The sequence below is a fragment of the Alphaproteobacteria bacterium genome (assembly GCA_033344895.1).
In the GTDB taxonomy this organism is placed as follows: Bacteria; Pseudomonadota; Alphaproteobacteria; order UBA8366; family Aestuariispiraceae; genus Pacificispira.
This window is the reverse complement of the sequence record JAWPMN010000001.1, coordinates 2,296,642-2,758,014: the sequence shown is the minus strand read 5'-3', so window position 1 is coordinate 2,758,014 and position 461,373 is coordinate 2,296,642. Positions and strand designations below refer to the sequence as shown.

The following is a 461,373-nucleotide window of genomic DNA, read 5'->3' as shown; positions in this document are numbered from 1 at the left end:
CGAGCCCGTCGATTTCGACCGTCAGGCTTTCCGAACCGTCGATATCGGTCAGGGCGGCCTGAATATTCAGGGCAATCGGCACATCCTCGACACCGGTCAACGACGACACGCTCAGGCTCGGCGTATCCGCCACGCCGTCGACGGTCACCGTCAGACTGGAGGAAATCTCCGCTGAATCCTCGCCATCGGTCGCCGTTGCCGTCACGGTCAGGGAGAAATCGGCGTCCGAATTGGGCGACGGCTGGATCTTCAGCCCGGCCAGTTGCCCGGCCGTCAGAGTGATCTCATCCCCGGTAAAGGTTTCACCCGCCGCATTGGTCAGACTGGCGCCGTCCGGCAGACCGCTGATCGTCACCGTCAGGCTGTCGTCGCCCTGGGCGGAAGCGGAAATACTCAGCGGGATCGTGGCATCCTCATCGCCGACCGCGTTCAGGACGCTGAGAACCGGCGTCTCGGCCACATCGGACAGATTGATGCCCAGCGTTTCCGTCACACTGCTGGTATCGCCGTTCGCTTCCGTCGCGGTCGCCGTCACGGTCAGGCTCAACGCGCCGGCAAAACCGGCCACCGGCAGAAGCGTCAGGGCGCTGAGCGCCGCAGGCGGGATCGAGACCGGATCGCCGGAATAGGTGTTGGTGCCGTCCGACAGGACAAAGCCCTGCGGCAAACCGCCGATTTCGACAGTCAGCGTTTCCGACCCGTCCGTATCGGTCAGGGCGGCGGATATGTTCAACGCCAGCGGGACACCCTCGTCGCCTGCAACGTCGGAGAGGTCCAGTTCCGGCGTGTCGGCCACGCCCGTCACCTCCACCGAGAGACTGCCGGTCTTGACGGCGGAGGTTCCGTCCTCGCTGCTGGTCGCCGTGACCGTCAGATCGATGGTGCCGGAGAAATTGACCGGCGGCACAATCTGCAGACCGGACAGCAATGCCGGCGGCACATCAGCCGGATCGACATCATTGCCTTGCGCGTCGAGCAGCCGCGCGCCTTCCGGCAGGCCGGCGATGGCGACCGTCAGGTCCTCGGACCCGTCCGGATCGGTACTGAAGGCCTGGATGGACAGGCCGATCGCGTTGTCTTCGCTGCCGACACTGCCGGAGACGATCAGTTCCGGTTCGCTGGCAACGCCGGAAATCGAGACATTCAGGCTGCCGCTGGAGACCGCCGTGCTGTCGCCATCCGCGGTCGTGGCCGTGATACCCAGCGCGATCTCACCGGAGAAACCGTCCGGCAGCACCATCTTCAGGCCGTCGAGCGCATCACCCGAAATGGCGGTCGGATCAAGTACAGTACCGGCGGCATCGATGATCGACGCCCCTTCCGGCAGCCCAGTGATCGCGATCGTCAGGCTTTCCTCGGTATCGGACAGCACCGCACCGATGTTCAGCGATACCGCATTGCCTTCGATGTCGGCGACATCTTCCAGCTCCAGCTCAGCGCCATCGGCGACCGCCGCGACATCAACCGTGAAGGACTGCGACGTCGTCGCCGTGGTTTCGCCTTCGGCACTGGTCGCAACGACCGTCAGGTTCAGCGCGCCGTTGAAGTTCAGCGGCGGCGTCAGCGTCAGGCCCTGAAGCGACCCGACAGGAATATCACCCGGATCGAGCAGATTACCCTCGGCATCCATCAGGATCGCACCGACCGGCAGCCCCTCAATCGCGACCGACACCGTTTCGGAACCGTCGGCATCGCCCTGGGCGACCGAAATCGACAGGCTGATCGCGGTGTCTTCGTCACCGGCGCCATTGCCGACCTGCACGACAGGCGCGTCCGCCACGCCGGACACGGAGACAGACAGGGAACCGGTCGTAACGGCCTGACTCTCGCCGTCCTGGGTCGTCGCCGTAACGGTCAGGTCAATCGTGCCGGAGTAATCCAGCGGCGGCACCAGATGGATGCCACCGATCTGATCGGCGCCGATATTGGCCGGATCGATCTCAATGCCCGCGCCGTCGACCAGTTTCGCGCCTTCCGGCAGGCCGCTGATGGACAGGGTCAGGGTCTCGCCTTCATCCGTCGCTGCCGCGGAGATATCCAGAGCGATCGCACCGTCTTCCAGACCCGCAGCCGGGGATACTTCGAGCTCGGCCGCGTCGGCGACCGCCGACACATCCACCGTGAACGAGGTCGCCTCGGATGTGGCGGTCGTGCCGCCCTCCGCGCTGGTCGCAACAACGCCGAGCGACAGGGCGCCGGCGAAGTTCAGCGGCGGCAACAGCTTCAGGCCCGCCAGGCTGTCCGCCGGAATGTTCGAAGGATCCACCTCATTGCCGCCGGCATCGAACAGCTTCGCGCCTTCCGGCAGATTCTGGATCGCGACGGTCACGGTTTCCGACCCGTCGGCATCGCCCTGCGCCACGGAGATCGAAAGATTGATCAAACCGTCTTCGTCACCGGTGACGTCGCCGACCTGCACGATCGGTGCATCCGCCACGCCGTCGACGCTGACCGTCAGCGCGACCGGGTCGGACACTTTCGTGCTTTCACCATCCTGCGTCGTCGCTGTGACGCTCAGATCGATTTCGCCGGAGAAATCCAGCGGCGGGACCAGATGGATATCGCCGATCTGATCGGCACCGATATTGGCCGGGTCGATCTCGTTGCCTGCACCGTCGACCAGCTTCGCGCCTTCCGGCAGGCCGCCGATTGAAAGGGTCAGAATCTCGTCGCTGTCTGCCAGCGTGGCCGAGATATCCAGCGCAATCACGCCGTCTTCCAGCCCGGTCGCCGGCGAGACGTCCACAGTCGCACCATCGGCGATGCCGGAAACCTGAACGGTAAGATCCTGTGTCTCGCTTACCGCCGACGTGTTGCCTTCCGTGCTGGTCGCAATCACCTTCAGGGTGATCGCACCCGAGAAGTTGAGCGGCGGCTGCAGGGACAGGCCGTCCAGGGCCTCGACCGGAATGCTGGCCGGGTCCACCTCGTTACCGTCGGCATCGAACAGCTTCGCGCCTTCCGGCAGGTCCTGGATTGCGACGGTCACGGTCTCCGACCCGTCGGCATCGCCCTGGGTCACGGAAATCGACAGCGGGATCAGGCCGTCCTCCAGCCCCGCAGCCCCTTCGACAGTCACCTCCGCTACATCCGCGATGGCCTCGACCGTCGCCGTTCCCGTCAGCGGGGCAGACGTAACGGGGCCGTCATCGGTCAGCACAGCATTCGCCGTTACGGTCGCAGACAGCGCCACCGGTTCAGCCGAATCCGGCGCGAAATTCAGCACCATGTCTTCAAGTTGTGCGATGCTGAGCTCTTCTTCCGCGAGATCCAGCGTAATGTCGGCGCCGCCCGAATAGAGCTTGCCGCCCACGGTCAGGGTCGCCCCTTCCGGCACACCGGATATCACAACGGTCAACTCAAGCAGCGGCGAATCGATCGCGCCGTCCAGAGCCAGCGAGACCGGGGCGCTGCCGTCTTCCTGGCCGCTTCCGACTTCCAGGGACGGGTTAATGGTGATCTCCGCACCGGCCCCCTGGAACACGACATTCTCAACGCCGCTGATCTGCAAGCCAAGGGCCGGGAATGTGTGCTCACCGGTCGCTTCCTGGCCTTCCTGAAGACCGTCCATGAGGGCCTTCAGTTCGATCAGTTCGTTCGCATATTCGGTATTTGTCAGCTGGGACGCCGGGATGGTGAGGACAACCGTGTCCTCACCATCACCGCCTGCCACAACGTCATAAGTCCGCGCCAGAGCGGCTGCGCTGTCCTTGAAGTTGATTATCGCGTCTTCGATGGTCGGCGGGTTGGCCTCCACGGTGCCGCCTTCCAGCGTAACCTTCAGCGTATCGTCGCCGGCACCGCCGATCAGCAGGTCCTTGCCTTCCCCACCATCGAGCGTGTCGTTGCCTTCGCCGCCGCTGATGTCATCGTTCATGACATCGCCGATCAGCGTGTCATTTCCAGTGCCGCCGTCGATCTCGAAGCGTTTGCCGGCGCCCGAACCGTCGATGACGTCGTCGCCGGCACCGGCATTCAGCATGACGGTGCTGTCTGCAATATCCGTGTTTGAGATGTCACCGATCGTGACATGGTCACCGGCGCCGCCGAGGTCGAACTGCAACTCCTCGACGTCGTCCATTGTGATCTTGGTACCGGCCCCGCCGCTTTCGCTGATGATGACGTTGCCGCCGCTCTGCGAAACGCTCCATGTGGTGCCCGACGTGCCGGCGCTTATGTCGATGGCAAAAATGTCATGGGCGCTGCTGCCGCCCTGCACGCTCACATTGGTCGCGCTGCCGTATGAGAAGGTAACGGTGCCGCCCAAAGGACCAAAGGCATCCGCCCCATAAGTCAGTGACGGGAGTGGGCCGGTTATCTGATTGCCAAGCCCTGAATCGGTATTCGCATTGCTTTCGTCAAAGATCGGCAGGTCCGAGCCGACTTCGAACCCATCGTTGCCCAATTCACCCGACGTGAACTCCCCGCCTTCCAGAACGCCGTTCAGAAGGCGCAAAAAAAGCGCGCTTTGAGTGAAGCCCGCGATCGCGCCGCTGGGTCCTGCGGCGGTGTCCAGATCATCGAGCTCCTCAGCCAGCTTCTCCAACTCGTCTGCGCCGAGATCGCCCGTGTCCTGACCGTCTTCGCCCCCGCCATCATCGTCCTCCCGCAATTGCGGCTCGTTCGGATGATAGTCGATGGCGTCGCCATAGGTGGACGTCTGGGTATCCGGATCCATCACGAAGACGTCGCCGGGGGCGGCAAAGGCCGAGGTCACAACCGTCGACTGGCCGATGGAGTTCAGCAGCGCCTGACCGGCACCGTTCTCGACCACCACGGCACCTTCGAACAGCGTCACGGTCGCTTCGCCGAGTTCCTGGTCGACATTGACCGCATACTTCGTTCCGCGAATCCCGATCGTCGCGACCGGGGTGCGGACCTGGACGTTCTCAGGGTCGTCCTTGCCGATCTGACCGGAAGCGAAGACGAACGCGCCCTGCACGACGTCGAACAACTGGGAGCCGGAACCGGAATCCGCGTTGTAGACCATCTCGTCGATGGAGATGCGTGCCCCGCCACCCATGGACATGGTGCTGTCGTCGGTAAAAATGATCCCGACGGCACTGTCCGCGCCGGTCACCAGTACGTCGCCTTCATAGATGCTGTCGCCGGCTCCGAGCTCGACCTCGACGCCGCCACGAATGGCGATCACCTCACCCTTCATGTTGTCGACGACGCCCGCCGCTTCGCCCAGCGCGTCGGACGTACCGGATTGCGCGATCTGTGTATCCGGCACCATCGGGCCGGCAAGCTGCGCGACCAGGTCGCCGTTGATCACGGCGCCGCCTTCGGTCTGCAGTGAGGGCGGCACACCGCCACCGGAGAAATAGTCGACCACGACGACACTGTCGCCGCTGGGCAGCGTGATCTGGAGATCGGGACCAAGGCGCGAATATTCGCTGAGCAGCAGGTCATCGCCGCCGGGCACGACGGTCGGGCCGTCGGCATTCAGCTCGACATAGGTTTCGCCAGCCGCTTCAGACTGCGCCTTCAAGGCCTCTAGAATATTCATCGCACGATACCTGCTGGTAGTTCGTTACCGTGCCCCTCCGGCACGCTCGCCGACGCAGATGCGTCTCAACGTTGACCCAATTTTTATCATTCTGGGGCCAGCGAGGCGGTGACGATCGTCACACCGGTTAAAAAAAGTTACCGGCTGCCGCCAAAACCGCATTTCCGCATCGGCTTCAACTGTGCGTACGGGAGTAGTATCATGGTCAGGTGGCATTTTTGGCAAGCTGTCGCGCAAATTTAGCACCTGAATTTGCGAAAATACCGATGAAATTTTATGAAAATTCATTTATTAATGTTGGGACCTCTGTGAACAATGGGCCCGCCCTAAACGGATTTTCAGGCAAAATCCCGATGACCGAACCGCCCGAACAGGCGGATTCTAGCGGTACAGCCTGTCCCCGACCTTTTCACGGATATCGTCGTACATATGGGCGACGAATTCACCATACCCGTTATAAATCTGGGTCGGCACCACGTCTCCGCTGGTCAGAAGCTGTTCTTCGGCCTGGGACCAGCGCGGATGCGGCACATCCGGGTTCACATTGGCCCAGAAACCATATTCGCTGGCCTGCAGTTCTTCCCAGTAACTGACCGGTCGTTCGTCCGTGAAGGTGAAGCGGACTATGGATTTGATCGACTTGAAGCCGTATTTCCACGGCAGGGCGAGGCGCAGCGGTGCCCCATTCTGCTTCGGCACCGGCTTTCCGTACAGACCGGTAACCAGGAAGGTCAGGTCGTTGGTCGCTTCGGCCAGGGTGACCCCTTCGGTATAGGGCCAGGGATACCAGCTTGCAGACAGGTTCGGCATTGTCTCCTCATCCGCAAGGGTCTGCATCTTGACGTATTTCGCACCGCTCAGCGGTCGGGCGATTTCGACCAGCTGCGACATCGGGAAACCGGACCAGGGAACGGTCATCGCCCAGCGTTCGACGCAGCGGTGGCGATATACCCGCTCTTCCAGCTGCACCTTGCGCAGCAGGGTATCGATATCCAGTGTCATCGGCTGTTCGACCATGCCGTCTATGACAACGTCCCACGGACGAATCTTCAGCGCCTGGGCATCCTCATAGATCCGTTTGTGGCTGCCGAACTCATAGAAGTTATTGTAGGTCGTCGCATCGGCCTCGTCGGTCAGCGGACGCTCCGGGACGGTGTATTTCCCGTTCGTCGGCACAGGATACAGAGCCGCCGACGGATCGGATTCCGCCGCCCGAGCCATCCGGCCGCCGATCCCGGTAGCCAATGTCGTCCCCGCCAGGAACCCGGCCAGTGACAGGTTGCGCAGGATATCCCGACGGCTGCGATAGGCACCTTCGTCCATCGCCGCCGATTCCGGCAGTTCCCACCCCTTCTTCACCTTGATCAGCATGATCGGGTCGCTCCGTTCAGGTTCTTTCCAACGGAGATCAAGGTCGGGCGAAACCCGGCGGCGGTCAATCCGCGGTCACGCGCTCGTGACAAGGTATGAGGGCAGATGCACGAAGGGACCTGCCGGCATCCGGCAGGACCCTACTTTCCGTCCGGCGCGCGCCGGTTATGCCGCAAGCAGGCTGCGCAGCATCCACGCGGTTTTCTCGTGCACCTGCAGGCGCTGGGTCAGCAGATCGGCGGTCGGCTCGTCCTGCCCGGCCTCGGCCTGGGGGAAAACCGACCGGGCGGTGCGGGCCACCGTCTCGTGACCGCGCATCAACTGGCGGATCATCTCTTCGGCGGACGGGTCGCCCTCTTCTTCCTCGATCTGGGTCAGCTTCGCGAAGGCACCATAGGTACCGGGTGCCTTCTCGCCGAGAGTCCGGATGCGTTCAGCGATTTCGTCCACGGCCGCAGCCAGTTCGACATATTGCTCTTCGAACATGGCGTGCAGCGAATTGAACATCGGGCCGGTGACGTTCCAGTGGAAGTTATGGGTCTTCAGATACAGCGTGTAGCTGTCCGCAAGCACGCGGGACAGGCCCGCGGCAATTGCTTTTCGGTCGTCTTCCGGAATGCCGATATCGGGTTCCAATGCCATAATTCAGTCTCCTGTCGTTCGGATCATGCGCCGCATCATCGGCACAAGTGTTCGCTTCGACCTCCCATATGGGGGGCCGTTCCGAACCTTCAATTGCTAATTAGAATATTTCCAAAAAAGATTGGAAGCGATTATGCCCGACCGGATTCCATGGAAAGAAGTTTCGGGTCGAAGCCGAGAATCCCGACGGCGCGATCCCATTTGTCCTCCAGGGCGTCATCGAACAGCAGGTCCGCATCCGCGGGAACCGTCAGCCAGGCGTTCTCCTGGATTTCACCGTCCAGCTGGCCCGGTCCCCAACCGGCGTAACCCAGTGCCAGCAGACTGTCCCGCGGCCCCGTTCCGCCGGCAATGTCGCGCAGGATGTCGACCGTCGCCGTCAGCCCGATTCCATTGTCCATGACGACCGTGCCTTCGCGCATGTATTCGGTCGAATGCAGAACAAAGCCGCGACCGGATTCGACCGGGCCGCCGAAATGCACGCGGATTTCATCACCGCCGCGCGGTCTGCCGATGTTCAACTGTTCCAGCAGTTCATCGAATGTCAGGGAATCGACCAGACGGTTGACCACCAGTCCCATGGCGCCTTCCGCATTGTGGACGCAGAGATAGATCACCGTCCGTTGAAAACGCGGATCGGTCATGCTGGGCATGGCGATCAGAAACTGACCGGTCAGATATCCCGAATGATTCTGGCTCGATTCCGTCATGGCGGTCACTGTGCCTGTCTCTACCTGTACAGTCTAACAACAAGATGGATGCGTGTGCCAGCCGGCCGCATGTCGAGGCCATATTCGGGCGGCGCGGCGTCGATGCGTCGCACGATTATGTGAGTTTCTGCAACCGGTTGGAAGGCCTATATAGGATGCATTCCAGTGGAGGCCCAGCTTAGCGATGCGATTTTTCCCGCCGATCCCGACCCCCATCCTGCGCCTTGTACAGCTCACTCTCCTGCTGGTCATTCCGGCCGGCGGCGCCGGTGCCGCGTCGGGGGAATGGGTCGCGGCCGAACAAAGCGACCTGCGGCTTGTCTCCGCCGTGGCCGCGACCGGTGATCGCGCGGAACTGCCGCTTGGTCTGGAATTCCGAATGGACCCGGGCTGGAAGATCTACTGGCGCACGCCGGGCGACGCGGGTCTGCCACCGATTCCGGATTGGACCGCGTCCCGGAATGTCGCCGCGGTCGAGATGCTCTGGCCCGTCCCGAAACGGTTCGAAATCTTCGATATCGGCACGCTGGGCTATGAGGATTCGGTTCTGTTTCCGCTCTCGGTACGCCCCGAGAGCCCCGGCGAACCGGTGCAGCTGCGCGGCACGATCGACTTTCTGATCTGTGAGGAGATCTGCATTCCCGGCCGCGCCGAAGTCGCATTGGACCTTCCGGCCGGCCCGGCCGTTCCCGCGGACGAAGCCCATCTGATAGACCGGTCCCGGGCCATGGTACCGGTCCCGGACGGTCCCGGCACCGGGCTGAGCCTCCGGCAGGCAACCTATAGCCAGACCGGCGAAACGATTCGAGTAGCCCTTGCCGTCGCCGCGGAGTCCGGCTTTCAGGACGGGCTGGATGCCTTTGTCGAGGGGACGGGCGGCGCCTATTTCGACCGGCCGACGGTGGAGATTCGAAGCGAAACGGAAGCGGTTCTGAGCGTCGATGCCCCGGCCCACCTGGATCTGGCGGCGCTGACCGGCGACGGTTTGACCGTCACTCTGGTTAACGGCGATGCCGCGCTGGAGACCAGGATCACACCGCAACCGGAGACCGCGGATACCTCCCGCCTCTGGACGATCCTGGCGCTGGCATTGCTCGGCGGGCTGATCCTGAACCTGATGCCCTGCGTCCTGCCAGTCCTGTCCCTGAAGCTGATGTCCGTTCTGGGCAAGTCGGGCAAGAGTCAGGGCACGGTTCGTCTCGGCTTCCTGGCCGCCAGCGCAGGCATTTTCGTGTCGTTCATGGTGCTGGCCGGGCTGGCAATCGGCCTGAAATCGGCCGGGCTCAGCGTCGGCTGGGGCATCCAGTTCCAGCAGCCGGTCTTCCTGGCGCTGATGATCGCATTGCTGACCCTGTTCGCCTGCAACATGGCCGGGCTGTTCGAATTTAGGCTGCCGGGTGTGATTGGGGACCGGGCCGCCACCGCCGGAAACAGCCGCGAAGGGCTGTTGAGGGACTTTCTGACCGGTGCTTTCGCCACCCTTCTGGCAACCCCGTGCAGCGCGCCTTTCCTCGGCACCGCCGTCGGCTTCGCGTTGAGCGGCAGTGCCGGGGACATTCTGGCGATCTTCGCGGCGCTGGCAGTCGGATTGGCTCTGCCCTATCTGGCCATCGCCGCCTTCCCCGGCGTCGTCCGCTTCCTGCCCCGCCCCGGTCGATGGATGGGCTATCTGCGCGCCCTGCTTGTGCTGGCGCTGGTCGGGACCGCCTTCTGGCTCGCAACCGTCCTGGCGACCACAGTCGGTGTGGAGAATGCCGCGGCGGTATCGGCGCTGGCCGCCCTTGCCGCCGCCGTCCTGATTGCCCGCCGGGTCCAGGGATCCCGTATCGGTCGCTTTGCCTGGCCCCTGTCCGCCCTGCTGGCCCTGGCCGCGGTTGCAGCGCCGCTGACCTTCCAGGATTCGCGGCCCGCCCAGGTTGGCGCGACCGTGTCCGATTCCGCCGGGATCGTCTGGCGCCCCTTCGAAGAGGCGGCGATCCCGGACCTTGTACGCGCCGGCAAGACGGTCTTCGTCGATGTCACCGCCGATTGGTGCGTGACCTGCCAATGGAACAAGAAAACCGTGCTGGAGGCCGGCGAGATCGCAGAATGGCTGCGCAGCGATTCCGTCGTGGCCATGAAGGCGGACTGGACGCAGCCCGATGCAGCGATCGCCGATTATCTGGCGCGCCACGACCGCTATGGCATTCCGTTCAACATGGTCTACGGGCCCGCCATGCCACAAGGCACCGCGCTGCCCGAACTGCTGACCGAGACCGCAGTGCGGGAAGCCGCCCTGCGCGCCGATCCGGAAAGCGATGTCGCAGCCGCGGAATGACGACTATTTGCGCTGTCAGGGAATTGTCTCTGGACATCAAACGGGATTAGCCTAGGTCTGCACCACGGGTGAAGGGGGTGGCCCTCTCACCAATCAATGTAATTCCCACGGGATGGAGACAGGACATGAGCATCAAGGAAGGCGACAAGATTCCCCAGGTCGGTTTGAAACGGATGGGCGAGAACGGCCCGGAAGATGTCGACCCCAGCGATTACTTCGGTGGCAAGAAGGTCGTCTTGTTCTCCGTCCCCGGTGCCTTCACGCCGACCTGTTCGGCAAAGCATCTGCCCGGATTCGTCAATCAGGCCGACGCGCTTCGCGCCAAGGGCGTCGACAACATCGCCTGCCTGGCGGTCAATGACGCCTTCGTCATGGGGGCCTGGGGCAAGGATCAGCAGGCCGACGGCAAGGTCGACATGCTGGCCGACGGTTCCGCCGCTTTCACCAGCGCGCTGGGGCTGGAACTGGATCTGGTCGCCGCCGGTCTGGGCGTGCGCGGCCAGCGCTTCGCGATGATCGTCGATGACGGCACCGTGACCCATCTGGCCGTCGAAGAGCCCGGCGCATTCGAAGTCTCCTCCGCCGAGGCCATTCTATCGAAACTCTGATTCGGACCGATGGGCGGCGGGCTTTCCGGCATCTCGGCACGCCGCCCGTCGGACATTGATATTTCCCCCGTCAGGTTGAATAGTTCACGTATGTGCGCGGGGAGACTTCTGTGTTCACTTCCACAGGTTCGACAATTCTGACGCCGGAGTTGATCGCGGATCCGTCGCTGATTCCGATCGAAAGCAACGTGATTCGCGACGCCTTGAGGTATTGGAACGACCGTCGACCGTGCCCGGATTCACTGCCCGGACGCCAGCACATCGACCCGACGGACATTCCCCGCCTCCTGCAGTCCGTTTGGCTGCTGGACGTCGTTCGCGATGACCCCGACTATCCCAGGATGCGGTTCCGCTGTCGAATTTTCGGCGGCCATTTCCTCGATTCCTGGGGCCTCGGCATGAAGGGGCGCTTCCTGGATACGGTAACGCAATTCGCCGGGTCCGACGGTGAGGAGGACCTGATCGCGACTTGCGAATCCGGGGTGCCGCGCCATTACAACGGCGTTCCCTCCGTCGACCCCTTCACGATGGTCAAACAGGTCGAGGCCCTGATGCTGCCGCTTGCCAGCGACGGGAAGACGGTCGACATGATGCTGAACTTCAGCTTCTGCCAGCATTCGGAAAACGCGCCGCCCTCCCTGATCAACCACTAGCAACCAGCGCCCGCAACTCCTCCAGGGCGATGTTCAGCCGGTCCGGCTCGATCGGATTTTCCGGATAGGCGACATAGGTGGCCCTGCGAAAGACCGGGGCCTTGTCGACCTGGAAGATTTCGCCGCTGTCGATCTGCGGCCGTACGGCACTGGCCAGCAGATAGGCCGACGCCCCGCGCTCGATGACGAAATTCAGGGCCAGGGCCGGGTGATCGACCTGTAGTTTCGGCGTCAGGGCATCCGGGAAGGTCATCGCATGCTGCTGCCGGAAATCATCGCCCCAGTCGACGAAAATGTAATCCTCGACCCAGGATCCTTTATAGGTCCGGTCGCGCGCGCCGGAGACCATGATCAGGTCTTCTTCCATCAGCAGTTCGACCGTCAGGTTCGAACGCTGCTGCGGTACATAGAGCACCGCGAGATCCAGAAACCCGTCGCAGACATGCCGCGTCAGCGTCGGCGAAAAATCGACGGCTGCACGCACGCCGAGACGCGGCGCCCGCGCCTGAATTCGATCGATCCAGGCATAGCCGATGCGATCCCACAGCGTCGCGTGAATGCCGATCCCCAGGACCGAGGACAGTTCCTCAGGCAGGGCGATTTCGTGCCGCGCCTGCTCCCAGGCCCGCACAGCCGTCTGGGCATAGCGGTGAAAATGCTGTCCGGCCCCGGTCAGTTCCGCACCGGACCGGCGACGATGGAACAGCGTCCGATCCAATCGGTCCTCCAGCACCTTGATCCGCGCCGAAATCGTCGACTGGGTCACGTTCAAACGCTCCGACGCCAGTTGGAAACTGCCGGTCGCGGCGACTTCCAGAAAGGCCCGCATGTGATCGATGTTCATACCCCACCCGCACAATCGAAATTTTCGATCCATGAGACTTAAAAATATCGCTTCTCCAATTCAACAGATTTTCGGAGACTCCTTGGGTGGCAACGGGCGTTTCATCAAAAGAGGTGCGACCATGCAGGAGATCTTCCACGCGGACAGATATCCCATCGAGGCGCCGGGCACGGCTGCCTATGACGCGCTGGTCGCATCCTGCCGGGACGCGCTGGCCGAAGACGGATGCTGCACCCTGTCGCGCTTTCTGACCCCGGCGGCGATCGCCCGAATTGCCGCAGAGGCCGATAGGCTGGCACCCCAGGCTTTTCGGCGGCAGACCCACCACAACCCATATTTTTCGGAACCCCGCCCGGAACTCGGGCCGACTCATCCGATCAACCGGATCCAGGATCGCACGAACGGATTTGTCTGCGCGGACCTGATCGATCCCGGATCGGACCTCTGGCAACTCTACGACAGCCCGCATCTGACGGCGTTCCTGTCAGATGCGTTCGGGATCGACCCGCTCTACAAATACGCCGACCCTCTGGCCTGCATGCCGTTCAACACGATGCGGCCGGGCGATGCCTTTCCCTGGCATTTCGATACCAACGAATTCACCGTCACATTCATGATCCAGCCCCCGGACGCCGGCGGGATCTTCGAATATGTCCCGAACATTCGCGACCCGCGGAACGAACATTATGACGCCGTCGCCGCAGTCATGGCGGGCGATGGGTCGCGGGTCCGTCGGCTGGACCTGAAGGCCGGGGACATGCAGTTGTTCCTGGGGCGCTATACCCTGCACCGGGTGACCCGTGTCGGCGGCACACGCCCGCGCCATGTCGCCATCCCGTCCTGGGCGCGGCAGCCCGGCATGGTCGGGCATCCCCATCGCACCGAACAGATCTATGGCCGGGTCCTGCCGGTCCACCTCGAAAAGGGCCGCATGCGGGCTGATTCGCTGGTCGACTAGACCCGATACTGGTTCTGCCCCCTTTCTGATCCAATCTATCTAGCCTACATTCCGCGGGATCGACGGTCCGCGGTCGGCCGTATCCAGTTGCGCAAACCAGAGGAGCGCCCATGCCCGCCTCAAAGCCCTTCAATGACGTTCTGTCGATGATCGGCAACACGCCGATGATCCGTGTCAGCAATATCGACACCGGCCCCTGCGAGCTGTTCCTGAAGCTGGAAAGCCAGAACCCCGGAGGATCGATCAAGGACCGGATCGGTCTGTCGATGATTGAGGCCGCCGAACGCGAAGGCAAAATCAAACCGGGCGGGACGATCATCGAGGCCACCGCCGGCAATACCGGTCTCGGCCTCGCCCTCGTAGCCGCACAGAAGGGCTACCGCATGGTCCTGATCATTCCGGACAAGATGAGCCAGGACAAGATCTTCCATCTGAAAGCACTGGGGGCGGAGGTCATCATGACCCGCTCCGACGTCGGCAAGGGCCATCCCGAATACTATCAGGACATGGCGGAGCGGATTCACAACGAAACGCCGAATTCGATCTGGATCAACCAATTCGCCAACCCGGCCAACCCGCTGGCCCATGAAACCACCACCGGACCGGAAATCTGGGAACAGATGGACCACGATGTCGATGCCGTGGTCTGCGGAGTCGGTTCCGGCGGAACGATTTCAGGACTGGGGCGCTTCTTCCAGAAGGTGCAGCCGAATCTGCGCATGGTCCTGGCCGACCCGGACGGATCGGTTGTCGGCGACACGGTCAAGACCGGGGAAGTCCCGACAGAGGTGGGGTCCTGGCTGGTCGAAGGGATCGGCGAGGATTTCATCCCGCCGAATTGCGACATCTCCCTGATCTCCGATGCCGTCTATGTATCCGACAAGGAAGCCTTCGCCGCCGCGCGCAACCTCGTCGTCCAGGAAGGCATCCTCGGCGGCAGTTCGACCGGCACGCTGCTGGCCGGGGCCATCAAATGGTGCCAGGCGCAAACCGAAAAGAAACGCGTCGTCACCTTCGTCTGCGATACCGGAAACAAGTATCTGGCCAAGGTCTACAACGATGCCTGGATGCTGGATAACGGCCTGCTGGATGTCGAGGAGCACGGCGACCTGCGGAATCTCGTCACCCGTCGCGCGGACAAGGGTCAGGTCGTTACCGTCAAATCCAACGAGACCCTGGCCACGGCCTACGGCCGCATGCGGATGTTCGACGTGTCCCAACTGCCGGTCATGGACGAGAAGGGCCGCATCGCCGGCCTGATCGATGAAAGCGACCTGATGCTGGCGGTCTGCGAGAACGAGGAAGCCTTCGGCGACGCGTCGGGCGACCACATGGTGGCGAAGCTGGAGACGATTTCCCCCAAATCACCGATCGAGGCGCTGCTGCCCCTGTTCCGGGCGGAAAAGGTCGCCATCGTGAAGGATGAAGACACGTTCTACGGCCTGATCACGCGGGTCGATTTCATCAACTACATGCGCAAACGCGGGAAGTAACCCAATCATGACGATCAAGAAAAACCGCCAGGGCCTGTCCACGCGGGGCATTCATGCCGGCCAGAGCCCGGACCCGACGACCGGCGCCATCATGACGCCGATCTACGCCACGTCGACCTATGTCCAGGACAGTCCCGGCGTTCACAAGGGCTATGAATATTCCCGCAGCCAGAACCCGACGCGCATGGCCTTCGAAGCCTGCGTCGCGGATCTGGAAAACGGCGCACGCGGCTATGCTTTCGCCAGCGGTCTGGCAGCCATGGGCACGATCCTGGAACTGCTGGACAGCGGCGACCATGTGGTCGCGATGGACGATCTCTATGGCGGCAGCTACCGGATCATGGAGAATGTCCGCAAGCGCTCGGCCGGCCTGGATTTCAGCTTCGTCGACCTGACAGATCCGGCCAATCTGGAAGCCGCGATCCGTCCGGAAACCAAGATGGTCTGGGTCGAAAGCCCGACCAACCCCACCCTGCGCCTTGTCGATCTGGACGCCATTGCGCGGATCGCGAAGAAGCACGGGCTCCTGACCGTGTGCGACAACACTTTCGCGTCCCCCATCGTGCAGCAGCCGCTGGACCATGGTTTCGACATCGTCGTGCACTCGGCGACCAAGTATCTGAACGGACATTCGGACATTGTCGGCGGCGTAGCCGTCCTGCGCGAAGACGGCGAACTGGCGGACCGCATGGCCTATCTGCATAACGCGGTCGGCAGCATCCTGGGCCCGTTCGACAGCTTCCTGGCCCTGCGCGGCCTGAAGACCCTGGCGATCCGGATGCGCCAGCACTGCGCCGGGGCGATGCGGATCGCGGAATACCTGGAAAGCCACGACAAGGTCGAACGGGTCATCTATCCCGGCCTGGAAAGCCACCCGCAGCACGACCTGGCGAAGAACCAGATGGTCGGCGGGTTCGGCGGCATCGTCACCGCCATCCTGAAGGGCGGCCTGGACGAAAGTCGCCGCTTCCTGGAACACACCGAACTGTTCGCGCTGGCCGAATCCCTGGGCGGGGTGGAAAGCCTGATCGAACATCCGGCGATCATGACCCATGCCTCGATCCCGGCGGAGATCCGGGCGGAACTGGGCATATCGGATTCGCTGGTCCGCCTGTCCGTCGGAATCGAAGACATCGACGATCTGCTGGCAGACCTGGACACGGCTCTCGCGGCGATCTGACCCAGCGACATCGAAATTTCAAGATGCCATGCAATTCATGAGTCGCCATCGGGTCCGCGTGGCAAGGTCAGATTGTCCAAGGCGGTGGCCGAAAAATCCCGTACATGGATGATGCACTGGCACTGACGTCAGACAAAAAACAGTCGCCCCCTCTCCAGGGGGCGGCTGTTTCTCGTTAACTTGGCTTTTCTCAGATCAACCCGTCGCTCTCGACCAGGAAGGCGCCGGAGGATACGACGGCGAGGGTGCTTTCGGATGTCGCGATATCGCGCTGAAGCGTGGCGATTGTCCGGCCGCATTCCCGCGCATAGGGACAGGCATCCCGAATGCCGCAGGCACCGAGGCGGCGCGCAATGGTTTTTGCACTTTCCTCATCGGCGTCGCCGATCAGGCTGTATGCGCGGCTTACGGAATCCTTGCAGGCTGAAATCATTGGCCCTGCCCTTGTGAATGACGTGGGGGATGGTACGGCGCGGCCGGTTAATGCCCCCTTAACGCGACCGCAAATTTCTGCGAATTGATCGCATCGCCTTCGCACCCTCAGATTTACGATTTGTTTACCCGCTCGCCATTAAATAGTTGCTGGTGGAGGGTATCGGCATGGACATGCATCCGATCGAGGGTCCGACCATGGCAGAAGCCGGCGAGTTCGACTTTGTGGCACAGCGCCTGCTGCAGGAATGCGGCCCCGGCGCCATCGCCTATGCCCATGCCCGGTCGGCGGAATGCCTGTTTTACCAGGACCAGGCCGGCCACGATCATTGGGACCGGATCGAACGCCGCATCCGCGCCCTGCGCGTCGCAGATTAACCTAATACCGCCGCAGCCCAACTTGACCGGTCCGCCGCGCGCGGTATGGTGCGCCGGACCTGACACGACCGTGCAGGTTTCTAATGAAATTTGCCCGCCGGGCGCGTTTGGGAGTGAGCCGAAGACATGGCGTATGAAGACTTGCAGTCGGTTATCGACGCTGCTTTCGAGACCCGGGATCAGGTATCCCCCACGACCGGCGGTGAAGTCCGCGAAGCGGTCGAAACGGCCCTCAACCTGCTGGACAGCGGCAAGGCCCGCGTCGCCGAAAAGGGCGATGACGGCTGGACCGTCAATCAGTGGCTGAAGAAGGCCGTCCTGCTGAGCTTCCGCCTGAACGACATGACCACGATCGCCGGCGGTCCGGGCGGTAATGCGCCGTGGTGGGACAAGGTCCCGTCGAAATTCGAAGGCTGGGGTGAAGCGGAGTTCCGCGCTGCCGGCTTCCGCGCCGTGCCGAACTGCGTCGTCCGTCGTTCCGCCTATATCGCGCCGAACGTCGTGCTGATGCCCAGTTTCGTCAATCTGGGCGCGCATGTGGATTCCGGCACCATGGTCGATACCTGGGCCACCGTCGGATCCTGCGCGCAGATCGGCAAGAATGTGCATCTGTCCGGCGGTGCCGGCATCGGCGGCGTGCTGGAACCGCTGCAGGCCGGCCCGGTCATCATCGAAGACAACTGCTTCATCGGCGCGCGTTCCGAAGTGGTCGAAGGCGTGGTGGTCGAGGAAGGGTCCGTCCTGTCCATGGGGGTCTTCATCGGCGCTTCGACCAAGATCGTCGATCGCAACACCGGTGAGGTGTTCATGGGCCGCGTTCCGGCATTCTCGGTTGTCGTGCCCGGCGCCCTGCCCGGCAAGCCGCTGCCCGACGGCAGCCCCGGCCCGTCCCTGTCCTGCGCCGTCATCATCAAGCGCGTGGACGAACGGACCCGTTCCAAAACATCCATCAACGAATTGCTGCGCACCTGATGACCGAAATCGATCCGATCGCCCTCACCCAGGACCTGATCCGCTGTCCCAGCGTCACGCCGGCGGAAGCGGGGGCGCTCGATCTGCTGCAAGGCGTTCTGGAAGACCTCGGCTTCGTCTGCCGCCGCCTGCCGTTCCAGGAGGAAGGCACCGAACCGGTCGACAACCTTTATGCCCGTCTGGGTACGGAGGCGCCGAATCTGTGCTTTGCCGGTCACACCGATGTGGTGCCGGTCGGTCAGGCCGATAGCTGGACCGTCGATCCCTTCGCAGCGACGGTCCAGGACGGGATGCTGATCGGCCGCGGTGCATCCGACATGAAGGGCGCCATTGCCGCCTGGGTCTCCGCCGTGTCCCTGCGTCTGGCCCGGTCCGGCGGCGTTCCAGGCTCCATCAGCCTACTGATCACAGGGGACGAAGAAGGTCCCTCCGTCAACGGCACCAAGAAGATGCTGCCCGCGCTGGCGGAGTTGGGTGAGCGGATCGATCATTGCATCACCGGCGAGCCGACCAACCCGGCGGCGCTGGGCACCATGATGAAGATCGGACGCCGCGGCAGCCTGAACGGCTATATCACCGCGCGCGGCGTGCAGGGCCATACCGGCTATCCGCATCTGGCGGATAATGCCGCCCATCGCCTGACCCGCATGCTGGCCGCCCTGGTCGACTGGCAGATCGATGAGGGCTCCGACCATTTCGAGCCCTCGGTCCTGTCCGTGACCCAGATTGTGGTCGATAACGAAGCGACGAATGTCGTCCCGGCACTGGCCACGGCCCGGTTCAACATCCGCTACAACGACCTGCATACCGGCGCGGCGCTGGAAGAGACCCTGCGCGCCCGACTGAAGGAAGCGGCCGGAGACGGGGCCGATTTCGACCTGAAGGTTGTCGTTTCCGGCGAGAGCTTCCTGACGCCGCCCGGCCTGCTGTCGGACCTGCTGGTGGAGGCCTGCGAGACCGTGACCGGGAACCGTCCGGAGCTCAGCACGACCGGCGGAACATCGGATTCCCGCTTCATCAAGGATTACTGCCCCGTCGTCGACTTCGGACTGGTCGGCAAGACCATGCACCAGGTCGACGAACGCGTGGAGACGGCCGACATCACCGCCTTGCGTGATATCTACGCCACGGTCATCGACCGCTATTTCGAGAAGGCAGTGCCATGATTCCGGTCGGCCCCGCTGAAATGGCGGGCCGGCTCAAGGACGGGTTTCAGGTTTACTGCGCCCGCATGGACGCCCTGGACCGGTTCGGCGACAGCGCCACAGATTTCCTGAAAAGCTTCTGGTGCCTGCTTCTTCTGTATCCGCTGGTCTTTGCCGCGCTGTACCGGATCAATGCCGGATCCGACGGGTTTCCCACCCTGACCCTGTTCGCGGCGGAGACATCCAACTATCTGATCGCATTGACCTATTGGCCATTGGTCATGGCCTATGTCTCCGTCTTTCTGGCCCGGCCGGAGAACTGGGTCCGCTATGTCGTCGCGCTGAACTGGATCATGGTGACGCCCCTGGCCGTCCAGATCGCCCTGCTGCTGACGGTGGACCTGTCCGACGGCGGCAGCACCGGGGTCTGGCTGATCCTCATGCTGATCCAGATCTGGAGCCTTTTCATCGGCGGAATGGTGCTGAAACGCCTGTTCGAGACCAGCATCCCGGTGACGATCCTGCTCGTGCTTTGCGACCTGATCCTCAGCCGCTCCTTCGACTGGCTCAAGACACAGGCGATCCTGCAAAGCCTCTGAGCCGCCCCCGATAACGTTTTGGTGTAGCGTCGTGATTTGCGGCTGGCACCCTTGTGAAAATATATCGGTCATACGGGATTCAGCCCGACCCGATAACCCGCTTCACAGGGGAACCAGCGATGCGAAAGATCCTCCTCGCCACTGCCTTCAGTCTGCTGGCCGCCACGGCGGCGCAGGCCGGCGAACAGTATGTCGACAAGTCCGGCTTCGCCGTCGGCGGATACGATCCGGTTGCCTATTTCGATCTGGACCAGATGCCGGTCGGCCAGAAGCAGAAAGAGGCCGTCCCCGGCCGCGCCGACATCACCGCCGATTACAACGGCGCCACCTGGGCCTTTTCCAGCGAGGAGAACCGCGACAAGTTTCTGGCGGACCCGGCACGATACGCCCCGGCCTATGACGGGCATTGCGCCTATGGCATCGCCCAGGGCGGCAAGGTTCCGGGCAATCCGAACCTGTGGCGGATCGTCGACGGCAAACTGTATCTGAACATCACGCCCACCGTGGTCGGCTTCTGGGAACAGGATATCGACGGCAACCTGTCCAAGTCGGAAAGCAACTGGCAGTCGGCGGAATCCAAGCCGGCATCCGATAAGGGCTGGAAGGCAATCGCCGACAATGACGGGACCTATTCGGTTTCCGCCCCCATCCGGAACTGATTTGCGCTACCCTTGCGGCGGAGGGTGACCGCCGTTTTTCCAAACCGAAGGAGCAGCAACATGGCTGACAATCAAAAGACCCTTAACGCCGCCATGATCGCCGGTGCCGTTGCGCTGGCCCTTTCCGCGACCGCCGCCACCACGACGACGGCATCTGCCGCGGGCAAGGAGAAATGTTACGGTATCTCGCTGGCCGGTCAGAACGACTGCGCCGCCGGTCCGGGTACGACCTGCGCCGGAACTTCCAAGGTCGACTATCAGGGCAATGCCTGGAAACTGGTTCCGACCGGCGATTGCGAGAAATACGGCGTGGAAGAGAGTATGGCCGAATACGAACTGCCGGGTGACCGCAAAGGATCGCTGGAGCCGCTGGAACGCGACGTTCCGGAAGCGTAATTCCGTTGTCGCGGCGCGCGGCCCAACCAGTCTGCGCGCCGCGCCGGTTCCCGGTATCCGGAGCATTACCATCATGCCCGACGCATCGACGATACGACCGGGTCTTCCCGCCAGCGCCGGCGTCGGATTGAAGCCGGTCCATTATGACGTCATCCTCTCCGAGCGACCGGATGTCGGCTGGTTCGAAGTCCATGCCGAGAATTACATGGGCGACGGCGGACCGCCGCATCGCTACCTGGAAAAGATCCGATCCGACTATCCGCTTTCCCTTCACGGGGTCGGCCTTTCGCTGGGCGGGGCCGAACCGCCGGACGCGGACCACTTGCGGCGTCTGAGGCACCTTGCGGATAGGTACGAGCCCGGGCTGATCAGCGAACATCTGGCCTGGTCGCGCCATGACGGCGCCTTTCTGAACGACCTTCTGCCGATTTCCAATACCGGGGAAAATCTGAACCGCCTGTGCGACCACGTCGATCGCCTGCAATCCGTCCTGAACCGGTGGGTCGCGATCGAAAATCCGTCCACCTATGTCGCCTTCGCCGACCAGGAAATGGACGAAGTCGAATTCCTGTCCGCCCTGAGCGCGCGTACCGGATGTGCGCTGCTGCTGGACGTCAACAATGTGCATGTCTCAGCCGTCAACCACGGCTGGGACGCGAACGCCTATATTGCGGACTTCCCAATGGACAGGGTCGCCGAAATTCATCTGGCGGGTCATGCACAGGACTGCGACGATGCAGGGGCGGACCTGCTGATCGATGCCCATGACCGCGCCGTCTCCGATCCCGTATGGGCCCTGTACCGGGACGCGCTGCGCCGGTCGGGCCCCGTGCCGACACTGATCGAATGGGACAATGACGTCCCGGATTGGCCAACCCTGCATGCGGAGGCCCTACGCGCACAATCCATTCTGGACGGGGACGCCACCGCGGCCAAGGGGGCCCATGCCCATGCCGGATAGCTTTCACAGCGATTTCGCCGCGGCACTGTGCGACCCGGAAACGCCACCGCCGGAAGTGGTCCGGCGGTCGGGCCGGAAACGCTTCGATGTCTACCGGAACAATCGCGCCGTCGCCCTGATCGATGTCCTGGCCGACATCTTTCCGACCGTGCAGCGACTGGTTGGAGAGGACTTCTTCCGCGCCGCTGCCCGCGTCTATATCGACATTCACCCGCCACGGGGACCGATCCTGCTGACCTATGGCGACCGGTTCGGGGATTTTCTCGACGGGTTCGAGCCGGCGGCTTCCGTGCCTTATCTGGGCGACATCGCCCGGCTGGAATGGGCACGCAGACATGCCTATCACGCTGCGGACGCGATGCCGGTCGCCATCGACATTCTGGCCGAAATACCGGCCGACCGGCTCGACCGCACCTGTCTGGTCCTGTTGCCGTCGCTGCATCTGATCCGATCGCGCTTTCCGATCGGGTCGATCTGGGCGGGGGCGGACGATGTCGACATGAGGTTCGGCGAGGACATCGCGGTTCTCAGGCCGGACTTTCAGGTCGAAACGACCCGGCTATCGGGCGGCGCCTACCGGTTCATCGCATCGCTGAAGTCCGGCGATCCCCTGGGCACGGCCGCGCAGGCGGCACTCGGGGAAGACACGGAATTCGATCTCGCGGCTCATCTGCAGGGCCTTTTCGCCCTGCAGGCCGTCATCGGCTCCAGGGATCGACGCTAGGGGGAAACCATGTTCAAGAAATCGATCGAATGCGCGCGGGACATTCACGACCGGATCTTTGCCGCCATGCAGGCAAGGACCGAAGGATGGTTCCTGGAACTGGCGGCCCGTTTCGTCTTCGCGGCCGTGCTGCTGATCTACTATCTGAACTCCGCCTCGACAAAGGTCGGCGACGGCATCACCGGGTTCTTCAGCATCGGTGACAACGCCTATTTCCAGATTCTGCCCAGCGTCGTGGAGGCTTATGACTACGACGCGGCGCAGGTCCCCTTTTTCCCCTACGACCTGATCGTCTTTGCAGGCACCTATGCGGAGTTCATCCTCCCGATCCTTATCGTACTGGGATTACTGACGCGCCTTGCGGCACTCGGCATGATCGGCTTCGTCCTGGTGCAGAGTTTTGTCGACATCGCCTTCCACCACGCGGATGCCGCAACGGTGGGGGCGTGGTTCGACCGGTTCTCGGACGCCGCGATCCTGGATCAGCGCGCGCTGTGGGTCTTTCTGCTGATCGTGCTTGTCATCCGCGGCGGCGGCATGCTGTCCGTCGACCGTATCCTGCGGCTGAGATAGCGCCAGTCAGTCGTAGCGCACCCCAGTCAGATAGAGACCCTGCGGCGGTGCGGTGGGGCCCGCCGCCGCCCGGTCCCTTGCCGCCAGGATGCGCTCGACATCTCCTGCCGACCAGCGCCCGCGGCCGACACGCTCCAGCGTTCCCGCGAAATTGCGGATCTGGTGATGCAGGAAGCTCCGCGCCTCCGCCACGATATGGATTTCCTCACCGCGCCGGGACACATCCAGACGATCCAGGGTCTTTACCGGACTGTCGGCCTGACATTCCGACGCGCGAAAGCTGGTAAAATCGTGCTGTCCAACCAGAACCTGCGCGGCTTCATGCATGGCGGCCGCATCAAGGTCCTTCGGTACCGCCCAGACGCGCCCGTAATCCAGCACGGCGGGCGCACGGCGGTTCAGGATGCGATACAGATAGGACCGGCCCGTGGCGGAGAACCGCGCATGGAAATCCTCCGGAACCGGTTCCGCGTCCAGCACCGCGACCGGGTCGGGCTTGAGATGATGATTGATCGCATCCCGGACAGTCTTGGCATCCGTATCGCGCTGGATATCCAGATGGGCCACCTGGGCCAGGGCATGCACCCCCGTATCGGTGCGCCCCGCGCCCTGTACCAGGACGCGCTCGCCACAGAAGGCGAAGGCCGCGTCCTCCAGGGCCGCCTGAACGGAGGGACCGTTCGTCTGGCGTTGCCAGCCGACGAACGGTCCGCCGTCGTATTCGATCGTGATCTTCCAGCGCTGCATGCCCGGCATTTACCGGATCGGTTCCGCCAAGGAAAGCCGCGCCTTCGGAGGGCCCCGCCTACTCCGCCATCTTGTGGCCGGAATGATCCCCGTGTTTCGTCGCGCCCATGGCACCGACGCCGAGAATGGGCACCGCGACCTCGACCTTGCCGGCATGCTCGAAAACCAGCGTGAGCGGTAGCGTGTCGCCTTCCTTCAAAGGGGCGGCCAGCCCCATCATCATGACGTGGTTGCCGCCCGGTTCGAACGCCACGCTTTCGCCTGGCGCGAGCGAAACCCCACCTTCGATTTCGGTCATCTGCATCGCCCCGTCCTTCATGACATGGGTGTGCAGTTCGATGCGCGCGGCGGCGTCGCTTTCCACCGCAATCAGGCGGTCCGCCATCTCGCCGTGATTCTGCAGCGTGAAATAGGCCGCGCCGCTCTTGACCGCAGGGCTGGCACTGGCGCGCGCGAAGGGCGCATCCACCATGATGCCGCCATGCTTCATTTCGGCCGCAGCAGGCAGAACGGTGCCGGAAAACAGGGTTACGGCGGTAAGGGAACCGATGATCTGACGTCGGTTGAACATGTCTTTTGTCCTTCTTGAATACGTGTAGAGCGGGAATTCAAGCGGACGTGTTCGGTGGCCCCCTGACGAGATTCTGGGCCGACGGACGTGCCGGTATCGGCGGCGCCCCCGCGTGTGGCGAGGCCGCAGAAAGGACGGTGCCCGCACCTTTGGCAGACAGTCCACAGGGACAGACCGAGCCTCCCGGCACACAGCAGCCCCCGGGCAGGACGCAGCCATGCAGGCCGCTGACCGACGCTTCGCCCTTCTCGCGGCTTCCACCCAGGCAATCGAAGACAGCGGCAGGATCGAGCTGCGCGCCCGGCAGATCGGCCGCGATTGCCAGCCCGACCGGCAGCGTGAACTGCAGCAACAGGGCGAAAAGCGCGAGGTTCCGCGCCAATCCGCCGATGCCAGTCAATTGCCGAAACCGCTTCAAATGCGCCCCGCTTTCCGGAGGATATCAGACCTTCCCGATATCCTGCGGATCGAAGGGCGTCGTCTGATAGGTGTCGTTGATCCAGTTCGCAATGAACAGATGGGCGTGGCCGCGCCAAGTGTTCGGCGGATCGCGAGTCGGATCATCGTCCGGAAAATAGTATTTCGGGGGCGCGATGGACAAGCCCTGGTCGACATCCCGCTGGTACTCGTCCCGCAGGGTCCAGGCGTCGTATTCCAGATGGTTCAGCATGTAGATGTGCCGCTTCGCACTGTCCTGTGCGAGGCATAGTCCGGCCTCATCGGATTCGATCAGAACCTGCACCCCGTCGATTCCTGCAAGATCCTCCTTGCGAGTTTCGGTATGCCGCGACACAGGGATGGCCAGTTCGTCGGAAAAGCCCCGCAGCAGATTGGCGGTCCGGTCTGTCACCCGGTGCGGATAGACGCCGAACATCTTGCTGGGCAGTTCATGCTTCGGCACCCGATGGAAGTGGTGCAGCGCCGCCTGCGCGCCCCAACAGATATCCAGGGTCGAATGCACATTGGTCAGGGTCCAGTCGATGACCCGCTCCAGTTCCGACCAGTACCGGACCTCTTCGAACGGCAGGGTCTCCACCGGCGCACCCGTGATGATGAAGCCGTCGAACTTCTCGTCCGCGACCTCTTCCCAGGTACGGTAGAAGGTGGACATATGGTGCGCCGAAACATTGGACGGCACATAGCTGCCCGTCGTGACCAGTGTCAGATCGATCTGCAACGGCGTGGCACCGATCAGGCGCGCCAGTTGGGTTTCGGTCTTCTGCTTCTGCGGCATCAGGTTCAGCAACCCGATCCGCATCGGCCGGATATCCTGCCGGATCGCATCCGCTTCCGACATGACCATCATGCCCTCACGCTCCAGCTCGAAGCGGGCGGGCAGGTCATTCGGAATCTTGATCGGCATATCCTTGGTCTCGCTCTTGGAATCGGTGTGACAGCGGTGGTACGTCACCGCGGAGCAGGTGATTTAATACCCTGGCGGCACAATTTCCACAGAAAAATCGTAAAATAAATCATTCCACCTTCATGCCCTTGAGCTGCTGTCGAAACGGTTTTGTTTTGATTTCACGAAGGGGGCGCGCTACGTCCTATCGGCTCCAATGCGGGACCGGGAAAATGTCCAAACCGAACCTGAACGAACTGCGTCAGCAGATCGACACGATAGACGATCAGATTCACGATCTGATTCTGAAGCGCTGGGACGTGGTGCAGCACGTCGCCGAGGCCAAGGGCAAGAGCGTCAGCTTTCCGCTGCGCCCGACCCGTGAGGCCGGCATGCTTCGCCGTCTGGCGGAACGCCATTCGGGGCCCTTCCCCTTCTCCGCACTCGCGCGGATGTGGCACGAGATGATTGCCGCCTTCACCATGCTGCAGGCCGATTACTCCGTCGCGGTCTTCGCGAATTCGGAGGAACATACCCTTTGGGATCTGGCCCGCGATCAGTTCGGCAGCCAGGTCCCGATGACCGCCTATCCGACGGTCCGCGACGCCTTGGCCCAGGTTTTCGAGGACAAGCACCAGATCGCCGTCCTGCCGGCGCCGCGCGAAAGCGATGATGACCCCTGGTGGGTAAAGCTGTCCGGCGCCAATGCGCCCAAGGTCATCATGCGCCTGCCCTTCGCCGGGGTCGGCAGCGTCCGCGGGCAGATGCAGGATGCGCTGGCCGTGGCCCGCCTGAAACTGGAACCGACCGGCAGCGACCGGACCCTGATCCTTGTCGAAACCTCGGCGCCGCTGTCCCGCACGGGCCTAAACGCCATTCTTCAGCGCGCCAAGCTGCACCCGCTGTTCACCGCCTCCGCACCGCAGGAGGAAAGCTGGGTTCACCTGGTCGAACTGGGCGATTTCGTCGACAGCAAGGACGAACGTCTGGAACTGATCGAAGTCCGCGACGCGGTCGTTCGGGTTGAGGTCGTCGGCGGCTATGCCGAAGTCTTGGGTCCGGATCGACGGACAGGAGTGATCATCGAATGAGTGAGAGTCCGCTGAAGCTGCGTCCCGGCATCGCCGACGCACCGATTTACGTGCCCGGCGCCCATGGCAGCGATGACGATGCCGAGCCGCCGGTCGTCCTGTCAGCCAACGAGAACCCTTTGGGGCCCAGCCCGAAGGCCATTGAGGCCTATGGCCAGGCCCTCGCGCTCAACCGGTACCCGGACGGCGGCGCGGTCGCCCTGCGTGACGCGATCGGCGCGCGGTTCGGCCTGGACCCGGCGCGGATTGTCTGCGGTGCGGGATCCGACGAACTGATCACCCTGCTGATCCGTTGCTACGCCGGACAGGGAGACGAGGTCCTGCAGTCGCAACACGGCTTCCTGATGTACGGGATTTCCGCCCGAACCGTCGGTGCGACACCGGTTCTGGCGCCGGAGACCGACCTGCATACCGATGTCGACAGCCTGCTGGCCAGTGTCACGGAACGCACGAAAATCTGTTTCGTCGCGAATCCGAACAATCCGACCGGTACCTATATCGCAGGATCGGAACTGCGCCGTCTTCGGGAGGGCCTGCGCGACGACATTCTGCTGGCGGTCGATGCGGCCTATTCGGAATATGTCGACCTGCCGGACTATTCGGACGGCCGCGATCTGGTCGATGACTATGAAAACGTCGTGATGCTGCGGACCTTCTCCAAGATCTTCGGTCTGGCGGCATTGCGCCTCGGCTGGTGCTATGCGCCGGCTGCTGTGGTCGATGCCCTGAACCGCGTGCGCAGCCCGTTCAACGTCTCGGTTCCGGCCCAGGCCGCCGGGCTGGCGGCACTTGCTGACCGGGAGCATATCGATCTCAGCATCCAGACCAATGCGACACAGCTCAACCGACTGAGCGGTGCGCTGGCGCAGCTTGGCATCGCCATGCCGCCTTCGGTCGGCAACTTCGTCCTGGCGCGGTTCCGGGATGCCGAAACGGCACGCCGGGCCAATGCCTATCTGTCGGAGCACGGGGTCATCGTCCGTTCGGTGGCGGCATACGGTCTGGCCGACTGTCTGCGCATGACCGTCGGTACGGCGGCGGAGAACGACAAGCTGCTGTCGGCATTGACGGATTTCATGGCGCAGGACGCCTGAGACACCGCACCAGGCGGCGGCAATCCTATTGTGACGGAACGGGAACCGGTACCGGCCGGGGCCGCTGATCCGCGCCCAGCGTTTCTTCGCTGACGGTCGGCGGCGGCGGTGGCGGCGCGAAGTCGTCGGCGGGCGGTGACGGCGCGGCAGCCGGGGCGGGATTGTATCCCGGAATCAGCGGCTGAACCTCCCCGACGGCGACCGGGCCGAGATAGATGATGCCGTCCTGAGCCGAGACCGGGACGCGGATGCTGGCCGATTTGCTCTGCCCCAGGGACAGCAATCCCGTGCCCAGTTCAATATAGCGTCGGGTACGCTCGTCGATCAGACCGGCATCCTGGAAGCGCCGCGCGGTCTGCGGCACACCGACCGCATCCAGCGCGAAGGCCGCGATCGGCCGCATTTCGGAATCCAGCGCCAGCGTCCCTTCCCCACGCAGGTTGAGGTCCTCCCAGATCAGTGCGATTTCCCGCACTTCGATGGAACCGCCGCCGTCGCGCCATTCTCCCAGGCGCTTCAGGGCACTGCCCTTCTGTGCCGGTTCGGGCCCCAGCACATCGAAGTCGAGGACCGCCGCGGCGACACGATTGGGCAGTCCCGTCGGGAACAGCGCCGGTGCAGTCCCGTCGACCAGTTCCAGTCGCCCCGACAGCGCCGTTGCTTCATGGTCCGCCGCCCGTTTTTCCGGCCGCTGGCCGGTCAGGCCAAGTTCCTGGATGGACAGGCCGTCCGGCCCGACAACAGGGCCGGCGACGAGTTGCAGGATGTGGTCCTGGCCGTCGGCCGCATGCCGATAAAGTCCCTCGACCCCGCCGAGGACGATCGGATCCTGGCGCGTACCTGGAAGAGCGGCGGCAATGGCCCGAACCGGCGCCTTGGTATGGAATGTGTAGCGGTTGAAGTTCCAGGGCCGGAAGGAAACCGTCATGTCCTCCGCCGACACCGACCAGAACCGGCCCGGCGCGGAAATGCCGAAACGCTGAACGTTCAGGTCGACGCGAAAGGGAAATCCGTCCAGATCGATACGGGCGAAGCTGACATCGTAGCCGTTCTTGCGCTGTTCCGCGGCCCAATCCTGAACCGACGCAACGGCGAAATGACCCGCATAGAACCACCAGCCGGTCCAGAGGGCGGCGGCCAGTCCCGCAAAAGCGGTCGTCCAGATCGCAAGACGCTTTGAAGTCATGCCTGCGGGTGTACGCGCCGTCGCATGGCTTGGCAAGTTGGCGGCGGTTGTACAGGATATGCCGCATGTCCGATACACATCCGCACCCGGTACCGCCGCTGCCGGACTTTCCAAGACTGTCCGACGCGGAAATCGATGCCCAGGCAGACGCCTGGATCGACTCCCGCCCCGATCCATCCGCGATCTGGATCTTCGCGACCGGTTCCCTAATCTGGAATCCGGACTTTCCCTATGTCGAACGGCGACGGGCCGCGGTCGACGGCTGGCATCGCGCGCTCTGCCTCTATTCCATCAGCTATCGCGGCACCTGCGACCGGCCGGGCCTCGTCATGGGGCTGGCACCCGGCGGGCATTGCGAGGGCTGCGCCTTCCGCATCGATCCCGACCGCCGAAAGGAAGCCGCCCGCTCGCTGTGGCGTCGCGAAATGGGGCATGGCAGTTATCAGCTGATCCAGGTGCGCGGATCGACCGATCGGGGCGATATCGATTGCTACAGCTTCACCCCCTGCCCCGATCATCCGCAATGCGCCTTCGACCTGTCACCGGAGGTGATCGAGGAAACCGTCCGCCTCGCCGCAGGCGCGCGCGGACCGAATATCGACTATGTCCTGAACACGGTGGCCCATCTGGACGAGATGGGGATTCACGACCCGGATCTGCACGGTTTGGCAGAGCGCCTGACCCGAAGGAAGGAATCCGCATGACCGAAAGACCCAAGGCGATCCCCACTGTCCAGGTCGATGACGACGCAGTCCGCGTCACCGAATGGCATTTCCCGCCCGGCGCGGAAACCGGCCGCCATGTCCATGAAATGGACTATGTCGTGGTTCCGATGACGACGGGGGCTCTGACCATCGAACTGCCGGACGGCTCAGTGGTCACATCGGATCTGACCGCCGGGCGTTCCTATGCCCGGAAGGCCGGTGTCGACCACAATGTGGTGAACGCCAATGCGGCGCCCTTCACCTTCGTTGAAGTCGAAATCAAGCGTGCCTGACGCCACCGACGCCCGGCTGATGTTGAAGCTCGACCACCTGACCGTCATAGCCCCCACTCTGGCCGACGGCGTTGCCCATGTGCGGGACTGCCTGGGCATCGAGATCCCGTTCGGGACACGTCACCTTTATATGGGAACGCATAACCATCGCCTGCAGCTCGGCGGCAATGTCTATCTGGAGGTGGTCGCACGCGATCCGGCGGGCGTCGATCCCGGCCGCGCCCGCTGGTTCGGTGTCGACGACCCGGCGCAGGTCGGTGCGGATTGGCAGGATGGACGGCGCCTGCGGGGCTGGGTCGCCAGCACGCAGGACATTGACGCGGTCATCGCCACGCATCGCGCCATCTTCGGCGACGTCGTACCGCTGCCCTTTGACGCCCCCGAATTTGCCTTTGCCATACCCGCGGACGGGTCGCTGCCGCTTGACGGCGCGGTGCCTTCGCTGATCGATCACAAGAACGACCCGACCTCGATGGCCGAGATCCCGGATCTCGGCGCGCGCCTGATCTCATTCACACTGGAACATCCGACCCCAGGCGCCATTCAGGCGCTCTACCGGGAAATCGGCATCGAAGGTCTTCCGGATATCGTCCCCGGCCCTACGCTACGCTATCGGGCGCGGATCGAAACGCCGTCCGGTGTGCGGGATCTATTCTAGCCGCAGCGCGACCAGCCACAGCTGTCGCAGGTATCGCAGCCTTCCATCCGGACCAGTCCGGGATGTCCGCAGCGCGGGCAATGCCGGCCGCTGCGCCCGACGGCTGAGACCTTTACACCGTCATCGGTCCTGGCCGTCAGTCCTTCGTCCGACTGCGAATCCAGGAACCCGATCGCGACCATATGCTGTTCGATGACATCGCCGATCGCGGCCAGGATCGACGGGACATAACGGCCCTCCACCCAGTAGCCGCCGCGCGGGTCGAACACCGCCTTCAGTTCCTCGACGACGAAGGACACGTCCCCGCCGCGCCGGAAAACCGCGCTGATCATGCGGGTCAGGGCGACCGTCCACGAATAGTGTTCCATGTTCTTGGAATTGATGAAGACCTCGAACGGGCGCCGGCGGCCGGATGTGTCGATCACGTCGTTGATCGTGATGTAGGTCGCATGGTCGCTTTCGGGCCAGCGCAGCTTGTAGGTTCGGCCCTCCAAAGCACCAGGCCGGTCGAGCGGCTGGGCCATATAGACCACGCCATCCTCCTCCGGCAGGTCCGGCGTGCCCTCCGCCTCCGGCGCGTCGGAAACGCTCAGCACCGATCCGGTGACCGAATTCGGGCGGTAGGTGGTGCAACCCTTGCAATCCATCGCATAGGCGCGGGCATAGACATCCTTGAACGCCTGGAAGCCGGTATCCTCCGGCAGGTTGATCGTCTTCGAAATCGAACTGTCGACGCAACGCTGCGCCGCCGCCTGGATTGCCAGATGGTCCTCCGGCTCCAGCGCCTGGGCATCGATGAAATACGCCGGAACCTCACTCTCCTCCCCGAACTTTTCGCGGAAGAGGCGATAGGCATAATCGACGACCTCGTGGCTTTCGCGGATCCCGTCCGGCCCCAGCACCTTGCGCTGCGCCCGGAACGAGAAGACCGGCTCGATCCCCGACGATACATTCTCCGCCACCAGCGAGATGGTGCCGGTCGGCGCGATCGACGTCAGCAGCGCGTTCCGGATACCATAACGGCCGATGTCCTGGCGGATATCGTCCGGCAGCTGCCGGATCATCTCACCCTTCAGATAGGGTTCGGGTTCGAATTTCGGGAAGGCCCCCTTTTCCGCCGCCAGCATGATCGACGCCCGATAGGCGGCATCGCGCAGTTCCGTCAGCCAGTCTTCCGTCAGGCGTACCGAGTCCGCGCTGCCATAGCGCACCCGGCACATCAGGAAAGCGTCCGCCAGACCGGTGACCCCCAGCCCGATCCGCCGTTTGGCCTGCGCCTCCGCTCGCTGCTGTTCCAGCGGGAACCGGGACAGGTCGACGACATTGTCCATCATCCGCACGGCGGTCGCGGTCAGGTCGGCCAGGGCCTCGCGATCCAGATGCGCCGCCTCGGTAAACGGATCGCGGATCAGTCGCGCCAGATTGATCGATCCCAACAGGCACGCGCCATAGGGCGGCAGGGGCTGCTCGCCGCAGGGATTGGTCGCCTGGATCGTTTCACAGTAATGCAGGTTGTTCCGGGCATTGATGCGGTCGATGAAGATCACACCCGGTTCGGCATGGTCGTAGGTCGAGCGCATGATCCGGTCCCAGAGATCGCGTGCCCGTACAGTTCGATAGGTCTGACCATCGAACTCCAGGTTCCAGTCGGTATCAGCGTCCACGGCTTCCATGAAGGCGTCCGTGACCAGAACCGACATGTTGAAGTTCGTCAGGACGCCCGCCGTCTGTTTGGCTTCGATGAAGGCTTCGACGTCGGGATGGTCGCATCGGATGGTGCCCATCATGGCGCCGCGCCTGTAGCCCGCGCTCATGATCGTCCGGCACATCGCGTCCCAGACCTCCATGAAGGAGACCGGACCGGACGCGTCCGAACCGACACCGCGCACCAGCGCCCCGCGAGGCCGGATCGTGGAAAAGTCGTAGCCGATCCCGCCGCCCTGCTGCAGCGTGACCGCCGCCTCCCTCAGGGAATCGAAAATCCCGGTCATGTTGTCCGGGATCGTGCCCATGACGAAGCAATTGAACAGGGTGACATCGCGGTCGGTCCCGGCCCCGGCCAGGATTCGGCCCGCCGGCAGGAACTTGAACCCTTCCATCGCCTGATAGAAGCGGTCGGCCCAGAGCACGGTATCCCGTTCCGCCGAGGCGAGGCTTTCCGCGACCCGGCGCCAGGTATCCTCCACCGATTTGTCCACAGGGGTACCGTCCGCCTGCTTCAGCCGGTATTTCATGTCCCAGATACGGCGTGAAAAAGTGTCGATTTCCAAAAGCTTACCCCTTGAATACAGCGACCGCCCGCCTAGGCTACAACCCTGTCACAAAAGAATTTGGGGCCTAAGTATCAGATTTTCCACACTTTTTACTGTAGAGCACAAATCACCCCTGCGTCAAGGCGTGTTCCGTTTTTGTTTGATGACAATTCCGGTCACGCAAACGTCATCTTGTGCTGGCTAAGTGACTGTTTTGTTACGGCATCCTCAGACGGCGCTTCAGCGGCACCCCCTCCACAAGGTTATCCACAGGACGCCTTGTGAAGCACCGCAGCTTCCGTCTCGATAGCCTGCTCGAGCCGGGCCATGAAGGATTTTCGGTCCAAACCGGGCGGAATCGCGGGCAGGACGGATACCGTGATCGTGCCGGCCCGCTTGATCAGCCCGTTGCGCGCCCACAATCGTCCGGAATCCAGCGCGATCGGCACAACCGGGATCTGGAGGGCCCGGTACATAGCATAGACGCCGGGATGGTAGGGATGGTCGACACCGGGTGCGACCCGCGTCCCCTGCGGATAAATGACGATGGAGTGGCCATCGGCAACGACCGCTTCCGCCTGGGATACCATACCGCGCATCGCAGCGGCGCCCGCTTTCCTGTCCACCGCGATCTGGCGCATCTTTGGCAGATACCAACCGAAGAAGGGGATGCGCTGCAACTCCTTCTTCAGAACGAACACCGGATTCGGCAACAGCAGGTTGAAGAGCAGTGTTTCCCAGGCCGACTGGTGTTTCGATGCATATATGGCCGGCCCGTCCGGCCAGGCGGCGCCATCCCGCAGGACGACGCGATAGCGGATTCCCGCCACCCAGCGAACGATCGCTGCGGAATACATGACCCAGGCGCGAAAAAAGGGCCGCCCGATCCGCCCAGGCAGGATGGCCAGCGGCGTGTATAGAAACCCGATAACCAGCGTGCCGCCGTAGAACAGCACACCGAAAAGGAGCGAACGGATCAGGGTCATGCGGTTGCCTGCAGCTTGTCCAAAACCTGTCCGGCGGACTGACGCAGCCAGGACAGGATGTATTTGCTGAATTCTCCGGCAATGAGCAACGCCGTTCCGGGATAGCGGTACCAACTGTCGGTCTTGACGTGATCCGGCGATACCGGATGCGGCACGATGGTCACACCCGGCATCGCGGCGCGGAATTCCAGCATGCTGCGCGGCATGTGATAGCCCGCCGTTACCAGTCGGATCGACCCAATGCCCTCCTGGGCGACCCACACCGCCGTCTCCCGCGCATTGCCGACCGTGTCGATGGCATCGTGCCCCAAAACGATACAGCATTGCAGGCGGTCCGGCTGCCGTTTCTGGATGCGCAGCAGTTCCGCGACGTCCACGCCGCGATGCACCCCGGACACGAACAGCTTCCGCGCCGCCCCGGCTTCCAGCAGGGCGATGCCGGTCTCCATGCGCAGGGTCCCACCGGTCAGGACAATGATGGCATCGGTTTTCTCGGACAAAGGCGCGGTATCTTCCGGGATCATCCCCGCGAAGAGAACAAACCCAGCAACCCACGCCGTCGCCAGGGCTGCCAGACAGCCCAGAAGCCAGGGGCGCCGCCGCGGGGACTTACCAAAATTTCGCGCCATGCCGGTTCAGCCTCCCCCACCCGATCCGTCGCTGCCCGACATCATACCATGCGGGCCAGGGCCCGCAGCACGGTCCAGCGGGCGGCCAGAGCGGCAATCGTCGCGGTGGCCAGCGGCAGCATGCCGAGGATCGCCCAGTCCATCCCGTCGAGAACCGCCATACCCGGAAGATCCGTGCCGGCAGACGCCGCCCCGTGCCCCAGTGCGATGACCGTCAGCGCCGTTGCCAGGACCCCCACGACTCCGCCCTTCAACCCTGCCTTCAGCGCCTCGCGCTGGAACTGGCGGGCAATGTAATTGTCCTGGGCACCGAAAAGGTGCAGCAGTTCGATTGTGGAGCGATGGGCCAACAGCCCGCTGCGCGTTCCGAAGACAACCATGATCAGACCCGCCAGCGCCACGATCGACACCAGCACCGCCGCGACCAGTCGCAGGGCTCCGAGAAAGGAGACCAGCCGGGCCTGCCACTGACCGTGATCGTCGATCACCGCCGTCGGCGCGTGGGCCTGGATGCGTCGGCGCATATCCGCCAGATCGATGTTGCCGGCATTCCGTCCCTCCGCCAGTTCGACCGAAATCAGGGTCGGCAGGGGCAGGTCGCGGGGATCAACGGTCTTGCCCAGCCAGGGCTCCAGCAGCCGCCGCATCTCCTCACTGGCCAGCGCCTCAGCGGAGGCGACGCCCTGGGTCGACCGAATCGCCGCCAGAACCTCCTCCACCATCTGATCGCGCGACCCGACGGCCAGCGCCTCATCCGCCGGGGGGGGAATCTGGACCGTAAGCGCGCCGGACAATCCGGATTCCCAGCGATCCGCGAAGGCCGCCAGAACAAAGGCGCCCGCCATGGCGAGGCCGGCAATATAGACCATGACCGCCACAATCCAGGGCAACAGCCGCGAGGCCGGATCCTGCCCGAAGGGGATGTCCGATTTCCGCTTAGCCATCGTAGATCGGGTCCTCCCCGACGCGCGACAGTATCCCGTCATCCAGATGCAGGACCGGATGCTTGAAGCGTTCGATCAGGGCGTGGTTGTGGGTCGCAATAACAACGGTCGTGCCCTGACGATGCAGTTCCTGCAGCAGGAACAGCAGCCGGACGGCGTAGGCGTCGTCGACATTCCCCGTCGGCTCGTCCGCCAGCAACAATTGCGGCCGCGTGACCACGGCGCGGGCGATGGCGGCGCGTTGCTGCTGACCGCCGGACAGGGTCGCGGGCCGGGCATGCATCTGATCGCTGAGCCCGACCCAGGCCAGCAATTCGCCGACATGTTTCCGGATCATGCCTTCCGACGCGCCCTTCACCTTCAACGGTAGGGCAACATTCTCGAAGGTGGTCAGATGATTGAGCAGTCGGAAATCCTGGAAGACGACCCCGACCTTGCGGCGCAGCGCGGGCAGGTCGGCGCGCGGTATCGTCGACAGGTCGCGATCGAAGATGCTGATCAGCCCGCGGCTCGGCCGGTGGGCGAGATACATCAGGCGCATCAGCGAGGATTTTCCCGCACCGCTGGTCCCGGTCAGGAAATGGAACGATCCCTGCGGCAAGTCGAAGGAGACGTCGCGCAGGACTTCCGGCCCCGTCCCATAGCGCATGCCGACATTTTCGAACCGTATCACCTGGGAACAATCCGTCTGTACCGTGGATGCCTAGAATGCCCGGCCGAGCAGGGCCGGATCGGTCGGGACAATGGCACGGGCAAGCCTTGTTGGAAAGCGCTGGCAAAGTTGCGCGAATCGCGGAAATCTGCCAATAGACTAGGAGCTTACCAAAGTTCTCCTCCGTTGCGGCAATCCTTGGGCGACCGGCTTTATGATCCTTTCCTGTCCGAATTGCGAAACACGCTTCCGAGTCAAGGATGACGCCATCGGCCCGAACGGGCGCAAGGTGAAATGCCGCAATTGCGCCCATACCTGGAAGGCCATGCCGGACGGAAGCGTAGGTGATTCCGGCGCGCAGCCCGCACCGGCCCCGAAGCCCAAACCTCGTCCCGCCGCGCCGCCTGTCGACGACGATCCAGTACCGCCGCCCCCGCCGCCCGCCGCGCCGCGTGCTGCCGATCCGGAACCGGCACCGCCGCCGCCGGACCTGGATATGGGGGCGCCGCCTGAAGCCGCCGACCCGCCACCGATTCCGCCGGGTGAGGATTTCGTACTGCGTCAGCGCAAGCCGAAGGTGGAAAAGAAGTCCCCGGTCATGGCCTGGGTCATTCTGGTCATTCTGATAATCGCGACCGCCGCCGTCGGCTGGTTCTTCCAGCGCAGCATCGTGAGCGCCTTCCCGCCGGCGGCGAAGGTTTACGAATGGGTTGGTCTCGAAGTCAGTCTGATTGGGCACGGCCTGAAGATTCCCGATCCCGATCAGGTGACTATCGAACTGACGGATGACGGCCAGTCGCTGATCATCGACGGCAAGGTCCTGTCCGAGTCCGACGATCCGATGGACATCCCCCTGCTGCAGGGCATGCTGGTGGATACCGACGGGCAGATCATTCACCAGTGGACCTTCACGGCATCCAAACCCAACATCCTGCCCGGCGAATCCGTGCCCTACACGACCCGCGTCCTCAACCCGCCCCCGGGCGCGGTCAAGGCGGACATCACCTTCGTCGCTCCCGGAGACGCTGCCATGCAGGACGGCGATGCAATGCCCGAAAGCGGCCAGTCGCAGTAGCGAAACGCCGCAATGGCCAACCGACCTTTCGAAATCCGGCGCATCGACCATGTCGTCCTGCGGGTCCACGATCTGGACGCGTCGCTGGATTTCTATTGCAGCACGCTGGGCTGCCCGGTGGAGAAACGCCAGGACGAGATCGGCCTGGTCCAGCTTCGGGCGGGAGAAAGCCTGATCGACCTTGTGCCCCTGGATGGCAAGCTGGGGCGCGCCGGCGGGGCACCCCCAGGGCCGGAAGGGCGGAATGTCGACCATATCTGCCTGCGGATCGATTCGTTCGATGAAGCGGATCTGACGACCTATTTGACCGGGCGCGGCATTTCCGTCCCCTCAGAAGGGGCCGTATCGCGCTATGGCGCCGAGGGCGAAGGCCCCTCCCTCTATATCGAGGATCCGGACGGCAACACCGTCGAATTGAAGGGCCCGCCCGCCCGGTAAAGCTGAACGACGCCGGTGATGTTGTCGGTGCCGAACCCGCGCGACACCGCCTGGCGAAAGACGCCGCTGGCCGCACCGGCAACCGGCATCGGGGTGCCCAGTGCCGCCGCCGCCGCGACCACATAGCCGAAATCCTTGTCCACCAGATGCACCGGAAAGGCGGATGGGAACGTGTCGGACAGCATGGACTTCATCGCCATCGCAGATGCGGGCGAAGTGACCGGAAGCGCCGCAAGCGTTTCCACAGCCGCCTCTGGATCGAGGTCGGCCTGTCGCAGAACGCCATGGATTTCTGCCAGGATCGCGACCTGAACGCCGTAGAAGGCATTCACCATGAGCTTGAGAACCGTCCCTGCGCCCGCCGCGCCGCCGCGATGAAGGCCGGCCCCCATGGCCCGGAGTATCGGTTCGATCCGATCCAGCACCGTATCCGTCCCGCCGGACAGGAAGTGCAATTGCCCGGCCTCGGCCTGCGGCAGGGACCCGGCGACGGGGCTGTCCGAGAAGGCGACCCCGCACCGGGCGCAATCCGCGGCGAGGGCCCGGACCCAGCCCGGTGTCAGCGTTGAGCATTCCACGGCAACCGCGCCGTCGGCCATTGCGGACAAGGCACCGTCTTCGGCCGACAGCCAGACTGAACGCGAGGCCGGGTCGTCCCGCAGCATCGCAATCACGACTTCCGCGCCCCGTGCCGCGGCGGCGGGGGTGTCGGCCGGCGCTGCGCCTGCCGCGATCAGCGCATCGCAGGCCGCCGGCGTCCGGTTCCAGACCGTAACGTCATGCCCGGCCTTCAGCAGCCGCATGGCCATGCGGCGCCCCATCGCGCCCAGTCCCAGAAAAGCGATCCTGGTCATCTTCGTCTCCTTGGCTTCGAGTGATGCCACGGAGATAAAGCAGATAAAATTCGCATTAAACATTGCATCTATCATGATACTGATGTCATTTTTGCATCAATGGAGACTTCGACGCTTTCGCTCCTGCTGGATGTCGCGCGCCTGGGCAGTTTTGCTGCGGTCGCCCGAGAGCGCGATCTCGATCCATCCATGGTCTCCCGGACGGTGGCGGCCGCGGAGGCGGAACTGGGCGTGCGCCTGTTCGAAAGAACAACCCGACAGACGGCCATCACCGAGGCCGGCGGCCGGTTCCTGTCCAGGATCGAACCCTTGATGAGCGAGTTCGACCGGGCCCGGCAGGAAGCCCTCGAACTGCGGGCGCGCCCGACCGGCACGGTGCGCCTGACGGCCTCCATCGCCTTCACCCAGATCTGCCTCGTCCCGCTGCTGCCCGCCTTTCGGGCGGCCTATCCCGATCTGGCCGTCGACCTTATCGCCAGTGACGGCCGCCTGGACCTGGTGGAGAACGGCATCGACATCGCGATCCGGCTGGGCCCGTCGCCGGACATCGATGCGGTCGGGACCATGGTGGGCCCGACCCGGTATCGCGTCTGCGTCTCGCCCGGCTATCAGGACAATCCGGAGACCAGGCTGCGCGCGCCGTCCGACCTGGTGCAGCGCGACTGCCTGCGCCAGTCCCTGCCCGACTATCAGTCGCGCTGGTCCTTCCGCGACGGCAATGGGAATGAATTGACCGTGCCCATCGACGGCAGCCTGCGCGTATCAAACGCCATCGCCCTGCGGGACTGTGCCGAAATGGGGCTGGGCCCCGCGCTCCTGGTCGATTGGTTGACGGCCGAGGCACGACAGGTCGGGCGCCTCGTGGATCCCTTTCCCGACCACACCGTCTTCGCCAGCAGCGCGGAGACCGGGATTTGGCTGCTTTATCCCAGCCGCCGTTATCTGCCGCTGAAGACGCGGGTCACCGTCGATTTCCTCAAGGCACGGCTGTCCACCCTCACCACCTAGGCCCTACCGTCTAAGCCTCCCCGTCCGCCGGGAACAGGTGGCGGGTCCGGTTCGCGAAGGCGACCAACGACAGCATTACCGGAACCTCGACCAGAACCCCGACGACGGTCGCCAGCGCGGCGCCGGAATTCAGCCCGAACAGGCTGATCGCGACCGCGACCGCCAGTTCGAAGAAGTTCGACGTGCCGATCAGCGCGGCCGGTGCGGCGGTCGAGAACGGCACCTTCCAGAGATAGGCCCAGCCATAGGCGATGGCGAAGATACCGTAGCTCTGCAGCAACAACGGCACCGCGATCAGAAGGATGACGATGGGCAACGCCACGATCGTCTCCGCCTGGAAGCCGAAGAGCAGCACCACAGTGGCCAGCAGCCCCATCACCGAAAACGGCTTCATCCGCGCGGTGAAGTTCGCGATGCGCGAGGAATCCCCGGACCGGTCGAGCCGCCTGCGGGTCAGGTAGCCCGCCCCCAGCGGCACCAGAACATAGAGCACGACCGACAGCAGCAGCGTGTCCCAAGGCACGATCACATCGGTCACCCCCAGCAGCAGCGCCGCAATCGGGGCGAAAGCGAAGATCATGATCACATCGTTCACCGACACCTGGACCAGGGTGTAGTTCGCATCGCCGCGGACCAGTTGGCTCCACACGAAGACCATCGCCGTGCAGGGCGCGACGCCCAGCAGGATCACGCCGGCCAGATAGGATTTCGCATCTTCCGGATCGATCAGCCCGGCAAACAGATGCTCGAAGAACAGGACCCCCAGAAAGGCCATGGTGAAGGGCTTGATCAGCCAGTTCACCGCCAGGGTGATGCACAGGCCCCTGGGCCGCCGTCCGACATCGGCGATCGACGCGAAGTCGACATTGACCATCATCGGATAGATCATCACCCATATGAACACCGCGACGACCAGATTGACGCTGGCATATTCCAGATCGGCAAAGACCTGGAACACCCCGGGCGCCGCGAGGCCGAGGACGATCCCGGCGACGATGCAGATCGCCACCCAGACCGACAGGAAACGTTCGAAAAGCCCCATCGGGGAGGGAACGGTATCGCTGAGAGTCATGTCTGTCCTATGCTGTTGGTGTTGCCCTGCTCATCCCCGACGCTCCGGCACGGGACCATCGCCGGCTGATCCGGATGGGCCATGCGATCCGACGACATCCGCAAGCCCGGCGCAGATTTCCGGCCTGCCGCCGCAGCAATCTCGGGTCAGATACGACAGCAGCCCCCGCATCGCATCGAGATTGGCGCGGTAGACGATCCGCCGACCGTCGCGCGTGGAGGTGACCAGATCCGCATGCCCCAGATGGGTCAGATGAAAGGACAGCCCGGCCGGCGGGATCCCGACCGCCCGCGCCAGATCCCCGGCCGCCATCCCCTCGGGCTCCGCCGCCACCAGCAACCGAAACGCCGCCAGCCGATGCGGTTGCGCCAACGCGGAAAGGCGCATCACCGCCCGTTCGTCCTCAATGCATGCCATCTCACTTCAATATTTCAATAATTATAAAAATGAAAGCAGAATCGCGAGGCGCACGCGAACCGCCGCCCCGTCATCATCCGCCTTCCTCAGGCATCTGATTGGCGTAAAGAAGGAACGGCTAACGGAGGCACGACGACATCCGGTTTATGCCCCCGCGCGGAGGTTGACCGAGCCCTCTTGGGCTGCCTCGACGCTCCGTTCAGGTCGACACAACAAGGCGATCGAATTTCGATCTGCGGCCGAAGAACTGCTCCAGGTTCAGGGAGGCAAACCGCCCGATGCCAGGTACCTTTTCGAGAATTCGATCGCCGAAACCACCAAACAACGCCACCTAGCCACAGGTACAGGCAGCATGTAGGATCATATGCGAGGCGTATCAGTCGTATATTGATTCATCGCTTTAAACGGGGCGAAGAAATGGGCGATCATGTTGGCTCCGGGGTAAATGATTTCGTACGAAAACGCTTCCTCGTCCAACCTCTGCTTATCTGCGTGGTAATTTTCGCGATCGCACTTGGCTCCATTGCATATGTAACACTGTTCAGCGCCCGGAAACTGGACGAGTCGGCCCAGACAGTTTCCAAACATCTCCTGGCAACGGCCATGCAGGCCTTGTCACAGGACCTGGCCGGACGGACGCTCGACTTTGCGGGGCGAAAGGACCTGAATGAAAGGGTCCGCAAGGGCATCGATGCCGCCTGGGCGGACCGCGCCATCGGGAAGCGCTTGCGGGCCGAATACGGCCACTCTGGAACGTATGTTCTGGATTCAGATCGTCGCACGGTGTTCGTCTACAATGCGGACAACGACCTCCCCAAAGAGGCTCAATCCTTTCTGGGCGAGCATTCGGATTTGATCGTGGATCACATTCAATCCGCGTCCACGGATCGCCCGCAGGCTGTCACTTCATTCATCAGATTTGGGGAGCGCGTGTTTCTGATTTCCGCCGCGGCGATTGTACCGTCCGATTCAGCACCACAGGATCTTTCGGAAGCGGCTCGACCCATTCTGCTGTTCCATCGAGAGTTGGACCAGGCGATAGAGCGCGGGCTGGCCGGACTGTACGATTTGGGTGGGCTCAAATTCCAGATACAGGCGCCCGATCATGACGCGTTTCCGATTGCGGCACCGGATGGGTCCGCCGTCGCCTGGGCGACGTGGGAGCATCCCAGACCAGGCGATGCCCTGATACATCAACTGTTGCCCGCCGTGTTCATTGCAACGACCGTCATGCTCCTCGCGTCGGGAACGGTTTATACGATGTGGTTTCGGTCTGCGCTGGCAGCCAATACCGCAAAATCTGCATTTTTCGCAAAGATGACGCACGAGCTGCGAACCCCATTGAACGCGATCATGGGGTTTTCGGAGATCATGTCCAAGGAGATGCTGGGGCCGCTTTCCGTTCGATACCGCCAGTACGCATGTGACATTTTTGGCAGCGGCCAGCATCTGCGGCAGCTGATCGAGGATATTCTCGACGTATCAAAGATGGAAGCCGGCAGCATCGAATTGCGGGAGTCGGATGTGGACGTCGCGCATGTGCTGGACGAGGTTTCCCAGCTCTCACTGCCGGAGATGGGGGTACCGACAACCAACGCCGGCGGCTTGAACCTAAGGCTTCGCAAGGAGATCGAACCGGACCTGCCAAAATTGAGAGCGGACGGCTTTCGGCTGCGGCAGGTCTTGATAAACCTTCTGTCGAATGCGGCCAAGCACTCCGACGGAGGGGAAATCACGGTTCGCGTCTTTCTTGAAGACACCGGCGGCCTTCGAATCGACGTAGCGGACAAGGGGCGTGGAATCCCCGCCGAAGATCTGGAACGTGTCTTCACTCCCTTCTTTCAATCCGGGAACAATGACACGAAGACATCCCGCCCCGGCACCGGTCTTGGCCTCAGTATCGCCCGCGATCTGATGCGACTCCATGACGGGTCTCTGACGCTTGCCAGTGAATTGGGTGTCGGCACCACAGCAAGCATGCATTTCCCGAAAGAACGCACGATCTAGCAACATTGCCCGCTGGTTCAGCATCCAGGCATTTCAAAGGCTTGTGATGCAGGGCCGCCAGGCGCTCCAGAAGGCCGGGGAACCCAACGCCACCCCCCGACCGAAGCTTCATCAGAACGGTACCCCAGACGACCTGCGACCTCGGGAAACGCCCAAAATTTGGGGAGGCCGCTTCTGACCCTGACCCTGAGCGGACTCGCAGGCTTTTCGTGATGAACCGGCAAACTGCTATGAGGTGTGTGGAGTGAACTCGGCTGACACTCAGTACATCAATGGATTGCAGTCGTGGCCAACATGGAGCCCAATCAACCTACCTTTGCTCTGGAAATTCATGAAACTTGCTCGGGATTCTGCAGTTTACATCTGTTCCAGGTTCTTAGCGTCGAAAGGATAGGGGGTGGGCAAAGAGCGAACTGCAACTCCAATGGCCTTTCCGCCACAGAGATCCAGTCCAGAGTAGGCCAGTTCGATCAAGAGCTTACTATCCCTGACCCCCAAAATTCCTGAGATTGCTCCAACTTTCTGGATCGATCTCGCGGTTTCCATGGCGATTTCCACATGCATCTTTCTGGCCTCTCGAGGAAGTCCAACCAGGATCGCTTGAAAGCCGCTCGAGCGAAGTCTTGATATTCTGTGGGAGTTTGCGAGCATGTTGTCGGTGAGGGAAACCTCCACGGACAGGGAACTGACAAGACCTCTTAACGGTCCGAGAACCTCGGCAAGACGGGTCTCCGGAATGCCCTCCGGAATGTGCATGACCTTCAGCGAGACAAAGTCCCGCAGTTCGGATGGCATGGATGACAACAGGTCAATTACTTGCTCTCTGCCACGTCGAGCGGAAATCGTCTCAAAATGAACATTGGGGCAGATAACACTCGGACACTCGTTCGAAAGGTGTTCTACCGCGCCAAGCAAAGCGCGTTCCATACAGGCTGTATCGAGATCAGCGATCTCTCCGGGCTCGGGCGTCTCCCCCAGCACACCATAGTTCCATTGATTGCCACCCATAGTGCCCAGGTCCCTATTGGGGACGCAGCCGAATATCCCAACATAACGTCGCCGAATATCCCATATCGGGAAGTACATGAAGCGAATCGGATTCGTTTTAAGCAACTGAAATTTCTTGGACAATATGCCACGAAGACTGGGAAAACATTCGGGTTTCGGGCGTTTCGGCAAGGGGCCAGGCGAGTCCGTCTCTGATCCAGCAGTCCCATGAAACTCGTTTGCCTTCATCTGCAATGCAGCATTTTCCAATCCCGCCGCACTTCGCGCGGTTGGATGCATTGCTGAGACAATCTGTTCAGCCCCGATCGCACCATCATTTGTCTGTGAGCCCACCTTAGATATCTGAGCCTCCACGTGTACGCCATTTGTTCGATCTGAGGGGCGCAACACGGAGTTAACAGAGTCGACAATCTGGGCAGTGGTGATTCTGATGCGGTCGGAACTATCGTCGGCAAATACTACAAGAACAGAGTTGTCCGGACACCGATGGAACTGGTCCTCCTGGCCGCAGTATTGCCGCGCCGCGCTTACGACGAGCCCCATCGCATGGTCCCTCAACTTGTCCCAGCGGGCATCACCTGCACCAAGATTGTTTCCTTCGCCATCAAGACAAACGAAATGACAGAGGGAAGACGGATACCTGCCAATGGACTTGGCTACATTTTCACCAAAACCTTTCAACGAATCCGTCGAAATAGTGTTCGCTGGAGACGGCGTTTTTGAAGGTTCGTCTGTTCCGGAAGCGGCGGATTTTAGCAAGTTTACAATTCGGTCGGAGAAGAGGTCCGTGTCCTCAATTGGTTTTACTACGTATTCATCCGCACCAATCTTATAGGCGGCGCTTACATATTCAGTGGCGGACAAGCCTGTAAGCAATACAAATTTCATCCCTTCGAGCTCAGGATGGTTTTTCTTTACGTAGTGGAGAATTTCGTAGCCGTTCATTCCTGGCATACGAACGTCAGAGATGACTAGTCGGGGGGTTAAGGCTAGAATTTTTTCAAGGCCTTCCTGACCATCGCCGGCTGTGCAAACGTCAAGCCCCCTTTCGGAAATGCATTCATACAGCAGTTCCCGGATCATTGGCTCGTCATCGATAATCAATACGTCGACCCTTGTTTTCTTCATGGTCTGCTCCATCGACAAAACAGGGATCCGCTAAAGGCGTTGTCGTGACCGCCTGGGTTCATGCTTCGCTTTTCAACTGAATTCGATCGATCCTTAATGGCGCGCTGACAAAATAGCCTTGAGCCGTGTCGCATCCGACCGATTGTAGGAACTCAAACGCGCTGCGCTCCTCTACTCCTTCGGCGCAAACCTTAAGTCCCAGTTTATGAGACAGTTCGATAATCGTGAGGAGAATGGTTTCCGCCTCTTCCGACTTCCCGAACTCTGAAATGATGGATTGATCAATCTTCAGTTCTGAGAAAGGCATGCGGTGTAGTTGTATAAGTGAGGAATAGCCTTTTCCGAAGTCATCCATAGACAGATCGAATCCTTTCAGCCGTATGCGGCTTAGAACATCCATCGCCTTTGGCGGATCTGTCATTGCAGCAGTTTCTGTGATTTCAATAATGAATTGCTGCGTGCTCAGTCCGGCCGCCGAAACCCGGTCGGCAAATCGATCTGGCGCGGAAATGTCTACGAGAGCCGCAGCCGGCCAGTTCAAAGCGACTTTCACCTTATGACCTGCCTCGGCCCAATACCTGACCTGATGAACCGCCAACCTGTTGACCTCTTCGGTCAACGGAAGGATCAAGCCGGTTTCTTCGGCCATCGGGATGAATCTGTCAGCGCCTACCTTTCCCAATTTGGGGTGGCGCCAACGAACCAATGCCTCAAAAGAGCTGACGCTCCACTCAGATGACCCGAGGGTTAGGCGTAGAACAGGGGACGTCGAAGTAGCGTCTTCTTTGACGACCACCTTCGGCTGGTATTCCAGAAACAGATCGCCCGAAACGATCGCGCTCTCCAAGTCTCTCGGGGTCAACTCATCGGACTCGCCACCGAGCGATTCAAGGAATGCCTTTAGTACGGTTTCGTCGAACGGCTTTTCGAAAACACAGTCCATGAACAAGTCCTGACTCTCGCCAAACCGACGTGCGGTTTGCAGGACGCGTTTGTCATAGCCGCTCATTAAGGCAACCCTGGAGCGGCATTGGCGCTCAGACAGTAGCCGTAAGTATTCTATTCCGTCCTTATCGGGCATTATCAGGTCCAGAACTATCGCCTTAAATCTGTCTCCAGTGAAGGTATTCTCGAATGCTTCAAAGTTCGACGCTGTTTCTACGCCAATTCCAAATTCATCAGCAATGTCCGAAATCAGATCGCAAATCTTTGGGTCATCATCAACCACAAGTATTTGAGTTTCAGTCATGGCATCAGTCATTTTAAGCCTCCCGATGTCGTAAGACTTCAGCGAGTTTTTCTGCGAGCCCCTCAATCGAATAAGGCTTGGACAGCCAATACCCCTGCCGGCTCCCGCCTGTTTCACGGATAGCGCCTTCGGCATGTCCGGATGTGAACAAAACTTTCAAGTCGGGGAACCGAGCTCTGGCGTTCTCAGCGAGTTCCAGACCATTCATGCCACCAGGCATGACGATGTCTGTGAACAAGACGTCTATATTTGAGTTTTCTTCCAAGACCTTAAGCGCATGTGCGCCCGTTTCGGCCCACGCAACATTGAAACCCAGTCGCTCAAACATCTCTACCGCCGTAGCACGGACGGCCGCGTCGTCTTCTGCAATCAATACTTTCAGGTCCTGGAAGGAAATGTCCTCCCCCGTGGGGACCACCTCAGCTTTTTGTCCACTAGTTTCAATAGCTGGGAAGTACAGCTTTACAGACGTCCCTTGACCTTCTTCGGAAGCAATTGTCACGTTGCCGCCACTTTGACGTACAAAGCCAAAAACCATGCTGAGGCCCAGCCCTGTCCCCTTGCCAGTTGGTTTGGTAGTAAAGAATGGGTCGAATACTCGACTCCGGATGTCCTCCGGCATGCCGTGACCGGTATCGACAACGGAAATCTCCACATATGATCCAGGCTTGGAATCTTGCCAAAGCCTGGGGTCCGTTTCGATGAGTGTGATCGTTCTGATTATGATACTGAGCCTGCCCCCAGCCGGCATGGCGTCCTGAGCGTTTACGATGAGGTTGAGCAGCGCACTTTCGAATTGTGATAGGTCTGTGCGAATACGCGATTGCACGCTAGGGGTTTCAATATTCAGCGAGATGTTGGCATCCAATACGCGTTCAAACATCTCCATCATGCTGCTGACGGTCTTTTCTACCTCGAACTCAGTCGGCTCCAAGACTTGACGGCGCGAAAACGCCAGCAATCGCTTGGTCAGGTCGGCTCCCCGGTGTGCCGAGTAACGCGCGTTGGATGCCCATTTCAGGAGCTTGGGCTCGTCAAGCTGCTCAACGCGATTGACCAGGAGGTTGAGGTTTCCGAGCACGACAGTAAGAAGATTGTTGAAATCGTGCGCTATACCGCCGGTCAGTTGCCCCACGGCTTCCATCTTCTGTGCCTGGCGTACCAACTCTTCCATCCCTTTGCGCTCAGTAACGTCAATGAGGCTGGCACAGACGGCGACCCCATCATCCCAAGGGATTTTTGCTGCACGATTTTCAACGAATATCGTCTTCCCGTTTTTCATTTTGCAGCGGAGCTCGTAAGCCTCAGGGGCCTGGCCGCCTCGAAGCCTCAATTCATTATACGATCTCACTCGTGCAAGATCATCAGGGTGGAAAATGCTCTCGACGCTTTCCAGTTCCATCAACTCATCCGGAAAGTCATAGCCCAACATTTGGGCAAGGGCTGGGTTCACATAAAGCGCCTTGAAATTCCTATGAACTAGAATGCCTTGCGACGCATGCGTGATGAGGATCCGGAATCTCTCTGAGTTCTTCTTCAGTTCGGATAACAGCTCCTGCCATGCCGTCATATCTCTCGCGATTGCTACAAACAGTGGCTTATCGCTGTTCGCGACACTGGCGCTGTGAACTTCGACCGGAAACTCACTCCGGTCATTGCGGCGATGTCTACCTGTGATAACTCGCCTCGGTCGATCATCGGGGAAGAGAGCGCGCAAATCCTTGCTCGAATGCGCGCATTCGATGTCGAACAAGGTCATGGACAGCAGTTCGTTGCGGCTGTAACCGAGACTCCTCTCTGCGGCCTTGTTGGCCTCAATTATTCGGCCTTCCTGGTCATGCAGAAAGATGCTGTCATCGGCGTTATCCAGAATGGAGCGAAGCTTGGTTTCACTCTCCTGAACAAGCCTCTCAGCCTCTCGGCGCGCCGTGATATCGGAAACCGTTCCTCGGTATCGTAGCTTGCTCAGGTCGTCGTCCAGATGACATTTGGCATTCACTGCATATATTCGAGGTGCAGACGTCGCGTCTTCAAAGCTGAGCTCGATGCTGCTTTGCAGCGAGCGGAGGCCTGAAGTTTCATCGATTGGCTGGCGCGAGTACTCCTGCCACCAATCGGCCACAATGCGCGCGGGATCGACTCCTGTGGACGAGGCGGCACTACCATGGACGGCCAATACGCGGCCCTCTTCATCTGCCTCCCACATCCAATCTGAAGCGATCTCCGCAAAGTCTCGAAACTTCGCCTCACTAATGGCAAGTGAACGCTCATCCTTTTTTTTGGCCGTGATATCACTTCGGAGTACGACCGTGCATCCGTTGGACGCAGGCACTTGGAGAAACTCTTTCCAGCACCCGTCGGAATACTGCACGACATATCTGTTGGGTCTCTCACGCCAGAGTTCCATACGCCGCGCCGTTTGGCTTTCGACGTCACTGCCAAACTGTATGTAGAGCCCGGATTCCGCCATCCGCCGGGCCAGACATTCTGCGGTTACGCCTTTCTTGACCATGTTGCGCAGATGTTTGGGTCGGTCCGTCCTGTACAAACCATTGAACATCAACAGTCGATCAGCAGAATCGTAGAGAGCAAATCCGACGGGCAAGGCATTGATGGCATCCAAAAGAATCTGATGTGATTGCCGCGCTTGATTTTGAGCGTCCACCCGATCAGTCGTGTCGCGACCGCTTGCCTGAATTTCTATGAGCTGCCCCGCATCGTCGAAAATTCCCCGCGCCCGCCACTCGATCCATCGGAGCGCGCCGTCATGTCGGCGCATCTGAACTGTTAGGGTTCGTTCCGGGATTTCGGGCGTTAGGTTATAAAGGTCTTTACGAATTCTCTCGTGATATTCCTCCGAAACCAGGTTGAACGGTGTCAGGTTTAGAATCTCTTCTTTTGGAATATTGAGAAATCGCTCAAAAGCAGGATTGACGAAAAGTCGCGTCCCATCCGGTTTAACCCGTGTCAGCAGTTCAGTTTGGGTTTCGAGAACAGCACTGAGGTTTTTCTCATTCTCACGAACCCTGTCTTCATCTAGTTTGGATTTCAGAAAAATCCCCAACTGACGACAGACAATATCAAGAAGTTCGGACCGTTGACTCTTTGTATCGTTTTCAGCATTTCCGAAAAAAATCAGGCATGACAGAATAGTTCCATCAGAATTTCTAACAGGGGCGGCGATTATGCTTCTGAAACCACAGTCCTGTATTATGCTTCTAAGATTTCGGTTTATCGATTTTGTTTCTTTAGGATCTAGCACAATCAGCGAAGAACCAGTCTGCTGGAGGTTCTCAATCAGGGGATCGAACGCCCATTCTCCCCTGCAAGTCTTTTCCCGATAAGTCTCTGCTGCTGCGGAGTTCACAAAACGAGCAGCAACAGACCATCGAGTCGGGACCTCGGCTTTGAGACGCCAAGCCTCCGCATATTTGATTTCTGCAGCCTTGCAGATTGTCTCCAATACGGCTTCCGCTGCCTCATCAAAGGTGTGTAGCTCGACCAGTTTTCTCGTAACGTCCAGCAAGACGTCGCGCTGGCGCTCGACCATAACTCGCGCGGTGACGTCTCTCGTCGTCCCCACCAGTCCGACCGGACATCCTTCCTGGTCCCGCACAAGGGCTTTTGAATGGGAGAACCAATAATGGCGCCCTCCTGGACGGCTGACCTTCTCAATCCGATCACGAGTTGGAGCCCCGGATTCAAAAATTCTCCGCTCTTCCCGGTCATGGTGACGTGCGCGAGCAGGAGGCATCAGGTCGGTGTTAGATTTCGATACAACCTCTTCTTCGGAAGCAGCGTCAACAAAGCCCAGAACCGGTCGGTTTATTCTGGTGAAGCGCCCCTCCAGATCTTTGAAGTATATTGCATCTGGATGGTTGTTCATGAGGTCGCGCATAAATGCGCGCTCTCGGGCGAGATCCAGATTCAGGTCGTATTGTTGAACGGCGTTTCCAACCGCCAAGGAAACAGCGGCAGCATCCCAGGGCTTGGCGATATAGGAAAAGATCTTTCCGTCATTTATCGCACGAATGATCGCATCAAGGTCAGCATAGCCGGTGATTAGAATCCTTGTAGCGAGACTTAGTTCTCTGGCCATTGCCAGAAACTGGTCACCGCTCATGTCTGGCATGCGCTGATCGCTAATCACCACCGAAATTGAGGGGTTCTGTTTAAGGGTGTTGAGTGCTTCTGACGGGGATGTTTGTCCAATTACATTGTATTGGTCTTCTAGAAGGTCCGATAGAGCCGTCACGATTTCGGGCTCATCGTCGACGATTAGAATCGACTTCGATTCCTGGCGAGGCAGATCGTCATCGCCAACGTCATCTTGCGGAAGCGCGTCCATTCGGATTCCTTCCGGTTATCGGCAATGAGACGATGAAAGTGGTCCCACCTTCGTCCGGGCACTCACACTCTATCGACCCGTTATGATCTACGACGATGTTGTAGCTGATGGATAGGCCAAGCCCCATGCCGGCACCAACCGCCTTCGTCGTGAAGAATGGCTCGAATATTTTTTCACGTATGTCCCGTGGTATTCCTGGACCGCTATCCTGAACGCGAAGCGTCAGATGATGTTTACTGCGGCGAGTGGAAATCTGAAGAGTGCCGCTTCCGCCCATGGCTTCTATGGCATTTGACAGCAGGTTCAGGATGACCTGATTGATGGCGCCAGGTGAACACTGAATCCGGTTGTCGTGACAGAAATCGAGTTCAACATTGACCGATCGCTCAATGCGATGGCCCAGCATCATGAGCGAGGATTCGATCCCGCTCCGCAGGTCGAAATCTTTTGCTTTTCTATCGTCTCTGCTGGCGAAATTGCGTAGCTTTTCCACTAGGCTCTGGACCCGCTTAAGGCCTAGTTCTATGGCTTTCAGGCGGTCATTCAGTTTTTTGGTTCGCGGGCAATGCTTGTCCCCGCGCAAATCGGCCAGTTCGTCAGACAACTCCATTGCGAGTTTTCGGACTGTGCCCAAGTGACTGACCGAATAGCCCAGCGGGTTGTTGATTTCGTGGGCAACACCGGCGACCAGTCCTCCTAGCGAAGCCATTTTGGCACTTTGAACCAACTGCGCCTGCGTCTCTATGAGTTCCTTGTTCGCCCGTGCCAGGTCATCAGCCACCGCCGCTCTCTTTTCGGCCGCCAACGCTGCGGCTTGCGCCTCTGCGGCGGTGCGGTCACTTTCGACTCGTTCTCTGCGGATTCGAGCGTCACGCATTTCACGGCGAATGGCTGGCACCAGTCTCTGAAGACTTTCCTTCTGAAGGTAATCTCGTGCGCCAGATTCCATGAGCCTCACGGCCTGGTCTTCGGTAATGGAGCCAGAGATCACGATGCACGGCGTATTTGTATCGTTTTGATGGGTAAGCGTCAGCGCCGATTCGGCAGAAAACTGCGGTAGGTTGAAATCGCAAAGAACTAGGTCAAATTGTCCTGTGCCGAGCGCGTGTTCCATCTCCGTCGAGGTTTCCACGCGCACTACTTGCACATTGAAGTGCCGTTCAAGGGCCCGTTCGACGAGCATCGCGTCGTCTGAATTGTCCTCTACATGCAGGACCCTGAGGGAAGGCTTTCGAACAACGTTCATTCGGCCTCCGGCGGTGGTTCGTTCAAGATTATCCAGTAGAGTTGAAGCGTCGATACGGCCTCAACAAACTGATTGAACTCGACAGGTTTGCGAATGTAACTGTTGACCCCGAGATCGTAGCTCTGAAACAGGTCCGCGGACTCGTTGGATGAGGTCAGGACAACGACTGGTAAGTGCTTCGTTCTGTTGTCCTTGCGAATGCGACTGAGAACTTCCAACCCACCTATTTTGGGCAAGCTGAGATCGAGCAGCGTAACCACTGGACGTATTGGCTGCACATTGTCGTCTCGAAACAACAGATCGATCGCCTGCTGCCCATCCCGCGCAATTATCAGTTCGTTCTGTATTTTCGCTTTGGCGAACGCACGTTTTGTAAGCTCGATGTCGTCGGGATTATCCTCAACAAGCAAGATTGCGTTGCTTCTCATTGTCAGGTCCCCCACGGCATTTCGAAGTAGAAGGTCGCCCCTTCACCAGGCTGAGATTCTGCCCAAATCCTTCCATTGTGCCGATGAAGGGCACGTTGGACGATAGCCAAGCCAATTCCCGTCCCCTCAAACTCTTCTTGCGTGTGAAGACGCTGAAATGGCGCGAAGAGCTTTTCCTCATAGGCCATATTGAAGCCGGCCCCATTGTCTCTGACGAAAAACCGCACCAGTTCCGGTTGGCTGGACGGGACTCGACCGAACTCAATGCATGCTGAATGCGCTTGACGGGTAAACTTCCAGGCGTTGCCAAGCAGATTTTGCAGTACGGCGCCAATCAAACGGGCGTCTGCCAAGGCGATACAGCCGGGCTCGATCCGAACGTCGACGCTTCGGGTAGGGTCGCCGTCTCGAAGTTCTTGAACGACTTTCTGGGCAATGTCCGAAAGGTCGACTGGCTGCGATACCATCTCCTGTCGTGTCAGGCGGGACAGTGCGAGCAAATCATCGATCAACCGCCCCATTCGCTTAGCTGCGGCGCAAATGCGGTCGAGGTACTGAGCGCCGTCTTCGTCGAGGACCGATTTGTAGTCTTCCTTCAGAATGTCACTGAAGCCACTTATCGCCCGAAGCGGTGCCCGCAGATCATGCGACACTGAATAGCAGAACGCTTCCAGTTCCTTGTTCGCGGCGGACAACTCACTGTTGATCCTCTTGAGTTCATTTTCCTGTTGTTTCCGGAGAGTGATGTCTCTGAAGACCACAACCGCACCCTCTGTATTCCCATCATCGTCAAATATTGGGGTGCTGACGTATTCGACAGAAAATGGCGTCCCGTTCTTGTGCCAGAATACTTCATTCGCCACAGCGTGAACCGAACTGTCTGTCAGGGTGGCATAGATTGGGCATTCTGTTTGAGGATAGGCTGTTCCGTTAGCATGGCTGTGGTGAATCAGAGCGTGCTGCTTGTGCCGTGACATCTCCTCTCTGGTCCAACCGGTCAGTTGTTCGGCCGCCTTGTTTGCGAATGTCGTAACGCCGTTCAAATTCAGGCCATAAATTCCCTCTCCAGCGGAATCGAGAATAAGTTCAAACTGTCGCTTCAGTTTTCGAAGCTCCGATTCGGATCTCGTACGTGCCTCGACCTCTTCAGAGAGGGTCTTGTTCAGCCGAACGGCGTCAGCTTCCTGCAATTGCGCACGGCGTAGCAGAAAGACTGTGCCGCCTGCCAGAAGTGACATCAGAAGAACGAGGCTGAGGATGGTTTCGGGCAGAGCACTTCGAAGCATCGTCGGCTCCGTACCGTCGCTCCAGATCTGTATCCTCCAATCCGTATCAAGAAGCATGAAAGATGCAGAAGCGTTCTGAATAGAATCTGGGAAGGTGGCGTTAGGGACAACCGAATCGCCATCGTCCTTGTAGGTTAGAATGGAAAAATCAAATCCCTGCCTTTTGACAGGGGCGCCGATTAGATCAAGTATTTCGGAAAAATCGTAAACAAATATTATGACCCTTTTAACACCACCCGAGAAACTTGAAGAATATCGAGATATAATCAGATACGGTTTCGAGATATGTTCGAGATCCACCAACCTTGCCGTTGTCGAATACTCTTGCTTTCTCTCCAGTTCATTAACGATTGGATTTAGATGATCGTTGTTGAGGTCCGACAAAACCCGAAGTTCAACGCCGTCGCCCCGAAACATGGCGCGCGGACCTGTAGGGGATGTCACAAGCGCATAGGTAAGGTCGCCCTGATCCTCAAAGTAGTCATTGGCGTCGCGCTCGAAGGCAACGTCTGAGTAGCCGGAACGCTCATATCGAGTAACCAGTCGCTCGAATGCCTTTACATAGCGGTCTACGGCAAGGAACAGTCCCTTCTGCATTCCATCTGCCGCAATCTCCAACTCTAGCTGTACAGCTCTGTCTTCCTTGTCGGAAAGTGCGTGCCAGGCCCCGAACGCAATTGCCATCAAGGCTACAGTAGCCGCCAGTGATGACCATGCGGGGAAAACGCCGCTTGCCCGGTGCCTCCGTCCCTGCTCCCAAGCACAAGCAAGGTATCCGGCGGCGAGCAGAAGAAAGCAAATGGCTGTCTGAATTGCCATCGACGTCAGTTCGGCCCATTTGAATGACGCCTCGAGCGACCCTGCATAGCCGATAAGAACAAAGATGCAGTATCCAAGCATCACACTTGCGATCGGTGTGGCGAATAGGCTGCGTATACGCGCCCTGGCCGGGGCTAGGGATACGAGGATAAAGGCCGAAAACAGTAGGAACAGGCCGGCAGTGTTCGGGGCCATGCGACCGGGATGGGATGTTTCTGTCGTAACAAAGGGAGTGGTAAAAAGCGTATCGAGGCCCAGGTTCCAGCCGGTTAGGTATTGCAGTCCGGTCGCAGCAGCAAACATGCCGGTAAAGGCGGCAAGTACCGCGGCATGGAGGGGATTGTTGAATGATAGGAGGATCAGCGATACGGCACTCAAAACAAAGCAGAGGGCCGTATTGAACTGCATCGGCACGAGGTTCGGTGATAACTGGACCAAGTATGGTTGTCGCAGCAACCAGCCGAGCATTACGACCATTGCCATGGAGGCAACAACCAGGCTCAACAAAATGGAGAGTGAGCGTGCGTGCCCTGCCGAACGGAACTTGTCCAGAATGACATCCTGGATCGACCTCGCATCGTCAACTTGGTCATATGGCATCGTTTTCCGCGCTCCCTCTTGGTACGGAAGCTGCCGAATGCGCATTCTTGCAGAGGTCAACGATGCATTAGCTGGATAGGCAGAGGAAGATGGTATTGCTACCACCTCAATGGGTGAATCTCCCCATTGAGGTGGGGGAAGCAACCGGTTCCTCCCCCAACAACAGGGAAAGTTCCTTCAGGACCAACGACAAAGGAAACTCTGTCAGATCGCCCAGTTTTTCCCGTGCCGCTTGCTTGTGCTTCTCTATGGTCCTTGGGCTTAGCCCGATATTGACACCGATTTCTTTGTTGGACGCTCCCAACAAGGCCTGTGAAATCACTTGAACCTGCCGTTGGGACAGGGACGCGACTCTTGCTCGCAGTTGCCGGGCGATCCGGTCCGCGTGACACTTTTCGACCGAAATCTGTGTTAATCGCTGCACGGTGTCGATCATAAGTTGATGGTGCACAGGCTTCTCAAGAAACTCCGCCACCCCTTTCTTCAGGCACCTGACCGCGACTTGGACATCGCCGAAACCGGTCACAACGACTATGGGAAGCGGCGCGTACCGATCGATCAGCGACAGACCGGACACCTCCGGCAAGCGAATGTCCAGAATGACGCAGCCAGGGCGGTCCTTGTCGATCAACTCAAACGACTCCGACGGTTTCGAACATGACTCCACGGTCAGCCCTGCTGATTCCATCAGTTCCGACAAAGCCCGGCGATGTTCGTCGTCATCTTCTATAATGTATACTATCGGCGCCAACGCATCATCGGACATGCCTGTGCCCCTCAACATCTCGATACTTCATGTTTTCAAGGGAATGCGTACGGTTACGGTCGTCCCGCCATTGGCGCGATGCTTGAACTGCAACGAGCCTCCCCATCCATCGACGATCATTCTGGCAATTGGCAATCCCATTCCCAGAGTATGCGATTTTCCACTAACAAACGGTTTACAAAGATTCTCCAGGTTGCTGAGGTCTATTCCGTCACCATTGTCGGAGATCGCAATTGATGCAAAGGCGTCGTTGGAAAAGCTTTCAATAGTAACAAGTGCCTCAACTTCATTGCTGCGGCTGCGCGAAGCATCACAGGCGTTTCCGATGAGTGCGATCAAGAGTTGCTCTACCTCACGGCGATCCACATTCTCCAACGCCGCCTCAGATTCTACGTTCAGGATGAGCTTTATGTTATCAAGTTCCCCGCTGGACTCGAGATATTGAAGGCTATCGACGACTATGTCGTTTAGCTTCACAGGCTCCACTGCATGCTCTTTGTTTATGGATTGACTAACAAAACTGTGGGCTAAAGAAGCCGCGAATTGGACCTGCTTTATTGAGCGGTCCAGGTTGGAAATTATCTTGTTTCTATCAAATCCCTCTTTCTCCATCAGCATACGACAGTGCCCGATCAATGTTCCTATCACCGCCAATGGCTGACTTAGTTGATGCGCAAACCCCATGGCGACAACCCGGGACAACGAAAACTGATGAAGTCGAAGCCTTTCATTTATCCGAAGCTTCTCTTGGCGGCGACTATCTTTGATGACCTGATCGGCGAGTATCGTTGATGTGATGTCTCTCCCAATGAACTGATATTCATCCAGATCTTCTCTGTCACTTGGAACCTGTACTACCTTCCAACTCACATGTCGGATCTTGCCATCTCTACGGCGAAGCCTACCGTTTCGCGGCGTTTCCGGGGGATGGAAGCCACGTGCGAAGGGGGGCTTCAAAGAGGGTGGCCAATCCTGCTCAGGAAATACCTCCATTAGTTGTTTGCCGTTCAGATCATCGCAATCACACCCCAGAAATCCGGCCAATGAACGATTGGCGAAGGTTATTCGGCTGCTTGCCTTGTCAATTCTGAAGATGAGGTCGGGGTGCATGTCGACTGTTTGGCGGTACCGTTCTCGGCTCCGATGCAGTTCCTCTGTCGCGTCCTGCAATCGAAGCCGCGCACCAATACGAACTGCGATTTCTTGAACAAGTACCTTTTCCAAGGGAAGCAACTGCCTCCCTTCATCGTTGGACCGATATCCGACCGCTATCCAACCGACCTTTTGACCATTGGCGACTATCGTCTCAACCGTTTCGTTTTCGACCGCGCATTCGTCATTCATTTCGGTAGTAAAGGTTTTGCCGCGGAGATGAATATGGACGATGGCGGTGTCGGGATAGCTCAGCCCATCACGGAGAATATGAGGTATGTGTGCCAGGGCGGCTTCAAGGGATTGAGGTGTGACCCATAGTTCCTTCGTGGTCTCGAACAGGCAATTGAGTTCCCTTCGAGCCTCGAAGAGTTCCATCGCACTCTTTCGAAAATCGGTAGTTTTTCGGGGCTTTTCAATTGGGGGAGTCAACTGGCTATTCCTACAAGTTTCTGAAGCCGCTCTGGAAATTCAGCCCAATTGAATTTCCCTAGGCCGCCGCAGTTGTAGAAAGGATATGCTGTCAGGTCTCCAACATCGGCATGTTCCCTATTCTGACATGTCAATTTTCTGATATTATGAATGAATGATTGGCACGATGGTAGAGATCGTTCAACAGATCGGCCTATTGACATTGTTTGTGGTAGGCTTTGTTTATGCGCGCCACTTTGCCTCCCCTTTGTCCAACCAATATCTCCGGGACGCTTTAATCGGTTTGCTGTTTGGCGGTCTGATCGCGATTGCAATGGTCGATCCGATTGTCACTGTTGGGGGCGCCGTATTTGACCCGCGAGGCGGCCCGGCAATTTTGTCTGCTGTATTTGGTGGGCCGATCGCAGCAATCGTAGCGGCCTCTGTCGGCGCAAGTATCCGATACTTTGCGATTGGCGGGCCATTGGCACTCGGCGGCGCAGTGAGTTTCGGGCTCTATGCCGGATTTGGCATTTTGGCCTTGAAGCTGATCGAGCGGCACAATATCGAGCTTTCTCCCTTTCGCTTCCTGATCCTGGGATTCTTGGGATCTATTTTTGTTTTGCCGGCATTCTTTGTGAGCGTGGACCCTGAAACAGCGGTTTCGATCATGATATCCGCCGGCCCAATTTTCTTACTTAACAATCTTGTGAGCACGCTGATCGTCGGGGTGTTCATCCTTAAGGGTTCGAGTCTGCTGTCCTTCAGTCAACGCCTCGAAAGCGAAGTTCGGGAGAACACCAAGCTCGCACGTATTGCTCATGAGACCACAAATGCTGTGATCATTACGGATCGAGACGGCTATGCTGAATGGGCCAACAAAGGGTTTGAGCGGATTTCAGGATACAGCATTGGTGAGTTGATCGGTAAGAAGCCCGGTCAGTTGCTGCAGGGGCCGGAATCCAACCCATCGACCATCCGATACATGTCGGAGCAGTTGGAAAAGGGCGAGGGGTTCATTGTCGACATTGTCAACTATACGAAGGGCGGCACCCCTTATTGGATGCAGATCAACTGTCAGCCGTACAAGGATGTCGACGGTTCGGATAAGTTTCTGGCAATCCAGGTGGACATCTCGAAGACGAAGGAGATTTCCGAGGCTCTGGCCAAGAAACAGATCGAGTTGCAGCTCGTCTTGAACAATCTCCCCGGAGCATTGGTTTACACGGACAGCGATTTGAGGATCGTCCTGTGCACGGAAAGAATGAAGCAGACCTACAATGTTCCGGGCCGGCTTCTGGCGCCCGGTGCATACTATCCGGACTTTCTTCGGCACCTGGCCTCCCGAGGGGACTATGGAGAAGGTGATGTAGACGCCCTTGTGCAGGCGCGGATCGACTCGATTCGGAATCCTTCCGATCAGATGTTCATGGATCGCCTGCCGGATGGAAAAATTTATGGAGTTCGGCGCACCAAGGCGCCATCGGGCGGAACAATTACCGTGGTAACCGACGTTACCGAGCAGGTGCGTCTCAATGAGCGCCTGGAACAGGCCATTGAACACGCCGATTTGGCAAACCGCACAAAATCAGAGTTCCTGGCATCGATGAGCCACGAGATCAGAACGCCCATGACCGGCATTCTTGGTTTCTCAGACATGCTGATCGAAAGCGACTTGCCTCAGGCCGACAAAGAGAAAGTCATCAAGATTAAGCAGTTGGCTGATTCCCTGCTGGTGATCATCAATGATATCCTCGACATCTCAAAACTGGAGGCCGGGAAGCTTCTTGTTGAGGAGATTGCCTTTGATCCGGCGAAACTGGCCAATGAGGTCGTACACGTCTTTTACCAATCCTGCCCGCCGGAAAAGAGATCCACACTCAACATAAATGCAAAACTGGGAGAGAACTTCCCGCGGGCCGTAAGTGCGGATCCGACGAGGCTCCGTCAGATCTTGGTGAACCTGATGGGGAACGCCGTAAAATTCACGGAGTCCGGATCAGTGACCCTTCACTGTGAGGCTCAAACGGACCCAATGCTTCTTCGATTCAGTGTCATCGATACAGGCGTCGGCATTCGACCCGATGAAGAGGACAAGCTGTTCGAGGACTTTGTTCAGGCCGATGCCTCAACAAGCCGGAAATATCATGGCACCGGATTGGGCTTGGCCATCTGCAAGCGCCTGGTCGAGTTGATGGGCGGAGAGATCGGCGTTGAGAGCCAGTTTGGACGCGGAAGTACGTTCTGGTTTACTTTGCCCTACAAGCCGGTGTCCGAAGAACTTGCCTCCAGTGCAGAACAAGAAAGCGATCAGGACGGGGAAGGGCCGCCGCGGGCGCTATCCGTATTGGTCGCAGAGGACAATGAGATCAACCAGACAATCGTGAACGCAGTTCTGTCGGGGATGGGGCATCGATGTACGTTTGCGAGTAACGGGCTCGACGCGGTCAAGGCGGCAGGCGGTGAGTTGTACGACCTCATCCTCATGGACATTCGAATGCCAGAACTGGATGGGACCGGCGCTGCGAAACAGATCCGGGAGCTACCGGCACCCTATGGTTCCGTGCCAATCATTGCGCTGACGGCGGACGTGATGGCAGACAATGTCCAAAGCTATCTCGCGGCGGGCATGAACGATTGTATCGCCAAGCCCATCAACAAAGACCAACTGGCAAAGGCCATCGAAAACGTCCTTCATGCAGGGCCAGAAACAAACGCTTCGTTGGGAAGTCAGGTACAATGATATGCGGTGGGTTCATTCGGATCCCAAAGGCATTGGCATTTCCGGATGACATCAAAAAGGTTGAAGTCCTCGCCGTTGGAAACGCGCTCGTGATTTACCCAGAAGGCGCCACGTGGAGAACCTTCTTCGAAGGTGACCGGGCGACCTTGGACTTCATGGCCACGTGCGACCAACCAGAGCAACAGGTTCGCGAAGGGTTCTGAAGGCGCGTGCAGCCACATACCGGAACCTTAGAATGTCCGTTAATGGCTAACCACAAAAGGCGCGCGCGTCCCGACCCTGTTCGCGCTCCCGAAATGACGTCTTGCGTCCCGGCGAATGAACCGGGGCGGCACCTATTGCATCGAGACCCACATCATGAGGAACATTCAGAAGCTGGTCGACAGGCTGCGGGCGCAGGAATCCTGTTCGAACGACGATTAGGCCCCGGGATCCCGCGCGACCGCGGACCGGCAGCGGTCATCCCGTCTTTGCGGGCAGGGTGAAGGTGAAACTGGATCCTTGGCCGGGCGCGCTCTCGATGCGGATCGTGCCGCCATTGGCCTCGATCAGTTCCCGGCACAGTGGCAGTCCCAGGCCCGTACCCGCCTCGCCCCCGGTCCCGGTCGTGGTCGCATTCTTGTCCATATCGAAGATCCGGTCGCAGACGCCCTGCTCCATGCCGATCCCGTCATCGCGGATCGTGACGCGGACCTGATCGTCGATTTTCTCCGATCGTATCGCGATGCGCCCGCCGGGATGGCTGAACTTGATCGCATTGTGGATCAAATTCCGGACCACCGTTTCGACCATGCCGCGATCCGCGAAGGCCCGGTCCTGGTCGATGGCCGTCTCGACGGTGATCTGCTTGCCTTCCAATGAACCCTGAAGGAGTCCGACGACGCGATCCGTGATGTCCCGCAGGCTGATCGAGACGGGCTGAACCTTCTGCCCCTTCATCTGAAGATGCGCCCATTCGAGCAGGTTCTCCAGCAGCTCATGCAGCCGATTGGCAGAGCGGTGGACCTCCCGGGCGCAACTGACGAGCCCGGCCTTGTCGAAGGTGTCTGCGGCGTCCGACATAATCTTTGTGCCGCCCAGAATGGCGGCAAACGGGCTTCGCAGGTCATGGGCGATAATCGAGAACAGCCGGTTCTTGATGGCGATTTCCTGCTTCAACTGACTGTTCAACCGGGCCTCACTGTCGGCCAGTTCGGCAAGTTCCTCGGTACGCTCGAGCACAAGCCGCTTGAGCCGGATCCTGGAATAGAGCTGATTGAGGCTGATCCCGATCAGCAGCAGCAGGATGGAAGCGATGGCGACCAACTGCCATCGGTACAGTTCGAACACGCTAGGCGTTTCGAAAAGAACGCGGGATGACGGATCAAGGGCGTCCATGTCGATGTCCCACCGGCGCAATTCCCGCCAATCGAACATGTATTCGTAGCTGCTTTCGGGTTCACCACCCACTGCCTTACCCGCCAGAACGGCGGCGGCCCGGTCCGCGATGATCTGACCGACGACCTCTCCCGAGATCAGGTATCCCCCGACAATGCCGCTGCCGACCAGCGTGCTCCAATTGCTGAAGATCGGCGCGTTCGCCGTGTCGGACAGTTGTTGGGTCGCATCGAAGACATTCAGCCGCCGGCCCTCCCCGTCCTGAAAGATCAGCAGGTGATAGAGCGCGCTTTCCGGCGGCAAGGCGGCGATCCGATTGAGCAGCGCTTCGAACGGCAGATCGGCGAGATATTCGACCCTGTCCTCGGGCCAGTCCATCTCCCGAAGCGCGGCGCGCACCCCTTCGAGGCGATCCGATCCGCCGGGCGAGCGCGTATCGACCGTAACGAAGATTCGCTTGGCCCGGGTGAGGCGCAGCATTTCTTCGATCGACGCCCGATAGTCGGCCAGAATGGGAACGGCGGACTTGCGCGTATCCGCCGCCGCCACAGTGGCCCCGGGGGCCACGAGCAACCGTTGCGCCGAATCCAGCAGGTCGGGATGCGCCTCAAGGAACCGCACCGCCGGAAGGCTTTCCGCGACGATCAGGTCGGGCGGGGTTTTCCGTATCGCTGCTCCAGGAAACGGGCGAAGGCCCCAGCCTGTTCTCCGCCCCGATGCTGGTTCGCCCCCAGAAACTCGAACCGAAGACGCATCGGCGTATCGGTTTCCTCAAGTCGCGCGAAAAGCCCGGTTTCGACCTCCTTCGCCCATTTCAGATGCGGATCCCAGGAACTGATGAACAGGACGGTTGCCGGTTGAGAGGGCTGATCGGCCCATGCGGATTGATTGCCGAAAATGCCGCCAATCCAGACCAGGGAAGCCAATGCCGTTATCGCAAACTTTGTGAGCAGAGCCTCGCCTCCGGCAAACAGACTTGGTTAACGCGCACTTACTCTTATCTTGAGTTCTCTTAAAATTGCGTAAAAGCGACATGCTCCCATCCGGACCCGGCTGGGGCAGAGCGCGGGCATCATGCAAGCGGCCGAGGCCGCATCCGGTTACGAGAACATCGCGCCCGTATAGGTGCGCGCCTCGATCGGCGTTTCCGTCACGACATCCCGAAGCGTGCTCAGGAATTCTCGCTCCGTCCTGCTCGGGCGCACCTTGTCGTTCGTAATCAGGTATACGTCGATCGGCATGACATCCTCATAGGGCGGCAACCGCCACAACAGCCCGTCGCGGACATCACGATGCGCGATCTGAACCGGGAAGGCGCCGATGCCAAGGCCCGACAGGACCATGCGGCGAACCTCCTCCAGATTGTTGGATATCCCGACAGGGGGATAGCGGAATTCCAGTTCCTTCTGCAGCAGCGTGATTGACCGCAGAGCGTCGGACACCATCGCCGACTGATACGTCACCATGCCCTGCCCCTTGAGGTCGGACACCTTGAGGCCCTTTCGCCCGTAGAATTCGTGATCGGGGCCACAATAGAACCCGCAATACTCCTTGAAGATATGAAAATAGTCGAACCGCGGGTCCCGGCTTGAGATCGGTGCGATTCCGAAGTGAATGAGCTTGTTGGACAAGGCCTCCAGGATTTCGGGAGTGTTCATGACCGTCGACGACACGCTGCTTCTGGGATTGTTGGCGTGGAACCGTGTCAGCGCTTCATTCAGCAGTCCGCTTGTCATGAAGCTTGCGATGGTCAATCGGACCGTTCCGGCCAGTGTTGCATCCGAATCCTGCAACAACGCCAGGACACGATCCACGGCACCGCAGATCTCGGACGCTTCTCGATGCAGGACACGCCCGGCTTCGGTGAGGCGGAACAGCCTGGGACCACGCTCGACCAGCCGAATGCCAACCTGATCCTCGAGGGTCTTCAGTGCGGCACTGACGGCCGGCTGACCTCTGCCAAGAATGTTCGCCGCGGTCGATATGCTCTGCGCCTCAGCGACGACCACAAATGTATAGAGCAGATTCCAGTTCACGTTCTTGGCGCTGACCACAAGACCCCTCAAGCATTTCCATGATTACGCGGCAACCATCGGAACCTTTGATAAAAACATGGCCGGTGTACAGAGATTTCTGGATCGCGAACAAGACCGTTGGAACAAGATGGGCGGGCGCCGTGTGCTGCCGGTGAGACCAATTGGCAGCGCGTACCGCGCGGGGATCGCAGTCGGCACCCACCCAGTTGGGGAGAACCTAGATCAATGGATCAGTTCTCCGATCCAACCTCGATTGCTTCCGCGATCCATGCCTCGAATTCATCACGATGCTGCTCGATCCAGATATCGGCGTGACGACTGATATCCTCTTCGCTCTTTTCACCATTCTTCATGAGGCCGTTCTGCCAGACGCGGTCCGAGAGCTTCATCTTGATGCGCTCGAAGAAGGCGACGGCGGCGGGGTTCTCCTTCGCCCACTCCTCACTGGCCGCGATGTAATATGTCGTCGGCAGCCATCCGATATCGCACGGATTGGCACAGCCCGGCGCGTCGGTCAGCGCCTGATACTGTTCCCACTGATCCTTCGGCAAGGTGGGGTTCTTGAGCTCCAGCCAAACCAGGTCCTCGCCGGGCAGCAGATCCATGGTTACCGGGTTCGGGAACCAGGTGTAGATGAAGATGGCATCGCCGCCCTTGAACCGCCCGACGGCATCCGCGGACAGGGTCGTGTAATTGCCCTGTACGACCTTGATGCTGTCCTTCAGACCCAGTTCCGTCATGTGGTGGTCGACAACGGCCGACGACCCGGTCCAGTCCGGATTCGGCCCGATCATATCGGCCCTGCCATCGCCATCCTGATCGAACAGCCTGGCAATGTTCGGATCCAGCAGGTCTTCCAGGTAGCGAATGTTGTGCGCATCGGCGGTCTTCTTGTCGACCGCATACCCCTGAATGGTACCCGGGCTCATGAGCGGGCCGATCCGCCGCACGGTTCCTTCGGTCTTTTCGTAGAGACCGGCATGGTTCGGCAGAATGGTGTCGGCCATGTAGTGAAGTTCGCCATGCGACATCGACGTGAAGATTGCCGGAACGCCGAGGGTCTTCGGCGCATCGACCTCATAGCCCAGCCGCACCATCGCCTTGTCGAGGATCGCCTGACCGAACCAGAATGAATCCCAGTTCGGCCGCGCCGGGCTCGCTTCCTTCCCGGACCCGGGCAGGTCCTCGGCCTGCGCGCTGAACCCGATCCCGGCGATGAACGCTGCCCCGACCAGGGTAACAATTCGTGCATTCAACCCAAACAAAGTCATCGGTACGCCTCCTCTGTTAGATTTCACTTGTTGGTCTTCACTTCCGGGGAAGTGCTGAAGACAACTGAGAAAACCCGGCGCACCAATGACTGATCAGTGCCCCCCCCGTGCAGTTGCCTTGCATGTTCACCCAGGCCCTGGGTGATCCGGTCCAATGTGATGGCCAGCAGGATGATGCCGATGCCCCCGACGCCGGCGAGGCCGACATCAAGGCGACCGATCCCCTGTAGAACGGTAAGGCCCAGCCCCTCGGCGCCGATCATGGAGATGATCACGCTCATGACCATGGACATCAGAAGCGTCTGGTTCAGGCCCGCCATGATTGACGGCAGGGCCAGCGGCAGGCGGATGTGAAACAGCGACTGCCACTCCGTTGCGCCGAAGGCCTCCCCGGCCTCCCGCGTTTCGACGGGAATCTGCCGCATCCCGAGATTGGTCAGCCGAATGATTGGCGGAATGGAGAAGAAGATCGTGGCGATCACACCCGGCACGGTGCCGATCCCGAACAGCATCACCACAGGCACCAGGTACACGAAGGACGGCGTCGTCTGCATGATGTCGAGGATCGGCCGTAGCCCCAGCCAAAGCCTGTTGTGGCGCCCTACCAGAATCCCGATCGGAATGCCCGCAACGATGCAGAAGGTCACGGAGGTCATCAGGATCGACAGCGTTTCCATCGCCTGATCCCAGATGCCCATCAGGGCAATCGCCAGGAACGATGCCGCCGCGAAGACGCCTGTACGAAATCCTGCAGCGCGCCAGCCGATCACGAAAAAGGCGATCACCACAGCCCAGAACGGCAGGACCAGAAGGAAGTCCTGAATGTTGTCCAGGACGAAGGAAATTGGCCACCGGAACGCCTGGAAAACCGGACGCCATTCATCGACAAGCCACCCGACGAACAGGTTGATGACGTCGTCGACCGGCAGTTCATAGTCTTCGGGAAGTCTATCCATTTCCGTTCAATGCTCCTCAAACGGCACGCTGATGGGAATGGGCCGAAGTCGACAGCCGGCTCAACACGTCGCCCGCATCGAAGGTCCCGACGATCCGCCTTTTCGCATCGACGACAGCCACGGGCAGACCGTCGCCCATGACGGAATAGACATCGATCAACGGCATGGTTTCCGGAACCACCCGGACGCTGGCCCCGTTGCAGAAATCCCGCGCCCGGGCACCGCTGGAACGCGCCAAGGAGTCCAGATCGGCACGGCAGATATAGCCCTGCGGCGCGCCGATCTCGTCCGCCACGATCAGGCAGGATTTTCCAGCGGCGCGCATGGCGGCCAGGACGTCGTCCGGACTGGCATCGGGGTCAACGGCCGCCCCGCCGAAACGGGCCATTGTTCGCGCGGAAATCACACGCGCGGGGTCCAGTTCCTTTGCAAAGTCCCGGACATAGCCATCCGCCGGAGAGAGCACGATCTCTTCCGGCGAGGCGACCTGAACGCAACGGCCGTCGCGCATGATGGCGACCTTGTCGCTCAACTTCACGGCCTCATAGAAGTCGTGCGTGATGAAGATGATTGTCTTCTTGATCGCCTTTTGGATTCGGATCAGTTCGGCCTGAAGGTCGGTTCGGATCAGGGGATCCAGGGCGCTGAAAGGTTCGTCCATCAGCATGATGTCGGCATCGCTGGCCAGGGCCCTGGCCAATCCGACCCGCTGTTTCATGCCGCCGCTCAGGCTATCCGGAAAGCGGTCCGCCCAGGGCGTGAGACCGACCTGTTCGATTGCACTTTCCGCCCTGCGGCGGCGTTCGACCGCCGGTTCGTCACGGATCAGCAGACCGAATTCCACATTCTGACGGACCGATTTGTGCGGCAGAAGTGCGAAGTTCTGAAACACCATGGACAGCTTGTGACGCCGGATATCCCGCAGGCGCGCAGGCGAGGCACCACAGATATCCTCGCCGTCCAGCAGGACGGTACCGGATGTCGGCTCCACGAGACGGTTCAGACACCGGACCAGGGTGGATTTCCCCGACCCGGACAGGCCCATGATGGTGAAGATTTCGCCTTCATTCACGTCGAACGAGACGTCGGACACCGCCAGCATCTGGCCGGTACGCTCGAATATCTCCTTTGGATGCAGCCCCTCCCGGGCCATGCCGAAGACAATATCCGGCTTATCCCCAAACACCTTCGACAGGTTCGCGATCTTGAGTTTCGCCGACACTAGATTCCACCCTTCTTGTCTTTGCTGGATGGAATGAAACCAAGCGACCGTCGCGGTCCGCCGAGCATCGCCCCCCAGTCAGAGCCGACAGAAAGGCTTTCAGGCCCGTTTGTATCCCTCTCGCGCATGACTTCCCCCGCCATTCATTCATGCCTCGGCGCCGAGCCACAATTGGCCTGCCGGGACACTCATTGAACTGACGGAACCAAATACTCATCGATAAATCCAATCGATAGTTTTTATATTTGAATTGTTTTTGTTGATGATTGATGTGCGCCTAAATTCATCAAAAACAGTGATGATAAAATCAATACTATCAATTTGCATGATCCAAATGACCGACGTTTAGTGCCGTGACGGTCAGGTTCCCTGGCACGGAAAAACGACACAACTACTGCACGGAAATCTTCAGCAATGCCTCAAGAAATCGATTGTCCTTCCTGGGAAGCCGGAGACGGAGACCCGCTTGTCCTGGTGCATGGAATTGGCGCCTCCCACAATGCCTGGGACGGCGTGGTGAACAATCTTCAGGCGCGGTTTCGGTGCATCAGCTATGACCTTCGTGGCCACGGCACCGCGCCGGTGCCGTCGGTGCCCTTCACGCTGGACGATCTTGTCGACGATCTCGAGCGGCTTCGTGCGCGGCTCGACCTTCCAAGAATGCATATCGCCGGGCATTCGCTGGGCGGTATGATCGGTCCGGCCTATGCACGAAAATATCCCGAAAGGGTCGCGACCCTGTCGCTGCTGTCCACGGCCGCCGGCCGTACCTCGGAGGACAGCGCGAAAGTCATCGGCGTCGTCGAACGCATGGAACGCGACGGCATCGGCAATGTTCTCGAGACCCTTGTCGACCGCTGGTACACCGATGCCTTCGCCGAAGCGAACCCGAATGTCGTCCGCGCCCGGCTCGATCAGGTCATGTCGACGAATCCGGAGGTCTTCCTGAACGTTTTCCGCATTTACGCGGAGACCGAGATGGCGCCATGGCTCAAGGAAGTGAACACCCCTTCCCTGGTGCTCACGGGTGAGCTGGATGGCGGCTGCAACCCGCGCCTCAACACATTCATCGACAGTCAGCTTCCGAATTCGGAGCTCGTCATACTGAACGGCCTCAAGCACGCGATCCTGGCCGAGGCGCCGGGTCGCGTCGCGGCTGAAGTGGGCCGCTTCATCTCCGCCCAGACCCCGGATGTCTGATGAATTCACACCGACACGACAGCAATCCATGAAGGAAGACCGCGGATGACCAGCATGACCTCCACTCCACAAAGGACCGCCGAAATTGCAGGCGCAGGCCTGGCCGGCCTCGCCGCCGCAACCGCGCTGGCCAAGCGCGGCTGGAGGGTCCGTGTGCATGAAAAGGGCAAGGAACTTCGAGAAATCGGTGCAGGTATTTATCTCTGGCAGAATGCGCTGCATGCGCTGCGCGGCCTTGGGGTGTACGACAAAGTCGAGGAAAGCGGCGTACGCTCGACCGTTCCCCGGCTACTGCAGGACCACAAAGGTCGCGAGATCAACCTGCGGCGAAACGGTTACGGCGACCCTGAACTGATCGTCATTCTGCGGACCGAACTTCATCGCATCCTCGCCGAGGAAGCCGCAGCTTCCGGCGTCGATATCGTAACGAACTCCCGTGTGATGGGTGCCGACCCGGAAGGCCGGCTCGAATTTGAGAGCGGGATGGGTCCCAAGGTCGATCTGGTCGTGGGGGCGGACGGTGTCTTCTCCAAGGTCCGGGACTCCACGAAGCTGGCGCGGCGCATTGTCGGTCTGCGCGACGGCTGCGGCAGACATCTGATCCCGCGGAAGGATGGCGATGGCCTGAACTCCCGTCGCATTGAAATGTGGAATGGCGGGCGGCGCATCGGAATGGCACCGGCCAACAAGGACTATCACTACGTATTCCTGTGCTGCCCGGAGGAGGATGTCGCCGGCCGGATTCAACAACCGTTCAATCTGGAGGCCTGGGTCCAAAGCCACCCGATGTACGAGGAATACCTGCGCCGACTTCCGCGGCATCCCGAAGAGCACTGGCGGCCGTTCTTCAACGTGCATTGCTCACATTGGTCAAAGGGTCGCGTTTGCATCGTCGGGGACGCGGCCCATGGAATGGCCCCCAATCTCGGCCAGGGTGCCTGCGTCGCCATCGTCAATGCCACGGTACTGGCGAAAACGGTCTCCGAAACCAACGATATCCTGGACGGCCTGCAGCGCTGGGAGCGGGCGGAGCGCCCCTATATCGATCAGACGCAGCGCATGTCCTACCTTTACGGCTTTGTCGGAACCCGCTGGCCCAGCAAGCTGCTGGGACTTCGAAGCCGCATCCTGCCGATCATTTCGCGCACGGACACATTCCAGCGAAACCTGAGATGCGCGGTCGACCATCTGCCCTCGATCTAGGGTGACGTTCCAAGCACCGTCCTTTACCCAAAACTTGATGAGAGAATCGTACCATGCCGATTATTCGCGTCGAAATGTTCGAGGGTCGCAGCGAGGACAGCAAGGCCGCCCTCGTTGAAGCCCTGACCGAATCCTTTGTCAGCACATGCGGCGGATCCCCTGAATCCGTGCACATCGTCATCAATGACATATCGAAACAGAACTGGGGCGTCGCCGGCACGCTGATAAGTCGAAAAGCCAAATGACACCGGCAAGCAGAGAACGCGGGGTAGAGACGCCCGGCTGCGTCATGTCCTGTTTCGAGCAGGGAAACGGGCCGCCGATCGTGTTCGTGCACGGCAACGCCTCAACCCACGCGACATGGCAGCCGACCGTCGAAAGCCTCCGAACGCACTATCGCTGCATCACATATGATCTTCGGTGCCACGGGACATCGGAATGCACTTCGGGTTCATTCTCCATGGCCCGCCTCGTCGATGATCTGGAGAACGTTCGGAAACGCTTCGACCTGGAGCAGTTCCGCCTGGTCGGACACTCACTGGGCGCCATGATCGCCGCCAGCTACGCGCTTGAAAATGCCGATCGATTGAAAGGATTGTGCCTGCTGGCTATGCCCGCCGGACGGACACAGCGGGATCGCGCCGCCGGAAAGGCACTCATAGACGAGGTCAATTCGAAAGGGGTTCGCGGGGCAATGGGCGGTCTGGTCGCCCGCTGGTACACCGACGCATTTGTCGCGACCCACCCCGGCCTCCTCGAGAAGCGTCTCGATCAGTTCGCAGATATCGACCGCGCCGTCTTTCTCGAAGCCTACAAGCTCTACCTCGACACGGAACTCGGCCCCCGCCTTGGAGACATTGCGGTGCCGACCCTGGTCCTGACCGGTCAATATGCCTCAGGCTGCAACACGGACACGGCACGCTATCTGGGGCGACAAATTCCCGGATCGGAGGTCCATATCTTTCCGGAGATGAAGAACGGCATCCTTACCGAGATCCCAACCCGGGTCGCCGCAAAGATTCACGCCTTCTTTTCCGCCCGAACGTCGTAGCGGAGTTTACCCGTCACGCTGGGGGGGCACCGTTCATCTGGCCTGGAGCGGTTCTGTTTGCGTGATTGATATCCTCACGCATACGGCCAACGGGTGATGGCCGGCGATGGACCAGGTCAGTCTTCGGCGAAACCGAGAGCCATGCCGTCGTGTCCCGGATCCGCCCCGCCGGTCCACAGGCCGTCGGGTTCCCGCTTCAGGCCGTGAACCGCCGCAAACCCATAGCTCAAATGGCTGCGGATGATTTCATATCCACGTTCCTCGAGCGGGCGGGTCACATAGCCCGGAATCCGGTTGCTGATATCGATCGCGTTGCTGGTTGCGGAGAAGCGAGGCGCCGCGATGGCCTCGACGATGGGCATGTCGAATTCCAGCACGTTCAGTGTTGCCTGCAGCACGCCCATCGCGATCTGTGTGCCGCCCGGCGCGCCGATGACCAGACGGGGATCGCCGTCCTTGAATGCGATCGTCGGGCAGACCGAACTGAACCGGGACTTGCCGGGGGCAATTGATCCCGCCCGCCCGGGACGCGGATCGAAGACGCCCATGCAGCCATTGTACATGAAGCCCAGGCCTTCCGTGATCACGCCGGACGGCATGCCGAGCGAATGGGTCATGCTGACAATGCCGCCCTCCGGATCGACAACGGCGATATGCGTCGTGTCCTTGGATTCGTCGAACGCCTTTACGAGGCGCTCCACTGACGCGACCTCACCCGCGCGGATGGCCTCGGCCTGGTCCCGCGCATAGTCCGGATCGGTCAGCCGGGCGACCGGGACGTCGTAAAATGCAGGGTCGCCGACAAAGGCATCCTTGTCACTGGTCGCGCGCTTCATCGCTTCGGCGACGATGCGCAGATATTCGGACGAGTTGTGGCCGAGCGACTTGAGATCAAAATGCGCAAGCATCTGCAGCATCTCGATCAGCATGATGCCGCCCCCCGGCGGCTGGTTGCTGGCGATGTCGAAATCGCGGAACCGCCCCCATAGCGGCTCCGTCCTTGTGGTCCGATAGGTCTCCAGGTCCTCGCGGGAAAGCAGACCGCCATTCGCTTTCATATCGGCCGCGATCCGGTCCGCGATTTCACCGCGATAGAAAACATCCGCGCCTTCCGCCGCGATGGTGCGCAGTGTCCGGGCCATGTCGGGATTGTGCAGCCGGTTCCCTGGCCGCTTGAGGCTGCCATCGGCATTGAAATAGATGCGCCGTCCCGATTCCGTGAAAGCCAGCCGATCCGATGTCAGAACCCGACCCATGCCGTCATTCTGGGTCCAGAAGAAATACATGTGCGGCCGGATGACGACACCGCGTTCGGCATGGTCGATGGCGGGCTGAACAACATCGGCCCAATCCATGACGCCATGCTCCGTCTGCGCCTCGTAATAGGCTTTCAGACTGCCGGGAACGGTGATGGACTGATAGCCGACATCGTTGACCCGCCCCTTCAGAATGAAGCCGAACCCGTCGCGCGTCTCACCTTCGATCAGGTGTTCCCACATGTCCGGACGCGCGGCCGAGGGGGTCTTGCCGTGGAAATCGATAAGACCGTGAAACCCTTTCTTCGGCAGGAAGATCTGCATGCTGCCGAAGCCCGCGATGCCGCACATCTGCGGGTCGACGACGCCCTGGACCAGCGCGACGGCGATGGCCGCGTCGACGGCGTTTCCGCCGCGTCGCAGGATTTCGATACCGGTTTCGCTGGCCTCGGGCTGCGGGGTGCTGACGAAGGACTTGGCTTTCATCTGAACTGAACTCCGAATGGGGTCGTGTTAGCGACCGGCAAAGCCGAGCGCATCGCGCATGCGGTAGTACGAAATGGCGGTGGCGAGCGCCGGTCGCCGCAGACTGTGAAAGGGGATGGTCGGGGCGTCAACGACCGGGAAGCCGGCTTCCTGTCCCATGGCATGATCGGCGGCTGCCTTGCCCAGGGCCGTGGCCATGGCAACGCCCCGGCCATTGAACCCGACAATGGCCAGACAGGCCGGGCGCGGCGCGGCGAGTCGCGGCAACTCGTCGATGGTGATTCCGATGCGGCCGGCCCAGATATGCGACCAGGCCTGTCCTTCAACCGCCGGAAAAAGCCGCGTTATGGCGCGGATAAGGTCTTGGCGAATGCGATTGTCGATCTTGCCGCTCAACGGTCCCCGGCCGGTGATCGCCAATCGGCCGGCGGCATCCATCCGGATCGCATTTGCCAGCTTTCGCGTATCCGACATCGCGGAGACACCCGGCAGGATCGATCGGGCGATATTCGCCGTCAGGGGTTCCGATGCGATCTGCATCGCCTGCACGGTCATGAAGGCCCTGGACCAGCCGGGGATCAGGTTGTCGTGATATGCCCCGGTCGCCAGGATGACCTTGTCCGCCCGTACCGTTCCCTGATCGGTATCCACGCGCCAGCGTCCACCTTCACGCGTCAATGCACGAACCGGGCTGTCCTGATGCAGCAAGGCGCCGGCTGCCTTCGCGGCGCGCGCGAGACCGCGGCAGTAGGACAGCGGCTGGAGCCTTCCGGCGCGGCGATCGATCATGCCGCCGACATAGTTCGACGTTCCCAGCAGGGTTTCGACCTGTTCGCGGTCCAGCATTTCGACCGGCGCCCCCCGCCGCGCCCACTGGGCGGCCTGCTTTTCGATGGTCGGCAGGGCAACGAGGCTGTGGGCGGCCCGGACCCAGCCGCGACGGTCCGGTTCGCAATCGATGGCGTGCTTTTCGATCAGGTCGAAGACAAGATCAGCGGTTCCCGCCGCCGTTTGCGCGACGACGGCGCCCGCATCGCCATATCGCCTCTCAAGGTCGTCGGGCCCGTATTTCAGACCGGGTATGACCTGCCCGTTATTGCGTCCGGACGCCCCGGCACCGAATGTCTGCGCCTCAAGCAACAGACAATCGGTGCCCGACTCGGCCAGGTGCAGCGCAGCGGAAAGTCCGGCATAACCGCCTCCGATCACCACGACGGATGTTCGGGAACCTCCCTGATAGACCTCCGTCGTGACAGCCGGTTCTGCGGCCGTGTCCGACCAGACAATGCGCTCCATTCCGGCTACTCGGCCGCTTCGGGGATGGCATAGACCCGGGCCGCCTCACCCGGCGACAGAAGCCCTTCCGCGATATCCCGTTCGATGTCGCTGCGGGCGCGCTCGCGCGGGTCGCCATAGCCCCCGCCGCCGCCGCAGAAGACCTCGACGATGTCGCCCTTCTTGAGCGTCACGAGGTTTTTGGAACCGACGATGATTTCCTCACCGCCCCTCAGCACGCGGCAATAGCCCTTCGTACCGTCACCGCCGCCGAACAGGCCGGACGGCGCATATTTGTGATGATCCGAATAGATCGCGAATGTCGCCCCGTCCTTCAGGATCTCGTAGCTGCGTAGGAAACCCGCACCGCCGCGATGGCGTCCATGACCGAAGGAATCCGTCACCATGCTGTAGGCCTTGACCCGGAAGAAGTCGTATCCCGTGTCGAGGGATTCCACCGGCGTATTGGCACAGTTCGACAACTGATTGTCGATCGCATCGCAGCCGTCCTGGTCGATACCACCGCCGAAGCCGCCGCCATAGGGTTCGATGTGAACCGCGAACCCGGTATCGGCCTTGTGGGCCAGGCAGGCAATCGTCGTGCAGTCGAAGCCCATGGCCGTCACCTTTTCGGGCGCAGCCTTGGACATCGCGGGGTTTCAGAGACTCACGAACAAGCAATATGGGCCGGGCCATCGATCGGTGCGGCCCGGAACATCATCGCCATCTCGATCTTTGTCGGGGTCAGCGGCTTATGGAAACCGATATCCGCGCCGAACTTCGTGGCCAGTTCGGAATAGCTCAGAGATTCGTTCAGGACCTTCCCGCTGAGGACAATGACGGGGACATCGATCCTGGCGGACCTCATCCAGGATATCAGTTCGATACCATCCATCTTTGGCATCACGATATCGGTGATCACCAGACTGAAGCGGTCCTTCTCCAGCAGCCGCATCGCTTCATCGCCATTGGCGGCAAGGACGCAGTCTATTCCCATATTCTCAAGCACCATGGCGGCCTTGGAACGGATAATCTCATTGTCATCCACGAACAGGACCGGTTCGTACGCAAACTCGTTTCTGGAAATGTCGCTCATTTCGGACTTTACCCACTCTTCAGATTACCCTGCCACGTCGTTCACCTCCCCCCGGTGACATTAGGCTTCTTCCAAAAATCTTCCAGACGACTTAATAAATTCTTTCTGAATATGAAGTTTTTCGATGCTTCAGAAAGGACGCATCCGGGCGTCCCTCTCAGAACGACCGCGGGAGCCCCAGAACGTGCTCCGCAATGTAGCTGAGGATCAGGTTGGTCGAGATCGGGGCGACCTGGTAGAGGCGGGTTTCGCGGAATTTGCGCTCGACATCGTATTCACAGGCGAAGCCGAAGCCGCCGTGGAACTGGATGCAGGCATTGGCGGCCTCCCAGGACGCCTTGGCGGCCAGGTATTTCGCCATGTTCGCCTCCGCGCCGCAGGGCTGTCCGGCATCGTAGAGGCGGCAGGCCTGGAAGCGCATCAGATCGGCGGCGCGGACCTCGATATAGGCCTCGGCAATCGGAAACTGGACGCCCTGGTTCTGGCCGATCGGGCGGCCGAAGACCTGACGTTCCCCGACATAATCGCAGACCTTGTCGGTGAACCAGTAGCCGTCGCCGATGCATTCCGCGGCGATCAGCGTGCGTTCGGCATTCAGGCCGGTCAGGATGTATTTGAACCCCTGCCCTTCCTCGCCAATCAGGCTGTCTTCCGGCAGTTCCAGATTGTCGAAGAACAGCTCATTGGTCTCGTGGTTCACCATATTGGGGATCGGGCGCACATCCATGCCGCCCTTCATCGCCTCGGCAATGTCGACCAGGAAGATCGACAGGCCCTCGGATTTCTTCTTCACCTCGGCCAGCGGCGTCGTGCGGGCCAGCAGGATCATCAGGTCCGAATGCTGCACCCGGCTGATCCAGACCTTCTGGCCGTTGATGACCCAGCGGTCGCCCTTGCGCACCGCGTTGGTCTTGATCTTGGTCGTGTCCGTGCCCGTCGTCGGCTCCGTCACGCCCATGGACTGCAGGCGCAATTCGCCCGCCGCGATCTTCGGCAGATAGGCCCGGCGCTGCGCCTCCGACCCGTGCCGGACCAGCGTGTTCATATTATACATCTGGCCGTGGCAGGCCCCGGAATTGCCGCCCGCGCGGTTGATCTCCTCCATGATGACCGACGCCTCGGTCAGCCCCAGCCCCGACCCGCCATACTCTTCCGGAATCAGCGCCGCCATCCAACCGCCCTCGGTCAACGCCTGCACGAAGGCCTCCGGATAGCCCCGCTCCGCATCGATCTTGCGGTGATACTCCGCCGGAAACTCGGCACACAGCGCCCGCACGGCGTCGCGGATATCCTGATATTCGTCCTGATCGGGGGTCATGGGCGGGGAATCCTGTACTGTGTCTGAAGCCCCAACTAGAAACCCCGACAGGCAGGAATTTTCAAACCCGAACTGTCGAACAGTGGGAACTGCCGGATAAAGCGGGGCGCAAGGTCCAATTTCGTCCGGCGATGCGGACTGAGCGCTACTGCAACTCGATCTTGATCTGCCTACAACTGCGCATTTTCAGACAATCCGCTTCGCGGGCTCAGACTACCGATGATGACCCAAGGCGGACGTTTGCCAAACTCTGTTGGGCTTTCCGATGCTATGCTCCAGGCGGCTCAACAGGGCGCTCGAACGCGTCTTACACTAACAAGCAGGTTGGACCACTAATGTGGGGCAGGCCAGTGGATCCTCCTGAGGAGACGTTCCATGCGAAGATTGTGCTGGCAGACGGCGTGGCGGCTTATGTCGGCTCTGCCAATCTACTTCGTCGCTCGAAGGTGACAAACCTCGAGTGCGGCATGTTGATCGAAGGAGAAGCAGGTTCTGGTAGAGGCCATCGCCAGGATGGCTGCCGATGCCTAGGATAACGGCGTCGGCCGGTATTGCATTATTGCATTGTGTCGAACCGTTACCTGCTTGCAGAGAATGGGACTACTTTCGATACGCATATGGTAATTCAATTGCACCTTTTACCGTTTGAGGCCAGCAGAATAACTGCAAACTCGGCATCTAGAACGCATACGATACGGACTTCTGGAAATGTGGGAGCAGGATCTAGCAATCGCCAACCAATTTCGTAGACCGAGCCAGATGACGATGTACGACTGTAGCCGCTAGCAATCGAGTAAAAGTCCGGATTCAGTAGCTTAACCGCACCATCGAATGATCCTCCTATGACAATAAGCCCGCAACGCCCCCGTTCCCTTTGGATCAGTAACTTAAAACCGGTTCTGTTTGGGAAGTAATAAAACTCAGAGCGCCCCGTTAGATGCATGGTATTGGTGGCGGTTGACGTCGATTCTATTAGAATATCCTGTTTCTTTATTCTAACATCAATTTCCTTGTAAGGATCTTCCGAAAGACATATCGTTTTCCATTCATTTACAAAAGGTTCATACTTTCTTGTTTCGTTTTGCATATCTGATTTGTTTTTGGTTTCTGCCAAAGAAATGTAAGGTAAAAATATTATAAGTGCTATAATTGATGATATGCGAACTAATGTCTTATATAATTTTCTGTATATACAATTTGTTCGTTCTTTGGATGTGATGGTTCTTGTTAAGCCATGATATGTCCTTTTTTTGTAATTTGATGGTTTTCTCATTGTGATTGATTGCCTTAAAGTCCATTTTTACAGTGAGGATTGTTTTGCTTTGCTTGGCAGGTGAAATATAAATGATGGCGAAATCGAAAAAGATACTACTATAAGATACATCAAATTGCTATCCCTGACGTGAGACCGTAAAATTGATCCAGGTTTCGGCAGTGTCGGTTATTGGCTATCGGCCGCTAGACAATCAGTCGCGCCGTCAGGAGCATTGCGGTCCGCAGATCAGACATTGCGGTGGGGGCGCTAGTACGGAGAGCCTTGTTGCGATGCGAGCGGTACTAGCATTTCGGACCGCCCGCGGATTTGCTATGTTTGGTCTTGGGTTCGTTGAACCGAGGATTTGATGTCAAAGAACGCGAAAACACTGGTCGACGACGCGATGGCCACTCTGGAAGGCTTCGATATACCGGACGGCCTGGCCAAGAGCATTGCTACACATCAGGCAAATCTGGTGAATCTGGCGTCAGCGCTCCTAGACGGAGGGCAGAGCGAGGAAGACGTAAGGCACACGATCGATACCTTATTCAGTTCCTATAAGACGGAGCTAACCAACACCATCCTTGCCCTGAGGGATAGATGAATAGGCCTGACACCAAACTGGGGGATGAAGAGGCACGCGCACTGGCCCTCGAGAGGTATGATGTGCTCGATACGGGGCCGGAGCGTCCATTTGAAAACATCGTGTCTCTCGTCGAACAGACCCTGCGGGTTCCAATTTGTGCGGTTTCACTGGTTGATCGTCATCGCCAGTGGTTCAAGGCGCGACGAGGGCTTGATGTGTCGGAGACGCCACGTGACATCTCGTTCTGCACTCATGCCATTCGGCAGCCGGATGCATTTGTCGTGAATGACGCGACCGTTCATCCGACCTTTAGAGATAATCCGTTGGTGACAGGCGAGCCGCATATTCGAGCTTATCTGGGAATACCTCTGAAGACGCCCGAAGGTTATCAGGTCGGTAGTCTCTGTGCGATAGATACCCAGATTCGAGGTTGGGCGTCGCACGAAATCGCGATCCTGACAAACTTTGCCAAGATTGTCGTCGACGAGCTTGAACTACGCCAGATTGCCTCCAGCGACGGCCTGACTGGGGCGATGACCCGTCGAGCGTGGACGGAAGTTGCGGAGGCAGAAATCAAGCGAGCCACCCGATACGGTCGATCGCTCTGTCTGGCGATTCTGGATATCGATAACTTCAAGTCAGTAAACGATACATATGGCCACCCTGCCGGCGACATCGTCATTCAGCAACTAGCCGGGATGGGGATGGAACTCATGCGGCGATCAGATCGATTTGGTCGCCTGGGTGGAGAAGAGTTCGCGTTGGTAATTCCGGAGGCCGAGTTGGCTGAGGCGAAACTCTTTGCCGAACGTCTGCGAAAGGAATTTGCAGATAAGGAACTTGATATCGGAGAGAAGGGCACTATCCACTGCACCATAAGCATTGGTATCGCTGAATGGACGCCGTCGGAGAATTTGGAGGGGCTTATGGCCCGGGCCGATAAATGTCTCTATGCCGCTAAGCGGGGTGGGCGCAATCGCACCGTCGTGGCAGGTCCCTATGACACCGCCATCGGCAGTGAAAGCTAGACAGCGCACTTCTTGAGCCAAAATCGCTCTTGGGCTGACTTTATACCCGCCCAATCTAAGTTGGCGGTAGCTGGTGACCTGCGCCCTCAAACTTCATTCCGACTTCTGAAGAGTCCGTTAATGGCTACACTAGGCCTCTTCGGTGCTGCCCCATAAAGGTCCTCTGCTCCTCGAGATCGGACGGACCTATCCCTCCCCCGCAATTTCCCCCGATCGCCTGCGGGCGGTGGTTAGGGCGTCGGACCAGGGGGTGAAGGCGTCGGCGGCGTCTAGGATGTTGAGGCCGGCCTTGGTGATGCCGCCTTCGGTCATCAGATCGTCCAGCGGGGCGCGGGGGCGGCGGTTGGTTTGGGTGAGGATGGAGGCGGCGGCGGCCTGGGCCATGCGGGCGGTGAGCGCGCGGGCGGTTTCGGCGGGCAGGCCGTTGTCCTGTGCCCAGCCGGCGACCGTGTCGTAGAGCACATGCAGATGGCCGTAATAGGCGCCGAAGATGCTGGCGGTTTCGAACTGGTCGTCGCCGTCCACGGCATGGGCGGAGCCGAGCGCGGCGAAGACTTCCTCGGCCATTTCGTCGGGCGGGCAATAGGCGGTCGGGCTCTGGCGGATGCGGCTGGCGGCGATGGGCATGGAGCGCAGCGCCGTGGCGGGCGCGACCGCATCGCGGATCGCGGGCAGCGTGATCCCGGCCGCGATGGAGACCGCCCGCTGGCCTTCGCGCCAGGGCAGGCCCTTGGCGGTATCGACGATCTGTTCGGGCTTGGTCGCCAGGAAGACGAAATCGGACCGCGTCACCAGATCGGCATTGTCCCGGGCGATCTCATAGCCGTGCTTTTCCGCAAGACGGGCGGCGCGGGCGGCGCTGCGCGGAGACAGCAGAACGGTGAAGTCCGATCCCTCCCCGATGGCCCCTGCCAGCCCCTCCGCCAGACATTCGCCCAGATAGCCGACGCCGAGTATGCCGATTGTCGTCATTGTGCCGTCTTCTCCTTCGGTTCCTTCGCCTCGATCAGCGCCGCCAGAGGCGCGTAGAAATCCTCGACCGAGCGGCAGACGATCGCGCCCTCCGCCCCCAGTTCCGCGCCGACATCGACGGGCAGGCTGGTATTCGATGTATCCGGCACCTGGTTCAGCTTGCCGCCGATGAAGACCGGCACGTCCAGCCCGCGTGCCGCCAGCTCGGATTTCAGCGACTTCAGGAAGCTGAGCGCGACACCGTTATAGGTGCTGAGGAAGATCGCATCGGCCCCGCGCGCGACCTCCGCCAGGCGGTCGGGATCGGTGCTGACCTGCCCGTCCAGGGCGGTGACTCCAAGCTGCGCCAGCATGTCGTCCAGCAGGCGCTTACCGTATTCATGCACGTCGGTCGTCGCGGTGACGATGCGCAAATCCGACGCGGCGATGGCGCTGCGCTGTGCGGCGGGCAGCCGGGTCAGGGCCTGGGCCGCGCGTTCCGATATCTCGTCCAGGACCGGCGACGGCTCGACCGGGCGACGGCCGTTCGGCGCGCCTGCCTCTTCCCGGCCCGGCCCGTAGAGTTCCTCCAGCCGCTTGGCCCCGATGCGGCGCAGGGACAGGAACATCTCGAACGGGTCGGCGATGTTGATCCCGGCATCCGTAAGCCCGGACAGCACCGAGGCCTTGAACCGCCGCGCCCCGTCGACCAGCCGGTCGGCCAGCGCGTCCACCGCGTCCGTTCCGGTGAACTGTTCCACGCCTTCCGTCCGGCGAACGCTCTCGCCGCAGAAGATCTGGGCGGCGACGATCTCGTCGATATCGGGGATGCGGATCGCCTCCGTCACCGGGACCGGGTTCACGGCATGGCCGGACGGCATCAGGCGCTGGGCCTGGATATCGACACCCAGATAGGCGCCCAGCGCGGCATAGCTCGCCGCCTCGTTCTCGCCATAGGAGGTGGTGTTGCCATAGACCATGGTGCCGGGCGATTTCGAGACCCGCGCCAGCGCGCGCTGAAAGGCGAAACGGCCGAGCGGGCGCGAGAAGGTGTGGCCATAGCAATGGCTGACCCGCCCGCCGAGCAGCTCGTCGACGATATAGGCCTCCAGCAGCACGGCGCCCAGCGCCGAGGCGAGGTCGGTGAAGCGGGCCGCGAAACCGTCGTCCAGATTGGAATGGATCAGGACCGGGACCGGCTGTGCCGCGGCCAACGCGATGGCGGCGACGGTGGCGCGGGTCGTCGCGACATCGTCGCGCCAGCCCGGCAGTTCGAAGGTGAAATACTGGCCCAGATTGCCGATGGCCGTCGATCCGGCGCGCAGGGCCGCGGCGGTGTTCTCCAGCGCGGCCGGCATGCCGATGACGAAATCCCCGAAATGCGCGGCGACCGGGGCGGCATTGGCGAGGCGCGCGAAATCCTCCTCCCCCTGCAGGATCAGCCCGGTGCCCTTGGGCCGACCGTCGCGCTGCGCCCTTGGATAGCCCATGGACCAGTCCAGACAGATGCCGTAGCGGTCGGTGCGGTACCCGGCCTCGGCCACGCGGGCATGGATTTCGGCGACGGCCTCGACGCTGCGGTCCAGGCTGCGGAAGCCGATCTGGGCGTGCTGCATGATCCGCCCGGCCTCGGCCTCGCGCTGCTTGAAGGCGGTTTCGCTCTCGACACCCTGCGCGGTCAGGAAGGCGGAGGGGCCGACCGTCACGTCTTGCGCCAGGGCCCGCCCCTCGGCCAGCACCTCGGCCCCGGACGGCAAGTTCTCCTCCGGCAGGATCGCTGCGCGGCTCAGCGCGTCCGTCATGTGCTTAGTGACCAATGGTAAAATTGTTGTTCGCCCGGTCCTGGCCGCTGATCAGATAAAGCGGGCGGATGCCATAGCCCTGGGCCGGGTGTTTCTTGCCCGTCTCGGCCCCCAGCGCGTGGTCATAGAAGCAGGTCGCGGGCATCAGGCGGATGATGAAGGCCGGGCGCGGATGATCGGTGCGGTTCGGCTTCGACCCGTGGATCATGTAAACGTCGTGGAAGGACACCTGCCCCGCCCGGATGATCAGCGATTCCGCCGTCGCCTCGTCATAATGCTCGGTATCGCAGACGAGGTTGATTGTCTTGTCGTCCCCCTCGACCCAGGAATGGCTGTAGAGTTCATGCTTCTTGTGGGAGCCGGGGATGAAGCGCATCGGCCCGTTTTCCGGCGTCACATCCTCCAGCGGGATCCACACCGTCAGCGTCTCCAGCGGGCGGATCGGATAATATTCCCCGTCCTGGTGCCAGGGCGTTTCCTTTCCCTTTCGCGCCGGTTTGCCGAACAGGGTCGTGCCCCACAGGATGATGTCCTCGCCGATCAGTTCCCGCGCCGTCTCGACGATCTTCGGATGGGTCGCGAATTCCAGCCATTTTTCCGACCCCTTGATCCCCATGGAGCCGCCATTGGTCTGATGCGGGGCCAGGATGATGTCGGATTCCACATGGCTGTTCCGCGCCAGCAGGTCAGCGTATTCGCGCCGCATCTCCGCGATCAGCTCCGCCGGCAGTTCCCAGCGCGGGACGATCCAGCCCTTGTCGTGAAACTGCGCCTGTTCTGCTTCGGACAGATGTTTTTCAGCGGCGGCTTTGGTCTGCGCTGCGGTCATGGCCTGTCTCCCTGGCGGTGACATCGCGGGCCACCAAATTGTCGACAATTATGTCGGCAACGTTGACGGCAAGACGAAGGCCTGTCAAGGATGCCAGGGGAAGGCTTCTGACGGGCGGGCTGTCGAGGGACGACGGGAATGACGGGAACGAAAGACATGACCGGACGGGCGAATGCGGTCGAACTGGCCTATGAGCAGATCCGTGACCGGCTGATCACCTTTCGAACCAAGCCCGGCGAGCGGTTGAACGAAAGCGAACTGGCCGTCGATCTGGGCATGAGCCGGGCACCGATCCGCGAGGCGCTGAACCGCCTGATTGCGGACGGGCTCGTCCATTTCGAGGCGCGCCGCGGATTCTTCTGCCGCCGCCTCAGCATCCGCGAGACGACCGAGCTTTATGCCGTGCGCCGCGATCTGGAACTGGGCGCGCTGAAGGCGGCGCTTGCGGAAGCCCCGCAGGAGGAACTCGACGCGTTCGTCGCCGCATGGCGCAGAACCCTTTCCGGCGAGCGCCCTTCCAATCTGGACCGCCTCGTGGCACTGGATGAGGACTTTCACCTCGCCCTTGCCGGACTGGCGGACAACCCGATCCGGCAGGATTTCCTGCGCAACATCAACGCCCGCATCCGCTTCGTGCGCCGCCTCAACCTTGAGACCGACCAGCGCCGGGGCAGTACGCTCGACGAACACGCGCGGCTGCTCGATCACATCGCGGCAAGGGAAACCGACAGCGCCTTGTCGCTGATGGAAGGCCACCTGAACCGCTCCGCCGACGAGGTGCGGCTGCAGGTTCAGAATGCCATCGCGCGGATCTATGCGGAGGATGTGGCCTAAGGGTCCGCAATCGCTGCGGGCGGGGCCGCCGCTAAAGTCGTTTCTCGAAATCGAGTTGCCGCATGACCTGACCGAAGGCGCATGACGGTTCCTGCGCCTCGCACAGAAACCCCGCCGACTGATACAGGCGGCAGGCGGCGGTGTGACGGTCGAAGGTCGAAACCCGGATCGTCTCCATCATCTGCCCGCGCGCATGCTCGACGATGCGATCGAGCATGAGCCGGCCAAGCCCGGAACCGCGATAGGCCCGGTCGAGATAGAACAAGCGAAGTCGGCCGGAGGCCGGGGTTTCGGCGGTGAAGAAGACGCAGCCGACGGGCTGCCGCCCCTGGCGCGTCTCGACGATCAGAAACTTGCTGCCCCTTTCCCCCATCGCATCCTGAAGCCCGTCGAGGGCCGCGGTGACCGCCGCCGCAAAGGATGGATCGAACCCCTCGACCTGTGTGTAATGATGGATGTTCTGCGTCTCGACCCATTCGCGGTCCGCGACACGGAAATCCCTGAATTCTATGGCGGCGGGGTCGGGGTTCACGGTCTTCCTTTTCATGGCTTCTCGCCGGATGGCGGGGACGGGCCGCCCCCGGTCAGCGCCGGCCCGATGCCATTCGCCGGGCCTCCGGCAGTCGGCGCAGAGACATCATGGCAGCGATCCCCAGTATGGGGCCCGGCACCAGGATGAGAAATGCCCATTGCCACCCGCCCAGCCAGTCGGCGATGTGAGGCACGAGCCAGATGGTCAGAACCGTGATCGAGAACCCGACCCCCATCTGGAAGGCCAACATCGAACCGACGGTTTCGGGTTCCGACAATTCCGTGACGGCGGTGGAGAACTGGGCCGAATCCGCAACGATCGTCAGTCCCCAAAGCATCGCGATGCCGGTAAAGAGCCAGCCCGGACCGTCAAAGACGAACCCGATTGCCAGCGCGCAACCACCGGAGACCGCCATCATGATCGATGTCGTCAGGCAGCGTCCGATCCGGTCAGACAGGGCCCCCGCCAGAACGCATCCCGGCCCGCCGAGCGCGATGGCCATGAAGGCCAGGATGGACGCATTGCCTCCCAGAACCGACGCGCCGGCTTCGGTACTGGCAGCCGCGTAGGCCATGAACCAGCCCCACATGGCGTACAGTTCCCACATATGTCCGAAATAGCCGAAATTGGCGAGCATTGCCGGTCTGTTGGCGAAGATGCGGCCGACATGGCGAAGTCGGATGCGGGCACTTTGAAACGGATAGGGGCCGTCCGGCAGCGCCAGCAGCATCATCAGGGCGGCGATGAGGCTGGCCGCTGACGATGCCGCTATGACCAGTTGCCAGTCGAGGCCCTGTCCCAGCCCCCGAAGCAGATGCGGCGATGCGGATCCGACCGTCAGCGCCCCGACCATAGCCCCCAGGGCCAGCCCCCGTCCGGACCTGAACCAGGTTGCCACGAACTTCATGGCCGGCGGATAGACGCCCGCCAGGGCCGCCCCCGTCAGAAAGCGCAGGATCAGGGCGGACTCCAGCCCCTGCGCAATCAGCAAACCGGCATTCGATGCGGCACAAACAACCGCTGCCGCCGCCATGATTCGCTGCGGCCGGAACCGGTCCGCGAGCGCCAGAACCGAAGAGGTCAGCGCACCGCAGACGAAGCCGATCTGTACCGCATTGGTCAGCCAGCCCGACTCCGTCGCGTCGATGGCCCAGACCCGCACCAGATCCGCGGTAATCGCCGTTGTCGAAAACCAGGTGCTGAGACTCAGGATCACGGCGATGCCGGCCGTTGCCAGCACCCCCCACCGATTAGCCTCACCCCATGTCACTGCCATTGATACTGCCGTCCTGAGAGGAACGCCCGGGACCGACGATCACCGAGGCTTTGCGGCAAACCCCGCCCCGTTGACGTCGGGCGGATGTGCCGCTGCGATCGATCCGGCAAATGCACGGCCAATTCCTGTTCCAGTTCCGCAACGCATATGGAAACCTTGGATTGAGTGGGACTGAGCCGCTGGGCCGTTTTGGTAAAGGACCCCAGTTCAACGACCGTCAGGAATGTTTCAAGCTGCTGAAGATTCACGTTGCTCTGCCCGGCCCGTCTTCGGATAGGTGAAACTGATGCCCCCTGCCCTCCCTGCGATTTCTGGCGGCTTTCCGGCCGAAGTTCAAGCGCAGCCTTGCTGAAAGTCACTGCCATTCCGGTATGGACCGGGCCCTTGCCGTACCCTATCCTCATCAAACAAAATCAATAGGATGACGCCGGTTCATGATTTTGCGCAACCAGGTAGAATGGGCTTTGCATTGCTGCGCCATCCTGTCCGGACTTCCGGATGGGCGGTTCATTTCCACAAAGACACTGGCGGAGTTCCACGGCGTTCCGAAGGAGTATCTGTCGAAGGCATTGCAAAGCCTGTCGCAGGCCGGGCTGGTGGAAACCACATTGGGGCCGCGCGGCGGGTATCGCCTGGCACGGCCGGCCGCGGAAATCACCTTTCTGGACATTGTCGAAGCGGTTGAGGGGAAGGAACCGACCTTCCGCTGTTCCGAAATCCGCGGCAACAATCCCTGCCTGCCGAAGGGATACTGCAACAAGGACCATTGTGCCATCGCGCGGGTCATGTGGCAGGCGGACCTGGCCTGGCGCCAGTCGCTGAAAGGGACCAGCCTGTCGGACCTGGCCGAAACACTGAGCCAGGAACTGGAGCCGGAAATCTATAATGCAACGGCGGCGTGGCTGATGGCCCGTGCCGGCGGGCAGGAGTGAAAGCAATGCCGCGCCGTCCGAGATCCCGTGGGGTACGCCCGCAGGGGGAATGTTGCGGACGCAATGCCGGGATCGGACGACGCGGCTGCCCTTACTGATCCAGCGGGGTGGTCAGTCGGGTTTCGTCCGCATCGACCACGAAGACTGCCAGCAGTCGGGCCGGTTCGGTATCGCTGGCATTTTCGCTGATGCGGTGAATGTCGCCGGGGAGTTCCGTGAAGTTCTCGCCGGCGTGGTAGACGCGCACCGGACCGTCATTGACGGCGCTGCGCACCGCCCCTTCCAGTACGGTGGCATAGATGAAGGCGGAGGGCGCATGGCGATGCCCAGGCGATTTTCCGCCCGGTTCGTATTCCACCAGCACGCCACGCACCACTTTTCCCGGCACACCCGGCAGATCATGTTCATAGACTGGGATCACTCTGGCGGGCTTGTCCCCGGCCCCTGCCACCCCAGCGGCCAAGGTCAGGGACAGGAGAGCAGCGATCGGCAAGCCCGTCAGAAGCCCGCGCAACACCGACCTTTCCTTCTGCAGACCATCCGACATCAGCTCAGCCCGGCCTTGTCCAACCCAAGGAACTTGTCGGCGCTGCCGGGGACGCGGCGGAACGCAACCGACAGGCGATTCCAGGCATTGATGGTCATGATCGCGAAGGTCAGGTCGGACACTTCCTTGTCGGAGAAATGCGCCCGCACCCGATCATAGGCGGCGTCCGGGATGCCGTCGGCAGGCAGCCGTGTCACCACCTCGGTCCATGCCAGGGCCGCGCGTTCCCGCTCGCTGAACAGCGGCGACTCCCACCAGATCGCTACATGATACAGGCGCAGTTCCGACTCGCCGTCGATCTTGGCCTCCTTCACATGCATGTCGACGCAGAAGGCGCAGCCGTTGAGCTGCGAAGCGCGAATGTCGACCAGATGCCGCAGCTTCGGGTCCAGATCGGTGCTGCGGGAGGTGTCGCTCAGCTCCATCACCTTCTGAAACAGGTCGGGGGAATGTTGGATGTAATCCAGTCGTTCGGTCATGCTCTTCACCCTTTTACGGATATCATTTATCTATGAGGATATTTATTATCCGTATTAAAAAGTTTGTAAAGCCTTTCCGCAGGCGCATCAGCGGCGCGGCTCCGGCATGATGTCGCCTGCTGGCTGGCCTTAGCGGGCCATCGCCTGCGCGCGCACCGGGAACAGCCGGTCGTAGATCAGGGTGAAGACATAGGTATAGGCGACGACAAAGGCGGTCACGATGATGTCCATGGTCAGCGCCTGAAGGATCGTCAGATCCAGCCACCAGCAATAGATCGGCAGCGACGTGACAACGAGGCAGAATTCGAACCCGACCGCATGCAGAATGCGCCCGAAGGTCGACCGGTCGGAAGCAACCCGGCCACGCCGAGCGTCGACCCGGTCAAAGACCCAGTTGTAGATCACGCTGACGGCCAGCGCCTTCAGCGACAGCACGACGCCAAGCAGTCCGATACTGGCCAATCCCTTATCGAAAAAGGCCGCGCCGACGGGCACGAGGAACAAAAGCAGAGATCCTTCGAAAGCGATGGCATAGCGCAGGCGATCCTTGCCCGACCGCAGGGCGACTCTCTCCGACATGGCTGTATCCGACCTTAAAGATGCTGTACCGAAACCGGGGCCCTTTTAACCGATTTACCGGAAGTTTATAGTTAGAACCTATCTGTTTTTAAGATGGATGACCGATGCCCAATCTGACCAGTCTGGAAGCCTTCGTCCTGGCCGCCGAAACCGGCTCCTTCTCCGCCGCGGCAAGGCGGATGCGCAAGGCGCAATCCGCAGTTTCGACCGCCATTGCGAATCTCGAGATCGATGCCGGCGTGGACCTGTTCGACAGGGGCGGGCGCAATCCCGTTCTGACCGAACACGGTCGCGCCTTGCTGCCCTATGCCCGCAACGTTCTCTATGGCAATCAGGAGTTCATCGCCAAGGCCAATACATTGAGCGAAGGGGTCGAGGCCGAGTTGTGCCTCGCGGTGGAACAGAGCATCGGCATGACGCCGCTGATGCCGGTTCTGCGCGAATTCGCGGATCGATTTCCCCATGTCGCGCTGGACCTGCTGCGACCGGGACCGAACGATACCGCCTCTCTTCTGTCGGAGGGCCGCGCCGATATCGGCCTGATGATCGAGCAGGAAACCTATCCCATCGGCTTTCAGTTCCGCGGTGTCGGCCATTCGAAGCTCGTCCCGGTCTGTGCCCCGGACCACCCGCTGGCCCGCTTGCCCAAGGTGAGCCATGGCGACCTGCGCCGATATCGCCAGTTGATCGCACACAGCCGGTCACGAACTCGCCCGGCGCAGATCGGCGACCGCAAGAGCGCGGAAATCTGGCAGGCGGAAAGCCCGGCCCTGATCGCGGATCTGGTTATTGCCGGTTTTGGCTGGGCGGAACTGCCGAACTCCCTCGTCGCGGCCCATCTGGAGAACGGCACGCTGGTCTTGATGTCCTACGTCTTCCAGCAAAGCGATCTGCTGCAGGGCATCGACGTGGTATGGACCGAACGCCACGCCCTCGGCCCCGCGGGGCAATGGCTGCGCGACAGTCTGCTGGACATGCCGCAGACCGCCTGGCGCGACGGCTAGCGCAAGTATCGGGTGGGGGGTGGCGCATCGGCGCGCTATCTGAGAGCCCCTCTGCAATCCGAGCGGAATTCGACCATGCCCCAGCACAGCCCGGCTGCCTTCGACACCCATTCAGTAACGGACCGATTGGACCGCTACGACTGGTCCGCAATCCTGGGGGCGCTGAACCATACCGGGCACGCAGTTCTGCCGGGTCTGATCGCGCCTACCGACTGCAGGACGACAGCCGCCCTTTTCGAGGCGGACGACTTGTTCCGCAGCCATATCCACATGGCACGGCACGGATTTGGCCGCGGGGAATACAAGTATTTCTCCTATCCCCTGCCCGGTCTGATCGACGGGTTGCGCCGCGCGCTCTATCCGCGATTGGCGCCGCTGGCCAATGAATGGGCCGAACGTCTGCGCGTCGATACTCGATATCCGGCGGACCATGCGGCCTTCGTGGCGCAGTGCCGTGCATCCGGTCAGCACAGACCGACGCCGCTGCTGCTGCAATACGGGCCGGGTGACTTCAACTGTCTGCACCAGGATCTCTATGGCGACCTGTCTTTCCCGATTCAGGCCGCCTGCCTTCTGTCTGCTCCAGGTCGGGATTTCACCGGCGGGGAATTCGTGCTGACCGAACAGCGCCCAAGGATGCAGAGCCGGCCGCATGTCGCGACGCTCAGTCAGGGCGACGCCGTCCTGTTCGCCGTCAACAAACGTCCGGTACGCGGAACGCGCGGCGACTATGCGGTCACCATGCGCCACGGTGTCTCTCAGGTCACCAGCGGCCGTCGCCACACCCTGGGAATCATCTTTCACGACGCTCGGTAAGGGGCGGTGCCCTGCAGGATACGCAAAAACGGTTGTGCCGATCCGGGAAGCGGGGGAGTCTCTGATGCCCTTTCCGAAGGGTTGGGGATTGCGTGCGATCAGGAGGCAGGTTGTGACCATCCGCGATGCGATTCAGTGCTTCGCCATCACCAATTTCACGCCCTATGCGTCGGTGGAATACATGCAGGCGGACCTGTGCTGGGCCCTGCGCGACCGGGATGTGATCGTCTCCGAACATCTGCGCAGCGATTTCCCGAACCAGAAGCTGATGCAGTATCAGATGGCCGCGATCGGCAATTATCCCGGCCGGCGCTTCGTCATGGATGTCAACGCGGCCAATCATTATGAGGTCAACGGCGCATCGCTCTACGACGCGTGGACCCTGCCCCGCTTCACCTTTCTGACGGACTCGCCGTTCCGGAAGCTCGACAATCTGGCGCAGTTCCCGGCTCTGGGACTGATCGGGACGGTCGACGCGGATTTCGTACCGCTGATCGAAGAACTTGGCCTGCCCGGCAAGGGGTCGTTCTTCTTCCCCCATGCCGGCCCCCCGCCACGACGGGAACAGGCCCGCACGGCGGACCGGCCGATCGACGTGCTGGTGATCGGCAACGTCTCTTCCGACCTGACGACGGATGCCTGGCTGGAACAGGCTGCCGGCACGGATACCGGATTGCGCGCGATCCTGGACGCAGCCTATGAACGCTGCCGCAACGGCACGGAGGCCCTCTGGAAGGTGATCCGGGCGGAGCATGAGGCGGCCGACCGTGCACCGCCCGCCCTGCCCGAACTGACCCGCCTGGTGAACGCCCTCGAGACGCAGCTGATCGCCGCTCGACGGCGCGACATCCTCGCCGCGATCCACACGGTGAAGACCGAGTTTCATGGTGGGGGTGAGATTCACCGAAGCCAGACCGCCGGCCCCGCCGTGACCCTGAACGGCCCGATCCAGTATCTCCACGCCCTCAACCTGATGCAGCAGGCAAAAATCGTCATTGATGTCAGTCCCAGCTTCCGCAATGGCGCCCATGAGCGGGTCTTCTACGCCTTGAGCCGCGGGGCCCATGTCCTGACCGAGCCGTCCCGTTTTCTCACACGGGAGGTGGAGGAGGACCTTGGTGTCGGCTTCCTCCCCTTCGACAGCGCGAAAGTCGAGGACGCCATCCGGGAGGTTCTGGATCGCGGACCGCAGGAGCTGGACGCCGTCCGTGAACGCGCCCTAGACCACTACGCGCGGACCCATGTCTGGACCGATCGGGCGGACACGCTGCTGACGCACATGTCAAACCTGTTCTGGGACGGTCAGTCGGGGAACTGAGACCCCTCCGCAGTTCCGTCCAGGGGTCCATGATTTTGCTATTCAAGCGTCACAAATGAGCCTATAGGGCGGCGCACAACCGTAATTTGGCTGACTGTGAGCGCATTGAATGTCTCAAATGGAAACGGCGTCCCGGGTTCCGTCCGGCCCGGGTCGTGGGCGGCGGCCCCGTCATTGGGTCATCGTGAAGGATGCCTTTTCCAGAGAGGAATGCGAACGGCTTGCCGGGACTTTTCACACGCTGAATGCCGCGAAGGGCGGGTTGGTCGCCGGGCGGTTCGATACCGACGTCCGCCAATCGTCCCTGGTCTGGCTGCCCGAGGGAGTCGAATTCGACTGGGTGGCGCACCGGTTGGCACGCCTGACCGGAGATGTGAACCGCGATGCCTTCCGCTACGCGCTCGACGGATTCGAGGAACAGTTGCAGCTCGCGTCCTATGGGCCGGGACATTTCTACAATTGGCATATCGACCGGGGCCGCGGCGCGGTTGCCGGACGGCGCAAGCTGACCCTTTCGGTACAGCTGAGTGACCCGTCCGGTTACCTGGGCGGAGAGTTGGAACTCAATGCCGACGGTCATCCCTTCCAGGCCCCCCGGGATCAGGGTGCGCTGGTTGTCTTCGCATCCCATACCATCCACCGTGTCGCGCCGGTCATCTCCGGAAATCGCCTGTCCCTGGTCGCCTGGATTCACGGCCCGGATTTCGTGTGATCGGACATATGGATGTGCCCGACCAGCCGCGTCGGCTAGGTGTGTCGGCTTTGGATCATCCCTTTGTGACCAATTGACTGGTCGCTAACGCCCGGACGGGTTGCCGTCATCCGGCTGGCCTTGCCTTTCTTGCGGGCATAGACGGCGCGCAGAGCGTGGGTGCGCCATGCTTCCGGCACTGGAGCATCAGTCCCGTTTCGACGCCTCGTACACCGCGAGCTGATCGGCGAAGGCACGGCGGTAGGCAGGGCGGGCATGGGCGCGGTCGATATAGGCGGCGAGGGTCGGATAGAATTCGAGCAGCGGGGCGCCATCGAGACGGTAGAGGGCTTCGGCCATCATCAGGTCGCCGGCACTGAAATCGCCTTCGAGCCACTCCGCCGTGCCAAGCCTCGCGGACAGGGCGCCAAGCCGGGCCCGGATTCGGTCTTCCATCATCGCCACGCGCTGGGCATGCCAGGGCCGGTCGCGCTCCAACAGATGCGCGGCCTCCCATTCAACGATAGGCGGTTCGACGGTGTTGAGCGCGGCAAAGATCCACGTAACGGCGCGGGCGCGGGCCGCACGGCCTTCGGGCAGCAGGCCGGCATGGTGCTGAGCCAGATGCAGGACGATGGCACCGGACTCGAACAGAAGCGGTCCGCCCGGTTCCTCATAGGTTGGGATCTGCCCGAAGGGCTGCAGCGCCAGATGGGCTGCCTGTTTCATCTCCGCAAAGGAAACGAGGCGTACGCCATAGGGCTGCCCCACCTCCTCCAGCGCCCAGCGCACCCGCATGTCACGGGCCATGCCACGGCCTTCGTCGGGCGAGGCCCGGAAAGCGGTAATGACGGGCCGATCGCGCCCCCTCACTGCCTGACGCTCCCTCCGTCGCCCCCGTCCCGGAACAGAAGTTCCACATAGCGGCGCAAATGGTCGACGCTATCGGCGGCGATTTCGGGACCGCCCTTTGCCTTGGCGAGGATGAAGGCGCCCTGAAGAACCGCCTGGGTATGCAGCGCAAGAGATTCCGCGCTCCATGCCGGTTTCATTCCACGATCGCGGATCGCCGCCTCGATATCCGCCACCAGAGTCCCGGCATGCCCGCTGATACTGCTTTCACAGGCATCCCGGATATCCGGGCTGGTGCCGTAGGTTTCCTGAACCATCGTGCCGACCAGACAGGTAAACTCGGGCAACTCCCCCTGCAGCAGCATCTTCCGGAAGGCGATGTAGCCAAGGACACGATCGAGAGGGTCGGCATGATCGTGATACGGTGCGCCGGCGAAAAGCGCACTCGTCGTCTCCGCCCAGTAGTCGGCCGCGGCAACCCCCAGTTCGTCCTTGCTCTTGAAATGATGAAAGAACGCGCCCTTGGTAACGCCGGCGGCGGCGCACAACTCGTCCACCGTCGTGGCGGCATACCCCTTGGTCCGAATCAACGACAGTGCGGCATTGAGTAGTTTCGTTCTGGCTGTCGGTTTGGCGGGTCGTTTGGTGGCACGATCAGGCACGTTTCTCTCCTTCAACAACACTACATACCAACCGGTCGGTACATTTCAAGGGATGACGAAAAAGAATCTGCGCTATCGGGAACCCCTCCTCTCTGTCGCGCGTCATTTATCTGGGAGTGGCATGAACGGAGGAGCCTCGGATATGCGCAGAGCACGGATGACGATCCCTGTTGTGGCTGCACTGGCCCTGGCTGGTGCGCCCCCCAGCCTCGGCGGTGCGGCACAGGATGTAACGGGTTACGAGCCCGTCGGCCAGTATGGTGCCCCCCCTTCTGAAATCATGGTTCAGGAAACGAATTCCGATCCGCAGGCCGATGGCTATCAGGTCGCCGGCGGTCCGCCGCCCTGGGCGCCTGCACATGGCTATCGCCGCAAGCACAAGAACAAGCACGGCCATGGACAGACCTATGATTATGAATACTACGACGGTTACGGGCCACCGCTGAACCTCGACATGGGTCGGTGCAACCGCGATGTGATCGGGCAAATCCTTGGCGGGGCGGCGGGCGCCGCTGCGGGCTCTCAAATTGGGGATGGAAAGGGCCGGATCGCCGCAATCATCGGCGGCTCCATCGTCGGGATATAGATCGGCGGCGAGATCGGCCGCAGCATGGATCAAGCCGACGTTATGTGCACGGACCAGGTGCTGGAATATGCACCGGATGGTCGCACCGTCACCTGGAACGGCGAAGGCGGCCAATATGCCGTGACCCCGGCGGAAACCTACCAGACCAACAGCGGCATCTACTGCCGGGAGTATCAGGTGTCATCCACGGTCGGTCGCGAAGTCGTGGAGACGTATGGCACCGCCTGCCGTCAGCCGGACGGGTCCTGGCGCCTGATGAACTGACGTTGCGCCCTGCCCCTACCGCCCCAATTTCTTCGCCAGGTCGTCGAGACCGGCGGAGAGGATGCGGGTGTCGATGCCGCAGGCGACGAAGAGGTAGCCCCAGTCGAGATAGCGCTGCGCATCGTCGGCGCTGACGGCCAGGATGCCGGGCGCCTTGCCCGCCGCGCGGATCGTCTGGGCCGCCTGTTTGATGGCCGTCTGAACATCCGGATGGCCGGGATTGCCCAGATGGCCCAGGGAGGCGGACAGGTCGGACGGGCCGATGAAGACGCCGTCCACGCCGTCCGTCGACGCGATCTCGGAAAGCTGCGCCAGGGCCGCGCCGGTTTCCACCTGGACCAGGATGCAGATCTCGTCCTGGGCACGGTGCAGGTAATCCTTGATCTTGCCATAGCCGCTGGCCCGGGTCGCGCCCGCAACGCCGCGGATACCGTCCGGCGGATAGCGGCAGGCCCGGACGGCGGCGGCGGCTTCCTCCGGGTTTTCCACGAAGGGCAACAGGATCGTCTGGGCACCGATATCCAGGACGCGCTTGATCAGCACCTTGTCGTTCCAGGGCGGGCGCACGGCGGGCATGGCCGGACCGGCGGCCGACGCCTGCAACAGCGGCAGCAGATCGGCGATCTCCAGCGGCGCATGTTCGGCGTCGATCAGGGTCCAGTCGAAACCGGCATTGGCCAGCATCTCCGACACGACGGGGCTGCAAAAGCTGCTCCAGATGCCGAGCTGCGGCCGGCCTTCCTTCAGGGCGGCCTTGAACGTGTTTTTCTTCAATTCCATGGAGGCTTCTTCCCCTAAACGAATTGAACCGCGACGCCGCCCAACGGGCCGAAATCGGCATGCAGCGTGTCGCCCTTATCGGCCCAGACCGGGCGCGTGAAGGACCCGGACAGCATCATATGTCCCGGCTCAAGTGTCACGTCGAAGGGGGCCAGCTTGTTCGCCAGCCAGGCGATGGCCATGGCCGGATGGCCCAGCACACCGGCCGCCAGGCCGGTCTCCTCGATCTCCGAATTGCGGTAAAAAACGGCACCGACCCAGCGCAGGTCGACATCGTCCGGGCGCACCGGGCGGCCGCCCAGGACCAGACCCGCCGCCGCCGCATTGTCGGCCACCGTGTCGGTGATCTTGCGCGGGTTCTGGACGCGGGCATCGATGATCTCGATGGACGGCACGACATATTCCGTCGCCCGCATCACGTCGACCAGACCGACATTCGGGCCCTTCAGCGGCTCCTTCAGGATGAAGGTCAGTTCCGGTTCGACGCGCGGGACGCAGAAATCGGCATGGTTCACCTTCACGCCGTCATTCAACAGCATGTCGTCGAAGATATAGCCGTAATCCGGCTCGTCGATCTGGGACGAAGCCTGCATCGCCTTCGACGTCAGGCCAATCTTGTGCCCGATGATCCGGCGGCCCTCGGCGATGCGCTCATTGGCGATGGCAGAGGAAATGGCATAGGAATCCGCGATCTCGATCTGCGGGAAGGTGGTTGAGAGCTGGGTGCAGGGCTTCTTCGTGCGGTGCGCCTGACGCAGGTTTTCGATGGCCTGTTGGCGCTGTTCTTCGCTTAGCATGGTTTATTTCCCGATTTAGAGCTTGATGCAGACGTTGCGCAGTTCTGTGTAGAATTCGAGCGAATGGACCCCGCCTTCGCGCCCGATGCCGGAGCGTTTGGAGCCGCCGAAGGGTGTGCGCAGATCGCGCAGGAACCAGCAATTCACCCAGGTGATCCCGGCATCGACCTTCGCCGCCACCCGGTGCGCGCGGCCCAGATTGGTGGTCCAGATCGTCGCCGCCAGACCATAGGGGCTGGCATTGGCGAGCGCGATGGCCTCCTCCTCGTCATCGAAGGGCGTCAGATGGGTGCAGGGACCGAAGATCTCGTCGGTCACGACGGGATGATCCTGGGCCAGGCCGGTCCAGACCGTCGGCTGAACCCAGTACCCTCCCGGATAGCCGTCGACATCCGGCACGCCGCCACCGGCCAGGATCTCCGCACCGCCCTCACGCGCCTTGTCGTAATAGGACAGGACTTTCCGGCGGTGTTCGGCGCTGATCAGCGGGCCCATGGTCGTCGCCTTGTCGAAGGGATCGCCGAAGCGGTAGGCCCGCGCCTTCTCCGCCAGTTTCGCGGCCAGCTCATCGAAGATGCCGCGCTGGACATAGACCCGTTCGGTGCCCAGGCAGACCTGGCCGGTATTGGCGAAACAGGCGCGGCCCAGGCCTTCCAGGGTCGCCGCCATATCGGCGTCGTCGAAGACAATGCCCGGATTCTTGCCGCCCAGTTCGAGCGAGACCGGGCGTACGCCTTTCGACGCGGCGGCCATGATCGCCTCCCCCGTCGCAGTTTCGCCGGTGAAGGTGACGGCGTCGATATCCGGATGGCCGGTCAAGAATTCGCCGGTATCGCCGCCGCCGAAACCATGCACGACATTGTAGACGCCCTTCGGAATACCGACGGCATTCATCACCTCGCCCAGCAGGGTCGCGGTGGCGGGCGTTTCCTCCGACGGCTTGACCACAACGGTGTTGCCGCAGGCCAGCGCCGGGGCGACCTTCCAGGTCATCAGCAGCAGCGGCAGGTTCCAGGGACAGACCACGCCGATGACGCCGCGCGGCATCCGCAGGGCATAGTTCAGCGCCCCTGCCCCGTCCGGCGTCGCCATCTCGAAGGTCTCGGTCGGGATGGTTGCGATCTGGTCGGCGAAGACGTTGAAGTTCGCCGCGCCGCGCGGAATGTCGATATGGCTGGCGATGCCGGTCGGCTTGCCCGTGTCCTTGATCTCGGCCGCCAGGAATTCGTCGAACCGCGCATTGATCCCGTCCGCCAGCTTGCGCAGCAGGCCGATGCGTTCCGCCAGGGACAGCTGGCCCCAGGGGCCGTTCAGGGCGCGTTTGGCGGCGGTCACGGCGCGGTCGACATCGTCCTGACCGGCATGGCCGACCTTGGCGATCACCTCACCTGTCGTCGGAAACCGGTCCTCGAATGCCTCGCCGGAGCCGTCGACGAAGTCGCCATCGATGAAATTGCGGAACGTGTTCACGTTTGCTGTCCTCTCGTAACAAAAACTTTGGGGGGGCGTCAGGCCAGTTCGGGGTCGCCGGCGGTCAGATGGGCCCACATGCGTTCGAAGATCTGACCGGCCTTTGTGGCGCGCGCCTTGGCGGCTTCCGGACCGATGGTCGGCGCGGTTTCGGCCAGGCCGGTGCGCAGGGCGTCCAGTTCGATGCGGCAGGCGTCTTCCAGATACCAGGCCAGGACCACCGCCTCGATCAGGCTGTCCCCCGCCGTGACCGCGCCATTGCCGCGCATCAGAACGGCGGCGGAGTCGCCCATCGCATCGATGGCGCCGACGGCCTTTTCGTCATCGCGGATCAGCTGCGGGTCGTCCCACAATCCGGCGCCGGGGCTGAAATAGCAGCCGAAGCCGTTGCGCGCGGCTGGCACCCGGCCCAGGGCGGCCAGGGTCATCATGTTCGGCGACATGAACCGCACCACCCCGCCCGCGTCCGGACGGCGGCGATAGATATGCTGGTGCAGGCGCACCTCCCCCAACACGCCGTCGGGCAGCGGTCCGTTGACCGGCACGCGGGTACAGGCCTCGCCCGGTTCGGTCAGGCCCATCGGCTTGGGCGGACAGACCAGGAAGGTCTCCGCATCCAGCCGGGCCGAGCAATGGCCATAGGCATGAACCAGCCCGTGGCGGCCCAGCGCCCGCGCGGCGATGCGCACCTGCCGCGCCAGGGCGGCCTCGTCTTGTCTGTCCGTCATCTCTCTCAATCCTTGAAGGCGGCGATGTTGGGTTTGGCGCCCCATTGGCAAAAGCCGACGGGCTCGAACGGGAACTGGCGGTCGCGCCAGCCCGGCTCGTCATGGATTTCCCGCACGCCGGTGGAATATTCGAAGGTCAGGCCGTTCGGACCGCTGAAATACAGGAACTGCGCCGACGAGGTCGGATGCCGCCCCGGCCCGAAGGTGATCGTCACCCCGCGCTCCCGCAGCATGTTCCAGGAGCGTTGGATATCGTCGGTCGATGCGACCTGATGGTTGATGTGCTGAATGCCCGCCTGGTGGAAGGGGAACAGCGCGATCGTGTGGTGGATCGTGTTCAGGCGCATCAGCGGCGCATCGCCGATCCGGTCCGAAACGCGGGCGTTGCAGACCGTGGTCCAGAAGATTTCGTCCCGCGCCGGGTCGGTGCTGCACAGGCCGACATGGCTGAACCCGGTGATCCCGGCATCGCGCGATCCGTGATAGCGGCGGCCGGAATGGGCCGGGCGGACGACCAGTTCGATGCGGTTCCCGGTCGGATCGTTGAAGGCGATGAAGGCGCGCACCTTGCGGATTGCGCAGGCGTCGGCGCTGCCGTGTTCGACCTTGTGGCCCAATTTCTCCAGGGTCGCGGCGGCGGCCTCCAGCTCGGCGGCGCTCGCCAGATGGAATGCCGTGGCCTGATCCGCCAGGTCGCCCTCGAAATAGGACAGGGTGTAGTCCCGGTCGTCGGATTTGAACTGGATCTCGCCCTTGAACCGGTCGGCGACTTCCAGGCCCAGGATATCGACGGCGAAGCGTTCGGCCTCCGCCAGATCGGCGGTGCCCAGACGGCAATAGACGACGTCCTTTAGGTCGATCATCCCAGAAATTCCTTCTGTTCCGTCGGCGATCCCCAGGCGCAGAAACTGCCCGGCGCGGCCGGGAACTGGCGCGGCGCGCGGCCGGTCACCGCGTCGCCTTCCGCCATCTCCGCGCCATAGCCGAACAGCACGCCGCCCGGCCCGCGCGTCACGACGAAGACCGCATTGGAGGCCGGACGCCGCCCCGGTCCCTGGACGATGGGATATTGCCGCGCCTGCAGGTGATAGAAGTTCTGCATCACGTTGTTGATGCCCTCGACCGCGAAATCGACGGCGAAGATGCCGTCACGCTCCGACGGGTAGAGCACGATGTCGTGGTGCCGGTCGCCGAGCCGCAGATAGCAGGCGTCGCCGGCCCAATCGGACACGGTCAGGCCGACGGCCCCGGTCCAGAAATCTTCATTCGCCGCGATATCGGTGCAGGCCAGCGAGACCGCCTGCAGACCGGTGATCCCGGCATCGCGCGGCCCGTGATAACGCCAGCCGGATTCCAGCGGCCGCATCACGATCTCGACGGGAACACCGTTCGGCGCGGTACAGGTCAGCCCGGCCTTGATCCAGCGCGCGGCGCAATCGTCGTCCGACAGTTCCGTCACCGCGACACCCGCCGCCTGCAACCGCGCGCCGACCGCATCCAGCATGGTCCGGTCCGCGACGCTCAACGCCACGGCGCTGTCCGCCCTATCGGACAGGCACAGCGAATAGGCGCGGGAATCCGACCGGAACCAGGCGATGCCGTCCTGACGTCCCGAGGCCTGCAGGCCCAGGACATCCCCGGCGAAGCCTTCCGCCCTGGCCAGATCGTCCACCGCCAGGCGGATATAACGAAGATCGCGATAATGTACCGTCACTCTCTCATCCTTTCCGTCGGCGACGGCGGCCCGGTCCGTCGGGCCGCCGCGCCCGTCGGATTACAGGCCCGCCGCTTCCGCTTCGAGCTGCTTCAACATCGGCGCCTTTTCGCGCCAATCCGCATACCAATCGTCGACCGCATCGCCGAAGAAGGCACGGTCGATCTTAACGACCGGGACATCGGTCGTCTTGAGCTTGTCCAGATAATCGGCGTCGATCTGGGCATAGGAATGCACCAGCTCGTCCAGATGCGCCTTCACCACGCTGTCGAGGGTCTGGCGATCCTCTTCCGACAGGCTGGCCCAGCGGCGGGCGGAGGCGACGGCGATCATCGGGAACATCATGTGGTTGGATTCCATGATGGCGCCCGCATGCTCGTAATACTTGGTGTTCCAGGTGCCTTCGAAATCGATCTGCATGCCGTCGACCTGACCGTTGGCGAAGGCGTCATACAGCGCCGGCAGCGGCATCGGCGTCGGGGTAGCACCGACCGTGGTCCAGAAGTCGAGTTCCGGCTTGAACGGGATGGTGCGGACCTTCTTGCCCGCCAGATCGGCAACGCTGTCGACCGCGCCGCGCATCACGATCTGGCGCATGCCCGCCATGCCGTAGCCCAGGCCGACCACGCCGAACTTGGACACGCCGTCCAGCAGTTCCGTCGCCGTCTTGCCCTTCAGCAGCGCCCGCGCGCCCGCCACGTCCTGGACGATATAGGGGGCCAGGAAGATGCCGTAATTCGGATCGCGGTTGGCGAATTCGCCCAGGGTCAGGAAGGCGACGTCCAGCGCCCCGGTCTGAAGCTGTTGCAGCATCAGCGCCTCATTGCCCAGCTGACCGCTGGGGAAGATCAGCATGTCGATCCGCCCGTCGGTCTTTTCCTTGACCTCGGCCGCGACTTCATTGGCCGTGATCGTCCATTTATGCGACGGCGGGGTGATCATGCCGACGCGCAATTCCTCGGCCGCCGCGGTCTGGACGCCCGCGAAAGCGATGGTGGAAAGCAGGGCGCCGCGCGCCCAGGACTTCAATATGGACATAACATTTCCTCCCTATTGTGGTTTTGACTTCAACGGATACGCATCGGGGTCCGCCGCCGCGATGACGCGCGGGACCATCGCGTCGCGATGGGCGGCCAGATCTTCCGGCGGCTTCGATGCCGCCATGCCTTCGGTCAGGATCGCGCGGGTCGCGGAATCCAGGCGGGGATCGCCCAGCGACTCCCACCAGCGCTCCACCTCGTCCCCCAGATCGTCGAAAAATTTGGCGATCCCGCCCGGCCCGCCGGCCAGGTGAAAGATCTCCGTCGGGCCGACCACGGCCCAGCGCGGCCCCAGCCCCTTGGTGATCGCGGCCTCGATGTCACCGACCGACGCCACGCCTTCCGCCGCCAGATGCACCGCCTCGCGCCACAGCGCCGCCTGCAGCCGGTTGACCAGATGGCCGGGCAATTCCCGGTTCAGCCGCAGCACCCGCTTGCCCAGCGCCTGAAAAATCGCGGCGGCGCGGTCCAGCGCCCAGGGCGCCGTCGCCGCGCCGCCGACAAGTTCGACCACCGGCATGAGGTAGGGGGGATTGCAGGGGTGGCCGATAACCAGACGGTCGGGATGGCGCATGCCGGTCTGCATGTCGCTGACCGACAGGCCGGAGGAACTGGAGGCGATGACCGTATCCGCCGGAATGACGTCTTCCAGCGCGGCCAGGGCAGCGGTCTTCAACGCCATGCGTTCCGGCAGCGCCTCGACGACGAAATCGACGGAGATGTTCAGGTCGGCGAGACCGGGGATGATTTCGGGCGCGGAGTCCTGCGCAGACGGCAGGCCCAGCGCTTGCAGGACCGGGTGCGCCTTGTCCTGAATCGCGGCCAGCCGGCTGGCTGCCGCCGGGTCGGGATCGCAGACCAGGGTCCGCGCGCCCGCCGCCGCGAAGCACGCCGCCCAACCGGCGCCGATCGTGCCGCCGCCCAGGATCAGGATGGTCTTTCCGGACAAGGTCACGACAGCGCCTCCTTCAAGCCGGTGGTCAGCGACGGGAACAGGGCCAGCAGGACCAGAACCCCGGCCGAGGCGAAGAAGAAGGGCAGCAGCAGCCGGGCGATCCGCTCCGCCCGGACCCGCCCCATCAGGGCGGCGGTGAACAGGCCCGTCCCGACCGGCGGGGTCAGCAAGCCCAGGGTCAGGTTCAGGCAGATGATGACGCCGAACTGGAACGGGTCGATGCCGTAGACCCCGGTCGCGACCGGCAGCAGCACCGGCACGGTCAGGATGATCGCCGGGATCGGATCGGTGACCGTGCCCAGCAGCAGCAGGATCACGTTCAGCATCAACAGGAACAGGATCGGTGAGGTCGTGACCTGCTGCAGCCAGGCGGCGACCAGGGCGGGCAGATTCTCGAATGTGATGACCCAGCTGAAGACCTGCGCCGCCGCGATCAGGAACAGGACGACGGCGGAACTGCGCGCGGCGTTGACGCAGGCCGGGAAGATGTCCCGCCAGGTCATCTCGCGATAGACGAACAGGCCGATCAGGATCGCCGCCAACGTCGCGATTGCCGCGGCTTCGGTCGGCGTTGCCAACCCGCCCAGGATCGCACCGATGATGGTTGCCGGTATGGCCAGCGCCGGCAGCGCATCCAGGAAGGCGCGCGCCCGCTGCGCTACCGTGACTTTGCCCGTCGATGGGAAGCCGTAGATGCGGCCCAGCAGCGCGATGGCGGCCAGGAAACTGGCGAACAGGATCGCGCCGGGCACGATGCCGGAAATGAACAGATCGCCGATCGGCATCTGGGCAATGACGCCGAAGATGATGAACAGCATGGAGGGCGGCACGATGGGCGCCAGCAGCCCGCCCGCCGCCGTGATCGCCACGGAAAGGTCGCGCGGATAGCCCGCCTTCTCCATCTCCGGCACCGCGATCTTCGACATGATGGTGATCTGCGCGACGGCGGAGCCCAGGATCGACGCCATCATCATGTTGGCGAGCAGGTTCACATAGGCCAGCCCGCCCTTGACCGACCCAAGCAGCGACAGCGACAGCGCCATCAGGCGGCGGCCGATCCCGCCGGAATTCATGAACTCGCCCAGCAGGATGAACAGCGGCAGGGCCAGCAAGCCGTAATTCTCCAGCCCGCCGTAAAGCTGCTGGGCATAGGATTGCAGCAGGACCGTATTGCCGCTGACCACGATGAAGACCAGGGCCGTCGCCGCCAGAACCAGGGCGATGGGCAGACCGGCGGCCAGGAAGGCCAGAAACCACCCCGCAACTGCCATCAGGCCGCCCCCCGCAAGTGGGCGATACTGGCCGTCATGTTGGCCAGCGCATGAACCAGCGCCGTCAGGCAGAACAGCGGCAGCACGGACCAGAACCAGGCCTTGCGAATGCCGATGGTCGTGGTCGGCTCGTCATAGAGGAAGTTGAACGTCGCGGCGCTATAGGCCCCCAGGCTCTCCGCCCCCAGAACACCGACCGGGTCCCACCACAGCCATTGCAGCACGGCAAGGATCACGAAGAACAGGATCACCGCCAGATCGACCGCAATACCCAGCAGTGCACGGGGCCTGTCCCCCAGCACATCACCAAGTAACGTCACCGCGATATGCTCGCGCGCCCGGATGGCGATGGACGCGCCGACAAAGGCGCCGGCGATCATCACATAAACCGCCAGTTCGTCGATCCAGATCAAGGGGGTTCCCAAGGCGCGTGTAATGACATTCGTGATCAACAACAGGAAGATCGCGGCCACGGCCGAACCGGCCAGCACCTTCTCCACGGCCACGGTCAGATCGCTGAAACGTTGAAGTGGCCCGATCACCGGGACAGGGGACACCCCCATCGTCACCGCCGGCTCGCCCGGTCCAGATTGCCCGTTCGACACGCATTCCTCCTGTCCGGAGCCGTTGTCGATCGACCATCGGCCCTCCTTGATTGGCGGCATGAAAAATCGAAATTAAATATAGGTCAACAAAAATATCGATATTTTCGGAAAATCTCGATATCCTAACGACGTCCTGCTATGAAGAGCGGCAGAAGACGTCTGGGGGACGCGAGGTTATTGGGCCAAATGACGACCAATGTGATCGAGGCCGGTGCCGAATCGCCGGAGCGGACGAATTCCGAACGCGCCTATCGGCTGCTGCGGAACGACATCATTTCCGGGAATCTGGCCCCGGGACTGAAATTGAAGATCGAGATGCTGCGGCAGCGTTACGGGCTGGGTGCGGCACCGATCCGCGAGGCGCTGGCGCGGCTGTCAAGCGACCATCTGGTGCGGCTGGAAGGGCAGCGCGGCTGTGAAGTGGTCGCCATGTCCGCCGAGGATGCCCGCGATGTCGGTCAGGTCCGCAAGATGCTGGAAATCGAAGCCCTACGCGCCTCAATCATACAAGGCGACGAGACCTGGGAGACCAACGTCATCACCGCCTTCCACCGGCTGGAAAGCATCGAACGCCGCATCAATCAGGGGATAGACGACCTGCCGGAATGGGAACGCCGCAACAAGGCATTTCATGTCGCCCTGGTCTCGGCCTGCAACTCGCCCTGGCTGTTCCGATTGCGCCGCCAGGTGTTCGACCAGCACGAGCGCTACCGTCGTCTGTCCCGGGTACAGACCGTCCGGACCCGCGACATCAGCCAGGAACACCGGGACCTGTTCGAAGCCGCCATCGACCGCGATATCGACCGCGCCGCTTCGGTGATGGAAACCCATATCCAGGGCACGACCGACGCCGTCACTGCCGCCCTCGCGGCGCGGGAGAAAACGGCGGAGTAACCGCTATCCGTGCTCTTTCGGCGGCAGGTTCCTGCTTCCGCAGGAACACGCCGGAAAGGCCGCCGCCACAACAGCAGTGCTCCTGCGAAAGCAGGAGCCTCCTCAGACACTGCTCTGTGCCGGGTCTCGGAAGGTTCCTGTTTTCGCAGGAACACGGCGGAAAGGTCGCCGCCACAACAGCAGTGCTCCTGCGAAAGCAGGAGCCTTCTCAAACATCGCTCGGTGCCGGGTCTCGGAGGGTTCCTGCTTTCGCAGGAACACACCGGAAAGGTCGCCCCCACAACAGCAGTGCTCCTGCGGAAGCAGGAGCCTCCTCAGACACCGCTCGGTGCCTGGTTTCGGAAGGTTCCTGCCTTCGCAGGAACACACCGGAAAGGTCGCTACCCCAACAGCAGTGCTCCTGCGAAAGCAGGAGCCTCCTCAGACACCGCTCTGTGCCGGGTCTCGGAAGGTTCCTGCTTTCGCAGGAACACGGCGGAAAGGTCGCCGCCACAACAGCAGTGCTCCTGCGAAAGCAGGAGCCTTCTCAAACATCGCTCGGTGCCGGGTCTCGGAGGGTTCCTGCTTTCGCAGGAACACACCGGAAAGGTCGCCCCCACAACAGCAGTGCTCCTGCGGAAGCAGGAGCCTCCTCAGACACCGCTCGGTGCCTGGTTTCGGAAGGTTCCTGCCTTCGCAGGAACACACCGGAAAGGTCGCTACCCCAACAGCAGTGCTCCTGCGAAAGCAGGAGCCTCCTCAGACACCGCTCTGTGCCGGGTCCCGGAAGGTTCCTGCTTTCGCAGGAACACGCCGGAAAGGTCGCCGCCACAACAGCAGTGCTCCTGCGGAAGCAGGAACCTTCTCAGACATCACTCGGTGCCGGGTCGCGGAAGGTTCCTGCTTCCGCAGGAACACGGCGGTTATCCCTCAATAAAGGTGATTGCGGTAGCTTGCTTCCAGCCGTTCGTCGGCGCTTTTCGCGGTGTCCTCGTCGATGGGCCCGTCCTCGCTGGTCTGATTCAGAATGATCCGGGCGAGACTGGGCATGACCGATCGGTCGACCTTGGCATCCTCCTCCCACAGGCGGGAGCGTTTCAGCGCCTTGGCACAGTGCAGGAAGGCCTCCTCCACGGCGACGCGGATGGCGATTTCCGGCCGCTTGTTCTTGATCGTTGCGCGCTCCAGGATGTCCGGATCGCGGGTCAATGTCGCGCGGCCGTTGATCCGCAACGTATCCTCGAATCCCGGAATCATGAAGATCAGACCGACCGACGGATTGGCCAGGATGTTCGACATCGTGTCCAGCCGGTGATTGCCGGGCCGGTCCGGAATGGCAATCGTGTTGTCGTCCAGCACCTGCACGAAGCCGGCAGGGTCGCCGCGCGGTGAAACATCGGCGCGCCCGTCCCCACTCATCGTGCCGATACACAGAAAGGGCGACAGGGCGATGAACTCGCGGCAATACCTGTCCAGCCGCGTCAGCGATTTCTTCGCGGCGAGTCCGGATGGATGGCCGATCAGGTGCCTCAGTTCGGCTTCGGTCCGGATTTCGTAGTCGGTGGCAATGTCGTTCGGCATGGTCGGAGACCTCTTTCAGTGCGCGAATGAGGCCTCCATAGCACAGCGGTCAATGCAACGCATTCTCAACTGTGCCAATCCGTATCGGGAACAGGACAACCGCATCTGGACCGAAAACGACCCCCGACTTCAGAAGGTCACCGTCCTTTCTTCGACAATCCGCCCGAAGCCGCCGACCATCAATCCGGCAACGGCACCGTCGGCAATCTGCAGCCGGACGTTCAGCAGGCTTGGCGAGGAAGGCGTCATCAGCGTCCCCTGCTCGATATCCATCCAGGGTCCCTTCACCCCGAAGCGATCAAACAGCAGGCATCCCAGCGGTCCCGCGGCCATGCCCGTCGCCGATTCCTCCGCAATACCGTAGCGCGGGGCGAACATCCGTGTTGTCGCGGCCACGGTTCCGTCGCGCACCGGCGTGAAGACATAGAACCCGATCAAGTCCAGCCTGTCGCTGATCGCCTCGATTGCCGCCTGATCCGGTTCTATCGCGGCGAGGGTCGCCGCATCGGTCACGCCGACCAGCAGGAAGCGGTTCCCGGTATCGACCACCACCGGCGCCCCGCCTTCGACCAGGCTATCGGTCGACAGGCCGAGGGATGCCAGAACCGCTTCCTTGGTGACACCGTCCCAATCCTTGGGATCCGAATATTTCGGGGCAAGCCGCTCCATATAGGCCGCCCCGCCGATGATCTCGATTGCCCTTGGGCCGTCCACCGTTTCCTTGGAGGTTGCCCCCTCGATCACACGCCCCCGGGCGGCCAGTATCGAAAACGTCCCAATCGTCGCATGACCGCAATGGGCGATGCGTCGGGTCGGCGTGAAGAAGTCGAGCTTGAACGCCTCCGTCGCGGAGGTCGACACGAAGGCCGTCTCGGAAAGGCCGGCGGCGGCCGCAATCCGCTGCATAGCGGATTCATCCAAGCCATCGGCGTCCAGCACGACACCGGCCGGATTGCCGCCGGCACCGTCTTTTACGAAGGCGTTGACGATGTTCACGGTGACGCTGTTTTGCGCCGGCATGACGATGTTGGACATTGCGATTCCCCTAGGCCAAAGTTCCTCACCTTAATGACGGAAGATCGGCACCGCGCCAATGCGAGCCTCGTCATACCGATATGAACGGATTTCATGAAAGCGGACCATCACATTGCCGCCCGCGTCCTGCAGGCCATGCCCTTCCTGACCGCCCTGGCCCGCACCGGCAGTTTCACGGCCGCCGGCGCGGCCTTGGGGGTTGATCAATCGGCGGTATCGCATCGCATTCGGCAGTTGGAGACGCTGCTGGGAACGGCACTGTTCGATCGCGACGGACGGGTTGCCGTCCCGACCGCCGCCGGGCGCAGCCTTGTCGCCTTGAGCAACGGCACCCTGCGGGGCGTCGATGCGGCGTTGCGCGAACTGGCGGCAAGGGACGCACGGGAGGTTCTGACCGTATCCATGTCTGCGACACTGGCCAATCTTTGGGGCATGGCGGCATTGCCCGCCGTCACGCCGCACGGGATGGGACTGGAAATCATCGCCGACGAAAGACTGTCCGATCTGGGCCTGAACGCGTCGGATCTGGCAATCCGGTTCGGCATCGGTCCCTATGAGGGACTGGAGACGATCGAACTGTCATCCGTGACACTGACGCCGATGGCCGCGACACACGACTTCGAACTGGCGGATCCGGATGCGGTTCTGATCCAGGATCGAAGCTGCGATCAGGACGGCACGCAATCCGGCTGGGACCGGTACGAGGATGCCAGCGGTCTGTCCCTGAGCCAAAACCCCCGTATGTCCGTGACCCGTACCGATATGGCGATCCAGGCCGCCCTGGCCGGGCACGGTACCGCATTGGGCCGTCCCTTGCTGACCGACGCAGCCGTCGCCGCGGGCCGGTTGGTCGCGGTCGGGAAGCCGGTCGATTGCCCGTCCCGCTACTGGATTTGTTTCCGCAGGAACGACCCTCGCCGCGATCTGTTGCGCGACATGGCTGAGGCACTATGCGCCCTGCCTCGTCCCCTGCCCCGTCCCCTGCCCCGTCCCCTGCCCGCAGCTCGAATCTCATGACCGATAACAACGCCGCCCTGCATCTCCTTTGCGGCAAGATCGCATCCGGAAAATCGACCCTGGCGTCGCGCCTGGCCGTTGAAACCGGGGGCATTGTCGTGGCTGAAGACCCTTGGCTGTCCGCCCTTTACCCAGAAGAACTTCATGGGCTTGAAGACTATGTCCGGACTTCCCGCCGGCTGCGCACGGCCATGACGCCGCATCTGATTGCGTTGCTGCGGCAGGGTATGACTGTCATTCTGGATTTTGCGGCGAACACCCCGAAGCAGCGGGCCTGGATGGCCGGGCTGATCCGCGATTCCGGTGTGTCGCACCGGCTCCATCTGCTCGACATTCCCGACGATGTCTGCCGCGACCGCCTGCGGCAACGCAATGCCGAGGGCAGTCACGACTTTCAGGTATCCGACGCGATGTTCGACGAGATCACGCGTTACTTCACGCCGCCCACCCCGGACGAGGGGTTCGAGGTCATCCTGCATCGCGGCTGAGCCGAATTCCGCCGACAGACGCAGCGATCATTGCCAGTCGGCGCGCCCTTGGCCAGAGTCTACCGGACAACGAAAAGGTGAGTGGCATGACGGAAACCTTCGGACAAAGTCGCGACTTCATCGGATATGCCGATGATCCCCCTTTCGCCGACTGGCCGGGCGGCGCCCGCATCGCCGTCAACTTCTGCCTCAACTACGAGGAGGGCGGCGAACGCTCGATCATGGAAGGCGACAGCCAGTCCGAAACCCGGATTTCCGACGTTACAGTCTCGCCGAAGATCGGCGGACGTGAGTTGAATATCGAACATTCCTATGAATACGGCGCCCGGGTTGGCTATTGGCGCATCCTGCGCGCCTTCACCGATCGCGGTCTGAAAGGCACGGTGAATCTGGTCGGACGCGCGGCGGAACATAATCCGCTGGCGCTGAAGGCGATGATCGATGCCGGCTTCGACCTGCATCCGCACGGCTGGCGCTGGATCGACTACTCGACGCTGACAGTCGAGGAGGAACGCGCCTGCATCGCCAAGTCCATCGCCCAGATCGAAGCCCTGACCGGCGAAAAACCGCTGGGCTATTATGCGGGGCTGCCGTCAGTGAACACGATCCCACTGGTGATTGAGGCCGGCAGCTTCCTCTACACATCCGATGTCTACAATGACGATCTGCCCTATTGGTCGCCGGACCATCCAGGGCTGCTGATGGTACCCTACTCGCTGGACACCAACGATTCCCGTTTCGCCCGGGACGGCGGGGGCTATGTCGTTGGGGACGAGTTCGTGACCTATTTCCGCGACACATTCGACACGCTGTACCGGGAGGGCGCGGAACGACCCAAGATGCTGACCGTCGGGCTGCATGCGCGCCTGCTGGGCCGGCCGGGTCGGATCGGCGCCCTGCACCGGATCTTCGACTATGTCCTTTCCCACGAACATGTCTGGATTGCCCGGCGTGACGACATCGCCCGGCATTGGGCGTCCCGGCATCCAGATCCGCGTACGGCGGGACCCAAGACCTGAAGGCCTGCCGGCGAGACGAGGCCGAAGGGGACCACCGGATCGGTACAGCCTATCTGAAGCGCAGGTTCTTCCGCGAAAGATCGGCGACGGATCGGCAGCCCATCAGCCGCATGTCGCGGACGATTTCCGCCCGCATCAGTTCCAGCGCCCGTTCGACACCGGGCTGTCCGGCCGCCGCCAGCGGGAACAGGTAGAACCGGCCGCCCCCGACCGCCTTGGCGCCGAGGGATAGCGCCTTAAGGACATGCGTGCCGCGCTGCACGCCGCTGTCCATCAGAACGTCGATCTTGTCCCCGACCGCATCGACCACCTCGGCCAGTTGGTCGAACGGCGTGCGCGAACCGTCAAGCTGCCGTCCGCCGTGATTGGACAGGACGATGCCCGTACAGCCGACATCCACCGCCTTGCGCGCATCATCGACGCTCATCACACCCTTGAGGCAGAACTGACCGTCCCAGATCTTCACCATCTCTTCAACGTGCTTCCAGTTCATGCACGGGTCCAGCATTTCAGTGAAGTAACGCCCGATCGACAGGGCACCGCCGCTCATGTCCACATGATTATCCAATTGCGGCAGTTTGAAGCTTTCATGCGTGACATAGTTGATGCCCCACATCGGCTTCATCGCAAACTGCATCATCCCGCCAAGGGTGAGGCGGAAGGGGATGGAGAAACCCGTTCGCAGGTCGCGTTCCCGGTTGCCGCCGGTGATGCTGTCGACGGTCAGCATCATGATATCGACGCCGGCATCCTTGGCCTCTTCCAGCATCGCCCTGTTGAGGCCGCGATCCTTGTGAAAATAGAACTGATAGACTTGCGGATTCTTGTGCTTGCGAACTTCGCGCAGGCTGACCGTGCCCAGCGACGACACACCGAACATGGTGCCGAACTTCTCCGCCGCCGCCGCCACGGCCCGTTCCCCGTCATGGTGGAACAGTCGCTGCAGCGCCGTCGGGGAGCAATAGAACGGCAGGTCAAGCTTATGCCCCATCACGGTGACGGAGGTATCCACCTCCTCCACCCCGGCGAGCACATTGGGGACTAGGTCGCAGTCGTCGAAACAGCTGGAGTTCCGGCGATGGGTGACCTCGTCATCCGCGGCGCCGTCAATGTAATTGAAGATCGGCCCCGGCAGACGCCGTTTCGCAAGCCGGCGGAAGTCGTGAAAGTTATGGCAGTCCGTCAGACGCATCGCTTGGATCGTTCCAATATCCGGTTAGTAGCCTAGCCCATGCACCGCCGGTCGCCGGCGCTATCGGGCAACCCAGAAGATGCTGGGATCGATTGTCTAGAACAGGACAGGCGGGGGTCGCAACTGTCACGATGGCAGCAGGCGCGGCACCCGCCCTTGGCTAGCACTGTCCCGGAACACGCATTCGTTGAGATTTCCCAGCGAGCCAAAATCGGCTAGGGGGATCGCATGGCGATGTCCGGCATGCGCGGTGCGGAACGGACATCCGAACGCTGCCGATGCATCTCTGAAAGGATCGGGAATGACTATTGAAATGGAAGCGGTACGGCTCGAATCGGAACGCCTGATTCTGCGTCCGCATCGGATCGACGATTTTCCGGAAACAGCCGCATTGTGGGCAGATCCGAACGTAGTCGCCCATATTTCCGGTACGCCGTTGAGTGCGGAGCAGTCCTGGGCACGTTTTCTGCGCTATCGCGGCCACTGGTCCTATCTCGGTTTCGGATACTGGGTCGTGGAGTCCAGGGAAACGGGTGAGTTTCTGGGCGAAGTCGGCTTCGCTGACTATCGGCGGGATACGCAGCCCAACCTGGATGGAAAGCCGGAAGCAGGCTGGGTCTTCAGGACAAGTGCTCATGGCCGGGGATATGCAACGGAGGCAGTGTCTCGAATGCTGCTCTGGGCCGACCAGCACCTGACGTCCGCGACAACCGTTTGCATGTTCGATCCGGCACATGCGGCCTCTATACGGGTCGCGAGAAAGGTCGGTTACGGCAACGATGTGCTAGGTCGGTATGGCGACCGAAAGTCCCTTTTTCTGGAGCGGCAGCGAGACATCCAGGCCGCGAAATGACCGACGCCCCTGACGGCATGTCGCCACCTGTCTCGACGGAGCCTCCCGGGTCGTTGCTCTGAGAAGCGATTTCCGAGCCAGTGTTGACGTTGGTGTCCCCGTCCCACCGGCGTGGCCGAACTTGGCATAGCCGTTCACGGCCTCCCGAAGCGAAGGCATTCCATTCAATTACTGGTTGATAAAGTTAATCATCTGTTAATCTTTTGGCTGCTAACACTTTCGATCAGGGGCCGGCACGCCGTGCGGCTGTCCTGCCGGATGGAGGCCGGCGGACAGGAAAAGCACGGATGCGCGTGCCATGCGAGATCCAGGGAGGGGTTACGATGCGTCCGAAAAAGTCCGCGCTGCTGCCGGCATTGCTGCTGGCACAGATTGCCTTTTTGACACCGACCGGCTCGGCTGAAGACAAGGTGACTGACATCGGAACAACGGACAGGGTTGAGCGCCTTTTCTCGTTCCCGAACAATTGCGCGGTCATCTGTTACCTGCCCTGGTCGCTGGAGGACACAGTCGCGCATTATCTGCGCCAGAGCGTCCAGCGAGACGGCTATGCCGATGCCAGTGTCGACGTCCGTGAACGGGACGGACGCATCGAAGTTGCCTTCGACGGCCTTCCCGCGGATTACGGTCAGCGTATCCAGTCCTTCCTGGAGGCCGGCGACCTTGCCTTCGCGGGGGCACAGGATCTCAACGCGGCCGGGAAATGGAAGTTCAACTGGCTGTTCTTCCTGCCGCTCGGCATGGCGGTCGAAAATCACCGAAGCGTGGAGTTGCTGCATTTCCCGCCGGACTACTCCCTGACCCAGGCCCAGAACTACCTCCAGTCCGCGACGACGGACCGGTGGGCGGAACTGCTGACCGTCAACGGCATCGAGGCGGACGACACGCCCAAATATCAGACGATCGTGGATATCGCCCCGATCGCCGCACCGGCCAGCGCCGGCAAGGAGCTGGAGGGGACCTACAGCTATTTCGACCGCTATCACACCGCCATCCTGGAACTCTGGACCCGCAAGGATGCCGACACCGCCTATCCGATGGTCGCGTTCGGCGCACCGGTTCGGGCATGGATCAAGACCGCCTATGGCGCAGATATCGGCGTCCTGGGGCTCGCATCGGTGACCCTGCCTTCGGGCCTGGACGTCCCGGTCCTCGGCTCCAATCACCCGAGCGACATCTGGTACGCCTCCGATCCGAAGAACTACGACGGCAATGAGCAAAAGGCCGATGCCGCCGGAATCAAGGTCATGACGCAGGACCTGAAAGCGGCGTGCTGGCAGGCCAGGATGGGCGAGACACCGACCGCCGACGCGTCGACGACATTGAGCGGCTGCGAAAGCTACTGGGACGCGCATCCAACCGACATCTGTGAACGGTTCTATACGAAGATCCGCGAGTTGTCCCCGGATAAGGCGAGGGAGAAATGCGCACAGGTGTGACGGCAATGTTCACGCCATACCGGGGACTTGTCCACCGATTGGCGGCGCGTGTCGGCGCATCCCCCTGGATTCGCTCCGCTGACCGGAACGGCCTGTATCGTCCCGTCCCGCTTTCGGTGCTGCGGTGCCAGGACGTCACCGCACAGGGGATCACACTTCTGGCGATCTGGCTTCTGACCCTGGTCGTCAGCACCGCGCTGGGTATTGCGGCCATCGAATACGAATGGTCCGGAATTCCGATCGTGTTCGGCGGCGCCAGCCTCTATGTCACGGTATATCCCCCACTCGTTCTATCGACCCTCTGGGTCCTGTGGTTCGGATACTGGTGGGGCGCCATTCCTGCATATATCTCGACACTTGTGCTGGCGCTCTACTCCGGCATGCCGGTGGGCTGGGCCGTTATCTTCGGTTTTTCGGACACGCTGGGGCTCGCCATTCTGGCCCTCGCCTATCGTGGTCTGCCGGTCCGCTACGATCTGAAATCCCTCGAGTCCCTCGCCCTGTTCGTCATGCTGGCGTTTGCCGGGTCGATGTTCGGTTCAACCGGGTCCTTCATCTGGACCTACACCAACGATGTCGGTATTCGCGACGTCTACGCGATCTGGCAGGGATGGTGGCTCGGCGGATTTCTTCAGACAATCCTGATCAACGGACCGCTACTCTTCCTTCTGACCGCGCGGGTGCTGCGTTGGCGCCACCGTCATTTTCCGGCGGATTTCGACAACGAGAAAAGCAATCTGAGGATCGTCGCCGCCGCCGCCACACTGATCGGCGGCGTGTTCCTGTTTCTGGTAGTCTCCTACTTCCTCACCCGGGCCTTTGTCTCCGGGTCAGTCGACGTGTTCGAGCCCAACACCTGGCAGGCGGCAGCGGATATTGCGGCGGCATCGGTCGCCGTGGTCTACGCCGTCATGGCGGTCATACTTCTGTGTTTCGGGTATCTTGGATACCGGTTCTTCGTCGCCTGGTCCGAAGCCCTGTCCCGCGCAGCACGCAATGCCGAGATCGCCAATCTGGCCAAATCCCGCTTCCTGGCTCAGATGAGCCATGAGATTCGGACCCCGATGAACGCGATTCTGGGCTTTACCGACCTCGTTCTTACCGGGGATCTATCACCGAAACAGCGCGAGCAACTGGAATGCTCCCTGACCGCGGCGCAGGGGCTCCTGCGCATCCTGGATGACATTCTGGACTATTCCCGGATCGAGGCAGGACGGATCGAACTGGAGCACGAGCGCTTCGACCTCAACGACGTGGTCGACCGGGTCGAGACCATCATCGGCACCCGGGCGCGGCAGAAAGGCCTCGAGTATCAGGCGGCAATCGACCCGGCAGTCCCACTGCAGTTGATCGGGGACGAATGGCGGCTAGGCCAGGTTCTGAACAACCTTCTGGCAAACGCCGTCAAGTTCACCGATGCGGGTCGGGTCGGCTTGCGGATCGGTGTCCAGAAGCGCGACGGTCACTCGGTATCGCTTGTCTTCCAAGTATCGGATACCGGAATCGGCATCACGGAAGAACAGATGTCCAAGCTTTTCCGGTCCTTCAGTCAGGCCGATGAATCGATCGCCCGGAAGTTCGGCGGTTCGGGCCTCGGTCTGGCCATATCGAAACAGCTCGTCGAACTGATGGGCGGCCGGATTGAGGTCGAGTCGGTGCCGGGCACGGGCAGCGATTTTACCTGCACGATACCGTTCGGCAGCACCAAGACGGCATAGCGCCCGGCCCGCCCCGCGCCCCGTTACGCCTTCGCAGGGGGCAGTGACGGGCTGAACTGCATCAGACTGAGGATTTCGAACAGCATCTGCGCCCCGGCATGGGCCGTGTTTGCCGTGGCGTCATAGGACGGCGCGACTTCGACGACATCGCCGCCGACGAAGTTCAGTCCCTTCAGCCCGCGGATGATCGCCATGGCTTCGCGAGTGGTGAGGCCGCCGATCTCCGGCGTCCCCGTACCCGGCGCGAAGGCGGGGTCCAGCCCGTCTATGTCGAAGGTGAAATAGGCCGGCCCGTCGCCGATCACGTCGCGGGCCTTGGCAACGATGGCATCAACGCCCATTTCCGCGATATCTTTCGCCTCGATCACCGTCATCCCGGCCTCTTCCGAAAACTCCCAGATATAGCCCGCGGCTCCGCGAATGCCGATCTGGATACAGCGCTCCGGGTCCAGGACCCCGTCCATGACCGCATTCCGGAATGGGCCGCCATGATGGAACTTCTCCCCTTCATAGGCGCCGCCCGTATCGCAATGGGCATCGATATGCACCATGCCGACCGGTCGGTCCTTGCCGATGGCGCGCATCACGGCATGGGTTACGGAATGGTCACCGCCGACCCCCATGGGGATCACATTGGCGGCCACCATGCGGGCGACGAAGGTCTCGATATCCTCCAGACTCTTGTGCAGTTCGAAACGGCTGCGGAAAGGGACGTCGCCGATATCCGCCACCGCCATCTGATGCAGCGGCGCCGTGTGATGAAAATCGTTATAGGGGCCGACCCGCTCTATCGCGCGGATGGCGCGCGGGCCGAAGCGTGCACCGGTCCTGTTGGTCACCCCCAGATCCATCGGCATGCCGTAAAGCGCGACCTGAAGCCCGTCCAGCGCATCCTCGCCATTGCGGGCCTGGGCATCCAGCAGGGTCGGGAACCCGGCATAGGGGGCCGGGCGATTGCCGCCCTGGGAAAAGATGTATTCGGCGATTTCCTGATAGTCCGGATTGATCAGGTCGCCGCCGGTCATGCCGTCGAATTTCGCCCGCAGCGCAGCAAGTTTCTCTTCCGTCCAGGCCATGCCATTTCCCCTTGAGCAACAGCGTTGTTTCCCGCGCCCTATACAACACGGCGCGATTCCGTCTTCGCCGGTTCCGGCGAACATTGCGCGGCATACTGCTGAGTTAAATCGTCGATATCAATTCGGATATAAAAAAGGCCGGTCCCGAAGGTCCGGCCTTTCGAAATGGGGGCCGCCCGCCGGTCAGTCGTTGAACAGGCGGTTGAACGGATAGGAATAGTGAATGGTCGCCACTTCGGTACCCGGATTGTTGTCATCCAGACTGGCATTCGACAGATGATAGAAGCTCAGCCCCAGCCGTGACCGGTCGTCGAACCGGTAGGCGAACTCGATCGCGGAGCGGAATTCAATCGGATAGCCCAGATCCTTGCCGTCCCCGTCATGGTACAGGCCCGGCGCGAAGGACGGGGTCACGACGAATCGGCGCCCCAGGAACATGTCCAGTCGAACGCCCGCATAACCGTAGAAGGCGCTGTCCGTAGTCGCCATCACCCCGACAAACGGGTTGAAGACCCACCATTTGGAGCCGGAGATGTATTCCATATGGAATTCACCGGCACCCATATCGTCGTTCACGTCGTAATAGCCTGCGCCGAAACGGATGAAGGACGGATCCTTGCCGTCCTCTTCGGCAGCGGCCGGCAACGCCGAAGCCAGAACGACGGCCAATGCCGCCAGGATGGATTTCGTACCGCGCATACCGCCATACACCCCCAAACCGAACCAATCCGATGCCGCATTCTTGCGGACCGACCGGACGATGCCGTAAAAGCACCCTGATTTCACGCGAAAAATCCGTTTGGGCCGCCGTTCGGCGGTTCACTCTGTCGCGAAACGGCAACAGTGGCGGGTTTCCGGCCCTGCGGACTTGACGCTTCGGGGGTCGATCCTCTAAATAGCGCCGCTTTCCGGGCCGTGCGGGTGCGGAAAAGCCGCTTATAAGCAAGCAATAACGCGAAAGAATGCGCGGTTTTCAAGGATCGTGCGGAACTTTCGATAGACTGAAAGGAATGAACCATGTCTCGTCGCTGCGAGATTTCCGGCAAGGGTGTGATGACGGGTAACAACGTCTCGCACGCCATGAACCACTCCCGTCGGCGCTTCCTGCCGAACCTGCATGTTGTCCGCCTGCAGAGCGATATTCTGGGCGAACGCGTGAAGATGCGCCTGTCGACCCGAGCCATGCGCACGGTCGACAAGAAGGGCGGGATCGACGAATTCCTGCTGAACACGCCGGACCGCAAGCTGACGGACGAAGCGAAGAAGCTGAAGCGCCGCATCGAAAAGCGTCAGGCTGCGATCGCCGCGTAAATCGCGCGCCAGCAACACCCGATCAGGCCCGCCCTTCCCGGCGGGCCTTTTCATTTCACCGGTCCCATTCCTCGAGAACGCCCGGATCGGCCTCGCCGGCCCGCAGGCGTTGCCGGCAGGCCGATGCGGTTTCGGGGGCAAGCCGCCGCAGTGCCCAGACCGCCGCGCCGCGCACCGTTGCATCGGGGTCCTCCAGCAGTGCAGCCACTGATTCCGCCAGGGTCGGGTCGCCGCTGTTGCCACAAGCGATCAGAACGTTGCGCAGAAACCGGTCCCGGCCGATCCGCTTGACCGGGCTGGCGGTAAACAGCGTGCGAAACCCGGCATCGTCCAGAACCAGAAAATCGCGCAAGGTTGCATCTCTTACGCCCTCCCGCGGCAGAAACCACGGCTCTCCCGTCGGGACCGCGAACTTGTTCCATGGACAGACAGCCAGGCAATCATCGCAACCGTAGATCCGGTTGCCCATCGCCGCGCGATATTCGACCGGGATCGGCCCCTTGTGCTCAATCGTCAGGTAGCTGATGCAGCGCCTCGCATCGAGGGTATAGGGTGCGGGAAAGGCATCGGTCGGGCAGATGTCCAGACATCGGCGGCAGCCCCCGCAATGATCCCCCTCGACCGCGTCCGGGGATAGATCCAGCGTGGTATAGATCTCCCCCAGAAACAGCCAGGACCCGAAATCGCGCGATACCAGATTGCTGTGCTTGCCCTGCCAGCCGATCCCGGCCATCGCGGCCAGCGGCTTCTCCAGGACCGGCGCGGTGTCGACGAAGACCTTCACATCGCCGCCGAAATTTTCCACCATCCAGCGCGCAACCCGTTTCAGGCGCTTCTTGACCAGGTCGTGATAATCGCGATTCCGCGCATAGCAGGAGATGTTGGCCAGATCGGGCCGGTCGAGAAGATCCAGGGGATCGTCTTCAGGCCCGTAATTGGTGCCCAGAACGACGACGCTGCGCACATCCGGCCACAGGTCTCGCGGCGACCGACGACGATCCAGCTTGTCGGCCATCCAGGTCATCTCGCCGTGCTGGCCCAGGGATACGAATTCCTCCAGACGGCGCTGTTCGCGATCCCCCATCGCAGCCGGGGCGACGCCCGCGACGCAAAAGCCCTCCTCCAGAGCTTTCGCCAGAATCCGCGATTTCGGATCGTCCATCATCGTCCCGTCACAGGGGCGGGATGTCTCCGCCCGCGCGTTCTTCGTTGAAAGCGGCTTCGAAATCCGCGAACCGCCCATCCTGAATGGCTTGCCGCATGCCGGCCATCAATTGCTGATAATAGGCGATGTTGTGCCAGGACAGCAGCATCGGTCCCAGCATTTCTTGCGCCTTTGTCAGATGATGCAGATAGGCACGGCTATAGCTGCGGCAGCACGGACAGGGGCATTCCTCGTCCAGAGGCCGGGGGTCGGCGGCGTGGCGGGCATTCTTCAGATTGACCGTGCCGCGCCTTGTGAAGGCCTGTGCATTGCGGCCGGACCGCGTCGGCAGAACGCAGTCGAACATGTCGATCCCGCGCTTCACCGCACCGACCAGATCGTCGGGTTTTCCGACCCCCATCAGATAGCGGGGCCGATCCTGGGGCATGGCGGGCATGGTGAAATCCAGCGTGGAGAACATCAGTTCCTGCCCCTCGCCCACCGCCAGACCGCCGACCGCGTAGCCGTCGAAGCCGATATCCGTCAGGGCCGCGATGGATTGGTGACGCAGGTCCTCGTAGACGCTGCCCTGAACGATGCCGAACAGGCCATAGCCCGGACGGCGGGCGAATGCCTCACGCGACCGCGCCGCCCAGCGCATCGACAGTTCCATCGACGCCTTCGCCGTTTCGTGATCGGCGGGATAGGGCGTGCATTCGTCAAAGGCCATTGTGATGTCGGAATCCAGCAATCGCTGAATCTCCATCGAGCTTTCCGGCGACAGGGAGTAGTAGCTGCCGTCGACATGGCTGCGGAACCGTACACCCTCTTCGGTAATCTTGCGCAGCGCGGCCAGGGACATGACCTGATAACCACCGGAATCGGTCAGGATCGGCCCGGGCCAGTTCATGAACTTGTGCAGGCCGCCCAGTTCCGCGACGCGCTCTGCGCCGGGGCGCAGCATCAGGTGATAGGTATTGCCCAGAACGATCTCCGCCCCGGTCGCGGCGACCGATTCCGGCAGCATCGCCTTCACCGTGCCCGCCGTACCGACGGGCATGAAGGCCGGCGTTTCGATCGTGCCATGCGCCGTCCGCACCTGGCCGCGGCGGGCCATGCCGTCCGTGCCGATCAGGGTAAACCCGAAATCCGTCATTGGTCGTCTCCAGCGCGGTCCAGCAGGCTGCCGTCGCCATAGGAATAAAAGCGGTATCCGGTCCGGATGGCATGGGCGTAGGCCGCCTGCATCCGATCCAGGCCCGCAAAGGCGCTGACCAGCATGAAAAGGGTCGAGCGCGGGAGGTGAAAATTGGTCATCAGCCGATCCACGGCCCGGAACCGATAGCCCGGCGTGATGAATATATCCGTGTCGCCTTCGAATGGCCGGATCGTACCATCGGGCGCCGCGGCGCTTTCTAAGGTCCGCATCGGTGTCGTGCCGACCGCGACGATGCGTCCCCCGGCGCGACGATGTGCATTCAACCGATCAGCCGCGTCAGCCGACAGTTGCGCCCATTCGCTGTGCATCCTGTGGTCGGCGGTATCATCGACCTTGACCGGAAGAAAGGTCCCCGCCCCGACATGCAGGGTCAGACGCACCGTCCGCACCCCCTTCGCCTCCAGGGCGTCAAGCAAGGGTGGAGTGAAATGCAGGCTGGCGGTCGGCGCCGCCACGGCGCCTTCCCGTTCCGCGAAGACGGTCTGATAGGAATCACGGTCCCGTGCGTCCTGGTCCGGATCCCCGCCCTTCGCGCGCTTGATATAGGGCGGCAGCGGCATCCGGCCGTGACGCCAAAGCGCGTCGCGAAGGTCCCCACCGGACAGCGCGAAGCGGAACGTCACCCGCCCGTCCGGCAGTTTGTCGACGACTGTGGCCTCCAGCTCGCCGGCAAACACCACGACATTACCGATGCGCAGTTTCTTGCCCGGCCTGGCGAAGGCGTCCCAACTATCGCCGCTCTTCTGTTCGATCAGCGTCGCTTCGAAGCCGGCTTCGCCGCGTTTGCCGTCCAGGCGGGTCGGAATGACCTTTGTATCGTTGACGACCAGCAGGTCTCGCTCATCCAGCAGCGATGGCAGATCGGCAATCCGATGATCGCCGAACGGACCACCCGCCGGCACCCGCAGCAGGCGTGCCGATTCCCGCGGTTCCGCCGGACCCTGCGCGATGCAGTGGTCCGGTAGATCGAAATCAAAGAGATCGACGCGCATGCCGAATTCAGGCCGCCGCCTCGCCATTGCGCGGGGCTGTCGGAAACAGGGCCATCAGGACCCGGAAGACCGGCAGCAGCAGCGTCGCCATCGCCAGCTTGATCCAGAAATCCCCCAGGGCCCAGGTGACCCAGGGCAATCCAGTCCCGAAGAAGGCGATGCTGAAGAACAGCGCCGTGTCGATGGCCGACCCGACGAAGGACGACACGAAAGGCGCCTGCCACCAGGTCTGGCGGCGCAGCTTGTCGAAAACGAAGACGTCCAGAAGCTGCGCGATCAGGAAGGCGCTGCCCGATGCGGCGGCAATGCGCGGATCGGCCAGGATCAGCGACAGGACGACGCCGACCACGAAGCCGAACAGGACCACGGCACGGGCGGCGGCGGCGCCGAACAGGCGGTTGGTCGTGTCGGTCACCAGGAAGGCGATCGGATAGGTGACGGCGCCATAGGTGATCCATTGGGACAGATCGATGCCGCCGACCTGACCCTGTACCGGAATCTCAACGAGGAAATTGGACGCCAGAATGATAACGCCCATGGCGATAACGGCGGGCACGAGCCGGCCAAGGGAGATGGATCCCACCTGCATGGTTGGTTGCTCCTTTCGTACCGGGCGCGTTCGGGGTCTTATCGTCCATACTCAAGAACCGCCCCAGCGGGAAGGATAGTCCCGCCCCCGGCATCCGCGTAATGGCGGGGTGATACGGACAAACGGCATACCGGTCAAGAAAGAGCGGGGGCAGCGGCATCCAAACACCACCAAGGAATTTAAAAAAGTTCACATAATATACCATTAGATGTGCTAAAACTTCTCCCATAACGATTGTTCTGGGGGATTTTCCGGCATGATTAGCGGAATGAGGGTGTTGTGCGGCGCCTGTATTGCGACGGGGATGATCATAAGCAGCGCCGTGTCGGCCCTCGCGGACGGCCAGTGCAGCGCCAAGATGGATCGCCCCCTGCTTCCGACGGATGCCGCGCTCTGCGACTCGCTGGCGGATTCCCTGCGCGACCCCAGCGCCCTACCGCTGAACGAGTATGAAGCGGTGGTTGGGGAATTCTTCGGCAATTTCTGTCATCGCAACCCGGACAAGGGCTGGGTTCGAGACAAGTTCGTGCGGGACACCGGCCCCTATACCCAGCGCCTGCAGGACGCGAAATGGGTCGGCGAGTATCACGGCACCCACGCCCCGGTGGTGATCTGGTATTCAAAGGAGATGCACGAATGGCTGAAGGTAAACCGGCCGATCGACGCAGAGGGGGAGCCGATTGCACCAAAGGCCCGCACGGCAATTCCAGACGGCGCGATCATGGCGAAGGAAATGTATCCGGCGCCCGCATCACGCTGCGACGTTCCCGACACGAACTACCTGTTGCCGACCAGTGGCATCGCCTTCATGGTCCGGGACAATGACGCGTCCCATGACGGCTGGTTCTGGGGCTGGTACGGCTACGAAGGCTGGGCGCCGGACTGGCCGCCGGGCCCGGACAATGGCGCACCGCTACAGGGGTTCGGGCAGTACTGCATGAACTGCCACGCCTCGTCAGAGGAACACCTGACTTTCGCCAGTCTGAAGAATATCGAGAACGAACCGGGCCGGCCGCTGGTCTTCCTGAGCCAGAACTGGACCTTGGCCGATCCGCCGACGTCCCATCACCGTCTGGTCGTACTGCCGGACGACCCGGCGCCCCGGCTGGGACAACCGTTCTACGAGTACGATAGCGCCTTCCTGAATCAGTTCGGGAAAACCACGGCCACGGCACCGACCTGGAACAGTGTGGACCGCTTTCCGTCCGCGACTTACGACAATGTCTGGGTTCCGGCCGGTGAGGTGACGGCCCATAGCGAGTTCCTGACCTCCGATCAGTGCGCGGGATGTCACGATGCAGGCGGGACCGGCCTGCAATTCTCCATGACGGAACCGAAGAAGCATACCGACCAGCTGATCAACTATTCACCTTACGGTACCTGGCGGACCTCCCCGATGGGGCTGGCAGGGCGCGATCCGATCTTTTTTGCCCAACTGGCCAGCGAGACCCAGACCTTCCATCCGGATTCCGCCGGCATGATCGAGAATATCTGCCTAGGCTGCCACGGCATCATGGGCCAGCGCCAGTTTGCCATCGACAGCAGGAAGGCAACCGGCAACTGCGATGCGGATTTCACCCGATCCATGGTTTCGGCCATCCCCTACCCGCCCGATAACCCTTCCGCCGAGCATGCCAATTACGGCGCTCTGGCGCGGGACGGCATCTCCTGCACGTCCTGCCACCGCATGGTTCAAACCAGGGATCAGATCGAGGCTGCCCGCCATGCGGCAGAGAATGGCTGCGTCGAGAAGCGCCAGGACCTTTTGAATCCGAAGCATCTCGGTTTGAAGGGGTTTGCCCGGACATTCACGGGCAGTTTCTGGGTCGGCGCGCCGGATGCCCTGCGCGGCCCGTTTGAGAAGCCCAGGATCCAGCCGATGAAACATGCCATGGGGATCGACCCCGTGCATGATGATCAGTTCGCCTCGTCAGAATTGTGCGGCACCTGCCACACGGTGCATCTGCCGGTCATGCGGGACAACGAGCCGCTGGGCTATACCTACGAGCAGACGACCTATCCCGAATGGCTGTTCAGCGCGTACCGGACCGGCAGCACCCCGAACGGCAAACTGCCGCTGGGCCCCGGTGACCGGGCGCAATCCTGTCTCGACTGCCACATGGTCAGCGAGGTCGACGGCCAGCCCATCGTCAGTCAGATCGCCTCGATCCAGGAATTCTCCAACTTCCCCGAAGCAGAATACAATCTGCCGCCCGAGGAAATCGACATTCCTGCCCGGTCCGGCTTCGCCCGGCACACATTGGTCGGTCTCAACGTTTTCCTGATCAAGATGGCACAGCAATTCCCCGATGTGTTCGGCATTCCGACCCAGGACCCGATGCTGGTTTCAAAGGGGGAACCGTCTCTGATCAGGACGGAACAGGAGATGCTGGACAATGCGGACCATTACACGGCGACCGTCGCCGTCGAGAATGTCCGCCTCGGCAAGGACGCCCTGACCGCCACAGTCGCCATCGACAGCAAGGTCGGGCACAAATTCCCGTCCGGTGTCGGGTTCCGGCGGGCCTTTGTGACCTTCGAGATACTCGACGAACGCGGCGCCGTCCTTTGGGCCTCCGGGCGGACAAACGGGGCCGGTGTTATCGTGGACGCCGAAGGAATGCCGATTGACGGCGAACTATGGTGGCAGGACGATTGCTCCGCCCTGCGCCACCCCGGCAACCCGAAATTCCAGCAGCATTACCAGACCATCAGCCGGCAGGATCAGGCACAGATCTACCAGGAACTGGTCGTCTCTCCTGCGCCGGTCGACAACCCCATGTGCGGCGACAATCCCGCACCGGGCGGCAATCTGACCACCAGTTTCCTGTCGATCTGCGGCGAGGTGAAGGACAACCGAATCCTGCCGCATGGCTATCTGCCGCTTCAGGACCGCATCGAACTGGCCGAAGCGATTGGGGCGACAGAGGTGCTGGCGCATGAAGCGGCGGCCCATCATGTCGGTGACGACCCCGACTACAAAACCGGCGGCGGAGACCGGTTCGAAGTCCGGGTTGCACGCGAAACCCTGCCGGGTCGGCCGGCCCATGTCCGGGCGACGCTGAACTATCAGGCGACCCCGCCCTTCTACCTGCAGGATCGTTTCTGTACGGCATCAGGTCCGGATCGTGACCGCCTGTACTTCCTGGCAGGGCACCTGAACCTGGACGGCACGGCAGCGGAAGACTGGAAGTTCGAGCTGGTCGACAGTGGCAAGGTCGCCGTCCCGGCGGCGGATTGACGGCGCCTTGTGCTATCGGCGTTTGATCATCAGAGCCGCGGCGGGGAGAGCCAGAATGGCCAGATAGGCGATCTGCCACCAGGCGGCCCAGATCGAGAAATTGGCCAGGGAGCTGGTCCAGAATGCCCCCATTACGGCGATGGCGGCCCAACCGCCCCGCCGCCCCTGCAGAGCCAGCCGCCCGACGGCGATCATGCTCAGCACCACGGCGACAGCGAACAGCGTCAGACCGGGAAATCCGGTTTCAGACAGGATTTCCAGAAACCAGTTATGCGGATGGGCCGGGACATATTCCTGATTGAAATCCAGCACCTCTTCCTTCGCGCCGGGCACCTTGTCGATGGCGTTGATGCCGTGTCCCAGGATCGGCGCCTCCAGCGCCTTCCCCAGCACAAAGCCCCAGATTGCCTGGCGATGGACATCGACCGCCGGCAGGGGCGGATTTTCGCGCACGGCTTCGCTGATCGGTGCCTCCGGCAGGTTCGACAGGGCAGCAATCCCCCCGGCCAGCGACGTCACAAGAAAGACTGCGACAAGGACAGCGCGTCCCAATCGGCCCATTCGGCCGGCAACCAGCAGCAGGACGATTGCACCGAAGGCGCCGGCAAAGCCGCCGAGCGCCGCAAAGGAAGCCTGGCCCTTCAAACCCAGGATCAGCGCCATCCCGGTGACGACGGCCAGAACCGCCGCCGCGCGAATCCATACCTGCGGGCGCCGCCAAGCGATCCAGACGACAACAGGCATCGCAACCGCCAGCAGCGACTTGTAGGAATTGAACATGTCGTGCGGCGCAATCGGTGCATCCGACAGCGGCTTGAACAGGCGCAGTAGCGCTGTGTCCACCGTGAGGGCCACGACAGCCAGCATGCCCACACACGCCAATCCGAGGACAAAGCCCCCCTCGGCCGTTTCCTGCGCACCGCGCAGTTCGGCAAGCCCCTGAAGCACCGCGCAGAATGCCAGCGCGAAGAAAACAACCCGTGCGATGACCTCAAAGGACCCGGCCGGATCAATGGAAAAGACGGCGGACAATGACCACCAGGCGACGGTCGCCGCGACCAGCCCTGCCGCCCGCGTCCTCAAAGGCCGAAGGAACAGCTTGCGGGCGGATGGTCGGCGCAGCGCGACGAGGCTGAGCAGCACCGCGAGGCCGAAAGCAATGCCGAGAGCCGCATTGCCGAAGGCGGTCAATGGCGCGGACAGGCCCAGAAGCAAGCCGAAGATACGTGCCAGCAACGAACCCTGATCGGGTGGCCTGGTAGCGTTGTCGGGCAAGAGAAAATCTCCGGCAATCCGGTATCGACCCGACGGGTCGGCGCGGCATAAGGTTGGCGTTGGCGAAGACTTATCGAATTCCGTACAGCGCAGCAAGATGCGCACCGCAGGGGCGGCCCCCGCCCCGCAACGCGGAGACAGGGATGCGGAGACAAGGACACCGACCATGACCCGGCCCGTGAAGCGCTTGATCATCGCAACCATCGTCCTGGCAGCCCTTGCCGGAGCCGCCCTCTATGCGATCCGCGTCAACGACACCGGCAACATGCTCTACAAGCGCTACAAGGAAACCGACCCTTATGTTTTCGAGATGCTGCGACCCGAGCTTGCCATGCAGGATGCCGGCGAATTCCTGACGATCGAAAGCATGGCAGAACTGCGGTCCCGGCGCGCCGCATTGTCGCGTCTGGTCTATGGCGGCAATGGCATTCGGTGGGGCGCGACCTATCACCGTTTCGCGGTGCCGAGCATGCTTGCGGACCACGCCGCCACGCTCGACAATCTGGCCACGGCCCATCGATTTTATGTGGAACCGGGACCAGGGGTACTGTCGTTCCTGTACCTTCTGACCCCCGAACAGGCGCAGCCAGGCAAGGCCCTTGTCTATCATCATGGGTTCGCGGGCGACTTCATGCAGGCGCGGCCGTTCCTGGAAAGCATGCTTGCGCAAGGCTACACGATCGTCGCGCTCAATCAGCTGGGCTATGGAGAAAACTCCCGCGAGGTTCAGTGCCCAGGGGAAACCGACCCGGACTGCGAAATCAGTCTGCAGTTCGGTTTACGGGACCTGCAGAATGGCCTTGCATATCATGTCGAGCCGGTAAGGGCCGGAATCGATCTGCTGCAGGAACTGGGCTTCGACGGCGTCGACGCCGTCGGGTTTTCCGCCGGGGCCGCCACGGTCACCCTCAGCGCCGCCCTGGACACGCGCATCCGCCGTTCCGTCGCGGCAGCTGGAATCTTGCCTCTCTATCTGCGGGAAGGACAGGATGCGCCGATCGGCATTGCGGAGTATCCTCCGCTGTTGGACCTGGTCAGCATGATGGATCTGTTCATCCTGGGCGCTGCGGACGAAGGCCGGGCCCAGATGCATCTGTTCAACCGCTTCGACAGATGCTGCTTCCGGAACGTGAAGGGCCGCGCCTATGAACCGGCGCTCGTTCAGCGTCTCTCCGACCTGGGTGCCGGTGGGCGGTTCGAAGTCCGCATCGACGAAAGCCACGCCCGGCACAAGATTTCCGAGTGGGGGACAGAGGCGATCCAGATGTTTCTGGACTGACATCCGGAAAGCGACCGTTTCCAACTTCGGCCGGTCAGCCTAAAGTCGTCCTTCACAGTCATTCGGGAGCGGCATCAATGTATGTAGGGACGGCAAAGGCTAGTCTGGGCCAAACGGGCAACGCACTGATCGATCTGCGCAGCGATACGGTGACACGACCGTCCCCCGGGATGCTGGCAGCGATGGCAGCGGCCGAGGTCGGCGACGATGTCTTCGGCGACGACCCTACGGTCATCGCGCTGGAAGAAAAGTCCGCATATCTGTTCGGCAAGGAGGCCGCGCTCTTCCTGTCGACCGGAACCCAGAGCAATCTGTGTGCGATGCTGGCCCATTGCGGACGCGGTGAGGAGATTCTGGTCGGTCGCCCCTATCACGTCTTCAGCGCCGAGGCACATGGTGCCTCCGTACTGGGTGGCATCGCGCTCGACCCGCTGGACGTCGCGGCCGACAACAGCATCGATCCGCAATCCGTACGCGCTGCCGTAAAACCCGACGACCCGCATCTGCCGATTACGCGGCTGCTGAGCCTGGAGAATACCGTGACCGGCAAGGCCGTGCCGCTTGAGAAGCAGGAGGCCGCAGCCGATGCCGCACGGGAATTCGGCCTTGCCGTTCACCTGGACGCCGCCAGAGGCTTCAACGCCGCCGAGGCACTGGGGATCGACGCGCAAACTTTGGCGCGCTGCGCGGACAGTGTCTCGGTTTGCCTGTCCAAGGGGCTCGGCACGCCGGCCGGAACGGTTCTTTGCGGACCGAAGGATCTGATCGTAAGGGCCCGCCGATATCGCAAGATGTTGGGGGGCGGCATGCGGCAGGTCGGTATTCTGGCGGCGGCCGGCATCTTCGCACTGGATCATCACGCCCCGCGCATCGCCGAGGATCATGCCCGGGCAGCCCGACTGCGTCAGGGGCTTTCGGAACTGCCGGGCCTGTCGGTCGATCAGGCCCCGAACCAGACCAACATGGTTCTGGTCACCCTGACCGTGCCGAACCCGCAGGCCGTGCAGGAAGACCTGCGACAGGCGGGTATCGTGACCGGGCTTTCCGACGACTTCATGCGTCTGGTCGTTCATCGCGACATCGACGATGCCGGTATCGAACGCACCATTGACGCCTTTGCACAGGCGTTGGTCGCGTGACTGCAGCCCGAACCGGCGCCTGGCTCGCCGTCGCCGCCATTCTGGCCCTGACCCGGGCAGCACCTGCCATGGCGGACGTGGACGCGCTGTTCGGGGATCTGGCCGGGACGACGCTGTCCTACGACATCAGCGTCGACGACGACCCCTCCGGCCATGCGCAAGGGACAATCCTGCGGACCGAAGACGGCAATTGGGAAGTCCGCATGGAAACCAAGATCGAGGTCGAGGTGATCGGTGGCATATCGATCTATTCCCTGCACATGTCGGTCTCGGAAATCTACGGCGACGGTGTGCTCCTCGGCCTGGATGTCGATGCCCGGGAAAACGATCAGCACAACCGCATGACCGGACGGATGGAGGGTTCGCTCTTCCACTTCACCCATAATGGAAAGGTCGGGACCGGGGACAGGAATCTGGTGCCGTCGACCCAGCTCTGGCGCGAACGCATGCTGGAGCGCAAACGCGTCCTGCATGTCATCGACGGCGAGATGTTTGAGCGCCGCGTCTCCGCCATCGGCAGCGAGCGGATTTCGACCGACAAGGGTGTCCTGGACCTGAAAGGCTACACCGTCGAATCCCCGGACGAGCGGGCGACCCTCTGGTTCGATCCGGACGGCCTGCTCTACAAGGCGGAGTTGGAGCGCCTCGGCGTTACGCTAGTCATCCAGCGCCGCGCCTAGTCCTCACCCCTTGCGCGCCGCCATCTGGTCGACGAACCGCTGGAACAGGTAATGGCTGTCCTGCGGACCGGGAGAGGCCTCGGGGTGGTACTGGACCGAAAAGACCGGTCGGTCCTTGACCCGGATTCCCGCCAGAGAACCGTCGAACAGTGAGAAATGCGTCGCCTCGACATTGCCCGGCAAGCTGTCCTTGTCGACCACGAAGCCATGGTTCTGGCTGGTGATCTCCACCTTCTGGGTGGTCAGGTCCTTGATCGGATGGTTGGCGCCGTGATGGCCCAGATGCATCTTCTTGGTCTTCGCGCCCAGCGCAAGGGCCAGCATTTGGTGGCCGAGGCAGATGCCGAAGACCGGTATGTCGGCGTCCAGCACGCCGCGGATCATCGGCACGGCATACTTGCCGGTCGCCGCCGGATCACCGGGGCCGTTGGACAGGAAGACGCCGTCCGGCTTGTGCGCCAGGACCTCTTCCGCCGTCGCCGTCGCGGGCAGCACCGTCACCGCGCAGCCCAGGGTCGCCAGACAGCGCAGGATGTTGCGCTTGATGCCGAAATCGATGGCGACGACCTTGAACTTGGGTTCGCCCAGACGGCCATAGCCGCTATCCAGAACCCAGCGGGTTTCTTCCCATTGATAGGCTTGCGTGCAGGACACGTCCTTCGCCAGATCCATGCCCTCCAGGCCCGGCCAGTCGCGCGCCTGGGTCCACAGGGCCGGCAGATCGAAGATACCTTCGGCATTGTGGCTCAGAACCGCGTTCGGGGCACCGGCATCACGGATCCGGCGGCTCAGCCGGCGGGTGTCGACCCCGGTCAGCGCGGGCAGATCATGCGCCTTCAGCCAGCCGTCGAGATGGCTGACCGCCCGGAAGTTCGACGGCTCGGTAATGTCCGCGCGCAGGATCGCGCCGCAGGCGGCCGGCGTCGTCGTCTCGATGTCTTCCAGATTGGCGCCGACATTGCCGATATGCGGGAAGGTGAAGGTCACCATCTGCCCGGCATAGGACGGATCAGTCAGGATTTCCTGGTATCCGGTGATGGCCGTGTTGAAGCAGACCTCGCCGACGCGCGTGACCTCCGCCCCGGCCCCGCGTCCCCACAGAACCGTGCCATCCGCCAGCACAAGGGCGGCAGTGGCGCCGGCGGGCTGCGGCGCGAATTCGGGCGTGTCATTGGCGGAAAGCGTGGCGGTCTCAGCAGGCATCGGCGAAAGCGTCCCGTTCGTCAAAGGGTTAGGCGGTCTCCACCGGTGGGCGGCGCCTGGGCCCCGGAGACGAACTCGCCGGAGACCCGGGGATGAATACGCCCGGCGCCCCGAAAGGTCAAGCCATGCCGGTTTTTGCAAATCCCTTTATTATCAATGTCTTGGGAAATTTCCGAACGGTTGCCCCTATCCAACCCTTGGGGTATTGTCCCGCCCTTCCCGAAGCCGGCCCCCTTGGGTTATGATCCGGCGCGGCGGGACAAGGGAGACTGGAAAACATGCGCGACGAACTCAACAAGGCGCTCAAGGAAGGCATGCGCGCGAAGGATGACCGCGCCGTATCGACGCTTCGCCTCATCCTCGCGGCGCTGAAGGACCGCGACATCGCCGCCCGCAGCAAGGGCAACAATGACGGAATCTCCGACGACGAAGTACTTCAGATGCTGCAGAGCATGGTGAAGCAGCGCAAGGAGTCCATCGCCATGTACGAAAAGGGCGGCCGTCTGGAACTGGCGGAAGGCGAGCAGGCGGAAATCGATGTGATCCAGCGCTTCCTGCCCAAGCAGATGAGCGAGGCCGAAATCGAAGCCGAGGTCCGGAGCCTGATCGACGAAATGGGCGCCTCCAGCCTCAAGGAAATGGGCGCCGTCATGGGCGAGCTGCGCACCCGCTTCGCCGGCCGAATGGATTTCGGCAAGGCCTCCCCGATCGTCAAGCAGGCGCTGAGCTGACCCGTTCCACGGTCGGGAAATCAGGTCTCCGTCGCCGAACGCTTCGGCCCGTTACCTTCCTCGAGCACATACCGGATCAGGGCCAGCGCGTCCTCGCTGTCCCATTCGGCGGGGCCGGTCAGGCCGCCGACGAGATTTCCCCTCGCATCGATCAGATAGGTTGACGGCAACCCGCGCACGCCCAGCGACCGGCCGAGTTTCAGCTTCGGATCGTAGAAGATCTGCAAGTCTGGCAGATTCAGGCGCTCGCGTATGAAGGGCTCTGCGACATCTTTGCCCCCGCGGTCCTGGCTCACGGCCAGCAAGCGAAAGGGCTCGTCCTTCAAGGCCCGATCGAGGCGCGCCAGGCTGGGCATTTCCTTGATGCAGGGTGCGCACCAAGTCGCCCAGAAGTTGACCAGCAGCACCTCCCCCCGGAAGTCGGCGAAGTGGCGCACATTGTCCCGTCCGTCGAAAAAGGGCTGGTCCGGGGCCAGAGCCCGTTCCTTCAGCAGAACGAACCCTTGCATCTCTCCGTTCGTCGGCGGATAGTCCGCGCCCGCGAAGGCCGGATTTCCCGGCAGCGCGGCGGTGATTCCGGCACTGAGCAACCCGGTCGCGGCGAGGCCTGCGGCCACAGCGCGGCGGGTCGGCTGTGAGGAGCGGTCTGAGGGATCGGTCACGGGGTCACCTCTTTTCGATGAACGAACTTCTGGTTGGGGCGATACGCGATGTCCAAGAACGATATGTGGGGCGGCCGGTTCTCCGGCGGTCCGGCCGAAATCATGGAAAAGATCAATGCTTCCATCGGCTTCGACAAGGCCCTCTACAAGCAGGACATCCGCGGTTCTTTGGCGCATTCCGACATGTTGGCCGCCCAGGGCGTCATCAGTGCCGAAGACCGCGACGCAATCCACGCCGGGTTGAAAGAGATCGAACAGGAAATCGAGGCCGGGACCTTTGATTTCAAGACGGAATTAGAGGACATCCACATGAATGTGGAGTCACGTCTGCGCGAGAAGATCGGCGATCCCGGCGCGCGCCTGCATACCGGGCGCAGCCGGAACGACCAGGTCATCACCGATGTCCGGCTGTGGCTGCGCGACGCGCTGGACGGCATCGATGGGCTGATGGCCGACCTGCAGCGGGCCCTGCTGGACAAGGCGGAGAAATATGCCGCCACGCTGATGCCGGGCTATACCCATCTGCAGAGCGCACAGCCGGTGACCTTCGGCCACCATCTCATGGCCTATGTGGAAATGGTCGGCCGCGACCGGGGCCGGCTGGCGGATTGCCGCAAGCGGCTGAACGAATGCCCGCTGGGCGCCGCCGCCCTGGCCGGGACGTCCTTCCCCATCGACCGGCACCGCACCGCGGAGGCGCTGGGCTTTGACGGTCCGACCCGCAACTCGATGGACAGTGTCGGCAGCCGCGATTTCATTCTGGAGTTCCTGGCCGCCGGATCGATCCACGCCGTTCACCTGAGCCGGCTGGCGGAAGAGATCGTGATGTGGATGTCCGACCGGTTCGCCTTCATCAGCCTCAGCGACGCCTTCACGACGGGTTCCTCCATCATGCCGCAGAAGAAGAACCCGGACGCGGCGGAACTGGTTCGGGCCAAGCCGGGCCGGCTTCTGGGCGCCTTCATCAGCGTCTCGACCATGATGAAGGGCCTGCCCATGACCTTCTGCAAGGACATGCAGGAGGACAAGGAGCCGCTGTTCGACGCGGTGGAGTCGCTGACACTGGCCGTCGCGGCGACCGCCGGCATGGTCGACGACATGGCCGCCCGGCCGGACCGCATGCAGGATGGACTGAAACAGGGCTTCCCGACCGCAACGGATCTGGCCGACTGGCTGGTTCGGGTCCTGGGCCTGCCATTCCGCGACGCCCATCACGTGACCGGCGCGCTGGTTGCGAAGGCGGAGGCGCGCAATGTCGATCTGGCCGACCTGTCGCTGGACGAGATGCAAGCTGTGGAAAACCGCATCACCGACGATGTATACTCCGTGCTCACACCGGCCGCCTCCGTGGCGAGCCGCACCAGTTTCGGCGGCACCGCACCGGTTCGCGTGCGGGAGGCGGTTCAGGCGGCGCGGGCGCAGTATCTTTGACGCAAGGCAACGCCTTTGACGGAAAAAGACGGATAATGAAGGACGGATCGATGGCAACTGAACGGACAGGCATCACGCGACGCGCGGGGACCGCATTGCTGATCGCCGTGGCGCTGGCCCTGCCCCTTGCGGCCTGTGGCAAGAAATCGCCGCCAAAACCGCCGGCCGGAGACCAGGCACCCTATCCGCAGCAATACCCGGCGCCGGAATGACCGCCCGGTCGATCCGCTTCGCCGATCGGCCCAGAATGAAAGCAGCCAAAGAATGAACCATTTCGAATACCGCGACGGCGTTCTGCATGCCGAGAACGTGCCCCTGACCCGGATCGCGGACGAGGTCGGCACCCCGGCCTATGTCTATTCCCGCGCGACCCTGACGCGCCACTACACCGTCTTCGCCGACGCCTTCAAGAAGGCCGGTCTGGATGCCACGATCTGCTATGCCGTGAAGGCGAACAGCAATCTGGCGGTAATCGCCCTGCTGGGTCGGTTGGGTGCCGGGGCCGATGTCGTGTCGGAAGGCGAGCTGCGCCGAGCCCTGGCCGCCGGCATTCCGCCAGAGCGCATCGTCTTCTCCGGAGTCGGGAAGGCGGAAAGCGAACTGCGATTCGCGCTGGAAACCGGCATCCACGAAATCAATGTGGAATCCGAAAGCGAGCTGCATCTTCTGTCGAAGGTGGCGACCGATCTGGGGCGCACGGCGGAGATCGCGATCCGTATCAACCCGGATGTCGATGCCAAGACCCACGAGAAGATCTCCACCGGCAAAAAGGAGAACAAGTTCGGCATCGACATCGACAAGGCCGACGATATCTACGCGCTGGCGGCTTCCCTGCCGGGGATCGAGCCGGTGTCGGTGGCGGTACATATCGGCAGCCAGCTGACCGATCTTGAGCCCTATCGCCAGGCCTTCCGCCGTGTGGCCGATCTGGTCGAGCGGCTGCGTGCCGCCGGTCACGGCATTGTGAGAGTCGATCTGGGCGGCGGCCTGGGCATTCCCTACGATGCCGAAGAACCGCCCCTGCCCGACGCCTATGCCGAGATGGTGGCCTCCGAGATTGCGCGCCTGAACTGCCCGGTCATGCTGGAACCCGGACGGATGATCGTCGGCAATGCCGGTATCCTGCTGTCCCGTGCCCTTGTGGTGAAACCGGGCGAAACCAAGCATTTCCTTGTGCTGGATGCGGCCATGAACGACCTGATCCGCCCGGCGCTGTACAACGGCCATCACGGCATTCGCCCGGTGGCGGAGGCGGCACCGGATGCGACACTGGGCCCGGTCGATGTTGTCGGTCCGGTCTGCGAATCCGGCGACACATTCGCCAAGGACCGAATGCTGCCGCCGATCGCCGAGGGAGATCTGGTCGCCTTCGGCAGTGCCGGCGCCTATGGCGCGGTGATGGCATCGACCTATAATTCCAGATTGCTGGTGCCGGAAGTGCTGGTCGACGGCGACCGCTACGATGTGGTGCGCCCGCGCCAGACCTACGAGGCCCTGATCGGCATGGACTCCATTCCGGATTGGCTGCACACTGACCGGGACGGCGACACCGGCGAACCGAGAAGGATCGGAGCGACAGGATGACCCAGAAAACGGCTCGGGGGGGCCAGGATCGACAGACAGGCGGATGGCCTGTCGGACTCTCCCGCGCGGTTTTGATCTGGGAACAACTGGAAGCCGCGTTCTGGCAACCGGTCGCCTTCACCCTGGTCTTCCTGTTCATCGCCCTGACCGGCCTGCTGCCGGAACTGCCAATCTGGCTGCACATCGCGATACTGGCGGCGTCTGGCGCCTACCTGCTGTGGCTGATCTGGCGCGGCGTCCACAATTTTTCCTGGCCCGATCGCCTCTCCGCCCGTCGGCGGATCGAGATCGTGAACCGGTTGGATCATCGTCCGCTTGAAACCCTGTCGGACCACCCCAGCACCGACGACCCCGTCCAATTGGCGCTATGGCAGGAACACCGCCGCAGAATGGAGGCGCGGATACGTGGCCTCTCCGTCGGCGCCCCGGCCCCGCAACTGGCCCGCCGCGATCCGATGGCGCTTCGCATCGGCGCCCTGGTTCTGCTTGTGGTCGGTCTCGGGCTGGCCGGTCGCGACGCGCCGGTGCGTCTCGGCGAGGCACTGATTCCGGCCACGTCGACCCCGGTGGCCGGTCTTGCCATCGGCATCGATGCCTGGCTGGCCCCGCCGGACTATACCGGCCTGCCACCGCAATTCATCGCCCGCAGCGGCGACGATGCCGCCCGAAGGAACGACCCGGCGCTGAAGGGCCCGGATCATACCGCGCCCGTCGGTTCCCGGCTGGTGGTTCAGGTCACCGGCGACCTGCCGCAGGCGGTACTGATGACACCCGCCGGCCCGGTCCCCTTCTCCGCCTTCGCCGATGGCGGATTTGCCGTGGAGCACGAGTTGACGGAATCGGGCAACGTGACGGTGATTGCGGATGATCAGGAACTTGCCGGTTGGACCATCCACACCGTTCCGGACGAAGCACCGGTCGTAACCCTGCCCGAAGCCCCTGTCCCCAGCCTGCAACAGGCCCTGACGATCACGCATACCGTTTCCGACGATTACGGCATCGCCAGCCTTGTTGCGGTGATCGAGCGCGCTGACCGCCCGATCGGTTCGGCCCAGTCCAGCCCGGACGGGGATGAGGCAATGGCCATCGTGACGCCCCTGCCGGTCCCCGACATCGCCAAATACGGCAAACAGCGCCGCGTCTACCGCGACTACACCGCCCATCCGTGGGCCGGCGGCGAGGTGCGGCTGACCCTCGTCGCAACCGATGCCATCGGCCAGGAAGGCCGCTCGGAGCCGGTGACGCTGATCCTGCCGGCCCGCAAGTTCAATCATCCCGTGGCTCAGATCATCGTCGAGCTGCGCCGTGAGCTGGCCTGGGACCCGGGCCGTAGCCGCATGGCCGTCGCCGATGCCCTGGAGGCCCTGGCATGGGGCCATGAAAACTACGGTGACGACGTGACGGTCTTCCTGTCGTTGCGGGAGGCGTTTACCCGCCTGCGCCGTCCGAAGCGCGGCGACGAACACGGCCGGGCCGCCGTCGACGAGGTTGTCGATCTGTTGTGGAAGACCGCGCTCTATCTGGAGGATGGCGGCGTGTCCCTGGCACTCGCCCGGTTGCGCGCCGCGGAGCAGGCCCTGATGGAAGCCATGGCCGAAGGCGCGAGCGATGCCGAACTGGACCGCCTGATGGACGAGCTGCAGGCGGCCATGAACGATTACATGTCCGCCATGACGGAACAGTTGCGTCAGAGCATGCAGGATGGCGAGGAAGTCCCGCAGTTCAATCCGGGCGACAACATGGTCTCGACGGACGACATCAACGACATGATGGACCAGATCCGCGAGATGATGCGCAACGGCATGACCGAGAGCGCGACCCAGATGCTGGAGCAACTGCGCCGCATGATGGAAAACATGCAGGCCGGCATGCAGACCCAGATGTCGCCCGACAACAGGGAAGCGATGCAGCTGCTGGAAAACATGAAGGACATCATGGAGGGACAGCGCGAGTTGATGGAGCGCACCCACCGCCAGACCCAGCAGCGAGACGGACAGCAGGGCCAGAACCAGCGTGACGGCGCCCAGGACGGGCAGAGCCAGAACCAGGCCGACGGCAGCCAGGGCGACCAGAGTGGTCAGGGCGGGGCCGATGCGGTGCTGCAGGACGCGTTGCGGCGTCAGCTGGGCGAGATCATGCGGCAGTTCGGCGAGATGATGGGGGAAATTCCGGAACCCTTTGGCCGTGCAGACGAGGGCATGGCGGAATCGTCCGAACGGCTGGGCGCCGGCGATCCCGGCGAGGCGCTGGGGGCTCAGGGTCAGGCCATGGACGCGCTTCAGGAAGCCGCCGAGGCCGCCCGCGATGCCTTCATGGAACGTTTCGACCGTCAGATGGGGCTGGGTCAGCAGATGCCGGGTCAATCTGGGCAGCAGACAATGGACCCGTTCGGGCGCCAGGCCAGCGAGACCTTCCGCGGGCCGATGCAGGGCGAAGTCGATGTGCCGGACGAGGGCAGCCTCGAACGCTCCCGCCAGATCCGGGACGAGTTGCGCCGTCGAGCCGGACAGCGCAGCCGGTCGTCGGAGGAACTGGACTATATCGACCGGCTGCTGGATCAATTCCAGTAACACCACCGCCCAAGTCCATCGACAGAGTCCCCGAATCGCCGCGCAGTAACCCCGCCTGAAACCAGCGGGATCGCCTGCCATGAATGTGATTTTCTTCGCCATGGTCGCCATTGCCTTCGTGGTCGCGGCCTATCGTCATGTGACCTGGACCGCACCGATCGCGGCGGCGGGCGAAGAGCTGCCGAAATCACCGATGGAACATCTCGGCCTGTCGATGATCGACACCGCCGAAGCCTCGGTGACGCTGGCCATCGGCCTGATCGGTGTCATGGCCCTGTTCCTCGGCCTGATGAAGGTCGCGGAAAATGGCGGTCTGCTGCGGATCGTGGCCAAACTGCTGAGACCGCTTCTGGTGCGCCTGTTCCCCGACGTGCCGGCAGAGCATCCGGCCATGGGTGCGATGATCATGAACATCTCCGCCAACGCATTGGGGCTCGGCAACGCGGCCACGCCGTTCGGCATCCGGGCCATGCAGGAACTCGACAAGCTGAACCCGCACAAGGGCACGGCAACCAATTCCATGGCGCTGTTTCTGGCAATCAATACCTCATCCGTCACGCTGCTGCCGACCGGGGTTATCGCGATCCGTGCCGCCGCGGGGTCCTCGGATCCGGCTGGTATCGTGCCGACCACCCTGATCGCGACGATCTGTTCGACCGCGATCGCCATCCTCAGCGCGAAACTGCTGCAGCGTCACTTCCGGGCACCGCCGCCGGATGCGGACTTCAATCCCGATGCCGCCGCCGGCACGGAGACGGACGACGGCGAGGCCCTGCCGCAGGAATCCGGCGAGGCCTATCCGCTCTGGGTGTCCGCCATCGCGCTGGGATGTCTGATCGGCTTCATCCCGCTCACCGTCGCCTATGGGTCCAGCATCGCGCCATGGATCATCCCCGGCCTGATGGTCGGATTTCTGACTTTCGGCGTTGCCAAGGGCGTGCCGATCTATGAGAGCTTCGTCGAAGGCGCGCGCGACGGATTCAACGTCGCGGTGCGCATCATCCCCTATCTGGTCGCGATCCTGGTTGCGGTCGGGATGTTCCGGGCCTCCGGTGCGATGGATCTGCTGATTGCACCGATCGGACTGATCACCGGCCCCCTCGGCCTGCCGGCGGAGGCGCTGCCCATGGCCCTGATGCGGCCCCTCAGCGGCTCGGGGGCCTATGGTATCATGGCGTCCATCATCAGCGACCCGGCCATCGGCCCCGATTCCTATGTCGGCTATCTGGTCACCACACTGCAGGGCTCGACCGAAACGACCTTCTATGTCCTGGCGGTATATTTTGGTGCGGTCCAGATTCGCCGGGTGCGCCACGCGCTGTGTGCGGCCCTGCTGGCCGATGCGGCCGGGATTACGGCCGCGGTCGTCGCTTGCCTGTTCCTGTTCGGCCATCTGACGTAGGGTACAGGGTCACAAGTGCCGTTCCGACGGAAGCCGCCGTCGGGGGTTGCCGCGCCTAGACGTGCCCGCTACCTGTTATCGCGACACAGCCAATCCTTTCGGACGGAGGGTACGCCCTATGGGACTTCAGTATCTGCACACCATGGTCCGTGTGACCGATCTCGATGCCAGCCTGGACTTCTACTGCAACAAGCTGGGCCTGCAGGAACACAGCCGCTATGACAGTGAACAGGGCCGCTTCACCCTGGTCATGCTCTGCGCGCCGGCCGACAAGGAAAGTGCCGATGCCGAGAAGGCGCCGCTGCTGGAACTGACCTATAACTGGGATCCGGAAGAGTATACCGGCGGCCGAAATTTCGGCCATCTCGCCTTCCGCGTCGACAACATCTACGAGACCTGCCAGGACCTCATGGATCAGGGCGTCACGATCAACCGTCCGCCCCGCGACGGCCGCATGGCATTCATCCGCTCGCCGGATGACATTTCGATCGAACTGCTGCAGCGCGGCGACGCCCTGCCCCAGGCGGAACCCTGGGCGTCGATGGGAAATACCGGGACTTGGTAACCCGACCCGGACCGTGATATAGGCAGCGTCGCGTGTCCCCGTAGCTCAGCTGGATAGAGCACAGGATTCCTAATCCTGGGGCCGTGGGTTCGAATCCCGCCGGGGACACCATCTCTCAGTCGTCTGCTATGGAGACCATCGACCGTTCATGTTCGGTCGATCCGCGTTGTCGACGCAATCTTGATCAAATTGTTCCTGATAACCAATTCTTTACGGCATTCGTGCGACACTCCCATTCCTGAACTTCAATGGATGAGCGCGCTGAATGCCTCGCGATAGCATCGAACCCTGCGTCGCCCCCTACACGGTAGCGAACGGCCGTGACCCGGCACGATTTCATGCCGGACATCCCGAAGAGCTGAGACCGCTCTGGGGCAAGGAGGTAGGTCGCCTTTTCGACTATTGGTCAGACATTTGCCAGGGGAGCCGATTTCCATCGCGGATCGACATCGACCCTCTGGATATCGCCAAACTGCTTCCGTATGTCTTTCTAGGCGACATTGATCCAGCAGGCCCGGAATATACCTATCGCCTAGCCGGTGAAGAGATCGTTGCCGTCTTCAATCGCTATAACGGTCAAAAGGGACTGGCAGGCGTCAAGCTCGGCGATTCCCTGCCTCCAGACAAAGCCGAGATGATTCGCAACCGTTGGCGGCCTCTCGTTGAAAACAGAGCGGCCATCTACATGCGTGGGCTGGTCTACAGCACCCTCGACAGTTTTGCCCTGGGGGAACGATTGATCCTGCCGCTTTCCAATTCCGGCGACCTTGTTGACGGATTTCTCGGGCTGACGGCGTGTCATTGGCACAAAAAGGACTCACCCGCCCATAGAGACGATCTGGACATCTATTACATCGATCCAGCGACTTTCAGCCAGTAGGGCGCCCCGTTCCGCCGGCCCCATTCATTCCTTGTCACCGCGCCAGATGCTCGAACAGACGGGCCACCGCCTCTGCACCGGGGTCATTGTGACCAACCAGGTTTTCCGAGGCGATATAGCTGGCACGGCCGGCGCGGGCACGTTCGATCCCGGCGGTGGCATCAGCACCGGCCCGCGCGGCGACGGCCGCCGCCGGAATGCCGTCCCGCAGCGCATCCAGCGCAGGTGCCAGCGCGTCGATCATGGTCCGGTCGCCAGGACCGGCTCCACCGACCTCCTGCACCCGATCCAGAGCCGTTTTGAGCGACCCGATCGTGTCCTCGCCGCTGGCCGAGGCATCGCCGGCCGCCGCAAAGAAAATTGCCAGCAACACGCCGGAGGATCCCCCCATGGTCTGGCTCAATTCCAGGCCGATCGCCCGATACAGCTGGGTCACATCGGCCTGCGGAAGTCGGTCCAGCGCACCGATCAGGGCACGGGCCGCCGTGGCCAGGGTGCTGCCGGTATCACCATCGCCCGAATGCAGGTCCAACGCGTTCAGATCCTTCTCCGCTGCGATGAACAATTCGCAGCAGGTCTCGATCAGCGCCCGGTTGCCGGCATGCTTTGACGGCATTGGCGCGATCGGCGTCAGACCGTCCGGCAGCGGCAGGACGTCGACCCCACCGACCGCACGGCAGCCCGGCCAGGCCTCGCAGGCCACTGGGGCAATCAGCGCCGTTTCCTGATCTTTCCCGACAGGAAGCAGCGAAATCGAGAACCCGCGCATGTCGAGAGACGTCATCAGCGGCGCCGGTCCGATCACCCACCGGATCTGATTGGCGATCCTGGACTTCAGCAGTTCCTCGGTGAGGACCGACATTTCCAGCGGCGTGGCACTGCCGAGATTGTTGATCAGGGCCGCATGCGGGCCTGGGCCAATGGTCCCCGAAAGCCGGTCCACCACCATATCGATGGCCCCGGCCGCGCCGGAAAATTCAACCTGCTCCACCCCCGGCTCGCCGTGGATGCCGAGGCCGAGTTCGGCCTTGCCTTCGGGAATCCGGTTATCCGCCGCATTGCCCGGTATGGTGCAGGACTGGAGGGACATGCCGATCGAGGCAACCCCGCCGATCACGTCTTTCGCCGCGGCCGTCACTGTCTCCAGACTGGCGCCCTGATCGGCCAGCGCGCCACAGATCTTGTGCACGAAAAGGGTTCCGGCCACGCCGCGCGCCTGGGGCAGATCCGGCAGGGCGATGTCGTCATCGACGATCACCATGTTCACGTTCAGGCCGAATGCCCGCGCCCGCTCCGCCGCAAGGCCGAAATTGAGACGGTCGCCGGTGTAGTTCTTCACGATCAGCAGGCAACCGGCCTTCCCGGTCACGGCGAGAATGCCCGCCAGAACGGCGTCGACCGACGGTGACGCGAAGACGTCGCCGCAGACCGCCGCGGTCAGCATGCCCTGTCCCACGAACCCGGCATGGCTCGGCTCATGCCCGGACCCGCCGCCGGATACCAGCGCGACCTTGGAACGGTCCCAGTCATTGCGAACCACGACCTTGATATGGGGGTAGCCATCCAGCCGCGCGAGCCGCCCGCCGGCATGCCGAAGCAACCCGTCGATGGCCTCGGTAACCAGTGCCTCTTTTGAATTGATGAACTGACTCATGGCTTCTCTCCCTAACGGATCCGATTGCCCAGGCTGTCGAAGTAAAGGGCGTCACGAGGTTCCACGTGAACGGTGTCCCCCGGTTCCAGGTCGGTATGCGCCTCGGTAAGCGTCACGACTTCCTGCCCGTCGAGCTTGACGACGAGGCGCGTCTGATCGCCGAGATGTTCGATCCGCGCGACCTCTGCGGGTTTGCCCTCGCCCAGGCGGACATGCTCCGGCCGAAGCCCGATGGTCTTTGCGCCCGTCGGCGCGCCGCCGAACAGATCGGCCGGCAAGGCATTGATTCTGGGCAGACCGAGGCGCCCCGCGACATACAGGCTGACAGGGTCCTCGTATATCTCTCGCGGTGTGCCGACCTGAACCAGCCGCCCCTCGTCCAGCACGCCGACGCGCGTCGCCATGGTCATCGCCTCGATCTGGTCGTGGGTGACATAGAGCAGGGTCGCGCCCAGGGTCGCATGGATGCGCTTCAGCTCGATCCTGAGATCAGCCCGCAGTTTCGCGTCGAGCGAACTCAGCGGTTCGTCCATCAGATAGATCGACGGGTCGCGCACCAGGGCACGCCCGATGGAGACGCGCTGCATCTCCCCGCCGGACAAGGCCGTTGCCTTGTTGTCCAGCTTACCTTCGATATGCAGTACTTCCGCGACCGCGCGGATCTTTCGCTTAATCTCATCCTCGGGCGTCTTGAGGATCGGGGAGCGCAGCGGAAAGGCAAGGTTCTCGCGGACCGTCATATGCGGATAGAGCGAGTATTGCTGGAACACCATCGCCACATCGCGCTGAGCCGGGGTTTCGTCGATGACGGACCGGCCAGCAATCCGAATGGTGCCGGACTCGGGCCGTTCCAGTCCCGATATCAGGCGCAGAGTGGTCGTCTTCCCCGCCCCCGTCGGGCCCAGCAGCACGACGAATCCGCCATCTTCGATGGTCAGGTTCAAACCGTCGACCGCCCGTGTCGATCCGAAACTCTTGCTCACACCCTCCAGAACGACATCAGCCATGGGACAGCACCCCCGCGTTCAGGTCGGACCGGATCGCCCGGCCGGTCTGATTGTCGAACAGCGTCACGGTCGATCCGTCGAAATCCAGCCCGACAGTCTCACCGACCCGGGCCGGCTGATCGGACGGGATGCGGGCCTTCACCGAGCCGTTCTGCGTCTTCAGCGTGACGATCTGTGTGGTCCCGAGATATTCGCTGGCGAGCACTTCCCCGCGATATCCGGCGGCATCCGAGAAGCGGATGTTCTCCGGCCGGACGCCATAGACCAGATCGCCCGTGAAGGGTTCCCGCAAGGTGGGCATGCCGAAGGACTGGTGATGAAGGGTCACCGCGGTCGCCCCGGTCTCGACGCTGGCGTGGAACTTCAGGAAGTTCATCGGCGGCGAGCCGATGAAGTCCGCCACGAACATCGTAGCCGGCTTGTCATAGATATCCTGCGGCGTCCCGAACTGCTCAATGACGCCGTGATTCATGACCACGATCTTGTCGCCCATCTGCATCGCCTCCAACTGGTCATGGGTGACATAGACCGTCGTCGCGTTCATGCGGTCGTGCAGATTCTTCAGTTCCTCGGCCATGTGTTCGCGGAACTCCGCATCCAACGCCCCGAGCGGCTCATCCATCAGGAAGCATTTCGGGTTGCGCACGATGGCACGCCCCAGCGCGACGCGTTGCCGATCCCCGCCGGACAGACCGCCAACAGGCCTGTCCAGGATCTTCTCAATGCTCAGAATTCGCGCGACTTCCGCGACCTTGCGCCGGACCTCGTCGCGCCGCATTCCCTGACTGATCAGTGGATAGCTGATGTTCTTGCGCACATTCATATGCGGATAGAGCGCAAACATCTGAAAGACGAAGGCGATGTCCCGCTTGCTGGCCGGCATCTGGCCGACCTCTTCGCCGCCGATAAAGATTTCGCCCGATGTCGGCAGTTCCAGGCCAGCGATCATGCGCAGGGTCGTCGTCTTGCCGCAGCCGGACGGCCCCAGCAGCATGAAGAACTCGCCATCTTCCACCTTGAAGGAGGATGACTGCACGGCGGTAAAGTCTCCGAACTCCTTGCACAAGTTCCGGATTACGATTTCAGCCATGGCATGCCCGCATTTCTGGGATCAGAGAAGGTCATAGCGCACTAGTCCGGGAAGTGGCTGACGACGATGAACATCACGGTGCCCACCAGCGTGACGATGAAGGAATAGGTGAAGGCGATCAGCAGGAATGGCTGCATCAGCATCACCACCCCGGTCGCGATCAGGATCGATGCCAGCATCTCCCAGGGACCGCGGCGCAGGCGTGCCAGACCGTTCAGAAAATTCCTCATTTCCGGACCGCTCCGAAGGTGATGCCGCGCAGCAGGTGCTTGCGAAGCAGGATCGTGAACACCATCACCGGCAGCAGGAAGATCGAGGCACCGGCCGCCACGGCGGGCCAGTCCTGGCCGCCGACCCCGATGATGGTCGGGATGAAGGGTGGCGCCGTCTGCGCAGTCCCGGACGTCAGCAACACGGCGAAGGCATATTCGTTCCAGGCGAAAATCAGGCAGAAAATGGCCGTCGAGGCGATGCCCGTCGCCGCCTGCGGCAGCACGACCTTGTAGAAGGCCTGGAACCGGGTATAGCCGTCGATCAGGGCCGCTTCCTCGTATTCGCGCGGGATCTCGTCGATGAACCCTTTCAGCAGCCAGACCGACAGCGAAAGGTTGACCGCCGTATACAGCAGGATCATTCCGGCATGGGTGTCCGACAGACCAACCGACCGGAACATCAGGAAGATCGGAATCGCGACCGCAATCGGCGGCATCATCCGGGTCGACAGGATGAAGAACAACAGATCGTCCTTGATCGGTACCCGGAAGCGCGAAAACGCATAGGCTGCGAGGGTGCCGAGAAAGACCGACAGGAATGTCGATCCGAAACCGATGATCACGGAATTCAGAAACCGCTCACCGAAACGGGAAGGCCCGGCAATCACCATGCCCTTGGCATGGACGATTTCCTCATACCAGGTGTCCGGCGGGTTCTGCGCCAGGTAATCCTCGGTCTGGCGCGTCTGCGTCGTGAACAAGTTCACATAGCCTTCAAGGGTCGGTTCGAACGTCACTTTCGGCGGATAGGCGATGGCATCCGAAGACGATTTGAAGCCGGTGGCCAGAATCCAGAGCAACGGCAGGAGAGTCACCAGCGCATAGCCGACGACCAGGATCCCGGCGATCCATTTCTGCCGCGCGGAGGGTTCGGTGATCGAATAGCCGCTCATCGGTCCTTCACCTTGTTCAACGCCTTCACATAGATCGAGGCGAGCCCGAACACGGTGACGAAGAGAATGATCGCATAGGCGGAGGAATAACCGGTCCGCCACTTCTCAAACGCTTCCCGCTTCAGGTTGATGGAGGTCAGTTCCGTCGTGGAGCCGGGTCCGCCGCCGGTCAGTTGCACGACCAGATCGAACATCTTGAAATTCTCGATGCCGCGGAACAGGACCGCCAGCATCAGAAACGGCAGCACCATGGGCACGGTAATGGTCCAGAACTGGCGCCATTTCGACGCGCGGTCGCATTCCGCCGCCTCATAGATCGTGTCCGGAATCGAGCGCAGCCCGGCCAAACAGATCAACATGATGAACGGGGTCCACATCCAGGTATCGACAATCACGATCGCCCAGGGCGCCAGCGCGACCTCGCCGATCATGGTGAAGCTTGTCGGCTCGACCCCGGTGAGGAAGGAGACCGCATAGTTGAACAGGCCGATCTGCGGCTGATAGAGGAAGGTCCAGAAGTTCCCGACCACCGCGGGCGACAGCATCATCGGCAACACGATGATCGTGGTCCAGAGATCGTTGCCCTTGAATTTGCGGTTGATCAGCCAGGCCAGGGCGAAGCCGATCAGCACCTGTATGAAAATCGTCCAGAACAGGAAATGCGCCGTCGCCTGCATGGTCAGCCAGATATCGGCGTCGGTCAGGATGCGCTCGTAATTGCGCAGGCCGATCCATTTCACATCGGCGTTCGGCCGGTTGGCGCGATAGTTCGTGAAGCTGAGCCAGATCGTCCAGAGCAGCGGGAAGATGTTGATCGCCAGAAGCAGCAGGACGGTCGGCGTCACGAACATCCAGGCGATGGTCCGGTCGGAATAGCCCTTGATCTTTCGTGCCACCCTGGGCGGCGTCGCCTTTGCGACGCGATCAATCGCGCTTTCGGACATGACTGGTCGTTCCTCGAGGCGTTTCCCGGAGAATGCGCGGGGCCGGGAGCTTCCCGAAAGCCCCGCGCGTTCGCTTTCGGCCCGATCAGCAGTATCGGGCCGATTCGCGTCGGATCAGAGTTTGCCTTCGTCTTCGAAGACTTCGATCCAGTCCTCGACGAGGGCATCCAGGGCTTCCTTGGCGGTGCCCTCACCCGCGATCACGTATTTGTGGACTCGGTCCTGCATCGACAGCAGCAGCGAGGCATAGGCCGGCTCTGCCCAGAAATCCTTCACGATCGCCATGGAGTCGAGGAAGGTCTGCGCATAGGGCTGACTGGAGGCGAAGCCCGGGTCCTCGACCACCGCCCGCAGAGCGGAATAGCCGCCGAGCTCCCACCATCGCTTCTGAATTTCAGGCTGTGCGAACCACTTGATGTATTCCAGCGCCGCGTCCTGACTGTCGGAGTAGGACACGACCGAAATGCCCTGCCCGCCGAGCTGGGCAAAGTGCCCCGCCGGACCGGCCGGATTCGCGAAATAGCCCGACTTGTCACCGCCGACATTCGGATCCGCGTGGACGCCCGGCCAGATGAAGGCAAAGTTCATCTGCAGGGCGACCTGCCCCGACTTGTAGGCATCGATGTTCTCGGACATGTACCAGTCCGACGAACCCGGCGGCGTGCAGCAGTCATAGAGCGATTTGTAGAATTCCAGACCTTCGACCGCGCCGTCTGAATTGACGAAACCTTCCAGGTCGTAGGGCTTATCGGGGTTCTGATATTCGAACCCGTAATTGTAGAGGGCGTTCGTCACGCCCATGGTGATGCCTTCGGAACCGCGCTCGGTGTAGATCGCCGCGCCATAGACGGTCGTACCGTCGATTTCGCGCCCCTGGAAGAACTCGGCTATGTCCTTGAGTTCCGCCTGCGTGTTCGGCGCAGCCAGCGCCCGGCCGTACTTCTCCTTGAACTCCGCCTGCAGTTCCGGACGTTCGAACCAGTCCTTGCGATAGGTCCAGCCCACCACGTCGCCGAAGGCCGGAAGCGCCCAGTAGTTCGGCGTCCCCTTCGGCCATTCCGCATAGCCGGTCACGGTGGCGGGAATGAAGTCGTCCATCGTGATGCCCTGGGCATCGAAGAAGTCGTTGAGCTTGATGTAATGCCCGGCCTCGGCGCCGAGGCCGATCCACTGGCTGTCCCCGATCATCAGATCGCAAAGCTGACCGCCGGAATTCAGCTCGTTCAGCATGCGGTCGGCAAAATTCGGCCAGGGCACGAACTCGAAGCTCATGTTATGGCCGGTCTTGGTTTCAAAGTCCTTGGACAGTTCGATCAACGCATTTGCCGGATCCCATGCGGCCCAGCAGAGGGTCAGATCATCGGCATTGGCGGCCGGGGCGGTCGCCGCCGACAGCGCAGCGGCCGACACGGCGGCTGCAAACAACTTGGTTTTCATTGGGTCTCTCCTCGGTTTCCTCACCTGAACATCGCGCGTCCTGGTCGCGGCGGTCGCATTCTTGTGTGTGTCTAACCGCTGGGCATGAACCCTAAATGAGGTACGTACCTCATAGCAAGTGGAAAATTTCCCGCACGCCGGACTGCGCTCGGCGCGGCCAGTCGAAAACGGTTCGATCAGGGCAGGTTTTCGCGGGTTACGATGTCGATCCGGATGCGTTCCTGGGCCTCGAAGATCGCGACACTGTCGCATTTCGCGCGCAGCACCCTCAACGTGCTGCGGGCCAGATGCCCGACATTCTGGGCGATCACCGCATCCATTTCCCCGGCCAAAAGGGCATCCCGAGTTCTGGGGGTCAGTTCGTGCCCGACAACGACCAGATCCATCAGGCGGCCCGTTTCGCGCAACGCATCGAGTATGTATCGATTGCCGGTACCCATTGAATAGACCGCGACGAGATCGGAATGCGCGGCCACGATTCTATGCAGGATCGCGCGGGCGCGGGCCGGGTCATCATGGGTCTCAACGGAGGGCAGGACCTGCAGGCCGGCAAACTCCTCGCCGATTACGGAATCGAATCCCAGGCGCCGATCGATGCTGTCCCGGGCGATCATCGAGTTGGCGATGACAAGAACTTTTCCGCGGGGTTTCCGGACAAAACGCCCGATCAGAAGACCCGCCGTCCGCCCTGCCTGCTGACTGTTCACCCCGACAAAGAAATCCCGTTCGGAACTGGGTAGGTCGGCAATCAACGCCGACACCGCGATCCCATCCGCCTTCAACCGGGCAATCGCATCGCGCACTTGCGGTGTTTCCTGGGCCATGATTGCGACGCCATCCGGCCTGGACGCGCGCAGCCGGTGCAGCGCCTGCGCGATTGCGTGCGGATCCTCCGGCATGACCGACATGATCTTCAGGGACACGCGGTCGGCGAACTGCGCGCCCGACGCTTCGACAAGGGCTTCCCGGAGCGTTTCCACAAATTGACTGTCATTTTTCGGAAGCAGGACGACGAACCGGTATTCCCGCTGTCGTGCAAGGTTTGCGGCCGACGTATCCCGGACATAGCCGAGTTTCCGGATTGCCTCCTGCACCCGATTCACGGTCTTTTCGCGGACACCCGGCCGGCCGTTCAATACGCGGTCGACGGTCGCCAGGCTGACGCCGGCCTCGTTCGCGATATCGTGTACAGTCGGCCTTGCCATTGCGTCCTCCGTCCCGACGTTACTGTGCGTCGCTGAGGTACGTCAATCAACCGCAACGCCTCCGGCGGGGTCTACGGCGGCACCCTTCAGCCGGCGTCATCCACCTCCCAATCCGGCGCCCGGTAGGCCTCGACCATGAAGTCGATGAAGTTCCGAATCCGGGGAACCATGTGCCGATCGGGCAGGAACACCGCATGGATCGAACCGTCATCCATTGCCGTGATGTCCGACAGAATCTGGATCAGGTCGCCTCGAGCGATCGCCGGACGGGCGAGATGTTCCGCCATGCGCATGACGCCGACCCCGGCGACGCACATCTGGAACAGCGACATGCCCTGATTGCTGCGAAAGCGGCTTTCAGCACGAAACGTAACGGGTTCCCCGTCCACCACGAATTTCCAGCGGTTCAAGTGAACCCGACTGCCGTCCCAGGCAAGACAGGGCAGCCGTGCCAGGTCGTCGACACTGCTCGGCTTTCCGTGCCTGGCAAGAAGGTCCGGGGACGCGACCACAATCCGCCGCAACCCGCAGAGACGACGGTGCATCAGACTGGAATCCGGCAGCGCGCCCATCCGGATTGCAACGTCGATCCGATCGTCGATCAGGCTTTCATGATCGTCCGTCAGGCGCAGGTCGAGGGACAGATTCGGGTAACGATTCAGGAATTCCGGCATCAGAGGTGTAACGCGGTCCAAGCCGAAGGCGATGGGTGCGGACACGCGAAGGTGTCCCTCGACCTGGGTCTCGTCATGCTGCCAGTCGGCCTCGGCCTGCTCCACCAGATCGACGACGCGCCGTGCGGTTTCCAGGAAACGCTCCCCCTCCGCGGTCAGGCGGTGCCCGCGCGTCGTTCGGTGCAGCAGTTTCGCCCCCAGCCTCGTTTCCAGGCGCTGAATGGTCTGGCTGACAAAGGGCTGACTGACCCCCAGGCCATGGGCGGCAGAGGTGAACCCGCCAGTCTCGACGACGGTTCGGAAGACACGCATTTCCAACAGACGGTCGTCCTTCACGGCCTCACCTCCCCTTTCCCGACGCCACGTCTTCTAGCGCCACATCGCGGGCAATAAGTCTTATTGCCGATCCTGCATTGAACGGAATCACGGGCCCGACCACAATCCTTGGCGAACATCCGGCCCGAAACAGGCACGGAAGCGAAAGGACAAAGCCATGTTGGATCTCGGTAATCGTGTCTCGATCTATCAGCCGGAACAGGAAGGTTTGATCTTTCCCGAACTGCCGGAATTTTCCTCGGTGGCGGACGAGCGCCGCCATCGGAAGGAACGACTGGTGGCGGCCTGCCGTGCATTTGCGCAGCAGGGATTCGATTACGGATTTGCCGGGCATCTGACCGTGCGGGACCCGGAGCGGCCCGAACTCTACTGGACCAACCCGATGTGCGTTCATTTCGACAAGGTGAAGATGTCGAACCTGATCCTTGTCGATCACAAAGGGTATGTCGTCGAGGGCAAACACGCGGTCAATCGCGCCGGGTTCGTCCTGCACGCCAATGTGCACGAGGCGCATCCAGACATCATCGCCATGTGCCATGCGCACACCGTCTATGGTACGGCCTGGGCGTCGACGGGTCGGGCGATCGACCCCATTACACAGGATGCCTGTGCCTTCTTCGAAGACCACGTCGTGATCGGCGAGCAGGGCGGGCAGGTTGCCGTGGAAAACCATGCCGGATCCGACGTCGCAAAGGCCTTCAAGGGGGTGAAGGCCGCGCTGCATCAGAATCATGGCCTGCTGACCGCTAGCCGGCATTCGATCGAATCCGCCGCCTTCTGGTTCATTGCCCTGGAACGCTGTTGCCAGCAGCAGCTCGACATCGCCGCCTCCGGGATCACACCGATCCGCATTCCCGATGACCGCGCCCGGTACAGCCGCGAACATGTCGGCAGCGAGTATATCGGTTGGCTGCATTTTCAGACGATCTGGAACCAGCTGGTCGAGGATCAGCCTGACATGTTCGACTGACCCGGCAGCGTTCTCGGGGAAGTCGGATCGGCACGCTTCCCCGCCTGCCGGCCTTTGGCTTGCGTCCCTGAACGGCTACAACTAGGAAACGCCGTTTCAGGCATTCTCATGGAAAGGCCGTGCCGTGCAGGCGTTGTTTGACATCGTTCTCCCCGTTTTCGCGATCGTCGCGTCGGGATATCTGTGCGGTTATAAAAACCTGCTGGGACCGGAAAGCAGCGAAGCGCTGAACGCCTTCGTCTACTGGGTCGCACTGCCGGCACTGTTGTTCAATGCCATGGCGAATGTCGACCTCGCGCAGGTCTATAACCTACCCTTCATGGCAGGTTTCACCCTGGCCCTGGCGGTAACCTGGGCACTGACCGGGTTACTCGGCCGCCATGTCTTCCGGCTCAGTGCCGCGGAATCGGCCCTGCACGGACTGAACAGCGCCTATCCCAATTCGGGCTTCATGGGAATTCCGCTGGCCATCGCGGCCTTTGGCGACGAGGCCGCGTTGCCCGCAATCGTCGCGACCGTCATATCCGTCCTGTCGGTCGCCCTGGCCGTGATCCCGATCGAAATCGCCCGGCAACAGAAGTCGGATGTTCTTAAGATCGTCGGGCGCGTACTGGGGGCGCTGGTTCGAAACCCGATGATCATCGCCCCCTGCGCAGGTCTGCTCTGGGCCTGGAGCGGATGGGAACTGCCCATTTTTGTCGAGACCTATACCGGAATTCTCGGCGCGGCGGCGGGCCCCTGTGCCCTTTTCTCCATCGGATTGTTCCTCGTCGGTAAACCGCTGACCGAAGGCAGCATGGAGGTGGTCTCAATGACCCTGGCCAAGCTCGTCCTGCATCCGTTGCTGACAGCGGTTGCGGTTCTGTTGCTTTTTCCAACGGACCCGCTCTGGGCGATGGTCGCGATCCTGTCAGCGGCGCTGCCGATCGGCTCCGGCCCGTTCGTGCTGGCTCAGGCCCAGGGCATCTATGTTCGCCGAACCTCTACCGTCATGCTGGTCACGACGCTTCTTTCCGTGGTGACGATATCCGGATTTTTCCTGTTCATCCCCGGTCTGTCCTGAACCCGATGCGTGCACGCCAGCCCGCTATCTCTCGTTGGCACCCTTGCCTGCCAGAATGTGCGGTCGGAACCTGGCTATCCGGGCAATCCGCGTCTCGGGCTTCTTCGCGCCGGTCAGGTTGATGACATAGCTGCGTTGCCGCCCCGGCGTCAGGGCCTGAAACCCCTCCGCCAGTTCCGGGTCCGCATCCAGGGCATCGGCCAGTTCCTCCGGCAATTCGATTTCAACCGACTTCTTCTCCGGCGTGATGCCCGCCTCCGCATAGGACATGGCCTCGGCCAGATACGCGCGGAGAACAGGTTCCAGCGCCGCAACCCGTTCTGCGTCAACGAAGCGGACGACATCCGGATTCTGGGTGTTCGGCCCCTGCCGTTCCAGAATGCCATCGGGGTCTTTCAGCAGGGCTGACTTGAAGAAGGAGAGACGGAAACCGTCGCGCAAGGCCCCGATGAGTGCGATGTTGCGGCCCGCATGCATGTAGCAGGGATGGCCCCATTTCACCGTTTCGATCAGACCCATGTCGCGGCAAATGCGGCGCAGATGCGCCAGCCCGGACGACCATGTTCGCGTCACGCAGTCCGGCGTGGCAAACCGGTCGCACCGGCCGCATCCCTTGCTGAAATAGTCTTCGATCTCGGTAATCATGGGCACCGCATTCGAACAGGCTGCGCGCAATAACCGCGCCGATCAGGCACGATGAATCCAGGTGGCGCGATCGTGGATGCCGCTGCCTGCGCTGTAAAGTGCCATGCGCCCTCAAGCCCGTGACGGCAGGTACCGGTACAGGGCCATTCCGGCGATCAAAGCCGCGAAAAAGATCCAGACGGACGGTCCGCCGATGCCGAGCACCGCGACGGCCGGTCCAGGGCACAGGCCGACCAGCCCCCAACCGACACCGAACAACACCGACCCAGCGAGAAGCCGTCGATCGATCCCTGTGGCGGTCGGACGCTGAACGGTCTCCCTGGTCAGGGTGCGGTCCCCGCGTCTGCGGACAATCCACCAGGCCGGGCCCATCGGCAGCAGGGCCCCCGCCATGACGAAAGCGAGAGTCGGGTCCCAGTCGCCCAGGACATCGAGGAACCCAAGGACCCGCGCGGGGTTGATCATGTCGGACAGGGCTAGGCCCGCCCCGAACACCAATCCGGCAAGTCCGGCGATCATCGAATGACGGTTCATTGCACGGCTCCCGTCGTCAGTCGGACAAGGGATGTCGTCAGGGCGGCAACCGCCATGAAGACCGCCACCGCCGCCATCGACCGCGGTGATCCGCGCGATAGTCCACAGACTCCATGACCGCTTGTGCAGCCGCTGCCCAGACGCGTGCCATAGCCAACCAGAACGCCACCGATCAGCAGCACCGGAAGACTGTCCGTCACCGAAATCGCCAAGGGAAAACCGGCCTGTCGAAGCAACAGCGGGGCCAGGATCAAGCCCAGGGCAAACAGGACGGCCGGCCCGACCACGAGCCGGTCCCCGACCGTTCCCCATGGCGGCAGCAGGCGGCCGAGTATCCCGCTTACCCCGGCGATCCGTCCGTTCACGAGCAACATCAAGGCAGCGGCGCATCCGATCAGCAGACCGCCTGCAAACCCCATAATCCAAGCATCTTCGATCATGTAACACTCCAGACCATTCGATCGTGCATCCGGAGAAGTCTTTCACATTTCCCCGCATCGGGAAACGCGCGCAACCGGAAAGCCGGAGCCCGATCGGCTGATTAGTTTTTTGCTACGCAATATTTTGAAATTTGATATTTTCGCTAATCAACCGTTCTTCTTATGCTCAAGACCGTTCCCGAATGCAGGTTACAAGGAAGTGAGGGTAGCGGGATGTCTGTCGAGAAAGTGGAAGTGCTGGTGATCGGAGCCGGACAGGCCGGTGTCGCCATGAGCGAACATCTGGGGCGGAACGGTATTCCGCACCTTGTCCTTGAGCGGCACCGCATCGCGGAACGCTGGCGGTCCGAACGCTGGGACTCCCTGGTCGCCAACGGGCCAGCCTGGCACGACCGGTTTCCTGGCATGACCTACGACGATATCGACCCGGAGGCCTTCGCACCGAAGGAACGGGTGGCGCAGTACTTCGCCCAATATGCGGAGAAGATCGGCGCACCGATCCGCTGCGGCGTCAATGTGACAGCCGTCCGCCGCAATGAAGGCCGCGCGGGCTTCCGCGCAGAGACATCCGACGGCGTGATCGAGGCGAACCACATTGTCGCGGCGACCGGCCCGTTTCAGAAACCCATCATGCCCGCAATCGTTCCGGAGGATGCGGGCATCCACCAGATCCATTCCAGCGCGTATCGGAACCCCGAACAGTTGCCGGAAGGCGCTGTCCTGGTCGTCGGTGCCGGGTCGTCCGGCGGACAGATCGCTGACGAATTGCTGCGTGCGGGTCGCCGGACCTTCCTGTCGGTCGGGCCGCATGACCGACCGCCCCGGCGTTATCGCGGGCTCGACTACTGCTGGTGGCTGGGCGTGATGGGCAAATGGGACATCCAGACGCCCGCGCCGGGAACGGAGCATGTCACGATTTCGGTCAGCGGCGCGCATGGCGGCGAGACGGTTGACTTCAGACGGCTGGCGGCGCGCGGCATGACCCTGGTTGGACGGACGGAGGAATTTCGCGACGGTTCCCTGTACTTCCGCGGCGATCTGGCGGAGAACATCGCGCGTGGCGACGCCAATTACCTGTCCGTTCTGGACGAGGCCGACGCCTATGCGGAGCGCAACGGACTGGATCTGCCGGAGGAGCCCGAGGCGCGCCGGTTCCTGCCCGACCCGGACTGCGTGAAGAACCCGATCCCATCCCTGGACCTTGGGAAGGAAGGGATCACATCGATTATCTGGGCAACCGGCTTCGCCTATGATTTCGGCTGGCTGCAGGTCGATGCGTTCGACCCCACGGGCAAGCCGAGCCACCAACGCGGCGTTTCCACGGAACCCGGCGTGTATTTCGTCGGCCTGCCCTGGCTGTCCCGGCGTGGTTCATCCTTCATATGGGGTGTCTGGCACGACGCGCGGTTCATCGCCGATCACATCATGACGCAGGTCAGCTACGCGACCTATCACGACAGCGTCCAGGAGCATCTGTCAGCCCCCGCCCCGAAGGCGAAGGCCGGCTGACACGAAACCATCGAACAGGGAAGCACACGCAAATGGCGCATAAGAGAATCCGGAAGTTCAATACGAGGGACACCTATCCGGAGCAGAAACTGGACAACGACCTGTGCCAGTCCGTCGTGGCGCGCGGCACGATGGTCTTCGTCCGCGGCCAGATCGGGCAGGATCTCGAGACGTCGAAGTCGGTCGGGATCGGCGATCCCGGTGCACAGGCGCACAAGGCCATGCAGAACATCCGCATGTTGCTGGAAGAAAGTGGCGCGAAGATGGAGCATATCTGCCGGCTGGTCGTCTATCTGACCGACATTCGCTACCGCGAGGCGGTGTACCGCGCGATTGGCGAATATACAAAGGGGGTCTTCCCCGTTTCGACCGGGCTCGTCGTCCCCGCACTCGCCCGCCCCGAATGGCTGGTCGAGATCGAAGCAACCGCCGTCATCCCCGACCAGGAGGCCTGATCATGGCAGCGCTGACAGACACACAGAAACAATCCTTCCACGACAACGGGTACCTGGTCGTCGAGGACGCGGTCGATGCCGGCCTGCTGCAGCGATTGAGGCAGGATTTCGATGGATGGGTCGCGGACAGCGCCGGTCACGACGCCCCCTTTGGCGAAACCGTTGACGGCCGTCCGCGTTTTGACCTGCAGCCCCCCGCGGACGGGAAGCCGGCGGCCCTGCGCCGCGTCCAGGCCCCTACCGAGGTCTCGGACGCCTACTACGAGGCCATGGCGGACAGCCGGATGACGGACATGGTGGCCGATCTGATCGGGCCGAACATCAAGCTGCATCACACCAAGATCAACTCGAAGCAGCCGGGCGCGGCGACCATGGTGAAATGGCATCAGGATTTTGCCTTCACCCCGCATTCCAACGCCGACCTGATTACCGCGCTGCTGATGATCGACGACGTGGACGAAACCAACGGCCCCCTGGCCGTCGCCCCTGGCAGTCACAAGGGCCCGATTCACAGCATCTGGCAGGATGGGGTCTTCACCGGCGCCGTGGCCCCGGAAATCGAGGCGGACATGAAACGGCAATCGACCCTGTGCATGGGCAAGGCCGGGTCGGTCTGCCTGATGCATACGCGCCTTGCCCACGGGTCCGAACCGAACCTGTCCAGCCGGCCGCGAACGCTGTTCATCTGTGTCTATTCGGCGGGTGATGCGATGCCCTGCACACCGAACCCGGTCCCGACCCGGCATATGGGGCTTTTCGTGCGCGGCACCGATCCGCATCGCGTCCGGGGCGAAGCCTATGATGTGGCCGTTCCGGAATATCCCAAGACCTCCTTCTTCGCCCAGCAATCGGATCAGGAACGCCGCGCATGACCTTCTCCATCGTTGCCCGATGCACCGAAACGGGGATGTTCGGTGTCGCGGTCTCGTCGTCCTCCCCGGCTGTCGCGGCCCGCTGTGCTTATGCGCAAGCCGGGGTTGGCGCGGTTTCCAGTCAGAACGTGACGGACCCGCGTCTTGGAACGCGGGGATTGGAACTGCTGGCGCGGGGAGCAACCGCCGAAGAGACGATCGCGATATTGCAGCGTACCGGGGACCATATCGACTTCCGGCAGGTTCTGGCCGTCGACGACGCCGGTGGCAGTGCGATCCATTCCGGCGGGAATGTTCTGGGCATCTGGGGGGAAGCCAGAGCGGACAATGTCGCCTGCGGCGGAAACCTGCTGGCGAATCCCGATGTGCCCCAGGCGATGGTCCACGCCTTCCAGGCTGCTACCGGCGCGCTGGGCGATCGGCTGATTGCCGTCATGCGGGCCGCGCAGGAGGCCGGGGGCGAAGCCGGGCCGGTCCATTCCGCGGGAATGAAGCTGGTGCGCGACGTGCCCTGGCCCGTGGCGGATCTGCGGGTCGACTGGACCGAAGGCGACCCGATCGCCGAACTGACCGATCTGTGGCGGATCTATGCGCCGCAACTGGACGATTACGTCCGGCGCGCGCTGGATCCGAATGCGGCCCCCAGCTATGGTGTGCCGGGCGATGAATAGCCCGTCGCCCCCCTGATCGGACAGGCCGGCGATGGCGATCCGCTACACACTTCGGCAGCTGGAATACTTCGTCGCGGTCGGCGATGCCGGCAGCATCGCCGTGGCCGCCGGACGGCTCAACATTTCGGCGCCGTCGATCTCAACCGCCATTTCCCAGCTTGAGGATGCGCTCGGCATCACCCTGTTCGTTCGGCAGCACGCCCAGGGTCTGTCGCTGACGCCGGGTGGCCGCCGGCTCTACAAGGCGGCCCGGGAACTGCTGGAAGGCGCCGGCGCGCTGCACGCCATGGCGGGTGAGATCTCCGACGAGATCAGCGGGCCGATATCCGTCGGCTGCCTGCTGACAATCGCGCCATATTTCCTGCCGGAACTCCGCAAGGCGTTCGAGGATCGCTTTCCCGGCGCGGCCTTCCGTCACGAGGAAGCGCATCAGGCCGATCTGTTCCGGATGATCCGTGCGGCGGAAATCGACACCGCCATCACCTATGACATGGAAATCCCCAAGGATATCGCCTTCGAACCGCTTGCCGATTTGCGCCCCTACGCCCTGTTCCCGCCGGACCATCCTTTGGCCGGCCAGGCGACCGTTTCCCTGCGCGACCTGGCGGCGCATCCGCTGGTCCTGCTGGATCTTCCGATCAGCCGCGACTATTTCCAGTCGATGTTTCACGGTGTCGGATTGAAACCACGGATTGCCAATCGCTCCGCCAATCTGGCCATGGTTCGCACTATGGTGGCGAACGGATTCGGCTACGGGCTGCTCAACGTCCCCAGCGCCAACCCGAACGCCCCCGACGGGAAGCCGCTTGTCTTTCGGCCGATATCGGACGACCTGCAGCCTTTACGCGTCGGACTGCTGACCATGCGCACCGAAAAGAAGCCGCGAATTCTGAAGGAATTCGAGACACTGTGCCGGGGTCGGGTCCCGCCGCTGGCGCTAAGCCGACATCCGGTTCAGTAAGGTTTCCAGAAACCGGTCACAGGCCGCGATCTGGGACGCCTCGATGAATTCGTCAGGCTTGTGCCCCTGGGCCATGGATCCCGGACCACAAACCACCGTTGGAATCCCCAGTCGCGCATCGAACAGCCCGCCTTCAGTGCCGAAGGCGACCTTTGTCGTGGCATTGGCCCCTGTCAGGGATTTGACGAAGGACACGACCTCCACATCCGATGGGGTGTCCAGGCCGGGATACTGGTTCACGATCTCGACCGAAATCCCGCAGCCCTCCTCATGATGCCTGGTAATGGTCGCTGCGGCCGCCTCGATCCGGCTCAACAGGTCGGCAGGGTCATCCGCCTTCAGATGGCGAATTTCGAAGTCGATCACGCAGCGGTTGGGTACGATGTTCAGGGCGGTGCCCCCCTGAATGATGCCCGCATGCACCGTGGAATACGGCACGTCATAATCGTCGTCCCGGGCGCCGCCCTCAGCGAGTTCCAACTGAAGGGCGCGAAGGGCCTGTATGAAATCGGCCGCGAGGTGAATGGCGTTGACGCCTTGCGGTGCCAGCGCGGAATGCACCTCAAGGCCCTTGCAAATCGCCCGGGCCGCAATCTTGCCCTTGTGCCCGGTGGCAACGGACAGTTCGGTGGGCTCACCGACGATGCAAAACCCTGGACGGTCTGGTGCCGTCTCCAGGGTATCGAGCAGACGCCGGACGCCGATGCAGCCGATTTCTTCGTCATAGGACAGGGCGAGGTGCAGCGGTTTTGTTAGATTCCGATCCGCCGCCAGCATCATCGCCCGAAGGGCGCAGGCGACGAAGCCCTTCATGTCCGTCGTCCCGCGTCCATAGAGGCGCCCTTCCCGTTCGGTCAGACGGAACGGCTCCACGGACCAGTTCTGACCGTCGACCGGGACGACATCGGTATGGCCGGATAGCATGACCCCGCCGCCCCCCGCCGGGCCGGTGCTCGCGTAGAGATTGGCGTTGGTCCCGTCGGGGCTCTCGATGATGCGGCATTCGATCCCCGCGTCGGCCAGCAGGTCGGCCACATAGCGGATGAGATCGATATTCGGCGTCCGGCTGACCGTCTGAAAGGAAATCAGTCGGTCGAGAATATCACGGCTGTTCAACATGGTGCGGGGCCCCGTCATCGATCATTCCATACAGCCTAACGGTCTGATGGCACTGATCAAACCTGCAAATGAACGTTTGGGGATGCCGCGACACTCAGGTCCGGTTCATGGGTCCGTCGGCAGTGGAAAGATATGCCGCCAGAGTCTCACCTGCATCCGCGATGTGGCGGGTCAGGACGGCGACGGCCTCCTCTGCATCTCGGCGTCGGCACGCCTCCAGAAGCTGCCGGTGATCGTCATGCGATCGGTCGGCGTATTGCAGCGCCTTGATGGTAAAGCGCAAATACCGGTCGGCCACATCATTGAGGTTTTCGATATGGGCTAGCAGGCGCGGTCTGCCCGCTGCTTCATACAACAGGGTGTGAAACTGCTTGTTCAGGCGGCCGAACTCCTGAAGTCCGGCGCGCTCCATCTGATCCTGCATCGCTGCAGCGCGGTCGATCCGGGAATTCGACAGTTCCGGAATCGCCATACGCATGGCGTGGGTCTCCGCCAGGACCCGCATCTCATAGACCTCGACCAATTCTGCAAGGTCGAGCGGCGCGGCCACCGCACCCTTGTTCGGGATGATGGAGACCAGGCCCTCAGCCTCGAGCAGCCGCAGGGCCTCGCGGACGGGAATCCGACTGGTCGCGAAACGGCTGGCAATCTCGTCCTGCCGCAACGGCGCCCCCGGCTCAATTCGACCGGACAGAATTTCCTCACGGATTCTGGGCACGAGCTGGCGAACATTATCCCCGCCGCGCCGCGAGGCGGCAGTTGCCGTTTCGGTTTTCATCAATGCATGCGCCCTGGTGCGTACGGACAGTCAACTGGTTCATCCAGTTCCGCAATTTGCATACACCACTACGGCATCGCCGACCAGAAGCGTAGAAGGGGGCGACCTGCAATGGCCGCCCCGATTTCTGTCAGACCGACCATGCCGTACGGATTCGATCCCGGATTCCGGTCAGACGCGCGACACCTTCATTCGCAAACACAAAACGGAGGTAGCGACCGGCATTTTCCTCGTCCCCCCACCCGGTCATTGGCGCTGGTCAGCGCCGCGGCTGCACCGGGCATTCCGATGCCGACCTGACACACGACATTCGTCAGGCTGACCAATCCGATATCGTCCATGATCTTTCTGGGTGCGACGATCCAGCCGACACGCCATCCGATCATCCGGTATTCCTTGGAAACGCTGCCAACAGTTATCGTCCGCTCTCGAAGTTCCGGAAAGGAAGCCGGATGAAGTACCGGACGGCCGTCGAACAGTATCCGTTCCATTGCTGCGTCATGGACAATCCAGGCATCCGCCGTCTCGGCGGCGGCCGCAATCTCTTCCCATTCCGAACGCGTGTGAACGACCCCACTGGGCATCGAAGGACTCATCGTCAGGATGGCGCGCGTCTTCGCTGAAACGGCGTTTCGCAGCCGGTCGATATCAAGACGCCATCCCCCGTCCACGACCCTGATCGGAACAAATTTCGGCACCCCGTTCGCCAGCCTGATCCGGTTGATCAGACCGGCATAGGCAGGGTCGGTAATGATTACCTCGTCCTCCGGCTCCAGGATCGCCAACAGAACGTTCAGCACGCCGGCCAGCCCGCCGGCGGAAATGATGCATTCGGCCTCCGGATCATAAGGTCGACCGGCGGCCTGTGAGACCCTGTTTGCCGCCGCTTCACGCAGTGCGTGAATGCCGAGAAAGGGGAGATAGCTGTTCGCATCGTCCCGCGTGATGGCCGCAAGTGTGGCGCCGATGGCATCTTCCGGCGGCGGGATGTCGGTATCCAGGTTTTCCAGGCGCAGCATTTCCGCATTGCCGGCGGCATCCGCGGCATTCCCCATGCGGTCGACGCCGATACCGGGAATTCCGATCAATCGAGAAACGGTCATGGTCGCTCCTTATTTTATCCATTATTCATTTTTGTATACATTTTTATTTTTTGCAGTCAATGCCTCCCCCTTTCGGGCCAATCCGATCAGTCCGCGCAAATCTCCCGGACTTTGATGCTAAAACCCTACGGCATGGCGGCCGGACATTCCTGGCTGATCAAGATCGCCTGTGCGTTTCAGCCTTCTCCCGCCGAGTGCAGCGACTTGACGAGGTCGGGCATTCGGCGATTGCGCGTCAGGACATCCCGGATCGAGACGTTGTCCAGCGACCTGTAGAAGGCGTCCTGCGCCTCCGCCAGATAGGGCGCCAACCCACAGGCTGGGCTCAGGAAACACGTTCCCCCGTCGCTGCGCATGCATTCCACCAGCGCGGCGCCCGATTCCGATCGGCGCAGCACCTCCCCCAGCAGGATCCGCTCTGCGGAACACGAGAGCGAGATTCCGCCACTGCGCCCTCTGGAGGCACAGATATAGCCCTCAGACGCGAGCCATTGCGTGACCTTGGCGACGTGATTGAAGGAAACGCCGTGCAGGTCCGCGATTTCCCGTGCGGAGTAGCGCCGCTGCGGCTCAACGGCCAGCTGAATCAGGGTGCGCAAGGCAAGGTCGGAGAATTTGGTGATCTGCATGCCGCTCACATTGCGCCCATATATGGGAATTTGAAATGCGTAATTACCCATCAGAACCGGTCACAGTCGGAATTGGGCATCGAGGGCCCGAAACGACTTGCGGTTCCGTGACTCCTGTTGCGATATCGTCCCGCCTGCGATGAGCCCGCGTGAGGGCGAAACCTGATCTGGGGATGGGAGCGTACAGTTGAACGGTGCGGAAAGTCTTGTTCGGACCTTGCTCGCAAATGGCGTCGAGGTCTGCTTCGCGAATCCGGGAACATCGGAAATGCATTTCGTATCCGCATTGGATCGGATCGACGGAATGCGGTGCGTCCTGAACCTTTTTGAAGGAGGCGTGACCGGAGCCGCCGACGGTTATGCCCGAATGGCGGGAAAGCCCGCCGCGACCCTGCTGCATCTCGGCCCGGGACTGGCGAATGGTGCCGCCAACCTGCACAATGCCAAGCGCGCCCACACCCCCGTCGTCAATATCGTCGGTGAGCACGCCACCTACCACCGGGACAGTGACGCGCCACTGTGTTCGGACATCGAAGGGCTGGCACGCACGGTGTCCTCCTGGGTTCGGACAACGGAAACCGCAGACCGGCTTGGTACTGACTGCGCGGAGGCCATTGCGGCATCTTTCGGCCCGCCCGGCGGGGTCTCCACACTCATCCTCCCTGCCGATACCGCCTGGACGGAGACGGACGCCCCCATCCCGGTGGCTGCATTGGGACAGGCCGGCACGCCCGTTGACGATACAGCCATCGAAGCGGCCGCATCGGCCTTGCGCGACGGCGGTCCCACGCTTCTGCTGATCGGCGAAGGGGCGCTGACACCGGAAAACAGGATGATCGCCGCCGGAATCGCCTCGATCTGCGACGCGGACATCCTGGCCCCGACGTCCAACCGTCGCATTGATCGCGGGGCCGGTACCGTCCCGATTGAACGCATACCCTATCCGATCGATTTCGCCCTCAAGCGCCTGTCCGGTTATCGCACCGTGATTTTGATCGGCGCGGATGTGCCGGTCGCCTTCTTTGCCTATCCGGACAAGCCGTGCCAGTTGCTGCCGCCGGACTGCCGGACGGTCCGTCTGGCCGGGATGGACCAGAATTGCGGCGACGCATTGAGCCGGTTGGCGGACGCCATGGGCGCCCCGACGTCGGTTCCTCTGCCAACACCGGAAAAGCCGGCCCTGCCGACGGACGGGCCGATCACCCCGGAAGCCATCGGTGCCTGCATCGGGCACCTGATTCCGGAGGGGTGCATCGTCTGTGATGAATCGATCACGACCGGCCGCAACTTCTTTGCCTCGACCCATGGTTCGGCACCTCATTCCTGGCTGCAGATTACCGGCGGGGCCATCGGCATCGGCATCCCCATGGCAACCGGCGCCGCGATTGCGTGTCCGGACCGCAAAGTACTGGGCCTGCAGGCCGACGGCAGCGCCCTCTATACCGTTCAGTCGCTCTGGACCCAGGCGCGCGAACAGTTGGATGTTGTCACACTCATATTCTCAAACCGATCCTATGCGATCCTGAAAGGCGAACTGGCCAATGTCGGTGCCAATGGTGGCCCCAAGGCGATGAGCATGCTCAGCCTCGACAATCCGGCGATGGATTGGCTGCAGATTGCGCAGGGATTCGGCGTCGACGGGGTCCGGGTCACGACGGTCGCCGAACTGATCAAGGCCATTGAGCACGGATTCGCAACGCCTGGGCCGAGGCTGATCGAAGTCGAACTGCAGTGATGCAAACCGCCGTCTGGCATTGGTTTGCGGAGGTGTCGATACCATCGGTCGACAACAGAATATCAACCAATTGTAGACGAACTCACATTAGATTAACCTTAAGTTAACCTGTCCCGAACGATGATGCCCGCGATCAAATACAGCTTTATCGCGAGGGACGACAGATGGCTTTGAATTTTTTCAGCGGCCGGGAAACCAAGGCCCTGATTGACGCGCTCCAAAGATCGCAAGCAATCATCGAATTCGATCTGTCCGGAAAAATCCTGCACGCCAACGACCTTTTTCTCGGCGCGATGGGCTATTCCCTGGAGGAGGTAAGGGGGAAGCATCATTCGATGTTCGTCAGCCCCGACCACCGCGACAGCGCGGAATACAAGGAGTTCTGGGCGCACCTGCGCAGCGGGAAATTCCAATCCGCCGAGTTCAAGCGATTTGCAAAGGGCGGCAGAACGGTCTGGATTCAGGCCAGCTACAATCCGATTTTCGGACGCAACGGCAAACCCTACAAGGTCGTGAAATTCGCGACCGACATCACCGAACAGAAGCTCCGCAACATGGATTATCGCGGCCAGATCGAGGCGATCGGCAAATCCCAGGCGGTCATTGAATTCAAACCGGACGGCACGATCCTGACCGCGAACCCGAATTTTCTGGGTGCGATGGGATACACGCTGGAGGAGATCAAGGGACGCCATCATTCCATGTTCGTCGAACCGGAATACGCGAAAAGCGCCGAGTACAAGGAATTCTGGGAAGCGCTGGCCCGCGGAAAGTTCCAGGCGGCGGAGTACAAGCGCTTCGGCAAGGGCGGACGGGAAGTCTGGATTCAGGCAACCTACAACCCGATCACGGACGATACCGGCGCCGTACTCAAGGTCGTGAAATACGCAACCGACCGCTCCGATCAGGTCAAACGGCGCCTGCACCGCGCCGAAATCCAGAAGTCGATCGACGACAACCTGTCCACCATCGCCCGGCGCATCTCCAACGTGGCGGATCAGACGGCCAACGCCACCAATGCCTCCACCCAGACCTCCAGCAACGTGCAATCCGTCGCCGCCGGAGCGGAAGAACTGGCGTCTTCGATCAATGAAATCAGCGGCCAGCTCGCCAATGCCACGACCATCTCGGCCTCGGCGGTTCAGCGGGCGCAGCAAACCAACGGAATCGTCGAGGGCCTGATGTCCGAAGCAGAAAAGATCGGTGACGTCCTGTCGCTGATCACGGATATCGCGGAGCAGACCAATTTGCTGGCCCTGAACGCGACAATTGAGGCCGCCCGCGCCGGCGATGCCGGCAAGGGATTCGCGGTGGTCGCCGGCGAAGTCAAAAGCCTGGCGAGTCAGACCGCACGGGCAACCGATGAGATCGGGGCCCAGATCTCCCAGATTCAGGGATCAACCCAGAATGCCGTCCGTGCGATTCAGGACATCGCGAAGATCATTCAGGAAATCAGTGAGATTTCCTCCGGAATTGCCAGTGCCGTGCAGGAGCAGACGGCGGTAACCCAGGAGATGTCGTCGACGATGCAGATGGCATTCCAGGGTGTCGATTCGATCAGTTCCGGCATGAAGGATATCGCCGATGCCACGAAGACGATCGATACGGCCGTCAAGGATGTCCGGGAGGCATCGAACTCGATTGCCTAAGCCGGCCATCCCGGACATTTCGATCTGGATGCCCTCAACACCGCACCGCGCAGCAGGACCTGCCTGCCGCGTTTGATGAGACCGACGGGACCGCCTTCCCTTCGGCTGACGGCTGCCTCTGCGCATGTTGCAGATGCAGTGGAAAAATGTCGCGAAACAGACAGTCCGTAGTCGTGTTCCAAACCTCCCCCCCTCGCCCGAAGCGTTAGCGTAGCGCAAATAGTGAATGCAGGGTCAGGGAGTTCGGGAATGAAGTCATCCTATCGCGTGGTGGTCGTCGGCGGCGGGGTCGTTGGAGCATCCGTTCTGTACCATTTGGCGAAGTTCGGCTGGACCGATGTCGCACTTGTCGAACGATCGGTGCTGACGGCGGGGTCCTCTTGGCATGCGGCCGGCGGCATCCATGCGCTGAACGCAGATCCGAACATGGCAGCGCTTCAGGCGTATACGATCGACCTTCTTTCGGAGATCGAAAAGGAATCCGGACAGGATATCGGCCTGCATATGACCGGCGGAATCACCGTCGCGGCCGATCCGAACCGTTGGGAGTGGCTGCAATCCGCCTATCGCATCTTCCAGACCATCGGCATCGAAGACTGCTACCTGATGACGCCGGAGGAGGTGAAGGAAAAGTGCCCGATCATGGACATTACAGGCGTGATCGGCGGCCTGTGGGCGGACCGTGAGGGCTATATCGACACGACCGGCACCGTCCACGCCTATGCCAAGGCGGCCAAGCTGCGCGGCGCGGAAGTCATTGAACACAACAAGGTCGAGGAACTGATCCAGCGCCCGGACGGCAGTTGGGACGTCGTGACCGAGAAAGGCACCATTCACGCCGAACATGTCGTCAATGCCGGCGGCCTGTGGGCGAAACAGGTTGGGCGCATGGTCGGGCTGGACCTGCCTCTGTCGCCGCTGGAACACCACTATCTGGTCACGGATGACATTCCGGAAGTCGCGGCGCTGGATTTCGAAGTGCCGATGACGGTCGACCTTGAGGGCTTCACCTATCTGCGCCAGGACCAGAAGGGCGTGCTGCTGGGCATCTATGAGGTCCACCACAAGCACTGGAACATGGATGGAGCGCCCTGGGATTACGGGTTCGAACTGATCCAGGAGGACTTCGACCGGATCGAAAAAGAACTGGAGATGGGCTTCAACCGTTACCCCTGCCTGCAGGAGGTCGGTGTGAAGCGCTGGGTCAACGGCGCCTTCACCTTCTCGCCCGACGGCAACCCGCTGGTCGGACCGGTCCCCGGCATGCGCAATTACTGGCTGGCCTGCGGTGTGATGGCGGGCTTCCTACAGGGTGGCGGTGTCGGCAAGACTCTGGCCGAATGGATGATCCACGGCGACACCGAGGCCGACGCCTGGCCAATGGACATCGCCCGCTACGGCGCCTTTACCTCCAACCGGGAATACATCAAGCAGACCACCGGACAATTCTATTCCCGTCGATTTGTGATGACTTACCCGAACGAGCAGTTGCCGGCCGGTCGCCCGTTGAAGAAGGCACCGGCCTATGACGGCATGACCGCCGCCGGCTGCCAGTGGGGCAACAGCTGGGGCCTGGAAGTGCCATTGGTTTTCGGTCCGGAGGGTTTCAAGGAAGGGCCGACCCTGAAGCGATCCAATGCCTTCGACATCGTCGCCGAGGAATGCAAGGCGGTGCGCGAAAATGTCGGCTTGTTGGATATCACCGGTTTCTCCCGGTATGAAATCACCGGAGCGGGTGCAGAAGCCTGGCTGGACCGGATGATGGCAAGCCGCCTGCCGAAACCCGGACGCGCGCGACTGGCCCCGATGTTGTCGCCGGAAGGCAAGCTGAAGGGCGATCTGACCGTGTTCAACTGGGGCGACGGGTCCTGGTGGGTCATGGGATCCTATTATCTGCGTCAGTGGCACATGCGCTGGTTCAACGATCATCTGGAAGAGGGCGTCCAGGTCCGCGATATCTCCGACGCGACGTGCGGCTTCTCCCTGTCGGGCCCGAATTCTCGCAAAGTCCTGGAGAAACTGACCCACCAGGATGTCAGCAACGAGGCATTCCCGATTTTCGGCTGCCGTACCCTGGATGTCGGCCTGATCCGGGCCAAGGTCGCGCGCATGTCCGTGACCGGCGAGCTGGGGTACGAGATCAATTGCGGCGCGCTGGAACATATCGCCCTGCGCGAGATGCTTCTGGAAGCCGGGGCAGAGTTCGGAATCCGCGAATTCGGATTCTATGCGATGAATTCCCTGCGACTGGAAAAGAGCTTCGGCATCTGGAACGCGGAGTTCATGCAGGACCGGACGCCCGGCATGACAGGCATGGACCGCTGGATCGCCTGGGACAAGGGCGATTTCCACGGTAAGGACGCCGCCCGTCAGGAAAAGGACGGGAACACCGCCCCGCTGCGCCTCGTCACGCTGGAGGTCGAATCCGACGGCGCGGACGCGTCGGGCTACGAACCGGTCTGGAAGGACGGCCGGCGGGTCGGGTATGTCACGTCCGGCGGCTATGGCCATACCGTCGGCAAGAGCCTGGCAATGGCCCTGTTGGAACCGGACTATATGGAGCTGGGCACGGAGTTGTCTGTCCATATCGTCGGTGTTGAACGGAGCGCCCGCGTTATTCCGGCTTCGCCACACGATCCGGAAGGGGCATGCATGCGGAAGTAGCCGCCCGCATTCAACGCCGCTTGAGAATTCTGCGGCTTGAACCAGGGTATTGGAAACGCCACACTTAGGACTGAAAACGGTGTTCCGTCGGTTTCGGGACGAAACGCCCTTCGGCATTCAGAGGTGACATAGATGCGATTTGAGAGTCCGACGACGGTGCAGGACGCCGTCGCCCTGCTGGCCGGGGAATCCGGCCGGGCCCATGTACTCGCGGGGGGTACAGACCTGCTGGTGCGCCTGCGTTCCGGCCATATCGAGCCGGACCTGGTTGTCGATCTGAAACGGATCGAGGCCCTGCGGCAGATCGTTCCCGAAGACGGGGGCCTGCGCGTCGGCGCGGCTGTCCCGACCGCCGAGTTGAACGAACATGCCGATGCCGTCGCGGGCTGGCCCGGTGTGTGCGAAGCGTCGGGCCTGATTGGCTCGACGCAGGTTCAGGGCCGCTGCACCATGGCCGGGAACCTCTGCAATGCATCCCCCGCCGCCGACAGCGTGCCTGCCATGGTCGCCGCGGGGGCAACGGCACGGGTAACCGGCCCGAACGGAACCCGGGACATCCCGGTCGAAGATGTGGTTGCCGGCCCGGGCAAGACCAACCTGGCGAAGGGAGAGATCGTCGAATCGATCCTGCTGCCGGCCCGCCCGAAGGGGACCGGAGACGCCTATTTGCGTTTCATTCCACGCACGGAGATGGACATTGCCGTGGTCGGCGTCGGAATCTGCCTGACGGTCGACGGCGATGGTACCTGCACCGATGCCCGGGTCTCGCTGGGCGCCGTTTCGGCCAAGGTTCTGCTGGTCGATGATGCGGCCAAGGCACTGATCGGCACGAAGGTCGACGACGCCGCGCTCGACGCGCTGGCCGCGGCATGCTCCGCCGCCGCATCACCGATCGACGACAAGCGCGGAACCGTCGAATACCGCGTCGAAGTCGCCGGTACGCTCGCCAAACGCACTGCCAGGATCGCGCTGGAACGCGCGCTGGCCAACCGATAAGCGGGGATTTCCATGAGCCAGGTACATGTAACCACCGAGATCAACGGCGATACCGTCGAATATCTCTGCGACGCCGAGGAAACCCTCCTCGACGTCCTGCGCGACCGGCTGCAGATGACCGGGTCCAAGGAAGGCTGCGGCACCGGCGATTGCGGCGCCTGCACCGTGATGCTGGACGGCCGGCCGGTCTGTTCGTGTCTGGTGCTTGGCGCCGAGGCCGAAGGCCGCTCCGTCGCGACCATCGAAGGCATGTCGGACGGTGAAACGCTGCACCCGCTGCAGCGCCAGTTCCTGGACAATGCCGCCTTGCAATGCGGCATCTGCACGCCGGGTATCCTGGTTGCCGCGAAGGCGTTGCTGGAAAAGAACCCCAATCCGGATGAAACGGAAATCCGTTACTGGCTGGCCGGCAATCTCTGCCGCTGCACCGGCTATGACAAGATCATCCGCGCCGTGCAGGCCGCCGCCGCCGAAATGAGAGGAGAAAGCAATGCCGCTTGATCGCGACATCGCCCCGAACCCGTTCAAGGTTGTCGGCCACCGCCACAATCGCCCGGACGGCGTCGACAAGGTTACCGGCCGCGCGAAGTTCGGCGCGGACATGTCCGCACCGGGCATGCTGCACGCCAAGATTCTGCGCAGTCCGCACGCCCATGCCCGCATTCGCGCCATCGACACGTCGAAGGCGGCGGCCCTGCCGGGTGTAAAGGCCATCGTCACGCGCGATGACTTCCCGGACAACGAGGCCGTGCTGGCGGATTCCGAACTGACCAATATCCGCTACAACGTCATGGCGCGCGAAAAGGCGCTGTACGACGGGCATGCGGTCGCGGCGGTCGCGGCCATCAATCCGCGCATCGCACGCAAGGCGATTTCGCTGATCGAGGTCGACTACGAGGTCCTGCCCCATGTCGTCGATGTCGAACTGGCCATGGCCGACGACGCGCCGATCCTGCACGAGGACCTGCGTACCCAAGGCGTCGACGGCGTCGAGGACAAGCAGACCAACATCGCCGAGCGCCTGGAAATCGGCCATGGCGATGTCGAGGCAGGCTTCGCCGAGGCCGATATCGTCATCGAACGGCAATTCCGCACCGGCGCGGCCCACCAGGGTTACATCGAGCCGCATGCCTGCCTGGCGAATGTATCCGGTGACGGCTCCGGCGAAATCTGGTGCTGTACCCAGGGCCATTTCATGGTCCGCGACGTCTGCGCCCAGATTGCGGGCATGGACGTCTCCAAGCTGCGTGTCACAGCGTCGGAAATCGGCGGCGGGTTCGGCGGCAAGACAACCGTCTTCATCGAACCGGTCGCGCTGGTCCTGTCGCGCAAAGCCGGCAAGCCGGTCAAGATCGTGATGACCCGTGACGAGGTCTTCCGGGCCACCGGCCCGACGGCCTCCAGCGCCATCTGGGTCAAGATCGGTGCCAAGAAGGACGGCACGATCACCGCGGCGGAATCCGAACTGAAGTATCAGGGCGGCGCCTTTCCCGGCTCGCCGGTCTCGATGGGCGCCATGGCCGCTTTCGCGTGCTATCAGCCGAAATCGATCAAGGCCATCGGCTGGGACGTCGTCACCAACCGCCCAAAACAGGCCGCCTATCGTGCGCCCGGCGCGCCGATGGCCGCCTTCGCGGTGGAAAGCGTGATCGAGGAAATGGCCTACGCCCTGGGCATGGACCCGATCGAATTCCGCCTGAAGAATGCCGCGACCTCCGGCTCGCGGTCGTCCTATGGCCCGACCTACAGCGATATCGGTCTGGTCGAGACGCTGGAAGCAGCGAAAGCCCACCCGAACTACTCCGTAAAGCTGGGTCCCAATCAGGGACGCGGCGTGTCCTGCGGTTTCTGGTTCAATTTCGGTGGTCAGACAGCCGTGACGCTGAACCTGAACATCGACGGCACGGTCGCCCTGTCGGTCGGGACGCCGGATATCGGCGGCAGCCGCGCGTCCATGTGCGCCATGGCGGCGGAAGAACTGGGCATCCCCTACCACCACGTCCAGACCATCATCGCCGATACGGGCTCGCTGGGCTTCAACGACGTCACGGACGGCAGCCGCGTCACTTTCTCCAGCGGCCTCGCCACCATCGAAGCCGCACGCAACGCCAAGAAGGTGCTGTGCGAACGAGCGGCCAAGATGTGGGGCATTTCCGCCGACGCGGTGAAATGGGAGAACGGCTGCGCCGTGCCTGCCGGGCCGAATGCCGGTGAGTTCCCGCCGATGTCGATCAAGGAAATTGCCAAACAGGCCGGCGAAACCGGCGGTCCGATCGCCGGTCATTACGAGATCAGCGTCGACGGGGCCGGCCCCAGCTTCGCCACCCATGTCGTCGATGCGGAGGTCGACCGCGGGACCGGGCGGATCACCATTCTGCGCTATCTGATCGTGCAGGATGCCGGGAAGGCGGTCAGTCCGGCCTATGTCGAAGGACAGATGCAGGGCGGCGCCGTGCAGGGCATCGGCTGGGCGCTGAACGAGGAATACATCTACAACGACAAGGGCGTCATGGAGAATCCAGGCTTCCTGGATTATCGCGTTCCGGTCGCATCGGACCTGCCGATGATCGACACGCAGATCGTCGAAGTGCCCAATCCGGGCCACCCCTACGGGGTCCGGGGCGTCGGCGAGACCTCCATCGTGCCGCCGCTGGGTGCTATCGCGAATGCGGTCGCCGCTGCGGTCGGTGCGCGTCCGGAGGAACTGCCGATGTCGCCGCCGCGCCTCCTGAAACTGATGAAGGAGCAGGCCGCGCCGCTTGCCGCGGAGTGATATGGCGAAAGTAATCCTGTGGGGATCGCTGAGCCGTCTGGCCGAGGGGCGCAAGGAGTTCGATATCGACGCGCCCAATATCGACCGGATGCTGACCGCTCTGGGTGAGGCCGCCCCGAAGCTCAAACCGGTTCTGGACAAGGGGGTGACCGTTTCTGTCGACGGCACCCTCTACCGGCTTGACCGGTTCCAGAGGATCGAACCGGACAGTGAGGTCTATATCTTGCCGAAAATGGCCGGCGGCTGACCCGCCGGCCTTTTTCTTTCGACTTATGCGTTGCGGACTTCCTGCAGGAACGATTCGACCTGTCGCTTCAGCTCGTCGGCACGACCGTTCAGATCCGCGGCGACCTTGGTCAACTCACCGGCGGAATGGCCGGTTTCCGAGGCCGCACGGGTTACTTCGACGATATTGGCGGTCACATCCTGCGCCCCGGCCGCAGCCTGTTCCACATTGCGCGTGATCTCATCCGTCGTGGCGCTCTGTTCTTCCATGGCGGCGGCGATGGCAGCGGTGATCTGATTGATTTCGTCAATCGTCGTCGCGATGACCTCGATTTCGTCGACCGCAGCCCCGGTCTCATTCTGGATTTCCGCGACCTGCTGACTGATCTCGCCGGTGGCCTGGGCCGTCTGCGTGGCAAGGCTCTTCACCTCATTGGCCACGACGGCAAAACCCTTGCCGGCATCTCCGGCGCGCGCCGCCTCGATGGTCGCGTTGAGAGCCAGCAGATTGGTCTGCTCGGCAATATCGGAAATCAGTTTCACCACCTCGCCGATCTTCTGGGCTGCCTGGGACAGGCCCTTCATCTGGGCGTTGGTCCGTTGCGCCTGATCCACCGCGCGCGCGGCGATCTGCGACGACTGCGACACCTGGCGGCTGATCTCGGAGGCGGTCTGCGACATTTCGGTCGCGGCGGCCGCCACGCCCTGCACATTCGCCGTCGCCTGCTCCGCCGCGGCCGACACCGCTGTGGCCCGCTCACTCGTCTCGGTCGCAAGTCGTTCCATCGTCGTGGAGGTGGCCTCGGTCTGTGTCGCAGAGGAGGTAAACATATTCAGCAGTTGTGCAACGGCACTGTCGAAGCTCTGCGTGCGTTCTTCGATCTTCTGGCCGCGGGCCTCCCGACGGCGCGCCTCTTCCAGTTGCTGCGCGGTCAGATCATCTGCCTTTTTCATGTTCTCCTTGAAGACCTGGACGGCGGCGGCCATCGCTCCAATCTCGTCCTTGCGCTCGGTTCCCGGGATTTCCGCATTCCGTTCGCCACCGGCCAGTTCCGTCATCGCCGACGTGATGGCCCGGATGGGGCCGGCAATGCCGGTTCCGATGACCCACGCGGCGAGGCTGGCCAGGATGATGCTGACGACCGCGACGACGGCTGTGACAATGATCGCAAGTTCGATCGATTGCTCTCCATCCTCACCCAACATGTTCTGCGTATCCGAGATGTCCGCACTCATACGCGCCATGGCGTTGACGAGCTTCTCCCCCAGTACCAGCAGCTCCTCGTCAACAAGGCTGCGGCGGGCACTGACCGTTTCGTAAAGCTCTACGATCGTCGCGTTGTATTCGGTGTGGAGTTCGCCGACCTGCTCGGCAAGGGCGGTGCGGTTTTCGTCATAAACTTCGGAGACGAGACGGTCGCGATTTTCGACCATCTCTGCCGATTGATCCTGGGCCGTTTTGAAGGCCGCTTCGTTCGGGTTCAACTTGAAACCGCCGACCGCGAGACGCATCGAAAGGATGTTGCGCTGAACCTCGCCCCCAAGATAGGCAACATCGGCCAGGTATTCCTCGAAGGCCGTTCGGATCAGCTCGGCCATCTTGTCGCCCATATCCGTCCCGATCCTCTCCGCCCGATCGACGAGGCCCGCACGCTTTGCTTCCAAGGTCGTCAGTCGTTCAAAGGCGGTAAGATAGGCTTCCAGATCAGTCTTCGCCGCCTCCAGATCTGCGCGCTGTTCGTCGGATTGCGATAGCGACACCACCTCCTCCAAGCTGTTCAGAACCTGCTGCTTGGAGTCGGAAATGGTTTGCGCCAGCTCCGACGAGGGTTCGTTCAGATACTGATTCACCGCATTCTGCGCTTCCAGCATTTCGGACCGCACCTCTCCGATCCGCGAAGCCTGCAAGGACAGAACTTCAAATTTCCCGAAGATCGTGCCGGACGTTACAAGGCTGGTACCAGAGGTCAGGGCCAAGACAAGAAGCAAGGCAACCACAAGGGCGAAGCCGCCGTAGATCCGCCGAGAGATCCGGATATTCGAGAACGTCAACATTGATACCCCACCATGATGGACGAGTGATCGGCCGGGCCGACCTGCTGGATTTAAGAGAACACGAATGCGAGACAGGTCCGGAACGTGGACCTACTACAGGTTTAACGGGATTTCGTTAACTGACGACTAACGCAGTCGGAAAATTGACGCAAAATCTATTGAAATGCCAACATGTTCAGTATCCGAACACATGCGGTGATTGTTTTGGAACCGGTGATACCCAAGCCCCCAGCTGAATTTTTGTCAATCGTGGGTGGATTCAGACAGTTTGCGAATGGCGATCTGAAGCAGAGTGTGGAATTGACATGCTGCTGCACATGAAAGACACGATGCTCCCGACGGAGACGAACCTCCTGAGCATGGATTCCGTCTCGATACCCGGGTAGCGGCACCGTCCGGCAGCGCCAGTTACGGAGTGAGATAATGTCATCATCTGACGGCCTGTCATCCGCCGCGCCGGACGTGCTCTATCGCGACGGGCTGATCCTGATCGTCGACAAGCCGGCCGGTGTTCCGGTTCACGCCGGTCCCTCGGGCGGACCTTCGATGGAGGATCAGTTCGACGCGCTGCGGTTCGGCCTGCCAAGGCCGCCGGCCCTGGCGCACCGACTGGATCGCGACACGTCCGGTTGCCTGGTCCTGGGCCGGCATCCGAAGGCGTTGCGACGGGTCGGAAAACTGTTTTCCGACGGACGCGTGCGCAAGACCTACTGGGCCGTGGTCCGCGGAATGCCGGCGGAGAAGTCCGGACGCATTGACTTCCCCCTGCTCAAGACATCGACGAAGTCCGGCGGCTGGCGCATGGTGGTGGACAGGGAAGGCCAGGAAGCCGTGACGGATTTTCGGGTCGCGGGCCTGTCGGAAGATGGTCTGTGCTGGCTCGAACTGTCGCCCAGAACCGGACGCACACACCAGATTCGCGTCCATTGCGCCCAGTCCGGATTTCCGATCCTGGGCGACCCCTGGTACGGAACTGCCGAAGACCGGCGCGCAGATTCCGGCATACCGCTGCACCTGCACGCGCGATCGATCGAACTGCCCCTCTACCCCAAGAAGAGTGCAGTCTCTGCCACTGCGCCGATACCGGCCGCGATGCAGGCAGCGTTCGGCCGCTGCGGGTGGAGTGTGGTCCGTCAGTAACCGCGATCGGGATCGAAATAGCCCGCCGGCGTTTCACCCGATTCAAGCAGTTCCAGTGACCGTGCCAAGGACGCCACTCCGGTCTTAACGCGTGTTACGCTGGCGATATGCGGATAGACGGTGACCCTGGGGTGGGTCCAGAAGGGATGATCCTGAGGTAAGGGTTCCGTATCAAAGACATCCAAAACAGCCCGTGAAAGATGTCCCTCGTCCAAAACGGCAATTAGGTCGGCATCGACAATATGCTGTCCTCTACCCGTGTTGATCAGTCCCGCGCCTCGCGGCAACTTCCGAAGCATGTCGGCGTTCAACAGGCCGTTCGTTTCCGGCGTCAAGGGCAACAGATTTACCAGTATGTCACTGCATGACAGAAGCGTATCGAGCCCGTCTGTTCCGCTCAGACATTCAATGCCATCCAACGTTTTCTGGCGGCGCGACCATCCGATCACCTTGAACCCAACTCGCCGCAACATCTCGGCCGAGTTCCGCCCCATCTCGCCAAGCCCCAGCACGCCGACAGTCCGGTCACCGACCAACGGTTCCAGACCGAAAGCGCCGCGCGGCTCCCGCAGCCAGTCCTTCCGGCGCTGCGCCTCAGTGATTTCGTAATTGTTCAAATGCAGGTTCAGAACCTGGGACAGCACGAATTCGACCATCCCCCCGGTCAAACCTGGTTCAATCATGCGATAGATGGGGATGTGTTGCGGCCAGTCCGGGTCCGACGTTATGTGATCAACCCCGGCCCAAAGCGACAGGATGGCACGCAGATTCGGCAACGAGGCCAGCAGGCCGGCCGGTGGTTTTGCGGCGATCGCATAACGAATTTCCTCCGGCACTGCCATATCCGGCCAGATCTCCAGCGGCAACGGGAGGTTCGTCGCTCGTAATCCCTGCCCCCAAGATTCTGCAGAATCCGCCTGGCTGACCAGGAGTATCTTCATATCAACCTCTCTTGCTTACCCCAAGGCCAGAGCATTTTTGCCGCGGCCCGCAACTGTGCCGACTTGATGACGCGTTATCAGACAATAGACAAGACCGGGGCTGCCCCTCGCTCCCAGTTGCGGCTTGCCGGGGGAAGCGGCCTTCCGGTAAGTAAGGTCCAAACGCCGATCCGCCGACACTATTCTGGGGCTCAGCCCATATGCAGCCAACCCTCAGTCGTACCCGCAAGGCCCTGCCGTTTCTGGTTTCTATCGGATTGGCGATATTAATCCTGAGGCAAGTCGACATCCGGGAAATCGGCACCTCGCTGGGGCAGTTTCCTATTTGGTCGGCAACGGCGATCATTCTCTTGGTTCTCTGCAACATCCTGCTGGTGGCGACCCGTCTTTCACGCCTTTTGGCGCTGGTGGACAAGTCGCCAAAATTTGCAACAGCACTGCGCGCAACAGTCGCGGGACTTGTTTCAAGCCTGGTCGCTTTCAGTCTCGTTGGGACCATTTTGGGGCGGCGGGCAATACTCCGCCGCACCGGTGTCGGTGTCTCGACCGTCGCCCTGATTACCACCTATGAACGGATCATGCTTGCCGCGATCGGCGGGACACTGTTCCTTGCCGGAGCCCTGTATCTAATAGGGCCAGCAAGAATCTCTGACATCTTCGACGGAATCCCCATCGCTACCATTGCGGCCGCGGTTCTGCTGTCTTTCCTGACGGGACTAAGCCTATCGCGTTCGAAGCCGGAAATTGCATTGATGAAATCCGTCTTCAGCAAAGTCATCCTCGGAAAGATCGGGGAGGTCGGACTCATTGCACTTCTGGCCCAACTCGTATCGATCGTTGTTTTCGCATTGGCAGTTGTTTCGACAGAACCCAGCATTGATTTCATGTCGAGTTTCGCAGCCGCCACCATTGTGACTTTCGCCGCCAGTTTGCCTATCAGTGTAAACGGTTGGGGTGTCCGCGAAGTGACATCTGTATGGGTGTTGGGCTTACTGGGCGTATCGGCTGGGGACGCCGTCGCAATCTCTGTCGCAGTGGGATTACTGTCGACCGTTTCTGTTTTGATTTCCGGTTCGATACTACTGTTTCCGCAATCGGACCCTTCTCCTGCGGTACCAGCGGCGGACCGGTCGACGGGCGCTAATGTGCACGCGCAGATCGCTGATCGGCGACTGGCCCCTCTGCTGGGAATCAGCGCCGCCGTACTGCTGTACTTCCAGGTGAGAACCACATTGAGCGGTGCGGAGATCACGGTAAATCTCGCCGACCCGTTCGCCCTTCTTGCACTCACGGTGGCCGGGGTTTTCCTGTTTCTCGAACGCCGAAGCGCAATTCGCATGCCCTACAGTGTAGCGATGTGGCTAATCGCCCTGACTGCAATGATCTCGATCGGCTTCCTGATCGGCGCGGATCGGTTCGGCGTAACTCCTTGGGCATTGAATAACCGTCTGATCGGATGGCTGTTTATACTGGGTTATTTTCTGGCCGGATGCGCGCTCGCAAGCCTTTGGGGACGCCGGGGGCTACGACGCCTCAGTGACTTTGTAATAGCCACCGCCGTGGTCGTTACATTGGCAAATCTCGCGCACCAGATCGCATGGCGGATGTTTGATGCGCCGCTGTCCCTGGCAGCTGAGTTCGAGGGCTTCGCCGCCAACCGTAATGCCTATGCGTTTCAACTGCTCGCGGCGTTATGCTGTAGTTTTGCCTATTGGCGGCCCGGTTCGGCTATCCCGCTGCGTCGGTTCACCTGGCCCATATTGACGGGGGTTTTGCTGTTCGGATTGTGGCAATCCTCATCAAAGACCGGTATCGGCGTCGGCCTTATGATCATCGTCCTGTGCAGCTTTCTCCGCATCGTATCGCTGCGATTTCTGGCCCAGTCTCTGCTTGCCGCCGTTCTGCTTTATGCCATCGTCTGGGCGCTGCCCGGCTTGTTCCCGGCCGATGAAGTTCAAGCCGGTACCGCTGTGTCTCGCGGAATTGCGAGCTTCGATACGCGCGGTCAATTGGAACGTCTGTTCAGTGTCAGTAGCGCCTTCGACTTATGGAGGGAGGCACCGATTTTCGGTGCCGGGCTCGGCGCGTTTGTGCATCGGGCCGTGAGTTTCGATGGCGGCAGTCTGGTGATTCACGCAACGCCGGTCTGGATCCTCACCGAATTCGGTATCGTCGGATTCGCAATTGCCGCCGCTCTGCCGTGCTACGGCCTGTACCATGTCTGGAAGTACCGTCCCCGCTGGTCGGACAGCCGAAACGCACTGATACTCACGATCTGCTTTGCTTTTGTCCTGTTCAGTTTTGCCCACGACATTTCGTACCAAAGAATTTTCTGGCTGTTTCTCGGCGCGTCACTCGGATTGGCGCCGTCATGGCGTGGCGGGATCGCACGAGGCGCCTCGGAAACAATCCGGATTTTTCATGTCATCACGTCGCTGAACCGCGGAGGCGCGGAGACCATGCTTTGGGGATTGATGCGCGCGCGCCGACAAACCATACAGCCCACCGTCATTTCTCTGCTGCCAAACGGTTTGCTGAAGCGGGAGGTCGAAGAAACCGGTGCTTCCGTCCACGATCTTGGCTTCAGCAACGCACGCCCCAGCATTTCAGGCCTGTGGCGCTTGGCCCGGCTCATTCGTCGCGAGAAACCACATATCGTGCAGGGTTGGATGTACCATGGCGACCTGATCGCGTTAGCAGCTCTCTACTTGTCCGGCCGCCGCCATGCTACGGCTCTGATCTGGGGCATCAGATGTTCCGACATGGACCTGTCGCGCTACGGGTGGCGCCTCCGTGCCGTGATATCAGTCTGTCGTTGGCTTTCCTCCCTGCCGGATGTCGTGACCGCCAACTCCCACACCGGAAAGCGGGTTCACGCCGATCTAGGCTACAAGCCACGCCGCTTTGAGGTTTTGCACAATGGGATCGACATAGACCGTTTCAGTCCGCGCCCCGATCTTCGCGGATCACTTCGGGAAGAGTTTGGAATCCCCGCGAACGCCCGGGTGCTGATACAGGTTGCCCGAGTCGACCCGATGAAGAACTACGACGGACTGATTTCAGCCGTCGAGAATGTGCCTGGTGTGTGGTTGGTCGTCGTCGGGCGTGGTACAGAGGCGTTTGCCGGGCGCGAACGGGTCGTAGCACTGGGACAACGTTCTGATGTTCCCAGTATCCTTCAGATCGCGGATTCTGTCGTTTCGAGTTCGGCATACGGCGAAGGCTTTTCGAACGCGGTCGCGGAGGGTATGGCGACCGGACTGGTTCCGATCGCGACCGATGTCGGCGATTCCGCCTATATCGTACGGGATACGGGATGGTTGATCCCACCCTCCGACCCAAAGGCGCTCCAGACGGCGATCGCAGAGTTTCGCGACTTGGATGACGCTGCTCTGTCGGCTCGTCGTGCCTTAGCCCGATCTGTCATATGCGACCATTATTCCTTGTCCTCGGCGGAGGCCTCGTTCCACGAGCTGTATCGTGACCTCATGCAGAACCGATAGGGTTCAGAATAAGAAAGCCGCCATTGGGAAATGGCGGCTTTTGGACGTCTGAAATGTCGACCGGTGCAATGCTAAGCGGCGGCAGAACCCAATCGCCTATGGATTAGACCTCCAAGAACGCAAAGCCCCATCGCCGTCCACACGATTAGCACCGGGTCAGCCGGCAAAGCATACTTCGCCCCGATAACCGGCCCGGTCAGGACCAGGACATAGGCGACGTATCCTACAGAGATCGCGGTAAACCCGGGAAAGTGCCGGAAGCAGGCAAACAGCCCGACAGCGGCCAACATCGCTGTCGCGGCTGCAGCGACCATCGCCGGCAAAACCACGGCCGTGTAGCGGGCGGGCTGATTGGAGACAAACGAGATGGCCGTGCTGACCAAACCATTTCCCTGCGCGGCGGCATCGAAGGAATCCTGCTTCTGCGCCCGCGTCCATGGATGAAAGGCAAGGCTGGGTGCAAACAGATTCACGATACCGCTTCGAACCCAGATCTTTACCAGCCCGATGGTTGGCATTTGCGATAGGAGTTCAAATGCCAAATTCGTCCGCATACTGGATATCTCGAACGGGTTCGGCGGTGTCGACTGCTCCGCAATTCGACGATTGATCCGTTCATCGTAGTTGCTTGCCCAATCCGCGCGGGATCCACCGTTCAGCTCGGATGCGCTTTCCGCCGCAACCCAATAGAGGAAGTGCGGCCCCGACTGAGTGGTAAAGGCCACTCCACCGGCCCGATCCCAATGCCGGACGATTTGCGGTGCCAGGAAAACCGCGACCAGCATCAGCATCACCATAGCCACCCCAAACGCCCGTACTATTCGGTCCTTCCCATTTTCGTGGCGGACCACGATCCAGACCATCAAGGCGGCAATCAACGGGGCCAGAGGCAACAGACCGTGGCGTACGGCAAGGGATGCACCGAACGCCCCCCCGATCGCCAGGGCGCGAGCCCAGGTCGGTTTTTCGGCAAAGAGAATGAAAGAGAGCATTGCGACGGACATAAGAGCGACGGACAAGGTATCCGTAAGGATCAGACCGCTATGCAGAATCAAATTGGGCCAGATCGCCGCAAGGATACCTGCCGCCGTCCCAACACGGGGACCCAATCGAGCCGCCGCACAAGCCACACACAGTACGGTTACGCAATCCGCGGCGGCCTGAATACAGACCACCGCAATGGTAGGAACGCCGCCAGCCAGCCACCCCACGACCGACAGGAAGAGCACATAACCATACATCCGATCGGTCACTGGCGGGGCCAACCCGTCTGAACTGCCGGCGAGAAGCACTCCGGACTCGCGCATCCAGCGGGCGATGTCGAGGTAGAGCGAACTGTCCTCGATAAGGAATCCCGTTCCGCTGCTCCATAGGAAAAGGAGATGGGCCAAACGTGCGGTCAGCGCCAGCGCGACGAGAGCGACCAGAGTTTTCCGACTCAACATGATGTTTGCTGAACGGTGATGGCATTCCCGCGACGGGGCGGAAAAAGTGAGAAACAGGTCAGCAGAACAAAGGCGAATTCGGCCGGTACTCTGAAGCGGGAGATACCATAGAACGGCATTACCAGCGCGAAGAAGAGTATGACCGTCGCAATCAACAGGGCGATGTCCCAACGTCGGCGAAGCAATATCCTGGCCGCACCGATCAGCCCCAGAATCCGGGTCACCATGACGAAGCCCATGGCCGCACCCCACAATCCCAGCAACGACATATCTGCCTCGCTGACCGCTAGCAAAACAGATTCCGCATAACTGGATTCACCGCTGGCCTGCATCTGTGCAAAGGGAGAGGCGTCCGGCTGGCCAGCCAAGGCGAATAATCGGCCACCCCCCCCGGCGGAAAAGAACTGCAATGTCGCCAATGCTGTAGTCTTGAATATGACGCTTGGCGAATAGCTGAATATCTGCGCTATCGCAGCGTCCCTCAGATGCCTTTGCTGCTCCAATTCCGGCATGACGTACCATGACTCGCCGAATGCGGCGGCGACCGCGCGTTGGCGCGCCTGCATGCGGGCCTCGGCCTCGGCACCGCCCACCCCGGTCGCGACCATCTCCAGCTGGGTTCCGGATCCCCAAAGATAGTAAACCGTATTGGCGGCCCCGGTTACTCTGAAGCCCTCGCCGAGACTGGCTGTCCGGGCCATCCAGGGCGAAACAGACATAAAGCAGACCACCGCGAGGACAGCACTCGACAACAAGACCCGCCGCAAGGGTACTCGCGCCCCACCGAGCAGTGAGATCAGAGGCAGCCCAACGACCGCCAAGATCGCCAGGAACTGACCTTCCGGGCGGATCAAAACACAGGCGGCAAGCAGCAACCCGAGCCCCGCGGCACGTCGAAATCCCGGCTGCATGGCGGTATGATGCAGAGCGATGGTTGCCGCCAGTACAAATGCCGCAAAAATGGTTTCCGACTGTAGAAAAAACACGGTGCCGAGACTGTTCGGATTGAAAAGAAAAAGCGCAAAGGCAAGTGGTCCGATCATGGGCCGGTCGGGCGGCCCCAGCCGCTCGGCCCACCGTGCCAGCATCATGGCACTGCAGGCAAAAACAGCTGCCTGAATCAATACAAGAAGCTTTGGAAAGTTGTCGCCGGCCAGATAGATCGTGGCCGCGACAAGACCTGGATAAAGCGGCGGCCGTTCCGTCATGGGCCGATGCGGCGAATCCGGGTGGACGAAACCGCCAGCCTCCACCAGCCCTTGCGCCGGCAGCAGCCAGGTTGCCGCGTCAGCACCGTAATCGACCGTTATCGATCCGGGTACCGAAGTCAGGACGACAAGCACAATCAGCACATAGAGTGTGAATGCCGTTTGATAGGCCCTGCGAACGGTTAAGGCGTGCATGCTGCTAATCCGGCGAAGTTTCAGACCAGATAGTCGCTGGATTGGCGAATTCGCCCTTCGCCGATTTCTCGACGCCAGAACGCCACCGTCTTTTCCAGTCCGGCTTCCAGACCGACCGCCGGCCGCCAGCCTAGCGCACCTATTCGTTCGGCCTTGGCGATCAGCTCAAAGACTTCTGAATTTTTGGGCCGTTTGCGATCGACTTCCTCCTGCAGCGGCTTGTTGCATCCTGTAATGCCCCGCAGAATTTCGATGGTCTCCCCGATAGTTACCCCATGGCCGCTACCGGCATTGTAGACAGTGCCGTACTCCACCTTTTCCGAGGTGCCGACGGTATGGAAGGCATCGGCAATATCCCCCACGAAATTGAAATCCCGGACGGGACTAATATCACCGATACGAATCGTGTCGCAGCCCGGATCCAGCATTTGGCGAATGACGGTCGGAATGACCGCCCGCTCACTTTGCCGGGGGCCGAAGGTATTGAACGGGCGCAAAATGACCACCGGAAGGTTGAAACTGCGCCAATATGCTTCAGCCATATGGTCAGCGCCAATCTTGCTGGCGGAGTACGGCGACTGCCCCTGCATCGGATGCAATTCGTCGATCGGCGTGTACTGAGCCGTACCATAGGTTTCCGACGTCGATGTGTGTACCAGACGCTGGACGGAATGCATACGGCATGCCTCCAAGACATTCAGGGTACCCGTCACATTTACATCCACATAGGACTGCGGCGCGACGTAGCTGAAGGGAATGGCAATCAGGGCCGCAAGATGGAAAACCACCTCCTGCCCCGCCACAAGATCCCGAACGAAGTTGGGATCGCGGATATCGCCGGCACGAATCTCAATAGCTCTGCGAACGCCTTCGGCCAAACTGTCCAGCCACCCGGCCGACCCGAAGGAATTGTATGCGCTCAGGGCCGTTACACTGGCGCCGTCGCGCTGCAGCCTTTCGACAAGATGAGAGCCGATAAAGCCGTCCGCCCCGGTCACCAGGACCCTCTTATTCCGCAGTGTTTGCTGGGTCATCGTCCCTCTCGCCAATTCATCCGGGGGTGAAAGATACGCCGCGACGGCAAATGTAAATACCTGCTATCTCGACAATAGGGTTTCATAGCGGTGCACGACCTCATTCACATGAAAGGACGCCGGCAGAAGATTGGGACGTGGAGATTTCAGCCGCGGTAAAGTGGCTTCAACCTCCTGCATCGCCGCCAGGAAAGCCGCGCCGTCTTCCGCGACTTTAACCGCGTGTCTGGATGTCGCATCGGCCAGTTCCGCGATTCCGCCAGCTTCGCGATGCGCTATCACCGGCGTCCCAAGCGCCAGTGATTCCAAAGCCACATTCGGCATTCCTTCCCATCGAGATGGCAAGAGAACCGCATCGGCCCCGGCAATCCAGTCGGCGACACGGGTATCAAACCCCTTCAGGAGAATCCGCTCCCCAAACCCGGCACCATCAATTTGCGCACGCAACTGCTCGGCCTGAGGACCATCTCCAAAAATACAGAGACGGTCGGACGCAGGCATGTTGCGAAACCAATCGACAAGACGGTCAAACCCCTTCTGCTCGGTCAGCCGCCCAGCCGCAACAAATCGGCGCCCGTCCCCTGGCACCACCCGCGCCTCTACGCCTTTACGGATCATATCCACATCAACCGGGTTCGGCATCGCAACAAGCCTGTCTTGCGCCACCCCCCAGGCCGCGAGCGCATCGCGCATCGGCCTTGCGTTACAAAGGACGGCCGAGGCGCGCCTGTACAACAGCCGATAAAGCAGCCTGGTCAGCACATGCGACCCGATCTGCCGGGCGGTATGATCCGGCATGTTTGCTTCCCGGACAAAATAGAGAGGACCACCCGGTCCGACCGACAACACCGCGAAATTCAGGTATGCCATCGTCGATAGCACCGCATCCGGCGCCGCATCCCGAATGGCCCGCCGAAGCAACGGCAATGCCGATCTGACCCTGCCTGTCCCCAGGACCCGGACGTCGATATCGTCCGGAACCAACGGTTTCAGCGGTCCCGCATCGGAAAGCACAAGCAGGCCAGGTGAGAAGCGTTCACGGTCCAGGCGCCCCAGAACCGTCAGCAGGACCCGCTCCGCGCCGCCCCCCGCGAAACTCGGCAGGACGAACAGAATGCGCGACTTCCTTGCTGTCACTCCCCGTCCCCGTCCAGCAGCCGTTTGACGCCATCCGGGCCGATATTCGCGCAAGCATCAACGGCACACATCCTCGGCTCAAAAGCGCCGTGCAGCTGCCGGTATTCCGGAAACTCGGCAGAGATATAGTCGACGTCGATGCCCAGCGCATTAAGGGACGCTTCATCAATACTACGCTGCGTTCCAGCGCCTTTTCCGGTCACATAGACAGTCGCGTCCAGAGCCTGCAAGATCGGCTCGATGCTTTCCGCCCCTTCTTCTGAAAGCCCCAACTCAGAGGCTCTGAGAAACCGGACATCCGCCAAACCGATCCAGGACGCCAAGCTTTTGATCAAGGCGATATTGAGATCGGCTATTCGATCGAATTCATGCTCCAAAACCGGGAAAACCGCGTCTTTCAGAACGGATGCATAGGGAGCCTTGCCGTAGGATTGCATCAAGCTGCCGACATGCTTCTTGCGCCATCTCTGATCCGATACTTTGACCTCCGATATCGGAATCTGCTCCTTCCCGATCGGGACAGTCAGCCATTGTGTTCCCTGATGGGTGCGAATCGCATTGCGGGAGACGTAGCTTTTCCCCAAAGGCAGCCGTGCATTGTCGTAGAAGACGAACTCGTCACATCTCGCGATCTTCCGGAAATAGCCCAGCCACGGCAGGTAGTTGGGCTGATGGATGCCAATCCGCCTCATGCCGTATCTCCTGATTTCTCAAACTGCGCCAGCCGCTCGACGAGCCGCGCTACAAGAGCGGCCTGGGATTTATCCGACTTGCGGTGTGTTCGGGTAATTTCCGGTACCAGGCCGCGCCGCGAGAGCGCAAAACCCGTCGCCTTCTCGACCGCTTCGCCGATATGAATCAAGGTTCCCTCCGGATCGGAGCATAGATTTTCGTATCGTACGAAAATACATCGGTCGCCCGCTTGGGAGGCCAACTGCCGAAAATGTGCGTTCAGACCGGTTATCTGCCCAAGAATTTGCTCATCAACATCTTTATCGACCAATTCATAATAGTCTGGTGGCTGCATGCTCCACCAGGACTCGAGCGACAGCATTTCCTTCTGTCTCGCATCATAGACCGAAAGAGCCTGTTCAATCGGGTCGCGTTCAATACAGACAAAGACACAGAGCGGGTCGAGCGCCAGAAACTGGGGCATGAAATAGGACGGGTAGTACCCCTTGAACAGAAATCCGGCCCTGGAGAGCCTTTGCATTCCTGCTATCCAGCCTTGGATTTCACGCCAGTCAACGCCGCGCCTGGCGGGATCCTCGAATAGATCATCGACCCATTCCAAGGCCAGTTTTTCCATCCAGAAAAAGTGAAAGCCGTGAATGTCACGTCCGGCAGTCCGGCCAAAATCGGACGATGCGGCTTCAAGCCGGCTTTCGCCAAACACCGATTGAGACAAGGTCATTCCGGTTTGCGGCGCCTGCCAGAACCGGGCTGTCAAATTGTCCACAAAGCCGAGATCGAAATACCGGATGAGCGCCTGTGCCATCAGTGTCGTGCCGGAACGCGGGGCACCAGAGACAAACAGGACGGGCGCGTCCAGTGGGCTCGGCCTCGGCGCAGATTCCGCCAGGGCCGCATTCATCGACCGAAGCCGGTCGGCGGCCTCCCCGGTTGGAGGCGGCCGGTGCGAGATTCGATGCTTCACCTATCTCAACTCGTCATAGATTGATTCAATTGCTGCGGCGCTGGCTTCCGGCGCGAACATTCGTTCCGCTTTTCGCTGATTGGCGACCGCCATCGTCTGACGCAAATTCTCATCGTCGCGCAATCGGAGCAAGTGCCCGACTACGCGATTGGTATCAAACTCGGCGTCGATGAATCCGTTCACGCCGTTCTCCACAACGGTCTCAAAGGTTCCGAGCGTCACAATCGGCAACCCGAAGGTCATCGCCTCGATCAGATCTCTCCCCCAGGGGACGTTTTCACGTCCAAGCTTCATCAAAACATCGCAAGCCACCAGTGCGCGTTCGGGGGGATGAACGTGACCGGTGAATTCAATCACCGCGCCCAGTTCCTCCTCCTCGACCCGGGTCAGGATCTGTTCATAGTAGCCAGGCTCGGCATTCGGTTTCAGGCTTCGGTGCTGTGGTCCGCCACAAACCACCAGCAGGATGTCCGTGATACCCCGTTTCTTCAGCACCGCCGCAACATCCAGCTGTCGGTCGATTCCACGATTCGGCGTAATGTTGCTGAGAGTCAAAACTCGCAACTTCTGCCTGTCCGGATCGCCACGCAGATTCAGTGGCTCCACGGGGTCGGCTTCCGGCCGATAGGCGTTGAACACGGTGCGGCAATGCTTCCCTGCCTGTATGCCACATAGTTTTTCGAAATGCGCAGCAACGCCATCGGAAATGAAGACTACACGATCTGCCCGGCGCAGGATGAAACGGTATATCCGACGTGCGAACCACGTATCGACCAGGGTTGTCCGTATGTGACATACCCAGGGGCGTTTCAACTGGGCCGCCAGCCACCGGCAGGTCAGCGCCAGGTTCTCGTGGTTGGCATGCAACAGACCGGCCCTTCCCGCCAGCGCCTTACGCGCAGCCTTGAGCACCGCCGGATAATGACGCATTCGCCAAACGAAATGCGCGAACGCGATCGGATTCTTGCGCTCCCCGGGTCGGAATCTCGGGATTCCGGGCAAGGGTGTAACGGAGACACCGAGGGAGTCATACCAGGCGACCAGCGGATTCCCGGCCAACAAGAGTACATGCGGTTCCCAACGGGTCCGGTCCAGCGCAGCAATCAGGTAATAGAGTGAGCGCGACGCCCCGCCTTTTCCCGTACCGGCGTCCAGAAAAAGAATGACCGGTCTGTCCCCGATACCGGACATCTCTTCAACGGGATCCGACAGCACTCTTAACTGCGTCGGCAATGCGGTCGATTTCCGGCTCGGTCAGAAAGGGATGCATCGGCAGACTCAGCACCTGGCCGCTCAATGCCTCGCTCACCGGCAGACTACCCTCACCATCCCCAAAATGCCGGTACGCAGATTGCAGATGCATCGGCATTGGATAATACACCGCACACGGAACGCCGTCCGCTTTCAGCGCGGCCGCAACGGCATCCCGACGATCGGCGGGCAGCTTGATCGTGTATTGCGCCCAGGCGCTTTGGTGTCCACGGCGACGGGCTGGCGTTTCCACGAAGCCATTCAGCTTGGCATCATAGGCATCGGCGACACGGTTACGCACTTCGATCTCGGAAGCGAAATGTGGGAGCTTCGCGCGCAGAACTGCCGCCTGCAAGGTGTCGAGTCTCGCATTCAGACCGACGCGCACAATGTCATACTTCTCCCCCCCCTTGCCATGCGCCCGGATCGATTTCATGACATCAGCCAATTCATCATCGTTCGTCAGGACTGCGCCACCGTCACCGTAACACCCCAAAGGCTTGGCGGGAAAGAAGCTGGTCGCGGTGGCGCGCGACAGGGACCCGACCTTGCGGTTTCCCAGGGCTCCACCGAAAGACTGTGCTGCATCAGACCAAAGTGCGACATTGTATTTCGCAGCCAAGGCCTCCAGGGCCGTATAATCCGCCGGCAGGCCGAACAGATCCGTGGCAAGAATCCCGCACGGCCGAAGTTCTCCGCCGTCGATCACGGCCTGGATGCGCTTTTCCAGATCCACCAGGGCCATGTTGAAATCCGAGGGATCAACATCCACGAAGATTGGAGTCGCCCCGAGCAGCAGCGGAACCTCCGCGGTGGCGGTAAAGGTGAAACTGGGGACGAAAATGGCATCTCCGGTGCCAACACCCTCTGCCATCATGATCAGCATCAAGGCATCGGTGCCACTGGAGCAGCCTATCGCATGCTTGGCGCCACAGAACGACGCCAGTTCGTTCTCCAGAGACGCCACCTCTGGCCCCATGATGAACTTGCCATGTTCAAGGACAGTCGCGATCGCGGAGTCGATTTCCTGACGATAGGCTTCATATTGCGCCTTCAGATCGACGAAAGCGATGGGATTCGGTTGGCTCATCTCATTCTTTCCTTCACTCGGAAACCGGCTCAAGCAGGCCGTTGATCAATCGATAGGTCTCTGCGGTCCGGGGGCAGCGAAGGTCATCGCCCAAGCGGTCACCTGACCGGCTTACCCAACCGAGCTGGCGGGCCGGGTTCCCGACAACCAATGCATAATCAGGCACGTCATGGGTCACGACCGCGCCTGCTCCAATCATCGCATAGCGGCCGATTTTGACTCCGCAGACTATGGTCGCGTTGGCCCCAATCGTCGCCCCCCGGCATACAAGGGTCTTCGAGAATTCGTCCTTGCGTTCGACGAAAGCACGCGGGGTCAGAACATTTGTGAAAACGCAGGACGGGCCACAGAAAACCTCTTCCTCAAGCGTCACACCTTTGTACAACGCCACATTGTTCTGCACCTTGCAGCCATCGCCTATAACGACGTCCGGCCCGGCCATTACGTTCTGGCCCAGAATACAGCGGCTTCCGATCCGCACACCCGGCAACAAGTGGACAAAATGCCAAACCTTGCTGCCCTCACCGATCTCGACATCGGTGTCGACAACAGCGGTCTCATGGATGAATGGCTCACTCATTCCGCGGCCCGCTCCAATGGGGTGCCGGAGGTCATCGCACGCTGACACATATCCAAAACGGAAAGCACCCCGATCGCCTCTGTTGCATCCGTGCGGGGACGCGCCCGTGTCTCGCAACAGTCCAGGAAATGCCTCATTTCCTCAGCCAAGGGTTCGTCCGCGCGATAGGGGACCGGTACGGCTTCCGCTTTTTCCAGCATCGGCAGCACACCGTCCCAGGCCAGCCGGTGCGGATAGCGCAACACCTTCTGGTCCCCGGCCAAAGTGTCGTTGAAGACGATCATCCCGTCCTCCCCGACGACCACCAATCGGTGATCCTTGAACGGGTGCATCCAACTGACAAAGATATGTCCCTGCAGATGTTCCCCGAAATCAAAATGGCTAAGGCTCATATCCGCGACATTCGGGCTTAGCCATGCCTCGCCATTGCAAACAACGCGTTCGGGCAGCCGCCCCGTCAGGGCCAGCATCATGGAGATATCATGCGGTGCAAACGACCAGAGCGCGTTTTCCTCGCGCCGGATTTTTCCAAGCGAAGCACGGTTGGAATAGATATAGCGAAGGCGCCCGATATCGCCGCGCGCAACACTCTCCTGAACGGCAATGAAGGCAGGATGATACAGCAGCAGATGGCCGATCATCAGTACCCGTCCACCGGACTGGGCCAATTCATCAAGCCGATGGGCCTGATCCAGATCAAGACATAGCGGTTTTTCGACAAAGACATCCTTGCCGGCCGTCAGGGCAGCCTCGACGAGATCTCCATGGGTTGCAGCGGGCGTTGAGATCGCGACCGCCGTTAGCGAACGATCAGCCAACAGCTCTTGCGCAGAGGTATAGGCACGCGCGTCGGGGTAGGTACCGGCATGCATTTCCAACGCGCCGGTATCCGTGTCGGAGAACGCCGAAAGCGCACCCAGTGCGTCGAGATTCCGTAGCAGGTTCTTTCCCCAATACCCGGTCCCAAGGACGCCCACCGAGGCCGAATTGCTCATTTATCGATTCCTGACTGGTCAGAGATGGTTCCGGTATCCGGGTCATAGCCCGTGACAGTATCCGCGATCAAGTTGACAGACTGCGGCCCTTTGACGTCGACCAGTCTGCGCAACGCAGCTTCCCGGTCGCCGCCGTCATCGTGCGCCCACCAGATGGGGTGAGTAAGCAGCTGCAGCGCGGTTTTCCTGCCTACAGCTTCATGACTCAAGGGCGGTCCGAACCGCCACAGGCCACGTGAATCGCTGCAATACCCGATGTCCTTGAAAAAGCGGTCTTGATAGGCATGCGGCCGGCCTGCCAATGGCGCGTTGTGGGAAAGTAACGGCCGGGACGGACGATGAAAACTCACCACTGGGACGTATGTCTTCGTGACATCTTCAAGCCTGGCACATTCCTCTTCCACGGCTGCGTCAAGTGCATCGATCCGCGCCGGATATCGGGCAGCGTCAAAATGCAGCGCGACGACATGCCCGTCCTGCTGGAGCCTGTCGATGACCGTCCGGGTTTCATTGGATTCGATGCTATAGGCGGGCGAGGAGGTCAGCATGAAATAGAAGGCTCGAACACCGAGATCACGCTCGATCTCACTCATGGCCAGAGCGGGTTCTGGCCAGAAATCAATATCGTGCCGCAGGATCAAATCCTGATTCTGAGGAACCACATCGTCATAACCGCAAACGCGATAGCCACGTTGCAGCAGGGCCTCCAGCAACGCTCTGTAGCCCGCCCGCGTGAAATCCTGCGCCATCAGGCAGTTCCCCGAGAATCACCGAAACACAGACCAACCAGTTCTCGATAGAAGCCGCGCGCCGGTTCGGTAACCTGGCCAAGGTGCTGCAAAACACTCAAGGTGCCGCGATAGCGGCGGCAGACATTGATGGCGGAAGAGGCCTCTTCCAGTGCTTCCTGGCAACTCAGGTCCCGATATTTTCCATTGCTGAAATAGGCGAAATCCTGAATCGGCGTACTGACCAATCGCAGACCGAGGGCACGGCGCTGTCTCAGGCTGTAGGCGCGATGCGGTCGGCAACTGCCCGTCCGGAACCCCGTCGCCTGGGGAAAGGCCGGCGTGCAATCCATTTCCATCCCGGCAGCGTCCCAGATATCCGGCGTAATGGAAAAATCGTACTCCAGCCGATGCTGCCTTCCGCGTGTAAGTGGTCCGCCAACCAAATCTTCCAGCGCTGCTTTCTGACGCAACCACGCATCCTGATCCCGGCATGTCCGGTGACCTGGATGAAAGCCGATGATATGCCCACGCTTCCGGATCGCGTCGGCGGCCCGCTTCACCAAATCGGGCATGGTCACCCCGTAGGGCGTGTCTTGCGCCAACAGGGAAGGGCCGATGAAATAGAATTCGCTCTTTACGCCATGTGCCTCGGACAGACTCATCATCTCATTCAAACTGCTCCAGGGCAGTCCCGCAAAGTATCCGCGGTAAAGGCGCTTAAGCGCTCGCCCCGGTTCTGCGCGTTTCAACACGTCGCCCAAAGCATAGCGAATTGGCTCGTGGGCGTAGTTGTAGCCGCGCAGCTTGTCGACGTCATGAGTCAACATGACCTTGTATTCGCCAAGCGGAAGCCGGGCGGGATCGCCCGTAATCGCCCGGGCGAGATCCATTGCCGCCCGATCAGCCAACGGATCATCGTAACGCCCTATCCGTGCCGCAAGCGTCTGATCGAAGGGAAATCTGTCATAACTGTCGTGTTCTGCCGGGACCCGCTCCTCAATGCGCGACAACTGGTGGAAAATGAGACCGGGCGCGTCGTAATCGACCCTGCCTTCCCGGCCGGGCAGAAAGGTTCCCCCGTCCTCCAGTTTCCGCAATGCATCGACCTTCGGCCAGATGCCCTGTTCATCCGTAGAAACTCCCTGACTGAAGAGCGCCGCTGGAATGAAGAGGGTGCCGGCGGCGGACTGGTTGGGTCTTCCCCCGTACTGGACCTTGCGATCCGCCTCCGCTACCCGAACAAGCCCATAGGTTTCGTCCAGAAAGTCGAACACGAACTCGATCTCGGGAAGGAATTCGGAAAGGTCGGAATCGACAACCAAACTATAGGCGAAGGTCTCAGTCATGCCCGGCAATTCCATATTCCCGAACCCAGGCGTCGTGACTCAGCAACTGCCGCAGAAGCTTGGTATGTCCTGCGCGCCCCTCCAGATGCTCATCAATCAACCTGGCCAGCATGTCTGGCTCCAGAACGCCCATCGTCAGACTGTCCAGGCGGCCCCGGATTTCCAGAAACCGCCGCCTATATCCAGGTTCATGGGCGAACAATTCGCGCGTCGACTGCCATGACCCCGTGGAATGATAGGCGCTCGGCTTCTCAGGACGCCTTGCAAGGCCGACCTTGCGTGCGGCCGCCCTGGCCAGGACCGCCGCTGTTTCGGTCCAGAGCGGCAGATCCGCCCGAAATCCGGAATTCGCATTCGCTAGCTTCGCGATTTGCGGTGACAGGAGCTTAAGGGCCTTTCGAACCACCTCAGCTCCCACCCTTTCGGATGGGCTCATGCTCAAATAGACATCGAACACGTCACGGTCAAAAGCCGGCAGGTTCAGATGGCAGTACGCCCTCACAGACATCATGCCCGTAAACGCGTAGTGTTTCGACAAGGCATGCAGGATAAAGGCGTCCCAGGCATTCACAGGCTCATCAGACGCAAGATGTGGCTCCAGAACCGAAGACATTGCTTCGATTTGGCTGTCATACCATCGTCTCTTGGCCTGCGGACGAATGATCGCGTCCAGGGTCGTTTGCGGCGGCCCCTGGCGAAGATTGCGCAGTACATACTCAGCGTCCGGTCGCGCGGGCACCTCACGCAGCATTGGCAAACGTGTCTTGCTTCCGGCCACGGTGAGGAAACGCGCTGGCAGATAATAGCCGCGCAGCGTGTAATCCAGCCCATGCCCTGTCAGCGCAGTCGCGTGTTCCGCCCCGACGCGGGGCATGAACGCACCAATAGGAAGTGAGGCCGGATACAGGCCGTTATTGGTCCGCACCTCGTTTTCCAGAAAGTGAAGAGTTTCCCCGGGCTCCACCAAAGCGGGTCGGAACGGCGCATCGAAAACCTCGGCCGTGCGCCGCGCAATATCCAGTTCGGGGTTGTCGGCAAAACTGGCAGTCGTCCAGCAAGTCAGTCGCCCACGCGGCGCAGCAGCAAGCACGAGACGGCTATCTATCCCACCAGAGAGCAGAAGAGCGGGAGACGGGCCTTCGGTTTGTCGTGCCACGGCCGCCTTCAGCGCCTCCGCCAGACGTTCCGGCAACTCAGCCCGGTTCCCGTTACTGTTCCAGGCAAGACGCCAATATGCGTCCTCCTGGCGGTTCGTTCCGGACAATGTGGTAATCGTTGCGGCCGGAAGCGCTTCCAATCCGGCAATGTTTGTCGTTCGGCCCACCGTCCGCTGCATCGTGAACAGTTGGGCCAACCCATCCTTCGCAGTTCGGGCAGCCACCGCCCCGGATTTCACCAAGGCCAGGATCGACGTCGCGAAGACCCATCCCGTACCCCGGCGCGCGAGATGAATCGGATAACTTGCCAATCGGTCCGTGACGAGCACGAGATGACGACGTTCCGCATCGAAGATCGCGGCCGCGAAGGCGCCATTCGCCCGGGACAGCCGATCAAGACAACCCTTCTCATACAGCCGCGCGATCAGTGATGCGATGTCACTGTCAGGCGCATCGATCAACGAGTCGGGGTCATGAATCAGGCCGACCGCGGCCACCTGCAGGTCACCCGCCTCATATACTCCGCCATATCCGCCCGTCGAATGATAGTGTGCGCCCAGCCCGGCATGCGGCCCGGAAGCAAGGGACGTTCCGAGCCCACCCGGCATGGTGGCGCGAATTTCAGATAGCAGCGGCGCTTCCAGCCCCCCCGAATTGAACTCTCCGAAAAGACCGATCACGAGCGCGACCTTTCCGGAACCTGCTCAGCCGGTAGGGCCAGCACTCCCAGCTTTCGTCCGACATGGACATGGTATCCGGCGGCCTCCAGCCGCGGGCGGCACAAATCCGCAACACTATGACCGTCCCGGCGATACCACCCTGCAAGCCGGATCCGAGGACGGAACTCGGCGAGTGTATCCTTTGCTCCGTCCAGTGCCTCAACTTCGGCACCGTTGACGGTAAAGGAAAGCATGTCGACTTTCTCCAAGCCATGCTCCGACACAAGGCCGTCAATACTAGCGGTTTCTACCGGCTGCCTGTTACCGCCATCAAAAACGTCGTGGCGGAGTGTGTTCGCCTGTGCCTCACCTGTGGCGAGATCCAGCACTCGCCCGTGTTCGCACCAGATGGCCCGGTGCAGAACATCAACACGCTCGAGCCCGTTCTCTCGCGTATTGCGCTCCAGTAACGCGACGTTGCGCGCATCGGCCTCCAGTGCGATGAGCCGCCCCTCATGCAGCGACGGGCCGACGGCGGCCGCACCAATCCCTATAAAGGCGCCGCAATCGATGATGACGTCCGAGGCTGTCGAGCTGAAGGCCGTACGGTAGACATCCCGCAACACAGCATCTTCAATATCGTCCACGCCGTCCTTCTGCTGGCCGTGGAACCCTACCATCGCGGCGGCCTCCGCCGGGTCACCGGCAGCCAGTTTCGGGCCAAGATCAGGGCGCAAATGCGGAAACACATATCGTGTCACGATGTCGCGCGCGAGCCGGAAATGTTGTGGCGCCAGATTGTGAGGCAGATCGTTCCGAAGCAGACGGTAGAGTTCCATATCCTTGCCTGGCGTGGCGACGCCGTGAAGCATCAGACCCTGGGCATTTCTGGCAACGGGACCATTCTCGCCATCTTCAAACCGGAATGTGTCACATACCGACCGAAGTTCGCGAAGGAAGACCGTCGCACGTCGAACCCATCGTGCGCGATATCCCGGGATCATTAATTTCAGCGCCAACATAGTTCGCTTGTTACCTTTTTGGGATGGCGTCGGAAGTTGACGCCCTGGCAAAAGAGAGCGGCAGGCGATCGCGTATCGAATGCGGCACCTTTTCCATGAATCGCGCGAACGTTTCCAGGTCCTTCGAATCCGTCTCTGTCGGCCGGAATCCCCTTCCGACATTGGTGTTCTGTGCCGGCAGGAACGGGACCTGACCATGCGCCAGCCCTAAGCGGTCAAGCAGGGCGCCGACGGCCGTCGGGTCGGAAAGATCATCCGTCGCAATCGTCTCGGCAGGAGCCAAATCAAACTCCCGGATCAGCCGATCTCCACGTAGATATGTTTCACACCATGCGTGCAGATAGCGCTCGCCTTTGCTCAATTCCGCGGTGTCGAGACGCAACTCGTTGAAGGGACAATCCGGCGCCCCGTAGTCCAAGCTGATATCCTTGTTGCGGTTCAGATAGCTTCGCATGTTTGCGACGGGATCGCGTACAAGGCGGATCATTGAAACGGGCCAGTCGCCGCGCTTCTTCAGTTGCGCGAGAGTCGGATGGTGCAAACCGTGCAGAAAATGCTTGCTGATATCGATATAAATGCTGGCGCTCCGCCGATCCAACTGACGGTCGATCCACGCAAGCCGAGCGGCTGCGTATTTTTCCAGTTGTTCACCGTCCCCGGCATCGAAAGCGCGCAAGACGTCTCCGCGCCCCAGAAGCTCGTGCGTTTCGATGAAGCGACGCCGGAAGCGGCGCTCCCAGTTCGCCAGCCTGCCAGGCAGCCTGGTCCGGACGCTCGGTTCCTCGAAGGCGACAAACGCCCCAACGACAGATGCCTCAAACAGACGCGTCAGACTTTCTTGGCCACTTCGCCCCGGTGAAATCGTGAAGAGAAACCGGCGTGTCACGTGTCGTCTCGCAATCCGCCATGGATCATCTCGGCAGCCATGGGCTCACCGAAACCAATGTCCCGGGCCGCTTTCCGTCCCAGCACATCGTGCAGGCGCTTCGGAGGCAAGCCGTATCCCGGACGAATCGATCTGACATTGTCCCGGGTAAAGACCTCTCCGGCCGCAATGGGCCTGACCGCATACAGCGAACGCCGCAACTGCCGGTTTCCGGCTTCACTCGGTTTAAGACCGAATCCCGGACTTCCGATCGACTCCCAGGCGGACCGTGTTCCGCGCACCAGTTCCGCAAGCTCATGAGGCTCCAGAGAAAACGCGCTATCCACGCCGCCATCTGCGCGGTTCAGGGTGAAATGCTTTTCAATGATGCATGCCCCCAATGCAGTGGCGGCAATCGGTACGGTGGTTCCGTGACTATGATCCGACAACCCGATCGGCACGTCGAACCTTTGCATCAACTCACCAATCGTCGCCAGATGGCAGTCTTTCATCGGCGTCGGGTAGCCGCTGACGCAATGCAGCAATGCCACTCCCCCGCTCTCGGGGACCTGTGCCGATTGCACCGCCTCGGCGATTTCGCTGAGATCCGCCATACCCGTAGAAATGATGAGGGGTTTTCCCGTAGCGGCGGCCTTGGCGATCAGATCCGTGTCCACGGCTTCAAAGCTGGCGATCTTATAGGCAGGCGCTCCGAGCCCCTCCAAAAAGTCGACTGCCGTATGGTCGAACGGAGAGGAGAAAACTGCGATGCCGTGAGTCCGTGCACGCTCGAACAGGGCTTCGTGCCACTCCCAAGGCGTCGCAGCTTCCTGATACAGTTCATACAAGCGACGCCCGTCCCAAAGCCCGCCTTCCAGTGTGAAGCCCGGGCCGTCGTGGTCTATCGTAATCGTATCGGCGGTATAGGTCTGAAGCTTCACGGCATCGGCCCCGGCCTCGGCCGCAGCATCGACCAATGCCAGAGCGCGCGACAAATCCCCATTGTGATTTCCCGACAGTTCGGCGATCACGTAGGGAGGGTGCCCGAAGCCGATCGACCGGCCATCGATCTGAAACTCTTTCATCTCAGGCTCCTGTCTCCGCGTAACTTCCGCAGGTCAATAATTTGCTGTGCCAACCGGACTGTCCGGCGACCGGTTCGTACCCCGCAGCATGAAATAGTCGGCGGCTCGCCGTATTGGCATTGTCGACATAGGCAAGCAACTCCATTCCCGGCAGGTCATCCGATTGTGCAAACGTGCGGCAGGCCTCCCGCTCCCCGGCACAGAGCGCAGCCCCTCCTATCCCCTTGTTCACCGCGGCCTGGCTGATCAGTATGCTCACCTCGCATCGGCCCGGACCAAGGTAGTCGTAACGCACCATACCAACCGGTTTACCCTGGCATTCCACCACCAGCAGCAGCCGGTTCCTGTCGCCCATTACGGCATTGAACCACGCCTCGTGCTCCGTCCACCCGGGAGGTTCCGGATTGCGGGCATAGCGACGCGCGCCCGGTTCGTTCTGCCATTCAAACAACCGCTCGGCATCCCGACGGGAAGCCCGTCGGCACAATATCTGCGCACCGGACCGATCCCGAATGGGGCGCAGCATTGCATCCGCGAGCCGCGCCGCTCCCCAACCGTCACATAAACCACGCGCGGCACGGGACATGGCTTTCCAGGCGGTCGTATCCTCCAGCAACTGCGCCACCGCCGGGGCAAGGTCTGATTCAAAGTCATGAAGTCCGATTTCCAAGGCGGCGCCGGCAGCAATCAAGGCATCGATAGTCGGTCGCTGGTTGTCGGCGATCTCCACCACGATACTGGGAATTCCCATGCAGCACCGTTCAAGCGCGCTCACGCCGCCGGCACCGATAGCCAGAGAGACACCGGCCAGCAACCCGTTCATATCAGAGACATCACAGAGGACTCGAGCACCGATTTCGGCTGCGGCCGCCTCGACAGCGGGCCTGTGCGAAGCCCCTGACCCGACCAGCGCGATGACTTCACGATCCAGGAGAACATTCGGTCTCTTGGCCAACGCATTCAGAGCGCGCACCGTCATACCATCGGGATCGGCAGCGCCAAAAGCGATCAGAACCGAACCTGCGCTGCCTTGAACAACAGGTGCAGTCATGAAGGATTGTCGGAGCGGCGCAAACTCCGCCCCCAATAGAAGCCAAGAGTCCGGCGCAGCAGAGATGTACCGGTCGCGATCAGGTCCTGGCGCCGGATCGACAACAAAACCGGCAGCATGCGACCGGCACAGATCGTCAATCGATAAAACCGACGCGCCAATCTCCCCGAGGGCCTCTTCATAATCAGTCCCCCTTCTGTAGTGGTCGATCACGACCCAGTCGGGGACTTTCTCAAAGCCGGCGAGCATTCGTTCAATCTCGCCGCCACTATCCACGCAGTCGGCGGTTCCATCACCGGCTTCAACAAAACGAACCTCACCGTCAACAACGGATGCCAAGCCGCCGGTCGCATCATTGAGCGCAAAGGCAGTACGCGCGCCCAACGCCCGCACCGCCTGGGCCACCGCCAGGCAGCGGAACAAATGCCCGCCGCCGATCCGAGGCCCCGCAGCGGTACGAAATACCACGAGCGGCCGGTCTTCGACCATGACCGCCGTCACCGCACCTTGAAAACTGGCACTAGCGGCGGCACTGACAATTCTTCCACCAGCCTGTTTCTCGCCAACTTGTCCGCGATGATTGGCAGGACCTCCCGGTAAGCCTGGACAACCTGACGCAGGTCGGCCTCGGAGTGCGCGTAGGACATATTGTGGCTACCCAGGGTCAAGACGCCACGCTGGCACATTTCCGAAATCAGAACCGTCTTGATCGCCATAGCATCGGCCCCCGGTTGATCCTGAATCATCAGAATTCGCCAGGGGTCGAAACCTTTCAGCTTCATGACCGCCCCGAGACCGTTGGAAGAAATCACTTCCTCTACCGCAGCGCCTAACGCACCGCCGTTTCGGTTGATGGTTTCGATCACCGGTTCGCGCCGCATCTTGTCGACGACAGCGATGGCCGCCGCAAGAGACAAGGCCTCACCGCCGAAGGTTCCGGATACAAAGATATGTTCGAACTGCGCCATCAGGTCGGACCGTCCGACGACCGCGGAAAGAGGCAGCCCGTTCGCCATTCCCTTGCCGAAACATGCGAGATCCGGCGTAACGCCAAAAAGTTCCTGTGCACCGCCGAGCGAAAAGCGGAACCCCGTTATGACTTCGTCAAATACCAGATACGCGCCGTGACGGTGCAGTAGCTCCTTCAAGTCGGCCAGGTATCCCGGATCAGGTTCGGTGATGTTCGCAGGTTCCATTATCAGGCCGGCGATCTGATTCGGATACCGCATCAGGACAGCCTCGACGGCTTCCAGATCGTTGTAAGCCACAACACTTGTCAGGTCGCGAACAGCCTCCGGCACCCCCAGGGATCGTGCGGTGGCGCCGATGTACCAATCGTGCCAACCATGATAGCCGCAGCTGATGATTCGGTTTCGCCCGGTGGCTGCGCGCACTATCCGAACCGCGGCGCTGGTCGCATCGGAACCATTCTTTGTAAACCGCACCGATTCGGCCGCCGGGATGATATCAACCAGCCTCTCAGAGAGTTCTGCTTCCAGTTCGGTTGCCAGGGAGAAACTGACGCCAAGATCCATCTGGGCTCGTACCGCCGCATCGACTTCAGGATCGCAATAGCCGAGCGAGACACACAACAGCCCATTGACCATGTCGACATATTCATTGCCGTCAACATCCCATACCCGGCCGCCCTGGCCAGCGGTCAAAAACAGCGGCGCCGCTCCGACCGGGAACTGATATCGGCTCTTGCTGAAAGTCTGTGCTCCGGTAGGGATGGTCTTCTCGGCACGCTCCAGAAGCCCCATGGAGTTCTTGTAGATTCTCGGAGATCGGTTGGCGGGCGACTTCTGATCTGCGGTCAAGCTGATCCGATAGCCTTCGTTGCGCCCGTCCGCCGCTCGGGAATCACCCACTTGCGGCATGTCGCAATGCAGCAGTTCGGTCCAGCGCAGGGTCTCCGTAGCGCCTTTTCCCGAGAATGCCGAAGCAGCCCCGACCAACCGTTCCGCCCGCTCCAAATCTTCCTGAGTATCAACCGTCCACCGCAGGCGATGGACGCCTGGAATCGGGCATGGCAGATTGACGACCTTGAACCGGTGTCGATTGGCGCGAATGAAAGGGGTTACATGTTCGCGATCGCTGGTACGAATCGCCTCAGCGGCGGCCACGTCCAGCACGGCACTGGTCATGACTTCGCAGTCCAGCCCGTCAGGCCAGCTCGGCGGCGCAACATTGCTGGCATAGTCGGCCTTCGCAATGCGATGCAGCGCTAACGTTTCGGCGACAATCGCCGGATCGAGGAATGGACAATCCGCTGTCAGCCGGACAACCACATCCGCAGCGGCCTGTTTGGCAGCCCCTGAAAATCTGTCCAGGACATCTGTTTCCGAACCGCGGAAAATCTCGACTCCGGATTGGGCGCACCACTCGGCGACAGGATTGTCCTGGGCATTATCGGTGGTTGCCACGATCACCGCATCGATCCCGGAAACCGCCCGTGCCGCGTTCACCGTTCTTTCAAGCATCGGCACGCCGCCGATTGGCATCAGAATTTTCCCGGGCAGGCGGGAAGACCCCATGCGTGCCTGGATAATCGCAACCGTGCGCATATTGAAGTTTTCCAGATTTTAGATGAAGGATCCGGCCCGGGTCAGAAGGAATGCTCTCCAACCGAATGCCCGGTGACGTCATTCCGGCTAGCGACAATCGCGCTGGGATCCGGACGGTCCGTCGCCACCTGATACCAGACACAATCTCCCTCCTCCAACCGGGAGGAATCGAGTTCGGATTCCAGTTCTTCGGCTACGTCGAAGACGGCCGCGCCGCGATTGGCCAATTCAACCTGACGCTCGGCAATTTGACCGCGCGCGTCATAGAATTTCACCGATGCCGATGCCCCCGGTGCGGATGGTGTCATTCCGACGAGACCTAGCTGAGAAGTCATTCCGCCGCCGACCAGAACCTGTCCCCAGCTAAAGCCTTTCTTGCCGGCAGGAACGAAGACGTTGGGATTGGTCAGGGAAATGTTGATGGAACTTTCCAATCCGCCCGCACCATAGACAAGCTGGTGATTGACCCTTGTCGGCGTATTCCCTGAAGAAGGTCGTGCGGTGATCCCGAACCCGGATACAGTACCGGGATCGATGCCTGCCTGCGCGACGAAGTCAGTTACGGAAAACTCCAAATCGTTGCCTTTGGGCGTGGATATCTGGCCAAGGTTTCTCGCCCCCAGTTCCCTGCCATCCGGATCGAAAAGCGACACATTGAACGACAGGTCACCGGGCGACATGATCGGATAGAACCGCAAAATATTGTCGAACTTCGGAAGGAACGGATAGACACGACCGCTCGGCTCGCTGTTATCCCAATACTCCGGGAAATCCGCACAATCGTAGTAGCTGTGATTGGCGCTGAAGGCGCCGTCAGCGGTTTTCTGCCCGACCAGCATGCGTCCGTAGAACAGGAACTGCCGCGGCTGGTCCACTTTCAGTGTCCCCCCGCCCAGCGGTTTCGGTAGTTCAGGGAACAAATCGCTCAACATGATGATCTTCCGGCACAGTTTCGGACACCGGATCGAATGTTCCGCGTTGAGCACCCGGCCGTCCGGCAGGGTCAGTTCCGCACGCAGCACATCGTCGACCGGCTGAGGACCGGCGTGGAAAACAAGAAATGTCTCGGCGACGTCGTCGTACCGCACATCAATGGCCGCTTCGCGCTGGTGGACCTGGTTGATTTCATCGTCCTCGAAAACATCGTTCAGGACCCGATTATAGGCGTGAACACTATTCACGAACCCGTCTCCGCGATGATTGATCATGACCGCGGGAAACGGGATGAAGAGGTTATCGGCGGCGAAGAATTCGACCTGATAACTATCCACGACCTCATCGACCATTCCGGACAAGGGAATGGTGTATACCTTGGGTTCATTGATCGGAACGAGACGAGAAACGATGCGCGCACCTTCCGGATCGATGGCAGTGACACGGCAGGCGACGTTAGGATATCCCCGCTTCAGCAGAAAGTGATTCAGGAAGCTGATTTCAGCATCCGCACCATCGAACTCCGGCACCATCAAGGACGCCCTGTGCGTGCTATTCATCGCGCGGTCCGCATGGTAGGACCGGCGCGTCTTTTCGACATCCAGCATCCGTTTCATGGACTTGCCCTTTCCTTCAAGAACTCGTTCTTACCGATCGGTGCTAAACGCGCGACTTCCGAGAACGCTGGCCAGACCGCATCCGGATAGAAGCGATGTCCCCCTTCCGGTTCCAGAACAGCCAGCCTATCCGAAGCATTCAGCGCCGCCCAGGCGTCCGCGGCCGAGGCACAGACCCGACTCGCGCCATCACCCGGATAGATATGATCTTTCGTACCTGAAATCACCACTGTCGGGCGCGGGGCGCACAGCGCGACCACATCATCGGTTTCCATCCAATTCAGGAAACCCGGCACGACATTCTGGCCCGCCTGGTCCCCCCTGGCGCCGTAAGTTTCACGAGCATAGCCGATACATCCCGACAAGATTGCGCCGGCGATGCGTGTGTCCAGCGCCGAGGAATACAATGCTACACTGCCGCCTGCGGAATGCCCCATGATGTAGATCATTTCCGGATCGATGCCCAATTCAGGGGCGTTCTCGACCAGCCAATCCAGAGCAAGAGACACATCGGACGACCGCTCGCCGAGGAGAGACCGCCCGTTGAGCATCAGATGGAGCGCATGATCGATCGAATGGACTGGAGATCGACGAGGCAACGCGCGTTCCGCCCTGCGGCCGAAGCACCGCATCTCCAGCGCAACGGCGACGAATCCCTGACCGGCGGCCTGCCTCAGAAAATCCCCCCCTCGTTCAATCCGCATGGCGTCAACCGGCTCACGCGTCTCGCCCCAGGAGAGGTGAAATCCGCTATTCGTTCCCTGCAGGCAGATCATGGCGGGTCGAAGCCCAGCCCCGTCCCCCGGGTCTGCAATCATCAAAGGCGCCAACAGCCCGCATTCAGTTGCCAGCACAACCTCCCGCATGGCCGGTGACCCCGGTGTCTGGTAAGGAGCATCGTGAACAACGGCCAGGCGCGGACGCTCCCGACAGTAGCCGGTAATCTCGGCCAGCTTGTCCCGAGCCTGTGTCTGCCAGTCAGAGAGGCCCTGATCGCGATTTTTGGCGCGGGACAGCGCCAAAGGCGCATCGCGCATCAAAAAAGAAGCGCGGGCGCTTGGGTCGTAAGCGGCCTGCGCTGCCGCCGGACGGGGGGGCGGCGGCGTTTGAATTCCCGCAAGCCGCTTGAGCCGCCTCAGCAGCGCCGCGTATCGCATGCTCCACACCGGCGAAACCATCAATTAGTACCGTTCCTTGACCGCATAAGCCGTCGGAGTCGGAGTCTCCGTCAGGATCTTGAGCTTCGGCGGATGGTCCAGAGTGGCAAAGAATTCATCGGCGGCATCGGCCTCACCCCAATTCCGGACCGCATATTGATCGAACAGAACAATTCCACCGGGGACCAGCCGCTCCCATGCCAGTTCCAGTATGCGCTTCGTCGCCGGATAAACATCCAGGTCACAATGCAGCAATGAAATCCGGAACCCGGGCTTGTCCGCCATGTATTCCGGAAGGGTTTCGGTGATGTCGCCTTTCACGATCTCTACGCTTTGCTCCAGTCCCAGGCGGGACACGGCGTCTGTCAACTGATCGAAAGCGCTCGCTTCGTACAGATCGCGCATGTGGGCTTCGGCAGATTCTGTCTCATCAGCTCTGACTTTCGGAAAAACAGCCTCGAATGTGTCGAAGCTGACAACACGTCCAGCCCCGTGGGGGCGGAATATCTTCAGAAAATGGGCAAATTGCAGCGTACTGATGCCTTTGAATGTGCCGCAATCGACGATGTCGCCGGGCACATCCGCAATGCGTCGAACGATGTCAGCACGCGCAAGCAGTTTCTGATAGCGGTGTGTATCGCAAAGATAATGGAACTCGTTGAAAACGTCCCACATCCGGGTTTCGGCATTTGACGATTGTGTACCCATCTATCCTTCCGACCTTTCCCGAGGTTCAGCGTTAAGAGCCGTGTTGCGGCAGCCCAGCAATCCGCCGCGCGTCGAGCACGCCCTGTAAGATCTCAAGAGCCTCTTCGCCGCTGCATCGCGGCGGCCCGCCCGTTCGTATCGCGGACAGGAAATCCTGAAGCTCGGATTTGTAGTCGTCCGTGTGTTGGCCGCCGAACGCCTCTTCTCTTACCGGATTCCCGTGGGCATCCAGTTGCAGCAGGGTCCGGGCGGGAATATCAATTTCCAGACGGCCATTCGGCCCGAACAAGGTGGTCTTTCGCAGCGGCGGCCGTGTCGTGTAGCTCAGCAACACCATCGAAAGGCAGCCCTGCGTGTGGCGCAGCAACAGCCCCGCCTCCTCCTCTGACTCCATCTCGAGGACGCGCTGACCCGCCGAGGCCGCCCCCTGTACGCGAAATGGTCCGAGAAGATGCGCCAGAAGATCAACTTCATGAATCCAGTCGAACATGACGCCCCCGGACTTCGGGTCAGCAGCATAGTTGGTGCGGTAATCCTGGTTAGGCCGCCATTCCGGAAGATAGCTCGCCCCAATGCTGACCGCCGACAATACCGGCCCGAACTCTCCCGCATCCAGAATCGAACGCGCTGCCATGACGGCCGGATGGAATCTGAGGTTCTGCGCGACGGCGACGATCCGGTTGCTTTTTCGGGCCTGCTGCATCAGCGCACGCATTTCGTCTGTCCGATCCGCCAGCGGTTTCTCCACCAGAACATGGCAGCCAGCAGACAAACAAACCCGCAAATCATCCGCATGACGACTAGACGGGCTGGCAATCACAGCAGCATCGGCGACCGCCGCCGCATCGACGACATCCTTCACAAAACGAAGTTGCGGCAGGGTTGCTACCGCCTGATCCCGGCGAGATGGATCAGGTTCGACCCCAACGACCCGGGCGCCCAGCTCTTGCGCATTGGCCGCGTGACGCATTCCCATGGATCCAAGTCCGATCACCGCAACGGTTGGACCGGACCGGTCGGCTTCAGCCATTGGAAAGCTCTGCTTTTACCGTCTCCACGGCCAAGTCGAATGTCAGAATCTCAACCTGAGTGGACATATCCAAGGCAATCTCGAAACTTTCATCGATTGCGGTACAGATTTGCATATGCCGCAGGGAATCCCAGTTCTCACAATTGTCCGGCGACAAATCGTCGGTTACTGACTCGGTCTTGATTCCCAACACTTCGGAAAAAATCTCGACCAGAACTTGCCGGATCTCCGCTTCGCTCATCTTCTGCGCCATTTTAACGTCTCTTCCTTCAGGCGGCCTCGACCACCAGGTTCAACTCTACCGCCGCCGGGTATTCGGGAATGTTCCGGTCGATGGGGCGAACATAGATGCACCGGCCATCCCCTTCATCCCGTGCTGCCTCAAACTCGGCCTTCTCCAAAAATCGCCGCGCCGGCTGGTTCCTCGGCCCCTCGACAAAGGCGATCTCCAGCTTCGCAAGATTCCGCTCTCGGGCCTGCTCGGCGGCAAAGGCGAGCGCCGTCTCCTCCATGCCGCGCCCCAAAGCCCGGCAACTCATGATCAGGTTATCTATCCGCATGGCATCCGGACTAGAGGACAACTCCAGGATACCGATAATCCCATAGTCGCCGAACCTGTCCCGCAAAGAAATTGTGTACAGACCTTCCCGTCTGGCTTCGATCTCGCTCAAGGTCGGCCGCTCGAGCGTCATGTGAAACTGATTGGTCTTGTTGAAGAGCTGATGCGTGCGCTCCACCGTGGATGCCTGAACCGTTTTCAGATCGGCTTGAAGCGCCAGGGTTTTCAGAAAATCATCGATACTCGCCGCGTCTTCCTGCAATGCCCGTCTCTGGCCCTCGGCCCGATAGGTCTGCGTTCGCAACTTGTCTTCCGCCATGATCGATAGGGCATCGAAGCCGCGACAGTTCAGCAACTCCTCCACGAACCGCTCAGGCTCCTGCGGCATCATGACGACTTCAACCTGCGGCAAGGCGGTCCGAACACGCGCGCACTCCACCGGATTGTCGTCCAGGAATACAAAGCTATCGAGACCCAGCGAAAGTTCCTCCGCCATGGATCGGATGTTCTCGGCCTTGTCATTCCAGTCAACACGCCGCGCAACGAAATCCTCCCAGCGCAGCACCATTTCCGATCGTGTATCAAAAACCTCTCGGGCATCCGCTTCATTGTTCTTGCTGGCTATCGCAAGCAGAATCCCGCTCTCGGACAAATCCAGGATCGCGCGTTGCAGCAAGCGGTAGGCTTGCCCGGGCCATTCCGGCCCAATGGCAACGCCATCCGCCCCCGTTTCCCCGACAACCCCTCCCCACAATGTGTTGTCCAGATCGCATACGAGTACCTTCTTGCGGGGCCGGAAAAACCCGGACAGGCTGCGAGCAATGGTCTCTGCGTATCCGGGGGCATGTGCAGGCCGCACGGGCGTCATTGTCCGGTAAAGCCCAACAAGATCCCGGTCCGAAACCATCTCTTCAGGAGGGTCGACGCAATAGACCCCGGCCGTCGATTCCGCGACGGCCCGTAATGCATCGCAGAGTCTTGTGGCCGCAACCTCGGAGGGACCTCGGGCCAGCAAGCCGAACCCGAACCTTTCGGCATGCACCGCGGTCTTCGGCAGCACGAGCAACAAAGGTGCCCCGCATCGCTTCCGAAAGTTCGAAACCAATGCGGTCAGGTTCCGCTCAGCCGCATTCAGCGCTTCATCGCGATCTCGTGTGGCGTCCACGAATGCTTCCGGATGTAGCAGCAGAACATAGGCATCCGCCTCCGCACCCTCTTGCGGTGCGGAGAGAAGCGCCTGCTGCCATTGAGAGTATTCCTCGAACTGCGGCTCCATGCGCCAGCCCGATAGCAGCGCCTCCACCTTCAGATACGGTTCCAACGCCCGTACAGTAAAACTGGAAAGCAACCGGACGCGCCGCGCAGGAATTGATTCACTCTCCAGAACACGCAACGCCTTCAGATAGGTCATTAGCTTTGGAGAAGCGCGAAGTTCCGACCGAAACGCCGCCACATCGACAGGGCTCTCGCTCTTTTCGGATTGGTCCATGTCGGTACTCATAGCATCTTCTGCCCGCCATCCAGCAATATGTCTTCACCGTTCAGATAGGCCGCCCCGGGGCCCGCAATGAAAACGGCGAACGCAGCAACTTCGTCCACAGTCGCCAGGCGGCGCAGCGGTGACTTGGCCGCGGCCAGTTTCCTGGTGCGGTCCGGAACATGGTTGGTCAGGCGCGTCTCGAGAAAGTCCGGAGACAACACATTCGCCCGCAGGCCTTTCGGGCCAAGTTCGAGTGCGACGGAGCGAATATAAGAGGCCGCCGCGGATTTGGCTGCCGCATAGGCGGAAAGCCCGTCCGGCGGTGCCCCTCGTGCAGCGCTGGAACCAATGAAAGTCAGGCTGCCGCCACCGGCCTCTATCATATTTCCCGCGCAGGCATCGACAATCGCCTTTGTTCCATGAAGCTGGACGGCCAGATGCGCGTCGAAGGTGGCCGCGTCGGTTTCCAATATCCCTGACCGCGCAAGGGGTGCGCTGGCGCAATGAAACAGCGCCGAAGGCACCCCGAACGCCTTCCTTGCATCTTCACAGGCAGCCGCGACACTATCGCTGTCGGTCAGATCGCAGGTGAAGCTGGCCGCGCCTATGCCGCCCCCCGCCTCTTCCATTTCATTGACCAGGGATGTCAGATCACCGCCCCGGCGGCCAAACAACGCAACACTCCATCCCTCACCGGCCAGCCGTGACGCGACGGAACGTCCCAGCGCACTGGCGCCGCCGAACAGAAAAGCCACTGGTCCACCGTCAATTCTCAGCTGGGTGCTCGGGCGCCCTGAGCGCAACGGGGACGCATCGGTCGATGGCACCATTACAGTCGCCGCGCCCTGCATCACCGCGCCACGATCCTTCACGTCGGCACTAAGTTTCAGATCCACGGTCCGCGCCGACTGAGAAACGGATTCGACTTCGGCCCTGAGCCGCACCGTCTCCCCAACTTCAACAGGAGCCAGAAAACGTATCGATTGCGATAGCCAGAGTGCGCCGGGGCCAGGCAGATGCTGTCCGATCAGCGTAGAGATAAATGCTGCATAGGACATGCCGTGGGCAACACGTCCGCCCAGCCCTCGGGCGCGAGCGAAGGAATCATCGAAATGCATCGGATTGCGGTCGCCGCTGTAGGACGCAAACCGCTCCAGCAGGTCGGCGGTCACATCAATCACAAGCTCCGCACTTTGCCCTTTAACCGGCAGTTCGCTCATCGACCGTATCCCATCGTACCGATTCCGCTCCGTCAGTCCCGTTCGGGCGTTGGGATTTCCGGAACAGGCCGTCCGCGGCGCGCGGCCCATTCCTCCACTGAAATCGCCCAATAGGTGGCGGCCTGATATTTGCCGTCGCCCCAGTAAAGGTCAGGAATTTTCGCCACCATGGTGAACCCCAACCTCTTGAAGTTGAAGTTCGATGCAAGATGGTTCTCCGTCGTCGGTTCGACGACCTTTCGCACCTTGCGTTCGAAAAACACAAAGTCCAGGGCAGCCCGGCAAGCATCCAGTGCGTAAGCACCGCGCCAATATGCCTTCTCCCCGATCAGATAACCGATGCTTGAGAATCGGTGAACGGGATTGATACGGAGCGTGAAGGTGCCGATACGGTGCTGCGTTTCTCTGTCGTGGATCGCAAAAATGAAGCGGTCCTTATGGTCAAACCCCGCTACGAAACTGCGCAGTGATTCCAGGTCGTGGTGGTCGAACCGGGCCTGAATAAAATGCGTAACCTCGGGGTCCTGCATCCAGCGAAGGTAATCTTCGCCGACATCCTCAACACGATAGCGACGGAGGGTTACCAGTCCCGCTTCCAAAACTTCGGAATAGGAATTCGTCATCAACTTACCCTGAGTGTTTCGAAGATGCGCAGGGAACCGCCCGGTAGCGGCCGATCAGGCCCCGGTACGAATCGGCAGTCGCATCGTGCAACGAACAAATCATTCTCCCGTAGCGCCGGTGCCAAACGCCGACTGTGCCCCGGGAACGCGGGGCAGGTCACGCCTTGCGATAAACTCGTTGAACCTGCGACGGCGATGGTCGGCCGGGCCAAAGATGTAATGGGCTTCTACCGATGAGGCTGCACTCCGCCGGCGATGATATTCTGCCTGCAATTCCTTGTGATCCATTGTTAGCAGCGCCTTCATTTCGGCGATCCAATCCGGCTCCCTGCAATCGACGACAAAGGCCGCTTTCTCCAAAGCCGCCCGGAACGGATCGCTCAGGACGTACATGCCGGTTTCCAGATAAATCAGTGGCACACGTGCACTCCAGGCCCAGGACAGGATACTGCCGGGTCCGTCCACGATCAGCACGTCCACCGCTGCGCGCATGTTGCGGAAATCGGTAAACTGTTCGATCCGAAAGTTTGCCGGGAGGTCTTCCATATCCGAAAATGGATCCGGATCCGTATAGCGATAGGTGGGATAGAGCTTGAAAAGCACCCGTCCGTCGATCCCAGAAAGCACTTCGTGCACAACCGCCTTGCGCAAACGGTGATAGTGACTATCCCGCCAATAATGCGGCAAGAATTGAAAGTTGTTCGGATACAGACCTGTACACCAGCAGATCACACGACCGCGTGTGCCGAGTGCCATCCGCTGCAATGTACGCTGCAGCCATTTCACCTTGATCGATCGCACCAGTGACGGCACCCCGACAACGGCACTCCAAGGCCCCTCCCGCTCGGCCTCCGGAATATGCGCGGAGGCCAATTCCTTCTGGGCAGGCGTATAGAACAGAAATTCACGAACGCCGCTCTCGTTGTCCATCTTGGAGATCGCCTTGTGCAACGGGCTGAGCCCCGGCGCGATGCCATGCTCCAAGTTCACACAGGCGATGTTCCGCTGGCGGCAGATATGGCGAAGCAGCCGTTCCTCTGGGCTGTTGTTGGCGTTCACAATGGTAACATTGCGCCCCAGACGACCAACAGTACGGTCGACATCCGAGGTGATCTCACGCACGCGTGCAACACCATGCTTCAGAGCTTCCACCGTTCTTTCCGCGACAATGCCAACTGCGGCAAGAACAGGGTCCGTGACCGCCAGCCCCTGCTCGCGCCATCCATCCAGGAACGCTCGCTCCAACTCCGGTCGCAGAAACTGTAGGTCGGGGCAACCGGCCCCATTTGAATCCGAGCCGCGCGGCCGACGCCGAAAGTCTTTGAACACGATCCGCCTGCGGCATAGTTCGGCGAGAAACAACTCTTCGACCAACTCGTTGCTCTGATTCAGTATCAGAGTGTTTCTACCACCGACGGCAGGGCGCAGCCGGATCGTACGTCCCCCGTAGAGGCGCTTGAACAGCCGGAACGCAAGACTGGTCAGCGGCGCGTTCATCAAGGTTACACATCGGGTCCAGAAGCTGGGACGAAGAAAATCGCCCGTTTCCATAGCGCCGGACGGTCTCTGCGCCACAAATGGCTCAACCGGGATATCAAGCCGGGAGGCCAGGACGGCGAAAAGCGTGTCAAACCTATCCGGAACCACACGGAACCCCTGAACCGGTGTATCCGACACACTGCCGACCGCGACAATTTCAACGCCTTCGGCACGGGCCTGGTCCAGTAACGGTGCCAGAAGCATCGCCTTGTAAAGGTAGAAAGTCAGGGCACGCTGAAGGCCTAGAACAAGGGCCCAGAGCAACGGCGCATCCGCAATCTCCGTCAAACGGGCATCGAGCCGCTCTCGTGCAAACAATGTCGCGTCTACCGTGGCGTATCCAACCCGGTCCGCGTCCGATTGTTTGGTCGGTCCATCCAGCGCGGCGGCCCTGATCCCCTGCTTCGCACAACACTCCAGAACATACGGATTGGTTGTTACGAAAAGCAGTCTTCGTCCGTCGAATCTACGAAGTGTATGCTGGACGGCCTCCATCGACTCGATGATCGCGACGATGTCGACATTCTCGAACGAAAATGTCTCCTCCATTTCAGAGGGCCTTGGCCAACGCATCCACGACGCGATCCACGTCGCTTTCATTCATTCCTACGAACAGCGGTAGAGACAATGCCCTGCTGTAGTATCGATCCGCGCCGGGCAGGTCTTGCGGACCGTAACGGTCGGCCCAGAACGGTTGCCGATGCAGCGGAATATAGTGGACTTGGGTACCGATCCCGAACTGGCGCGACAGGTCGCGCATGACCGCCCCCCGGTCACGCTCAATCGAATCGAAATCAACCCGGGCCGCGCAAAGGTGCCATGCCGGCCGCCCCCAAGGCACCACCGCCGGCGCCTGCACCGGCTGATTCAGATTTTCCAATCTTTCCTGATATCGCGCAAACAGGGCCGCCCTATCCGAGACGAAGCCGGAGAGACGTCGCAATTGGCTCGTCCCCAACGCACAGAGTATATCCGGGGCCCTAAAGTTGAACCCAGGCTCCGTGAGTTCATAATACCATGGATTGGCCTCTCCGTTCCGCGCAAACCCCTGATTTTCCCGAACCCAGCGTTGCGGATTTCGTTCCATTCCGTGATTTCTGTGCAGACGCAGACGTTCGGCCATTTCCGCGTCCCGCGTCGTGACGGCACCGCCTTCGCCCATCGCAATCGTTTTCACGGGGTGGAAGGAAAAACAGGCCAGGTCCGACCAACGGGTATCGCCAATGCGGCTGTCGGCACCATTCGCCTCAGGATCGTCGAAGCATCTGGTCAGGCCGCCGAGCGCATGACAGGCGTCTTCGACAAGTGCCAAATTTTCGCGATCGCATATCGTTTTGAGGCCCGGCATATCCGCAGATTGCCCATTGAGTTGTACGACAAATGCCGCTGCCACCCGCTTGTCGGGAAAGCGCCTGCCGGCGGCAATGATCGCCGTTTCCAGGTCTTCCGGCCGCATCAAACCCGTCTCCGGATCGACATCGGAGAAAACAATTTCCGAGCCGGCCAGGAATGGCGCGGAAGACGTCGCCAGGAATGTGATTGCGGGAACGATGACTACGTCCCCGTCTCCTAGCCCCAGCGCCTTCGACGCCATATAGAGCGCCGCGGTTCCATTGCTGCAAACGACGGCGTGCTCCGTGGAACACACATCCGCCAGAGCTGCTTCAAATGCGTCGACAGCAGGGCCCGTGGTCAAGAAGTCCGACCGCAGAACCGCGGTAACCGCAGCGATATCGTCTTCGTCGATCTGTTGCCGACCATAGGGTATCATGAAGGGCGCCTTACTTCCCGGACTGGATTAATGCCTTGAGTGCCGCCGGCGAGAGCCATTCATCGTTGCTGTCGCTTGCGTATCGATATCCTTCCGGCAACCGTTCCAATCCCTGCAGGGAATCTTCCACAGATTTCGTAAAGGCGATTTCCGGCGCGATGAGATATCGGTCACCCAGATCATAGGCGACCCGAGACTCGTCTTCGGTCAGCATGAGTTCATGAAGCTTTTCGCCAGGTCGTATCCCCACCGTTCGCGTCGGCAGATCGGGGGCCAGGGCCTTTGCCATATCGGTGATCTTCATGCTCGGCAGCTTAGGGACGAAGATCTCACCGCCGAACATGCGGCCTATGCTGGACAGGACAAAGGCCACCCCCTGATCCAGAGTGATCCAGAACCGTGTCATGCGCTCGTCCGTAATGGGCAAATGATCGCTGCCACTCTCGATGAGCCGCTGAAAAAATGGAACTACACTGCCGCGTGAGCCCAGCACGTTCCCGTACCGCACGACGCTGAACCGAGTCGGTCTGGTACCGCTCAGGTTATTCGCTGCGATAAAAATCTTGTCGGCCGCCAGTTTGCTCGCGCCGTAAAGATTGATCGGGTTAACCGCTTTGTCCGTGGACAGCGCGAGCACCTTCTCCACCTCGCAGGTCAGCGCCGCGTTGACTACATTTTCGGCGCCATGCACGTTGGTTCGAATGCATTCCATGGGATTGTATTCGGCCGTCGGGACATGTTTCAGAGCGGCGGCATGAACCACCACATCGACATCCCGCATCGCCATTTCCAGGCGCTCTCGGTCACGCACATCGCCAATGAAGAACCGCAATTTTGTGTTGTGCGTACCGGTAAAGTCGAAACCGAACTCACTCGCCATCAGGTATTGCTTGTCCTCATCCCGGGAAAACACAATCACCCGGTCCGGATCATGATGATCCAAGACGTGACGCACGAATGCGCGGCCGAACGATCCGGTACCGCCGGTGATCAGAATTTTCTTTCCGGTCAGTTCTACTTCGGAGGAATCGAAATTGGTCAACGGTGTTTCTCCTGATACTTGCAGAAAGGCCCCTCCGCCCTGCAGTGACGGAAGGAAATACCTTGAAGGGTCATACCCTCATGGGGAAACGGGGATACTGGTCACCGGTGCCGTCGGCCACGACTGCTGCCTACAAGACATCGCTGGATTAGCCAACTGTTTTGACGGCGCAAATCCCGGTCCGACGTCATTTCGGCGCCGACATCATATCGTCCCGGGCCCGGCTAAGATCGCTTGGCCGTCCCACGTCACGCCAGTATTCATGGATTGGAAACAGTCCGACCTTCATGCCCAAGCTGCGTGCCTCGTTCAACAGTTCCGGCATGTCCATCGGAACATCTTTCGGTACCAGGGATCGAACATCAGCCGAAAGACAATAGATTCCCGCGGAAACGAAGTGACGAACAGTCGGCTTCTCTTCGATGCCGGTAAACAGACCTTCGGGGCTCTGACGAACTACCCCGTAGGGAATTTCATGCTCGTAGCGGGCCACCGCTATCGTCGCATCCAAGGCGTGTCGATCATGGTAATCCCGGAACGCCTTGAGATCGATATTGGTTACAACATCACCGTTCAGCATGGTCAGCGGCGCATCGCCAGCATCGGCGAGAAGACCAACGGCTCCCGCCGTTCCCAATTTCTTGGCCTCATTGACAATGTGAACATCGGCCGAATTGGACCGAGACTCGATAAAACCTTCGATTTTGTCCGAAAGATAGTATGTCGAGATGTAGATCGATTTATGTCCCGCCGCCTCGACCCTTTCGAGGATATGATCGAGAATTGGTCGTCCGTTCAGCTCCAACAACGGCTTCGGCGTATGCCGGGTCGCGTCGCCCATTCGGGATCCGAAGCCTCCGGCCATAACCAGACAAGGCCCTAGATTGGCAGTTGGCAGGGTTTCGACAAAAATACTCAGCAGGCGACCACTTGCGTCGACAACAGGAAGAAATTCGCGACGTGATGCGCCCGGCTGCGGGTGTTCGCCCTCTTTCAGCACGAAGGGAGTCGCGTTCATGCAACGGTCGATGGGATCTTCCAGAACGGCACCGGCCAGCATGCCCCTGCGAATGTCGCCATCGGTTACAGTGCCGATCAGCGCGCCATCCTCCGCGACAATGCATCCAATCTGTCGGGCAGCGGCGTTGAACCGCTCCAGCACCGATCGGATATCCGTGCCGGACCGGTAGGTGAAGGGGGCAATGTCGACGATCAGTTCCATGCGTAACGCATCTCTCTTCTTTAACCCTCAGTGTGGTCCGCAAGCTGCGCCGCGATACCGAAAAGGTCTTCATACCAGGCTCTGAGCGGCGGCATCAGGCTCATCATTCCTTGGATCGCCCCCGATTCCTTATCCAGTTCCTGCCGCACGCGGCGAAGCGCAAGTTCGGCTTCCTGGCGGGCGCGGGTCGCCGGCAGAGCCTGAAAATGCCGTTCAGCAATCGTCAGTCGTTTCGCCAACTGGTCACTGGAAACCGCCGCGGAGGCGCCCAGCGTGTTGTCGACATATTGGCGGTAACTGGCAACGGAGCCCCCGGCATAGGCCGCATGAGCCCCTTGATCCAGCAAAACCGTGAAAAGATACCAGTCCACGGCGACCACGGATTGCGGTATTTCGGGAATTCCCCCGGCAAACACCGAGGATCTAACCGCAGTGTTGGAAAGTCCGAAGACATTACGCTGAGCAATTGAATCCGAGCCTGAAATGCGTTGGAACGCCGGCGCACCACCGAAAAGCGATTGGTTCAGCCGCTCCCCCTTCCAGTTTATCAGGTCCAGATTTCCGTATGAGATGTCGGCGCCCCGAAGGCCACGACGATGCAAACTTGCCGCGGATTCCGAAACAACGTCATCACAGTCGCAGAAGACCAGGCAATCCGCCCCTGAAGACATGCCCGCCTCCAGCATCAGCCGCCGCAATGCGACGGGAGATGTCTGTGGCGGTGCATGGATCGTCAGCACTCTGGAATCCCGCACACCCTGCGGCAGAAAGGCTGAAACATCCGTGCCGTTCTCAACCGCAAATGCGAGTACGCAATCCGGTTCATTCCTCAGAAATTCGACAACGCCATCGGCAAACTGCCCGGCAACATGGGCCGGCTGCGAATAGACCGCGCTACACAAGGCGATTTTGGCCAAGCGATCGCGACCGCTCACTTGCCCTCGGCACTTTCCAGATCGGCCAGCGTCAACAGGCTGTCCTCTTCGATGTCCCGGACAGCGCGCATGCCAACCACCAGTTCGATGTATGGCGGGGTCAGTCCGGTGCCGGGCCGACGGAAATCAATGTCCTCCGCGGTCAGTATCGAGCCGCGGGCAATCGGGCGCGCGGAAACGATGGAACGGCGGTATTCCGCGCGGCGTTCCAGTTCACGAGCACCAACCGTACGGCGTTTCGAACCAAGCGCCTTCGCCAGACGGTCCCGCGCGACACAGATGTCGCGAATCTGCTCCGGCGTACTCGAAATCTTATGATCCCAGCCGAACATGTTCTGGTCCAGAGTGAAATGCTTCTCCAGGATCGCAGCGCGCTTCGCGATGGATGCAATGGAGATTTCAGTGCCCATCGTATGATCCGAAAAACCGACAGGATAGCCGAACGCCTCGCGCAGCATGTCCATATTATCGAGATTTACCTCCTCATCCTGGGGCGGATAGAGGGAGATGCAGTGCAGTATTGTGATGTCGTGATTGCCCGTTTCTTCAACCCAACGGACGGCACGGTCGATTTCCGCCAATTGTGCGAACCCGGTGGACAGAACAACCGGCAGTCCGGTTTCACCGGCAACATGCAGCAACTGGACGTTGTCGATATCCATCGACGCGATCTTCACGAAGGGCGCACCGAGGTCCACCAATTCCTGCACCTGACGCCGATTGAAGGGCGTTGATGCGAAATCAATCCCGACCTCCTGGCAATAGGCTGCGATCTCCTTCATTTCCTCAAAGGTAACGGCAAACTCCTCGACAATCCCTTTGAGATCAAAGTCGGTGCGGTTTCGATAGTCGTCACCCAGGAAATAGTTCTGCTCGTAAACGGATTTCGAGAAGATCGTTGAGTCCCAAGACTGGAATTTTGCCGCATTCGCGCCCGCCGCCTTTGCAGAATCGATCATCCGCTTCGCGAGTTCGATGTCGCCATTATGGTTCGCGCCTATTTCGGCGATGACATAGGTCGGGCCATTCTCTGAAAACATTAAAACTTGTCTCCTTGTTAAATCGGCTTCAGGACCAGGTCCGCCCGGCGGGAACCAGAGTTCCGTCGGGAACTACCGCCTGCGGCAATACGACGGCCCTTGCTCCGACCATGACATTGTCCCCGATCTGCGCACCGCCCAGCACTATGGCCCCGGGACCGATATGCGAACCGTCACCAATACGGCAGTCGTGTTCGACGATAGCCCCCGAATTGATGATCGACGCAGTGCCGATCCGGGAAAACGGCTGCACGATCGACCCGGCGAGCACATGGCTGCCTGCGCCAATCTCAGCGCTGTCCGACCGGATCGCGCTGGCATGAACTATCGTGCGGAGCACGAATCCCATCTCCATGACTTCGAGAACACCGGACAGACGGTCGCGCAATCCATCGGGCGTCACACCACCGCGTCCAATCACGGCATCCCCCATCTCCGGGCTGGCCTCCGTGTCTACTCGCGAGTGAGGAATGTCGTACAACCATTCAGCCGTGTTCGGATCGCAATAGAGCACGATCTTCTCACCAGATTTCTGCAAAATCTCGACGAGCATCTTGGCATGTCCGCCGGCACCGAACAGGACCACACTCATTCGGCGCTCTCCGGAAGCCGGTGTCCCTGCCATTCGTCCAGCGCTTTCAGAACCCGTGCCTGATCTTCCGCCTTCAGGTTACTCGAACAGGGTAAAGTCACGACGCAATCGGTCAGAGCCCGGGAAACGTCGACCGCCACGCTGTGGAATGCCCGGTAGGGGCCCTGTTCCGACAGACTGCACCAGAAAGGTCGTGCATCAATACCGGCCTGCGACAAGTGGGAGACGAGAGAGCGCATGGAAGGCTCATCCGCAACGACGACATTGACCAACCAGTAGGATGATTCCTCCGGTCGGCTGACAGGCATGAAGGCCATGTCGGAACGGCCGGCAACGGCCCGCTGATAATCCCGCGCTATCCGTCGCTTATCTGCCAGCAACGCGTCAAGGACCTCCAGTTGGGCGACCCCGACAGCCGCGTTCAGGTTCGTCATACGATAGTTGAAACCGACCGCGTCGTGCCGATAGTCCTGCCCGGTTCTCGCTTGCGTGGTGACATGCCGGAACCGGGCGGCCAACTCTTCGTCATCCGTCACCACAACGCCGCCGCCTCCGGCCGTAACGAGTTTGTTCCCGTTGAAGCTAAACACTGCGGCTTTCCCCAATGAACCGGCCGGCATGCCGTCTCGCGCCGCACCGATAGCACCCGCCGCATCTTCCAGAACGGGGACGTCATACCGTGCCGCGATCTCGTTCAACGGGCCCGGATCGGGAAGGTTGCCGACAACGTCAACCGCCACAATGGCCCTGATACGCTTGCCGTATTTGGCAAAGGCAGTCTCGATCGATTGCGGAGAGACAGTCCAGTCCGATCGCTGTATGTCGACGAAACAGGGCTGTGCGCCTGCATGAACGATGGCATTTGCCGTCGCGGCGAAGGTCCAGTCCGGAACGATGACGACATCTCCGGGCGCAACCCCCAAAGCAAGAAGGGCTACATGCAGCGCGGCGGAGCCGTTTACGCAAGCCACGGCAGCGCGACGGCCACAGAGTGCCGCCATACGATCTTCGAGTTCGGTCACGAACGGGCCGGCGGTCGAAACCCAATTGTCCGTTACGCACTTCGCCAGATACGCGGCTTCGTTCCCTCGGAGATCCGGAACGGACAGTGGAATACGTCGGTCAGTCATTTGAAACCATCTCTTCAATCCACGCCGTTATCCGGCTTCTGCTATTTTCCAATCCGCGGCGGAGAGACGTGCTCGCCTTCGCAAGCGGCGCCTCCAGAGCCCGAATCAACTCCTCTTCACTTCGGGCGCGCGGCGCGAATCCGAACCGGCTCAACGGCCACATATCTTGCCCCACGGCATTGGGCTGGATGCTGACACTACGCCGTCCCGAGAGGTAGGCATCAACCAGCGGGGCAGAAAAAATACCGAACACTTGTCCAATCTCAGTTTCGAGCTGCCTGCTGTGATATGGCCGGATACGGTTCGGATCGATATCGGCCAGATCCGTTTGTTCGGGGTGGGGGGCGTATAGCAGATCAGAGATCAGATCCGGCCGATCCCTGCGTACCTTCTCCAGCATCGCCCAACTGTCGGATTCGGTATATCCCAGTTCGGTGCCATAGTCCCGGTAGACTGGCGCTCCAATGAATACCGACGCTCGGCTATCAGTCGGATCGAGTTCAGAAATTGTCTCCCAGACTGGATGTCCGCATGTCGCACACAGTGATCTGGGGATACCTTCAGCTACGGCCTCTTTCACGCCCTGCTCATCGATGAGCAGAAGCCTGTCCGGCAATCTCAACCCTCCAGGAACATCCGCTCTGAAACGCCTTGCATAATTGGTCCAGGTATCGACGAACTGGCATACAGGAAGATGCTGTGATCGCGCTTCGGCGACGGCCCCGTGCTCCATTGGCCATCCGCCCGCCGAACACAACAACGCCGTGGCAGACAATCGGTCGATCCACTCCGCCGCTTCCCGCTGTTCCCCACGATTCAAAGCGGCATGCTTCAAACGTGCGCCCAGGGCCTCCACCGGCAATCGTGCGCTGGCAACGGCAGTTGCGACGACCGACCATTCGAAACCCGGCTCCGTTTCCGACCAGGCCCGAAGAACCGGAGCGAGGTAAGCAGCCGCGCCGGCCTCTGCCAGGACAACCAGCAACATGACAGATCAAGCGTGCTGACTGCGCGACACCAGATCATCACGGGCGGCCAGAACCTTTCGCGCCCCCGCCGCCCAACGCTTCATGTCCTCAACGGTCTGGGGCGGCTGCATGACCGCCGTGATCATCAGCTCCTTGTCCTGCAACCGCTCACATGTCGGACAAAGCCCCGGAGCATAGCTGAGGTTTTCGTTTCTCGGATTCGCTGTGAACGGAAAACCGGAAGGCCCCAGACAGATCTTCTTTTGATACATTGGTTCCAGATAGGTCGGACGCAGATAGCCGGCACGCACGAAAAGTCCTTCAGCCAGCATCGCCTCTGCAAACAGGTTTCTGGACATGCCTGCAGCGGCCTCATCGAACTTCATGGCATACATGTAGAAGACATGACGGTCGCCCGGTTCGACGGCCGGAGGAACGATCGCCGGGATGTCGGATAAGGCTTCGGTCAACGCTTCGGCCAATTCAATTCGCTCGGCGTTCAATCGAGGCAGCTTTTTGAATTGCTCAACAGCAACAGCGGCCTCCATCTCGGTCATCCTCAGGTTCAGCCCGGCTGTGTTAACAATATCCTCGATCCCCATTGCATCGACCACGGCCTCACCGTGATTTCTGAACAATGCTGCCTTCTGGTAGAGGGCAGAATCTTTCATGATCAGAACACCGCCTTCACCCGATTGCATGACCTTATGGCGGTTGAAGCTGAAGATCCCGATATCGCCGACCGTTCCCGTCTGCTGACCCTGGTGGATGGCGTCGGGAGCCTGACTGTTATCCTCAATCAGATAGAGTCCGTGCCGATCAGCGATCCGTCGCAGTTCGCTCAGACGCGCCGCATGGCCAAATATGTTTACCGCACAAATTGCCTTTGTCTGCGGGGTGATATTTGCCTCGACCGACGCCGGATCGATACCGAACGTGCGGTCCTCGATATCGGCGAACACCGGCACTGCGCCAGTCAAAAGAACCGTCGTGGAGGTTGCGCTCATCGTATAGGGGGATGTGATTACTTCGTCCCCTGGGCCCAAGCCGCAGGCCATCATCGCGCAATGCAGGGCCGATGTCGCCGAATTGACCGCAACCGCATGAGCGACGCCGAAGTAGTCCTTCATCATGTCTTGTAGCTCGCGCACCTTCGGCCCGCCCCAGAACGGTTCACCGGGGGAGGCGATGAAGCCGCTCAGTTCCTTCGACGCAATGACCTGCTGCACCGCGCGGGCTTCCTCCTCGCCAATCGCGCTGTTGAACTGAAACGGGCGGTCGGGGTTGATTTTAGGCCCCCCAAGCAGGGCGGGTATTGAAGCGTCACTCATAGCAACTCTCTTCGTTTCATAGAGGTTGTTGGATCAGTTCATCGAGCAGGCGCGCCGGATTGATCGACCGTCCGGCAGATTTCCGGGATAGTTCGACGGCGGCGATTATGGCTGTTGTCGCAAGCGCCTCGCGTCCGAAACAGGCCGGAAGATGAGGAATCGAACCGTCAAGCCAGTTGAAAAGCTGATCGTAGAGTTCGACAAATCCACCAACCGTTCCGGTGTCGACACGGCTCTGCATCAGGTGACGGTAACCGTTATAGTAGGCATTCTCGCAAATGCCCTCTCGCTGTATGGATGCCCCTCCAGCAATCAATCTCAGCCGGCCATTCGGCCCCAACAGGTCGATATCGAACAGATCATAGGGCAAGTCGTCCAAACCGCTCGCTTGAAACGTGAAGCCGTTTTCAAAGTTCAGGACGAAGGACCAGCTTGGATCCGCGGACGTTTCGTTGGCAGCTCCCGGCAACCACAGAACGGACGCAACGGGACCAAACCAGTGCAGCATCAAGTCAATGGCATGGCTCGCATAATGATAGAGGCCTCGCCCATAGTTTAGTTGACCGCAGAGCCATTGATCTGGTTCGGTGGGGCGTTCCCGGATCAGGCGCCGGTCAAACCGCCGGTTATAGTTCACAAGAACCGGGCAGTCGGCCCGTTCGGCCTCCTGCACGATTCGCACTGCCTCTTCCAAACTCCCGGCCAGCGGCTTTTCCACGATGATCGCAGCCGGTTTTCTATCAAGCGCGCGCTGCAAGACTTCGAAGCGACTGTGGACCGGCGTGCAAATCACTACGATTTCACTCTGGCCGGAACTGACCGGAACGTCTTCCAGTTTGCCATGGTATGCAGCGCCCAGTTCAGCGACCGACGACGCAACGCCGGCATTCGGATCCACAACCGCCCGGATTTGAACACGATCCTGACCAAGCGACTGAATTGCCGCGGCATGGCTCAGTGCGACCCCTTTCGCCAGCCCCCTGTTGCCAAGGGCGATCTTGCCGCCGCCGACCAACAGGACGTGCCACGGACTGTGGCAGCGTGTCACTCCGGCCGCCCTTCACTGTCCAGAAACGCCAGCACAGCCTCCATGCCAAAACATGGGTCGGAAGGGTACAGCGCATCAAAGACCCGGCGTGCGAAAGCAAGATCTTCCGGTGTATCGACACACCAATTGTGATGCGACAGATCGCTGTCATTCACAATCGGAAGCACTTTGAAGCGGTCCGGATGGTCGCGAATGTAGACTGCGAACAATTCCCGGTCTTCCGTGGATGTCAGCGTTGCATCCGCCCACTCGATCGCCCGGCGGCTCAGAACGTCGGCGGACAATCCCAACGGATAGGACCATTGAACCCGGTTCGACACAAAATCCGCGTCGCCACTTTCAACGGCAGTCACGATCATTTTCTCAAGGACTGCCGGATCGATGAAAGGGCAATCGCCTCCCGTTTTCAGAATGAAGTCTCCGCCGCGCCCCTTTATTGCGCCGGCAACACGACCCGCCAAATCGTCTTCATCCGGGTGACGGAAGGCCGGAACCCCCTGCTCCGCGCAATAGTCGACCAACGGGTCGTTCCTGGGATCTGTACTGGTCGCCAGGACGATCTCCGTCACATGAGGAACCGCACGCATCCGATCGATCATATGGCCGATCAACGGCTTCCCGGCCAAAGGCGCCAACGCCTTACCCGGAGTCCGGCTGGAGCCCATACGCGCCTGGATAACGCCAAGTACAGGATCAACCGCAGTCACGACTTGTCCTCGCCATTCGCCGCCCGCCCGGCGTCAAATTCGTTCCGTAGAATGGAATACATCACGCTGTCATAGTACCGACCATTGCGATAGACGAACCGGCGGCGTACCCCCTCCTTCACAAACCCCGCACGCTCATAGGAGCGCATGGCGCGGACATTCTCGGCATTCACACCAAGATGAACGCTTTCCAGGTTAAGCGTGTCAAATGCGTAGGAAAGGCTCAACTCGGTCGATCGGGTGCCATGTCCCTGATCCCAGACTGACGGCTCGCCGATCAGGATATTGAATTGGGCACGGCGGGCGATCCAACTGATCTGGTACAGCCCGCAAGTCCCGATCACATTACCGCTGTTCCGCTCACAGATGGCGAAGACGACGCAATCGTCACGGGCCGAGCAAAGCTGCCAGAAATCCGCCAGTTCCTTAGGACGGGTCGGCCGCGCGCCCATCTCCAGCAACTCAGTAACAGCAGGATTGTCCCACCAACCGGCCAACGCTTCCAGGTCCTGCTCCCTGAACCCGCGCAGCACCGTCGATCCGCTGGACAGATATGCCGTCTGTTCCGTCATCACGATGCGCTCGTCCGTTGATATTCGGAGAGTTCCGCCAAATTGTCGTCCTGGAGGGAAGCCTCGAGACTGTCCACAATCATCGCGACCTCACTTTCCTTCACCTCGCGGTTCCGGTTGAAAATGTCCGTACCGATCTGGGCGAAATCTAGCGCATGTTGTTCCAAACCGGCGTAGTAGCGCACACCAAACCGAATCCGATCTTCCTCACTTGGCCATTGCCCCTCATCATTCAGGAGACCCGAAAGCGCGGCAAATCCTTTCTCCGGCGGCAGATATTTCACATGGGGAAGGTGATCCAGGATGCCGCTCTGATGCAGATATACGACTTTCCGCCCCATCACCGCCGCCTCATGCGCGGCAGAACTGGTCACAGCAATAATCAGGTCCGAACGACGAATAATCGGATAACTATGCTCGGTTTCGCTTATGAGCCGGACATTCGGAAACGCCAAAATCCGATCATAGAACTCTTTGCCCCTGCGTCCGATCTGGGCCGGATGCTCCTTCACCAGCAGCAATGTGTCCGCCGGCAGATTCATCGCGATCCGTCCCACCGAATTCAGTTGATCGAAGTAATCCGGAACCAGCGCGTGGAGGGAGATCTCCGGTTCGACCTGCAACGGGAAGAAAACCGTGCGCTTGTCTTCTGGCAGGTCGGCGAGTCGAGTGCATGCGTCGCTGACCAGAAATCTGGCCTGCCTGCGGGCATTCATGATCATGCCGAGCTCGCCCATCATGTAGTAACCGATTTTGGCCTTTCGACTGCGCGACACGTGATATCGGATGTGCTTCCACACATTCCTTGCCATATGTATTGCCATTCGGTCCAGGCGGCGTTGGCTGCGCATACGGGAGACATAGAATTCGAAATCTCCCGTCGGACGAAGCGCCTGCTTGACCCGCTCGACCTCCTCATCGGCCGGCATCGGAAGGCTCGACAGAAGATCCCGCAGATAGGCCGCGTTGTGCTTCTCATCCTCCGCCCAGTAGTAGCGATAGCCGAAACGCGTATGAACCAGGTTGCGCATTTGCCCGCCCGCCAGTCGCGTCGCCGCCGTCAAGGGTCGGGTTGCCATCCCGGTCCCCCCCGTCAAACATACAAACAGAGCTGGCGGGTGCGTCTCTGCAAGTCGGCGGGCAAAATCCGCGAGCACGCCACCGACTCGCCAGATGAGCTCCGGCGTGGCTCTCGCCGTGCTTTTCGATTTCGCGATCTTGTCCGCACCAACCAGAAACGACCGCGCGAACTGGCGATCCGGCAGCAACATATCGCGGACAAACAAATATCCCGTATCGCGCTCAAACTTCTGAAGCGCGACCATCGACTCCTGCAAGGAAGGCAACTTTTCCGGTGCCTGGATGAGAGAATACCGATCCGGGAGTACCAGCACTTCAGCCGGGACATCGGCGGCAATCTGGGACCGGTAGTACCCCGCGTCCTTTTCGGTCGTGCAGAGCAGAACCGGTTTGATGCCGCGGCGTTTGTAGACCTCCCCCGCCAATGGCCCCCAAAGCCAGCGAAGCTCGGTCGCCGGAACGATCCAAAGGTGGCGGTCACCGGGCATTAAACGGTCTCCTCTCCGTACTCGGAATCAACAAAGCCTCTCGCGAAGAGGCGATATTTCTCGTCGTCTTCGGAACGTGGTGTCCCGCTCGAAAAATCCATCGGTTCAATCACATCCAGGGCCACGCGCGCAACGGTCTCGATCGTCGGAGATTCAGGGTGGCCGGCACGCTGCCACTCTTTGCCTCGCCGCTGCCAAACGCGTGGGTTCCGATGCCGGTCAATCCGGTTCCAGAACTCGCTTTCCGAAATTTCCAGCCAATCGAAAAGCGCCTGGCCGTCGGAAGCATCCGCATGTTCGTATCGCTGAACGAGGCGCTGGGCGCTGCCGCGGTCCAGGCGCTTCAAGCGCAGTTCCCGACAGGCATGATCCCTCGCTTTTCCGTACCCATGCTTAGCCATTTTGACTTGGTCATGCAGGCCGGCATAGTGAACGCAATGCACATCGTTGTAACGATCGAACGTGCGATCGAGATCGCCGGTTTCGTAACCGTGTCGCGCAATCATGTCTTCGTGCTGCGCCTTGCTGTCCCACCGGATGTAGTTGTTCAGATAGATGCCGCGTACGCCGATTGCTGCCAGATGACGGTCGTCCGGGTAAAACAGGGGCAGCAGATCGCGTTCCGGAAGACCGCGGGCCTCGTCGACCAAATCTTCCGCCTCCAGCCCCATCAGATCATGGTTCTTCCGATACCATCGGGACATTTCGACTTCATCCAGATGGCTGAACATGCCAACCTGGTCGACCCCCTGATGGGCCCCCCAGATAATCAATGGAGTCCGGTACTGAACAGCGCAGCGAACGGGCCAGACGGTCTCGCCGGCGAGGACCTGCCAGTGAAAACTTCCAAGTTTCTCGAGCGTCGAATGGGTCAGTGCCTTGGCGACAACCGGTGACAATGTGTACTGAACATAGTCACAGTCAAAAATGGTCCGCAAATACGCCAGATTGCGATGTCCTATCGCCGAATTGTAATGGCGATTGTAGGAAACAAGCAGAGGGTTCAAGCCGAGCCGGTTCACGACCACATCGACGATAAAGTAGGAATCCCGACCGCCACTCACCGGAACGATGCAATCGTACCTTTGCCCGGACCGGCTTCGATACAGTTCGACCAGCGCTTCCAACCTGCGAAAACGCGAAGACCAGTCCAACTCGTCCTTTTCCTCATGCACGCGGCAACCGCTGCAAACACCATCGGCATCAAACGTGAGTCCCAGCGGATGCGTGGACGGGTAAAGACAACGCGCGCAGTATTGGATCTCCGAAATCACTGAAGCCGCTCCCCGACCATACGGTCCAATGCCGCTTCTTCTGGCGGCATGGTTCTCCCCGCCCGCGCCACAGAGCGGCCCCGATAGTTGATACGCTCATTCACACGAATGCGTCCGACCTTCTCCTCGCACAGAGCCTTGGCTTGAGCGACGCTGTGTTCGCTGAAAGTCCAGAAATTGGCAGCCCCCACTGCGGCGACCCCAGGCACGGTCACAGCTTCCGCGATATCCTCCGGTTTTCCGGCACCACCAAGTACGATCAGCGGCGCTGTCAGAGGCGCCGCCACCTGCCGCACCAATTCAAGATCAAACCCCGATTTCGAACCATCACGGTCGACGCTGTTCAGAAGGATTTCGCCAGCGCCGGAATCGGCGAGTGTCCTTGCAAATTCCCCAACATCAACGCTGGGGACGGGCACCCATCGATTGAACAGCCGTGCCTCGCCTTGCGGGTCACGTTGAACATCTATGGAGGCAACGACACATTGGCGACCATACAAATCAGCGATACCCCGCACGAGCCGCGGCGAGTGGAAAGCCGCGGTGTTGATCGCGACCTTATCCGCCCCATTCGAAATGACGTTGTGGGCATCCTCCACAGTCCGAACGCCTCCGGCCGCGGTCAATGGTGTGGAAATTGCGGCGCTAACGCGGCCGATCAGTTCGATATCCGGACCCGTTCCCCGTGGGGTCGCGTCGATATCGAACAGGACGATTTCATCGACCTGCCAACGATCCAGGGTTTCGGCAATAATCGCGGGGTCGCCCAGAGGCAGATAACGGTGAAAGCCAATACTTTGCACCGCCCACCCGTCCTTGACGACGATACCGGCAATGATCCGCCTCTTAAGCAAGGGTCGTGATCCTAGGCAACCGCACGCTTGGTCCGCGCGGCGGTAAAAGAAACGAAGTTCCCGAACAGCGCCGCACCATCGCGCTGGCTGCGTTCGGGATGAAACTGTACGGCACGAATATTGTTCCGCGACAAGGCCGCGGCAAACCGTTCGGCACCGTAGACGACCTCAGCGACCGTATCGTCCCGGTTCGCTCCGACATAGGCGAAGGAATGGTCGAAGAAGAAGTGCGGGCGATCGGGAAGTCCCCGGAAAAGTCCGTCGAACCGGGCGACCGAAACATCGTTCCATCCGACATGGGGAACAGGACAGTCCTGACCGCCCTTCAGGCGTTCACAATGGCCGGGTAGCCATCCGAGACCATCGGTCCATTGCCCGCCTTCATCGGACCCTTCGCCGATCAACTGCATCCCAATACAGATACCAAGGAATGGTTTCTGGCGCTCCACGACATTGGAATGAAGCGGATCCATGAACCCGCCTGATTTCAGGCATTCCATAGCCGCCCTGAAGGCTCCCACCCCTGGCAAAACGATTCCGTCTACCTCATCCAAGCCTGCAGGATCACGCAGGATCGCAACATCCGCGCCACATCTGTGCAAGGCCAGTTCGACACTGCGAATATTCCCGATACTGATATCGATGATCGCAATCTTCATGACCGCTTCGCCCCCGCCGGGCCTGCTGCCGCGGAAGCAGACCTGCCTCGCTCTTCGATCAGCTCCGTAGTCGGTGGGTGGCGATGCTCCCAGCGCCCTTCATTGTTCAGCCGCCAGATTTCCTTGTTGCGGATTCGGTTCTCAACCTCGTCGAAAGTGGCCCTGTCAATTTCGAGGTATCGGCAGAACTGGTCGATCAGCTCATCATCCAGGATACCGTCGTACTTGAGCGCAAGTTCGACTGCTTCATCCCGGCTCATTCCACCGTAGCGCACATAGACACTGACCTGCTGAATGACCTTGCCGAATCCAAGTTTCACCGATTTCAAATACTGATTCAGATGAACGAAATCCTCGTCCACGGATTCATAGGGATTGAGCGAACCGGTATAGGCTGGATCCGCCATCTTCCCGGTCCGCGGATGGAATCGGCGCGACTTGGCGAATTCAGTATTCGCCACATCGTGAAAGTCGCGAAAAAAGTAACCGATATAGATCATGCGAAGTTTTAACTTCGCACACGTTTCCGCATCGGGAATATCGTACCAAAACAAGCGGTTTCTCGAGATACCTTTAGCAACCCAACTGTCGACCGAACCATCCCGGAGTGTGTCGTAGGACCGGAATCCGGCAGCATCGGCATCCTGCGTCCCCGCTTCCGCACCGAATGCCAGGGCTGGATTCTCTCCCAAAATCGCGAGAGGGATCTGCATGGTGGTCGCTGTCTTCACCACTGAGCAGAAAAGCGCCAACTCCGTCGGCCGCGTCCATTGCGCCTGCTCCAGAAAGGCGATCCGCATCATCTGTTTCCAGGTCCGCGGCCCAGGCGAGACATAGTGAAGATCGAAACCTTCACTGACCAGATTCGACAGGTTGCGCTGCCCCCGGTCCGACGCTTGCTCGGGCGGGTAGGAGCAACAGACCAGCAGCGGCTTCAGCCCAAGTTCGTCCCGGGCGATTATCGCCTGCCGTAAACTGTCCTTCCCACCACTTACCCCGATCAAGCAGTCGTATGGTCCCTCCGCCGCGGCCTTGGTTTCGGCAACAAGCCGATCCAACTGCCGGCGGCGTTCGTCCCAATCGATAGCGTCATGGGTCTCGGCATACCGGCAGGGTCGACAGACTCCTTCACTGTCGAGGACCTGTCCCGGTCGGAAAACCGGTTCCAGGCATCGCGCGCAGTAATGGCGTTCGGACATTGGTGAGGAACTCGAAGGTCGTTCAGGATTGATCTCTCTGTCTTACTTCAGAAGAAACTTCAGTCCCTTTTCGCGCAGGAAGCGTTCAATCGGACCTTTTGGCCGATAATGGAAATCCACCTTTTTCGAAACTTCCTGGTACTTGGCACGGTTCATCCGCGCATCGGGATCAACCCGCATGAACGCCAGATAGCTCTGGCTGGACAGCAAGTCCTCGGCCCCGACATCGGGACGGAAGCGTCGAATATCCTCCAGCGCTTCGCGGAACCGCGCATGATCGTCAATCGCGTATCCCAACGGCGTAATGCCTCGACGCTGCGCATACTTGTAGGGAGCGACTGCCATCCTATGGACGACCGGAACCAAATTCGCCTGCAAGGCCGCCTCGATGTAATCCTTCTGCGTCGGGCGGTCTGTATCATAGTACTCATACAGATTCCGGACTTCTGCTGCGTTGTCCGGGTACTGACGTTTGACGTAGTCCTCGCGTTCTTCGTCATCCAGACGCTGAATGGCATAAGGGAACAGCCCGTTGGCACGAACCGCCGCGTTTCCGCCCCACCAGTTGGCAACGTACATGTAAAAAATTCCGCCGACTTCCAGCATATCCGCGACCTTCTGGAAGAGTTCCTTGGAGCGGAACCACTCAACGCAGGAAAACGCGGTTATCAGGTCATACCGTTCCTCATGCTTATAGACGTCCGCTTCCCAGAACGCGTCCAGTTTCGGCTCTGCGACCAGTTTGTTGTTGTAAATGGTTTTGGGCAGCATGATCCCGCTGGCGCGGTAAACGGAAAGCCGCGGCGTCTGCACTTTCTGAACGATCGCGCGTTGCATCGGAGTGAGATCCTCCGGATCGCGATCGGACAAGCGCTCGACATACCCGTCGACATATTTCAGATGGCGCATCCGGCGATGCAGTTTTTGCAGCGTCTCGGGTTTGATCGCGCTAGCCCGGTCGACGATATCGATACCGTGTGCTTCCTCGACCACACCGATCCCTTTCAGAATGGCGGGCTGCACACCGAAACCGCAGCCGATATCCAGCATGCGCTTGAACTTGCGTTTGACCGGCAAGCCCCTAAGCAGTTCGGGGACCATGCAGGCATGCGCGTAACGGTGCGAATAGGACCAGAGCGAAATCTTGCTTTCCTTCAGCCGGACGGAGTCCTTGTTCTCTGAGGAAATCTTGTCGTAATCGCCCGCGACCAAAGTGCTGGCGCGATCGACATAGTCACTGATCGCCGCGGTATTGGTGAATTTGCCGCGGGTACGATCCATAAACTCCAGGTGGCCCGGATTGTAGTCTATCTCGCGTCCTTTGCTGGTAACGAAGGTCTCGCGCTCAGCAGCCCCTTCTGCAGCATCGGCGCTGGCCGGTTTCGATGGCGCTGCCTTGGTTGCGGATTTCGTCATGGTCTCAAGTCTCCAGTCAATGCGCGATAGGGTACGAACCGGTCTATGCCGGATGCACAGTTTTGGGTCAGAATACGATCTTCCGAACCGTACCGTCGGGATCGTCCATATAAAGTTCTGTCTTGGCGGCGGTTCGCTGCCAGTACTCATCCTGAACCGTAAGGTTCCGGTTCCGAACCTCCGGGTTCAGCTTTAGGAATTCCACGGTTTCGCTCAGCCCGAATGGCCCATCCGGACGTTCGAGTGCCTCAAAGATCGCCTGAAACACCTCAAGATCGACCGGGTAGTCCAGTGTCAATCGAGCATCCGGCAAGCTGTGCGCCGGGTCCGTTCGCTGGATGACCTCGTGTCGGCAAAGACCGGATTTGGTGAAGAAGTAGATGAAACCGGTGTCGTTGCGGCCCTGTCTGTAAGACCGGATCACCTTGTCCATTGCCCGACGTGTGAAGGCCTTCGTCGCCGTACCTAGCGGAAGGCCATCGACGGTTACAATGTCGACCTCCGAATCCTCCAGCAGGCGCGCCATGACAACGTCCATGTATTCTGTTGCTGAAAGAGGGTCGTCGCCATCAGCCTGAATGACCGCATCAAAATCGAAAGCCCGCATGGCACCGTCGAAACGGGCGATAATGTCATCCGTTTCCCCGCGATACACAGAGTATCCGGCTTCGGTGACAACCTTCTCAAGCGGGTCATCCGACGCGTCGGTCGTCGCACACACCACGACGTGTTCCGGCGACGAAATGAACCGGCAGGCCGCCACTCGTTCCAGAAGACGCAAAATGACCGGCTTACCGGCCAGGTCCATGAGCGCCTTGCCAGGCAACCGCTCGGACGTCAAACGCACAGGGATCAGGGCACCGATTTTCATTTCAGGGTTTCCTTAGCGCGAAGCTGCAAACGCCGCTTATTCGTCATCCGCTCTCGGGTCAACACCGGTCTGGCGTGACCAGGTGCTGCGATACCAACCTGGTTGCGCCGCGAGGTCTTCATGCTTGCCATGCGCCTCTACCCTGCCATTTCGAATAACGACGATCTGGTCGGCTCCCTCGATTGCGCGCAGTTGGTGTCCCACGATGATGATCGTTGTGTCCGTCTGCTCGCGAATCTTTTTCAACGCGTCGGCAATCCGCGCCGCGCTTTCGCCATCCACATTGCTCGTCGGTTCATCCAGGATGAGGATGGAGGAACGCCGGGCGAGCGCACGCGCCAGTTCGACACGTTGCCTCTGCCCTCCGCTCAATCCGGTCCCACTCTCGCCCAGATGGGTGGCATACCCTTTTGGCAACCGGTCGATGAACTCTGCCGCATTGGCAAGGTTTGCAGCTTCCTCAATCGACTTTTGGTCCAGTTCACCCATTCCATAGCCGATATGCTCCGCAATCGTACCGGAGAGCAGTGTGGGACTCTGGCTGACATAGGCGCATTGGGCGCGCAGATCATCAATCCGGATGTCCTCCAACGGCGTCCCGTTGACCGTGACGCGGCCAAGGGTGGGCACCCTGAGCCGGGGCAACAAATCGATCAGTGTCGATTTCCCGCTGCCGGACGGCCCAACAATCGCGGTCATCTGCTTGCCGGGGATTGACATGTTGATGCCATCCAGCGCCTGACGGTCGGCATCGGGATAGGAAAAGCTTACATCCTCAAAGCGGATTTCCTCGACAGGAAGTGGCAGGCTGCTTACGCCTGCGGACTGCTCTCGAGCAGACGCCAGTTCTTCCGCGACCGCGAGAATGTTCTCGGCAGAGGCGCGCACTCGCAAGTAGGCCTGCCATCCGCGCATGGATTGTTTCACCATGGGCGCCAATCGGGCCAGGATGACCAGAAACATGCCAACTGTCGGCAAGTCCGCGCCGTAGACCACGACCGCGGCGACCAGCAGCGGAATGCCGATCACCAACGCAAGCGGCTCAATTCCGATTTCGGTCACGGCAATCGCCTTGATGGATTGCACGTTCTTTTTTTCCTGGCGATTCAACAGCCGGGTCGCATTGTACACTTCGAAGTCTTCGGACTGGGTCAGCCGGATAAGGCGCCCTGCGCGACAGCGTTCGAGGAAGTGCTGAGCATAGTCCGCATTTGCCGTGACGATCTCGCGGCTGAGATCCCGGACACGGCGCAGCAGATTGCGCATGCCAAACCCCACCGCCCCCAGAACGGCGATCACCGCAAGGGCGGCCAATGGGGACAGCCAGAACAGCAGCAACACGTAGCCGACGGTAAAGGCGCAGGCGTTCAGAAATTCCAGAAGCGTACTGATGGATTGAGAGGCCTGAGTGGTCTCTGTCGTCATCGAGTTTGCAAACGGGCCTGAATACAGACGTTCCTGATAATCAAGCCTCGCCGCCAGAAAATCCAGGAAGAGCAAGCGCCGGATTCTCCGGGCCTGCATGAAACTGAGCGACGCCTGGTAGACAAGGCGCAGATAGGTCACCGCCTGCCGAAACAGCAGAAATCCAGCTGAAAGCGCCACAACGGCAGCAATACCCGGCTCAACTCCGAACCAGCCGAATGCCGTGTGCAACCCACCCCAGACACGGGATGTCGCCAACAGTGAATCCATTTCACCTTCATTCAACAGATACTCACCGATCGGGTACAACATCGTGAGACCGAGGGCGTCGAACAGGACACCCGCCAATCCCAGCCCCGCCACGGCGGCAACCTGAATTTTCTTTACCCCACAAAGCCGGGCAATTTTCACCACAGTGGATCGCGAGGCGGTGTTCTCATCGAGAACCGCTCTGCCGGCGCTCATGCCCAACTGCTTACTCATGGCATTACTCACTGATTCGAATCCCGTAGCGGCGCTTCAGAGTCCGGGCGAACCGCTCCCGCAGGTAAAGCGACAATGGTGTGTGTGTGGGGTCGGACCGAAAGATATCCAAATGTTCGTGATCCGAGATGTAAGGCACCGACAATCCATCATGCCGCACGTGATACGTCAGCACTCGATTTGTCGCGGTTATCTGAAGGCGCGTATCAAGCCTGGTTTCGCCTGGCCGCAATAGCTTCGTGAGGTCCAGCTTAACCGCGGACCGGGCCGCGACGCGCGTTCGTTTGAATTCCCGGCCGTCTGCCGTCTTGCCTGAAACGAGAAGCGCCCTTGTGTATGGATTAACAAGGGACAGGGATTCTAAACATCCGCGTTCCAGATCGATGCAGATAACCGGATATGATTCGACAAAAGCTTTGTTTTCCGCGACCGAGGCAATAACGGACGGCGCACCGAACTTGTAGCTGCCGTCGGCGCGGAATGACTGCCGTCCTTCCCGGAAATAGAGGCCGTAGAGTTCTGGCGGCGCCTTAGTGGAAAAGACGGCTTTTCCGTCCGGGTTCAAAATTTCCACCTCGATAAAACCCGGTTGCAGACCGTCGTCAGCATCGCTTTTGGCCGGAATCGAGAACTCCTCGACGCCGGCGGCGGCTGCCGGGTCACTGAAATCAATTTGCCGCACCTCTTCGAAGACAAGGCTGCCGTCTATGGTGGCCCTCACCTCGACCTGCACCCGGGCGCTGCGTTCCGCCAGGCGTTTAGCGATCAGCGCCCCTGGGACCGCGAGGGACATTTCGTATCCAACGGGCTTCGAGAAAACCAAAGGGATCAGATAATGGTAGGCCATTGGCTCAGGCCTCGGCCGGATGATCGATCGCGACACGATCGAGATTGGGCGATGCGGTCAACAGATGCGTCTTGCACCCCCCGTCCACTTTGGCTGTGACAGCCGCTATTTTTTTCACGCCTTGTGCGCGGGCCGCCGCTACCGCATCGAGTTCTATGAGCCGGGCGCCAAATGCCGGTATGCGGATCTGGCAGTCGTCGGCATTCAAGGGATAATCAATCTGAACCGTCAGCACACGGCTGTCCGCATTGGTGACGGCCAGAAAGGATCGCTCCCCATCCGGCTTCACCGCCAAACTGAAATGATAGGTGCCAATTCCGGCCGGCCCCTGGGAATGGACCGAACCGTTGCCCGAACGCCCCTCGATCAACAATTGCGGCCGGGTAGTGCCCCGGGTCGACGGGGACTTCCAGCGGCGGCTCGTCTCCACGGCGCCGCAGACCAACTCGCCTTCACTTGGCGCACGGCCCGCGCGGACTGCCGATTCCAGCAGGGTTTCGCTCAGCGGAACCGAAATCATACCGTTGGGCGGAATGGTGTGCTGCTCCCTCTTCAAAACGCGCCCATCCCCGTCACGAAGTACGATCGACGCTGTCATCGAGCTACAGGATTTTTCCGCATCGGTGAAAACCGGATCGTTGGCGATCCGCACCGATTGCTGCAGTCCGGCGCCTGCAACAACCGGCGAAAAGTCCCGAAGCATGACTGGGTGCATCGGCGCGATCCGGTCCAGCATCCGCAATCCGGACCGCAGGAAAGCACGAAGGCTCAGATCGAGGCGTTTCGAAGTTCTGCCCGCGCCCGTGCCGTCGCCTGATTTTGCCGCAACCCCGGACCGAACCAGTGTATCAAAGCGATCGACATAGATCGTCTCCAGATCCAGCCTGCACGCCGTGCATTTTGAACCCGCACCGCTTTTTGCCAGCAATCGCTCGAAATCCAGTTCCGGATTCTCTGTCATTACATTGACAAAGTCGGCGGTCGTCAGTTCCAGGCAGGTACAGACAATCCGGCCCACAGCTACCCCGTCGTCGGACATGGTGTCGCTCATCGCCCCGTTTCTCTTCCGTCAATCACTCAAACATGGGTGAAGCGGAACATCTTCTGGGTGGTCTGGGTCGGCAGCTTGAAGTCGGCCCAATCTTCCATTTCCTGCGATACGAGTCGTGCTTCTTCGGCCATTTTCCGGATTTGATCGCGGGTGAACCAATAGTCCTTGGCGTTCGTGGAGAAGGCTTCGTCAGAGATATCGAAGGTAACGAAGATCTGCCCCTTCGGCTTCAGGTGGCGCGCCAGGCTTTTGAGGCAAACATGACATTCGCTCAGCGGCATATGGGCAAACACGTCATGGGCAAGGATATAGTCATATCGGACATCACCGAGTTCCCGCGCCTCCGCGGTCGTAAGGACCACGGTACGATAGCCGGACCTGTCGAACCCTTTCTCCGCGAGGATACCAACCCCTTTTTCGATCCGGTTCTCCGAAATGTCGGCCGCCGTATATCGGCCTTCCTCCAGATATGGCAGCAGATGCAGACCGACCCTTAGAATGCCGCACCCATATTCCAGAACGTCGTGATCCGGCTTCAGGTCATGGTGCTTCAGGTAGTTTACCTGAATGACGGCATTGTCGAGATACTTCTGAGACAGCGGGCGGTTGGCCTTGCTGCTTTTTTCGGCCATGCGATTCATCCGGCGGCGATACCATTCGGTATATGTTTCGCCGCGAATCTTGGTGCTCCAAAAGAGATCCAAGCGTTCCAGGGGTCGGTAGAAGAAACGCGACTTGATGGATTTGGAATCGCCGCGAAGCCAATCCATGAATTTCGCCATAACGGAAGTATCTTTCGTCATTACCTTGTCCTCAATACGGAAGCGTTTCGAAACGCTTTATTACCGAAAATGCGCAATCGTTTTCCGCAGCGCCTCGACCTTGGGCTCCGCGTCTTCGATGCTGCCGTAATTGTTGACGAACTGCATGATTTTGGGCTGCACCGCCTCGGCGTTCGGACACAGTCCTTGCTCAGGAAAATCGATGCCATCGTATAGGGGTGGGCAGCGACGCTTCCAGGCACCGGACGTCATGATCGTTTCATGATACAGAAGTGCCCATGCCGCATAGATCCCGTCGCCGCCGAACTCCGTGTATTTGTGGCGGAACTCCTGCCACGATACATCGTCGCGCTCGTACCGGAACGCGACGGTCCAATAGCTGTTGTGATACCCGTCCGGCACCTTCTGCGGCACGAGATAGTCAGCTTCTGCCGCCACCTCCAGATACATTTGCGAGATGCGTTGGCGGATGTCCAGAAACCAATCCATACGCTCGGTTTGCGCCAGGCCAAGCGCCGCGGCGACTTCCGGCATCCGATAGTTATGGCCGTAGGCGTCATGACGTTTGTAGGTCGGATCTTGGAAAATATCCTTGTTGTTCCGGATGCGCCCATCCTTTGCCTTGAGCGCCGCATACCCCAGGCTGCCGAACTTTCTCATCCAACCTGCATAGGCTTCGTTGTTGGTCACGACAATACCGCCGTCACCTGTCGTAATGTGCTTCGAGTTCTCTGTTGAATAGGACGTGATGTCCGCGATCTCCGCGATCGGGCGTCCTTTGTACAAAGTACCGAACGCTTCGGCCGCATCGTTGATGACCGCAATGTTGTGCTTTCGGCCAAGCTCCATCAGCGGATCGAGATCGCAGCTCAGTCCATAGAGCGAGATCGGCATAATGGCCTTGGTGCGCGAGGTAATCCTGCGGGCAACGTCATCCGGATCGATGTTAAAAGTATCCGGGTCGATGTCAGCGAAGACCGGCACCGCATTCTGCGCCAGAATTACGTCCAGGTTCGAAATCACCGTAAGGGGCGCGGTAATAACCTCGTCACCATACCCCACGCCGACAGCGTCAAGCGCAGCATGCAGCGTGGACGTTCCGGAGTTGAATGTTACAGCGTATTTGGCGCCAACTTTTTCAGCGAAAGCGGATTCGAAGCGGTTGTTCATGCTGCCTGAGGTCCCGGATCCGAATCCCGAATCCAGCACTTCGCGCAGATAGCCAAACTCATGATCGCCGAAACGCCAGGTATTCTTCATCTCAAGTATTTCCTTGGGAAGGGGGGAAACCCAGGAACTCGTCCTGAAGGCACCCCATGTGAATGTGGTCGAGATAGTCGTCACCGAAACGGTCTTGCTGCCGGGCCACGCCTTCGATTTGAAAACCCAGCTTCTCGAACACCCGGATCATCGCCGGATTGTTTGCCATGGATCCGGCAGTAAGGCGACGCAACCCAACGACATCGAAAAGGTATGTACACAGAAGAGCCAGGGCCTCGCTGGCATATCCCCGGCCCCAGCAGGTCCGGTCACCGAGCATGATTCCAATGTCAGCGGTTCCAGCGAACAGGTCTATCGACGCGGCCTTGACCGTTCCGACGAACCGATTGCCCTCTGTCTCACACAGGGCAAAGAAGAGAGTATTGTCTGCCGCTATCGCAGTCCGGCAATAGTCGAGGATTTCATCATCGCTGACGGACCGTTCCAGATACCTTGGCAGATTAAGCGTCTTAACGACTTCCCTGTCGCGAAGCCAATGCAGATAACTGGGATTGGACGCATGAGACATCGTGAACGGTTCCAAAGAGACCTGGGTGCCGATCAGAGTCGGAGCGGCCGAATCACAACCTCTCATACGGCAAGCCACCCGCCATCGACCGGCAGACAGACCCCTGTCACGTAGGCCGCTGCATCCGAACACAGAAATACGGCGGGGCCGGCGATATCGGCAGCTTCACCGAGGCGTCCCAGCGCCGTACGAGCCGAGTAGCGGCGCTGGAAGGACTGCGGCTGTCCCGCAGCAATTCCGCCGGGCGCCAAAACGTTGACGCGAACGCCATCCCGGCCATAACGCGCTGCCAGATAACGGGTATGATTTATGATGCCGCTCTTGATCGCCGTGTAAGGGGCAGGAACCCCCATATAGGTTCCTTCATAAATCGAAAAATCCGGTGCGCGCAGGCCATAGATCGACGAAATGTTCAACACGGCCCCACCGCCGTGCATCGCAATCTTGCGGCATGCCGCTTCAGCGATCACACAGGACGCAGTCATTTGCAGCGTGACGTTGCGAATCCAGTTTTCCGGGGTTTCGTCGCCTGGGTCCCTGCCCCAGTCTTCTGTCCGCGGATATGCCGCATTCACCCAAACGGTAAAATCCGCACCCAACTGGTCCATTAACTCCGGAACCGCTTCCGGATTTCCGACATCATACGCGATAACGGGATAGCGACCACCTTTGTCAGCGTCGCGGTCAATGCCAATCACGGTTGCGCCGGCATTCGCAAAACCATCAGCAATGGCCCTGCCGATCTTGCCCAAGGCGCCGGTGACGACCGCCGTTCGTCCCGCCAATTGGAATGACGTCACGTGGAAATTCGCTTTCTGGTGTGGGTTTCGATCCTAGGCTGCGACAGCAAGTATGCGGATCGCGTATCGGCCTAGCTCAGGAATTTTCCAAGCTACCGCACCCGCAGTGAATCCACTGCCGGTGCTCCAGCCATGTAAGCTGCTGCAATTTTGGTGTCAACAGAATTTGATATTGGGAGTACGACAGCTACGCATTCGGCCGTCAGATAAATTTACACTAAATTAGTGTGGACACGACCGGCGCACTCCGTTATGCAGCCGCGTATTATGACTGTCCTGAACTGAACACGACGGAATCCTCAATCCATGTCCGATCGCCTGACCCACCTGCGCCGCCTCGAAGCGGAGAGCATCCATATTTTCCGGGAAGTCGCGGCCTCCTTCGAAAACCCGGTGATGATGTACTCCATCGGCAAGGATTCGTCGGTGATGCTGCACCTTGCGATGAAGGCGTTCTATCCGTCGAAACCACCCTTCCCGCTTTTGCATGTCGATACGACGTGGAAGTTCCGGGAGATGATCGAATTCCGCGACCGCCGGGCGGCTGAGCTCGGCGTTGAACTGCTGGTGCATACCAATCCGGATGGTCTGCGCGATGGTGTCGGACCGTTCAGCCACGGTTCCAGCCTGCACACTGACATCATGAAGACCCAGGCGCTCAAGCAGGCACTGGACGCGCATAAGTTCGACTGCGCCATCGGCGGCGCCCGGCGGGACGAGGAGAAATCCCGTGCCAAGGAAAGGGTCATGTCCTTCCGCAGCAAGGGCCATGTCTGGGATCCGAAGAACCAGCGTCCCGAGCTCTGGAATCTCTACAACACGCGCATCGCCAAGGGGGAAAGCGTACGTGCCTTCCCGTTGTCCAATTGGACTGAGCTGGACATCTGGCAATACATCATGGCCGAGGACATCCCCATCGTACCTCTCTACTTTGCCAAGCCGCGCCCGGTCGTGAAGCGCGACGGCCAGTTGATCATGGTCGACGACGACCGGATGCCGCTGAACGAAGGCGAGACGCCGGAGATGAAGACGGTGCGGTTCCGGACGCTGGGTTGTTACCCGCTGACCGCCGCCGTCGAATCCGAGGCGGCGACGCTTCAGGAAATTGTTGCTGAAACCCTGATTGCACGCACCTCCGAACGGCAGGGCCGCGTTATCGACCATGATCAGTCCGGGTCGATGGAAAAGAAAAAGCGCGAAGGATACTTCTGATGAGTGCCAATCCGGAAATCGCCGCTCCGCTGACCGTCGCGGAAATTGATACCTATCTGGCGGAGCAGGAAAACAAGGACCTGCTGCGCTTCATCACCTGCGGATCGGTCGATGACGGCAAGTCGACCCTGATCGGCCGGCTGCTGTACGATTCAAAACTGATCTTTGAAGATCAGTTGTCCGCATTGGAGGCCGATAGCAAACGCGACGGCACCGTCGCGGGCGGGATCGACTTTGCGCTGCTGGTCGACGGTCTGCAGGCGGAACGCGAGCAGGGCATCACCATCGATGTCGCCTACCGCTTCTTTGCCACGGACAAGCGGAAGTTCATCGTCGCCGACACGCCGGGCCACGAGCAGTATACCCGGAACATGGCAACAGGGGCGTCGACCGCCTCCCTGGCCGTAATTCTGATCGACGCCCGCAAAGGCGTGCTGACCCAGACCCGCCGCCATTCCTTCATCGTCTCGCTGCTGGGCATCCGCAACGTCGTTCTGGCCGTCAACAAGATGGATCTGGCCGATTACGACCAGTCGGTCTTCGACGAGATCGAGGCGGAGTACCGGGCGTTTGCCGCTCAGCTTGGACTGACGGACATCACCGCGATCCCGATGTCCGCGCTGGAGGGCGACAACGTTCTGTCCCGCAGCGACAAGACCGATTGGTACGATGGGCCGACGCTTCTGGAGGCCCTGGAATCCGCACCGCTGCCGCAGGACCGGGCGGACGGCCCGTTCCGGATGGCCGTGCAATGGGTCAACCGGCCCAATCTCGATTTCAGGGGCTTCAGCGGCGTGATCACCGGCGGACCGGTTCGCCAGGGCCAGAAAGTCGCCGCACTTCCCTCCGGCAAGACAAGCACAATTCAACGGATCGTCACCTTCGACGGCGACCTTCAGGAAGCCGGCCCCGGTCAGGCGGTAACACTGGTTCTGGAGGACGAGGTCGACATCAGCCGCGGCGACATCCTTGCCGATGCCGAGACCCCGGCGGAGGTTACCGATCAGTTCGCGGCGCATCTGGTCTGGATGTCCGATCAGCCGATGCTGCCGGAACGGCCCTATCTGATGAAGATCGGAACCCAGACGGTCGGCGCGGCGGTGACCGAACTGAAGCACAAGATCAACGTCAACTCGCTGGAACATACCGCGGCGAAGACGCTCGAGCTCAATGAGGTCGCCGTCTGCAACCTCGCCCTCGATCATGCGGTGGCCTACGACCCCTACGAGAAGAACCCTGAAACCGGATCCTTCATCCTGATTGATCGCTATACCAATGCGACGGTCGGGGCCGGCATGATTTCGTTCGGTTTGCGCCGCGCAACCAACCTGGTTTGGCAGGAACTGGATGTCGACAAGCAGGCGCGGGCGGAACTGAAGCGACAGAAACCGGCAGTGCTCTGGTTTACCGGCCTGTCGGGCGCCGGAAAATCCACCGTCGCCAACCTTGTTGAAAAGCGCCTGATCGCCAGTGGACGTCACACCTATATCCTCGATGGCGATAATGTTCGCCATGGGCTGAACAAGGATCTCGGCTTCACCGAGGCGGACCGGGTGGAAAACATCCGGCGCGTTGCGGAGACGGCAAAGCTCTTCGTCGACGCCGGTCTGCTGGTTCTGGTTTCCTTCATCTCCCCCTTCCGCAGCGAACGGCAATTGGCGCGCGACCTCGTGGAAGACGGAGAATTCGTCGAGGTCTTCGTCGATACGCCGCTGGAGGTCTGCGAAGACCGGGATCCGAAAGGGCTCTATGCCAAGGCCCGCGCCGGTCAGATCAAGAACTTTACCGGGATCGATTCACCGTATGAGGCACCGGAAAATCCGGAACTGCGGATCGATACGACAGAAGGCGATCCGGATGTTCTCGCGGAGAAGGTTTTCGCCTTCCTGAAGGAACGCGGTTTCGTCTGATCCTCTCATCGACGGGGCATATTGGTCATGGCCGAACGCCCCGTCCGCTCCTATATCTGCAAAGGTGATATTGCGACGGATCGGGAGAGGCAGATGGGACGTACAATCGTGTTGAAGGCATCCGACGGGCACCAGTTCGGCGCCTATCGCGCGGACCCGGAGATGCCGGCCCGCGGCGGCGTGGTGGTGATCCAGGAAATCTTTGGCGTGAACCGCCATATCCGTGCCGTTGCCGACCGTTTCGCCGCCCTGGGTTACGTCGCCATCGCCCCGCAGATTTTCGACCGCCACCAACCGGATGTCGAATTGAGCTATGAGGCCGAGGACGTCCAGAAAGGACGCGATATCCGGGTCGAGGTCGGATTCGATAATCCTGTCCTCGACATCGCGGCCGCGGTTTCCGCCCTGAAGGATGAAGGTCTCAAGGCGGCCACCGTCGGCTACTGCTATGGCGGCGCCCTGGCGTGGCTGGCGGCCGCGCGCATCCCTGCGCTCGACGCCTCTGTCGGATATTACGGGACCGCCGCCGCCTTCAAGGATGAAGCGCCGACCTGCCCGGTGATGCTGCATTATGGCGACCTGGACGGTATGATTCCGTCGACCGACGGCGCCATGCTGGAATCGATGTATCCTGGCGTGCAGTCCTTCGTCTATCCGGCCGATCACGGGTTCAACTGCGACCTCCGGAGCAGCTACCACGCCGAGAGCGCGGAACGGGCCCTTGCCCGGACGACCGCCTTCCTTGCGGAGCATGTCGGGTGACCCGGGAAGCGATCTATCTTCCCGACCGCGGCATCGACCATCTCGTTCTGGCGGTTTCCGACCTGGACCAGGCGGCGGAGCGGTATGAGGCCCTGGGCTTCCGGTTGACGCCGCGGGCCATGCATCCTTGGGGCACCTCGAACCGGCTGGTTCAGTTGCAGGGCAGCTTTCTGGAAGTCATCGAAGTCGCCGAACCGGGAAACCTGTTTCCGCATGGGGAGCGCAGCTTCAGTTTCGGGACCTATCTGAACGATTACCTGCAGGCCCGTGAAGGGTTGGCCATGCTGGTCTTCGAAAGCCGGGACGCCCGCGCGGATCGGGATCAGTTCGCCAGGCGCGGCCTGCCGGATCTGGAGCCGTTCGACTTTGAACGCCAGGCGGTGCTGCCGGATGGGAAATCCGTGCGTGTCGCCTTCTCGCTGGCCTTCGTACCGGCGCCCGAAGCGCCGGAGGCCGTCTTCTTCACCTGCCAGCAGCACGCGCCGGAATACTTCTGGAAACCGGAGTATCAAGTGCATCCAAACGGGGCGCGGTTCGTCGAGGAAGTGGTGATGATTGCCGAGGACCCGGCCGCCCTGCGCCCCCTGCTGGAGAAACTTCAGGCTCCGGAGGCCGTCAGCCAGAATGAGGAGGGGCTAACCTGCGAAACGACCCGCGGGCGAGTGCGTGTCCTGTCCCCGTCGGCCTACGCCGATTGGTATGGCGGCTCGGCCGATCCGAACGCGCCGAAAACGCCTCATTTCGCCGGCACCCGGATCGGGGTCGACGACCTGGATGCGCTCCGCCGACAGCTTGATTCCAGAGGTATTGAAACACTCTGGGCCCGTGCAGGCTTGATCGTTCCCTCTGTTTCAGTGCACGGTTGCTGCATCGCCTTTGCGCAAATTTAGAGGACGTCGGCCAATGCGGGCCGTTTCCTGGCGACATTCGATCCTTATGACGGTGGCTCGTCTTTCCTGTGCCGCCGCTCTGGTGATCACCGCAGCCTGTCGGACCGTGCCGGACCCCGTGGCGACCCTGGAACCCGGAAATGCCTATAGCGGCTATTTCATCTGGGATTCTGAGCGATCTCTCGGTAACGCCGCGCTGCAATGCATGCAGCTTGTGTTCAACTCAGCCGACGCGCTGCCCGACGGTCGGGTCAGACTGGAAGGCGTGACGCGATATGTCACCGGCGTGAACGACGATGTCGATTTCGTCGAAGCCGAGATGATCTTCGACCCCGCCGCCGGCACCTTCATCATGTGGGAACGCAACGCCACCAGCGACAGCTTCGTATCAGACGGAAAGTTCGAAGGCCGGTTCCACACCGACATGCTGTTCCTGAGCGGAGTCTGGGCAAGCGATGGGGACGGGGAATCGGGATCCCTGACCTTACGACGTGGCCGCGACGCCCCCTGCCTTCTGGACCGCCACGCGTGACGGTCGGATCACCTTCAGGGCTCAGAGATCAATCTGCTGGATGTCGGTGATCAGAACGTCCTGAACGATATCCTCGCCCAGTGTTCTCTGAATGGCACGCTTGATGACCCGCTGCACCGCCCCGGCGCGCGGGTCTTTTTTGGTCATCAGGTACTCGCTAAGAGCGTTGAAAACGACAGATTCGACTTTTGGTTTGTACGCAGAGATTCTGGGAATCTGCTGGTCGCTGGTATGTTCAATCTGATAGGCGACCAGAAGCGTCCGAAGGCCACAATTTTCCGTTTCGAACTGCACCTGGGCCGCGCCCATGTCGTAGTAGAGAACAGCGCCTTCCTCGGCGGCGGGGACGGGGTGATGCGGGATCAGAGCCGATGCCGTCACGACGACACCTAGAAGGAAAGCCACTACCGAGTTTTTCATGCCTGATCTCCTGAAATCAAACCGCCCGATTGGGCGGCGCAAATACCGGTTGGAGTCTACTGCCTGCGCCGGTTTCAGAAAAGGCACCCCGCGACGAAACGTGCAAATGGATGGATTCAATCAGTCCGATCAGTTGTTCCAAAAGCAACACAATCAGACACGCTTGAGGAGATTGTCCTTTAGACCTGCATTTCAGAGTACCGAAGGCGCTTGAAACATTCTTCCACGGCCTCGCAGCCCTAATCCGGGATTCATTCCTTGCAAACAGGAGTTTACAACGGGGAGGATTCACGGTTCCGCAACACATCGACTTATGGTATAAACCCGCGCCTTTGAACAGGGGGAAACGGCCGCGCAAGGGGGTCCATACGCGGCGTTCAAAGTCGATAAGCCATGACGAGCCCGTATCTACGTAAGCCCCGGCGAGAGCTGGACGATGCGCTGAAGGAACGCGGATTGAATCGCGGGTCTGTCGGCATGGCCGATGGCGTCGGCGGTCCCAACGCCTCGTCGAAAGGCCGCGGAATCAGCGAGTCCGGCTGGTTTGTTCTGGGCATTTCGGCCCTGTTGATTTGCGGCGCCCTGATCGCGGTGTTTGCGATGCCGGATCCGTATGTGACTTATCCGCTGGAGGCCGAACGCGTGAACGATATCGCACCCGCGGCCGGCCCTTCGGCGCCGACGGGCAATCGCTACAGGCAGGTCATTCCCTACCTGCCCGACCCCGGCATGCCATCCGTCCCCGGGACAGGTACGCTTCAACCTCAGGAATAGTCGCGGCGCATCGCGGCAGCCAGGGCCGCTTCACCGCGCTCATCGAGTTCACGGATCACCGTGTCGCGCACATCCTGCGTCTTGTTCTGGGACAGCTTCGCCTTGCCCAGCAATCGCTCTACCGGCATCCGAAACGCCACGATGCCGCGCATCATGCCCTCGATATAGCCAGGCTTGGTGGCGGATGGCGACCAGCCGTCATTCCCTTCATACTGTCGTGCGGTTTCCGCCAGAATCCATTGAACGGTTTCTGCATCCTCGACCCTTTCCGGTCGACCCTCCGCGACCGCGGCAACGTAGTTCCAGGTCGGAACGGAGGCCTCCGGGCTGGGATACCAGGTCGGCGAGACATAGCCATGGGGGCCCTGAAACAGGGCGCGGCTGGGATGCATCCCATCGAACAGTTTCGCATGCGGATTGGGCCGGGCGACATGCCCGTACAGGGTACCATCGGCATACAGCATCGGAATGGCGGTGATCATCGGAAAGGCATCCGGCCCGGCAGTACTGATCAGATAGCCGAAGCCGTAGTCATCGATGATGGAACGGATGTCCTCCGGATCGGACAGCCGGAACATTTCGGGAATGAACATTTGGTACTTCTCCATACGCGCGCGGCACGCAGGACGTATCGGGTTCCGGTCCGCCGCAACAGGGACATTTACAAATAATCGCCCATGCCACCAAAAAAGCCCCCGACACGATGTCGGGGGCTTTCTGGTTTCGGGATCTGCGCCCGGTCAGCCCTGGCGCGCGATCATCATCTTCTTGATCTCCGCAATCGCCTTGGCCGGGTTCAGGCCCTTCGGGCAGGTCTTGGAGCAGTTCATGATGGTGTGGCAGCGGTAGAGCCGGAACGGATCCTCCAGATTGTCCAGACGCTCGCCGGTCGCCTCGTCGCGGCTGTCGATCAGCCAGCGATAGGCCTGCAGCAGAACCGCCGGGCCCAAATATCGGTCGCTGTTCCACCAGTAGCTGGGGCAGGACGTGGCACAGGAGAAACACAGGATGCACTCATAAAGCCCATCCAGCTTCTTCCGGTCTTCCGGTGTCTGCAGGCGTTCCTTGTCCGGCGGCGGCGGTGTCTTGGATTTCAGCCACGGCTCGACCGACGCCAGCTGCGCGTAGGCATTGTTCAGGTCGGGCACCAGATCCTTGACTACCTTCATATGCGGCAGCGGATAGATGTTCACATCCTTGTCGACATCGTCGATGAACTTGGTGCAGGCCAGCGTGTTGGTGCCGTCGATATTCATCGCGCAGGAACCGCAGATGCCTTCCCGGCAGGACCGCCGGAAAGTCAGCGTCTGGTCGACTTCGTTCTTGATCTTGATCAGCGCATCCAGAACCATCGGCCCGCATTCGTCTAGGTCGACCTCATAGGTATCGACCACCGGATTGTCGCTGTCATCCGGGTTCCAGCGGTAGATGTTGAACTTCTTGATGCGTTTGCCGGCATCCGTCGACGGCCAGGTCTTGCCCTTGCCGATCTTCGAATTGGCGGGAAGTGCGAATTCAGCCATGTCTCAATATCCTTCCTGACCGCCGGGTCTCAGTACACACGCGCTTTCGGCGGAATGGCCTTCACGTCGTTCGACATCGGCTGCATCATGACCGGGCGATAGTCCAGCTTCACCGAGCCGTCCTCGTTGAGCCAGGCCAGTGTATGCTTCATCCATTCCTTGTCATTGCGATCCGGATAGTCCTCGCGGGCCTGGGCACCACGGCTTTCCTTGCGGTTTTCGGCGCCGACGATGGTGACCATTGCCTGGCCGATCAGGTTTTCGAACTCCAGTGTTTCCACCAGATCCGAATTCCAGACCATGCCGCGGTCGGAGACCTTGATGTCGTCCTTGGCGGCCCAGACTTTCTTCAGCTCCTCGACACCTTCCTGCAGGACCTCACCGGTGCGGAAGACCGCGCAGTTGTTCTGCATGATCCGCTGCATTTCGGCCCGCAGCTCGGCGGTCGTGGTCGACCCCTTGGCATGACGCAACGCGTCGAACCGCTCGATCGCCGCTTCGGCCGCATTGTCGTCCAGCGGACGGGTCTTTTCGTTCGGGTCCACCGTTTCAGCGCAACGGTTCGCGACCGCCCGCCCGAAGACCACCAGATCTAGCAACGAATTGGACCCAAGACGGTTGGCGCCATGCACCGACACGCAAGCCGCTTCGCCCGCGGCCATCAGCCCCGGCACCGGCGTGTTGGGATCGCCGTCCTTCAGGGTCAGCACTTCGCCGTGATAGTTGGTCTGGATGCCGCCCATATTGTAGTGGCAGGTCGGGATGACGGGGATCGGTTCCTTGGTCACGTCCACACCGGCGAAAATCTTCGCGGTCTCGGCGATACCCGGCAGTCGGTCGTGAATGACCTCCGGGGCCAGATGTTCGAGATGCAGGTGGATATGGTCGTTCTTCGGACCGACGCCGCGCCCCTCACGGATCTCCATGGTCATGGAGCGGGAAACGACATCCCGGCTGGCGAGATCCTTGGCCGATGGCGCGTATCGCTCCATGAAGCGCTCGCCTTCGGAATTGGTCAGATACCCGCCTTCGCCGCGAACCCCCTCGGTGATCAGGCAGCCGGCGCCATAGATGCCGGTCGGGTGGAACTGCACGAACTCGCTGTCCTGAAGCGGCAGGCCGGCACGCAGAACCATCCCGCCGCCATCGCCGGTGCAGGTATGGGCGGAAGTGGCGGAGAAATAGATGCGACCGTATCCGCCGGTCGCCAGCACCACCTGTTTGGCGGCGAAGCGATGCAACGTCCCGTCGTCCAGGTTCCAGGCCAGCACACCGCGGCAGGCACCGTCCTCATCCATCAGCAGATCGATGGCGAAATACTCGATAAAGAATTCGGCATCGTTCTTCAGCGACTGCTGGTACAGCGTGTGCAGGATGGCATGGCCGGTCCGGTCGGCGGCGGCGCAGGTACGCTGGGCCGGTGGTCCTTCACCGAATTTTGTCGTCATTCCGCCGAACGGGCGCTGATAGATCTTGCCGTCCTCGGTGCGGGAGAACGGCACGCCGTAATGTTCCAGTTCGATGATCGCGGGCACAGCTTCGCGGACCATGTACTCGATGGCATCCTGATCGCCCAGCCAGTCCGACCCTTTCACGGTGTCGTACATGTGCCAGCGCCAGTCATCCGGGCCCATATTGCCCAGCGAGGCGGAAATGCCGCCCTGCGCGGCAACGGTGTGCGACCGGGTCGGGAAGACTTTCGTGATACAAGCGGTCTTCAGCCCCTTTTCGGCGAGGCCGAACGTCGCGCGCAACCCGGCGCCGCCCGCCCCTACGACAACCACATCATAGGTGTGGTCGATGACTTTGTATGCGTCACTCATGACTAGGATCCCTTGTTCGGGTTTTCCCGCAAACAGCTCGTTATGCGGTAAAGGCGACTTTGAGTACGGCGAAGCCGGACGCGATGGCCAACGCGAACACGCCCAGCTTGATAGCCAGCATTACCGCGATCTTGGTGCCTTCCGCATGAACATAGTCCTCGACCACGACCTGCAAACCCAGATGCAGGTGGTGGAATGTCGCAATGATCAGCAGCAGCATCGCGATCGCATTGAACGGACTTGCCAGCCATGCGGAAGCGGTCGCGAAATCCGATCCGGCCAGCGACAGCGCGGCATAGACAAACCAGAGCGTCAGCGGCACCAGGGCCACCGCGGTCACCCGCTGGGCCCACCAGTGATGGGTTCCGTCCTTGGCGGAGCCGAGGCCCCGAACCTTGCCGAGAGGCGATTTCAGGCTCATGGCGGGTCTCCCTAAAGTGCGGCGTAGCCGACGACCCAGGACAGGATCGTCAGGATGGCAGCGGCGATCGGAACGGCATGGCCCGAACGGGCCGCGGTTTCCAGATCGAAACCATGGCCGGTGTCCCAGACCAGGTGACGGATGCCATTCGCCAGATGATAAAACAGAGCGAACGTCCATCCGAACAGCGCGAGTCGGCCAATGACACTGCCGATCACGGCCTGGACGGTTTCGAAGGCTTCCGGACCGCTCGACAGGGCCACCAGCCACCAGACGAGCAGCAGCGTCCCGACGCCAAGCGCCACGCCCGTGGCGCGGTGCAGAATCGAATACGCCATCGTCCATTGCCAACGATAGACCTGAAGATGCGGGGAAAGCGGTCTTTCCTGCGAGCTCATCACCCCTACTGCCTTTCCTCGCCGCGGACATTCGTGCGGCGCCCATTGTCTCGTTTTGCAGCGGTCCCCGTATGCCCGGGAAAGTTCCGGAGAAGTGCCCCCGCGATAAGGGCCTCCCGAAGCGAACCGCCGGATCTGCGGCACCGAATATAGTATGAGCGGCACCGACGGCTAGACTAAGCCGTCCGGCCCTTCTGTCAAAATTTTTCGCGGCGCAACATGAACCGGAGCGGCAATTCATCGCAGAAATGGTGGAAAAAGCCACCGTAGTTTCAAACGGTTGTCACGGCCTGTGGATAAGTCTGTGAACAAGTTGTTACCAAATTGTTCAAAAATAAAAATCTACTCAACAACTTTTTTGACGACATCATTACTTTTGACTGGACAGATCAGTACATCGAACGCACAGTTTTATCAACGCAGATGTTACGGCCATTTCGCGTTTTTCGGATCGAGCTTGCCGGTGTCTTTCAGATAACGGCGCTTTAGACGAAATGACGCGGGGTCGATGGGATCAGGTTCGCCAGGACCGGGTCCCGCGGCACGGCCCCCCCAGGTTTGCGGAAGCGCTTTCGGGTGCTGACGCCAGGTCTTGGCAGGGTCGAATGCAGGCCGGACGGGCTTGCGCCGGAACGGGCAACCGGGACGGTGCTTGCATCCGGAAGGCGCTGCGGAGGATGCGGCTGCGGCCCGCTCGCGAATCTTCGGGTTCCGGTGCGGGCGGCCCGGACCGGACCGGCGACCAGGTGCTTTGCCAGGGTGACCGGGACTATGGTTCGGACGGGTTGAAGCGGTTGGCAAGCCTGCCGATCGACACTGCGCCGACGCGAGGGGGTTTCGGCTCCCGGAGGCTCCGTTTGCCGCGATCCGCTTCGGCCGATCCGGCACCGCCCCGACGGGTGACGCCAGACGCCTTGTCAGGCCGGCGGATCGGAGCCTCGCTCGCGTCACCGGATCGCTGATCCGGGCTGCTTGCAGTCCGGGTCGCTGACCGAAAGCGGGACGGCCGTTCGGCACGCCCCTTTCGACCGGGTGCGATCCGACAAATCGGGCGCTCGGCCGTCATTGGCCGGGCGCCCGTTTTCTTTTTGATTCCAAAAGAAAAATCGACAGACGTTAACGGTTTATTATCCAATCCCTGTTTGATTGGCATCATGGCGTTTTCTCTACCCTTCCATACTTCCCTTTCCGTCGAGGCGTGCATGGCCAAGAACCTGTTCCGTCGATTGGTCCTGGTGTGCGGTTTGGTCGTCACAATGGCCCTCCTCCCGGTACCGTCGGGACCGGCAGCTGCGGACACGTTGTCCGAAATCCGCGACAGGGGGTTGCTGCGCTGTGGCGTCATCAACAGCGGGATCGGGCTGTCGGAACTGGACGGCAGCGGCCGCTGGCAGGGTTTCTTTCCGGAATTTTGCCGCTTTCTCGCCGCCTCCGTTCTGGGCAGCGCGGACGCCGTCGAATTTATCGAAGTGAACTACGTGGTGCGTTTTGATGCCTTGAATTCGCGCGAATTCGACGTGCTGATGGCAAACACCACCTGGACCCTGACCCGTGACACCGACCTCGCGCTCAGTTTCACGCACCCGCTTTTCTACGACGGGCAGGGGTTTCTCGCCCACGCCTCGATCGGCGCACGCAATCTCCGGGATCTCGCGAAACTGGACCATGCGACCGTCTGCGTCAGCGAAGGCACGACAACCATCGTCAATCTGCGTGATCTGGTCGAAAGACTTGGGTTACCCGTGGAGGTCGTTCCGTTTCAATCCATCGAAGGCGTCTACGATTCCTTCTTTTCCCGGGATTGCGATCTGATGACCCAGGATCGCGTAGCGCTGGTGTCCCAGCGGTTGAACCGCGCCGGAAATCCAGACGACTACATCCTGTTCCCCAATGTGATCTCAAAAGAACCACTGGGGCCGGCGGTCCGGCAGGATGACCAGAAATGGTTCGATATTGTCCAATGGAGCGTCTACGCGACGTTCGCCGCCGAAGAAATGGGGATCACATCCGCCACGGTCGATACTTTCCAATCATCCACGAACCCTGAGATCCGCAGACTTCTGGGATCCGATCCCGGCCTTGGCGAACGACTGGGCCTCTCGGACCGCTGGGCCTATGAAGGCCTGAAACAGGTCGGGTCCTATGCCGAGATATTCGACCGTACACTGGGTCGGGAATCCTCTATGATGCTGGATCGCGGGTTGAACGCCCTATGGCGGGACGGTGGACTTCTCTATGCTCCGCCGCTGCGGTGATCGAAGCGGCGGTCGGTGGGGCCGGCGCTCCATTAAGCTCGTAAGGAAGCGCTGAGCCGCACCATGCGTTGGTCCCTGATATCCGTCCGGCTGATCGCCGCCATCTCGCTGCTTGGCCTCGTAACCTGCGGGGCGCTGCTGGCTGCGCTGGACAGTTTCGACAAGATGCGCGTCGGCTATGACGAGATGTCGACGCAGACCGTTCCAGAGCTGATCTCCGCCTCGCGCATCGGGCAGACGGCACAGGCGATCGCATCGACGGCCCCGGCTCTGGCAGCGGTTGATTCCACCTTCCGGCAACAATCGGTGAACCACCGGATCAACGATCAACTGCGGTTACTCGACGGGTATCTCGACGAATTGCAGGGCTATGTGCACACTAGGCCACGGTTTGACGAACTCATTCAGCGCATCCGGCAGAGCCGCGATGCCCTGGAAGAAAACCTGGATGGGCTGGATCAGACCGTTGCCGAGCGGATTCTGATCGATGCACGAATGGAGGAAACCTACGCCACCGCGCGCGCAATCGTGCAGCGTCTTCGGACCACTCATGCGGCCCTTGAACTGCAAGCCTCCAGCGGCGATGCCGTCAGTGGCGCCCTACACCGTGCCTGGTACCAGCCCATGGATCGCGCGCTCACCGAAGTGCTGTCGGTTCCCACCCTAAGTGCCGATATCCTGGTTGAACAGGCGCATCAGCGGGCAAACGACGCACTGAACGAGGCCACCGATCCGGAAATCCTGTCGGACGCAGATCTGTCGCGAGACCTCATCACCCAGTTGCAATCCCTGCAAGGCGAGGCTCGCTGGCTGATCGAAGGAGAGCGCGGCATCTTCGGTCTGGTAAAGGCGCAACTGACCCTGCTGCGCCGGCAGGACGGGTTGCTGAACGCCAACAAATTCCTGGCCAATCGCTTTGTCGGCTCTGTGGCGGACCTCACTCTGTTGCTTCGCGAAGAAACTCTCGCCAATAGCCTCTCCTTTGCGGAAGCGGCCTATTCGAAATGGCTGCTGCTGGTGGGGGTCATGGTCCTCTGCGTCGCAGCGGTCATCGGCCTGTCGCTCTATGTACGGACCCGCATCATTCGGCGTCTCAGCACCCTGCGCGAGGCCCTGATCGCCCGGGTCAGCGGCCGCCCCGTTCCCATCCCGGTCGACGGGCATGACGAGATCGGCGATATCGGACAGGCAGCGGCCTTTTTTGCCGAAGCGGTCGCCGAACGCGAACGAAGCCTGCGCCGGGCCAAGGAGGAGGCGGAGCGTCTGGCCGAACAGGCCGAAGCCGCCAACCGCGCCAAATCCATTTTCCTGGCCAATATGAGCCATGAACTCCGAACGCCCCTGAATGCCATCATCGGGTTCTCGGAACTGATCGGTTCCGGGCATACCGATGCCGAGCGGAACCTGGAATATGCCGGCGACATCAACGACAGCGGGCGTCACCTGCTGGAACTGATCAATCAGTTGCTCGACTACTCCAAGATCGAGGCCGGGGAACGCAAGCTGGCCCTGAACCGTGTACCGGTGCTTCAGGAAGTGGAATCGCTGGAGAAATTAATCCACCTGCAACTGGAACGACGCGCCCTGACACTGGACATCGACATCGCCCCGGAGGTCGAAGTCATGGCCGACCGGACCGCTTTCCGGCAGGTTCTGCTGAACCTGATGACCAACTCCTGCAAGTTTGCCTTTGAACGGACGGCAATCCGTGTCGCGGCAGCCCTGGAAGGCGGGTTGGTTCGGATCGAGGTGGAGGACAAGGGGATCGGCATCAGCAAGGAACATCTGAGCAGAGTCCTGCAGCCGTTCCATCAGGAAACGGACAGCTATATCCGACCTGCCGGGGGCACGGGGCTGGGGCTGGCGATCGTCGAATCCCTGGTCCGGATGCACGGCGGTTCCGTCTCGCTGGATAGCGAGAAAGGCGTCGGAACTAGGGTAACCGTGCGCTTCCCCATTGCGACGGACGACAGCCGGGGCCAGCCGCAGGAAGTCATTCGCGCGGCGAACGCCTGACCTCCGCCTGAAGCGACAGCCAGATCCCCACCAGGATCGGAACCCCACCGACCAATGTTGCCGCGGGAACGGCCTCGCCCAGATAGACCAGCCCCAGCACGGTCCCGAAGATCGGCTCCCCCAACAGGCAGATCGATGCGAAGACGGGCGAAAGCCGGATCAGCGCAAAATTGTAGGATGTGTGTCCCAAAACCTGGCTGACCAGCCCGAGCGCCAGCATTGCCAGCCAGGCGTCCATCGGCAGACCGGTGATAACGATGCCGGTCGCCGCGCCCACGGCCGCCAGGGCCAAAGCCGCCGTCCCGTAGCAGATGCTGACATACTGGGCGGTCGGCAGGACCGGCCGAACCTGACGTCCGATCGCCAGGTAACCGGCCATTGCAATACCGCCGATCACCGCAAGCGCCAGCCCGACCGGATCCCCGGACGGCCGCGTCAGCCCGTCCAGTCCCAACAGGACCGTGCCGGCCAGGCATAGGACGACGCCGGTCAGCGTGCGCCGGTCGGGCCAGCCCTTCCCAGTCACGACATCGAACACCACCAGCCATACCGGCGACAGGCTCACCAGAACGGCGCTTTCGGCAATGGTCAGACGCTGAACGGATTCGATCCACGCACCGAAATGCAATGCCAGAAAAAGACCCGACACCAGGGAGAGAACCCGCGCGCGCCCGACATTCGACGCAACGGGGGAAATACCCCGGAAAGCAAAGGGCAGGAAAACCGCGGTGCCGATGGCAACCCGCATCGCCGCGATCAGCAAAGCCGGCGCGTCGCCCGCCCAGCGTATGAAAATCACGGCATGGCTGACAGCTATCAGACCAACCACCGCCATGACGATCGCCGTCCTGTGAGACGGGCCTTTCGCCCCGGCGCCCGATAACGGATTTCCTGCCACTGAACCGGTGCCTAACGCGTCGGCCGTGGCGTGTCCTCGCCGTAATCGTAGAACCCTCGGCCGGTCTTGACCCCAAGCCATCCGGCTTCGACATATTTCACGAGCAACGGACAGGGCCGATACTTGGCGTCCGCCAGATCGCCATGCAGCACCGAAAGGATCGCCAGACACGTATCCAGCCCGATGAAATCCGCCAGTTCCAGCGGCCCCAGGGGATGGCGGGTGCCGAGTTTCATCGCCGTGTCGATCGCGGTGACGGTACCCACGCCTTCATACAGCGTATAGATCGCCTCGTTGATCATCGGCAACAGGATGCGGTTCACGATGAAGCCTGGAAAATCCTCGGATACGGCGACAGTTTTCCCAAGACCTTCGGCATAGGCGCGAAACTTCTCGAAAGTCTCGTCGGTCGTTGCCAGTCCCCGGATCAGTTCGACCAGCGGCATGGCGGGTACCGGGTTCATGAAGTGGCAACCGCAGAACTTTTCGGGCCGGTCGGTGTTGGCGGCCAGCCGTGTGATCGAGATCGACGACGTATTGGTCGACAACAGCGCATCCGGCGGCATGTGCTCGATGGCCCGCTTCAGGATCTCGCGCTTGGTGCTTTCGTTCTCCGTCGCGCTTTCGATCACCATGTCGCAATCGGAAAGCAGCGCGTAATCGGTGCCGGTCCTGATCCGGGCAAGGGCGGGTTCGATCTCTGACGCCTCGATCATGCCCCGCCCCGCCTGCTTCTCCATGAAGGCACGAATCCGGGACAACGCATCCGCAAGGATGTCTTCCGAAATGTCGATCAGTCTTATTTCCGCACCGGCAAGCGCCGACGCGTGGGCGATGCCATGACCCATCTGGCCCGCCCCTATGACGCCGATGGTCTTGAACATCGCCGCCTCCTTTCCCGCATGACCCGGCCGGAACCTCCGTTTCGGGTCCCGGTCCATTCTATGTTGCGGTGCAACTTTGAGCCGGTCGGAATTGTAATGCAAGAGTCATGGGCGGATTAGATCGCGACGATTTGACCGCCGTCGATGTGTTACGGTTCCGGGGCTGCCGCCCCTTGGCGTCAGTTCTTCAGTTTCGGCGGGCGGCGCACCATCCCGGCCGGCACGTCCGATTGCGATTCCAGGAAGACCCGACGCCAGACGAAACCGTCGCCGTCCTTCACCATGATCCACGTCCGGCCGAACGCGGAATCGAGCATGACCGGTCCATTGTCGGTTTCCACGACGACATAGCGTCCCGGCACATCGCGGGCGGTGTCTTCATCGGATTGCGCGTTGGCGGCGCCGGCGATCATGCCCCCGATCGTCACTGCGGCGGAGAACAGAACGGCTTTCCCAAATTTCGACATGCTACCCCTCCTGGAAGTCGACTGCGCCTGCGGTGCCGGCGGCTGCGCCAATATAGGCCCGACCCGATCGCTATGGAAGGCCCGAGACCATCCCGACATGGGACCATCGGCAACCGATATCGGCGCAGTTCCTGCCCAATCAGCTATCGCGTCGCGCCAGGGCGAGGCCAACGCCTGTCACGATCAGCAGGGTACCGGTGATCCGCGCGCGAATCAGGGCGCGCTGGGCATCCTGCATGAACGGGCGTACCCGACCTGCCAGAACGGCATAGCCGCTATCGCAGACCAGCGCGATCCCCAGCATCGACGCCGTCATGATTGCCAGCTGCGGGCCAGCGGCCAGGGACGGATCCACGAATTGCGGAAAAAACGCCGCATAGAAGATGATGGTCTTCGGATTGGTGATGCCGGCCAGGAACCCATAGCCGAACAAGGCTGAAATGCCGCGCTTCCGATCCGCCTGTCCCTCGTCCAGAACCGTACCGCGCGACCGCCATTCCTTGATCCCCAGATAAATCAGATAGGCTGCACCGGCCAGGCGGACGATATCGAAAACATCCGACAGCAGGGCCAGTACCGTGGTCATGCCGATGGCGCCGGCGACCAGCAGGACCCCGGTTCCGACATTCGCGCCCAGCATGGTCGCCATGCCATAGGGGGTGCCGCGTTTGAGGCTCGTGGCAATCACCAGGGTGACCACGGGCCCAGGCATCAGGATCAACAGGACCGAGGCAAGGCAGAACGCCACATAGAGTTCGGTGTTCACCATGACCTAAATTACCTCCGTCTCTTCCAGCGGGCGGCCCGCCAAAATCCTCTCATACCCGAATGGCGAGAGATCCAGACTGCGATACTGACCGTAAATGATCCATTCCGCCAGCCCCCGGCCGACGGCCGGTGCCTGCTGCATGCCGTGCCCGCTGAATCCATTGGCGAAGATGAAGTTCGCGACTTCAGGGTGGGGTCCCAGAATTGCGTTGGCATCCAGAAGACACATGGCGTAGTGGCAACCCCAGGCCGAAACCTGCTTGATCGCCTCGAAAGCCGGCACGCGGTGCGCCAGCGTCGGCCAGAGATACTCCTCGAACTGGCTGTAGTCGACGTCGTAGTCGGTGTTCTCGGGGTCTTCCTCCCCGGGGCCGGGTGAACGACCGCACAGAAACCCTTTTCCCTCGGCACGGAAATACGTGCCGCTGCTGTCGATGACCAGCAGTCCCTGGGGGATCGTCTCCCGTGTTTCGCAGTAGAAGACGCAGCGCTTGCGCGGCGAAACCGGCAACCCGTCGATCCCGGCCATTTCCGCCGTCCAGCGTGCGCGCCCGCCGGACGCATTGACGAAGACGCCCGCGGACAGCCTTTGCCCGTCATTCAGGACAACCGCATCGATCCTGTCGCCGGTGCGGTCCATGGACACCACTTCCCGGTCGAGATAGGTGACACCGAGCGACGAAGCCTTGCGGCGAAACGCCCGCATCAGGGCATACCCATCGAACCAGCCTTCCTGCGACAGGCCCAGATGGGCCAGGGCAAGATCGTCCGCATTCATCCAGGGAAAGCGGGCACCAATCGCGTCGCTCCCCTCGATGCGGTCAATCTCTGCCCCGCCGTCCCGCTGAATCGTCAGGGTCCGGTCGAAGGATTCCCGGTGGGCTTCCTCCCCCAGGAATAGATATCCGCCATCGCGAAACTGAATGTCCGGCGCGTCGCCCTCCACGGCCAAATGGGTGCCGACGTCCTTCAGGAAGGCATAACCATAGCGCGATATGGCCACGTTTTCCGCGGTCGAGAACTGCTGTCGGATCGATGCGACAGACCGGGCGGAGGTGCTGAACTCGTAAGTCGGGTCCTTCTCGACAACCGTGACCCGACCGTCGAAGGCCGGATCACGGGCCAGGAAGTAGGCGATCGCGCTGCCGATGACGCCGCCGCCGATGACGACGACATCGGTCATTTCGCGCGCTCGCGCAGTTTGGTGATCGTTGTGGAGACCGAAATCGCTTCCGCAGAAGTCATCAGTTCGATCAGGGCCGGCCCCTTATGCGCCCGCGCCTTCGCGAAGGCATCCGGAAAGTCCTCCGACTTTTCGACGCGGATGCCCAGCGCCCCGTATGCCTCCGCCAGCTTGGCAAAATTGGGGTTGCTGAGGTCCGTTCCGGACACTCGGTTCGGGTATTCCCGCTCCTGATGCATGCGGATGGTTCCGTAGGTGCCGTTGTTCGAGACGATCACCGTCAGATCCAGGTCATGTCGCGCCGCCGTGGACAATTCCTGACCGTGCATCATGAAGCAGCCGTCGCCCGCGAAGCAGATGACTTCACGATCCGGTGCAGTCAGCTTGGCCGCGACAGCGGCGGGCATCCCGTATCCCATGGAGCCGGAAGTCGGTGCCAACTGCGTCCGGTAGGTACGGAACCGGTAATAGCGATGCACCCAGCCGGCGTAGTTCCCGGCGCCATTGGTGACAATTGCGTCCGGCGGCAGAGTGTCGGCGACATGCGCCAGAACATCTTCCATCCGGACGTCGCCCGGTGTCGGCAGGGGCGTCAGGCTGTCGCGATATCCCTTGTTCAACGCCGCGGTGCGTGTCGGATCCAGCCGGGCACCGGACAGTTCGACCTGATCCAGGGCCGCTGCAAAGGCCGATGTCGACGCGACAATCGCAAGGTCCGGACGATAGACACGCCCCAGTTCCGATCCGTCCGGGTGAACGTGAATCAGCGTCTGCTGCGGGTTGGGAATCGCCATCTGCGTATAGCCGCCGGAGGTCATTTCCCCCATCCGCGCGCCGACAACGATCAGCAGATCCGCCTCGCGGATCGCCTCGCCGAGGCTGGGAATGGGCCCGATGCCGCTATGTCCGGCGTAATGCGCATGATCGTTGTCGAAGTAATCCTGAGCCCGGAACGAGGTACAAACCGGAAGGCCGGTGCGGCTGCTGAACGCTTCCGCCGACTTGCGGGCGTCATCGCTCCAGCCCGGGCCTCCCAGGACCATCATCGGCCGTTCGGCCTGTGCCAGCATGTCGGCAAAGGCCGCCATGTCGTCGGCATTCGGCTTGGCATATCCGGGATTGGCGGGTTTGGCATCCGCGACTTCGGCCACTTCCGTGAGCATGTCTTCCGGCAGTGCCAGGACGACCGGTCCCGGTCGGCCCGACATCGCGACATGATAGGCGTGGCTGATGTACTCGGGGATGCGCTCAACGCTGTCGATCTGCGCCGCCCATTTGGCCAGCGGCGCGAACATCTGACGATAATCAACCTCCTGAAACGCCTCCCGATCGACCATGTCGCGGCCGACCTGGCCGATGAACAGGATCATCGGCGTCGAATCCTGGAAGGCGATATGGACCCCGGCCGAGGCATTGGTCGCGCCCGGCCCGCGGGTTACGAAGCAGATCCCGGGACGGCCGGTCAGTTTACCGTAGGCATCGGCCATCATCGCCGCGCCGCCTTCCTGCCGACAGACCACAGGCTGGATTTCCGGCACATCATACAGGCCGTCCAGCACTGCCAGATAGCTCTCTCCTGGCACGAGGAAGACCCGGTCGCAGCCCTGAATTTTCAATTGGTCGGCCAATATCCGGCCACCGTGCCGAGAGTCACCTCGCGCCGCGGAAGTCATTTCGCGTCATTCCTTCGATTGATGGTCATATGTGTTGGTTCGCGCAGACTAGTCACGCCCTGCGGGGCTTCGCAAGCGCTGTGACGGCCTGCCGGAAAATGCCTTGGAACAGCCTCCGCAATGGGGCTGGAAAAACATGCCCGATCGCCGCACAGTCCCCGCCACACGACACAGAACGACGAAACGGATGGTCTAAACGATGCAGATTGCATTCATCGGCACCGGCATCATGGGCGCGCCCATGGCACGGAACCTGGTCAGGAACGGCTTCACCGTCACCGCCTGGAACAGAAGTCGCAGCAAATCGGACGCCTTGAAGACCGATGGCGTTATCGTCGCCGAAACGGCCGCCGAGGCTGCGCGGAAGGCCGATCTGGTCATCGTGATGCTAAGCGACGGCCCGACCTGTGATCATGTGTTGAACGATCAGGGTGATCACGGCGCCCCGGTCCTCCCGGCGATGAGAGCCGGCAGTCGACTGGTCGTGATGTCGTCCATCCCGGTCGAAACGGCCCGCGATCAGGCGGAACGGGCGGCGGCACGCGGTATCGGCTATCTGGACGCCCCGGTTTCAGGCGGCGAGAAGGGCGCGATGGAAGCAACCCTCGCGATCATGGCCGGCGGCCGGGAAGAGGATTTCGAAGCTCTGCGGCCGGCCTTCGAGGCCATGGGCCGCCCGACGCTGGTGGGGGCTGCCGGCGCCGGACAACTGGCCAAGCTGGCAAACCAAATCATCGTCGGCAACACGCTTGCCACGGTGGCGGAGGCCCTGATCTTTGCCCAGCGTGGCGGCGCCGACCCAGCCGCAGTGCGTCAGGCGTTGCTGGGCGGGTTCGCGGATTCAACGATCCTGCAGCAACATGGATTGCGCATGTGCGAAGGGAACTGGGCGCCGGGCGGCTTCTCGAAGTATCAGTTGAAGGATCTGCGGACGGCAATGGCCTTCGCATCAACCCTGGGACTGGACCTGCCCGTATCCGGCGTCACGACCGGTCTTTATGAGGACACCGTCGCGAACGGGGACGGCGACAAGGACCAGAGTGCGGTTTTCCTGGAACTGATGCGCCGGAACGGTGCCTGACGTACCCACATCCGGAATTGGCGGATTGCACGGATTTCGCTAGAGTCTCTTCCTAGGGTGGTGGATCGCCTTCCCCGGGGGCAGAAATTGATGAGTAACGAGGAAGCGAAGCCGCAAGGACGGCGCCTGACCCGGACCGTTCATGCGCGGTTTCTGATCGCCTACGTACCCGCGGTCATTTTCGTGATCGTGCTGTTCGTTGCCCTGGTCGAGGTCCTGACCTATCGCAATGCCAGCGCCGCGTTGCGCGAGCGCGTCGAGCATATGGGCGCCAATCTGTCGATCATCCTGGCGGAACCCGTGGCTCAGAACGATCGGCGATTGGTTCAGTCCGTCATCGCCAATGCGGTCCACGACCGGGATGTCGCCTATATCGGTGTTTTCGACTCCCAGGGCGCCCCCATCGCCGAGGTATCACGGGACGAAATCAGGCCCGGCGAAAACCTGGTCTTCACAAAACCCCTGAACATCGGCGCCGGTGACGATGCGATTGCGGTCGGACGCCTGCGCGTTGCCCTGACCGATGAACGCCTGCTGGAGGCCATGGCAAACCGCCTCTATTTCGCAGGCACGTTGTCGACCTTGCTCCTTGTGGCCATCGTCATCGTCGGCTCCTTCGTCTATCGACGCGTTGTCGGGGATCCGTTGAGCCGCCTGATCGCGGTCATCAATCAGACCGATCAGGGTCGCGGCGTCACGCGCATCGCCCCCAGCCGCGACGATGAGGTCGGCGATGTATTCCGGGCCTTCAACAAGATGCGTGACCGGCAGCACCGCAACGAAATCGAACTGGAGGCCGCACGCGACAGCCTGGAGAAGCGGGTCCGGGACCGGACCTCCGAACTGAAGCTGGCCCATGACGAAGCACTGGCTGCGAACCGCGCGAAGAGTCAGTTTTTGGCCAATATGAGCCACGAATTCCGTACGCCGCTGAATTCGATCATCGGCTTTGCCGAACTTCTCGGCAGCGACACCGTTACGGATAAGGCGCTGCGGGAGGAATATGCCAGGGATATCCGCCAAAGCGGCGTTCACCTTCTCACCTTGATCAACGATCTGCTGGATCTGTCGAAGGCGGAAGCGGGCAAACTGGAACTGCAGGAATCCGTCATGGATGTCGGTGCCATGATCGACGCCTGCATCGGCATGGTTCGAAACGGCGCGCAGGAAAAAGGCCTGCAGATTACCGCACAGATCCCCGAATCCTCCCCGGCCCTGCGTGGCGACGAAAGGAAGGTTCGCCAGATGGTCCTGAACCTGCTGTCCAACGCGGTCAAGTTCACGCCCTCAGGCGGAACGGTCTCGATCACCTCGCGGCCGGCAGTGAACGGCGGTCTGGACATCACGGTTGCCGATACCGGGATCGGGATTGCCGCCAGGGACCAGGAACGCATCCTGAAACCCTTCGTCCAGGTCGACAGCGCCTATACGCGCAAGCACACGGGGACCGGCCTCGGCCTGCCGCTGGTCAGGATGCTGGCAGAACTGCATGGCGGCCGCCTGACGCTCAAGAGCGTCCAGAATCAGGGAACGACGGTGACGCTGAATTTCCCGGCTGACCGGACGCAATACGACAGCCGCATGGCCCGCGTGGCGGAATAGCGGCTGTCGCTGATTTGCCCCAGCAGGATGCGTTCTAGCCTTCCGCCGCCTCGATAGCCGCCTGAGCCGCCGCCAGCCGGGCGATGGGCACGCGGAACGGGCTGCACGAGACGTAATCCAGACCCAGACCTTCGCAGAAGGCGATGGACGCCGGATCACCGCCGTGCTCGCCGCAGATTCCCAGCTTGATGCCTTCCCGGGTCTTGCGGCCACGCACGGCTGCGATTCCGATCAGCTCCCCGACGCCGTCCCGGTCGAGGGTCTGGAACGGGTCATGCTCCAGAATGCCGCGACGTTCGTAATCGGTCAGGAAATTGGCGCTATCGTCGCGGCTGAGGCCGAAGGTCGTCTGTGTCAGGTCGTTCGTGCCGAAGGAGAAGAACTCGGCCGACTCCGCGATTTCCTCCGCCCGCAGGGCAGCGCGCGGCAGTTCGATCATGGTGCCGACCGTGTATTTCGGCGCCGTCCCCGTTTCCGCTTCGACCGCCTTCGCCGTCTGATCAATCACGGCGCGCAACAGGTCCAGTTCCTTTTTCACGGAAACCAGTGGCACCATGACTTCACACAGAACCGCCTCGCCGGTCTTCTTTTCGACCGCGACGGCCGCTTCGAAGATCGCCCGGGCCTGCATCTCGCAGATCTCCGGATAGCTGTTCAGCAGCCGGCAACCGCGATGGCCCAGCATCGGGTTGGATTCGTGCAGCTGCGCGGCCCGGCCCTGAATCTTGTCGACATCGACGCCCAGATCGGCGGCGATCTCCTCGAACTCCGCCTTCTCACGCGGCAGGAATTCGTGCAGCGGGGGATCCAGCAGACGGATCGTGACCGGAAGGCCCTTCATGATGTTGAAGATTTCTTCGAAGTCGCCTCGCTGCATCGGCAGGATTTTGGCCAGCGCGGCGCGGCGACCTTCCTCGTCCGAGGCCAGGATCATTTCTCGAACCGCCAGAATGCGGTCGCCGTCGAAGAACATGTGCTCCGTCCGGCACAGCCCGATACCCAGCGCGCCGAACTGACGGGCCGTTGCGACATCTTCCGGCGTTTCGGCATTGGCGCGGACCGTCATGCGGCGATGGGCGTCGGCCCATTCCATGATCCGCGCGAAATCACCGGACAGTTCCGGCTGAACCGTCGGCACGCGGCCCTTCATGATCTCACCGGTCGATCCGTCGATGGTGATCCAGTCGCCCTCATTCAGGGTGGTGCCGCGCACGGTGAAGGTCGCCGCCTTGTAGTCGATGCGGATATCCCCGGCCCCGGCAACACAAGCCCGACCCATGCCGCGCGCCACCACGGCAGCGTGGCTGGTCATCCCGCCGCGGGTGGTCAGGATGCCCTCCGCCGCATGCATGCCGTGGATATCTTCCGGCGAAGTTTCGATGCGGACCAGCATGACCCTTTCGCCGTTTTGAGCACGCTTCTCGGCCTCGTCAGCGGAAAAAACGATGATGCCCGATGCCGCGCCCGGCGATGCCGGAAGACCCTTCGAGATGACGTCGCGCTTGGCGTTCGGGTCCAGCCGCGGATGCAGGATCTGATCCAGCGATTGCGGTTCGACCCGCATCACGGCGGTCTTGCTGTCGATCAGGCCCTCATCGACCATCTCGCAGGCGATCCGGATAGCGGCCTGGCTGGTGCGCTTACCCGACCGGGTCTGCAGCATGTACAGCTTGTCCTTCTGGACGGTGAATTCGATGTCCTGCATGTCGCGGTAATGGTTTTCCAGCAGGGTGCGGACCTCGCACAATTGCTGGAAGACGACGGGCATGACCTCTTCCATGGCCGGCAGATCGGACCCTTGGGCCTGCTTGCCGGCGATAGTCAGGTGCTGGGGCGTGCGAATGCCGGCGACGACATCCTCACCCTGCGCATTGACCAGGTACTCGCCGTAGAAGGTGTTCTCGCCGGTTGACGGGTCGCGGGTGAAGGCGACACCGGTCGCGCAGTCATTTCCCATATTGCCGAAGACCATGGCCTGGACGTTGACCGCCGTGCCCCAGGCTTCGGGAATGTCATGCAGCTTGCGATAGGTGATCGCGCGCGGCGTCTGCCAGGAATTGAACACGGCACCGATCGCGCCCCACAACTGCTCCTGCGGGTCCTGCGGGAAGGGCTGGTCGAGCTCTTCGCGGACAATCTCCTTGTAGTGCTCGATCAGGGTTGCCAGGTGATCGGCCGTCAGGTCGGTGTCCAGCACCGCGCCGGTTTCGTCCTTCAGGTCTTCCAACTTCTCTTCGAACAGGAAATGTTCCACGCCCAGGACGACATTGCCGTACATCTGGATGAAGCGGCGGTAACTGTCGAGGGCGAAACGGCGGTCGCCGGACTGTTCGGCGAGGCCCTCCACGGTGATGTCGTTCAGGCCGAGATTGAGGACCGTGTCCATCATGCCGGGCATCGATACCCGCGCGCCGGATCGGACAGAAACAAGCAGCGGATTCTTTTCGTCACCGAACTTGGCACCGACGATCTTCTCAATGGCGGTAAGGCCGTTCGCGACCTGGGAATCCAGTTCGGTGGGGTACTGTTTGCCGTTGTCGTAATAATGGGTGCAGACTTCGGTCGAGATCGTGAAGCCGGGCGGCACGGGCAGCCCGATATTAGACATTTCCGCCAGGTTGGCGCCCTTGCCGCCAAGAAGATTGCGCATCTCGCGCGCACCCTCGGCCGTACCGTTACCGAATCCGTAGACCCATTTGGTCATCGTCTCTTCCAACCCTTATTGTCTGGTGGGGGACGATTGAGTACCGCCCCCTATCCCTCGATCTGACCGAAATCGGCCAGTTGCCCCATAACCGCGCGGATGCGTGCCAACAGCACCAGGCGGTTCTTCCTCAACGCCGGATCGTCGGCATTCACCGTGACCTGGTCGAAAAATGCGTCTACCGGCTGGCGCAGCCCCGCAAGGGCGGTCATCGCCGCGGCGAAGTTTTCTGTCTCGATGGCGGCGGCGGATTCAGCGGATGCCGTCTCCAGCGCGTCCGCCAGCGCCTTTTCCTCGTCCAGCGCGAACAGCGACGCATCGGGGCGCCCCTTGTACTCCATACCGTCCTTCTTTTCCTCGGCGCGCAGAATGTTTGCGGCACGGCGATAGGCGGTCAGCAGATTCGCGCCATCATCACTGTCCAGGAAGGTGCGCAGCGCATGCACACGCGCCACCAGGCGGACCAGATCATCCTCATCCCCCAGCGCGAAAAGCGCCTGAATGAGATCATGCGAAACGCCCTCATCCTTCAGATGAACACGCAGTCTGTCGGCAAAGAAGGACAGAAGGTCGGACGTGATCGTCGGCAGATCGCGCACATCGACGGAGACCTTGCCCTGCTCGCCATAAAGGCCGGCGGCCTCCGCCGCGACATGGGTCAGCGACATACGCACGCCGTTTTCCAGGACCAAACGAATGACGCCCAACGCGGCGCGGCGCAGGGCGAACGGGTCCTTCGATCCCGTCGGTTTCTCATCGATCAGCCAGAACCCGACCAGCGTATCGATCTTCTCCGCCAGTGCGACCGCGACCGAAACCGGGGCGGTTGGACAGGAATCGTTCGGCCCGGCGGGCGAATAATGCTGAGCAATCGCGTCGGCGACGGCCTGCGACTCGTTCTGATGCAGGGCGTAGTATCGGCCCATGATGCCCTGCAGTTCCGGGAACTCTCCGACCATCTCGGTGGTCAGATCCGCCTTGGCAAGGCGCGCGGCACGGCGGGCGTCGTTGCTGTCACAGTTGGGAACGTACTGGGACAGCACGTCGGCGGTATTCGCCAGCCGCTCTACCCGATCCGCAACAGTGCCCAGCTTGGCGTGGAAAACCACTTTCTCCAGCGCCGCCAGCCGGTCCTCCAGCTTCGTCGCGCGATCCTGATCCCAGAAGAATTTGGCATCGGCCAGACGCGCGCGCAGGACACGCTCGTTCCCGGCGCGGATATGCGCGCCGCCATCCTCCGCCGCCATATTGGCGATGACCGCAAAGCGCGGCGCCATGGTGCCGTCCGGCCGCTGCAGCGAGAAGTACTTCTGATGCGCTCGCATCGAGGTCGACAGAACCTCCGGCGGCACTTCCATGAACGCGTCGTCGATTTTTCCGATCAGCGCGACCGGCCACTCGACCAGATTGGTGACCTCATCCAGCAGCGCCGGGTCTTCCTTGACCGAAAGCCCTTCCCGATCAGCGGCGGCGCGCAGATCGTCCGCAATCTTCTGGCGGCGTTCTTCCGGGTCGAGGATGACATGGGCGTCACGCAGTTTCTGAGCATAGTCGCTGAAATTGACGACCGTGAACGGCTCCGGCGACAGGAAGCGATGGCCCGATGAAACCGCGGCATAATCCACGACGACCCCGCCCAGATCGAAGGCCCCCTTCAACGGCTCGCCGCCGAACACGGCCATGATGCGATGAAGCGGCCGCACCCAACGGAACTGCTGCGTCGCGAAACGCATGCTCTTCGCCCAGGGCAGCGCCCGAATCGCAGTGTCGACGATTTCCGGCAGGATGTCGGCGGTTGCGCCGCCCTTCTTCTCGATCACCGCAAACCAGACTGCGCCCTTCGGCGTGTCCCGCTGTTCGCATTGATCGAGGCTGTCCAGACCGGCGGAGCGCAGAAAGCCCTGCACCGCCTGGTCCGGCGCACCGACCTTCGGCCCCTTCTTCTCCTCACGCACATCCGGCTGACTGGTCGGCAGCCCGTCGACCACAAGGGCGAGACGGCGCGGCGTCCAGAAGCAGCGGGCACTGTCAAATTTCAGATTCGCCTTGGCCAGACCATCGGTTATCAGCCGCCTGAAATCCTCCGCCGCCTGACGCTGCATGCGCGCGGGAATTTCCTCGCTGAACAGTTCGAGAAGCAGCTCAGCCATTGCAGGCCTCGGACTGGCAATCCATCGGCAGCGCGTCGTTCGCCGCCCTGAACAGAGGCAGGGTGCGATATCCGGTCCCGGAACCGCCGCCGGTCAGCGGCAGCACCGTCTGATGGCGCGGCATACGCCGCTGAGCCGCCACGAACAGGGGCAGCTTGCGCCAGCCATTGCCGGAACCGCCACCACGCAGGCACAAGGTCAGTTGTTCGGTCATCACCCCAACTCCCCTTCGTTGCGCAGCCAGGCTTCGGCACATGCCTTTGCCAGCGCGCGAACGCGGCCGATATAGGCCTGACGCTCGGTGACCGAAATCACCCCGCGGGCATCAAGCAGGTTGAACAGATGGCTGGCCTTCAGACATTGATCATAGGCCGGCAGGGCAACGCCCCCCTCAATCAGGCGGGCACATTCGCCCTCGGCATCCTCGAAATGGCGCAGGATCATGTCCGTGTCGGCCAGTTCGAAATTGTGTTTGGAATACTCGACCTCGGCCTGATGATAGACATCGCGATAAGTCATCGTGTCGCTGAACCGGATGTCGTAGATGCTTTCCACGCCCTGGACATACATGGCCAGACGCTCCAGCCCGTAGGTCAGTTCGGTCGAGACCGGATTGCAGTCGAAGCCGCCCACCTGCTGGAAATAGGTGAACTGACTGACTTCCATTCCGTCGCACCAGACTTCCCAGCCCAGCCCCCAGGCGCCCAGGGTCGGGCTTTCCCAATCGTCCTCTACGAACCGGATGTCGTGCTCCATCGGGTCGATGCCGATCGCCTTCAGGGAACCGAGATAAAGTTCCTGGCTGTTCTCCGGCGACGGCTTCATCAGCACCTGATACTGATAATAGTGCTGCAGCCGGTTCGGATTCTCGCCGTAGCGGCCGTCCGTCGGGCGGCGCGACGGCTGAACATAGGCGGCCTTCCAAGGCTTCGACCCCAGGGACCGCAGCGTCGTTGCCCAGTGGAACGTGCCGGCGCCCACTTCCATGTCATAAGGCTGCAAAATCACACAACCCTGGTCGGACCAGTAGCGGTGCAGGGTCAGAATGATGTCCTGAAAGCTCGCGCCGGAGCGCTTCGATTGGGTCATCGTCCGGTGACATCTCTTGGCGGTCGGGGAGCGACCCCGATTTACGGTGCGGCGCACAATACTGATGCACCCCGCGTGAATCAACGCCGCCGAGCGGGTTTTTTTCAGTTCCGCGACACTATGCTCGCATCGCAATGATTTCTCGGCGGATCAGTAGACCCAGGGCGCCTCGTAGCACCCCTCCAACCGACCGATGTTTTCTGCCAGCCGTTTCAGTTGAAATACATAGGCATGGCGGCTGTCGGCACCGTCGGTAAACCGCAAGGAGGCGACATTGCCGAAGAACAAGTCGGCCGTGAGCTGGTTATAGATATTGTCCGTCCAGGCGATGTACTCGCGATTCACGGCGCGGGTCGCCTCATCAAAGACCGGAGGCGATTCGCCAAAGCGGCCATGGTACATTTCGGCGGTCCGGACGAAGAATACCGCGGACTTCCCGTTCTTCAGAACCGTGAAATAGTGGCGCTGGCTTTCATTGCCGTCGATCGAGACGTCGAAACCGATCGGCTTGGTCGGCTTATGGATTTCCTGCCCGTGCCCGAAGATGATCCGCGGGTTCGTATTGTCGCTGTCGCAGAGGAAGAACAGGAATGCCTTGCCGTTCTCGCTCGACAGCCGGACCCCGGTCAGATGGCTGCCGTCCTGGGGATCCTTGCCGTCGACCGGCACAACGACGGGCTGCTGCGACATCGCGGTCGACGCCGTAACGCCGAATGCGACCAGCAGGCAGATTAGCGGGATCGAAAGACGGAAGATCGACATGCCCTTCCTATAGCCGATTGCCGATGCGTGCGAAAGATTCGCCTTGCGCCGCAGCCAATCTGACCTCTTGCGGGGTTTACCGGCCCGCATGACCGGTTTATGTCTGCCCCGGACGCATTGCACCGACCCCCTGAAAGGAAACTTCATGCCGATCAGTCGCACCCGTACCTTCCGCAGCCTCGCTCTCGCCGTCGGACTGACGCTCAGCGCCTCGGCAGGCGCTTCGGCGGAACAGGATCCGGAGAACACGCTTCTCATCGACATGAAATTCGGTCGGATCGTGATCGAGATGCGTCCCGACCTCGCCCCGAACCATGTCGAGCGCATCAAGACGCTGGCACGCGAAGGATTCTATGACGGCGTGGTCTTCCACCGGGTGATCGACGGTTTCATGGCCCAGACCGGTGACCCGACCGGTACCGGCACGGGCGGGTCGACCTATCCTGACCTGAAACAGGAGTTCAACGACACGCCCTTCCTGCGCGGTACGGTCGGCATGGCGCGGACGCCGGATCCGGATTCGGCCAACAGCCAGTGGTTCATCTGCTTCGACGAAGCCTCCTTCCTCAACGGCGAATACACTGTCTGGGGCAAGGTCGTCGAAGGTATGGATGTCGTCGACCAGATCAAGAAGGGCGCGGGCCGCAGCGGCACCGTTTCCGACCCCGACGCCATGGTGAAGGTTCGGGTCGCCGCCGACGTGGCGGAGTAAGACACGCCACAGGATTGCGATGGGCGGCGCCGGATTTGCTTCGGCGCCGCCTTTTCTATACAGTCCAGGTAGTGCCGGTCAGCAGAATGCCGACCGACGACGCGTAGGAGAACCCGATGGCGGACATACTCGGCGCAATCGCGCTGAATCAGGCGCAGTTTCAACAGCAGATGTCCATCGCGCTGATGAAACAGAATCTCGACGCTCAGGATCAGGTCGTCCAACTGGTGGCGGAAGCCGCCGGCACCGGTGAACTTGCCTCTCCCGACCAGCCCCTGAACTCGAGCGGCCCCGGTCAGATCGTCAACACCCTCGTCTAGCTACCGAGCGACAGCCCCACAATTTCCGCATACTTTAAATCTAGTCGAACCGTCTCGTCTCGATTAGCGTCTTTCCATGAGACGGCTGCAGGACGATACGCCGCGCCGGTCAGAGACGAAGCATCACGCTGCTGTGGATGCGGCTGCGTCGAGTACGCCCGCTATACCGCAACCAGCATTGAGGGCGGAGGCCGGCGTCGGCGAACATTCGATTGGATCGTCTCCATGATCCGGCAGCGACTGATCATGGCACCGATGGATCTGACGGGAACGGTTTGCCATGCGAGGTGATGCGGTGACTGAATCATTTCAGTATGACGGATACCGGGCTGGCGCCGTGTCCCGGATCATCGGACTGCACATGGACTATTACTTGGATGTCTGGACCTTCGGAGCCCCGTTCGAATCCAATCTGGCGCGCGATCTGGGCAGCGATCTGATGGGCAGCATCACGATTGACGGGCTGGAGGGATATGGGGCCGGGGCGCATCTGCGTTGGTTCATCGTCAGCGACAAGGCACGAGGGACCGGGCTGGGCGGGCAGTTGATGGCCCGCGCGATGGATTTCGTCGATGCCCGCGACTACAGGCGAACCTATCTGACGACCTTCAAGGGGCTCGACGCGGCGCGCAGCCTTTACGAACGCCACGACTTCACCCTGACGCAGGAAGAAGCGGCCGACCCATGGTCCGGCACCGTCGGCCTGCAACGTTTCGATCGGGTCCGGATGTGAACCCGGCGCGGCAAGACATAACCCCGTCCTGCTTCGAGGTCCTGCCGCCGGCACACTGTCTTTCCGGCCTCGTGCGGGGCTATTGGTTCATCCGGGATCTGGACGGTCTCTATTTCGGCCGGCCGGTTCGAACGGCGCCACATCCCGGTGGCGCGCTCGCCATCAACATCGCAAAGCCCAACCTGATGGACGGTATTCTGCCCGTTCCACGCCTTTCCCTGGCGGGAATTCAGACAGCCAGCCGCGTCTGGCACCCGTCAGACGAAACCTATTTCGCAATGGCGATGCTGACCCTGCCCGGTCTCGCAACCCTGTTTCCGGGGGCCGGTGCCGCTGCGGCAAACGGGCTTATCGATCTCGCCGGAGATGTCGGCCAACGGGATGCGGACTCGCTGACCCGGGGAGCCGAAGCTGGGTGGCACCCGGCAGTCATCAAATCGATCCTGGACAGGTGGCTGGCGGACCGCCTGAGTGCGGTGCGCCACACGAATGCGGGCTATCGCGCCATTCGCGCCTATCCCCGCCTGAAGACACGATCCGTCGATGAGGCCGCTGGAGAAATCGGGATCAGCCGCCGGCAGTTGAACCGCTGGTTCCGGGAAAGTTTCGGACTCGGCCCGAAGGAGGTGCGGGATCTGGACCGCCTGTCATCAAGCCTCTCGGCCGCGCAAATGGGCGGAGATGCAGCCGAAGGCTATTACGACCAAAGCCATCGGATTCGCGACTGGCGTCGCCGGACCGGCATGACGCCAAGCCGCTACCGGAAGGAAGGCCCCTCAGAAATTGCCACCCGGTTCGCCGTGGAAGCCGGCCCTGGGGCGCCATTCTACCTCTGACGTCCCATCGGGATGTCCCATTCCGCCAATCCGTTCCGACTGCAGCACGCTATGCCTTCCCGACACGATGAATCCAACGGGAAGGAACCGAACCATGCCAAATGAAAATGCCGCACCAGCCGGCGACGGGCGAGGTCTGCTGGTCGACGCCATGCCGACCGATCGCCTGCCGCAACTGACGCCCGTCGCCTATTCCGAGGGCGGCGTGGAATTCGAAGGCTACGCCGCTGCGCCGTCCGCGGAAGGCCGTTTCCCCTGTGTCATCCTGGGTCATGACTGGAGCGGCCCGAACCAAAGCACACAGGCCATCGCACGCCGCCTGACGGCCTTCGGTTATGCCGTCTTTCTGATCGATACCTATGGCAAGGGTCTGCGCGGGGACGAACTGGGCGACAATACCGACCTGATGGGCCCGATGATGGCGAATCGGCCACTCCTGACACGCCGCGTGCGGGCCGGATACGAAACCGCTCGAAACCTGCCGGGTGTTGACGGCTCCAGAATGGCTGCCCTGGGGTTCTGCTTTGGCGGCACATGCGTCCTGGATCTTGCCCGGAACAATCCCGACGGGCTGAGCACGGTGATTAGCGTCCATGGCGGCCTCGTGGCACCGCAAGACACTCCGACCGCCCGGATCCGCTCCCGGGTACTGATCCTGCACGGATGGGAAGACCCTGTGGCGCCGCCCTCGGACGTGACTGCCCTGGGCCGGGAACTGACCCTAGCCGGCGCGCCATGGGAAATGCGTGCTTATGGTCATGCCATGCACGCCTTCACATTCGCCGCCGCCGCCATGCCAGAGAAGGGAATAGAGTTCCATCCCGACGCCGCCAGGCGCGCGGAAACGTCGATCCTGGAGGAGCTGGATTCAATGCTGGCGCAATAGTGGGCGGTAGGGCCCGACGCCCCGCAAGGCGACGGGCATCCCGGAGCGCGTCCGGAATGCCCGATTTGCCTGGCTTCAGCCCCGGCTGCCGCCTTCGTTGCTCGCCTTCTTGGGGCGACGCTGACGGAAGGGTTTGCCGTTGCGCGGGGCGCCCGGCTTGCCCTGGCCCTTCGGCCCGCCGAAGCGTTTCGGGCCCCGGTTGCGGGACGGCTTGCCGTGACCGGCGGGACCGCCCTTGCCGGTGAGGGCCGCCGCGGCAGCATCCTCGGCATGGTAGGCGTGATCCGCATCAACCGGAATGGTCAGGCGGGTCAGCTTCTGGATGGCCTTCAGGGTATCGACCTCGTCCGGCGCACAGAAGGACAGCGCGATCCCGCTGGCCCCGGCGCGGGCCGTCCGGCCGATCCGGTGAACATAGCTCTCCGCGTCGACCGGCAGATCGTAGTTGATCACATGGGTGATCCCCTCGACGTCGATGCCGCGCGCGGCCAGGTCTGTCGCCACCATGACGGTGACACGGCCCCGGGCGAAATCGTTCAGCGCCTGACGGCGCGCGCCCTGGGTCTTGTCGCCGTGGATCGCGGCAACGCCGAATCCGTCGGCCTTCAGCCCCTTGCAGACCTTGTCCGCACCGCGCTTGGTCCGCGTGAAGACGATGGCACGACCAACATCGTCACCGGTCAGGATTTCACGCAGCAGCGGCGCCTTGCGCAGGCGTTCCACGAACAGGACCTTCTGGTCGATACGCTCGACCGTGGTCGATTCCGGCGTGATCTCGACCTTGACCGGATCGTTCATCAGTTCCTCCGCCAGAACGGCGATGTCCTTCGGCATCGTGGCCGAGAACAGGACTGTTTGGCGGTCCGACGGCATGGTCTTGGCCAGACGCCGGACTTCCGGGGCGAAGCCCATGTCCAGCATCCGGTCGGCCTCGTCGAGGACGAGGAAGGAAACATCCTCCAGGCTGATCGCCCGGTCTTCCATCAGATCGCGCAGGCGACCCGGGGTGGCGACCAGAATGTCCACACCGCGCTGGCACTGGCGGGCCTGCGGGCCCTTGCCGACGCCCCCGAAAACGACCGCTGCGGACAGCCGCATCCGGCTGGCAAAGGCGGTGACGCTCTGATGGATCTGCGCCGCCAGTTCGCGGGTCGGGGACAGGATGAGGGCGCGCGTGGTACGCGGCGCCGGCTTGCCCTTCATTTCCGAAAGGTGCTGCAGGATCGGCAGCGCGAAAGCCGCGGTCTTGCCGGTCCCGGTCTGGGCGATGCCCAGAACGTCGCGGCCCTCCAGCGCGGGCGGTATGGCCTGCGCCTGGATCGGGGTCGCGACGGAGAAGCCCTGGTTCCGCAGCGCACCCAGCAGCGGGCCGACGAGGTTCAGGTCTTCGAAACGAACACTATCTTCTTGCATGTAAACAATATCCTATGCGCCCCGACACAATGTTCGGGACGTTCTTGTGCGCCCAAGGTGCGCGCAACGCCTATGGGAGAGGTTCAGGGCCGGTAGCGATGGTGGGGCGGTCGACATTCCGAGCGCCGCTTGCGCGTTCGCGACAGGTCCGGGCGATCGCGCGTGTCGCGCCGCCTCGTTCTTGTGCGCTGCACATAAGTGGTTGCGGAACCGAAGTCAACGAAATACGAACTGTCGGATCGTCCAGCCGGTTTGCTGGTCGCGTTGCGTCATTTTGGTAGCGAAAAAGCGGCGTTAACCGGTTGAACGGTCATCGAGGCCTGATATTGTACCCGCTCCAAAGCCGTATGAATGAATACGATAACCTCCACGGCATTGGGGGGAACCGAATGACCGGCGCGCGCGATCCGGACACGACAGCAAGAACAGGCACAGACCTGACAGGCGCAGGCTTGGCAGGCCCAGACCTGGGCGGTCCTATCCGCCCGCGCGTGACGCCCGATTTTACCAACCCGCTCTCAAGGGAATTTCGAACCCGATGAATATCCACGAATATCAAGCGAAGGAACTGCTTCGCCGGTTCGGGGTCGCCGTGCCCGATGGCAAGGTCGCCTATACGGTCGACGAAGCCGTCCAGGCCGCGAACGACATGGGCGGCCCGATCTGGGTCGTCAAATCGCAGATTCACGCGGGCGGCCGCGGCGCCGGGCGCTTCGCGGACGATCCGAACGGCAAGGGCGGCGTGCGCGTGTCCAAGTCGATCGACGAGGTCCGTGAAAACGCCAAGGGCATGCTGGGCCACACGCTGGTCACCAAGCAGACCGGCCCGTCCGGCAAGGAAGTCAAACGGCTGTACATCGAAGACGGCTGCGACATCGCGCGGGAACTCTACCTCTCGCTGCTGATCGACCGCGCCACCAGCCGGGTAACGATCATGGCGTCCTCCGAAGGCGGCATGGAGATCGAAGAAGTCGCGGAACGGAACCCGGATGCGATCATCAAGGTCTCGATCGACCCGGTGACCGGAATTTCCGGCTTCCACTGCCGTCGCATCGCCTTCTTCCTGGGCCTCGAAGGCAAGCAGGTAAAGAGCGCGACCAAGTTCCTGACCGCCATGTACAAGGCGTTCCTGGACTTGGACGCCAGCATGGTCGAGATCAATCCGCTGGTCGTGACCGGCAGCGGCGAAGTCATGGCACTGGATGCCAAGATGAACTTCGACGACAACGCGCTGTTCCGCCATCCGGATGTCGGCGACATGCGCGACGAGGATGAAGAAGACCCGGCCGAGCTGGAAGCCGCCAAGCACGAGCTGAACTATATCAAGCTCGACGGCACGATCGGCTGCATGGTCAACGGCGCCGGCCTGGCGATGGCCACGATGGACATCATCAAGCTGAAGGGCGGCGAACCGGCCAACTTCCTGGATGTCGGCGGTGGGGCAACACGCGAGCGTGTGACCAAGGCGTTCAAGATCATCCTCAGCGACCCGAATGTCGAAGGCATCCTGGTCAACATCTTCGGCGGCATCATGCGCTGCGACGTCATCGCCGAAGGCGTCGTCGCGGCGTCCCGCGAAGTGAACCTGCACGTGCCGCTGGTCGTCCGGCTGGAAGGCACGAATGTCGAGCAGGGCAAGAAAATCATGGCGGAATCGGGCCTGCCGATCATTTCCGCGGACAATCTGGAAGAAGCGGCGATCAAGGTCGTCGCCGCCGTGAAGGAGGCGAACTGATGGCCGTTCTCGTCGACAAGAACACCAAGGTCATCTGCCAGGGCTTCACCGGTGCCCAGGGGACCTTCCATTCCGAACAGGCCATCGCCTACGGCACCAAGATGGTCGGCGGTGTGACGCCGGGCAAGGGCGGTGCCACGCATCTCGACCTGCCGGTTTTCGACACGGTGGCCGAAGCGGTCGAAAAGACCGGCGCCAATGCCTCGGTGATCTATGTTCCGCCGCCTTTCGCGGCCGACGCGATCCTGGAGGCGATCGATGCCGAAGTCGAACTGGCGGTCTGCATCACCGAGGGGATTCCGGTTCTCGACATGGTGCGCGTGAAACGTGCGCTGGCCAATTCCTCGACCCGTCTGATCGGGCCGAACTGCCCCGGCATCATCACGCCGGACGAATGCAAGATCGGGATCATGCCGGGCCATATTCACAAGCGGGGCAAGATCGGCGTCGTTTCCCGTTCGGGAACGCTGACCTACGAGGCGGTCGCACAGACGACGGCGACGGGGCTGGGCCAGACGACCTGCATCGGGATCGGTGGCGACCCGGTGAACGGCACGAACTTCATCGACTGCATCGACGCCTTCCTGGGCGACCCGGAAACCGAAGGCATCATCATGATCGGCGAAATCGGCGGCACCGCGGAAGAGGAAGCGGCCGAATTCGTGAAGCAGTCTAAGGTGAAGAAGCCGATGGTCGGCTTCATCGCCGGCGTCACGGCGCCCCCGGGCAAACGCATGGGCCATGCGGGCGCGATCATTTCCGGCGGACAGGGCACGGCTGAATCCAAGCAGGAGGCGATGCGAAGCGCCGGGATTCTCGTGGCCGACAGTCCGTCGGCATTGGGCTCAACCATGGTCAAGGCCATGGGCGGCTGATACAGAACTGGGAGGCCGGTTTCCAAACGGGAGCCGGCCTCCCAGCCGTTCGGGCGGCATTTTAGGGAGCGGTCATATCATGACGTATATCGGCGAATCGTCCCAACTGTTCGGCGCCAACGAGACATACATCGCCGAACTCTACGCCAAATGGGCGATAGATCCGAACGCGGTCGACCCGGGATGGGCGGCCTATTTCGAAACCCTCGAGCCAGGTGAGGTCGTCCTGGAGGACGATCACAAGGGACCGAGCTGGACCAAGCGCACGACCCGTGTTGTCGGCGAAGGCAGTTCCGGCGGCGGGCAGAGTCTGTCCGATGCACTCAGCGATCCGGACATCTCGCAGGATTCCATTCAACAGCTGATCTCTGCCCTGCGCGGCGGCGGCGTCGCGGCCGGCAGCGACCAGATCCGTCAGGCGACGCTGGATTCGATCCGCGCCCTGATGCTGATCCGCGCCTATCGCATGCGCGGTCATCTGGCCGCCAATCTGGACCCGCTGGGCCTGGAGAAGCGGGAAGACCATCCGGAACTGGACCCGGCGACCTACGGGTTCGAAGAGCGGGACATGGATCGCCCGATCTTCATCAACTACTATCTGGGCCTGGAATCGGCGACGGTCCGCGAGATCGTCAAGATCTGCCGGCAGACCTATTGCGGCAGCATCGGCGTCGAATTCCTGCACATTCAGGACCCGGACGAGAAATCCTGGATTCAGGAACGGATCGAAAGCAGCCGGAACCGGAAGGACTTCACCGATCTGGGGCGCCAGACAATTCTGGAACGCCTGACCAGCGCGGACATGTTCGAGACCTATCTCGACACCAAGTATCGCGGCACAAAGCGCTTCGGCCTCGACGGCGGCGAGAGTCTGGTTCCGATGATGGAGCAGATCTTCAAACGCGGCGCGCAGCTGGGTCTGGAGGAAGTCGTTCTGGGCATGGCGCATCGCGGCCGTCTGAACGTCCTCGCCAACATAATGAAAAAGCCCTACATGCAGATCTTCGCGGAATTCGAAGGTCTGGCGGGCAAGCCGGATTCCATCCAGGGCTCCGGCGACGTGAAGTACCATCTGGGGACATCTGCGGACCGGGACTTCGAAGGCAAGACCATTCACCTGTCACTGGCCGCCAACCCGAGCCATCTGGAATGCGTCAACACGGTCGTCCTCGGTAAGGTGCGTGCCAAGCAGCATCAGCGTGCCGACAGCGACCGCAACCGGGTCATGGGGCTGCTGCTGCATGGCGATGCGGCCTTCATTGGTCAGGGCGTCGTGGCGGAGACCTTCCTGCTGAGCCAACTGGACGGCTACAAGACCGGCGGCACGATCCACATCGTGATCAACAACCAGATCGGCTTCACCACGGCCCCGTCCAAGTCGCGTTCCTCGCCCTATTGTTCCGACATGGCGAAGACCGTGGACGCCCCGGTGTTCCACGTGAACGGCGACGATCCGGAAGCCTGCGTGCATGTCGCGCGTCTGGCCATGGAATACCGTCAGAAGTTCAAGAAGGATGTGGTGATCGACATGTGGTGCTACCGGCGCCATGGTCACAACGAAGGCGACGAACCGATGTTCACGCAGCCTTCGATGTACACCAAGATCAAGAACCATCCGCGAACCCGCGAGATCTACGCCAAGCGCCTGCAGGAACTGGGCGTCATCGACGCGAAAGGCTGCGAAGCCCTGAAATCCGAGATCAAGCAGACCCTGGACGAAAGCTTCGAAGCCGCGAAATCGTTCAAGCCGAACAAGGCCGACTGGCTGGAAGGCAAGTGGTCCGGCCTGTCGATTGCCGAGGAAGGGGCCCGTCGCGGCCATACCTCGGTCGACATGGATCTGCTGCGTGAAGTCGGTCATGCCATCTCGCAGGCACCGCAGAACTTCAAGCTGAACCCCAAGATCGAACGCCAGCTCGATGCCAAGCGCAAGATGATCGAAACCGGCGAGGGGATCGACTGGGGCACAGCCGAGGCGCTGGCCTTCGGAACGCTGCTCTGCGAATCCACGACGATCCGTCTGAGCGGCGAGGATTGCGAGCGGGGCACCTTCTCGCAGCGGCATGCGGTCCTGGTCGATCAGGAAAACGAGAACCGGCACATTCCGCTGAACAACATCCGGATGGGGCAGGCGCCGTTCGAGGTGATCGACAGTCCGCTGAGCGAGTTCGGTCTGCTGGGCTTCGAATACGGCTATTCTTCGGCCGAACCGCACTCGCTGGTTCTATGGGAAGCCCAGTTCGGCGACTTCGCTAACGGCGCGCAGGTCATCATCGATCAGTTCATCGCATCGGGTGAAACCAAATGGCTGCGCATGTGCGGTCTGGTGATGCTGCTGCCGCACGGTTACGAGGGTCAGGGACCGGAACATTCGTCCGCCCGACTGGAGCGTTATCTGCAGCTTTCGGCGGAAGACAACTGGCAGGTCTGCAACATCACGCAGCCCGCCAACTACTTCCACGCCCTGCGCCGTCAGGTGCGTCGGAACTTCCGCAAGCCGCTGATCCAGATGACGCCGAAATCGCTGCTGCGTCACAAGGCCTGCGTTTCGAAACTGGAGGAGTTCGGTCCGGGAACGACCTTCCACCGGGTCCTCTGGGACAATGGCCAGTTGAACGGTTCGCTGGCGCCCGACGAGGACATCCGCCGCGTCATCCTGTGTTCCGGCAAGGTCTATTTCGACCTGGAGGCCGAACGCGATGCCAAGGGGCTGAAAGACGTCTACATCATGCGCGTCGAACAGCTCTACCCCTTCCCGTTCCATGCGGTGACCACGGAACTGGCGCGTTTCCCGAACGCGGAAGTGATCTGGTGCCAGGAAGAGCCTGAGAACAACGGTGCCTGGTTCTTCGTCGACCGTCGGATCGAACGCGTCCTGGAAGAACTGAACCACAAGCCGAACGGCCGTCCGCGTTATGTCGGCCGCGAAGCCGCGGCCTCGCCGGCCACCGGCAGTGCCAAACGCCACGCCATCGAACAGGCGGCGCTGGTGAATGAGGCACTGGACCTGCCGGAGCGCAGCCGCAAGGTCGCCGTTTCGAAGAAAACCGCTTCCAAGAAGGCAACCGCCAAGAAAGCCGCAGGCACGACAAAGGCAGCGGCCAAGAAGTCCGCCGCCAAGAAAGCGGCTTCGAAAAAGGCGGCAGCCAAGAAGAAGTGACTGAACGGATCTGATGACTGAACCGGGGCTTCGGCCCCGCCGGCCCCAGGGTCAACCCCTTGGACGAAACCCGGGGCCAGACATACGAGAGGATACTATGGCGACGGATGTAACGGTCCCCACGCTCGGTGAATCGGTCAGCGAAGCGAGTGTGATCCAATGGTTCAAACAGGTCGGCGACTCGATCGCCAAGGATGAGCCGCTGGTCGAACTGGAAACCGACAAGGTGACCATCGAAGTGCCCTCCCCCGTGGCGGGCGCCCTGACGGAAATCGTCGCGGCCGACGGCAGCGACGTCGAGGTCGGCGCGCTGCTCTGCCGAATTGAGGAGGGAGCCTCCGGCAACGCCTCCGCACCGGCGGCGGAAGTGAAGCCCGAACCCGCCAAGGAAGCGCCTGCCAAGCAGGAAGCCCCGGCGGAGAAGCCCGATTCCGGTCAGGCGGCCACGGCGACGAACGAGACCCTGTCTCCGGCGGTCGCAAAGATGGTCGCGGAGAACGATCTGGATGCGTCGAAGATCCCGGCCAGCGGCCCCAAGGGCAACCTGACGAAAGAGGACGTTCAGAACTACCTGAAGTCCGGCGGCAAGGCGGCAGCCCCGACCGCGAAACCGGCTGCCCCGGCGGCAGCCCCGGTCGGTGGCGCAAAGCCCGCCACCCCGACATACGAAGCCCTGCCCGAGCGCACGCCCGATCCGCGCGGTGAAGAACATGTCCGCATGTCGAAGCTGCGCAAGGTCATCGCGACCCGCCTGAAGGAAGCGCAGAACACGGCGGCGATGCTGACGACCTTCAACGAAATCGACATGGGCCCGATGATGAAGGTCCGTGCCGATTACAAGGAACGCTTCGAGAAGAAGCATTCCGTGAAGCTGGGCTTCATGTCCTTCTTCGTGAAGGCGGCGGTCGCGGCGCTTCAGGAATTGCCGGCCGTGAATGCGGAAATCTACGGCGATCAGGTCATCTACAAGAACTACTATGACATCGGCATTGCCGTCGGCACGCCGCAGGGTCTGGTGGTTCCGGTTCTGCGCGACGCTGACAAGAAGAGCTTTGCAGAGATCGAAGCGGCCATCGCCGATTTCGGCCGACGGGCCCGTGACGGCAAGCTGAGCATGGCCGAGATGCAGGGCGGAACCTTCACGATCACCAATGGCGGAGTGTTCGGGTCGCTGCTGTCGACGCCGATCATCAACCCGCCGCAGTCTGGCATCCTGGGCATGCACAAGATCCAGAAGCGCCCGATCGTGAACGCCAAGGGCGACATCGTCGTCGGCAACATGATGTATGTCGCGCATTCCTACGATCACCGGATCATCGACGGCCGCGAGGCGGTCACCTTCCTGGTCCGCATCAAGGAAATGCTGGAAGACCCGGCCCGCCTGCTGATCGACGTCTGATCCACGGCACGTCCATTCATCGGGAGGGGAGGCAACAACTTGCCTCCCCTCTTACTTTTTCGGCCGGCCTGTGCCGCCATGATCGCAACGATCCGGACAAATCGGGGGCGAATGGCACGGTGTGACACCGGCCGCGGTATGTGGTCCGCCTGTCCGGCGGCGCTGAAGGCGTGCAACACCTGACGCGTGGTTACAGGTGCTGATCCTGCACTGCAGCATGCCCATGGTTGAACCCATTGGCGCGCTGCGCCAAGCTTCGGGCGATCCGTTGTTCCATAAGACAGGTGCCTGCATTCCGTGACCGACGCCACAGCGCCGCCGCCCCTGCCCCGTCCCGCCCTGCGCGGCATGCTGGACTGTCTGAACGTCCCGGCGCTGGGCCTCGGCCTGACCATGGTCGGCTTCGGAGCCATGGCACAGGATGCCGGAATCGCGCTGCTGCCGGCGATGGGGGTCACCGCCTTTGTCTGGGGCATCGCCGGGCAGGTCGCGCTGATCGAGATTCACGCAGGCGGCGGCGGGCTTCTGGCACTCTTCGTGGCCGTTGCGCTGGCCAATCTGCGCATGCTGCCGATGTCGGTCACCGGCCTCTCCGCCGTGCTGGGTGGCAAGCGCGTCCCCTTCCCGGCACGCGTGCTCCTGATGCAGACCATGGCTATCTCCTGCTGGACGCAGATGATGACACGCAGCGATCACGTCCCGAATCCGCAGCGCCTGACCTACTATCTCGGCTTTGCTGCGACACTGATTGCCGCCGGCCTGACCGGAACGCTCGTCGGCCACCAGATGGGCCGTGTCGTGCCGGAATCGGTTCTGACAGTGACCATTTTCATGACACCGCTTTATCTGCTGCTGCTGATCAGCGGTGCCCGGCAATGGGTCAACCGGCTGTCCGTCGTGTTCGGCATTCTGGTCGGCGTCGGGTTCTACCCGATGATGGGCGACTGGTCGGTGATTGCTGCCGGCCTGCTGGGCGGCACCCTCGCCTTCCTGAGCGCACCGCGCCTGTTCCCGACGGATGGCGGGGATAACGGATGATGGGCGATACGGAAATCTGGATTGCCGTCGCCGTCGGCGGCCTGGGAACCTTCATGTGGCGCGTTCTCGGGGTCGCGGTGGAGACCCGCGTACGGCAGGACAGCCCGCTCTTCGTCTGGATCGGCTGCGTCGCCTACGCCATGGTCGCGGGCCTGATGGCCCGGGTTCTGCTGATGCCGGGCGGCGACATGGAGCCCGACAGGATGGTCTGGCGTCTCATCGCCTTTCTGGTCGGACTGGCGGCCTGGTACTGGCGCGGCAAATCGGTTCCGACCGGCCTGGCGGCGGGAGTCGCGACCTATGCCGTGTTGGTGGGGTCCGGTATCGCCTGAACCGGAATGTCGACCGGCATTGGATTGCGCCCGGCGATCCGATAGGCTTTTTCCATTCGGTACGATGGAGGACAGGTCATGCGCCGATACAATCCTTCCGGCATCGCTGCGCCGGCATCGAATTACAGCCAAGGGGTGGCCATCAGGGCGGAAAGTCGAAGGGTCGTCGTCTCCGGCCAGATCGGTGTGAAACCGGACGGCACACTGGAACAATCCAGCGAAGACCAGATGCGCCGCTGCTGGACAAATCTCTTTGCCGTGCTGGCCGAAGAAGGCCTGGGCAAGGAAGACCTGATCAAGGTCACGGTCTTTCTGACCCGCCCGCAGGACGTATCGCTGTATCGCCAGATACGCGACGAGATGTTGGAAGGCCACGCCCCGGCCTCGACGCTGCTGATCGTTGCCGGTCTGGCAATGCCCGAACTGACCGTCGAGATCGAGGGCGAAGCCGTAGGATGAGTGAACAGGACCTGCATTACCCGGACAGCTTCATCGAAGCCCTTCAGGCGATCTGGGGCGACGGCTTCCTGTCACCAGGCGGGCCTGCCGAAATCGCGACCATGATGGACGGCACACGTCTGGACGGGCTGGAGGTTCTGGATATCGGCTGTGGTGTAGGCGGTATCGATCTTATCCTGGTTGAGGAATACGGCGCCGCGCATGTCACGGCGATCGATGTGGAACCGCAACTGGTCGAGCATGCCGGTCATCGGGTCGCGGCGGCCGATCTGTCCGGGCGCATAGACGTTCAACTGGTCGAGCCGGGCCCCCTGCCTTTCGCCGCGAACAGGTTCGATGCGGTCTTCAGCAAGGACGCCATGTTGCATATCCCGGAGAAGCGGACGCTTTACGCCGATCTGCTGCGCGTTCTGAGGCCGGGCGGGAGGCTGATTGCCAGCGATTGGCTGCGCGGCGGCGCGGATGACGGCCCGTTGCCGGAGATCCTGAAGACCTGGGGGGATCAAAACGGTCTCGTTGCCGACTTCGCGACGCCGGCCATGACGGAACGGGCGCTCGCGGAAGCCGGGTTTCAGGATGTCCGCGTCCGCGACCGCAACGCGTGGTACGGCGAGGAGCTGAAGAAGGAGGAGTTGCAGGTCACCGGTCCCGGCTTCCAGCAGTTGGAAGCAACCATCGGCATGGACGCCGCGATCCAGCGCAGCAGAAGCTTTGAAATCCGCAAGCAGGCCGTGGCGGAGGGCGCGTTGCGCCCCTGCCATCTCTACGGCCGCAAACCGGACTGACAGTCTGTCCGTGGCTGGACTTAACGCGCCAGTCTGACCGGCGGAGCGGATACCAGTCCGTGCGGCGCGGCCACACGATCCAGGTCGCCCAGAACCGATTCCAGTCGTGCCACGATCCGCCGTTCGACCGCGTCGGCGACCAATGTCGCGGCACCCAGTTCGAAATCGCCGGATTCCGCCGCTTCCATCAGGGCCTGCCAGGGCTTCTTCGGCTCCGGCAGTACCTCCAGCTCGATTTCCGCGTCCTGCGGAATCTGCATCAGGTCCTTGAGTTCCGCGATCGCAGCCGGGAACCCGCCCAGGCGATCCACCAGGCCGGCCGCCAGCGCATCAGCGCCCGTGAATATCCGCCCCCGCGTCACCTGATCGAGCGTTTCCGCATCGAACCCGCGTCCCTGAGCCACCTTGGTCGTGAAATCGGCATAGACGAAGTCGATGGCCCGGGCGAAGCGTTCCCGTTCGGACCGGTCGAAGCCGCGTGTCATGCTCCACATGCCGGCATTCTCGCCCACGGAAATGCGATCCCACTGAACCCCGAGATTGTCCCAGAGGCGGCTGGCATCGAACTTGCCGGCATAGACGCCGACCGAGCCGGTGATCGTGGTCGGCTGGGCGACTATGCGATCCGCCGCGACGGATACGAAGTAACCGCCGCTGGCCGCCGTGCCGCCCATCGAAACCACGACAGGAATCCCGGCCTCCCGCAGCAGGCCGACCGTATGCCAAACCGCGTCCGACGGTCCGTAGGCACCGCCCGGGCTGTCGATGCGCAGCAGCACGGCGTCATGACTGCTGTCCTCAATGATCGAATGCATCGTCTCGATCAGGGCGTCGGAATCGAACCCCGGATCCGCGAACGGGCTGTCACTGTTGCCCACACCGATCGGACCGATCCCATACAGAACGGCGACCTTTGCAACGGGCTCGGTCACGCCGTCCGCGTCCTCCTCGCTCGCTGCCAGCAGATAGGGGGCATCGATCCAGTTTGCGTCCTCGCCGGCGACCGCATCGACCTCGGCCTCGAACTGCTCGCGATACAGCAGACCGTCGATCAGCCCGGCGGAAACCGCCTCATCCCCCAGCAAAGGTCCCTGGTCGATGAGCGTGCGAACCGTATCCGGCGCAAGCGCGCGATCTGACGCGATCGCCGCAACAGCCTGATCCAGGAGTCCCTTCGCAAGGGTCCCCAGAGACCGTCGCACCGGCAGGGGCATTCGCTCCTGGGTGAAGGGGTCGGCACCGCCCTTGAACTCATGGCGTTGTTCGAACTCTGCCGTCACGCCCAACTCGTTCAGCCCTTCGGCGAAATAGGGCACTTCCAGCGACACACCGGTCAGGCCGACGATACCGGACGGCGCCATCCATACCTTGTCGAAGGCCGCAGCCAGCATCACTTCCGGCGTGGCATCCCCGAAAGCCGCGAGATCGTCCGCATAGGCATAGGCGGGCTTTCCGGATTCCCGGAACGTCCGGACCGCATCCGCCAGTTCCTGGGCACGGGCGAATTCCATCGGCTCCGCCCCCAGTTGCACGACCAGGGCCTTGACCTGCGGCAGGGCCGCGGCGCGTTCCAACGCCGTCAGCGTATCCAGGACGGTTGCGGGCGGAACCGGCTTGAACAGCGGCGCCGTCGCATGACGTTCCTCCAGCGCCTCGTTCCAGTCGAGGCTGAGCACCGCCTTGTCCGGCAAGGGCGGCGGCTTGCCGCGCTGACTGGCGGTAAAGGCCACGATCGCGGCTACCGAAAGAAATGTCAGTCCGCCCAGCAGGGCGAAGGCCCAGAGAAAAATCTTGCCGATTGTCTTCATGGCCGGACTATGCCCCGACGGGTCTGGCCGGTCCACCGAAGTTTCCATGTCCATTCTGCGGCAAAATCAACCTGAAGGGGACGCGCATCGCAGAGGCGATCAATTGCCTCCCCATGCAAACGGTGCGATAAAGATCGCGCTATGAGTTTACAAAACAACAACTCTGCCCCGGACAAGGGCCGCGACGTTCGGATCGTGTTCGGCGAGCCGGAAGCTCAGCTGCGCCATGCAATTCGCGCGGCGCTGAACCGGCAGGGTTACGAAAACGTCTATGATTTCGACCGGGTGGCAATGCTGCGCGAGGCGATCATCAAGAACGATCCGGACCTTGTGGTCATGGATTCGGAGATGGACGAGAGCGAAGCCGACCGGCTCATCACCGACCTTCGCTACAACAAGCTGGGCCGGAACCCCTTTGTTCCGGTGATCGTCACGATCTGGGAGCCGACGCGCGAACAGGTTAAGCGTGTGGCATCGTCGGGAACCGATGACCTGCTGGTGAAGCCGCTCAGCCCGGCGCAGGTGTTCGAGCGCATCAAGGTATTGGTCAACAACCGCAAACCCTTTGTCGTGACCAGTGACTATATCGGCCCGGACCGCCGCAAGGACGTCGGGCGCGGATCGGAAATTCCGACCATCGAGGTCCCAAACACCCTACGCTCCAAGGTCCGGGGGGAGCCGGTCGACCGGACCGCAATCGAAAATGCGATCCGTGAGGCCCAAAGCGATATCAATGACCAGCGTCTGAAGCGGAATGCGTTCCAAATCGGCTTCCTGGTCAATCTTCTGATGCCCGAGTTGAAGAAGTTCGATGTCACCGACGAGCGGATCAAGACGGTCGATCGTCTGATAGCGGTTTCCAGAGATACCGGGAACCGGATGAAGGGCACGGACTATGAGCATGTCAGCAGCCTGTGCAACGCGATGATCCGCGTCGCCTCGTCGATAGCGGACAGCATCACGCATCCGGAAAAGAAGGACGTGGATTTGCTGAAGCCGATGTCCGAGGCGATTCTGGCCGCGTTCAATCCGGACCTGTCCGCGGTCGACATCGCCGGTCAGATTTCCTCTGCCGTATCGACCTACAAGCAGCGGACGGCGTCCTGAGGGGCAACTAGAGCGGCAGGCGCACCCGCGCCCGCAGGCCGCCATGCGGCGAATCCTCCAGAAAGATATCCCCCCCATGGGTCCGTGCCACGTCGCGGCTGATTGACAATCCCAGGCCGGTGCCTCCCGTCGCCGGATTCCGGGAACGATCCAGTCGGTAGAACGGCCGGAAGGCATCCTCGCGTTCGTCCTCCGGAATGCCGGGCCCGTTGTCGTCTACCAGCACCTCGATGGCCTGCCCGCGCCGTCCCGCATGAATCCAGACCTGGGTTCCATAGCGCGACGCATTGGCGATGAGATTGTCGATGCAGCGCTTCAGGGCGTTGGGCTTCAGCCAGGCAATGATCTTGCCCTCCACATGACAGTCCAGCGCGATACCGCCCGCCCGCCATTTCGCACCCAGGTCCGCCACGATCTGTCCCAGATCGCTTTCGATGGATTTTTCGCCCCCCTCTCCCCGTGCGAAGGTCAGGTAATCCTGAATCATCTTCTCCATTTCGGAGACATTGGCGGACAGTTCCTGCGTTTCCGGGGTCTCGCCAAGCATGGCGATCTGCAGCTTCATCCGGGTCAGCGGCGTACGCAGATCGTGGCTGACGCCCGACAGCATATCCGTACGCTGGCGAACCTGCCGGCGAATCCGCTCCGACATCAGGTTGAATGCGGCGGCGGCCTGGCGGATCTCCAGCGCCCCCTCCGGTTTGAAGTCCTCCTCCGGCTCACGTCCCTTGCCGAAGCTTTCGACCGCGCGGGCAAGCCGCCGGATCGGACGCACCTGATTGCGCATGAAGATCGACGCGACCGCAAACAGCACCAGCGATGTGCCGACCATCCAAAGGATGAAGATATAGGTGGTCGAACTGAACAGCCTGCTGCGCGGCACCACGATCGTCAGAACGGCATCCTTCAGCTGCACATGGATGATGACCTGTTCATCGCGGGATTCGCTGTCGATCACGAAGGGCCGCCGGACCCGCTCCTCCATGGCTGCAGCGAGCAGGGTATCCAGCAGCCCGGTCAGTTCGTATTGCTGATTGGGCAGGATTTCACCCGGATAAAGCGCGAGTTCGAGCTCCTGGTGCCTGCGCACCGCCCTGAAGATCTCATCCCGGTTTTCCGGGTCGCGGCGCAGTTGTTCGATGGCGTTGGCAATGTCACCGGTCACGCTGACCGACAGGCGCCAGGTTACCGTGTCCCAGTGTCTGTCATAGAATATCCAGGCCGACACGACCTGAAGCAGGATCAGCGGAATGACGATGATCATCAGCGCCCGGCCGAAAAGCCGCTTCGGCAGCACGCTTTTGATCGCCAGACGAACCGACCTTGCCGCCGATCCGATCGGTCCCCGGGTCCGCGGGTTGCTCATCCGTCCGGCCTCAGAACATAGCCGCGGCCGCGCACGGTCTGCAGATAGCGCGGGTTCTTGGGATCGGGTTCCACCTTCCGGCGCAGGCGCGTGACCTGTACATCGACCGCACGGTCCCCGCCGTCGATCTGAAGGATATGGGTCAGTTCTTCCCGGGCCATGATCCGGCCCGGTTCCGCCGCCAGAACCTTCATCAAGGCGGTTTCGTTCGTGGTCAGTCTGATCGGACTGTCGCCCTGCAGCAGAAGCTCACGCCCCAGATCGAATTGCAGCCGCCCCAATCGGACAACGGAAGCACGGGTCGGCTCTTCCGCCGAGGGAATGCGCCGCAAGATCGATTGGATGCGCAGAATGAGTTCACGGGGCTCGAAGGGTTTCGGCAGATAATCGTCGGCCCCCGCCTCCAGCCCCAGGATCCTGTCGCCGGTCTCGCCCATGGCGGTCAGCATCAAAATCGGCACGCCGCTATCACCGCGCACGGCCTTGGCCAGATCCAGACCGCTCTCTCCCGGCATCATGACGTCCAGGATCATCAAGTCGAAGGTAATCGCAGCCATCTTCCGGCGCGCATCGGCCGCATCTTCTGACAGGGTTATGCGAAACCCTTCCTTCGTCAGATAGTCCCGCAACAGGCTGCGGAGCCGGGCGTCGTCGTCAACGACGAGGATATGCGTCTCTTCGGTCATGGCTGCACTATAGGTGGTTCCCGAATGCGGGGAAATTGCGACGTAGTGCCAGCCGAGGCAATGCGGAACTTGGACGACGCTGCGGAATGGTGTACGCCCCTTGGCACCGAATGGTGTCCGACCCCTGTGAGAGACAACATGCACGATCAAGCCGCCGGGGGCACTGCCCCCGCTCAAGACCGGCCGGTCTGGATCATTCTGTCTGCCCTGGCAGGGGTGCTGCTTATCCTGCGGTACGGAATCCTGCTGGCAACGGACCTGTCACTACATGGCGACGAGGCACAGTATTGGACCTGGTCCCGTGATTTTGCGTTCGGTTACTATTCCAAGCCGCCGATGATCGCCTGGGTCATCGGCGCTGCGACGAGCGTCTGCGGCGATGCCGCGTGGTGCATTCGCGCGCCGGCGGCATTGCTGCATGTCGGCACCGCCTTCGTTCTGGCCGCGCTGGCCCGACGTCTTTTCGACCAACAGACGGCCTTGTGGACGGGGATCGTCTGGCTGACCCTGCCGGCGGTGTCCTATTCCTCGCTGATCATGTCGACCGATGCGATCCTGCTCCTGTTCTGGTCGGCTACGCTCTGGGCGTATCACCGGACCCTGACACGGCCGACTTGGGCCGGCGCCCTGGCCCTGGCTGCCGCCTTCGGCCTGGGCCTCAATGCAAAATACGCCATGGCCTATTTCCTGCTGTGTGCCGTCATCCATTTGGGGATTTCCGGTGAGGCGCGCAGCGCCTTGCGGGGCGCCTGGCGGCACCTGGCCTGCGGTTTCGGTCTCGGCACCGCAATGATCCTGCCCAATGTTGCCTGGAATGCCGCGAACGGCTGGGCCACGCTCGGCCATACGGCGGACAACGCCCATTGGCAGGGCATCGTGCTGCATCCGGACGAGATGCTCGAATTCCTCGGCGCCCAGTTCGGCGTGTTCGGTCCGATCCTGTTTGCCACATTCCTGCTGTGTCTTCCGGTCACCCGCGACATGGCGGCCCGGCTTTCCGGGCCGGTGCGCATGCTGCTGGCTTTTTCCCTGCCGGTACTCGCGGTGATCACCCTTCAGGCCGTGCTGTCGCGGGCCAATGCCAACTGGGCGGCGACGGCCTATCCAGCCGCGTCGATCCTGGTAACGGCCGTGCTGCTGAAGACCATGGCGCGGCGACGCATTCTGATGGCCTCCACCCTCCTGCATCTGATCGTCGCAGCGGGATTCTATGTCGTCGTGTTGGTCCCGGATCTTGCCCCGCGCGGTCTTGCAAAGAAACTGGGGGAACTGGAGGGCTGGTCGGAGACGGCCACATCGGTTCGCGCCCGCATGGCGGATCAGGGCACCGATGTCCTGTTGATGGACAATCGGCTGATGCTGGCCAGCATGGCCTATGCCCTGCGCGACAGTGACATCCGCATCCGCGCCTGGAACCACGACACAAAGATCGACCATCATTATGAGATGGCCTGGCTCTATGACCCGTTGAAGGACGGCAATCGTGTCCTTCTGGTCACGCCGCATGACGCGGCCCCCTATGAGGACGCATTCGCCACGACAATGGTTCTGGACCCGATAGTCAGACGAGACAGGCGCGGGCGCGAGACGCGGCTGATCCTGCGCATGCTGGAGGACCCGAAATGACGGTACGCCCATGGACGACGACCGGAATGCTGAAGGTCTGCGCAATCACCTTTGTCGCATTGACCATCGTATTTCTGCCCTTCCCCCAGATCGACCTTTGGGTCGCGGAAATCTTCTACAAGGGCGAAAACGATTTCTGGCTGCGAAAGACGGAGTTCAACGCCTTCCTCAACGCCTATGTCCGGCACGGTGTGGGATATGTCGCGGTCGGCGGACTGCTGCTGTTTCTCTTCCTCTGGCTGACACGTCCGCTCGACAGGTTGCAGAAACTGGCGAGATACGGGTTTCTGTTCGTTTGCATCTTCCTGTCGACCGGATTGGTCGTTCATGCCGTCCTGAAGGACAACTGGGGACGGGCCCGTCCGAAGCATGTCACCCAGTTTGACGGAGAGTATGTTTTCACGCCGCCGCTTCTGCCCGCCGATCAGTGCCGCCGGAATTGTTCCTTCGTCTCGGGCGATGCGTCGGTTGGCTATGTCACGCTGGCTTTGGCACTCTATGCGACACGCCGGCGCAAGTTCTGGATCTGCATGTCGGTCACGGCAGGGCTCGGCTTGGGTCTGATGCGGATGATGAACGGTTCGCACTTCTTCAGTGACGTCCTGTATTCCGGCGTCTTTACCTGCGGCGGCGTCCTGTTGCTCTACCGATGGATCGTGGAGAAGCATTGGCACAGGGACATGGCGCCCGTGCGTCGGACGCTGGGCCCCATCGTCGGACCGGTGTTGCGGCCCTTGGGCCGCGGCCTGAAGGCCTTATGGCTGAAGGCGTCCACGCCCGGAATGCGCATGGGCCTCGACCGGGCCGGCATCCGCCTGCGCCGTCTCTTCGAACCCGTCGTCTGACGCAACCGGATCACTCGCCATCCCTTCGCCGTCCGGATTGGGCACGTCGAGATCGGCGTGCCGGTTGCGGTGCACGAAATAGAGATTGCGCAGATAGATGAACAGTCCGGTGCACTGGCCCAGAATAATGACCGGGTCCTGACGCCAGATCGCATAGGACAACAGCACGGCTCCGCCACCGATGCTGAAGTACCAGAACGCAATGGGAATGACGCTATCGCGCTTCTGTTCGCTGACGATCCATTGAATGATGAACCGCATGGCGAACAGCGCCTGCCCCATGAAACCGATCGTCACCCAGACGATCTCTTCGGTCGGCATGGCCTGCAGCTTGGCCCCGAAACCGGCCAACCACTCCATCATTCCCTAACCCTCCGTCACTTCCGGCCGCTTCGAGCGTTTGAGCAGCCAGTAGACCCCGATCAGGTCCACGATCCCAGCCATCGCCCGTTCCAGCGTGCCGTATTTCGACTGTCCGCGCGGCCGCGCACGGTGATTAACGCGCTCATAGCGCACCGTAAAGCCCTCGCGCCCGACCAGCGCCGGCATGAAGCGGTGCATGTGATCGAAATAGGGAATGCGAGCGAAGACGTCCCGGGAAACCACCTTCAGTCCGCAGCCGACATCCCGCGCGGAATGGTTCAGCATGCCGCGGTTGCAGGCATTGGCAACGCGGCTGATGAAGCGGCGAAACCCGGTATCCTGTCGTTTTTCGCGTTCGCCCATGACCATGCCGATCCGCTCACCGGCGGAGGCCGCTTCGTCGAATATCTGGACCAGCCGCGGCAGATCCGCCGGATCGTTCTGGCCGTCACCGTCCAGCACGCAGATCAATCTGCCGCGCGCCTCCAGAACACCGCTGCGGATGGCGCGGCTTTGCCCGGACCGCGCGCTGTGGGTCAGCACCCGCAGATTGGGGTGCAGATGCTTGCATTTCTTCAGGACTTCGGCGGTATCGTCCCGACTGCCGTCATCAATGTAGATAATCTCCGTTTCCGTCGTGTCGGGAAACGCCTCCGCGATCTCAGCGATCAGCGGTGCGACGTTGTCTTCTTCGTCGCAGACGGGAACAACGACACTGATATCGGGAACGCGCATGGGGCCACCGGAACTGTCGAAATGCCTAGGGATGAAATGCAATCGGGGTCGGGCTTACCACGCCCGACCCCGATTGGCACGACAGAAAACCGGCAGATCAGGCGGCGCTGCCGCTGATCAGTGCTGCCTTGTCCGAACCACGACGTACTTCCTCGTCATAGGCCTTCATCAGCGATTCACAGACCCGCCCAGGATTGAAGTTGTAGTCGCCGATCGAGGAAATCGGGGTCACTTCGACGGCGGTCCCCGTCAGGAAGGCTTCGCTGGCATTGGCCATTTCTTCCGGTCGGATATGGCGTTCCACAACGTCCAGCCCCTGACGCCGGGCCAGATCGATCACCGTGCGGCGGGTAATGCCGTCCAGGAAGCAGTCGGGATCCGGCGTATGCAGCTTCCCGTCTTCCATCAGGAAGAAGATGTTGGCGCCGGTCGCCTCGGCCACGTTGCCGCGCCAGTCCAGCATCAGGGCATCATGGTAGCCTTCAGCCTCCGCCTTGTGCTTGGACAGGGTGCAGATCATGTACAGTCCCGCCGCCTTGCTGACCACGGGGGCGGTCCTGGGGTCCGGGCGCGCCCATTCGGAAATCTTCATTTTCAGACCGCGCATACGCGCCTCAGGGCTGAAATAGGCCGGCCATTCCCAGGCCGCTATCGCAAGATGAATCGTGTTCTTCTGCGCTGACACGCCCATCATTTCCGACCCGCGCCAGGCAATCGGACGGACATAGCCGTCATCGATATTGTTCGCCGCAACCAGTTCGTTACAGGCCCGGTCGATCTCCTCGACGGAGAACGGAACGGTGAAGCCCAGTACCTCGGCGGATTTGTGAAGCCGCTCGGTATGTTCCGTCAGCTTGAAAATCTGGCCGCCATATACGCGTTCGCCCTCGAATACGCCCGACGCATAGTGCAGACCGTGAGTCAGAACATGCAGTTTGGCATCTCGCCACGGCACCAACTGGCCATCCATCCAGATCGTTCCGTCGCGATCGTCGAAGGGCATCAACGACATATTTTCCACTCCGTTCTCGGGCTCGACCGCATCGTTTTCGGCACCGCCCCTAGGTTCCTCCGGCAAACCATTGGTTTGCAACGATTTATTGCGCATCACCGTCGTATCGACCATCCGATTACGCAATTTTATTACTCAAGCGCACCACCAAAAGATATGATCAATTACGCTTCAGTGTTGCAGCAGGTAACATCGTGAGGCATATATGTCAACATGACTGACATAAATTCCTCCAAGCCATTCTCTGGCGGTCCGAACCGGCCGCGTGCCCGTGCCGGCAAGAGCGGTGCCAACCCGCTGTTCCTGCGTGAGGAGGAACTGCGTCAGGCAATCGAGATGCTGTTCTTCGCCTATCGCGACTTTACCGGCGAACCGGACAAGATTCTGGCGGAACGCGGTCTGGGCCGGGCGCATCATCGCGTGATCTACTTTGTCGGCCGCTATCCCGGCATGACGGTATCGAACCTTCTGGATATCCTGAAGATCACCAAGCAGAGCCTGAGCCGGGTCCTGAGCCAGTTGGTTCAGGAAGGCTATATCAGTCAGGAACAGGGCACGGTGGACCGGCGTCAGCGTCTGCTGACGCTGACCGATCAGGGGCGGGAGCTGGAACGCGTTCTGACGGAAACCCAGAGAAAGCGGATCGCGCGGGCCTATCGCGCGGCAGGGCCGGAATCGGTCGAAGGGTTCCGCGCCGTGATGCTGGGTATCATGTCCAGCGACGACGACCGGGACCGGTTCGAGGATCGGCCGGAATAACTAGTCCCCGCAGGCCGCACTGTGGTCCCCGGCCAGCACCGCGAGACTGCTTTCGATTTCCATGCGTGTCACCGGGCAGGATTGCGGACTGGCGCTGAGCGCCGACCAGTCGGGGTCTGGACATTCGGCCAGGATCGCGTCCAGCAATGTCTCGCATTTCCGGAAGTGGGCGGCTGCACGCTGATAGGCGTCCCGGCCGTTCGTCAGGAACCGGCAGGCCGTGCTCTCGGGACCGGGTGCCTTACTCAGATGGCTCTGCGCCTCATGTGTCAGCCCCCGCGCGTCGGAGAGGTCGCTCAACCCATCCTGCATTGCGCGCTCCACGTCGGGAACCGCCCCGTTGCAATCATCCGCCTCGCTTCCGGCGACGGGTACCGAGGCCAGCAGTAGCGCCAAACTAACCGTTCGGATGAAAGAACCCGTGGATCTTGCGCGCAACCGCATTCGAAACCCCATCCACCTTTTCCAGATCCGCAACTGACGCCCTCGAAACCGCCTTGGCGGACCCGAAGTATAGCAGCAGCGCCTTCTTGCGTTTAGCACCGATCCCGGGAATCTCATCCAGCGGATTGCGCGCCTGATCCTTGGCGCGGCGCTTCCGATGCGACCCGATGGCAAATCGGTGCGCCTCGTCGCGCAGACGCTGGATGAAGTACAGCACCGGGTCGCGCGGCGGCAGCAGAACAGGCTGCTCGGCGCCCGGCAGGATGATCCTCTCGCGGCCCGCCTCACGCTCCGGTCCCTTCGCGACGGACATGATTGGCACTTCGTCCTGAAGGCCCAACTCGTCCAGCGCCTCCATGGCCGCGGTCAGTTGTCCTCGTCCGCCATCCAGGATCACAAGATCGGGCCATTGCCCTTCCGACCGGTCGGGGTCTTCCTTCATGGCGCGTGCAAACCGGCGATAGATCACCTCGCGGGTCATGGCGTAGTCGTCGCCGCCCGCGGGCGCATCCCCGATGGCCGGAACAGGCGCCTCGGCAAGCCCGACCGCTGCCGCATCGGCGGCCTCTTTTCCGATCGCATCGCCCCGGATATTGAACTTGCGATAGGCGGATTTCATGAAGCCTTCACCGCCCGCAACGATCATCGCGCCGACGGCCTGGCGGCCGGAGATATGGCTGTTGTCATAGACTTCAACCCGTTCCGGGGGCGCATCAAGTCCGGCCAGATCCGCAAGCCCGGTCAGCAGGCGGCGCTGGCTGGAGGTTTCGGCAAGCCGCCGTTCCAGCGCGTCGCGGGCGTTGTCGGCGGCATGATCGACGGCCTTTCGACGACCGCCGCGTTGGGGCACGGCGATGGTAACCTTGCGTCCGGCCTTGATGCCCAGCGCTTCCCCCAGAAGGTCCAGTTCGGCCGGCCTCTCGTTGACCAGGATGTCCTTGGGCGGCGGACGGTTCTCATAGAACTGCCCCAGAAACCCGGCCAGCACCTCCGGTGGCTCCAACTGCTTGTCATGGCTGGGAAAATAGGCGCGGTTTCCGTTGTTGCGCCCGCCACGATAGAAGAATACCTGGATACAGCTCTGTCCGCCGCGCTGCTCCAGTGCGACGACATCGGCATCGCCGATCCCTTCGATATTGATGTCCTGGCTGGACTGAACATGGGCCATGGCGCGAAGCCGGTCGCGCAAGGCGGCGGCGCGCTCAAAATCCAGGGCATCCGACGCCTCCTGCATGGCTTTCGCCAGGTCGTCCTTGACCTCCTGGGACCGGCCGGACAGGAAGGCCTTGGCCTGATCCACCGTCGCCGCGTAGTCCGGGCGGGAGATGTAGCCAACGCAGGGCGCGCTGCAGCGCTTGATCTGATACTGCAGGCAGGGGCGTGAGCGATTCCGGAACACGCCGTCGCTGCAATTGCGCAGCAGAAAGGCTCTCTGCAACACATTCAGGGTGCGATTGACCGCCCCCGCCGATGCAAAGGGCCCGAAAAAATCGCCCTTGCGATCCCGCGCACCGCGATGTTTGACGATCTGCGGATAGTCCTGATCGCCCCGGATCAGGATGTCGGGGAATGTCTTGTCGTCGCGAAGCAGGACGTTGTAACGCGGCATCAGCCGCTTGATCAGGTTGTTCTCCAGCAGCAGGGCCTCGACCTCGCTGGCACAGGTCACGAATTCCATGGACGCGGTTTCCGCCACCATGCGCTGCAACCGAATGGGCAATCGATCCGGACGGGAATAGGTCGCGACGCGTTTCTTGAGATTATGCGCCTTCCCGACATAGAGGGCCTCCCCTTCCCCGGAAATCATCCGGTAGACGCCGGCATCGTTCCCAAGGTGGTCGAGATAGCCGCGAATGACATCCGCACCGGTTTGCAGCCGGGTACGGCCGCCGGATTTGGTCTCATCGCCTTTTTCTGCCTCAATCACGCTTGCCCGGCCCTCTAATCCGAAAAGTTCTTTAGGAATCAGTGTCTCGTTGTTCTGACGCGCTGCAACATGTCAATCACGCAACCCTGACGCGCTGCCGAATTGGTATTCTGATGCGCAGCAGCTGCACAAAATTAGATAAAATGCGATGCAATCGCATTTGTCTGAGCTATCCACCGTCTCTGTGGATAACCTTGTTAGCAACATGTGGTCGGACAGGGCACCCCCGCGCAACGCTGGGGACTCAACCTGTTTGCCCATTTTTTAACCACAAATAACTAAACATTTGTTTTTGCTTCACTTTCAAAGTGTCAAGTATGAAAAAAACGTTAAAGGCAAAAAAACCTATTGCAACATATGGCACATCCTTTGCCCCCGTCCCCCCTGTGAACAACTCAACCACGCCGGTCCGGATTCTTGTCGATTTTATAGCAATTTACGCTCACCGGAATCGATTCCTCACAAACGGGATTTAACCCTTCGCTATGCACCGGATCGGACGAGCGGCGCCCTCATTCCGAGTCCCGCGCCCGGTGCCGGACCAACGACACGCCAATCGCCCCGGGCTCAGGATAGACGTCCGGCTTGCGCGAAAAGATCTCGACCCTCGATACGCGCGGATGGCCAAGATAGGCGTCCGCCAGATCGGAGATCAGCTTTTCCTGCGTTTCGATATGGCCTTCGGCAACCCTCTTCAGGATTTCAGCGCGGACGAAGTCGTAATCCACAACGCTCGACAGATCGTCCATCTCCCCCGCGAAAGCATAGTCCAGGTCCAGGTGAATGGTAAAAATCAGGCGTTGGGGTCCGGTCCGCTCGAAGTCATGAACGCCGATCCGCACGATGGCCTCGAAATCCTCCAGCCGGATCTGCCAAAAGTCATTCACCGCTCGCCCCCTTCGCTTTCCCGTTCCGGCCTCAGAAACATGACGTCCCGGTCCGATGCGACGTGCCGCTGCCCGCAATCGACCGACAGGCAGGCCCCCGTCACCCCGGTCGCACCACCGAGATAAAGCACCGCCCGGGCGATATCGTCCGGGACTGTTCCCCGCCCCAAAAGGGTTCGACCGTGAACCTCTTCGAACTGCGACGCGCTCTGTGGGCCGCTGACCAGGGTCAGGCCGGGCGCGACGGCATTGACGCGACAGGCCGGCCCGTATGACATCGCCATCAGATACTGCGCTTCCTGCAATCCGGCCTTGGAGATGGTGTAGGTGAAGTAATCCGGATTCCGGTTGAACAGTTTCTGATCCAGAATGGTCACGATATTCGGATCCTGCCAGTCCGGGCCGATGCGCGCGTGAAACGCCTTCGAGACAGCTAGGGGCGCGATCAGATTGGTGCGCAAGGTGTTTTCGAACTGCGCCGAGTCCCAGTCGCCGGGCCTGTCATAGTCGAAACAGGATGCGTTGTTTACGAGAATGCCGGGGCGGCCCAGTTCGAGCGCAGCTTCGATCAACTCATCGGCCGCCCCGCTCTGCGTCAGGTCGGCACCGTGGATCATCGCCGTCCCGCCAGCTTCTTCGATCCGCTGCTTCAGGTCGACTGCATCGGCTTCGGACGAATTGTAGTGAATGCACACCGCATGACGGTTGGCCGCCAGCACCTCACAGATACGGCGGCCGATCCGGCGTGCGCCACCGGTCACGATGGCCAGTCTTTCGCGATCGGCCATGGTCAGCGCCGCGACCGACGGCCGCGGCCGGACTTGCCGCCCCCCTTCTTCCGCCCTTTCGGCACGGCATCGGGCGTCTTGGTGATCAGGCTGGCCGCGATGGCCGGATCGATCGGAACGGAATCGGCGGGCATGTCGAGGTCATATGCCTCCAGTCGCTTGATTTCGTCGCGCATTTTTGCCGCCGTCTCGAACTCCAGGTCGGCGGCGGCGGCCTTCATGCGCTCTTCCAGATCCCGGATGTAGGTCTTCAGATCGACGCCGACCAGATGCGATTGTTCACCGTCGCCAGTTTCGACCGTCACCCGGTCGCGCTCGTAGACGGAGTTGAGGACGTCGGAAATCGATTTCTTCACGCTTTCCGGGGTAATCCCGTGCGCTGCATTGTAGGCCTGCTGCTTTTCGCGCCGGCGCTCGGTCTCCCGAATGGCGTAATCCAGGCTTTCCGTCATACGGTCGGCATAAAGCAGGACCCGACCTTCCACATTGCGCGCGGCCCGGCCGATGGTCTGGACCAGCGAGGTCTTGGAACGCAGATAGCCCTCCTTGTCGGCGTCCAGGATGGCGACCAGCGCACATTCCGGAATATCCAGCCCCTCGCGCAGCAGGTTGATGCCGATCAGGATGTCGAAAGCCCCCAGGCGCAGATCCCGAATGATCTCGATGCGCTCCAGCGTGTCGACATCGGAATGCAGGTAGCGGACTTTCAGCCCTGTTTCCGACATGTACTCGGTCAGGTCTTCCGCCATCCGCTTGGTCAGTGTGGTGACCAGGACGCGCTGCCCCTTCTCGACACAGCCGCGGCATTCATCCAGCAGATCGTCGACCTGATTGGCTGTCGGGCGGACGATACAGACAGGGTCGATCAGACCGGTCGGCCGTACGACCTGCTCCACGATCACACCGCCGGTCCGCTCCAGTTCCCAGTTTCCCGGCGTGGCGGAGACATAGATCGTCTGCGGCCGCATCGCGTCCCATTCCTCGAACTTGAGAGGTCGGTTGTCGACGCAGGAAGGCAGGCGGAACCCGAACTCGGCCAAGGTCGACTTGCGGGCGAAGTCACCCCGGAACATGCCCCCGATCTGCGGGACGGTCACATGGCTCTCATCCAGGACCAGAAGGGCATTGTCCGGCAGATACTCGAACAGGGTCGGCGGCGGTTCGCCCGGATTGCGCCCCGTCAGGTAGCGTGAATAGTTCTCGATCCCGTTACAGGCGCCGGTGGCCTCCATCATCTCGATGTCGAAGGTTGTCCGTTGCTCGATACGCTGAAGTTCCAAGAGCTTCCCGGCGGCTTCGAACTCCGAAAGACGCTGTTTCAATTCGATCTTGATGCGCTCGATCGCCTGCTTCAGCGTGGGACGCGGCGTAACATAGTGGCTACCGGCATAAACCCGCACAGCCTCCAATGTCGCCGTCTTCTCCCCGGTCAGCGGGTCGAACTCATGGATCGCATCGATCTCGTCCCCGAAGAAGGAAACACGCCAGGCGCGGTCCTCCAGGTGCGAGGGAAAGATTTCGATCGTGTCGCCACGGACCCGAAAACTGCCGCGCTGGAAATTCGTGTCGTTGCGCTTGTACTGCAGCGCCACCAGTTCGCGCATCAGGTCCCGAACATCCTTCGGCTTTCCCGCCTCGATGGAGATGACCATCTGGCTGTAGGTCTCTGGCGACCCGATACCGTAGATGCAGGATACGGATGCGACGATGATGACATCCTCGCGCTCGAACAGGGCGCGGGTCGCCGAATGGCGCATCCGGTCGATCTGTTCGTTGATCGAGCTTTCCTTCTCGATATAGGTGTCCGAACGCGGAACGTAGGCTTCCGGCTGGTAGTAGTCGTAGTATGAGACGAAATACTCCACCGCATTGTCCGGAAAGAAGGATTTCATCTCGCCATAGAGCTGAGCGGCCAGGGTCTTGTTCGGGGCCAGGACAAGGGTCGGCCGCTGCAATTCCTGAATGGCATGGGCGATGGTGAAGGTCTTGCCGGACCCCGTGACGCCCAGCAGGACCTGGTCCCGTTCACCCTCATTGACGCCCGCGACCAGGTCACGGATGGCCTGCGGCTGGTCGCCGGCCGGGGCGAAATCGGACTGGATGGCAAAGCGCCGCCCGCCCTCGGACAGCGGACGGTCGTATTTCGGCGCTTCACCGCGGATAAAGCCCTGCGGCTCAACCGGTTTCAGGTCTACGATATCGCTCATAACCGGTGACTATAGGGCGCCGCCCGACCGACGCAAGCGCTCACCCCCGGATCAACCAGACGATCACGACACCTGCTGCCACCGCGATCGCGCCGCCGCGACGCAACGTTTCCGGCGGCATCTCCATTGCGGCGGCCATCATCCGTTTCATACCGCCGGGAAACAGGGCGTAAATCAGCCCTTCAATCACCAGAACCAGCCCAAAAGCCGTGGTCAGTGCGGTCCAGAATTCTTCGCTCATTGTTCCCCATCCACAGCCGTTCACGCGCCCCGTTCGCCGAAAATCCGGGAGCCTGCGCGCCTCCGTCCGCTTGCTTTTGCGGTCCTGATATCGTACCTATCCTGCCAGGGGATTTGAGACAAACGCCGTGCGTCGCCGATCCCGTTTTTGACCGCGCAGAACGGGCACGAGACCCGGATCGCGCGTATCGCCCGGCATATGATTTGGGGGAAGACCGATTTCCCGTAAACCTTTGTTTGCGCGCCTTATTCTTGGCGCCCTTCTGGGCATTGTGGCTTCCGCCGGCTCCGCCGTCGCGGAAACTCGGACGAATCCGGAAACCGCAGCGATCGCACCGGGCCTGTCGAACCGGACAGCCGCAGACCCCTTGCCGGCGGTCCTGTCGGCGAAGGACGCATCCCTCTATGCCGAGATCTTCAGGATTCAGCGCGATGGCAACTGGCAGCGCGCCGATGCGCTGATCGCACAGCTGACCGACCGTAGCTTGATGGGGCATGTCCTCTTCCAGCGCTACATGCATCCGACAAAGTACCGCTCCACCTACGGGGAGCTGAAAGACTGGATGTCGGATTACGCCGACCATCCCGGTGCATCGCGCATCTACAAGCTGGCGCTGCGGCGACGCCCGGCAAACTACAAGTATCCGGCCAAGCCCCGCGCAACGGAACTGCCATCCATGGACGCGGTGGAAGCCGCTGTGACGGACATACTCGACGAAGCTGAAACCGGCGTCATTGTCAGCCGGCGCTTTGAAGGCAAGTCCCGATCCGAGCGGAACCGCATTCGCGGCATTCAGCGCAGCATTCGCAGCCTCGTCCAGCGCGGCAATGTGACGATCGCGCTGGAGAAACTGGATACCGCTGCAAACAAGCGTCTGTTCGACGCCGTCAGCTACGCGGAAAGCCTCGGTGTGATTGCCCGCGGCTACTACCGCTATCATCTGGACGACAAGGCGATGGCGGTCGCGGCGGAGGCGGAGGCCCTGGCCGGTGACGGCGCCGCGCTGGCACATTGGTGGGGCGGGCTGTCGGCCTTCCGCGCCGAAAACTGGGACCGGGCGGCAGCCCATTTCGACCAGTTGAGCGTCAGCGCCGAAGCCGACGAGTGGTTGAAGGCGGCAGGCGGGTTTTGGGCGTCGCGCGCCTATCTGATCGGCGGAAAACCGCACCGCGTCAGTGACGTCATGATGCGGGCCGCCGCCTATCCGCGCACCTTCTACGGGCTGTTGGCGGTCCAGGCCCTCGGTGAGCAGCTTCCGTTCAATTTCGATATGCCGGTCATGTCCGAAACGGAGGTCGAACTTCTGTATCGCATTCCGGCCGCGCACCGGGCCCTGGCGCTGATCGAATCCGGTCAGACGGATCTGGCCGACGCGGAACTGCGCCGCTTCGTGGACGAACTGCCGCCGTCCTTTGCCGGGACGCTATTGGCGTTTGCGGATCGGGCCGGGCTGGCCGATGTCGCCTTCCGGATCGGCCGCGACATGGCACGCAAGCAGAACACCCTGCTGGATGGTGCACTGTATCCGCTGCCGGGCTGGCAACCGTCGGATGGGTTCAAGGTCGACCGTGCGCTGGTCTATGCCATCGTGCGTCAGGAATCGCAGTTCCGAACCCGCGCCATCAGCCATGCCGGCGCGCGCGGCCTGATGCAGTTGATGCCGGCCACCGCCGGATACATGGCCGGCCAGCGCTTCCGTGGCGCCGGACGGGACACGTTGTTCGATCCGGGTCTGAACCTCTCCCTGGGCCAGAAATACGTCAGTCATGTCCTGGGACTGAAGGAAATCAACGGCAACCTTCTCTACGCATTGGCCGCCTACAATGCCGGACCGGGCAACCTGAATCGCTGGCGCAAACGCATCGACTACAGCGACGACCCGCTTCTGTTCATCGAAAGCCTGCCATCGCGCGAAACGCGAAACTATATCGAGCATGTTCTGTCCAACTACTGGATCTACCGGCTGCGACTGGGGCAGCATCCGATCAGCATGGATGCATTGATCGGCGGCGACTGGCCGGTCTATGTTCAGCAGGATGGTGAGACGAAACTCATTCCCGTCTCCGGAACCGGCAACCCGATCCGTCCGTAACGGCGGCAAGCAGTCACAATCCGAGGGAAATGCCCGAGGGGAAATGCAATGGCGATCGACGAGAGCCTGCCCTTCAAGCCTGTCCGCATTGCGGTCCTGACAGTGTCGGACAGCCGCACGCTGGAGACCGATCGGTCCGGCGACACGCTGGTCTCGCGTCTGGAGGGCGACGGACATGTCCTGGCCGCGCGTGAGATCGTGACCGACGACGCGCCGGCCATTGCGGAAATCCTGACACGCTGGATCGACGACCCGCAGGTCGATTGCGTCATCACGACCGGCGGGACAGGATTGACCGGCCGCGATGTGACGCCGGAAGCCTTTGCCCAGGTCTGCGAGAAGGACATCCCCGGTTTCGGTGAGTATTTTCGTTGGATTTCGGCGAAGAAGATCGGCACCTCGACGATCCAGAGCCGCGCCATGGCCGGCGTGGCACGTGGCACATACCTGTTCGCGCTGCCGGGATCGACCGGCGCCTGCAAGGACGGATGGGATGAAATCCTCCGGTCGCAGCTGGATTTCCGCCACCGCCCGTGCAATTTCGTCGAACTTATGCCGCGCCTCCGTGAGCACGAGGCTGGCTAGGCAACAGCCGGATCGTCAGGATCGAAACCGCGGCAAGCGGGAGCATCGCCCCGAAAACCCAATGCGCGGCATTCGCCGCCGTGGCCGGCCCTGGATCGACGCCGAAGCCGACCGCATTGGCGATCAGCCCGATGATCGCCGCGCCCAGGGCATATCCGAAAGTCTGAATCGACGACAGGGCGGAGGCGGTTCGGTCCTTGTCATCCTGCGGCACGAGGTCGACGCAGCGATGCAGGATATGTCCGAAACAGGCACCGAACCCCAATCCCTGCAGGAACAGGAACGGCATCAACAGCCAGATCGGGCCGGATGCAACGAACAGTGCCAGACCGGCGCAGCCAATTGCGACCGCCACAAAATTCCAACGGATCACCCGTTGCTGCGCCGTCCCGGCCACCCCGGAAAAGCACAGCGCACCAACAGTCCAGGCTACCGATTCCAGGGCAACCAGATAGCCGGCGGCAATCGGCCCGACGCCATGCAGGATCGACAGCAGAACCGGGCCATAGACAACAAAGGGCGTCGTCACCACGGCCAGCATGAAGACACCGGACAGGCCGCTCCAGGCCGGCGCGCGCACATCGCCGATCGCGCGCGGCAGCAATCGGTCATTGCCGGCGCGACCGTCGAGGCGCAGAAAAAGGATCATGCCCAGCAGCCCGAACAGGCAGAGGCCGGCCGACTGCATGGAAAACGCGTCCTTCAGCCCGGCAACGGCCACCGCCAGCACGGAACCGGACAGAACCGCCAGCCGCCGCCACGGAATCCGCGCGGTCTCATCCCCAGCTTCCGACGCCGCCGGAAGGGCGAGGCGCAGGGCCAGCGCCAGAACGAAACTCTGGGCGACGAAGGCCCAGAAACCGTAGCGCCAATCCAGGTATTCCGCGAAGAAACCGCCCAGCAGCGGGCCGACAAAGGCGGAGGCGCCCCAGACTGCGGAAATCGCCGCCATGACGCGGGGCGTATAATGTCTGGGAAACAGGCTGGATGCGCCGATCATCGTCAGGGCCACCAGCAATCCCCCGCCCGCACCCTGGATCGTGCGCCCGACCAGCATGCCGGTCATCACCGGCGTCACCGCGCTGATCGCGCATCCCAGGCCGAAGGCGAGCGCCGACCAGATCATCGCCTGACGCAGGCCGAAGCGGCGCGCAACCAGCGCGCCACAAGATGCCGCCGCAATCGATGCAAGCTCGTAGAGCATGTAGTTCCACGAGATGCGCTCCGCGCCGCCGATATCGAAGACGACGCTGGGCATCAGGGTTGCGACGACGGTGCTGTCGGCCGCGTGCAGCCACACGCCGAAGCTCATGACCGCAAACATGCCGGCATTCAGCCCGGTCAGGACCGCGCGCCAGGAAACGGCTTCCGTATGGCTCATCCTTCGGCCCGCACGAATTCGAGCGCCTGATGGGCCGTGCGCAGGGTATGCTTGCGCTTCAGCGGTCCGGCAAGGAAGCGGCGCAACGCTGCCGCCGCAATCGGATGCCAATCCCGGTCGGGCAATTCCGTCATTTCCTCATGCACCGCATAACTGAGCTTCAACAGATGACTGGCGACGATGTATTCGAACACGCCATGATCCTCAACGCTCGCCAGGGCCGATTCCACCGCGCCCGTCGGGTCGTTCACCCGCCACGGACCATCATCGAGATCCGGATCCGTGTACCCCGAATTGCGGCCCAGAAAACAACCGATCTGAAGCAGTCCCTGCGGCCAGAGATCAGGATGGGTCGAGCAAAGTTTCCGCACCGCATTCGCAAAGGTCACGGTATGGGTGAAATCCAGCCAGCCGACGCTTTGGGCGATCGTGCTGTCGGTCTTGTCCTGCCATCGGGTGTCGAAATGCAGCAACTGCCAGAACCCGGCCGCCAGTGCCGCTTCGAACAATTCCTCCGGCCGAGCTGAGCCGGCGAGCATCCGGTTGAGGATTTCGCGAACGGACCCTTTGCGCAGGTCCGCCGGATTCGGCACTTGCATCCCCTGACCGTCCCACGCCGACAGCGCCGAACCGTAAGACCGGAATTCCGGGATCAGATCTTCGCGCGTCGCATAGATCAGGGACCGGGTCAGCAACAGTCCGAGATTCAGGAGACTTTCCATGTCGCCCAACTGGGCGTTCAGCGCCCGCATCTTATAGGTATAGATCGCAGCATGACCGAAATCCGCGTAGTGCGCGAGGGCGGCCCGTGCGAATCCGCGCTCGAGATCCGGCCAGGCGAGGCCGGCGGCCACACCGCCGCGAAGGTGGGCGACGGCGGTGGCTTCGTCTTCGGCCTCCACCGCGGCAACGAATCCGTCTTCGTCCCAGGGTCGCCAGTCATTGGTATACCTGAAGCGCGGCTCACGGCGCGTGTCCCAGGAAAAATGACCGATACATTCCGTCAGCATGGCGAGGCTGCGAACCGCATCGTCACCAGCCCTGACCCTGAGAGAGAGCCAGTCGGATGTCGCCGGCAGGGCGTGGGTTGCCCCGAACTCGAACTTGTCCACCGTTTCGGCAATGGCGCGGCGCAACGCGTCCAACGGATCGCCACCGGCCCGCTGCAGACGGGCAATCTCCCGCGCGATCCGATCGTATTCGTGGCGATCGAGGGCATCTGCAAGGTTGTTGAGGGCCTCCGCCACCGCCTCGTCCCTTGGCGGATCGGACAGATCCAGTTCGATGCGTCCATTCGACACCCGGACCGGATAGCGCCGCAGTTTGTCACCGCCGACCATGGTCTCGCCGCTATCCAGGTCGAATTTCCAATTGTGCCAGTTACAGGTGAGTGTGCAGCCGTTCTCGCCACCCAGCGAACCTTCGGATAGCGGAAATCCCTCGTGAGGGCAGCGATTGTTGCAGGCCAGAAGCCGGTCGCCTGAGCGAAACACGACGATCTGCTTGCCTTCCACCTTGATTACCCGACGCCCCGTTTGATCGAGATCCGACAGCGGGCCGACATCCCGCCAATCCATCGCTTCCGCCATCGTCATGCCGCACCTCATTTATAAAGAAGTTTCTTTACAAACCTTCTAATGCCAGACCTTGATTAACGCAACAATTTTCTTTAGAAACTCAGTTATGGCCAAGAATGACGCAAAACCGAAAACACGGCGCGATATCATGAACCGCCTCAAGTCCGGCGGCTGCAGCGATGCGACGGCACTCGCCGAAGGTCTCGGCGTCACGCCCATGGCAATCCGCCAGCATCTCTATGACCTGCAGGCGGAGGGTCTGGTCGAATCCCGCACCGAACCCCGCCCCGTCGGTCGTCCGGCAAAACTATGGTACCTGACGGAAGCCGCCGACCGGTACTTTCCGGATGCCCATGCGGAACTCGCGGTTGGCCTGATTGACGCGATCCGGGCCAGCATGGGCGACGACGCGCTGGATGCCCTCGTCCGCGAACGGTCGCGCAGCCAGACCGAACTATACCGCAGCGCCATGGAAGATGCCCCCGATCTCCGAAGCAAGCTGGATGCGTTGGCGGAGATACGGTCCCGCGAAGGATACATGGCCGGCGTGGAAGAAGCCGACGACGGTCTGGTCTTTGTTGAAAACCATTGCCCGATCTGCGCGGCTGCGAAGGCCTGCACCGGGTTGTGCGCGATGGAACTGCAGGTTTTTTCGGAAGCGCTTGGACCCGACTATGCGGTCGAGCGGACGGACCACATCCTGGCCGGTGCGCGGCGCTGCGCCTATCACGTCCGGCCGCGCGAAACCGCCACGGCCTAACGGTCAGCCCGCGGTCGCCGCCAGGGCTTCCGCCACGCGCGACAGCACCGCGGGCCAATCCTCATCCGGCATGCGCCAGAAGATCTTGGTATTCGGATAGAACGGATGCCGGTCCGCACCCAGCGTCACCCAGTCGGGCTTCAGAAGCAGTGACCAGCAAGGCACGCCCAGCGCCCCGGCCATATCGCCGACCGAGGTTCCCATATTGATGACCAGGTCGCAGTTCGCGGTCAGTGCAGCAGCCGTTTCCAGATCGTCGCGCAGGTCAACGCCGTCCAGTTTCGCCACAGGCCGACCGGCCAATTCCGCATCGACATCACCGTATTGCAAGTTCACGAAGGTCACGCCGGGAACGGCCAGGATCGGCTCCCATTGCGCAATTTCGGTCAGCGCGCTTCGGGTCCGAACGCGGATCAGGCCGCTGCGCCATGCAATGCCGACCTTGACGCCACCGCCGAGAGCGGCGACGCGTTCTGCCATCTCTTCCGCCCGCGCCGGATCCGGCCGCAGGTAGCCCGCACGATCCGGAAACTGATCCAGCCTCTGACGAAACAGGTTCGGCAGGGATGCGCAGGGAATCACGGCATCCGCCTTCCGGGATGCAACGTCCTCGCGCGGTGCGGTTCGTACTTGAGGAATCGACCGGCGGACCAGCGATTCCAAGCGCCTGTCGCAACCGACCGTCACCTGCGCCTCCGGTCCGGCCGCGGCGATGACATCGTCCAGACAGGACAACATGCGAATTTCGTCACCCAGCCCCTGTTCCGGCACGATCAGCAGAGACTGCCCGGGTAGTGCTTCCCCTTGCCAACGGGCAGCCTTCGGAGCCTCCACCGGCACACTGGCACCGCAGTCGATGCGGCTCTCATACAGGGCCCAGCCTTTTCGCAGATCGCCCAGATTCAAACGGCAGAGACCATGCTGAAAGGCATGCCGCGGTTCCGACGGGTCCAGTTTCACCGCCTTCTTGTACGCGACCTCCGCCTCTTCCAGCCGGTCGGCCGCCATCAGAAGGTTGCCGTAATTGCCCCAGATATCCGCGAAGTCCGGGGCTTCACGCAGCGCGTCGTGATAGAGCCCCTCCGCCTCTTCGAAATGGCGTCCGGCGGCCAGCACCATGGCCAGGTTGGCCATCGCTCCGGCGCTTTCCGGCGCCAGGGACAGGGCCCGCCGCGCCGTCTCTTCCGCGCCTTCCAGGTCTTCCAATCGCATCTGCGCGGCGGCAAGGTTGGTCAGGGCGTCCGGATCGTCCGGTGCCTTTTCCAGCACATCCGCGTAACAGGCCGCCGCTTCCTCGGTCCGTCCGGCATCGGACAGCGCGACGCCGTAGTTAAGCAGCAGATCAGCATCCCCCGGCGCGACGTCCAGCCCGGCCTCGAAGGCCGCAATCGATGCCGTCAGATTGCCCATGCGATACAGGGTGACGCCCAGATTCTGATAGGCCTCGACATAATCGGGCTTGAGAACGACGGCGCGACCGAATGCTTCCGCCGCATCCTGCTGACGGCCCCGGTCGCGCAACAGGGCGCCCAGATTGTTCCAGATTTCGGGGGAGCGCGGCGTCAGGGTCAGGGCGCGGCGATAGGCCTTTTCCGCCCCTTCCGCATTGCCCGATGCCTCCAGCGCGAGGCCCAGCAGGGTCAGCACCTCGGCATTGTCGGGATCGACCTTCCGCGCCGTGGACAGAAGTTCCACGGCAGCGGCCGGATTGCCGATCTGATAAGCCAAGGCGCCGCGCAGACGCAGGGCGTCGCGGTGGGACGGATCGGCCTCCAGTACCTGACGGTAAAGACCGTCGGCCTCCATCAGTCGGCCGGCCTGATGCAGGGCCATGGCTTGGTCGAGCCGGGGGTCGCCCGGGCCGCCGCCCGAGCCGTTCTTCTTTTTGTCTGCGCGTCGCTGCTGTCGGTTCATGGCGCCGGATATAGGTTGGTTTCGGCGTCAGGTCAAAATCCGATCGCCGTCAGATATCCTCGTCCAGGTCCAGCGCCGCCGAATTGATGCAGTAGCGCAGGCCGGTCGGACGCGGTCCATCCGGGAAGACGTGGCCCAGATGGGCATCGCAGCGGGCGCAAACGACTTCGGTCCGACGCATGAACAGACTGTTGTCCGAACGCTCGTCCACGGCGTTCTCCTCAATCGGCTTGAAGAAGCTCGGCCAGCCCGAACCGCTGTCGTATTTGGTGTTCGAATGAAACAGCGGTTCACCGCAGCACTTGCACAGATAGCGCCCCTTGGTCTTGCTGTCGTGGTACTTGCCGGTAAAGGCGCGCTCCGTCCCCTTTTTCCGGGTGACATAGTATTCCTCTTCCGACAGGCGCTCTTGCCATTCGGCGTCGCTCAGTTTCACCTTGGCCTTGCGGGCGGTCGTGTCACTCATTGGGGCGTCCTTCATGCGCTTGTTTCAGCGCCCGCACCCGGGCGCGCAGGGCGTGCATCGGCCCATCCGAAATGCCGATCTCGTCCATCGCCGAGACCGTTCGTTCCAGATATTCCGAACACGGACCAAGCCGGCCCGTCGCCTGTGCGATCCGGCCAGCGGTCTCCTCTAGAGATAAGCGACCGGCATAGCGTTCACAATCACGGCGCATCACGAAGGCGATGGCGTGGAACCGCACGCCATCCTTATCGACCAGGGTGACCCATGTCGGGCGATAGGCGTCTGCCAGCATCTCGCGGGACCAGATCACGTCCAGCTCCTCGTCCGCTTCTTCCTCGGCGATGCGCAGTGCGACACCCTGAACCGATCCGCCCTGATCGAGACCGAGCACCAGTCCCGGACAATCGGGCGATCCGCGTCCGATGGGAGTCTGCAGACAGAAGGACCGGTGATAGCCGTGCAGACGCGCCGTGCGCTTTTCGACGTAGTTGAACGCCGGGTTCCACATCAGGGACCCATAGGCGAAAACCCAGATCCCCGCACCGTCGGGGCGCGCGGCCATGGTATCGATGCGCGACTGTCGGCGCTCCTCGTCGCCCAGCGGCTTCAGGAGGCCCGCCGCCTCGGCATCGCGTGCCATGGTCTGGTAGAAACCCTGCTTGATTCCCTCGCGATCGACCAAAATATCCTCTCGTCCCGGTGAAACATGTCCTGCCCACGGCGGATAACAATGATACCGGGCGCGGGAAAGACAAGCGCAGGCGTATCGACGGGCCGTCACAACATTCGTGAAGCCCCCGGCTGAAAGAGCTCTCAGTCAGCCGGAACGTCGACCAGGATTACCTCCGAATCGTCGATGGCGGTAATCGTGACGTCCTGCAACATCCGCAGAATGGCACCGTCTCGCGCGTCTACTGCACGACCGTCGACCTCGACCTTCCCACTCGCCGGCACGATATAGGCCTGTCGCGACAGACCCAGCGGATGAGTCACGGAAACACCCGCCTTCAACGACCCGGCAAAAAGGGTTGCGTCCTGATCGATCGGCACAGCGCCGGAAACGCCCGGCCGACCGGAGGCCATCGCGACAAGACCGCCATCCTGTTTGGGAAAACTGCGGGTTTCCCAATGCGGCTGCCGCCCGCGGCTGCGCGGAATGATCCAGATCTGGAAAATCCGGGTCGGTTTGTCTTCCAGATTGAACTCTTCATGGACGATCCCGCTGCCAGCGGACATCACCTGAATGTCCCCGGCCACGGTGCGGCCGCTGTTTCCCAGATTGTCGCGGTGACTGATCGCCCCCTCGCGCACATAGGTAATGATCTCCATGTCGCGATGCGAATGGGCGCTGAAGCCCGTCCCCGGCCGAATGGTATCGTCATTCCAGACACGAAGCGGCCCGACATTCATCCGATTGGGATCATAGTAGTGGCCGAAGCTGAAGTGGTGGCGGGCATCCAGCCAACCGAACTCCACGTGACCAAGACTGTCGAAAGGACGGATTTCAACGCTCATCTTCATTCTCCTGCGGCCGGCGCTCAGGCCGCCATCAGACCTTCCCGGCCATGGGGGCGCTCCAGGTCAAGTTCGGGGCCGACCGGGATCACGCCCGTCGGGTTTACCTTCTCGTGGCTGCCGTAGTAGTGCGCCTTGATGTGACGCATATTCACCGTCTCCTTGACCCCCGGCCACTGGTAGAGATCCCGAAGGTAGCCGGACAGGTTCGGATAGTCCGCGATCCGGCGGATATTACATTTGAAATGGCCGACATAGACCGGGTCGAACCGGATCAGAGTGGTGAACAGGCGCCAGTCGGCCTCGGTAATGCGGTCCCCGGTCAGGAAACGCTTCCGGGACAGAATATCCTCCAGCCAGTCGAGGCTTTCGAACAACGGATAGACTGCTTCCTCATATGCCTTCTGCGTCGTGGCGAAGCCTGACTTGTAAACGCCGTTGTTGACGGTGTGGTACACGCGCTCATTGATCGCATCGATCTCGTCGCGCAGAGGCTCGGGATAGTAATCCCCCGACTTGGCGCCGACGCCGTCGAAGGCGCTGTTCAACATACGGATAATGTCAGCAGATTCGTTTGAAACGATCGTGTTCCGCTTGGTGTCGTACAGCACGGGCACCGTAACCCGGCCGGTATAGTCGGGATCAACGGCGGTATAAATCTGATGCAGGAAGTCGACGCCGTGGATCGGATCGCCATCGACCTCCGGGTCCTCCGTATCGAACGTCCAGCCGTTTTCCTTCATGCGCCAGTGCACGACAGAGACCGGAATATGGTCTTCCAGACCCTTCAGTGCGCGGAAAATCAGGGCACGATGCGCCCAGGGACAGGCCAACGAGACGTAAAGACGATACCGGCCGCTCTCGGCCTCAAATCCGCCTTCACCGGTCGGCCCGGCGCTCCCGTCGGCAGTGATCCAGTTCCGAAACTGGGATTCGCCGCGAACGAACTTGCCGTCATTCTTCTTCGTGTCATACCAGCGGTCATGCCATTCGCCGTCGATCAGGAGACCCATAATCCAACTCCTCTTTGATATCTTGTCGCGTCTTCCCCTTCCAACGTAGTGGGCGCAATCGGCCCGACAATCTTCGCTAATAGAATTTGATTGTTTCGAAAACCGGCCTAATCTACCGACGTCCGGTTTCAGAAGGGTCGAACGATGCAGGATTTGAGTAGTATCGCGGTGTTCGCAGCGGTCGTCGAGGAGGGCAGCTTCACCGCCGCCGCCGAAAAGCTGGGGCAATCCAAATCGGCGGTCAGCAAACAGGTAACGCGCCTGGAACAGCGCCTCGGGGCACAGTTGCTGGCCAGGACGACCCGGCGTCTCAACCTGACAGAGGTCGGACAGGCCTATTACGAGCGGTGCCGTCGCATCATTTCGGAAGCGGAGGAGGCCGAGCTCGCCGTCACGAAGCTGCAGGACGTTCCGCGCGGACGCCTGCGCGTCTCGGCCCCGCTTAGCTTCGGGATCGCGCATCTGGCCGCCGCCCTGCCCGACTTCATGTGCGCGCACAGGGAACTGAGCGTCGATATCGATTTCAGCGACCGGAAGGTCGATCTCGTCGAGGAAGGATTCGACCTCGCGGTCCGGATCAGCGTGCTTCAGGATTCCAGTCTGATCGCCAAGCGGATCGCCGAGACCCGGATCGTGCTGGCCGCGACACCGGCCTACTGGGAGGAAATGGGCAGACCGACCCATCCGACCGACCTCGTAAACCATGACTGCCTAACCTACACCTACCTGAACGCACCCAACACCTGGCGCTTTCGGGATCCCGACAACCCGGGCGAGGAAATTTCCGTTCGGGTGAAGGGGCCGATGACGTCGAACAACGGCAACATTCTGATGCAGACGGCGGCTTCCGGCATTGGCATCGTCTTTACACCGACCTTCATCTGCGCGGATGCGATCCGCAGCGGGGTGCTGGTAACCGCGCTGGAAGAATACGAGCCGGAACCGATCGGGATCTATGCGATCTACCCGCCGAACAGGCATCTATCCGCCAAGGTCAGGGCCTTCATCGACTTCCTCACGGCACGCTTCTCCGGGCCAGAAACAATGTGGCCCTGATTGGCGGCAAGGCTTGACGGAACGGCGATAAACCCGATCTTGAGGTGAATGAACCCGCCGTTTTCCGGAGCCCCGAATGAAGACTGAACAGCCCCCCGTCATTCACCTGTCCGACTACACGCCGCCGCGCATCTCGGTCGAGTCCGCCGATCTGGCTTTCGATCTGGCGCCGTCCGGGACTCAGGTCGAATCCACCCTGCGGATCGTTCGGACGGATGGCGGCGCAGAGCCGGTCTTTCTGGAAGGCGAGGCCCTTCGGCTGCTGGAGATCGATCTAGACGGCGTGCCGCTGAAGCAGGAGGCCTACAAGACGGGGGAAACCGGACTGACGCTGCTGGAAGCACCCGCCGAATTCACCCTTCGGACGGTCGTGTCGATCAATCCGGCGGACAATACACGACTGGAAGGCCTGTATCAGTCGAACGGCATCTACTGCACGCAGTGCGAGGCGGAAGGGTTCCGGCGCATTACCTACTACCCCGACCGCCCGGATGTCATGAGCCGGTTCCGGGTGACCATCCGCGCCGACCGCGCGGCCTGCCCTGTCCTGTTGTCGAATGGCAACCTGATCGAGGAATCGGACCTGGATGACGGCCGCCACCTGACCGTCTGGGAGGACCCGTTCCCCAAGCCTGCCTATCTGTTTGCGCTGGTCGCAGGTCGGCTCGATGCGCTGGAAGACACGTTCGAAACCATGAGCGGACGCACGGTCGACCTCAAGATCTGGGTCGAGCCCGGTAACGCGCCGCGCTGCGCCTATGCCATGGATGCACTGAAACGGTCGATGAAGTGGGATGAGGACCGGTTCGGCCTGGAGTACGACCTGGACATATTCAACATAGTCGCCGTCAGCGATTTCAACATGGGCGCCATGGAGAACAAGTCGCTGAACGTCTTCAACGCCAAATACATCCTGGCGGATTCCCATACGGCGACGGATGCCGATTACGCCAATATCGAGGCGATTGTCGGCCATGAATACTTCCACAACTGGACGGGCAATCGCGTGACCTGCCGCGACTGGTTCCAGTTGAGCCTGAAGGAAGGCCTGACCGTTTTCCGCGATCAGGAATTTTCCGCGGACATGCGGTCCCGCGCCGTCAAACGTATCCAGGATGTGCGCACGCTGCGCGCGAGACAGTTCCCGGAGGACGCCGGTCCGCTGGCCCATCCGGTACGCCCGGAAAGCTATATCGAGATCAACAACTTCTACACCGCGACCGTCTACGAAAAGGGCGCGGAAGTCATCCGGATGATGCATGCCATGCTGGGTGAGGACGGTTTCCAGAAGGGCATGAAGCTCTATTTCGAACGCCACGACGGGCAGGCCGTGACCTGCGACGATTTCGCGGCGGCCATGGCGGATGCAAACGGCGTCGATCTGACCCATTTCAAGCTCTGGTATTCGCAATCCGGCACGCCGGAGGTCACCGCAAGCTGGACCCACGACGCCGACAGCCGGACCCTGACCCTGAAACTCGTCCAGACGACGAAGGCCACACCAGGTCAGGCGGAGAAGAAACCGCTGCAGATTCCGATCCGGGTCGGACTGATCGGCCCGGACGGGCGTGAAGTCGGAACGGAGACCGTCATCACCCTGTCGGAAGCGGCCCAGACAACCGTCTTCGAAAATGTCGATCCCGGAACCGTGCCGTCCCTGAATCGCGGATTCTCGGCACCGATTACGCTGAAGGCGGATTACACCCCGGCGGAACGGGTCCACCTGATGGGGCACGACAGCGATCCGTTCGCCCGCTGGGAGGCCGGTCAGCAATATGCGACGGCCCTACTCATTCAGATGGTCGCCGATTTGCGTGACGGGCAGGAAGCCCGGATCGACCGGGAGTTCATTGCCGCGCTGGGCCGTACACTGGCTGACGAGAATCTCGACCCGGCCTTCCGGGCCCTCGCCATCGCCCTGCCCAGCGAAGATTATGTCGCGGAACAGCTGCGCCCGGTCCCGGTCGATGAGATTCATGAGGCCCGCAAGACATTGCGCCGCGCCATCGGTGACATGCTGTGGGACGATCTGAATCGCATCCACACAGATATGGCACAGACCGGCGCCTTCGACCCCGGTGCCGATGCCGCCGGCCAAAGGTCGCTGCGCAACGCGGCGCTGTCCTATATCGTCGCGAGCGGCAGGCCCGAGGCGGTCGCGCTGGCCAAAGCACGATATGACGACGCCGACAACATGACCGATCGCATGGCGGCCCTGTCCGCCCTGTCGGACGCCCCCGGGGAAGCCCGAGAGGGCGCGTTGGCCGATTTCTACGAGCGGTTCCGAAACGACGAGCAGGTGATCGACAAGTGGCTGTCGGTACAGGCAATGAGCACACTGCCCGATACGCTGGATCGGGTTCGCGCCCTGATGGAGCATCCTGTCTTTTCGATCCGGAAGCCGAACAAGGTTCGTGCCCTGGTCGGTGCCTTCGCCATGGGCAACCCCATCCGTTTCCATGCCAAGGACGGCAGCGGGTACAAGTTCGTCATCGACTTCCTGCAGCAGCTCGACAAGGTCAATCCGCAGGTCGCGGCCAGGATGCTGGGGGTCTTTGGCCAGTGGCGGCGCCTGACCGCGGAACGCAGCCAGGCCATGAAGGCCGAGTTGCAGCGCTTCGCGGACACTGACGGCCTGAGCCGTGACTGCACGGAGATCGCTTCAAAATCCCTGTCCGGTTGACGCGGGGGACAGCCCCGCGCTTGAGTGATCGGGCGGAATCCGGCGAAAGTGCCCGCCATGTGCGCCGCCCCCACCCTTCATCTGGGACCGGTCCCCGCGCTTGTCGCGGGCGTGCATGACTGCGCCTGGCTGACCCCGGACGGAGAGTTGGAACGACTGTCGCACAAGGAGGCGGCGCGGCGGCTCGGGCGCGGCGGTCCGGTCTTTATGTTGCACGCCCCGGCCACAGCCGCACGGATCGGTGCCAGACCGCCGTCGCGCAGCTATGACCTGCTGGAACTCTTCGCCTTCGTCGCTCCGGCCCAGTTCTGTGTGCCAACACCGCGCGGCCTCGCCGAGGCCCTGCATCTGCCGCAACCTGGTGCCCTTGAGGATCAGGCGATCCTGCTGCCGAAGGCCGCCCAGCGTCTGCTGCGGCATCTGATCGCGACCGGCGAGCGCGACCCCGGCGCGAAACGCACGGCCCTGGCGATGGCGCGCGGTGGCTGGGTCTGGGCGCCTTCCGTCCTTGCCGCCCTGGGGACCGATCCGGAGGAGGCCGGTCTGCGGGCACCGGTTTCTGGCCTGGATGTCTGGAAGGATCTGCCGGAATGGCAGGAAGACGCGCCGCCGCCCCCGCCGGGTGACCTGGCGGTGGAGCCGTCGGAGGCCCGGGCCCGTCTTGCCGATCTTCTCGGTGAGGGTGCGGAAGCACGGCCCAGTCAATCGGACTATGCCTCTGCCGTCAGCGAGGTTTTCCGCCCGCGCCGGGACGAGGGCGCCCCCTCGGTCGTTCTGGCGGAGGCAGGCACCGGTGTCGGCAAGACCCTGGGCTACATTGCCCCGGCCAGCCTGTGGGCGGAGAAGAACGAAGGACCGGTCTGGCTGTCGACCTACACCCGCAACCTGCAGCACCAGATCGACACCGAGTTGAATCGCCTTTTCCCGGATCCTGCGGTGAAGGAACGGCGCGTCGTGGTCCGAAAAGGCCGGGAAAACTATCTCTGCCTGCTGAACCTGGAAGAAACGGCGCGCGCAGTCGCCGCCAGCCCCGGCGAAGCGGTGCCGCTGGGTCTGATGGCACGTTGGACCGCCGCGACCCGGGACGGCGACATGACCGGCGGCGACTTTCCGGCCTGGCTGGTCGACCTGACCGGCGGAAGGCGCCTTTCCAGTCTGACCGACCGCCGCGGCGAATGTGTCTATACCGCCTGCGCGCATTACAGCCGTTGCTTCATCGAACGCGGTGTCCGGCGCTCCCGACGGGCCGATCTGGTCGTTGCAAATCATGCCCTCGTCATGGTTCAGGCCGCGCGCGGCGCCTTGGACCTGGGTGGCCGGACCACGCGTCTTGTCTTTGATGAGGGGCACCATGTCTTTGACGCGGCCGACAGCGCCTTCTCCGCGCATCTGTCCGGCCAGGAGACGGCGGAACTGCGCCGCTGGCTGCGCGGTGCGGAAGGCACAGGCCGGGGGCGCGCAAGGGGTCTGAAGGCCCGCTGCGAAGACCTGCTAGGGGACGAAAGCAATCGCGAACATCTGGAACGTTTGCTGCGAGCGGCGGCCGGGCTGCCTGGGGAAGGCTGGCATACCAGATTGGCCGAAGGGCGCCCCTCCGGCCCGGTGGAGGCCTTCCTGGCTGAGGTTCGGCGGGCGGTCTACGCCCGATCCAGAGACTCCGACGGCCCCTTCGGTCTGGAAGTGGAGGTCAGCGATCCGGGTCCGGAAATTCTGGATTGCGCCCTGTCGGTACGCGACCTGTTTCGAGACATGGCATCATCCGCGAAAGGCCTGCTGGATGGCATGGGATCCCGCCTGTCCGATGAGGCGGAAGAACTGGAAAGCGCGGAAAAGACCCGAATCGAGCAGATCTGCCGATCGCTGCAGCATCGCGTCGTCGACTATGCCAAGGCGGCGGCAAGCATGGCGGACTCTCTCGGTCAGTCGACACCCGAACAGTTCGTGGAATGGTTCGATGTCGCGCGCACGGATGGACGCGACCTCGATGTCGGTATGCGCCGACACTGGATCGATCCCAGCTTCCCCTTCGCGGAAACCGTCCTGATCAACAGCCACGGCGCCTTGGTCACGTCCGCCACATTGACCGACGGGTCAGGCGATGCGGAGGCCGACTGGAAATCCGCGGAGAGGCGCAGCGGCACGGATTTCCTGCCGGCACCACCGGTCCGGGCGCGCGTGCCGTCCCCCTTCGACTATCCGGCCAATACCCGGGTCTTCATCGTCACGGACATCAACAAGAATGACGCCAGCCAGGTCGCTGCGGCCTATCGCGCCCTGTTCCGGGCCGCCGGCGGGGGTGGCCTTGGTCTTTTCACGGCAATTTCACGGTTGCGCGGCGTCTACAGCCGCATCGCGGAGGACCTGGAAGCGGACGGGATCGATCTGCTGGCACAGCATGTCGATGCCCTGAACCTGCCGACACTCATCGACATGTTCCGCGCCGATCCGCATAGCTGCCTGTTGGGAACCGACGCAATCCGGGATGGGGTCGATGTTCCGGGGGACAGTTTGAGACTGATCGTCTTCGATCGCGTGCCCTGGCCACGCCCCACCATCCTGCACAAGGCACGGCGCAAGCATTTCGGGGGCAAGGAGTATGACGACGCGCTGACCCGTCTGAAATTGAAGCAGGCTTTCGGACGCCTGATCCGACGGGGAGATGACCGCGGCGTCTTCGTCCTGCTGGACAGTCGCATGCCATCGCGGCTGCTCGGCGCGTTTCCCGAAGGCGTTGCGGTGGAAAGAATTGGCCTCAAGGAGACCGTCGAGAAAACCCAGGCGTTCCTTTCCAATCCGGGCGACGAGAACTGAGAAAGTCGCGCTATGGCCGTATTTCCACCCTCAGGCCGTCCGGTTTTGTCCATACTTCGCGTCTAGACCATCAATCCTGCCGTCCTTACATCGGAAAGGAAGAAGGATGCGAACCACACTCCTATGCGGCCTGGCTGCGACGGTGCTTGCCGGCTGCGCCATAAATCCCGACGGCGCGGATACCTTTACCCGCGACGGTGTGATCTCAGGCAGCGTTCTCAGCGTGCAGGATTGTCCCACCGACACCAATACCGCCGTCTGGGTAACAGCCAACGGGCGCGGCGAATGTGTCCGTTACTTCACCGCCGGCTTGTCCGAGGAGGATACGCCGGTCGCATTGGTCTATCTGCACGGCGACGTCATGTGGCAGAACTCGGCCGGTACCGCGACGGTCTATGACGGGTATGAAGCGCTTTCCACGCCGGACGAGTTGCAGGCCCTGGCGGAAAAGGCCGCAGCAGATACGGCCATGCCCTATATCCGTCTGTCCCGCCCGGGAACATTCGGGTCGTCCGGCGATCACCGACTGCGCCGGCAACCGGAGAACCTCGCGATTGTCGAAGCCGCGCTGGACGCGATCAAGGCAAGGCACGGGATCGACCGGTTCGCACTGGCCGGCCAATCCGGCGGCGGCCACCTCGTCGGAGCCCTGCTGTCGAAACGGAACGACATCGCCTGTGCCGCGATCAGTTCCGGTGTTCTTTCGGTGCGAAGCCGAAGTCACGTCCATGGTTGGTTCGGACGCGACTTTACCGGCTTCTGGACCTATGTGGACCCCGTCGCCATGACACCCGCGGTTCCCGACGATCCCGAACGCAGGATCTTCATCATCGGCGATCCGGAAGATCGCAACACCCCCTTCGCCACGCAGCAGGAGTATCACTATGCCCTGCGTGCAATGGGGCGGGAGTCGATCCTGATCCCCACACGGGGCGACGGACCGGACCATCACGGCCTCGCCCGGACAGGTGTCGCCGCCGCCGCGGATTGCGCCGCCGGAATGCCCACCGACGCGATAATCCGGAAATATGGGAAGACGTGACTGAGGTCGGTCTAGGGACCGACCAGATCCACATAGTGCTGAAGGGCGAAGGAGACGGTGGCAATCGATACGATGGTCGACACCAGGATTGCCGCCGTCGCCCGCTGCACATAGACGCCGTAACGTTGCGCCAGTACAAAGATCAGACCCCCGGTCGGCAACGCAGCCATGATGACCGCGACGGCTTCCTCCAGCGGGTCCAGCGGTATCAGATAGTGCGCGATCAGCCATGTCGCGACCGGATGGACGACCAGCTTGACGACGGTAATCCAGGTCACTTCTGCCGCACCGCGCCTCACGGACTGGCCGACGAGAAAGAGCCCCATTGCGAACAGGGCGCAAGGCCCTGCCGCCGCCCCCAGCAGATCCAGAAACTTGAGCGCCGGCCCCGGGATGCTGACCTGAATGGCTGAAAGGACCATCCCCACCGCGCAGGCCCAAAGCAACGGACTGCGAATCAATCCACGCACGGCATCCACCACGACCCGCGGCCCGGTTGCCCCGGTTCGGTCCACCTCCATCACCGCGCTCGCGATCCCCAGCACGATGAAGAGGTTCGCGAGGACCGCCGCGATCATCGCATTGGTCGCTGCGGCGCCGAATGCCGTCAGGACCAGTGGTATCCCCATATAGCCCGTATTGGCAAAGACGGCGGCCGCGCTGTGCAGCCCGACCTCGCCGATGCGTTTCGAAAACAGGATCCGTGCCAAGATCGCGACCGGCAGGGCAGTGACGATGTAGCCGCCGCCGATCACCGCCAGAAGGCGCCAGTCGAGAACCTCCGCAACCGGCGCCTGGGATGTGGACGACACGAACAGTGCCGGCAGCGCGATGAAATAGACGAAACCGTTCAACGCAGCGGTCGAATCCTGCCCAAGCAGCTTGAACCGCCCGGCCAGATAACCCGCGAGAATGATGCCGAATACGGGGATGGAAACGTCAATCAGTGCCTGCATGGCCGCACATTGTCCGCAACACGGGTCCAAGTCGAGCGAAAGCGAGACATGGCACTTATGCCTGGATGTCCTTCAGGAAGGCCGACGATTTGTCCTCGACGGTTTGCGTGATGTCCATGAGCTTCCGGTTCAATCCGGTCACCGAGGTCATCCTCGATGCAGCCTCCTGTGTCGCGTCCTTGACGTCATTCACCGACTGCCCAAGCTCGTCACTGCCGCGCGCCGCCTCCTGCGTGTTGCGGGCAATCTCCTGGGTCGCCGCCATCTGTTCGTCGACCGATGCGGCAACGCCCGTGAAGATCGTCGACAGTTCACCGTTCCGGCGGTCCACAGAATTCAACGCCTCGGCGACATCCGATATTGCGGCGACGATGGTCGTCACTTCGGTGCTGACTTCCTCCGTTGCGCGGGCCGTCTGGGTTGCCAGCGCCTTGACCTCATTGGCAACGACCGCAAACCCCTTCCCGGACTCTCCCGCCCGCGCGGCCTCGATTGTCGCGTTCAGGGCCAGAAGGTTTGTCTGCTCCGCGATATCGGCGATCAGGCCGATGACCTCTTCGATCCGCTTGGAGTTTTCGGACAGCGACCGCCCTTTTTCGGCAGTCTGACGGGTCGCGTCGCTGACATCGTCGGCGATCTCCGTCATCTCGGCGATGCGCCGACCGATCTCTGTCGCGCTGGCGGCCAATTCCTCCGATGCCGCGGCTACCGTGCGAATGTTCTGCGCCATCTGTTCGCTCGCGGCGGCGGCGGCCGCACTGCGATCCTCGGATCGCGAATTCAGGGTCATCGCATCTTCCACGGCCTGCTGCGCGTCGCGCATGGCCTCCTTCAGCGCCGCGATGGCTGAGTTGACGTCGGCGTCAAAAGTTGCCGCGAGTTCCCGCCGTCTGCTGAGGCGCTCCTCGCGCGCCCGCTGCTCCGACTGCTGCAATTCCGCGGACATACGCTGTGTTTCGGCTTCTGCCGACCGTGCCTCATCCAGCGACCGCGCGGCCGAGCGGAACGACATCTCGATCGTCCGGACCAGCCAGACAAGCGCTATGGTTTGAACCACGACGATTACGGCGTGCAGAACAACGCGCCCGAAATCCGCCCCCTGCGGAAAAACCGCCGCCGGAAAGGTGAAGTTGAGCAGCAGATGATGCAGCGCAACGACCGTCGCGTAGACAAGGACAGCGCGCCAATTGCAGAAAGCAGCAGACAGCGCCAGGGCCGCAAAGAAATACATGTGCATGTCGATCTGCCAGGGATGCCCGGCAAAGAGATACACAATCAGGCCGACAGTCAGGGCCATCGCGGCAGCCATCGTGATCTGGACACTTTCGCCGACTGGATTGCGCAGCCAGTCGAGAGTCACCACGAAGGCGATCAACGCCATGAGCCCCGTCGGAAGGAGGATCGGTGCATCGATCCAGAAGGCCGTTCCGGCCACAAGCGGGACATGGGCCCAGAGATACCATACAGCCACACGCGTCGCCGCGCGCCGAATGGATTCAAGCGAGAGTGATTGGACTTCAGTCATTGTGAAACTCCCAAGGTTCCCTGCAACCCGCCGAAACAGGCCCCTACCGCCCGGGCATCGGCAACAAATAATGCCCGTTCGGCCAGAACCGGCCCGATCTCCGGGGCATGCGCAAAATCGACGATCAGTACAGATGCCGAAACCCCATTACGCACAAGCCGGACATCCAGATCGACGATCCGGGCCAAAACCTCTTCCTGGCTAAGCCATGGGGAAAAAACGAGCGCCAGTTGTGTGGCATCGCGTGGCGGTGTGAAGGTCATTACGGCGAGGCTGGCCAGCCCGACCCCGGCCAGAACAAATCCGACGAGGTATTCCTTCACATCAGCACCATTTCTCTGTCTGCCGCATTCCGCGACAGAAGCAATGTCGTACCACGAACGTCATTGTCAAAGGGTTAACCGAAACTAATGTTCCCGTTCCCGATACGCGCTTGGGCTTGACGGCGCCGGGGGGGGTTGGAATAACCGCCGAAGCGAAAACCGAAAGATAGGAGCCGCGCGATATGCTGAACCGGCACGAAGCCCTGATCCATGGCATGGTCATGATGGCTGCCGCGGATGCGGTCATGACCAAGTCGGAAATGGACATGATCGGCCGCATCGTCACACATCTGCCGATCTTCCGGGATTTCGACGCGTCCAACCTGTCCAGCATCGCCGAAACCTGCCTCGCCAAGCTGGAAGACGAAAACGGGATCGACCTGATCATCGAGGAGATGAAGGACGGTTTGCCGGTCAAACTTCGCGAAACCGCCTATGCCCTGGCGGTTGAAGTGGCGGCAGCGGATCTGGAAGCCTCGGAAGAGGAACTCAACCTCTTGCAGATCATTCGGCAGAAGTTCGAGCTCGACCGCCTGATCTGCACCGGCATCGAACGGGGCGTTCGCGCTCGGTTCACGACGCTGTAAAGCCCCCAAACGGGCGGGTTTCCGGCCTCATTTCGAAAAAGTCGAATAAGCGTGACATTTTTGCAACGGGCTGGCGAACGAGCCAGTCCGTTATTCTCGTTTCGGAAAACCCAATAAAGTCAAGGCGCTACCCCCATACACAGCGAATCGCGCGGGTCAAACCGATCAGCCATGCATTTTGCGCATGTCGGGTGTGACGTTTTAGGCGCTAGGCGCAGCGGTTCAAGACGCCTATGTAAGGGGTGCTTCAGTTGCTGCATTGCAGCGACGCCGACCGATGTCCCTATCGGCTCGGCCCTACGTCTCCCAGACGTGAAGCCTCCCTGTTCAACTTGCCCCCAAGCTTTTGCTTGGGGGTAATTTTTTTGTCGGCTTCGAAGCGGGGAGTAGACAGGAGTTCGCCGGACTAATCCAGTCCGATAATCGAAAAATCCGCGTCCGGATAACGGGCGGCCAGATGGCGCAGTCGCGCGATCTGTTCGTCACCGAATTCGGCGCGGCCCCGCCCGATACGGCCGACATTGCGCCGGGTATCGCCATCCCCGACGGCCCCTTCCCATGCGGCGGCAATACCGGGTTTTCGGTCCGGCAGTCCGATATGGTCCAGAACCCGCTCCAGCGTGGTCTGAGGATCTCGCATCAGGCCTTCATAGGAAATCGTCAGTGTATCAATCGACGCCGCCTGCCAGGACGCGGTGAAGGACAGGTGCCAGGGCAGGGCCAGATCGACGATCGCATCCAGTTTCCTGGCATCGGTCCAGTCGGGATAGCCGGGCGGCGGCAGGAAGGTGGCCGTGGACAAAGCCTCATTCTGTGTGTGATCGCGAAGGGATACGGCGGCATCGAAAATGTCCCGCACCAGGACGACGGGACGAATTTCGAACCGCCTCAGCAGATCGACATTCAGTGGCGTCGCCAAGGTGTGATGGGTGGCAATCGACCGGAACCCCCAACTGTCGATCAATCGTGACTGCATGATGTTCTGTTCGTGCAGATGATGATCACAGAGCGGATGTGGAAAATGGCCGGTAAGCCGGATCAGTGCATTGTTCAGAAGCGTCGAGCCGGATTTCGGCAAGGCGGCGACAAAGATATATCCCCGCCGCGTGAAAATGCGCGGGATGATCCAACGCGACCAGCGGCTCATGGCCTGGTTCCAGGCCTTCAGGCTGCGATGATGACGTTGCCAGTCGGAATTGAGACGGTTGGACTTCGACATGAAACTTCCGCAGTGAGACGCGAGGCTAGGCTAACCGTCGGCAATACGCGACACGATCCGCCGATAGAGCACGATTCCGAACGCCGCTGCGATCAGGAAATAGGGGGCCGCATAATACCGGGTATCGAACCACGGGATGAACAGGAAGTGAAAGCTGACCATCATCAGACAGAGTAGAGCGACCTCCCCCTGAACACGAAGGGCGCTGTCACGCCAGGACAGCAATGCCGCTGCGCAGGCCATGGCAATCAGGAGCGGATACTTTGCACTCTTTCCCGCGACGACCCCGACCTGCCGGGCCAGGATTTCCAAATAGAGCGCCGGAGAAAGCGACCCGTCAAAATCCAGGAGATACGGGTTGTTCGCGACGAAGCTGTGATGGAAGGCGGCGGCATAGCTTGGTGTCTCCATGAGCCGCGAAATCACGAACCACAGACACAAGGCCGCAATGCCCCAAACCAGGGACTCGCGAAACCGCAGGCGACGTTCCGGCGCTGCGAGAAAGACCGCGAAGAACAGGAACATTCCGAAATAGACGATGGCATCCGCTCGAACGATCATTGCCGAAAGAAACAGCGCACATGCCAGACGGGTCCGGGCCATGGAAAACGCCAGAACCGCGCCGCCGACGGTCAGGGCGGTCAATCCGTCCGGATATTCGTACCGGGCCGTCTGCAGCAAGCCTGTCAGGGCGCACAATAGCCCCAGCGTCATACCCCAGCCAGGCGGAACCCACCTGCATATCCAGAGTGTCGCGATCAGCAGGAACAGCGCGGCCGGGATCGCCGCAGTCAGGCGGGTTGCCAGAAAGACATCGACGCCCGCAGCCGTCAGGGCAATGACCGGTGCCATGAAGCCGATCTTGTAACAGGAAGCGCTGAGCCGCTGCCGGTAGGCCTCCGGATCTGTCGCGATGATGGTGCGATAGGTGCTGATACCCGGCGGCGACGTCGTCATCTCCCTGAAAACGGGCTCGGGAAACCGCTGCTTCAGATAGTCGTAGGTCCGGCTATGGGTCTCGGACCAGCTACCGCCTTCCAGGGCGTGGAATGCGCAGCCGACATAGGTTGTCACATCCCAGCCGTATTTCGGCTTTATCAGGGCATAGGTGGCCAGTGCGACAGACAATGCCACTGCGAGGGCCACGGCCCATTTCGGCATTCCCGAAAATGCATGCCTGATCAAGAGGCCGTCCCCAAGATAGTGCCTAGCCCCAAGCTGTTTAGGAGCTTTGCACGGTCCGCGCAACCGGACACGGGACCCAAAGCTTGATGTGCGCGGGCTAAGCCTGTTTGCGCTGCGCCGTTTCCGGGGCGACTTCAAGAAGCTTCGGCAGATCCTCGGCCGGGCAGCCCCGATTGATCCAGTCAATCAGTTCACGCAGGTCGTCGCGCCCCCAGATCAACGCCAGGATCTGATCCTCGAGCCCCGGCAATTCCGCCTTGCCGATCGCGGCCAGCACCGCCACCAGCAAATCAAATCGATCGGCCGCCTGTCCCTCGTCCCCTTCGGCCAGTTCATAGGCCAGACGATTGGGAATACGCATCAACTCACCGGTCAGCACCACCCGCAACGACTGTGCGACTTCGATGCTGCGTTCCGCCCCGATCAGGGTGTGGTAAAGGGCGCTGAAATCCATGCGGCATCCCTGTCGATGATAGAAGGCCGACAGGATTGCACAGTCGAGGATGTATGAATCCGATTCCGCCTCGAGAGATTCCAATTCGGCGACAAACTGTTCGCGCGAAAGGTCCTGGTCCCAGGCTTCCTGTACCTTCTTGTGGATCCGCTGCACTTGAATTTCAGGCAGTTGGATCACCGATTCCAGGAAGGCGAAGTCGAGATCGTTGTAGAGGTGGTAGCGATTCCGGATCGAATGCGATTTGAGCCGTTCCAGGCAAAGATACTGGTACGGCCGGTCGTTTTTCCGAATGCCGGCCATCGTATCCATGAGGAACCGGACCGCGTTCGGGCGAATATTTTCCGCCACGCTTTCCAGAGCGACTTCGTCACCGGCGGCTTCGGCAAGGGGTTTGTAGAAATTGGCTTCCGCCAGTTGGGTGCGTCCGGCGGTCCGCAGGACATCGAGAAAGAGGTCGCGCAGCCCGTCTTCGAAGTCGGGGCTCATGAAGCAGGGCGGCTGCCAGAACCGGAAGGCCGCCGCGTAGGGCAGTGGGTCCTTGATGTAGTCCGTGGCGCGGAACACGCTCATGGAACCGGCTGCATGACGTGCGACGATGTCCGCCACGCGCGTTTCCTCCAGCTCGAACTGGTAGCGGTCCGATGCCTCCGATCCTGCTTCGAAGAGTGGGATGATGTCGCGGCCAACCGCAGCGGCCAGCGGCGCCGCCGCAGGATGGCGGGACGTCTTCAATTGCCGAAGCAGGGACAGAAGTTCTTCCAGGACTCCCCGCTTCTCGTCAGCTGAACAGTCCCCCAGTTGAGCGCGCAGGGCGGAAACGGTCGAATCTACGAATTTCGTTTGTTCCGGTGTCACAGTCATTTCTCATCGGTTTGATCCCGCTCGCCCCGATAACTGACTATCAGGGGGAGCGTTAACAAAATCATAAAATGAATGGGAAAGTTCCGTGACAACCGAGCCGAAACCAGCTCTCCCGGGCTTGTGTCAGTCCGTCGCCTGCTTCAGGAACTCGACAAGATCACGCCTGTCGCGCGGGTCAGTCAGGCGCTGCACGGGCATCTTGGTGCCGGGGAACATCTTGTCCGGCCCGATGTCGAACAACAGATCAACCGTTTCCTCCGTCCAGATCACATCGCTGCCATCCAGGGCATCGGAAAAGTCGTATCCCGGATGCGTCCCGGCCCGTCGGCCGAACAATCCGGCAAGGCTGGGCCCTGACCGTGGCGGGCCGCCATCTTCCAGGGCATGGCATATTGCGCATTTGCGGAACTGGAAGCTGCCGCGCTCCACCGGGTCCTGAGAGTCCGCCAAGGCGCGAGACACCCGCTCGACGGGGCGGAAACGGGTGGCCTCCCCAATGACAGACTGTCCATCGGCAGTACGCCAGGCGCGCACGACGGAATCGATGCCCGCCGCGTAGATGTGACGTCCGTCCGGTGCAAAATCCAGCGCCCAGACTGCTCGGTAATGCTCGATCTGCAGGGATATGCGCGGCGCAGTTTCCCCGTCCCAGATCAGCAGCGTTCCGCCGACCCCGCCGGACGCGATCGCACGACCGTCCCGGGATACGGCAACGGTCAGCACCGCGCCATCATGGGGTTCCACCAGTTCACGGGTCATCTCGCCTGTCTCGCGGTTCCAGACGCGAACCGTCTTGTCGGCGGAACCGGTAACCAGTGTCGCCCCATCCCCGGAAATCGCCAGGGCATTGATGGGGAATCCGACACGGGAGAAGCGGAAAGGCTCCCCTTCCTTCAGGGGCCAGATCCAGACATCGCCGTCATAGCCCGCCGAAATGACGTCCGCACCATCCGGGGAGAAAACCAGATCGTTGACGCTGTTGTCATGGCCCTCGAGCACCTGCAACGACCGGCCTGTTTCCGCGTCCCAAAGGCGCACCGTACGGTCCCAGGATGCCGTTGCCACCAGTTTCCCGTCCGGCGAAGCCGCGACGGCAACCACTTTCTTGGTGTGTCCGGAGAGGGTGAGCAATTCCCGACCCGTATCGCCGTTCCAGATACGGGCGGTTCCATCATCGCTGGCCGTCACGACACGCGGTCGCTCTGCGCCTGCCGCGGCCGGCAGGAAGGCGACGGCGTTCACCCCCGCCTCATGGCCATAGAACCGGGTCAACTGCTCACGGCTGTCCACCGACCACAAAATGGCCAGATCGTCGAATCCTGCCGTGGCGGCAAATTGCCCGTCCGGTGACAGGACCACATCGCGCACTGGCGCGCCGTGACCGATGAAGTCCGCCTGGGCCGATCCGATGCGGCCCAGGCACAGGCCAACAATCATGCAGGCAACCGCCAGAGCGACAGAGCGCGACACTTTGCCGGTCATGAAAACGCTCTCCCGCTCATGACTGCGGTACCGCCCCTCGTCGTTACTCGGCTGGCGCGTGCTGTCCGGATGACTGCTTGGACTGCATTTCTTCGACCCAGAGGGAATGGTGCTCCTTCGCCCAGTTCAGGTCGACCTGTCCGCTGCCCATGGCGTCGAATGCGCCTTCCATGCCCAGGGATCCGATATAGATATGCGCAAGGATCACCGCGATCATGAACATCGACACGACCGAATGCCAAAGCTGCGCCAGTTGCTGTTCCTGCATCGGTGTCAGGTCGGTGGGCAGCCCCAGCCCGAACACATTCAGCAGGGCAAAGGTGTCGGCGAACATGGTTGTCGTGAACGGATCCAGCAGCGCCCAACCGGAGAGGCTGAGCGAAAGACCGCCAAGGATCGTGATCCAGAAAACGATCTTCTGGCCGGCATTGAACTTTTTCGCCGGGGGATGGGTGCCCTTGGAGAACAGCCCCCCTGCCTGGGCGATCCATTTCAGATCATGCCGGTTCGGAATGTTGTGGACGACCCACATGACGAAGATCATGACCAGCCCGACCATGAAGGCGAAGGCGACCCAGTTATGGACCCATTTCCCCGCCAGTGAAATCGTCGCGAACGCGTCCTTTCCAATCACGGGAATCAGGATGTAGCGGCCGTACAGAATGTTCAGGCCGGTGATCGCCAGAATGATGAAGGAGCCTGCGGTCAACCAATGACCACACCGTTCGATCAGATTGAAACGCTCGATCGTCGTGCCCGCGGGTCCATGTTCGATCTTGATGCGACCGCGGAACAGGAAAAACGCGGCGAGCAGAAACAACATGCCGGCCACGGCCCAGACACCATAGGTCGACAGCGGACCGTTCCGCAGCGCCCGCCATGTGCTGCCTTCCGCCTGAATCAGGTTTCCTTCGCCGGCTCGAATGGCCCGCCAGAGTTCGGAGTCGCTGGAACTGCCGAGCGCATCGCCCGGAACCTGCCCCTGGGCCTGCGCCAAGGCTTCACCGGTACCGGGGAATGCCTGCGGCGCCAGGTAAAGCACAGCCGCCAGAACGGTCAACGCGACCAGATGAAATCTCATGCCTTTCATCCCAACCTCCATGATCCGGCGGCATGGCTGCCGCGGGCGCGCCTGCCCGGCGCTTTTGATGACTGTCCCCGATATGTCAGGGAGACTTCTGCTGACTGGCGCGGCCGCGCAGGGCATCGAGCGTGTCTTCGCTCAATGCCGAATCCTGCTGGCCCTGATAGACGCCCGGCTCGAAGAATTTGATGCGGTCCTGCTCTTCTTCCCGGCAACCCGCCGTAAAAAGTACAGCTGCCGTTCCAGCAATCAGAAGCAGGGAGCGATTGATGTGTCGGTACTGCATGGGTATCGATCGACCTTCGTTTTTCAGGGGCGGCGGACGGCCGCATGTCCTGGAAAAAGAGGCGCCGGAACCGGACCGGCCACCGACGCCTCCAGAGACGGCATCAACCGGCCATCATTGTGCCGCCCGGTACACAGCCCGGGACGGCACGCCGATGACGCGATCAGGTACCTTTCTGCTCGTAGGCCGTGCCCCAGCCCCAGGCGCCCGAGCCGAAGCCGCGAGACACCACGCGTTCGCGGTAGATGTCGGAGATGACATCCCCATCGCCCGCGAGAAGGGCCTTTGTGGAACACATTTCCGCGCAAAGCGGCAACTTGCCTTCGGCCAGACGGTTGCGACCGTATTTCTGGTACTCCGCCTGAGACATGTTGTCCTCGGGGCCGCCGGCGCAGAAGGTGCATTTGTCCATCTTGCCGCGGCTTCCGAAGTTGCCCGCCTGAGGATACTGAGGCGCACCGAACGGACATGCGTAGAAGCAGTATCCGCAGCCGATGCACAGATCCTTGGAGTGCAGCACCACACCTTCTTCGGTCTGGTAGAAGCAATCCACCGGGCAAACCGCCATGCACGGCGCATCCGAACAATGCATGCAGGCGACCGAGATGGACCGCTCGCCCGGCTTGCCGTCGTTGATGGTGACGACCCGCCGGCGATTGATCCCCCACGGGACCTCATGCTCGTTCTTGCACGCCGTGACGCAGGCGTTGCATTCGATGCAGCGTTCCGCGTCGCAGAGGAATTTCATACGTGCCATAGTTCAGTCCTCCCTCTTAAGCGCGTTCGATCCGGCACAGGGTACACTTGGTCTCCTGCATGTTGGTCACCGAGTCGTACCCATAGGTCTGGGCCGTGTTCGACGATTCACCCAACACATAGGGATCCGCCCCTGCCGGATATTTTTCGCGGAGGTCCTGACCCTGGTACCAGCCACCGAAATGGAACGGCATGAAGACCACGCTATTGCCGACACGTTCGGTCACCATCGCCATGACGTTGACCTTGGCGCCTTCGGGACTGTGCACCCAGACACGATCGCCATCCTTGATGCCCAGATTGTTGGCATCACGCGGATTGATTTCGACGAACATGTCCTGCTGCAGTTCCGCAAGCCACGGATTGGACCGCGTTTCGTCCCCGCCGCCCTCGTACTCGACCAACCGGCCGGAGGTGAGGATGATCGGGAAGTCCTTCGAGAAGTCCTGCTGCTGGATCGACGCATAGCGGGTCGGCAGACGGTACATCTTCCGATCCTCGTAGGTCGGATAGTCCGCCACCAGATCGCGGCGCGGCGTATACAGCGGCTCGCGGTGGGTCGGCACAGGGTCCGGGAAGTTCCAGACCACGCAGCGGGCCTTTGCGTTCCCGAAGGGCGCGCAGCCGTGCTGAATGGCAACGCGCTGGATGCCGCCCGACAGGTCGACCTTCCAGTTCGTCTTCGGACCGGCAACGGCATCGATCGCGGCTCTTTCCTCCGCGGTCAGATCACCGTCCCAGCCGAGATCCATCAGCATCTGCATGGTGAATTCCGGATACCCGTCCTGGATTTCCGATCCCACGGAATACGAGCCTTCGGCCAGCAGGTTGTCGCCGTCCCGTTCCACGCCGAAGCGCGCCCGGAAGGTCAGACCGCCTTCGGCCACCGGCTTGGACGGATCGTACAGGATCGGCGTCCCCGGATGGCCCATTTCCGGCGTCCCCCAGCACGGCCACGGCATACCGTAGTATTCGCCGTCGCAAGGACCGCCGATCGCCTGAAGCGTCGTCCGGTCGAAGGTATGCTGGTTTTCCATATGCTTGCGCATACGTTCCGGCGACTGACCGGTATAACCGATCGTCCACATACCGCGGTTAAACTCCCGCGTGATGTCTTCGATCAGCGGCTCGTCATTGTCCTGGATGGTGATGTTCTTGAACATCTCATCCGCCATGCCGAGCTTCTTGGCCAGCTTGTACATGATGGTGTGGTCCGGCAGTGATTCGAACAGCGGTTCGACCACCTTCTCACGCCATTGCAGCGACCGGTTGGACGCCGTCACCGAGCCGTAGGTTTCGAACTGCGTCGCCGCCGGCAGCAGATAGACGCCGTCCTTGCGGTCGTGCAGCACGGCCGAGACCGTCGGATACGGATCCACCACGACCAGCAGGTCGAGTTTTTCCATCGCCGTCTTCATTTCCGGCAGACGGGTCTGCGAGTTCGGGGCGTGGCCCCAGAACACCATGGCCCGCAGATTGTCCGGCTGGTCGACGTTTTCCTTGTCTTCCAGCACGCCGTCGATCCAGCGCGACACCGGGAAGCCAGCGGTTTCCATCAGATCCTTGGAAGCGAACCGTCCGACCATGTAGTCGTAGTCCACGTCCCAGACTCGGGACCAGTGCTTCCAGGCACCGGCCTTCACGCCGTAATAACCGGGCAGGGTGTGACAGAGCACGCCCAGATCGGTCGCTCCCTGCACGTTGTCATGGCCGCGGAAAATGTTCGTTCCGCCGCCAGCCTTGCCCATGTTCCCAAGCGCCAGCTGCAGGATGCAGTAGGCCCGGGTGTTGTTGTTGCCGTTTGTATGTTGGGTCCCGCCCATACACCAGATCACGGTGCCGGGACGGTTGTTGACCAGCGTCCGCGCAACACGCTTCAGCTGCGAGCCCGGCACGCCGGTAACACGTTCGGTCTCCTCGGGAGTCCAGCGGGCGACCTCGGTGCGGATCTGATCCATCCCCCAGACACGCTGGCGGATGAATTCCTTGTCTTCCCAGCCGTTCTCGAAGATGTGCCACAGGATACCCCAGACCAGGCCGACATCGGTGCCCGGGCGGAACCGGACATATTCGTCGGCATGCGCGGCCGTACGCGTGAAGCGCGGGTCGCACACGATCATCGGCGCATTGTTCATCTCCTTGGCCCGCAGCAGATGCAGCAGCGAGACCGGATGCGCTTCCGCCGGGTTGCCCCCGATCAGGAAGATGGCGCGCGAATTGTGGATATCGTTGTAGGAGTTCGTCATCGCGCCATAGCCCCAGGTGTTGGCAACACCCGCGACCGTGGTGGAGTGACAGATACGCGCCTGGTGGTCCCCGTTATTGGTCCCCCAGAAGGCGTAGAACTTCCGGAACAGATAGGACTGCTCGTTATTGTGCTTCGCGGAGCCCAGCCAATAGACCGAATCCGGTCCCGACTGCTCACGGATTTCGAGCATCTTGTCGCCGATTTCCTCGATCGCCTGATCCCAGGAAACCTGCGTCCATTTTCCGTCCACCAGCTTGGTCGGATATTTCAGCCGACGTTCGCCATGGGCGTGCTCGCGGACCGAAGCCCCTTTCGCACAATGGGCACCGAGATTGAACGGGCTGTCGAAGCCGGGCTCCTGCCCGGTCCAAACACCGTTTTCCACCTCGGCCATGACGGTGCAGCCGACGGAGCAATGCGTGCAGACCGATTTTACGGTCTGGACATTCTCGCCGGTGCCGGGCGCGTTCGCCGCTTCCGCACGCTTGGTCATCAGCCCCGCCGGAGCCGCGGCAGCCACCGCGATCCCGCCGGCCGTCAGGCCCGAGCGCTTCAGGAAGGTACGTCGATCCACCGCATTCCCGGACACGGCCGTGAAGGCCGCTGCCGAACGGGGGCCATTTGCAACCCCGCTGGTCTTTTTCCGGAGCATGTCTCTCCCTTTCCTTTTTTTGACCGGTCCCGTCCGAGCGCCTGTTGCGCCGGCCGTCCGGCCCCTCCTTTATCGATATCGAAAACGCTACCTGTTTCGCGTCCCCGGGACGCTGCGCATCCGACCCGTTAGCGACGGGCCCGCGCCGGCTCGATCAGAACCGGGCGAGGTCGTAATAGGTCTTCACATGCGCGGATTCCCGATAGTCGCCCGCCCCTTCGATGATCTCCTCCGCCTGTGCGGGGGCGACACCGATGGCGGCGGCTACCGCACCGGCTCCCACGGCGGCGCCCTTTCCGGCGGCCCCGAAGAACTGGCGACGGCTGACGCTATCGTCCTTATCGCTCATGCTGACATCCTCCCTTTCAAAAGGGTTGGTCCAAAAAGAACCCTCACACCGACTGCGGTCATGCCCGGGCAATCATCCCGAAGCTCTGTTCCTCGATCGTCATGAAGATCCGACCGATCCGACCGACATGTCGGTACGCATCGGCTGTCTTCGCCTTTTCAAGATCGGCGAAGAATTTCCCGGCCCAGGGTTTCAGATGGGCCGCAAAGAACTGGTCCTGATCGTAGATGTCGAAATCGCCCGTCGCGGTGCCTTCGATCAGATGGCACATGATGTCACAGAGCGATCCGATGTGATCTTCCGGCTCCTTGACCGAGGCCGGACGCGCGAATCCCAGGCGACGCATGTCGCCCCGCAATTCCGCCAGCGGCTTCTCGTTCAGGAAACCCGTCAGGTAGTACGAAGCGAAGGGCAGCAACTCACCGCGCCCGACGCCGATGAAGAGGTCCTGATACTCGCGCGACAGGCTGGCCGCTTCCGCCGTGCCCAACGCTTCGACAAGCGCGCCGGCTGCCGAGCCGAGGTCGGTTTCGGAACTCACGAAGGGAGACAGCGCCGTCTGTTCGGACGCTGAGAGCGGGCGCGCCAGCGCCCGGGTCAGAAAAGCATAAAGCGCCTGACGCGCCAGTTCCTCCGGCGTGCGATCAGGCTGACTTGAGGTCTCCAGGGCGAGATTGTCTCGCGTGCCTGTCACCGTGTCCCCTCCTATTCGTCGGAGCGCGTCTGAGACACACCCCGCATCGGGTTCGATCACCATGACGGCAATGCTATTTCAGATCGACCCGACGCTTTGTTATTGCGACTTATTCGCAACGTTCCAACTTTGAGCATAAAGCCACAATTTTGTTGCGAAAAATTGGCATTACCAATTTCATTATGTCCGATCACCGTCATCCTGTCTACGGTCGGTTTCACCCTCTGGATCTTCTACTTCCGCGATTTCCACAGAGGCGTCTTCACCTTCCTCGGCGGTTTCCTCGTCCGTCTCGGCAGACTGACCGCCATCGGGATCGCCGCCAGCCTCCTGAAGCTCTTCGACGGTTTCGGTTTCGGCGACTTCTTCCTCTTCCGGTTCGTCCCGTCGATAGCCCCGACCGACCTGATAGGCAGTCTGCATGTTTGCGACGACACGGGCGGCATCCGTGAAATCTTCGCCGTAATCCACCAGGCCATCCAGATTGGCGAGCACGGGATTGCTGCGCCAGAGCCGGCGGAGCGCCAGATTGCGCAACTGCCCGGGCACATCAGGGGCCATGAACTGCTTGAAATCCGAATCGGGGCCCAAGGTTTCAGGATCCGGCAATCCCAGTTCCTCGGCCTGCCGCCGCAACTCGCCCTCGGTCAGCTCGACGGGCTCCTGTGGCGCCCCTTCTTCGGGCGCCGCACCGGCGCGATCGTCGCGTGCGGGCGGTTTGGTTTTCACCGGCGCCTCGGCAGAGACATCCAGGGTCTGCAGCCCGTCGTCCCGCGCATCCTCCGCCTCGGCGACGGCAACGCCGGCTACCGGCTTCGACCGCCTGTTCTGGGCCTTGCGCCGCGACCAGCGGCTGAGGAAACGATCCTGTGACATGGGTTCAGTTCAGCTTGGACTTGTCATAGAAGCGCTGTTCGATCGGATGCAGAACCTTCCCGAAAGCAGGTTCCTCACGCCGGAAATCCTTGCGCTTGCGCTTCTTGAACGGCGCCTCCTGATGATGCCGATCCACAAAGGCCTGCACCCAGGCGATGAGGCCTTCCGTCATCGGCACCGGCTCCACGATATCTTCCCCGCAATCCAGGAAGTCCTGGGCCTCGAAGGGTGATGCCGTGGCCCGGACAGCGGAAATCTCGGGTGCCTCGGGGTCGTCATCTTCCGGATCCGGCGCGCGCAGAACGACATAGATCGACGGCACCTCATTCGCGAGGTTCACCAGATAGGCCTCGGTTTCCTTGCGGTGCAGTTCCAGCTCCAGAGTCGCGATTTGAAACCGTTCAACGCCGTCCGTCTGGTCCAGCAGTTTCCATTCGGTGATTTCCGATGCACCGGGCAACACGGCGACTGGCCGCCACGTATGACTGATCCAGCGACTGGTCGCGGGGCGCTTTTCCACCACGATCCCCAGAGGCATGCGAATCTCGCGGGCATCGAAGGCATCCGACTTCTGATTGGGCATCGACCGGGGTGCCTCCTTCCCTGTTTCGGCCGCTTTCGGAATTCCGTCCGAAAATCCGACCTTTGCAGTACAGTTTAGAATTGGTCTGACCAATCTTGCCACGCACCACCCCTTAGACAATACTGTGTATAATCTTGATTCATGGTGATTCCGGAAATAGAACATATCATCACATTGTTTTGCAGGGCACATGATGGACAATCACGATTCAGCGGTGATGCTGGCCGTCAGACTGGTTCTGGAAGGCGATTATCAGCTCTACGGAATCATCGGACTGTCGCTGCAGGTCAGCCTGATCGCGACACTGATCGCGACTTTTGTAGGCCTGCCGCTCGCGGCATGGCTGGCCATTGCCCGCTTTCCGGGACGCGGCGCGGTCGTGACCGTCCTGAACGCCTTGCTGGGACTGCCGCCGGTGGTGGTCGGCCTGTTCGTCTACCTGTCCCTGTCGCGGGCCGGTCCGCTGGGCGATCTCGGCCTTCTGTTCACGCCGGCCGCGATGGTGATCGCACAAACCATCCTGATCACCCCGATCGTTACCGCAATCGGACTCCGCAGCCTGGAAGATTTCGACGCCGAATATGCCGAACAGCTCCGTGCCCTGGGGCTTTCGCGGTGGGAACGGGCGCAGACTCTCCTGGTGGAAGCGCGTTTCAGTCTGGCCACCGCAATCCTCGCCGGATTCGGGCGGGCGGTCGCTGAAGTCGGTGCAGTGATGATCGTCGGCGGAAACATCGCCGGTGTGACGCGTGTCATGACAACCGCAATTGCCCTGGAAACCAGCAAGGGTGACCTCGCGCTCGCTCTCGCACTCGGCATCGTCCTGATCGCCATTGCAATTGCCGTGAATGCTGCCGCCTCCCTTGCGCGCGAATACGGCCGCCGTGCGGCCGGCGAAACCCGCGCCCCGGGAGAAACCTGATGCCGCGCGACGTGACGAGTTCGGGCGTCAGGGGCGCTGCGGCAGAAACCGATCTGGTTTCTATCCATGACGTCCGTGTCCGACGTGGCGGACGCAACATACTGGACATTCAGAGCTGGTCCCTGCCCCTCACCGGCGGTGTGACAGCCCTGATCGGCCCCAACGGAGCGGGCAAGACGACGCTGCTGAGGCTGCTGCACGATCTGGTCCGGCCGGATTCCGGACGTCTGGAATGGCCGGGGAACGGGGCGCCCCCGCGAGCGATCCTTCTGCAAAACCCGGTTCTGCTGCGCCGGACCGTGTCGGCCAATCTCGATTTTGTGCTCAAGCGCAAGGGACTGGACAAGGCCGAGCGCCAAAATCGCATCGACCACCTGCTCGACCGGGCGCGACTGTCCGACCGCCGCAATGCCGTGGCGCGCCACTTGTCCGGCGGTCAGCAACGGCGGCTGGCGCTTGCCCAGGCCCTGGCCCAGGCACCGCGCGTGCTGCTGCTGGATGAGCCGACCGCGGGGCTGGATCCTGCGGCCGCCGCATCGCTGGAGGCCATAATGGCGGAAATCGCCGGCGAAGGGATCGCCGTGATCCTTTCGTCGCACGAGATGGGACAGGTTCGCCGTCTGGCCGACCGCGTGCTGTTCCTGAATGCCGGTCGCGCGATCGAATCCGGTCCCCTGCCCACAATATTCGACGCACCGAAGACACCAGAACTCGAAGCCTTCCTGAGAGGAGACCTGATATGCTGAAGAAGTTCCTGCCCGGCTTGGTGCTGGCCACTGCACTGATGGTCGCCAGCCTGCAGACCGGCCACGCGGCCGACCGCTTCATCACCGTTGCGTCGACCACTTCAACGGCGAATTCCGGCCTGTTTGATCATTTGCTGCCGGCCTTTACCGAAAAGACAGGGATCGAAGTACGGGTCGTGGCCGTCGGCACCGGCCAGGCAATCAAGCTGGCGCGCAACGGCGATGCGGACGTCCTCTTCGTCCATCACAAACCGTCGGAGGAGAAATTCGTCGCCGAGGGATTCGGCGTGGAGCGTGTCGACGTCATGTACAACGACTTCGTCCTTGTCGGGCCGGATGACGATCCGGCCATGGTAAAAGATGCCGACGACATTCTGGCCGCGCTGCAAACAATTGCGCACCGTGGCGCGGCCTTCGCATCGCGCGGCGACGACAGTGGCACGCACAAGCGGGAGCGCGCGCTGTGGGCGGCCGCCGGCCTGGAAAGCCCGTCCGGTGACTGGTATCGCGAAACCGGGTCCGGCATGGGCGCCACGTTGAATATTGCGCATGGCATGGGTGCCTATGCGCTGACCGACCGGGCGACATGGCTGTCTTTCAAGAACAAGGACGGCTTCGATATCGTTCATGAAGGCGACAAGCGCCTGTTCAACCAGTACGGCGTCATCGCGGTCAGCGCCGACCGCTTTCCCCACGTTAAGATCGATGATGCGACAGCCTTCGTGACCTGGATCACATCGAAGGATGGGCAGGCCGCGATCGCCGCGTACAAGCTGGGCGGCACGCAGCTTTTCTTCCCCAATGCCCCGTCGCAAGGGAGCTGAAAAACAGCCCCAGATCGAGAATTCGCATTGCGGCAACGCACCGCCGGCCGAACGCGCCGGCGGGGCGTTCTCCTACCAGGGTATGGTTCGATTTGGTTGCATGAAATCTTTTCAGATGAAATCAGCCGATCCACACATATGTCATTTGGCAGTCGGATGCCTGCATCATCGGGCCCGCACCGCAGTCGTCCGGAATTTCCCCGGCTGCGGTGGAAAGCGAGACCGATCCCGTGTCCGGTCCCGTCCACAATGATGGAGAACACACATGAAACGCGTACTTCTTGCTGCCGCCGCGATTGCAATGATCCCCGCTGCCGGTGCGACCGCCGCATCCGTCGGCGCCGTCCAGACGCCCAACCCGGCCGCCCATGCGGACAGTGGCGTCATTCAGGTCGCGGAAGTGAAGAAGAACGGCAGTCTTGCCGATGAGAAAGCCGCCGTGAAGGAAACTTTCGAAGAATGGGCCGAGAAGGTCGGCGAGACCGCAGAAGGTGCCGGTAACGACGCTGGCGACGCCGCATCGAAGGCCTGGGCGAATGTGAAAAGCGCCTGGGGCGAAGTGAAGGACGCGTCCGAGGAAACCTGGGACGACGCCAAGGCGGGCTTTGACGATGCCATCGATCGTCTGGAAAAGGCTTTCGAGGAGTAAGTCCTACCCGTTCATGACGACCCGGCCGCAGGACGAGACATCATAACCTCCAAGTTTCTCGGCCTGCGACCGGAACGTCTGACTGCGGGAAACCGCCAACAGCGCCTGGAACGGCGGCTCGAAATAGTCCCGCCGATCTACGGCGATATCATAGCGCTCCGTCGCCAGCGGCACGAAAGCCAGATTGAACCGCTTCGCCGCCGCCGCAATTCCGAAGGCCGCATCGGCCTCCCCGTCCGCGACCGCCGTCGCCGCCTCCGTCTCGCTCTGGGCGACGGTTTCGTCCAGTTTGAGACGGCCCGACGCCAGGCCCGCCTGGGCGACAAGCCCTTCCAACAATACCCGGCTACCCGCCTCCGGCTGACGCGGACGCAGAACCGCCCCCTTCTGCGCCAGATCCGATAGCGATTTTATCCCTTTCGGATTTCCCGCGGGCAGGATCAGCCCCTGCTCGCGCCGTGCCCACTCGATCAGCACGACCTGCGATGCGGCGACGCCGCCCTGCCCACCGTCCGAGAACAGATGGGTATTGGCTTCCCCGCCGATTGGATGGGAGCCGCTAAGCCTCGGCACATGCAGTCCGCAGAAGAGCGCATCCCCATCCAGAAACCGGCGCAATCCATTCAGGCTTCCCTCGAAAAGCATGGCGATCCCGGCATCGGCTCGGCGCAGGGCCCATTCCAACAGGGGATCGTGGCTTCCTGCCGCGATCATCGGACGGGGCGTGCCGCGGTCTACGGAGATGCCAGAAGTGCCTGAGGCAACCCAGAGGTCGATCAGCGGTTTCGGAAACAGGAGTTTGCCGGTCACGCGGGTACAAGGAATCCGATCAGTCGCAACCAGGTCATAGACCTTGCGCTCCTTGATCCGAAGATAGTCGGCGACTTCGGCCGTTGTCATAAGATGCTGCTGCGACATCTGGAAAGGTCCGGACGGATACCCTAAACCTATTGGAACAAAGACTCTTGAACGCCATCCTACAACGCACGATCCAGTGTGAAAGCGGGAATCCGTGACCCAGTCAGACCTGACCCTGCCGCCCCTGCTGACCCCGATGGGGTTTTCCGCCGAAGCGGACCTGCCGAGCGAAACTCTCTACCGTGCCCGCCGGGGACGGCTCGATCCCGGAACGGTCTGCTATTCGGAGCGCCCGGACCAGTTGGACGCGATTCTGGTCCTGGCACCGGAAATGCCCCTCCAACAAGCCATCCAGGTCATCTATCCGATGAATCTTGCCGGAAACGATGCCCTGGGCGCCATCATGCCGCCCGGGGTCGGGGTTCACATGGCCTGGCCCGACCGGTTTCTGGTCAACGGCGCCCTGGCCGGAGGCGTCGCATTGTTCACGGAGCAGCAGGACCTGTCGGCCGTGCCGGACTGGATGCTGGCACGGATTCGCATCGACATCATGGGCGCCCCGCACGACCCCGACCCGGGCCGGCGGGTCGACCGGACATCGCTCTACGAAGAGGGCGCGGGCGAAGCCTCCGCACCGGCGTTGCTGCAGGCCTATTGCCGCCACTTCATGAGTTGGCTGGATCGATGGCAGCGTGGCGGCATGTCGGCCGTGGCGACGGCCTGGCTGGACCGCGCCGCGGGTCGGGAATCCGACCAAACCTTCCCGGCGGAAGATCGACCCGTTTCCGGCCGGGTCACCGGATTATCCGAATCGGGTGATCTGACACTCAAGGTTGGTGAAGACACCTGTTCATTGCCTCTGTCCGGGGTCCTGCACGGCCCCAGTTGGGAGTTGTAATCATGGCCGCACGTCCGGATTTCTGGATCTCGTCAGGATATGGCCTGACCCCCCCGAACGCATCGGGCCAACTGCCGGTTACCGACGACCTGCTGCGTGCCTATCTGGCACGGCCGGAACTGGCACCGGTTGCGGAATCCTGTTCCGCCGAACGGGACGTCCACGCCGCGCTGATCGACGATCCCCGGCAAACCGTCGACGACACCCGGCTTGCGTCATTCGAAGACAGCGACACGGCATACAATTACGGCATCTTCCTGCAGTTCCGGAATTTGCTGCTCGACGCCGGCACGCTGGAAGCCGCCTATTCGCGTCTGGTCCGCGGGGTCGACTTTCCCGTTCCGGGCCTGTTCATGGATCAACTTGTCCACGCCCTGATCCGCCACATTCTGGACGACAACCAAAACCCGTTGCAGGCCCGGGCGGCGGAGCTGCTGTTCCGAAGCCAGCGGGTCACGATCCAGGACGGTCAGATCATGATGGCCGACGAGGAAACGGTGGACCGCTTTGCGACGACCGGCGGCTTCGGCGATCTGGGCCGGCTGCTGAAGGAAAGCAACACCGCCATGCGGGAGGTCGACCTGGACGTGCTGACCGAGGAAAACGGACAGATGTACTGGGCCCGCTCCGACCGGTTCGACACGGTGCTGGACCTGACCTTCCCCCGCCCCGGACTCGATGCGTTTTGCCGCGTCCTGGAGAAATGGGTCGCCTATTTCCTGAGCCTGGAGACGCGCATCCATCCGGTTCAATCGATCCGGGACGAGCGATGGGTCTGGCATACCGGCCTGGATGCGGATTCCTCTGCGCTGTTGAACGATCTCTATCGCGGGGAGGAGCCGGAGGAGGATAGACTGGCGCGGCTGCTGTCGCTGTTCCGGATGGAGATCAAGAGCGAGGACGCCGTGATCGACCGCGTGCGCGGCCGACCGATCTATCTGGGACTGGCCATGGATTCTTCCGGGACCCTGCGCATGAAGCCGCAAAACCTGCTGGTCAATCTGCCGATCAGCGAAGCCGCCTAAACACGAGGAGATGCGAGATGAATGAAGACGCGATGAACATGTCGATCCGGAAGTTCCTGAAGAAGGTCGGCGTGACCTCCCAGCGCGAGATCGAAACCGCCATCCGCGACGCCGATACCGACGCTCTGCCGGGCACCCTGAACGCCAAGGTCGTGCTGACGGTCGATGGGGTCGATCTGGAAGTCGCGATCGACGGCACGATCGAACTGAAGTAGGCAAACGCCATGCTGGGCCGCGTGATTGCTCTTCTGGTGATGGTCGGGTCGGCTGGGATGCTGGCCTATTACCACCGCGCGGACCTGATGCCGGCCCCGGAAGTGCCGCTGGACCCCGCGGAAGCGGCCTTCAGTGCCTGCCTGAAGGACCGCGCCGAGGGCATCGAGACAATGCGCGGCGACGGCACAATCTCCGAGCAGCAGGCGGCACTGTTCCTGTCACGGGCGGAGGCCCTGTGCCGGGCGACGGCAGCGCCCGGACAGTAGCGGGAATCAGTCGAGGTCTTCTTCCCCGCGATCCCGGGCCGCCAGATAGTCATCGGTCGTGCGGGGCATGGGGCGCCCGCCGGCCGCCAGATGCGGCTCCTCAGTGAAGACCGCCTGGACGCGGCAATCCTCGCACATTTTCAGCCGATCCGCCCCGGTCCCCTGGAACATCCAGTGCTTGCCGCCCAGCGTCGCAATCATCTTGTCGATGGTCGATTTCGCCGCAAAGGGTTTACCGCACGAAATGCACTCGAAGGGCTCTTCTTCCTTGACGATTTCCCGCTCGTTCGCGCCCTCGCCGAACCGGTACCGCGGTTCCAGTGCGATGACCTTCTCCGGACAGGTGTTCTTGCAAAGTCCACACTGGATGCAGGCGCTTTCCTGGAAACCCAGTTGCGGCCTGTCCGGGTTGTCCGTCAGGGCGTTTGTCGGACAGGCCCCTACGCAGGAAAGGCAGAGCGTGCAATTCTCGGCATCGATCCGCAGCCGCCCGAAGGCGCTGCCCGGCGGCAGGGACACGTGATCCGCCGCATCCGGCGCATGCTTTCGCAGGTGTTCGGTCGCAAGGCGCATGTTCGTGCGCTTTTCCGGTTGCGGCAGGAAACTCGCGGCAGCCTTGACCCCGTGCTTCGGCTTGCGGGCATCCCACAGCGCGTCTTCCAACCCATCCGGATCATCCGTGACGAGTACATCGACAAGTCCGGAATCGTAGCCCAACCCGGTAAGGATCGCTTCCGCCAGCCCGGCCTGCTGCGCCAGCCCGTCCAGTTCCGCACGTCGTTTCTCACCGGCCAGCAGCACGATGCGTTCCGCACCATAGGCAAAGGCGGTCAGCAGAAACTCCGCATTCACAGCGGTCGTCTCGTTTACGGCAAAGGGGATCGCCCGGGCCGGAAGCCCCCTGCCGAACCGCGCGCTGGCATCGATCAGGCCGCCCCCATGCTCCGCTGCGTGCACGACCAGGACCGGCCGTTTCCCGCCGCTGGCCAGATAGGTCGAGAGAAGCGTACGCGTACGCTCGGCAAGAAACTGGTCCGAAGGATAGGTGTAGGACGCCGCCTGGGTCGGGCACACGCTGTTGCACGACCCGCAGCCCCCGCACAGATAGGGATCGATCGCAACGGATTCCCCGTCCGGCTGAATGGCCGATGCGGGACAGACGTCCAGACAGCGGGTACAGCCGGTGATCCGGCTACGGGAATGGGCGCATAGTTCGGACCGGAACGCGACATAGCGCGGTTTCTCGAACTCGCCGACCAGATCCGATGCCGCGAAGATGGCCTTCTGCACGGCTACCGGGTCTGCAGGATCGGCGCGCAGATACCCGTCGCGGCGCTCATGGGACGGAAACATCGGCGCGCGCCCGGACAGGTCCAGAATGACATCGCATTTCGCCGCGGCGCCATTGGCGGCCCGTCCGAAGGTCAGGGTGTCGCGCGACGCCGGATTCAGCGGCGCATAACTGTCGACGTTGATCTCGAAATCACCCAGATGTCCTTGCGCGGCCGCAACGCGTCCCGTCGCTGTCATCAGATCCATCATGCCGAGCGGCAGCAGATCTTCGGTATCGGTCAGCAGCAGCGAAACCGTCATCCGACCTTCGAGTTGCCGCGCGGCATCGAGAGCAACCTGTCCGGCACCGTATACGAGGCAGATTCCGGAGGACGGCATTTCAACGGTCTGGACGTCCGGCGCCTTCAGCGCGGCTTCCTTCAGAAGGGCGGCAATTTTCGGCGTGGCACGTTCGGCCTCCCGTGACCACCCGCCGGTTTCCCGGATGTTGACCAGTTTCGGAACGGTATCGAGTCCGGCGTCTTCGATCGCTTCGGCGAAAGCGGCGCCTTCCTGGGTGCAGGCGATCACGAGGTCACCGCCGGACCGCGCCGCGGTGGCGACCTTGCCGATCTGATCGCGGCAAAGGAGGCGACTGACAGCACAATTCTCCGCCCCACAGGCCTTGGCGATCTCCGCGCCGTCAAGCGGCATTGTCCCCGCGCAGTCGCAAACCAGTACCGTGCTGTCGCCCAGCTTCATTCCCTTCTCCCTATCCCAGCGCCTGGAAGGCAGGCCAACTGACAAAGCCGTGTACACCGGGGGTCATGCCGGGGGCTTTCTTATGCTTCTTCCCCTTGTTCAGGGACACCGCCTTATACTGGGACGCGTTCGGATGATCGAAGGCAATCTGGATCGCCTGCTGCTCGCTTTCGGCGCAAACGATCATGACCACGCTGGGATCGGCATCCGGATCCGGGTAACAGTCCAGCGGAAAGACCCGCATCTGGCCCGGTATCGGCGGGACCGCCATCGCCATCAGCCCCCGGTCACGCTCATGTGCCGGGCGACGCTCTTGGCGCCCCGACGGCGGTCGATAACGAAATCATGCCCTTTGGGCTTGCGGGTTATGGCTTCGAAAATCGCCTCATCCAGAAGCTGATCGCCTTCGGACGCGCGCACCGGCGCCCGCAAGTCCGCGGCATCGTCCTGCCCCAGGCACATATACAGCGTCCCGGTACAACTCAGGCGCACGCGATTGCAGCTTTCACAGAAATTGTGGGTCAGCGGCGTGATGAACCCGATCCGTCCACCGGTTTCCTTTACCGTTACGTAACGCGCCGGCCCCCCGGTCACATAGTCCGACTCTTCCAGCGTCCAGCGCGATGCGAGTTCCGCGCGAACCATGCTGAGCGGCCAATACTGATCAATACGCTGCTCGTTCCCGATATCGCCCATAGGCATGACTTCGATGAAGGTCAGATCGAACCCTTCGCCGCCGCACCAGGACACCATGTCGTGGATTTCGCTGTCGTTGACGCCCTTCAGGGCTACAGCATTGATCTTGACATGCAGGCCGGCGCGCTTGGCAGCCATAAGCCCGTCCATCACCTGATCGAACTTGCCCCAGCGGGTAATGGCCGTGAACTTGTCCGGGTCCAAGGTGTCGATGGAAACATTCACCCGCCGGACACCGCAGGCGTAAAGGTCATCCGCGAAGCGCGCCAGCTGGCTGCCGTTCGTGGTCAGGGTCAGTTCACTCAGAGCCCCTGATTCCAGATGACGGCCAAGCGACTTGAACAAGGACATGATATTGCGCCGTACCAGCGGCTCGCCGCCGGTGATCCGCAGTTTGCGCACACCATGGCGGACAAAGGCGGAGCTCACACGATCCAGTTCCTCCAGTGTCAGCAGATCCGATTTCGGGAGGAAGGTCATATCCTCCGACATGCAGTACACACAGCGGAAGTCGCAGCGATCCGTCACCGAAATCCTGAGATAATCAACCGTGCGCCCGAACGGATCGATCAGTTGCGCCATGAACGAACTATCCTTCCACCCCTTGTCGGCACCGTCTCTTGGTGGCCCTTGTTAGAATCAATCTAATGAGTGGCTCCCACCACATCAACTGGTATTACCAATCGACCTGACAAGAACTGTCGACAATGGGAGAGGACCCGGGCCCGTCGGTCAAGCAATGTCGACGACCGCCATCATGCCGCTCTCCTGATGCTCCAATATGTGGCAGTGGAACATCCACCGCCCGGGATTATCGGCGACGAAGGCGATTTCCGCCGTCATGTCCGGCCACAGCAGGACCGTGTCACGCCAGGGCCTGTTTTCCAGGGGCTTGCCGTTGATGCTCACCACCTGAAAGACGTGGCCATGAAGATGTATCGGGTGTGGGAACGCCGTCAGATTCGCCATTTCCAGAACCTGACTGCTGCCCAACGGCAGAGAGAGCAACGGTTCCGGCTCGGTCATGCTGGTCGGAACGGTACCGTTCATCGCCCAGAAGCGGCCAGCCTGGACAAGTTCCCGCATCGACAGGAACTTATCGCCCATATGAGCGCCCTGCATCCCGCCCATGGCGCCACCTTCGAAAACTATCTGATGCCGCTCCGCCTTCTCGACATCCGGTTCCGGCAGGTCATGCGGGCGGAGTGCGGTCGGCGCCGCCGGATTGTCGCGCCCCGATAGTCGGGCCTTCCCCCCGTATTCGAACGACATAAGATGAAAGCGTCGCTGTTCGCCATAGGCGGCATCTTCGATCCGAATCGTCGCGCCTGGGTCTTCCGACATGTCGACGATCAGGTCCGCGCGTTCGCCGGGCCCAAGCCAGACCCGCCCGTCCTTCGGGCGATAGGGCGGAACCGGATGGCCGTCCAGTGCCACGACCCAGGTATCGCCGACCGGGAACTCGGGGGCAAACAGCCGCGCATTCGCGACGTTCACCAGGCGCAACCGAATGCGTTCCCCTGCCCGGACAGGCTCCACCGTGTCCAGCGACCCGTTCACGGTCACGACATTGCCGATTCGGCCGGCATGGCTCTTATCATGTCCAGCACCGAATGCCGCGATGGCCGCGTTGGCATCCATCCGCCAGTCGTCCAGTACCCAGACGATCTCCCGATCGACCGCAATTGCCTCGTCCTCATCGACGATCAGCACACCGTGGAGCCCCCTGCCGATCTGTTCGGATCCCTGGAAATGTGGATGGTACCAGTATGTTCCGGGTTCCGTGAGCCGGAACCGATAATCGAAGCCTTCCCCGGGCCGGGTTGGCGGCTGGCTGATGAACGGAACACCATCCATGTCTACCGGTGGGCGCAATCCATGCCAGTGAACCGTGGTCGGCTGTTCCAACCCGTTTTCCAGCCGCACATCGAGATCGTCGCCGACCCGATATCTCAGCAGCGGGCCGGGGACTGTGCCGCCATAGGCCCAAATGTCGGTAGCCGGCACATCCGGCCCCGCGAAACGGACCGATGCGGGCCGGGCCGAAAGAAGATGCCTTGCGTCCGCCGACGCAGGCCGAACCGATGACGGCCCAAGAGTTGCCGCGAAGCAAGCCACGGCGCCCAGGCCCAGAAATTTTCGTCGTGTGAACATGTGACCTCAGATAGGGTTCACCCCCGGTCGGGCAATGTCATCATTGCGCGCGAAGCGACCGGGCATAAAGCTGAATCGTATCGGCTTCCGCCGCCGTCATTTCGACGGGTGCAGCCGAAGGCGGCAAGGCGGTCGGCGGTTCCACTCCTTCCAGACGAACGAAGGCCGGGTGCGGCGGCCGCGCGAAGAATGTCGCAAACCTTTCTTCCCAATCGTCAAGGTTGTTGACGAGGCCGCGAAAGGACGGCGCCGAGCCCAGGCCATTCATGGTCCGCCCGTCGCCAATCAAATGGCACCGCGCGCAATGCTTCTTGGCCAGAACCACGCCATTCTCAAGTTCCCCGGCGAGGCCGGTCGAAGATCCCGCAACACTTCCGAAAGCAGAGGCAAAAACGGCGAAAATGCCGATTGCTAAACACCGTCTACCCTGCGACGAAGACATGATACAACCTCCTGAAACGCGCAATCCATATTGTGGTACCGTAATGAGTGTAATACCAGCGTTGGACATTGCGATGCATAAGGATCGGTGCAACCATAACGCTGTCCAAACTCGATCGAAATGAGGCATGTCGTACCAGTTCCTATCTCGCAGCGGCCTTCTGGACGAAAATCTGGACATCCGCACCGGCACTGTCTGGCGCAAGACAGCCCTGCGCATGGCGCTACTTGCCCTCATGTGCATCGGGCTTCCCACTCTGCTGGAAATTTCCGCATATCGGGAAACGGTCGCCCAGGCACGGGTCGATGCACGCGAGGACCTGAACCGTCTGCGGGTCGAGATCGAAAGACAGGTCAACCGGGATGTCCAGTTGGTGCGCGGGCTGGTGAGTTATGTGCGTGTGAGGCCAGATCTGGGACAGATCGAGTTCGAGCGGCTCGCCTCGTATCTGATGTCGCAGGACAACAACATCATCCGTAATCTCGCTCTCGCAAAAGACCTCGTCATCTCGCATGTCCATCCGCTCGAAGGAAACGCCTCGGTCCTCGGCGTGGCGTATATCGACCTGAAAGACCAGTATCCGATGGTCAAGAAAACGGTCGATGAGAACCGGATTTTCATCGCCGGGCCGATCAACCTCATTCAGGGCGGAACCGGCATTATTGCGCGCTTTCCCGTCTACCGTTCCACGACAGAAACCATTGCCCCGGAATTGTGGGGCATTGCGTCTATGGTCATCGACTTCAATCTTCTCCTCCAGAAAGTCCGGTTTACCCATTTCTCACAGCGCTACGACCTCGCCCTGTATCATGTCGAATCCGGCGTCGTCTCGGATCAGCCGTTTCTGGGCGATGCGTCGACGCTGGGAAGCGATCCGGTCGCACTGGACATCGCCCTCGTCGGGACATCCTGGAGCATCAGCGCGACCCCGAAAGGGGGATGGCCAAAACATTCCAACCGATTCTGGCAGACCGTCATCGTTGCCATTATAGCGCTGGTGATCGGCTCCTATCTGATCATCGTCGGGATGCGCTTTGAAAATGCCCTGATCCGCCTGGCGGTCCAGCTTGAAACGGCAAAGCGCGAAGCCGATGCCGCACGCTCGATTGCCGAAAGCGCCAACCGTGCCAAGACTCAGTTCCTGGCCAATATGAGCCACGAATTGCGGACGCCGCTGAACGCCATCATCGGCTTCTCGCAGATCATGATCGGTGGGTTGCTGGGTCGCATCAACAACTCGAAATACGAGGAATACCTGAAGGACATCCTCGCATCCTCCCAGCACCTTCTGGACGTTATCGGCGATATTCTGGACATCACCCGTGTTGAAGCCGGTGAGATGGAACTGCACGAACAGGTTTTCTCGGTCAGGGCCCTTGTCGACGCATCGCTGCGCCTCACCCGGGCACGGGCGGATCAGAAGGGACAGACGATCGAGGTCGCGGTTCCGGAAGACCTGCCCCCGATTTCGGCGGACAACCGGATGCTTCGCCAGGCGCTGATGAACCTGCTGTCGAACTCGATCAAGTTCACCCCCGACGGCGGCCGGATCACCATCACCGCGGGGCTGACCGAGGCGGGCGAGCTGGAACTGTCCGTGCAGGACACGGGGAAGGGAATCGCGCCGGAAGATCTGGACCGCATTCTGGAACCCTTCGCCCAGGGACGGGCCTCTTCCGAAATTGCCTATGAAGGCACCGGTCTGGGGCTCAGTATCTCGAAGCGGATGCTGGATGCCCCCGGCGGTAACCTGCGGATCGAAAGCGAACTGGGCAAGTGGACGCGGGTCACCCTGACCATTCCGGCCGACCGTGTGAACCCGCCGGGATCCGACTGACCGGAATCAAGAGTCTGACATCAGGAGGCCGGCAGGCCGATGTCCTTCAGGCAGGACCTGAACTCTTCCATCGTGAAGGGTTTCGGCAACGCGGCATCGACCCCCAGCACGCCCGCAGCCTGCAAGGCGTCCTCCCGACTGCCCTGTGTGCTCCAGCCGCCCGACATCGCGATGATCTTCACCATCTCGGAACGGGACCGAATTTCGCGGATAATCTGAATGCCGCTCTTTCCGGGCATGAAGATATCCGTGATGACGGCGGCCAGATCGTCCAACGGTCCGATATCGAGGCCGACATCGAAGAAACGTGATTCCGCCATGAGCGCCGGTGTGTATCCCAGCCGCGTGCAGTAGCGCGCAACAAGGTCACGCACATCGGCATCGTCTTCGATGATCAGGATCCGCTTTCGCATTCCTCTAACCGCTCTTCGCTATACTCCGGTTCGGTTCCAGGTCGGCCCCTCGTCCAAAAGGGCGTTTGCATCTACCGCCGACATCGGACGGGCAAAATAGTAGCCTTGGGCATAGTCAACGCCCTGCTCTGCGATAGCCGCGAACTCGCTTTCCGTTTCGACACCCTCGGCAACCACGTCCATTCCGACATCGTGCGCCATCATTGTAATCGTGCCGACGATTTTTCGGTTGCGTGGGTTCCCTTCGATCCCGCTGACAAAACTGCGATCGATCTTGAGTGTATCGAAGGGGAAGGAGAGAAGAATCTTGAAGGAGGAATAGCCCGTTCCGAAATCATCGATGGCCAATTGAACGCCCGCTTCCTCCAGCGCTCTCAGAACGGCCATGCCGCGATCGCTTTCGGCCATCAGCGCACTTTCCGTGACTTCCAGCTTCACTTGCTCCGGCGCGATTCCGGCACTTTCGATGGATCTGATCACCGTGCCGGCATAGCCAGGCAGCGTCAGCTGTCGGCCGGATACGTTGATATTGACGACCCTCTTGCCGCCGAATTTCGGCCAACTCGACACGGCACGAAGTGAATCGTTGAGAACCCAATTCCCCATCTTGCCGATCTCGCCCATCTCTTCCGCTATGGGAATGAACGCGCCGGGGGAAATCATGCCGATTTCCGGATGCGACCATCGCAGCAGGGATTCGAATCCGACGATCTGCCCGTCCGACGCTGAGATGATCGGCTGAAAATAGGTCTGCAGCTCGTTGCGCTCTGTGACGCCGATCAGGTCAGCCTCAAGATACAATCTTTCAATGACCCGATCATGCATGCCGGTATCGAAGACCGTGTACCCGTTGCCGCCGGAGTTTATGACTTCCCGCATGGCCAGGCTGGCACGATTCAGAAGGGTATCTGCATCACAACGCCCGCCGGGACTGCGAAATGCCAGCCCGATGCTCGCGGTAATCCCAACGGTTCGGGTACCGATCGAAACGCGCTTCTCAGCCAACGTTGTAGACAAACGCCGTATCAGCGCCACCGCTTCCTCCGTGGCCGTATTCAGGTCGGTGCGCAGGACGAATGCAAACTCTCCGCGCGCCGGCACGCCGGACAGGCAATCGTCCGGGAAGAACTGATCCAGATCTTCCGCAATCTGGGCCAAGAAGCGGTCGGCAGCCGCGCTGCCATGCGCGCTGCCGACATTTGCGGTCTGATCGATCTTGACGCCGAAAGCGACAATACCAAACCGATCCCTGTTCGCGCTGACGAACAGCTGATTGACGTCGGCAATCAACCGGGGAAGGCGGCGCATTCCGGTGACGTTATCGAAATCCCGCAGCCGCGAGATTGTCCGGTCGAAGGATTTCTTCTTCTCCAGGGTCGCATTGACCCGTGCCTGGAAAATCGACTTGTCGAATGGCTTTTGCAGGAAGTCATCCGCGCCGAGTTCGATGCAACGACGGACGGCTTCCCGGTCCCCGAGGGCAGAGATCATGATCACGGGGATCGACTTCAATCGGCCGTCGTCGCGCATCGCTTCGATCACCGACACGCCATCGCATCCCGGCATCATGACATCCAGCAGCACCATGTCGAATGCGGATTCCGGCGCTCGCAACCGTTCCAGCGCCTCAAGACCGTTCGCCGCCGTCGATACCGCGTCGTATCCCATGCTGCCAAGCAGACGCTGGATCAGCGCGCGGTTCGCCTCCTCGTCATCTACGACAAGAATGTGCGGTGTCTGAACCTTGTCTTCCCCTCTGAGGGCATCGAGCGTCCCCGCGTTCATGACGCGTCCGGACCGAAGGGCTGGAAACGGTGCGCACGCCGAGTCCTTCCAGCAATGAAGCCGGAAGCCAATGCGCTTTCCTGACGGACAGGAAGTCTCATTCTTGCGACCCCGCAGATTTGTGGCCGAGCCATGCGGTTCGACCAATTGATACACAACGCGCCCGGCAAACAGAGCCGGGCCCGGGGCCCCTCCACATCGAACCTTACAGCCCGAAGACTGAACAAAAGGTTACCCGATCGGAAAATAACACTCGGCCCGGTTGGATTTGACACCTGGTCGCTGGGGCCGAGACACGTGGTTTTCACGATTTCTTAAGAGCAAGGGAATAGAACCAGCCACGCCGGGACAGGTCGGAATGGCTGATCAAAGCCGTCAAATCGTGCCGGATGATAAGGAATCGAAACGCGGTGTCGTTGAGCATACCCTTCATAGTGCTGTTCGCTGCCGGCCTGCTGGCTGCATCGATCTACACCTACCGGCAGTCGCAGAACCGTTCGGTGACGATCGAAGCCGTCGTCGTGGCCTCGCTCGCGATATTGTTGGCCGTACAGATCCTCCGCACCGCCGTGTCGGGCGAAGACCAGACCCCGGACATGGTCGTTATACCGGAGACGCTGAGATTCGTCGGGGCGGCACTTGCCCTGGCATCGATCGGGTATTTGATGTTCAGGAGTCAGGAGCGCGACCGCCTTGTGGAGGATCTGATCGCCACGCGTGCAGAACTGACCGATCGCCGAACCAAGAGTGAAATCTTCCGCCGGACGCTGCGCCGTTTCGTGTCCATCGCCGAAGAGAACCGGGAAGATTTCGACAGGAAGGTTCTGGAGGTTGCGGCGGACGCCCTGCAGGTCGACAGGGCCGGAATCTGGTTCGGCGGGCCGGACAGACTTCAGGTTGAATGCGTTGCCGCTTTCGTTCGGCACGGCGGAGATGACGGTGTCGGCATGACGCTGCGCGAAGACGACTATCCGTCCTATTTCGCCGGATTGAGAGGAGACCACGTTCTGGCAGTCTCCAACTGTTGGGAGGATCATCGCACCCAGGATTTCCGTTCGGACTATCTGCCGGCCACGGGCGTCACCGCGCTGTGCGACGTCGAACTGGACCTGCAGGACGGAAGCCGCGGTATCATTTGCTTCGAAACGGTGGGCGAGGAACGCGTTTGGGCGCCGGAGGAAATTAGTTTCATTCACTCCGTCGGCGACCTGCTGCTGCTGGTCTACGCCCGCCAGAAGATTGCCCGGGCCGATCGGGAACTCGATGAGCAGGATGCCAGGTTTCGCGACTTCTCCCGCGCCGCCTCCGACTTCTTCTGGGAATGCGATGCGGATCTCAAATACACATTCCTCTCGGACCGGGACGGACCGACCTCGACTGATGGCGGTGTGATCGGCGTGCACATCGCAGAAACGCCCGGTTTCGATGCAACCGATGAAGGCTGTCGTGTGCGGCTGGACCGGATGAAGGCCCGAGAGCCGTTCCGCGACCTTGCGGTCAGGGGCTGGAAGCACGACGGGTCCGAGACCATCGTTGCCGTCAGCGGCATACCGATCTTCGACAAGGACGGTCGCTTTCTGGGATATCGCGGCACCGGCCGGGACATCCTGGAGAAGTACCGCGAGGAGACGGTACAGCGCGCGATTCAGGCGACGGTGTCCGGTGGCATCGGTCAGGCCTTCCTGGCCGATGCGGTGGCGGCCCTGGTGGAACTGGGCAACCAGACAGCCTGGATCGGTCGTGTCAGCCGAAGCGACGGGTCCCGGGTCGAAATTCTGGCCGCGGCGAACGGCCAAGGGCCGATGGAGCCCTTCTCCTATCCGATCGACGGCGCGCCATGTGCGGAGGTCGTTCAAGGCCACATGGTGCTTCATGATTCCGGTGTCGCGGATCTGTATCCACGCGATGCCTATCTGCGCGAATGCGGGATAGAGAGTTATGGCGGTGTGCCGCTGCGCGATGGCAAGGGCCGGGTGGTCGGTCTGCTGGTCGTCATGATCGACAGACCGGTGCGGGATCCTGAACTCGTCCGTTCCCTGCTTTCCGTGTTTTCCGTCCGCGCCGCCGCCGAACTCAACCGCATGCGGGCCGAAGAGGAACGCGCAGAACTGCAGCATCAATTGCTGCACTCCCAACGCCTGGAAACCATGGGGGCGCTGGCTGGCGGAATCGCGCATGACTTCAATAACGTGCTGACGCCGATCCTCGGTTATTCGGAGATGCTGATGGAGGATTCTGCCCCGGGGTCCCAATCCCACGAGGATGCCGAGGCTATTTTCCGGGGCGCGCAACGGGCCAAGCGCATGGTGGAGCAGATCCTCGCCTTCTCCCGGCGCAGCGACACCGAACACGCCGTGCCCTTCAGCGTCGACCCCCTGATCCGGGGATCGGTAAAGTTCATGTCGTCATCGATCCCGGCCGGCATTCGGGTATCCATTGAAATCGAAGACAGCATTCCGATGCTGTTGGGCGATCCCGGCAAATTCGATCAGGTCCTGATGAACCTGATCACCAATGCCTATCACGCGATCGGTGACCAGGAAGGTCGGATCGACATCCGGGCATCCAGAACCCATGTGTCTGAAGATCTCGCCTTGATGAACCCGACTGTGGCACCGGGAGAGGTTGTTCGCGTCGACGTCACCGACACCGGCTGCGGCATTCCGAAAGATGTTCTGGGCAAGATATTCGAACCCTATTTCACCACCAAGGGATCCGGCCGCGGCACCGGGTTTGGGCTGTCCACCTGCCGGGGAATCGTCGACGCGATGCGCGGCACCATTCTGGTCGACAGCACGCCTGGAACGGGCAGCACGTTCTCGGTCCTTCTGCCAACCGAAGCGGTAACGCGCCCGACGACGGAACCGGGCCCGACGGATCCGATTCCCGCAAGTGACGCCCCCGGCATTCGCTACCGGATCGTCTTCGTCGACGACGAGGTCGAGAACAACGCCATGGCGATCCGGCTGCTCGAACGTGCGGGACACGAAGTGCAGAGCTTTGAAGACCCTGAGTCTGCCCTTGCCTTCCTGGAGGATGATCCGGCGCGGTTTGACGTGCTGGTTACGGATGACAGCATGCCGAAGCTTCAGGGGTGGGAGTTGGCCGCACGATATCGCGAACTGGTTCCAAACGGTCCGGTTGTCGTCGTGTCCGGCGGCAGTGCCGCTGCCATACGGGCCCGCTACTCCGGCATTGAGCGGGCCAGATTCGTTCAGAAGCCGTTCGTGATCGGCGATCTGCTCGACCAGATCGAAGAAGCCGTAAAAGGAACGCGACCAGGATAGGTCGCCCCCAAAACCTTCCTTACCGTTTTGGCGCACCGTCCAGACTGAGAACCGGATCGTAAAGCTCGGGGCGTCGGTCCCGGAACAGCCCCCAGGACGCACGACGGGCACGCACGGCATCCAGGTCAAAATCGCCGACAATCACACCGGCGCTCTGACCATCCGCCTCGGCAACCTTCGCTCCAGTTTCGTCGGCAATGAAGGAATGGCCGTAGAACCGCATTTCGGCGGCATCGTTCGCCTCTGCACCGATCCTGTTACTGGCCAGCAGCGGCGTCAGGTTGGCGCCGGCATGGCCCTGCATCACGCGCTGCCAATGATCTTTCGAGTTCAGGGTGGGGTCCTGCGGTTCGCTGCCGATGGCGGTCGGATAGAGCAGGATCTCCGCCCCCATCAGCGCCATGGATCTGGCGCATTCGGGGAACCATTGATCCCAGCAGATGCCGACTCCGATCCGGCCGACCGCGGTATCCCAGACCCGGAACCCTGTGTCCCCTGGATTGAAGTAGAATTTTTCCTGATATCCCGGTCCGTCGGGAATATGGCTCTTGCGGTAAATGCCCAGGATGCTGCCATTGTCATCCGCGATGGCGATGCTGTTGTAGTAGGCATTGTTCGCACGCTCAAAGAAGCTGATCGGCAGGACGACGCCCAGTTCCCGCGCCAGATCGGCGAAACGCGCCACGACGGGATGACTTTCCAGTGGTGCCGCCAACGCAAAGTAATCCTGCTTCTGGTCCGGGCAGAAATAGGGCGTGGCAAACAGCTCCTGCAGCAAAATCAGCTTGGCACCCTGCGCCGCTGCATCGCGGACGAGCGCTTCCGCCTTGTCCAGATTTCCGTCCAGGTTCCAGTCGCAGGCGAATTGGGTCGCGGCGACCTTCATCATCCGACCGCTCATCGGTCTTCGAACCCGGTCAGAACGTTGACAGCGTTGATGCCGATTTCGTCAACGGCATAACCGCCCTCCATGACGAAGAGCGTTGGTCGGTTCAGGCCCGCGATCCGCTTGCCGTAGCGCTTGTAGTCGTCACTCTCCAATTTGAAGAAGGAGATCGGATCGTCCTTGAACGTATCGACCCCCAGCGAGATGACGACCGCATCGGGACCATAGGCATCGATCCTTGCCAACGCGGTTTTCAGCGCCTCCTCCCAGGCGGCATATCCTGTTCCCGGCGGCAGCGGATAGTTAGCGGTAAAGCCTTCACCGCCTGCCTTGCCGGTTTCGTCGGCGTAGCCCAGAAAGTACGGGAAGGCATCTTCCGGCTGTCCATGAAGTGACAGGAACAAAACATCATCCCGGCCGTAGAAGATATCCTGCGTGCCGTTTCCATGGTGAAAATCGACGTCCAGAATGGCAACGCGGGATGCCCCCTGATCCAAAAAGGCCTGGGCTGCCACCGCCGCATTGTTGATGAAGCAATAGCCGCCGAACATGTCCGAGGTGGCATGATGCCCGGGCGGCCGGCAGAGGGCGAAGGCAGAATCCGCACCTTCGGCCATCACAGCCTGCGCGGTCAGGGCAACATTCGCGCTGGCCAGCGCCGCCTCCCAGGTACCGTCGCCGATCGCGGTTTCGGCGGCCAGGGCATAATAGCCGATCTTGCCGTCAATGAATTTCGGCGGCGTCTCCCGCATGCGGCGTGCGGGCCAGACATTGGCCATCGCCTCCCCCTTGAAGCCCGCAGCCTGCCAGTCGGTCCAGCAGGTCGCGAGAAAATCCAGAAAGCCTGCGTCGTGAATGCGGCGGATCGGATCCATCCCGAAGTCGCGCGGCTCGATAACCTCCCCCAGATTGATCGATTTGACGCGGCTCAGGATGCGGTCGACCCGGGCCGGACATTCGAAGGGAGGAACCAGCAGACCACCATGCAACTCCGTCTTCACGTTGCGCAACTGGTGCCTGTCTGTCTGAACCGTCAGCATTCGCCCAACTCCCCCTTCTCAATCGGTTTTCGGATGCATACCATGATGGGGTGGATCATCATGCGTAAATATCCCTTTGGGGATGGGTGGCGTCAGGGGAAAGGGTCGAAACCGGCGTGTATCGATCGGACGGACCTAAATTTGCGACGGGCGAAGAGGCACTGGCGGCCGCCATCACGGCGGTCGGCACGGCGTCGTTCGTGCCGTCCGCGCTGGACTATCTCCGCCTCAACGCCCCGTTTCGGGGCTGCTTCCTGACCGCGTTGCAGGGCGCGCGGCGACCCGTCCATGTGTTCGATAATGTTCGCGCCGAGCGCCGCTCCGAAGTCATCGAGCGCTATCTGGACGGGGCTTATCTGCTGGACCCATTCTACGTCGCCTATCGCAAATCCGCGCCCTGTGCCGTCCTTCAGTTGAAGGACGTCGCCCCGGACCGATTCCAGCAATCGACCTATTTCAAGGAGTATTACGGCACGATCCGCCTGCGGGACGAATTGGCGATCCTGATCGATCTGCCTACCGGACGACATCTATTCTATTCCATCGGTCGCCTCCGGGACGAAAACCGGTTCAGTTCGCGGGACGTCGCAAATCTGCGCCGGGTGCTGCCGGTCTTCGCCGCCCTGAACCGGCGGCACTTCGCAAACGAATCCTACGGCGCGCATCCCGCGGAGGACGGAATCGCGCCGGAGGAAATCGATGCCGCACTTGAGAAATTCGGAACCGAAAAACTGACCGAGCGCGAGCGCGAGATCGCGGGGCTAATTCTGCGCGGCCACTCGACAAAATCCATCGCACGAACGATTTCGATCAGTCCCGGCACGGTCAAGATCCACCGCAAGAACACCTATCGGAAACTGAACATTTCATCCCAGAGCGAATTATTCTCCCTGTTTCTCAACGCCTTGTCCGGGCGGGACGAGGTCTGATCCGTCATACCCCCCGGGGGATATTTACGCATGACCGGTTTCGGACTTACCCTTTTTCTGTGACAGGAACGGCTTGAACGCGCATCCGGATGAAGTCGCCGAGCACCGAAACGAATTCGGCAACCGGGCGCGTGCGGGGTCGGCAGAACAGGGAGACCGCATGCCGGACGAACCAAAAGCGACGGTTGGCGCAGGCAAATCCGCGTCCGATCGCACCATGATTTCCGTGGACCACGTCATCAAGAGCTTCGGGAGCGGCAACCATCTGGTCACCGCCCTGGACGACGTGTCGGTGAAAATCCGCGAGAACGAGTTCTTCACCCTTCTCGGCCCATCGGGCTGCGGCAAGACGACCTTGTTGCGGTTGATCGCCGGCTTCGAACTGCCGACCAGCGGACAGATCCTGCTGGACGGGGAGGAGATCGGTCACCTGCCCCCCTATAAGCGGCCGGTCAACACGGTGTTTCAGAACTACGCGCTGTTCCCGCATATGACCGTCGCCCAGAACATCGCCTTCGGTCTGGAGATGCAGGGCAAGCCGAAATCGGAAGTCGACGGCACGGTCGAAAAGATGCTGGCCATGGTCCGCATGGAGCATCTGGCAACCCGGCGCACCGATCAGCTGTCCGGCGGGCAGCAGCAGCGCGTCGCCCTGGCCCGGGCCCTGGCGCCACACCCCAAGGTCCTGCTGCTCGACGAGCCGTTGTCCGCCCTGGATCTGAAGCTGCGCAAGGAGATGCAGATCGAACTGAAGCGGCTGCAGTCGGAAACCGGCATCACCTTTGTCTTCGTGACCCATGACCAGGAAGAGGCGCTGACGATGTCGGACCGGATTGCGGTCATGGACACGGGCCATATCCTGCAGGTCGGTGACCCGAAGGAAATTTACGACCGGCCGGCACGTCGTTTCGTGGCGGATTTCATCGGCGACATCAACATCCTCGAAGCCGAAATGATCTCCGTCAGCGGGTCCGTCGGGGACGTGAAACTCGCCTCAGGCGCCACAGTGAAGGCCCATCTTTCCGCCGATTCCATGAAGCCGGGCCGGATCAGCATCGCCATTCGACCGGAGAATGTCAGCCTTTGCGGTGCCGATGACGGCAGCCGCACCGCGACCGGCACAATCGAGAACGCGGTCTATTTCGGATCGGGCACCAATACGCATATTGCCCTGGATGGCGGCGGCACGCTGGTCGCCCGCAGTTCGGGAGAGGCGGGCGCTCCGGGCGAGCGCGTCGGCGTGGTGCTGCCGGACCGACACCTTCAGGTCCTGATCGACTGATGACTGACGCCACCGACCCTAACGCCACAGACGGCCGGCTGGCGGAAGCCAAGCGGCTGCACGCGGCGCGCGAAACGCGCACCCGGCGCCTCCTTCTGTCCCCGGCCATTCTGACAATTGGTATCGTCGGACTGTTCCCGCTGACGATCACGATGATCTACTCCGTTCTGTCCCCCGGCACCTATGGCGGGGTTACCTGGGAACTGTCCGGTGAGGCCTATGTCCAGTTTCTCTTCGAACGGGATATCTTCGACGAGACGCTGACCTTCTCGTCCTCCTATCTGCAGATCTACGGTCGCTCCATCGGTCTTGCCTTCGTCACCACTATCGGCGCGCTGCTGATCGGATTTCCGACGGCCTACTTCATCGCCAGCAAGCCGCGCGAGCAGCGAAACCTGTGGCTGTTCCTGATCACCCTGCCGTTTTGGACCAACCTCCTGATCCGCACCTATGCCATGCTGCTGATCATCCGGGACGAGGGCATCATCAACCTGAGCCTGATGGGCATCGGCATCGTCGAGCAGCCGGTCAGCATCCTCTATACTGACACCGCGGTCTTCATGGGGCTGATCTATTCCTACCTGCCCTTCATGGTACTGCCGCTCTATGCGTCGCTGGAGAAGCTGGATTTCCGCCTCGTGGAGGCCGCCTACGATCTTTACGCCAACCGCCTGCAGGTCTTGCGCCGCGTCATCGTGCCGATGGCGAAGCCCGGCATCGTCGCGGGCTGCATCCTGGTCTTCATCCCCGGTCTCGGCGCCTACATCACGCCCGAACTGCTGGGCGGCGGTAAGCATCTGATGATCGGTAACCTGATCGCACTTCAGTTCGGCAGTTCGCGCAACTGGCCGTTCGGCTCGGCCGCGGCCCTGATCCTGATGGCGGTCGTGATGGTCGCCCTGCTGATCTACATCCGGAATGCCGGCAAGGAGGGCGCACGCCATGGCTGACACGACAGTCCAGTCGTCCCTGCCCGAAAGCGGCAGGAAGCGCCGCCCCATGGTGGACCTGAAGAAGCAGCCCGGTTTCAATCAGGTCGCCTGGGCCTGCATCTTCATTCTGTATGCGCCGATCCTTGTGCTGATCGTGTTCTCGTTCAACGACAACCGCTCCGTCGTGCTGTGGACCGAGTTCAGTTTCCGCTGGTATGTCGAAGCGTTCGGCAACGAAGGCATTCGCAAGGCAACAATCGTGTCCCTGGAAGTCGCCGCCGTCGCGACGGTCTTCTCCACGATCTTCGCAACAATGGCCGCCCTGGCGACAACGCGCACACAGCCGTTCAAGGGGCAGACACTGGCCTACGCCATCATCAACCAGCCCCTGATGATCCCCGAAATCGTGACGGCGGTGTCGACGCTCGCCTTCTTCTCCTTGATCAAGCAGCTGACCGGGGTGAATGGGATCGGCTATCTGATGCTGGCCCATACGGTGTTCTGCATCCCCTTTGCCTACATGCCCATTCGGGCACGACTGGAGGATATGAACCTGACGATGGAGCAGGCAGCGGCAGATCTGTATGCACCGCCGTTCCAGGTCTTTCGTCGGGTCACCCTGCCGCTGCTGATGCCCGGTATTGTCGCCGGCGCGATGCTGGCCTTCGTCGTGTCGCTGGACGACGTCATCATCACCCTGCTGGTGGCGGGACCCGGCGAAACGACGCTGCCAATTTACATCCTGGGCCAGATCCGTCGCGGCATCACGCCCGAGATCAACGCGGTTTCGACACTGCTTCTGGGGCTGTCGATCGCGTTCGTAACGTTGTTCTTCCTGCTGGGAAGACGGCGCAAGTAGCTACGGCATTCAAATCCGGGGGTCGGCCGTACCGTTGATAAGAACTCGGCCCCGAAAACAGAGGAGGTAATGTGATGAAGCGTATGTTGACGAGCCTGACCGCGGTTGCCGCCGTCGGTCTGGCATGGGCCGGCCCGGCCGCAGCCGAGGGCAAGCTGAACATCTACAACTGGGGCAACTATACGAACCCGGAACTGATTGAGAAGTTCTCCAAGGAGTACGACGTCGAGGTGACGCTCGACGGTTACGACTCGAACGAGACCATGCTCGCGAAGGTCAAGGAAGGCGGCACGGGCTACGATATCGTCGTGCCCGGCGACTACATGATCAAGATCATGATCGGTGAAGGCCTGCTGGCCGAAATCAAGCCGAACGAAATGGAGAACTTCAAACATATGGACCCGAAATGGGTCGATGTCTGGTGGGATCCGGGCCGGAACTATTCCGTGCCGTGGCAGTGGGGCACGACCTCCTTCACCGTCGATACCGAAGTCTATTCCGGGGACATCAATACCCTGGCGCTGCTGTTTGAGCCGCCGCCGGAGCTGCATGGCCGGATCAACATGCTTAATGACATGAACGACGTGATCAACGCCGGTCTGCGCTATCTGGGCTATCCGCGCTGCAACGGCGACAAGGAGCAGTTGAAGGAAGTGACCGAGCTGCTGCTGAACGCAAAGCAGTACTGGCGCACCATGGACTACAGCACGATCGAGAAGCTGACGTCGAAGGATGTCGATCTGTCGCAGAACTGGAACGGCGCCGCGATGCGTGCCCGTGCCCAGCGCCCGACCCTGCAGTACGCCTATCCGAAGGAAGGCTTCACCGGCTGGATGGACAATGTCGCCGTCCTGTCCGACGCGCCGAACATGGAAAACGCGAAGCTTTTCGTGAACTTCATCATGGCGCCGGAGAACGCCGCCCTGATCTCGAACTTCGCGCGCTACGCGAACGGCATCAAGGGCAGCGAGGCCTACATGGATCCGGAAATGCTGGACGCGCCGGAAATCAATATGCCGGCAGACGCACCGACGCCGGACTTCGTGAAGCCGTGCCCGCAGGAAACCGTGGACATGTACAACAAGATCTGGACCCGCCTGAAGCAGTAAGGCGAGACCTGACCGGAACTGGGGTGGGCTGACCGGCCCACCCCGACCGGACCTTGAGAACCCGGACGACAACAAGCCGGGCAAGACAAAAGAGACAATCCTAAAAGGGCGGATTTTCAGAGATGGCGATTACCAACCCCACGCTCCCCAGTCACCGGCCCAGAACGGCGCGTGAATTGGGGATCATGCGTGGCTTTCCGCCCCCTCCGGAAAAGCGCCCGACCATGGAAAACTGGGACCTGCCGCCGTTCAATCGCTGGTCCTTCCAGAACGTTCGCAGCCTGATCCCGACAGTCGATGTCATGCGCGGCAGCGGATCGGCATCCGATCTGCCAGCCGATCACCAGCCTCTCGGGCAGGTCCGTTACCAGGCCGCGGACGGGTCGACCAAGACCTTCGCCGACTGTCTGACCGAAACCTATACCGACGGCATCCTGATCTGCCACCGTGGGCGTGTCGTGCTGGAACAGTATTTCAACGACATGCAGGCCTCGACACCGCATCTGTCGCAATCCGTATCGAAATCCGTTACGGGGGCGGTGGCCGGCATCCTGCACGGTGAAGGCAAGCTGGATCTGGATGCGCCGCTGCGCGATCGGGTGCCGGAACTTGGCCGCTGCGGCTATGCCGATGCCACCCTGAACCAGGTATTGGACATGCAGTCCGGCGTTCGTTTCGTGGAAGACTACGGCGAGCCCTATTCCGACATGACGCGGATCGACATTGCCAGCGGCTGGCGGCCACCACGGCCGGGAGAGTCGGTTCCGACGATCCGCGATGTCATCCTGACCCTGCCGCAGGAGCGTCCCCATGGCGGCGATTTCAGTTATCGGTCGATCGAAACCGATGTACTGGCCTGGGTCATGGAACGCGAAGCGGGTGCATCGCTGGCCCAGTTGCTGAGTGATCGCATCTGGTCACGGCTGGGCATGGATCGGGACGCGTATTTCACGGTGGATTCCGCCGGCACCGCCCTGGCGGATGGCGGCTTCAACGCCACCCTGCGCGATTTCGCCCGCTTCGGACTGATGATGCTGAACGGCGGTCGGCATGGCGGAAGGCAGATCGTGCCCGAAAGCTGGGTCGATTCCTGCCGTACGGGCGACCCGACGCGGTTCAACGATCCCTATGACATTACCTCGCCCAACGGCGCATACCGCAGGATGTGGTGGATTCACGATGTCGAACGTGGCGACTACATGGCGCGCGGAGTCTTCGGCCAATTGATCTACATCGATCCGGAAGCGGACTTCCTGGCCGTCAAGCTGTCGACCTGGCCGGATTATCTGATCACCAATTTCACGGTCGACACGCTGAACGCGGTTTTTGCCGTGCGGGATGCCCTGACGAGCTGACAGGCGAGCTACTTCGCGAACGTGTCCTTGTAGCGGTCACGCAAGACGTTCTTCTGAACCTTGCCCATGGTATTGCGCGGCAGTTCGTCCACCACGAACAGCGCCTTGGGCTGCTTGAACCGCGCGATGCGGGACCGGATCGCCGCCGAGACGGCATCCGTGTCCAGGTCCCCGTCGGCGGCGACAAGGACGCCCACCACGCCTTCGCCGAAATCCGAATGCGGAACGCCGATCACGGCGGATTCCTTCACGCCTTCCTGCTCATCCAGCAGCAGTTCGATTTCCTTCGGATAGATGTTGTAGCCACCGGAGATGATCAGATCTTTCGAGCGGCCGACGATATGGACATAGCCATCGGCATCGATCTTTCCCAGATCCCCGGTCTTGAAGAAGCCGTCATCGCGGAAATCCTCCGCCGTCTTCTCGAGCATCTGCCAATAGCCGACAAAGACATTGGGACCCCGCACTTCGATCCCGCCGATCTCGCCATTCGCCACCGGGGCACCGGTATCCGGGTCGGCGATGCGCAGGTCGACGCCGGGCAGCGGGAACCCCACCGTCCCGGCACGGCGTTCCCCGTCATAGGGGTTCGACGTGTTCATGTTGGTTTCCGTCATGCCGTAACGTTCCAGGATGCGATGCCCGGTCCGGCTCTCGAACTCCACATGCGTTTCGGCCAGCAGCGGCGCACTGCCCGACACGAACAGACGCATATGACCGACGAGTTCCCGGGTCAGACGCGGATCGTCCAGCAGGCGTGTATAGAAGGTCGGAACCCCCATCATCGTCGTCGACCGGGGTAGGTTCGCGATCATCGCATCCGGGTCGAAGGCCGGCAGGAAGATCATGCGCGCCCCGGCCAACAGACAGACATTCGTCGCAACGAACAGCCCATGGGTGTGAAAGATTGGAAGGGCGTGCAGCAGCACGTCATCCTTGGTGAACCGCCAATAGTCGACCAGAGATTCTGCATTGGACAGCAGGTTCTCCTGGGTCAGCATCGCGCCCTTGGAGCGCCCCGTGGTACCCGACGTGTAGAGAAAGGCCGCCAGATCGGACGCATTGCGATCCCGGGTTTCGAACCGGTCCGGGGCCGATGACGCGGCCTCGGGAAGGGTACCCTGCCCCTGCCCGTCGAGTGTCAAAAGTCGGGCACCATGCCGGGCCGCGACATCGGTCAGGGCGCCGGCATTCGCCGGATCGCAGATCAGAATACCGGGTGTGGCATCGCCCACGAAATAGTCGATCTCGTCGGCGGTATAGGCGGTGTTCAGCGGTAGGAAGACAATTCCCGCCTTCACACAGGCCGCATAGACCGCGAGTGCCTCCGGCGACTTGGCGATCTGGACGGCAATGCGGTCGCCCGGCCCCACACCTGCTGCGGTGAAGACGTTGGCGAAACGGTCGGCGCAGGCCAGGAAATCCCGATACTGCCACGCACGGCCGTCCGCCAGTTCCAGAAAGACCCGATCACTGTCCTGATGCGGACCGAACAGGGCGTCGTAAAGCGGGTTCGCCATGATCTTGGTACTCCGTCAGACCGCCGGCCCCAGCACCGCTTCCGGCAATCCGGTGGCGAGCCAGGGGAAGATGCAAAGGATGACGATCGCCGCAACCATGCACAGAACATAAGGCAACGAGCCGAGCAGGATCGTCTTCAGTGGAATGTCCGGTGCAATACCGTTGATGACATAGAGGTTCAATCCGACCGGGGGAGAAATCAGCCCGATCTCCATGTTGATGGTCAGGATGACAGCGAACCAGTACGGATCGAAACCGGCCGACACCACGATCGGCAGCAGGATCGGCGCCGCCATCAGGATTACCGCCACCGGCGGCAGGAAAAATCCGGCGATCAGCAGGAAAATGTTGATGCACAGCATCAGGACCCAGGGATTGACGTCCAGCGTACCGATCCATTGCGCAATCGACTGGGTGATGAACAGGCTGGACAGCATGTAGGAGAAGACGCCGGCCGCCGCGATGATGAACAGGATCATCACGCTTTCGCGCGTCGAATCCCGCAAGACAGCCCACAATGCCTTCGCATTCCAAAGGCGATAGATCACAATCGCCACGCCCAGGCAGAGCAGCGCCCCGACCGCCGCCGTTTCCGACGGTGTCGCATAGCCGCCATACATGGCGATCAGCACGCCCAGGATGATTGCCAGGAAGGGCACCACCCGGGGCAGGATCTCAAGCTTCTGGCGCAGGGTGAAGCGGGTCGGCAGCAAGGTCTGGGAATCGCCGTTCCGCCACGTGTCGAACAGCGACCATGCCATGAACAGGCCCACTAGCAGCAGGCCGGGGAACACGCCGGCCAGGAACAGACGGCCGATCGATGTCTCCGTCGCAATGCCGTAGACGATCATCGTGACGGAGGGCGGAATCAGGATGCCCAGTGTCCCGCCGGCCGCGATGGAGCCGGACGCGACCCCGTCCGGATAACCACGCTTGCGCATTTCCGGAATGCCCATCTTGCCGATGGCGGCACAGGTCGCGGGGGACGATCCCGACATCGCCGCGAACAAAGCGCAGGCGCCCAGGTTGGAGATCACCAACCCGCCCGGCACCCGCGTCAGCCAGCGGTCCAGGGCCTCGTACAGATCCGCTCCCGCACGCGTGGAAGCGATGGACGCCCCCATGATGATGAACATGGGAATCGACAGCAGCGCGAAATTATCCAGCTTCCCGAACAGGATTTCCGGCATCAGTTCCAGCGACCGCGCGCCGTCGAAGATCAGGATGAAGGCGGCGGCGACGACCAGCAGTCCGTTGGCAACGGAAATACCGGAAAAGAGAACAGCGATCGTGGCGATGGCGACGATGGCGCCCAGCAGCAGCGGATCCATCAGTTGTGCTCCGAGATACCGTAATTGCGGTCAATCCCGACGATCACCGCATAGAGATCCGCCACCAGCTGCAACAGATACAGTCCGAAGCCGACGGGAATGGCGAGATAGGGAATCCACAGCCGCACGCCCCAGACGGTGTCGGACCGCCAGTTCCGGGACCAGGCCTCGTACCATTGATGGATGCCGTAATACAGAACCAGGGCAATAACGACGACAGCGGCGACAAGCGTCAGGACGATCAGGGCCTTGCGCGGTCCAGGTGGCAGCAGCATCGGCAGGAGATCGACGTTCACATGACCGCGCAGACGCTGGACATAGGGCAGTCCCAGCAGGGTCGCCGCGATCATCATGTAGACGACGGCTTCGGTCTGCCAGATCGTCGACTGGTTCAGGACACCGCGCACGAAGATCATCTCGCAGGTGACCGCCACCGACAACACGATCAGCAAGGCGGCAAACCAGCCGCAGATCGTTGAAATGGCACCGATGATCCGCAGGATCACGTTCCCGCCGGTCGGTGCCGTACCGCCATCGTCAAAAGAAAACATGCCGAAAGCCCCAGCCTGTTGAACCCCGGTTCAGGACGGAAGGCGGGGCGATGCCACTGCACCGCCCCGCCCCGGTCGGATCACTCCACGGCCAGAGCCATGTCGAGCAGTTCCTGTCCGTTCGGGACATTCTCGACAAAGTTCTTGTAGGAGGACTTCTTCGCGATCTCGCGCCAGGCATTGAATTCGTCCTGGGTCATGTTCGCGATCTCCACACCGGCATCCTGGAACACCTTGACCGATGCGGCATCCTGCTTCTTGGCTTCCTCCAGGTAAAAGGCTTCGGCCTTTGCCGCCGCGGCATCCAGGGCCGCCCGCTGTTCGTCGTTCAGCGCTTCATAAGCCGACTTGTTCATCAGAAGCGGCTGATACATGAACCACAACGCGACATCGCCCGCCGGGGTGTAGCACTTCACCTGCTCGTAGATTCGGTAGGACACGAAGGACGAGGACGAGGTATTCGCCGCCTGCAGCACACCGGTCTGCATGGCATTGTAGATTTCCGAAGACGCCATCGAGGCGATCGAGGCACCGGCCGCGGCCAGCATCTGTTCGAAGGCCTTGCCCGCGGCACGGGTCTGGAGCCCGGCCACGTCATCCGGCGAGGTAATGCATTTGTCCACGCCGACGAATCCGCCCGCCAGATAGCCGTGAACCAGAACCATGACATCGTCTTCAGCCATCAGGCCTTCGATCTTCTCCATGAACGGCGATTCATTGAGGCGCGCCGCATGGTCATGGTTCTTCACCAGACCCGGCATCAGGGTCAGGTTGAATTCCGGACGCTGACCGCCGGCATAGGACAGCGGGAAGACCGTCATGTCCAACTGGCCGCGTGACAGGGGCTTATACTGCTCGCGCGGCTTGAACAGCGATTTGGACGGGAAGATCTTGATCGACAGGTCGACACCGGCGGCCGCCACCTCATCGGCGACAATCTGCGCCACCTTGTGACGGACATCGGCGGTCGACCATTGGTGGGACAGGCGCAGCTCGACAGCGGACGCCGGACCGGCGAGGCCGGCGGCCAGGGCAACAGCCGCGACGGCGGCACTCAGCTTGAATTTCATTTCTACCTCCCAGTAGACGATTGTCGTTTTCGGACGGGGATTCCGTCGGTCCGGCTCTGCGTCCGGTCGCATCGAAGGTACCGTGCATGTGTTCAAAGTCAAACAGATTGTATACAAGAACTTCATTGTCGCATGCGGGGCCCGATGGTAAGGTTTGTCCATGAGCGGAAGAACGGCGGATACACTTCGGGAATCCCTGGAGCAGATGATCCTCTCCGGAGAGTTCGAGGACGGAGAACGCCTCGACGAGACCCGACTGTCCGCGCGGCTTGGCGTGTCCCGCACCCCACTTCGCGAAGCATTTCAGATGCTGTCCGCAACCGGACTGGTAGAATTGATCCCGCGCCGCGGCGCCTTCGTGCGACAGCCCGACGTCGTCCAGATGTTCGAGATGTTCGAGGTCATGGCCGAGTTGGAGGCAATGTGCGGTCGCCTGGCAGCAAGACTGTGCACCGAAGACGACCTGAGACGCCTGCACGCGGCGGCCGACGATTGCGACCGTGCCCTGGAATCAGGGGATGCGGATGTCTACTATCGGGCCAATGAGATCTTTCACAACGCGCTCTACCGGGCGAGCGGCAACAGCTTCCTCGCCGCGGAAGCCTCCCGCCTGCACAAGCGGCTGCAGCCGTTCCGGCGCATGCAGTTGCGTGTTCGCGGCCGCCTGAAGCAGTCGATGGACGAACACCGCGACATCCTGACGGCGATCAAGGCCGGTGATGAGGCCAAAGCAGCCCAGACCGTGCATTCGCATATCGCCATCCAGGGCAAGAAGTTCACCGACCTGATGGCCAGCTACAGCAAGGGCCCCGCCAAGCTGGCGAGCTAGCGCGGCAGGCCCGCCGGCGAGCGCCCGCCGGCCGGTTCGCCGCATCGCGCTGGGTGTCGGTCTCTCATACACAGCCATCCCGACGCCCCTTGCCGCCGCGTTCGATCGCGATTAGACCGAGTGTATGAGTTTCACGATCAGATCCGAACCGCTCCTCTCTCAGCTCGCCGGTGACCCGGCGGCCGAGGCTCTCTTCACCGATCTGGCCGAGCGGCAGGCCATTCTGCGCTTCGAATCCGCGCTCGCGGTGGCGCAATCGGAACTGGGCCTCATCCCCGATGCTGCAGCGGATCGGATTCGCGCGGTTTGCACCGGGTTCGAGGCGGACCCGAAGAACCTTGTCCACGCAATGGCGCGCGACGGCCTTGCCGTCCCTGGACTGATCAAGCAACTGCGTGCCGAAATCGGGGAGCCGCACGCCGAGTATCTGCATTTCGGCACAACCAGCCAGGACGCCATTGATACGGCGCTGACACTGCGTCTCGCGGATTTCTTGAAGCTGATCCGGGGACGGCTGGAAGAGGTTCAACAGGCCCTGAGCGAACTGTCGGCGAAGTTCGGCGACCGCACGCTGATGGGACGCACCCGAATGCAGGCCGCACTCCCCATTCGCGGTGACGATCGCATCGAGATCTGGGCAGCCCCCATTGCCGGCCGTCTCGACGCCCTGGATGCATTGACTCCCGGCCTTCTGCGACTGCAGCTCGCCGGTCCGGTCGGCACGGCGGAAGGGTTTGGGGATCACGCGGTCGAGCTGCGCGCAGCCCTCGCCGAGGCGCTTGGATTGGGGGATCCGGGCGGGTCCTGGCAAACCGACCGCACGGCCCTGGCGGATTTCGCCAACTGGCTGTCCGGCACCTGCGGAGTCCTGGGGAAGATCGGACAGGACATCGCCCTCATGGCGCAGGGCGGTCCGGAGGAAATCCGGCTGGCCGGCGGTGGCGGCTCCTCGGCCATGCCGCATAAGTCAAACCCGATTCGGGCCGAAGTCCTTGTCACGCTGGCCCGATACGCCGCGACCCTGCTGCCGGGAATGCATGACGCCCTGATTCATGAGCAGGAACGTTCCGGCAGTGCCTGGACCCTGGAATGGCTGATCCTCCCGGACATATGTGTCACGACCGCTGCGGCCACGCGGCATGCCCGGGAATTGCTGTCTTCGATTGAAGAATTCGGGCGAACGGACAAGTAAGGCGGACGGCCGTACTCAGTCCAGCGCGGCGTCGGCCAGTTCGACAATCCGCTTTGCATGGGACGGATAGATGGTGCAGGCCTGCCGTGCCAGCAGCTTACGCCCGGCATTCAGATCCATGAAATCCGGCGTGATATGCATCCGGATCCACATGCCGTCCGTCATGCTGTCGAAGGCATCGGCCACATCGATGGGCGACCAACCTTCGATGGCGAGCCCGGACGCTTCCTTGCAGAGCGAGACCAGCATGTCATAGCGCTCCTTGTCATAGGCCTCACACAGTTCCGCAAACCGCGGCCGGGCAGCGGCCTCTCCCCAGAACGAGTTCCAAAGCGACAGGTTACGCGCGGTGCAGATGCGCGGATCGAGATCAGCCAGGATCAGGGCCATCACCCGATCAATCGGATCGTCAGAAGCCTTGGCGACCGCCGACTTCCAGAGATTGGTGTATTCCTCGTAGTGATGGCGCAGCGTCGCCACCAGCAGGTTTTCCTTGCCCTTGAAGTAGAACACCGCGACGCCCTGGGACAGCCCGGCCGCCTTGGCAACAGTGGCCAGCGTTGTCGCGGACATCCCCAACTCGACGATCGACTCGATCGCGGCCTCGACCAGTTGCTGCCTGCGCCGCGCGGCATTTTCGGACTGCTCGCCTCTCGGGCGACCGATCGGTTTGCGCGTCGGGCTGTTCGCGTCCGCCATGTTCCGTCCCAATGTTCCGCACCTGCGCCTTCGCTATGCCGCAGTGGCCAAGGGTTCGCAAGCCGATCTTTAATTTAAATAACTGCTCAAAAAAATTATAGACGGAAGAGGCGCGCTGCACTAGCCTTGAAATCGACGGAAGGCAAAGTCGGCAAACAGGCGGGTTCATGGCTAATCGGTACGACGCAATCGTGGTCGGTGCGGGGCATAACGGTCTCACCACGGCCTGCTATCTGGCCAGGAGCGGACTGAAGGTCCTGGTCGTGGAGCGTAACGACTATGTCGGCGGCGCGGCGGTCAGCCGTGAACTGCATCCTGGCTGGACCTATTCCAATTGCTCCTATGTCTGCAGTCTGCTGCGGCCCGAAGTTCAGCGCGAACTGGATCTGCCACGCCACGGCCTGCAGGTGATCCCGTATGAGAGCGGCGCAACCTTCATGCGGAACGGCGACTATTTCGCCTATTATTCGGATCACGATGCGCTGCGCCGCGAAATTGCGCGCCATTCGAAGAAGGATGTCGACGCTTATGACCGGTACTCGCGCTTCGTGACGCGGCAATGCCGCTTCATCAAGCCGCTGCTGATGCGCACGCCGCCGGACCCGGTGAGGCTGAAACCGCGTGACATCCAGGAGATGCTGTACCTCGCCCGGCGCTTCCACGACCTCGGGCCGCGGGAGATGGCGGACACGCTGCGCTTCTGGACCATGTCGGTCGGCGAATTCCTGGACGATTTCTTCGAAAGCGACGTGATCAAGGCCCATATCGCGGGTTCCGGCATCATCGGAACCGGGTTGGGCGTCTATTCGCCGGGCACGGCCTACGTCCTGCTGCATCACTACATGGGTGAGGTCGACGGCAGTATCGGCGCCTGGGGCTTTACCCGCGGCGGCATGGGCGGGGTCAGCGCCGCACTGGCCAATGCCTTCCGCGAAGCAGGCGGCGAAATCCGCACCGGCAGCGCCATTGACCGCTTCCTGGTGAATGGCGGGCGCGTCACCGGCGTCGTGCTGGAAAACGGCGACGAGATCACCGCGCCGACCGTTGTGTCCAACATGGACGTCCGGCGCACATTCCTGAAGCATGTCGACGGCGGCGATCTGCCGGACGATTTCAAGAAGGCGGTGCGGCGATTCAAGATCCGCGGATCCTCCGGCAAGATCAATGTCGCCCTGGACGGCGCCCCCGACTTCATCGCCGCACCGAAGAACGCGGCCTTCCTGAAAGGCGATCTGCACGCATCGGACAGCCTGGACGAACTGGATCGCGCCTACGACGACTGGAAGGCCGGTCGATGGTCGCAGGAACCGTATTTCGACATGCTGATACCGACTTATATAGATCCGACAATGGCGCCGCCATGCAAGCATATGATGACACTGTTCGTCCAGTATGCGCCCTATGAACTGGCCGGCGGCGAAAGCTGGGACGGACCGAACCGGGAAGCCTTCGCCGATACGGTCATCGACAAGATCGAACGCCACGCGCCAGGCTTCCGCGATCTGATCGTGCACAAGGAAGTCCGCACCCCCTGGGACATCGAACGCGAGGTCGGCCTGACCGAGGGCAACATCTTCCAGGGAGAACTGACCTTCGACCAGTTGCTGTTCAACAGACCGGTGCCCGGCTATGCGGACTATCGCTCGCCGATCAAGGGGCTTTATGTCTGCGGGTCCTCCTCCCATCCGGGCGGCGGCGTCATGGCCGCACCGGGCGCCAACGCCGCCCGTGAAATCCTGGGCGATCTGGGCCGGCAATCCGGCAGCAAATCCGTGGAGAGGGCCGCCTGATGCAATACGACACCATTGTCATCGGTGCCGGCCATAACGGCCTTGCCGCCGCGATCCTTCTGGCGAAGCAGGGAAAGTCGGTTCTGGTTCTGGAAAAGAACGCTGTTCCCGGCGGGATGGCCGCCAATGGCGAGATCGCCGCGGGCGTGGCGGGGCCGCAACTGGCGCATCTCCTGGGCGGCCTCGGCAAATCCGAGATCGACGCCCTGGACCTGAAACGCCATGGCCTGAACTTCGCAGCCCGGTCCATCCCAACCGTCGTTCTGGACGAAGGCGGACGCCATATCCTGCTGGACGGGGACGACGCTAGCTTTGCCGACGGCGTTTCCCATCCGGATGCCGAAGCCTTCAGGGCGCTGCGCAAGCGCATGGCCCGGTTCGGAGACAAGCTCGCCACCCTGACACATCGGCCACCGCCTCGCCTGGACGGACTCGATCTGGGAGAAGCCGCCTCCCTGGCAAAACTGGCTTTCGGCATTCGCGGAATGGGTAAGGCCGACGCGCGTGAGTTCCTGCGCGTCCTTCTGTCCAACGCCTATGATGCGATTCTCGACGAAATCGATGACGGGCCACTGGCCGGCGCGCTGGGTATCGATGCCGTGATGGGCGGTCATATCGGACCGCGCTCTCCCGGCACCGTTCTGACAATGATGTACCGCCTGATCGGTGGTGGCGCGCGCCATGTGCCCCAGGGCGGCGTGGGCGGCGCCCTGCGCGCGTTCGAGAAATCGGCGCAGGCCGCGGGTGCGGAAATCCGCTGTGGCGCCGGTGTGCGGGCCATTTCGGTCGAAGACGATCGCGTCACCGGTGTGGTTCTGGAAGATGGCAGCGAAATCGCCGCAGGCAGCGTCCTGTCCAGCCTCGACCCGCGCAGCACGATGATGCTGGCCGGCCCGGCGCATTTCGATGCGGAGATGGTGCGCCGCATCCGGAAGATCCGGGCCAAGGGCTGCACCGCAAAGGTCAATCTCGTTCTTGACGCTGCCCCCAGATTCGCCGGGCTGACAGCCGGGCATATGGCCGGACGCCTGCTGGTGACGCCGTCGCTCGACCGAATGGAACTGGCCTTCAACCGCGCGAAATACGGCGAGTTGCCCGACGACCCGGTCCTGGAAGTAACCATTCCCACTCTGTCCGACCCGTCACTGGCGCGGGACGGAAAGCATATCGTTTCAGTCGTTGTGCAATACACCCCCTATGAATTGAAAGAGGGCTGGTCGGACAAGACCCGTGCCGCGTTGGCGGACATCGTCATAGACACCCTCGCGCGTTACGATTCCGGTTTGGGTGGCCATGTGGTCGGGACGCAGATCCTGACACCGATGGACATCGAGCGGATGACCGGCGCGCCGGGCGGTCATTGGCATCATGGCGAGATGATCGCAGACCAAATGCTGATGCTCCGACCTGCGCCCGGGATTGATCGCTACGCGCTGCCGGTCGGCGGCCTCTTTCTCTGCGGTGCGTCCTGCCATCCCGGCGGCGATGTCACCGCGCTGCCCGGCTGCAACGCGGCCAGAATTGTCCTGGCCGATGAGAAGCGGAGGGTTGCGGCATGACCGTCATCAAACCGACCCGAACCGAGGCTACCGCCGTCCCGCGCGGTTTGATCCCCTCGCCCTTTGATGCGCGCCTGAGACCGTTCAGCCTGCATGAAGACTGGATGCCCTGGGCGGGCTACATCTCGCCGCGCCGTTACGACACGGTGGAGGCAGAGTATTTCGCGATCCGCAACCAGGCGACGCTGTTCGATATCTCGCCGATGCACAAGTATCGGGTAACTGGGCCGGACGCGACCCGTGTCATCAATCGACTTGTCACCCGGAATGTCGAGAAGATGCGCGACATGCGCGTCGGCTATTCGTTGTGGTGCGACGAGGACGGGCATGTGATCGACGACGGCACCGTTTTCCGCTTCTCCCCGTCGGATTATCGACTGTGCTGCCAGGAGCCGCAATTCAGTTGGCTGCACGATATCGCCTGGGGGTTCGACGTCGACATCACGGATGAAAGCCATTCCGTGGCCGGGTTGTCCCTGCAGGGACCAACCAGCTACGCCGTTCTCGAGCGCGCCGGCTTTGAAGGCGTCGAGGTCCTGAAGCCGTTCGACATGATGCATGCCGATGGCGATACGATGATCTCCCGCACGGGCTTTACCGGGGATCTGGGCTACGAGATCTGGGTTCCCGCCGACAAGGCGGAGACACTGTTCGACAGGCTCTGGCCGGCGGGCGCGGATTATGGCTTGCGCCCGATCGGTTTCGACGCCCTGAACATGGCACGGATCGAAGCCGGCTTCATCGCGCCGGGCGTCGATTTCCAGTCCAGTCACCATGCATTGCGCCCCACAAGGGGCCGCACGCCGTTCGAACTGGGATTCGGCCGACTGGTCGCCTTCGACAAGGGGCACTTCAACGGAAGGCGGGCCTTGTTGGAAGCTCGGAAGCGCGGCCCGCGCTACGCCCTCGTCGGTCTGGATATCGAAGGCCACAAGCCCGCCGACGGCGCATTCGTCTATCACCGCAAGAAGAAGGAAGCGGGTCATGTCACATCCGCACTATGGTCGCCTACCTGCAAGCGGAACCTGGCAGTAGCGGAACTGAAGGTTCCCTATGGAACCGACATCCTCTCGGACCTCTGGGCCGAGATCTATCACCACAAGGAAGGCAAATGGGAACGGGTGATGGCCCGCGCGACGGTCGCGGAACGCCCCTTCTTCAAACATGCGAGGCGGGGGGCGACCCCGCCGGGAAGGTACTGATGCTTATCGAGGAAAAGTCCAATCCGGGACTGAGCAATTCCGCGGCGACCATCCGCGACTACGACAACAAGCACTACATGCATCCCTGGGAGGCGATGTGGGTCGAAGACGGTGCCGATCGCACGATCTCGGCACGCGCCGAGGGCATCTATGTCTACGACCAGAACGGCAAGCGGCTGATCGACGGGCCCGGCGGCATGTGGTGCACCCAGATCGGCTACGCCAACCGCGAAATGGCGGACGCCATCGCCGAACAGGTCATGCAACTAGCCTATCATTCCCCGTGGAACACGGCGAGCGAACCGTCGGCGATCCTTGCCAAGAAACTGGCAGATCTGGCGCCGGGTGACCTGAACACCGTGTTCTTCACCACCGGCGGCTCCACTGCGGTCGATACCGCGATCCGCTTCATGCATTTCTACAACAACCGACTGGGTCGCCCGAACAAGAAGATCGTGATCTCGCGGGAGAAGGCGTATCACGGGTCGACCTATCTGGCCGCGTCGGTTACCGGCAAGGAACGCAGCAAGAGCTGGTTCGATCTGGACCGCGAAAACGCCATTCTGCTGCCGAACGTCAACCCGTCGATCCGCCCCGAGGGCATGAGCATCGAAGACTGGTGCGACGCCAAGATCGCCGATCTGGAAAATGCAATCGCGGAAGCGGGGCCTGAAAATGTCGGCGCCTTTATCGCGGAGCCGATCCTGGCTTCCGGCGGGGTCATCATTCCGCCCCCGGGCTACCATCAGCGTTGTCACGAAATCTGCCGCGCCAACGACATCCTCTACATCTCGGATGAGGTCGTGACCGGCTTCGGCCGACTGGGACACTGGTTCGCGTCGGAGGATGTCTTCGGCATCGTGCCGGACATCATCACCTGCGCCAAGGGGCTGACCTCCGGCTATCTTCCGCTCGGCGCCTGCCTGATTTCCGACCGCGTCCTGGAGCCGATCACCGGCAAGGGACAGGAGGACATCATGTTCTCAAACGGCTATACTTATTCCGGTCATCCGGTGTCCTGCGCCGCGGCCCTCAAGAACATCGAGATCATGGAACGTGACGGTTTGCTGGAACATGTCCGGGAAGTCTCACCGTATTTCCTGAAACGGCTTCACGCCCTGCGGGACTCGCCGGTCGTGGGAGACACGCGCGGTGTCGGTCTGGTCGGCTGTGTCGAGGGGCGGATCGCGGCGGATGGCGACCGCCTGGCGCTGGACCATGAATTCGGCAATCGCGTCGACCGGAAATGCGAAGAGCTGGGCCTGATCGTGCGGCCGCTTATCAACATGTGCGTTTTCTCACCGCCGCTGATCATCACCAAGGACCAGATCGACGACATGTTCGACATTCTGGAGGAGGCCATTCGCGCGGTGGAATCCGATGCGAAGGGTGGATTTGCATAACACCGCCGCCAAGGCGGGGTCACCAAGGGACCAACTGAACTGGGAGAGTTAGATATGAAGATAGCGTCGATACGCGCGGCGATCCTCGCCGCGACTGCCATTGTCTTCACCGCGGGTGCGGCGTCGGCACAGGACGAGGACCTGATCGTATTCGACTGGTCGGGATATGGAGATCCGGAATTCCACAAGCCCTATACCGAAAAGTACGGCGCCAGCCCGACCTTCGCCTATTTCGGCGACGAGGAGGAAGCCTTCCAGAAGCTGCGTGCCGGCTTCAAGGCAGATCTGGCGCATCCCTGTTCGCAAAGCGTCGAACGGTGGAAGGATGCCGGGCTGATCGAGCCCATGGATCCGGCGAAAATCACCGCCTATGACACGCTGATCCCGGGTCTGCGCGACATGCAGGGCTTCAACGAGGACGGCAAGGTCTGGTTCGTGCCGATCGATTGGGGCAATACAGCACTGGTCTACCGAACCGATGAAATCGACGAGTCGGAGGTCGCGTCCCTGCAGGCATTCGCGGATCCGAAATTTCAGGGCAAGGTATCGATCGGCGACAATGTCGACGATGCATATGCGCTGGGCTTCCTGGCCGTCGGCGTGACGGACTGGACCAAGGCGACCGACGAACAGTTCCAGGCGGCGTCGGACTTCCTGCGCAAGGTTCACCAGAATGTCCGCTTCTACTGGCAGGACGGTGCGACACTGGCGCAGTCCATGTCCGCCGGCGAGGTCACGCTGGCCTGGGCCTGGAACGAGACCCCGGTGACGATGCAGGCCGAAGGTCATCCGGTCGCCATGAAGCGCGACACCAAGGAAGGCCTGTCAACCTGGGTCTGCGGCTTCTCCAAACTGACCAATGGCGAAGGCAGTGACGAAAAGGCCTATGACTACATCAACGCCTTCCTGGGTGAGGCCTCCGCCGACTACATGGTCAACGCCTGGGGCTACGGCCACTCCAACCAGGCTGGTCTGGACAAGATCGACCCGGCGGTGCTGGAAAGCATGGGATACAGCAATCTGGAAGCCTTCCGGTCGAAGACCCTGTGGCAGGCCCCCGTCCCGTATGAACTGCGCGAAAAGATGATCGCAGAGTTCGAACAGATCAAAGTCGGCTTCTGACTTTCGATCCGGGGCCATAATCGCGCGGCCGCTCCGTTCCTCGGAGCGGCCGTCCGCATTTGGAGGCACGCTATGAACACCGACGAGAACTACGACGACAGCCACATCGCCTTTCTGGAGGCCCTTTGGGGCGAGGGCTACCTGTCCCCGGGAGGACCGGAAGAAGTCGCACGCCTGCTGGACGGGTTGGACCTGACGGGGCGCACCGTCGTGGATATCGGCAGCGGCGCCGGCGGCATCACCATTGCTCTGGCGCGCGACTACGGGGCCGGGCGGGTGATCGGCCTGGATGTCGAGGCCTCCGTCTGTGCACATGCCCGACGCAAGGTCGCGCAGGCCGATCTATCGGATCGCGTCGAGATCCGCCAGATCGAGCCGGGGCCGCTGCCCCTCGAGGATGGGTCCGTCGACATGGTGTTCAGCAAGGACGCCATCGTCCACATCCCGGACAAGGAAAGCCTGGCGCGCGATGCCTATCGGGTTCTGAAGCCCGGCGGCCTGTTTGCGGCGTCGGACTGGCTGATTTCGCATGATGGAACGCCCTCCCCCGAAATGGCCGACTACATCGCCAAGGAAGATCTGGATTTCGGCATGGCGTCACCGGACCGCTATCAGAAGGCGCTGGAGGATGCCGGCTTCGTTGATGTCAGGCTGACAAACCGTAATCCGTGGTATCGCGATGTCGCACAGCAGGAGCTGGAGCGCCTGTCAGGTCCGGACCGTCCGCTCTTTGCGGAGGCGATCGGGGAGTCCGAACTCGACGGAATGATCGAAACCTGGCGGGCAATGCTCATCGTGCTGCGGTCGGGCGAACATTGCCCGCATCACTTCCGCGCCACCAAACCCGGCTGAAACAGGAACCTCAGGATAGTGGGACGAGACTTTCCGGCCCCCAGCCGATCCGGACCGGCTCCTGCGAGTTGAGGATACGCCGGCCGACGGTATTGCGCATCGACACGGTAATCGGCTCATCCCGGCCATCGACCGCGATGGAATAATAGGTCATGTCGCCGTAATAGGAGGCATCGACGATGCGACCCGGCATTTCGTGCTCGGCGCGGTCGCTTTCTTCGATCAGCAGCGTCAGGCGTTCCGGACGAACACCGACCGTGAAGTCCGAGGCAAAGTCCTGACCATGAGGGTTTGCGATCCGGACCCGCCCGAAGCAGGCTGTATCGACGGTGATGCTCTTGCCATTGCGTTCTGATATCCGCGCATCGACGAAGTTCATTCCGCCGATGAATTCCGCCACCGCCTTGCTCTTCGGGTGCTGATAGATCTGTTCCGGCGTGTCGCATTGGGCAATATCGCCGTTGAACATGACCGCGATCCGGTCCGACATGGTCAGCGCCTCTTCCTGATCGTGGGTGACCAGGATGAAGGTGATCCCAACCTGACGCTGAAGTTGTCTCAGTTCGACCTGCATATGCTCACGCAGCTTCTTGTCCAGCGCCGACAACGGCTCGTCGAGCAGCAGAACCTTCGGACGCATGATCAGTGCCCGTGCCAGGGCGACGCGCTGGCGCTGGCCGCCGGACAGTTCGTTGGATCGCCGCTCGCCCAGCGCGCCCATGCCGACCTGATCGAGCGCCTTCTGAACGCGGTCGGCCTGTTCCTTCTTGTCCAGTCGCTGACGCCGCAGCCCGTAGGCGACATTCTGGGCGACGGTCAGATGCGGAAAGACCGCATAGGATTGAAACACCATGTTGGTGGGACGTCGGTTGGCCGGAACGCCTGCCATCGGCTGACCGTCGATCAGGATGTCGCCATGGGTCGGGTCATCGAAACCGGCGATCATCCGCAGCAGGGTGGTCTTGCCGCAGCCTGACGGCCCCAGCAGGGAAAAGAACTCACCGCCGCGGATGTCGACGCTGATATTGTCCAGTGCCGTGAAAGCCCCGAACAGACGCGAGACGCCACGAACCTGAATGATCGGATGTGTGCTCATAGTACAGAATCCCCGGTACCGGTGCGGCGCTGGGCGCGCCGGCGGAAATATTCGGCCGCACAGAGCAGGATGAAGGATGCCAGCAGCATCAGACTTCCCAGGGCCAGGATGTTGGGCAGTTTCGCAATGAAGCGCAGTTGCCCCCAGATGAAGATCGGCAATGTCGGTTCCGTGCCGCTGAGGAAGAAGGCGACGATGAACTCATCCAGCGAGATGGTGAAGGTAATCAGCAGGCTGGACACGATGCCAGGCGCCACCACCGGAAGGGTGACCCTGAAGAAGGTCATCAGCGGCCCTTCCCCCAGGTCCATCGACGCCTCTTCGAGCGACTTGTCGAAGCCTTCGAAACTGGAGATCAGGATCGCCATGGAGAACGGCACGCACATCAGGATGTGACCCAGCGCCACGCTGACCAGTGACAGGCTGAAGCCAAGCTGCAGCAGAACGACCAGCATGGAAATCGCGACCAGGATTTCCGGGAGAACCAGCGGCAGCATCACGAAACTGGTGATCGATTTCTTGGCGAAGAACTCATAACGCGTTACTGCCCGCGCCCCGCAGATGCCAAGGATTGTCGAAATCACGCTGGTTGCGATGCCGACCTTCAGGCTGTTCATCAGTGCCTGATGCATCGCCGGCTCGTTGGCCAGATTCTCGTACCATTGCAGGGTGAACCCCTTCAGCGGAAAGGCGACGATGGCACTGTCGTTGAAGGAGAAGACCGGAAGGAACAGGACGGGCAGATAGAGAAAGATCATGAAGCCGACGGCATAGATCGTCAGGAACTTGATTTTCATCGCACCCGCCCCCCCAGGAACCGTGTAATCAGGATGAAGGCCACGGATACCGCCGTCACCAGCAGCATGGAGGTCATGGCCAGCGCCGCGCCCAGGGGCCAGTTGTTGGCCTTGCCGAACTGAACCTGGATCATGTTCGCGATCATCAGCCCATCGCTACCGCCGACAAGCTTTGGTGTCACGTAGTCGCCGATGGTCGGGATGAAGACGATCAGGGACGCCGCGATCACACCGGGAAGCGACAGCGGCAGCGTCACCCGAAGGAAGCGCATGACCGGACCGTCGCCCAGATCGTTCGCCGCTTCCAGCAGGCTGCGGTCGATCTTCTGCAGCGATACGAATATCGGCAGGATCGCGAAGGGCAGCCAGGCATGGGACAGGGTCAGTACGACCGCATTCGCATTGTGAAGAATGAATTCCAGCGGCTCGGCAATGATGCCCAATTCCATCAGGGAGGAATTGATGACGCCGTTATAGCCGAGGATCAGCTTCCAGGCGAAGATGCGCAGAAGATAGCTGGTCCAGAACGGGATCGTGATCAGAAAGATCCAGAGGGCCTGACGCTCCTTCACATGGAAGGAGATGTAGTAGGCCAGCGGATAGGCCAGAATGACCGTCGCGGCCGTGACGATGCCGGCGATGATCAGGGACCGCAGCATCAGGACCCGATAGATCGGCTTCGACCAGACCTCCTGATAATTCGCCAGGGTAAAGGTCGTGTCGAGATCCAGGTAGCTCTGTGTCCAGAAGCTGAAGGTAATGGTGACGGCAACCGGCACCGCCAGCAGCAGCAAGGCATAGAAGAAGGTCGGGCTCATCAGCGCGAAGCCCCGCACCCCTTCCTTTCTGACCAACTTGTTGAGCCATGACTGGCGCGCTGTGCGCGGCCTTCCTATGGACGGATCCGTCTCTTCCGCTGCCGTCGTCACCTATCCCCCACTCCCCAACTATTCCGCAACCGCGGCATCGCGACTGGAATACGCGGCGTTTGCCGCGGCAACCTGGTTCAACGGCGGAGCGTGGTCCTGATTCATGACCGGAATGCGCGCCCGCAGGGCGTCATGATAGCACCGCACGCCATATTCCATATCGGAAAGAATGATTCCGTCGAACGCACTGGATTCCATGGCCTCGCAGCTCCAGATGATCAGCTGCGTATCCTCGTCGACGGTATCCCTGTCGATCCGTTCGGCCAGATACCGGGCCAGGCGCAACTGACGGTCCTCATCGGCATAGCGATAGGACATGCCCCGCTGGATCGTCTTGCCGGCGGATACCGGATATTCGTGATAGAAGTTCACGCTTTCCGGGTAGAAGCTGATCACCGTGTTCGGGAACAGGCCGACATACAGCCATTTCCGCTTGCTTTCCTCCGGCAGGTTCGGCCGGTCCGGCAGGATCTTCTTGTAGTTCTTCACACTCCACAGCCGTCCGTCGGATTCCGTTAACGCACCGACCGACCGGTTCGTGCCGTCGACCAGGGCTTCATCGTAATAGTTCTTGCCGTAGAGGTCCTGGAGGGCCGGGTGAGCCATCGGCACGTGGTAGCCTTCATTGTCGACATCCCGCACCGCTTTCCAGTTCACGTCCATTTCGTGGGACCAGACACGGTCATAGGCGGGCACCATGGCGTCCGTCTGATAGGGCGCGACTTCCGCCTCATGCCGCTTCATCAGTTCGGATACCGGCGGCTGATCGCCTTCCTTGAACCGGATGAAAATGAACCCCATCCAGATGTCCAGCTCGATCGGCTTCAGACCGTGTTCCACCTTGTCCAGTTTGGGCAGGCTGTCCGGCACCGCCGGGTTGCGCAGCGTGCCGTCTGTTCCGTAGCTCCACCCATGGAAGGGGCAGGTGATCACGCGTTTGCAATGCCCCTGCTCCTCCGCAAGGACACGCGAGCCGCGATGTCGGCACAGATTGTGGAACGCCCGGATCCGTCCATCGTCCCCACGCATGACGACCGCGCGCTCGCCGACCATGTCGAAGCACATGTAATCGCCCGGATTGGGCACGTTGGAGACATGACAGACAATCTGCCAGTGACGGCGGAAAAGGACTTCCTTCTCGATCTCCGTCAATTCCTCATTGTGATAGGTCCAGGCAGGCAATCCCCTGCGATCCCAGTCGGAAGGCACCTGAACGTTCGTCGCGGCATTGGTCATAACGCACCACTAATTTTTTTTGAGCGTTCAATTAAATTAAATAAATCGGCGCGACTTGTCACCCTGAAAATTGCCGGCGGTCACTCGAAACATGGAGGCCGCGATCACGCCGAGGTCGGCTTCAGGGTCTGCAGATTGGATAGATCAGCGGTAATTCCGGGCTGGGGAGATCGCTCCAGATAGGTCGACAGTACCACATAGGTCCGGGTTCCCCGCACTTCCGGCAGATCGTAGAGTTTGGCCAGCAGACCTTCCAACGCGACACTGTCCGCGACCCGCACCTTCAGCATCATGCAGGTGTCGCCGGTAACCGAATGGATTTCCTCGATTTCCGGCAATACCGCGAGATCCATCAACCCAGCCGTCTTGCCCCAGCCGGTCGTATCGACATGCACAAAGGCCAGGAGGGCCTTCCCGACCGCAGGCCCGTCCACGATGGCGACGTTGCGTTTGATGATCCCGGCGGCGCGAAGACGCTTGACCCGTTCGTGAACGGCAGGCGCGGACAGACCGACGCGCTCCCCCAGTTCGGCATAACCGACATCCGTACTGACGCTCAGCTCGCCTAATATCTTTCGGTCGATCAGGTCGAGTCCGGCGCCTTTGCCACCGCGCGACCGAATTGCATTCGAATTTATTTCATTCGGCATTTTTTCATCTCCACAGAACATCATTCACCATCTAGAGACAGGCCAACACGAACTTTCGGAGTTGGTCAATGCCCTACTCGCTGCTGTCCTGCCTGCTGGCCGCCGTGGCGGTCATCGGGTCGAATTCCCTGGTTCTCAGTCCCATTTCGGGCAGCGTCGCGCTGTCCTTTTCCGGCAGCGACGCAGCGGACGTCATGATCGCGGCGGCATGCTACGGGTTGGGAACGGCGGCAAGCGCCCTGACTCTGGCCCCCCGGATTGACCGCATCGGCCCCGGCAGGGCACTGGTTCAGGCAATGACCGGGTTGGCTTTCGCACTGGCGGTCAGTGCCTGGGCGCCGACCCTGTGGCTGCTTTGTGCCGCGCAGGCCTTCGCCGGTATCGCCGCGGGGTTGGCACTGCCTGCGACCTACGCGCTGGCAACTCAGATCGCGCCGAAAGGCAGGGAAAGCGAAGCCATGGGGCTGGTGATCACCGGCTGGACCGTCAGCCTGGTACTGGGGGTCAGTCTGTCGGCACTGGTCGCGGAGATCGCCCATTGGCGCGGTGTTTTCATCGGGCTGGCGGTGCTGGCCGGCCTGATCGTCATCGTATTGCGGCTCGCCGTGTCCATGGCACCCCCGTCCGAACTGCCGCAGCAGAAATCTACCCCCCTGACCGCGCTGCGGGTTCCCGGCATGGCCCGGGCGCTGCTGGTTTGTGCCAGCTACATGGCCGCCTTCTACGCCTTGTATTCCTATATCGGCCCCCATGCGCAGATCGTGCTGAATCAGCCGGTTGCGGCGGTGGGACTGTTGTCTCTGGCCTATGGCGTCGGCTTTGGTGCGGCGGTACCACTGGACCGGATCATCGACCGGCGCGGCCCGGAACGGGTAGCGGTGTCGATCTTCTGCCTGCTGGCCGCAACCTATCTGGCCATGTCCCTGACCGTGTGGTCCATGCCGGTCCTGATTGGACTATGCGTCCTGTGGGGAGTTGCGAACCATCTCGGGCTGAATCTCATTCTGGGCCGTCTGGGTCATCTCGATCCGCGGCAGAACGGGTCCATCATGGGGCTCTACAGCGCGACCTGTTATCTCAGCCTCTTTCTCGGCACCCTGGCCTACCGGCCGCTCTTCGACGCGTTCGGGTTCACCGCCTGCGCCCTGGCCTCCGCGCTATGTGTCGGTCTCGCCATTCTCGACTCCGCCCGTGCCCGATCCGCCAACCTTCATACTGACAAGCTTGGGAACGGCCATCAGCAGCCGGAATGATCAGATGTCGGCAACCCGGCGCGGCAGCATTCTCTTGAACAGATCGAGATTCCGCTGCGCCTCCGTATCAGGCAGAGTGATTGCGTAGCGCACGGCCGCTGCCATCAGGACAAACAACAACCGGGCCGCGTCCGTCAGTTCATCCGGGCGCCGTCCCGGGTCGAGCCGGATCAGGCAGTCCGCCAGGAATCCGGCAAGCACCTTCACATCCTCCGTATCGAGATGCTGCAAGGCCCGATCCGCCTGTGTCGCCTGCCAAAGATCCTGCATGACCGGCTCGTCCTGAAACAGCCGATAATAGCCGTCGACGATTTCACATAAGGCCGGGTGCAGTTCCTCTTCTTCTCTGACCTCAGCAAGCCCGTCACGCACACAGGCATGCCCGACCTCATTGTAGCGGCATGCGAGTGTCCCGAAGATTGCCGTTTTGTCGGGGAAATACTGGTAAAGCGACCCGAAGGCGACGCCGGATCGCTCGACGACATCGCTCATCCTGAACGCATCGGGGCCGGCTTCCCGCAGGATATCAACAGACACATCCAAAATGCGCTCGAAACGGTCCTTGCTGCGTTTCTGGGACGGCAGTTTGCGCGCAAAGACCGGCATGTCGGGCAGTTCGCCCCGCCGCGCGGGCACATTTACATTCATCGGCGCCTCCAAACCATCATCACTTGACAGAAAAAATGCGAGACATTATCTCTTTTGTCAAATACGAGACATTATCGCTTTTTGACTGAAAGGAAATCCGATGACCGATGCACCTGTTCTCATCGTCGGCGGCAACGGCAAGACCGGGCGCCGTGTCGATACCCGGCTCAGGGCTCTTGGGATCGCCACACGCCCCGTTTCGCGCTCAACCACGCCCCCCTTCGACTGGACAAGGCCGACGACCTGGGCTGCAGCCCTGGAAGGGGTTCGCGCCGCCTATGTCAGCTTTCAGCCCGATCTTGCCGTGCCGGGAGGTGCGGAAGCGATCGAAGCGTTCAGCGCCCTCGCCCAGAAAAAAGGGGTGGAGCATCTCGTGCTGCTGTCCGGCCGGGGTGAGGACGGTGCTCAACGGGCCGAAGAGGCCCTGAAAGCCTCCGGGATCGACTGGACGATCGTTCGGGCAAGCTGGTTCAACCAGAATTTCAGCGAAAACTTCCTGCTGGAAGGCGTATTGACCGGCGAAATCGCCCTGCCCGCCGGCGACGTGAAGGAGCCCTTCGTCGATGCGGATGACATTGCGGACGTCGCAGTCGCCGTCCTGACGGAAACCGGTAATCGCCGCCGTGTCTATGAAGTGACCGGCCCGCGCGCCCTCACCTTTGCGGAGGCGGTGTCGGAGATCGCGGTCGCGACCGGTCGCCCGATCCGGTATACACAAGTGCCGGTCGATGCCTTTGTCGGCGGCCTGCGGCAGGCGGCACTTCCCGAAGATCTGGTCGCGCTGCTGGAAGACCTGTTCACGACCGTCCTGGACGGCCGCAACACGAAGGTTGCCCACGGCGTCGAGGACGCTCTTGCCCGGCCGCCGCGGGATTTCCGGGACTATGTCCGGAGGACCGTGGCACAGGGAATCTGGAGCCAGAGAACATGACCGATACCATCATCACGATCCTGCTTTGGGTCTGCGCCTTGGGAAGCGGACTGATGGCCGGAATCTATTTCGCCTTCTCGACCTTCCTGATGACCGCCTTTGCGCGGATCCCCCAGGCACACGGCATCTCGGCCATGCAATCGATCAACACGACCATTGTGAAGTCCCTGTTTCTGCCACTGTTCTTCGGCACCACGCTGATCGGCCTGTTTCTGGCGGGATGGGCGCTCTACCAGTGGGACCGGCCCGGCGCCACGCTGATGCTGGCCGGCGGCCTGATCTATGCATTGTGCATGTTTGCCAGCACGATCGTCTTCAACGTCCCGCTGAACAACGCCCTGGCCGCAATGGACGGCGCCAGCGCGGAGGCCACCGCGGTCTGGAACCGGTACCTGAAGGAGTGGGTGTTCTGGAACCATGTCCGGACCGTCGCATCCCTGGTCGCCTGCGGCCTGTTCATCGCCGCCATCGCCGCCTGACACGCGACGGGCAAAGATGCTCCGGCGGCATGAAGACTGAACCACCCGGGTTTGGGGGCCGGGCCCACGACGGGGCCCGACCCCGCCCGGTCACCTGCCTTCGTAGGCGGCCTCCAGCGCCGCCACGTCGAGCTTTACCATCTTCATCATCGCCTGCATGACGCGACCGACCTGTTCCCTGTCACCGGTCTTCAGCAGACGCGGCAGTGCCTCTGGGACGATCTGCCAACTCAACCCGAACCGGTCCTTCAACCAGCCGCACTGAGCCTCCTTGCCGCCGCCCTCCAGCAGGGCATGCCAGTAATGGTCAACCTCATCCTGGTCCTTGCAGGGAATCGACATCGAAATCGCCTCGCTGAAGGTGAAGGCTGGCCCTCCATTGATCGCCTGAAACCGTTGCCCGGCCACTTCGAATGTCATCGCCAGAACGGTACCTTCCTTACCGGGACCGTCAGGGCTATTGCGCGTGACGTCGACCACCTTGCCGTCGCGAAAGACGGAAATGTAGAAGTCGGCGGCTTCCTCCGCATTCGCATCGAACCAGAGGCAGGGTATGATTTTCGCTTCGTCAGTCATGACGCATCCTTTCCATGGTATGAAGAAGATCGGAATCAGGAGCCAGGGTATTCGTCGCGCAGCCGCCACCAGACATAAGGATCCGATTGCGGCGTACCGGGCGGTGACTCCTCCCAGTTTTCCTGGCGCCCGAACGGAGTTAGGTCGAGGAAGGCCCAGGTTGTTCCCAGCATTTCCACGCCGCGCCCCGTCGTGAAATAGGTTCGGTAGATGCAATCGCCGTCCCGCAGGAAGACGTTCAGACCGAAGCCCCCGGACACATCGAAATCGCCGTTGAATTCAGGGGCGCACGCATACCAGGGCAGCGTCCACGCCATCCTCTCCTGAAATGTCCGTATCTCGGCGAACGGTGCCGCGGAGACCAGCACAACGGTCGTGTCGCGCTGATTGATGTGATCGACGCGCCCCGCCGTATCGGCAAACATGCTGCAGCCGGCGCAGGGATCCGTGTCTCCAGGTTTGAGCATGTGATGGTAGACGATCAACTGACGGCGCCCCTCGAACAGGTCCGCCAGTGCACAGTCGCCCTGAGGCCCCTCGAAGCGGTAATCCCCATCCACCAGCAACCACGGTAAACGGCGCCGCTCCGCCGCCAAGGCATCCTGTGCCCGGGTCAGGGCCTTTTCCTTGGCGCGAAACGCCTTGCTGGCAGCCCGCCAGTCCTCCTTCGAGACGACATCGTGCATCATCATGGCATGCCTCCTCCTGAACGGCAGTGTCAGGCCTAGTTATCGGCGCATCCGGGAATGTCCGGCATGGCGTCCTGGGCGGCGGCCAGGATGTCGTCCTGCGTCAGCACCTTCTGGGGCGTGGCCAGGGACCATCGGTGACCAAACGGATCTTCCAGCAGACCGAACCGATCACCCCAAAACGCGTCTTCCATCGGCATGATCGGTGTCGCACCGGCCGCCACCGCGCGATCGAAGTCGGCATCGGCGTCTGCGACGATCAGGTGAACGGAAACCGGGCTTCCGCCCAGGGATTTCGGCCCGCGCATACCCCAGTCCAGATTTTCGTCCACCAGCATGATCGACGAGCCGTTGATGGTGATACAGGCATGCATCAGCTTCCCGTCCGGCCCGGGAATCCGCATCAATTCTTCGGCGCCGAAGGCCTGCTTGTAGAAATCTATCGCGTCAGCGGCGTCGGCGCAGATCAGGTGTGGGGACACGGCGTGGACGCCCAGATCGGCGGCCTGCTGTCGGGCATTGGTCATATCATTCCTCCAGATCAGGAAAATCGAGTTACAGATCGCGGGTCAGGGACGCCTGACCGGTCATGGGGTCAAAGGGAACGGATACATGTTCGTGCAGTACGCGCCAGGCGCCGTTTTCACGATGCAGGCAAACGGTGATCCGCATCCAGGTCATGCCCACCGGGTGGTCCTCCGGCTCCGGGACGAAGTGGTGCAGCCCGTAGACCACCGCCAGGTCGCCGTCGACATGAACGCTCAAATCCCGGTGCTCCGACCGGAACTGTTCCGGAAAATGGGGCAGAACATTCTTCCAGATCTGCCGGATGGCGTCTTTTCCGACGCTACGAAAGGGTGGGATCGCGTCGAACAGGACCGTGTCTGCCTGATAACGCGCGACCAGCGCATCGGCGTCCTTAGCCTCGACAGCACGCGACCATGCGGCAACTACGGACCGAACTTCCGCTTCATCGGCCTTGATCTGTTCCGCGGAAGCCTGTGTCATCTGATTTCCCCTCTGGTTCTTGGTTGCAATGGGCGCAGTCGAGGCGGTCGTCCTTATCGACCCGCCGGTCATTCAGCGCTCAGCCGAGCGACTTTGCGACGGCGACCAATTGTTCGAGGCAGGTGCCCCAGCCTTCCTGGAATCCCATCTCGCGGTGCTTCTGACAGGCGTCCGCGGTCGCATGCTTTGCGACTGCGGTGTAGCGGGTACCGCCCTCGACCGTTTCCATCGTGATGATCGCGGTAAAGAAACTCTCTGACGAGGGACGGTAGCCGGGCTGCAGCGCGTCGGTGAACACGATACGCGTGCCCTCCACCGCATCCAGAATGCAGCCTGTGCTGTCGAAGCTTTCGCCGTTCGGCCCCTGCATGACCGTGCGGAAGATGCCGCCGGGCCGCAGATCAATTTCGCATTCCGGAACCGACCAGGGCTTCGGGGCGAACCAGGTTTTCAGGAGATCCGGATCGGACCAGGCGCGCCACAAACTGTCGCGGGAAACATTCACAACGCGTGTGAGGACCAGATCACGATCCTGATCTATGGTTGTATCGATGCTCATATTCCGAACTTCCTTCCGATTTGCCCGTAGGCGGATTGAAACTGACCGTCGGTTACTGCGACGGCTTGGACTTGGAAAAGAAGGCGTTCACCATCGGCACGACCAGATCCATCCGTTCCATGACGCCCAGATGCGTCGTGCCGGGCAGGATCGCGAGTTCGTCAACCGAGGCCGCCATGAAATGTGGTGCAATCGGCCCCCCTCCCAGGAGGCGATAGATCCGAACGGAATGTTCCGGGCGAACGATGTCCGCATCCCCGGACAGGACGAGGGTCGGCGCCGCAATTGCCGCCATGTCCGCCTCCGGCCAGTCCTCGATGGTCGAATCCAGTTCGACCAGCTTTTCCACCAGGGCTTCAAACCCATCGGGATCGGGTGCCACTTCCTTGTACGCCTTTTCCCATGGCGTACCCGCAAAACTCTGCGCCGTCATGGTCTCAAAAATCTCCAGAAGTTCCGGATACAGACCGTCCTTGCGGAAACTGGCCGCCGCCGCCGTCATGCGCCGCACCCGATCGGGGTGTCGAATCGCCAATTGATAGGCCACGCCGCCGCCCATGGAATATCCGACGATATCGGCACGCTTCAGCCCCATGGTCTTCATAAAGGCGGCGATATCATCCGCCAGCGCCTGATAGGTGATCGGCCGGTCAATGTCGGCGGTACGGCCATGCCCCTGGAAATCCACCACGAAGACTTTGCGGCCCGTCGCCAGACCATCGACCAGGGGCCTCATCATGCCCGTCGTCATATAGGCGCCATGGAGGACGATTACCGGCTCACCCTTCGCTTCCATGTCACCGTGCACTTCATAATACATGTCGAGGTCACCCACCCGGGCATAGCCCGTCTCGACCGGTGCGGCGTGAAGCGGGCCCGGCTCGGCCAAAACCAAAAGAAGGGCCGCGACCGCCCCCAGCAGCAGGGCCAATCCATGCCGCGCCCATGCAAGATCGGCACGCCATGAGTCTTCGGGCGAACCGATGCGGGACAGTCGCGACGAAAGATCACCCCCCTTAAATGCACGCACCATGATCACAGATCTCCAAAATGGTGAAGCGACGAGCCCAACCGCGTTTCGTCAGCGCCGTATCCAACCGCGCGGGCCGAAGCCCAAGGTCGCTTTGGCAATCACAAAACCATACCAACCGGTTGGTATGGTGTTCTACCGACCAGTTGGTATGGCGTCAATACGCAATCACGAAATTTTTCCATGTCCCTGTAGAATCCTGACGATCCGATAGAGCGTCGACGTGGGGAAATCTTAGCGCGGCTGTTCCTTCTGCCGGCGGACGACATCCTCGTAAGCCGCATTGAGGCGCGCCAGGACTGAGTTTTCAGGCGCGATGCTTTCCGGGTCGCCCAGATGAATTGCCCGCAATTCCGCCATGAACGCATTCCAGAGGTCAGGCCCACCCTCTTCCAGCAACTGCGCCCGGATGGACAATTCTTCGGTGACCGCCAGATGCCGGCGCCCCCAACCGCCGATCACCGCCATCACCGGCACAAGTTGGATCGCCGGCTCCGACAGGCTGTAGATTGCCTTCTGCTTATGGCTGGGATCATCGGCTCGGGTGATCAGCCCCAGTTCCATCAGGCGTTTCAGACGGGCCGCCAGGATGTTGGACGCGATCCCCTCCAGCGAATGCTTCAGCAGTTCGCGGAAATGACGCCGATTTCCGAACATCATGTCGCGCAGAATGATCAGGCTCCACCGGTCCCCGATCACCTCCATCGTCAAATTGATCGGGCAACCGGACTTGTTATCCAACGTCATGAGACCCTCCAGAATCTGATTGCATATTAAAATCAGTCATGCGATATCGCAACCGGTTGCAATGTTGAATCAGTTTGGAGTGAAAACGATGTCTCTCCCGGCGGAAGGCGATCCCGAAGGTTTTGACGGTCTAACCGTGGCCCTGGGTGAACTGGTTCAATCCGGGACGGCTCCCGGGATGGTTTTCGGGTTTCTGCGCGGCACGGAGAGGCGCATCGGCGCGTTAGGCTCTCATGGGCCGGGTGTAGAAATGCCGATGGCCCGGGACACGATCTTTCGGATCGCCTCAATGACCAAGCCGGTTGCAGGACTGCTCGCGACAACCCTGGCTTTGGAAGGCCTGTTTGCGTTGAACGACCCAATCGACGGGCTGATCCCCGAAATGGCCGATCGGAGAGTTCTCAGGAGCCCGGATGCGGCTCTGGACGACACCATCCCCGCAGCGCGAGCGATCACGGTCGAAGATCTGCTGACCTGTCGCATGGGCATGGGCCACGTCATGCAGCCGGGCCGGTTTCCGTTGATGGAAAAACTATCCGACCTGTCCCTGACACCGGGCCCCTATCCGCCTTTGGAACCCACCGAAAGCTGGATCGCGAAGCTGGGGACACTGCCCCTCCTGGAACAACCGGGAACGGTCTGGCGCTATGACACGGGGCTCAGCGTGTTGGGCATCTTTCTGGAACGGGCGACCGGCCAAAGTCTGGAAACCCTGTTCCGGCAACGGGTGTTCGAACCGCTGGGCATGACCGATACCGGCTTTCATGTTCCTGCAGGAAAGTTGCACCGTCTGCCGCAAGAAACGCGTGAAGACGGATCGGTCGACGATCCGGCCGGTCCCGGTTCCCGTTTCGCCAAACCGCCGATATTTCATTCGACCGCGGCCGGGCTGGTTTCGACGGCCGACGACTTGCTTAACTTCGCCGGCATGATGCTGAACAAGGGCGAATGGCGGGGGCGCCGGATTGTCCCGGCCAGGGCCGTGGATCTTATGTCACGGGACAGGATCACCGAGGATCAGCGCCGCAAATCTCCCTTCGTGCCCGGTTTCTGGGACCGGAACGGTTGGGGCTACGGCGTCGGCATCTCCTATCCGAAGGACGAGACAGACCCGGCCGGAATCGGCTGGGCCGGCGGGACCGGAACCAACCTTTACTGGGACCCTGCGACCGGCTCGGCCGGCGTCATCCTGACCCAGCGCCTGTTCGGTTCGCCGACCCCGCCAGTGCATTTCGGCGCCTTCTGGCGGCATGCACGGCGCATGGCGCTCACGTAATTTCTTCCGCACCCGAAAGGATCTGAAAATGAACTACCTCTGCCTCTGCTACTATGACCACGACGCGTTCATGAACCTCTCGCCGACGGATATCCAGGCGATCATCGAACAGTGCAAGCCCCATGATGAGGCGCTGCGCGGCAGCGGACATCTGAAATTTGTCGGTTCTCTGGGCATGCCAGAGGAAACCCGCACCCTGCGCAGCTTGGATGGCGGGACGGTTCCCGATGACAAGCCTTATGTCGAGACCAAGGAGCCAATCGGCGCCTTCTTCATGATCGAAGCCGAAGATATGGACGCGGCCGAAAAAATCGCCGGCCTGCATCCCGGCGCGAAACTCAGCCATCTGTTCGGTGGGGGAATTGAAATCAGGCCCGTCGGCCTCTTCGATCTGCTTTGACCCGCCACGCGGGAGGTTCCGGGGACTCCGCCTCCCGCACAGGCACCGGGTCAGAACATCGCCAGCTTGGCGGCAAAGACCATCATGACCGTTCCGCAAATCCGGTCGATCGGACGGCGCAGGGCAAGATACCCCTTTTTCACTGCGGGCCGGGAAAACAGGAAGGCCGCCAGACCATAGACCAGCAACCCGTCCACCACGACGATCCCAAGCGCCGAAAGGCGCAGGTCCATAGGCGCGTCCGCCGGGATGAACAGAACGAAGATCGTTGCGAAATAGGTCAGCGATTTCGGGTTCAGAATACCGGTCGCGAAACCGCGCAGGATCGCCCTGCGCGACGCATGCGGATCGACCTCAACGGTGTCTTCAGCCACCGGGTCCGCAGGGCTGCGCCACAGGCGGATCCCGATATAGATCAGGAACAAGGCACCCGCGATCTGCATGCCGGTCTGCAGCGAGGGCATGATTTCGAACAGCGCCGTCAGACCCAGCAACGCGATACAGGCCCAGACCAGGCTGGCGGCAAGCAGCCCATAACCGGTCAGCAGGGCGCGTGCACGCCCCTGCCCCACGGCGGTCTGACTGACCAGAAGAATGTTGGGGCCGGGACTGGCGATCGACAGAATATCGATGGCGGCAAGCGATAGAAGCAGCATCCAGGTCGACATGGTTTCATCCTCCGGGATTGGGACGGGTCACGCCGTATGGCGGCCGAAAAGAGTGGCATTCTCGGAAGCGGACAGGGATTTCCGGTTCGGGGCATAGACGTCAGGCACCCCGTCATAGGCGCGGATCGTCGCCGGGCGTTCGGCCACCGCCTCAAACCAGCGCGACAGCTCCGGGAAATCCGCGAGTGTCTGCAGATGCCCCGCATGCGGCACGATCCAGGGATAGCAGGCGATATCGGCAATGGAGTAATCGCCGGCGATGAAATCGCGACCGGCAAGCCAACCGTCCAGCACCCCATAGAGCCGCGCCACTTCCCGGCGGTAGCGTTCCAGGGCGAAGGGCACTTGCTCCCCGGCATAGACGTTGAAGTATCCGACCTGACCGGCCATCGGCCCCAGACCGGCGCATTGCCAGAACAGCCATTGCAGCATGACGTTTCGGTCGCGCGGATGACGCGGCAGCAGCCTGCCGGTTTTTTCCGCCAGATACAGCAGCATTGCCCCGGATTCGAACATCGATACCGGTCCGCCGCCATCCTCCGGATCGTGATCGACAAGCGCGGGTATTTTGCTGTTCGGGGAGATCGAAAGAAATTCCGGTGTGAACTGCTCTCCCTCGCTGAGGCGAACAGGGACGATCCGGTGCGGCAGTCCGACCTCCTCCAGAAACATCTTCAGCTTCTGGCCGTTCGGCGTCGGGGCGTAATACAGGTCGATCATCTCAATCCTCCCGTTTGTGGGATGCGCCAGCAGGCGCGTTTCATTGCCCGGAAGAATGAGCCGATCTATGGTCCTTTATAAGAACCAGGATTGACTAATTTCATGGAACCAATTTTCGAATTTCCGATTGAACTGCCGCCGGCCGGATCACGCGATCTGGTCCGGTCACTGCATCAGCAACTGCGTGACGCCATCCTGGACGGACGGCTGAAGCCGGATCTGCGACTGCCGCCAACACGGGCCCTGGCGGAGGGGCTCGGCGTATCACGGAACACCGCCGTTGCCGTCTACGACATGTTATTGAGCGAAGGGTATGTGGAAGGCCGAGCCGGGTCCGGAACCTATGTCGCGGATGTCCGCCCGCGCCTGGAACGACCGAAGGCACCGGACCGGAAGCCGGAGGACGATACCCGTCTGGCGCCTTTCTGGCGCGGAAAGCCACCGCCCGAGTATTCGCCGAACGCCCGCCCTCCCGCCTTCGATTTTCTAAGCGGCTATCCCGACACGACGGAATTTCCCTTCGATATCTGGAACCGCCTGTCCGGACGGGCAGCCCGCGCCCTGGCGCGTCAACCGGCCGATGCCGGCAACCCGGCGGGCGAGCCCGGATTGCGCGACGCCATCGCCAATCACGTTTCCTTTGCCCGGGCCGTTGCCTGTTCCAGCGACGATATCGTCGTGACGGCCGGCGCACGCCAGGCCTTTGACCTGTTGGCGCGCGTTCTGGTAACGCCCGGACAGACCGAAGTCGCCTTGGAAGATCCAGGCTATGCGCCGACCCGCAACGCCTTCGCCGCGGCGGGTGCGCGGATCGCGCCGATCCCGGTCGACGAGGACGGCCTGATCGTTGAGCGCATTCCCCCCAGCGTCCGGGTCGTCTGTGTGACCCCGTCGCACCAGTTTCCGATGGGCGTGACGTTGAGCGCGAAGCGGCGCGCCGCCCTGTTGGATTTTGCCGAGACGTTCGGCGCGTCGATCATCGAAGACGATTACGACAGCGAGTACCGGTTGAGCGGCCGGCCGCTGGATGCCTTGCAGACATTGGACCGGAACGGCCGCGTCTTCTATGTCGGGACATTCTCGAAAAGCATGTTTCCGGCGCTGCGCATGGGCTTCGTCGCGGTGCCCGACTGGGCCAAACCGGCCGTGACCGGCGCGCGGCACCTCACCGACTGGCATGCCCCTTCGCTGACGCAGCAGGCATTGACCGATTTCATCACCGAAGGCCATTTGGCCCGGCATGTCCGCAAGATGCGCCGGGAATACGCCGCCCGCCACGAAACCCTGACGGCAGCCCTTTCGCATTTTCACGGCGGCCGATTGCAGGTCCTGGAGGCCCATGCGGGCGTCCATCTGTCCGCCGTTACCGACAGTGGACAGGAGGCCGAGGCTCTATCCCGCCGGGCGGCGGAACGGTCGATCAGACTCGATACGCTGGGCACCTATTCCCGGCGCGCCGACGCCCCAACGGGACTGGTCTTCGGCTATGGATTGATCCGGCGCGAGCGGATCGAGGAAGCCGTCGCCGGCCTGGTCTAAAGCCTTCCGGCGCGGCGCAGCAGATCGAGAACCCCTTCCGGGTCGACCGCCTTGCAGATTCCGCCACGGGGGCGGGCCAGAGGCACATCCTGCGCCATGAACACCGCGTTCAGGACACTTTCTTCCACCGATTCCACAGCGGCCATATAGACCGGATCAAGGCATTCGTCGCTGAGCGCGATGGATTGGCGCCAGGCGGCACCCGACAATTGCGGCATCGGTCCGGCATTGGCGGTGCTGAAGGCGAGGAACAGATCGCCGGAATTGTTGCCCCCGGGCGTGCCGCCCCGGCCGATCCCGATGGTCGCCCGCCGTGCCAACCGGTCCAGCTGCCCCGGCGTCATCGGCAGGTCGGTCGCCAGGATACAGACGATGGAGCCCAGTTCCGCCGGGCGGTCTGGAATGCGGTCCGCCATCATATCCACGCCGACCGGCACGCCCAGTACGGTCAGCCACGGGCGGATGCCGTGATTGGCCTGAACCAGCGCCGCAACCGTGAAGCGCTGTCCGTCGATTTCCAAGACCCGCGACGCCGTTCCGGTCCCGCCCTTGAATTCATAGCAGATCATCCCGGCACCGCCGCCGGTATTGCCCTCTGCCACCGGTCCGGATGCCGCCGACCGGATCGCCGCCAGCGCATGATCGTCGGTAACATGCAGCCCGTTGATGTCGTTCAGGACGCCGTCATAGGTTTCCGCCACCACCGGCATGGCCCAAAGGTGGTTGTCGCGCCATGGGCCGGCATAGTGTTCCAGCATCCAGCGCGTCGCGCCGTGATGGGCCATGCCGACACCATGGCTGTTGGTCAGCAGGATCGGCCCGACGAACCATCCCGCATCGCGAATCCAGTGCGTTCCAGTCATCTCGCCGTTGCCGTTCAGCGTATGCTGCCCTGCCCAGACAGGAATCGGCTGCTCGGCAAAGCCGCGCGGCAGGATTGCCGTAACCCCGGTCTGCACCGGCAGGTCGCCCCTGCGCAGAGACGGGTCGGCGTGGGACGACAGGGTTTGGCTGCCGACCAACACACCGGGCACATCGGTGATCGCGTTCAGGGGGCCGGGCGTTCCGGGCATGGGCAGGCCGAGCGCGCGGGCCCGTTTCCGCGCCTTGAGCGTTTCCGTCATTGTTATTTCTTTCTGGCTCGCAAATAGAGGCCGATCGAGGCGATCACGATGGAGAACAGAAGCATGATCGTCGCGATCGCGTTGATCTCCGGTTTGATGCCCCGCCGCAACATCCCGTAGATGAAAACCGGCAAGGTCGTGCTGTCGACGCCGGCGATGAAATAGGTGATCACCAGATCGTCCATCGAAATGATGAAGGCCAGCAGGGCCCCGCCGATCACACCGGGCAGGATCATCGGCAGGGTCACCCGCCGGAAGGTCGTCCAGCCGTCGGCGCCGAGATCGGCCGATGCCTCCTCCAAGCTTTCGTCCATATCCGCAATCCGCGCGGAAACGACGACGAAGACGTAGGAAGTCAGGAAGGTGCAATGGCCGATGATGATGGTCAGCAGCGACAGTTTCACGCCCAGGCTGACGAAGAAGATCAGCAGCGCGATGCCCAGCACGATATCCGGCATGATCATGGGTAGGAACATCAGGGCGCGATAGAAACCCTGCAGCCGGAACCGGAATCGCGCCACGGCGACGGCGACCGCTGTTCCGAACACGGTCGACACCGCCGTCGTGATCAAGGCCACGAGCAGACTGTTCTTCACCGCCGCATAGAGCTGGTCCGAGGATTCGATATAGAGGGCGGATTCCGTCAGCTTGTTCGAAAGCCCGAAGATCGTCCGGTACCAATCGAAGGTGAACCCTTCCCAGATCATCATATTGACCGGGTTGGCGTTGAACGAAAAAACAACGATCAACAGGATCGGGGCATAGATGAAGGCAAAGAAGAAATAGCCGTAGATCGACAGGCCGTTCACCCGCCGCAGCAGTTTCAGCAGACGTCCCGTCATCACGCCGCCTCCTTGACCGCCGGGGCGGTTTCCGCCTCACGGGACGCCAGCCGGACATAATAGAGCAGCAGCAGCAGGATCGCGGCCATGACCATCATCGCCAGCGCCGACCCGAAAGGCCAATTCCTCGCCGACAGGAATTGTTGTTCGATCAGGTTCCCGATCATGATGACCTTGGCCCCGCCCAGCAGCGACGGGACGATGAAGTTCCCCAGCGATGGGATGAAGACGATGATCGATCCGCCGACAATCCCCGGCAGCGTCATCGGCAGAACGATCCGTCGGAAGGTCTGAAACCGCGTCGCGCCCAGATCGGCGGAAGCCTCGATCAGGCTCATGTCCAGCTTCTCGACCGACGCGTAGAGCGGCAAGAACATGAAGGGGATGAAGACATAGACCATGGCGATGATGACCGCCGTGTCGGTATAGATGATCTCCAAGGGCTCCCCGATCAGGCCGACCCCCATCAAGGCCTGATTGAGAAACCCGGTCGGACGCAGGATCAGGACCCAGGCGAACAACCGGACAATCAGGCTGACGAAAAAGGGCAGCGTGATCAGGAACAGGAACAGGTTCTTCTGTGTTTCCGGCAAGCGGCTGACCCAGAAGGCGGCGGGATAGCAGACGATCAGCGACAGGATCACCGTCACCGCCGCAAGCTGAACCGAATGCAGGAAGATGCGGATATAGACCGGGTCGAACCGCTCGTATTTGGTATCCGCCCAGCCCAGAATCTGACCGTAATTCAGATCGAAGAACCGCCAGACGACGCCGCCGTATAGGCCCGGCTCCAGAAAGCTGTAGACCAGCATGATGGTCAACGGCCCCAGGAAGAAGACCGCGAGGAAGATCGTCGGAACCGACAGCAGACCGACCAAGGTCGCCCTTCGGCGCTGACCGCGGGACCGGAACAGATTCATATACGCGCCCCCTCCACCAGATGCAGCGCGTCCTGCGCGACACAAAGGTCGATTTCCGACCCCGGCGCGGGATGGGTGCCGCGTCCAGCCCGGATCGTCGCCTTGATCCCGGGCAGGCCCGGCGCATCGACGACGACACGATAGTCCGATCCGACAAAGAAGACCTGCGAAACCGTACCCCGCAAGGCAAGATCGCGCCCGGCCTCCCCGGTGCCCAGCCGGACATCTTCCGGCCGGACGAGCAGCGTGACCGCCCGACCAGGGGGCGAATCCCGGCCTGCGACGGTCACGCTGTGCCCGCCCTCCAGAGAGATCCGGCACTGCCCGTCCCGGGCCTCCGCGATCCGACCGGAGAACAGATTGCCTTCGCCCAGGAAGCGGGCCACGAATTCACTGATCGGGCGGTGATAGAGGTCTTCCGGCGTGCCCAATTGTTCGATCTTGCCATGCCCCAGGACCGCGATCCGGTCCGACATGGTCAGGGCCTCCTCCTGGTCATGGGTGACGAAGACGAAGGCGATGCCGATCTCGCTCTGAATGGATTTCAATTCGAACTGCATCCGCTGGCGCAGATTCTTGTCCAGCGCCGATAGCGGCTCATCCAACAGCAGGATCTTCGGCCGCGCCACCAGAGACCGGGCCAACGCCACGCGCTGTTGCTGGCCGCCGGAAAGCTGGCGGATCTTGCGGGCGCCGTAGCCGTCCAGGCCGACCAGTTCCAGCATTTCCCCGACGCGCTTGTTTATCGACGGTTTGTCGACTCCGGCGATCTCCAGACTGTAGGCCACATTGCGGGCGACGCTGAGATGCGGGAACAGGGCATAGCGCTGAAACACCGTGTTCACTGGCCGCCGGTGGGCCGGCAGGCCCGCGACCGACGCCCCATCGATCCGGATATCACCGGAATCCAGATCCTCAAAGCCGCTGATAGCGCGCAGCAGCGTGGTCTTGCCGCAGCCGGACGGTCCCAACAATGTCAGGAACTCATTCGGTGCGACGGTCAGGGATACGTCGTCCAAGGCGGTGATCCAGCCGCCTTCCGGCGCGGCGAACCGTTTCGACGCATGCAGGATGTCGAGCATCGTTCAGGCTCCCAATCCGAAAAAGCACCCCGGCCGGCCCGCTTGTATTCGGGACCGACCGGGGTGACAGGGACGTTACTGGGCGGTCTTGATGCGGGTCCATTCCCGGTTATAGAGCTGAAGGTCCCGGCCCAGATCCTTGAAGATCTGAAGCTTCGCAAGAACATCCTTCGGCGGATAGATCGTCTCGTTGTCTGCGATTTCCGCCGGGATCAGGTCCTGCGCGGGCACATTCGGGGTACCGTTCATCTGCTGCGAGACGTTCAGCGCCGCGATTTCCGGCCGCAGATAGAATTCCAGGAATTTGATGGCGTTTTCCTTGTTCGGCGCGCTGTCCAGAACGCAGATATCTTCCTGATACATCGTCGCCCCCTCTTCCGGGATGACATATTCCAGAATGTCGGGGTTCTGCTGCACGAAGATGTTCGCGCCGACGTACCAGTGCGCGGCGGCAACGTCGCCGGACTGGACCAGCGGGATCACGTCATAACTGAAGGCGGATACGTTATCGACGCGGTCCAGGATATATTGCGCGGCCGCCTCTACCTCGGCCTCGTCCGCGGAGTTGACCGACGTACCGTTCATGATATGGCCGATCCCGATCGTCTCGCGCAGATCGTCCAACAGGATGATCTTCTTGCCGCTTTCGGCCAGGGCGAACAGGTCCTGCCAACTGTTCACGTCGCCCGCGACCTGCTTGTTGAAGACGATCCCGACGCTGCCCCAGGCATAGGGCAGGCAGTATTCCGCGTTCGGATCGGTTTCGGCGCGGATGAAATCCGGGTCGATATTCTTGAAATCCGGATGCTGACCGATATCGGTCTTCGCCAGCAAACCCAACTGATACATGATGTCGTGCATGTGGACGGACGGGAAAACGATGTCGTATCCGGTCGCCCCGGCCTGAATCTTGGCCAGCATCTCCTCGTTGGAACCGTAGGTGTCCAGCGACACCTCAACGCCGAATTCCTCGCTGAAACGGGTCAGTACTTCCGGGTTGATGTAGTCGCCCCAATTATAAAGGTGCAATTCACCGTCGGCCGATGCGGCGGGCGGCAGCAGGGCGCAGCCGGCCGCGACCAGCACTGCCTGCGAAACATGTTTGAGCTTCATTTTGTAAGCCTCCTGTCGGTCTGCGTTCCGGACCGTCGGTGCGGTCCGTTATCTTGTTGCATTGCACAGGGTGATATAAATATAACATTATCGTCTATTGTTATTTTTCTAACATTCCAGAGGTCAGTGCATGCGATCCGGTTTTGCGTCCTATCCTCAGGTCAATTTCGAAGATCTGATTCAGCAGATCGAAACCTCATTGCCCTCCCTGCCGCGCCAGGAGGCGAAGCTGGCGCAGTTCATGCTGTTGAACCTGAACACCCTGGGGCTGGAGACCGGCAAATCCCTGGCCGAAAAGGTCGGCGTGCCAGAAGTCACGGTCGGGCGCCTGCTGCGGCGATTAGGTTGCAACGGCATGAAGGAATTGAAGGAATTGCTGCGCCAGCGCTATTCCGTCGCCGGTGAGATGCCCGATCCGCGCGGTGACGTGCGGCCCGCCTGGGAGAAAACAATGGAGGCGGAAACTGCCATCGTCGCCGCGATCTTCCATCAGACGACCAGTCCCGATTGGGTGCGGGCGGCGAAAATGCTGACGGAGACGGACCGCATCTTCGTCACCGGTTTTCAGTCGGTACGCGGTTTGGCGGAAGATTTCGCCCGGCGCCTGTCGCTTGCCCGGCCGTCGGTGCAATACCTGTCCCCCCATGACGGCATGCTGGGTGAATGGTTGGTTCCCAACGACCCGGCGTCGGAAACCTCCTGCCTTGTCCTGGTCGATGTCGTGCCCTATGCGGCGGAATCGGAAAGCCTGGCCAAGCTCGCGAAGAAACAGGGCCGGTCCTGCATCGTCCTGTCCGACGAGTATTGCCACTGGAGCCGCGATGTCGCGGATTCCGCCTTGTACGCACCGTCCAATACCGGCCTGTTCCTGGAATCGACGGTCGGGCTTAATCTCGCGCTCAGCCTATTGGTGGATTCGGTCGCGGAATCCGATCTGGAGAATTCCCAGGCCCGCCTGGTGCAATGGAAGAAGACGTCGCGGGGGATGCGGCTGTTCTGATGCAGAATCAGTCCAGCTCGAACGCATCCTTGTAGTCGCGTTTCAGCGAAGGGTCCTGATCAGATTTGCGCAGCAGACAATTGCCGACGGCAAGCATGTCCAGTTCCGTGCCCATGAAACAATGGAAGGCATCTTCCGGCGTGCAGACAATGGGTTCGCCACGGACGTTGAAGGATGTGTTCACCAGGATCGGACAGCCGGTGCGCTCCTTGAACGCGGAAATCAGAGCATGAAACCGCGGATTCGTCTCCTGATGCACGGTCTGCAGCCGCGCCGAATAGTCGACATGGGTCACCGCCGGAATGTCGGAGCGCGGTACGTTCAGCTTCTCGATGCCGAACAGCGCCTTCTGCTCCTCCGTCATTGCGATGCGGCGGTCTTTGTGCACATCGGCGACCATCAGCATATAGGGGCTTTCGCGGTCGTGGTCGAACCAGTCGGACACATCTTCTGCCAGCACCGCCGGTGCGAAGGGCCGGAAGCTCTCGCGGTATTTGACCTTCAGGTTCAGGGTCTTCTGCATGGCCGGGGACCGCGGATCGGCAATGATCGACCGGCCGCCCAGCGCCCGCGGCCCGAATTCCATGCGCCCCTGGAACCAGCCCACCGCCTGTTCCGATGACAGACCGTCGGCCAGTTGTTCAATCAGCGCGTCATCGGACAGCGTTTCGAACTTCGCCCCGGCAGCGGTCAGCCGTGCCTCAATCTCGGCCTGACCGTAGGACGGGCCCAGATAGGAACCGCGCATGGAATCCTGAGCGTTCGGAATCCTCCGCTCGTTGCCCAGATGCCAGTGATGCGCCGTCAGCGCCGCCCCCAGGGACCCGCCGGCATCGCCGGCGGCGGGTTGCACCCAAATGTTGTCGAAGGACCCGTCGCGCAGGATCTTGCCATTGGCAACGCAATTCAGCGCGACCCCACCGGCGAGGCACAAGTTCGGAATTCCGGTCAGTTCTCGTGCGGAACGGGCGAGGCGCAGCATGACCTCTTCGGTCACCGCCTGGATCGACGCGGCCAGGTCCATATGACGCTGATCCAGTGGCGCCTCGGCGGCGCGCGGTTTCATGCCGAACAACTCATCGAACTTGCGAGAGGTCATGGTCAGCCCCCCGCAATAGTCGAAATACTTCATGTTGAGCCGGAAACTGCCGTCCGGCTTCAGATCCATCAGATTGTCCAGGATCGTCTGGGCATAGCGCGGCTCGCCATAGGGCGCGAGGCCCATCACCTTGTATTCGCCGGAATTGACCTTGAACCCGGTGAAATAGGTGAAGGCGGAATACAGAAGTCCGATCGAATGCGGGAAGTGGATTTCCTTCAGGATTTCCAGGCTTCTGCCGCGTCCGACCGACAGGCTGGTCGTCGCCCATTCGCCGACCCCGTCCGCTGTCAGAACCACCGCTTCCTCGTAGGGCGAGGGATAGAATGCACTGGCCGCATGGGACTGGTGGTGTTCGGAGAACAGGATCTTCTCCTCCGGCATCAGAAAGCCGCCAATCGCCTTCAACTCGTCCCGCAGCAGCTTCTTCTGAAACAGCTTTTCATTGACCCAGACCGGCAGGGCCATGGCGAAACTGCGAAACCCTTTCGGCGCGATGGCCAGATAGGTTTCCAGCAGCCGTTCGAACTTGATGAATGGCTTGTCGTAGAACGCGACGTGGTCGACATCCGCAAGGCTGGCCCCGGCCGCTTCCAGACAGTAGGTCACGGCGTGCTTCGGAAAGCCGGAATCGTGCTTTACCCGGGTAAACCGCTCCTCCTGCGCCGCGGCGACAATTTCCCCATCCCTCAGGATGGCCGCGGCACTGTCGTGATAGAAGGCGGAAATCCCGAGGATCAGCATCGCGGGAAGACCGGATCAGAAGATCGTGTAGATGAACGGAGCGACAGCAGACCCCTTGGCCAGCACGATCAAGCCACCGAAGACGAGCACGACCAGCAGGAACGGGAACAGCCAGAATTTCTTCCGCGCCATCATGAAGCGCCAGAGTTCCTTAAGAAACGACATATCCGAATTCCCCCAAAAGAATACGTTAAAACTGATTGGGCATCGTATCCGGCGCCGGGCCGGGCGGGTCACGGTCGATCCAGTAGCTCTCCGCCGCAGGATCAAGCCTGGTGCGCAGTGGATCGAACCCGAACAGACGCATGACCACCCCCATCGGTGTGCAGACCAGGAAGAAGATCGCACCCAATATGATGGGATTCGTGATTTTATGAAGCAGCAGGCCGAACCGTGTCCAGAGCCGGTTCAACGGGGCCAGAAGTCGCGGAACGACCAGGGCGGCGGCCAGAAATGCCCCTGACACAATCGCAAGACCGATCGCCCAGTCGGGGCGCTCGAAATACCACTGCGCCGCGGCGATCAGTCCAAAGACAACCGCGAAGACAATCCCAAAGGACCGGTCCGTGGCCGTTTTCTGTATACCGTGATCGCGGTAACTTTCGTGGAAGCCACTCATCGCGCTCTATCGTCCATTCCTGATCGCATCAGCGCGGAACGCATCCAGTAATCCGCCCCCGGCTCGTTGCCCCGCACCCCTAAATAGTGCGTTGCGTGCCGCCGTGTCAACGCGAGCCGGGAACGGGATTCCCCGTCAAACTCAGCCTTGGGCGCCACGTACCGGCAGCGCATGATTTGCCTCCCGCGCAAGTCCGTCCCATAGTTGTCACAGGGAGGGCGTGACCGGCGGGTTGGGATAGAAGTTTCAGTAATGACACTTGACGCTAAGAGATTGACCAACTGGCGCTATTGGCGTTGCGCGATGGATTCGGATCCGACGCATTTCGGTCGTTTCCGGGACCTGGTTGCCGCCTGGCAGTCAAAGTGGAACCCCCAGAACGGAGGACCCGGCCGCCGGGATTTCGACTTCTTTGAATTCAGGGGGTGGTGGGGCAAGGTCTCGATCGCCCGCATCGAAAGCGATCCTTTTGACGTCCGATTCGTTCTGTGGGGCACACGGCTCGTCGATTGGTGGGGCGTCGACTACACCAACAAACGTCTGGGCGAGGAATCGATCACGCCCGAAGCCTGGACCATGATCGAGGGCCGGTACTTCCAGGACATGTACAACGACCCGTTCATCGGGGTCGTCTGCGGCTATCTCGACCAGTATCAGCGGCCGCACCTGAAGGTTCTTGGCGTTGATTTGCCACTGTTCGAGAACGGGCGCCTTTCCCATGTTCTGTCGATCCACATGGAGATCCTGCTGGACGAGGAGCCGGAAGACATCCTGACCGGCCTGCCGATGACGGAGTATCTCTGATCGCCCGCCTGGACAGGTCGGTGGACAGGACTCCCCTGTCGGGGCACATTCGCGCTGCTGGAAACGTGCTGAATGGACCCTCGTATGACGAGCGCCCCCGAAAAGTCGACCGTTCTCGTGACCGGTGCCGCTGGCTTCATCGGCTCGGCCTTCGTTCGGAAGCTGCTGGCGGAAGGTCATCCGGTCATTTCGGTGGACAAGCTTTCCTATGCGGCGGATCTGCGGCGGCTCCCGCAGGACGGCACCGTTGCGCGCCACCGCTTCATCGAGGCGGCGGTCGAAGACGGCCCGGCAATGCGCGCGTTGTTGAGAGAATCGCGGCCCCGCGCCGTCGTGCATTTTGCAGCCGAAAGCCATGTCGACCGGTCCATCGACGCGCCACGCGCCTTTCTGGAGAACAACACGACCGGCACGTTCGAATTGCTCGAGGCATGCCTCGGCCATTTTCGGGAGGAGTTGAGCGAGCCGGAGCGGAACACGTTCCGCCTGCTGCATGTTTCGACGGACGAAGTCTACGGCGCGGCCAGCGAGCGTGCCTTCACGGAAGATGACGCTATTCTGCCGAATTCGCCCTATGCCGCATCGAAGGCGGCGGCGGAAGCCTTCGTCCGGGCCTATCATCGCACCTACGCATTGCCCACCCTGGTGGCACGCCCGGCAAACACCTACGGGCCGTGGCAATTCCCGGAGAAACTGATCCCGCTGATGATTGCGCGCGCACTGGATGGTGAAGATCTGCCCGTTTATGGCGATGGGCTGCAGCGTCGTGAATGGCTGTTTCTGAATGACCATTGTGCGGGAATCGCGGCCGTTCTTAATCGGGGAACGCCGGGACAGGCCTACAACCTCGCGGGCTTTGAGGATGCACAGAACCTGGCCGTGGTGCGGGCGATCTGTGCCATTCTGGATACGTTGCGGCGGAAGAGCGACGGCCGGTCCTATGCCGCTCAGATCCGCCATGTGACGGACCGTCCCGGCCACGACCGCCGCTATGCCATAGACCCGTCCCGATCAGCGCGGGATCTGGACTGGCAGGCCTCAACACCGCTGGAGGACGGTCTGCGCCGGACCGTGGAATGGTATCTTGAAAACGAATCCTGGTGGCGCGACGTGATGGCCGCCCGATACGGCGGCGAAAGACTGGGCGTCGCAGAGATGGACAAGGCATGACCGCACGCAAAGGCATCGTATTGTCCGGTGGATCGGGTACGCGCCTGTATCCGATGACGCGGGTGATCAGCAAACAGCTGCTGCCGATCTATGACAAGCCGATGATCTACTATCCGATCTCGATCCTGATGTTGACCGGCATCCGTGAGATCCTGATCATCTCGACCCCTCAGGATCTGCCGAAGTTCCGGGATCTGTTCGGCAACGGCGCCGATCTCGGTCTGTCCTTCGAATACGCCGAACAGGCCCGCCCCGAGGGCATCGCCCAGGCATTGACCATCGCGGAACCGTTTCTGGACGGGGCGCCGTCAGCCCTGATTCTGGGCGACAATCTTTTCTTCGGGCAGGGATTGAGCGGGGTTCTGCAGGAAACCAGTGCGCAAGAAAGCAGTGCCAGCATCTTCGCCTATCCCGTCGCCGATCCCGGGCGCTACGGCGTCGTCGAGGTGGGCCGGGACGGTTCGGCCATTTCGCTGGAGGAAAAGCCGCAGCAGCCGAAATCGAACCTCGCGGTTACCGGTCTGTATTTCTACGATTCCGACGCGCCGTCCCTGGCGCGGCAACTGGTCCCGTCGGCGCGCGGCGAGTTGGAGATCACCGATCTGAACCGTCTGTACCTGTCGGAAGGCCGCCTCAATGTAAGACAGTTCGGCCGCGGCACGGCCTGGCTTGATACCGGAACGCCGGATGCCCTGCAGGATGCGGCAGAGTTCATTGCCGCGATCGAGCGTCGACAGGGGTTGAAGGTCGCCTGTCTGGAGGAAATCGCCTTGCGTCAGGGCTGGATCGACGCCGACAGCATCGCCCGTCTGGCCGAAGGGTATGCCGGTTCGGATTACGGCAGCTACCTACGCCGTCTGGTCGATTCCGAAGGAAGAATTCGGTGAAGATTTCCCGCTTCGACGATCTGGCCGGTCCGCTTCTGATCGACCACCCTTCCTTTCCCGATCATCGCGGACGGTTCGACATTCCCTGGAACAGCCAGGCCTATGCCGAGAGCGGGTTCGCAGACCCGTTCATTCAGGACAATTTCGTCCGGTCGGGTCGCGGCGTCTTGCGCGGTCTGCACTATCAGTATCCGACCATGCAGGGAAAGTTGCTGAGTGTCCTGAACGGGGCAATCCTGGACGTCGCCGTCGACCTGCGCCGGGACAGTCCGACACTGGGCAAATGGGTGGCGGTGGAACTGACCGCCGAGCGACCGCAATGCTTCTGGGTGCCGCGCGGCTTCGCCCATGGTTATCAGGCGCTGAGCGACGATACGATCGTCTTCTACAAGGTCGACGGTGCCTATGCCCCGCAGGAAGAAGTCTGCATCCGATGGGACGATCCGGAGATCGGCATCGACTGGCCAATTTCGAATCCGGTCGTCAGCGACAAGGATCAGCGGGGCGTATCCTTCGCCGACGCTCCGCGCTGTGACATCGAGCAATGATCCGCGGCACCGGCTTGATAACCGGCCGCAGCGGCCAACTGGGCCGGGCCCTGTCGTTGACCGCGCCCGGCGGGGTCGAGTACCAGGCACCAAAAAGAAATGAATTCGATCTGGCCCAACCGGCCACCTTGCCGGCCCTTCTCGATCGGTTGCGACCGTCCTGGATCGTCAACACTGCAGCCTTTACCGATGTCGACGGCGCGGAGACCGCTGAAAGCGATGCGTATATAGTCAATGCCGACGCCCCCGCCGTTCTGGCCGAATGGGCTGCCAAGAACAACGCGCGCCTGATCCATGTTTCGACGGATTTCGTTTTCGGCGACATGCCGCACCGGCCGATTCAGCCGGACGCGCCGGTCGCACCGATCAATGCATATGGCCGGACCAAGGCGGCGGCTGAGGGTCGAATCCTGTCCACCCTTTCCGACGCGGTGATCCTCAGGACATCCTATCTTTACGGACCGGGATACGGATCGAGTTTCGTTGACCGAATGCTGTCACTCGCCTTGACCAGGGACAGATTGCAGGTCGTGACGGATCAGACCGGCAGCCCGACCGCCGCGACGGTCCTGGCACGGATGATCTGGGGTATTCTGGAACAAGCGCCGACCGGTGGCGGAATTCATCACGCGGCCTGCCGGGGGGCTGCCAGCCGATATGACCTTATCGCGGAAACTCTGGAACTGGCGCGAAGTCAGGGCATTCCCATCCGCTGCACACAACTTGAACCGGTTTCCTCGGACCGTTTCCCCAGCCCGGCCCGCCGGCCGGGCTACAGCGCCCTGGATTCCACCGGTTCGGAACAGACCTTCGGTACCGTCATGCCGGCATGGCAGCATGCATTGCGGGATCATGTCGCCACGATCGCACCAGACCTGCGCCGGCAGCAAAAGCCGTAGACTTCGTTGAACGGCCCTGCGCGCCCATCAGGCCTCACCCCCCTGACGTCACCATCTTTTCGTAGCGCCACACTTCCAGATCAACCACACCGTCCCGCGTCGGCAGGTGACTGGTCACGACCCCGGTCCGGCCCCATCCCTGCTTTTCATAGAACCGCGCAGCACGGTCGTTGCCGATGGCGCAGGCCAGCCATGCCCGCGCATGCCCGGCTGCCCGGAATCCGGCTTCCGCATCCGCCATCATGACATCGGCGACGCCGCGGCCCCGGGCTTCCGCAGCCAGGAAGAACTGGTTCAGTTCGTCTTCCTGGATCACGTGAAAGCCGACGATTTCCCCCTCGAGCTCTGCAACACGGACCTGCGCCAGAGAATTCGCCAAACGGTCCGCGAAGCTGTCCAGGGTCCGGTTTCGGGCCAGTTTATCGGGGACCAGCCCGGCATGCCCGTCCTGCCATCCTTCATGCCAGATCTTTGCCAGCACCGGTACATCGGACGCCAAGGCGCCGCGCAGCACAAGATTCGTTCGCTCAGACATCATGACAGGGGCGCATCTGGAACTTCCGCATCCACTCCACCGCGGCGGCAAGGGTCGGCCCGGTTTTCCAGCAGATGGTCGTTGTCCCGGCAGTTGGTCTTTTCCGGTCGATATCCATATGGGCCGACCATCAGCAGCCTTCCTTTCCCGATCCTTCCTGCATGCGCGGCACTGTATCGCCGCCTCGGCATGGCGGTAAACCCGTAACACGGGAATGGAAGTCCCTTCGGCAACGCATCGTACTCTATATGTTCTCTTCTCTTGACTCCAGAATATCAAAAGAACAAAAATAGATCATGATGAGAACCGAAGCGAGACAATCCGACCGTTTCCAACGCGCCCGCGCCGCCCTGCGCCAGGCCGAAGCGCAATGGCGCCCGGATCCGGCAGACGCCCGCGCGCGTCGCTTTCCCGTGCCCCTCGGCGATAGAGACATTGTCGAAATCCCCTGGGCCGCCTTGCATCATGTCGAAGGGTTGCCCGGCGATGCCGCCGCCACGGATTTCGCCCTGACCATCGTGCGGCAGGGCATGAAATCCCATGGCCGGGGAAAACCGCTTTTCTGGATCGCCGCCCCGGACAGTCTGGACAGCGGACGACTGTATCCGCCTGCCCTGCCGGCCGATTTGGCCGCCCAGACAATCTTTGTCGACGCGCCCCGGCCGCGGGAGGGATTCTGGGCCCTGGAAGAGGTCTTGCGATCCGGTCAGGCCGCGGCCGCGGTCGCAGAACTGCCGACGCCCGACACGACCGCCGGCCGACGCCTGCAACTCGCTGCCGAGGATGGCGGCTGCCTCGCCGTCCTGTTGACACTTGCCCCCCGTCGCGGCGTCTCCGCGCCGCCAAATCCCGCGCGCAGCCGATGGCGGGTCGCGTCCCGCCCCGACGGAACGGTCATACGCCTGATACGGGGGCAGGGATTACGCCCCGGAGACTGGAGGATCGATCATGCCCGCACACCGGTTTCTCTACATCTGGCTGCCGCTGCTGGCGACGGACCGCTATATCCGCAGGCCGCCGCCTGACATCGATGCCAGGCTGGACCAGGTCCCGTTCGCCGTGACCGAGGCAATTGGCGGCGCGGTCCGGCTTCTGGGAGTCAACCGGCCGGGACTGAAGATCAAGCTGCATACCGGCATGCCGCTGGCCGATGCCCGGGCGATCCATCCCGGCTTGATCACTCTGCCCGCGCGACGCGACGGCGACCGGTCGGCGTTGGTGGCTCTATCGCGCTGGGCGGACCGGTACAGTCCCTGGGCCGCGGCAGAGCGAAGGCCGGAAGGCGTGCCCGATTACGGCGATGGCGGTGTCTGGCTGAACATCACCGGCTGCGCCCATCTGTTCGGGGGCGAGGCCGATATGGCCGCGGCAATTACCCGTCAGGTCGCGGGCATGGGCTTCGAAACCCGGCTGGGGCTGGCCGATACACCGGGCGGCGCCTGGGCGGCCGCGCGCTATCATCCCGAAAGCGGTCATATCCCGCCGGGTAAAACCCGCGAAGTCGCGGCGGATTTTCCTGTCCGTGCGCTGCGCCTGTCTGAAGAATCCGCGGACCTGTTGGCCCGGCTCGGTCTGCACCGGATCGCCGATCTGTATCCGCTGCCGCGCGCCAATCTGACGGCGCGGGCCGGAGGGGATGTACTGCGCCGACTGGATCAGTTGCTGGGTCGTCTGCCCGAGCATCTGTTCTATAACCAGCCGCCCCGGCTTCACTCCGTCCGCCGATCCTGGCCGGAACCGCTGATCGACGGTACGGGGCTGCGCGACAGCACCCGTCATCTGCTGGAGCAGCTCTGCCTTCAGCTGCGCGAGGAAGGGCTGGGAATCCGGCAACTGGCCGCACAATATCGGCGGGTCGACGACACGATCAGCTTCGTGACCGTGGGAACCAGCCTGCCGACCGTGGCCGTGCCGCATCTTTTCCGCCTGCTCGAGGACCGGCTTACCGCGGTGGATCCCGGCTTCGGCATTGAGGAAAGCCTGATCTGGGCTCGCAGGGTCGAGCCCCTGAAAACCCGCCAGACCGACCTGGAGAACGATACCGGCACGCCGGACAAGCTGGCGCTGGGCGCGTTGCTGGACCGGCTCGGTCACCGGCTCGGCGGCGAGGCGCTGTACCGTCCCGGCATCCTGCCCGGGCATCGTCCAGACCGCCTGTTCCGGAAGGCCGGACTGACCCCGCCCGGCAAGGCCCAGAAGGGTGGTGCGGACGGAACGGAGAACCTGCCGCCCCGCCCTCTACGATTCTTTGCCCGACCGGAAACGGCCGCGGTCGACCTCGGCCCCGACAATCGATTGCCGGATTCCGTGACCTGGCGCCGCATGACCTTCCCGGCGGACGGGCTGGAAGGGCCGGAACGCCTGTGGCCCGAATGGTGGCAGGCGCTCGACCGGTCCCCGGTGGAAGGATTGCGCGATTACTACCGGGTTCCCGGGCCACAGGGGCGCCGGTTATGGCTGTGCCGGGAACAGACATCGCGGGGCGACCAATGGTCGGTTCAGGGGCTGTTTTCATGACCGGACCGTCCCGCACCCCGCCTCCCGCCTATGCCGAACTGCAGACCTCGACGAATTTCAGCTTTCTGCGCGGCGCATCACATGGCGAAGAACTGGTCCGGGCCGCCCGTGACAAGGGGCTGACCGCGATCGGCGTGACTGACCGCAACAGTTTCGCCGGCGTGGTTCGCGCCCATATGGCCGCGCAGGATCACGGCATCGCCTTTCATCCCGGCGTTCGGCTCGATCTGGCGGACGCCCCCTCACTGCTGTGCTACCCAACGGATCGCGCCGCCTATGGCCGCCTGTGCCGCCTGCTGACCGTCGGGAAGCGCCGTGCGCCCAAGGGGCAGTGCGAACTGTATCTCGAAGATGTCGCGGAAGCCCGGAAGGGTTCCCTGTTCATCGCCGTGCAGCCGACCCGTCCCTGCCCCGACTTCGCGGAACGCCTGCCGGAGTTGAAAGGCGCATTCGGGGAGAACCTGTATCTTGCAATCGGCCGGTTCTATGACGGATTTGACCGGGCGCGACTGGAATTCACCGAATGGGCCGAACGGGAATGGGCGATCCGGCCGGTCGTCACCAACGACGTCCACATGCACAATCCCGCCCGCAAGCCGCTGCTGGATACCATCACCTGCATCCGTGAAGGCTGCCGCCTGGAAGATGCCGGTTTCCGCCTGTTTCCGAATGCGGAACGGCATGTGAAATCGCCGGCCGAGATGGCCGCCCTGTTTCCCGATCACCCCGGCTGGCTGGCCCGGTCGGTGGAGATCGCCGAACGGTGCCGTTTCAGCCTGTCGGAACTGCGCTATGAATATCCTGACGAGAATGGCGATGACGGAGAAAGCCCGGCGGACCGGCTCGCCCGTCTGACCTGGGAGGGGGCGCGTCGGCGCTATCCCGACGGTATTCCATCGAAGGTCCGGACCGGCATTTCCGAGGAGCTGCGCCTTGTCGCCCACCTGAAGTTCGAACCCTATTTCCTGACCGTCCACGACATCGTCTCCTTCGCTCGCAGCGAGGGGATTCTGTGCCAGGGGCGCGGATCGGCGGCCAATTCCACCGTCTGCTACTGCCTGGGCATTACCGAGGTCGACCCCGCCACCCACAACCTGCTCTTCGCCCGCTTCGTCAGCGAGCAGCGCGGTGAACCGCCCGATATCGACGTGGATTTCGAACATGAGCGGCGCGAGGAAGTCATTCAGTATATCTACCGTCGATACGGGCGCGAGCGGGCGGGCCTGACCGCGACCGTCATCTCCTACCGCAGCCGCAGTGCCGTACGCGAAGTCGGTCGCGTCTTCGGCCTCAGCGAGGACAGTCTTAACAAATTGTCGCGCACCGTTTGGGGCAGCGGCTCCAGCGGGGTCGACCCCGATCATGTGCGCGAGGCCGGGCTGGATCCCGATGATCCGCGCCTGCGCACCGTTCTGGGATTGAGCGCGGAACTGATCGGCTTCCCCCGGCATCTGTCACAGCATGTCGGCGGCTTCGTCATCACGCGCGGGCCGCTGGTCGAATTGTCGCCGGTCGCCAACGCGGCGATGAAGGATCGCACCACGATCGAATGGGACAAGGACGATATCGACGCGCTGGGCATCCTGAAGGTGGACGTCCTGGGGCTCGGCATGCTGACCTGCATCCGCAAGAGCTTCGACCTCCTGCGCAGTCACAAGGGGCTGGCGCGGGACATGGCCTCCTTCCGGGCCGCCAATGACAGCGCAACCTATGCCATGCTGCAGAAAGCCGACAGCATCGGTGTCTTTCAGGTCGAATCCCGCGCCCAGATGTCGATGCTGCCGCGGCTCAGGCCGGCCACGCTCTATGATCTGGTCGTGGAGGTCGCGATCGTCCGGCCCGGTCCGATCCAGGGCGGCATGGTTCATCCCTATCTCAAGCGGCGCCAGGGGAAGGAACCGATCACCTATCCTTCGGGCGCCCTCAAATCGGTTCTGGAACGAACTTGTGGCGTCCCCCTGTTTCAGGAACAGGCGATGCAGATCGCCATTGTCGGGGCAGGCTATACGTCAGAGGAGGCAGACCGTCTGCGCCGGGCCATGGCGACGTTCAAGAGAACCGGACAGATTCAGGATCACCGCGACAAGTTCCTCTCCGGGATGGCGAAGAACGGCTACGACCCGGTTTTTGCCGAACATTGCTTCAAGCAGATCGAGGGGTTCGCCGAATACGGTTTTCCGGAAAGCCATGCCGCCAGCTTCGCCCTGCTGGTCTATGTGTCGGCCTGGCTGAAATGTCACCATCCAGACGTCTTTGCCTGCGCCCTTCTGAACAGTCAGCCCATGGGGTTCTATGCCCCGGCCCAGATCGTTCGCGACGCCCGCGACCACGGCGTCACGGTCCGGCCGATCGACGTCAACCACAGCACCTGGAACAACACGCTGGAGACCCTGGACGGAGAGAACCGCCATGACGATCATTCCCGCAGCAACCAGCGTCACGCGCTGCGCCTCGGCTTCCGGCAGATCAAGGGAGTATCCGCCGCCGACGCCCTGGCCATCGTCGCCAATCGTCCGGACGGGGGCTATCAGGATCTCTACATGATGGCCCGGCAATCGGACCTGGCACCGGATATATTGGAGAAACTGGCCGACGCCGATGCATTCGCCTCGCTTGGTCTGTCGCGGCGCGAGGCATTGTGGCGGGCCAGACGGTTCGGGACCGGGCGCAAGGCATCGCCCGGCCTGCCGCTGTTCGACGCCTTGGGCGGGCACGCTCACAACATTGGCGTTTCGGCGGAGTTCGGACCGGAACGCCCGGTTCTCCTGCCGGAGATGAGCCTGGGGGAGGAAGTGGTGGTGGATTATTCCAGCCTGCGCCTGTCTCTGCGCGCCCATCCGATGTCCCTGATCCGTGGTTCATTGGCGCAGGTCGGTGCGCGCACCGCCCGGGAGCTGCCGACGATCGGAGACGGCGAGAAGGTGACCCATGCCGGATTGGTCATCGTCCGGCAGCGACCGGGCACCGCCGCGGGCGTGGTCTTTCTCACCCTGGAGGACGAGACGGGACTCGCCAATATCGTCGTCTGGTCGAAAGTATTCGCGGCCTACAGACGCATTCTGATGACCGCTCCGATTCTCGGGGTCGAGGGCAAGCTGCAGACCGAAGATCGGGTAACCCATGTCGTCGCCAACAAGCTTTTCGACCTGACCGGCCTCCTCGACCACACCATCGGCACCCTCCGCTTCGAACGCCGCCGGATCGGCCACCCCCGCACCCTGTCCCTGAAGGCCATCCTCCCGACCACCCCTGCCATCCAGGTAACCCTCCAAACCCTCGCCAGCCTCACCACCCCGACCCGACAAAACCCGCTAAAAGTCGACACCCACAGTTTTCATTGAAGGTACGCCCGCGTGACCACCCTGTCGTGTTGCCGCAACCACATTTTCAATTATACAATTCCCGCTGATCAGGTGTAACGGCAAAGAACCGGAATTTCATTAGAAAATGCGAATATACTCATTGATGAGTGTTGTTATTGGGACTGTGGGAGGCTTGGCCTTAACGGAGGTATTACTAGCCTCAGTTCTCTATTTCAGTGACGGAACATGGATATGGAATCGTAGCACGGAAGCAATGCCGCACCAAGCGAGAGTGGAAAACCCATATCGGGAATCAACATCTGTTTTCCATCCATTCTTTGGTTATGTCGCTCGCCCCAGCACCGGATTAAATAGTTCGCATGAAGTTTCTCCGGATGGTTTCTTTAATCCTGGACAAATCTTACCCTTGGAAAATGACCCAGCTAGATATGATATCGTGATAATAGGAGGTTCGGTCGCCGCTGGACTTGGCGTAATCGAACGCTCCAGCGGAATCATCTCAAAACGATTAGAATCCCTTCCGCAGTTGGCGGGGAAAAAAGTAAACCTGATCAACCTTGCTCAAGGTGGTTACCAATTTCCAACACCGCTAATGATCATCTCATATTATAGCGCCCTCGGGCAAAACTTCGATGCTATTCTACTCGTAGATGGCTTCAATGAAGCTTGGAATCTGTCAAAGCCAGATCGACTAATTATCCCAGGTTGGTGGGAACGGCTCGCTAGAGTTTTTAATGCTGACGTTGACCGAGCGTTTACCGAAAAATGGCGAGATATACTAATTTCAAAGAGCAAACAGAGCAGAATTGCCGTCCACTCAGTAACACTTGCCGCGATTGCAGCAAGCCTTCCGAACCTAAAAGATGATAATGTTCAATTTTATTATACACCACCCGGTGCCCTCTTAGATAAACTTTCCCCAAGCACCCTCGCCCAATCCTGGAAGCGGCAAATAATACAGATTGATAAAATGAAATCAAACGACACTATATTTATTCATTTTCTCCAACCAACGCACCACCTTGAATCAAACGGAATTTCATTCGAAAACAAATATTCTGAAACAATAAAACAAAACTACCCTCTGTTAATAGAAAACCAGAACCAATTAAAGAGAATGGGTATAAACACATACTCTATGATTGGTGTTTTTGGGACGGATTATCATACCCAAAGACAATACTATCAGGACGAATGCTGTCACCCGACACTCAAAGGTTATGATATCCTACTGAATTTCATGGCAGAAAAGCTTGCATACGAAATCCAGCCGCCCTTATGAGGAGGTTGGGTCGGGTTCTGATTTTGTGTTGTATCGGGCGGTTTCGGGAGGATCTGGTGTCGCGCCTGTTGGACAGCAGGTCGGGGCTGCGGCGGCGCGTCATTGCGCGGGTTTTGGGCGCGAGGCGGTACTGGAGGAGCGTTCGGAGAGTTCCGAGGCGCTTTATCTACGCTATTCCTGCCGTGTTGTTGGGTCGGATTAGCTGCGCCGTCCCCTCCTTTTGGGTGTCTGGGGATCTGCTTTGTATTTGCTTCCTAAAGCAGAAGCCCCGCTCGGAGGAACGGGGCTATGGTATTTGTATGCTTGGTTGCGGGGGCAGGATTTGAACCTGCGACCTTCAGGTTATGAGCCGTGATATGGTCATTTCTCAGCATTTCTAAAAATTCCGCAGAAACACTCTAACCAGTTGATATTACTGGACTATTTTAGAAATCACTTTACGCTGTCATTCGATCGGTTGCTCGCCGAAACCAGCCCTCATGATTCCACTATGATTCCAGGGATTAAGAGCAGCGCAGCGATCATCGAGAGTTAATCAGCCGCAAAGAGGTGCCATATGCCTAAAATCACCAAACGCCTTGTCGAGTCTGCTAAGCCGCAAGATAAGGATTATATCATCTGCGATGACGACCTTGCTGGGTTTGCCGTTCGCATTTTACCAAGTGGCCGTCGTTCTTATATCGTTCAATACCGGATCGGCAATCGTTACAGACGCATGAGCCTGGGAGCCCATGGTGTCCTCACTCCCGAAAAAGCCCGTCGCATGGCATTCAAGGTTTTGGCAGCCGTCAAGGACGGAGAAGATCCTGCTGGCGAACGTTCCCGAGCCCGAAAAGCCTGTACGGTGAAAGAGCTGGCAGAGCGTTTCGACCAAGAACATATTTCTGTCCGTCTGAAGCCAGGCACTGCCACAGAATACCGACGCAACCTTCGCCGTTTCATATTGCCAGCCCTTGGACGCCTGAAGGTCTCCGATGTAACACGGGCCGACATCGCCAAATTTCATCATGATTTACGCCACATCCCTTACCAGGCAAATCGGAACCTTGAGCTGATCTCAAAAATGTTCTCAATGGCAGAGATATGGGGAATGCGGCCTGAAGGTTCCAATCCACGGCTACACATCAAAAAATACCCAGAAGAAAAACGCGAGCGCTACCTCAGCCAGAAAGAGCTGAGCGATCTCGGTTCAGTGCTAAACGAAGCCGAAGAAATAGGTGTCGATGATATCTATGCTATTTCTGCTATCCGCCTCCTGATTTTTACCGGCTGCCGCCTCAACGAAATCATGTCACTCAAATGGACAGAGGTTGATTTCGACAACAGCTGCCTACGACTATCTGATTCAAAGACCGGCGCACGAGTTGTCCATCTCGGCCCCCCTGCCCTTGATCTCCTTAAAAACCTCAAACGGCAGCCAAAGAACCCATGGGTTATCTGCGGCAAAATCCCAGGAACCAATCGCAAAGAGATCCAGAAATTCTGGCAACGGATCCGCAAGCGGGCTGGCATTGAAGACGTCCGCATCCATGACCTACGACATTCATTTGCCTCCAAGGCCGTCGCACAAGGGATGAGCCTGCCCATGATTGGTAAGCTTCTAGGGCACACTCAGGTTCAAACTACTGCTCGTTATGCGCACCTCGCGGCAGATCCGATTCTTGCCGCCGCCACTAAGGTTTCTGAAAACATTTCAGGCCTTATGCATAAAGACACTACCTAACCGGAGGTAAATAACCTCAATTTCAACCGCCTCCTCGTAATCGTGAGTAATGATGCGAAATTTTGAATATTTTTGTATTGAGGAAGGGGGCATCAATACAATCATCTGTTTGTTCAGGCTTCGAAGATTCTTCATGAGCAAAAACAAATGATATGGGTCTGTTGGGCTTGGTTCGAAATAGAAGCTTTCATACCGAGTTCGTGCTTCATCATCTTTGGCATGAACGAGAAGAGTTCGAATACCAGCAATATCGGCAGCTTGAAGTGTACGCAATAAGGCATCTTTAAGAAACGCTCGGCCCAATCCTTTTCCTTGTTCGTCACGATCTATGGCTAAACGCGCCGACAACATCACTGGAATAGGATGGTGCTCTTGCCCTTTGGTCACACGGGCAGGTGATACATCGTAATCAACAGAGTCTACCGCCAAGCTGTAGATACTGTTTTCCCCTCGAAATACCAAATAGGTTTGAGCACCACCTGACTTCTGATTGATCAGGGGACTACTCGATCCGTTTCCGCCAATTTGACCAGCTACAAGGGATTTATCCAAATACGGGAATGTCAACGAGGCTTTGAATTACGAAAATATGGCGGCCTTTCATAGAGCGCCTTACGCTACTATCTGCCTTCGACTAAACTGAAGATTTGATCATGGTATTTGCTCCGATGCGCCGCTTCGTATTATGCTGTAGAGGTTCTTCGACATCTCCGACCGCAATTCATAGACGTGAATGAGACACTCCTGTCTCGAACACTATGAACATTCCTAAACCTAACGTAACCGTGCCGATCCCGCCTTGAAGCAAGTTGTTGGCCCACGAAATGGTCCGCGCGGTCCAGCTGAGCGGCACGGCGACAATCACCGAGAGGCCTGCCATACCGACAATTGACCCGAATCCAAAAGTCACCACGTAAAACAGCTTGAAACCCGGATCGTCAATTTGACTGGCGGCCAGCACGACCAACACGGCCGAACCTGCCATTCCGTGCACCATACCAACCATAAGGGTACGCCATCCGCTGATCGGGCTGTGGGCGTGGTCGTGAGGATGGGCCGCGTGGTCATGGCTGCTGTTTATATTCTCGCCGGCATGGGAATGGGCGTGCCAATGATGCGAGCTGTCAGCATGTTTGTGAACGTGAAAATGGATGCGCTGGCTCACCATTCGCCACAGAACCTGGCCACCCAAGATAACCAGCATGGCACCGACGGCAAACTCCAACCAATTTGCCACGGCACCGTCGATATTCGAGCCCAGGACGATCGCCGTACCGGCAACGACTGCCAAAGTACATGTATGCCCCACACCCCAAACGGCACCATGACGAACGATCCGACGCCACGAGCGTTCGCCACTGACCAATGAGGACACGGCTGCCAGGTGGTCGGCTTCCAGCGCATGCTGGAGCCCGACTGCCAGCCCCAATAGCAGAACACCCCCCAAGGTCAGATCGAGTTCCACCGCCGCTGTCCCTTCCGTCCGGCTTCCCTACTCGGCAGCCTGAATCGTGCCGGAGACACCAATCTCGGCCAGCAGCCAGTCGTACCAAACGTCCAAACCTTCGCCGTTAGTCGCCGACACCTGAAAGACCTTGATGGCTGGGTTGATGTCCCGCGCAGCCTGAATGGCGGCGTCCACATCAAAGGTCACGTAGGGCAACAGATCAATTTTATTGATTACCAAAATGTCGGAGGCCGCGATCATATGCGGATACTTGGCGGGTTTGTCCGCCCCTTCCGTCACCGATAAAATCGCGACCTTCGCCCGCTCCCCTAGATCAAACAACGCCGGGCAGACCAGGTTCCCCACGTTCTCGATCAGCAGCAGGGAGTTTTCCTGCGGGTCCAGCTGCTCCATTCCTTTCTGAACCATGTCAGCTTCCAGATGACAGCCCGTGCCCGTATTCACCTGCACACAGGCAGTCCCCGTCGCCCTGATCCGCTCAGCATCATTGAGGGTTTCCTGATCCCCCTCGATCACCGCCATCGGTATTTTGTCTTTCAAGTCCGTCAAAGTGCGTTCCAGCAAGGTCGTCTTGCCGGATCCCGGAGAGCTGACCAAATTCAACGCCAGAATATTTTTAGCCTTGAGCCAGCCCCTATTCTCGGCAGCCAACTTGTCGTTCTTACCCAGAATGGCCGCTTCCAACTCGACACTTTCCGACGCCCGATGCATGTGCGTATGGGAATGCCCCGGTCCATGATCATGACCGTGCTCATGGTCGTGGTGATGATGATGCGAATGATCATGCCCGTGATCGTGGCTATGGTCATGACTGTGGTCGTGATGATGATCATCATGTGAATGGGTATGGCTATCCCCACCCTGCTCTTTATTCTCCAGACCGATATCCATCTTGGTCACGGTAACCGTGCCGCTGGAACAACCGCATACGCCACACATCAGCTTGCCTCCCTCGTTTGTTCAATTGCGTCTTCATCTGTTTCTTCAAGAAATTCGAAATGTTTAATGATCAAATCGTCACCCCCTTTGCGGTCCAAAGCTTTGGAACCGCATTTCGGGCATGGTTCAATCAAGGTGGCCAAGAGGAACTGTTCGCCACAGTCCCGGCAGCTTGCATCAGCCATGACCTCAACGATTTCCAATGTCGCCCCTTCCAAGGGCGTACTCTTGGCGCAAACATCAAAACAGAACTCCACAGCGTCCGGCAGGATGGCTGACAACTTGCCGATCTCGACGACGACTTTGGTCACCCGACGGCCCGCCGCGCGCTCTGCGACGATGCTGACGATGTTTCGGGTGATCCCAAGTTCATGCATCGACCCGCGCCCTCAACAAATCCGCGGCAATTGTTCGCCGACCAGCATGTCGACCACGCGCCTGCCACCGAACAAGGTTTCCATCACCACGGTCCCGGCAGGCGCCTCACAGATTTTACCAATGACGACACTGTCCTGACCGTCTTCGTGAGTCCGCATGGCTTGCAGGACTGCGTCCGACATGTCCCCCGGCACGACGACAACTATTTTTCCTTCGTTCGCCAGATAGAGCGGATCGAGCCCGAGAATTTCGCACACCCCGGTAACTTCGGCCCGCATGGGAATACTCTGTTCGTTCAACAGCACGCCGACACGACTATCTTCCGCGACCTCGTTCAGCACACTGGCAATGCCGCCTCGCGTTGCATCCCGAATGGACCGCACTTCCGGACATATATTGATAATGGCGTCTATTAAGCCGTTCAGGGGACCGCAGTCGCTTTCAATATCCGCTTCCAGCGCCAGGTCGCCACGGGCGTTCAAAATCGCTGCGCCGTGGTCCCCCAATACCCCATTCACGATCACGACGTCGCCGGGCTTGGCATTGGCCGATGAAATGTCCAGGCCTTCCGGAATGACCCCGATCCCGGCCGTATTGATGAAGAGTTTGTCCGCAGCGCCATGGTGGACGACCTTGGTATCTCCGGTGATGATGCGCACCCCCGCTTTTTCCGCGGTTTCCTGCATGGACCGGGCGACCCGGCGCAGCGTTTCCACCGGCAGGCCTTCCTCGATGATCATCCCGCATGTCAGATAGAGTGGTTTGGCGCCGGAAACGGCCAGATCGTTGACTGTGCCGGCAACAGCCAAGGTCCCGATGTTACCGCCCGGGAAGAACAAAGGATCGACGACAAAGCTATCCGTCGTCAGGGCCAGCCGGTCCCCCTGCGCTGACAAATCTGACATGAGCAATCGGGCCTGATCTTCCAAGACACCATCGTCCGGTTCACCGAACGCGTCCAGGAATGCATCGTCAATCAAATCACGCATGGCTTTGCCGCCGGCACCATGGGCCAAAGTGACCTTGTCTACGTTGACCTTGCCTCGGCGTCGTGTGCGATCTGAGGTCGCTTTCTTGCTCATCTCGTTCATGCGACGCTCCTCGCACCCTGGTCCGCAGACTCTTCTGCGACATCTGAATTTTCAGCCATGGTCTTTAAATCAAGGCGGCCATATTGGTAATAGGCCGCACAGGCCCCCTCCGAGGAAACCATCAAGGCGCCCAAAGGCGTTTCGGGCGTACAGGCGCGACCAAACACCTTGCAGTCCCAGGGCTTGATCACGCCTTTCAGCACCTCGCCGCATTGGCAGGATTTCGGGTCGGCAATCTTGATGTCCGGGACAGAGAATTTTTTCTCGGCATCAAACCGGACATATTCTTCACGGATCTGTACGCCAGAATGATCGATGGAACCCAGACCCCGCCATTCGAAAAATTCTCTCAGCTCGAACACTTGCGAGACGGCACCAAGAGCTTGAGCGTTGCCGTCTTTCGGCACGATACGGCCATATTGGTTTTCGACCTCAGTGCGGCCTTCGACCATCTGCTTCAACAGCATCCAAAGAGACTGCAGAATATCCAAAGGCTCGAACCCGGCGACGACCAAGGGGCGATTGTAGTGGGCTGAAATAAAGTCATAGGGCGCCGTGCCGATAACCATGCTCACATGGCCCGGCCCCAGGAACCCGTCGATCTGCAAATCGGGGCTGTCCAAGATCGCCTTGATGGTCGGGATGATCGTGATGTGATTGCAAAATAGCGAGAAATTCTCGATGCTTTCCTGCTCCGCCTGCAGCACTGTCAACGCCGTCGACGGCATGGTCGTTTCAAAACCCAAGCCAAAGAACACAACCTCCCGGTCCGGATGGCGTCGCGCCAATTCCAGCGCGTCCAGGGGCGAATAAACCATTCGCACATCGGCGCCTTCAGCTTTTGCCTGCATCAAGGATTTCTTCGACCCCGGGACACGCATCGCGTCACCAAACGTACAAAAGATGACACCGGGTGTTTCGGCGAGGGCGACACAATCATCAACCCGCCCCATGGGTAAAACGCAAACGGGACAGCCCGGGCCATGCACCAGCTCGATATTCTTCGGCAAAAGGTTCTCGATCCCGTATTTAAAGATCGAATGGGTGTGGCCGCCGCAGACCTCCATAATGCAAAGCGGGCGGTTCGAGCCCACATCGACCTGCGACGCCAGCTCTTCGATTTCCCGCAGCAATACTTTCGCCTGTTCGGGATCACGGAATTCGTCGACATACTTCATGAAGACGCTCCTTCTTCTGCCGCCGCACCTGTATCCAATCCGCCACGGCTATCGGCCAGCAACGTATGCACGAGGTCCCAAAGGATGTGGTACGTCGCCACATGAACTTCTTGGATGCGGTGAATGCTGTCGGTTTCAACCACTAGACAATGATCCAAACCCAACGCAGCCATTTCACCGCCCGACATGCCGGCAAGGCCAATGGTCTTAAGCCCCATCTCTTTGGCTTTTTCAAAGGCCCGGACAAGATTGCCGGAATTGCCGCTGGTCGACAGACCAATCAAACAATCCCCTTTCCGTCCCTGCGCGATCACTTGGCGTAGATAGATGTGGTCCATCCCGACGTCGTTCCCGACGGCCGTCAACATGGCGATGTCTTGCGTCAAATTGAACGCGGGCAACGCCGGCCGCCCGGCAGTTACGGGATGCTGGAATTCCACTGCCACATGAGCAGCGTCGCAACTGGAGCCCCCATTGCCCATGGTCAATAACCGCCCATCTGCTTCATAGGTTTCCGCGATGGTTTGGGCAGAGGCGATGATCTCTTCGGCGTTTCTGTCAAAGAACTCCTCGAACACGGATACATGATTTTGGGCCTTTTGACGCACGGATTCATCCAACGCCAACGCCATGGCCTTCGGATCAGTTCGGCCACCGTCAAGGAAAGGATAGAGCTGGCGTAGATGCGACGTGTTCGACATAACGCTTCCTATCCGGCCTTCCGGTTCATCATCTCATCGCTTTCCCGCATGGCCGCCAGTTCTTCCTGGGCATCACCCAACTGGCGCAGGATATCCATGGTCATTGCGGCTTCGGCCTCGTCAATACGACTCATGGCGAAGCCCACATGGACCAATACCCAGTCACCGACGCAGCTTTCCAACGGATGCTCGTCATCTACGATGCAGGCCAAATTGATCTCGCGTTTGACACCGCTGACGTCGACCACGCCCAGCTTATTTTCAGCATCAGAAATACTGACAATCTGCCCCGGAATTCCTAAGCACATGATGTCCTCCTTTGCGGATTTTTCACCGCTTCGATATTTGCCACGGCAATGACCGCCTGACCCAGCGCGATACCACCATCGTTCGCCGGCACCCGCTCGTGGGTGAGAACTCGAAACGCCTGGCTCTCGAGCAATTCGACAACCAATCGCAATAATGTCCGGTTCTGGAAACAGCCTCCCGACAACGCCACTGTTTCAAATTCCCGGTCGTTCCCCGCCAACTTCATCACCATGCCGGCAATCGCCCGCGCCAGCCCGCGATGGAACCGCGCAGCAATGGTGCCAACAGGCGTTTGCAAATGCAGATCGCCCAGCATCGCCCGCCACACGGCCAAGGGTTCGATGTAGGGCAACCCTTTGCCGTCCAAGAGCGGAATGGCAAAGGGGTAGGCCAGGTCATCCGGTTCACCCATCGCATCTGGATCAATCGCCGCCTCGAACAGCATCGCCGCTTCGCCTTCATATGCCTGACGGTCCCAAGCAAGCCCGCAGATGGCCGCCGCCGCATCGAACAATCGCCCACAGGATGAAGACAACGGCGCGTTCAAGCCTTTCTCGATCATGGCATCCAGAGTTTCGCGGGGCGCTTCAGCAAGTTTCCGGAATACGTCCAGCTCATCGAAATTCATGGAGAACTCGGCCCAACCCATTTCCGCCATCAAATGCGCGTAGGCATTTCTCCAAGGCTCACGGACAGCCTGCGCCCCACCCGGCAAGGCCACCGGTTTCAAGCAACCAAGCCGTTTGAAACTTCGATAATCACAGGACAAAAACTCCCCACCCCAGACAGTGCCATCAACTCCAAAACCTAACCCATCCATGGCCACGCCCAAGACCTTCCCGCCATCAGGCCTCCAACCGTTCTCGGCCATGCAGGCGGCGATGTGAGCATGGTGATGCTGGACTTCCAGCAACGGCAACCCGCCCTCTTCCGCCATACCGCGCCCGCGCTTTGACGACAGATAATCGGGATGGCAGTCGACGGCGATCACCGCCGGTTCATGTTCGAACAGATCGGCGTAGAGGCGCAGGTTGTGGCTCACGTCATCAGAGGTTGCCGCGTCCTCCAGGTCGCCCATATGTTGGCTAAGGATCGCCTCGCCATCCTTGATCAGACAGAAGGTGTTTTTCAATTCCGCCCCTAGGGCCAGCACGTGAGTGTCGCCGATCAAACCCTTCGGCAGCTTGATTGCCTCCGGGGCATATCCCCGCGCCCGGCGAAGCATACGCGAGCACCCCATATCGACCCGCACCACGGAATCATCGATCCGATTGGCAATGGCTCGGTCGTGCATCAAGGCGAAGTCAGCTACGTCCTTTAATCGTTCCCGAGCATCATCGTTGTCCGTGCATTGCGGCTGGCCAGAAATGTTGCCGCTGGTCATCACCACGGGCCGTTTCATCCGCCGCAAAATCAAATGATGCATGGGCGTGTGCGGCAGCATAAACCCAAGACGGTTGAGGCCCGGCGCGACTGCCTCCGGCAATGGATCGCCTGTGGCCTCCAGCAAGACGATTGGAGCGGATGGAGATTTCAGAAGTTCCTCTTCTTCATCCGATACCGAACAATATTGACGGATGACATCCACATCCCGTGCCATCAAAGCGAAAGCTTTGCGCTGGCGTCGTTTACGCTCCCGCAGGCGGTTGACGACGTCTCCCTTGGTCGCATCACAGGCCAAATGGAACCCACCGATCCCTTTGATAGCGACGATATGCCCCATCATTAGCATGCCGCCCGCCGCGTCCACGTCGTCAAGCATGGAAAAGGCTTCGTGATTCACCGCACCTTCACCGAGCCGTTCAACCCAAGCGCGCGGGCCGCATGCATGACAGGCCACAGGTTGGGCATGAAATCTGCGATCAGCAGGATCATCGTATTCACTCGAACAAACAAGGCAGAGCTCAAAATCCGACATGGTGGTCTTGGCCCGATCATAAGGAGCGCCCTCGATGATCGAAAATCTGGGTCCGCAATTGGTGCAATTGGTGAAAGGATAGCGGTAACGGTTCTGGAAGGGATCGCGCGTTTCGTCCAGACAGTCGGCGCAGGTAGCGGCATCCGGCGTCACACCGGATTTCATGGCACCGGCGGATGAGGATGAAATCGTAAACCCGTCCGGCATAGGTTCATCGATCGGCGCAAAAACCAATTCATCGATACGGGCAAGATGCGGTGCTTCGTCTTTCAGGCGTTCGGCAAATTTACTTAGGTCTTGCCCCCAAAGCCGGATCTCCGCGCCATCGCCGGTATTCCGCACGTCGCCTTTTAATCCCAGTTCGTTGGCGATCCGCCAAACAGTCGGTCGGAAACCAACTCCTTGAACCTGACCCTTTACGGTGATCGCTGCCGCTCTCATGGCATGATCTCCCAAAGCAATACGCGGTTATTTCCGCTATCAGCCACAGCAGCCAATCCATCCAGGACCGACAAGCCATAAGGCCAACAGAGCGTGTCCCGTCCCGGCAGCCCCCAGCCATTGTCTCCCTTGGACGCAAAGTCCGGCTGGCCCGTCAGGCGATCTGCATCAGGATTGCTGAATTCTGCCCATCCGATCATCCGGGAACTGGCCGTATCGGCAACAAGCAACCGGTCGCCGGCCACCGCGACGTCATAAGGCATGTTAAGGGCGCTGGAGCTTGGGTAATAGGCAGCCTTATTGTGATCGCAGCCTTTGAAGTCGTCCTGTCCCAGCACGGTTGCTGCCGCAGCACCATTCGTCGCCGGGAATCCTTGCCAGAGCATAATCCGATTGTTCCCCGCGTCAGCGACGGCCAAGTGGCCCTGCCACCAGGCGATGCCGTGGGGCCAGCGCATCCCGGCAGCATCGACATCTCGGCCGCCGTTTTCATCCCGCGTCTCGAAGTCCGATTGGCCCAAAACCAAATCGGCAGGCTGCCCCGAATTACTCGGATCTCTCCACACCAAAACGCGGCGATTTCCCGTGTCGGCAACCACCAATGCACCTTCGATTTCTTGAACGCCGTATGGCCAGTGAAGGGTTACTGCCGATGGTTGCTCAGCACCTCGATTGGATTGAATGGCGCTGGCATCTTCCTGACCTAAGACAATATCTGCCGGTTGATTGTTGGATGTCGGCAGATCACGCCACAACAAGACGCGATGGTTCCAGGCATCAGCTACCGCAAGGCCCTGTCCCCAGGCGCAGATACCCGTGGGCACATTCACTGTTGCCAGGCTCGGCGTTCCTTTGCCGTTCCGTCCTTCCGCGGCAAAATCCGATTGACCGATCAAGATATCCGCGGGGGCGTTATCACTCTCAGGAACATCATTCCAACCCAGTATCCGATGATGGCCTGTGTCGGAAACCCAGAGCGAACCATTCGGATGCAGACAGACACCCCGAGGTCCGAATAATGCATCCGGCGACGGCTTCAACGGTGCGGCCAATGCGTCAGGCGTCCATCCTAAGACTGCTTTTGGCCCGGACGGGTCCAACAAAGGTGCGCCGGGCAGCGCCGTGCCGGGTGCTTTGATGGGTTGAAACGATGGAGCGGCGGTCGGTTGCATGGGCATCCTTACTCCACCAGCCGAACATCGATTTTATCGCCCTTGACGCGCACCAAATGCGGCTGCAATTGGACTTCAGGCGCAGTCAGGCATTCACCGCTTTCCAGGGCATACTTAAATTCATGATACGGACAGGTGATGATGCCGTCGGCGATCTCACCTCCGTCCATGGCCATTCCCATATGGGCGCAAGCGTTCTCAAAACAGGTCACCTTGTCACCGAAACGCGACAACAGAACGGAATGACCATCGATATCGATTATCTTGGTCTGCCCGTCGGCAAGCTCTGCCAGATCAAGCGCATGCAGCCATCCGTCAGAGGTATATTGCGCGAAGGGTGAAGCATAATAGACCGTTTCATCATCGCCGGTGCCAGCGGTAGACGCACCGCCCAGCCCCTTCACTTGTTTGACCTCGGTGATTTCCGGCACATGGTCTTGGATGGCTTTCTTCACACCGGAATAGAACGTCAGCGCCGAAGCCGGGCAATTGTCGCAAGCACCCAAGAACCGGACCTGCACCCCCGGCGGTTCAACCAAGACGACTTCCACATCGCCGCCATGATCGGCGAGCGACGGACGAATGGTGTCGAGCGCTGCTTCCACCCGCTCATGAACGCTCGGCTTGAGAATGCCGTGGCTCCGCAGGACTGCGTATACAACCTCATCGGTGGCGGCCTCACGCAGGGCCTGCCCCATGCCAGGAACAGTTTTCAACGAACGGATTAGCCGCTTGAACGCTTCAGCATTCAATTCTTCGATGGCCAGCGCACGGGCGTTGGCTGCATTGGCTTGTTCAGCCGGCCAATCATCAGATAAAGCTTCCAACGCCCGAATATGGCTCAGCATATCCTCCAGACTGCGCTCAGGCACGCCATCGGCACTTCCGTTTTCGTTCGACTGGCTCGCAACCGATTGAGGTTCGGACGTTTCCGAGCGCAGCGCGCCAGAGGATTTGCTGGCTTCGTTCATGACATCAGGCGTACTTCAGGTTCTTAAACAGGATCGGTTGCAGAATGCCGCTAATGGCACCCCCGGCGACGGCCGCCGCCCATAGCGGCGCCACTTGGGCGACACCAACCAAGACCGCAATCCCCACAATTACGCCAATGGACAGTTGGCGGAACATATGGCCGTTATCCTGAAACAATTTGCCGGCCAGGAACAACTTCCCGGAGCTCATCATCATTTCAAACATCTCAGAGGCCTCCCGCCAGGGCGACAACAACGCCGAGACCAATGACAACTGCCAAGGTCCCGGACAGAACGCCATAAAGTGAGCCCATGAATGCGGCCAATTCGTTTCCGAGATCAGCACCTGCCAAACGAACGCCGGAAAGCGCACCGCCGACCAACGCAGCCGCAATCCCGAAGACCAGGGCAATAAGTAACATCGTCAAATCCATTTATTCATTTCTCCAGTTAGTCGATTGATTGTTCCGTTGATGACATGTCAGACAGCTTCGCGTTGGCTGTCATTCGCGTCAGTGACATCTAAAGAAGACGCATCTGCGCCCTGCTCGAAATTGCTCAATTCCGCAATTGCTTCGGAAACTGCTTGAACCTTATGCATCTCGCCCAATCGCTCGAATGTTGCGCGTGCGGCTTTATAAAGCGAGATCGCCATCTCTATATTATTGGGATTCCCTGCCTCAGGATTCTCCGGATCATCCGGCAGGTTTGCGAGGCAATTGGCTTTGTTGGAAATCGTGTTGGCGTACTCGCCCGGCATGGTCTTCACGTCACGCACCTTGAGCGCCTCATCGTAGGCCTCAAGGGCGCGGAAGCCGTTTTCCACCCGATGACTCGACGATACATACTGCAGAGCATTGCCGAGATTATTCTGTAGCATGGCATATTCGACCGGATGGTCGATCAGATTTACGGTCTTAAGCCCCTCTTCGAATGACTGCACGGCCAAGGCTTCGCGCATTTTGGCCTTTTCATCAGTGAAGGGGATTGAGAGAAAAGCCGTCGCCAAATTGTTCTGCAGGATCGCGAACTCTTGCGGGTGACGTTCTCGGTCAAAGGTTCGAAGAGACCGCTGATAGGCGGATATGGCATCTTGAATTGGCGCCAGATTGACACCGGCCAGATTCTGGAAGGCCAACCCAAGGTTCATTTCCGTCTCGGCGATTTCTTCCGGTCCGCCATCTTTGTTCAGAACCAAAAGCGCTTCGAGAAAGGGGTTTATCCCCTTGACGCAAGTATGTTGACTTCCTATATATTGGTCATCGATGGAGGACACGATGACCAAACTGACCGTTCGAGATTTCTTCGCCCGCTTCCCGGACGACGATGCGTGCCTTCATCATGTGATGGAAGTTCGCTACGGTGCGCGGCATGAGTGCGAAGCCTGCGGCAAGGAAAGCACCTTCCATCGTATCGCCAAGCGCAAAGCCTATGCCTGCGCGGCCTGCGGCCATCATATCTATCCGTGCGCCGGTACGATCTTCGAAGACAGCCGCACGTCGCTGCAACTCTGGTTCTATGCCATCTACCTGTTCGTGACGACGCGCCACGGCGTTTCCGGCAAGGAACTGCAACGGTCGCTTGGCGTCACGTACAAAACCGCGTGGCGCATGGGCCAGCAGATCCGCAAGCTGATGGGCGATGCCGACAACTTCGAAATGCTGCGCGGTCACGTCGAACTGGACGAGGCGTATGTCGGTGGCCGTCGCCCCGGCAAGCGCGGTCGCGGTGCCGAAGGTAAGACCATCGTCATGGGCCTGAAACAGCGCGATGGCCGGATCGTTACCGAAGTCATCCCGAACGTGAAGAAAACCACACTGCGGGATGTAACGCTGCGCAACGTCGAGCCGGGAACGACCGTCTCTACCGACGAACTGATGTCTTACGGCTTACTGGACGACGACGGGTACCAGCACGGCGCGGTGAAGCATGGTGCGAAGGAATACGCGCACTACGACTACCGTCACGACGCGGTACACCACACGAACCACGTTGAAAGCTTCTGGCGGCTGTTCAAGAAGTCCATTGCCGGGACGCACATTCACGTGTCTTCGAAGTACATGCGCCGGTATCTGGACGAGTTCACTTTCCGGTCGAACCATCGGAAGATGGAGAACGCGATGTTCGATCTTCTGATTTCGCGGGTCTGATGGTGGACGCTAAGGCGTCCATCAATTCAGACTCATCGACAGGACCGACGCCGCGCGCCTCTTCCTGAGCGATGAAATCCTTTAATCGTCCGGCCCGCCTCGCGGCTCTTAAGCTCAACATCTTCTCAACCCTCATGGATCACAACACGCTGCAGAAGCTCAGTATCTGCATCCCAGTCTATCACCCTGCAGTCCATGCTGAGAATGTTATGCATCGTACCAAGTGACGCCTTGTCTCGGACCATTGCCACTCGCTCCGGCGCCCCCTCTGATGCCTTAACATCTCGAAACTTGGTCGACGCCGCGTAGATGGAATTTCGATGATTGGCCACCGCCTCGAACACAGTCCTAACGTAGCTAGAGTTTACCATCGCGTCGAACGGCCAGTGGGTATTTGACGCCCCAACGATATCAACGTCCCGCGATACGTTCTTGGCCGAAAATACACGAACCAGCTTCGCATAGAGCAGGTCGCTGTCGTTTTCTTTCCTAGCCTCATCGACCTTCTGCGCTGCCAGAACAACGGCCTCGCACGACGCATTTGCAACAGACAGCGCGGCCCATGCAAGATTGGCTCGCGGCACATTTGTCACAGAAAATGCATGTTTGATAAACGCCAAGCCTAGCCGTTGAGCCACTTCACCCGCTTGCCGGACGAAGGAGGTTGCCACGCCCATTGCCTCCGCCTCGTCATACGCCAGGGCATAGTCGGACACCAGATAGCTATCTGTCTCCGTAAGGGGCGGAATCTTCTGGATTCGGACGGCGACACAAGAGCCATTGGGGTAAAAGACAGGCAGACGAATGAAGCAAGCGCCACTATCGGTCTCAATCACCGAGACATGTCGCGCAATCTCGTCTGCCACCGCCCCACAGATCGATGTCTTTGCTTCCGTCATAAGAATAGGTCGCCTTCTGGGCCCTCCGCCCAAGGATTGGGGACGTATTCAGCCAGGCCGTTGATTCTAAAGCATTTTGATGTTAGCGCAAGCAAGTCGGAAAAGGTGGCCGGATCAGGGCTAAGTGCCTCAGCAATCGGCAAATTGTTGGTTAGAAGTCTCCGCTGGTCGGTCAGCCAGTTACAACTAAACAGGTGCCTGTGGCTACCATACACGAACGTCTTGTGCAGATGTCCGCACGGACCCTTTGGAACATTCTTGTGGTATCCTTGGATCGGGCGCCACTCTATCCGGTCTATAGCACGGTCTGTGCGTCCGTCTTGCGGATACTCCAGCTGCAACAAGACGTTGGCGTTCGGTAAGTCCGCCCGGGCCTTTCCACGAAACGCGAGCCCTTCGCGCGGCATCCCTTCGCCGGTCTCCAGCGACAAAACAATCTGAAGGCAGCCATCCCCTGTCGCGCTCCAGCGCTGGGGGATCGCCACGCTTTTCTCAACTTCGAAAACTGTTGGCGTCTCTCCTGACATGCATGGATAAAACCACAACATGCACTAGAAATGCGACTCCCAACTTAACTTGCTCTCAGGGGATAAACCCCTCGAGAAATGCATCACGAGCTTGTTGCAGCGGGCTGGCATCCTCAGCCGGTAACATCATATAGGCCGTACCCATGCGTGCCTGGATGCGGGCCCGAAGTAATTCCTGACCATCAAGGCAACGATCAACGGCCATTTCATAGAGCTTGATAGCACCGAGCAAATCTTCAGGCGTCTGCGGCTTTTGCTGCAGCCCCATGGCAATTTCCATGAGCATTTCGGATTTTTCGGCATCTGTCGCGGAAGCATCCTCAAGTGCGCGAAGCGCAGCTTCCACCTGTTCCTCGGTCCGCGACCGTCTAACCATGAGATCCTCCCTGATTCTGCCAGCCAAACAAGCCAACATAGATTATATGCAAGGAGTAAACCTCATTTGCAAAAAGAAGTCTACTATTTATTCATATTGTAAACTTTGTTTTCATATTCTGTTGTTTGAAGGATAAGAGCACCATTTTCCGTGGACCACCGGGCGGGCACATCCCTTGCTTCCAGATTCCCCATTTCGTTTGCAAGAAACACGTCCGGCGCCGAGGCCACCCTGTCGCCTTGCGCGTTTCGGACCTTGAGAAGACACCCGCCTGCAGCCATCTGATGAACCGGCAAGACATGGACACAACTATCCCGGATCAGCACGATCACTGCTTCAATCCCTTTAAAATAGGTCTCGCATAGAGCGGCCGATAGATAAACTTTACCGGCTCTTATATCGGCGGTGTGCCCTGCGGCTTCAGCTTGTTTTTCGACGCTCATGCCCAAACTCCATCGGCAAACTCCTGCGCCAGACCCCGAACCCTTTCGGCAGCCTTATCCGCAGCCGTGGCCACTGCCGCGGTGAGGCCGATACCCATATCCAAAGACTCGGCTTCAATCAGTAACACTTTGACATGTTCGGGAAACTCTTCGCCGTAGATTTGCCGACCGGCATAGAGCGCATGATCCCACCTGAAATCATGCAAATTGAAGCTGTTTGGCGGTACCGCTTCCAATAAATCACCCGGCACCTCATATATGGCTCCGGGCTCCTTTTCCGGAGCACGAGCATCCAGGATAATCAGGTGCGATGCCCCTCGCGCCTGATACATAACGCCCATGCCGTCAGTGCCGGCATCAAACAATTTAATTTCAGATGGAAGTTCTTCGCCTCGCAAACGACTTATAATCTCCGGCCCGACTCCATCGTCCGAACGATTGGGATTGCCGCAACCAATTATCGCAAGCGTCATATCCTCCAGAGCCTACATGACCATTCAGGTTCCACGGGCAGCATCAGTTCTGGCAATTCGCAAAACCGCCGATGAACCAGATAATACATACAGGTTTCGCAAGGTTGCTCCAACCCATCCGCTTCGATGGTGTGGTCGGTAAATCCAGAGACCACCAGCTTTGCATCAAGATCATCCGCCGCTTCGGTCTTTAGCCGACCGACCAGCTCATTGACCATTTCGGAGGTTTCAGCCCGAGGCCAGACCTCGGTTTCAAGCCCACCGGAAAGTCTGCCTCTGATCTGTTCGCGAAGAGCATCATCTTCAGCTGTGGATCCATCAGACATGGGCAACCTCCCTTATACAAGTGAAATAAAATTTCAATGCCGCCCAACCGGCTTTGAAACTAAATCCGCCATAAGCGGCACCACCAATCGGGCTCCGCCGGCAGGCTCAGCTCCGGCAGATCACACCAACGCTTATGGACGAGGAAGTACATGCATTCCTGACAACGCATCTCCTCTTCACCGAATGGCTTCAAATACCAACCGCTGATCACCAGTTTTGCCCGCAGTTGATCGGCGCTCAACGGACGCAGCTCGTCAAGGACCGCCGCGAATTCACGATCAGTTTCAGGGAAAGGCGAAACCTTGGTTTCCAGACCTTCCGTCATCAGGTCTTCGATCATCTTCAGAAGTGTCGCGTGGTCAGCCGCCGATGGCGCGACGCCATAGCGTTCGACGTAACTGGCCCTCTCTTCTTCGGGCGTAGGAGAACTCGTTGCGGCGGTTTCCATTTCCAGGTGCCCCTAAGTTTTATTTATTGATGGTTTGGCAATATACGAAATTTGACCAGATAAAAATCCAGCCGAAAATCCATTAAAAAATGAACGTAGGCGGCGACTGGGGAAGTTACCCCAGCCGCCGTATACTCGTTAGGCTGTACGGAACCGAGCCAGTTCTTCGCCGGATTTGGCATCATGCGCATGCACGGTGCAAACCAAGCAAGAGTCGTAGGACCGACATACATGACCAACCTCGACCGGATCGCTGTTGTCCTTGATCGGCGTGCCGATCAGGGACTCTTCGATCGGACCGCGTTCTCCGTCACCGGCACGTGGACCCACGTTCCAAGTCGTCGGCGCGATGATCTGATAGTTCTTGATCTTGCCGTCTTGAACGTCGATCCAGTGGCAGAGCGCACCGCGGATAGCTTCCGTCGCTCCCCAGCCTTGACCGTCTTTCTCGGTCGGCTTGATGTACCATTCGTCATTGAGTTTGAACTCACGAAGAATGCGCTCGGCTTCGCGGTAGAGCTTGCACAGCTCGTGCATGCGAGCGAAGTGTCGTAGCTGAATCGAAGCACCACCCATCTTGCGGTACATATCCAAGATCAACGGATCCGTATGCTGCCAGCCTTCGCCGTGATCACCACCAGCGATCAATTGACGAGCTAGCGGACCAGCTTCAAGACGACCATTCTCGGCATGGCGAACAGCCGTAGCCCAGGAATACTTGCCATCGTGATCCGTCTCGTTGTTCATGACGGCATTGGTCGTACGATCAAATGGATGCACTTCACCGGCACCTTCATCGTACCACGCATGTGTCGTATCTTCGCGGGCGAAGGCTTGGTCCATGGTCTTGAAGGTATCGGTGGCACCGTCATACACACCCGACTTCATGATGACCGCAGCGTTGCGACCATCAATGGTTGGATTGTTGTACTTGTCCTCATGCGGCAGATAGCCCCAAGACACGAATTTGCCATGGCCTTTGCCGTAGTTGTCCAGGCCGATATCCGTACCCATGCGCCAGTACATGCCGAGATCAGAATTGGCATGGTCAGGGCTTTCATCCAACCAAGCCATGAAATCATCATATGACTTTATTTCCTCGTAACGCTCCATGGAACAACCAAACCACAACGGCTCGATCCAGTTACGGCGGAAATGCTCCAGAATTGACCAGGCACGCGTCACATCCGTAAGGGTCGGAGCACACATAACACCACCGGGAACCATGTAGGACGAATGCGGCCACTGGCCGCCCAACAAGGCATAGATTTCGACCGGTCGACCAGAGATCGTGACACCTTGTTCATAAGACGTCCCGGTAAAGGGCGAATACCTCTTGACAGCTTCCTCGAAGAACTGGCTACCGGAATAATTCTTGTTGGTGAAATCGATCATGAACAAGCCGTAGTGATGGCGCGGCAAAGACTGGATCGATTCAACGATCTGACCCAGGTTGCGAGCCAGAATAGCGTTCCGCGGCACGGTCGTGCCCCAGGCCGTATCCAGTGCCCAGGCGGCACAGGTCAGGTGAGATGCACCACAAATACCACAGGCGCGCGGCGTTACCACGAGGCCAGCTTGCGGATCTTTGTCTTTCAGGATGATTTCAAACCCACGGAAAAGTTCCGCTTGGGTCCAGGCGTTGGTCACAACACCGTTTTCGATATCCACGCGGACGTCCAGGTCTCCTTCTACCCGACCAACCGGCGAAATATCCAAGGTTTCAACTGCTGCTGACATTTTATGTCTCCTCTTGTCGTCGCCGTTAAACGACGAAAATGTCTTCTTCGGCCCAAGCGGGGGCAGCGCCCTTCGCGGCCGCGGTGAGTTTCACATAGCCCTTCTTGTCGACACCTTCCGGCAAGTCCTTGGGCACGCCCATAACGGTCTGTGTCTTGAACACTGTTCCCGGCTGCAGATCAAAGAATGGGAACTCCGGCTCCGTACAGCCAAGGCACGGCATACCGGCACGGGTCTTAGACGACACGCGGTTCCACAGAATTCGGTTGCAGGGCGAATGGGTCATCGGGCCGCGGCAACCCAGGTCATAGAACAGGCAGCCTTTGCGCTGACCGAATGCCGTGGTCGATACCTTGTAGGCAAAGTGCATGTTCCGCGTGCAGCCGGTTTGCGTAAAGCTGGAGAAGAATGTTTTCGGCCGCTGGAATTCATCCAACGTGATGTCACCTGCACGACCGGTCCCCACGGCAACCAAAATCTGAGTTACCCAGTCGGGGTGAGCCGGGCATCCGGGAATGTTGATAACCGGCAGGCCGGCTTTGGAGGTAAACCCTTCACCCAAAGCGCCACCCTTGTCGCGCTTCAAGAACTGCAAACCTTGGCTGTCAGTGGGGTTCGGTGCCGTCGCGGGGATACCGCCCCAGGTCGCACAGTCACCAATTGCAACAACGAACTGAGCAGCATCCGATAGCTCTTTCACCCATTCTTTCATGGGACGGCCACAGAAACGGTTCCAGTTGCCGGTACCGTCAGGCGCATTCACAACCGTGCCTTCAAAGACGAAGATATCCAGTTGAATCTCGCCGGAAATGCATTTTTCTAGGATGGCCTTAACACCATCGCCGAGCTCCAACCCGAGCGAAGGTTGCCACAACACATTGATACCGAAGTCGGTCACCAAGTCGCAGGCGCTTGGTTCCTCGGCGTTCAGAAATGACATGGTGTTGCCGGAGCATGCACCGCCCTGAAGCCATAGAAGATTTGCCATCCCATCTTCTCCATTTTCTATTTCGTTTTTCCAAGATCTTTAGAAACCCTTGGCGCCCAAAGATCGCAGGCTAAATTCAGCCCGTGATTTTCCTTAATGCAAGCGACATGCCAAGTTCCGGCTGTAAATTTTTTTCTTCTATATCAATATATTATGTTGGAATTGGAATTTTATCCACAGACCAGCATGCGTCTCTGCAAAGATACTTTGCGCGCCATTTTGCAAACTTTGTTTGCGAATGAGAATGAATATTCAGCCGTGGCGATTGCCGCAAACTGGGCATTGGGTTTCGATCGGAAAACCATACCAAACACCCTGACAACGGCTGCACCAATGTCCTGTGCCACGTTTGCCTTCCGGATCGATCATTTCTGCAAAGGGCGTTCGCCCCAGGTCTTTCACTGGACGCGACTTACTAGTCCCAGGAACGCGTGATTGGGGAAACTTGATTACCCGATCATCATCTGACACGGCGCATCCCCCTCGATGGCCTCATAAATTATAGGTCGTTTAATTCATAGCGTTTGATCTTGTTGGCGAGCCCGACCCGGGACAAGCCCAATTCACCTGCCGCCTTACTCTGGTTCCAATGATTTCGTTGCAGGGCTTGGGAGACGATTTGCTTCTCCAGGGACTCTACCATTTCCTTCAAAGTTCCGCCGTCAGGCATAAAACCTGCCCCAGGCGCGCCGGGAACCTTGGGCTGGACGCTTGCCATGGCCGGCGTCAGGTGACGCACAGCAATATAGCCACCCTGCTCCGTCACTGCGACCATGCGCCGGATTTCGGTTTCCAATTCCCTCACATTGCCTGGAAACTGATAAGCTGAAAGGCGATCCAAAACTTCCTGGGTGATGCCAACGACGCGATTGCCGACCACACCTGCATACTTTTCGACAAAAAATTGGGCAAGCACGGGAATATCCTCTGGCCTCGCTCGAAGCGGCTGAATTTCCAGCTCAAACCCTTTTAATCTGTAATAAAGGTCGCGGCGGAACTCCCCCTTCTCGACCATCTTATCCAGGGGCCGATTGCTGGCGGCGATAATCCGCACATCGGAATGCCCCATTTCGTCGGAGCCAAGAGGTTTGACCTCTCCCTCTTGAAGGAACCGCAACAAGCTGACCTGGAACCCCGGCGAAATTTCGGAGATTTCATCAAGAAAGACAGTGCCGCCATCCGCTGCCCTGAACAATCCAAGCCGATCGGAAATGGCGCCGGTAAATGCTCCTCGCACATGACCGAAAATTTCCGAAAGCAACGTCTCTTCGTTGATCCCACCACAGTTCTGAACCAACATTGGCGCGTTCATGCGATCGGAGTTGAAGTGTATCGCCCGCGCCAACAGTTCTTTGCCAGTCCCGGTCTCACCATGGATCAATATGGGAAGATTGGTTGTCGCCGCCTGCTTGGCCTCCGCACAAAGCTCGGCCATCTTGGCACTCACATAGACCAACTTCTCAAACTGCGACCATCCGCCTTTGACCGAGAACGGCGCAGCCTCACCGAAAATGCCATCGTCCATGGAAATCTTGAGCTCACGCGACAATACCCGATGCCGCCGGGACAATTCAGACATCTCTAATGATCGCTCGATTGCCATCTGGATCAATGTCTCTGGGAAGGGAAAGATCAGGAACAGATAAGCCGCTGCGCGCTTTGCCAAACTCGCGCAGGCTTCTTCCTCGCCCACATGACCGATAACCATCCGGGCCACATGTGGATTGGAAATGCGAGTATTCATCAAAGTGTTATTGACGTCGTCTGCTATAAGAGCTTTGTCACAAATCAGCAGATGAACATTCACCACGTTCAAATGGTTCGCCACATCTTGTTCACGCTCGCAAACAATTAGCCTATAATGTGGGTCATCGCGAATGGACGCTGTTACGCAATCATGTATTTTGGCGTTATTGGTCACGAGCAAAATGGTATGAAGCGCATTCATTGAAAATTAACTTTTCATTTTGTTAACTTACAATACAAGTATCGTCCAATGATAATGAAGTCAAGATGGATGGGTGCGAGGGCGCGGTCACAAATAGGGCACTCCGACTGACCAAATAGACTGTATAAACCAAAACGAGATTCGGTCATCTGATAGCGTCACTCAAGCGAGAGGCAGTACATGTGCGACGGTTGGAGGAACCGTCTAGGTCTCCTACTCTTTAATTGTAGCCAAATCCGCAAAGCGGCGAGTTTGATTGAGGCGAGGTAGTTGTCGTCACGCTTGTCATATCGAGTTGCGACTGCCCTGAAGTGCTCGAGTTTATTGAGGAACCGCTCGACAGCGTTACGCTGTCGGTAAAGCCACCGGATGAAGGCAGGCGGATTGAGCCGGTTCGGCATGGCGCGGATATTGCCCCAAGCACCGCGTCTAGCGAGGCTTTCGCGAAGGGCATTGGAATCATATGCTCGGTCGGCCAGGAGAATATCGCCGGCCTGCACGGTGTTGAACATGTAGGCGGCGCTTCGCCCGTCATGGGTCTGGCCTTCGGTCAGTTTCAGCGCGATGGGCAACCCGGCGGCATTGACCAGGGCATGGATCTTGGTCGTCAGGCCGCCCCGCGAGCGGCCCATGCAACGGGATCGAATTTGTTTTTTTACCATTCGTCGCGTGCTGATGAACCCGAACCGACGAGGATTCAATCATCTTTATGTCGCCATCGTAAGCCGTTGAAACAGCCTCCAAACGCCGGCCTTACGCCACCGGTTGAAACGGTTCACGCAGGTCGTGTGCGGGCCGTAGCGTGACGGTATATCCGCCCAGGGCGCACCCGTTCGAAGACGCCAAAAATCCCGTTCAACACACGCCGGTCGTCAACACGCGGAACGCCCCGAGGCTTGTTCGGAAGCGAGGGCTGGGTCACCGACCACTCGAAATCCGTCAAATCAAAACGCGCCATCTAATCCTCCTATCCCTTCGGAGAGCCAGATTCCGACCAAGAGTAGAAGCTACCTTACTGTAACTCCTAGGAAGAACTCTCGTATCGCCAGCCACTACATGACATTGGCACTGCGTCGCCGCCCAGCTGGAAATCGGCGAAATTGATGAAAACGACAATATTCTGGCTTCGATTGATCTCGGGACCGGCTTGGAAGGCGACCAGGACTGGTCCCGCCGCCGCCCGGAGACCATGCTGTCACGGAGAGCTATTTAGCCCGCCCCCCGAACTTCTCCACCGTCCGCATAGCACCCAGGCCCAGCAGGGACAGCAGCACGGTGACCAGCGCTTCGGTGCCGGTCAGCTCAGGCAGTGCCGTCACATGGGGGAAGAAGTTGACAGTTACCCAGGTCAACATATCGAACAGGATGAAGTGCCAAAGCAGTGCGGAGCCGCAGACCCAGCCGATAAAGGGACGCCAGCCCGCAACGAAGATAGAACGGTGTCCGGCCTCAACCTTATTGAGCTCAATCTGGGCCAGACTCGGCTTCATCATCAGCTTGGCCTTGATCAACTCGGCTGCCTGTTTTTCCTCATCAGTTTCAACAAACCGGTCGATAATGTTAGCAACGCCCTCTGCGGCCGAGACGATGCCACTGCCGATCAATTTATCCAACATGGCTACTGTCCTTTCCCTGTCAGGGCTTCGCCCTTCCGCGCCTCTTGCTCCACGATCTCAAAATGAACGAGATCATCAAAATTGTTATCGCGAACCTCGGTGTCCCGGTCCCAGTCACCACCCCAGCGCAGGGTCACGCCCATGGATTTGGCGGTGGCGAGGACATAGCCCGCGAACAACGTCTGTCGTTCCCGGTCGTCCCATTTGATGGGATAAGGCGTCACATCCACGGCTAGAGACGGGACCGTATTGTGTTTTCCGCCCGGCCATCGAACCTGACTTTTTCCTTCATCAACCATCTGGTTCTGGCGATCCTTGTTGCGATGTCCTTCAAGGATGGTGCAATCAAATTCCCGGACCACCTCATGAAAAACCCGCTGCAAGAGCGGGTGACAGGTGGAAAGCTTGGCAATGGATTTTTCTGAGAGTGCAGGCATCAGTGACCTCCTTCAAACAGCTTAAGTTTTATGGCCACACCCGCCATCAGGGCGATCAACACCCCTGTGGTGACGAGACGGACAATGGTCGACCAGGCTGTGTGCTTGGCTACACGCAAAGCGCCGAGCAGAGAGCGAAGGTCACGGATATCGCCAGCTGCTTCTTCATCGACCAGACCGACATCCGCCAGCGCCCGCTTTGCACCACGCTCGGCGGCCAACTCGAGCAGTTGCTCAAATTCTTCCTCAGGCATGACGACATGCCCGTCCTTCGTTGAAGGACAGTTCATAGGCTTTCTCCTTGGACTAAAATTCAGGCAGCTAGATCGGCCTCGTGGACACGAACGTCCTCACCGACAGCTGTAATCTCGACCAGCTCACCACGAGGCCGCACTGCAATCACACGCGCCTTGGCACTCCACGCCTCTCCTGGGCCGAAGGCAAAATGGCTGCGCTCTTCTGCCGTGCCGGTGTAAGGCACAAAATCCAGCGCATCCAAGATCCTCAGTGATCTCATATCATCGCCATTTGCCTGAACCTTAAACGGCCCGGCTGGGCTCCCATCGCGACGGCGCAAGGCGATGTAGTGATCGACTCCTTCCGACCAATCCAAAGGCTCTGAGACTTCCAATATTGACGTTTCCGGATCCCATGAAACCACTTCACCACCTTGTCCCCATCGCGGCATATCGTGCGTGACAGCCACCAGATCCCCATAGGTCGGGATCAGGCCATCCAGTTCCGTCTGCCAGGAGACCAGCTTTCGGCGATAGCGATTGTCCGCCGCCATATAGAGCCCCTCGCGTTTGGCTTGGGGTTCATTGGTGCAACCAAAGAGCATCACCTTGGCAGGCTTTTGTGCTGCGCTATCCGGAAGACTGGACGTGACCTCATCTGGGTTCCATGTCCGGGAATTGAAAAACTCCACGGTCACAGCATCCGCCGTATCGTCACCCGGCATGATGTATTGAATTTTGAATGAGCCTTTGACGATATTGCGAGGACTGAACATAGCCACAGGTAAAGTCTGCTGCGCATCCCGAAATAGCCGCACGACACCACCCTGCAATACGGGAACGGCCCGACCACAACGGGCAATACGGATCAGGGCTTCCCAAACCGTCATGGTGCTATCAAAAACCCCGTCGAAGGTATCGCCCCTTGCCGACCAGGTTTGATCCAATTCGGTCAATGCCTGAAGATCCATTCGGGCCTCAGCCAAGCCAGCGCCGTAAGCCCCCTGACAAGCATCAGCAAAAGCCCAGGCAATGGAGCGTGTCGGTTCAGGCGATGACCACCCGGTTTCAGAGGTCCAGATTGAGAGCTTCCGGGTAACCACACAGTTGATCATCCGCGAGGAGCGTTGAGATAGGTTGTCGGTCGCCCGCATTTTGACGGCCAACCGCGTTACATTGCCGAATTCCGGGATGCCTTCCAGATATGAGCGGACAGCACCCCAGCGTAGCTCGTGTCCAGCACGCGATGACGTATCAATCGTATCAAGGCGGATCATTCGCACTTCATAGCGCCCAGACGAAACAACGTATTTATAGCTGATCCTGAGCGCAGAATTGGTTGAGGCTGTATAGCTCTCTGTGCCCAGCAATAACCAATCACCGATCGGCAGGCCTTCATCATCAATGGTTCGAGCCTGAACCTCCCATTGAGCACTGCGGGTATCAAGCCCACCGCTGTCGTTGGCGTAATATAGGCCCCGGGCGAACACCACGTCGATGCCGATATGACCGGCTTTGGTTTCAGCGGGATTAGCTGTAAACGGACCAATCCAGTCCCCACCATCACCTGTACTGCGCAATTCCTGACCCGCGACCTCGGGTGCGGTGACCACGTCAGTTTCAAACAGGGTGACAATGCCACCCGGCCCAACGATCTCCGTCTCCACCTCTTCAAAAGACGAGATGGGCGTGTCTTCAATACGCACCTGCTCCAGATCGAATTCACCTTGGCCGATCACATGGAGCTGAAACAGGTACTGCTCATTGTTCACGAATTCCTGATAGGGCTGGGTTGCAAGATCGGGATAGATCAGATGTCGGCCATAAAGAACGGGGATCGGCTGGCCGAGACGGGCTTCGTTGCCCTGGGCTGATAGAGAATAAGTTGGACTAGGGGCTGGTGGCGCACCAAGGGAACCAAAACTCAACGACGGTACAGATGGCTTGGGCGCAGGTACAACGGCATTCATCAACGCCATACCTGCCAGTGAGATAATCGCTCCGCCGATAGCTTGCTGAAGAACGCCTGCGCCAATACCAAGGGCTGCCCCCGCATTGGCCGAAATCCCCATGGCCGCGCCCAAAGGCCCGCCAAGCGCAAACGAAGCCACCATAACCGCAATGGACAGGACGGTGCGCAGCGGGTTCTTTCCCCCACCACCTCCACCACCGCCCCCTTGAGGCAGGGTCACAAAGGCAACCACGTCATTGTCGTTGATGAACGTGTTTTCCCAATCGGCTCTCAAAACAGCCTGGCCGTTGAATAGGCAGATCGTCGGACGATCAAACTCTTCAATGCCTTGTTGAATGAGCCATCCGCGCACAGAAGCCGGGCTTAGAACCGGACGCACTTCTCGGTCCCGCTCAGGATAGAACGGGTTTCTGACGAGGGTGACGGCAGCAAGCATCAATTAGGTCCCAAGAGGCGAGGAGCGGCGGAGCCGCGACCGGGATTATCAAATAAGTAGCGATAATAGCCCTCAATCCGCCAGCCATTGGCAGACAGGGACGCAAGGTTCTGAAAGGCGACCCCAGCTTCTTGGGCACAATGGAGTACACCGCCGCCATCCACGTCGAGCCAGACGCCGACATGGATGGGATAGCGGGCCTGGCGCATCAGCAAGCAGTCACCTTCTTGTGGTTCGTCAACGAGAACCCAGCGCTTCCGTTCAGGGTGATCGCGAAAATCTCTGGCAATCGCGAGAAGGTCTTCCGGGTTTGGGATCGCTGGCAATTCGCGGCCAAACTGACGTTGCTGCACATGACAAACGAAAGCCCAACAGTGAAAACTGTCCGGCCCTTCGCCATCTGCCGCCCATGGGATGCCGATATAGGTTTCGGCCCAATGCCAGGGTTGGCTCAGGGCGGCTGGCATAAACAATTTCGTCATCGCGTCAGCCCCGGAAACCGTTTGGCTGTATAGGTCTCGCTCGGAAAAGCCTTGTTGCCGATGTCCAGCATCCGGGCCCGACCGGTCACCTGAAGGGCGTTGGCCTCAACCTCCGTCAGCACCAGCGTGATCGGAGGATCCATCTGCGGTCCTTCAAGGTCCGTGGAGAGATAGGGCCGATAGGTGATTTCAATCTTGTCCTGAGAAACGGCTGCAGCGTCCAGATGGCGAACAATCTCACGGCTGACGTTGTCCAACGTCACCGTGATTTCAGGCACGGGTGCCGTGTCGATGGGTGGCAACGACAAATCAAAGGCCAAAGCGATGAAGGTGACCATCTCGCCACCGTTTACGGGAGCTGACGCCTCCAGACGGGCTTCCAGATTCCGGTGATCCCGCACCACCCGAATAGCCGTCGGGCTTCCGTCGTCATCGACAAAAGCTGGATGGCGCAATTCAAGTGTATGCAGGATCACCACATCGGAAGGAGCGGCTGCATAGGCCTCCCGGATGGCCTGGCTAAGTGTTGGATCAGGCATGGGTCAAAACGCAGACATAAAAAAACCGGCTCAAGGCCGGTGGATTGGGTTCGATTGGAAATGCGAGGGCTACCAGGTGAAGGCTTGGATCTCATCCAATGTGGCAAGCGCAGCAATGGCTGTTTCCGCTTCATCACTGGCGGTTCGGATGGCTTCGCGCTCGGCATAGACATCTTTCAAGGTGGTTGTGCCGTTCAAGGCATCGCGCTCTCTGGCACGGTCCACCTTCCAATCGGTCGCCGCGATCCGTTCACCGGCCTCTGATTTAACTCGGCCAACAAGAGCAGATCGAGCTGCATCCAATTCCGCCGCTTGTTGAGATGCCACGGTATCGGCGTCTTGCTGTTTGACCTCTTCGTCGGTAATGCCGCCATAGCGATCGACAACCTTGCCATCGACCAACTGAAACCGGTGACCGAGCTTGGACGGCACAGGCAGCTTGAATTGACCGTTCGGGCCAATCACGCCCCAGTCGTCGCTATGGGGAAAGCTGATTTTATCAACCATGATTAGTTACCTCCTATGATCGGCACGATGTAGGGATAGTTGGTGGAGTGATAGGCGCTGTCGAAGATGTAGACATTGAAGCCCGGCACCTTGGAGCTCATGTCGCCCTTGTCGGCAATCGCCTCAAAAATGCTCTTGGTGTCGATGTGCGACATGTAGATGCCATAGCCGCTATCAGAATTCGGGCTATAGGAAATCATGAAGTCACTGTCGCGGATTGGCGCGAATGAACGTCCGTAACTGCTGTCCTGATGCTGCAAGAACACATACTTGCCGTCGGACACGCGGATCAGAAACACCTCGGCCCCGGCCCCGTAGTAGTAATAGGGCTGGTAACAAATGACATATTTGCCGTCGTTTGAGATCTGGAAGCGAATGCCGTTGCGATCCCCCTGTTCCATCCCATAGGACGTTGTGGTGCTCAGTGTATGGGTCGATTCCTGCGTAAAGCCACCAGCACCATCCGGCGTGAACCGATCCAGCATACAGTAGCTGTGAGGTTCCATCCGAACGATGATCACCTTGCCGTCATCACAAGGTACAACAACGGCACGGTAAAGACTTTCGCTGTAGCCAGCCGAGTTTGTCGTCCAGTCAAAGAACGTATGGTTAGCCTCGTCCAGAGCATCAAACCAGGTCTTGCGATCAGAGGCATGGATGTCGAAAGGAGCCACGTTCGAGTAGACATGCAACCGCATGCCCGTCCCGCCATTGGTGTTTTCATTGATCACAAGGGTGCGGGTCTTCTCGTTGTATCCGATCATCCCGTACTTGTTGTAGGTGCCGAAATCATTCTGGGCGTAGAACTTGTTTGCCGTCCAGGCCAGGTGCCAACCCTCAGTGCCAGACAATCGTCCCGGCGCGATGGCACGGGGTGCGACCCCGGCATATTGGTTTTCCATGAACAAGGCGAGGTTCTTATTGGTCTTGTTATTGACCCAAACGCCGACATTGCGAAGTGCCGTCGCCGCATGAGGTGCAGCACGACCAACCATGGTTCCATCAGAGGCAACTGCCAGGGCTATATGCCCTAAATGACCGCAGCGAGCTGTATTGTCACCATAGGATGAATCCGTCGAGGAAATGTTTGAGTTGGTCTGACCGTAGGAATACCAGTTATTGAAGAATTCCGTTCCCATGCTGCTTGTACAGCCTTGCGTGTAGTCACTGTTGTTATAGTTTTGACGGCCCACTTCCTGAAGGTAATGATTGTAAACAATGGTGCCCCAAGGTGCTGAACTGGACATGGTCACCACGGCAAACGCAGCTTGTTTCCACGGATCCAGGAGATCCGTGTTCAGGTGATGTTGCTGCTGTTTGACAGCGTTAAACGTCAAAATATCCATCGTCAGACCTCCATGATGGCGTCGATTTGCCCATCGGGCGTGTATGTGAACGTGAAGCTGCGGGCGTAGTCGATGCCGCCAATGCTCAGCATCTCGTCATAGCCCGTCATCCGGCTCTGATCGTCATAGGTGATGTTGTCCACGAGACGAGGGCCTTGCTGGATAGAGACGACCCGGCCCAGGTTGTCGTAGGTCAGATCACCGGAAACAATGGTGCCGGTGAACAAGGCCGCATTGGCCGCATCCACCGAATAACCAGCCCCAGTGCCCAAGTAGTTCCCCAGATTGACTTCAAACTCGGCCAGTTGATCATTGATCTCGGTTTCCAAGTCATTGTTGAAGGCTTCGATGTTGGCGAGCGCCGTATTCAGATCCGCAATGACCGTGTCGTTCACAAACCCGGTCGCCGTGGCCAGCCAGAGTGTATTGATATGTGCCTTCAAAGCTTCGGTGATGGCCTTCAGCTTGGCCGGAATGTCCTTGGCCTTCGAATTGTTAAAGATATCGATGTCTTCATCGAAGGTCGCAAAAGGCGACGTATCCGGAATGGGTGGGATGGTGATGGGCATGGAAGTTTCTCCAATTACAGATTTTCAAGGACGCTTTCGCCAAAGGCTTCGAGAGAGCGCTCACCGACCATGACGTCACCGGCGAGGTCCAAATTGCATTCATCCCGGTTCATCAGCTTCCAGCGCTCTTCGCCACCAAAAGGCACGTCGCCGATACGGGTGGCCCGGGTCAGCATCAGCAAATCCTCCCCGCTCAAATCCGGGGAATAGAACCCGACGGATTTCTGGGCGATCTTTTGCTTTAAGGCCTCATAGGCCAACGGGTCATGGATGTTTTCCATGAGCTCCATGGCCTTCACCATGAGGGCGAAGTCATCCATGCGGAGGTTGGGCTGGTCCAGCTTGGCGTTGATGGCCGAGAGCGCATTGGCTTCGGCTGTTTTGAGCGTTTGATAGTGGGCAAGGGTCGTCATCTCAGGTTCTCTCAGAACAGTTCGATGCCAAGGGCGCGATAGTCCGATCCACGCCTGGCCGATACGATCAGGGTTTGCAGATCAAGACCGGTGGCATTGGCGACAATGACCGCCGCCGCTTCCGCTGCGATAGCCGCACTTTCCGCTTCACCGGCCCAGAAGGTTGAATTGGTCTCCGCTGTTTGCGCTTCATCAGCAGACGAGCGTGCAGCAAAAGACGAGGCTGCGGCCTGACCCGCCGACTGGGCAGCATTAGTCTCAGCATTCGCTGCGTTTGTTTCAGAAGTCGTAGCGCTCTCAGCAGAAAGAGCCGCCGCCTCTGCACGTCCTTGAGCGATACCCTGGCAATTGGTGGCCGAGCTGGAAGCGGTTTCTGCTGCCACGGCAGATACTGCAGCGGCTTGTGCCGATTGCACCGCATTAACCTCAGCTTGTTCAGCCGCCACCTGAGCTTGGCCAGAAGCCGTTGCTGAAGAAGCGGCTCCGGTTTCAGAAGTTTGGGCGTTTGCAGCACTCAATGCTGCGGCATCGGCACTACCCGACGCTGACTGAGCACTGATCTCGGCGTTGGTTTCCGAAGTCGCTGCGGCCACAGCACTATTGGAGACACTTTGCTCGTGGGACTGAGCATTGACCGCACTGGTGGCAGCCTGCGCTTCGCTTTCGGTTGCCGAAGCTACCATCTCATCAAGCGTCGTGAGGCTGCCCTGCAATTGAGCATCCACGTCGGCCATGGCCTTGGCCACGGTTTTGACGGCTCCGCCTTCCGTTTGGACAACGGATTGGTCATCACCATGGACGATTTGATGCAGCAGCTGGCCGTCCGCCGTGGTTTGCGCTACGGCAGCCGCCAAATCAGTTTGCAAAGACATAAAAAACTTCCCTTACCAGGTCATTGGACCCGGTAGTTTTTGATGAACAAGGGTGTTCAAATCAGCGATGGTCGACAGCAAAAGAGCAGGATCATTCTCAAGGAAGATATCGAGGGCATCCCCATCCAATGTAGGACGCTCACGAATCTCGAGATCAGAAGTGACCTCCCAGAGAACACCGTTTTTCAGTCGGGCTTCAAATTGGCGCGTAAATCGGGCTTCATGGCCGACAAGGCCAAGCCCACCCATCAGATCAATTTCGAACCACTCGCCACCTTCCTTGGCATGCCAGCGATACCAGGCTTCAAAGAGTGCAAATTGCTCGCGACGAAACAGCCAACGCACAGAAATCCGTGACGGCACCTGCGTAAAACGCCGACGTTGGCGAGCGGGGCCCGCCTCCATCTCAGTGCGAAGGATCGCTTCGCCAGGATGGACTCCATATCCATCAATCGTTGGAAGCGGCAGGGTCTTGGGCCAGGTGATTGTCATTTGTTTAGGCCCTTCTGATTATCGATACGCCCCTGCTGCCGGATTGAGCCCGTAGCGTCGTTCCATGGTCGGAGCCAAGCCTTCGCCGCGACCGATGTTCCGGGCGATCTGGCCCTCTATTTGCTCCACGATAATATCGAGCCTGAGCCCACCGCCGCCATCAGAACGCCACTGCGCTCTGGCCTCGGTTCCCGGGGCACGGTTATCGACATGGACATTGACCTTAACTTCCGGCTTTTGACCCAGTTCAGAGCCCCGAAGACCAGCTCTGAGCACTCGCATCTGCCCCGGCGTGAAAACCGTCTCGCCACGTTGGGCAATGATTGGCACTTCATTGCCAACCACACCGCCTCCATGAAATCGGGGTGCATTGTCAAAGACCGTCGGATGTATTGGTCGGCTCGGCAAAGGATCAGATCCGATGACGCCACCGACATGCGCTACTTGCACAGGCCCCGGTGCAGGGAAATCTCCGACCATACCGGAAGATCCCCCGAAAAGACTTCCGGCGATCGAACCCAAAATGCCTTCAAACAAGGCCCCGAAGGGCTTGATGACCGCCATGCGATAGGCGGTCCGCAAGGCTTCCTCCGCGATGGAATTAAATAGATCAGTCGCGCTCACCTTGCCGGTGGTCGCCCATTGAACGAAGGCATCCTCACTGGCTTTTAAAGCTCGGGATGTGGCCTGCTCAAATTGCTGGGCCGCGTCGGATGATTCCCGTGCATAGTCTCGCAAGGCCCGGACAACGCCAGCCGACCAGTCCTTGCTGGCACTGAGCATTTGGTCATAAGCCCGCTCAGAGGCCCGAGCGAAGGTTTCCTGATCAATGGCTCCTGCGGTCAACAGCTCATTTAGTTTTCTGACCTCGGCGGCATAGGCTTCCTCTGCTGTTCGAAGCTCTTCTGTCAGAGCTTTGCCTTGTTCACGGATACGCGCTGCGTCCTCTTCGGCCTTTGTCCTGGCCTCAATGGCCTGTTTTTCATCAAAGAGCGCACCGGCCAGGTCTCGAACCTGAGCCCGTTCGGCGTCCGTCGCCTCGGCAGACAATCGCCGAAGCGCCTGAGAAATAAATCGTTGGCGATCAGTCAATGCCAACTCATCACGCTCGGCCCTCAGCCCTTCAATGATCCGGGTATTCGCAGCCTGTTTTCTGCGCTCGGCTTCGGCTTCCTGTTCAGCCAGACGGGATAGTTTGGAATCACGAACAGCTGCCGCACGGGCCATGATTGCGCCAACCTGATCCAGATTACCACCGCCCGGTTCGATCAAGCCCTGCATTTCAGAAACGAGGCGCTCATATTCAGCCCGAATGCGATCTGCCCCTTGATGGGTGACCTCGAAAAGCTGGCGTTGAAGATCGGTTTCAATCTGAGCAATCCGTCGAGACCGGTCCTGAGCCGAACGAATATCGGCCTCAATGGCATCGGGTGTGGTCGTGCCATCGGGTGCTGGCGCATTATCGCCATCATCCCTTTGCATCCAGGCAAGCTTGGCGGCCCATTGGCGGTATTGTTCCACCCGCTCCTGAAGTCGGCGTTCCAACGCGACCTTGCGACCCCAGGCAATGGGGTCATCCATAAAACCGATATCACCGATTTCATTGAGCTCCCGAGCGATTTCTTGAAGTTCTTGGCGGCGTTCTTCAACGATGCGCCGCGTCGAACGTTCCGACATACCCTCGAAATTGAAATCACCAGATAAGGCGAGCTTAATCTGCTCATAGGCGGTCGCCGCATCAGCAGCCAAATCGGCAAGCCCGGAGGAAATGTCTGTAATGGCCGGAGCCAGATCTAACATCGCCCGGGTCAGGTTGGCAGAAACCACCTTGCCCAAAGTGTCCAACTGGTCGCGAGCCTTCTCCGCATTGCGGACCAGGTCCTCTTCCAAAACAATCCCGAGATCACGGGCGTGTCGTCGGGTCGCTTCCAGCGCATCTGCACCACCGACCAGCATATTCACCATGGCCACACCTTCACTGTCGAACAGCTTGAAGGCGAGACGCAGTCGCTCGGCAGGGTCTTCGGTGCGTTTAAAGGCCTCCGCCACATCGTTCAACAAATCTTCGGAACGACGGATGTTGCCGTGCTGGTCACGAAGAGCGATGCCCATATCGGTCAAAGCCTGTTTGGCCTCGCCCGTGCCTTTGGCTGCTTCGGCCACACGCCGAGTAAAACGTTGCAATCCCATATCGAGGGTTTGTTGTTGGACGCCCGCCAACTGAGCGGCAAAACGCAGTTCTTGGAGCGCCTCAATGCCAACGCCGAGCTTATCCGCCGTTTTCCCGATGGCATCAGCGGCAGAGATAGAACGATCAATCAGTGTCGCGAGACCACCCACAGCAGCCGCTCCAACCAAAGCGCCGCCGAGTGCCCGCATACCCGTGGTGAGCATTCTGGCACGTTCGCCAAGGGAAGACAGGCCAAGAGAGGCTTTACCACCGGCACGTTCGATCTTTTTAAGGGATCGCTCGCCACTTTCTCCCACATTGACGAGCTCGGCCTTGACCTTATTGCCACCCTCGACGGCGAGACGGACCGCATACGTATGTTTGGCTTTGGCCATCAGGTTTCTTCTCGTGTGTTCAAAGCTTCGACCAATCCGGGCTCTGCCGCCTGCAACAATTCAGACATGATCAAAAGGTCTGCCCCACGGGCCTTCGCGATTTGAAGAGCCACGCCCAGATCAATACCGAGCACATGGCCTGACGTCGTCACGCGCATCTGACCAAGACAGGCTTGCAGCACGTCCCAGGCTTCATGTTCTTCATCGGTGATCAGGGCGTATCGGCGTCTTGGACAGGCTTGTCCGCAGTCCGTTTCGCATGCTTGGCAGTAACTGGGCCCTCCGCCTGGCTGGAAGTGCCAGCGGCAGAGAGCCCGGATCCGTTTTTTGCGGCAGTGAGCAACACCTGCTTCAGGGTGAATTCCTGAAAGAACCGCTCTCCAACGGGATAGAGCGACATCAGTGCCACGACGTTTTCCGGCGTAACGTCCGGGTCATCCTCAATGCCAGACCAAGCTGTGATATGGCGAACAGCTAATTCTTTGATCAAGAGGTCCTGAAACAGACCATCTCGCTCGGCATCAACTGAAAAATCCGGCAAGCCCTCGGTAGCTAAACCCGCTTCTGACAATTCCTTGCTTTGAATTTCTAATCCTTCAATACGTCGACGAGCAGAAGCCTGGGCCGCCGCCATACCAGCCGTGGTCAGGGGCTTGGCAGTAACCGAGACACCATAAGGAAGCTCAATGTCGAACGGTTCACTGGGTTGTTTTAAGGAGATCATGCGTAGTCGCTCCCATCCAAATCGTTTATGAGGGTGACATCGAGCATGCGCCCTGCGGTCTCATTGCGAGCCCCTTGGAAATCGAAACTCGCCTGCACACCACCAGGACCATCGACTGCTAACTTTGGCTTCGGTAAGTAGACCTCGTGAGCAGCGAACATGACGCTGGCGTTGCCAACGGTGTAGCCGAAGGTCAAATCTACTGGCGCACCATTTGCCGCCAGATCAATCAGGGTGGTATCGGAAAACCGCACATCAATGCGACCCGTCAAAGCCGCCACCGTGGGATCGGCCCCATCGATCTTGCCGTCCGAGCGGATGGTTTCGATTTTCTCGAGGTTGTTCGAGTAATTGAGCGACCCACCGGTCAAATTACCGATCGGATTACCGCCCCGGGTAATAGAGCCCTGAAACTGGCTGATCCTTGTAAAAGCGAGAGATGTTGGTGTTCCGCCTAGAGACGTATCGTTGCGAACCTCCCCTTGCGCAATCACCCCAAGTGTTGCCGCCGCCGCGCCCGATCTCTGAAACTCCAGCGCAATGGATCCCAGCACAACGCCGGTATGTTGGAAGAAAGCCGGGACCTGAGGCATGCCGATCTCGACCGTATAACTCGGCAAAGCATCATTTCCCGAAGCAAACACATGGTCAAACGTACCATCACCGTTATCCGTGGTAACCGGATCGCCAAACAAGCCGGTGAGCCAAATCCCGAGATAGCGCGGATCCATCGGCACCACCACTTCACCTTCGTCATTGATGACGTCTTGCAAGGGGGCCAGCGGATCGCGGCCTTGTCCCAAAACAGGATCATCAATGAGGCCCTGTTCGGAACCCAGAGTGCAGCGATTAAAGGGCATGCGGATATAGTCGCCACTGGCCGTTTGCCCATAAGCGGTTTCCCGCTTGAGCAGCAGCGTGGCGCTCGAACCAAAGGCTCGGGCCATCGGTATTCTCCTAGATTGTCAAAAGATCAGCCGAGGGGGGTGTCGGCTTCAAACTCAATGGCGACGATCAGTGTGCCAGCCTTGATAGCTGGGCCACCGATCACCGCCTCAGTGTCGATTTCCGGGCGGCTGTAGGTCATGCCGAAGACCAAATCACCCAGTGTTGGATCGGCATCAAGAACGGTGCCGATTTGCTGCAGCAGGGTGTCGAAGGCTGCGTCGCGGGCAGCGGCATCACCGTTTTCGACAAAGATCTCAATCTCTGCATCCTGGCGACAATAGACCCCGCCGAAACCGCCCAAAGGCAGTTCCGGCTCATCGGCGATGCCATCGCGAAGGATGATTAGTCCAGCCGACGGGATTTTCTCAGGCACAGCTGAATTACGTTCGACAGTGACACCAGGAATGGCCTTTAGAGCCGACTGTAAAGCTCCCAAGATTTGCTCAGTTTTCGAAGACACGACCTACTCCGATGGCATATGGCGATCAATGAGATGCGGTGTTCGGCGAGACCAGCTTTCCGCTGCGCGGCGTACATCCAGTCGCTTGGGTATTTTTACCTGCGGCACCATCACAAACATCACTACCGTGGTGATCCCCGATTTGATGCGACCTGTTTTGGTGAACGAGCCACCTTTGGCACGACGTCCAACACGACCGGTCTTGCCGCTCACACGAACGCCATCGACGACCAACAAGGAAGGCTGTCCACGCCGATAGACAAACCTCAGTGGCCCAAACCGATGCTCAGGAAAATTGGATGGTGTTATCCGTTTTCCCCCAACACCTCGCTTCGGAGCCACAGCCGTTGGAATGGCCAACCAAAAGCCAGATTTGCTTTTGATGACCGTTCCTCGATCAAAGGTTCGAACAATCTGCGGTGCTTTTGACCAGACAAGGCTCGCTGCATCGTAGCCCTTATTGGGATAAACCCGGCTTCGCCATGTGCGAGCCAACCTTGTTCCCAGTCCAGCAGAAATCACCTGACGCCGAAGACTGCCCTTGAGCCCGTCACCGGCATCTTTAACCCCACCAGTAACCGCTTTCTCAATCTGGCGTAATTCAGCTTTAAGATCGGCTTTCATGGAACCGGCAATGGAGGCCGCGAGCTTCATGCAGGCCTCACATCCAGTGTCCAAACCGATCGATCAGGATCTTTGCGTTCAGGTTCCCCCTGCACGACATAGCTACTTCCATTGAAAGTCACTCGGTCGCCAGGCCTTGGCTCAGGCACTTCAGAAACCCTGACATCAAACAGAGTTGTCTCTGAAAGAACCCGGGTTTCACCAAAACCAATAATTTCATCTGGCCGTCGAGCGATGAGACGTACAGGCACGGCATCTTCACCGGACGGAATGTAGAGACCGTCAGATGCGATATTCGGATCGGCAAACAGCACATCCATCGCCATGCCCACAGCAGTCATCAGAAACTGCCGTTCAAGCGAACACGCCCAATGGTCTCACTGGCTGTGCCACCAACGGCTTCAACGGCCACACCAATAAGGGTGTTACCTGTCGCCGTTTTGGTAACGACCTTATTGCTGTCATCCCAATAAACCTTGTCACCAGCGCTCCAGGCTTGAGACGCAGCTTTGGTCAAATCAAAGACCCCAACAAGGCTTGTCTCGACCTCTTCGCCAGCAACCGCACTAATGTTGGAGACACCGAAAATACCGCCAAGCAGGAAGCCCCCGCCGGAAACGACATCGTAGGGAACTGCAAGCGTGAGGGTGTTGCCGGGTTGAATGTAGTTTTTCATGGAAGGTTTCCTTTTCCAAAAGACGAAGGGCGACCTATTGGCCGCCCGTCTCGTCAGAAATGATTATGAAAAGCCCGTGTTACGCGCCGGGGTTTTTGAACAGTCCACGCCAGTCAATGGCTTTGGCTCCAAAATCCAATCGGCACTTAATCTCAACGCCGTCCACATCGAAACCGTTTCGGGTTTCGATGTAGGCTCCTTGCTGGCCCTCCAGATAGGCATATTCGATGGTGTCGATCTGGTTCGGGTTTGCCGCCAAGTACCAAGCCGTTTCACTCAACGCATCCAGACGCGGTTCAGAAATCGGCGACAACGTGCGAATGGACTGAGGCACCACATTGGCGGTGTCGGCGGGTACAATGTTCTGTGCCACCATCTGCTCGGCCTTCAATTCCAAAGCGGCGGGGACGATGAGGAAAGACGGACGGATGTTCAAAACCGTCTTCTTATCCAGACCAGTTTGTTTGGCCATGGAGGCACGAGCCGCACCAACGGCATCCACCGACAGCGCAGCACCAGTCCCGGCCAGGTTCTTATGGTCGCCGTGGAAGAGTGCCTTGTTGTCGGCCATTGCCGGGTTGGAGGTAATGATGCCCCACACAACGTCGCTTTCAAGCTGAGCGATGGAATTGCCGTACATGGCGGGAATCCGGGTAAAGGCGTCGAGGTCGTCGTTGATCAAAACCTGTCGGGTAATTGCAACCACCCGCCCATAGGTTTCGATGCGGTAGCTTTCCTTGGACTCGCCAAGCGTCCCCCGCTTGAATTCGCCACTTTCGTTGACCTTCAAGAGCTGAGGCGCTTCGCCCAACTGGACCCGGTGCATGGCCTTGAAATCCGTGGCCAGAACCTGTCGGCAGAAATGCGTGAAGGTCCGGGGATAAGCATCGTAAGCCTGACGAAGCGTCTTGTTGGTGACGGCGGCCAGAATCTCCGGGAAATCCGACGTGGAGTGAAGCGCACGGGTCGCAACTTCATCCCGAGACAGGCCTCGGGTATTTTCGCCCACATTGGCGAGGCTTTCCCGTGCCAATTCCATCAGGGTCATGCCACGATATTCACGGGCAGCATCTTCCAACGGGAACAAGGTCGGGCTGTACCGATGCAACAACGCATTGGTCACTGCCTGACGACGGGTCACACGTTCATCCTGACCGCCCAGAGGAACGGAAACCTGCGAGAAGGTTCGTGTTTCTTCGGATTTGGCGGCAACCTGATCAAGAATGACCTTACGCGCGTCCTCAAGGGAGACACCGCGTTTCACCAGATCGTCGGCAAAGCTGCGTTCCAGATCAAGCTTACCTGCCAGATCAAAGATGGTCGAGACACGTTCCCGCTCAAGATCACGGGCCTTGGTGACCAAAGCTTCCGCATCGGATTTTTGGACATCAGGCGTCTTGTTTCGTTGCTCAAGAGATCGCTTCTCCTGCGACACCTGAACCTTGGGAGCTTCCTCTGTGCTCACGGTACCTTCGGTCATATCGGTTTCCTCGGTGGTGGGGATATCGTCGTCATGCATGGTGGAATTCCTTTTGCTGCAATCATCAGCGTCGCCACGTTGCACGACGCACTCATGTGTTTGGGTGGTGTGGTTGGATCGGAAACCTGCGGCAGGGTCTGCGCCAACAGGCACGGCAGAGATTTCAAAAGGCGTCCAATCAACAGCTCGCCAGACTTCCCTGCCCGCTTCTGATTTGCTCACCTCGTAGCGGTGAACCTGATAACCAATGGAAACGGCCCGGATGTGTCCTGCCACGATGTCGCGCCAGATCGGCTCGACTTCGTCACGCTCGGAGAACCGGATCGTCGCAATGCCCTGACCGTTTTCAAGGCGGGCGCTATCTGGGACAACCGAGCCAATAACAGCGTTCAGCTCACCGGTTTCATGTACCTTTAGGAAAGGGGCCCCTCCGTTCAGCCGTTCCAGACGAACGTGGTCCGGATCCAGACTTAGATCCTCATCGTAAGGGTCTCCCAGAAAGGGTTGGCGACGAACCCGAGCGCCAGTGGACCAAACCACATCAATAGTCCGAGCCTCCTGGTCCGCTGAATTCGGCGCAAGCTCCGCCGCCCGGCGCATGGCCGGGAGTTCAATGGTCTTATCCATCTGATCCTCAATTTCAGTCTGTGGTGTCGGTCGCAGCAAAGGCGTCTGTCGTCTGCGCACTGCCTGTCTTGGTGACCCGCCTTGGGTCTGAGTCCAAAACAATCCCGGCGGCATCCAGCTTGGTGTTCATGCTGGCAATTTCCGCCAGAACGGCATCAGGATTGCGGCCTTGCCGCGCGATGGCTTCCGCCAAAGTCATGGTGCCGGATCGAATGGAGAGCAGATCCGCCATGGCATCTTTCATGGGATCGACCGCTTCGAATTTCGGTGGAGACCATTCCTCAGGGACGTCCGGTTCAGGGATGTGTCCCGCCACCCAGGCCGCTTCGGTGAACCAGTTCCAGACAGGTTGGCAAAGCATGGGAATGAACAGCTGCCATTGGACAGCATCAATCATCCGCCTGAACTCGACGAGACCGGCACGAATTGACGAATAGTTCACCTGGCTTAAATCACCAGTGAGCAATTCATAAGGGACCCGAAAACCCGCCGATATGGTGTGGAGGCTTGCGCGTTTGTATTCGCCGTAGCCTCCCGTGGCCGCTGGCTGATTGAATTTGATGTCCTTGCCGCCGCGAGCATAAGCAATGAGCCCGGGTTCAAACTGCTCCACCCGTTTACCATCAGCATCGGTGACAGCAGGAGCAACGCCTTGTTGGGATTCATCATCACCAAAAACAATCGCCGTGACGCAGGCTTCCGTTTTCTTGCGAACGATCTCGGCAACCTCATAGTCATCAAGATCACGTAAAGATCGAATGACCGGCGCTCCCCATGGAACACCGCGAACCTGCACACGTTGCTTTTCATAGACATGCACAATATCGGTGGCGGAAACTGCCTTACTTTGGAAGCTCCCTTGAATGGCACCATAGGCGTCACCGGGATGGCTTTCATAAATCCAATAGGCCTTTCTCTGCCCTATGCCGTTGAACTGCACACCCTGGACAAGGCGATCCTTCCCGGCAGTCTCTCCGTTTCTTGTCGCATCCAGAAAGTCAGCTTCAAGGATCTGGAGCTGCATTGGAACGTTAAGACCATCAGAGGCTTTCCGCATACGGCGGCGAACCAACACCTCTCCCGCCTCGACCATCTCACGACAGATCAAGGTCTGCAGACCGTAGAAATCCAACTGACCATCGGCATCACAATGACGAGACCACTGATCCCAGAGTTTGTTGACGGCTTTGTCGAGCGCCTCGTTACCCGAAACCGCCCGGGGCATGATGCCCGCTCCAATGATGTTGTTGACCAACACGGACACGGCTTTGGCCGCATGGGGATTGTTGCGAACAAGATCACGCATGCGATCACGCAACAACGCGCTGGCCATGCCCACTTCAGTATCTGCAGACGTGCCAGCGGTTCTCCAGCCATCAGTTCTGCGCCCTTTGGACGCACCATCATAACCACGAGCCAGGCCGTCAAATGCCTGACGAGCCAAAGCCCTCCTTGTGGCAGTGACGGGTGCAAAGACCGCGACGGCTTTATCCAACCAGCTAACCGTCATCAAGAATTGCCTCGGCTGAATCCCGCAAATCCCGCAACCGGCAGAGGCTTCTTGCTTGCGGCAATATCTCGCTCAATGGTTCGGATCCGGCTGATCAAGTCTTCCGCTGAACCGTATTCGACGGATTTACCGTCATAGCTGACACGCAACGTCCCGCTGGCATAGGCGCGTTTAAGCGCTGCCAGTTCTGTATCTGACCAAGACGTCATCGTGAATTTTCCTTAAAACCAGTTGTCACGCCGACCTAACCAATCCGAACGGCGTTTTTCCGTTGGCGGGTGGGATGGTCGGTTGATCATGCCCGCTGCTTCGGCATCTTGAGCCGGGACACCAAGCTGATCTTCAAGGTCTGTCCATTTTTCTGCAGACCATCGATCGGCTCCCGCAATCCATGCGGCTGCCCGTGCGTACACCCGGCAATCCAGAGCTTCATTACGTTCACGCAGTTTTTGCCATTCAAGACGTGTGAAGCCGCGCTTGTTCTTGACGGTCACAAGCTGCTCGGCAACCAACTGCTTAAGCCATTCCGTCTCCACCCAGGTCGGCAAATGAACCGTGCCGGGTAAATACTCAGCTCCCTCGGCTCTTTCCTCATCCGTTGGACGAGATGCTCGAAGAAACCTGTAGGTCTCGGATTTAAAGGTCGAGACAGAAACCGTCCAAAGCCGAGCGCCGCGTTTAAGCTTCTTGCCGCCATCGGTCGCATCAACGAACGTGGGACCTGAAACCGGACTGGACCGATTGAACCCTTCAACTCCCTTAATGGGGGCAACCTGACCAAAACCAACCCGTCGAGCCCAGGCATAGACAGCCGAAGCTTCATAGCCGGTATCGACAGCCAGTTTGGCGATACGAAGATGCGCCCCACTTACATGGGGCCAAGTTTGATCCAATAGAGCTTCCAGTTTCAGCCAGGGGTCTGGATCGTGCGGACCACCATCAATGACGATGTGATCCACCAACCAGCTTTCCAGTCCACGTCCCCAGGCCCAGACATCCACTTCGATGCGGCCTTTCTGAATATCGGCCCCCGCCGTCAAAAACAAACCGCCCTCTGGTACCGTTCCCGGCGACCATTGCTGGCGCTGATCGTACAGGCGCTCCCAATCTGGGGCTTCGCCGGTTTCGACCCAGGTCTCACCGAGAGAGGTGTTCACGAAGGTTTTCATGCCCTCGGCCCCTTGGGCTTTGGCAGACAAAAACGCCCGTACCATGTTTTCCAATCGAACCCATGGCGAATAAATTTCATTCAGATGGAACCCTGCGATCCCGGCGAAAGGGTTTTCTGCTCGCCATTCACCATGACGGATTACAGACCACCGCTGCGCATCCGACCAAACCGAGCCACACTCCACACAAACGTAGTGGGCCGTTTCCGGCAGGTGGGCACCAGCAGCGTCCTTTTCCCAATGGACCTGTTCCCACCTCAGAACCTGATGGGTTCCGCAATCCGGGCAAGGAACCCAAAACCATCGTTTATCACTTTCTTCCCAAGCCGCATCAATCCGGCTCACACCTTTGATCGTCGGCGTTGAGACCAGAACGATCTTGCGGTTCCAGAACGTCACCGTGCGCTTTCGCGCCAGATTAACCGGGTCACCTTCCGCTCCCGCACTGGGCGGGTAGCGATCGACTTCATCACACAGAAGGATCCGGATTGGACGCATGGCCAAACCCGAAGGTGCGTTCGCACCAACGATCGTCAAATGACCCCCGACAAACTTCTTGTGCAGGATCTTGTTCGATCCATCCCGAGACTTCGGATCCGACAGCTTCCCATAAAGGCACGGCGTATCCCGCGCCATGGGTGCAAAGCGGTCTTTAGACCAGGTCTCGGCATCACGTTCTGTCGGCATCACCACCATGATGGGTGATGGATCCTGATCAACGTGATAGCCGACCGTGTTCAGGATGCATTCCGTCTTGCCGACCTGAGCCGAGGTCTTCACAACCACGGTTTCTACCGAGGCATCGGAAATGGCATTCATGATGCCGCGTTGATACTCGGCGCGTTCCGTCACCCATTGTCCGGGCTCGGAGCTCGCTTCAGAGCTCAGTCGTCTATTTTTGTCCGCCCACTGACTTACGGTTAGATCTGGCGGTGGTGCTACCGCCTCCAGCGTTTGTTTCGCCACCTGTTGCAGCGCTGTCGTCCCCATCAATGTGATGGACGATTTCAACGTCGGTTTCGGCGATTTCCGTGAGCACTTCGTGGATCGCCTTTTTGATGACGTCCCTTGCTTGGTTGAGGCTTGTTGTTTCATGAACCACCGGTGCGATTTTGTCAGGCAGCACCAGCAGCCGTGCCCGCATCAGCGCCACGATTTCAGTCCAGGCCACTTTCACGTCAGGAGCAGAGAGCAAATCCCCTCGCATCTGTGAGGCTTCCATCTCTGCAAGATCAGCCTTGGCCTTCACCAACCGGGCTCGTTCCGTTCCATAATCGGCGTTCCCCGCCTCTCCCTTCAGATTGAGATCACGCAGATGGCGGATATAGCCACGTACCGAACCAATAAGCTCGTACCGACCCCTTGCCGCCTTCGGGATGACACCGGCTTTCGATAACTGCTGGACCCGCCGCTCGGAGATATCGAGCAGGCTCGATATCACAGAAATGGGCTGAGTATTATCCGACATGACCGCCAAAAAGTGATTAATTACAGTCTATTAGACTTGATGACCTTTCGATTAAGAGCGTTACTGAATTCAGCCAAACGCTTGAAACGAAAGGAAAATCCATGACCAGCATTGCCATCATGATGAACGACGGCAGCACCGAATTGCCCCGCCCTTGGAACCGCGCCTCAAGTCAGGACGAACTCATTGAAATGGTCACCCACTTTATCGGCTACCACACAGGCAAAACCGAAAGCCAAGCGATCAACATGGTCGACACCAGCCGAATTGACCTCGACGCGCCGATCGCCCGGGTCAACATGCCGGGCGGCAAGACCGTCCGCTTTTTCGCCTTCAAAGAAAACTACTGAGCGGAGCTAAGCCCCATGGAAATCAAGAAACTCAAAGTCAGCCAATTGGCCCGTGCGATCGAAACCATTACTGGGACGCCAACCACAGCCAAATCGTTCAATTACAAATCCAAAGCCGTCGACCGGGTTATGGAATTGATGAAAGAACACAAACTAACCCGCGAACAAATCCTTCAGGCCGCTGGTTTGACCAGGATCGAAACGCCAAAGACCACCGTTCCCCAAAAGGTTAAAGAAGCTAAGCCTAAGCGGATCACCAAGCAGTCCATTCTGATTGATATGCTTCAAACCGGGGCAGGCGCTTCCATCGAAGAATTGACGAAAGCCACCGGCTGGCAACCCCACACCGTGCGAGGAGCGATCAGCAATGTGCTCCGGAAAAAACTCGGCTTCAATGTGGTCAACGAGCAGTCTTACAGCGGCAAGCAGGTCTATCGAATTCACGATGAAGCATAATTCAGCCCCAGACCTTCCGAACCCGAATTTCTTCAAATATCCGGCGCAGGGTATAGCTGCGCAAAATCGAGATACCTGTAAAGATCGCGCCGATCACCAGATTGTCCGAGAGGGAGACTTCCAGACCGAACAGAGGGAACACTGCAATTTGCGCTGTGACAGCCACGCCGTAACCCACAGCGACATTGGTCAGTGATTCCAAAAAGGACATACGTCTGGACTGTCTCACGTTTCCGACCTCTCGTTAATAATCTCTTCAAACGAACGACCATCGCCGTCCAATATGGCTTTCAGACCGGTGATGTTCTGCCAGCGTGTAATAGCGACATCCACATAAGCCGGGTTCAATTCCAAACCATAACAGACCCGTCCCGTGCTTTCCGCCGCGATCAAGGTCGTTCCCGATCCCATGAAAGGCTCATAAACAGCCTGACCCGGGCTAGAGTTATTTAAAATCGGACGACGCATACATTCGACTGGCTTCTGAGTGCCATGAACGGTTTCAGCATCCTGATCCCGGCTGGAAATCTGCCATAGCGTCGTTTGCTTGCGATCCCCTGCCCAGTGACCCTTGCCATTCTTTTTGACCGCATACCAACAAGGCTCGTGCTGCCAGTGATAATCACCCCGGCTCAGAACCAAGCGTTCCTTGGCCCAGATGATCTGGGAGCGAACATTGAAGTGGGCACGTTCCAAACTGTCAGCGACCGTCGTTGCATGCAAAGCGCCATGCCAGACATAGGCGACATCACCGGGAAACAAGACCCAGGCATCGTACCAGTCAGCACGATCATCATTGAGCACCTTGCCTGTGCGTTTAGTCGCAGCGGCTCCTGCCTTGTTCCGCCAGTTCGGGTCATACTCGACCCCATAGGGCGGATCGGTCACCATGAGCAACGGCTTGACCGGCCCCAGCAATCTCTCCACGTCGGTGGCAACGGTTGCATCACCACAGATCAAACGATGGTTCCCAAGCACCCAAAGATCTCCTGGCTGGGCGACCGGTTGTTCCGGGGTATCTGGAATATTATCTTCACCCTCGAGCTCGGCCCCCATGTCACCGGCGGCTTGCGCCAGCATCTGGGCGAGGTCGTCATCAGAATAGCCCGTGCCCGTCAGACCAACATCGCGCGATTGGATTGCCTGAAGCAGAGCAGCCAGAAGCTCCGGATCGTTTTCCGCCAGATCGGATAGGCGATTGTCGCCAACCAGAATGGCTTTTGCATCCTCATCATCGGCATCCACATAGATCACCGGAACCCGGTCCAGTCCCTCGGCCTCCGCAGCCATGAAGCGGTGATTACCCGCAAGAATGTGACCGGTGGAACGTTGGACGACCAACGCACCATAAAATCCGTTTGCACGGATGCTGGAGCGGATCTCATCAAGGTTCCCCCGACGTGGGTTTTCCGGGTGACAAGCCAGATCGCTAACAGCGACCATCTCGACCTTGTCACCAACATTGATGATCTGTGCGCTCAAAATGACCTCGTTAAATGGATGGCAAAGACAGGCGGCATTTCGCTTTGAAACGAAATGACCTCGGACACGGTTTCGTTTTGTCGATCATGTGAGCGATAGCCACATCGCCAACGGTTCTGCCGAACAGACCTCGATGGGAGATCTGCTCCAAGCGAAACGAAATGGCTTTTTTCAGGGCGTCACTAGGAAAATCCCGCGCTGAGCCCGCCCGCATAGGATATCGGCCAGGAAGGACCCGTGACTTCGCTCAAATTCGATGAATTTCTTAAGCTTTGAGGCATCCTGTCCCAGACGCGCCTCTCGCAAGCTTGGCAAAAAATGTAGCCTAAACCGCTGTTTTTGTCCGCGCGAAAAGTGTTCGCCGAACACCTTTCTATCCCCTACTCATGCCTTCGCCGATTGAACCATCTCTATCACTTTACGACGCGAACAATTACGCGGCACCCTATGACCGTTAAGCTTCCAGGCAATGACACAATGACCAAAAAGGTAGCGTTGATGGACTGCCGTGCGCTGCAATCCCACTCGTCCGCAGATCTTCTTCCAGCGCTCGCCCGCCGCACGAAACCAGCAGATCTTGGCAACGTCTGCTTCCAGC

The 461,373-nt window shown here is 60.8% G+C and carries 435 protein-coding genes, 1 tRNA gene and 4 pseudogenes (2 of these 440 cut by a window edge); 155 read left to right on the top strand and 285 right to left on the bottom strand.

Features of this window, described 5'->3' with window-relative positions:
- From R8L07_13415 to R8L07_13400, 4 genes are all read right to left on the bottom strand, one after another.
- Positions 1–5,512, bottom strand: the 5' portion of a protein-coding gene (locus R8L07_13415) for a FecR domain-containing protein (GenBank protein MDW3206529.1). 3,812 nt of this gene lie to the left of the window's left edge; only the first 5,512 of its 9,324 coding nucleotides appear in the window; the start codon lies at positions 5,510–5,512; the stop codon falls past the left edge of the window.
- Between the two features lie 381 nt (positions 5,513–5,893).
- Positions 5,894–6,883, bottom strand: coding sequence for a protein-methionine-sulfoxide reductase catalytic subunit MsrP (gene msrP / locus R8L07_13410; protein ID MDW3206528.1), 990 nt, complete (start codon positions 6,881–6,883; stop codon positions 5,894–5,896).
- 165 nt (positions 6,884–7,048) lie between these two features.
- Positions 7,049–7,519 (bottom strand): Dps family protein, encoded by a 471-nt coding sequence (locus R8L07_13405; GenBank protein ID MDW3206527.1) that lies wholly within the window; start codon positions 7,517–7,519, stop codon positions 7,049–7,051.
- Positions 7,520–7,656: 137 nt separating this feature from the next.
- Positions 7,657–8,235 (bottom strand): YqgE/AlgH family protein, encoded by a 579-nt coding sequence (locus R8L07_13400; protein MDW3206526.1) that lies wholly within the window; start codon positions 8,233–8,235, stop codon positions 7,657–7,659.
- 184 nt (positions 8,236–8,419) lie between these two features.
- Here R8L07_13400 and R8L07_13395 point away from each other — a divergent pair, with 184 nt between their 5' ends.
- The 3 genes from R8L07_13395 to R8L07_13385 all read left to right on the top strand — a co-directional run bounded on the left by R8L07_13395 (position 8,420) and on the right by R8L07_13385 (position 11,813).
- A complete protein-coding gene (locus tag R8L07_13395) occupies positions 8,420–10,552 on the top strand; it encodes a protein-disulfide reductase DsbD family protein (GenBank protein MDW3206525.1) in 2,133 nt (710 codons plus the stop codon).
- A gap of 125 nt (positions 10,553–10,677) precedes the next feature.
- On the top strand, positions 10,678–11,160 hold the full coding sequence (locus R8L07_13390; protein MDW3206524.1) for a peroxiredoxin: 483 nt from the start codon (positions 10,678–10,680) through the stop codon (positions 11,158–11,160).
- A gap of 110 nt (positions 11,161–11,270) precedes the next feature.
- Positions 11,271–11,813 (top strand): PAS domain-containing protein, encoded by a 543-nt coding sequence (locus tag R8L07_13385; protein MDW3206523.1) that lies wholly within the window; start codon positions 11,271–11,273, stop codon positions 11,811–11,813.
- Here the strand turns inward: R8L07_13385 and R8L07_13380 are convergent.
- A complete protein-coding gene (locus tag R8L07_13380) occupies positions 11,803–12,657 on the bottom strand; it encodes a LysR family transcriptional regulator (protein ID MDW3206522.1) in 855 nt (284 codons plus the stop codon). The two genes, R8L07_13385 and R8L07_13380, sit on opposite strands and share 11 nt — an antisense overlap.
- A 121-nt stretch (positions 12,658–12,778) precedes the next feature.
- Here R8L07_13380 and R8L07_13375 point away from each other — a divergent pair, with 121 nt between their 5' ends.
- The 3 genes from R8L07_13375 to R8L07_13365 all read left to right on the top strand — a co-directional run bounded on the left by R8L07_13375 (position 12,779) and on the right by R8L07_13365 (position 16,288).
- On the top strand, positions 12,779–13,615 hold the full coding sequence (locus tag R8L07_13375) for a hypothetical protein (protein ID MDW3206521.1): 837 nt from the start codon (positions 12,779–12,781) through the stop codon (positions 13,613–13,615).
- Between the two features lie 110 nt (positions 13,616–13,725).
- Complete coding sequence (locus R8L07_13370) at positions 13,726–15,108, top strand: cystathionine beta-synthase (protein MDW3206520.1); 1,383 nt, start codon at positions 13,726–13,728, stop codon at positions 15,106–15,108.
- Between the two features lie 7 nt (positions 15,109–15,115).
- Positions 15,116–16,288, top strand: coding sequence for a PLP-dependent aspartate aminotransferase family protein (locus tag R8L07_13365; protein ID MDW3206519.1), 1,173 nt, complete (start codon positions 15,116–15,118; stop codon positions 16,286–16,288).
- 190 nt (positions 16,289–16,478) lie between these two features.
- Here the strand turns inward: R8L07_13365 and R8L07_13360 are convergent, their stop codons facing one another.
- Positions 16,479–16,721 carry a hypothetical protein gene (locus R8L07_13360; GenBank protein ID MDW3206518.1) on the bottom strand — a complete coding sequence of 81 codons (243 nt, stop codon included), beginning with the start codon at positions 16,719–16,721 and terminating at the stop codon, positions 16,479–16,481.
- A gap of 167 nt (positions 16,722–16,888) precedes the next feature.
- Between R8L07_13360 and R8L07_13355 the strand changes: the two genes are divergently transcribed.
- From R8L07_13355 to R8L07_13315, 9 genes are all read left to right on the top strand, one after another.
- Positions 16,889–17,098, top strand: coding sequence for a hypothetical protein (locus tag R8L07_13355; GenBank protein ID MDW3206517.1), 210 nt, complete (start codon positions 16,889–16,891; stop codon positions 17,096–17,098).
- Between the two features lie 126 nt (positions 17,099–17,224).
- Entirely contained in the window at positions 17,225–18,070 is an 846-nt protein-coding gene (gene dapD, locus R8L07_13350) for a 2,3,4,5-tetrahydropyridine-2,6-dicarboxylate N-succinyltransferase (GenBank protein ID MDW3206516.1), read from the top strand.
- Positions 18,070–19,236 carry a succinyl-diaminopimelate desuccinylase gene (dapE, locus tag R8L07_13345; GenBank protein MDW3206515.1) on the top strand — a complete coding sequence of 389 codons (1,167 nt, stop codon included), beginning with the start codon at positions 18,070–18,072 and terminating at the stop codon, positions 19,234–19,236. Before dapD ends, dapE begins: the two co-directional genes overlap by 1 nt.
- Complete coding sequence (locus R8L07_13340; protein MDW3206514.1) at positions 19,233–19,814, top strand: hypothetical protein; 582 nt, start codon at positions 19,233–19,235, stop codon at positions 19,812–19,814. Before dapE ends, R8L07_13340 begins: the two co-directional genes overlap by 4 nt.
- Before the next feature lie 119 nt (positions 19,815–19,933).
- Entirely contained in the window at positions 19,934–20,473 is a 540-nt protein-coding gene (locus tag R8L07_13335; protein ID MDW3206513.1) for a YHS domain-containing (seleno)protein, read from the top strand.
- Positions 20,474–20,533: 60 nt separating this feature from the next.
- A complete protein-coding gene (locus tag R8L07_13330) occupies positions 20,534–20,869 on the top strand; it encodes a DUF2282 domain-containing protein (protein ID MDW3206512.1) in 336 nt (111 codons plus the stop codon).
- Between the two features lie 73 nt (positions 20,870–20,942).
- Entirely contained in the window at positions 20,943–21,830 is an 888-nt protein-coding gene (locus R8L07_13325) for a DUF692 domain-containing protein (protein MDW3206511.1), read from the top strand.
- Entirely contained in the window at positions 21,820–22,554 is a 735-nt protein-coding gene (locus R8L07_13320; GenBank protein ID MDW3206510.1) for a DNA-binding domain-containing protein, read from the top strand. Before R8L07_13325 ends, R8L07_13320 begins: the two co-directional genes overlap by 11 nt.
- 9 nt (positions 22,555–22,563) lie before the next feature.
- Entirely contained in the window at positions 22,564–23,127 is a 564-nt protein-coding gene (locus tag R8L07_13315) for a DoxX family protein (protein ID MDW3206509.1), read from the top strand.
- A gap of 6 nt (positions 23,128–23,133) precedes the next feature.
- Here R8L07_13315 and truA read toward each other — a convergent pair whose 3' ends face one another.
- Genes truA through metA form a run of 4 tightly spaced genes read right to left on the bottom strand, consistent with a single transcriptional unit; the run spans position 23,134 to position 25,808 of the window.
- Positions 23,134–23,874, bottom strand: coding sequence for a tRNA pseudouridine(38-40) synthase TruA (gene truA / locus R8L07_13310; GenBank protein MDW3206508.1), 741 nt, complete (start codon positions 23,872–23,874; stop codon positions 23,134–23,136).
- A gap of 58 nt (positions 23,875–23,932) precedes the next feature.
- Positions 23,933–24,445: a copper chaperone PCu(A)C gene (locus tag R8L07_13305; protein ID MDW3206507.1), complete on the bottom strand. Its 513-nt coding sequence runs from the start codon at positions 24,443–24,445 to the stop codon at positions 23,933–23,935.
- Between the two features lie 37 nt (positions 24,446–24,482).
- Positions 24,483–24,845: a hypothetical protein gene (locus R8L07_13300; GenBank protein MDW3206506.1), complete on the bottom strand. Its 363-nt coding sequence runs from the start codon at positions 24,843–24,845 to the stop codon at positions 24,483–24,485.
- A 42-nt stretch (positions 24,846–24,887) separates the two neighbouring features.
- Positions 24,888–25,808 (bottom strand): homoserine O-succinyltransferase, encoded by a 921-nt coding sequence (metA, locus tag R8L07_13295; protein MDW3206505.1) that lies wholly within the window; start codon positions 25,806–25,808, stop codon positions 24,888–24,890.
- A 212-nt stretch (positions 25,809–26,020) separates the two neighbouring features.
- On the opposite strand from metA, the gene pheA reads away from it, so the two are divergent.
- Both pheA and hisC read left to right on the top strand, forming a co-directional pair.
- Positions 26,021–26,878, top strand: coding sequence for a chorismate mutase (pheA, locus tag R8L07_13290; GenBank protein ID MDW3206504.1), 858 nt, complete (start codon positions 26,021–26,023; stop codon positions 26,876–26,878).
- Positions 26,875–27,972: a histidinol-phosphate transaminase gene (gene hisC / locus R8L07_13285; protein MDW3206503.1), complete on the top strand. Its 1,098-nt coding sequence runs from the start codon at positions 26,875–26,877 to the stop codon at positions 27,970–27,972. The genes pheA and hisC overlap by 4 nt, the downstream gene beginning before the upstream one ends.
- Before the next feature lie 25 nt (positions 27,973–27,997).
- Here the strand turns inward: hisC and R8L07_13280 are convergent, their stop codons facing one another.
- Positions 27,998–29,158: a DUF2125 domain-containing protein gene (locus tag R8L07_13280; protein MDW3206502.1), complete on the bottom strand. Its 1,161-nt coding sequence runs from the start codon at positions 29,156–29,158 to the stop codon at positions 27,998–28,000.
- Positions 29,159–29,223: 65 nt separating this feature from the next.
- On the opposite strand from R8L07_13280, the gene R8L07_13275 reads away from it, so the two are divergent.
- From R8L07_13275 to R8L07_13265, 3 genes are read left to right on the top strand one after another with little or no spacing between them, the layout of a single operon-like run.
- Complete coding sequence (locus R8L07_13275) at positions 29,224–29,862, top strand: gamma-glutamylcyclotransferase (protein MDW3206501.1); 639 nt, start codon at positions 29,224–29,226, stop codon at positions 29,860–29,862.
- A complete protein-coding gene (locus R8L07_13270) occupies positions 29,859–30,155 on the top strand; it encodes a cupin domain-containing protein (protein ID MDW3206500.1) in 297 nt (98 codons plus the stop codon). The genes R8L07_13275 and R8L07_13270 overlap by 4 nt, the downstream gene beginning before the upstream one ends.
- A gap of 19 nt (positions 30,156–30,174) precedes the next feature.
- Positions 30,175–30,813: a VOC family protein gene (locus R8L07_13265; protein ID MDW3206499.1), complete on the top strand. Its 639-nt coding sequence runs from the start codon at positions 30,175–30,177 to the stop codon at positions 30,811–30,813.
- On the opposite strand, the gene R8L07_13260 is transcribed toward R8L07_13265, so the two are convergent.
- The 5 genes from R8L07_13260 to ftsE all read right to left on the bottom strand — a co-directional run bounded on the left by R8L07_13260 (position 30,810) and on the right by ftsE (position 36,297).
- Positions 30,810–33,083, bottom strand: a complete 2,274-nt coding sequence (locus R8L07_13260) for an adenosylcobalamin-dependent ribonucleoside-diphosphate reductase (protein MDW3206498.1) — start codon at positions 33,081–33,083, stop codon at positions 30,810–30,812. The genes R8L07_13265 and R8L07_13260 overlap by 4 nt on opposite strands.
- A gap of 245 nt (positions 33,084–33,328) precedes the next feature.
- Positions 33,329–34,051 carry a lysophospholipid acyltransferase family protein gene (locus R8L07_13255; GenBank protein ID MDW3206497.1) on the bottom strand — a complete coding sequence of 241 codons (723 nt, stop codon included), beginning with the start codon at positions 34,049–34,051 and terminating at the stop codon, positions 33,329–33,331.
- A complete protein-coding gene (locus R8L07_13250; protein MDW3206496.1) occupies positions 34,048–34,680 on the bottom strand; it encodes a YdcF family protein in 633 nt (210 codons plus the stop codon). Before R8L07_13250 ends, R8L07_13255 begins: the two co-directional genes overlap by 4 nt.
- Before the next feature lie 41 nt (positions 34,681–34,721).
- The gene (locus R8L07_13245) at positions 34,722–35,624 is read right to left on the bottom strand and encodes a hypothetical protein (GenBank protein MDW3206495.1); all 903 of its coding nucleotides are present in this window, start codon (positions 35,622–35,624) and stop codon (positions 34,722–34,724) included.
- Entirely contained in the window at positions 35,617–36,297 is a 681-nt protein-coding gene (gene ftsE, locus R8L07_13240) for a cell division ATP-binding protein FtsE (protein MDW3206494.1), read from the bottom strand. Before ftsE ends, R8L07_13245 begins: the two co-directional genes overlap by 8 nt.
- Positions 36,298–36,490: 193 nt before the next feature.
- Between ftsE and R8L07_13235 the strand changes: the two genes are divergently transcribed.
- Positions 36,491–37,351, top strand: coding sequence for a DUF3426 domain-containing protein (locus tag R8L07_13235; protein MDW3206493.1), 861 nt, complete (start codon positions 36,491–36,493; stop codon positions 37,349–37,351).
- 12 nt (positions 37,352–37,363) lie between these two features.
- Complete coding sequence (locus R8L07_13230; protein MDW3206492.1) at positions 37,364–37,789, top strand: VOC family protein; 426 nt, start codon at positions 37,364–37,366, stop codon at positions 37,787–37,789.
- Here R8L07_13230 and R8L07_13225 read toward each other — a convergent pair.
- Positions 37,732–38,643: an NAD(P)-dependent oxidoreductase gene (locus R8L07_13225; GenBank protein MDW3206491.1), complete on the bottom strand. Its 912-nt coding sequence runs from the start codon at positions 38,641–38,643 to the stop codon at positions 37,732–37,734. The two genes, R8L07_13230 and R8L07_13225, sit on opposite strands and share 58 nt — an antisense overlap.
- A gap of 99 nt (positions 38,644–38,742) precedes the next feature.
- Between R8L07_13225 and R8L07_13220 the strand changes: the two genes are divergently transcribed.
- Positions 38,743–39,651 carry a LysR substrate-binding domain-containing protein gene (locus tag R8L07_13220; protein MDW3206490.1) on the top strand — a complete coding sequence of 303 codons (909 nt, stop codon included), beginning with the start codon at positions 38,743–38,745 and terminating at the stop codon, positions 39,649–39,651.
- Positions 39,652–39,661: 10 nt separating this feature from the next.
- Here the strand turns inward: R8L07_13220 and arsB are convergent, their stop codons facing one another.
- Together arsB and R8L07_13210 are read right to left on the bottom strand one after the other, a co-directional pair.
- On the bottom strand, positions 39,662–40,693 hold the full coding sequence (gene arsB / locus R8L07_13215; GenBank protein MDW3206489.1) for an ACR3 family arsenite efflux transporter: 1,032 nt from the start codon (positions 40,691–40,693) through the stop codon (positions 39,662–39,664).
- 60 nt (positions 40,694–40,753) lie between these two features.
- On the bottom strand, positions 40,754–41,140 hold the full coding sequence (locus R8L07_13210) for a metalloregulator ArsR/SmtB family transcription factor (protein ID MDW3206488.1): 387 nt from the start codon (positions 41,138–41,140) through the stop codon (positions 40,754–40,756).
- 417 nt (positions 41,141–41,557) lie between these two features.
- Between R8L07_13210 and R8L07_13205 the strand changes: the two genes are divergently transcribed.
- Positions 41,558–43,147, top strand: coding sequence for an ATP-binding protein (locus R8L07_13205; protein MDW3206487.1), 1,590 nt, complete (start codon positions 41,558–41,560; stop codon positions 43,145–43,147).
- Positions 43,148–43,504: 357 nt separating this feature from the next.
- Here the strand turns inward: R8L07_13205 and R8L07_13200 are convergent, their stop codons facing one another.
- From R8L07_13200 to R8L07_13165, 8 genes are all read right to left on the bottom strand, one after another.
- Positions 43,505–45,295, bottom strand: a complete 1,791-nt coding sequence (locus R8L07_13200) for a response regulator (protein MDW3206486.1) — start codon at positions 45,293–45,295, stop codon at positions 43,505–43,507.
- A 46-nt stretch (positions 45,296–45,341) separates the two neighbouring features.
- The gene (locus R8L07_13195; GenBank protein MDW3206485.1) at positions 45,342–46,544 is read right to left on the bottom strand and encodes an EAL domain-containing response regulator; all 1,203 of its coding nucleotides are present in this window, start codon (positions 46,542–46,544) and stop codon (positions 45,342–45,344) included.
- 1 nt (position 46,545) lies between these two features.
- Positions 46,546–50,880, bottom strand: coding sequence for a PAS domain S-box protein (locus R8L07_13190; GenBank protein MDW3206484.1), 4,335 nt, complete (start codon positions 50,878–50,880; stop codon positions 46,546–46,548).
- Positions 50,858–52,126: an ATP-binding protein gene (locus R8L07_13185; GenBank protein ID MDW3206483.1), complete on the bottom strand. Its 1,269-nt coding sequence runs from the start codon at positions 52,124–52,126 to the stop codon at positions 50,858–50,860. The genes R8L07_13190 and R8L07_13185 overlap by 23 nt, the downstream gene beginning before the upstream one ends.
- A complete protein-coding gene (locus tag R8L07_13180; protein MDW3206482.1) occupies positions 52,123–52,554 on the bottom strand; it encodes a response regulator in 432 nt (143 codons plus the stop codon). The genes R8L07_13185 and R8L07_13180 overlap by 4 nt, the downstream gene beginning before the upstream one ends.
- Before the next feature lie 2 nt (positions 52,555–52,556).
- Positions 52,557–55,259 (bottom strand): ATP-binding protein, encoded by a 2,703-nt coding sequence (locus tag R8L07_13175; GenBank protein ID MDW3206481.1) that lies wholly within the window; start codon positions 55,257–55,259, stop codon positions 52,557–52,559.
- Positions 55,260–55,365: 106 nt separating this feature from the next.
- Complete coding sequence (locus tag R8L07_13170; protein MDW3206480.1) at positions 55,366–56,025, bottom strand: response regulator; 660 nt, start codon at positions 56,023–56,025, stop codon at positions 55,366–55,368.
- Between the two features lie 27 nt (positions 56,026–56,052).
- Positions 56,053–57,555: a PAS domain-containing sensor histidine kinase gene (locus R8L07_13165; protein ID MDW3206479.1), complete on the bottom strand. Its 1,503-nt coding sequence runs from the start codon at positions 57,553–57,555 to the stop codon at positions 56,053–56,055.
- A gap of 208 nt (positions 57,556–57,763) precedes the next feature.
- Between R8L07_13165 and R8L07_13160 the strand changes: the two genes are divergently transcribed.
- Together R8L07_13160 and vapB are read left to right on the top strand one after the other, a co-directional pair.
- Complete coding sequence (locus tag R8L07_13160) at positions 57,764–60,331, top strand: ATP-binding protein (protein MDW3206478.1); 2,568 nt, start codon at positions 57,764–57,766, stop codon at positions 60,329–60,331.
- Complete coding sequence (vapB, locus tag R8L07_13155; protein MDW3206477.1) at positions 60,328–60,534, top strand: type II toxin-antitoxin system VapB family antitoxin; 207 nt, start codon at positions 60,328–60,330, stop codon at positions 60,532–60,534. Before R8L07_13160 ends, vapB begins: the two co-directional genes overlap by 4 nt.
- Positions 60,535–60,790: 256 nt before the next feature.
- Here vapB and R8L07_13150 read toward each other — a convergent pair whose 3' ends face one another.
- The 6 genes from R8L07_13150 to R8L07_13125 form a co-directional block, all read right to left on the bottom strand.
- A complete protein-coding gene (locus R8L07_13150) occupies positions 60,791–62,329 on the bottom strand; it encodes a HAMP domain-containing sensor histidine kinase (GenBank protein MDW3206476.1) in 1,539 nt (512 codons plus the stop codon).
- 23 nt (positions 62,330–62,352) lie between these two features.
- A complete protein-coding gene (locus R8L07_13145) occupies positions 62,353–62,634 on the bottom strand; it encodes a hypothetical protein (GenBank protein ID MDW3206475.1) in 282 nt (93 codons plus the stop codon).
- 174 nt (positions 62,635–62,808) lie between these two features.
- Positions 62,809–63,762 carry a LysR family transcriptional regulator gene (locus R8L07_13140; GenBank protein MDW3206474.1) on the bottom strand — a complete coding sequence of 318 codons (954 nt, stop codon included), beginning with the start codon at positions 63,760–63,762 and terminating at the stop codon, positions 62,809–62,811.
- A 212-nt stretch (positions 63,763–63,974) separates the two neighbouring features.
- Positions 63,975–65,015: a glycine betaine/L-proline ABC transporter substrate-binding protein ProX gene (gene proX / locus R8L07_13135; protein MDW3206473.1), complete on the bottom strand. Its 1,041-nt coding sequence runs from the start codon at positions 65,013–65,015 to the stop codon at positions 63,975–63,977.
- Positions 65,016–65,038: 23 nt separating this feature from the next.
- On the bottom strand, positions 65,039–65,971 hold the full coding sequence (locus R8L07_13130) for a proline/glycine betaine ABC transporter permease (protein MDW3206472.1): 933 nt from the start codon (positions 65,969–65,971) through the stop codon (positions 65,039–65,041).
- A gap of 16 nt (positions 65,972–65,987) precedes the next feature.
- A complete protein-coding gene (locus R8L07_13125; protein ID MDW3206471.1) occupies positions 65,988–67,193 on the bottom strand; it encodes a glycine betaine/L-proline ABC transporter ATP-binding protein in 1,206 nt (401 codons plus the stop codon).
- A 414-nt stretch (positions 67,194–67,607) separates the two neighbouring features.
- Between R8L07_13125 and R8L07_13120 the strand changes: the two genes are divergently transcribed.
- From R8L07_13120 to R8L07_13105, 4 genes are read left to right on the top strand one after another with little or no spacing between them, the layout of a single operon-like run.
- Positions 67,608–68,393: an alpha/beta hydrolase gene (locus tag R8L07_13120; protein MDW3206470.1), complete on the top strand. Its 786-nt coding sequence runs from the start codon at positions 67,608–67,610 to the stop codon at positions 68,391–68,393.
- A 45-nt stretch (positions 68,394–68,438) separates the two neighbouring features.
- Positions 68,439–69,596, top strand: coding sequence for an NAD(P)/FAD-dependent oxidoreductase (locus R8L07_13115; protein ID MDW3206469.1), 1,158 nt, complete (start codon positions 68,439–68,441; stop codon positions 69,594–69,596).
- 53 nt (positions 69,597–69,649) lie between these two features.
- A complete protein-coding gene (locus R8L07_13110) occupies positions 69,650–69,841 on the top strand; it encodes a 2-hydroxymuconate tautomerase (GenBank protein ID MDW3206468.1) in 192 nt (63 codons plus the stop codon).
- Positions 69,838–70,647, top strand: coding sequence for an alpha/beta hydrolase (locus R8L07_13105; protein ID MDW3206467.1), 810 nt, complete (start codon positions 69,838–69,840; stop codon positions 70,645–70,647). Before R8L07_13110 ends, R8L07_13105 begins: the two co-directional genes overlap by 4 nt.
- A gap of 116 nt (positions 70,648–70,763) precedes the next feature.
- On the opposite strand, the gene ggt is transcribed toward R8L07_13105, so the two are convergent.
- From ggt to R8L07_13075, 6 genes are all read right to left on the bottom strand, one after another.
- Positions 70,764–72,389 (bottom strand): gamma-glutamyltransferase, encoded by a 1,626-nt coding sequence (gene ggt / locus R8L07_13100; GenBank protein ID MDW3206466.1) that lies wholly within the window; start codon positions 72,387–72,389, stop codon positions 70,764–70,766.
- 27 nt (positions 72,390–72,416) lie between these two features.
- Entirely contained in the window at positions 72,417–73,685 is a 1,269-nt protein-coding gene (locus R8L07_13095; protein MDW3206465.1) for an FAD-binding oxidoreductase, read from the bottom strand.
- A gap of 5 nt (positions 73,686–73,690) precedes the next feature.
- Entirely contained in the window at positions 73,691–74,314 is a 624-nt protein-coding gene (locus tag R8L07_13090; protein ID MDW3206464.1) for a hydantoinase B/oxoprolinase family protein, read from the bottom strand.
- A gap of 17 nt (positions 74,315–74,331) precedes the next feature.
- A complete protein-coding gene (locus R8L07_13085; GenBank protein ID MDW3206463.1) occupies positions 74,332–74,760 on the bottom strand; it encodes a response regulator in 429 nt (142 codons plus the stop codon).
- A gap of 157 nt (positions 74,761–74,917) precedes the next feature.
- Positions 74,918–76,078: an acyl-CoA dehydrogenase family protein gene (locus tag R8L07_13080; protein MDW3206462.1), complete on the bottom strand. Its 1,161-nt coding sequence runs from the start codon at positions 76,076–76,078 to the stop codon at positions 74,918–74,920.
- 625 nt (positions 76,079–76,703) lie between these two features.
- On the bottom strand, positions 76,704–77,351 hold the full coding sequence (locus R8L07_13075) for a hypothetical protein (protein MDW3206461.1): 648 nt from the start codon (positions 77,349–77,351) through the stop codon (positions 76,704–76,706).
- A gap of 582 nt (positions 77,352–77,933) precedes the next feature.
- Here R8L07_13075 and R8L07_13070 point away from each other — a divergent pair.
- Positions 77,934–78,947, top strand: a complete 1,014-nt coding sequence (locus tag R8L07_13070) for a sensor domain-containing diguanylate cyclase (GenBank protein ID MDW3206460.1) — start codon at positions 77,934–77,936, stop codon at positions 78,945–78,947.
- A gap of 186 nt (positions 78,948–79,133) precedes the next feature.
- Here R8L07_13070 and R8L07_13065 read toward each other — a convergent pair whose 3' ends face one another.
- The 3 genes from R8L07_13065 to R8L07_13055 are packed head-to-tail and all read right to left on the bottom strand — an operon-like array spanning position 79,134 to position 82,529.
- Positions 79,134–79,919, bottom strand: coding sequence for an NAD(P)-binding domain-containing protein (locus tag R8L07_13065; GenBank protein ID MDW3206459.1), 786 nt, complete (start codon positions 79,917–79,919; stop codon positions 79,134–79,136).
- Positions 79,916–81,700, bottom strand: a complete 1,785-nt coding sequence (locus R8L07_13060) for a hypothetical protein (protein ID MDW3206458.1) — start codon at positions 81,698–81,700, stop codon at positions 79,916–79,918. The genes R8L07_13065 and R8L07_13060 overlap by 4 nt, the downstream gene beginning before the upstream one ends.
- A gap of 4 nt (positions 81,701–81,704) precedes the next feature.
- Positions 81,705–82,529 carry a phytanoyl-CoA dioxygenase family protein gene (locus R8L07_13055; GenBank protein MDW3206457.1) on the bottom strand — a complete coding sequence of 275 codons (825 nt, stop codon included), beginning with the start codon at positions 82,527–82,529 and terminating at the stop codon, positions 81,705–81,707.
- 138 nt (positions 82,530–82,667) lie between these two features.
- On the opposite strand from R8L07_13055, the gene R8L07_13050 reads away from it, so the two are divergent.
- Entirely contained in the window at positions 82,668–83,363 is a 696-nt protein-coding gene (locus R8L07_13050) for a GntR family transcriptional regulator (GenBank protein MDW3206456.1), read from the top strand.
- Between the two features lie 31 nt (positions 83,364–83,394).
- On the opposite strand, the gene R8L07_13045 is transcribed toward R8L07_13050, so the two are convergent.
- Both R8L07_13045 and R8L07_13040 read right to left on the bottom strand, forming a co-directional pair.
- A complete protein-coding gene (locus R8L07_13045) occupies positions 83,395–83,910 on the bottom strand; it encodes a GNAT family N-acetyltransferase (GenBank protein MDW3206455.1) in 516 nt (171 codons plus the stop codon).
- A 37-nt stretch (positions 83,911–83,947) separates the two neighbouring features.
- Positions 83,948–85,171: an MFS transporter gene (locus R8L07_13040; GenBank protein ID MDW3206454.1), complete on the bottom strand. Its 1,224-nt coding sequence runs from the start codon at positions 85,169–85,171 to the stop codon at positions 83,948–83,950.
- A gap of 434 nt (positions 85,172–85,605) precedes the next feature.
- Between R8L07_13040 and R8L07_13035 the strand changes: the two genes are divergently transcribed.
- Positions 85,606–86,103 (top strand): Rrf2 family transcriptional regulator, encoded by a 498-nt coding sequence (locus tag R8L07_13035; GenBank protein ID MDW3206453.1) that lies wholly within the window; start codon positions 85,606–85,608, stop codon positions 86,101–86,103.
- 91 nt (positions 86,104–86,194) lie between these two features.
- Here the strand turns inward: R8L07_13035 and R8L07_13030 are convergent, their stop codons facing one another.
- The 3 genes from R8L07_13030 to R8L07_13020 form a co-directional block, all read right to left on the bottom strand.
- Entirely contained in the window at positions 86,195–86,650 is a 456-nt protein-coding gene (locus tag R8L07_13030) for a cupin domain-containing protein (protein ID MDW3206452.1), read from the bottom strand.
- Positions 86,650–87,129, bottom strand: coding sequence for a carboxymuconolactone decarboxylase family protein (locus R8L07_13025; GenBank protein MDW3206451.1), 480 nt, complete (start codon positions 87,127–87,129; stop codon positions 86,650–86,652). Before R8L07_13025 ends, R8L07_13030 begins: the two co-directional genes overlap by 1 nt.
- A 129-nt stretch (positions 87,130–87,258) precedes the next feature.
- Complete coding sequence (locus R8L07_13020) at positions 87,259–87,708, bottom strand: PACE efflux transporter (protein ID MDW3206450.1); 450 nt, start codon at positions 87,706–87,708, stop codon at positions 87,259–87,261.
- A gap of 104 nt (positions 87,709–87,812) precedes the next feature.
- Between R8L07_13020 and R8L07_13015 the strand changes: the two genes are divergently transcribed.
- The 4 genes from R8L07_13015 to R8L07_13000 all read left to right on the top strand — a co-directional run bounded on the left by R8L07_13015 (position 87,813) and on the right by R8L07_13000 (position 91,558).
- Positions 87,813–88,712: a LysR family transcriptional regulator gene (locus tag R8L07_13015; GenBank protein ID MDW3206449.1), complete on the top strand. Its 900-nt coding sequence runs from the start codon at positions 87,813–87,815 to the stop codon at positions 88,710–88,712.
- Between the two features lie 75 nt (positions 88,713–88,787).
- The gene (locus tag R8L07_13010) at positions 88,788–89,528 is read left to right on the top strand and encodes a 2OG-Fe(II) oxygenase (GenBank protein MDW3206448.1); all 741 of its coding nucleotides are present in this window, start codon (positions 88,788–88,790) and stop codon (positions 89,526–89,528) included.
- A gap of 112 nt (positions 89,529–89,640) precedes the next feature.
- Positions 89,641–90,846, top strand: coding sequence for a hypothetical protein (locus tag R8L07_13005; protein ID MDW3206447.1), 1,206 nt, complete (start codon positions 89,641–89,643; stop codon positions 90,844–90,846).
- Between the two features lie 109 nt (positions 90,847–90,955).
- Positions 90,956–91,558 carry a 2OG-Fe(II) oxygenase gene (locus tag R8L07_13000; GenBank protein ID MDW3206446.1) on the top strand — a complete coding sequence of 201 codons (603 nt, stop codon included), beginning with the start codon at positions 90,956–90,958 and terminating at the stop codon, positions 91,556–91,558.
- 186 nt (positions 91,559–91,744) lie between these two features.
- Here the strand turns inward: R8L07_13000 and R8L07_12995 are convergent, their stop codons facing one another.
- Together R8L07_12995 and R8L07_12990 are read right to left on the bottom strand one after the other, a co-directional pair.
- Positions 91,745–92,347 (bottom strand): glutathione S-transferase family protein, encoded by a 603-nt coding sequence (locus R8L07_12995; GenBank protein MDW3206445.1) that lies wholly within the window; start codon positions 92,345–92,347, stop codon positions 91,745–91,747.
- 59 nt (positions 92,348–92,406) lie between these two features.
- Positions 92,407–93,051 (bottom strand): TetR/AcrR family transcriptional regulator, encoded by a 645-nt coding sequence (locus R8L07_12990; protein MDW3206444.1) that lies wholly within the window; start codon positions 93,049–93,051, stop codon positions 92,407–92,409.
- A 142-nt stretch (positions 93,052–93,193) separates the two neighbouring features.
- Here R8L07_12990 and R8L07_12985 point away from each other — a divergent pair, with 142 nt between their 5' ends.
- Positions 93,194–93,637, top strand: coding sequence for a hypothetical protein (locus R8L07_12985; GenBank protein ID MDW3206443.1), 444 nt, complete (start codon positions 93,194–93,196; stop codon positions 93,635–93,637).
- A gap of 24 nt (positions 93,638–93,661) precedes the next feature.
- A complete protein-coding gene (locus tag R8L07_12980; protein ID MDW3206442.1) occupies positions 93,662–93,901 on the top strand; it encodes a hypothetical protein in 240 nt (79 codons plus the stop codon).
- A 15-nt stretch (positions 93,902–93,916) separates the two neighbouring features.
- Here R8L07_12980 and R8L07_12975 read toward each other — a convergent pair whose 3' ends face one another.
- Genes R8L07_12975 through R8L07_12930 form a run of 10 tightly spaced genes read right to left on the bottom strand, consistent with a single transcriptional unit; the run spans position 93,917 to position 103,321 of the window.
- The gene (locus R8L07_12975; protein ID MDW3206441.1) at positions 93,917–94,681 is read right to left on the bottom strand and encodes an HpcH/HpaI aldolase/citrate lyase family protein; all 765 of its coding nucleotides are present in this window, start codon (positions 94,679–94,681) and stop codon (positions 93,917–93,919) included.
- A 14-nt stretch (positions 94,682–94,695) separates the two neighbouring features.
- A complete protein-coding gene (hpaH, locus tag R8L07_12970) occupies positions 94,696–95,478 on the bottom strand; it encodes a 2-oxo-hepta-3-ene-1,7-dioic acid hydratase (GenBank protein MDW3206440.1) in 783 nt (260 codons plus the stop codon).
- 15 nt (positions 95,479–95,493) lie between these two features.
- Positions 95,494–96,948, bottom strand: a complete 1,455-nt coding sequence (locus R8L07_12965; GenBank protein ID MDW3206439.1) for a 2-hydroxymuconic semialdehyde dehydrogenase — start codon at positions 96,946–96,948, stop codon at positions 95,494–95,496.
- 38 nt (positions 96,949–96,986) lie between these two features.
- Entirely contained in the window at positions 96,987–97,676 is a 690-nt protein-coding gene (locus tag R8L07_12960) for a class II aldolase/adducin family protein (GenBank protein ID MDW3206438.1), read from the bottom strand.
- Between the two features lie 5 nt (positions 97,677–97,681).
- Positions 97,682–98,539 carry a VOC family protein gene (locus R8L07_12955; protein ID MDW3206437.1) on the bottom strand — a complete coding sequence of 286 codons (858 nt, stop codon included), beginning with the start codon at positions 98,537–98,539 and terminating at the stop codon, positions 97,682–97,684.
- On the bottom strand, positions 98,536–99,390 hold the full coding sequence (locus tag R8L07_12950) for a VOC family protein (protein ID MDW3206436.1): 855 nt from the start codon (positions 99,388–99,390) through the stop codon (positions 98,536–98,538). The genes R8L07_12955 and R8L07_12950 overlap by 4 nt, the downstream gene beginning before the upstream one ends.
- 60 nt (positions 99,391–99,450) lie before the next feature.
- The gene (locus R8L07_12945; GenBank protein ID MDW3206435.1) at positions 99,451–100,428 is read right to left on the bottom strand and encodes a TRAP transporter substrate-binding protein; all 978 of its coding nucleotides are present in this window, start codon (positions 100,426–100,428) and stop codon (positions 99,451–99,453) included.
- Positions 100,429–100,440: 12 nt separating this feature from the next.
- Entirely contained in the window at positions 100,441–101,385 is a 945-nt protein-coding gene (locus tag R8L07_12940; protein MDW3206434.1) for a 3-hydroxyacyl-CoA dehydrogenase NAD-binding domain-containing protein, read from the bottom strand.
- Entirely contained in the window at positions 101,382–102,656 is a 1,275-nt protein-coding gene (locus R8L07_12935) for a TRAP transporter large permease (protein MDW3206433.1), read from the bottom strand. The genes R8L07_12940 and R8L07_12935 overlap by 4 nt, the downstream gene beginning before the upstream one ends.
- Entirely contained in the window at positions 102,656–103,321 is a 666-nt protein-coding gene (locus R8L07_12930; protein ID MDW3206432.1) for a TRAP transporter small permease, read from the bottom strand. Before R8L07_12930 ends, R8L07_12935 begins: the two co-directional genes overlap by 1 nt.
- Before the next feature lie 126 nt (positions 103,322–103,447).
- Here R8L07_12930 and R8L07_12925 point away from each other — a divergent pair, with 126 nt between their 5' ends.
- Positions 103,448–104,155 carry an FCD domain-containing protein gene (locus R8L07_12925; GenBank protein MDW3206431.1) on the top strand — a complete coding sequence of 236 codons (708 nt, stop codon included), beginning with the start codon at positions 103,448–103,450 and terminating at the stop codon, positions 104,153–104,155.
- Positions 104,156–105,064: 909 nt separating this feature from the next.
- On the opposite strand, the gene R8L07_12920 is transcribed toward R8L07_12925, so the two are convergent.
- Both R8L07_12920 and R8L07_12915 read right to left on the bottom strand, forming a co-directional pair.
- Positions 105,065–105,715: a pyridoxamine 5'-phosphate oxidase family protein gene (locus tag R8L07_12920; GenBank protein ID MDW3206430.1), complete on the bottom strand. Its 651-nt coding sequence runs from the start codon at positions 105,713–105,715 to the stop codon at positions 105,065–105,067.
- A 129-nt stretch (positions 105,716–105,844) separates the two neighbouring features.
- Positions 105,845–106,750 (bottom strand): PhzF family phenazine biosynthesis protein, encoded by a 906-nt coding sequence (locus R8L07_12915; protein ID MDW3206429.1) that lies wholly within the window; start codon positions 106,748–106,750, stop codon positions 105,845–105,847.
- A 93-nt stretch (positions 106,751–106,843) separates the two neighbouring features.
- Here R8L07_12915 and R8L07_12910 point away from each other — a divergent pair, with 93 nt between their 5' ends.
- The 3 genes from R8L07_12910 (at position 106,844) to R8L07_12900 (ending at position 109,274) form a co-directional block, all read left to right on the top strand.
- Positions 106,844–107,767: a LysR family transcriptional regulator gene (locus tag R8L07_12910; protein MDW3206428.1), complete on the top strand. Its 924-nt coding sequence runs from the start codon at positions 106,844–106,846 to the stop codon at positions 107,765–107,767.
- Positions 107,764–108,255: an ATP-binding protein gene (locus R8L07_12905; GenBank protein MDW3206427.1), complete on the top strand. Its 492-nt coding sequence runs from the start codon at positions 107,764–107,766 to the stop codon at positions 108,253–108,255. The genes R8L07_12910 and R8L07_12905 overlap by 4 nt, the downstream gene beginning before the upstream one ends.
- An 86-nt stretch (positions 108,256–108,341) precedes the next feature.
- On the top strand, positions 108,342–109,274 hold the full coding sequence (locus tag R8L07_12900) for a polysaccharide deacetylase family protein (protein MDW3206426.1): 933 nt from the start codon (positions 108,342–108,344) through the stop codon (positions 109,272–109,274).
- Between the two features lie 49 nt (positions 109,275–109,323).
- On the opposite strand, the gene R8L07_12895 is transcribed toward R8L07_12900, so the two are convergent.
- The gene (locus R8L07_12895) at positions 109,324–110,466 is read right to left on the bottom strand and encodes an alpha-hydroxy acid oxidase (GenBank protein ID MDW3206425.1); all 1,143 of its coding nucleotides are present in this window, start codon (positions 110,464–110,466) and stop codon (positions 109,324–109,326) included.
- 301 nt (positions 110,467–110,767) lie between these two features.
- On the opposite strand from R8L07_12895, the gene R8L07_12890 reads away from it, so the two are divergent.
- From R8L07_12890 to R8L07_12880, 3 genes are all read left to right on the top strand, one after another.
- Positions 110,768–111,319, top strand: coding sequence for a GNAT family N-acetyltransferase (locus R8L07_12890; GenBank protein ID MDW3206424.1), 552 nt, complete (start codon positions 110,768–110,770; stop codon positions 111,317–111,319).
- A gap of 323 nt (positions 111,320–111,642) precedes the next feature.
- Entirely contained in the window at positions 111,643–112,758 is a 1,116-nt protein-coding gene (locus tag R8L07_12885) for a hypothetical protein (protein ID MDW3206423.1), read from the top strand.
- Positions 112,759–112,763: 5 nt separating this feature from the next.
- The gene (locus tag R8L07_12880; protein ID MDW3206422.1) at positions 112,764–114,476 is read left to right on the top strand and encodes an ATP-binding protein; all 1,713 of its coding nucleotides are present in this window, start codon (positions 112,764–112,766) and stop codon (positions 114,474–114,476) included.
- 23 nt (positions 114,477–114,499) lie between these two features.
- Here the strand turns inward: R8L07_12880 and speB are convergent, their stop codons facing one another.
- Together speB and R8L07_12870 are read right to left on the bottom strand one after the other, a co-directional pair.
- Positions 114,500–115,552: an agmatinase gene (speB, locus tag R8L07_12875; GenBank protein MDW3206421.1), complete on the bottom strand. Its 1,053-nt coding sequence runs from the start codon at positions 115,550–115,552 to the stop codon at positions 114,500–114,502.
- Between the two features lie 183 nt (positions 115,553–115,735).
- On the bottom strand, positions 115,736–116,338 hold the full coding sequence (locus R8L07_12870) for an acyloxyacyl hydrolase (protein MDW3206420.1): 603 nt from the start codon (positions 116,336–116,338) through the stop codon (positions 115,736–115,738).
- Between the two features lie 231 nt (positions 116,339–116,569).
- On the opposite strand from R8L07_12870, the gene rpmB reads away from it, so the two are divergent.
- Positions 116,570–116,863: a 50S ribosomal protein L28 gene (rpmB, locus tag R8L07_12865; GenBank protein MDW3206419.1), complete on the top strand. Its 294-nt coding sequence runs from the start codon at positions 116,570–116,572 to the stop codon at positions 116,861–116,863.
- A 55-nt stretch (positions 116,864–116,918) separates the two neighbouring features.
- Here the strand turns inward: rpmB and queG are convergent, their stop codons facing one another.
- From queG to R8L07_12845, 4 genes are read right to left on the bottom strand one after another with little or no spacing between them, the layout of a single operon-like run.
- Positions 116,919–118,028 carry a tRNA epoxyqueuosine(34) reductase QueG gene (queG, locus tag R8L07_12860; protein ID MDW3206418.1) on the bottom strand — a complete coding sequence of 370 codons (1,110 nt, stop codon included), beginning with the start codon at positions 118,026–118,028 and terminating at the stop codon, positions 116,919–116,921.
- Positions 118,029–118,035: 7 nt separating this feature from the next.
- Positions 118,036–119,163 (bottom strand): tRNA guanosine(34) transglycosylase Tgt, encoded by a 1,128-nt coding sequence (gene tgt, locus R8L07_12855; protein ID MDW3206417.1) that lies wholly within the window; start codon positions 119,161–119,163, stop codon positions 118,036–118,038.
- The gene (queA, locus tag R8L07_12850; protein ID MDW3206416.1) at positions 119,160–120,218 is read right to left on the bottom strand and encodes a tRNA preQ1(34) S-adenosylmethionine ribosyltransferase-isomerase QueA; all 1,059 of its coding nucleotides are present in this window, start codon (positions 120,216–120,218) and stop codon (positions 119,160–119,162) included. The genes tgt and queA overlap by 4 nt, the downstream gene beginning before the upstream one ends.
- Positions 120,219–120,225: 7 nt before the next feature.
- Positions 120,226–120,807: a queuosine precursor transporter gene (locus tag R8L07_12845; protein MDW3206415.1), complete on the bottom strand. Its 582-nt coding sequence runs from the start codon at positions 120,805–120,807 to the stop codon at positions 120,226–120,228.
- 304 nt (positions 120,808–121,111) lie between these two features.
- Between R8L07_12845 and R8L07_12840 the strand changes: the two genes are divergently transcribed.
- A complete protein-coding gene (locus R8L07_12840) occupies positions 121,112–124,048 on the top strand; it encodes a cytochrome P460 family protein (protein MDW3206414.1) in 2,937 nt (978 codons plus the stop codon).
- Between the two features lie 12 nt (positions 124,049–124,060).
- On the opposite strand, the gene R8L07_12835 is transcribed toward R8L07_12840, so the two are convergent.
- Positions 124,061–125,323 carry an O-antigen ligase family protein gene (locus R8L07_12835; GenBank protein MDW3206413.1) on the bottom strand — a complete coding sequence of 421 codons (1,263 nt, stop codon included), beginning with the start codon at positions 125,321–125,323 and terminating at the stop codon, positions 124,061–124,063.
- A gap of 166 nt (positions 125,324–125,489) precedes the next feature.
- Between R8L07_12835 and R8L07_12830 the strand changes: the two genes are divergently transcribed.
- The 3 genes from R8L07_12830 (at position 125,490) to R8L07_12820 (ending at position 128,421) form a co-directional block, all read left to right on the top strand.
- A complete protein-coding gene (locus R8L07_12830) occupies positions 125,490–126,602 on the top strand; it encodes an alpha/beta fold hydrolase (GenBank protein MDW3206412.1) in 1,113 nt (370 codons plus the stop codon).
- Positions 126,603–126,679: 77 nt separating this feature from the next.
- On the top strand, positions 126,680–127,741 hold the full coding sequence (gene ltaE, locus R8L07_12825; GenBank protein MDW3206411.1) for a low-specificity L-threonine aldolase: 1,062 nt from the start codon (positions 126,680–126,682) through the stop codon (positions 127,739–127,741).
- Positions 127,738–128,421 (top strand): DUF6134 family protein, encoded by a 684-nt coding sequence (locus tag R8L07_12820; protein MDW3206410.1) that lies wholly within the window; start codon positions 127,738–127,740, stop codon positions 128,419–128,421. The genes ltaE and R8L07_12820 overlap by 4 nt, the downstream gene beginning before the upstream one ends.
- Positions 128,422–128,424: 3 nt before the next feature.
- On the opposite strand, the gene carA is transcribed toward R8L07_12820, so the two are convergent.
- Complete coding sequence (gene carA / locus R8L07_12815) at positions 128,425–129,624, bottom strand: glutamine-hydrolyzing carbamoyl-phosphate synthase small subunit (GenBank protein ID MDW3206409.1); 1,200 nt, start codon at positions 129,622–129,624, stop codon at positions 128,425–128,427.
- Positions 129,625–129,902: 278 nt separating this feature from the next.
- Between carA and R8L07_12810 the strand changes: the two genes are divergently transcribed.
- A complete protein-coding gene (locus tag R8L07_12810) occupies positions 129,903–130,355 on the top strand; it encodes a GatB/YqeY domain-containing protein (GenBank protein ID MDW3206408.1) in 453 nt (150 codons plus the stop codon).
- Positions 130,356–130,375: 20 nt separating this feature from the next.
- On the opposite strand, the gene R8L07_12805 is transcribed toward R8L07_12810, so the two are convergent.
- Positions 130,376–131,017: a TlpA disulfide reductase family protein gene (locus R8L07_12805; GenBank protein ID MDW3206407.1), complete on the bottom strand. Its 642-nt coding sequence runs from the start codon at positions 131,015–131,017 to the stop codon at positions 130,376–130,378.
- A gap of 48 nt (positions 131,018–131,065) precedes the next feature.
- Between R8L07_12805 and argH the strand changes: the two genes are divergently transcribed.
- The 8 genes from argH to R8L07_12765 all read left to right on the top strand — a co-directional run bounded on the left by argH (position 131,066) and on the right by R8L07_12765 (position 139,449).
- Positions 131,066–132,448: an argininosuccinate lyase gene (gene argH, locus R8L07_12800; GenBank protein ID MDW3206406.1), complete on the top strand. Its 1,383-nt coding sequence runs from the start codon at positions 131,066–131,068 to the stop codon at positions 132,446–132,448.
- A 50-nt stretch (positions 132,449–132,498) separates the two neighbouring features.
- Positions 132,499–132,660 carry a hypothetical protein gene (locus tag R8L07_12795; protein MDW3206405.1) on the top strand — a complete coding sequence of 54 codons (162 nt, stop codon included), beginning with the start codon at positions 132,499–132,501 and terminating at the stop codon, positions 132,658–132,660.
- Between the two features lie 52 nt (positions 132,661–132,712).
- Entirely contained in the window at positions 132,713–134,032 is a 1,320-nt protein-coding gene (lysA, locus tag R8L07_12790; protein ID MDW3206404.1) for a diaminopimelate decarboxylase, read from the top strand.
- Entirely contained in the window at positions 134,029–136,602 is a 2,574-nt protein-coding gene (locus R8L07_12785) for a TIGR02302 family protein (GenBank protein MDW3206403.1), read from the top strand. The genes lysA and R8L07_12785 overlap by 4 nt, the downstream gene beginning before the upstream one ends.
- A gap of 79 nt (positions 136,603–136,681) precedes the next feature.
- Positions 136,682–138,004: a nucleoside recognition domain-containing protein gene (locus tag R8L07_12780; GenBank protein ID MDW3206402.1), complete on the top strand. Its 1,323-nt coding sequence runs from the start codon at positions 136,682–136,684 to the stop codon at positions 138,002–138,004.
- A 118-nt stretch (positions 138,005–138,122) separates the two neighbouring features.
- The gene (locus R8L07_12775; protein ID MDW3206401.1) at positions 138,123–138,569 is read left to right on the top strand and encodes a VOC family protein; all 447 of its coding nucleotides are present in this window, start codon (positions 138,123–138,125) and stop codon (positions 138,567–138,569) included.
- Between the two features lie 34 nt (positions 138,570–138,603).
- A tRNA-Arg gene (locus R8L07_12770) sits at positions 138,604–138,680 on the top strand.
- A 154-nt stretch (positions 138,681–138,834) separates the two neighbouring features.
- The gene (locus tag R8L07_12765; protein MDW3206400.1) at positions 138,835–139,449 is read left to right on the top strand and encodes a PAS domain-containing protein; all 615 of its coding nucleotides are present in this window, start codon (positions 138,835–138,837) and stop codon (positions 139,447–139,449) included.
- Between the two features lie 34 nt (positions 139,450–139,483).
- Here the strand turns inward: R8L07_12765 and R8L07_12760 are convergent, their stop codons facing one another.
- The 9 genes from R8L07_12760 to R8L07_12720 form a co-directional block, all read right to left on the bottom strand.
- Positions 139,484–141,103 (bottom strand): dihydroxyacetone kinase subunit DhaK, encoded by a 1,620-nt coding sequence (locus tag R8L07_12760; GenBank protein MDW3206399.1) that lies wholly within the window; start codon positions 141,101–141,103, stop codon positions 139,484–139,486.
- Positions 141,104–141,114: 11 nt separating this feature from the next.
- On the bottom strand, positions 141,115–142,110 hold the full coding sequence (locus tag R8L07_12755) for an ABC transporter ATP-binding protein (protein ID MDW3206398.1): 996 nt from the start codon (positions 142,108–142,110) through the stop codon (positions 141,115–141,117).
- Entirely contained in the window at positions 142,103–143,200 is a 1,098-nt protein-coding gene (locus R8L07_12750; GenBank protein ID MDW3206397.1) for an ABC transporter ATP-binding protein, read from the bottom strand. Before R8L07_12750 ends, R8L07_12755 begins: the two co-directional genes overlap by 8 nt.
- A gap of 41 nt (positions 143,201–143,241) precedes the next feature.
- Positions 143,242–143,430: a hypothetical protein gene (locus tag R8L07_12745; protein ID MDW3206396.1), complete on the bottom strand. Its 189-nt coding sequence runs from the start codon at positions 143,428–143,430 to the stop codon at positions 143,242–143,244.
- Positions 143,427–144,365 carry a carbohydrate ABC transporter permease gene (locus R8L07_12740; GenBank protein MDW3206395.1) on the bottom strand — a complete coding sequence of 313 codons (939 nt, stop codon included), beginning with the start codon at positions 144,363–144,365 and terminating at the stop codon, positions 143,427–143,429. The genes R8L07_12745 and R8L07_12740 overlap by 4 nt, the downstream gene beginning before the upstream one ends.
- A complete protein-coding gene (locus R8L07_12735; GenBank protein ID MDW3206394.1) occupies positions 144,362–145,309 on the bottom strand; it encodes a sugar ABC transporter permease in 948 nt (315 codons plus the stop codon). The genes R8L07_12740 and R8L07_12735 overlap by 4 nt, the downstream gene beginning before the upstream one ends.
- Before the next feature lie 114 nt (positions 145,310–145,423).
- Positions 145,424–146,746: an extracellular solute-binding protein gene (locus tag R8L07_12730; GenBank protein MDW3206393.1), complete on the bottom strand. Its 1,323-nt coding sequence runs from the start codon at positions 146,744–146,746 to the stop codon at positions 145,424–145,426.
- A 176-nt stretch (positions 146,747–146,922) separates the two neighbouring features.
- Positions 146,923–147,951 (bottom strand): LacI family DNA-binding transcriptional regulator, encoded by a 1,029-nt coding sequence (locus R8L07_12725; GenBank protein ID MDW3206392.1) that lies wholly within the window; start codon positions 147,949–147,951, stop codon positions 146,923–146,925.
- Positions 147,952–148,037: 86 nt separating this feature from the next.
- Positions 148,038–148,961, bottom strand: coding sequence for a LysR family transcriptional regulator (locus R8L07_12720; GenBank protein MDW3206391.1), 924 nt, complete (start codon positions 148,959–148,961; stop codon positions 148,038–148,040).
- Between the two features lie 157 nt (positions 148,962–149,118).
- Here R8L07_12720 and R8L07_12715 point away from each other — a divergent pair, with 157 nt between their 5' ends.
- Both R8L07_12715 and R8L07_12710 read left to right on the top strand, forming a co-directional pair.
- The gene (locus R8L07_12715; protein ID MDW3206390.1) at positions 149,119–149,931 is read left to right on the top strand and encodes a class II aldolase/adducin family protein; all 813 of its coding nucleotides are present in this window, start codon (positions 149,119–149,121) and stop codon (positions 149,929–149,931) included.
- 124 nt (positions 149,932–150,055) lie between these two features.
- Positions 150,056–150,994 (top strand): AEC family transporter, encoded by a 939-nt coding sequence (locus R8L07_12710; GenBank protein MDW3206389.1) that lies wholly within the window; start codon positions 150,056–150,058, stop codon positions 150,992–150,994.
- Positions 150,995–151,018: 24 nt separating this feature from the next.
- Here the strand turns inward: R8L07_12710 and R8L07_12705 are convergent, their stop codons facing one another.
- The 3 genes from R8L07_12705 to R8L07_12695 all read right to left on the bottom strand — a co-directional run bounded on the left by R8L07_12705 (position 151,019) and on the right by R8L07_12695 (position 152,613).
- Complete coding sequence (locus R8L07_12705) at positions 151,019–151,639, bottom strand: YdeI/OmpD-associated family protein (protein ID MDW3206388.1); 621 nt, start codon at positions 151,637–151,639, stop codon at positions 151,019–151,021.
- 111 nt (positions 151,640–151,750) lie between these two features.
- The gene (locus R8L07_12700; protein MDW3206387.1) at positions 151,751–152,173 is read right to left on the bottom strand and encodes a YeeE/YedE family protein; all 423 of its coding nucleotides are present in this window, start codon (positions 152,171–152,173) and stop codon (positions 151,751–151,753) included.
- Positions 152,170–152,613, bottom strand: a complete 444-nt coding sequence (locus R8L07_12695) for a YeeE/YedE thiosulfate transporter family protein (protein MDW3206386.1) — start codon at positions 152,611–152,613, stop codon at positions 152,170–152,172. Before R8L07_12695 ends, R8L07_12700 begins: the two co-directional genes overlap by 4 nt.
- Before the next feature lie 213 nt (positions 152,614–152,826).
- On the opposite strand from R8L07_12695, the gene R8L07_12690 reads away from it, so the two are divergent.
- The 5 genes from R8L07_12690 to R8L07_12670 are packed head-to-tail and all read left to right on the top strand — an operon-like array spanning position 152,827 to position 157,081.
- Positions 152,827–154,122, top strand: coding sequence for an NAD(P)/FAD-dependent oxidoreductase (locus R8L07_12690; protein ID MDW3206385.1), 1,296 nt, complete (start codon positions 152,827–152,829; stop codon positions 154,120–154,122).
- Positions 154,123–154,154: 32 nt separating this feature from the next.
- Positions 154,155–154,577: a Rid family hydrolase gene (locus R8L07_12685; protein ID MDW3206384.1), complete on the top strand. Its 423-nt coding sequence runs from the start codon at positions 154,155–154,157 to the stop codon at positions 154,575–154,577.
- Between the two features lie 2 nt (positions 154,578–154,579).
- Positions 154,580–155,449, top strand: a complete 870-nt coding sequence (locus R8L07_12680) for a phytanoyl-CoA dioxygenase family protein (GenBank protein MDW3206383.1) — start codon at positions 154,580–154,582, stop codon at positions 155,447–155,449.
- The gene (locus R8L07_12675) at positions 155,446–156,120 is read left to right on the top strand and encodes a DUF1028 domain-containing protein (protein ID MDW3206382.1); all 675 of its coding nucleotides are present in this window, start codon (positions 155,446–155,448) and stop codon (positions 156,118–156,120) included. The genes R8L07_12680 and R8L07_12675 overlap by 4 nt, the downstream gene beginning before the upstream one ends.
- Before the next feature lie 31 nt (positions 156,121–156,151).
- Positions 156,152–157,081 carry a LysR family transcriptional regulator gene (locus R8L07_12670; GenBank protein MDW3206381.1) on the top strand — a complete coding sequence of 310 codons (930 nt, stop codon included), beginning with the start codon at positions 156,152–156,154 and terminating at the stop codon, positions 157,079–157,081.
- Here R8L07_12670 and argE read toward each other — a convergent pair.
- The 4 genes and pseudogenes from argE to R8L07_12650 all read right to left on the bottom strand — a co-directional run bounded on the left by argE (position 157,058) and on the right by R8L07_12650 (position 160,710).
- Entirely contained in the window at positions 157,058–158,218 is a 1,161-nt protein-coding gene (argE, locus tag R8L07_12665; protein MDW3206380.1) for an acetylornithine deacetylase, read from the bottom strand. The genes R8L07_12670 and argE overlap by 24 nt on opposite strands.
- A 76-nt stretch (positions 158,219–158,294) precedes the next feature.
- On the bottom strand, positions 158,295–158,978 hold the full coding sequence (locus R8L07_12660; GenBank protein MDW3206379.1) for a GntR family transcriptional regulator: 684 nt from the start codon (positions 158,976–158,978) through the stop codon (positions 158,295–158,297).
- 130 nt (positions 158,979–159,108) lie between these two features.
- A pseudogene (locus tag R8L07_12655) lies at positions 159,109–160,081 on the bottom strand (pyridoxal phosphate-dependent aminotransferase).
- Positions 160,082–160,257: 176 nt separating this feature from the next.
- Positions 160,258–160,710: an Rrf2 family transcriptional regulator gene (locus tag R8L07_12650; protein ID MDW3206378.1), complete on the bottom strand. Its 453-nt coding sequence runs from the start codon at positions 160,708–160,710 to the stop codon at positions 160,258–160,260.
- Positions 160,711–160,897: 187 nt separating this feature from the next.
- On the opposite strand from R8L07_12650, the gene R8L07_12645 reads away from it, so the two are divergent.
- The 7 genes from R8L07_12645 to R8L07_12615 all read left to right on the top strand — a co-directional run bounded on the left by R8L07_12645 (position 160,898) and on the right by R8L07_12615 (position 170,774).
- A complete protein-coding gene (locus tag R8L07_12645; GenBank protein MDW3206377.1) occupies positions 160,898–162,445 on the top strand; it encodes an acetolactate synthase large subunit in 1,548 nt (515 codons plus the stop codon).
- 164 nt (positions 162,446–162,609) lie between these two features.
- Positions 162,610–164,094, top strand: a complete 1,485-nt coding sequence (locus tag R8L07_12640) for a PAS domain-containing methyl-accepting chemotaxis protein (GenBank protein MDW3206376.1) — start codon at positions 162,610–162,612, stop codon at positions 164,092–164,094.
- A 249-nt stretch (positions 164,095–164,343) separates the two neighbouring features.
- Positions 164,344–166,758: an FAD-dependent oxidoreductase gene (locus R8L07_12635; protein MDW3206375.1), complete on the top strand. Its 2,415-nt coding sequence runs from the start codon at positions 164,344–164,346 to the stop codon at positions 166,756–166,758.
- Between the two features lie 132 nt (positions 166,759–166,890).
- The gene (locus R8L07_12630) at positions 166,891–167,754 is read left to right on the top strand and encodes a xanthine dehydrogenase family protein subunit M (protein ID MDW3206374.1); all 864 of its coding nucleotides are present in this window, start codon (positions 166,891–166,893) and stop codon (positions 167,752–167,754) included.
- A 12-nt stretch (positions 167,755–167,766) separates the two neighbouring features.
- Entirely contained in the window at positions 167,767–168,255 is a 489-nt protein-coding gene (locus R8L07_12625) for a (2Fe-2S)-binding protein (protein MDW3206373.1), read from the top strand.
- Positions 168,245–170,527: a xanthine dehydrogenase family protein molybdopterin-binding subunit gene (locus R8L07_12620; protein MDW3206372.1), complete on the top strand. Its 2,283-nt coding sequence runs from the start codon at positions 168,245–168,247 to the stop codon at positions 170,525–170,527. The genes R8L07_12625 and R8L07_12620 overlap by 11 nt, the downstream gene beginning before the upstream one ends.
- Before the next feature lies 1 nt (position 170,528).
- The gene (locus R8L07_12615) at positions 170,529–170,774 is read left to right on the top strand and encodes a MoaD/ThiS family protein (protein ID MDW3206371.1); all 246 of its coding nucleotides are present in this window, start codon (positions 170,529–170,531) and stop codon (positions 170,772–170,774) included.
- Between the two features lie 23 nt (positions 170,775–170,797).
- Here R8L07_12615 and R8L07_12610 read toward each other — a convergent pair whose 3' ends face one another.
- Complete coding sequence (locus R8L07_12610) at positions 170,798–172,807, bottom strand: methyl-accepting chemotaxis protein (protein MDW3206370.1); 2,010 nt, start codon at positions 172,805–172,807, stop codon at positions 170,798–170,800.
- Positions 172,808–173,230: 423 nt separating this feature from the next.
- On the opposite strand from R8L07_12610, the gene R8L07_12605 reads away from it, so the two are divergent.
- Positions 173,231–173,947, top strand: a complete 717-nt coding sequence (locus R8L07_12605) for an RNA pseudouridine synthase (GenBank protein ID MDW3206369.1) — start codon at positions 173,231–173,233, stop codon at positions 173,945–173,947.
- On the opposite strand, the gene R8L07_12600 is transcribed toward R8L07_12605, so the two are convergent.
- The gene (locus R8L07_12600) at positions 173,941–174,888 is read right to left on the bottom strand and encodes a glyoxylate/hydroxypyruvate reductase A (GenBank protein MDW3206368.1); all 948 of its coding nucleotides are present in this window, start codon (positions 174,886–174,888) and stop codon (positions 173,941–173,943) included. The two genes, R8L07_12605 and R8L07_12600, sit on opposite strands and share 7 nt — an antisense overlap.
- 200 nt (positions 174,889–175,088) lie before the next feature.
- On the opposite strand from R8L07_12600, the gene R8L07_12595 reads away from it, so the two are divergent.
- A complete protein-coding gene (locus R8L07_12595; GenBank protein ID MDW3206367.1) occupies positions 175,089–178,391 on the top strand; it encodes a lysylphosphatidylglycerol synthase domain-containing protein in 3,303 nt (1,100 codons plus the stop codon).
- Positions 178,392–178,462: 71 nt separating this feature from the next.
- Here R8L07_12595 and R8L07_12590 read toward each other — a convergent pair whose 3' ends face one another.
- The 53 genes from R8L07_12590 to R8L07_12330 all read right to left on the bottom strand — a co-directional run bounded on the left by R8L07_12590 (position 178,463) and on the right by R8L07_12330 (position 236,708).
- The gene (locus R8L07_12590; GenBank protein MDW3206366.1) at positions 178,463–179,683 is read right to left on the bottom strand and encodes a glycosyltransferase family 39 protein; all 1,221 of its coding nucleotides are present in this window, start codon (positions 179,681–179,683) and stop codon (positions 178,463–178,465) included.
- Between the two features lie 146 nt (positions 179,684–179,829).
- Entirely contained in the window at positions 179,830–181,179 is a 1,350-nt protein-coding gene (locus R8L07_12585; GenBank protein MDW3206365.1) for a hypothetical protein, read from the bottom strand.
- An 80-nt stretch (positions 181,180–181,259) separates the two neighbouring features.
- Complete coding sequence (locus R8L07_12580) at positions 181,260–182,273, bottom strand: SDR family NAD(P)-dependent oxidoreductase (GenBank protein ID MDW3206364.1); 1,014 nt, start codon at positions 182,271–182,273, stop codon at positions 181,260–181,262.
- Positions 182,274–182,336: 63 nt separating this feature from the next.
- Complete coding sequence (locus tag R8L07_12575; protein MDW3206363.1) at positions 182,337–183,410, bottom strand: glycosyltransferase; 1,074 nt, start codon at positions 183,408–183,410, stop codon at positions 182,337–182,339.
- On the bottom strand, positions 183,407–184,102 hold the full coding sequence (locus R8L07_12570; GenBank protein MDW3206362.1) for a WbqC family protein: 696 nt from the start codon (positions 184,100–184,102) through the stop codon (positions 183,407–183,409). Before R8L07_12570 ends, R8L07_12575 begins: the two co-directional genes overlap by 4 nt.
- Positions 184,099–185,004: a sulfotransferase gene (locus R8L07_12565; GenBank protein ID MDW3206361.1), complete on the bottom strand. Its 906-nt coding sequence runs from the start codon at positions 185,002–185,004 to the stop codon at positions 184,099–184,101. Before R8L07_12565 ends, R8L07_12570 begins: the two co-directional genes overlap by 4 nt.
- A gap of 63 nt (positions 185,005–185,067) precedes the next feature.
- The gene (locus tag R8L07_12560; protein MDW3206360.1) at positions 185,068–186,258 is read right to left on the bottom strand and encodes a glycosyltransferase family 4 protein; all 1,191 of its coding nucleotides are present in this window, start codon (positions 186,256–186,258) and stop codon (positions 185,068–185,070) included.
- A 4-nt stretch (positions 186,259–186,262) separates the two neighbouring features.
- Complete coding sequence (locus tag R8L07_12555; protein ID MDW3206359.1) at positions 186,263–187,408, bottom strand: DegT/DnrJ/EryC1/StrS family aminotransferase; 1,146 nt, start codon at positions 187,406–187,408, stop codon at positions 186,263–186,265.
- Positions 187,409–187,421: 13 nt separating this feature from the next.
- Positions 187,422–187,988, bottom strand: coding sequence for a DapH/DapD/GlmU-related protein (locus R8L07_12550; GenBank protein MDW3206358.1), 567 nt, complete (start codon positions 187,986–187,988; stop codon positions 187,422–187,424).
- On the bottom strand, positions 187,985–188,983 hold the full coding sequence (locus tag R8L07_12545) for a Gfo/Idh/MocA family oxidoreductase (GenBank protein ID MDW3206357.1): 999 nt from the start codon (positions 188,981–188,983) through the stop codon (positions 187,985–187,987). The genes R8L07_12550 and R8L07_12545 overlap by 4 nt, the downstream gene beginning before the upstream one ends.
- Positions 188,980–189,732 (bottom strand): hypothetical protein, encoded by a 753-nt coding sequence (locus tag R8L07_12540; GenBank protein MDW3206356.1) that lies wholly within the window; start codon positions 189,730–189,732, stop codon positions 188,980–188,982. Before R8L07_12540 ends, R8L07_12545 begins: the two co-directional genes overlap by 4 nt.
- On the bottom strand, positions 189,732–191,060 hold the full coding sequence (locus tag R8L07_12535; protein MDW3206355.1) for a hypothetical protein: 1,329 nt from the start codon (positions 191,058–191,060) through the stop codon (positions 189,732–189,734). The genes R8L07_12540 and R8L07_12535 overlap by 1 nt, the downstream gene beginning before the upstream one ends.
- On the bottom strand, positions 191,053–192,897 hold the full coding sequence (locus R8L07_12530; protein MDW3206354.1) for an asparagine synthase-related protein: 1,845 nt from the start codon (positions 192,895–192,897) through the stop codon (positions 191,053–191,055). Before R8L07_12530 ends, R8L07_12535 begins: the two co-directional genes overlap by 8 nt.
- The gene (locus R8L07_12525; GenBank protein ID MDW3206353.1) at positions 192,894–193,748 is read right to left on the bottom strand and encodes an FkbM family methyltransferase; all 855 of its coding nucleotides are present in this window, start codon (positions 193,746–193,748) and stop codon (positions 192,894–192,896) included. The genes R8L07_12530 and R8L07_12525 overlap by 4 nt, the downstream gene beginning before the upstream one ends.
- 160 nt (positions 193,749–193,908) lie before the next feature.
- On the bottom strand, positions 193,909–194,574 hold the full coding sequence (locus R8L07_12520; GenBank protein MDW3206352.1) for a hypothetical protein: 666 nt from the start codon (positions 194,572–194,574) through the stop codon (positions 193,909–193,911).
- A gap of 206 nt (positions 194,575–194,780) precedes the next feature.
- Positions 194,781–195,848, bottom strand: a complete 1,068-nt coding sequence (pseI, locus tag R8L07_12515) for a pseudaminic acid synthase (GenBank protein ID MDW3206351.1) — start codon at positions 195,846–195,848, stop codon at positions 194,781–194,783.
- Between the two features lies 1 nt (position 195,849).
- Complete coding sequence (pseG, locus tag R8L07_12510; protein ID MDW3206350.1) at positions 195,850–197,388, bottom strand: UDP-2,4-diacetamido-2,4,6-trideoxy-beta-L-altropyranose hydrolase; 1,539 nt, start codon at positions 197,386–197,388, stop codon at positions 195,850–195,852.
- Positions 197,389–197,396: 8 nt separating this feature from the next.
- Positions 197,397–199,466 (bottom strand): aminotransferase class III-fold pyridoxal phosphate-dependent enzyme, encoded by a 2,070-nt coding sequence (locus R8L07_12505; GenBank protein ID MDW3206349.1) that lies wholly within the window; start codon positions 199,464–199,466, stop codon positions 197,397–197,399.
- 41 nt (positions 199,467–199,507) lie between these two features.
- A complete protein-coding gene (locus R8L07_12500; GenBank protein MDW3206348.1) occupies positions 199,508–201,016 on the bottom strand; it encodes a hypothetical protein in 1,509 nt (502 codons plus the stop codon).
- Positions 201,013–202,173, bottom strand: a complete 1,161-nt coding sequence (locus R8L07_12495) for an alpha/beta hydrolase fold domain-containing protein (GenBank protein ID MDW3206347.1) — start codon at positions 202,171–202,173, stop codon at positions 201,013–201,015. Before R8L07_12495 ends, R8L07_12500 begins: the two co-directional genes overlap by 4 nt.
- Before the next feature lie 24 nt (positions 202,174–202,197).
- Positions 202,198–202,881, bottom strand: a complete 684-nt coding sequence (locus R8L07_12490; protein ID MDW3206346.1) for a class I SAM-dependent methyltransferase — start codon at positions 202,879–202,881, stop codon at positions 202,198–202,200.
- Between the two features lie 31 nt (positions 202,882–202,912).
- On the bottom strand, positions 202,913–203,911 hold the full coding sequence (locus tag R8L07_12485; GenBank protein MDW3206345.1) for a Gfo/Idh/MocA family oxidoreductase: 999 nt from the start codon (positions 203,909–203,911) through the stop codon (positions 202,913–202,915).
- Positions 203,904–204,164 (bottom strand): acyl carrier protein, encoded by a 261-nt coding sequence (locus R8L07_12480; GenBank protein MDW3206344.1) that lies wholly within the window; start codon positions 204,162–204,164, stop codon positions 203,904–203,906. The genes R8L07_12485 and R8L07_12480 overlap by 8 nt, the downstream gene beginning before the upstream one ends.
- A gap of 16 nt (positions 204,165–204,180) precedes the next feature.
- Positions 204,181–205,959 (bottom strand): HAD-IIIC family phosphatase, encoded by a 1,779-nt coding sequence (locus R8L07_12475; protein ID MDW3206343.1) that lies wholly within the window; start codon positions 205,957–205,959, stop codon positions 204,181–204,183.
- A gap of 8 nt (positions 205,960–205,967) precedes the next feature.
- Complete coding sequence (locus tag R8L07_12470) at positions 205,968–207,170, bottom strand: SDR family oxidoreductase (protein MDW3206342.1); 1,203 nt, start codon at positions 207,168–207,170, stop codon at positions 205,968–205,970.
- A gap of 32 nt (positions 207,171–207,202) precedes the next feature.
- Positions 207,203–207,793, bottom strand: a complete 591-nt coding sequence (locus tag R8L07_12465; GenBank protein ID MDW3206341.1) for a GNAT family N-acetyltransferase — start codon at positions 207,791–207,793, stop codon at positions 207,203–207,205.
- Positions 207,794–207,892: 99 nt separating this feature from the next.
- Entirely contained in the window at positions 207,893–209,881 is a 1,989-nt protein-coding gene (locus R8L07_12460; GenBank protein MDW3206340.1) for a hypothetical protein, read from the bottom strand.
- A gap of 1 nt (position 209,882) precedes the next feature.
- The gene (gene pseC, locus R8L07_12455) at positions 209,883–211,103 is read right to left on the bottom strand and encodes a UDP-4-amino-4,6-dideoxy-N-acetyl-beta-L-altrosamine transaminase (protein ID MDW3206339.1); all 1,221 of its coding nucleotides are present in this window, start codon (positions 211,101–211,103) and stop codon (positions 209,883–209,885) included.
- A 10-nt stretch (positions 211,104–211,113) separates the two neighbouring features.
- Positions 211,114–212,145: a UDP-N-acetylglucosamine 4,6-dehydratase (inverting) gene (gene pseB / locus R8L07_12450; GenBank protein MDW3206338.1), complete on the bottom strand. Its 1,032-nt coding sequence runs from the start codon at positions 212,143–212,145 to the stop codon at positions 211,114–211,116.
- Positions 212,146–212,332: 187 nt separating this feature from the next.
- Positions 212,333–213,367, bottom strand: coding sequence for a sugar phosphate nucleotidyltransferase (locus R8L07_12445; GenBank protein MDW3206337.1), 1,035 nt, complete (start codon positions 213,365–213,367; stop codon positions 212,333–212,335).
- Positions 213,368–213,387: 20 nt separating this feature from the next.
- Positions 213,388–214,302: a hypothetical protein gene (locus R8L07_12440; protein ID MDW3206336.1), complete on the bottom strand. Its 915-nt coding sequence runs from the start codon at positions 214,300–214,302 to the stop codon at positions 213,388–213,390.
- The gene (locus tag R8L07_12435; GenBank protein MDW3206335.1) at positions 214,299–215,342 is read right to left on the bottom strand and encodes an N-acetylneuraminate synthase family protein; all 1,044 of its coding nucleotides are present in this window, start codon (positions 215,340–215,342) and stop codon (positions 214,299–214,301) included. The genes R8L07_12440 and R8L07_12435 overlap by 4 nt, the downstream gene beginning before the upstream one ends.
- A 28-nt stretch (positions 215,343–215,370) precedes the next feature.
- Positions 215,371–215,934, bottom strand: a complete 564-nt coding sequence (locus tag R8L07_12430) for a hypothetical protein (protein ID MDW3206334.1) — start codon at positions 215,932–215,934, stop codon at positions 215,371–215,373.
- The gene (locus R8L07_12425) at positions 215,931–217,064 is read right to left on the bottom strand and encodes an aminotransferase class I/II-fold pyridoxal phosphate-dependent enzyme (GenBank protein ID MDW3206333.1); all 1,134 of its coding nucleotides are present in this window, start codon (positions 217,062–217,064) and stop codon (positions 215,931–215,933) included. Before R8L07_12425 ends, R8L07_12430 begins: the two co-directional genes overlap by 4 nt.
- Positions 217,057–218,052 (bottom strand): hypothetical protein, encoded by a 996-nt coding sequence (locus R8L07_12420; GenBank protein ID MDW3206332.1) that lies wholly within the window; start codon positions 218,050–218,052, stop codon positions 217,057–217,059. Before R8L07_12420 ends, R8L07_12425 begins: the two co-directional genes overlap by 8 nt.
- Positions 218,053–218,058: 6 nt before the next feature.
- Positions 218,059–219,363 carry a DegT/DnrJ/EryC1/StrS family aminotransferase gene (locus R8L07_12415; GenBank protein ID MDW3206331.1) on the bottom strand — a complete coding sequence of 435 codons (1,305 nt, stop codon included), beginning with the start codon at positions 219,361–219,363 and terminating at the stop codon, positions 218,059–218,061.
- A gap of 16 nt (positions 219,364–219,379) precedes the next feature.
- A complete protein-coding gene (locus tag R8L07_12410) occupies positions 219,380–220,378 on the bottom strand; it encodes a Gfo/Idh/MocA family oxidoreductase (protein MDW3206330.1) in 999 nt (332 codons plus the stop codon).
- Positions 220,379–220,407: 29 nt separating this feature from the next.
- Positions 220,408–221,118 (bottom strand): glycosyltransferase family protein, encoded by a 711-nt coding sequence (locus tag R8L07_12405; GenBank protein MDW3206329.1) that lies wholly within the window; start codon positions 221,116–221,118, stop codon positions 220,408–220,410.
- Complete coding sequence (locus tag R8L07_12400) at positions 221,115–221,690, bottom strand: GNAT family protein (protein MDW3206328.1); 576 nt, start codon at positions 221,688–221,690, stop codon at positions 221,115–221,117. The genes R8L07_12405 and R8L07_12400 overlap by 4 nt, the downstream gene beginning before the upstream one ends.
- Entirely contained in the window at positions 221,690–223,195 is a 1,506-nt protein-coding gene (locus R8L07_12395) for a hypothetical protein (GenBank protein ID MDW3206327.1), read from the bottom strand. Before R8L07_12395 ends, R8L07_12400 begins: the two co-directional genes overlap by 1 nt.
- Before the next feature lie 62 nt (positions 223,196–223,257).
- Entirely contained in the window at positions 223,258–224,532 is a 1,275-nt protein-coding gene (locus tag R8L07_12390) for an N-acetyl sugar amidotransferase (protein MDW3206326.1), read from the bottom strand.
- The gene (locus tag R8L07_12385) at positions 224,529–225,386 is read right to left on the bottom strand and encodes a HisA/HisF-related TIM barrel protein (GenBank protein ID MDW3206325.1); all 858 of its coding nucleotides are present in this window, start codon (positions 225,384–225,386) and stop codon (positions 224,529–224,531) included. The genes R8L07_12390 and R8L07_12385 overlap by 4 nt, the downstream gene beginning before the upstream one ends.
- Before the next feature lie 11 nt (positions 225,387–225,397).
- Positions 225,398–226,045 (bottom strand): imidazole glycerol phosphate synthase subunit HisH, encoded by a 648-nt coding sequence (gene hisH / locus R8L07_12380; protein MDW3206324.1) that lies wholly within the window; start codon positions 226,043–226,045, stop codon positions 225,398–225,400.
- Positions 226,042–227,244 (bottom strand): N-acetyl sugar amidotransferase, encoded by a 1,203-nt coding sequence (locus R8L07_12375; GenBank protein MDW3206323.1) that lies wholly within the window; start codon positions 227,242–227,244, stop codon positions 226,042–226,044. The genes hisH and R8L07_12375 overlap by 4 nt, the downstream gene beginning before the upstream one ends.
- 42 nt (positions 227,245–227,286) lie before the next feature.
- A complete protein-coding gene (locus tag R8L07_12370; GenBank protein MDW3206322.1) occupies positions 227,287–228,660 on the bottom strand; it encodes a methyltransferase domain-containing protein in 1,374 nt (457 codons plus the stop codon).
- Positions 228,661–228,727: 67 nt separating this feature from the next.
- Positions 228,728–229,531 carry a hypothetical protein gene (locus R8L07_12365; GenBank protein ID MDW3206321.1) on the bottom strand — a complete coding sequence of 268 codons (804 nt, stop codon included), beginning with the start codon at positions 229,529–229,531 and terminating at the stop codon, positions 228,728–228,730.
- A gap of 36 nt (positions 229,532–229,567) precedes the next feature.
- Positions 229,568–231,439: an ABC transporter ATP-binding protein gene (locus tag R8L07_12360; GenBank protein MDW3206320.1), complete on the bottom strand. Its 1,872-nt coding sequence runs from the start codon at positions 231,437–231,439 to the stop codon at positions 229,568–229,570.
- 4 nt (positions 231,440–231,443) lie between these two features.
- Positions 231,444–232,286: a hypothetical protein gene (locus tag R8L07_12355; protein MDW3206319.1), complete on the bottom strand. Its 843-nt coding sequence runs from the start codon at positions 232,284–232,286 to the stop codon at positions 231,444–231,446.
- Between the two features lie 4 nt (positions 232,287–232,290).
- Positions 232,291–233,337 carry a hypothetical protein gene (locus R8L07_12350; GenBank protein MDW3206318.1) on the bottom strand — a complete coding sequence of 349 codons (1,047 nt, stop codon included), beginning with the start codon at positions 233,335–233,337 and terminating at the stop codon, positions 232,291–232,293.
- A 26-nt stretch (positions 233,338–233,363) separates the two neighbouring features.
- Positions 233,364–234,140, bottom strand: a complete 777-nt coding sequence (locus R8L07_12345; GenBank protein MDW3206317.1) for a class I SAM-dependent methyltransferase — start codon at positions 234,138–234,140, stop codon at positions 233,364–233,366.
- 39 nt (positions 234,141–234,179) lie between these two features.
- On the bottom strand, positions 234,180–235,379 hold the full coding sequence (locus tag R8L07_12340) for a DegT/DnrJ/EryC1/StrS family aminotransferase (protein MDW3206316.1): 1,200 nt from the start codon (positions 235,377–235,379) through the stop codon (positions 234,180–234,182).
- Position 235,380: 1 nt separating this feature from the next.
- Positions 235,381–235,974, bottom strand: a complete 594-nt coding sequence (locus tag R8L07_12335; protein MDW3206315.1) for a GNAT family protein — start codon at positions 235,972–235,974, stop codon at positions 235,381–235,383.
- The gene (locus R8L07_12330; GenBank protein MDW3206314.1) at positions 235,971–236,708 is read right to left on the bottom strand and encodes an SDR family oxidoreductase; all 738 of its coding nucleotides are present in this window, start codon (positions 236,706–236,708) and stop codon (positions 235,971–235,973) included. Before R8L07_12330 ends, R8L07_12335 begins: the two co-directional genes overlap by 4 nt.
- A 306-nt stretch (positions 236,709–237,014) precedes the next feature.
- On the opposite strand from R8L07_12330, the gene cysD reads away from it, so the two are divergent.
- From cysD to R8L07_12305, 5 genes are all read left to right on the top strand, one after another.
- Positions 237,015–237,920, top strand: a complete 906-nt coding sequence (gene cysD / locus R8L07_12325; protein ID MDW3206313.1) for a sulfate adenylyltransferase subunit CysD — start codon at positions 237,015–237,017, stop codon at positions 237,918–237,920.
- Positions 237,920–239,830, top strand: coding sequence for a sulfate adenylyltransferase subunit CysN (gene cysN / locus R8L07_12320; GenBank protein ID MDW3206312.1), 1,911 nt, complete (start codon positions 237,920–237,922; stop codon positions 239,828–239,830). Before cysD ends, cysN begins: the two co-directional genes overlap by 1 nt.
- 93 nt (positions 239,831–239,923) lie before the next feature.
- The gene (locus tag R8L07_12315) at positions 239,924–240,592 is read left to right on the top strand and encodes a dienelactone hydrolase family protein (protein MDW3206311.1); all 669 of its coding nucleotides are present in this window, start codon (positions 239,924–239,926) and stop codon (positions 240,590–240,592) included.
- Positions 240,589–241,482 (top strand): VOC family protein, encoded by an 894-nt coding sequence (locus R8L07_12310; protein ID MDW3206310.1) that lies wholly within the window; start codon positions 240,589–240,591, stop codon positions 241,480–241,482. Before R8L07_12315 ends, R8L07_12310 begins: the two co-directional genes overlap by 4 nt.
- Positions 241,483–241,495: 13 nt before the next feature.
- A complete protein-coding gene (locus R8L07_12305; protein ID MDW3206309.1) occupies positions 241,496–242,014 on the top strand; it encodes a hypothetical protein in 519 nt (172 codons plus the stop codon).
- Between the two features lie 21 nt (positions 242,015–242,035).
- Here R8L07_12305 and R8L07_12300 read toward each other — a convergent pair whose 3' ends face one another.
- Positions 242,036–242,434, bottom strand: coding sequence for a hypothetical protein (locus tag R8L07_12300; protein ID MDW3206308.1), 399 nt, complete (start codon positions 242,432–242,434; stop codon positions 242,036–242,038).
- 393 nt (positions 242,435–242,827) lie between these two features.
- Here R8L07_12300 and R8L07_12295 point away from each other — a divergent pair, with 393 nt between their 5' ends.
- The gene (locus R8L07_12295; GenBank protein ID MDW3206307.1) at positions 242,828–243,208 is read left to right on the top strand and encodes a hypothetical protein; all 381 of its coding nucleotides are present in this window, start codon (positions 242,828–242,830) and stop codon (positions 243,206–243,208) included.
- Here R8L07_12295 and R8L07_12290 read toward each other — a convergent pair.
- The 5 genes from R8L07_12290 to sdhC form a co-directional block, all read right to left on the bottom strand.
- A complete protein-coding gene (locus R8L07_12290) occupies positions 243,199–243,801 on the bottom strand; it encodes an FMN-binding negative transcriptional regulator (GenBank protein ID MDW3206306.1) in 603 nt (200 codons plus the stop codon). The two genes, R8L07_12295 and R8L07_12290, sit on opposite strands and share 10 nt — an antisense overlap.
- A gap of 147 nt (positions 243,802–243,948) precedes the next feature.
- Positions 243,949–244,731: a succinate dehydrogenase iron-sulfur subunit gene (locus tag R8L07_12285; GenBank protein MDW3206305.1), complete on the bottom strand. Its 783-nt coding sequence runs from the start codon at positions 244,729–244,731 to the stop codon at positions 243,949–243,951.
- A gap of 29 nt (positions 244,732–244,760) precedes the next feature.
- The gene (gene sdhA, locus R8L07_12280) at positions 244,761–246,554 is read right to left on the bottom strand and encodes a succinate dehydrogenase flavoprotein subunit (GenBank protein ID MDW3206304.1); all 1,794 of its coding nucleotides are present in this window, start codon (positions 246,552–246,554) and stop codon (positions 244,761–244,763) included.
- A 40-nt stretch (positions 246,555–246,594) separates the two neighbouring features.
- Positions 246,595–246,975 carry a succinate dehydrogenase, hydrophobic membrane anchor protein gene (gene sdhD, locus R8L07_12275; protein ID MDW3206303.1) on the bottom strand — a complete coding sequence of 127 codons (381 nt, stop codon included), beginning with the start codon at positions 246,973–246,975 and terminating at the stop codon, positions 246,595–246,597.
- 11 nt (positions 246,976–246,986) lie between these two features.
- Entirely contained in the window at positions 246,987–247,373 is a 387-nt protein-coding gene (gene sdhC / locus R8L07_12270) for a succinate dehydrogenase, cytochrome b556 subunit (protein ID MDW3206302.1), read from the bottom strand.
- Between the two features lie 1,202 nt (positions 247,374–248,575).
- Here sdhC and R8L07_12265 point away from each other — a divergent pair.
- Together R8L07_12265 and R8L07_12260 are read left to right on the top strand one after the other, a co-directional pair.
- Complete coding sequence (locus R8L07_12265; protein MDW3206301.1) at positions 248,576–249,628, top strand: amino acid ABC transporter substrate-binding protein; 1,053 nt, start codon at positions 248,576–248,578, stop codon at positions 249,626–249,628.
- Positions 249,629–249,691: 63 nt separating this feature from the next.
- Entirely contained in the window at positions 249,692–251,644 is a 1,953-nt protein-coding gene (locus R8L07_12260; protein MDW3206300.1) for a HAMP domain-containing sensor histidine kinase, read from the top strand.
- Here the strand turns inward: R8L07_12260 and R8L07_12255 are convergent.
- From R8L07_12255 to R8L07_12230, 6 genes are all read right to left on the bottom strand, one after another.
- Complete coding sequence (locus tag R8L07_12255) at positions 251,622–252,479, bottom strand: DMT family transporter (protein ID MDW3206299.1); 858 nt, start codon at positions 252,477–252,479, stop codon at positions 251,622–251,624. The two genes, R8L07_12260 and R8L07_12255, sit on opposite strands and share 23 nt — an antisense overlap.
- A 74-nt stretch (positions 252,480–252,553) precedes the next feature.
- Positions 252,554–253,426, bottom strand: coding sequence for a 3-hydroxybutyryl-CoA dehydrogenase (locus tag R8L07_12250; protein MDW3206298.1), 873 nt, complete (start codon positions 253,424–253,426; stop codon positions 252,554–252,556).
- 179 nt (positions 253,427–253,605) lie between these two features.
- Entirely contained in the window at positions 253,606–253,893 is a 288-nt protein-coding gene (locus R8L07_12245) for a hypothetical protein (protein MDW3206297.1), read from the bottom strand.
- Between the two features lie 139 nt (positions 253,894–254,032).
- Positions 254,033–254,662 carry a LysE family translocator gene (locus tag R8L07_12240; protein MDW3206296.1) on the bottom strand — a complete coding sequence of 210 codons (630 nt, stop codon included), beginning with the start codon at positions 254,660–254,662 and terminating at the stop codon, positions 254,033–254,035.
- A 3-nt stretch (positions 254,663–254,665) separates the two neighbouring features.
- On the bottom strand, positions 254,666–255,844 hold the full coding sequence (locus R8L07_12235; protein ID MDW3206295.1) for an FAD-binding oxidoreductase: 1,179 nt from the start codon (positions 255,842–255,844) through the stop codon (positions 254,666–254,668).
- Complete coding sequence (locus tag R8L07_12230; GenBank protein ID MDW3206294.1) at positions 255,841–257,517, bottom strand: thiamine pyrophosphate-binding protein; 1,677 nt, start codon at positions 257,515–257,517, stop codon at positions 255,841–255,843. The genes R8L07_12235 and R8L07_12230 overlap by 4 nt, the downstream gene beginning before the upstream one ends.
- Positions 257,518–257,716: 199 nt before the next feature.
- Between R8L07_12230 and R8L07_12225 the strand changes: the two genes are divergently transcribed.
- Together R8L07_12225 and R8L07_12220 are read left to right on the top strand one after the other, a co-directional pair.
- Positions 257,717–258,598, top strand: a complete 882-nt coding sequence (locus tag R8L07_12225) for an NAD(P)-dependent oxidoreductase (GenBank protein MDW3206293.1) — start codon at positions 257,717–257,719, stop codon at positions 258,596–258,598.
- Between the two features lie 90 nt (positions 258,599–258,688).
- Positions 258,689–260,200 (top strand): ATP-binding protein, encoded by a 1,512-nt coding sequence (locus tag R8L07_12220; GenBank protein MDW3206292.1) that lies wholly within the window; start codon positions 258,689–258,691, stop codon positions 260,198–260,200.
- Positions 260,201–260,234: 34 nt separating this feature from the next.
- On the opposite strand, the gene ppdK is transcribed toward R8L07_12220, so the two are convergent.
- The 5 genes from ppdK to R8L07_12195 all read right to left on the bottom strand — a co-directional run bounded on the left by ppdK (position 260,235) and on the right by R8L07_12195 (position 266,905).
- Entirely contained in the window at positions 260,235–262,904 is a 2,670-nt protein-coding gene (ppdK, locus tag R8L07_12215; GenBank protein MDW3206291.1) for a pyruvate, phosphate dikinase, read from the bottom strand.
- Between the two features lie 50 nt (positions 262,905–262,954).
- Complete coding sequence (gene glyS, locus R8L07_12210) at positions 262,955–265,054, bottom strand: glycine--tRNA ligase subunit beta (GenBank protein ID MDW3206290.1); 2,100 nt, start codon at positions 265,052–265,054, stop codon at positions 262,955–262,957.
- Positions 265,047–265,268, bottom strand: a complete 222-nt coding sequence (locus R8L07_12205; GenBank protein MDW3206289.1) for a hypothetical protein — start codon at positions 265,266–265,268, stop codon at positions 265,047–265,049. The genes glyS and R8L07_12205 overlap by 8 nt, the downstream gene beginning before the upstream one ends.
- Positions 265,268–266,143 (bottom strand): glycine--tRNA ligase subunit alpha, encoded by an 876-nt coding sequence (locus tag R8L07_12200; protein MDW3206288.1) that lies wholly within the window; start codon positions 266,141–266,143, stop codon positions 265,268–265,270. The genes R8L07_12205 and R8L07_12200 overlap by 1 nt, the downstream gene beginning before the upstream one ends.
- 150 nt (positions 266,144–266,293) lie before the next feature.
- Positions 266,294–266,905, bottom strand: coding sequence for a hypothetical protein (locus R8L07_12195; GenBank protein MDW3206287.1), 612 nt, complete (start codon positions 266,903–266,905; stop codon positions 266,294–266,296).
- A 145-nt stretch (positions 266,906–267,050) separates the two neighbouring features.
- Here R8L07_12195 and R8L07_12190 point away from each other — a divergent pair, with 145 nt between their 5' ends.
- From R8L07_12190 to R8L07_12170, 5 genes are all read left to right on the top strand, one after another.
- Positions 267,051–267,617, top strand: coding sequence for a peptidylprolyl isomerase (locus R8L07_12190; GenBank protein MDW3206286.1), 567 nt, complete (start codon positions 267,051–267,053; stop codon positions 267,615–267,617).
- Between the two features lie 116 nt (positions 267,618–267,733).
- Positions 267,734–267,937: a putative motility protein gene (locus R8L07_12185; GenBank protein MDW3206285.1), complete on the top strand. Its 204-nt coding sequence runs from the start codon at positions 267,734–267,736 to the stop codon at positions 267,935–267,937.
- Positions 267,938–268,232: 295 nt separating this feature from the next.
- Positions 268,233–268,670: a GNAT family N-acetyltransferase gene (locus R8L07_12180; GenBank protein ID MDW3206284.1), complete on the top strand. Its 438-nt coding sequence runs from the start codon at positions 268,233–268,235 to the stop codon at positions 268,668–268,670.
- Positions 268,667–269,506 carry a helix-turn-helix transcriptional regulator gene (locus tag R8L07_12175; protein ID MDW3206283.1) on the top strand — a complete coding sequence of 280 codons (840 nt, stop codon included), beginning with the start codon at positions 268,667–268,669 and terminating at the stop codon, positions 269,504–269,506. The genes R8L07_12180 and R8L07_12175 overlap by 4 nt, the downstream gene beginning before the upstream one ends.
- Before the next feature lie 94 nt (positions 269,507–269,600).
- The gene (locus R8L07_12170; GenBank protein ID MDW3206282.1) at positions 269,601–270,392 is read left to right on the top strand and encodes a dienelactone hydrolase family protein; all 792 of its coding nucleotides are present in this window, start codon (positions 269,601–269,603) and stop codon (positions 270,390–270,392) included.
- Between the two features lie 75 nt (positions 270,393–270,467).
- Here R8L07_12170 and R8L07_12165 read toward each other — a convergent pair whose 3' ends face one another.
- Positions 270,468–271,805, bottom strand: coding sequence for a DEAD/DEAH box helicase (locus R8L07_12165; protein MDW3206281.1), 1,338 nt, complete (start codon positions 271,803–271,805; stop codon positions 270,468–270,470).
- Positions 271,806–272,343: 538 nt separating this feature from the next.
- Between R8L07_12165 and sucC the strand changes: the two genes are divergently transcribed.
- The 8 genes from sucC (at position 272,344) to R8L07_12125 (ending at position 281,588) form a co-directional block, all read left to right on the top strand.
- Positions 272,344–273,540: an ADP-forming succinate--CoA ligase subunit beta gene (gene sucC, locus R8L07_12160; GenBank protein ID MDW3206280.1), complete on the top strand. Its 1,197-nt coding sequence runs from the start codon at positions 272,344–272,346 to the stop codon at positions 273,538–273,540.
- Positions 273,540–274,415 (top strand): succinate--CoA ligase subunit alpha, encoded by an 876-nt coding sequence (sucD, locus tag R8L07_12155; protein ID MDW3206279.1) that lies wholly within the window; start codon positions 273,540–273,542, stop codon positions 274,413–274,415. The genes sucC and sucD overlap by 1 nt, the downstream gene beginning before the upstream one ends.
- Positions 274,416–274,494: 79 nt before the next feature.
- Positions 274,495–277,575, top strand: coding sequence for a 2-oxoglutarate dehydrogenase E1 component (locus tag R8L07_12150; protein MDW3206278.1), 3,081 nt, complete (start codon positions 274,495–274,497; stop codon positions 277,573–277,575).
- 97 nt (positions 277,576–277,672) lie between these two features.
- Positions 277,673–278,974: a 2-oxoglutarate dehydrogenase complex dihydrolipoyllysine-residue succinyltransferase gene (gene odhB, locus R8L07_12145; GenBank protein ID MDW3206277.1), complete on the top strand. Its 1,302-nt coding sequence runs from the start codon at positions 277,673–277,675 to the stop codon at positions 278,972–278,974.
- 297 nt (positions 278,975–279,271) lie between these two features.
- Positions 279,272–280,012, top strand: coding sequence for an AzlC family ABC transporter permease (locus tag R8L07_12140; protein MDW3206276.1), 741 nt, complete (start codon positions 279,272–279,274; stop codon positions 280,010–280,012).
- A complete protein-coding gene (locus R8L07_12135) occupies positions 280,009–280,344 on the top strand; it encodes an AzlD domain-containing protein (GenBank protein ID MDW3206275.1) in 336 nt (111 codons plus the stop codon). Before R8L07_12140 ends, R8L07_12135 begins: the two co-directional genes overlap by 4 nt.
- Before the next feature lie 78 nt (positions 280,345–280,422).
- A complete protein-coding gene (locus R8L07_12130) occupies positions 280,423–280,803 on the top strand; it encodes a RidA family protein (protein MDW3206274.1) in 381 nt (126 codons plus the stop codon).
- Positions 280,800–281,588: a methyltransferase domain-containing protein gene (locus tag R8L07_12125; protein MDW3206273.1), complete on the top strand. Its 789-nt coding sequence runs from the start codon at positions 280,800–280,802 to the stop codon at positions 281,586–281,588. Before R8L07_12130 ends, R8L07_12125 begins: the two co-directional genes overlap by 4 nt.
- 20 nt (positions 281,589–281,608) lie before the next feature.
- Here R8L07_12125 and R8L07_12120 read toward each other — a convergent pair whose 3' ends face one another.
- The gene (locus R8L07_12120) at positions 281,609–283,396 is read right to left on the bottom strand and encodes a S49 family peptidase (protein ID MDW3206272.1); all 1,788 of its coding nucleotides are present in this window, start codon (positions 283,394–283,396) and stop codon (positions 281,609–281,611) included.
- Positions 283,397–283,537: 141 nt separating this feature from the next.
- Between R8L07_12120 and R8L07_12115 the strand changes: the two genes are divergently transcribed.
- Positions 283,538–284,503, top strand: a complete 966-nt coding sequence (locus tag R8L07_12115; protein ID MDW3206271.1) for a response regulator — start codon at positions 283,538–283,540, stop codon at positions 284,501–284,503.
- A gap of 7 nt (positions 284,504–284,510) precedes the next feature.
- Here the strand turns inward: R8L07_12115 and R8L07_12110 are convergent, their stop codons facing one another.
- Both R8L07_12110 and R8L07_12105 read right to left on the bottom strand, forming a co-directional pair.
- Positions 284,511–285,869, bottom strand: coding sequence for an ATP-binding protein (locus tag R8L07_12110; protein ID MDW3206270.1), 1,359 nt, complete (start codon positions 285,867–285,869; stop codon positions 284,511–284,513).
- Positions 285,866–286,555, bottom strand: a complete 690-nt coding sequence (locus tag R8L07_12105; protein ID MDW3206269.1) for a response regulator — start codon at positions 286,553–286,555, stop codon at positions 285,866–285,868. The genes R8L07_12110 and R8L07_12105 overlap by 4 nt, the downstream gene beginning before the upstream one ends.
- Before the next feature lie 138 nt (positions 286,556–286,693).
- Between R8L07_12105 and R8L07_12100 the strand changes: the two genes are divergently transcribed.
- Together R8L07_12100 and R8L07_12095 are read left to right on the top strand one after the other, a co-directional pair.
- A complete protein-coding gene (locus R8L07_12100; GenBank protein ID MDW3206268.1) occupies positions 286,694–288,181 on the top strand; it encodes a glycosyltransferase family 39 protein in 1,488 nt (495 codons plus the stop codon).
- Positions 288,178–289,026 carry a phosphatase PAP2 family protein gene (locus R8L07_12095; protein ID MDW3206267.1) on the top strand — a complete coding sequence of 283 codons (849 nt, stop codon included), beginning with the start codon at positions 288,178–288,180 and terminating at the stop codon, positions 289,024–289,026. The genes R8L07_12100 and R8L07_12095 overlap by 4 nt, the downstream gene beginning before the upstream one ends.
- 54 nt (positions 289,027–289,080) lie before the next feature.
- Here the strand turns inward: R8L07_12095 and R8L07_12090 are convergent.
- From R8L07_12090 to R8L07_12080, 3 genes and pseudogenes are all read right to left on the bottom strand, one after another.
- A pseudogene (locus R8L07_12090) lies at positions 289,081–289,347 on the bottom strand (lipid-A-disaccharide synthase N-terminal domain-containing protein).
- 45 nt (positions 289,348–289,392) lie between these two features.
- Complete coding sequence (locus R8L07_12085; GenBank protein ID MDW3206266.1) at positions 289,393–290,124, bottom strand: glycosyltransferase family 2 protein; 732 nt, start codon at positions 290,122–290,124, stop codon at positions 289,393–289,395.
- 97 nt (positions 290,125–290,221) lie between these two features.
- Positions 290,222–291,136, bottom strand: a complete 915-nt coding sequence (locus R8L07_12080) for a branched-chain amino acid aminotransferase (protein MDW3206265.1) — start codon at positions 291,134–291,136, stop codon at positions 290,222–290,224.
- A 336-nt stretch (positions 291,137–291,472) separates the two neighbouring features.
- Here R8L07_12080 and R8L07_12075 point away from each other — a divergent pair, with 336 nt between their 5' ends.
- Positions 291,473–291,895, top strand: coding sequence for a MarR family transcriptional regulator (locus tag R8L07_12075; protein ID MDW3206264.1), 423 nt, complete (start codon positions 291,473–291,475; stop codon positions 291,893–291,895).
- On the opposite strand, the gene R8L07_12070 is transcribed toward R8L07_12075, so the two are convergent.
- From R8L07_12070 to R8L07_12045, 6 genes are all read right to left on the bottom strand, one after another.
- Complete coding sequence (locus tag R8L07_12070) at positions 291,896–292,291, bottom strand: hypothetical protein (protein ID MDW3206263.1); 396 nt, start codon at positions 292,289–292,291, stop codon at positions 291,896–291,898.
- Between the two features lies 1 nt (position 292,292).
- Positions 292,293–294,215 (bottom strand): excinuclease ABC subunit UvrC, encoded by a 1,923-nt coding sequence (gene uvrC, locus R8L07_12065; protein ID MDW3206262.1) that lies wholly within the window; start codon positions 294,213–294,215, stop codon positions 292,293–292,295.
- 563 nt (positions 294,216–294,778) lie between these two features.
- On the bottom strand, positions 294,779–295,153 hold the full coding sequence (locus tag R8L07_12060; protein MDW3206261.1) for a dihydroneopterin aldolase: 375 nt from the start codon (positions 295,151–295,153) through the stop codon (positions 294,779–294,781).
- Positions 295,150–295,941 carry an SDR family oxidoreductase gene (locus R8L07_12055; protein ID MDW3206260.1) on the bottom strand — a complete coding sequence of 264 codons (792 nt, stop codon included), beginning with the start codon at positions 295,939–295,941 and terminating at the stop codon, positions 295,150–295,152. The genes R8L07_12060 and R8L07_12055 overlap by 4 nt, the downstream gene beginning before the upstream one ends.
- Before the next feature lie 2 nt (positions 295,942–295,943).
- Positions 295,944–298,148, bottom strand: coding sequence for an excinuclease ABC subunit UvrB (gene uvrB, locus R8L07_12050; GenBank protein MDW3206259.1), 2,205 nt, complete (start codon positions 298,146–298,148; stop codon positions 295,944–295,946).
- A 40-nt stretch (positions 298,149–298,188) separates the two neighbouring features.
- Complete coding sequence (locus R8L07_12045; GenBank protein ID MDW3206258.1) at positions 298,189–298,389, bottom strand: DUF2065 domain-containing protein; 201 nt, start codon at positions 298,387–298,389, stop codon at positions 298,189–298,191.
- A 232-nt stretch (positions 298,390–298,621) separates the two neighbouring features.
- Between R8L07_12045 and R8L07_12040 the strand changes: the two genes are divergently transcribed.
- Together R8L07_12040 and moaB are read left to right on the top strand one after the other, a co-directional pair.
- Positions 298,622–300,481, top strand: a complete 1,860-nt coding sequence (locus R8L07_12040; protein ID MDW3206257.1) for a transglycosylase SLT domain-containing protein — start codon at positions 298,622–298,624, stop codon at positions 300,479–300,481.
- 48 nt (positions 300,482–300,529) lie between these two features.
- Complete coding sequence (gene moaB, locus R8L07_12035; GenBank protein MDW3206256.1) at positions 300,530–301,066, top strand: molybdenum cofactor biosynthesis protein B; 537 nt, start codon at positions 300,530–300,532, stop codon at positions 301,064–301,066.
- Here the strand turns inward: moaB and R8L07_12030 are convergent.
- Both R8L07_12030 and R8L07_12025 read right to left on the bottom strand, forming a co-directional pair.
- Positions 301,032–302,447: an MFS transporter gene (locus tag R8L07_12030; GenBank protein ID MDW3206255.1), complete on the bottom strand. Its 1,416-nt coding sequence runs from the start codon at positions 302,445–302,447 to the stop codon at positions 301,032–301,034. The genes moaB and R8L07_12030 overlap by 35 nt on opposite strands.
- A complete protein-coding gene (locus R8L07_12025) occupies positions 302,444–304,042 on the bottom strand; it encodes a Rieske 2Fe-2S domain-containing protein (GenBank protein ID MDW3206254.1) in 1,599 nt (532 codons plus the stop codon). Before R8L07_12025 ends, R8L07_12030 begins: the two co-directional genes overlap by 4 nt.
- Positions 304,043–304,130: 88 nt before the next feature.
- On the opposite strand from R8L07_12025, the gene R8L07_12020 reads away from it, so the two are divergent.
- Positions 304,131–304,784, top strand: coding sequence for a metalloregulator ArsR/SmtB family transcription factor (locus tag R8L07_12020; protein MDW3206253.1), 654 nt, complete (start codon positions 304,131–304,133; stop codon positions 304,782–304,784).
- A gap of 3 nt (positions 304,785–304,787) precedes the next feature.
- Here R8L07_12020 and R8L07_12015 read toward each other — a convergent pair whose 3' ends face one another.
- From R8L07_12015 to R8L07_11995, 5 genes are all read right to left on the bottom strand, one after another.
- On the bottom strand, positions 304,788–306,617 hold the full coding sequence (locus R8L07_12015; protein MDW3206252.1) for a tetratricopeptide repeat protein: 1,830 nt from the start codon (positions 306,615–306,617) through the stop codon (positions 304,788–304,790).
- A gap of 130 nt (positions 306,618–306,747) precedes the next feature.
- Entirely contained in the window at positions 306,748–307,164 is a 417-nt protein-coding gene (gene msrB / locus R8L07_12010; GenBank protein MDW3206251.1) for a peptide-methionine (R)-S-oxide reductase MsrB, read from the bottom strand.
- Complete coding sequence (locus tag R8L07_12005; GenBank protein ID MDW3206250.1) at positions 307,157–307,846, bottom strand: gamma-glutamylcyclotransferase; 690 nt, start codon at positions 307,844–307,846, stop codon at positions 307,157–307,159. The genes msrB and R8L07_12005 overlap by 8 nt, the downstream gene beginning before the upstream one ends.
- Before the next feature lie 131 nt (positions 307,847–307,977).
- Complete coding sequence (locus R8L07_12000; GenBank protein MDW3206249.1) at positions 307,978–308,679, bottom strand: pirin family protein; 702 nt, start codon at positions 308,677–308,679, stop codon at positions 307,978–307,980.
- A 23-nt stretch (positions 308,680–308,702) separates the two neighbouring features.
- Positions 308,703–309,692 carry a glutathione S-transferase family protein gene (locus R8L07_11995; GenBank protein MDW3206248.1) on the bottom strand — a complete coding sequence of 330 codons (990 nt, stop codon included), beginning with the start codon at positions 309,690–309,692 and terminating at the stop codon, positions 308,703–308,705.
- Between the two features lie 144 nt (positions 309,693–309,836).
- On the opposite strand from R8L07_11995, the gene R8L07_11990 reads away from it, so the two are divergent.
- From R8L07_11990 to R8L07_11975, 4 genes are all read left to right on the top strand, one after another.
- Positions 309,837–310,748, top strand: a complete 912-nt coding sequence (locus R8L07_11990; GenBank protein MDW3206247.1) for a LysR family transcriptional regulator — start codon at positions 309,837–309,839, stop codon at positions 310,746–310,748.
- A gap of 76 nt (positions 310,749–310,824) precedes the next feature.
- Positions 310,825–313,431: an aminopeptidase N gene (gene pepN, locus R8L07_11985; GenBank protein MDW3206246.1), complete on the top strand. Its 2,607-nt coding sequence runs from the start codon at positions 310,825–310,827 to the stop codon at positions 313,429–313,431.
- 57 nt (positions 313,432–313,488) lie between these two features.
- Positions 313,489–316,242, top strand: a complete 2,754-nt coding sequence (locus R8L07_11980; GenBank protein MDW3206245.1) for an ATP-dependent DNA helicase — start codon at positions 313,489–313,491, stop codon at positions 316,240–316,242.
- A 106-nt stretch (positions 316,243–316,348) separates the two neighbouring features.
- Positions 316,349–317,284: a hypothetical protein gene (locus tag R8L07_11975; protein MDW3206244.1), complete on the top strand. Its 936-nt coding sequence runs from the start codon at positions 316,349–316,351 to the stop codon at positions 317,282–317,284.
- A gap of 11 nt (positions 317,285–317,295) precedes the next feature.
- Here the strand turns inward: R8L07_11975 and R8L07_11970 are convergent, their stop codons facing one another.
- From R8L07_11970 to R8L07_11960, 3 genes are read right to left on the bottom strand one after another with little or no spacing between them, the layout of a single operon-like run.
- On the bottom strand, positions 317,296–318,240 hold the full coding sequence (locus R8L07_11970) for an AEC family transporter (protein MDW3206243.1): 945 nt from the start codon (positions 318,238–318,240) through the stop codon (positions 317,296–317,298).
- A gap of 55 nt (positions 318,241–318,295) precedes the next feature.
- Positions 318,296–319,765 (bottom strand): methyl-accepting chemotaxis protein, encoded by a 1,470-nt coding sequence (locus tag R8L07_11965; GenBank protein ID MDW3206242.1) that lies wholly within the window; start codon positions 319,763–319,765, stop codon positions 318,296–318,298.
- Positions 319,762–320,088 carry a hypothetical protein gene (locus R8L07_11960; protein ID MDW3206241.1) on the bottom strand — a complete coding sequence of 109 codons (327 nt, stop codon included), beginning with the start codon at positions 320,086–320,088 and terminating at the stop codon, positions 319,762–319,764. The genes R8L07_11965 and R8L07_11960 overlap by 4 nt, the downstream gene beginning before the upstream one ends.
- Positions 320,089–320,270: 182 nt before the next feature.
- On the opposite strand from R8L07_11960, the gene R8L07_11955 reads away from it, so the two are divergent.
- Positions 320,271–320,675: a tellurite resistance TerB family protein gene (locus R8L07_11955; GenBank protein ID MDW3206240.1), complete on the top strand. Its 405-nt coding sequence runs from the start codon at positions 320,271–320,273 to the stop codon at positions 320,673–320,675.
- Between the two features lie 406 nt (positions 320,676–321,081).
- Here the strand turns inward: R8L07_11955 and R8L07_11950 are convergent, their stop codons facing one another.
- The 12 genes from R8L07_11950 to R8L07_11895 all read right to left on the bottom strand — a co-directional run bounded on the left by R8L07_11950 (position 321,082) and on the right by R8L07_11895 (position 333,407).
- Entirely contained in the window at positions 321,082–321,894 is an 813-nt protein-coding gene (locus R8L07_11950; protein ID MDW3206239.1) for a sulfotransferase domain-containing protein, read from the bottom strand.
- Between the two features lie 30 nt (positions 321,895–321,924).
- The gene (locus R8L07_11945; GenBank protein ID MDW3206238.1) at positions 321,925–323,040 is read right to left on the bottom strand and encodes a hypothetical protein; all 1,116 of its coding nucleotides are present in this window, start codon (positions 323,038–323,040) and stop codon (positions 321,925–321,927) included.
- A gap of 136 nt (positions 323,041–323,176) precedes the next feature.
- Positions 323,177–324,391, bottom strand: a complete 1,215-nt coding sequence (locus R8L07_11940; GenBank protein MDW3206237.1) for a hypothetical protein — start codon at positions 324,389–324,391, stop codon at positions 323,177–323,179.
- A 129-nt stretch (positions 324,392–324,520) separates the two neighbouring features.
- A complete protein-coding gene (locus tag R8L07_11935; protein MDW3206236.1) occupies positions 324,521–325,879 on the bottom strand; it encodes a c-type cytochrome in 1,359 nt (452 codons plus the stop codon).
- Positions 325,880–325,922: 43 nt separating this feature from the next.
- Positions 325,923–326,960 carry a formate dehydrogenase subunit gamma gene (locus tag R8L07_11930; GenBank protein MDW3206235.1) on the bottom strand — a complete coding sequence of 346 codons (1,038 nt, stop codon included), beginning with the start codon at positions 326,958–326,960 and terminating at the stop codon, positions 325,923–325,925.
- An 85-nt stretch (positions 326,961–327,045) separates the two neighbouring features.
- The gene (locus tag R8L07_11925; protein ID MDW3206234.1) at positions 327,046–327,249 is read right to left on the bottom strand and encodes a hypothetical protein; all 204 of its coding nucleotides are present in this window, start codon (positions 327,247–327,249) and stop codon (positions 327,046–327,048) included.
- A gap of 163 nt (positions 327,250–327,412) precedes the next feature.
- The gene (gene fdh3B, locus R8L07_11920) at positions 327,413–328,006 is read right to left on the bottom strand and encodes a formate dehydrogenase FDH3 subunit beta (GenBank protein ID MDW3206233.1); all 594 of its coding nucleotides are present in this window, start codon (positions 328,004–328,006) and stop codon (positions 327,413–327,415) included.
- A gap of 16 nt (positions 328,007–328,022) precedes the next feature.
- The gene (locus tag R8L07_11915) at positions 328,023–330,905 is read right to left on the bottom strand and encodes a formate dehydrogenase subunit alpha (GenBank protein MDW3206232.1); all 2,883 of its coding nucleotides are present in this window, start codon (positions 330,903–330,905) and stop codon (positions 328,023–328,025) included.
- A 154-nt stretch (positions 330,906–331,059) separates the two neighbouring features.
- Entirely contained in the window at positions 331,060–331,254 is a 195-nt protein-coding gene (locus R8L07_11910) for a formate dehydrogenase (GenBank protein ID MDW3206231.1), read from the bottom strand.
- A 58-nt stretch (positions 331,255–331,312) separates the two neighbouring features.
- Complete coding sequence (locus R8L07_11905; GenBank protein ID MDW3206230.1) at positions 331,313–331,948, bottom strand: molecular chaperone TorD family protein; 636 nt, start codon at positions 331,946–331,948, stop codon at positions 331,313–331,315.
- A 180-nt stretch (positions 331,949–332,128) separates the two neighbouring features.
- Entirely contained in the window at positions 332,129–332,824 is a 696-nt protein-coding gene (locus R8L07_11900; protein ID MDW3206229.1) for a DUF3306 domain-containing protein, read from the bottom strand.
- A gap of 4 nt (positions 332,825–332,828) precedes the next feature.
- Positions 332,829–333,407: a DUF3305 domain-containing protein gene (locus R8L07_11895; protein MDW3206228.1), complete on the bottom strand. Its 579-nt coding sequence runs from the start codon at positions 333,405–333,407 to the stop codon at positions 332,829–332,831.
- A gap of 193 nt (positions 333,408–333,600) precedes the next feature.
- Between R8L07_11895 and R8L07_11890 the strand changes: the two genes are divergently transcribed.
- The 4 genes from R8L07_11890 (at position 333,601) to R8L07_11875 (ending at position 336,548) form a co-directional block, all read left to right on the top strand.
- Positions 333,601–334,329, top strand: coding sequence for an ABC transporter permease (locus R8L07_11890; protein MDW3206227.1), 729 nt, complete (start codon positions 333,601–333,603; stop codon positions 334,327–334,329).
- Positions 334,329–335,075, top strand: coding sequence for an ABC transporter ATP-binding protein (locus R8L07_11885; protein MDW3206226.1), 747 nt, complete (start codon positions 334,329–334,331; stop codon positions 335,073–335,075). The genes R8L07_11890 and R8L07_11885 overlap by 1 nt, the downstream gene beginning before the upstream one ends.
- A complete protein-coding gene (locus R8L07_11880) occupies positions 335,069–335,899 on the top strand; it encodes a substrate-binding domain-containing protein (protein MDW3206225.1) in 831 nt (276 codons plus the stop codon). The genes R8L07_11885 and R8L07_11880 overlap by 7 nt, the downstream gene beginning before the upstream one ends.
- A 265-nt stretch (positions 335,900–336,164) precedes the next feature.
- Entirely contained in the window at positions 336,165–336,548 is a 384-nt protein-coding gene (locus tag R8L07_11875; GenBank protein MDW3206224.1) for a hypothetical protein, read from the top strand.
- A gap of 3 nt (positions 336,549–336,551) precedes the next feature.
- Here the strand turns inward: R8L07_11875 and R8L07_11870 are convergent, their stop codons facing one another.
- Entirely contained in the window at positions 336,552–337,448 is an 897-nt protein-coding gene (locus R8L07_11870; protein MDW3206223.1) for a helix-turn-helix transcriptional regulator, read from the bottom strand.
- 112 nt (positions 337,449–337,560) lie between these two features.
- Here R8L07_11870 and R8L07_11865 point away from each other — a divergent pair, with 112 nt between their 5' ends.
- Genes R8L07_11865 through R8L07_11850 form a run of 4 tightly spaced genes read left to right on the top strand, consistent with a single transcriptional unit; the run spans position 337,561 to position 339,811 of the window.
- On the top strand, positions 337,561–338,304 hold the full coding sequence (locus R8L07_11865; protein ID MDW3206222.1) for a biotin/lipoate--protein ligase family protein: 744 nt from the start codon (positions 337,561–337,563) through the stop codon (positions 338,302–338,304).
- Positions 338,305–338,306: 2 nt separating this feature from the next.
- Entirely contained in the window at positions 338,307–339,329 is a 1,023-nt protein-coding gene (locus tag R8L07_11860) for a DUF6352 family protein (GenBank protein ID MDW3206221.1), read from the top strand.
- 17 nt (positions 339,330–339,346) lie between these two features.
- Positions 339,347–339,544, top strand: coding sequence for a DUF6494 family protein (locus tag R8L07_11855; GenBank protein MDW3206220.1), 198 nt, complete (start codon positions 339,347–339,349; stop codon positions 339,542–339,544).
- Positions 339,545–339,553: 9 nt separating this feature from the next.
- On the top strand, positions 339,554–339,811 hold the full coding sequence (locus tag R8L07_11850) for a hypothetical protein (GenBank protein ID MDW3206219.1): 258 nt from the start codon (positions 339,554–339,556) through the stop codon (positions 339,809–339,811).
- Positions 339,812–339,817: 6 nt separating this feature from the next.
- Here R8L07_11850 and R8L07_11845 read toward each other — a convergent pair whose 3' ends face one another.
- The 5 genes from R8L07_11845 to R8L07_11825 all read right to left on the bottom strand — a co-directional run bounded on the left by R8L07_11845 (position 339,818) and on the right by R8L07_11825 (position 345,266).
- On the bottom strand, positions 339,818–341,845 hold the full coding sequence (locus R8L07_11845; GenBank protein MDW3206218.1) for a 4Fe-4S dicluster domain-containing protein: 2,028 nt from the start codon (positions 341,843–341,845) through the stop codon (positions 339,818–339,820).
- A gap of 10 nt (positions 341,846–341,855) precedes the next feature.
- Complete coding sequence (locus tag R8L07_11840) at positions 341,856–342,116, bottom strand: hypothetical protein (GenBank protein MDW3206217.1); 261 nt, start codon at positions 342,114–342,116, stop codon at positions 341,856–341,858.
- 5 nt (positions 342,117–342,121) lie between these two features.
- Complete coding sequence (gene moaA / locus R8L07_11835) at positions 342,122–343,123, bottom strand: GTP 3',8-cyclase MoaA (protein MDW3206216.1); 1,002 nt, start codon at positions 343,121–343,123, stop codon at positions 342,122–342,124.
- Positions 343,124–343,273: 150 nt separating this feature from the next.
- Positions 343,274–344,548, bottom strand: a complete 1,275-nt coding sequence (locus R8L07_11830; protein MDW3206215.1) for a multicopper oxidase family protein — start codon at positions 344,546–344,548, stop codon at positions 343,274–343,276.
- A gap of 187 nt (positions 344,549–344,735) precedes the next feature.
- On the bottom strand, positions 344,736–345,266 hold the full coding sequence (locus tag R8L07_11825) for a hypothetical protein (GenBank protein ID MDW3206214.1): 531 nt from the start codon (positions 345,264–345,266) through the stop codon (positions 344,736–344,738).
- On the opposite strand from R8L07_11825, the gene R8L07_11820 reads away from it, so the two are divergent.
- Positions 345,265–346,974 carry an ATP-binding protein gene (locus tag R8L07_11820; GenBank protein ID MDW3206213.1) on the top strand — a complete coding sequence of 570 codons (1,710 nt, stop codon included), beginning with the start codon at positions 345,265–345,267 and terminating at the stop codon, positions 346,972–346,974. The two genes, R8L07_11825 and R8L07_11820, sit on opposite strands and share 2 nt — an antisense overlap.
- Positions 346,975–346,994: 20 nt before the next feature.
- Here R8L07_11820 and R8L07_11815 read toward each other — a convergent pair whose 3' ends face one another.
- Together R8L07_11815 and R8L07_11810 are read right to left on the bottom strand one after the other, a co-directional pair.
- On the bottom strand, positions 346,995–347,387 hold the full coding sequence (locus R8L07_11815) for a response regulator (protein MDW3206212.1): 393 nt from the start codon (positions 347,385–347,387) through the stop codon (positions 346,995–346,997).
- 18 nt (positions 347,388–347,405) lie between these two features.
- Positions 347,406–349,172: an EAL domain-containing protein gene (locus R8L07_11810; GenBank protein MDW3206211.1), complete on the bottom strand. Its 1,767-nt coding sequence runs from the start codon at positions 349,170–349,172 to the stop codon at positions 347,406–347,408.
- Between the two features lie 410 nt (positions 349,173–349,582).
- Between R8L07_11810 and R8L07_11805 the strand changes: the two genes are divergently transcribed.
- Positions 349,583–352,459: an ATP-binding protein gene (locus R8L07_11805; protein MDW3206210.1), complete on the top strand. Its 2,877-nt coding sequence runs from the start codon at positions 349,583–349,585 to the stop codon at positions 352,457–352,459.
- A 19-nt stretch (positions 352,460–352,478) separates the two neighbouring features.
- On the opposite strand, the gene aguB is transcribed toward R8L07_11805, so the two are convergent.
- Both aguB and R8L07_11795 read right to left on the bottom strand, forming a co-directional pair.
- On the bottom strand, positions 352,479–353,360 hold the full coding sequence (aguB, locus tag R8L07_11800) for an N-carbamoylputrescine amidase (protein ID MDW3206209.1): 882 nt from the start codon (positions 353,358–353,360) through the stop codon (positions 352,479–352,481).
- Positions 353,357–354,385 carry a histone deacetylase family protein gene (locus R8L07_11795; protein MDW3206208.1) on the bottom strand — a complete coding sequence of 343 codons (1,029 nt, stop codon included), beginning with the start codon at positions 354,383–354,385 and terminating at the stop codon, positions 353,357–353,359. Before R8L07_11795 ends, aguB begins: the two co-directional genes overlap by 4 nt.
- A 116-nt stretch (positions 354,386–354,501) precedes the next feature.
- Between R8L07_11795 and R8L07_11790 the strand changes: the two genes are divergently transcribed.
- From R8L07_11790 to R8L07_11765, 6 genes are all read left to right on the top strand, one after another.
- Positions 354,502–355,314: a LuxR C-terminal-related transcriptional regulator gene (locus R8L07_11790; protein MDW3206207.1), complete on the top strand. Its 813-nt coding sequence runs from the start codon at positions 354,502–354,504 to the stop codon at positions 355,312–355,314.
- A gap of 160 nt (positions 355,315–355,474) precedes the next feature.
- On the top strand, positions 355,475–356,596 hold the full coding sequence (locus tag R8L07_11785) for an ABC transporter ATP-binding protein (GenBank protein MDW3206206.1): 1,122 nt from the start codon (positions 355,475–355,477) through the stop codon (positions 356,594–356,596).
- Positions 356,596–357,546, top strand: a complete 951-nt coding sequence (locus tag R8L07_11780; protein MDW3206205.1) for an ABC transporter permease — start codon at positions 356,596–356,598, stop codon at positions 357,544–357,546. The genes R8L07_11785 and R8L07_11780 overlap by 1 nt, the downstream gene beginning before the upstream one ends.
- A 49-nt stretch (positions 357,547–357,595) precedes the next feature.
- The gene (locus R8L07_11775) at positions 357,596–358,387 is read left to right on the top strand and encodes an ABC transporter permease (protein MDW3206204.1); all 792 of its coding nucleotides are present in this window, start codon (positions 357,596–357,598) and stop codon (positions 358,385–358,387) included.
- 83 nt (positions 358,388–358,470) lie between these two features.
- Positions 358,471–359,496 (top strand): extracellular solute-binding protein, encoded by a 1,026-nt coding sequence (locus R8L07_11770; protein MDW3206203.1) that lies wholly within the window; start codon positions 358,471–358,473, stop codon positions 359,494–359,496.
- 122 nt (positions 359,497–359,618) lie between these two features.
- The gene (locus R8L07_11765; GenBank protein MDW3206202.1) at positions 359,619–360,851 is read left to right on the top strand and encodes a serine hydrolase; all 1,233 of its coding nucleotides are present in this window, start codon (positions 359,619–359,621) and stop codon (positions 360,849–360,851) included.
- Positions 360,852–360,859: 8 nt separating this feature from the next.
- Here R8L07_11765 and R8L07_11760 read toward each other — a convergent pair whose 3' ends face one another.
- The 4 genes from R8L07_11760 to dctP form a co-directional block, all read right to left on the bottom strand.
- A complete protein-coding gene (locus R8L07_11760; GenBank protein MDW3206201.1) occupies positions 360,860–362,371 on the bottom strand; it encodes a malonyl-CoA synthase in 1,512 nt (503 codons plus the stop codon).
- A 15-nt stretch (positions 362,372–362,386) separates the two neighbouring features.
- Positions 362,387–363,703, bottom strand: coding sequence for a TRAP transporter large permease (locus R8L07_11755; protein MDW3206200.1), 1,317 nt, complete (start codon positions 363,701–363,703; stop codon positions 362,387–362,389).
- Positions 363,703–364,254, bottom strand: coding sequence for a TRAP transporter small permease subunit (locus R8L07_11750; GenBank protein ID MDW3206199.1), 552 nt, complete (start codon positions 364,252–364,254; stop codon positions 363,703–363,705). Before R8L07_11750 ends, R8L07_11755 begins: the two co-directional genes overlap by 1 nt.
- Positions 364,255–364,334: 80 nt before the next feature.
- Positions 364,335–365,324 carry a TRAP transporter substrate-binding protein DctP gene (gene dctP, locus R8L07_11745; protein MDW3206198.1) on the bottom strand — a complete coding sequence of 330 codons (990 nt, stop codon included), beginning with the start codon at positions 365,322–365,324 and terminating at the stop codon, positions 364,335–364,337.
- A gap of 160 nt (positions 365,325–365,484) precedes the next feature.
- On the opposite strand from dctP, the gene R8L07_11740 reads away from it, so the two are divergent.
- A complete protein-coding gene (locus tag R8L07_11740) occupies positions 365,485–366,153 on the top strand; it encodes a GntR family transcriptional regulator (protein ID MDW3206197.1) in 669 nt (222 codons plus the stop codon).
- 124 nt (positions 366,154–366,277) lie between these two features.
- Positions 366,278–367,345 (top strand): 3-carboxy-cis,cis-muconate cycloisomerase, encoded by a 1,068-nt coding sequence (locus tag R8L07_11735; GenBank protein ID MDW3206196.1) that lies wholly within the window; start codon positions 366,278–366,280, stop codon positions 367,343–367,345.
- Positions 367,346–367,360: 15 nt separating this feature from the next.
- Here the strand turns inward: R8L07_11735 and R8L07_11730 are convergent, their stop codons facing one another.
- A complete protein-coding gene (locus tag R8L07_11730) occupies positions 367,361–368,044 on the bottom strand; it encodes a TetR family transcriptional regulator C-terminal domain-containing protein (GenBank protein ID MDW3206195.1) in 684 nt (227 codons plus the stop codon).
- Between the two features lie 167 nt (positions 368,045–368,211).
- On the opposite strand from R8L07_11730, the gene R8L07_11725 reads away from it, so the two are divergent.
- The 6 genes from R8L07_11725 to R8L07_11700 all read left to right on the top strand — a co-directional run bounded on the left by R8L07_11725 (position 368,212) and on the right by R8L07_11700 (position 375,972).
- Positions 368,212–369,834 (top strand): NAD(P)/FAD-dependent oxidoreductase, encoded by a 1,623-nt coding sequence (locus R8L07_11725; GenBank protein MDW3206194.1) that lies wholly within the window; start codon positions 368,212–368,214, stop codon positions 369,832–369,834.
- A complete protein-coding gene (locus R8L07_11720) occupies positions 369,834–371,393 on the top strand; it encodes an NAD(P)/FAD-dependent oxidoreductase (protein MDW3206193.1) in 1,560 nt (519 codons plus the stop codon). The genes R8L07_11725 and R8L07_11720 overlap by 1 nt, the downstream gene beginning before the upstream one ends.
- Positions 371,390–372,595 (top strand): aminomethyltransferase family protein, encoded by a 1,206-nt coding sequence (locus R8L07_11715; GenBank protein ID MDW3206192.1) that lies wholly within the window; start codon positions 371,390–371,392, stop codon positions 372,593–372,595. The genes R8L07_11720 and R8L07_11715 overlap by 4 nt, the downstream gene beginning before the upstream one ends.
- A complete protein-coding gene (locus R8L07_11710) occupies positions 372,595–373,998 on the top strand; it encodes an aminotransferase (GenBank protein ID MDW3206191.1) in 1,404 nt (467 codons plus the stop codon). Before R8L07_11715 ends, R8L07_11710 begins: the two co-directional genes overlap by 1 nt.
- Positions 373,999–374,052: 54 nt before the next feature.
- Positions 374,053–375,120 carry an extracellular solute-binding protein gene (locus R8L07_11705; protein MDW3206190.1) on the top strand — a complete coding sequence of 356 codons (1,068 nt, stop codon included), beginning with the start codon at positions 374,053–374,055 and terminating at the stop codon, positions 375,118–375,120.
- Positions 375,121–375,192: 72 nt separating this feature from the next.
- Positions 375,193–375,972, top strand: a complete 780-nt coding sequence (locus R8L07_11700) for a methyltransferase domain-containing protein (protein MDW3206189.1) — start codon at positions 375,193–375,195, stop codon at positions 375,970–375,972.
- A 10-nt stretch (positions 375,973–375,982) separates the two neighbouring features.
- Here the strand turns inward: R8L07_11700 and R8L07_11695 are convergent, their stop codons facing one another.
- From R8L07_11695 to R8L07_11675, 5 genes are all read right to left on the bottom strand, one after another.
- The gene (locus R8L07_11695) at positions 375,983–377,068 is read right to left on the bottom strand and encodes an ABC transporter ATP-binding protein (protein MDW3206188.1); all 1,086 of its coding nucleotides are present in this window, start codon (positions 377,066–377,068) and stop codon (positions 375,983–375,985) included.
- Positions 377,065–377,865: an ABC transporter permease gene (locus tag R8L07_11690; protein MDW3206187.1), complete on the bottom strand. Its 801-nt coding sequence runs from the start codon at positions 377,863–377,865 to the stop codon at positions 377,065–377,067. Before R8L07_11690 ends, R8L07_11695 begins: the two co-directional genes overlap by 4 nt.
- Entirely contained in the window at positions 377,862–378,683 is an 822-nt protein-coding gene (locus R8L07_11685) for an ABC transporter permease (protein ID MDW3206186.1), read from the bottom strand. The genes R8L07_11690 and R8L07_11685 overlap by 4 nt, the downstream gene beginning before the upstream one ends.
- A 129-nt stretch (positions 378,684–378,812) precedes the next feature.
- Positions 378,813–380,030 (bottom strand): aromatic ring-hydroxylating dioxygenase subunit alpha, encoded by a 1,218-nt coding sequence (locus tag R8L07_11680; protein ID MDW3206185.1) that lies wholly within the window; start codon positions 380,028–380,030, stop codon positions 378,813–378,815.
- Positions 380,031–380,134: 104 nt separating this feature from the next.
- Positions 380,135–380,680 (bottom strand): Lrp/AsnC family transcriptional regulator, encoded by a 546-nt coding sequence (locus R8L07_11675; protein ID MDW3206184.1) that lies wholly within the window; start codon positions 380,678–380,680, stop codon positions 380,135–380,137.
- A gap of 68 nt (positions 380,681–380,748) precedes the next feature.
- On the opposite strand from R8L07_11675, the gene R8L07_11670 reads away from it, so the two are divergent.
- Positions 380,749–381,933, top strand: a complete 1,185-nt coding sequence (locus R8L07_11670) for an MFS transporter (GenBank protein MDW3206183.1) — start codon at positions 380,749–380,751, stop codon at positions 381,931–381,933.
- On the opposite strand, the gene R8L07_11665 is transcribed toward R8L07_11670, so the two are convergent.
- Positions 381,934–382,581 (bottom strand): TetR/AcrR family transcriptional regulator, encoded by a 648-nt coding sequence (locus R8L07_11665; GenBank protein ID MDW3206182.1) that lies wholly within the window; start codon positions 382,579–382,581, stop codon positions 381,934–381,936.
- A 100-nt stretch (positions 382,582–382,681) separates the two neighbouring features.
- Between R8L07_11665 and R8L07_11660 the strand changes: the two genes are divergently transcribed.
- Both R8L07_11660 and R8L07_11655 read left to right on the top strand, forming a co-directional pair.
- Positions 382,682–383,512: an NAD(P)H-binding protein gene (locus tag R8L07_11660; GenBank protein MDW3206181.1), complete on the top strand. Its 831-nt coding sequence runs from the start codon at positions 382,682–382,684 to the stop codon at positions 383,510–383,512.
- Entirely contained in the window at positions 383,509–383,991 is a 483-nt protein-coding gene (locus R8L07_11655) for an anthrone oxygenase family protein (GenBank protein ID MDW3206180.1), read from the top strand. Before R8L07_11660 ends, R8L07_11655 begins: the two co-directional genes overlap by 4 nt.
- 90 nt (positions 383,992–384,081) lie before the next feature.
- Here R8L07_11655 and R8L07_11650 read toward each other — a convergent pair whose 3' ends face one another.
- The 7 genes from R8L07_11650 to R8L07_11620 all read right to left on the bottom strand — a co-directional run bounded on the left by R8L07_11650 (position 384,082) and on the right by R8L07_11620 (position 388,600).
- Positions 384,082–384,567, bottom strand: coding sequence for a VOC family protein (locus R8L07_11650; protein ID MDW3206179.1), 486 nt, complete (start codon positions 384,565–384,567; stop codon positions 384,082–384,084).
- Between the two features lie 35 nt (positions 384,568–384,602).
- Entirely contained in the window at positions 384,603–385,259 is a 657-nt protein-coding gene (locus tag R8L07_11645) for a DUF899 domain-containing protein (protein MDW3206178.1), read from the bottom strand.
- A gap of 32 nt (positions 385,260–385,291) precedes the next feature.
- Positions 385,292–385,783, bottom strand: coding sequence for a VOC family protein (locus tag R8L07_11640; GenBank protein ID MDW3206177.1), 492 nt, complete (start codon positions 385,781–385,783; stop codon positions 385,292–385,294).
- Positions 385,784–385,811: 28 nt separating this feature from the next.
- Positions 385,812–386,264 carry an SgcJ/EcaC family oxidoreductase gene (locus R8L07_11635; protein MDW3206176.1) on the bottom strand — a complete coding sequence of 151 codons (453 nt, stop codon included), beginning with the start codon at positions 386,262–386,264 and terminating at the stop codon, positions 385,812–385,814.
- 79 nt (positions 386,265–386,343) lie between these two features.
- Positions 386,344–386,823, bottom strand: coding sequence for an SRPBCC family protein (locus R8L07_11630; protein MDW3206175.1), 480 nt, complete (start codon positions 386,821–386,823; stop codon positions 386,344–386,346).
- Positions 386,824–386,875: 52 nt separating this feature from the next.
- The gene (locus R8L07_11625) at positions 386,876–387,856 is read right to left on the bottom strand and encodes an alpha/beta fold hydrolase (protein ID MDW3206174.1); all 981 of its coding nucleotides are present in this window, start codon (positions 387,854–387,856) and stop codon (positions 386,876–386,878) included.
- Between the two features lie 231 nt (positions 387,857–388,087).
- Complete coding sequence (locus tag R8L07_11620) at positions 388,088–388,600, bottom strand: helix-turn-helix domain-containing protein (protein MDW3206173.1); 513 nt, start codon at positions 388,598–388,600, stop codon at positions 388,088–388,090.
- Positions 388,601–388,688: 88 nt separating this feature from the next.
- Here R8L07_11620 and R8L07_11615 point away from each other — a divergent pair, with 88 nt between their 5' ends.
- Positions 388,689–389,876: a serine hydrolase domain-containing protein gene (locus R8L07_11615; protein MDW3206172.1), complete on the top strand. Its 1,188-nt coding sequence runs from the start codon at positions 388,689–388,691 to the stop codon at positions 389,874–389,876.
- On the top strand, positions 389,851–390,276 hold the full coding sequence (locus tag R8L07_11610; protein ID MDW3206171.1) for a YciI family protein: 426 nt from the start codon (positions 389,851–389,853) through the stop codon (positions 390,274–390,276). The genes R8L07_11615 and R8L07_11610 overlap by 26 nt, the downstream gene beginning before the upstream one ends.
- 50 nt (positions 390,277–390,326) lie before the next feature.
- On the opposite strand, the gene R8L07_11605 is transcribed toward R8L07_11610, so the two are convergent.
- Both R8L07_11605 and R8L07_11600 read right to left on the bottom strand, forming a co-directional pair.
- A complete protein-coding gene (locus R8L07_11605) occupies positions 390,327–390,944 on the bottom strand; it encodes a LysE family transporter (protein MDW3206170.1) in 618 nt (205 codons plus the stop codon).
- Positions 390,945–390,971: 27 nt separating this feature from the next.
- Complete coding sequence (locus R8L07_11600) at positions 390,972–391,664, bottom strand: glutathione S-transferase N-terminal domain-containing protein (GenBank protein ID MDW3206169.1); 693 nt, start codon at positions 391,662–391,664, stop codon at positions 390,972–390,974.
- A 102-nt stretch (positions 391,665–391,766) separates the two neighbouring features.
- On the opposite strand from R8L07_11600, the gene R8L07_11595 reads away from it, so the two are divergent.
- Positions 391,767–393,203: a PLP-dependent aminotransferase family protein gene (locus R8L07_11595; GenBank protein MDW3206168.1), complete on the top strand. Its 1,437-nt coding sequence runs from the start codon at positions 391,767–391,769 to the stop codon at positions 393,201–393,203.
- Here the strand turns inward: R8L07_11595 and R8L07_11590 are convergent.
- The 5 genes from R8L07_11590 to R8L07_11570 all read right to left on the bottom strand — a co-directional run bounded on the left by R8L07_11590 (position 393,200) and on the right by R8L07_11570 (position 398,284).
- Complete coding sequence (locus R8L07_11590) at positions 393,200–394,327, bottom strand: P1 family peptidase (GenBank protein MDW3206167.1); 1,128 nt, start codon at positions 394,325–394,327, stop codon at positions 393,200–393,202. The genes R8L07_11595 and R8L07_11590 overlap by 4 nt on opposite strands.
- A gap of 2 nt (positions 394,328–394,329) precedes the next feature.
- Positions 394,330–395,169 (bottom strand): ABC transporter permease, encoded by an 840-nt coding sequence (locus tag R8L07_11585; protein MDW3206166.1) that lies wholly within the window; start codon positions 395,167–395,169, stop codon positions 394,330–394,332.
- Positions 395,169–396,089, bottom strand: coding sequence for an ABC transporter permease (locus R8L07_11580; GenBank protein MDW3206165.1), 921 nt, complete (start codon positions 396,087–396,089; stop codon positions 395,169–395,171). The genes R8L07_11585 and R8L07_11580 overlap by 1 nt, the downstream gene beginning before the upstream one ends.
- Complete coding sequence (locus R8L07_11575; GenBank protein ID MDW3206164.1) at positions 396,086–397,171, bottom strand: ABC transporter ATP-binding protein; 1,086 nt, start codon at positions 397,169–397,171, stop codon at positions 396,086–396,088. Before R8L07_11575 ends, R8L07_11580 begins: the two co-directional genes overlap by 4 nt.
- A 75-nt stretch (positions 397,172–397,246) precedes the next feature.
- The gene (locus R8L07_11570; GenBank protein ID MDW3206163.1) at positions 397,247–398,284 is read right to left on the bottom strand and encodes a spermidine/putrescine ABC transporter substrate-binding protein; all 1,038 of its coding nucleotides are present in this window, start codon (positions 398,282–398,284) and stop codon (positions 397,247–397,249) included.
- 130 nt (positions 398,285–398,414) lie between these two features.
- On the opposite strand from R8L07_11570, the gene R8L07_11565 reads away from it, so the two are divergent.
- Positions 398,415–399,284: a MurR/RpiR family transcriptional regulator gene (locus R8L07_11565; GenBank protein MDW3206162.1), complete on the top strand. Its 870-nt coding sequence runs from the start codon at positions 398,415–398,417 to the stop codon at positions 399,282–399,284.
- Positions 399,285–399,291: 7 nt separating this feature from the next.
- Here R8L07_11565 and R8L07_11560 read toward each other — a convergent pair whose 3' ends face one another.
- Genes R8L07_11560 through R8L07_11550 form a run of 3 tightly spaced genes read right to left on the bottom strand, consistent with a single transcriptional unit; the run spans position 399,292 to position 401,746 of the window.
- Positions 399,292–401,127, bottom strand: coding sequence for a carbamoyltransferase (locus R8L07_11560; protein ID MDW3206161.1), 1,836 nt, complete (start codon positions 401,125–401,127; stop codon positions 399,292–399,294).
- A 15-nt stretch (positions 401,128–401,142) separates the two neighbouring features.
- Entirely contained in the window at positions 401,143–401,292 is a 150-nt protein-coding gene (locus R8L07_11555) for a DUF5989 family protein (protein MDW3206160.1), read from the bottom strand.
- Between the two features lie 25 nt (positions 401,293–401,317).
- A complete protein-coding gene (locus tag R8L07_11550) occupies positions 401,318–401,746 on the bottom strand; it encodes an SxtJ family membrane protein (GenBank protein MDW3206159.1) in 429 nt (142 codons plus the stop codon).
- Positions 401,747–401,998: 252 nt separating this feature from the next.
- Between R8L07_11550 and R8L07_11545 the strand changes: the two genes are divergently transcribed.
- From R8L07_11545 to rfbD, 5 genes are all read left to right on the top strand, one after another.
- On the top strand, positions 401,999–402,550 hold the full coding sequence (locus R8L07_11545) for a hypothetical protein (protein MDW3206158.1): 552 nt from the start codon (positions 401,999–402,001) through the stop codon (positions 402,548–402,550).
- An 84-nt stretch (positions 402,551–402,634) separates the two neighbouring features.
- A complete protein-coding gene (gene rfbB / locus R8L07_11540) occupies positions 402,635–403,720 on the top strand; it encodes a dTDP-glucose 4,6-dehydratase (GenBank protein MDW3206157.1) in 1,086 nt (361 codons plus the stop codon).
- Positions 403,717–404,607 carry a glucose-1-phosphate thymidylyltransferase RfbA gene (gene rfbA, locus R8L07_11535; protein ID MDW3206156.1) on the top strand — a complete coding sequence of 297 codons (891 nt, stop codon included), beginning with the start codon at positions 403,717–403,719 and terminating at the stop codon, positions 404,605–404,607. Before rfbB ends, rfbA begins: the two co-directional genes overlap by 4 nt.
- Positions 404,604–405,155, top strand: coding sequence for a dTDP-4-dehydrorhamnose 3,5-epimerase (gene rfbC, locus R8L07_11530; GenBank protein ID MDW3206155.1), 552 nt, complete (start codon positions 404,604–404,606; stop codon positions 405,153–405,155). The genes rfbA and rfbC overlap by 4 nt, the downstream gene beginning before the upstream one ends.
- A complete protein-coding gene (gene rfbD, locus R8L07_11525; GenBank protein ID MDW3206154.1) occupies positions 405,152–406,054 on the top strand; it encodes a dTDP-4-dehydrorhamnose reductase in 903 nt (300 codons plus the stop codon). Before rfbC ends, rfbD begins: the two co-directional genes overlap by 4 nt.
- 34 nt (positions 406,055–406,088) lie before the next feature.
- Here rfbD and R8L07_11520 read toward each other — a convergent pair whose 3' ends face one another.
- Entirely contained in the window at positions 406,089–406,592 is a 504-nt protein-coding gene (locus R8L07_11520) for a GNAT family N-acetyltransferase (protein ID MDW3206153.1), read from the bottom strand.
- 293 nt (positions 406,593–406,885) lie between these two features.
- Here R8L07_11520 and R8L07_11515 point away from each other — a divergent pair, with 293 nt between their 5' ends.
- From R8L07_11515 to R8L07_11495, 5 genes are all read left to right on the top strand, one after another.
- Positions 406,886–407,614: a hypothetical protein gene (locus R8L07_11515; GenBank protein MDW3206152.1), complete on the top strand. Its 729-nt coding sequence runs from the start codon at positions 406,886–406,888 to the stop codon at positions 407,612–407,614.
- A complete protein-coding gene (locus tag R8L07_11510; GenBank protein ID MDW3206151.1) occupies positions 407,538–409,106 on the top strand; it encodes a DNA polymerase Y family protein in 1,569 nt (522 codons plus the stop codon). Before R8L07_11515 ends, R8L07_11510 begins: the two co-directional genes overlap by 77 nt.
- Positions 409,103–412,447, top strand: a complete 3,345-nt coding sequence (locus R8L07_11505; protein MDW3206150.1) for an error-prone DNA polymerase — start codon at positions 409,103–409,105, stop codon at positions 412,445–412,447. The genes R8L07_11510 and R8L07_11505 overlap by 4 nt, the downstream gene beginning before the upstream one ends.
- 124 nt (positions 412,448–412,571) lie before the next feature.
- Entirely contained in the window at positions 412,572–413,711 is a 1,140-nt protein-coding gene (locus R8L07_11500; protein MDW3206149.1) for a hypothetical protein, read from the top strand.
- A gap of 556 nt (positions 413,712–414,267) precedes the next feature.
- Positions 414,268–415,434, top strand: a complete 1,167-nt coding sequence (locus tag R8L07_11495; GenBank protein MDW3206148.1) for a tyrosine-type recombinase/integrase — start codon at positions 414,268–414,270, stop codon at positions 415,432–415,434.
- Between the two features lie 114 nt (positions 415,435–415,548).
- Here the strand turns inward: R8L07_11495 and R8L07_11490 are convergent.
- From R8L07_11490 to R8L07_11425, 14 genes and pseudogenes are all read right to left on the bottom strand, one after another.
- Positions 415,549–415,932: pseudogene (locus tag R8L07_11490) on the bottom strand (GNAT family N-acetyltransferase).
- 223 nt (positions 415,933–416,155) lie between these two features.
- A complete protein-coding gene (locus R8L07_11485; protein ID MDW3206147.1) occupies positions 416,156–416,899 on the bottom strand; it encodes an urease accessory protein in 744 nt (247 codons plus the stop codon).
- Positions 416,900–416,926: 27 nt separating this feature from the next.
- Positions 416,927–417,793 (bottom strand): hydrogenase nickel incorporation protein HypB, encoded by an 867-nt coding sequence (hypB, locus tag R8L07_11480; GenBank protein ID MDW3206146.1) that lies wholly within the window; start codon positions 417,791–417,793, stop codon positions 416,927–416,929.
- A 47-nt stretch (positions 417,794–417,840) separates the two neighbouring features.
- Positions 417,841–418,218 carry a hydrogenase maturation nickel metallochaperone HypA gene (hypA, locus tag R8L07_11475; GenBank protein ID MDW3206145.1) on the bottom strand — a complete coding sequence of 126 codons (378 nt, stop codon included), beginning with the start codon at positions 418,216–418,218 and terminating at the stop codon, positions 417,841–417,843.
- 12 nt (positions 418,219–418,230) lie between these two features.
- Positions 418,231–419,301: a hydrogenase expression/formation protein HypE gene (gene hypE / locus R8L07_11470; GenBank protein MDW3206144.1), complete on the bottom strand. Its 1,071-nt coding sequence runs from the start codon at positions 419,299–419,301 to the stop codon at positions 418,231–418,233.
- 5 nt (positions 419,302–419,306) lie between these two features.
- On the bottom strand, positions 419,307–420,488 hold the full coding sequence (hypD, locus tag R8L07_11465; GenBank protein ID MDW3206143.1) for a hydrogenase formation protein HypD: 1,182 nt from the start codon (positions 420,486–420,488) through the stop codon (positions 419,307–419,309).
- Entirely contained in the window at positions 420,485–421,189 is a 705-nt protein-coding gene (locus R8L07_11460) for an SIS domain-containing protein (GenBank protein ID MDW3206142.1), read from the bottom strand. Before R8L07_11460 ends, hypD begins: the two co-directional genes overlap by 4 nt.
- Before the next feature lie 8 nt (positions 421,190–421,197).
- The gene (locus R8L07_11455) at positions 421,198–421,497 is read right to left on the bottom strand and encodes a HypC/HybG/HupF family hydrogenase formation chaperone (protein MDW3206141.1); all 300 of its coding nucleotides are present in this window, start codon (positions 421,495–421,497) and stop codon (positions 421,198–421,200) included.
- A complete protein-coding gene (gene hypF, locus R8L07_11450) occupies positions 421,488–423,857 on the bottom strand; it encodes a carbamoyltransferase HypF (protein ID MDW3206140.1) in 2,370 nt (789 codons plus the stop codon). The genes R8L07_11455 and hypF overlap by 10 nt, the downstream gene beginning before the upstream one ends.
- Complete coding sequence (locus tag R8L07_11445) at positions 423,854–425,029, bottom strand: NHL repeat-containing protein (protein ID MDW3206139.1); 1,176 nt, start codon at positions 425,027–425,029, stop codon at positions 423,854–423,856. The genes hypF and R8L07_11445 overlap by 4 nt, the downstream gene beginning before the upstream one ends.
- A gap of 8 nt (positions 425,030–425,037) precedes the next feature.
- Complete coding sequence (locus R8L07_11440; protein ID MDW3206138.1) at positions 425,038–426,000, bottom strand: NifU family protein; 963 nt, start codon at positions 425,998–426,000, stop codon at positions 425,038–425,040.
- A 4-nt stretch (positions 426,001–426,004) separates the two neighbouring features.
- Positions 426,005–426,226: a hypothetical protein gene (locus tag R8L07_11435; GenBank protein MDW3206137.1), complete on the bottom strand. Its 222-nt coding sequence runs from the start codon at positions 426,224–426,226 to the stop codon at positions 426,005–426,007.
- A gap of 1 nt (position 426,227) precedes the next feature.
- A complete protein-coding gene (locus R8L07_11430; protein MDW3206136.1) occupies positions 426,228–426,434 on the bottom strand; it encodes a hypothetical protein in 207 nt (68 codons plus the stop codon).
- Positions 426,435–426,481: 47 nt separating this feature from the next.
- Complete coding sequence (locus R8L07_11425) at positions 426,482–427,276, bottom strand: hypothetical protein (GenBank protein ID MDW3206135.1); 795 nt, start codon at positions 427,274–427,276, stop codon at positions 426,482–426,484.
- A 1-nt stretch (position 427,277) separates the two neighbouring features.
- Between R8L07_11425 and R8L07_11420 the strand changes: the two genes are divergently transcribed.
- Positions 427,278–428,150 (top strand): IS1595 family transposase, encoded by an 873-nt coding sequence (locus R8L07_11420; protein MDW3206134.1) that lies wholly within the window; start codon positions 427,278–427,280, stop codon positions 428,148–428,150.
- A gap of 125 nt (positions 428,151–428,275) precedes the next feature.
- Here the strand turns inward: R8L07_11420 and R8L07_11415 are convergent, their stop codons facing one another.
- The 35 genes and pseudogenes from R8L07_11415 to R8L07_11245 form a co-directional block, all read right to left on the bottom strand.
- Positions 428,276–429,049 carry a hypothetical protein gene (locus tag R8L07_11415; protein ID MDW3206133.1) on the bottom strand — a complete coding sequence of 258 codons (774 nt, stop codon included), beginning with the start codon at positions 429,047–429,049 and terminating at the stop codon, positions 428,276–428,278.
- A gap of 582 nt (positions 429,050–429,631) precedes the next feature.
- The gene (locus R8L07_11410; protein ID MDW3206132.1) at positions 429,632–429,952 is read right to left on the bottom strand and encodes a hypothetical protein; all 321 of its coding nucleotides are present in this window, start codon (positions 429,950–429,952) and stop codon (positions 429,632–429,634) included.
- A gap of 83 nt (positions 429,953–430,035) precedes the next feature.
- Complete coding sequence (locus tag R8L07_11405) at positions 430,036–430,395, bottom strand: hypothetical protein (GenBank protein MDW3206131.1); 360 nt, start codon at positions 430,393–430,395, stop codon at positions 430,036–430,038.
- Positions 430,392–430,868, bottom strand: a complete 477-nt coding sequence (locus tag R8L07_11400) for a hydrogenase maturation protease (protein MDW3206130.1) — start codon at positions 430,866–430,868, stop codon at positions 430,392–430,394. Before R8L07_11400 ends, R8L07_11405 begins: the two co-directional genes overlap by 4 nt.
- Complete coding sequence (locus R8L07_11395) at positions 430,865–431,194, bottom strand: hypothetical protein (protein ID MDW3206129.1); 330 nt, start codon at positions 431,192–431,194, stop codon at positions 430,865–430,867. The genes R8L07_11400 and R8L07_11395 overlap by 4 nt, the downstream gene beginning before the upstream one ends.
- 59 nt (positions 431,195–431,253) lie before the next feature.
- A complete protein-coding gene (locus R8L07_11390) occupies positions 431,254–431,643 on the bottom strand; it encodes a hypothetical protein (GenBank protein MDW3206128.1) in 390 nt (129 codons plus the stop codon).
- A 138-nt stretch (positions 431,644–431,781) separates the two neighbouring features.
- Positions 431,782–433,383, bottom strand: coding sequence for a nickel-dependent hydrogenase large subunit (locus R8L07_11385; GenBank protein MDW3206127.1), 1,602 nt, complete (start codon positions 433,381–433,383; stop codon positions 431,782–431,784).
- 25 nt (positions 433,384–433,408) lie between these two features.
- Positions 433,409–434,371, bottom strand: a complete 963-nt coding sequence (locus tag R8L07_11380) for a hydrogenase (protein MDW3206126.1) — start codon at positions 434,369–434,371, stop codon at positions 433,409–433,411.
- Between the two features lie 499 nt (positions 434,372–434,870).
- On the bottom strand, positions 434,871–436,319 hold the full coding sequence (locus R8L07_11375) for a sigma-54-dependent Fis family transcriptional regulator (GenBank protein MDW3206125.1): 1,449 nt from the start codon (positions 436,317–436,319) through the stop codon (positions 434,871–434,873).
- Between the two features lie 158 nt (positions 436,320–436,477).
- Positions 436,478–437,277: pseudogene (locus tag R8L07_11370) on the bottom strand (IS5 family transposase).
- 247 nt (positions 437,278–437,524) lie between these two features.
- The gene (locus tag R8L07_11365; GenBank protein ID MDW3206124.1) at positions 437,525–437,935 is read right to left on the bottom strand and encodes a 3TM-type holin; all 411 of its coding nucleotides are present in this window, start codon (positions 437,933–437,935) and stop codon (positions 437,525–437,527) included.
- Positions 437,936–437,937: 2 nt separating this feature from the next.
- Positions 437,938–438,372 carry a M15 family peptidase gene (locus tag R8L07_11360; protein MDW3206123.1) on the bottom strand — a complete coding sequence of 145 codons (435 nt, stop codon included), beginning with the start codon at positions 438,370–438,372 and terminating at the stop codon, positions 437,938–437,940.
- Complete coding sequence (locus tag R8L07_11355; GenBank protein ID MDW3206122.1) at positions 438,372–438,662, bottom strand: DUF6127 family protein; 291 nt, start codon at positions 438,660–438,662, stop codon at positions 438,372–438,374. Before R8L07_11355 ends, R8L07_11360 begins: the two co-directional genes overlap by 1 nt.
- Before the next feature lie 23 nt (positions 438,663–438,685).
- Complete coding sequence (locus tag R8L07_11350) at positions 438,686–441,016, bottom strand: host specificity factor TipJ family phage tail protein (protein ID MDW3206121.1); 2,331 nt, start codon at positions 441,014–441,016, stop codon at positions 438,686–438,688.
- Positions 441,016–441,498, bottom strand: coding sequence for an NlpC/P60 family protein (locus R8L07_11345; GenBank protein ID MDW3206120.1), 483 nt, complete (start codon positions 441,496–441,498; stop codon positions 441,016–441,018). Before R8L07_11345 ends, R8L07_11350 begins: the two co-directional genes overlap by 1 nt.
- The gene (locus tag R8L07_11340; protein ID MDW3206119.1) at positions 441,495–442,037 is read right to left on the bottom strand and encodes a DUF1833 family protein; all 543 of its coding nucleotides are present in this window, start codon (positions 442,035–442,037) and stop codon (positions 441,495–441,497) included. Before R8L07_11340 ends, R8L07_11345 begins: the two co-directional genes overlap by 4 nt.
- 69 nt (positions 442,038–442,106) lie before the next feature.
- The gene (locus tag R8L07_11335; GenBank protein ID MDW3206118.1) at positions 442,107–442,544 is read right to left on the bottom strand and encodes a hypothetical protein; all 438 of its coding nucleotides are present in this window, start codon (positions 442,542–442,544) and stop codon (positions 442,107–442,109) included.
- 2 nt (positions 442,545–442,546) lie between these two features.
- Positions 442,547–443,890, bottom strand: coding sequence for a hypothetical protein (locus R8L07_11330; protein MDW3206117.1), 1,344 nt, complete (start codon positions 443,888–443,890; stop codon positions 442,547–442,549).
- A gap of 2 nt (positions 443,891–443,892) precedes the next feature.
- On the bottom strand, positions 443,893–444,459 hold the full coding sequence (locus R8L07_11325; protein MDW3206116.1) for a hypothetical protein: 567 nt from the start codon (positions 444,457–444,459) through the stop codon (positions 443,893–443,895).
- 14 nt (positions 444,460–444,473) lie between these two features.
- Positions 444,474–444,872, bottom strand: a complete 399-nt coding sequence (locus R8L07_11320; GenBank protein ID MDW3206115.1) for a hypothetical protein — start codon at positions 444,870–444,872, stop codon at positions 444,474–444,476.
- 11 nt (positions 444,873–444,883) lie between these two features.
- Entirely contained in the window at positions 444,884–445,744 is an 861-nt protein-coding gene (locus R8L07_11315; GenBank protein ID MDW3206114.1) for a hypothetical protein, read from the bottom strand.
- A gap of 12 nt (positions 445,745–445,756) precedes the next feature.
- Positions 445,757–446,236: a hypothetical protein gene (locus R8L07_11310; protein ID MDW3206113.1), complete on the bottom strand. Its 480-nt coding sequence runs from the start codon at positions 446,234–446,236 to the stop codon at positions 445,757–445,759.
- A gap of 18 nt (positions 446,237–446,254) precedes the next feature.
- Positions 446,255–448,801 (bottom strand): phage tail tape measure C-terminal domain-containing protein, encoded by a 2,547-nt coding sequence (locus R8L07_11305; protein MDW3206112.1) that lies wholly within the window; start codon positions 448,799–448,801, stop codon positions 446,255–446,257.
- Positions 448,801–448,983 (bottom strand): hypothetical protein, encoded by a 183-nt coding sequence (locus R8L07_11300; protein ID MDW3206111.1) that lies wholly within the window; start codon positions 448,981–448,983, stop codon positions 448,801–448,803. Before R8L07_11300 ends, R8L07_11305 begins: the two co-directional genes overlap by 1 nt.
- A gap of 29 nt (positions 448,984–449,012) precedes the next feature.
- Positions 449,013–449,525, bottom strand: a complete 513-nt coding sequence (locus R8L07_11295) for a hypothetical protein (GenBank protein MDW3206110.1) — start codon at positions 449,523–449,525, stop codon at positions 449,013–449,015.
- Positions 449,522–450,472, bottom strand: coding sequence for a phage tail tube protein (locus R8L07_11290; protein MDW3206109.1), 951 nt, complete (start codon positions 450,470–450,472; stop codon positions 449,522–449,524). The genes R8L07_11295 and R8L07_11290 overlap by 4 nt, the downstream gene beginning before the upstream one ends.
- Before the next feature lie 26 nt (positions 450,473–450,498).
- Positions 450,499–450,933 carry an acyl-CoA transferase gene (locus tag R8L07_11285; GenBank protein ID MDW3206108.1) on the bottom strand — a complete coding sequence of 145 codons (435 nt, stop codon included), beginning with the start codon at positions 450,931–450,933 and terminating at the stop codon, positions 450,499–450,501.
- Positions 450,934–450,936: 3 nt separating this feature from the next.
- Positions 450,937–451,587 carry a DUF6441 family protein gene (locus tag R8L07_11280; GenBank protein ID MDW3206107.1) on the bottom strand — a complete coding sequence of 217 codons (651 nt, stop codon included), beginning with the start codon at positions 451,585–451,587 and terminating at the stop codon, positions 450,937–450,939.
- Positions 451,584–451,898, bottom strand: a complete 315-nt coding sequence (locus R8L07_11275; protein ID MDW3206106.1) for a hypothetical protein — start codon at positions 451,896–451,898, stop codon at positions 451,584–451,586. Before R8L07_11275 ends, R8L07_11280 begins: the two co-directional genes overlap by 4 nt.
- Positions 451,898–452,233, bottom strand: a complete 336-nt coding sequence (locus R8L07_11270) for a DUF2190 family protein (protein MDW3206105.1) — start codon at positions 452,231–452,233, stop codon at positions 451,898–451,900. Before R8L07_11270 ends, R8L07_11275 begins: the two co-directional genes overlap by 1 nt.
- A 79-nt stretch (positions 452,234–452,312) precedes the next feature.
- On the bottom strand, positions 452,313–454,340 hold the full coding sequence (locus tag R8L07_11265) for a Mu-like prophage major head subunit gpT family protein (GenBank protein ID MDW3206104.1): 2,028 nt from the start codon (positions 454,338–454,340) through the stop codon (positions 452,313–452,315).
- Between the two features lie 13 nt (positions 454,341–454,353).
- Positions 454,354–455,850, bottom strand: a complete 1,497-nt coding sequence (locus R8L07_11260) for a phage portal protein (protein MDW3206103.1) — start codon at positions 455,848–455,850, stop codon at positions 454,354–454,356.
- The gene (locus R8L07_11255; protein ID MDW3206102.1) at positions 455,850–456,059 is read right to left on the bottom strand and encodes a hypothetical protein; all 210 of its coding nucleotides are present in this window, start codon (positions 456,057–456,059) and stop codon (positions 455,850–455,852) included. Before R8L07_11255 ends, R8L07_11260 begins: the two co-directional genes overlap by 1 nt.
- A 12-nt stretch (positions 456,060–456,071) precedes the next feature.
- Entirely contained in the window at positions 456,072–458,009 is a 1,938-nt protein-coding gene (locus R8L07_11250) for a phage terminase large subunit family protein (protein MDW3206101.1), read from the bottom strand.
- The gene (locus tag R8L07_11245; GenBank protein ID MDW3206100.1) at positions 457,912–458,487 is read right to left on the bottom strand and encodes a terminase small subunit, Nu1; all 576 of its coding nucleotides are present in this window, start codon (positions 458,485–458,487) and stop codon (positions 457,912–457,914) included. Before R8L07_11245 ends, R8L07_11250 begins: the two co-directional genes overlap by 98 nt.
- Positions 458,488–458,588: 101 nt before the next feature.
- Between R8L07_11245 and R8L07_11240 the strand changes: the two genes are divergently transcribed.
- Positions 458,589–458,837, top strand: a complete 249-nt coding sequence (locus tag R8L07_11240) for a hypothetical protein (protein ID MDW3206099.1) — start codon at positions 458,589–458,591, stop codon at positions 458,835–458,837.
- A 15-nt stretch (positions 458,838–458,852) separates the two neighbouring features.
- On the top strand, positions 458,853–459,293 hold the full coding sequence (locus tag R8L07_11235) for a DUF3489 domain-containing protein (GenBank protein MDW3206098.1): 441 nt from the start codon (positions 458,853–458,855) through the stop codon (positions 459,291–459,293).
- A gap of 1 nt (position 459,294) precedes the next feature.
- On the opposite strand, the gene R8L07_11230 is transcribed toward R8L07_11235, so the two are convergent.
- The 3 genes from R8L07_11230 to R8L07_11220 form a co-directional block, all read right to left on the bottom strand.
- On the bottom strand, positions 459,295–459,504 hold the full coding sequence (locus tag R8L07_11230) for a hypothetical protein (protein MDW3206097.1): 210 nt from the start codon (positions 459,502–459,504) through the stop codon (positions 459,295–459,297).
- Between the two features lie 14 nt (positions 459,505–459,518).
- Entirely contained in the window at positions 459,519–460,775 is a 1,257-nt protein-coding gene (locus tag R8L07_11225; protein ID MDW3206096.1) for a DNA methyltransferase, read from the bottom strand.
- 384 nt (positions 460,776–461,159) lie between these two features.
- Positions 461,160–461,373, bottom strand: the final stretch of a protein-coding gene (locus R8L07_11220; GenBank protein ID MDW3206095.1) for a DUF6362 family protein. 230 nt of this gene lie beyond the right edge of the window; only the last 214 of its 444 coding nucleotides appear in the window; the start codon falls outside the window, past its right edge — the gene reads right to left on this strand; its stop codon occupies positions 461,160–461,162.

Bases quoted from the DNA above. Each gene is read 5' to 3' on its own strand.
- R8L07_12025 (MDW3206254.1), bottom strand. From the start codon at position 304,042: ATGACGATGGCGGAAGCGATGGATTGGCGGGATGTCGGCCCGCTGTCG.
- hpaH (MDW3206440.1), bottom strand. From the start codon at position 95,478: ATGCTAAGCGAAGAACAGCGCCAACAGGCCATCGAAAACCTGCGTCAG.
- R8L07_13390 (MDW3206524.1), top strand. From the start codon at position 10,678: ATGAGCATCAAGGAAGGCGACAAGATTCCCCAGGTCGGTTTGAAACGG.
- R8L07_12165 (MDW3206281.1), bottom strand. From the start codon at position 271,805: ATGCAAGAAGATAGTGTTCGTTTCGAAGACCTGAACCTCGTCGGCCCG.
- R8L07_12420 (MDW3206332.1), bottom strand. From the start codon at position 218,052: ATGTTGCTGGTTGTCCTGGCAGAGGCCGGCGCGGCTGCTTACCTCGCT.
- R8L07_12635 (MDW3206375.1), top strand. From the start codon at position 164,344: ATGAAGTCATCCTATCGCGTGGTGGTCGTCGGCGGCGGGGTCGTTGGA.
- R8L07_13055 (MDW3206457.1), bottom strand. From the start codon at position 82,529: ATGACCGCAGCGCAGACCAAAGCCGCCGCTGAAAAACATCTGTCCGAA.
- R8L07_13190 (MDW3206484.1), bottom strand. From the start codon at position 50,880: ATGGACGCGCTTCCGCAAGATGACGTTGGCGATGACGATCTGCCTCGC.
- sdhD (MDW3206303.1), bottom strand. From the start codon at position 246,975: ATGAGCCTGAAATCGCCTCTCGGCAAGGTTCGGGGCCTCGGCTCCGCC.
- R8L07_12730 (MDW3206393.1), bottom strand. From the start codon at position 146,746: ATGAAAACCAAGTTGTTTGCAGCCGCCGTGTCGGCCGCTGCGCTGTCG.
- R8L07_11290 (MDW3206109.1), bottom strand. From the start codon at position 450,472: ATGGCCCGAGCCTTTGGTTCGAGCGCCACGCTGCTGCTCAAGCGGGAA.
- R8L07_12295 (MDW3206307.1), top strand. From the start codon at position 242,828: ATGACGAGCCCGTATCTACGTAAGCCCCGGCGAGAGCTGGACGATGCG.
- R8L07_12195 (MDW3206287.1), bottom strand. From the start codon at position 266,905: ATGTCGATCTTCCGTCTTTCGATCCCGCTAATCTGCCTGCTGGTCGCA.
- R8L07_13010 (MDW3206448.1), top strand. From the start codon at position 88,788: ATGCCCCAGCACAGCCCGGCTGCCTTCGACACCCATTCAGTAACGGAC.
- R8L07_12640 (MDW3206376.1), top strand. From the start codon at position 162,610: ATGGCTTTGAATTTTTTCAGCGGCCGGGAAACCAAGGCCCTGATTGAC.
- R8L07_12000 (MDW3206249.1), bottom strand. From the start codon at position 308,679: ATGAGCGTTGAAATCCGTCCTTTCGACAGTCTTGGTCACGTGGAGTTC.
- queG (MDW3206418.1), bottom strand. From the start codon at position 118,028: ATGATGGACGATCCGAAATCGCGGATTCTGGCGAAAGCTCTGGAGGAG.
- R8L07_12120 (MDW3206272.1), bottom strand. From the start codon at position 283,396: ATGAAGACAATCGGCAAGATTTTTCTCTGGGCCTTCGCCCTGCTGGGC.
- R8L07_12245 (MDW3206297.1), bottom strand. From the start codon at position 253,893: ATGTCGAAATTTGGGAAAGCCGTTCTGTTCTCCGCCGCAGTGACGATC.
- R8L07_13030 (MDW3206452.1), bottom strand. From the start codon at position 86,650: ATGTCGGATGGTCTGCAGAAGGAAAGGTCGGTGTTGCGCGGGCTTCTG.
- R8L07_12570 (MDW3206362.1), bottom strand. From the start codon at position 184,102: ATGAGGCGGATTGGCATCCATCAGCCCAACTACCTGCCGTGGCTGGGC.
- R8L07_11765 (MDW3206202.1), top strand. From the start codon at position 359,619: ATGGCGATTACCAACCCCACGCTCCCCAGTCACCGGCCCAGAACGGCG.
- R8L07_11455 (MDW3206141.1), bottom strand. From the start codon at position 421,497: ATGTGCTTAGGAATTCCGGGGCAGATTGTCAGTATTTCTGATGCTGAA.
- R8L07_11900 (MDW3206229.1), bottom strand. From the start codon at position 332,824: ATGTCACAGGATCGTTTCCTCAGCCGCTGGTCGCGGCGCAAGGCCCAG.
- R8L07_13320 (MDW3206510.1), top strand. From the start codon at position 21,820: ATGCCGGATAGCTTTCACAGCGATTTCGCCGCGGCACTGTGCGACCCG.
- R8L07_12315 (MDW3206311.1), top strand. From the start codon at position 239,924: ATGGGACGTACAATCGTGTTGAAGGCATCCGACGGGCACCAGTTCGGC.
- R8L07_11845 (MDW3206218.1), bottom strand. From the start codon at position 341,845: ATGAAGCTGGGCGACAGCACGGTACTGGTTTGCGACTGCGCGGGGACA.
- R8L07_11515 (MDW3206152.1), top strand. From the start codon at position 406,886: ATGATGAGAACCGAAGCGAGACAATCCGACCGTTTCCAACGCGCCCGC.
- R8L07_13165 (MDW3206479.1), bottom strand. From the start codon at position 57,555: ATGGAACTCTTCGAGGCTCGAAGGGAACTCAATTGCCTGTTCGAGACC.
- R8L07_11605 (MDW3206170.1), bottom strand. From the start codon at position 390,944: ATGTCGACCTGGATGCTGCTTCTATCGCTTGCCGCCATCGATATTCTG.
- R8L07_12045 (MDW3206258.1), bottom strand. From the start codon at position 298,389: ATGAGCGAAGAATTCTGGACCGCACTGACCACGGCTTTTGGGCTGGTT.
- R8L07_12460 (MDW3206340.1), bottom strand. From the start codon at position 209,881: ATGGAGGAGACATTTTCGTTCGAGAATGTCGACATCGTCGCGATCATC.
- sucC (MDW3206280.1), top strand. From the start codon at position 272,344: ATGAATATCCACGAATATCAAGCGAAGGAACTGCTTCGCCGGTTCGGG.
- R8L07_12550 (MDW3206358.1), bottom strand. From the start codon at position 187,988: ATGAGTGAGCCATTCATCCATGAGACCGCTGTTGTCGACACCGATGTC.
- R8L07_11280 (MDW3206107.1), bottom strand. From the start codon at position 451,587: ATGAAGCTCGCGGCCTCCATTGCCGGTTCCATGAAAGCCGATCTTAAA.
- hypD (MDW3206143.1), bottom strand. From the start codon at position 420,488: ATGAAGTATGTCGACGAATTCCGTGATCCCGAACAGGCGAAAGTATTG.
- R8L07_13305 (MDW3206507.1), bottom strand. From the start codon at position 24,445: ATGTTCAACCGACGTCAGATCATCGGTTCCCTTACCGCCGTAACCCTG.
- R8L07_11770 (MDW3206203.1), top strand. From the start codon at position 358,471: ATGTTGACGAGCCTGACCGCGGTTGCCGCCGTCGGTCTGGCATGGGCC.
- R8L07_12525 (MDW3206353.1), bottom strand. From the start codon at position 193,748: ATGCTTCACGGCGTCGCCACGCCAGGCAAGGATATGGAACTCTACCGT.
- R8L07_11305 (MDW3206112.1), bottom strand. From the start codon at position 448,801: ATGGCCAAAGCCAAACATACGTATGCGGTCCGTCTCGCCGTCGAGGGT.
- sdhC (MDW3206302.1), bottom strand. From the start codon at position 247,373: ATGAGCTCGCAGGAAAGACCGCTTTCCCCGCATCTTCAGGTCTATCGT.
- hypA (MDW3206145.1), bottom strand. From the start codon at position 418,218: ATGCATGAACTTGGGATCACCCGAAACATCGTCAGCATCGTCGCAGAG.
- R8L07_11815 (MDW3206212.1), bottom strand. From the start codon at position 347,387: ATGCGAAAGCGGATCCTGATCATCGAAGACGATGCCGATGTGCGTGAC.
- sdhA (MDW3206304.1), bottom strand. From the start codon at position 246,554: ATGAGTGACGCATACAAAGTCATCGACCACACCTATGATGTGGTTGTC.
- R8L07_12020 (MDW3206253.1), top strand. From the start codon at position 304,131: ATGGCCAAGAATGACGCAAAACCGAAAACACGGCGCGATATCATGAAC.
- R8L07_11965 (MDW3206242.1), bottom strand. From the start codon at position 319,765: ATGACTGAAGTCCAATCACTCTCGCTTGAATCCATTCGGCGCGCGGCG.
- R8L07_12055 (MDW3206260.1), bottom strand. From the start codon at position 295,941: ATGGCCGATCGCGAAAGACTGGCCATCGTGACCGGTGGCGCACGCCGG.
- R8L07_12905 (MDW3206427.1), top strand. From the start codon at position 107,764: ATGACCGATAACAACGCCGCCCTGCATCTCCTTTGCGGCAAGATCGCA.
- R8L07_11335 (MDW3206118.1), bottom strand. From the start codon at position 442,544: ATGGTTGATAAAATCAGCTTTCCCCATAGCGACGACTGGGGCGTGATT.
- R8L07_12840 (MDW3206414.1), top strand. From the start codon at position 121,112: ATGATCATAAGCAGCGCCGTGTCGGCCCTCGCGGACGGCCAGTGCAGC.
- R8L07_11265 (MDW3206104.1), bottom strand. From the start codon at position 454,340: ATGGATAAGACCATTGAACTCCCGGCCATGCGCCGGGCGGCGGAGCTT.
- R8L07_11555 (MDW3206160.1), bottom strand. From the start codon at position 401,292: ATGTCGTTTCTTAAGGAACTCTGGCGCTTCATGATGGCGCGGAAGAAA.
- R8L07_11880 (MDW3206225.1), top strand. From the start codon at position 335,069: ATGCTGAAGAAGTTCCTGCCCGGCTTGGTGCTGGCCACTGCACTGATG.
- R8L07_11430 (MDW3206136.1), bottom strand. From the start codon at position 426,434: ATGGATTTGACGATGTTACTTATTGCCCTGGTCTTCGGGATTGCGGCT.
- R8L07_12625 (MDW3206373.1), top strand. From the start codon at position 167,767: ATGAGCCAGGTACATGTAACCACCGAGATCAACGGCGATACCGTCGAA.
- R8L07_12740 (MDW3206395.1), bottom strand. From the start codon at position 144,365: ATGAGCGGCTATTCGATCACCGAACCCTCCGCGCGGCAGAAATGGATC.
- R8L07_11395 (MDW3206129.1), bottom strand. From the start codon at position 431,194: ATGTCTGATGGATCCACAGCTGAAGATGATGCTCTTCGCGAACAGATC.
- R8L07_11760 (MDW3206201.1), bottom strand. From the start codon at position 362,371: ATGGCGAACCCGCTTTACGACGCCCTGTTCGGTCCGCATCAGGACAGT.
- R8L07_11670 (MDW3206183.1), top strand. From the start codon at position 380,749: ATGCCCTACTCGCTGCTGTCCTGCCTGCTGGCCGCCGTGGCGGTCATC.
- R8L07_11950 (MDW3206239.1), bottom strand. From the start codon at position 321,894: ATGTCGAAGTCCAACCGTCTCAATTCCGACTGGCAACGTCATCATCGC.
- R8L07_11435 (MDW3206137.1), bottom strand. From the start codon at position 426,226: ATGTTTGAAATGATGATGAGCTCCGGGAAGTTGTTCCTGGCCGGCAAA.
- R8L07_12925 (MDW3206431.1), top strand. From the start codon at position 103,448: ATGACGACCAATGTGATCGAGGCCGGTGCCGAATCGCCGGAGCGGACG.
- R8L07_13160 (MDW3206478.1), top strand. From the start codon at position 57,764: ATGATTGGCACGATGGTAGAGATCGTTCAACAGATCGGCCTATTGACA.
- R8L07_12125 (MDW3206273.1), top strand. From the start codon at position 280,800: ATGAGTGAACAGGACCTGCATTACCCGGACAGCTTCATCGAAGCCCTT.
- R8L07_12705 (MDW3206388.1), bottom strand. From the start codon at position 151,639: ATGATTACCGAGATCGAAGACTATTTCAGCAAGGGATGCGGCCGGTGC.
- R8L07_11725 (MDW3206194.1), top strand. From the start codon at position 368,212: ATGGCTAATCGGTACGACGCAATCGTGGTCGGTGCGGGGCATAACGGT.
- R8L07_12475 (MDW3206343.1), bottom strand. From the start codon at position 205,959: ATGGACCAATCCGAAAAGAGCGAGAGCCCTGTCGATGTGGCGGCGTTT.
- moaB (MDW3206256.1), top strand. From the start codon at position 300,530: ATGGCGATCGACGAGAGCCTGCCCTTCAAGCCTGTCCGCATTGCGGTC.
- R8L07_12580 (MDW3206364.1), bottom strand. From the start codon at position 182,273: ATGACCCAGCAAACACTGCGGAATAAGAGGGTCCTGGTGACCGGGGCG.
- R8L07_11445 (MDW3206139.1), bottom strand. From the start codon at position 425,029: ATGCAACCGACCGCCGCTCCATCGTTTCAACCCATCAAAGCACCCGGC.
- R8L07_13355 (MDW3206517.1), top strand. From the start codon at position 16,889: ATGGACATGCATCCGATCGAGGGTCCGACCATGGCAGAAGCCGGCGAG.
- R8L07_11665 (MDW3206182.1), bottom strand. From the start codon at position 382,581: ATGAATGTAAATGTGCCCGCGCGGCGGGGCGAACTGCCCGACATGCCG.
- R8L07_11840 (MDW3206217.1), bottom strand. From the start codon at position 342,116: ATGGCGGTCCCGCCGATACCGGGCCAGATGCGGGTCTTTCCGCTGGAC.
- R8L07_12785 (MDW3206403.1), top strand. From the start codon at position 134,029: ATGACCCAGAAAACGGCTCGGGGGGGCCAGGATCGACAGACAGGCGGA.
- R8L07_12105 (MDW3206269.1), bottom strand. From the start codon at position 286,555: ATGACCGAAGAGACGCATATCCTCGTCGTTGACGACGACGCCCGGCTC.
- R8L07_11405 (MDW3206131.1), bottom strand. From the start codon at position 430,395: ATGAGCGTCGAAAAACAAGCTGAAGCCGCAGGGCACACCGCCGATATA.
- R8L07_13065 (MDW3206459.1), bottom strand. From the start codon at position 79,919: ATGACGACAATCGGCATACTCGGCGTCGGCTATCTGGGCGAATGTCTG.
- R8L07_13275 (MDW3206501.1), top strand. From the start codon at position 29,224: ATGTCCGATACACATCCGCACCCGGTACCGCCGCTGCCGGACTTTCCA.
- R8L07_11855 (MDW3206220.1), top strand. From the start codon at position 339,347: ATGAATGAAGACGCGATGAACATGTCGATCCGGAAGTTCCTGAAGAAG.
- R8L07_13200 (MDW3206486.1), bottom strand. From the start codon at position 45,295: ATGGAGCAGACCATGAAGAAAACAAGGGTCGACGTATTGATTATCGAT.
- R8L07_12100 (MDW3206268.1), top strand. From the start codon at position 286,694: ATGCACGATCAAGCCGCCGGGGGCACTGCCCCCGCTCAAGACCGGCCG.
- R8L07_11375 (MDW3206125.1), bottom strand. From the start codon at position 436,319: ATGAATGCGCTTCATACCATTTTGCTCGTGACCAATAACGCCAAAATA.
- R8L07_11820 (MDW3206213.1), top strand. From the start codon at position 345,265: ATGTCGTACCAGTTCCTATCTCGCAGCGGCCTTCTGGACGAAAATCTG.
- R8L07_12695 (MDW3206386.1), bottom strand. From the start codon at position 152,613: ATGATCGAAGATGCTTGGATTATGGGGTTTGCAGGCGGTCTGCTGATC.
- R8L07_12995 (MDW3206445.1), bottom strand. From the start codon at position 92,347: ATGGCCCGTGACATGCGGGTGCGCTGGGCGCTGGAGGAGGTGGGGCAG.
- R8L07_11400 (MDW3206130.1), bottom strand. From the start codon at position 430,868: ATGACGCTTGCGATAATTGGTTGCGGCAATCCCAATCGTTCGGACGAT.
- R8L07_11270 (MDW3206105.1), bottom strand. From the start codon at position 452,233: ATGAAAAACTACATTCAACCCGGCAACACCCTCACGCTTGCAGTTCCC.
- R8L07_13265 (MDW3206499.1), top strand. From the start codon at position 30,175: ATGTTGAAGCTCGACCACCTGACCGTCATAGCCCCCACTCTGGCCGAC.
- R8L07_12750 (MDW3206397.1), bottom strand. From the start codon at position 143,200: ATGGCTGAAATCGTAATCCGGAACTTGTGCAAGGAGTTCGGAGACTTT.
- R8L07_13380 (MDW3206522.1), bottom strand. From the start codon at position 12,657: ATGAACATCGATCACATGCGGGCCTTTCTGGAAGTCGCCGCGACCGGC.
- R8L07_11630 (MDW3206175.1), bottom strand. From the start codon at position 386,823: ATGAGCATCGATACAACCATAGATCAGGATCGTGATCTGGTCCTCACA.
- R8L07_12150 (MDW3206278.1), top strand. From the start codon at position 274,495: ATGACGTATATCGGCGAATCGTCCCAACTGTTCGGCGCCAACGAGACA.
- R8L07_11250 (MDW3206101.1), bottom strand. From the start codon at position 458,009: ATGGGGACGACAGCGCTGCAACAGGTGGCGAAACAAACGCTGGAGGCG.
- queA (MDW3206416.1), bottom strand. From the start codon at position 120,218: ATGCGCGTCGATCTCTTTGATTTCGATCTACCGGACCACTGCATCGCG.
- R8L07_12250 (MDW3206298.1), bottom strand. From the start codon at position 253,426: ATGTTCAAGACCATCGGCGTCATAGGGGCGGGCCAGATGGGTCATGGC.
- R8L07_12960 (MDW3206438.1), bottom strand. From the start codon at position 97,676: ATGACGGACAGACAAGACGAGGCCGCCCTGGCGCGGCAGGTGCGCATC.
- R8L07_13050 (MDW3206456.1), top strand. From the start codon at position 82,668: ATGACGGGAACGAAAGACATGACCGGACGGGCGAATGCGGTCGAACTG.
- R8L07_11775 (MDW3206204.1), top strand. From the start codon at position 357,596: ATGGTGGACCTGAAGAAGCAGCCCGGTTTCAATCAGGTCGCCTGGGCC.
- R8L07_12485 (MDW3206345.1), bottom strand. From the start codon at position 203,911: ATGGCTGAAGCCGACCGGTCCGGTCCAACCGTTGCGGTGATCGGACTT.
- R8L07_13205 (MDW3206487.1), top strand. From the start codon at position 41,558: ATGGGCGATCATGTTGGCTCCGGGGTAAATGATTTCGTACGAAAACGC.
- R8L07_11975 (MDW3206244.1), top strand. From the start codon at position 316,349: ATGCGAACCACACTCCTATGCGGCCTGGCTGCGACGGTGCTTGCCGGC.
- R8L07_11415 (MDW3206133.1), bottom strand. From the start codon at position 429,049: ATGACGGAAGCAAAGACATCGATCTGTGGGGCGGTGGCAGACGAGATT.
- R8L07_13370 (MDW3206520.1), top strand. From the start codon at position 13,726: ATGCCCGCCTCAAAGCCCTTCAATGACGTTCTGTCGATGATCGGCAAC.
- R8L07_11980 (MDW3206245.1), top strand. From the start codon at position 313,489: ATGTGCGCCGCCCCCACCCTTCATCTGGGACCGGTCCCCGCGCTTGTC.
- R8L07_11715 (MDW3206192.1), top strand. From the start codon at position 371,390: ATGACCGTCATCAAACCGACCCGAACCGAGGCTACCGCCGTCCCGCGC.
- R8L07_12670 (MDW3206381.1), top strand. From the start codon at position 156,152: ATGGCGATCCGCTACACACTTCGGCAGCTGGAATACTTCGTCGCGGTC.
- R8L07_11710 (MDW3206191.1), top strand. From the start codon at position 372,595: ATGCTTATCGAGGAAAAGTCCAATCCGGGACTGAGCAATTCCGCGGCG.
- R8L07_11275 (MDW3206106.1), bottom strand. From the start codon at position 451,898: ATGACTGCTGTGGGCATGGCGATGGATGTGCTGTTTGCCGATCCGAAT.
- R8L07_13085 (MDW3206463.1), bottom strand. From the start codon at position 74,760: ATGAGCGACATTTCCAGAAACGAGTTTGCGTACGAACCGGTCCTGTTC.
- R8L07_12235 (MDW3206295.1), bottom strand. From the start codon at position 255,844: ATGACCGATGTCGTCGTCATCGGCGGCGGCGTCATCGGCAGCGCGATC.
- fdh3B (MDW3206233.1), bottom strand. From the start codon at position 328,006: ATGGCACGTATGAAATTCCTCTGCGACGCGGAACGCTGCATCGAATGC.
- R8L07_13015 (MDW3206449.1), top strand. From the start codon at position 87,813: ATGCCCAATCTGACCAGTCTGGAAGCCTTCGTCCTGGCCGCCGAAACC.
- R8L07_11660 (MDW3206181.1), top strand. From the start codon at position 382,682: ATGACCGATGCACCTGTTCTCATCGTCGGCGGCAACGGCAAGACCGGG.
- R8L07_11705 (MDW3206190.1), top strand. From the start codon at position 374,053: ATGAAGATAGCGTCGATACGCGCGGCGATCCTCGCCGCGACTGCCATT.
- R8L07_12540 (MDW3206356.1), bottom strand. From the start codon at position 189,732: ATGGCGCAGGATTTCACGCGGGCGGGCTACAGAGCGTTGCTGGAGGCC.
- R8L07_11795 (MDW3206208.1), bottom strand. From the start codon at position 354,385: ATGCTGACGGTTCAGACAGACAGGCACCAGTTGCGCAACGTGAAGACG.
- R8L07_11600 (MDW3206169.1), bottom strand. From the start codon at position 391,664: ATGATCGACCTGTATTACGCCCCGACGCCGAACGGCCAGAAGCTGAAG.
- R8L07_12560 (MDW3206360.1), bottom strand. From the start codon at position 186,258: ATGTCCGGTATCGGGGACAGACCGGTCATTCTTTTTCTGGACGCCGGT.
- R8L07_12980 (MDW3206442.1), top strand. From the start codon at position 93,662: ATGGATCAAGCCGACGTTATGTGCACGGACCAGGTGCTGGAATATGCA.
- R8L07_12305 (MDW3206309.1), top strand. From the start codon at position 241,496: ATGCGGGCCGTTTCCTGGCGACATTCGATCCTTATGACGGTGGCTCGT.
- R8L07_13040 (MDW3206454.1), bottom strand. From the start codon at position 85,171: ATGGCAGTGACATGGGGTGAGGCTAATCGGTGGGGGGTGCTGGCAACG.
- R8L07_13335 (MDW3206513.1), top strand. From the start codon at position 19,934: ATGCGAAAGATCCTCCTCGCCACTGCCTTCAGTCTGCTGGCCGCCACG.
- R8L07_12535 (MDW3206355.1), bottom strand. From the start codon at position 191,060: ATGACTGAGACCTTCGCCTATAGTTTGGTTGTCGATTCCGACCTTTCC.
- R8L07_13195 (MDW3206485.1), bottom strand. From the start codon at position 46,544: ATGACTGATGCCATGACTGAAACTCAAATACTTGTGGTTGATGATGAC.
- R8L07_11420 (MDW3206134.1), top strand. From the start codon at position 427,278: ATGACCAAACTGACCGTTCGAGATTTCTTCGCCCGCTTCCCGGACGAC.
- ggt (MDW3206466.1), bottom strand. From the start codon at position 72,389: ATGAAAGCCAAGTCCTTCGTCAGCACCCCGCAGCCCGAGGCCAGCGAA.
- R8L07_12690 (MDW3206385.1), top strand. From the start codon at position 152,827: ATGTCTGTCGAGAAAGTGGAAGTGCTGGTGATCGGAGCCGGACAGGCC.
- argE (MDW3206380.1), bottom strand. From the start codon at position 158,218: ATGACGGGGCCCCGCACCATGTTGAACAGCCGTGATATTCTCGACCGA.
- R8L07_12755 (MDW3206398.1), bottom strand. From the start codon at position 142,110: ATGGCTGATGTCGTTCTGGAGGGTGTGAGCAAGAGTTTCGGATCGACA.
- R8L07_12490 (MDW3206346.1), bottom strand. From the start codon at position 202,881: ATGGGTACACAATCGTCAAATGCCGAAACCCGGATGTGGGACGTTTTC.
- glyS (MDW3206290.1), bottom strand. From the start codon at position 265,054: ATGGCTGAGCTGCTTCTCGAACTGTTCAGCGAGGAAATTCCCGCGCGC.
- R8L07_12350 (MDW3206318.1), bottom strand. From the start codon at position 233,337: ATGAGCGACACCATGTCCGACGACGGGGTAGCTGTGGGCCGGATTGTC.
- R8L07_13395 (MDW3206525.1), top strand. From the start codon at position 8,420: ATGCGATTTTTCCCGCCGATCCCGACCCCCATCCTGCGCCTTGTACAG.
- R8L07_12470 (MDW3206342.1), bottom strand. From the start codon at position 207,170: ATGAGCGAACTGCCGGTTAAAGGGCAAAGTGCGGAGCTTGTGATTGAT.
- R8L07_12085 (MDW3206266.1), bottom strand. From the start codon at position 290,124: ATGCGCGTTCCCGATATCAGTGTCGTTGTTCCCGTCTGCGACGAAGAA.
- R8L07_11410 (MDW3206132.1), bottom strand. From the start codon at position 429,952: ATGGTTAGACGGTCGCGGACCGAGGAACAGGTGGAAGCTGCGCTTCGC.
- R8L07_12445 (MDW3206337.1), bottom strand. From the start codon at position 213,367: ATGGAACTGATCGTCGACATTGCCCCCTTCACCTACCGGTCCGGCACG.
- R8L07_13000 (MDW3206446.1), top strand. From the start codon at position 90,956: ATGTCTCAAATGGAAACGGCGTCCCGGGTTCCGTCCGGCCCGGGTCGT.
- R8L07_12300 (MDW3206308.1), bottom strand. From the start codon at position 242,434: ATGAAAAACTCGGTAGTGGCTTTCCTTCTAGGTGTCGTCGTGACGGCA.
- R8L07_12335 (MDW3206315.1), bottom strand. From the start codon at position 235,974: ATGAGAGGTTGTGATTCGGCCGCTCCGACTCTGATCGGCACCCAGGTC.
- R8L07_13120 (MDW3206470.1), top strand. From the start codon at position 67,608: ATGCCTCAAGAAATCGATTGTCCTTCCTGGGAAGCCGGAGACGGAGAC.
- ltaE (MDW3206411.1), top strand. From the start codon at position 126,680: ATGTATGTAGGGACGGCAAAGGCTAGTCTGGGCCAAACGGGCAACGCA.
- R8L07_13330 (MDW3206512.1), top strand. From the start codon at position 20,534: ATGGCTGACAATCAAAAGACCCTTAACGCCGCCATGATCGCCGGTGCC.
- R8L07_11510 (MDW3206151.1), top strand. From the start codon at position 407,538: ATGCCCGCACACCGGTTTCTCTACATCTGGCTGCCGCTGCTGGCGACG.
- R8L07_11330 (MDW3206117.1), bottom strand. From the start codon at position 443,890: ATGGATATTTTGACGTTTAACGCTGTCAAACAGCAGCAACATCACCTG.
- R8L07_12605 (MDW3206369.1), top strand. From the start codon at position 173,231: ATGTCATCATCTGACGGCCTGTCATCCGCCGCGCCGGACGTGCTCTAT.
- R8L07_12795 (MDW3206405.1), top strand. From the start codon at position 132,499: ATGGCAACTGAACGGACAGGCATCACGCGACGCGCGGGGACCGCATTG.
- R8L07_12565 (MDW3206361.1), bottom strand. From the start codon at position 185,004: ATGAATGCGGCCCTGGCGGAATCTGCGCCGAGGCCGAGCCCACTGGAC.
- R8L07_13180 (MDW3206482.1), bottom strand. From the start codon at position 52,554: ATGAGAAGCAACGCAATCTTGCTTGTTGAGGATAATCCCGACGACATC.
- R8L07_13185 (MDW3206483.1), bottom strand. From the start codon at position 52,126: ATGAACGTTGTTCGAAAGCCTTCCCTCAGGGTCCTGCATGTAGAGGAC.
- R8L07_11340 (MDW3206119.1), bottom strand. From the start codon at position 442,037: ATGCCTGATCCAACACTTAGCCAGGCCATCCGGGAGGCCTATGCAGCC.
- R8L07_11580 (MDW3206165.1), bottom strand. From the start codon at position 396,089: ATGAATCTGTTCCGGTCCCGCGGTCAGCGCCGAAGGGCGACCTTGGTC.
- R8L07_12725 (MDW3206392.1), bottom strand. From the start codon at position 147,951: ATGGCAAGGCCGACTGTACACGATATCGCGAACGAGGCCGGCGTCAGC.
- R8L07_13235 (MDW3206493.1), top strand. From the start codon at position 36,491: ATGATCCTTTCCTGTCCGAATTGCGAAACACGCTTCCGAGTCAAGGAT.
- R8L07_11610 (MDW3206171.1), top strand. From the start codon at position 389,851: ATGCACGGCGCATGGCGCTCACGTAATTTCTTCCGCACCCGAAAGGAT.
- R8L07_11245 (MDW3206100.1), bottom strand. From the start codon at position 458,487: ATGTCGGATAATACTCAGCCCATTTCTGTGATATCGAGCCTGCTCGAT.
- R8L07_11500 (MDW3206149.1), top strand. From the start codon at position 412,572: ATGAGTGTTGTTATTGGGACTGTGGGAGGCTTGGCCTTAACGGAGGTA.
- R8L07_12615 (MDW3206371.1), top strand. From the start codon at position 170,529: ATGGCGAAAGTAATCCTGTGGGGATCGCTGAGCCGTCTGGCCGAGGGG.
- R8L07_11885 (MDW3206226.1), top strand. From the start codon at position 334,329: ATGCCGCGCGACGTGACGAGTTCGGGCGTCAGGGGCGCTGCGGCAGAA.
- R8L07_13220 (MDW3206490.1), top strand. From the start codon at position 38,743: ATGGAGACTTCGACGCTTTCGCTCCTGCTGGATGTCGCGCGCCTGGGC.
- rpmB (MDW3206419.1), top strand. From the start codon at position 116,570: ATGTCTCGTCGCTGCGAGATTTCCGGCAAGGGTGTGATGACGGGTAAC.
- R8L07_12135 (MDW3206275.1), top strand. From the start codon at position 280,009: ATGATGGGCGATACGGAAATCTGGATTGCCGTCGCCGTCGGCGGCCTG.
- R8L07_12240 (MDW3206296.1), bottom strand. From the start codon at position 254,662: ATGGTGAACACCGAACTCTATGTGGCGTTCTGCCTTGCCTCGGTCCTG.
- R8L07_12920 (MDW3206430.1), bottom strand. From the start codon at position 105,715: ATGCCGAACGACATTGCCACCGACTACGAAATCCGGACCGAAGCCGAA.
- hisH (MDW3206324.1), bottom strand. From the start codon at position 226,045: ATGAAGATTGCGATCATCGATATCAGTATCGGGAATATTCGCAGTGTC.
- R8L07_12610 (MDW3206370.1), bottom strand. From the start codon at position 172,807: ATGTTGACGTTCTCGAATATCCGGATCTCTCGGCGGATCTACGGCGGC.
- R8L07_12660 (MDW3206379.1), bottom strand. From the start codon at position 158,978: ATGAAAACCGAAACGGCAACTGCCGCCTCGCGGCGCGGCGGGGATAAT.
- R8L07_11315 (MDW3206114.1), bottom strand. From the start codon at position 445,744: ATGTCTTTGCAAACTGATTTGGCGGCTGCCGTAGCGCAAACCACGGCG.
- R8L07_11360 (MDW3206123.1), bottom strand. From the start codon at position 438,372: ATGCCTGCACTCTCAGAAAAATCCATTGCCAAGCTTTCCACCTGTCAC.
- R8L07_12780 (MDW3206402.1), top strand. From the start codon at position 136,682: ATGAATGTGATTTTCTTCGCCATGGTCGCCATTGCCTTCGTGGTCGCG.
- R8L07_11460 (MDW3206142.1), bottom strand. From the start codon at position 421,189: ATGTCGAACACGTCGCATCTACGCCAGCTCTATCCTTTCCTTGACGGT.
- R8L07_12115 (MDW3206271.1), top strand. From the start codon at position 283,538: ATGAGTTTACAAAACAACAACTCTGCCCCGGACAAGGGCCGCGACGTT.
- R8L07_12370 (MDW3206322.1), bottom strand. From the start codon at position 228,660: ATGACGAAATCCGCAACCAAGGCAGCGCCATCGAAACCGGCCAGCGCC.
- msrB (MDW3206251.1), bottom strand. From the start codon at position 307,164: ATGAGTGACACGACCGCCCGCAAGGCCAAGGTGAAACTGAGCGACGCC.
- R8L07_13070 (MDW3206460.1), top strand. From the start codon at position 77,934: ATGAATAGGCCTGACACCAAACTGGGGGATGAAGAGGCACGCGCACTG.
- R8L07_11550 (MDW3206159.1), bottom strand. From the start codon at position 401,746: ATGAGTGGCTTCCACGAAAGTTACCGCGATCACGGTATACAGAAAACG.
- R8L07_11860 (MDW3206221.1), top strand. From the start codon at position 338,307: ATGGCCGCACGTCCGGATTTCTGGATCTCGTCAGGATATGGCCTGACC.
- R8L07_11875 (MDW3206224.1), top strand. From the start codon at position 336,165: ATGAAACGCGTACTTCTTGCTGCCGCCGCGATTGCAATGATCCCCGCT.
- hypF (MDW3206140.1), bottom strand. From the start codon at position 423,857: ATGAGAGCGGCAGCGATCACCGTAAAGGGTCAGGTTCAAGGAGTTGGT.
- speB (MDW3206421.1), bottom strand. From the start codon at position 115,552: ATGGCCTGGACGGAAGAGAAACTTGCTGCGCTGCGGGCGAAATTCGAC.
- uvrB (MDW3206259.1), bottom strand. From the start codon at position 298,148: ATGAGCGATATCGTAGACCTGAAACCGGTTGAGCCGCAGGGCTTTATC.
- R8L07_12170 (MDW3206282.1), top strand. From the start codon at position 269,601: ATGCCAAATGAAAATGCCGCACCAGCCGGCGACGGGCGAGGTCTGCTG.
- R8L07_11640 (MDW3206177.1), bottom strand. From the start codon at position 385,783: ATGACCAATGCCCGACAGCAGGCCGCCGATCTGGGCGTCCACGCCGTG.
- R8L07_12095 (MDW3206267.1), top strand. From the start codon at position 288,178: ATGACGGTACGCCCATGGACGACGACCGGAATGCTGAAGGTCTGCGCA.
- R8L07_12650 (MDW3206378.1), bottom strand. From the start codon at position 160,710: ATGCAGATCACCAAATTCTCCGACCTTGCCTTGCGCACCCTGATTCAG.
- R8L07_12765 (MDW3206400.1), top strand. From the start codon at position 138,835: ATGCCTCGCGATAGCATCGAACCCTGCGTCGCCCCCTACACGGTAGCG.
- R8L07_11735 (MDW3206196.1), top strand. From the start codon at position 366,278: ATGAGTTTCACGATCAGATCCGAACCGCTCCTCTCTCAGCTCGCCGGT.
- R8L07_11785 (MDW3206206.1), top strand. From the start codon at position 355,475: ATGCCGGACGAACCAAAAGCGACGGTTGGCGCAGGCAAATCCGCGTCC.
- R8L07_11720 (MDW3206193.1), top strand. From the start codon at position 369,834: ATGCAATACGACACCATTGTCATCGGTGCCGGCCATAACGGCCTTGCC.
- R8L07_12545 (MDW3206357.1), bottom strand. From the start codon at position 188,983: ATGAGCAATTCGGCCTCGGTGGGCGTCCTTGGGACCGGGTATTGGGGA.
- R8L07_12620 (MDW3206372.1), top strand. From the start codon at position 168,245: ATGCCGCTTGATCGCGACATCGCCCCGAACCCGTTCAAGGTTGTCGGC.
- R8L07_13115 (MDW3206469.1), top strand. From the start codon at position 68,439: ATGACCAGCATGACCTCCACTCCACAAAGGACCGCCGAAATTGCAGGC.
- R8L07_11440 (MDW3206138.1), bottom strand. From the start codon at position 426,000: ATGAACGAAGCCAGCAAATCCTCTGGCGCGCTGCGCTCGGAAACGTCC.
- R8L07_11615 (MDW3206172.1), top strand. From the start codon at position 388,689: ATGTCTCTCCCGGCGGAAGGCGATCCCGAAGGTTTTGACGGTCTAACC.
- R8L07_12985 (MDW3206443.1), top strand. From the start codon at position 93,194: ATGCGCAGAGCACGGATGACGATCCCTGTTGTGGCTGCACTGGCCCTG.
- R8L07_12500 (MDW3206348.1), bottom strand. From the start codon at position 201,016: ATGAAACGGATGCTGGATGTCGAAAAGACGCGCCGGTCCTACCATGCG.
- R8L07_11565 (MDW3206162.1), top strand. From the start codon at position 398,415: ATGCGATCCGGTTTTGCGTCCTATCCTCAGGTCAATTTCGAAGATCTG.
- R8L07_13095 (MDW3206465.1), bottom strand. From the start codon at position 73,685: ATGGAGCGCATTGTCTGGTCGGACACGGCCGCAGAACCGGCTGTCACG.
- R8L07_12080 (MDW3206265.1), bottom strand. From the start codon at position 291,136: ATGTCGTTGATGCCCTTCGACGATCGCGACGGAACGATCTGGATGGAT.
- R8L07_11320 (MDW3206115.1), bottom strand. From the start codon at position 444,872: ATGACGACCCTTGCCCACTATCAAACGCTCAAAACAGCCGAAGCCAAT.
- R8L07_12375 (MDW3206323.1), bottom strand. From the start codon at position 227,244: ATGTCCGAACGCCATTACTGCGCGCGATGCCTGGAACCGGTTTTCCGA.
- R8L07_13110 (MDW3206468.1), top strand. From the start codon at position 69,650: ATGCCGATTATTCGCGTCGAAATGTTCGAGGGTCGCAGCGAGGACAGC.
- R8L07_13340 (MDW3206514.1), top strand. From the start codon at position 19,233: ATGATTCCGGTCGGCCCCGCTGAAATGGCGGGCCGGCTCAAGGACGGG.
- R8L07_11895 (MDW3206228.1), bottom strand. From the start codon at position 333,407: ATGCCCAATCAGAAGTCGGATGCCTTCGATGCCCGCGAGATTCGCATG.
- R8L07_12365 (MDW3206321.1), bottom strand. From the start codon at position 229,531: ATGAAAATCGGTGCCCTGATCCCTGTGCGTTTGACGTCCGAGCGGTTG.
- R8L07_12415 (MDW3206331.1), bottom strand. From the start codon at position 219,363: ATGAGTGACGCTTCAATACCCGCCCTGCTTGGGGGGCCTAAAATCAAC.
- R8L07_11925 (MDW3206234.1), bottom strand. From the start codon at position 327,249: ATGCAGTACCGACACATCAATCGCTCCCTGCTTCTGATTGCTGGAACG.
- R8L07_12975 (MDW3206441.1), bottom strand. From the start codon at position 94,681: ATGGAATTGAAGAAAAACACGTTCAAGGCCGCCCTGAAGGAAGGCCGG.
- R8L07_12265 (MDW3206301.1), top strand. From the start codon at position 248,576: ATGGCCAAGAACCTGTTCCGTCGATTGGTCCTGGTGTGCGGTTTGGTC.
- R8L07_11695 (MDW3206188.1), bottom strand. From the start codon at position 377,068: ATGAGCACACATCCGATCATTCAGGTTCGTGGCGTCTCGCGTCTGTTC.
- R8L07_12680 (MDW3206383.1), top strand. From the start codon at position 154,580: ATGGCAGCGCTGACAGACACACAGAAACAATCCTTCCACGACAACGGG.
- R8L07_11890 (MDW3206227.1), top strand. From the start codon at position 333,601: ATGGACAATCACGATTCAGCGGTGATGCTGGCCGTCAGACTGGTTCTG.
- rfbB (MDW3206157.1), top strand. From the start codon at position 402,635: ATGACGAGCGCCCCCGAAAAGTCGACCGTTCTCGTGACCGGTGCCGCT.
- R8L07_11625 (MDW3206174.1), bottom strand. From the start codon at position 387,856: ATGGTGCGTGCATTTAAGGGGGGTGATCTTTCGTCGCGACTGTCCCGC.
- R8L07_13130 (MDW3206472.1), bottom strand. From the start codon at position 65,971: ATGGATAGACTTCCCGAAGACTATGAACTGCCGGTCGACGACGTCATC.
- R8L07_11955 (MDW3206240.1), top strand. From the start codon at position 320,271: ATGCTGAACCGGCACGAAGCCCTGATCCATGGCATGGTCATGATGGCT.
- R8L07_11650 (MDW3206179.1), bottom strand. From the start codon at position 384,567: ATGACTGACGAAGCGAAAATCATACCCTGCCTCTGGTTCGATGCGAAT.
- R8L07_12630 (MDW3206374.1), top strand. From the start codon at position 166,891: ATGCGATTTGAGAGTCCGACGACGGTGCAGGACGCCGTCGCCCTGCTG.
- R8L07_11645 (MDW3206178.1), bottom strand. From the start codon at position 385,259: ATGATGATGCACGATGTCGTCTCGAAGGAGGACTGGCGGGCTGCCAGC.
- aguB (MDW3206209.1), bottom strand. From the start codon at position 353,360: ATGAGCGGTCGGATGATGAAGGTCGCCGCGACCCAATTCGCCTGCGAC.
- R8L07_12505 (MDW3206349.1), bottom strand. From the start codon at position 199,466: ATGCGCACGGTTGCGATTATCCAGGCACGCATGGGGTCTTCCCGCCTG.
- R8L07_13270 (MDW3206500.1), top strand. From the start codon at position 29,859: ATGACCGAAAGACCCAAGGCGATCCCCACTGTCCAGGTCGATGACGAC.
- R8L07_12910 (MDW3206428.1), top strand. From the start codon at position 106,844: ATGAAAGCGGACCATCACATTGCCGCCCGCGTCCTGCAGGCCATGCCC.
- R8L07_11240 (MDW3206099.1), top strand. From the start codon at position 458,589: ATGACCAGCATTGCCATCATGATGAACGACGGCAGCACCGAATTGCCC.
- lysA (MDW3206404.1), top strand. From the start codon at position 132,713: ATGAACCATTTCGAATACCGCGACGGCGTTCTGCATGCCGAGAACGTG.
- R8L07_12495 (MDW3206347.1), bottom strand. From the start codon at position 202,173: ATGCGATACGCGGCGCTGCTGAGGCGGCTCAAGCGGCTTGCGGGAATT.
- R8L07_12830 (MDW3206412.1), top strand. From the start codon at position 125,490: ATGACCCGGCCCGTGAAGCGCTTGATCATCGCAACCATCGTCCTGGCA.
- R8L07_12190 (MDW3206286.1), top strand. From the start codon at position 267,051: ATGCCGATCAGTCGCACCCGTACCTTCCGCAGCCTCGCTCTCGCCGTC.
- R8L07_11295 (MDW3206110.1), bottom strand. From the start codon at position 449,525: ATGATCTCCTTAAAACAACCCAGTGAACCGTTCGACATTGAGCTTCCT.
- R8L07_12945 (MDW3206435.1), bottom strand. From the start codon at position 100,428: ATGTCCATATTGAAGTCCTGGGCGCGCGGCGCCCTGCTTTCCACCATC.
- dapE (MDW3206515.1), top strand. From the start codon at position 18,070: ATGACCGAAATCGATCCGATCGCCCTCACCCAGGACCTGATCCGCTGT.
- R8L07_11590 (MDW3206167.1), bottom strand. From the start codon at position 394,327: ATGACGGAAACGCTCAAGGCGCGGAAACGGGCCCGCGCGCTCGGCCTG.
- R8L07_11730 (MDW3206195.1), bottom strand. From the start codon at position 368,044: ATGGCGGACGCGAACAGCCCGACGCGCAAACCGATCGGTCGCCCGAGA.
- R8L07_12555 (MDW3206359.1), bottom strand. From the start codon at position 187,408: ATGAGCCAACCGAATCCCATCGCTTTCGTCGATCTGAAGGCGCAATAT.
- ppdK (MDW3206291.1), bottom strand. From the start codon at position 262,904: ATGACCAAATGGGTCTACGGATTCGGTAACGGTACGGCCGAGGGTGCG.
- R8L07_11575 (MDW3206164.1), bottom strand. From the start codon at position 397,171: ATGCTCGACATCCTGCATGCGTCGAAACGGTTCGCCGCGCCGGAAGGC.
- R8L07_12880 (MDW3206422.1), top strand. From the start codon at position 112,764: ATGTTCACGCCATACCGGGGACTTGTCCACCGATTGGCGGCGCGTGTC.
- R8L07_11310 (MDW3206113.1), bottom strand. From the start codon at position 446,236: ATGACAATCACCTGGCCCAAGACCCTGCCGCTTCCAACGATTGATGGA.
- R8L07_12110 (MDW3206270.1), bottom strand. From the start codon at position 285,869: ATGAGCAACCCGCGGACCCGGGGACCGATCGGATCGGCGGCAAGGTCG.
- R8L07_13105 (MDW3206467.1), top strand. From the start codon at position 69,838: ATGACACCGGCAAGCAGAGAACGCGGGGTAGAGACGCCCGGCTGCGTC.
- R8L07_11780 (MDW3206205.1), top strand. From the start codon at position 356,596: ATGACTGACGCCACCGACCCTAACGCCACAGACGGCCGGCTGGCGGAA.
- pseI (MDW3206351.1), bottom strand. From the start codon at position 195,848: ATGAAAGAGTTTCAGATCGATGGCCGGTCGATCGGCTTCGGGCACCCT.
- R8L07_11620 (MDW3206173.1), bottom strand. From the start codon at position 388,600: ATGACGTTGGATAACAAGTCCGGTTGCCCGATCAATTTGACGATGGAG.
- R8L07_12700 (MDW3206387.1), bottom strand. From the start codon at position 152,173: ATGAACCGTCATTCGATGATCGCCGGACTTGCCGGATTGGTGTTCGGG.
- R8L07_11870 (MDW3206223.1), bottom strand. From the start codon at position 337,448: ATGACAACGGCCGAAGTCGCCGACTATCTTCGGATCAAGGAGCGCAAG.
- R8L07_12735 (MDW3206394.1), bottom strand. From the start codon at position 145,309: ATGTCCGAAAGCGCGATTGATCGCGTCGCAAAGGCGACGCCGCCCAGG.
- R8L07_13230 (MDW3206492.1), top strand. From the start codon at position 37,364: ATGGCCAACCGACCTTTCGAAATCCGGCGCATCGACCATGTCGTCCTG.
- R8L07_12285 (MDW3206305.1), bottom strand. From the start codon at position 244,731: ATGGCTGAATTCGCACTTCCCGCCAATTCGAAGATCGGCAAGGGCAAG.
- R8L07_11825 (MDW3206214.1), bottom strand. From the start codon at position 345,266: ATGCCTCATTTCGATCGAGTTTGGACAGCGTTATGGTTGCACCGATCC.
- R8L07_11700 (MDW3206189.1), top strand. From the start codon at position 375,193: ATGAACACCGACGAGAACTACGACGACAGCCACATCGCCTTTCTGGAG.
- R8L07_11365 (MDW3206124.1), bottom strand. From the start codon at position 437,935: ATGTTGGATAAATTGATCGGCAGTGGCATCGTCTCGGCCGCAGAGGGC.
- R8L07_12340 (MDW3206316.1), bottom strand. From the start codon at position 235,379: ATGAAGAATACCTGGCGTTTCGGCGATCATGAGTTTGGCTATCTGCGC.
- R8L07_13020 (MDW3206450.1), bottom strand. From the start codon at position 87,708: ATGTCGGAGAGAGTCGCCCTGCGGTCGGGCAAGGATCGCCTGCGCTAT.
- R8L07_12810 (MDW3206408.1), top strand. From the start codon at position 129,903: ATGCGCGACGAACTCAACAAGGCGCTCAAGGAAGGCATGCGCGCGAAG.
- R8L07_13060 (MDW3206458.1), bottom strand. From the start codon at position 81,700: ATGACGGACGCGCTGAGCCGCGCAGCGATCCTGCCGGAGGAGAACTTG.
- odhB (MDW3206277.1), top strand. From the start codon at position 277,673: ATGGCGACGGATGTAACGGTCCCCACGCTCGGTGAATCGGTCAGCGAA.
- R8L07_11255 (MDW3206102.1), bottom strand. From the start codon at position 456,059: ATGACGTCTTGGTCAGATACAGAACTGGCAGCGCTTAAACGCGCCTAT.
- R8L07_13090 (MDW3206464.1), bottom strand. From the start codon at position 74,314: ATGTCCAAGGCTGCGCCCGAAAAGGTGACGGCCATGGGCTTCGACTGC.
- R8L07_11390 (MDW3206128.1), bottom strand. From the start codon at position 431,643: ATGGAAACCGCCGCAACGAGTTCTCCTACGCCCGAAGAAGAGAGGGCC.
- R8L07_12030 (MDW3206255.1), bottom strand. From the start codon at position 302,447: ATGAGCCATACGGAAGCCGTTTCCTGGCGCGCGGTCCTGACCGGGCTG.
- R8L07_11755 (MDW3206200.1), bottom strand. From the start codon at position 363,703: ATGGATCCGCTGCTGCTGGGCGCCATCGTCGCCATCGCCACGATCGCT.
- R8L07_12715 (MDW3206390.1), top strand. From the start codon at position 149,119: ATGTTGGATCTCGGTAATCGTGTCTCGATCTATCAGCCGGAACAGGAA.
- R8L07_12895 (MDW3206425.1), bottom strand. From the start codon at position 110,466: ATGCGTCTGACGGACTGCCATAACTTTCACGACTTCCGCCGGCTTGCG.
- R8L07_13075 (MDW3206461.1), bottom strand. From the start codon at position 77,351: ATGAGAAAACCATCAAATTACAAAAAAAGGACATATCATGGCTTAACA.
- tgt (MDW3206417.1), bottom strand. From the start codon at position 119,163: ATGACGGATTTCGGGTTTACCCTGATCGGCACGGACGGCATGGCCCGC.
- msrP (MDW3206528.1), bottom strand. From the start codon at position 6,883: ATGCTGATCAAGGTGAAGAAGGGGTGGGAACTGCCGGAATCGGCGGCG.
- arsB (MDW3206489.1), bottom strand. From the start codon at position 40,693: ATGGGGCTTTTCGAACGTTTCCTGTCGGTCTGGGTGGCGATCTGCATC.
- R8L07_12260 (MDW3206300.1), top strand. From the start codon at position 249,692: ATGCGTTGGTCCCTGATATCCGTCCGGCTGATCGCCGCCATCTCGCTG.
- vapB (MDW3206477.1), top strand. From the start codon at position 60,328: ATGATATGCGGTGGGTTCATTCGGATCCCAAAGGCATTGGCATTTCCG.
- R8L07_12890 (MDW3206424.1), top strand. From the start codon at position 110,768: ATGACTATTGAAATGGAAGCGGTACGGCTCGAATCGGAACGCCTGATT.
- R8L07_13045 (MDW3206455.1), bottom strand. From the start codon at position 83,910: ATGAAAAGGAAGACCGTGAACCCCGACCCCGCCGCCATAGAATTCAGG.
- dapD (MDW3206516.1), top strand. From the start codon at position 17,225: ATGGCGTATGAAGACTTGCAGTCGGTTATCGACGCTGCTTTCGAGACC.
- R8L07_11635 (MDW3206176.1), bottom strand. From the start codon at position 386,264: ATGACACAGGCTTCCGCGGAACAGATCAAGGCCGATGAAGCGGAAGTT.
- R8L07_13035 (MDW3206453.1), top strand. From the start codon at position 85,606: ATGATTTTGCGCAACCAGGTAGAATGGGCTTTGCATTGCTGCGCCATC.
- R8L07_12355 (MDW3206319.1), bottom strand. From the start codon at position 232,286: ATGGCCTACCATTATCTGATCCCTTTGGTTTTCTCGAAGCCCGTTGGA.
- R8L07_12685 (MDW3206384.1), top strand. From the start codon at position 154,155: ATGGCGCATAAGAGAATCCGGAAGTTCAATACGAGGGACACCTATCCG.
- R8L07_11230 (MDW3206097.1), bottom strand. From the start codon at position 459,504: ATGTCCTTTTTGGAATCACTGACCAATGTCGCTGTGGGTTACGGCGTG.
- dctP (MDW3206198.1), bottom strand. From the start codon at position 365,324: ATGAAATTCAAGCTGAGTGCCGCCGTCGCGGCTGTTGCCCTGGCCGCC.
- R8L07_11545 (MDW3206158.1), top strand. From the start codon at position 401,999: ATGACACTTGACGCTAAGAGATTGACCAACTGGCGCTATTGGCGTTGC.
- carA (MDW3206409.1), bottom strand. From the start codon at position 129,624: ATGCCTGCTGAGACCGCCACGCTTTCCGCCAATGACACGCCCGAATTC.
- R8L07_11680 (MDW3206185.1), bottom strand. From the start codon at position 380,030: ATGACCAATGCCGCGACGAACGTTCAGGTGCCTTCCGACTGGGATCGC.
- R8L07_11505 (MDW3206150.1), top strand. From the start codon at position 409,103: ATGACCGGACCGTCCCGCACCCCGCCTCCCGCCTATGCCGAACTGCAG.
- R8L07_12075 (MDW3206264.1), top strand. From the start codon at position 291,473: ATGCTGTTCTTCGCCTATCGCGACTTTACCGGCGAACCGGACAAGATT.
- R8L07_13360 (MDW3206518.1), bottom strand. From the start codon at position 16,721: ATGATTTCAGCCTGCAAGGATTCCGTAAGCCGCGCATACAGCCTGATC.
- R8L07_12930 (MDW3206432.1), bottom strand. From the start codon at position 103,321: ATGCCGCCAATCAAGGAGGGCCGATGGTCGATCGACAACGGCTCCGGA.
- R8L07_12915 (MDW3206429.1), bottom strand. From the start codon at position 106,750: ATGTCCAACATCGTCATGCCGGCGCAAAACAGCGTCACCGTGAACATC.
- rfbD (MDW3206154.1), top strand. From the start codon at position 405,152: ATGATCCGCGGCACCGGCTTGATAACCGGCCGCAGCGGCCAACTGGGC.
- R8L07_12220 (MDW3206292.1), top strand. From the start codon at position 258,689: ATGAGTAACGAGGAAGCGAAGCCGCAAGGACGGCGCCTGACCCGGACC.
- R8L07_12760 (MDW3206399.1), bottom strand. From the start codon at position 141,103: ATGAGTCAGTTCATCAATTCAAAAGAGGCACTGGTTACCGAGGCCATC.
- pepN (MDW3206246.1), top strand. From the start codon at position 310,825: ATGAAGACTGAACAGCCCCCCGTCATTCACCTGTCCGACTACACGCCG.
- truA (MDW3206508.1), bottom strand. From the start codon at position 23,874: ATGCAGCGCTGGAAGATCACGATCGAATACGACGGCGGACCGTTCGTC.
- R8L07_11995 (MDW3206248.1), bottom strand. From the start codon at position 309,692: ATGGGTCTCCTGATCGACGGCGAATGGCATGACCGCTGGTATGACACG.
- R8L07_11935 (MDW3206236.1), bottom strand. From the start codon at position 325,879: ATGACCGGCAAAGTGTCGCGCTCTGTCGCTCTGGCGGTTGCCTGCATG.
- R8L07_11690 (MDW3206187.1), bottom strand. From the start codon at position 377,865: ATGAAAATCAAGTTCCTGACGATCTATGCCGTCGGCTTCATGATCTTT.
- R8L07_12200 (MDW3206288.1), bottom strand. From the start codon at position 266,143: ATGACCCAATCGAAGCGCTCCGGCGCGAGCTTTCAGGACATCATTCTG.
- R8L07_12255 (MDW3206299.1), bottom strand. From the start codon at position 252,479: ATGGCGGTGGTTGGTCTGATAGCTGTCAGCCATGCCGTGATTTTCATA.
- R8L07_11325 (MDW3206116.1), bottom strand. From the start codon at position 444,459: ATGCCCATCACCATCCCACCCATTCCGGATACGTCGCCTTTTGCGACC.
- R8L07_12015 (MDW3206252.1), bottom strand. From the start codon at position 306,617: ATGGCCCTGCATCAGGCCGGCCGACTGATGGAGGCCGACGGTCTTTAC.
- R8L07_13080 (MDW3206462.1), bottom strand. From the start codon at position 76,078: ATGACCCCCGATCAGGACGAATATCAGGATATCCGCGACGCCGTGCGG.
- proX (MDW3206473.1), bottom strand. From the start codon at position 65,015: ATGACTTTGTTTGGGTTGAATGCACGAATTGTTACCCTGGTCGGGGCA.
- R8L07_11585 (MDW3206166.1), bottom strand. From the start codon at position 395,169: ATGACGGGACGTCTGCTGAAACTGCTGCGGCGGGTGAACGGCCTGTCG.
- R8L07_12935 (MDW3206433.1), bottom strand. From the start codon at position 102,656: ATGGCAGTTGCGGGGTGGTTTCTGGCCTTCCTGGCCGCCGGTCTGCCC.
- R8L07_13225 (MDW3206491.1), bottom strand. From the start codon at position 38,643: ATGACCAGGATCGCTTTTCTGGGACTGGGCGCGATGGGGCGCCGCATG.
- R8L07_12600 (MDW3206368.1), bottom strand. From the start codon at position 174,888: ATGAAGATACTCCTGGTCAGCCAGGCGGATTCTGCAGAATCTTGGGGG.
- R8L07_12230 (MDW3206294.1), bottom strand. From the start codon at position 257,517: ATGACTTCCGCGGCGCGAGGTGACTCTCGGCACGGTGGCCGGATATTG.
- hisC (MDW3206503.1), top strand. From the start codon at position 26,875: ATGAGTGAGAGTCCGCTGAAGCTGCGTCCCGGCATCGCCGACGCACCG.
- R8L07_12205 (MDW3206289.1), bottom strand. From the start codon at position 265,268: ATGACCGAACAACTGACCTTGTGCCTGCGTGGTGGCGGTTCCGGCAAT.
- moaA (MDW3206216.1), bottom strand. From the start codon at position 343,123: ATGGCGCAACTGATCGATCCGTTCGGGCGCACGGTTGATTATCTCAGG.
- R8L07_11910 (MDW3206231.1), bottom strand. From the start codon at position 331,254: ATGAGCGATAAGGACGATAGCGTCAGCCGTCGCCAGTTCTTCGGGGCC.
- R8L07_12290 (MDW3206306.1), bottom strand. From the start codon at position 243,801: ATGTTCATTCCCGAAATGTTCCGGCTGTCCGATCCGGAGGACATCCGT.
- cysN (MDW3206312.1), top strand. From the start codon at position 237,920: ATGAGTGCCAATCCGGAAATCGCCGCTCCGCTGACCGTCGCGGAAATT.
- R8L07_12675 (MDW3206382.1), top strand. From the start codon at position 155,446: ATGACCTTCTCCATCGTTGCCCGATGCACCGAAACGGGGATGTTCGGT.
- R8L07_12430 (MDW3206334.1), bottom strand. From the start codon at position 215,934: ATGAGTGTGGTCCTGTTCGGTGCCGGCGGACATGCCAAGATGCTCGTC.
- R8L07_11520 (MDW3206153.1), bottom strand. From the start codon at position 406,592: ATGATGTCTGAGCGAACGAATCTTGTGCTGCGCGGCGCCTTGGCGTCC.
- R8L07_11235 (MDW3206098.1), top strand. From the start codon at position 458,853: ATGGAAATCAAGAAACTCAAAGTCAGCCAATTGGCCCGTGCGATCGAA.
- R8L07_13365 (MDW3206519.1), top strand. From the start codon at position 15,116: ATGACGATCAAGAAAAACCGCCAGGGCCTGTCCACGCGGGGCATTCAT.
- R8L07_13175 (MDW3206481.1), bottom strand. From the start codon at position 55,259: ATGCCATATGACCAAGTTGACGATGCGAGGTCGATCCAGGATGTCATT.
- R8L07_11685 (MDW3206186.1), bottom strand. From the start codon at position 378,683: ATGAGCCCGACCTTCTTCTATGCCTTGCTGCTGCTGGCGGTGCCGGTT.
- hypE (MDW3206144.1), bottom strand. From the start codon at position 419,301: ATGAGCAAGAAAGCGACCTCAGATCGCACACGACGCCGAGGCAAGGTC.
- R8L07_11380 (MDW3206126.1), bottom strand. From the start codon at position 434,371: ATGGCAAATCTTCTATGGCTTCAGGGCGGTGCATGCTCCGGCAACACC.
- R8L07_12435 (MDW3206335.1), bottom strand. From the start codon at position 215,342: ATGTTTTCAGAGAATGGCCCGACCTATGTCATCGCCGAAATAGGCGCG.
- R8L07_13250 (MDW3206496.1), bottom strand. From the start codon at position 34,680: ATGGCGCGAAATTTTGGTAAGTCCCCGCGGCGGCGCCCCTGGCTTCTG.
- R8L07_13325 (MDW3206511.1), top strand. From the start codon at position 20,943: ATGCCCGACGCATCGACGATACGACCGGGTCTTCCCGCCAGCGCCGGC.
- R8L07_12345 (MDW3206317.1), bottom strand. From the start codon at position 234,140: ATGACGAAAGATACTTCCGTTATGGCGAAATTCATGGATTGGCTTCGC.
- R8L07_11740 (MDW3206197.1), top strand. From the start codon at position 365,485: ATGAGCGGAAGAACGGCGGATACACTTCGGGAATCCCTGGAGCAGATG.
- pseC (MDW3206339.1), bottom strand. From the start codon at position 211,103: ATGATACCCTATGGTCGGCAACAGATCGACGAAGACGATATCGCTGCG.
- R8L07_11570 (MDW3206163.1), bottom strand. From the start codon at position 398,284: ATGAAGCTCAAACATGTTTCGCAGGCAGTGCTGGTCGCGGCCGGCTGC.
- R8L07_13400 (MDW3206526.1), bottom strand. From the start codon at position 8,235: ATGACGGAATCGAGCCAGAATCATTCGGGATATCTGACCGGTCAGTTT.
- R8L07_11850 (MDW3206219.1), top strand. From the start codon at position 339,554: ATGCTGGGCCGCGTGATTGCTCTTCTGGTGATGGTCGGGTCGGCTGGG.
- R8L07_12845 (MDW3206415.1), bottom strand. From the start codon at position 120,807: ATGCAGGTGGGATCCATCTCCCTTGGCCGGCTCGTGCCCGCCGTTATC.
- R8L07_12465 (MDW3206341.1), bottom strand. From the start codon at position 207,793: ATGACGAATTCCTATTCCGAAGTTTTGGAAGCGGGACTGGTAACCCTC.
- R8L07_12185 (MDW3206285.1), top strand. From the start codon at position 267,734: ATGGCGGACATACTCGGCGCAATCGCGCTGAATCAGGCGCAGTTTCAA.
- R8L07_13025 (MDW3206451.1), bottom strand. From the start codon at position 87,129: ATGACCGAACGACTGGATTACATCCAACATTCCCCCGACCTGTTTCAG.
- argH (MDW3206406.1), top strand. From the start codon at position 131,066: ATGTCCAAGAACGATATGTGGGGCGGCCGGTTCTCCGGCGGTCCGGCC.
- R8L07_11810 (MDW3206211.1), bottom strand. From the start codon at position 349,172: ATGAACGCGGGGACGCTCGATGCCCTCAGAGGGGAAGACAAGGTTCAG.
- R8L07_13170 (MDW3206480.1), bottom strand. From the start codon at position 56,025: ATGTCCGATGATGCGTTGGCGCCGATAGTATACATTATAGAAGATGAC.
- R8L07_12595 (MDW3206367.1), top strand. From the start codon at position 175,089: ATGCAGCCAACCCTCAGTCGTACCCGCAAGGCCCTGCCGTTTCTGGTT.
- R8L07_11915 (MDW3206232.1), bottom strand. From the start codon at position 330,905: ATGCTCCGGAAAAAGACCAGCGGGGTTGCAAATGGCCCCCGTTCGGCA.
- R8L07_11355 (MDW3206122.1), bottom strand. From the start codon at position 438,662: ATGAACTGTCCTTCAACGAAGGACGGGCATGTCGTCATGCCTGAGGAA.
- cysD (MDW3206313.1), top strand. From the start codon at position 237,015: ATGTCCGATCGCCTGACCCACCTGCGCCGCCTCGAAGCGGAGAGCATC.
- R8L07_12400 (MDW3206328.1), bottom strand. From the start codon at position 221,690: ATGACGGAACAGACGGCATATCTGTCCAGCGGATCGACGGTGCTGCGC.
- R8L07_12775 (MDW3206401.1), top strand. From the start codon at position 138,123: ATGGGACTTCAGTATCTGCACACCATGGTCCGTGTGACCGATCTCGAT.
- R8L07_12130 (MDW3206274.1), top strand. From the start codon at position 280,423: ATGCGCCGATACAATCCTTCCGGCATCGCTGCGCCGGCATCGAATTAC.
- sucD (MDW3206279.1), top strand. From the start codon at position 273,540: ATGGCCGTTCTCGTCGACAAGAACACCAAGGTCATCTGCCAGGGCTTC.
- R8L07_12745 (MDW3206396.1), bottom strand. From the start codon at position 143,430: ATGAGGAATTTTCTGAACGGTCTGGCACGCCTGCGCCGCGGTCCCTGG.
- R8L07_11655 (MDW3206180.1), top strand. From the start codon at position 383,509: ATGACCGATACCATCATCACGATCCTGCTTTGGGTCTGCGCCTTGGGA.
- R8L07_13210 (MDW3206488.1), bottom strand. From the start codon at position 41,140: ATGGCATGCATTGAGGACGAACGGGCGGTGATGCGCCTTTCCGCGTTG.
- R8L07_11345 (MDW3206120.1), bottom strand. From the start codon at position 441,498: ATGACGAAATTGTTTATGCCAGCCGCCCTGAGCCAACCCTGGCATTGG.
- R8L07_12480 (MDW3206344.1), bottom strand. From the start codon at position 204,164: ATGGCGCAGAAGATGAGCGAAGCGGAGATCCGGCAAGTTCTGGTCGAG.
- R8L07_13255 (MDW3206497.1), bottom strand. From the start codon at position 34,051: ATGACCCTGATCCGTTCGCTCCTTTTCGGTGTGCTGTTCTACGGCGGC.
- R8L07_11990 (MDW3206247.1), top strand. From the start codon at position 309,837: ATGCAGGATTTGAGTAGTATCGCGGTGTTCGCAGCGGTCGTCGAGGAG.
- R8L07_12955 (MDW3206437.1), bottom strand. From the start codon at position 98,539: ATGATCGACCTAAAGGACGTCGTCTATTGCCGTCTGGGCACCGCCGAT.
- R8L07_13375 (MDW3206521.1), top strand. From the start codon at position 12,779: ATGCAGGAGATCTTCCACGCGGACAGATATCCCATCGAGGCGCCGGGC.
- hypB (MDW3206146.1), bottom strand. From the start codon at position 417,793: ATGGATATCGGTCTGGAGAATAAAGAGCAGGGTGGGGATAGCCATACC.
- R8L07_13245 (MDW3206495.1), bottom strand. From the start codon at position 35,624: ATGGCTAAGCGGAAATCGGACATCCCCTTCGGGCAGGATCCGGCCTCG.
- R8L07_12225 (MDW3206293.1), top strand. From the start codon at position 257,717: ATGCAGATTGCATTCATCGGCACCGGCATCATGGGCGCGCCCATGGCA.
- R8L07_11750 (MDW3206199.1), bottom strand. From the start codon at position 364,254: ATGTTTTCTTTTGACGATGGCGGTACGGCACCGACCGGCGGGAACGTG.
- pheA (MDW3206504.1), top strand. From the start codon at position 26,021: ATGTCCAAACCGAACCTGAACGAACTGCGTCAGCAGATCGACACGATA.
- rfbA (MDW3206156.1), top strand. From the start codon at position 403,717: ATGACCGCACGCAAAGGCATCGTATTGTCCGGTGGATCGGGTACGCGC.
- R8L07_13280 (MDW3206502.1), bottom strand. From the start codon at position 29,158: ATGACTTCAAAGCGTCTTGCGATCTGGACGACCGCTTTTGCGGGACTG.
- metA (MDW3206505.1), bottom strand. From the start codon at position 25,808: ATGCCGATCAAGATTCCGAATGACCTGCCCGCCCGCTTCGAGCTGGAG.
- R8L07_11385 (MDW3206127.1), bottom strand. From the start codon at position 433,383: ATGTCAGCAGCAGTTGAAACCTTGGATATTTCGCCGGTTGGTCGGGTA.
- R8L07_11675 (MDW3206184.1), bottom strand. From the start codon at position 380,680: ATGCCGAATGAAATAAATTCGAATGCAATTCGGTCGCGCGGTGGCAAA.
- R8L07_11260 (MDW3206103.1), bottom strand. From the start codon at position 455,850: ATGACGGTTAGCTGGTTGGATAAAGCCGTCGCGGTCTTTGCACCCGTC.
- pseG (MDW3206350.1), bottom strand. From the start codon at position 197,388: ATGGTCGAAGACCGGCCGCTCGTGGTATTTCGTACCGCTGCGGGGCCT.
- R8L07_12425 (MDW3206333.1), bottom strand. From the start codon at position 217,064: ATGACTGACCGACGTATTCCACTGTCCGTTCCGGATCTCCGAGGGAAC.
- R8L07_11560 (MDW3206161.1), bottom strand. From the start codon at position 401,127: ATGCTGATCCTCGGGATTTCCGCCTTCTATCACGACAGTGCCGCGGCC.
- R8L07_11595 (MDW3206168.1), top strand. From the start codon at position 391,767: ATGGAACCAATTTTCGAATTTCCGATTGAACTGCCGCCGGCCGGATCA.
- R8L07_11495 (MDW3206148.1), top strand. From the start codon at position 414,268: ATGCCTAAAATCACCAAACGCCTTGTCGAGTCTGCTAAGCCGCAAGAT.
- R8L07_12900 (MDW3206426.1), top strand. From the start codon at position 108,342: ATGACGGAAACCTTCGGACAAAGTCGCGACTTCATCGGATATGCCGAT.
- R8L07_11350 (MDW3206121.1), bottom strand. From the start codon at position 441,016: ATGCTTGCTGCCGTCACCCTCGTCAGAAACCCGTTCTATCCTGAGCGG.
- R8L07_12885 (MDW3206423.1), top strand. From the start codon at position 111,643: ATGCGTCCGAAAAAGTCCGCGCTGCTGCCGGCATTGCTGCTGGCACAG.
- R8L07_12360 (MDW3206320.1), bottom strand. From the start codon at position 231,439: ATGAGTAAGCAGTTGGGCATGAGCGCCGGCAGAGCGGTTCTCGATGAG.
- R8L07_11970 (MDW3206243.1), bottom strand. From the start codon at position 318,240: ATGCAGGCACTGATTGACGTTTCCATCCCCGTATTCGGCATCATTCTC.
- R8L07_13315 (MDW3206509.1), top strand. From the start codon at position 22,564: ATGTTCAAGAAATCGATCGAATGCGCGCGGGACATTCACGACCGGATC.
- R8L07_11930 (MDW3206235.1), bottom strand. From the start codon at position 326,960: ATGAGATTTCATCTGGTCGCGTTGACCGTTCTGGCGGCTGTGCTTTAC.